The sequence below is a fragment of the Promicromonospora sp. CA-289599 genome (genome assembly GCF_050936155.1).
Classification (GTDB): Bacteria; Actinomycetota; Actinomycetes; order Actinomycetales; family Cellulomonadaceae; genus Promicromonospora.
In genome coordinates, this window is record NZ_JBNJNI010000001.1 from 3,928,822 (window position 1) to 4,385,237 (window position 456,416).

415 protein-coding genes, 5 tRNA genes, 1 other RNA gene and 1 pseudogene (2 of these 422 only partly in view) are annotated in these 456,416 nt (G+C 70.4%); 244 read left to right on the forward strand and 178 right to left on the reverse strand.

The annotated features are described in order from the left end of the window. A protein-coding gene (gene xseA / locus ACQEVI_RS17405) for an exodeoxyribonuclease VII large subunit (RefSeq protein WP_432901053.1) crosses the window boundary here: on the reverse strand, positions 1-326 show its beginning. It extends 937 nt beyond the left edge of the window; 326 of the gene's 1,263 nt are visible here — the first part of the coding sequence; it begins with the start codon at positions 324-326; the stop codon falls past the left edge of the window. A 63-nt stretch (positions 327-389) separates the two neighbouring features. Here xseA and ACQEVI_RS17410 point away from each other — a divergent pair, with 63 nt between their 5' ends. Continuing rightward, positions 390-1,427, forward strand: a complete 1,038-nt coding sequence (locus tag ACQEVI_RS17410) for a 4-hydroxy-3-methylbut-2-enyl diphosphate reductase (protein WP_357505627.1) — start codon at positions 390-392, stop codon at positions 1,425-1,427. 126 nt (positions 1,428-1,553) lie between these two features. Here the strand turns inward: ACQEVI_RS17410 and rmuC are convergent, their stop codons facing one another. Further along, positions 1,554-3,056 (reverse strand): DNA recombination protein RmuC, encoded by a 1,503-nt coding sequence (gene rmuC / locus ACQEVI_RS17415; protein WP_432901056.1) that lies wholly within the window; start codon positions 3,054-3,056, stop codon positions 1,554-1,556. A 196-nt stretch (positions 3,057-3,252) separates the two neighbouring features. On the opposite strand from rmuC, the gene ACQEVI_RS17420 reads away from it, so the two are divergent. The 6 genes from ACQEVI_RS17420 (at position 3,253) to ACQEVI_RS17445 (ending at position 9,315) form a co-directional block, all read left to right on the forward strand. Next, positions 3,253-4,083, forward strand: a complete 831-nt coding sequence (locus ACQEVI_RS17420) for an ABC transporter ATP-binding protein (protein ID WP_432901058.1) — start codon at positions 3,253-3,255, stop codon at positions 4,081-4,083. Beyond that, positions 4,065-5,678 carry a hypothetical protein gene (locus tag ACQEVI_RS17425; RefSeq protein WP_432901061.1) on the forward strand — a complete coding sequence of 538 codons (1,614 nt, stop codon included), beginning with the start codon at positions 4,065-4,067 and terminating at the stop codon, positions 5,676-5,678. The genes ACQEVI_RS17420 and ACQEVI_RS17425 overlap by 19 nt, the downstream gene beginning before the upstream one ends. 61 nt (positions 5,679-5,739) lie before the next feature. Then, positions 5,740-6,525 carry a DinB family protein gene (locus tag ACQEVI_RS17430; RefSeq protein ID WP_432901063.1) on the forward strand — a complete coding sequence of 262 codons (786 nt, stop codon included), beginning with the start codon at positions 5,740-5,742 and terminating at the stop codon, positions 6,523-6,525. A 69-nt stretch (positions 6,526-6,594) separates the two neighbouring features. Next, positions 6,595-7,680, forward strand: coding sequence for a redox-regulated ATPase YchF (gene ychF / locus ACQEVI_RS17435; protein ID WP_116673951.1), 1,086 nt, complete (start codon positions 6,595-6,597; stop codon positions 7,678-7,680). A gap of 116 nt (positions 7,681-7,796) precedes the next feature. Continuing rightward, positions 7,797-8,045, forward strand: a complete 249-nt coding sequence (locus ACQEVI_RS17440; protein ID WP_432901066.1) for a helix-turn-helix transcriptional regulator — start codon at positions 7,797-7,799, stop codon at positions 8,043-8,045. 1 nt (position 8,046) lies between these two features. After that, positions 8,047-9,315, forward strand: coding sequence for a type II toxin-antitoxin system HipA family toxin (locus tag ACQEVI_RS17445; RefSeq protein WP_432901069.1), 1,269 nt, complete (start codon positions 8,047-8,049; stop codon positions 9,313-9,315). 111 nt (positions 9,316-9,426) lie between these two features. Here the strand turns inward: ACQEVI_RS17445 and ACQEVI_RS17450 are convergent, their stop codons facing one another. Further along, positions 9,427-10,596 (reverse strand): helix-turn-helix domain-containing protein, encoded by a 1,170-nt coding sequence (locus tag ACQEVI_RS17450; RefSeq protein WP_432901072.1) that lies wholly within the window; start codon positions 10,594-10,596, stop codon positions 9,427-9,429. Between ACQEVI_RS17450 and ACQEVI_RS17455 the strand changes: the two genes are divergently transcribed. The 4 genes from ACQEVI_RS17455 (at position 10,541) to ACQEVI_RS17470 (ending at position 14,314) form a co-directional block, all read left to right on the forward strand. Further along, complete coding sequence (locus ACQEVI_RS17455; protein ID WP_432901075.1) at positions 10,541-11,299, forward strand: SDR family NAD(P)-dependent oxidoreductase; 759 nt, start codon at positions 10,541-10,543, stop codon at positions 11,297-11,299. The genes ACQEVI_RS17450 and ACQEVI_RS17455 overlap by 56 nt on opposite strands. A gap of 193 nt (positions 11,300-11,492) precedes the next feature. Next, positions 11,493-12,131 (forward strand): NAD(P)-binding oxidoreductase, encoded by a 639-nt coding sequence (locus tag ACQEVI_RS17460; RefSeq protein ID WP_432901077.1) that lies wholly within the window; start codon positions 11,493-11,495, stop codon positions 12,129-12,131. Between the two features lie 142 nt (positions 12,132-12,273). Beyond that, the gene (locus ACQEVI_RS17465; protein ID WP_432901079.1) at positions 12,274-13,194 is read left to right on the forward strand and encodes a helix-turn-helix transcriptional regulator; all 921 of its coding nucleotides are present in this window, start codon (positions 12,274-12,276) and stop codon (positions 13,192-13,194) included. A 76-nt stretch (positions 13,195-13,270) separates the two neighbouring features. Further along, a complete protein-coding gene (locus tag ACQEVI_RS17470; protein ID WP_432901081.1) occupies positions 13,271-14,314 on the forward strand; it encodes an NAD(P)-dependent alcohol dehydrogenase in 1,044 nt (347 codons plus the stop codon). Between the two features lie 73 nt (positions 14,315-14,387). Here ACQEVI_RS17470 and ACQEVI_RS17475 read toward each other — a convergent pair whose 3' ends face one another. The 3 genes from ACQEVI_RS17475 to ACQEVI_RS17485 are packed head-to-tail and all read right to left on the reverse strand — an operon-like array spanning position 14,388 to position 16,902. Beyond that, complete coding sequence (locus tag ACQEVI_RS17475) at positions 14,388-15,062, reverse strand: amidohydrolase family protein (RefSeq protein WP_432905983.1); 675 nt, start codon at positions 15,060-15,062, stop codon at positions 14,388-14,390. Next, a complete protein-coding gene (locus ACQEVI_RS17480) occupies positions 15,052-15,687 on the reverse strand; it encodes an amidohydrolase family protein (RefSeq protein ID WP_432901084.1) in 636 nt (211 codons plus the stop codon). The genes ACQEVI_RS17475 and ACQEVI_RS17480 overlap by 11 nt, the downstream gene beginning before the upstream one ends. Positions 15,688-15,726: 39 nt before the next feature. After that, positions 15,727-16,902: a trans-sulfuration enzyme family protein gene (locus ACQEVI_RS17485; protein WP_432901086.1), complete on the reverse strand. Its 1,176-nt coding sequence runs from the start codon at positions 16,900-16,902 to the stop codon at positions 15,727-15,729. A gap of 34 nt (positions 16,903-16,936) precedes the next feature. Here ACQEVI_RS17485 and ACQEVI_RS17490 point away from each other — a divergent pair, with 34 nt between their 5' ends. The 3 genes from ACQEVI_RS17490 to ACQEVI_RS17500 all read left to right on the forward strand — a co-directional run bounded on the left by ACQEVI_RS17490 (position 16,937) and on the right by ACQEVI_RS17500 (position 19,952). Then, entirely contained in the window at positions 16,937-17,350 is a 414-nt protein-coding gene (locus tag ACQEVI_RS17490) for an Lrp/AsnC family transcriptional regulator (RefSeq protein ID WP_432901089.1), read from the forward strand. Positions 17,351-17,924: 574 nt separating this feature from the next. Further along, positions 17,925-19,517, forward strand: a complete 1,593-nt coding sequence (locus tag ACQEVI_RS17495; protein WP_432901091.1) for a molybdopterin-dependent oxidoreductase — start codon at positions 17,925-17,927, stop codon at positions 19,515-19,517. Positions 19,518-19,670: 153 nt separating this feature from the next. Beyond that, positions 19,671-19,952: a SelT/SelW/SelH family protein gene (locus ACQEVI_RS17500; RefSeq protein ID WP_432901093.1), complete on the forward strand. Its 282-nt coding sequence runs from the start codon at positions 19,671-19,673 to the stop codon at positions 19,950-19,952. Between the two features lie 75 nt (positions 19,953-20,027). Here the strand turns inward: ACQEVI_RS17500 and ACQEVI_RS17505 are convergent, their stop codons facing one another. Further along, positions 20,028-20,405, reverse strand: a complete 378-nt coding sequence (locus ACQEVI_RS17505) for an ArsR/SmtB family transcription factor (protein ID WP_377138380.1) — start codon at positions 20,403-20,405, stop codon at positions 20,028-20,030. Positions 20,406-20,489: 84 nt separating this feature from the next. Here ACQEVI_RS17505 and ACQEVI_RS17510 point away from each other — a divergent pair, with 84 nt between their 5' ends. Then, the gene (locus tag ACQEVI_RS17510; RefSeq protein ID WP_432901096.1) at positions 20,490-22,001 is read left to right on the forward strand and encodes an FAD-dependent oxidoreductase; all 1,512 of its coding nucleotides are present in this window, start codon (positions 20,490-20,492) and stop codon (positions 21,999-22,001) included. A gap of 77 nt (positions 22,002-22,078) precedes the next feature. Here ACQEVI_RS17510 and ACQEVI_RS17515 read toward each other — a convergent pair whose 3' ends face one another. From ACQEVI_RS17515 to ACQEVI_RS17535, 5 genes are all read right to left on the reverse strand, one after another. Beyond that, positions 22,079-23,764, reverse strand: coding sequence for an FAD-dependent oxidoreductase (locus ACQEVI_RS17515; protein ID WP_432901098.1), 1,686 nt, complete (start codon positions 23,762-23,764; stop codon positions 22,079-22,081). Beyond that, positions 23,764-24,543 (reverse strand): aquaporin, encoded by a 780-nt coding sequence (locus ACQEVI_RS17520; RefSeq protein ID WP_432905986.1) that lies wholly within the window; start codon positions 24,541-24,543, stop codon positions 23,764-23,766. The genes ACQEVI_RS17515 and ACQEVI_RS17520 overlap by 1 nt, the downstream gene beginning before the upstream one ends. After that, positions 24,543-24,977, reverse strand: a complete 435-nt coding sequence (locus ACQEVI_RS17525; protein ID WP_432901099.1) for an arsenate reductase ArsC — start codon at positions 24,975-24,977, stop codon at positions 24,543-24,545. Before ACQEVI_RS17525 ends, ACQEVI_RS17520 begins: the two co-directional genes overlap by 1 nt. A gap of 24 nt (positions 24,978-25,001) precedes the next feature. After that, positions 25,002-26,030 (reverse strand): metalloregulator ArsR/SmtB family transcription factor, encoded by a 1,029-nt coding sequence (locus ACQEVI_RS17530; protein WP_432901101.1) that lies wholly within the window; start codon positions 26,028-26,030, stop codon positions 25,002-25,004. A 97-nt stretch (positions 26,031-26,127) separates the two neighbouring features. After that, a complete protein-coding gene (locus ACQEVI_RS17535; protein ID WP_432901103.1) occupies positions 26,128-28,539 on the reverse strand; it encodes an RICIN domain-containing protein in 2,412 nt (803 codons plus the stop codon). Between the two features lie 251 nt (positions 28,540-28,790). Here ACQEVI_RS17535 and ACQEVI_RS17540 point away from each other — a divergent pair, with 251 nt between their 5' ends. Both ACQEVI_RS17540 and ACQEVI_RS17545 read left to right on the forward strand, forming a co-directional pair. After that, positions 28,791-31,127, forward strand: a complete 2,337-nt coding sequence (locus tag ACQEVI_RS17540) for a beta-L-arabinofuranosidase domain-containing protein (RefSeq protein ID WP_432901105.1) — start codon at positions 28,791-28,793, stop codon at positions 31,125-31,127. A gap of 27 nt (positions 31,128-31,154) precedes the next feature. Continuing rightward, positions 31,155-31,523: a DUF4440 domain-containing protein gene (locus ACQEVI_RS17545; protein WP_432901107.1), complete on the forward strand. Its 369-nt coding sequence runs from the start codon at positions 31,155-31,157 to the stop codon at positions 31,521-31,523. Between the two features lie 22 nt (positions 31,524-31,545). On the opposite strand, the gene ACQEVI_RS17550 is transcribed toward ACQEVI_RS17545, so the two are convergent. Continuing rightward, positions 31,546-32,817, reverse strand: a complete 1,272-nt coding sequence (locus tag ACQEVI_RS17550; RefSeq protein WP_432901109.1) for a prolyl oligopeptidase family serine peptidase — start codon at positions 32,815-32,817, stop codon at positions 31,546-31,548. A gap of 26 nt (positions 32,818-32,843) precedes the next feature. Here ACQEVI_RS17550 and ACQEVI_RS17555 point away from each other — a divergent pair, with 26 nt between their 5' ends. From ACQEVI_RS17555 to ACQEVI_RS17565, 3 genes are all read left to right on the forward strand, one after another. Next, positions 32,844-33,188, forward strand: a complete 345-nt coding sequence (locus tag ACQEVI_RS17555) for a VOC family protein (protein WP_432901112.1) — start codon at positions 32,844-32,846, stop codon at positions 33,186-33,188. A 412-nt stretch (positions 33,189-33,600) separates the two neighbouring features. Continuing rightward, positions 33,601-34,158 carry a DUF6232 family protein gene (locus ACQEVI_RS17560; RefSeq protein ID WP_432901115.1) on the forward strand — a complete coding sequence of 186 codons (558 nt, stop codon included), beginning with the start codon at positions 33,601-33,603 and terminating at the stop codon, positions 34,156-34,158. A gap of 7 nt (positions 34,159-34,165) precedes the next feature. Then, entirely contained in the window at positions 34,166-34,501 is a 336-nt protein-coding gene (locus ACQEVI_RS17565) for a hypothetical protein (RefSeq protein ID WP_432901118.1), read from the forward strand. Positions 34,502-34,598: 97 nt separating this feature from the next. On the opposite strand, the gene ACQEVI_RS17570 is transcribed toward ACQEVI_RS17565, so the two are convergent. After that, positions 34,599-36,311 carry a DUF1349 domain-containing protein gene (locus tag ACQEVI_RS17570; protein WP_432901120.1) on the reverse strand — a complete coding sequence of 571 codons (1,713 nt, stop codon included), beginning with the start codon at positions 36,309-36,311 and terminating at the stop codon, positions 34,599-34,601. A gap of 269 nt (positions 36,312-36,580) precedes the next feature. On the opposite strand from ACQEVI_RS17570, the gene ACQEVI_RS17575 reads away from it, so the two are divergent. From ACQEVI_RS17575 to ACQEVI_RS17600, 6 genes are all read left to right on the forward strand, one after another. Next, positions 36,581-37,720 (forward strand): LacI family DNA-binding transcriptional regulator, encoded by a 1,140-nt coding sequence (locus tag ACQEVI_RS17575; RefSeq protein ID WP_432901121.1) that lies wholly within the window; start codon positions 36,581-36,583, stop codon positions 37,718-37,720. Beyond that, positions 37,717-39,339, forward strand: a complete 1,623-nt coding sequence (locus ACQEVI_RS17580) for an FAD-dependent oxidoreductase (protein ID WP_432901123.1) — start codon at positions 37,717-37,719, stop codon at positions 39,337-39,339. The genes ACQEVI_RS17575 and ACQEVI_RS17580 overlap by 4 nt, the downstream gene beginning before the upstream one ends. Positions 39,340-39,409: 70 nt before the next feature. Beyond that, entirely contained in the window at positions 39,410-40,750 is a 1,341-nt protein-coding gene (locus ACQEVI_RS17585; RefSeq protein ID WP_432901125.1) for an ABC transporter substrate-binding protein, read from the forward strand. 2 nt (positions 40,751-40,752) lie between these two features. Continuing rightward, positions 40,753-41,658: a carbohydrate ABC transporter permease gene (locus ACQEVI_RS17590; protein WP_432901127.1), complete on the forward strand. Its 906-nt coding sequence runs from the start codon at positions 40,753-40,755 to the stop codon at positions 41,656-41,658. Then, entirely contained in the window at positions 41,648-42,508 is an 861-nt protein-coding gene (locus ACQEVI_RS17595; RefSeq protein ID WP_432901129.1) for a carbohydrate ABC transporter permease, read from the forward strand. Before ACQEVI_RS17590 ends, ACQEVI_RS17595 begins: the two co-directional genes overlap by 11 nt. Before the next feature lie 98 nt (positions 42,509-42,606). Then, positions 42,607-43,395: a GNAT family N-acetyltransferase gene (locus tag ACQEVI_RS17600; protein ID WP_432901131.1), complete on the forward strand. Its 789-nt coding sequence runs from the start codon at positions 42,607-42,609 to the stop codon at positions 43,393-43,395. 3 nt (positions 43,396-43,398) lie between these two features. Here ACQEVI_RS17600 and ACQEVI_RS17605 read toward each other — a convergent pair whose 3' ends face one another. Continuing rightward, the gene (locus tag ACQEVI_RS17605) at positions 43,399-43,929 is read right to left on the reverse strand and encodes a GNAT family N-acetyltransferase (RefSeq protein ID WP_432901133.1); all 531 of its coding nucleotides are present in this window, start codon (positions 43,927-43,929) and stop codon (positions 43,399-43,401) included. Between the two features lie 139 nt (positions 43,930-44,068). Here ACQEVI_RS17605 and ACQEVI_RS17610 point away from each other — a divergent pair, with 139 nt between their 5' ends. From ACQEVI_RS17610 to ACQEVI_RS17630, 5 genes are all read left to right on the forward strand, one after another. Continuing rightward, the gene (locus ACQEVI_RS17610; protein ID WP_432901135.1) at positions 44,069-44,512 is read left to right on the forward strand and encodes a cold-shock protein; all 444 of its coding nucleotides are present in this window, start codon (positions 44,069-44,071) and stop codon (positions 44,510-44,512) included. A 236-nt stretch (positions 44,513-44,748) separates the two neighbouring features. Continuing rightward, positions 44,749-46,566: an ABC transporter substrate-binding protein gene (locus tag ACQEVI_RS17615; RefSeq protein ID WP_432901137.1), complete on the forward strand. Its 1,818-nt coding sequence runs from the start codon at positions 44,749-44,751 to the stop codon at positions 46,564-46,566. Positions 46,567-46,760: 194 nt separating this feature from the next. Beyond that, positions 46,761-48,281 carry an ABC transporter permease gene (locus ACQEVI_RS17620; protein WP_432901139.1) on the forward strand — a complete coding sequence of 507 codons (1,521 nt, stop codon included), beginning with the start codon at positions 46,761-46,763 and terminating at the stop codon, positions 48,279-48,281. Between the two features lie 28 nt (positions 48,282-48,309). Further along, complete coding sequence (locus tag ACQEVI_RS17625; protein ID WP_432901141.1) at positions 48,310-49,308, forward strand: ABC transporter permease; 999 nt, start codon at positions 48,310-48,312, stop codon at positions 49,306-49,308. A gap of 2 nt (positions 49,309-49,310) precedes the next feature. Continuing rightward, positions 49,311-51,131, forward strand: coding sequence for an ABC transporter ATP-binding protein (locus ACQEVI_RS17630; protein ID WP_432901142.1), 1,821 nt, complete (start codon positions 49,311-49,313; stop codon positions 51,129-51,131). A gap of 89 nt (positions 51,132-51,220) precedes the next feature. Here ACQEVI_RS17630 and ACQEVI_RS17635 read toward each other — a convergent pair whose 3' ends face one another. Both ACQEVI_RS17635 and dapD read right to left on the reverse strand, forming a co-directional pair. Continuing rightward, positions 51,221-52,189, reverse strand: coding sequence for a hypothetical protein (locus ACQEVI_RS17635; protein WP_432901143.1), 969 nt, complete (start codon positions 52,187-52,189; stop codon positions 51,221-51,223). Between the two features lie 25 nt (positions 52,190-52,214). Continuing rightward, on the reverse strand, positions 52,215-53,162 hold the full coding sequence (dapD, locus tag ACQEVI_RS17640) for a 2,3,4,5-tetrahydropyridine-2,6-dicarboxylate N-succinyltransferase (RefSeq protein WP_432901145.1): 948 nt from the start codon (positions 53,160-53,162) through the stop codon (positions 52,215-52,217). Positions 53,163-53,213: 51 nt separating this feature from the next. Between dapD and dapE the strand changes: the two genes are divergently transcribed. From dapE to ACQEVI_RS17660, 4 genes are all read left to right on the forward strand, one after another. After that, entirely contained in the window at positions 53,214-54,344 is a 1,131-nt protein-coding gene (dapE, locus tag ACQEVI_RS17645) for a succinyl-diaminopimelate desuccinylase (protein ID WP_432905989.1), read from the forward strand. Between the two features lie 9 nt (positions 54,345-54,353). Further along, positions 54,354-55,208, forward strand: coding sequence for a TIGR00730 family Rossman fold protein (locus tag ACQEVI_RS17650; protein ID WP_432901147.1), 855 nt, complete (start codon positions 54,354-54,356; stop codon positions 55,206-55,208). After that, on the forward strand, positions 55,209-56,192 hold the full coding sequence (folP, locus tag ACQEVI_RS17655; RefSeq protein ID WP_432901149.1) for a dihydropteroate synthase: 984 nt from the start codon (positions 55,209-55,211) through the stop codon (positions 56,190-56,192). A 155-nt stretch (positions 56,193-56,347) separates the two neighbouring features. Continuing rightward, on the forward strand, positions 56,348-56,515 hold the full coding sequence (locus ACQEVI_RS17660) for a DUF3117 domain-containing protein (RefSeq protein WP_419703859.1): 168 nt from the start codon (positions 56,348-56,350) through the stop codon (positions 56,513-56,515). A 52-nt stretch (positions 56,516-56,567) separates the two neighbouring features. Here ACQEVI_RS17660 and ACQEVI_RS17665 read toward each other — a convergent pair whose 3' ends face one another. After that, on the reverse strand, positions 56,568-57,092 hold the full coding sequence (locus tag ACQEVI_RS17665) for an O-methyltransferase (RefSeq protein WP_432901151.1): 525 nt from the start codon (positions 57,090-57,092) through the stop codon (positions 56,568-56,570). A gap of 293 nt (positions 57,093-57,385) precedes the next feature. Here ACQEVI_RS17665 and sigE point away from each other — a divergent pair, with 293 nt between their 5' ends. Genes sigE through ACQEVI_RS17700 form a run of 7 tightly spaced genes read left to right on the forward strand, consistent with a single transcriptional unit; the run spans position 57,386 to position 63,419 of the window. After that, a complete protein-coding gene (gene sigE / locus ACQEVI_RS17670) occupies positions 57,386-57,919 on the forward strand; it encodes an RNA polymerase sigma factor SigE (protein ID WP_377139156.1) in 534 nt (177 codons plus the stop codon). Further along, positions 57,916-58,866 carry a zf-HC2 domain-containing protein gene (locus ACQEVI_RS17675; protein WP_432901153.1) on the forward strand — a complete coding sequence of 317 codons (951 nt, stop codon included), beginning with the start codon at positions 57,916-57,918 and terminating at the stop codon, positions 58,864-58,866. Before sigE ends, ACQEVI_RS17675 begins: the two co-directional genes overlap by 4 nt. Further along, on the forward strand, positions 58,863-60,302 hold the full coding sequence (locus tag ACQEVI_RS17680; protein WP_432901155.1) for a trypsin-like peptidase domain-containing protein: 1,440 nt from the start codon (positions 58,863-58,865) through the stop codon (positions 60,300-60,302). Before ACQEVI_RS17675 ends, ACQEVI_RS17680 begins: the two co-directional genes overlap by 4 nt. 55 nt (positions 60,303-60,357) lie before the next feature. Further along, positions 60,358-60,744 (forward strand): twin-arginine translocase TatA/TatE family subunit, encoded by a 387-nt coding sequence (locus ACQEVI_RS17685; protein ID WP_432901157.1) that lies wholly within the window; start codon positions 60,358-60,360, stop codon positions 60,742-60,744. 40 nt (positions 60,745-60,784) lie between these two features. Further along, positions 60,785-61,858 (forward strand): tryptophan--tRNA ligase, encoded by a 1,074-nt coding sequence (gene trpS / locus ACQEVI_RS17690; protein ID WP_432901159.1) that lies wholly within the window; start codon positions 60,785-60,787, stop codon positions 61,856-61,858. After that, positions 61,855-62,391 (forward strand): 2'-5' RNA ligase family protein, encoded by a 537-nt coding sequence (locus ACQEVI_RS17695; protein ID WP_432901161.1) that lies wholly within the window; start codon positions 61,855-61,857, stop codon positions 62,389-62,391. Before trpS ends, ACQEVI_RS17695 begins: the two co-directional genes overlap by 4 nt. Positions 62,392-62,420: 29 nt before the next feature. Next, a complete protein-coding gene (locus tag ACQEVI_RS17700; protein WP_432901162.1) occupies positions 62,421-63,419 on the forward strand; it encodes a YihY/virulence factor BrkB family protein in 999 nt (332 codons plus the stop codon). A 137-nt stretch (positions 63,420-63,556) separates the two neighbouring features. On the opposite strand, the gene ACQEVI_RS17705 is transcribed toward ACQEVI_RS17700, so the two are convergent. From ACQEVI_RS17705 to sdhC, 4 genes are all read right to left on the reverse strand, one after another. After that, complete coding sequence (locus ACQEVI_RS17705; RefSeq protein ID WP_357445147.1) at positions 63,557-64,315, reverse strand: succinate dehydrogenase iron-sulfur subunit; 759 nt, start codon at positions 64,313-64,315, stop codon at positions 63,557-63,559. Beyond that, the gene (sdhA, locus tag ACQEVI_RS17710; RefSeq protein WP_432901165.1) at positions 64,315-66,147 is read right to left on the reverse strand and encodes a succinate dehydrogenase flavoprotein subunit; all 1,833 of its coding nucleotides are present in this window, start codon (positions 66,145-66,147) and stop codon (positions 64,315-64,317) included. Before sdhA ends, ACQEVI_RS17705 begins: the two co-directional genes overlap by 1 nt. An 85-nt stretch (positions 66,148-66,232) precedes the next feature. Next, positions 66,233-66,697 carry a succinate dehydrogenase hydrophobic membrane anchor subunit gene (locus ACQEVI_RS17715; RefSeq protein ID WP_432901166.1) on the reverse strand — a complete coding sequence of 155 codons (465 nt, stop codon included), beginning with the start codon at positions 66,695-66,697 and terminating at the stop codon, positions 66,233-66,235. Next, positions 66,697-67,080 (reverse strand): succinate dehydrogenase, cytochrome b556 subunit, encoded by a 384-nt coding sequence (gene sdhC / locus ACQEVI_RS17720; protein WP_357505716.1) that lies wholly within the window; start codon positions 67,078-67,080, stop codon positions 66,697-66,699. Before sdhC ends, ACQEVI_RS17715 begins: the two co-directional genes overlap by 1 nt. A gap of 268 nt (positions 67,081-67,348) precedes the next feature. Here sdhC and ACQEVI_RS17725 point away from each other — a divergent pair, with 268 nt between their 5' ends. The 11 genes from ACQEVI_RS17725 (at position 67,349) to deoC (ending at position 80,140) form a co-directional block, all read left to right on the forward strand. Then, complete coding sequence (locus ACQEVI_RS17725) at positions 67,349-68,482, forward strand: mannose-1-phosphate guanylyltransferase (protein WP_432901169.1); 1,134 nt, start codon at positions 67,349-67,351, stop codon at positions 68,480-68,482. A gap of 157 nt (positions 68,483-68,639) precedes the next feature. Further along, a complete protein-coding gene (locus ACQEVI_RS17730; RefSeq protein WP_432905992.1) occupies positions 68,640-69,869 on the forward strand; it encodes an amidohydrolase in 1,230 nt (409 codons plus the stop codon). A gap of 154 nt (positions 69,870-70,023) precedes the next feature. Further along, entirely contained in the window at positions 70,024-71,100 is a 1,077-nt protein-coding gene (locus ACQEVI_RS17735) for a BMP family lipoprotein (RefSeq protein WP_432901171.1), read from the forward strand. A 146-nt stretch (positions 71,101-71,246) separates the two neighbouring features. Beyond that, on the forward strand, positions 71,247-72,770 hold the full coding sequence (locus ACQEVI_RS17740) for an ABC transporter ATP-binding protein (protein ID WP_432901172.1): 1,524 nt from the start codon (positions 71,247-71,249) through the stop codon (positions 72,768-72,770). Further along, a complete protein-coding gene (locus ACQEVI_RS17745; RefSeq protein ID WP_432901174.1) occupies positions 72,767-74,119 on the forward strand; it encodes an ABC transporter permease in 1,353 nt (450 codons plus the stop codon). Before ACQEVI_RS17740 ends, ACQEVI_RS17745 begins: the two co-directional genes overlap by 4 nt. After that, positions 74,116-75,414, forward strand: a complete 1,299-nt coding sequence (locus ACQEVI_RS17750; RefSeq protein WP_432901176.1) for an ABC transporter permease — start codon at positions 74,116-74,118, stop codon at positions 75,412-75,414. Before ACQEVI_RS17745 ends, ACQEVI_RS17750 begins: the two co-directional genes overlap by 4 nt. After that, positions 75,411-75,854, forward strand: a complete 444-nt coding sequence (locus ACQEVI_RS17755; protein ID WP_432901178.1) for a cytidine deaminase — start codon at positions 75,411-75,413, stop codon at positions 75,852-75,854. The genes ACQEVI_RS17750 and ACQEVI_RS17755 overlap by 4 nt, the downstream gene beginning before the upstream one ends. Next, entirely contained in the window at positions 75,851-77,239 is a 1,389-nt protein-coding gene (locus ACQEVI_RS17760; protein WP_432901179.1) for a thymidine phosphorylase, read from the forward strand. Before ACQEVI_RS17755 ends, ACQEVI_RS17760 begins: the two co-directional genes overlap by 4 nt. Positions 77,240-77,378: 139 nt before the next feature. Then, the gene (locus ACQEVI_RS17765; protein ID WP_432901181.1) at positions 77,379-78,230 is read left to right on the forward strand and encodes a hypothetical protein; all 852 of its coding nucleotides are present in this window, start codon (positions 77,379-77,381) and stop codon (positions 78,228-78,230) included. 9 nt (positions 78,231-78,239) lie between these two features. Continuing rightward, the gene (locus ACQEVI_RS17770) at positions 78,240-79,388 is read left to right on the forward strand and encodes an adenosine deaminase (protein ID WP_432901183.1); all 1,149 of its coding nucleotides are present in this window, start codon (positions 78,240-78,242) and stop codon (positions 79,386-79,388) included. After that, the gene (deoC, locus tag ACQEVI_RS17775; protein ID WP_432901184.1) at positions 79,385-80,140 is read left to right on the forward strand and encodes a deoxyribose-phosphate aldolase; all 756 of its coding nucleotides are present in this window, start codon (positions 79,385-79,387) and stop codon (positions 80,138-80,140) included. Before ACQEVI_RS17770 ends, deoC begins: the two co-directional genes overlap by 4 nt. A gap of 66 nt (positions 80,141-80,206) precedes the next feature. On the opposite strand, the gene ACQEVI_RS17780 is transcribed toward deoC, so the two are convergent. Then, a complete protein-coding gene (locus ACQEVI_RS17780) occupies positions 80,207-82,945 on the reverse strand; it encodes a glycosyltransferase (RefSeq protein ID WP_432901186.1) in 2,739 nt (912 codons plus the stop codon). A gap of 82 nt (positions 82,946-83,027) precedes the next feature. Here ACQEVI_RS17780 and ACQEVI_RS17785 point away from each other — a divergent pair, with 82 nt between their 5' ends. Continuing rightward, positions 83,028-83,645 (forward strand): hypothetical protein, encoded by a 618-nt coding sequence (locus ACQEVI_RS17785; RefSeq protein WP_432901188.1) that lies wholly within the window; start codon positions 83,028-83,030, stop codon positions 83,643-83,645. 45 nt (positions 83,646-83,690) lie between these two features. Here the strand turns inward: ACQEVI_RS17785 and ACQEVI_RS17790 are convergent, their stop codons facing one another. Then, positions 83,691-84,494, reverse strand: coding sequence for a siderophore-interacting protein (locus ACQEVI_RS17790; protein WP_432901190.1), 804 nt, complete (start codon positions 84,492-84,494; stop codon positions 83,691-83,693). A gap of 151 nt (positions 84,495-84,645) precedes the next feature. Here ACQEVI_RS17790 and ACQEVI_RS17795 point away from each other — a divergent pair, with 151 nt between their 5' ends. Continuing rightward, positions 84,646-85,812, forward strand: a complete 1,167-nt coding sequence (locus tag ACQEVI_RS17795; RefSeq protein WP_432901192.1) for a nucleotide sugar dehydrogenase — start codon at positions 84,646-84,648, stop codon at positions 85,810-85,812. 3 nt (positions 85,813-85,815) lie between these two features. Further along, positions 85,816-86,811 (forward strand): dTDP-glucose 4,6-dehydratase, encoded by a 996-nt coding sequence (rfbB, locus tag ACQEVI_RS17800; protein ID WP_432901193.1) that lies wholly within the window; start codon positions 85,816-85,818, stop codon positions 86,809-86,811. A gap of 28 nt (positions 86,812-86,839) precedes the next feature. On the opposite strand, the gene ACQEVI_RS17805 is transcribed toward rfbB, so the two are convergent. Next, entirely contained in the window at positions 86,840-87,235 is a 396-nt protein-coding gene (locus ACQEVI_RS17805; RefSeq protein WP_432901195.1) for a hypothetical protein, read from the reverse strand. Further along, on the reverse strand, positions 87,225-88,016 hold the full coding sequence (locus tag ACQEVI_RS17810; protein ID WP_432901197.1) for a DUF6177 family protein: 792 nt from the start codon (positions 88,014-88,016) through the stop codon (positions 87,225-87,227). The genes ACQEVI_RS17805 and ACQEVI_RS17810 overlap by 11 nt, the downstream gene beginning before the upstream one ends. On the opposite strand from ACQEVI_RS17810, the gene ACQEVI_RS17815 reads away from it, so the two are divergent. From ACQEVI_RS17815 to ACQEVI_RS17840, 6 genes are all read left to right on the forward strand, one after another. Continuing rightward, positions 88,000-89,067 (forward strand): hypothetical protein, encoded by a 1,068-nt coding sequence (locus ACQEVI_RS17815; RefSeq protein WP_432901199.1) that lies wholly within the window; start codon positions 88,000-88,002, stop codon positions 89,065-89,067. The two genes, ACQEVI_RS17810 and ACQEVI_RS17815, sit on opposite strands and share 17 nt — an antisense overlap. Further along, positions 89,052-89,645: a hypothetical protein gene (locus ACQEVI_RS17820; protein ID WP_432901201.1), complete on the forward strand. Its 594-nt coding sequence runs from the start codon at positions 89,052-89,054 to the stop codon at positions 89,643-89,645. The genes ACQEVI_RS17815 and ACQEVI_RS17820 overlap by 16 nt, the downstream gene beginning before the upstream one ends. 82 nt (positions 89,646-89,727) lie before the next feature. Further along, entirely contained in the window at positions 89,728-90,660 is a 933-nt protein-coding gene (locus ACQEVI_RS17825) for a hypothetical protein (protein WP_432901203.1), read from the forward strand. Between the two features lie 114 nt (positions 90,661-90,774). Continuing rightward, positions 90,775-91,389, forward strand: a complete 615-nt coding sequence (locus ACQEVI_RS17830; protein ID WP_432901205.1) for a hypothetical protein — start codon at positions 90,775-90,777, stop codon at positions 91,387-91,389. 137 nt (positions 91,390-91,526) lie between these two features. Continuing rightward, positions 91,527-91,814 carry a hypothetical protein gene (locus tag ACQEVI_RS17835; RefSeq protein WP_432901207.1) on the forward strand — a complete coding sequence of 96 codons (288 nt, stop codon included), beginning with the start codon at positions 91,527-91,529 and terminating at the stop codon, positions 91,812-91,814. Positions 91,815-91,883: 69 nt separating this feature from the next. Next, entirely contained in the window at positions 91,884-92,318 is a 435-nt protein-coding gene (locus tag ACQEVI_RS17840) for a hypothetical protein (RefSeq protein WP_432901208.1), read from the forward strand. 25 nt (positions 92,319-92,343) lie between these two features. On the opposite strand, the gene ACQEVI_RS17845 is transcribed toward ACQEVI_RS17840, so the two are convergent. Then, positions 92,344-92,958 (reverse strand): dTDP-4-dehydrorhamnose 3,5-epimerase family protein, encoded by a 615-nt coding sequence (locus tag ACQEVI_RS17845; protein ID WP_432901210.1) that lies wholly within the window; start codon positions 92,956-92,958, stop codon positions 92,344-92,346. A gap of 54 nt (positions 92,959-93,012) precedes the next feature. Here ACQEVI_RS17845 and rfbD point away from each other — a divergent pair, with 54 nt between their 5' ends. The 3 genes from rfbD (at position 93,013) to ACQEVI_RS17860 (ending at position 96,620) form a co-directional block, all read left to right on the forward strand. Beyond that, positions 93,013-93,879 (forward strand): dTDP-4-dehydrorhamnose reductase, encoded by an 867-nt coding sequence (gene rfbD, locus ACQEVI_RS17850; RefSeq protein WP_432901212.1) that lies wholly within the window; start codon positions 93,013-93,015, stop codon positions 93,877-93,879. A 111-nt stretch (positions 93,880-93,990) separates the two neighbouring features. Continuing rightward, a complete protein-coding gene (locus tag ACQEVI_RS17855) occupies positions 93,991-95,184 on the forward strand; it encodes a hypothetical protein (protein WP_432901214.1) in 1,194 nt (397 codons plus the stop codon). Between the two features lie 713 nt (positions 95,185-95,897). After that, a complete protein-coding gene (locus ACQEVI_RS17860; RefSeq protein WP_432901216.1) occupies positions 95,898-96,620 on the forward strand; it encodes a class I SAM-dependent methyltransferase in 723 nt (240 codons plus the stop codon). 45 nt (positions 96,621-96,665) lie between these two features. Here ACQEVI_RS17860 and rfbA read toward each other — a convergent pair whose 3' ends face one another. Then, positions 96,666-97,535, reverse strand: coding sequence for a glucose-1-phosphate thymidylyltransferase RfbA (gene rfbA, locus ACQEVI_RS17865; RefSeq protein ID WP_432901218.1), 870 nt, complete (start codon positions 97,533-97,535; stop codon positions 96,666-96,668). Positions 97,536-97,666: 131 nt separating this feature from the next. On the opposite strand from rfbA, the gene ACQEVI_RS17870 reads away from it, so the two are divergent. The 8 genes from ACQEVI_RS17870 to ACQEVI_RS17905 all read left to right on the forward strand — a co-directional run bounded on the left by ACQEVI_RS17870 (position 97,667) and on the right by ACQEVI_RS17905 (position 108,732). Further along, the gene (locus tag ACQEVI_RS17870; protein ID WP_432901220.1) at positions 97,667-97,900 is read left to right on the forward strand and encodes a hypothetical protein; all 234 of its coding nucleotides are present in this window, start codon (positions 97,667-97,669) and stop codon (positions 97,898-97,900) included. A 239-nt stretch (positions 97,901-98,139) separates the two neighbouring features. Further along, positions 98,140-100,059: a glycosyltransferase family protein gene (locus ACQEVI_RS17875; RefSeq protein WP_432901222.1), complete on the forward strand. Its 1,920-nt coding sequence runs from the start codon at positions 98,140-98,142 to the stop codon at positions 100,057-100,059. An 11-nt stretch (positions 100,060-100,070) separates the two neighbouring features. Continuing rightward, positions 100,071-101,336, forward strand: a complete 1,266-nt coding sequence (gene wecC / locus ACQEVI_RS17880) for a UDP-N-acetyl-D-mannosamine dehydrogenase (protein WP_432901224.1) — start codon at positions 100,071-100,073, stop codon at positions 101,334-101,336. Positions 101,337-101,586: 250 nt separating this feature from the next. Next, on the forward strand, positions 101,587-102,846 hold the full coding sequence (locus ACQEVI_RS17885; RefSeq protein ID WP_432901225.1) for a hypothetical protein: 1,260 nt from the start codon (positions 101,587-101,589) through the stop codon (positions 102,844-102,846). Between the two features lie 606 nt (positions 102,847-103,452). After that, positions 103,453-104,367 (forward strand): hypothetical protein, encoded by a 915-nt coding sequence (locus ACQEVI_RS17890; RefSeq protein ID WP_432901227.1) that lies wholly within the window; start codon positions 103,453-103,455, stop codon positions 104,365-104,367. Further along, on the forward strand, positions 104,364-105,428 hold the full coding sequence (locus ACQEVI_RS17895) for a glycosyltransferase family 4 protein (RefSeq protein WP_432901228.1): 1,065 nt from the start codon (positions 104,364-104,366) through the stop codon (positions 105,426-105,428). Before ACQEVI_RS17890 ends, ACQEVI_RS17895 begins: the two co-directional genes overlap by 4 nt. Positions 105,429-105,466: 38 nt before the next feature. Next, a complete protein-coding gene (locus tag ACQEVI_RS17900; protein WP_432901230.1) occupies positions 105,467-107,182 on the forward strand; it encodes a glycosyltransferase family 2 protein in 1,716 nt (571 codons plus the stop codon). 404 nt (positions 107,183-107,586) lie between these two features. After that, entirely contained in the window at positions 107,587-108,732 is a 1,146-nt protein-coding gene (locus tag ACQEVI_RS17905) for a hypothetical protein (protein WP_432901232.1), read from the forward strand. A 34-nt stretch (positions 108,733-108,766) separates the two neighbouring features. Here the strand turns inward: ACQEVI_RS17905 and ACQEVI_RS17910 are convergent, their stop codons facing one another. Genes ACQEVI_RS17910 through ACQEVI_RS17950 form a run of 9 tightly spaced genes read right to left on the reverse strand, consistent with a single transcriptional unit; the run spans position 108,767 to position 121,036 of the window. After that, a complete protein-coding gene (locus ACQEVI_RS17910; RefSeq protein ID WP_432901233.1) occupies positions 108,767-111,172 on the reverse strand; it encodes a polysaccharide lyase 8 family protein in 2,406 nt (801 codons plus the stop codon). Between the two features lie 20 nt (positions 111,173-111,192). Further along, complete coding sequence (locus tag ACQEVI_RS17915; protein ID WP_432901235.1) at positions 111,193-111,852, reverse strand: acyltransferase; 660 nt, start codon at positions 111,850-111,852, stop codon at positions 111,193-111,195. Between the two features lie 5 nt (positions 111,853-111,857). Further along, complete coding sequence (locus tag ACQEVI_RS17920) at positions 111,858-112,883, reverse strand: hypothetical protein (protein WP_432901237.1); 1,026 nt, start codon at positions 112,881-112,883, stop codon at positions 111,858-111,860. A gap of 50 nt (positions 112,884-112,933) precedes the next feature. Beyond that, positions 112,934-114,655, reverse strand: a complete 1,722-nt coding sequence (locus ACQEVI_RS17925; protein ID WP_432901239.1) for a DUF6270 domain-containing protein — start codon at positions 114,653-114,655, stop codon at positions 112,934-112,936. Further along, positions 114,652-115,845 (reverse strand): non-hydrolyzing UDP-N-acetylglucosamine 2-epimerase, encoded by a 1,194-nt coding sequence (gene wecB, locus ACQEVI_RS17930; RefSeq protein WP_432905994.1) that lies wholly within the window; start codon positions 115,843-115,845, stop codon positions 114,652-114,654. Before wecB ends, ACQEVI_RS17925 begins: the two co-directional genes overlap by 4 nt. 14 nt (positions 115,846-115,859) lie before the next feature. Further along, complete coding sequence (locus tag ACQEVI_RS17935; RefSeq protein WP_432901241.1) at positions 115,860-116,987, reverse strand: ABC transporter ATP-binding protein; 1,128 nt, start codon at positions 116,985-116,987, stop codon at positions 115,860-115,862. Continuing rightward, a complete protein-coding gene (locus ACQEVI_RS17940; RefSeq protein WP_432901243.1) occupies positions 116,977-117,879 on the reverse strand; it encodes an ABC transporter permease in 903 nt (300 codons plus the stop codon). The genes ACQEVI_RS17935 and ACQEVI_RS17940 overlap by 11 nt, the downstream gene beginning before the upstream one ends. Then, a complete protein-coding gene (locus ACQEVI_RS17945) occupies positions 117,876-119,606 on the reverse strand; it encodes a glycosyltransferase (protein WP_432901245.1) in 1,731 nt (576 codons plus the stop codon). The genes ACQEVI_RS17940 and ACQEVI_RS17945 overlap by 4 nt, the downstream gene beginning before the upstream one ends. Beyond that, positions 119,606-121,036: a glycosyltransferase family 4 protein gene (locus ACQEVI_RS17950; protein ID WP_432901247.1), complete on the reverse strand. Its 1,431-nt coding sequence runs from the start codon at positions 121,034-121,036 to the stop codon at positions 119,606-119,608. Before ACQEVI_RS17950 ends, ACQEVI_RS17945 begins: the two co-directional genes overlap by 1 nt. Positions 121,037-121,038: 2 nt before the next feature. Here ACQEVI_RS17950 and ACQEVI_RS17955 point away from each other — a divergent pair, with 2 nt between their 5' ends. Continuing rightward, positions 121,039-122,112, forward strand: coding sequence for an LCP family protein (locus ACQEVI_RS17955; protein WP_432901249.1), 1,074 nt, complete (start codon positions 121,039-121,041; stop codon positions 122,110-122,112). Positions 122,113-122,198: 86 nt separating this feature from the next. Here the strand turns inward: ACQEVI_RS17955 and ACQEVI_RS17960 are convergent, their stop codons facing one another. Next, complete coding sequence (locus tag ACQEVI_RS17960) at positions 122,199-123,908, reverse strand: phospho-sugar mutase (RefSeq protein WP_432905997.1); 1,710 nt, start codon at positions 123,906-123,908, stop codon at positions 122,199-122,201. Positions 123,909-123,985: 77 nt separating this feature from the next. Continuing rightward, positions 123,986-124,825, reverse strand: coding sequence for a purine-nucleoside phosphorylase (locus ACQEVI_RS17965; protein WP_432901251.1), 840 nt, complete (start codon positions 124,823-124,825; stop codon positions 123,986-123,988). Between the two features lie 88 nt (positions 124,826-124,913). Between ACQEVI_RS17965 and ACQEVI_RS17970 the strand changes: the two genes are divergently transcribed. After that, positions 124,914-126,479 carry an NAD(P)H-quinone dehydrogenase gene (locus ACQEVI_RS17970; protein ID WP_432901253.1) on the forward strand — a complete coding sequence of 522 codons (1,566 nt, stop codon included), beginning with the start codon at positions 124,914-124,916 and terminating at the stop codon, positions 126,477-126,479. Here the strand turns inward: ACQEVI_RS17970 and ACQEVI_RS17975 are convergent, their stop codons facing one another. The 9 genes from ACQEVI_RS17975 to ACQEVI_RS18015 all read right to left on the reverse strand — a co-directional run bounded on the left by ACQEVI_RS17975 (position 126,480) and on the right by ACQEVI_RS18015 (position 135,025). Beyond that, positions 126,480-126,944: a hypothetical protein gene (locus tag ACQEVI_RS17975; RefSeq protein WP_432901255.1), complete on the reverse strand. Its 465-nt coding sequence runs from the start codon at positions 126,942-126,944 to the stop codon at positions 126,480-126,482. 9 nt (positions 126,945-126,953) lie between these two features. After that, a complete protein-coding gene (locus ACQEVI_RS17980) occupies positions 126,954-127,454 on the reverse strand; it encodes an NUDIX domain-containing protein (RefSeq protein ID WP_357444996.1) in 501 nt (166 codons plus the stop codon). Between the two features lie 52 nt (positions 127,455-127,506). Further along, entirely contained in the window at positions 127,507-127,971 is a 465-nt protein-coding gene (locus ACQEVI_RS17985) for a hypothetical protein (RefSeq protein ID WP_432901257.1), read from the reverse strand. Positions 127,972-128,095: 124 nt separating this feature from the next. After that, the gene (locus ACQEVI_RS17990; RefSeq protein WP_432901259.1) at positions 128,096-129,901 is read right to left on the reverse strand and encodes an acetyl/propionyl/methylcrotonyl-CoA carboxylase subunit alpha; all 1,806 of its coding nucleotides are present in this window, start codon (positions 129,899-129,901) and stop codon (positions 128,096-128,098) included. Between the two features lie 175 nt (positions 129,902-130,076). Continuing rightward, positions 130,077-130,727, reverse strand: a complete 651-nt coding sequence (locus ACQEVI_RS17995) for a Maf family protein (protein WP_432901260.1) — start codon at positions 130,725-130,727, stop codon at positions 130,077-130,079. A 148-nt stretch (positions 130,728-130,875) separates the two neighbouring features. Further along, on the reverse strand, positions 130,876-132,558 hold the full coding sequence (locus tag ACQEVI_RS18000) for a DUF885 domain-containing protein (RefSeq protein WP_432901262.1): 1,683 nt from the start codon (positions 132,556-132,558) through the stop codon (positions 130,876-130,878). Positions 132,559-132,623: 65 nt separating this feature from the next. Continuing rightward, positions 132,624-132,863: an acyl-CoA carboxylase epsilon subunit gene (locus ACQEVI_RS18005; RefSeq protein ID WP_432901264.1), complete on the reverse strand. Its 240-nt coding sequence runs from the start codon at positions 132,861-132,863 to the stop codon at positions 132,624-132,626. Further along, the gene (locus ACQEVI_RS18010) at positions 132,860-133,384 is read right to left on the reverse strand and encodes a hypothetical protein (RefSeq protein WP_419703808.1); all 525 of its coding nucleotides are present in this window, start codon (positions 133,382-133,384) and stop codon (positions 132,860-132,862) included. The genes ACQEVI_RS18005 and ACQEVI_RS18010 overlap by 4 nt, the downstream gene beginning before the upstream one ends. A 42-nt stretch (positions 133,385-133,426) precedes the next feature. Then, positions 133,427-135,025, reverse strand: a complete 1,599-nt coding sequence (locus ACQEVI_RS18015) for an acyl-CoA carboxylase subunit beta (RefSeq protein WP_432901266.1) — start codon at positions 135,023-135,025, stop codon at positions 133,427-133,429. A gap of 119 nt (positions 135,026-135,144) precedes the next feature. Here ACQEVI_RS18015 and ACQEVI_RS18020 point away from each other — a divergent pair, with 119 nt between their 5' ends. From ACQEVI_RS18020 to ACQEVI_RS18030, 3 genes are all read left to right on the forward strand, one after another. After that, positions 135,145-135,984 carry a biotin--[acetyl-CoA-carboxylase] ligase gene (locus tag ACQEVI_RS18020; RefSeq protein ID WP_432901268.1) on the forward strand — a complete coding sequence of 280 codons (840 nt, stop codon included), beginning with the start codon at positions 135,145-135,147 and terminating at the stop codon, positions 135,982-135,984. A gap of 130 nt (positions 135,985-136,114) precedes the next feature. After that, entirely contained in the window at positions 136,115-136,411 is a 297-nt protein-coding gene (locus ACQEVI_RS18025) for a hypothetical protein (protein WP_432901269.1), read from the forward strand. A gap of 78 nt (positions 136,412-136,489) precedes the next feature. After that, the gene (locus ACQEVI_RS18030) at positions 136,490-137,557 is read left to right on the forward strand and encodes an adenylate/guanylate cyclase domain-containing protein (protein WP_432901271.1); all 1,068 of its coding nucleotides are present in this window, start codon (positions 136,490-136,492) and stop codon (positions 137,555-137,557) included. A gap of 25 nt (positions 137,558-137,582) precedes the next feature. On the opposite strand, the gene ACQEVI_RS18035 is transcribed toward ACQEVI_RS18030, so the two are convergent. The 3 genes from ACQEVI_RS18035 to ACQEVI_RS18045 all read right to left on the reverse strand — a co-directional run bounded on the left by ACQEVI_RS18035 (position 137,583) and on the right by ACQEVI_RS18045 (position 142,381). Then, positions 137,583-138,359 carry a crotonase/enoyl-CoA hydratase family protein gene (locus ACQEVI_RS18035; RefSeq protein WP_432901273.1) on the reverse strand — a complete coding sequence of 259 codons (777 nt, stop codon included), beginning with the start codon at positions 138,357-138,359 and terminating at the stop codon, positions 137,583-137,585. A 59-nt stretch (positions 138,360-138,418) separates the two neighbouring features. Next, positions 138,419-140,143 carry a lysyl oxidase family protein gene (locus ACQEVI_RS18040; RefSeq protein WP_432901275.1) on the reverse strand — a complete coding sequence of 575 codons (1,725 nt, stop codon included), beginning with the start codon at positions 140,141-140,143 and terminating at the stop codon, positions 138,419-138,421. Between the two features lie 189 nt (positions 140,144-140,332). After that, entirely contained in the window at positions 140,333-142,381 is a 2,049-nt protein-coding gene (locus tag ACQEVI_RS18045) for an acyltransferase family protein (protein WP_432901277.1), read from the reverse strand. Positions 142,382-142,671: 290 nt separating this feature from the next. Here ACQEVI_RS18045 and ACQEVI_RS18050 point away from each other — a divergent pair, with 290 nt between their 5' ends. Further along, positions 142,672-143,343 carry an HAD family hydrolase gene (locus ACQEVI_RS18050; protein ID WP_432901279.1) on the forward strand — a complete coding sequence of 224 codons (672 nt, stop codon included), beginning with the start codon at positions 142,672-142,674 and terminating at the stop codon, positions 143,341-143,343. A gap of 29 nt (positions 143,344-143,372) precedes the next feature. On the opposite strand, the gene ACQEVI_RS18055 is transcribed toward ACQEVI_RS18050, so the two are convergent. Beyond that, the gene (locus ACQEVI_RS18055) at positions 143,373-144,455 is read right to left on the reverse strand and encodes a PDDEXK nuclease domain-containing protein (protein WP_432901281.1); all 1,083 of its coding nucleotides are present in this window, start codon (positions 144,453-144,455) and stop codon (positions 143,373-143,375) included. A gap of 87 nt (positions 144,456-144,542) precedes the next feature. Further along, positions 144,543-145,301 (reverse strand): SOS response-associated peptidase, encoded by a 759-nt coding sequence (locus ACQEVI_RS18060; protein WP_432901283.1) that lies wholly within the window; start codon positions 145,299-145,301, stop codon positions 144,543-144,545. Between the two features lie 117 nt (positions 145,302-145,418). Here ACQEVI_RS18060 and ACQEVI_RS18065 point away from each other — a divergent pair, with 117 nt between their 5' ends. From ACQEVI_RS18065 to ACQEVI_RS18080, 4 genes are all read left to right on the forward strand, one after another. Beyond that, positions 145,419-146,678, forward strand: a complete 1,260-nt coding sequence (locus tag ACQEVI_RS18065) for a multidrug effflux MFS transporter (RefSeq protein ID WP_432901285.1) — start codon at positions 145,419-145,421, stop codon at positions 146,676-146,678. A 64-nt stretch (positions 146,679-146,742) separates the two neighbouring features. After that, complete coding sequence (locus ACQEVI_RS18070; RefSeq protein WP_432901287.1) at positions 146,743-148,989, forward strand: esterase-like activity of phytase family protein; 2,247 nt, start codon at positions 146,743-146,745, stop codon at positions 148,987-148,989. 67 nt (positions 148,990-149,056) lie between these two features. Beyond that, positions 149,057-150,256 carry an LCP family protein gene (locus tag ACQEVI_RS18075; protein WP_432901289.1) on the forward strand — a complete coding sequence of 400 codons (1,200 nt, stop codon included), beginning with the start codon at positions 149,057-149,059 and terminating at the stop codon, positions 150,254-150,256. Positions 150,257-150,477: 221 nt separating this feature from the next. Next, positions 150,478-151,734 (forward strand): LCP family protein, encoded by a 1,257-nt coding sequence (locus tag ACQEVI_RS18080; RefSeq protein WP_432901291.1) that lies wholly within the window; start codon positions 150,478-150,480, stop codon positions 151,732-151,734. Positions 151,735-151,748: 14 nt separating this feature from the next. Here ACQEVI_RS18080 and ACQEVI_RS18085 read toward each other — a convergent pair whose 3' ends face one another. Together ACQEVI_RS18085 and ACQEVI_RS18090 are read right to left on the reverse strand one after the other, a co-directional pair. Further along, positions 151,749-152,357: a LysE/ArgO family amino acid transporter gene (locus tag ACQEVI_RS18085; protein WP_432901293.1), complete on the reverse strand. Its 609-nt coding sequence runs from the start codon at positions 152,355-152,357 to the stop codon at positions 151,749-151,751. A gap of 96 nt (positions 152,358-152,453) precedes the next feature. Then, positions 152,454-153,380, reverse strand: coding sequence for a LysR family transcriptional regulator ArgP (locus ACQEVI_RS18090; RefSeq protein WP_432901295.1), 927 nt, complete (start codon positions 153,378-153,380; stop codon positions 152,454-152,456). Positions 153,381-153,471: 91 nt separating this feature from the next. On the opposite strand from ACQEVI_RS18090, the gene ACQEVI_RS18095 reads away from it, so the two are divergent. Continuing rightward, a complete protein-coding gene (locus tag ACQEVI_RS18095; protein WP_432901297.1) occupies positions 153,472-154,089 on the forward strand; it encodes a LysE/ArgO family amino acid transporter in 618 nt (205 codons plus the stop codon). Positions 154,090-154,115: 26 nt separating this feature from the next. Here the strand turns inward: ACQEVI_RS18095 and ACQEVI_RS18100 are convergent, their stop codons facing one another. Next, entirely contained in the window at positions 154,116-155,363 is a 1,248-nt protein-coding gene (locus tag ACQEVI_RS18100; RefSeq protein WP_432901299.1) for an aminotransferase class I/II-fold pyridoxal phosphate-dependent enzyme, read from the reverse strand. 179 nt (positions 155,364-155,542) lie between these two features. Here ACQEVI_RS18100 and ACQEVI_RS18105 point away from each other — a divergent pair, with 179 nt between their 5' ends. After that, a complete protein-coding gene (locus ACQEVI_RS18105; protein WP_432901301.1) occupies positions 155,543-155,908 on the forward strand; it encodes a hypothetical protein in 366 nt (121 codons plus the stop codon). A 511-nt stretch (positions 155,909-156,419) separates the two neighbouring features. Then, positions 156,420-157,526: an AlbA family DNA-binding domain-containing protein gene (locus ACQEVI_RS18110; protein ID WP_432901303.1), complete on the forward strand. Its 1,107-nt coding sequence runs from the start codon at positions 156,420-156,422 to the stop codon at positions 157,524-157,526. 373 nt (positions 157,527-157,899) lie between these two features. Here ACQEVI_RS18110 and ACQEVI_RS18115 read toward each other — a convergent pair whose 3' ends face one another. The 4 genes from ACQEVI_RS18115 to sigJ form a co-directional block, all read right to left on the reverse strand. Further along, a complete protein-coding gene (locus ACQEVI_RS18115; protein WP_432905999.1) occupies positions 157,900-158,331 on the reverse strand; it encodes an ester cyclase in 432 nt (143 codons plus the stop codon). Between the two features lie 181 nt (positions 158,332-158,512). Next, on the reverse strand, positions 158,513-158,878 hold the full coding sequence (locus tag ACQEVI_RS18120; RefSeq protein WP_432901305.1) for a DoxX family protein: 366 nt from the start codon (positions 158,876-158,878) through the stop codon (positions 158,513-158,515). A 75-nt stretch (positions 158,879-158,953) separates the two neighbouring features. Beyond that, positions 158,954-160,078, reverse strand: coding sequence for a lipocalin-like domain-containing protein (locus ACQEVI_RS18125; protein ID WP_432901307.1), 1,125 nt, complete (start codon positions 160,076-160,078; stop codon positions 158,954-158,956). 129 nt (positions 160,079-160,207) lie between these two features. Continuing rightward, positions 160,208-161,101 carry an RNA polymerase sigma factor SigJ gene (sigJ, locus tag ACQEVI_RS18130; RefSeq protein ID WP_432901309.1) on the reverse strand — a complete coding sequence of 298 codons (894 nt, stop codon included), beginning with the start codon at positions 161,099-161,101 and terminating at the stop codon, positions 160,208-160,210. Positions 161,102-161,212: 111 nt separating this feature from the next. On the opposite strand from sigJ, the gene ACQEVI_RS18135 reads away from it, so the two are divergent. Next, a complete protein-coding gene (locus tag ACQEVI_RS18135) occupies positions 161,213-161,959 on the forward strand; it encodes an SDR family oxidoreductase (protein ID WP_432901311.1) in 747 nt (248 codons plus the stop codon). Positions 161,960-162,033: 74 nt separating this feature from the next. Here ACQEVI_RS18135 and ACQEVI_RS18140 read toward each other — a convergent pair whose 3' ends face one another. Further along, the gene (locus ACQEVI_RS18140) at positions 162,034-162,903 is read right to left on the reverse strand and encodes an RNA polymerase sigma-70 factor (RefSeq protein ID WP_432901313.1); all 870 of its coding nucleotides are present in this window, start codon (positions 162,901-162,903) and stop codon (positions 162,034-162,036) included. Positions 162,904-163,031: 128 nt separating this feature from the next. Further along, positions 163,032-163,562, reverse strand: a complete 531-nt coding sequence (locus ACQEVI_RS18145; RefSeq protein ID WP_432901315.1) for a copper resistance CopC family protein — start codon at positions 163,560-163,562, stop codon at positions 163,032-163,034. A 206-nt stretch (positions 163,563-163,768) separates the two neighbouring features. On the opposite strand from ACQEVI_RS18145, the gene ACQEVI_RS18150 reads away from it, so the two are divergent. From ACQEVI_RS18150 to ACQEVI_RS18170, 5 genes are all read left to right on the forward strand, one after another. Next, positions 163,769-164,206 (forward strand): hypothetical protein, encoded by a 438-nt coding sequence (locus tag ACQEVI_RS18150; RefSeq protein ID WP_432901317.1) that lies wholly within the window; start codon positions 163,769-163,771, stop codon positions 164,204-164,206. Beyond that, entirely contained in the window at positions 164,203-164,799 is a 597-nt protein-coding gene (locus ACQEVI_RS18155) for a hypothetical protein (RefSeq protein ID WP_432901319.1), read from the forward strand. The genes ACQEVI_RS18150 and ACQEVI_RS18155 overlap by 4 nt, the downstream gene beginning before the upstream one ends. A gap of 112 nt (positions 164,800-164,911) precedes the next feature. Beyond that, positions 164,912-166,087 (forward strand): alpha/beta hydrolase, encoded by a 1,176-nt coding sequence (locus ACQEVI_RS18160; protein WP_432901321.1) that lies wholly within the window; start codon positions 164,912-164,914, stop codon positions 166,085-166,087. A gap of 98 nt (positions 166,088-166,185) precedes the next feature. Then, entirely contained in the window at positions 166,186-166,860 is a 675-nt protein-coding gene (locus tag ACQEVI_RS18165) for an HAD-IA family hydrolase (protein WP_432901323.1), read from the forward strand. Beyond that, a complete protein-coding gene (locus tag ACQEVI_RS18170) occupies positions 166,857-168,278 on the forward strand; it encodes a PLP-dependent aminotransferase family protein (RefSeq protein WP_432901325.1) in 1,422 nt (473 codons plus the stop codon). Before ACQEVI_RS18165 ends, ACQEVI_RS18170 begins: the two co-directional genes overlap by 4 nt. 18 nt (positions 168,279-168,296) lie before the next feature. Here the strand turns inward: ACQEVI_RS18170 and ACQEVI_RS18175 are convergent, their stop codons facing one another. From ACQEVI_RS18175 to ACQEVI_RS18205, 7 genes are all read right to left on the reverse strand, one after another. Next, a complete protein-coding gene (locus ACQEVI_RS18175; protein ID WP_432901327.1) occupies positions 168,297-169,148 on the reverse strand; it encodes an NAD-dependent epimerase/dehydratase family protein in 852 nt (283 codons plus the stop codon). A gap of 11 nt (positions 169,149-169,159) precedes the next feature. Continuing rightward, positions 169,160-169,570 (reverse strand): cupin domain-containing protein, encoded by a 411-nt coding sequence (locus ACQEVI_RS18180; RefSeq protein WP_432901329.1) that lies wholly within the window; start codon positions 169,568-169,570, stop codon positions 169,160-169,162. Positions 169,571-169,809: 239 nt separating this feature from the next. Next, positions 169,810-170,529, reverse strand: coding sequence for a hypothetical protein (locus tag ACQEVI_RS18185; RefSeq protein WP_432901331.1), 720 nt, complete (start codon positions 170,527-170,529; stop codon positions 169,810-169,812). A gap of 110 nt (positions 170,530-170,639) precedes the next feature. Further along, positions 170,640-171,512 (reverse strand): YrhB domain-containing protein, encoded by an 873-nt coding sequence (locus ACQEVI_RS18190; RefSeq protein WP_432901333.1) that lies wholly within the window; start codon positions 171,510-171,512, stop codon positions 170,640-170,642. Next, positions 171,509-172,519, reverse strand: a complete 1,011-nt coding sequence (locus tag ACQEVI_RS18195; RefSeq protein WP_432901335.1) for a hypothetical protein — start codon at positions 172,517-172,519, stop codon at positions 171,509-171,511. Before ACQEVI_RS18195 ends, ACQEVI_RS18190 begins: the two co-directional genes overlap by 4 nt. A gap of 147 nt (positions 172,520-172,666) precedes the next feature. After that, positions 172,667-173,062 (reverse strand): DUF5615 family PIN-like protein, encoded by a 396-nt coding sequence (locus tag ACQEVI_RS18200; RefSeq protein WP_432901336.1) that lies wholly within the window; start codon positions 173,060-173,062, stop codon positions 172,667-172,669. Continuing rightward, a complete protein-coding gene (locus ACQEVI_RS18205) occupies positions 173,059-173,289 on the reverse strand; it encodes a DUF433 domain-containing protein (protein ID WP_432901338.1) in 231 nt (76 codons plus the stop codon). The genes ACQEVI_RS18200 and ACQEVI_RS18205 overlap by 4 nt, the downstream gene beginning before the upstream one ends. A 306-nt stretch (positions 173,290-173,595) precedes the next feature. Here ACQEVI_RS18205 and ACQEVI_RS18210 point away from each other — a divergent pair, with 306 nt between their 5' ends. From ACQEVI_RS18210 to ACQEVI_RS18235, 6 genes are read left to right on the forward strand one after another with little or no spacing between them, the layout of a single operon-like run. Next, positions 173,596-174,993 (forward strand): CpaF family protein, encoded by a 1,398-nt coding sequence (locus tag ACQEVI_RS18210; RefSeq protein WP_432901340.1) that lies wholly within the window; start codon positions 173,596-173,598, stop codon positions 174,991-174,993. Further along, a complete protein-coding gene (locus ACQEVI_RS18215) occupies positions 174,993-175,850 on the forward strand; it encodes a type II secretion system F family protein (RefSeq protein ID WP_432901341.1) in 858 nt (285 codons plus the stop codon). The genes ACQEVI_RS18210 and ACQEVI_RS18215 overlap by 1 nt, the downstream gene beginning before the upstream one ends. After that, complete coding sequence (locus tag ACQEVI_RS18220) at positions 175,847-176,764, forward strand: type II secretion system F family protein (RefSeq protein WP_432901343.1); 918 nt, start codon at positions 175,847-175,849, stop codon at positions 176,762-176,764. Before ACQEVI_RS18215 ends, ACQEVI_RS18220 begins: the two co-directional genes overlap by 4 nt. A gap of 37 nt (positions 176,765-176,801) precedes the next feature. After that, on the forward strand, positions 176,802-176,990 hold the full coding sequence (locus ACQEVI_RS18225) for a hypothetical protein (protein ID WP_432901345.1): 189 nt from the start codon (positions 176,802-176,804) through the stop codon (positions 176,988-176,990). Beyond that, complete coding sequence (locus tag ACQEVI_RS18230) at positions 176,987-177,370, forward strand: TadE/TadG family type IV pilus assembly protein (protein WP_432901347.1); 384 nt, start codon at positions 176,987-176,989, stop codon at positions 177,368-177,370. Before ACQEVI_RS18225 ends, ACQEVI_RS18230 begins: the two co-directional genes overlap by 4 nt. Beyond that, the gene (locus ACQEVI_RS18235; RefSeq protein ID WP_432901349.1) at positions 177,367-177,807 is read left to right on the forward strand and encodes a pilus assembly protein; all 441 of its coding nucleotides are present in this window, start codon (positions 177,367-177,369) and stop codon (positions 177,805-177,807) included. Before ACQEVI_RS18230 ends, ACQEVI_RS18235 begins: the two co-directional genes overlap by 4 nt. A 117-nt stretch (positions 177,808-177,924) precedes the next feature. Here ACQEVI_RS18235 and ACQEVI_RS18240 read toward each other — a convergent pair whose 3' ends face one another. Beyond that, positions 177,925-179,241, reverse strand: coding sequence for an endo-1,4-beta-xylanase (locus ACQEVI_RS18240; protein WP_432901351.1), 1,317 nt, complete (start codon positions 179,239-179,241; stop codon positions 177,925-177,927). Between the two features lie 214 nt (positions 179,242-179,455). Between ACQEVI_RS18240 and ACQEVI_RS18245 the strand changes: the two genes are divergently transcribed. The 8 genes from ACQEVI_RS18245 (at position 179,456) to ssrA (ending at position 185,798) form a co-directional block, all read left to right on the forward strand. After that, positions 179,456-179,917, forward strand: coding sequence for a hypothetical protein (locus ACQEVI_RS18245; protein WP_432901353.1), 462 nt, complete (start codon positions 179,456-179,458; stop codon positions 179,915-179,917). Between the two features lie 19 nt (positions 179,918-179,936). Beyond that, positions 179,937-180,308, forward strand: a complete 372-nt coding sequence (locus tag ACQEVI_RS18250; protein WP_432901355.1) for an ankyrin repeat domain-containing protein — start codon at positions 179,937-179,939, stop codon at positions 180,306-180,308. A gap of 45 nt (positions 180,309-180,353) precedes the next feature. Next, complete coding sequence (gene prfB, locus ACQEVI_RS18255) at positions 180,354-181,463, forward strand: peptide chain release factor 2 (RefSeq protein ID WP_432901357.1); 1,110 nt, start codon at positions 180,354-180,356, stop codon at positions 181,461-181,463. Positions 181,464-181,604: 141 nt separating this feature from the next. Next, entirely contained in the window at positions 181,605-182,381 is a 777-nt protein-coding gene (gene ftsE, locus ACQEVI_RS18260; protein ID WP_432901359.1) for a cell division ATP-binding protein FtsE, read from the forward strand. Between the two features lie 2 nt (positions 182,382-182,383). Further along, positions 182,384-183,295, forward strand: a complete 912-nt coding sequence (gene ftsX, locus ACQEVI_RS18265; protein ID WP_432901361.1) for a permease-like cell division protein FtsX — start codon at positions 182,384-182,386, stop codon at positions 183,293-183,295. Continuing rightward, positions 183,295-184,749 (forward strand): peptidoglycan DD-metalloendopeptidase family protein, encoded by a 1,455-nt coding sequence (locus tag ACQEVI_RS18270; RefSeq protein ID WP_432901362.1) that lies wholly within the window; start codon positions 183,295-183,297, stop codon positions 184,747-184,749. The genes ftsX and ACQEVI_RS18270 overlap by 1 nt, the downstream gene beginning before the upstream one ends. A 90-nt stretch (positions 184,750-184,839) precedes the next feature. After that, positions 184,840-185,313 carry an SsrA-binding protein SmpB gene (gene smpB, locus ACQEVI_RS18275; protein WP_116674061.1) on the forward strand — a complete coding sequence of 158 codons (474 nt, stop codon included), beginning with the start codon at positions 184,840-184,842 and terminating at the stop codon, positions 185,311-185,313. 116 nt (positions 185,314-185,429) lie between these two features. Then, positions 185,430-185,798: a transfer-messenger RNA gene (ssrA, locus tag ACQEVI_RS18280) on the forward strand. 71 nt (positions 185,799-185,869) lie between these two features. Here ssrA and ACQEVI_RS18285 read toward each other — a convergent pair. Both ACQEVI_RS18285 and ACQEVI_RS18290 read right to left on the reverse strand, forming a co-directional pair. After that, positions 185,870-186,058, reverse strand: a complete 189-nt coding sequence (locus ACQEVI_RS18285; RefSeq protein ID WP_432901365.1) for a hypothetical protein — start codon at positions 186,056-186,058, stop codon at positions 185,870-185,872. 248 nt (positions 186,059-186,306) lie between these two features. Next, positions 186,307-186,957 carry a hypothetical protein gene (locus ACQEVI_RS18290; protein ID WP_432901367.1) on the reverse strand — a complete coding sequence of 217 codons (651 nt, stop codon included), beginning with the start codon at positions 186,955-186,957 and terminating at the stop codon, positions 186,307-186,309. A gap of 215 nt (positions 186,958-187,172) precedes the next feature. On the opposite strand from ACQEVI_RS18290, the gene ACQEVI_RS18295 reads away from it, so the two are divergent. The 13 genes from ACQEVI_RS18295 (at position 187,173) to ACQEVI_RS18355 (ending at position 205,963) form a co-directional block, all read left to right on the forward strand. Continuing rightward, complete coding sequence (locus ACQEVI_RS18295) at positions 187,173-188,441, forward strand: extracellular solute-binding protein (RefSeq protein WP_432901369.1); 1,269 nt, start codon at positions 187,173-187,175, stop codon at positions 188,439-188,441. A gap of 25 nt (positions 188,442-188,466) precedes the next feature. After that, entirely contained in the window at positions 188,467-189,417 is a 951-nt protein-coding gene (locus ACQEVI_RS18300; RefSeq protein WP_432901371.1) for a carbohydrate ABC transporter permease, read from the forward strand. Further along, positions 189,411-190,298 carry a carbohydrate ABC transporter permease gene (locus ACQEVI_RS18305; RefSeq protein ID WP_432901373.1) on the forward strand — a complete coding sequence of 296 codons (888 nt, stop codon included), beginning with the start codon at positions 189,411-189,413 and terminating at the stop codon, positions 190,296-190,298. The genes ACQEVI_RS18300 and ACQEVI_RS18305 overlap by 7 nt, the downstream gene beginning before the upstream one ends. A gap of 3 nt (positions 190,299-190,301) precedes the next feature. After that, positions 190,302-193,382, forward strand: a complete 3,081-nt coding sequence (locus tag ACQEVI_RS18310; protein WP_432901375.1) for an alpha-mannosidase — start codon at positions 190,302-190,304, stop codon at positions 193,380-193,382. After that, positions 193,379-195,064, forward strand: coding sequence for a hypothetical protein (locus ACQEVI_RS18315; RefSeq protein ID WP_432901377.1), 1,686 nt, complete (start codon positions 193,379-193,381; stop codon positions 195,062-195,064). The genes ACQEVI_RS18310 and ACQEVI_RS18315 overlap by 4 nt, the downstream gene beginning before the upstream one ends. Before the next feature lie 100 nt (positions 195,065-195,164). Further along, the gene (locus ACQEVI_RS18320; protein ID WP_432901379.1) at positions 195,165-197,045 is read left to right on the forward strand and encodes a propionyl-CoA synthetase; all 1,881 of its coding nucleotides are present in this window, start codon (positions 195,165-195,167) and stop codon (positions 197,043-197,045) included. Between the two features lie 89 nt (positions 197,046-197,134). Beyond that, positions 197,135-198,652: an alpha/beta hydrolase gene (locus ACQEVI_RS18325; RefSeq protein WP_432901381.1), complete on the forward strand. Its 1,518-nt coding sequence runs from the start codon at positions 197,135-197,137 to the stop codon at positions 198,650-198,652. 98 nt (positions 198,653-198,750) lie between these two features. Continuing rightward, positions 198,751-200,541: a beta-N-acetylhexosaminidase gene (locus ACQEVI_RS18330; protein WP_432901383.1), complete on the forward strand. Its 1,791-nt coding sequence runs from the start codon at positions 198,751-198,753 to the stop codon at positions 200,539-200,541. Beyond that, entirely contained in the window at positions 200,538-202,169 is a 1,632-nt protein-coding gene (locus ACQEVI_RS18335; RefSeq protein ID WP_432901385.1) for an N-acyl-D-amino-acid deacylase family protein, read from the forward strand. The genes ACQEVI_RS18330 and ACQEVI_RS18335 overlap by 4 nt, the downstream gene beginning before the upstream one ends. 46 nt (positions 202,170-202,215) lie before the next feature. Then, positions 202,216-203,421, forward strand: coding sequence for an alanine racemase (locus tag ACQEVI_RS18340; RefSeq protein ID WP_432901387.1), 1,206 nt, complete (start codon positions 202,216-202,218; stop codon positions 203,419-203,421). A 47-nt stretch (positions 203,422-203,468) separates the two neighbouring features. Continuing rightward, the gene (locus tag ACQEVI_RS18345; RefSeq protein WP_432901389.1) at positions 203,469-203,873 is read left to right on the forward strand and encodes a RidA family protein; all 405 of its coding nucleotides are present in this window, start codon (positions 203,469-203,471) and stop codon (positions 203,871-203,873) included. A 79-nt stretch (positions 203,874-203,952) separates the two neighbouring features. Next, positions 203,953-205,203: an MFS transporter gene (locus tag ACQEVI_RS18350; protein WP_432901391.1), complete on the forward strand. Its 1,251-nt coding sequence runs from the start codon at positions 203,953-203,955 to the stop codon at positions 205,201-205,203. Further along, positions 205,196-205,963, forward strand: a complete 768-nt coding sequence (locus tag ACQEVI_RS18355; RefSeq protein ID WP_432901393.1) for a MerR family transcriptional regulator — start codon at positions 205,196-205,198, stop codon at positions 205,961-205,963. The genes ACQEVI_RS18350 and ACQEVI_RS18355 overlap by 8 nt, the downstream gene beginning before the upstream one ends. 11 nt (positions 205,964-205,974) lie before the next feature. Here ACQEVI_RS18355 and ACQEVI_RS18360 read toward each other — a convergent pair whose 3' ends face one another. Then, positions 205,975-206,943 carry a DUF4349 domain-containing protein gene (locus tag ACQEVI_RS18360; RefSeq protein WP_432901395.1) on the reverse strand — a complete coding sequence of 323 codons (969 nt, stop codon included), beginning with the start codon at positions 206,941-206,943 and terminating at the stop codon, positions 205,975-205,977. Positions 206,944-207,251: 308 nt separating this feature from the next. On the opposite strand from ACQEVI_RS18360, the gene ACQEVI_RS18365 reads away from it, so the two are divergent. From ACQEVI_RS18365 to nagB, 6 genes are all read left to right on the forward strand, one after another. Beyond that, on the forward strand, positions 207,252-208,403 hold the full coding sequence (locus ACQEVI_RS18365) for an ROK family protein (RefSeq protein ID WP_432901397.1): 1,152 nt from the start codon (positions 207,252-207,254) through the stop codon (positions 208,401-208,403). A gap of 102 nt (positions 208,404-208,505) precedes the next feature. After that, positions 208,506-209,798, forward strand: coding sequence for an extracellular solute-binding protein (locus ACQEVI_RS18370; protein WP_432901399.1), 1,293 nt, complete (start codon positions 208,506-208,508; stop codon positions 209,796-209,798). A 138-nt stretch (positions 209,799-209,936) separates the two neighbouring features. Continuing rightward, entirely contained in the window at positions 209,937-210,884 is a 948-nt protein-coding gene (locus tag ACQEVI_RS18375; protein ID WP_432901401.1) for a carbohydrate ABC transporter permease, read from the forward strand. Next, positions 210,881-211,735, forward strand: coding sequence for a carbohydrate ABC transporter permease (locus ACQEVI_RS18380; RefSeq protein WP_432901403.1), 855 nt, complete (start codon positions 210,881-210,883; stop codon positions 211,733-211,735). Before ACQEVI_RS18375 ends, ACQEVI_RS18380 begins: the two co-directional genes overlap by 4 nt. A gap of 62 nt (positions 211,736-211,797) precedes the next feature. Further along, complete coding sequence (locus ACQEVI_RS18385) at positions 211,798-212,799, forward strand: ROK family protein (protein WP_432901405.1); 1,002 nt, start codon at positions 211,798-211,800, stop codon at positions 212,797-212,799. Beyond that, positions 212,799-213,578: a glucosamine-6-phosphate deaminase gene (nagB, locus tag ACQEVI_RS18390; RefSeq protein WP_432901407.1), complete on the forward strand. Its 780-nt coding sequence runs from the start codon at positions 212,799-212,801 to the stop codon at positions 213,576-213,578. The genes ACQEVI_RS18385 and nagB overlap by 1 nt, the downstream gene beginning before the upstream one ends. Positions 213,579-213,612: 34 nt before the next feature. Here nagB and ACQEVI_RS18395 read toward each other — a convergent pair whose 3' ends face one another. Further along, the gene (locus ACQEVI_RS18395) at positions 213,613-215,001 is read right to left on the reverse strand and encodes an AAA family ATPase (RefSeq protein WP_432901409.1); all 1,389 of its coding nucleotides are present in this window, start codon (positions 214,999-215,001) and stop codon (positions 213,613-213,615) included. Positions 215,002-215,137: 136 nt separating this feature from the next. Between ACQEVI_RS18395 and ACQEVI_RS18400 the strand changes: the two genes are divergently transcribed. The 5 genes from ACQEVI_RS18400 to ACQEVI_RS18420 all read left to right on the forward strand — a co-directional run bounded on the left by ACQEVI_RS18400 (position 215,138) and on the right by ACQEVI_RS18420 (position 219,985). Next, positions 215,138-215,440, forward strand: coding sequence for a DUF3039 domain-containing protein (locus ACQEVI_RS18400; RefSeq protein ID WP_432901411.1), 303 nt, complete (start codon positions 215,138-215,140; stop codon positions 215,438-215,440). Further along, the gene (locus tag ACQEVI_RS18405; protein ID WP_432901413.1) at positions 215,437-217,242 is read left to right on the forward strand and encodes a DEAD/DEAH box helicase; all 1,806 of its coding nucleotides are present in this window, start codon (positions 215,437-215,439) and stop codon (positions 217,240-217,242) included. Before ACQEVI_RS18400 ends, ACQEVI_RS18405 begins: the two co-directional genes overlap by 4 nt. Positions 217,243-217,351: 109 nt before the next feature. Next, positions 217,352-218,800: a nicotinate phosphoribosyltransferase gene (locus ACQEVI_RS18410; protein ID WP_432901415.1), complete on the forward strand. Its 1,449-nt coding sequence runs from the start codon at positions 217,352-217,354 to the stop codon at positions 218,798-218,800. 127 nt (positions 218,801-218,927) lie between these two features. Continuing rightward, positions 218,928-219,236 carry an ATP-dependent Clp protease adapter ClpS gene (gene clpS / locus ACQEVI_RS18415; protein WP_116674082.1) on the forward strand — a complete coding sequence of 103 codons (309 nt, stop codon included), beginning with the start codon at positions 218,928-218,930 and terminating at the stop codon, positions 219,234-219,236. Then, entirely contained in the window at positions 219,233-219,985 is a 753-nt protein-coding gene (locus ACQEVI_RS18420; protein ID WP_432901417.1) for a DUF2017 family protein, read from the forward strand. Before clpS ends, ACQEVI_RS18420 begins: the two co-directional genes overlap by 4 nt. A gap of 15 nt (positions 219,986-220,000) precedes the next feature. Here the strand turns inward: ACQEVI_RS18420 and ACQEVI_RS18425 are convergent, their stop codons facing one another. Both ACQEVI_RS18425 and murI read right to left on the reverse strand, forming a co-directional pair. Next, positions 220,001-220,828 (reverse strand): MBL fold metallo-hydrolase, encoded by an 828-nt coding sequence (locus ACQEVI_RS18425; RefSeq protein WP_432901419.1) that lies wholly within the window; start codon positions 220,826-220,828, stop codon positions 220,001-220,003. Continuing rightward, the gene (gene murI / locus ACQEVI_RS18430; RefSeq protein ID WP_432901421.1) at positions 220,828-221,631 is read right to left on the reverse strand and encodes a glutamate racemase; all 804 of its coding nucleotides are present in this window, start codon (positions 221,629-221,631) and stop codon (positions 220,828-220,830) included. Before murI ends, ACQEVI_RS18425 begins: the two co-directional genes overlap by 1 nt. Before the next feature lie 500 nt (positions 221,632-222,131). On the opposite strand from murI, the gene rph reads away from it, so the two are divergent. Next, positions 222,132-222,881, forward strand: coding sequence for a ribonuclease PH (gene rph, locus ACQEVI_RS18435; protein ID WP_432901423.1), 750 nt, complete (start codon positions 222,132-222,134; stop codon positions 222,879-222,881). A gap of 34 nt (positions 222,882-222,915) precedes the next feature. Then, positions 222,916-223,584, forward strand: coding sequence for an RdgB/HAM1 family non-canonical purine NTP pyrophosphatase (rdgB, locus tag ACQEVI_RS18440; RefSeq protein ID WP_432901425.1), 669 nt, complete (start codon positions 222,916-222,918; stop codon positions 223,582-223,584). On the opposite strand, the gene ACQEVI_RS18445 is transcribed toward rdgB, so the two are convergent. Then, entirely contained in the window at positions 223,581-223,955 is a 375-nt protein-coding gene (locus tag ACQEVI_RS18445) for a DUF3054 domain-containing protein (protein ID WP_432901427.1), read from the reverse strand. The two genes, rdgB and ACQEVI_RS18445, sit on opposite strands and share 4 nt — an antisense overlap. Positions 223,956-224,134: 179 nt before the next feature. Between ACQEVI_RS18445 and ACQEVI_RS18450 the strand changes: the two genes are divergently transcribed. Continuing rightward, entirely contained in the window at positions 224,135-225,139 is a 1,005-nt protein-coding gene (locus tag ACQEVI_RS18450) for a trypsin-like serine peptidase (protein WP_432901429.1), read from the forward strand. A gap of 79 nt (positions 225,140-225,218) precedes the next feature. Here the strand turns inward: ACQEVI_RS18450 and ACQEVI_RS18455 are convergent, their stop codons facing one another. From ACQEVI_RS18455 to ACQEVI_RS18480, 6 genes are all read right to left on the reverse strand, one after another. After that, positions 225,219-226,424 (reverse strand): sulfotransferase family protein, encoded by a 1,206-nt coding sequence (locus tag ACQEVI_RS18455; protein ID WP_432901431.1) that lies wholly within the window; start codon positions 226,422-226,424, stop codon positions 225,219-225,221. Between the two features lie 97 nt (positions 226,425-226,521). Then, a complete protein-coding gene (locus ACQEVI_RS18460) occupies positions 226,522-227,331 on the reverse strand; it encodes a LytR/AlgR family response regulator transcription factor (protein ID WP_432901433.1) in 810 nt (269 codons plus the stop codon). 4 nt (positions 227,332-227,335) lie between these two features. Continuing rightward, positions 227,336-228,694 (reverse strand): histidine kinase, encoded by a 1,359-nt coding sequence (locus ACQEVI_RS18465; protein WP_432901435.1) that lies wholly within the window; start codon positions 228,692-228,694, stop codon positions 227,336-227,338. Continuing rightward, the gene (locus tag ACQEVI_RS18470) at positions 228,681-230,411 is read right to left on the reverse strand and encodes a solute symporter family protein (RefSeq protein WP_432901437.1); all 1,731 of its coding nucleotides are present in this window, start codon (positions 230,409-230,411) and stop codon (positions 228,681-228,683) included. The genes ACQEVI_RS18465 and ACQEVI_RS18470 overlap by 14 nt, the downstream gene beginning before the upstream one ends. Further along, positions 230,408-230,776, reverse strand: a complete 369-nt coding sequence (locus ACQEVI_RS18475) for a hypothetical protein (RefSeq protein WP_432901439.1) — start codon at positions 230,774-230,776, stop codon at positions 230,408-230,410. Before ACQEVI_RS18475 ends, ACQEVI_RS18470 begins: the two co-directional genes overlap by 4 nt. A gap of 9 nt (positions 230,777-230,785) precedes the next feature. Further along, the gene (locus ACQEVI_RS18480; RefSeq protein ID WP_432901441.1) at positions 230,786-231,211 is read right to left on the reverse strand and encodes a hypothetical protein; all 426 of its coding nucleotides are present in this window, start codon (positions 231,209-231,211) and stop codon (positions 230,786-230,788) included. A gap of 312 nt (positions 231,212-231,523) precedes the next feature. Here ACQEVI_RS18480 and ACQEVI_RS18485 point away from each other — a divergent pair, with 312 nt between their 5' ends. The 3 genes from ACQEVI_RS18485 to ACQEVI_RS18495 all read left to right on the forward strand — a co-directional run bounded on the left by ACQEVI_RS18485 (position 231,524) and on the right by ACQEVI_RS18495 (position 235,320). Further along, positions 231,524-231,865 (forward strand): DUF4212 domain-containing protein, encoded by a 342-nt coding sequence (locus ACQEVI_RS18485; protein WP_432901443.1) that lies wholly within the window; start codon positions 231,524-231,526, stop codon positions 231,863-231,865. Then, a complete protein-coding gene (locus ACQEVI_RS18490) occupies positions 231,862-233,532 on the forward strand; it encodes a sodium:solute symporter family protein (RefSeq protein WP_432901445.1) in 1,671 nt (556 codons plus the stop codon). Before ACQEVI_RS18485 ends, ACQEVI_RS18490 begins: the two co-directional genes overlap by 4 nt. Before the next feature lie 156 nt (positions 233,533-233,688). Continuing rightward, entirely contained in the window at positions 233,689-235,320 is a 1,632-nt protein-coding gene (locus ACQEVI_RS18495) for an ATP-binding cassette domain-containing protein (RefSeq protein WP_432901447.1), read from the forward strand. Here the strand turns inward: ACQEVI_RS18495 and ACQEVI_RS18500 are convergent. Together ACQEVI_RS18500 and ACQEVI_RS18505 are read right to left on the reverse strand one after the other, a co-directional pair. Next, the gene (locus ACQEVI_RS18500) at positions 235,317-235,967 is read right to left on the reverse strand and encodes a hypothetical protein (protein WP_432901449.1); all 651 of its coding nucleotides are present in this window, start codon (positions 235,965-235,967) and stop codon (positions 235,317-235,319) included. The two genes, ACQEVI_RS18495 and ACQEVI_RS18500, sit on opposite strands and share 4 nt — an antisense overlap. A 173-nt stretch (positions 235,968-236,140) precedes the next feature. Further along, positions 236,141-236,710, reverse strand: coding sequence for an NUDIX hydrolase family protein (locus ACQEVI_RS18505; protein ID WP_432901451.1), 570 nt, complete (start codon positions 236,708-236,710; stop codon positions 236,141-236,143). Between the two features lie 157 nt (positions 236,711-236,867). Between ACQEVI_RS18505 and trxA the strand changes: the two genes are divergently transcribed. Next, positions 236,868-237,230 carry a thioredoxin gene (trxA, locus tag ACQEVI_RS18510; RefSeq protein ID WP_357505960.1) on the forward strand — a complete coding sequence of 121 codons (363 nt, stop codon included), beginning with the start codon at positions 236,868-236,870 and terminating at the stop codon, positions 237,228-237,230. 97 nt (positions 237,231-237,327) lie between these two features. Here trxA and ACQEVI_RS18515 read toward each other — a convergent pair. From ACQEVI_RS18515 to bcp, 3 genes are all read right to left on the reverse strand, one after another. After that, positions 237,328-237,409, reverse strand: a tRNA-Leu gene (locus ACQEVI_RS18515). 34 nt (positions 237,410-237,443) lie between these two features. Next, positions 237,444-238,655 (reverse strand): acyl-CoA dehydrogenase family protein, encoded by a 1,212-nt coding sequence (locus ACQEVI_RS18520; protein WP_432901453.1) that lies wholly within the window; start codon positions 238,653-238,655, stop codon positions 237,444-237,446. A gap of 18 nt (positions 238,656-238,673) precedes the next feature. Then, complete coding sequence (gene bcp, locus ACQEVI_RS18525; RefSeq protein WP_432901455.1) at positions 238,674-239,156, reverse strand: thioredoxin-dependent thiol peroxidase; 483 nt, start codon at positions 239,154-239,156, stop codon at positions 238,674-238,676. A gap of 148 nt (positions 239,157-239,304) precedes the next feature. On the opposite strand from bcp, the gene ACQEVI_RS18530 reads away from it, so the two are divergent. Beyond that, positions 239,305-239,601, forward strand: coding sequence for a GroES family chaperonin (locus tag ACQEVI_RS18530; RefSeq protein ID WP_432906003.1), 297 nt, complete (start codon positions 239,305-239,307; stop codon positions 239,599-239,601). Position 239,602: 1 nt separating this feature from the next. On the opposite strand, the gene ACQEVI_RS18535 is transcribed toward ACQEVI_RS18530, so the two are convergent. Beyond that, complete coding sequence (locus ACQEVI_RS18535; protein WP_432901457.1) at positions 239,603-240,163, reverse strand: hypothetical protein; 561 nt, start codon at positions 240,161-240,163, stop codon at positions 239,603-239,605. 118 nt (positions 240,164-240,281) lie between these two features. Between ACQEVI_RS18535 and ACQEVI_RS18540 the strand changes: the two genes are divergently transcribed. The 4 genes from ACQEVI_RS18540 (at position 240,282) to ACQEVI_RS18555 (ending at position 245,860) form a co-directional block, all read left to right on the forward strand. Then, a tRNA-Lys gene (locus ACQEVI_RS18540) sits at positions 240,282-240,357 on the forward strand. A 106-nt stretch (positions 240,358-240,463) separates the two neighbouring features. Continuing rightward, a tRNA-Lys gene (locus ACQEVI_RS18545) sits at positions 240,464-240,536 on the forward strand. Positions 240,537-240,755: 219 nt separating this feature from the next. Continuing rightward, complete coding sequence (locus ACQEVI_RS18550) at positions 240,756-244,676, forward strand: metallophosphoesterase (RefSeq protein WP_432901459.1); 3,921 nt, start codon at positions 240,756-240,758, stop codon at positions 244,674-244,676. Next, positions 244,673-245,860, forward strand: a complete 1,188-nt coding sequence (locus tag ACQEVI_RS18555; protein WP_432901461.1) for a HupE/UreJ family protein — start codon at positions 244,673-244,675, stop codon at positions 245,858-245,860. Before ACQEVI_RS18550 ends, ACQEVI_RS18555 begins: the two co-directional genes overlap by 4 nt. Positions 245,861-245,959: 99 nt before the next feature. Here the strand turns inward: ACQEVI_RS18555 and ACQEVI_RS18560 are convergent, their stop codons facing one another. The 3 genes from ACQEVI_RS18560 to ACQEVI_RS18570 form a co-directional block, all read right to left on the reverse strand. Continuing rightward, complete coding sequence (locus ACQEVI_RS18560) at positions 245,960-246,898, reverse strand: nucleotidyl transferase AbiEii/AbiGii toxin family protein (protein ID WP_432901463.1); 939 nt, start codon at positions 246,896-246,898, stop codon at positions 245,960-245,962. Beyond that, positions 246,895-247,542 carry a type IV toxin-antitoxin system AbiEi family antitoxin domain-containing protein gene (locus tag ACQEVI_RS18565; protein ID WP_432901465.1) on the reverse strand — a complete coding sequence of 216 codons (648 nt, stop codon included), beginning with the start codon at positions 247,540-247,542 and terminating at the stop codon, positions 246,895-246,897. The genes ACQEVI_RS18560 and ACQEVI_RS18565 overlap by 4 nt, the downstream gene beginning before the upstream one ends. 98 nt (positions 247,543-247,640) lie before the next feature. Beyond that, positions 247,641-248,642, reverse strand: a complete 1,002-nt coding sequence (locus tag ACQEVI_RS18570; protein WP_432901467.1) for an alpha/beta fold hydrolase — start codon at positions 248,640-248,642, stop codon at positions 247,641-247,643. A gap of 87 nt (positions 248,643-248,729) precedes the next feature. Between ACQEVI_RS18570 and ACQEVI_RS18575 the strand changes: the two genes are divergently transcribed. Beyond that, positions 248,730-249,329 carry a TetR/AcrR family transcriptional regulator gene (locus tag ACQEVI_RS18575; RefSeq protein WP_432901469.1) on the forward strand — a complete coding sequence of 200 codons (600 nt, stop codon included), beginning with the start codon at positions 248,730-248,732 and terminating at the stop codon, positions 249,327-249,329. Positions 249,330-249,341: 12 nt separating this feature from the next. Here the strand turns inward: ACQEVI_RS18575 and ACQEVI_RS18580 are convergent, their stop codons facing one another. Then, entirely contained in the window at positions 249,342-249,629 is a 288-nt protein-coding gene (locus ACQEVI_RS18580) for a hypothetical protein (RefSeq protein ID WP_432901471.1), read from the reverse strand. Between the two features lie 182 nt (positions 249,630-249,811). Here ACQEVI_RS18580 and trmB point away from each other — a divergent pair, with 182 nt between their 5' ends. The 3 genes from trmB (at position 249,812) to ACQEVI_RS18595 (ending at position 252,719) form a co-directional block, all read left to right on the forward strand. After that, on the forward strand, positions 249,812-250,609 hold the full coding sequence (gene trmB / locus ACQEVI_RS18585) for a tRNA (guanosine(46)-N7)-methyltransferase TrmB (RefSeq protein WP_432901473.1): 798 nt from the start codon (positions 249,812-249,814) through the stop codon (positions 250,607-250,609). 122 nt (positions 250,610-250,731) lie between these two features. Beyond that, positions 250,732-251,070, forward strand: a complete 339-nt coding sequence (locus ACQEVI_RS18590; protein ID WP_432901475.1) for a DUF485 domain-containing protein — start codon at positions 250,732-250,734, stop codon at positions 251,068-251,070. Positions 251,071-251,081: 11 nt separating this feature from the next. Beyond that, complete coding sequence (locus ACQEVI_RS18595) at positions 251,082-252,719, forward strand: solute symporter family protein (RefSeq protein ID WP_432906006.1); 1,638 nt, start codon at positions 251,082-251,084, stop codon at positions 252,717-252,719. Between the two features lie 71 nt (positions 252,720-252,790). Here ACQEVI_RS18595 and ACQEVI_RS18600 read toward each other — a convergent pair whose 3' ends face one another. Both ACQEVI_RS18600 and ACQEVI_RS18605 read right to left on the reverse strand, forming a co-directional pair. Beyond that, positions 252,791-255,115, reverse strand: coding sequence for an FdhF/YdeP family oxidoreductase (locus tag ACQEVI_RS18600; protein ID WP_432901477.1), 2,325 nt, complete (start codon positions 255,113-255,115; stop codon positions 252,791-252,793). 74 nt (positions 255,116-255,189) lie between these two features. Further along, positions 255,190-256,452 (reverse strand): ATP-binding protein, encoded by a 1,263-nt coding sequence (locus tag ACQEVI_RS18605; protein WP_432901479.1) that lies wholly within the window; start codon positions 256,450-256,452, stop codon positions 255,190-255,192. Positions 256,453-256,573: 121 nt separating this feature from the next. Here ACQEVI_RS18605 and fdhD point away from each other — a divergent pair, with 121 nt between their 5' ends. Then, positions 256,574-257,425, forward strand: coding sequence for a formate dehydrogenase accessory sulfurtransferase FdhD (gene fdhD, locus ACQEVI_RS18610; protein WP_432901481.1), 852 nt, complete (start codon positions 256,574-256,576; stop codon positions 257,423-257,425). Here fdhD and ACQEVI_RS18615 read toward each other — a convergent pair. The 5 genes from ACQEVI_RS18615 to ACQEVI_RS18635 form a co-directional block, all read right to left on the reverse strand. Beyond that, positions 257,415-257,573, reverse strand: coding sequence for an MFS transporter small subunit (locus tag ACQEVI_RS18615; RefSeq protein WP_432901483.1), 159 nt, complete (start codon positions 257,571-257,573; stop codon positions 257,415-257,417). The two genes, fdhD and ACQEVI_RS18615, sit on opposite strands and share 11 nt — an antisense overlap. A 2-nt stretch (positions 257,574-257,575) precedes the next feature. Further along, the gene (locus tag ACQEVI_RS18620) at positions 257,576-258,967 is read right to left on the reverse strand and encodes an OFA family MFS transporter (protein ID WP_432906008.1); all 1,392 of its coding nucleotides are present in this window, start codon (positions 258,965-258,967) and stop codon (positions 257,576-257,578) included. Positions 258,968-259,071: 104 nt separating this feature from the next. Further along, on the reverse strand, positions 259,072-260,373 hold the full coding sequence (locus ACQEVI_RS18625) for a serpin family protein (RefSeq protein ID WP_432901484.1): 1,302 nt from the start codon (positions 260,371-260,373) through the stop codon (positions 259,072-259,074). A 100-nt stretch (positions 260,374-260,473) separates the two neighbouring features. Further along, positions 260,474-260,860, reverse strand: coding sequence for a hypothetical protein (locus ACQEVI_RS18630; RefSeq protein WP_432901486.1), 387 nt, complete (start codon positions 260,858-260,860; stop codon positions 260,474-260,476). Between the two features lie 29 nt (positions 260,861-260,889). Next, the gene (locus ACQEVI_RS18635; RefSeq protein WP_432901488.1) at positions 260,890-261,519 is read right to left on the reverse strand and encodes a nucleotidyltransferase domain-containing protein; all 630 of its coding nucleotides are present in this window, start codon (positions 261,517-261,519) and stop codon (positions 260,890-260,892) included. A 111-nt stretch (positions 261,520-261,630) separates the two neighbouring features. Between ACQEVI_RS18635 and ACQEVI_RS18640 the strand changes: the two genes are divergently transcribed. Continuing rightward, positions 261,631-264,114 (forward strand): Tex family protein, encoded by a 2,484-nt coding sequence (locus ACQEVI_RS18640; protein WP_432901490.1) that lies wholly within the window; start codon positions 261,631-261,633, stop codon positions 264,112-264,114. A 49-nt stretch (positions 264,115-264,163) separates the two neighbouring features. Further along, a complete protein-coding gene (locus tag ACQEVI_RS18645; protein ID WP_432901492.1) occupies positions 264,164-265,735 on the forward strand; it encodes a dihydrolipoyl dehydrogenase family protein in 1,572 nt (523 codons plus the stop codon). Positions 265,736-265,806: 71 nt separating this feature from the next. Here the strand turns inward: ACQEVI_RS18645 and ACQEVI_RS18650 are convergent, their stop codons facing one another. The 3 genes from ACQEVI_RS18650 to ACQEVI_RS18660 all read right to left on the reverse strand — a co-directional run bounded on the left by ACQEVI_RS18650 (position 265,807) and on the right by ACQEVI_RS18660 (position 268,326). Next, a complete protein-coding gene (locus ACQEVI_RS18650; RefSeq protein ID WP_432901494.1) occupies positions 265,807-266,841 on the reverse strand; it encodes a glycine betaine ABC transporter substrate-binding protein in 1,035 nt (344 codons plus the stop codon). A gap of 145 nt (positions 266,842-266,986) precedes the next feature. Next, complete coding sequence (locus tag ACQEVI_RS18655; RefSeq protein WP_432901496.1) at positions 266,987-267,670, reverse strand: ABC transporter permease; 684 nt, start codon at positions 267,668-267,670, stop codon at positions 266,987-266,989. Next, on the reverse strand, positions 267,667-268,326 hold the full coding sequence (locus ACQEVI_RS18660) for an ABC transporter permease (protein ID WP_432901498.1): 660 nt from the start codon (positions 268,324-268,326) through the stop codon (positions 267,667-267,669). Before ACQEVI_RS18660 ends, ACQEVI_RS18655 begins: the two co-directional genes overlap by 4 nt. A 41-nt stretch (positions 268,327-268,367) precedes the next feature. Here ACQEVI_RS18660 and ACQEVI_RS18665 point away from each other — a divergent pair, with 41 nt between their 5' ends. Both ACQEVI_RS18665 and ACQEVI_RS18670 read left to right on the forward strand, forming a co-directional pair. Then, entirely contained in the window at positions 268,368-269,438 is a 1,071-nt protein-coding gene (locus ACQEVI_RS18665) for an ABC transporter ATP-binding protein (RefSeq protein ID WP_432901500.1), read from the forward strand. A gap of 67 nt (positions 269,439-269,505) precedes the next feature. Continuing rightward, positions 269,506-270,402, forward strand: a complete 897-nt coding sequence (locus ACQEVI_RS18670; protein ID WP_432901502.1) for an ATP-grasp domain-containing protein — start codon at positions 269,506-269,508, stop codon at positions 270,400-270,402. Between the two features lie 47 nt (positions 270,403-270,449). On the opposite strand, the gene ACQEVI_RS18675 is transcribed toward ACQEVI_RS18670, so the two are convergent. The 5 genes from ACQEVI_RS18675 to ACQEVI_RS18695 form a co-directional block, all read right to left on the reverse strand. Further along, on the reverse strand, positions 270,450-271,016 hold the full coding sequence (locus ACQEVI_RS18675) for a DUF7010 family protein (RefSeq protein ID WP_432901504.1): 567 nt from the start codon (positions 271,014-271,016) through the stop codon (positions 270,450-270,452). Between the two features lie 117 nt (positions 271,017-271,133). After that, positions 271,134-271,209, reverse strand: a tRNA-His gene (locus tag ACQEVI_RS18680). A 72-nt stretch (positions 271,210-271,281) separates the two neighbouring features. Next, the gene (orn, locus tag ACQEVI_RS18685; protein ID WP_432901506.1) at positions 271,282-271,917 is read right to left on the reverse strand and encodes an oligoribonuclease; all 636 of its coding nucleotides are present in this window, start codon (positions 271,915-271,917) and stop codon (positions 271,282-271,284) included. Between the two features lie 156 nt (positions 271,918-272,073). Further along, positions 272,074-272,223 (reverse strand): hypothetical protein, encoded by a 150-nt coding sequence (locus ACQEVI_RS18690; protein ID WP_432901508.1) that lies wholly within the window; start codon positions 272,221-272,223, stop codon positions 272,074-272,076. Positions 272,224-272,537: 314 nt separating this feature from the next. Next, the gene (locus ACQEVI_RS18695) at positions 272,538-272,717 is read right to left on the reverse strand and encodes a hypothetical protein (protein WP_432901510.1); all 180 of its coding nucleotides are present in this window, start codon (positions 272,715-272,717) and stop codon (positions 272,538-272,540) included. A gap of 238 nt (positions 272,718-272,955) precedes the next feature. On the opposite strand from ACQEVI_RS18695, the gene ACQEVI_RS18700 reads away from it, so the two are divergent. Together ACQEVI_RS18700 and ACQEVI_RS18705 are read left to right on the forward strand one after the other, a co-directional pair. Further along, positions 272,956-273,618, forward strand: a complete 663-nt coding sequence (locus ACQEVI_RS18700) for an ArsR/SmtB family transcription factor (protein WP_432901512.1) — start codon at positions 272,956-272,958, stop codon at positions 273,616-273,618. Further along, positions 273,615-274,907 carry an MFS transporter gene (locus tag ACQEVI_RS18705; protein ID WP_432901514.1) on the forward strand — a complete coding sequence of 431 codons (1,293 nt, stop codon included), beginning with the start codon at positions 273,615-273,617 and terminating at the stop codon, positions 274,905-274,907. The genes ACQEVI_RS18700 and ACQEVI_RS18705 overlap by 4 nt, the downstream gene beginning before the upstream one ends. Here the strand turns inward: ACQEVI_RS18705 and ACQEVI_RS18710 are convergent. From ACQEVI_RS18710 to ACQEVI_RS18755, 10 genes are read right to left on the reverse strand one after another with little or no spacing between them, the layout of a single operon-like run. Continuing rightward, positions 274,904-275,758 (reverse strand): FHA domain-containing protein, encoded by an 855-nt coding sequence (locus tag ACQEVI_RS18710; protein WP_432901516.1) that lies wholly within the window; start codon positions 275,756-275,758, stop codon positions 274,904-274,906. The genes ACQEVI_RS18705 and ACQEVI_RS18710 overlap by 4 nt on opposite strands. Then, on the reverse strand, positions 275,755-277,047 hold the full coding sequence (locus tag ACQEVI_RS18715) for a VWA domain-containing protein (RefSeq protein ID WP_432901518.1): 1,293 nt from the start codon (positions 277,045-277,047) through the stop codon (positions 275,755-275,757). Before ACQEVI_RS18715 ends, ACQEVI_RS18710 begins: the two co-directional genes overlap by 4 nt. 26 nt (positions 277,048-277,073) lie before the next feature. Continuing rightward, a complete protein-coding gene (locus ACQEVI_RS18720) occupies positions 277,074-278,201 on the reverse strand; it encodes a protein phosphatase 2C domain-containing protein (protein ID WP_432901520.1) in 1,128 nt (375 codons plus the stop codon). A gap of 29 nt (positions 278,202-278,230) precedes the next feature. Continuing rightward, positions 278,231-280,549, reverse strand: coding sequence for a tetratricopeptide repeat protein (locus tag ACQEVI_RS18725; protein WP_432901522.1), 2,319 nt, complete (start codon positions 280,547-280,549; stop codon positions 278,231-278,233). Then, positions 280,546-281,649 carry a hypothetical protein gene (locus ACQEVI_RS18730; RefSeq protein ID WP_432901524.1) on the reverse strand — a complete coding sequence of 368 codons (1,104 nt, stop codon included), beginning with the start codon at positions 281,647-281,649 and terminating at the stop codon, positions 280,546-280,548. The genes ACQEVI_RS18725 and ACQEVI_RS18730 overlap by 4 nt, the downstream gene beginning before the upstream one ends. Next, the gene (locus ACQEVI_RS18735; RefSeq protein WP_432901526.1) at positions 281,646-282,662 is read right to left on the reverse strand and encodes a glutamate ABC transporter substrate-binding protein; all 1,017 of its coding nucleotides are present in this window, start codon (positions 282,660-282,662) and stop codon (positions 281,646-281,648) included. The genes ACQEVI_RS18730 and ACQEVI_RS18735 overlap by 4 nt, the downstream gene beginning before the upstream one ends. Beyond that, positions 282,659-283,981, reverse strand: a complete 1,323-nt coding sequence (locus ACQEVI_RS18740; RefSeq protein ID WP_432901528.1) for a hypothetical protein — start codon at positions 283,979-283,981, stop codon at positions 282,659-282,661. Before ACQEVI_RS18740 ends, ACQEVI_RS18735 begins: the two co-directional genes overlap by 4 nt. Further along, positions 283,978-285,441 carry an AAA family ATPase gene (locus ACQEVI_RS18745; RefSeq protein ID WP_432901530.1) on the reverse strand — a complete coding sequence of 488 codons (1,464 nt, stop codon included), beginning with the start codon at positions 285,439-285,441 and terminating at the stop codon, positions 283,978-283,980. The genes ACQEVI_RS18740 and ACQEVI_RS18745 overlap by 4 nt, the downstream gene beginning before the upstream one ends. Continuing rightward, the gene (locus ACQEVI_RS18750; RefSeq protein WP_432901532.1) at positions 285,438-286,001 is read right to left on the reverse strand and encodes a hypothetical protein; all 564 of its coding nucleotides are present in this window, start codon (positions 285,999-286,001) and stop codon (positions 285,438-285,440) included. Before ACQEVI_RS18750 ends, ACQEVI_RS18745 begins: the two co-directional genes overlap by 4 nt. Before the next feature lie 20 nt (positions 286,002-286,021). Beyond that, complete coding sequence (locus ACQEVI_RS18755) at positions 286,022-287,242, reverse strand: toxic anion resistance protein (protein WP_432901534.1); 1,221 nt, start codon at positions 287,240-287,242, stop codon at positions 286,022-286,024. 262 nt (positions 287,243-287,504) lie between these two features. Between ACQEVI_RS18755 and ACQEVI_RS18760 the strand changes: the two genes are divergently transcribed. From ACQEVI_RS18760 to ACQEVI_RS18775, 4 genes are read left to right on the forward strand one after another with little or no spacing between them, the layout of a single operon-like run. Beyond that, positions 287,505-289,172: an ABC transporter substrate-binding protein gene (locus ACQEVI_RS18760; RefSeq protein ID WP_432901536.1), complete on the forward strand. Its 1,668-nt coding sequence runs from the start codon at positions 287,505-287,507 to the stop codon at positions 289,170-289,172. Continuing rightward, positions 289,169-290,152, forward strand: coding sequence for an ABC transporter permease (locus ACQEVI_RS18765; RefSeq protein ID WP_432901538.1), 984 nt, complete (start codon positions 289,169-289,171; stop codon positions 290,150-290,152). The genes ACQEVI_RS18760 and ACQEVI_RS18765 overlap by 4 nt, the downstream gene beginning before the upstream one ends. Next, positions 290,149-290,961: an ABC transporter permease gene (locus ACQEVI_RS18770; protein WP_432901540.1), complete on the forward strand. Its 813-nt coding sequence runs from the start codon at positions 290,149-290,151 to the stop codon at positions 290,959-290,961. Before ACQEVI_RS18765 ends, ACQEVI_RS18770 begins: the two co-directional genes overlap by 4 nt. Beyond that, positions 290,958-292,577 (forward strand): dipeptide ABC transporter ATP-binding protein, encoded by a 1,620-nt coding sequence (locus ACQEVI_RS18775; protein WP_432901542.1) that lies wholly within the window; start codon positions 290,958-290,960, stop codon positions 292,575-292,577. The genes ACQEVI_RS18770 and ACQEVI_RS18775 overlap by 4 nt, the downstream gene beginning before the upstream one ends. A gap of 11 nt (positions 292,578-292,588) precedes the next feature. Here the strand turns inward: ACQEVI_RS18775 and ACQEVI_RS18780 are convergent, their stop codons facing one another. The 6 genes from ACQEVI_RS18780 to ACQEVI_RS18805 form a co-directional block, all read right to left on the reverse strand. Beyond that, entirely contained in the window at positions 292,589-293,818 is a 1,230-nt protein-coding gene (locus ACQEVI_RS18780) for a sulfotransferase family protein (protein ID WP_432901544.1), read from the reverse strand. Continuing rightward, the gene (locus ACQEVI_RS18785; RefSeq protein ID WP_432901546.1) at positions 293,815-295,122 is read right to left on the reverse strand and encodes a hypothetical protein; all 1,308 of its coding nucleotides are present in this window, start codon (positions 295,120-295,122) and stop codon (positions 293,815-293,817) included. The genes ACQEVI_RS18780 and ACQEVI_RS18785 overlap by 4 nt, the downstream gene beginning before the upstream one ends. 109 nt (positions 295,123-295,231) lie before the next feature. Further along, on the reverse strand, positions 295,232-296,851 hold the full coding sequence (locus ACQEVI_RS18790) for an ATP-dependent DNA ligase (RefSeq protein WP_432901548.1): 1,620 nt from the start codon (positions 296,849-296,851) through the stop codon (positions 295,232-295,234). A 182-nt stretch (positions 296,852-297,033) separates the two neighbouring features. After that, complete coding sequence (locus ACQEVI_RS18795) at positions 297,034-298,179, reverse strand: winged helix DNA-binding domain-containing protein (protein WP_432901550.1); 1,146 nt, start codon at positions 298,177-298,179, stop codon at positions 297,034-297,036. A 29-nt stretch (positions 298,180-298,208) separates the two neighbouring features. After that, entirely contained in the window at positions 298,209-299,102 is an 894-nt protein-coding gene (locus ACQEVI_RS18800) for an alpha/beta fold hydrolase (RefSeq protein WP_432901552.1), read from the reverse strand. Continuing rightward, on the reverse strand, positions 299,099-299,782 hold the full coding sequence (locus ACQEVI_RS18805; protein WP_432901554.1) for a TetR/AcrR family transcriptional regulator: 684 nt from the start codon (positions 299,780-299,782) through the stop codon (positions 299,099-299,101). The genes ACQEVI_RS18800 and ACQEVI_RS18805 overlap by 4 nt, the downstream gene beginning before the upstream one ends. A 178-nt stretch (positions 299,783-299,960) precedes the next feature. Between ACQEVI_RS18805 and ACQEVI_RS18810 the strand changes: the two genes are divergently transcribed. Then, positions 299,961-300,034 (forward strand) — tRNA-Arg (locus ACQEVI_RS18810). Positions 300,035-300,095: 61 nt separating this feature from the next. On the opposite strand, the gene ACQEVI_RS18815 is transcribed toward ACQEVI_RS18810, so the two are convergent. After that, complete coding sequence (locus ACQEVI_RS18815) at positions 300,096-302,522, reverse strand: glycoside hydrolase family 95 protein (RefSeq protein WP_432901556.1); 2,427 nt, start codon at positions 302,520-302,522, stop codon at positions 300,096-300,098. Positions 302,523-302,809: 287 nt separating this feature from the next. On the opposite strand from ACQEVI_RS18815, the gene ACQEVI_RS18820 reads away from it, so the two are divergent. The 8 genes from ACQEVI_RS18820 to ACQEVI_RS18855 all read left to right on the forward strand — a co-directional run bounded on the left by ACQEVI_RS18820 (position 302,810) and on the right by ACQEVI_RS18855 (position 314,340). Continuing rightward, complete coding sequence (locus ACQEVI_RS18820; RefSeq protein ID WP_432901558.1) at positions 302,810-304,489, forward strand: GTPase; 1,680 nt, start codon at positions 302,810-302,812, stop codon at positions 304,487-304,489. Further along, entirely contained in the window at positions 304,486-306,066 is a 1,581-nt protein-coding gene (locus tag ACQEVI_RS18825) for a GTP-binding protein (RefSeq protein WP_432901560.1), read from the forward strand. The genes ACQEVI_RS18820 and ACQEVI_RS18825 overlap by 4 nt, the downstream gene beginning before the upstream one ends. Before the next feature lie 53 nt (positions 306,067-306,119). Then, complete coding sequence (locus ACQEVI_RS18830; protein ID WP_432901562.1) at positions 306,120-306,674, forward strand: single-stranded DNA-binding protein; 555 nt, start codon at positions 306,120-306,122, stop codon at positions 306,672-306,674. Positions 306,675-306,818: 144 nt separating this feature from the next. Next, a complete protein-coding gene (ettA, locus tag ACQEVI_RS18835) occupies positions 306,819-308,501 on the forward strand; it encodes an energy-dependent translational throttle protein EttA (protein ID WP_432901564.1) in 1,683 nt (560 codons plus the stop codon). Positions 308,502-308,632: 131 nt separating this feature from the next. After that, positions 308,633-309,586, forward strand: a complete 954-nt coding sequence (locus ACQEVI_RS18840; protein WP_432901566.1) for a hypothetical protein — start codon at positions 308,633-308,635, stop codon at positions 309,584-309,586. A 189-nt stretch (positions 309,587-309,775) separates the two neighbouring features. After that, positions 309,776-310,621 (forward strand): hypothetical protein, encoded by an 846-nt coding sequence (locus ACQEVI_RS18845; RefSeq protein WP_432901568.1) that lies wholly within the window; start codon positions 309,776-309,778, stop codon positions 310,619-310,621. Positions 310,622-310,675: 54 nt separating this feature from the next. Then, positions 310,676-312,613: a dynamin family protein gene (locus ACQEVI_RS18850; protein WP_432901570.1), complete on the forward strand. Its 1,938-nt coding sequence runs from the start codon at positions 310,676-310,678 to the stop codon at positions 312,611-312,613. Beyond that, complete coding sequence (locus ACQEVI_RS18855) at positions 312,610-314,340, forward strand: GTPase (protein WP_432901572.1); 1,731 nt, start codon at positions 312,610-312,612, stop codon at positions 314,338-314,340. Before ACQEVI_RS18850 ends, ACQEVI_RS18855 begins: the two co-directional genes overlap by 4 nt. 15 nt (positions 314,341-314,355) lie before the next feature. On the opposite strand, the gene ACQEVI_RS18860 is transcribed toward ACQEVI_RS18855, so the two are convergent. Then, positions 314,356-314,850, reverse strand: a complete 495-nt coding sequence (locus tag ACQEVI_RS18860) for an acyl-CoA thioesterase (protein WP_432901574.1) — start codon at positions 314,848-314,850, stop codon at positions 314,356-314,358. 137 nt (positions 314,851-314,987) lie between these two features. On the opposite strand from ACQEVI_RS18860, the gene ACQEVI_RS18865 reads away from it, so the two are divergent. From ACQEVI_RS18865 to ACQEVI_RS18880, 4 genes are all read left to right on the forward strand, one after another. Beyond that, on the forward strand, positions 314,988-315,638 hold the full coding sequence (locus ACQEVI_RS18865) for a hypothetical protein (RefSeq protein WP_432901576.1): 651 nt from the start codon (positions 314,988-314,990) through the stop codon (positions 315,636-315,638). A gap of 126 nt (positions 315,639-315,764) precedes the next feature. After that, positions 315,765-316,418 (forward strand): hypothetical protein, encoded by a 654-nt coding sequence (locus ACQEVI_RS18870; RefSeq protein ID WP_432901578.1) that lies wholly within the window; start codon positions 315,765-315,767, stop codon positions 316,416-316,418. Then, positions 316,412-317,335, forward strand: a complete 924-nt coding sequence (locus tag ACQEVI_RS18875; RefSeq protein ID WP_432901580.1) for a hypothetical protein — start codon at positions 316,412-316,414, stop codon at positions 317,333-317,335. Before ACQEVI_RS18870 ends, ACQEVI_RS18875 begins: the two co-directional genes overlap by 7 nt. Before the next feature lie 179 nt (positions 317,336-317,514). Next, on the forward strand, positions 317,515-318,027 hold the full coding sequence (locus ACQEVI_RS18880; RefSeq protein ID WP_432901582.1) for a hypothetical protein: 513 nt from the start codon (positions 317,515-317,517) through the stop codon (positions 318,025-318,027). A gap of 47 nt (positions 318,028-318,074) precedes the next feature. On the opposite strand, the gene ACQEVI_RS18885 is transcribed toward ACQEVI_RS18880, so the two are convergent. The 6 genes from ACQEVI_RS18885 to ACQEVI_RS18910 form a co-directional block, all read right to left on the reverse strand. After that, positions 318,075-318,809, reverse strand: coding sequence for a hypothetical protein (locus ACQEVI_RS18885; RefSeq protein ID WP_432901584.1), 735 nt, complete (start codon positions 318,807-318,809; stop codon positions 318,075-318,077). 13 nt (positions 318,810-318,822) lie between these two features. Continuing rightward, positions 318,823-319,206, reverse strand: a complete 384-nt coding sequence (locus ACQEVI_RS18890; RefSeq protein WP_432901586.1) for a hypothetical protein — start codon at positions 319,204-319,206, stop codon at positions 318,823-318,825. Between the two features lie 44 nt (positions 319,207-319,250). Further along, positions 319,251-320,996 carry a hypothetical protein gene (locus ACQEVI_RS18895; protein WP_432901588.1) on the reverse strand — a complete coding sequence of 582 codons (1,746 nt, stop codon included), beginning with the start codon at positions 320,994-320,996 and terminating at the stop codon, positions 319,251-319,253. Positions 320,997-321,088: 92 nt separating this feature from the next. Next, a complete protein-coding gene (locus ACQEVI_RS18900) occupies positions 321,089-321,595 on the reverse strand; it encodes a DUF6507 family protein (protein WP_432901590.1) in 507 nt (168 codons plus the stop codon). Between the two features lie 152 nt (positions 321,596-321,747). Then, positions 321,748-322,704 (reverse strand): acyl-CoA thioesterase, encoded by a 957-nt coding sequence (locus ACQEVI_RS18905; RefSeq protein ID WP_432901592.1) that lies wholly within the window; start codon positions 322,702-322,704, stop codon positions 321,748-321,750. A gap of 25 nt (positions 322,705-322,729) precedes the next feature. Beyond that, complete coding sequence (locus tag ACQEVI_RS18910; protein ID WP_432901594.1) at positions 322,730-323,122, reverse strand: globin; 393 nt, start codon at positions 323,120-323,122, stop codon at positions 322,730-322,732. Positions 323,123-323,266: 144 nt separating this feature from the next. Between ACQEVI_RS18910 and ACQEVI_RS18915 the strand changes: the two genes are divergently transcribed. The 3 genes from ACQEVI_RS18915 to malQ all read left to right on the forward strand — a co-directional run bounded on the left by ACQEVI_RS18915 (position 323,267) and on the right by malQ (position 327,163). Further along, complete coding sequence (locus ACQEVI_RS18915; RefSeq protein WP_116674151.1) at positions 323,267-323,500, forward strand: glucose PTS transporter subunit EIIB; 234 nt, start codon at positions 323,267-323,269, stop codon at positions 323,498-323,500. A 239-nt stretch (positions 323,501-323,739) separates the two neighbouring features. Further along, positions 323,740-324,777 carry a mechanosensitive ion channel family protein gene (locus tag ACQEVI_RS18920; RefSeq protein WP_432901596.1) on the forward strand — a complete coding sequence of 346 codons (1,038 nt, stop codon included), beginning with the start codon at positions 323,740-323,742 and terminating at the stop codon, positions 324,775-324,777. Between the two features lie 139 nt (positions 324,778-324,916). Next, on the forward strand, positions 324,917-327,163 hold the full coding sequence (malQ, locus tag ACQEVI_RS18925; protein WP_432906011.1) for a 4-alpha-glucanotransferase: 2,247 nt from the start codon (positions 324,917-324,919) through the stop codon (positions 327,161-327,163). 76 nt (positions 327,164-327,239) lie between these two features. On the opposite strand, the gene ACQEVI_RS18930 is transcribed toward malQ, so the two are convergent. Then, a complete protein-coding gene (locus tag ACQEVI_RS18930) occupies positions 327,240-328,238 on the reverse strand; it encodes a hypothetical protein (protein ID WP_432901598.1) in 999 nt (332 codons plus the stop codon). Between the two features lie 208 nt (positions 328,239-328,446). Here ACQEVI_RS18930 and pepN point away from each other — a divergent pair, with 208 nt between their 5' ends. After that, a complete protein-coding gene (pepN, locus tag ACQEVI_RS18935; protein ID WP_432901600.1) occupies positions 328,447-330,996 on the forward strand; it encodes an aminopeptidase N in 2,550 nt (849 codons plus the stop codon). 93 nt (positions 330,997-331,089) lie between these two features. On the opposite strand, the gene ACQEVI_RS18940 is transcribed toward pepN, so the two are convergent. Then, complete coding sequence (locus ACQEVI_RS18940; protein WP_432901602.1) at positions 331,090-333,120, reverse strand: M13 family metallopeptidase; 2,031 nt, start codon at positions 333,118-333,120, stop codon at positions 331,090-331,092. Positions 333,121-333,484: 364 nt separating this feature from the next. Between ACQEVI_RS18940 and ACQEVI_RS18945 the strand changes: the two genes are divergently transcribed. The 3 genes from ACQEVI_RS18945 to ACQEVI_RS18955 all read left to right on the forward strand — a co-directional run bounded on the left by ACQEVI_RS18945 (position 333,485) and on the right by ACQEVI_RS18955 (position 336,317). After that, positions 333,485-334,726 carry an MFS transporter gene (locus tag ACQEVI_RS18945; RefSeq protein ID WP_432901604.1) on the forward strand — a complete coding sequence of 414 codons (1,242 nt, stop codon included), beginning with the start codon at positions 333,485-333,487 and terminating at the stop codon, positions 334,724-334,726. Positions 334,727-334,849: 123 nt separating this feature from the next. Further along, positions 334,850-335,302: a ribose-5-phosphate isomerase gene (locus ACQEVI_RS18950; protein WP_357447587.1), complete on the forward strand. Its 453-nt coding sequence runs from the start codon at positions 334,850-334,852 to the stop codon at positions 335,300-335,302. Beyond that, positions 335,295-336,317, forward strand: coding sequence for an Fpg/Nei family DNA glycosylase (locus ACQEVI_RS18955; RefSeq protein ID WP_432901606.1), 1,023 nt, complete (start codon positions 335,295-335,297; stop codon positions 336,315-336,317). The genes ACQEVI_RS18950 and ACQEVI_RS18955 overlap by 8 nt, the downstream gene beginning before the upstream one ends. A gap of 34 nt (positions 336,318-336,351) precedes the next feature. On the opposite strand, the gene ACQEVI_RS18960 is transcribed toward ACQEVI_RS18955, so the two are convergent. Then, positions 336,352-337,668 carry a GNAT family N-acetyltransferase gene (locus tag ACQEVI_RS18960; RefSeq protein ID WP_432901608.1) on the reverse strand — a complete coding sequence of 439 codons (1,317 nt, stop codon included), beginning with the start codon at positions 337,666-337,668 and terminating at the stop codon, positions 336,352-336,354. A gap of 90 nt (positions 337,669-337,758) precedes the next feature. Between ACQEVI_RS18960 and ACQEVI_RS18965 the strand changes: the two genes are divergently transcribed. Then, positions 337,759-338,196, forward strand: coding sequence for an MGMT family protein (locus ACQEVI_RS18965; protein WP_432901610.1), 438 nt, complete (start codon positions 337,759-337,761; stop codon positions 338,194-338,196). A 58-nt stretch (positions 338,197-338,254) separates the two neighbouring features. Here ACQEVI_RS18965 and ACQEVI_RS18970 read toward each other — a convergent pair whose 3' ends face one another. From ACQEVI_RS18970 to ACQEVI_RS18980, 3 genes are all read right to left on the reverse strand, one after another. After that, entirely contained in the window at positions 338,255-339,367 is a 1,113-nt protein-coding gene (locus ACQEVI_RS18970; RefSeq protein ID WP_432901612.1) for an LLM class F420-dependent oxidoreductase, read from the reverse strand. 165 nt (positions 339,368-339,532) lie between these two features. Continuing rightward, positions 339,533-339,958 carry a type II toxin-antitoxin system VapC family toxin gene (locus ACQEVI_RS18975; protein WP_432901613.1) on the reverse strand — a complete coding sequence of 142 codons (426 nt, stop codon included), beginning with the start codon at positions 339,956-339,958 and terminating at the stop codon, positions 339,533-339,535. Further along, on the reverse strand, positions 339,955-340,242 hold the full coding sequence (locus tag ACQEVI_RS18980) for a hypothetical protein (protein WP_432901615.1): 288 nt from the start codon (positions 340,240-340,242) through the stop codon (positions 339,955-339,957). The genes ACQEVI_RS18975 and ACQEVI_RS18980 overlap by 4 nt, the downstream gene beginning before the upstream one ends. 195 nt (positions 340,243-340,437) lie before the next feature. Here ACQEVI_RS18980 and ACQEVI_RS18985 point away from each other — a divergent pair, with 195 nt between their 5' ends. Next, positions 340,438-340,830 carry an MmcQ/YjbR family DNA-binding protein gene (locus ACQEVI_RS18985; protein WP_432901617.1) on the forward strand — a complete coding sequence of 131 codons (393 nt, stop codon included), beginning with the start codon at positions 340,438-340,440 and terminating at the stop codon, positions 340,828-340,830. A 30-nt stretch (positions 340,831-340,860) separates the two neighbouring features. Here the strand turns inward: ACQEVI_RS18985 and epsC are convergent, their stop codons facing one another. From epsC to ACQEVI_RS19000, 3 genes are all read right to left on the reverse strand, one after another. Continuing rightward, positions 340,861-341,457, reverse strand: coding sequence for a serine O-acetyltransferase EpsC (gene epsC, locus ACQEVI_RS18990; RefSeq protein WP_432901619.1), 597 nt, complete (start codon positions 341,455-341,457; stop codon positions 340,861-340,863). Next, complete coding sequence (gene cysK, locus ACQEVI_RS18995) at positions 341,457-342,392, reverse strand: cysteine synthase A (protein WP_432901621.1); 936 nt, start codon at positions 342,390-342,392, stop codon at positions 341,457-341,459. The genes epsC and cysK overlap by 1 nt, the downstream gene beginning before the upstream one ends. Positions 342,393-342,948: 556 nt before the next feature. Continuing rightward, a complete protein-coding gene (locus ACQEVI_RS19000; RefSeq protein WP_432901623.1) occupies positions 342,949-343,728 on the reverse strand; it encodes a lytic polysaccharide monooxygenase auxiliary activity family 9 protein in 780 nt (259 codons plus the stop codon). 151 nt (positions 343,729-343,879) lie between these two features. Here ACQEVI_RS19000 and ACQEVI_RS19005 point away from each other — a divergent pair, with 151 nt between their 5' ends. After that, positions 343,880-344,416 (forward strand): GNAT family N-acetyltransferase, encoded by a 537-nt coding sequence (locus tag ACQEVI_RS19005; RefSeq protein WP_432901624.1) that lies wholly within the window; start codon positions 343,880-343,882, stop codon positions 344,414-344,416. 62 nt (positions 344,417-344,478) lie between these two features. After that, on the forward strand, positions 344,479-344,832 hold the full coding sequence (locus tag ACQEVI_RS19010; protein WP_432901626.1) for a nuclear transport factor 2 family protein: 354 nt from the start codon (positions 344,479-344,481) through the stop codon (positions 344,830-344,832). Here the strand turns inward: ACQEVI_RS19010 and ACQEVI_RS19015 are convergent. The 3 genes from ACQEVI_RS19015 to erm form a co-directional block, all read right to left on the reverse strand. Then, the gene (locus tag ACQEVI_RS19015; RefSeq protein WP_432901628.1) at positions 344,825-345,229 is read right to left on the reverse strand and encodes a DUF4345 domain-containing protein; all 405 of its coding nucleotides are present in this window, start codon (positions 345,227-345,229) and stop codon (positions 344,825-344,827) included. The genes ACQEVI_RS19010 and ACQEVI_RS19015 overlap by 8 nt on opposite strands. A 69-nt stretch (positions 345,230-345,298) precedes the next feature. Beyond that, complete coding sequence (locus ACQEVI_RS19020) at positions 345,299-345,901, reverse strand: hypothetical protein (protein ID WP_432901630.1); 603 nt, start codon at positions 345,899-345,901, stop codon at positions 345,299-345,301. Between the two features lie 71 nt (positions 345,902-345,972). Further along, positions 345,973-346,737 (reverse strand): 23S ribosomal RNA methyltransferase Erm, encoded by a 765-nt coding sequence (erm, locus tag ACQEVI_RS19025; protein WP_432906014.1) that lies wholly within the window; start codon positions 346,735-346,737, stop codon positions 345,973-345,975. Between the two features lie 330 nt (positions 346,738-347,067). On the opposite strand from erm, the gene ACQEVI_RS19030 reads away from it, so the two are divergent. Beyond that, positions 347,068-350,607 (forward strand): family 43 glycosylhydrolase, encoded by a 3,540-nt coding sequence (locus tag ACQEVI_RS19030; protein ID WP_432901632.1) that lies wholly within the window; start codon positions 347,068-347,070, stop codon positions 350,605-350,607. 59 nt (positions 350,608-350,666) lie between these two features. Here the strand turns inward: ACQEVI_RS19030 and ACQEVI_RS19035 are convergent, their stop codons facing one another. The 6 genes from ACQEVI_RS19035 to ACQEVI_RS19060 all read right to left on the reverse strand — a co-directional run bounded on the left by ACQEVI_RS19035 (position 350,667) and on the right by ACQEVI_RS19060 (position 357,261). Then, a complete protein-coding gene (locus tag ACQEVI_RS19035) occupies positions 350,667-351,332 on the reverse strand; it encodes a response regulator (RefSeq protein ID WP_432901635.1) in 666 nt (221 codons plus the stop codon). After that, positions 351,329-352,525, reverse strand: coding sequence for a sensor histidine kinase (locus ACQEVI_RS19040; RefSeq protein WP_432901637.1), 1,197 nt, complete (start codon positions 352,523-352,525; stop codon positions 351,329-351,331). Before ACQEVI_RS19040 ends, ACQEVI_RS19035 begins: the two co-directional genes overlap by 4 nt. A 5-nt stretch (positions 352,526-352,530) precedes the next feature. Next, positions 352,531-353,601, reverse strand: coding sequence for a DUF418 domain-containing protein (locus ACQEVI_RS19045; RefSeq protein WP_432901639.1), 1,071 nt, complete (start codon positions 353,599-353,601; stop codon positions 352,531-352,533). Between the two features lie 69 nt (positions 353,602-353,670). Next, positions 353,671-355,992 carry an FtsX-like permease family protein gene (locus ACQEVI_RS19050; RefSeq protein ID WP_432901642.1) on the reverse strand — a complete coding sequence of 774 codons (2,322 nt, stop codon included), beginning with the start codon at positions 355,990-355,992 and terminating at the stop codon, positions 353,671-353,673. Next, positions 355,989-356,672 (reverse strand): ABC transporter ATP-binding protein, encoded by a 684-nt coding sequence (locus ACQEVI_RS19055; RefSeq protein ID WP_432901645.1) that lies wholly within the window; start codon positions 356,670-356,672, stop codon positions 355,989-355,991. The genes ACQEVI_RS19050 and ACQEVI_RS19055 overlap by 4 nt, the downstream gene beginning before the upstream one ends. A 67-nt stretch (positions 356,673-356,739) precedes the next feature. Beyond that, positions 356,740-357,261, reverse strand: a complete 522-nt coding sequence (locus ACQEVI_RS19060) for a PadR family transcriptional regulator (RefSeq protein ID WP_357447535.1) — start codon at positions 357,259-357,261, stop codon at positions 356,740-356,742. Between the two features lie 191 nt (positions 357,262-357,452). On the opposite strand from ACQEVI_RS19060, the gene ACQEVI_RS19065 reads away from it, so the two are divergent. The 8 genes from ACQEVI_RS19065 to ACQEVI_RS19100 all read left to right on the forward strand — a co-directional run bounded on the left by ACQEVI_RS19065 (position 357,453) and on the right by ACQEVI_RS19100 (position 365,907). Then, positions 357,453-359,045: a peptide chain release factor 3 gene (locus ACQEVI_RS19065; RefSeq protein ID WP_432901648.1), complete on the forward strand. Its 1,593-nt coding sequence runs from the start codon at positions 357,453-357,455 to the stop codon at positions 359,043-359,045. Positions 359,046-359,073: 28 nt separating this feature from the next. After that, positions 359,074-359,595: a hypothetical protein gene (locus tag ACQEVI_RS19070; RefSeq protein WP_432901650.1), complete on the forward strand. Its 522-nt coding sequence runs from the start codon at positions 359,074-359,076 to the stop codon at positions 359,593-359,595. 148 nt (positions 359,596-359,743) lie between these two features. Continuing rightward, the gene (locus tag ACQEVI_RS19075; protein WP_432901653.1) at positions 359,744-360,193 is read left to right on the forward strand and encodes a Uma2 family endonuclease; all 450 of its coding nucleotides are present in this window, start codon (positions 359,744-359,746) and stop codon (positions 360,191-360,193) included. A gap of 90 nt (positions 360,194-360,283) precedes the next feature. Further along, positions 360,284-361,462, forward strand: coding sequence for an AI-2E family transporter (locus ACQEVI_RS19080; RefSeq protein WP_432901656.1), 1,179 nt, complete (start codon positions 360,284-360,286; stop codon positions 361,460-361,462). A 344-nt stretch (positions 361,463-361,806) separates the two neighbouring features. Further along, positions 361,807-363,492 carry a ribonuclease J gene (locus ACQEVI_RS19085; RefSeq protein WP_432901659.1) on the forward strand — a complete coding sequence of 562 codons (1,686 nt, stop codon included), beginning with the start codon at positions 361,807-361,809 and terminating at the stop codon, positions 363,490-363,492. Positions 363,493-363,684: 192 nt separating this feature from the next. Continuing rightward, positions 363,685-364,251 (forward strand): TlpA family protein disulfide reductase, encoded by a 567-nt coding sequence (locus tag ACQEVI_RS19090; protein WP_432901661.1) that lies wholly within the window; start codon positions 363,685-363,687, stop codon positions 364,249-364,251. A gap of 4 nt (positions 364,252-364,255) precedes the next feature. Then, positions 364,256-365,128 (forward strand): cytochrome c biogenesis CcdA family protein, encoded by an 873-nt coding sequence (locus ACQEVI_RS19095; RefSeq protein WP_432901663.1) that lies wholly within the window; start codon positions 364,256-364,258, stop codon positions 365,126-365,128. A gap of 50 nt (positions 365,129-365,178) precedes the next feature. Then, a complete protein-coding gene (locus tag ACQEVI_RS19100) occupies positions 365,179-365,907 on the forward strand; it encodes an SDR family oxidoreductase (RefSeq protein WP_432901665.1) in 729 nt (242 codons plus the stop codon). Positions 365,908-365,922: 15 nt separating this feature from the next. On the opposite strand, the gene ACQEVI_RS19105 is transcribed toward ACQEVI_RS19100, so the two are convergent. After that, on the reverse strand, positions 365,923-366,876 hold the full coding sequence (locus ACQEVI_RS19105; protein ID WP_432901667.1) for a helix-turn-helix transcriptional regulator: 954 nt from the start codon (positions 366,874-366,876) through the stop codon (positions 365,923-365,925). 49 nt (positions 366,877-366,925) lie between these two features. On the opposite strand from ACQEVI_RS19105, the gene ACQEVI_RS19110 reads away from it, so the two are divergent. Together ACQEVI_RS19110 and ACQEVI_RS19115 are read left to right on the forward strand one after the other, a co-directional pair. Continuing rightward, positions 366,926-367,612 (forward strand): SDR family NAD(P)-dependent oxidoreductase, encoded by a 687-nt coding sequence (locus ACQEVI_RS19110; protein WP_432901669.1) that lies wholly within the window; start codon positions 366,926-366,928, stop codon positions 367,610-367,612. Between the two features lie 108 nt (positions 367,613-367,720). Continuing rightward, positions 367,721-368,284: a hypothetical protein gene (locus ACQEVI_RS19115; RefSeq protein WP_432901671.1), complete on the forward strand. Its 564-nt coding sequence runs from the start codon at positions 367,721-367,723 to the stop codon at positions 368,282-368,284. 96 nt (positions 368,285-368,380) lie between these two features. Here ACQEVI_RS19115 and ACQEVI_RS19120 read toward each other — a convergent pair whose 3' ends face one another. Further along, on the reverse strand, positions 368,381-369,940 hold the full coding sequence (locus ACQEVI_RS19120; RefSeq protein ID WP_432901674.1) for an MFS transporter: 1,560 nt from the start codon (positions 369,938-369,940) through the stop codon (positions 368,381-368,383). Next, positions 369,937-370,920 carry an NAD(P)/FAD-dependent oxidoreductase gene (locus ACQEVI_RS19125; RefSeq protein WP_432901676.1) on the reverse strand — a complete coding sequence of 328 codons (984 nt, stop codon included), beginning with the start codon at positions 370,918-370,920 and terminating at the stop codon, positions 369,937-369,939. Before ACQEVI_RS19125 ends, ACQEVI_RS19120 begins: the two co-directional genes overlap by 4 nt. 93 nt (positions 370,921-371,013) lie before the next feature. On the opposite strand from ACQEVI_RS19125, the gene ACQEVI_RS19130 reads away from it, so the two are divergent. The 6 genes from ACQEVI_RS19130 (at position 371,014) to ACQEVI_RS19155 (ending at position 378,525) form a co-directional block, all read left to right on the forward strand. Then, positions 371,014-371,604 carry a helix-turn-helix domain-containing protein gene (locus ACQEVI_RS19130; protein WP_432901679.1) on the forward strand — a complete coding sequence of 197 codons (591 nt, stop codon included), beginning with the start codon at positions 371,014-371,016 and terminating at the stop codon, positions 371,602-371,604. Beyond that, on the forward strand, positions 371,601-372,149 hold the full coding sequence (locus tag ACQEVI_RS19135; RefSeq protein ID WP_432901682.1) for a hypothetical protein: 549 nt from the start codon (positions 371,601-371,603) through the stop codon (positions 372,147-372,149). The genes ACQEVI_RS19130 and ACQEVI_RS19135 overlap by 4 nt, the downstream gene beginning before the upstream one ends. A 97-nt stretch (positions 372,150-372,246) precedes the next feature. Continuing rightward, positions 372,247-373,539, forward strand: coding sequence for an MFS transporter (locus tag ACQEVI_RS19140; protein WP_432901684.1), 1,293 nt, complete (start codon positions 372,247-372,249; stop codon positions 373,537-373,539). Between the two features lie 95 nt (positions 373,540-373,634). Next, positions 373,635-373,982: a type II toxin-antitoxin system RelE/ParE family toxin gene (locus ACQEVI_RS19145; RefSeq protein ID WP_432901686.1), complete on the forward strand. Its 348-nt coding sequence runs from the start codon at positions 373,635-373,637 to the stop codon at positions 373,980-373,982. After that, on the forward strand, positions 373,979-374,284 hold the full coding sequence (locus tag ACQEVI_RS19150) for a helix-turn-helix domain-containing protein (RefSeq protein ID WP_432901688.1): 306 nt from the start codon (positions 373,979-373,981) through the stop codon (positions 374,282-374,284). Before ACQEVI_RS19145 ends, ACQEVI_RS19150 begins: the two co-directional genes overlap by 4 nt. Positions 374,285-374,520: 236 nt before the next feature. After that, a complete protein-coding gene (locus ACQEVI_RS19155) occupies positions 374,521-378,525 on the forward strand; it encodes a S8 family serine peptidase (RefSeq protein ID WP_432901690.1) in 4,005 nt (1,334 codons plus the stop codon). Between the two features lie 87 nt (positions 378,526-378,612). Here the strand turns inward: ACQEVI_RS19155 and ACQEVI_RS19160 are convergent, their stop codons facing one another. Beyond that, positions 378,613-379,662: an isopenicillin N synthase family dioxygenase gene (locus ACQEVI_RS19160; protein ID WP_432901692.1), complete on the reverse strand. Its 1,050-nt coding sequence runs from the start codon at positions 379,660-379,662 to the stop codon at positions 378,613-378,615. A gap of 69 nt (positions 379,663-379,731) precedes the next feature. Between ACQEVI_RS19160 and ACQEVI_RS19165 the strand changes: the two genes are divergently transcribed. Beyond that, positions 379,732-380,334: a helix-turn-helix domain-containing protein gene (locus ACQEVI_RS19165; protein WP_432901693.1), complete on the forward strand. Its 603-nt coding sequence runs from the start codon at positions 379,732-379,734 to the stop codon at positions 380,332-380,334. 85 nt (positions 380,335-380,419) lie between these two features. On the opposite strand, the gene ACQEVI_RS19170 is transcribed toward ACQEVI_RS19165, so the two are convergent. Together ACQEVI_RS19170 and ACQEVI_RS19175 are read right to left on the reverse strand one after the other, a co-directional pair. Continuing rightward, on the reverse strand, positions 380,420-380,677 hold the full coding sequence (locus ACQEVI_RS19170; protein WP_432901695.1) for a hypothetical protein: 258 nt from the start codon (positions 380,675-380,677) through the stop codon (positions 380,420-380,422). 116 nt (positions 380,678-380,793) lie between these two features. Next, positions 380,794-381,210 (reverse strand): annotated as a pseudogene (locus tag ACQEVI_RS19175) (NAD-dependent epimerase/dehydratase family protein); the annotation flags it as partial. 267 nt (positions 381,211-381,477) lie between these two features. Here ACQEVI_RS19175 and ACQEVI_RS19180 point away from each other — a divergent pair. The 5 genes from ACQEVI_RS19180 to ACQEVI_RS19200 all read left to right on the forward strand — a co-directional run bounded on the left by ACQEVI_RS19180 (position 381,478) and on the right by ACQEVI_RS19200 (position 385,729). Then, entirely contained in the window at positions 381,478-382,473 is a 996-nt protein-coding gene (locus ACQEVI_RS19180) for an NADP-dependent oxidoreductase (RefSeq protein WP_432901697.1), read from the forward strand. A gap of 102 nt (positions 382,474-382,575) precedes the next feature. After that, positions 382,576-383,436, forward strand: a complete 861-nt coding sequence (locus tag ACQEVI_RS19185; RefSeq protein ID WP_432901699.1) for an alpha/beta fold hydrolase — start codon at positions 382,576-382,578, stop codon at positions 383,434-383,436. Positions 383,437-383,473: 37 nt separating this feature from the next. Continuing rightward, the gene (locus ACQEVI_RS19190) at positions 383,474-384,265 is read left to right on the forward strand and encodes a strictosidine synthase (protein ID WP_432901700.1); all 792 of its coding nucleotides are present in this window, start codon (positions 383,474-383,476) and stop codon (positions 384,263-384,265) included. Positions 384,266-384,350: 85 nt separating this feature from the next. Beyond that, a complete protein-coding gene (locus tag ACQEVI_RS19195) occupies positions 384,351-385,085 on the forward strand; it encodes an SDR family oxidoreductase (RefSeq protein WP_432906016.1) in 735 nt (244 codons plus the stop codon). A 44-nt stretch (positions 385,086-385,129) separates the two neighbouring features. Beyond that, positions 385,130-385,729, forward strand: a complete 600-nt coding sequence (locus ACQEVI_RS19200; RefSeq protein WP_432901702.1) for a TetR/AcrR family transcriptional regulator — start codon at positions 385,130-385,132, stop codon at positions 385,727-385,729. A 7-nt stretch (positions 385,730-385,736) separates the two neighbouring features. On the opposite strand, the gene ACQEVI_RS19205 is transcribed toward ACQEVI_RS19200, so the two are convergent. Further along, positions 385,737-386,147, reverse strand: a complete 411-nt coding sequence (locus tag ACQEVI_RS19205) for a nitroreductase/quinone reductase family protein (RefSeq protein ID WP_432901704.1) — start codon at positions 386,145-386,147, stop codon at positions 385,737-385,739. Positions 386,148-386,327: 180 nt separating this feature from the next. On the opposite strand from ACQEVI_RS19205, the gene ACQEVI_RS19210 reads away from it, so the two are divergent. Beyond that, entirely contained in the window at positions 386,328-390,407 is a 4,080-nt protein-coding gene (locus tag ACQEVI_RS19210; RefSeq protein WP_432901706.1) for a S8 family serine peptidase, read from the forward strand. Between the two features lie 117 nt (positions 390,408-390,524). Here the strand turns inward: ACQEVI_RS19210 and ACQEVI_RS19215 are convergent, their stop codons facing one another. Continuing rightward, positions 390,525-391,985, reverse strand: a complete 1,461-nt coding sequence (locus tag ACQEVI_RS19215) for an MFS transporter (RefSeq protein WP_432901708.1) — start codon at positions 391,983-391,985, stop codon at positions 390,525-390,527. A 90-nt stretch (positions 391,986-392,075) separates the two neighbouring features. On the opposite strand from ACQEVI_RS19215, the gene ACQEVI_RS19220 reads away from it, so the two are divergent. Beyond that, positions 392,076-392,549 carry a winged helix-turn-helix transcriptional regulator gene (locus ACQEVI_RS19220; RefSeq protein ID WP_432901710.1) on the forward strand — a complete coding sequence of 158 codons (474 nt, stop codon included), beginning with the start codon at positions 392,076-392,078 and terminating at the stop codon, positions 392,547-392,549. 48 nt (positions 392,550-392,597) lie between these two features. On the opposite strand, the gene ACQEVI_RS19225 is transcribed toward ACQEVI_RS19220, so the two are convergent. Then, on the reverse strand, positions 392,598-393,344 hold the full coding sequence (locus ACQEVI_RS19225) for an aminotransferase class IV (RefSeq protein ID WP_432901712.1): 747 nt from the start codon (positions 393,342-393,344) through the stop codon (positions 392,598-392,600). Positions 393,345-393,431: 87 nt separating this feature from the next. On the opposite strand from ACQEVI_RS19225, the gene ACQEVI_RS19230 reads away from it, so the two are divergent. After that, positions 393,432-394,448, forward strand: a complete 1,017-nt coding sequence (locus ACQEVI_RS19230; RefSeq protein WP_432901713.1) for a LacI family DNA-binding transcriptional regulator — start codon at positions 393,432-393,434, stop codon at positions 394,446-394,448. Between the two features lie 52 nt (positions 394,449-394,500). Here ACQEVI_RS19230 and ACQEVI_RS19235 read toward each other — a convergent pair whose 3' ends face one another. Beyond that, positions 394,501-395,154: a response regulator gene (locus ACQEVI_RS19235; RefSeq protein WP_432901714.1), complete on the reverse strand. Its 654-nt coding sequence runs from the start codon at positions 395,152-395,154 to the stop codon at positions 394,501-394,503. Positions 395,155-395,179: 25 nt separating this feature from the next. Next, positions 395,180-396,280: a sensor histidine kinase gene (locus ACQEVI_RS19240; RefSeq protein WP_432901716.1), complete on the reverse strand. Its 1,101-nt coding sequence runs from the start codon at positions 396,278-396,280 to the stop codon at positions 395,180-395,182. 114 nt (positions 396,281-396,394) lie between these two features. Here ACQEVI_RS19240 and ACQEVI_RS19245 point away from each other — a divergent pair, with 114 nt between their 5' ends. After that, positions 396,395-397,162 (forward strand): ABC transporter ATP-binding protein, encoded by a 768-nt coding sequence (locus ACQEVI_RS19245; RefSeq protein WP_432901718.1) that lies wholly within the window; start codon positions 396,395-396,397, stop codon positions 397,160-397,162. Beyond that, complete coding sequence (locus tag ACQEVI_RS19250) at positions 397,159-397,926, forward strand: ABC transporter permease (RefSeq protein WP_432901720.1); 768 nt, start codon at positions 397,159-397,161, stop codon at positions 397,924-397,926. Before ACQEVI_RS19245 ends, ACQEVI_RS19250 begins: the two co-directional genes overlap by 4 nt. A 197-nt stretch (positions 397,927-398,123) precedes the next feature. On the opposite strand, the gene ACQEVI_RS19255 is transcribed toward ACQEVI_RS19250, so the two are convergent. The 3 genes from ACQEVI_RS19255 to ACQEVI_RS19265 form a co-directional block, all read right to left on the reverse strand. Further along, positions 398,124-399,941 (reverse strand): DUF222 domain-containing protein, encoded by a 1,818-nt coding sequence (locus ACQEVI_RS19255; protein WP_432901722.1) that lies wholly within the window; start codon positions 399,939-399,941, stop codon positions 398,124-398,126. A gap of 179 nt (positions 399,942-400,120) precedes the next feature. After that, positions 400,121-401,038 carry a helix-turn-helix transcriptional regulator gene (locus tag ACQEVI_RS19260; RefSeq protein WP_432901724.1) on the reverse strand — a complete coding sequence of 306 codons (918 nt, stop codon included), beginning with the start codon at positions 401,036-401,038 and terminating at the stop codon, positions 400,121-400,123. Positions 401,039-401,098: 60 nt separating this feature from the next. Continuing rightward, positions 401,099-402,121 (reverse strand): zinc-dependent alcohol dehydrogenase family protein, encoded by a 1,023-nt coding sequence (locus ACQEVI_RS19265; protein ID WP_432901725.1) that lies wholly within the window; start codon positions 402,119-402,121, stop codon positions 401,099-401,101. Between the two features lie 348 nt (positions 402,122-402,469). Between ACQEVI_RS19265 and ACQEVI_RS19270 the strand changes: the two genes are divergently transcribed. Beyond that, positions 402,470-403,570, forward strand: a complete 1,101-nt coding sequence (locus ACQEVI_RS19270) for an AI-2E family transporter (protein WP_432901727.1) — start codon at positions 402,470-402,472, stop codon at positions 403,568-403,570. Positions 403,571-403,601: 31 nt separating this feature from the next. Here the strand turns inward: ACQEVI_RS19270 and ACQEVI_RS19275 are convergent, their stop codons facing one another. Further along, the gene (locus ACQEVI_RS19275; RefSeq protein ID WP_432901728.1) at positions 403,602-404,282 is read right to left on the reverse strand and encodes a DNA alkylation repair protein; all 681 of its coding nucleotides are present in this window, start codon (positions 404,280-404,282) and stop codon (positions 403,602-403,604) included. 107 nt (positions 404,283-404,389) lie between these two features. On the opposite strand from ACQEVI_RS19275, the gene ACQEVI_RS19280 reads away from it, so the two are divergent. The 5 genes from ACQEVI_RS19280 to ACQEVI_RS19300 all read left to right on the forward strand — a co-directional run bounded on the left by ACQEVI_RS19280 (position 404,390) and on the right by ACQEVI_RS19300 (position 407,278). Then, positions 404,390-405,064 (forward strand): GntR family transcriptional regulator, encoded by a 675-nt coding sequence (locus ACQEVI_RS19280; RefSeq protein WP_432901731.1) that lies wholly within the window; start codon positions 404,390-404,392, stop codon positions 405,062-405,064. A gap of 3 nt (positions 405,065-405,067) precedes the next feature. Then, the gene (locus ACQEVI_RS19285) at positions 405,068-406,087 is read left to right on the forward strand and encodes a 1-aminocyclopropane-1-carboxylate deaminase (RefSeq protein ID WP_432901733.1); all 1,020 of its coding nucleotides are present in this window, start codon (positions 405,068-405,070) and stop codon (positions 406,085-406,087) included. A 95-nt stretch (positions 406,088-406,182) separates the two neighbouring features. Next, complete coding sequence (locus tag ACQEVI_RS19290; protein ID WP_432901736.1) at positions 406,183-406,467, forward strand: UBP-type zinc finger domain-containing protein; 285 nt, start codon at positions 406,183-406,185, stop codon at positions 406,465-406,467. Between the two features lie 144 nt (positions 406,468-406,611). Beyond that, on the forward strand, positions 406,612-406,896 hold the full coding sequence (locus ACQEVI_RS19295) for a hypothetical protein (RefSeq protein ID WP_432901737.1): 285 nt from the start codon (positions 406,612-406,614) through the stop codon (positions 406,894-406,896). Positions 406,897-406,972: 76 nt separating this feature from the next. Then, positions 406,973-407,278 carry a hypothetical protein gene (locus ACQEVI_RS19300; protein ID WP_432901739.1) on the forward strand — a complete coding sequence of 102 codons (306 nt, stop codon included), beginning with the start codon at positions 406,973-406,975 and terminating at the stop codon, positions 407,276-407,278. A 32-nt stretch (positions 407,279-407,310) separates the two neighbouring features. On the opposite strand, the gene ACQEVI_RS19305 is transcribed toward ACQEVI_RS19300, so the two are convergent. Beyond that, positions 407,311-408,210: a LysR family transcriptional regulator gene (locus ACQEVI_RS19305; protein WP_432901741.1), complete on the reverse strand. Its 900-nt coding sequence runs from the start codon at positions 408,208-408,210 to the stop codon at positions 407,311-407,313. Positions 408,211-408,281: 71 nt separating this feature from the next. Between ACQEVI_RS19305 and ACQEVI_RS19310 the strand changes: the two genes are divergently transcribed. The 3 genes from ACQEVI_RS19310 (at position 408,282) to ACQEVI_RS19320 (ending at position 409,969) form a co-directional block, all read left to right on the forward strand. Further along, positions 408,282-409,250: an EamA family transporter gene (locus tag ACQEVI_RS19310; protein WP_432901743.1), complete on the forward strand. Its 969-nt coding sequence runs from the start codon at positions 408,282-408,284 to the stop codon at positions 409,248-409,250. Positions 409,251-409,291: 41 nt separating this feature from the next. Next, complete coding sequence (locus tag ACQEVI_RS19315) at positions 409,292-409,702, forward strand: DoxX family protein (protein ID WP_432901745.1); 411 nt, start codon at positions 409,292-409,294, stop codon at positions 409,700-409,702. A 66-nt stretch (positions 409,703-409,768) separates the two neighbouring features. Then, positions 409,769-409,969 (forward strand): hypothetical protein, encoded by a 201-nt coding sequence (locus tag ACQEVI_RS19320; protein ID WP_432901747.1) that lies wholly within the window; start codon positions 409,769-409,771, stop codon positions 409,967-409,969. A 48-nt stretch (positions 409,970-410,017) separates the two neighbouring features. Here the strand turns inward: ACQEVI_RS19320 and ACQEVI_RS19325 are convergent, their stop codons facing one another. Then, positions 410,018-411,265, reverse strand: coding sequence for an MFS transporter (locus ACQEVI_RS19325; protein WP_432901749.1), 1,248 nt, complete (start codon positions 411,263-411,265; stop codon positions 410,018-410,020). A 9-nt stretch (positions 411,266-411,274) separates the two neighbouring features. Beyond that, entirely contained in the window at positions 411,275-411,793 is a 519-nt protein-coding gene (locus ACQEVI_RS19330; protein WP_432901751.1) for a MarR family winged helix-turn-helix transcriptional regulator, read from the reverse strand. 90 nt (positions 411,794-411,883) lie between these two features. Between ACQEVI_RS19330 and ACQEVI_RS19335 the strand changes: the two genes are divergently transcribed. Beyond that, complete coding sequence (locus ACQEVI_RS19335) at positions 411,884-412,507, forward strand: NADPH-dependent F420 reductase (protein ID WP_432901753.1); 624 nt, start codon at positions 411,884-411,886, stop codon at positions 412,505-412,507. After that, positions 412,504-413,415, forward strand: a complete 912-nt coding sequence (locus ACQEVI_RS19340; protein WP_432901755.1) for a VOC family protein — start codon at positions 412,504-412,506, stop codon at positions 413,413-413,415. Before ACQEVI_RS19335 ends, ACQEVI_RS19340 begins: the two co-directional genes overlap by 4 nt. Before the next feature lie 51 nt (positions 413,416-413,466). Here the strand turns inward: ACQEVI_RS19340 and ACQEVI_RS19345 are convergent, their stop codons facing one another. Next, the gene (locus tag ACQEVI_RS19345; RefSeq protein WP_432901757.1) at positions 413,467-414,075 is read right to left on the reverse strand and encodes a TetR/AcrR family transcriptional regulator; all 609 of its coding nucleotides are present in this window, start codon (positions 414,073-414,075) and stop codon (positions 413,467-413,469) included. Between the two features lie 120 nt (positions 414,076-414,195). On the opposite strand from ACQEVI_RS19345, the gene bdeA reads away from it, so the two are divergent. Further along, complete coding sequence (gene bdeA, locus ACQEVI_RS19350; protein WP_432901760.1) at positions 414,196-415,071, forward strand: bis(hydroxyethyl) terephthalate hydrolase; 876 nt, start codon at positions 414,196-414,198, stop codon at positions 415,069-415,071. Positions 415,072-415,126: 55 nt separating this feature from the next. Here bdeA and map read toward each other — a convergent pair whose 3' ends face one another. Beyond that, positions 415,127-415,903 carry a type I methionyl aminopeptidase gene (gene map, locus ACQEVI_RS19355; protein WP_432901762.1) on the reverse strand — a complete coding sequence of 259 codons (777 nt, stop codon included), beginning with the start codon at positions 415,901-415,903 and terminating at the stop codon, positions 415,127-415,129. A 67-nt stretch (positions 415,904-415,970) separates the two neighbouring features. Between map and ACQEVI_RS19360 the strand changes: the two genes are divergently transcribed. The 8 genes from ACQEVI_RS19360 to ACQEVI_RS19395 all read left to right on the forward strand — a co-directional run bounded on the left by ACQEVI_RS19360 (position 415,971) and on the right by ACQEVI_RS19395 (position 427,220). Then, the gene (locus ACQEVI_RS19360) at positions 415,971-416,273 is read left to right on the forward strand and encodes a helix-turn-helix transcriptional regulator (RefSeq protein WP_432901764.1); all 303 of its coding nucleotides are present in this window, start codon (positions 415,971-415,973) and stop codon (positions 416,271-416,273) included. A gap of 84 nt (positions 416,274-416,357) precedes the next feature. Next, positions 416,358-416,567, forward strand: coding sequence for a tautomerase family protein (locus ACQEVI_RS19365; protein WP_432901767.1), 210 nt, complete (start codon positions 416,358-416,360; stop codon positions 416,565-416,567). Between the two features lie 443 nt (positions 416,568-417,010). Next, positions 417,011-417,982 carry an ABC transporter permease gene (locus tag ACQEVI_RS19370; protein ID WP_432901769.1) on the forward strand — a complete coding sequence of 324 codons (972 nt, stop codon included), beginning with the start codon at positions 417,011-417,013 and terminating at the stop codon, positions 417,980-417,982. A gap of 45 nt (positions 417,983-418,027) precedes the next feature. Further along, positions 418,028-418,945: a carbohydrate ABC transporter permease gene (locus ACQEVI_RS19375; RefSeq protein WP_432901772.1), complete on the forward strand. Its 918-nt coding sequence runs from the start codon at positions 418,028-418,030 to the stop codon at positions 418,943-418,945. A 74-nt stretch (positions 418,946-419,019) separates the two neighbouring features. Then, positions 419,020-420,570, forward strand: coding sequence for an extracellular solute-binding protein (locus tag ACQEVI_RS19380; RefSeq protein ID WP_432901773.1), 1,551 nt, complete (start codon positions 419,020-419,022; stop codon positions 420,568-420,570). Between the two features lie 115 nt (positions 420,571-420,685). Further along, a complete protein-coding gene (locus ACQEVI_RS19385) occupies positions 420,686-421,375 on the forward strand; it encodes a YesL family protein (protein ID WP_432901776.1) in 690 nt (229 codons plus the stop codon). Then, positions 421,372-423,981, forward strand: coding sequence for a beta-galactosidase (locus tag ACQEVI_RS19390; RefSeq protein WP_432901779.1), 2,610 nt, complete (start codon positions 421,372-421,374; stop codon positions 423,979-423,981). The genes ACQEVI_RS19385 and ACQEVI_RS19390 overlap by 4 nt, the downstream gene beginning before the upstream one ends. A 68-nt stretch (positions 423,982-424,049) precedes the next feature. Next, positions 424,050-427,220, forward strand: a complete 3,171-nt coding sequence (locus ACQEVI_RS19395) for a BTAD domain-containing putative transcriptional regulator (protein ID WP_432901782.1) — start codon at positions 424,050-424,052, stop codon at positions 427,218-427,220. On the opposite strand, the gene ACQEVI_RS19400 is transcribed toward ACQEVI_RS19395, so the two are convergent. Beyond that, a complete protein-coding gene (locus ACQEVI_RS19400; protein ID WP_432901784.1) occupies positions 427,192-428,001 on the reverse strand; it encodes a CPBP family glutamic-type intramembrane protease in 810 nt (269 codons plus the stop codon). The two genes, ACQEVI_RS19395 and ACQEVI_RS19400, sit on opposite strands and share 29 nt — an antisense overlap. A gap of 115 nt (positions 428,002-428,116) precedes the next feature. Here ACQEVI_RS19400 and ACQEVI_RS19405 point away from each other — a divergent pair, with 115 nt between their 5' ends. From ACQEVI_RS19405 to ACQEVI_RS19425, 5 genes are read left to right on the forward strand one after another with little or no spacing between them, the layout of a single operon-like run. Further along, a complete protein-coding gene (locus ACQEVI_RS19405; RefSeq protein ID WP_432901786.1) occupies positions 428,117-429,241 on the forward strand; it encodes a FecCD family ABC transporter permease in 1,125 nt (374 codons plus the stop codon). 8 nt (positions 429,242-429,249) lie between these two features. Further along, entirely contained in the window at positions 429,250-430,080 is an 831-nt protein-coding gene (locus ACQEVI_RS19410; protein WP_432901788.1) for an ABC transporter ATP-binding protein, read from the forward strand. Continuing rightward, a complete protein-coding gene (locus ACQEVI_RS19415; RefSeq protein WP_432901790.1) occupies positions 430,077-431,090 on the forward strand; it encodes an ABC transporter substrate-binding protein in 1,014 nt (337 codons plus the stop codon). Before ACQEVI_RS19410 ends, ACQEVI_RS19415 begins: the two co-directional genes overlap by 4 nt. 3 nt (positions 431,091-431,093) lie before the next feature. After that, positions 431,094-432,776, forward strand: coding sequence for an ABC transporter ATP-binding protein/permease (locus ACQEVI_RS19420; RefSeq protein ID WP_432901791.1), 1,683 nt, complete (start codon positions 431,094-431,096; stop codon positions 432,774-432,776). Then, complete coding sequence (locus ACQEVI_RS19425) at positions 432,773-434,419, forward strand: ABC transporter ATP-binding protein (RefSeq protein ID WP_432901793.1); 1,647 nt, start codon at positions 432,773-432,775, stop codon at positions 434,417-434,419. The genes ACQEVI_RS19420 and ACQEVI_RS19425 overlap by 4 nt, the downstream gene beginning before the upstream one ends. A 19-nt stretch (positions 434,420-434,438) precedes the next feature. Here the strand turns inward: ACQEVI_RS19425 and ACQEVI_RS19430 are convergent, their stop codons facing one another. From ACQEVI_RS19430 to ACQEVI_RS19440, 3 genes are read right to left on the reverse strand one after another with little or no spacing between them, the layout of a single operon-like run. Next, a complete protein-coding gene (locus ACQEVI_RS19430; RefSeq protein WP_432901795.1) occupies positions 434,439-435,683 on the reverse strand; it encodes an MFS transporter in 1,245 nt (414 codons plus the stop codon). Beyond that, on the reverse strand, positions 435,680-436,420 hold the full coding sequence (pepE, locus tag ACQEVI_RS19435) for a dipeptidase PepE (protein WP_432901797.1): 741 nt from the start codon (positions 436,418-436,420) through the stop codon (positions 435,680-435,682). The genes ACQEVI_RS19430 and pepE overlap by 4 nt, the downstream gene beginning before the upstream one ends. 36 nt (positions 436,421-436,456) lie before the next feature. Next, complete coding sequence (locus ACQEVI_RS19440; protein WP_432901799.1) at positions 436,457-436,870, reverse strand: Fur family transcriptional regulator; 414 nt, start codon at positions 436,868-436,870, stop codon at positions 436,457-436,459. 226 nt (positions 436,871-437,096) lie between these two features. Between ACQEVI_RS19440 and ACQEVI_RS19445 the strand changes: the two genes are divergently transcribed. The 9 genes from ACQEVI_RS19445 to ACQEVI_RS19485 all read left to right on the forward strand — a co-directional run bounded on the left by ACQEVI_RS19445 (position 437,097) and on the right by ACQEVI_RS19485 (position 451,723). Continuing rightward, positions 437,097-437,651 carry a hypothetical protein gene (locus tag ACQEVI_RS19445; RefSeq protein WP_432901801.1) on the forward strand — a complete coding sequence of 185 codons (555 nt, stop codon included), beginning with the start codon at positions 437,097-437,099 and terminating at the stop codon, positions 437,649-437,651. Between the two features lie 99 nt (positions 437,652-437,750). Continuing rightward, a complete protein-coding gene (locus tag ACQEVI_RS19450) occupies positions 437,751-441,584 on the forward strand; it encodes a TIGR03773 family transporter-associated surface protein (protein WP_432901802.1) in 3,834 nt (1,277 codons plus the stop codon). Beyond that, entirely contained in the window at positions 441,581-443,218 is a 1,638-nt protein-coding gene (locus ACQEVI_RS19455; protein ID WP_432901804.1) for an anchored repeat ABC transporter, substrate-binding protein, read from the forward strand. The genes ACQEVI_RS19450 and ACQEVI_RS19455 overlap by 4 nt, the downstream gene beginning before the upstream one ends. A 10-nt stretch (positions 443,219-443,228) precedes the next feature. Next, on the forward strand, positions 443,229-444,242 hold the full coding sequence (locus ACQEVI_RS19460) for a choice-of-anchor M domain-containing protein (protein WP_432901806.1): 1,014 nt from the start codon (positions 443,229-443,231) through the stop codon (positions 444,240-444,242). Then, a complete protein-coding gene (locus tag ACQEVI_RS19465) occupies positions 444,239-445,114 on the forward strand; it encodes an anchored repeat-type ABC transporter ATP-binding subunit (RefSeq protein WP_432901809.1) in 876 nt (291 codons plus the stop codon). Before ACQEVI_RS19460 ends, ACQEVI_RS19465 begins: the two co-directional genes overlap by 4 nt. Next, positions 445,111-445,974 carry an anchored repeat-type ABC transporter permease subunit gene (locus tag ACQEVI_RS19470; RefSeq protein ID WP_432901811.1) on the forward strand — a complete coding sequence of 288 codons (864 nt, stop codon included), beginning with the start codon at positions 445,111-445,113 and terminating at the stop codon, positions 445,972-445,974. Before ACQEVI_RS19465 ends, ACQEVI_RS19470 begins: the two co-directional genes overlap by 4 nt. Before the next feature lie 73 nt (positions 445,975-446,047). Then, positions 446,048-446,617, forward strand: a complete 570-nt coding sequence (locus ACQEVI_RS19475; RefSeq protein ID WP_432901813.1) for an exonuclease domain-containing protein — start codon at positions 446,048-446,050, stop codon at positions 446,615-446,617. 173 nt (positions 446,618-446,790) lie between these two features. After that, positions 446,791-447,243 (forward strand): hypothetical protein, encoded by a 453-nt coding sequence (locus ACQEVI_RS19480; RefSeq protein ID WP_432901816.1) that lies wholly within the window; start codon positions 446,791-446,793, stop codon positions 447,241-447,243. 16 nt (positions 447,244-447,259) lie between these two features. After that, complete coding sequence (locus tag ACQEVI_RS19485) at positions 447,260-451,723, forward strand: caspase, EACC1-associated type (protein WP_432901818.1); 4,464 nt, start codon at positions 447,260-447,262, stop codon at positions 451,721-451,723. A gap of 743 nt (positions 451,724-452,466) precedes the next feature. Here ACQEVI_RS19485 and ACQEVI_RS19490 read toward each other — a convergent pair. From ACQEVI_RS19490 to ACQEVI_RS19505, 4 genes are all read right to left on the reverse strand, one after another. Further along, complete coding sequence (locus ACQEVI_RS19490) at positions 452,467-452,718, reverse strand: hypothetical protein (RefSeq protein ID WP_432901820.1); 252 nt, start codon at positions 452,716-452,718, stop codon at positions 452,467-452,469. A gap of 87 nt (positions 452,719-452,805) precedes the next feature. Further along, entirely contained in the window at positions 452,806-453,339 is a 534-nt protein-coding gene (locus ACQEVI_RS19495; RefSeq protein WP_432901821.1) for a flavoprotein, read from the reverse strand. 8 nt (positions 453,340-453,347) lie between these two features. After that, entirely contained in the window at positions 453,348-454,454 is a 1,107-nt protein-coding gene (locus tag ACQEVI_RS19500; protein ID WP_432906018.1) for a N(5)-(carboxyethyl)ornithine synthase, read from the reverse strand. Positions 454,455-454,827: 373 nt separating this feature from the next. Then, positions 454,828-455,439, reverse strand: a complete 612-nt coding sequence (locus tag ACQEVI_RS19505) for a hypothetical protein (protein ID WP_432901824.1) — start codon at positions 455,437-455,439, stop codon at positions 454,828-454,830. Between the two features lie 149 nt (positions 455,440-455,588). Here ACQEVI_RS19505 and ACQEVI_RS19510 point away from each other — a divergent pair, with 149 nt between their 5' ends. Next, positions 455,589-456,416, forward strand: partial view of a glycoside hydrolase family 76 protein gene (locus tag ACQEVI_RS19510; RefSeq protein ID WP_432901826.1) — the 5' portion only. Its footprint extends 354 nt past the window's final position; 828 of the gene's 1,182 nt are visible here — the first part of the coding sequence; its start codon is at positions 455,589-455,591; its stop codon lies beyond the right edge, outside the window.

The window sequence follows — 456,416 nt, forward strand, 5'->3', positions numbered from 1 at the left end:
TTGGTCCAGAACACGGGCTTGGCATGGATGACCACGTGGTCGCCCTCCGCCGGCGGCTGCGCCAGCGTGAGGAGGACGCGCGAGAAGATCGTCACAGGGAGCGACGCATCGGCCTCGGTGTCACGGAGTGTGAGCCATTGCATCCCGGAACCGGGGCGCTGGTTGAACTGCACGACCTGCCCCTCGACCCAGACCGGCGGCATCTTGTCGATGTAGCCCTTGATCTTCTCCGAGAGCACACGCACCGGCCAGGGGGTGGAGGGCGTGGTGTCGAGCGCCTTCAGAGGGATCTCTGCGGGGAGTGGTCGCTGGGTGGGTTCCGTCACGTGTCCAACCCTGCCACCCACCACCGACACAAGCTCTCCGCACGCCGCCCCTAGACTGCACCTGTGAGTGTCACGAGCCCTGAGCGTCCTGCTGAGACCAAGACCAAGCGCGTCCTGCTGGCTGCGCCCCGCGGCTATTGCGCGGGCGTGGACCGTGCGGTCGTCGCCGTCGAGAAGGCACTGGAGACCTATGGCGCACCCGTTTACGTGCGCAAGGAGATCGTGCACAACAAGCACGTGGTGGAGACGCTGCGGGAACGTGGCGCCATCTTCGTCAACGAGACCGACGAGGTGCCGGAGGGCAGCAGGCTCGTCTTCTCCGCGCACGGGGTGTCGCCCGCGGTGCGCGCCTCGGCCGTGGCGCGGAGCCTGGACACGATCGACGCGACCTGCCCCCTGGTCACCAAGGTGCACAAGGAGGCCGTCCGGTTCGCGAAGGACGACTACGACATCTTGCTGATCGGGCACACCGGTCACGAGGAGGTCGAGGGCACCGCCGGCGAGGCACCCGATCACGTGCAGATCGTGAACTCGCCGGACGAGGTGGACCAGGTGGTGGTCCGCGACCCCGCCAAGGTCGTGTGGATCTCGCAGACGACGCTCTCGGTCGACGAGACGATGGAGACCGTGCGCCGGCTGCGCGAGAAGTTCCCGTCCCTGCAGGACCCGCCCAGCGACGACATCTGCTACGCCACGCAGAACCGCCAGGTGGCCGTGAAGAAGCTGGCGCCCGAGTGCGATCTCGTCATCGTCGTGGGCTCGGCCAACTCGTCCAACTCGGTGCGGCTCGTCGAGGTGGCGCTCCAGGCCGGGGCCAAGGCCTCGTACCGTGTGGACCGCAAGACCGAGATCAAGGACGAGTGGCTCGAGGGCGTCACCACGGTGGGCGTGACCTCGGGTGCCTCGGTTCCCGAGATCCTTGTCGAGGACGTCATCGCGCACCTCGCCGACCACGGCTTCGGCACGGTCGACGAAGTCCGGACCGCGACCGAGGACCTGATGTTCTCGCTGCCGCGCGAGCTGCGTGCGGGGCTCAAGGCCGCGGGCGAGGAGCCCAAGCGTCCGCGTCGTGAGGCCCGGCCGGAGCTTCCGCAGGCCTGAGGCCCTTCTGTCCCACCGCTGGCGTGCGGTTCACCGGCATGATGAGAACGGGGTTGTGTTCCGCAGGAGGCCTGCGGCGAACACAACCCCGTTCTCGACTGTTCGGCTGCTGGTCGTCCGGCCCTGTCAGCCCGCCTGTCCGACGGCGGCCGTGTCCTCGTTGTCCGACGACTTCTTCTCTACCGCCTCGAACGCGCGCTTGTCGGTGGTCGCGAGCTCGGTGACCTCGAGCGCCTGCACCAGGATGCTGTCGGTGTCCTGTGCGCGGTCGATCGCGACGACGTCGCCGTCGTCCGCCGCCAGCAGCTCGGCCTTGGTGATGGGACGCGGGACCTCCTCGATGCCCCTCGGCTCCGCGATGAGGTCCTTCTCGTCGACCACGTCGAGCTCCACCATGCGGCGGGCCGAGGTGAGCACGTTGCGCTCCAGCGACCCGATGAGCCTGTTGTAGTCCTTCGTGGCCGACTCCAGGGAGCGCCCCATCTTCGTGACGTGCTGCGTCATGGTGACCAGCCGCGCGTACAGCTCCTTGCCGACGGTGAGCACCTTCTGAGCGTTCTCCGCCAGTGACTCCTGGCGCCACGCGTACGCGACGGTACGCAGCAGGGCGAGCATCGTGGTGGGCGTCGCGATGATGACGTTCTTCTGCACCGCGTACTCCAGCAGCTCCGGCGCGCGTTCCAGGGCCGCCGACAGGAACGCCTCGGCGGGCACGAACATCACGACGAACTCGGGTGCGGGCTCGAACTGGTTCCAGTACTTCTTGCCGGCCAGGTCGTCCACGTGCTTGCGCATGTGGCGCACGTGCGCGTCGAGGCGCTGCTCGCGGTACGCGGCGTCGTCGGACTGCTGGGCCTCCAGGAAGCCGAGGAACGCGACCTTGGAGTCCACGACCACACGCTTGCCACCGGCGAGGTTGATGACCATGTCGGGGCGCTGCACCTCGCCGTCCTCCGTGGTGACCTGCGCCTGCTCGGTGAAGTCGACCCGGTTGATCATGCCCGCGGACTCGACGACCTTGCGCAGCTGCAGCTCGCCCCACGCGCCGCGCGTCTGCGACGAACGCAGCGCCGTGACGAGGTCCGCCGTGCCGTTGCGCAGCTCGGTCGAGACCTCGGCGACGTTGCGCATCTGCTCGACGAGCGCACCCTGGCCCTCGATACGGGCCTTCTCCGCCTGCAGCACCTCGCTGCGCACCAGCTCCACGGCCTTGGTCAGCGGGTCCACCAGAGACTTCACGGCCTCCTCGCGCTTGGCGAGCGACTGCTCGCCGTCCGACGCGGACCGCTTGAGCCGCTCCTCCGCGAGCTCGAGGAAACGCTTGCTGTTGGCGTCCAGCGCGTCGCCCGCCAGCGCCTGGAACTGGCGGCGGGCGTGCTCCTGCTCGGAGCGGGCGGCGGTGATCTGCTCGGTGGCGCGCTCCCGTGCGGCGTCGATCTGCTCGTCCGCGCGGTGCTGCGCGGCGGCGATCCGCTGCTCGGCCGACTCGGCCTGGGCCCGCAGGCGCGCGACCTCCATGTCCGCGTCGCGCTGCGCGGGCGCAACACGCTGCGCGTGGCCGAGCCACCCCAGCAGCACGCCGACGACGAGTGCGCCGAGGGCCAGCAGAATCGTTGCGACGATGTCCATGGGCGACAGGCTGCCACGTGTCACTGACACTCCGGCACGGTGACACCCCGCACGGTCGAAATCATCCGATATGCGCCCGGTATGCGTCCGGCATCGCCGTACGGGCGCTTTCTCCGCCCGGCGACGGATCTCCTTCACCCGCACTCATCCTCGCGTCGGATCCGTCGTGTCGGACGGCACGACTACGTTGGGTGCCATGACGACCCCAGTCGACCCGAGCCCGCCAGGCAGCCCCGGGACCCCAGGTGCCCAGGAACCGCCCCCGCACGACCCGTCGGCGGCGCTCAGCGTGCGCGGACTCTGGAAGCGGTTCGGGCAGAAGATCGCGGTCTCGGGCGTCGACCTGGACGTGCCCGCGGGCTCGTTCTACGGTCTGGTCGGTCCGAACGGGGCGGGCAAGACGACCATGCTCTCGATGGCCACCGGCCTGTTGCGGCCCGATTTCGGCAGTGCCTGGGTGCACGGCGTGGACCTGTGGGCGCGGCCCGACGAGGCCAAGGCGAGCCTCGGCGTGCTGCCCGACGGCGTGCGCCTGTTCGACCGCCTGACCGGCCGCCAGCTGCTCACGTACGCCGGGATGCTGCGCGGTATGGACAAGGACACCGTGGTGGACCGGGCCAACGACCTCCTGAAGGCGTTCGACCTGGTCGCGGACGCGGACACGTTCGTCGTCGACTACTCCGCCGGCATGACCAAGAAGATCGCGCTGGGCAGCGCCATGATCCACGCGCCTCGCACCCTGGTCCTGGACGAGCCGTTCGAGGCCGTCGACCCGGTGAGCGCCGCGAACATCCGCGACATCCTCAAGAGCTACGTGGCGGGGGGCGGCACCGTCATCGTCTCCAGTCACGTCATGGACCTGGTGCAGCGCATGTGCGACCACGTAGCGGTCATGGCGGCGGGGCACGTCCTCGCGGCGGGCACGGTGGACGAGGTGCGCGGCGAGCAGAGCCTGGAAGACCGGTTCGTGGACCTCGTCGGTGGCCGTCAGCACTCGGAGGGGCTCTCATGGTTGCGCGGTTCCTGACCCTCAAGCTGACGCTGATGGGCAACACGTTCCGCAGGAGCGTGTGGCAGACCATCGGCATGATCGTCGCGGCTCTCTACGCCCTCGGCGTCGTCGGCCTCCTGATCGCCGGCGTGGTCGGCCTCGGGCTCTTCGGCGATCCGGCCTGGGCCGGCCTCGCCATCACGCTCGGTGGGGCGCTGGCCGTTCTGGGCTGGTGGGTCATCCCGATCTTCGCCTTCGGCGTGGACGCCACGCTGGACCCCCACCGGTTCACGACGTTCGCGATCCCCCGGCGCACGCTGCTCGCGGGACTGGCGGTGGCGGGCCTGGTCTCGGTACCCGGTATCGCGACGGTGCTGCTCGCGCTGGGAGTCTCCTTCGCGTGGCTCCTGCAGCCCGGGGTGCTGCTCGTCTCGCTCGTCGGCGCGGTGCTCGGTGTCGCCACGTGCGTCCTCGGCTCTCGGGCGATCACCACGCTGCTCGCGCCCGTCCTGGAGTCGCGCCGCTACCGCGAGGTCGTGACGATCGTGGCGCTGGTGCTCGTCATGACGATCGGCCCGCTCATCGGCTGGCTCGCCAACGGCGCCGAGGTCTCGATCGAGGCGGGCTCCGACAGCAGCACAGGGATGCAGCTCCTCCCGTTGTTCGAGCAGGCGGCTGCCGTCGTCGGCTGGACGCCGTTCGGCGCGGCATGGTCCCTCGGCAGCACCGCGTACGACGGCGACTGGGCGGGCCTGGCGGGACGCCTCGCGGTCGCGCTCGGCACCGTCGGGCTGGCGTGGCTGGTCTGGGACCGGGCCCTGGGCCGCGCCCTGGTGCGCCCGCCCGTCGGCGACGGCAGCGGTGGCAAGGCCAAGGGTCTCGGGATGTTCGGCCGTGTGCCGTTCTCGCCCACCTGGGCGGTCACCGCCCGGACCGCCACCTACTGGCTGCGGGATCCGCGCTACTCGGGGTCCATCGCCGTCATCCCGCTGCTGCCGGTCATCATGTACTTCACGTCCCAGAGCACCGGCAGCTTCTTCATGCTCCTGGCGACCGGGCCGTTCGTGGGCTGGATGCTCGGCTTCAGCATCTCCAACGACATCGGCTACGACAACACGGCCTTCGCCCTGCACGTCTCGTCGGGTGTCGACGGCCGTGCCGACCGGTGGGGTCGTGCGATCCCGATGCTGACGGCGGGGCCGCTGGTCGCCGCGGCCACGGTGGTGGCCTCGGTCTGGGTGGCAGACTCCTGGCACCTGACCCTGCCCCTGCTGGGGCTGGCGTTCGGGTTGCTGCTGGTCAGTACGGCGGTGGCCTGTGCGGTCTCGGCACGGCTCGTCTACCCGGTCGCGAAGCCGGGCGAGAGCCTGCTGAAGTCACCGCAGGGTGCGGCGATGGCCACGATCGCGGCGCAGGGCATCGGGTTCGCCGTCACCACAGCGCTGTCCCTGCCGGTTCTCGCCGTGGGTATCGCGGCCCTCGTGCTGGGTGGCGTGCTGTGGGGCATCGCGACGGTCGTCGTCGGCCTCCTGTACGGCGCGCTGATCCTGGTGCTGGCCGTGCGGTTCGGCGCTCGTGTGTACGACCGGCGCCTGCCGGAGCTGCTCCAGCAGGTGCAGTCGTTCCCCTGACCTCGAATTAGCGTCGCCCCAGGTCAGCGGTCGTGTCAGTGACCCGACCTAGCCTGGGGCGATGACGCGATTCACGGCAGACGACGACCTGCGGCACGCCGAGTTCGTCGCGACGAACCTGACCAATGCCCGATTCCGTTTCGTCGACCTGGACGGTGCGGCGTTCGACCAGTCGTACCTGCCCCGTGTCGTGATGCGCGGAGTCGATCTGACCGGTGCGGACCTCGACGGGCAGATCCGAGACCTGAAGATCAACGGCGTCGAGGTGCTGCCGTTGATCGAGGCCGAGCTGAACCGCCGGCATCCCGGCCGAGAGCTGGCTCGGTCCCAGGTCCTCGCGGAGCAGCGGGAGTCGTTCGAGGCAGCGCTGCGGACCTGGTCGGCCACGCTCGACCGGGTAGCGGCGATGTCCGCCGGGACGGCGGACCAGCAGGTCGACGGCGAGTGGTCGGTCGCCCAGACGCTGCGACACCTGGTGTTCGCCGTCGACGGCTGGGTGCGACACGGGGTCCAGGGCCTCGACGGCGCCTTCAGCCCGATCGGCCTCCCGTTCTCCGAGTACGACGACGAGGCGGGTGCCGTCGGCGTCGACATCACGGCCACACCGTCGTTCGAAGAGGTCCAGGCCGCCTACGCCGATCGCATGGCCCAGGTGCGCGCGCAGTACGACTCCCTCACGCAGGAGGACTTCGAGGCACCGGCTCGGCGGCTGCCGCCGTGGGAACCGGAGACCCGCAGCCTTCCGGTGTGGCGCTGCCTCGGGGTGATCGCCAACGAGGCCTGGGAGCATCACCGGTTCGCGGCGCGCGATCTCGACGAGCTGGAGCGCAGACGCGACGCCCGATAGACAGGCCTGTCGGGGCCCGCGACGACGCGGCTGTCGGCGATTGGCGCTCGGCACGTAGAATTTCGCGACGTGGCTCTTACTATCGGCATCGTCGGCCTGCCCAACGTCGGCAAGTCCACCCTCTTCAACGCTCTGACCCGCAACCAGGTGCTCGCCGCGAACTACCCGTTCGCGACGATCGAGCCCAACGTCGGCGTGGTCTCGCTGCCCGACGAGCGGCTCAACAAGCTCGCTGAGATCTTCGGGAGCCAGAAGATCCTGCCGGCCACGGTGTCGTTCGTGGACATCGCGGGCATCGTCAAGGGCGCGTCCGAGGGTGAGGGCCTGGGCAACAAGTTCCTCGCCAACATCCGCGAGGCCGACGCGATCTGCCAGGTCACCCGTGCGTTCGACGACCCGGACGTGGTGCGCGTGGACGGCTCGATGGACGCCCCCGGCGACATCGAGACCATCTCCACCGAGCTGATCCTCGCCGACCTCCAGACCCTCGAGAAGGCCCTGCCGAGGATGGAGAAGGAGGTCAAGATCAAGCGCGGCGACCCCGTCCTGTACGCCGCCGCGAAGAAGGCGGAGGAGGTCCTGAACCAGGGCGTGACCCTGTACCAGGGCGCCGCCGACGCCGGTCTCGACCTGGCCGAGATCGCGAGCCTCCAGCTGATGACCGCCAAGCCGTTCATCTACGTCTTCAACACCGACGACGCCGGTCTGGCGGACACCGCGTCCCAGGAGGCCCTGCGCAAGGTCGTCGCCCCGGCCCAGGCGATCTTCCTGGACGCGAAGTTCGAGTCCGAGCTCGTGGAGCTCGAGCCCGAGGAGGCCGCCGAGATGCTCGCCGAGTCCGGCCAGCCGGAGTCCGGCCTGGACCAGCTCGCGAAGGTCGGCTTCGAGACGCTCGGCCTGCAGACCTACCTCACGGCGGGTCCCAAGGAAGCGCGCGCCTGGACCATCCACAAGGGCTGGACCGCCCCCCAGGCCGCCGGCGTGATCCACACCGACTTCGAGCGTGGCTTCATCAAGGCCGAGGTCACCTCGTTCGAGGACCTGGTCGAGGCCGGCTCGTCCGCCGCGGTGAAGGCTGCGGGCAAGGCCCGCATCGAGGGCAAGGACTACGTCATGCAGGACGGCGACGTGGTCGAGTTCCGCTTCAACGTCTGAGGAATGCTCCGTGAGCGCGGGTCCTCTGCCTACCCGCGCGGATGTCAGGGTAGGTTTGCATGGACCGGATGTAAGGATATCCATGCATCGCCGCGATGTTGGGGTATCCTTACATCGTGAGTCCGCAAGATCGCTCCCTGCTCAATGCTCGATCGCTGCCTCGTCTGGCACGGTCGGTCAAAAAGCTGCGCCTCGATCGTGGCATCACTCAGGCGGAACTGGCTCGCAGGGCGGACGTCTCGCGCGTGTGGATCATCAATCTGGAGCGTGGCGAGACCGAAGGGCTTGAGGTAGGACGCCTGATGCGTGTTCTCGACGAGCTCGACGCGAACCTGATGATCCAGGACCAGCAGGCGGGGGAGTGAAATGACCACCGTCAATCACCTCGCTGTGCTCCTGGGCGGGTACTACATCGCGGATCTGGAGCGCGCGGGATCCGGCCTGCGGCTGACCTATGACCAGTCGTACCGCCACTCCGGCACGACTCCGCTGTCGTTGTCCCTGCCGATGGAGCTTCCTGTCCACACAGGCATCGGCGTCGAGCGATTCCTGAAGGGACTCCTTCCGGAGAACGACGGCGCACTGCGCGCCATTGCGCGCCGCTACCGGATCGGCACGACAGACACACTCGATCTGCTGTCCGCGATCGGGAAGGACTGCGCCGGGGCCCTGCAGTTCTGCGTTGCCGGCGAGCTCGAAGCGACCCTGAACCGCGAAGGAAGTCTCGAGGAATGTAGCGTCAGCGACATCGAGATCCGTCTCGACGAGATGGACACCGACGAGAACGCTTCCTGGCTCATGCCGGGCGAGCACTGGTCTCTCGGCGGAACGCAGCAGAAGTTCGCTCTGCGACGCCAGGACGACCGCTGGTATGTCGCGCACGGTTCCGAGGCGACCACCCACATCATCAAGCCGGGCATCCGCAAGATGCGTGCTCAGGCTCTCGACGAGCACGCGACCATGCGGGCGGCCGCACTGATGGGCCTGGATGTCGCGCGCACCGAGTACACGGAGTTCAAGTCCCAGGACGCAATCGTGATCACGCGCTTCGACCGGGATTTCGCTGATGACAGGCGGGTGGTGCGCCTGCACCAGGAGGATCTGTGCCAGGCACTCGGAAACCCCGAGAAGTACGAGGAATCGAGAGGTCCGTCAGCGCTGGAGATCATTCGCTTCCTGCGGGCTCAGGCGGATTCGCCTCAGCAGGCCCGAGCGAGCGTGGACCGATTCGTCGACAGTCTGATCTTCAACACGGTGGTTGGCGCTCCGGACGCGCATGCCCGGAACTACGCCGTCATGCTGTCCGGTGAGCAGGTCTCGCTCGCGCCCCTCTACGACATGGCTACAGGCTTCGCCTACGACCCACCCCGCGACGGCGGTCGGGTGCTGTCGATGAGCATCGGCGGCACGTTCGTCCTAGACGAGGTGGACGACGACGCGTGGCGGCGCTTCGCGGAATCGGCGCGCCTGGACGAGGCCCGCATTCTCGAGCGGGTGACCGAGATGGTCCATCGCGCCCCGGAAGCATTCACTGAGGCCTTGTCCGAGGTTGACGACTACGAGGGTCACGCCGTGGCCATGCTCGACCGGATCCAGAACGAACTCAGCGCCCGCAGGAACGCGACCGTGCCATAGCGCGGCTTGTTGCGAGAGTGCCCCAGGTGTGTCGTTCCCCCACAGGGAGCGGGCGGGAAACCTGAGGTTCGACATGCGAACACGTCTTGTCTCGCTTCTGTACCTGTTGCGTCAGCGGCCTTCGGGCTGGTCCTCGTGCTGAAGCGCGGACCGGGCCATCTGGTCACCGGTACTGTCGGCGCCCTCTTCTTCCCTGGTCAAAAGGGCGCTCAGTCTCTCCTCGGACGGTGAGCCGACGTCAGCGGTATAGGTCGAGAGGAACTGCCCTCCGGACTCCGGGACGTCGAGGGTCTCGTAGTTGAGGGTCATCACCCCGACCTGAGGATGAAAGATCCGCTTGGTGCCGTGCCCGTGCTTGAACAGCTGGTAGTCAGCCCAGAACCGGGTGAAGTCCCTGGAGGCAGCCGCCAGCTCCCTGACAAGGGTGTCCAGATCATCGTCGGGCCGGCCGGGACGGTGAGCGGCTCGGAGTGCGGCGACAGTCGGTGCAGCCACCGCATCCCAGTCCGGGTACCGAGTGCGAGTGGACTCGTCCAGGAACAACCACCGGGCGATGTTCCGGTCGCGCACCGGCATGGAGCCGAAGTCGGTCAGCAGGACTGCGGCGGCCCGATTCCACTCCAGTACTTCCATGCGAGGGCCCTGCAGGAGCGCGGGCACCGGGTCCATCGCTTCGATGAGGCGGCGCATCCCAGCCCATGCTCGCGGCTGATACGGCTGCGTGGTGTCAGGTCCTCCTGCCGATGAACTGAGGAGCCTGCGCACGTGCTTCCGTTCGAGCGCGTCGAGCCGAAGTACATCCTCGATGGCTGTCAGCACCTGGTCGGAGATGTTGCCGACGCGGCCTTGCTCCAGGCGGGCGTAGTAGTCGACGCTCACGCCGGCCAGTGCGGCGACCTCCTCACGGCGTAGTCCCCGACGTCGACGTGGGACCGGCGACGTCGGCAGCCCCACCGAGTCGGGATCGATCCGTGCGCGACGCGAGATCAGGAACTCGCGCAAGCTGTTCGTGCCCGCCATAACCCCATGTTGCCCCTGACCTCGCCGTCTTGCGCGTGCACCGCGGCTCACGAGTCTGCCTCGAGACGCTTGATGCGTACTGCGGGTACCAGTTCCGAGGGTGCGTGCTATCTGCTTCCTTGGGTCCGGCTGCGCTGGTGACATGGATGCCGTCAGCAAGAACACGACGCCCTCCCACACGGCGTCGCCGACCCCGAGGAACATCATGTCTGAGAACCTGACCGGAACCGTCGCCCTCATCAGCGGGGCATCCAGCGGCATCGGTCGCGCCACTGCTTTGCGACTGGCGGGCGCCGGCGCTGCGGTCGCCCTCGCGGCACGCCGCGCCGACCGGCTCGAAGAGGTTGCCGCGGACGTGCGCTCCGCAGGCGGCACCGCCCTGGTGATCGCGACCGACCTGACCGACGCCGACGCGGCGGCCGGCGCCGTCGAGTCCACCGTGGCCGAGCTCGGCCGCCTCGACACTCTCGTCAACGCCGCTGGCGTCATGCTGAACGGCCCCTCTGACGAGTCGCCGCTGGACGAGTGGGACCGCATGGTCGACATCAACCTGCGCGGCCTCATGTATGTGACCAAGGCGGCCCTGCCCCACCTGCTCGACGCCGCCGAGGACAGCCCTCGCTCGGTAGCTGATGTCGTCAACATCTCCTCGGTGGCCGGTCGCGTGGCGGCTCCGACCGTGGCCCTCTACAACGCGACGAAGTTCGCTGTGACCGGAGCGACCGAGGCATGGCGGCTGGAGTACACCACCCGTAACCTGCGTTTCTCGGTGATCGAGCCGGGCCGCACCGCGAGCGAGCTGTTCGACCAGAAGGCCAACTCGGACGCAGACTTCACCGCCGCCTTCGGCGAGGTCGAGGCCCTGCACACGGAGGACATCGCCGACGCGATCGGCTACATCGTCACCAGTCCGCGTCGTGTGGCCGTCAACGAGATCGTGATCCGGCCCACCGACCAGCCCTGATCCACGTGCGGGGAACCACCGTGAACCAAGATTCAGCCACCGACACCAGCGAGACATCTGACGTGCTGGCAGCGGTGCACCGGATGACCGGCGGGCTGGGAGCGGAGTGCAGCCCAGAGGCAACGGGGAGCCCGGCGATCATGCGCACCACGGTCGAACTGAGTGGAAGGAACGCAGGACGATGAACGTCTTCTTGATCGGTGCGGCCGGGGGGATCGGGCGGCGCCTCGCGACGCTGCTGACGGAGGGTGGCGACCACGCGACCGGGATGCACCGCAGCCCCCGGCAAGCCGAGGTGATCGCGACGACCGGTGCGCAGCCCGTCGTGGGCGACCTGATCGCCGACAATGTGGAGGAGCTTGCTGCGAAGCTGGCTGGACACGATGCCGTGGTGTTCTCCGCCGGCGCGCACGGCACCGGGCGCGACCAGACCACGCTCATCGACGGCAAGGGCCTGGTCAAGGCCTCAGACGCTGCTGCGCGTGCAGGCGTCTCGCGATTCGTGCTCGTCTCCGTCTTTCCCGAGGCCGCTCGCGGCGGTGAGCTCGGCGAAGGTTTCGAGCACTACATGCGGGTCAAGAAGTCGGCCGACGTGCGCCTGGCACGCACCGATCTCGACTGGGTCATCGTGCGCCCCGGCAGGCTCCACGACGAACCTGGTGAGGGGCGAGTGACCGCTGGCGTGGCGATCGAGATCGGTGATGTGTCGCGCGACAACGTCGCCACGTTCATCAAGGCGGTGCTCCATGAGCCGAGCCTCAATCGTTCCATCATCGAGCTGACCGACGGCGCGATACCGGCGGCCCAAGCCGTGAGCGCACTCACCCGCTGACGGATCGCCTCTTGCCACGCACGGGGGCGTGCCGCCATCGGCGCGGATCTCGCCGCGAGCTCAACCGGTCTCCCCAGAACTGGTATTGACAGTGCCTGCTAAGTGGCTGATCTGATCGAAAGTTCTCCGCAGAATGAGACGTATGACCACGTCGAACGCGCTGCGGGAGTTCCTGGCCTCGCGACGGGCGCAGATCGATCCCCACTCAGTGGGGCTGCCGCCCTCGCCCACTCCGCGTCGTGGCCGGGGGCTGCGCCGTGAAGAGGTCGCTGCCCTTGCCGGGGTCAGCGTCGACTACTACGCGCGGTTGGAACAGGGCCGCGTCGGAAACATCTCCGACCAGGTGCTGAACGCCATCGAGGAAGCCCTGCGGCTCGACACGCTCGAGCGCCAGCATCTGCGCAGCCTCGTCAGGACGCTGCCGGCACACGCGGTCCGGCAGCCTCCGCGACCGGAGAAGCCACGGGTCCGGGCAGGAATGCGCGCTCTGGTCGAGAAGTTGGACCCCGTACCAGCACTCCTGCAAGGCCCACGGATGGAAGTGCTGGCTTGGAACCGTGCCGCCAGCATCCTGCTCACCGACTTCGGTGCCATGCCGGTCCGCGACCGCAACATCGCCAGGTGGCTGTTTCTCGACTCGTCGAACCGCTCCCGGTACCCCGACTGGGAAGAGGTAGCGGCGCCCACGGTCGCCGCGCTGCGGGCGGCACTCAACCCCGGTCGACCGGACGAGGAACTGGCGAACCTGGTGGGGGAGCTGTCGGTGGCATCACCTGAGTTCGCCCGCTTCTGGGCCGACTACCGGCTGTTCAAGCACGGGCACGGCACCAAACGCATCTTCCACCCCACCGTCGGAACGATGACCCTCAACTACGAGACGCTGAACATCCCCGAATCGGGCGGGCAGTTCCTCTCCACCTATACCGCCGACGCCGGCTCGTCGGCCGAGGAGAAGCTGAAGATCCTGATGAGCTGGGGCGGCGAACCGCTTGGGCCTGCCGCCTACACCGAGCGTGTCCGCGACGACCAGGACGCCTGGGAGCGGCAGAAGCGCGGCACCTGAGACCGCCGATCTGCCACAGAACGACGAACTTCACTGCCCTCTCCTTCGATGACCTGAACGGAACAGAGATCGATTCATGCGCAACGTCCCCGCCTACGGCACCTCCTCGGCGAACTCCTCCCTTGGCCCCCTGACCATCGCTCGCCGGGATGTCGGCCTCCGCGACGTCGCCATCGACGTCGCGTACACCGGTGTCTGCCACACCGACGTGCTCAACACGCGTGACGCCTACGGGCCGGGCATCTATCCCATGGTCCCGGGCCACGAGTTCACGGGACTCGTCTCGGCGGTTGGATCCGAGGTGACGAAGTTCGCCGTGGGAGACCGCGTCGGCGTCGGGAACTTCGTCGACTCGTGCCGAGAGTGTGAGCACTGCCTGGCGGGCCTTGAGGTCTACTGCCAGAACCTGGTCGTGACCTACAACGGCCGCGACAAGACAGGGGAGCCCACCTATGGCGGCTACTCCAGCTACACAGTCGTCGACGAGAACTACGTGCTGCGCATCCCCGATGCGCTCGACCTCGACGTCGCTGCGCCGCTGCTGTGCGCCGCCATCGCGGTGTACTCCCCGCTGCGGCACTGGGAAGTCGGCCCGGGCACGAAGCTCGCGATCGTCGGCATGGGTGGCCTAGGACACCTCGCGATCAAGATCGCCCATGCACTTGGCGCGGAGGTGACCGTCCTCAGCCAGGGACTGAGCAAGCGTGACGACGGGCTCGCATTCGGGGCGGACGACTATCGCGCGACCAGCGATCCCACCACCTTCACCGACCTGGCCTCACACTTCGACGTCATGCTGTCCACGGTCTCCGCCCCCCTGAACTTCGACGCTCTGCTCGGCCTCATCAAGCGCGACGGAACCCTGATCAACCTCGGGGCGCCCGACGCCCCGGTCTCGATCAGCATGTTCTCGCTGATCCTCGGACGAAAGTCGTTCGCCTCCTCGGCGACGGGCGGCATCGCTGAGACCCAGGAGATGCTCGACTTCTGCGCCGAGCACGGCATCAAGGCCGAGATCGAGACGATCGATGCCGCGGACCTCAACAGCGGATACGAACGACTCGACCGAGGCGACGTCAGGTACCGCTTCGTCGTTGACGTCGCGACGATCTCGAAGTGAGCTGTCGCCGAAGCAGGTGGTGACAGATCAGGCCCGGCGGCGGGATGGACGTGCGGCCCTTGTCAGGCAGGTCCTATGCCTGTCGTGGTTGTGGCCGCCAGGTGCCGTCGAGTGAGATGCCCGCGGCTTCGCCGATTCGGTTGCGGGATGCGAGCAGCCGGGTTCGCAGCACCGCGAGGTCGACATTCATCAGCACGCCATCGCGCTTGACGACGTGACCGCCGACGATCACGGTGTCGACGAGGTCCGGGTGACCGGCACTGACGATGCTGGCGGTCGGGTCGGTGACCGGGAAGACCGTCAGATCGTCGGTGCGGAGCAGGATCATGTCCGCGGCCTTGCCGGGCGTGATGCTGCCGATCCGATCCTCGAGGCCAAGTGACCGGGCGGCATCGACCGTGGTGAACTCCAGCAGGTCTCGGGAGGACAGTCCGCCGTCCAGGCGACGCTGAACGGCGAACGCGGTACGCATGGTGGAGAACATGACGCCGCCGACCGAGGGGACGTCATCCACGGAAAGGGTGGGGCGCAGACCGGCGGCCAGGACGCGGCCAGTCATGGGGGTCCCGAAGCCCATCTTGAGCTCGACGTCCGGGCTGATCGACACGGAGCTGCCCGCCTCGGCGAGCATCCTCAGCTCTTCGTCGCTGATCCCGTTGGCGTGCACGAACGTGGTCGTGTCGCGCAGCAGGCCGTGCTCGTGCAGCTCGGCGACGGAGCGCCGAGGTCCGCCGCCATCAACGTGCAGGCTGGTTCGAAGCCCGAGCTCTTCGGGCCAGCTTCAGCTCCCGGGCCACGGTGTCGATGGCGGTGGTTTCGGGACCACGCAGCCCCAGCGCCATGCAGACCCGGGCGTCACCGGCCAGCTCACGGTGAACCCGTCGGATGTCGTCGTCGACGGCGTCCGCGGTGCCCCATCCGGCGCCGAGACAGAAGACCGAACGTCCGGGCGCGTCTCGGAGCGCGGTTATCGCGGCGTCTTCGTGCTCGTGAGTCTGCGCTACGTGGTACCAGTCGAGCATCGTGGTCACACCGGAGTGCAGCGCTTCCAGCCGTCCGAGCAGGGTGCCGACATAGACGTCTTCGGGTCGGTAGTGCGGTTTGACGGTGCCGTGCATGGCCGCCGCCCACTCCGGGAACGTCCAGTCCGCGCCGATACCGCGGAATGCGGTCTGCCAGGCGTGGCGGTGGTTGTCGACGAAGCCCGGCATGACGATCCGGTCGGTCGCGTCGATCACCTCTGCGTCCGGCGCGTCGATACGCTCGGCCACCTCGACGATCACGCCGTCCTCGATCAGCACGTCACCACGGCCGAGGTCGCCGACCGCCGGATCCATGGTGACGACGGTGCCGCCGGTGATCAGGGTCTTCATCGAATGAGCTCCTTCACAATTGTTTCGTACGGTTCAAGGTCAGTTGGCGGTGAGCACGGCGTCGGCCGCAGCGAGCACGTCGGCGACCAGGTCGGCCGTGTCCTCGGTGCCCGCGGCCAGTCGGACCAGGCCCGGCGGTACCGATTCGGCGAGCTGGTCCTCGCTCAGCATTCCGCGCCACATGGACGCCGGGTGCACTGCCAGCGACTCCACCCCGCCGAGACTGGCCGACCGGCGGGAGTAGCGCAGCCGGCCCAGGAAGGCGTCTGCCATCTCGAAACCACCGGTGAACTCGATGCCGAGCACCCCGCCGAAACCACTCATCTGATCGGCGGCCAGCTCGTGCTGTGGGTGGGTCGTCGGGCCGGGGTAGTGCACCCTGGACACTGCTGGATGGTCGTTCAGCGCCTCCGCGAGTGCCATGCCGTTGGTGTTGTGCCGCGGCACTCGCAGCGGCAGGGTGCACATGCCGCGCAGCAACAGCCACGCGTCGATCGGGCCGAGCACGGCACCAGTGAGCAGACCGACATCCCAGATCCGGTCCAGTAGCTCCGCCGGCCCGGCCAGCACTCCGGCGGACACATCGGAGTGGCCATTGAGATACTTGGTTGCGCTGTGCCTGACCAGATCGATGCCCCAGTCCGTCGGCCGCTGGTTCAGGGGCGTCGCGAACGTGTTGTCCGTCAGGGTCAGCACGTCGTGCGCACGGGCCAGGTCCGCAACGGCACGCAGGTCAGTGACCTGCAGCAGCGGATTGCTCGGCGTCTCTACCAGGATCAGACGAGTCTTCGGAGTCAACGCCTTCGCGAACGCCTCCGGCTCGGTCTGGTTGACCAAGGTGGTCGACACCCCAAGGCGCGGCAGCAGGTTCAGCAGCACCGACGCCGTACCCCCGTAGGTCGACTTCTGCCCGATGACGTGATCACCGGCCGACACCAGCGCCAGCACGGCGGTGGTGAGCGCGGCCATCCCGGACGCGGTGACCAGCGCCGCCGCTGTGCCCTCCAGTTCTGCGACCACAGCGGCGACCTGTGCATGGTTCGGGTTGCCGTAGCGCGTGTAGAAATCCTTGCCCCGCCGGTCGACCGCAGCCTGCGCGAACGTCTCCGCGTCCTCGACCGAGAACGCCGCCGTCTGGTAGATGGGCGGCGCCACGGAGCGATCGGGATGTACCTTGCGATCGGCGTGAACCGTGATGGTGCTCTTGCCCGGCATGACTGTCCTTCCGCTGGGTGCTGCTCCTAGAAGCGTGACCGATCGGCACGGTCGGATCAGCAACAGCGAGCTCGCGGCCCCGGTCGGCCTGTCGCCGTCACCCTGCCTGCGGCGCGTTCGCCACCTGGAGGACACCGGAGTCATCCGCGGCTACCGGGCAGTGATCGATCCCGCCGCGATCGGCCGCAGCCTTCGGGCACTCGCAGGCGTTCGACTGATCCGGCACGCCCACGCCGATGTAATGGCATTCGAGCGCGCGATCGTCCAACTGCCCCAAGTGGTCGCCTGTCACCACATCACCGGAAACTTCGACTATCTGCTCCAGGTCGAAGTGACCGGCCTACCCGCCTATGAGGACTTCCACGCCAACCAACTGGCCGCCCTGCCCGGAGTGGCGACTGTGACCAGCTACGTCACCATGAAGACGCTCACCCCGGAGACCACCTGAAGGCAGGTGACGGCTCCGCGAATGCGAACGGTCGCGATATCGCTGATCCAGCGTTGAGCCGTAGCCAGCGAACGGGGTGACGCACCAGCCGCGTCGCCGAGCAGCACGACCCGCCAAGGACCGGCCGTCAAGCATTGCGATTCGAGTCGTCTGCTCGTCGAGAATTACGACAGCCCGTCGCCGTTCCCGGCTACTGCCCGCGTGGTAGCGGTATACCCGGCCCGATTCCCCACGCTTCCCCCAGGTCGCCAAGCCAGCCGGCGAACCACGAGGTCAGGGCCACATGACACGCTTCAACGTCTGAATGTAACCTCTGCGGTGGTTTCTCGGCCGAAATGCGCATAGTCGAGTGCAGGCACGGAATAACCTCTGCAGCCCTGACCCATCCTGATCGTCTCCCGCTCCGAACCTCCTAGGTCCTGCTCAGGCGGCAGCTTTGCCGCCAGCACAAAGGGGGATCGGATATGCGTACTCCAAGACTCGCTCTCTTCGCTGCCACAGCGGCGCTGGTGGGCCTGCCAGTGGCAGCCGCGCCGGCCGGCGCGGCAGAGAGCAACGAGTTCACGCCAAGCCCATGACACAGGCAACTGAGAGCCCCGCCGCGCCCTCGGCCGAACGCTCTCCGGGCGGCGTGGGCTGGGCCGCGCTCGGGGGCGCGCTCGCCGGTGCCGCCGGGCTGGCCGTCGCGGAGCTCGTTGCCGCGGTCGTCGCACCCGGTGCCAGCACGCTGTTCGCAGGCGGCGCCGCCGTGGTCGACGCCGTGCCCCCATGGCTCAAGGATGTTGCCGTGGAGTGGTTCGGCACCAACGACAAGGTCGTGCTGCTCGCCACGATGGGCGCGGTGCTGGCCCTGGGGGCGGCTCTCGCGGGCTGGCTGGAGCTGCGCCGCCCGCCGGTGGGCGCGGTCCTGGTGGGAGTCGTCGGCGTCGTCGGGGTCGTGGTGGCGGTGCTGCGCCCGAGCGCGACGCCGCTGTGGGCACTGCCCAGCGCCATCGGGCTGGGCGCCGCGGTGCTCCTGCTGCGTGCCGTCGTGGCGCGGCTGCGGCCTGTGCCGGGGCGGAGCGAGGCCTCGGCGGGGGAGCCTCCGGGCGGCGCCGTGGACCGTCGTGGCTTCCTGACCGTATCTGGCATCACCTTGGGTGTCGCTGTGCTCGCGCTGGCCGGCTCGCGCGTGCTGTCGATGGGCTCGACCGCGATCAGCGCCGTGCGGGAGAAGCTCCGCCTGCCCGCTGCGCGCACACCGGCGCCGCCGGTGCCTGCCGGGGCCGACCTGAAGCTCGACGACCTGGCGCCGTACGTCACCCCGAACTCGGACTTCTACCGCATCGACACCGCGCTGATCGTGCCGCAGCTGAACCCGCAGGACTGGTCGCTGGAGGTCCGTGGTCTGGTGGACGAGCCGTTCACGCTCACCTGGGACGAGCTCATGGAGCTGCCGATGGAGGAGCACTACGTCACTCTCTCGTGCGTGAGCAACGCCGTGGGCGGCGACCTGGTCGGCAACGCCCTCTGGCTCGGCTACCCGATCCGCGCGCTCCTGGAACGGGCCAAGCCTCAGGCCGGCGCCGACATGGTGCTCTCCCGCAGCGACGACGGGTTCAGCGCCGGTACGCCGCTGGAGGTGCTCCAGGACCCGGACCGCGAGAGCCTGCTCGCGATCGGCATGAACGGCGAGCCGCTGCCCGAAGAGCACGGCTTCCCCGCGCGGCTGGTGGTGCCCGGGTTGTACGGGTACGTCTCGGCGACCAAGTGGGTGACCTCGCTGGAGGTGACCACCTTCGATGCCGATGAGGGTTACTGGACCCCGCGCGGCTGGTCCGCACTGGGGCCGATCAAGATCGCCTCGCGCATCGACGTGCCGCGCTTGTCCACGTCCGTGTCCGCCGGCGCCGTGACCGTGGCCGGCGTGGCCTGGGCGCAGCACACCGGCATCAGCAAGGTCGAGGTCCGGGCCGACGGCGGCGACTGGGTCACCGCCGAGCTCGCAGAGACGGTGGGCCCCGACACGTGGCGCCAGTGGCACGTCTCGATCGATCTGGAGGCCGGCTACCACAGCCTGGCGGTGCGGGCCACGGACTCGGACGGGCAGGTCCAGACCGAGACCAAGGCGCCGCCGGCTCCCGACGGGGCGTCGGGCTGGCAGACCGTCTCGATCAACGTGGACTGACCGGAGGTGGTCGGGTCGCAGCCCGCGACCGGTGCGCGTGCCCCACCGGCACCGACCCGGCCACCACCCCCACGTGAGGCAGCCGCTCATCGTCTGGTTCACCACCTGAGCACGTCGACCAGGTCGTACGACGGCGCGTGGCACAGTGGCCGCATGCCCATGCCACGCATCGTGATCACCTATTGCACCCAGTGCCGCTGGCAGCTGCGCGCCCAGTGGTACGCCGGGGAGCTGTTGCAGACGTTCTCGGACGAGATCGGCGAGGTAGCGATCGTGCCATCCACGGGTGGGGTGTTCCGGATCGAGGTCGGAGACGAACGGGTGTGGAACCGCAAGCGCGACGGCGGGTTTCCTGAGATCACGGAGCTGAAGCGCCGCGTACGGGACATCATCGCTCCGGGCAGATCTCTGGGGCACTCCGACAAGACGGACTGATCCGGCCGTCGTCGAGGTACCGCACCGGTCGGCGGGCGGATACACCTACCTGACCCAGCGGGAACCCAGCGGCTGTCAGCTTGTCGCGTCGGTGAGCAGCACCCCGAGCCGGTTCAACGCGCCCGGCACCACCGAGTAGTAGCCCCACTTCCCGCGCTGCTCACGGGTGAGCAGGCCGGCCTCGACGAGCAGCTTGAGGTGGTGGCTCACCGTGGGCTGGGACAGGCCGACCGGTTCGGTGAGGTCGCACACGCACGCCTCGCCGCCGTCGTGCGCGGCGACGATCGAGAGCAGCCGCACGCGAGTGGGGTCGCTCAGCGCCTTGAACACATGAGCGATCTCGATGGCGGTCTGCGGATCGGCCGCCTCACGGACCAGCGGTGCACAGCAGGCGCCAGACGCCGGCACCGGGACGGTGTGCGGCGGGTCGGCCAGGGCGAGGGTCGTGGTCATGGACTCCATCTTGCCACGTATTGAAGAATGTGGATATGTTGCTCTCGTTGATCCATCGAGAACCTTCGATCTGAGGAGTCGGTCATGACCGAGACGTCCCGCGAGAACCTGCCCGTCGTCGTCATCGGCGGCGGGCCGGTCGGCCTTGCCGCCGCGGCGCACCTGCTGGAACGCGGCCTGGAGCCCCTCGTGCTGGAAGCCGGGAACGGCCCGGCCGCCGCCGTCGCCTCCTGGGGGCACGTCCGACTGTTCTCCCCGTGGCAGTACGACATCGACGCCGCCGCCCGCCGTCTGCTCGCCGGGACCGGCTGGGTCGAGCCGAACCCGGACGCGCTGCCGACCGGCAGCGACCTGGTCGAGAACTACCTGGCACCGCTGGCCGGAGTCCTGGGCGACCACGTCCGCTACGGCGCGCGGGTCTCCGACGTCGCCAGGGACGGGGCCGACCGGTCCCGGTCCCTCGGCCGTGAGCGTCGGCCGTACCTGGTGCGGTACACCGCCGGCGACGAGGTGCACGAGACCCGCGCCAGCGCGGTGATCGACGCCTCGGGCACGTACGGCATGCCCAACCCGCTCGGGCTCTCGGGCCTGCCCGCGATCGGCGAGGAGCACGCCGCCGGGCACCTGACCGGCGCCCTGCCGGACGTGCTGGGCTCCGACCGCGAGCGGTTCGCGGGCCGGACCGCCCTCGTGGTCGGCATGGGCCACTCCGCGGCGAACACCCTGCTGAGCCTGGTCGAGCTGGCCAAGGACGAGCCGACCACACGCATCGTCTGGGCCATCCGCGGGGGCTCGGCGCGCCGCCTGTACGGCGGCGGCAGCGACGACGAGCTGCCCGCCCGCGGCCTGCTCGGCACGCGCCTGCGCGACGCCGTCGAGGCTGGGCGCGTCGAGCTGCTCACGCGCGTCGCGATCGAGCGGCTGGAGCCCGAGGCCTCGGGCCCCGTGCGTGTGCTGGGCACGGCACGCAAGGACGGCACCGACGGCGGGCTCGACCTGGCCGTCGACACGATCGTCAACGCGACCGGCTTCCGGCCCGACCTGAACATGCTGCGCGAGGTCCGCCTCGACCTGGACCCCGTCGTCGAGGCGCCGCGCCAGATCGCTTCGCTCATCGACCCCAACCACCACTCCTGCGGCACCGTGCCCGCGCACGGCGAGACCGAGCTGAAGCACCCGGACGACGGGTTCTACCTGGTCGGCATGAAGTCCTACGGCCGGGCGCCCACGTTCCTGCTGGCCACCGGGTACGAGCAGGTGCGGTCCGTGGTCGCGGCGCTGGCCGGGGACCGGGCGGCGGCCGACGCCGTCGAGCTGAACCTGCCGCAGACCGGCGTCTGCTCCTCGGACCTGGCGTTCGCCGCCGACGCGGACGGCGTGGTCTCCGCCGAGGCTCTGGCCGGCGCGACCAACGGCGGATGCTGCGCGACGCCGTCGGGCCCGCAGACGGTCACGCTCGGACTGGGCGCACCCGCTGAGGCAGCGTCCGGCTGCGGTAGCACGGCCGAGCCGGCCTCAGGATGCGGGACGGCTGAGCCCGAGCCGGTCAAGGTCGGGTTCGCGACCGGCGTCGAGCACGGTCGCTCCAGCGACTGACGACCGGACCGCAACACAGGGGGCGTGAGTCCCGGGCACCTGCCCGGACTCACGCCCCCTGGCTATAGCCGCTTCGGCTAGCGACCCGCAGCCCAGGCCTGGTAGTTCTTGTTGCCGCCCGAGAGGTTGACGACCTGCTCGAACCCGAGGTTGCGCAGCACGTTCTGCCCGGCGTTCCCGGTGACGCCCTTGTTGCAGTACGTCACGGTCAGCGCGGCCGGGTCCAGCTCGCCGGACCGTGCGCGCAGCTCGGCCAGCGGGATGTGGACGGACCCGTCCACGAAACCCTTGGCCCGATCCTTCGCCGAGCGGACGTCGACGACCTGAACCTTCTCGCCGTCGGCCCGGCGCCGCTCCAGCTCCACGGGCGTGATCAGCGGCGCACTTCCGCGGATCGCGTTCTCCAGCGCCATGCCCGTGTAGTGCACGGGGTCCTTGGTCGTGGCGTAGGTGGGGGAGTAGGCCAGGTCCAGGTGGAACAGGTCGGCGACGTCGGCCCCGTAGGTGATCGCGGTGGCCAGGATGTCGATCCGCTTGTCCGCGCCTGAAGCCCCGATCGCCTGCGCGCCGAGCAGCCGGCCTGAGGCGCGGTCCGCGACAGCCTTGATGAGCAGCGACTTGCCGCCCAGGTACTCGGGTCGGTCGGGCTTGATGTTGTGCAGCACCTCGACGTCGTACCCGGCCGCACGGGCCTGGTCCTCGGTGAGCCCGGTCTGGGCCACCGCGACGTCGAAGACCCGCACGATCGACGTGCCGAGGATGCCCCGGTGCTCCAGGGTGCCGCCCGTGATCGCGTCACCGGTGATGCGGCCCATCTTGTTCGCCGTCGACCCCAGCGGCACCCAGGCCGGCTCGCCGGTGATCAGGTTGAACGACTCGGCCACGTCCCCGACCGCCCACACGTGCGCCACATCGGTGCGCCCCTGCCGGTCGACGGCGATCGCACCCGTCCGGCCGATCGTCACGCCGGCCTGCTCCGCGAGCTCCAGGTTCGGGCGCACACCCACCGAGACGATCACCAGGTCGGCGGGTACGGTGTCGCCGTCGTCCGCCGAGCCGACGCGCACGCCGGTCACTCCTGCCTCGTCGCCCTCGATCGCGGCGACACGTGCGCCCAGGCGCAGGTCGACGTCGTGCTTGCGGAGCTCTGCGTCCACCCGCGCGGACATGTCCGCGTCCATCCGGGGCATCGCGTGCTCGAGCGCCTCGACCACGGTCACCTCGACGCCGCGCTCGGTGAGCTGCTCGGTCATCTCCAGCCCGATGTACCCGGCGCCGATCACGACCGCACGGCGCACCGGACGCTCCTCCACCCACGCACGGATCGCTCGCGCGTCGGACGGTGTGCGGACCCTGAACACTCCGGGCAGGTCCACGCCAGGCAGCGGCGGGACCACGCTGCGTACGCCGGTGGCCAGGATCAGCTCGTCGTAGGTGTCATCGAACGTGTTCCCGGTGGCGAGGTCGCGCACGGTGACGCTCTGCGCCGCGGCGTCCACGACGACGACCTCGTGGCCCGTGCGGACGTCGACGTCGTAGCGGGCCTTGAACCATGCGGCGTTGCGCGGGGTGAGCTCGTCGATGGTCTCGACCTCGCCGCCGACGAAGTACGGCAGGCCGCACCCGGAGTAGGAGATGTCGTGGTCGCGCTCGTACACGGTGATGCGGGCGGTCTCGGTGTTGCGCCGGGCCTTGGCGGCGGCCGAGGTGCCCGCCGCTACCGAGCCGACGACGACGATCTTGAGTGGCGACGAGGTGCTCATCAGATTCCTTCGGGTGTGTGGATCGGGTCGTGGTCAACGTCCGCAAGCGGGTACAGCGCCGTGGCGAGCAGGACGGCCAGCACCCCGCCCACGACCTGTGCGGCAAGGAACGGCAGCACCGACTGCGGTGCGATCCCGGCGAAGGTGTCGCTGAACACGCGCCCGATCGTCACGGCCGGGTTCGCGAACGACGTCGACGAGGTGAACCAGTAGGCCGCCCCGATGTACGCGCCGACGGACGCCGGGATCCAGGCGTCCCGCCCGGATCGCAGCAGCCCCAGGATCACCAGGACCAGCCCGGCCGTCGCGACGACCTCGGCCAGCAGGTGCGGCCCGGTGGCGCGCACCGTGGTGGACAGGCCTGCCGGGACGCCGAACATGGCGTTGGCCAGCATCGCGCCGCCGATCGCGCCCGCGATCTGCACCACGACATAGACACCGCCGTCGGCTGCACGCACCCCGGTGCCGTCACGCCGCCCGGTGAACCAGTCGACGAGCGTCACCACGGGGTTGAAGTGCGCGCCGCTGACCGGACCGAGCACCGCGATCAGCACGGCCAGCCCCAGGGTCGTGGCGAGGCTGTTCTGCAGCAGCTGTAGCCCGACGTCGTCCGGCGACAGGCTCTGCGCCGCGATCCCGGACCCGACCACTATCGCGACCAGGAGGCCCGTGCCCAGGGCCTCGGCGACCGCGCGGCGCCACAGGGCCGGCAGTGCCGGGGCATGTGCCGGTGTCCCTGGGGCGGCTTGCGTGTCGAGAGCGGCCACCTCGGGGGACATCACGCGGTGGGCTCCACGCCCAGCTCGGCCAGCAGCTTCCGGACGCGCTTCTCGATGTCGTCGCGGATCGGGCGGACCGACTCGATGCCCTGACCGGCCGGGTCCTCCAGCTCCCAGTCCTCGTACCGCTTGCCGGGGTAGAACGGGCAGGCGTCTCCGCAGCCCATGGTGATCACCACGTCAGAGGCCTCCACGGCCTTGTTGGTCAGCACCTTGGGCTTCTCGGCGCGGATGTCGATGCCCTTCTCGAGCATGGCCTCCACCGCTGTCGGGTTGATCATCTCGGCGGGCATCGACCCGGCCGAACGCACCTCGACGGCGCCGCCGGACAGCGTCCGCAGGAAGCCGGCTGCCATCTGGGAGCGGCCCGCGTTGTGCACGCAGACGAACAGGGCAGAGGGCTTGGACTCGGTGGTGGGCTCGGTGGTGCTCATCAGGTTCTCCGGTGGTTGGGGGTGTCAGGTGGTCTCGGGTACCAGGTCGGCGAGCAGGGCGCGGACCCGCTGGTCCAGGTCGTCGCGGATCGCCGCGACGCCGGCGGGCGAGGCCAGGGCCGGGTCGCCGACCATCCAGTCCTCGTACCGCTTGCCGGGCAGGATGGGGCACGCGTCTCCGCAGCCCATGGTGACGACGACGTCGGCGGCGCGGACCGCGTCGTCGGTCAGGGGCTTGGGGTAGAAGCGGGTCACGTCGTCGACCTCGTCAGCCGCGGTGGCGGCGCCCAGCTCCGCCAGCAGCGCGCGCACACCGGCGTGCACGTCCGCGGCGGGTGCCGATCCGGCGGAGCGGACGACGACGCGATCGCCCGCGTAGTGCCGCATCAGGGCCGCGGCGAGCTGCGAGCGTCCGGCGTTGGCCACGCACACGAACAGGACCTGCGGCCGGTGCGCCCCGCCCGCCGCGGTCTCCTGCGCGTGGGCCTTCTCCGCGTCGATGATCCGCTGCCGGGCGAAGTGCTCCGTGAGCGGGACCAGGTAGGTGGCTTCGCCGCCGCGGCGCACCAGCGCGGCGTACGACTCGCGGACCACCCGGACGCACTCGCGGGGCGGTGTGCCGGGGAACCGCTCGGCCAGGGACGCGGCCATCCGGTCGAGAGCCGGCTCCACGCTCTCCAGCCCGGTCAGGTGCGGGGTCTCCATCACGTCGATGGCCGCCGGTGCGAACCTGTCCAGGAGGGTGTTCACCGCACCGCGGTAGGCGGGCTTGATCCGGTACCAGACCGAGGTGCCGCGCCGGTCGGCGGTGAGGAGGCCGACGTCCCGCAAGACCTTGAGGTGGTGGGACACCGTGGGTTGGGAGACGTCGGTGAGGGTCGCGAGCTCGCCGACCGTCACCTCACCCTCGGGGCTGGAGGCGATCGCCGACAGCATCCGCAGGCGGAGGGGCTCGGCCAGGGCCTTGAGCGTCAGAGCCACGGTGGTCGCGGCGTCCATGCCGATCGCATGGGACTCCTGCCCGCCAGCACTCGACGGAGTGAGAGCAGTCATCGTCGACCTCCTCCTGGTGCATCGATGAGTCTCTATGTTGACAGCCATCGATGTAGCGCGCAACTGAACGCCGGAGGTCAGGACCACATAGCACGCTTCACCTGCGGCTCCATTGCTGGTTGGTTCCGCCGTGGCAGGCCCACAGGTGGAGCTTGGTGCCGTTGGCGGTGCCGTATCCGCTGGCGTCGAGGCACAGCCCGGACTGGACGCCGGTGATCGTGCCGTTCGGGTTGAGGTTCCATTGCTGGTTGGCCTGGCCGTTGCAGTCCCAGATCACCGTGGCCGTACCGTTGCTGGTGCCCTGACCGCTCGCGTCCAGACACTTGTTGCCGTGCACCACCAGCTGCTTGTTCGGGGTGTAGGTCCAGCTCTGGTTGGCACCGCCGGTGCAGTCCCACAGCTGCGTCTGTGCGCCGTTGCTGGTGCTCGAACCTGGGACCTCCATGCAGCGGCCGGACGGCGCTCCGACGATCTGTGTGCCGCCCTGTGTAGCGCATCCGGGTGCGTTGAGCGGCGTGCGGTACTCAGCGGGCACACCGGCGTTGCAGATGATCGTCTGCGCCGCCGCGGGCCAGGTCGAACCGGTCACGGGGTGGTCGTTCGTGATGCGGTTGTTCGTCCCCGCGGAGAAGTCGCCCTGCACGGCCCCACCCATGTGCCAGGTGTTGTCGACGGTGTTGTCCTTCGTGTTGCGCGTTCCGCCCGTGTTGGCGAAGACCCAGGGGCTGGAGTCGCGGATCACGTTGTTCGTCGCGGTGATGTACCGCGATCCTTCGTCCAGGTACAGCCCGACCGTGTTCCGCAGGTTGTACATGTAGTTCTCGCGGATCACCGTGCCCGGCGACGCGGAGAGCGAGTAGATGCCGCCACCGTCACTGAAGATCCTCTTCGTGTCGTGCACCATGTTGTTCGCCACGACGTTGTTCCGGAACGTCGTCGAGGTCGAGTACCGCGGGTTGTGCTGGTAGTACCCGCGGTCGACGTAGTCCTGGGAACCGCCCGCGTCGTTCGTGCCCCAGCCGAACCCGATGTCGATCGCGTCGTAGGGGAGGTCGAACACCTCGTTCTGCAGGATGCGCGCGTTGTCGACGTAGGTCGAGAGGAAGCCGGAGTTCTCCCGATAGGTGAAGGAGGTCTTCGTCACGGTGTTGGCCTGGATGAGGATGTCCGAGTTTGTCATGGCCGGATCGCTGGGGTGGTGGGCATCGGCCCGGACCCCGCCCGCGACGACGGCTCCTCCGCCGAGCTGGGTGAACACGTTCCCGACGACGTCGATGTCGGACGCGCCCAGACCCACACCGCTCGCGTGAGCGTTGGCGTCGTTGCCGATTCCGAGCGCGGTCTGGCCGAGGTTCACGAACCTGTTGCCGATGAACGAGACTCCCGTCGCCGCAGAGACCTGGACGGCCGCCGGCGACTGGTTCCATGTCGTACGGGCTCGCTCGAACGCGGCGCAGCCCTGGGAACAGCTCGTGATGGCGTCGGACGGGTAGTACGAATAGGACCCGGCGAGGTACGTCCCGGTCTGCTGCACGGCGTAGCCGTTCGGTCCCGAGGGCGCCAACCAGCTGGTTCCCGAGAGCTGGAGGCCCTCGAAGCTGAGGTTTCGTACCGGGCTGGAGTAGTTGCCGCTGATGTCGATGAGCCTCTCGAGCCGCGGAAGCTGCACATCCAGTGATGACGGGTGCACGCCGTTCGCGGGCTTCAGGTACAGGCGTCCGGCTGAGGGATCGATGTACCAGTGACCCGGCTGGGAGATGAACGAGAGAGAGTTCTCGATGCTCAGCCCGTGTCCGCCGAAGATCGGGGCCTGCATGGTGTCGTACCCCCAGAGGTTGTTGTTCCACGCAGGTTGGGTCATCGTCGCCGTGGTGCCGTTGATGGTCGAGACGGGCGAGTAGCGATCGGTGAAGTGCCCGATGGAGCGCAGCTCGAGCCGGTTCTTCTGCGGCAGGTTCGAGAGGTAGTTGAGCGCCGGGTTCGTGATGTTGAATCCGGTGGCGGTCATCCGGATGTCGCTGCGAGCGATGGTCATCGATGCGCGGGGCGACGCGACGCCGTTGACGAAGAGGTCACGGGTGTCCTGCCCGACGGGCGTCGAGGCGACCCAGATGTTCTTCGCCGAGTCGTGCGAGCTCCACCCGGTGACGGTCGTCGAGCCCGTCAGGACGGGGGTCGCGCCCGGGGCGGCCGTCCAGCGCACGGTCGTCGTGGTGCGCCCGCCGTCGGCGGCCGTGAAGCTCAACGGCGAGGAGAGCTCGTAGCGGCCCCCGGCGAGCACGACCACCACGTCGGTCGGGGACGCGGAGCTCTGGTTCTGCCTGACCGCGGTCTTGACCTGCGAGATCGAGCACGGCGCGCTCGAGGCGCAGCCGGTTCCGCTGCCACTGGGCGAGGCGTAGTAGGTGCTGGTCGCGGCGGATGCGGGAGTCGGGCTCACGAGCGCCGATGCCCACACCAGGGTCATGGCTGCGAGCGTGGTCACGAGACGCCGAGGCGTGCGATTCATCTGAGTTCCTCCGAACATCGTTGTTTGGGGGTGCCCTCGGCTCACTCGCTTCAGCCGTTATGCGTAGTACATCCGATCTCCGACTCGAACTCAAGAGACATGTGACATATGTTCTCTGTCCCTGTCGGTTGACGGAGCTGTGGGCGCACCTCGCCTGGATCCATGAGCGAACCGGTTGAGGTAACTTCAGCGAACCTGCGCCCCAGCACGGCGACGGCGCCGTGCGATCTTCCAAGGAGCCACGTTTGTCCATGAGCACCGCACGGCCCGCGACCACCGGCCGCATCTTCCCGCTGGGTACGGTCCGGCTCGGCCCCGGACCGTTCGCGACCGCCCAGCAGCGGGCGCTGGAGGCGGTGCTCGACATCGACCTGGACCGGCTCCTCGCCCCGTTCCTCGTCGCGGCGGGACTCGACAGCCCGGCCGAGCCGTACGGCGACTGGGAGAGCGGGGGGCTCGACGGCCACATCGGCGGTCACGTCCTGTCCGCGCACGCCAAGCTGTGGGCGGTGACCGGCCAGGACGTGCTGCACGACCGCATGGAGCACCTGCTCGACGTGCTGGAGCGCTGCCAGGACGCGGTAGGTACCGGCTACGTCGGCGGGGTGCCTGATGGCCCGGCGCTGGGCGAGGAGCTCGTCGCCGGGCGCATCGACGCCGACCTGTTCGGCCTCAACGGCCGGTGGGTCCCGGTCTACAACCTGCACAAGACGCTCGCCGGCCTCATCGACGCGGCGACCCATGGGCGGTCCGAGCGCGCGCTGACCATGGCGACGCGCTGGGCCGACTGGTGGCTGTCGGTCACGAAGGCCCTCACCGACGAGCAGGTCGAGCAGATCCTCACCGCGGAGTTCGGCGGACTCAACGAGGCGTTCGTGGAGCTGGGGGCACTTACCGGCCGCGAGGACCTCCTGGCCGAGGGGCGGCGGCTGGCCCATCACAAGCTGCTGGACCCGCTGGCCGACGGCGGAGACCCGCTCGACGGGCTCCACGCCAACACGCAGATCCCCAAGGTGCTGGGCTACCAGCGCCTGGCCGGCCTGGACGGTAACGCGGACGGCGACCCCGCCGCCGAGCGGTTCGCCGCCGCGGCCGACGCCTTCTGGTCCTCGGTCGTCGAGCGCCGCACGCTGGCGATCGGCGGGAACAGCGTGCGCGAGCACTTCCATCCGTCGTCGGACTTCACCGAGGTGCTGACGGACCGCGAGGGACCGGAGACCTGCAACACCCACAACATGCTCGAGCTGGCCCGCCTGCGGCTCGACCGCGGGCACGACGGCGCCACGGTGGAGTTCGCCGAGCGGGCGCTCTTCAACCATGTGGTCTCGTCGGTCCACCCCGGGCGCGGCGGCTTCGTGTACTTCACGTCGATGCGGCCGGCGCACTACCGGGTGTACTCCCGGCCGCACCTGTCCATGTGGTGCTGCGTCGGCTCAGGCCTCGAAGGCCACACGCGGTACAACGAGCTGATCTACACCCACGACGGGCCCGACCTCCACGTCGAGCTCTACACGCCGTCGGTCCTCGACTGGGTGGAGGAGGGCCTGCGGGTCGAGCTGTCGACCGAGCTGCCGTTCCGCGACCAGGCCAGGATCGTGGTCACCTCTGAGGCGACCCGGCCGCGCACGCTGCGCCTTCGCGTGCCGTCCTGGGCGGAGCTCGTGGACCTGAGGGTCGACGACGAGCCGGTCGCCGCCGCCGTCGTCGACGGATATGCAGTGATCGCGCGGACCTGGAGCGGGACGACGGCGGTCACCATCCACCTCGCACCCCGGCTCGTCGCGGAGCCGCTGCCCGACGGATCCGGCTGGGTCGCGTTCCGCTACGGCCCCGTCGTGCTCGCCTCGCGCGATGGCGACGCGGACCTCGAAGGGCTTGTCGCGGGGCCCGACCGCATGGCGCACGTGGCCCACGGCCCCAAGGTTCCGATGCGGCGCAGCAGCGTCGTGGCCGCCCAGCCGCCGGAGTCGGCCGTGTCGGCCGTGTCGGCCGTCGACGAGCGCACCCTGACGTTCGAGCTCCAGGCGCTCCGCGAACGGTCCGGCGAGCTCGTGCCCGCCGTCGTCCAGCTCGAACCCTTCGCAAACATCCACGACGAGCGCTACACCATCTACTTCGCGGCCGACGCCGACCCGTCCCGTGCCCTGGCCGCGCTCCGGACCCTCGACGACGCCGACACCGCAGCGGCCGTCTTCGACAAGGTGACGGCCGGCGAGCAGCAGCCGGAGGTGGACCACGGATTCAGAGGGGAGCGGACCCGCGCGGGCGGCGCCGACGGGGTGCACTGGCGCAGCACGACAGGATGGTTCGAGTACCGCCTCCGCTGCCCGGATGCCGCGGCCCTGGTGCGGACGCGTTTCGTCGACCGCACCGCCAGCCGACGCCGGATCCTCCTCAACGGCATCGAGGTCGGCCCGTCACGGACGGTGCCGGCCGACGGCGAGGGGCTGGCCGAGCACGAGTACGACCTCACGGAGGCCGTACTCGAGGCGGGTACCCCCGGCGAGACGGTGTTCCGCGTCGAGGCGTTGGACGGCGCGGACAGCGGTGACCTGCTGGCCGTCGAGGTGGCCCTGCGGGAGGGCTGAGGCCAGAGGAGATGTGAGGATGACCAGATGCCGGCGCACACCACGCAGTTCTTCGTCGACCTCGAGTCAGGAGTCTGGGACACCCAGGTCAGCGGTGACCAGGAAGCCCAGCTCGAGCTCCTGTCCGCGGACTTCCTCGGCGTGTATCCCTCCGGGTTCGCGAACAGGGAAGAGCACGCCGAACAGCTCTCGGACGGCCCGATCACCATGGCGTACTCCATCGTGGACGCACGGCTGATCGAGGTCTCCGAGAACTCGGTGCTGCTCTGCTATCGCGCCGACCACCAGCCGTCCGGCCGGGACGAGACGGAGTCGATGTACATCAGCTCGCTGTGGGTCGAACGCGACGGCCGCTGGTGGAACACGTTCAGCCAGGACTCGCCCGTCGGCCCCTGAGCGTCGGTCTCTGAGCCGCTGCTCAGCGTCTCGTGGCCGCCGCCATCCACTCCCAGACGCTCGCGCCGTCGTGGTGCGGGTCGTTGCGCGCGACGTAGATCCACGACCAGTGCCCGGGATAGGTGATCCCGTCCCAGGTGACGTTGTCGTACAGGCTCATGATCGAGCCGTCGATGCGTTCGTGGGCGTAGACGGTGTTGGCCTGGGCATCCAGCGTCGTGTCGTCGGCCGAGTGCACGAGCCACGTCGGCGTCGTCATCGCCGCGAGCTCACCGTCCGAGATGAAGTACGGGTCGGAGCCGTCGCGGGCGCCGATGCCGCAGCAGATCGGTACGGACGTCGCGAACCTCTCGGGGTACTCGGCGACCATCTTCAGCGACATGTACCCACCGTTGGAGCAGCCGACGACGTGGATCCGGCTCGCGTCGATCCGGTGCGCCCGGGCGACCTCCTCGATCGCCTCCAGGACGAGCGGTGCGAAACCGTCGCCGTCGAGCATCCAGGCCGACGTCGCCTGGGGCGCGAGCACGTAGGCGCCGCCGAAGAGGTCCTGCGCCTCCGGGGTGGCGAAGCCGAGCGCGCCCCGGTTCGCCCGCAGCTGCGCCTCGTTGTCGTAGTAGTCGTACCCTCCGGTCCGCAGGCCGCCCTCGCCGCCACCGTGCAGCCAGACGACGAGCGCCGCCCCGCGCCGACCGCTCCGGCGCGCGGGGGAGAACAGCCGGTAGTTCAGGCCAGACGCCGTCGCATGGTGGGCGAACGCGTCGACCTCCGGATCGGACAGCCGGCCCTGACGGAACGAGTCGAGCACTATGGCGCCGCCCGGACCACGCCCCCGCAGCGGCTCCACCTGGGTGACCGCGTAGTCGAGGTCCAGGAGGACGTTGCGGCCGTGCGCGCCCATGTACTGCAGGGTGCCGCCGCCGTCGACCCCCCACCCGTGCTCGAGCTCCAGCGTGATCTCACCGCGGCGGGTCCACGCCGCGGCGGTGACCACACGATCCTGCGCGTAGGCGACCTCGCCGGTGAGCGGGTTGGTGGCCGTGACGTGCACGGCGAACGTCGACGAGGTGAGCGAGGACCGCTCCGCACGGTGCAGGGCGGCGGACGAGATGGCGAGCGACGTCACCTGCTCGCCGCCGTCGAGAACCTCGGCGATCGGCGTCACCAGCGCTCCGCGGCGCCCGCTCCCGGCAGTGTTCACGTCGGCGCTCGCGGTCGGTGTGCCCAGCAGCGCCGAGGCGCCGACGGCAGCGCCGGAGACGATCAGGGTGCGGCGGGTGATCTCTGTGCGCATGGCGGAACTCCTTTGTCCGGGGCCAAGTGGCCGGCCCGCGCGAGCGCATCACCAGCCACCCGGAGGCTAGGTGGCGGTGTCGGCGCACGTCAACGGCTGCCGTGCGGGACTGGGTGGAGCTCCGCGGGTTCGACGGCACCCCGCTGGCTTTCCAGCGGGTGGAGGGCTACCGGCCGCCGCAGTGGCCGGGACAGGAGTCGCCGCAGCAGGTGCACCTCGACTTCGACGTCGACGACATCGAGGCCGACGAGCGGCGCGTGCTGGAGCTGGGCGCGACGTTGCTGGAGCGCGCCGACCAGGTGCGCCAGGAGGCCAACTGGCGGGTCTACGCAGACCCGGCGGGCCACCCGTTCTGCCTCTGCGCCCACTGAGCAGGGTGCGATCGGGCGCGGCGTCGGGCGAATAGCGGTGTGCATCAATTGCATTGATGTTTCGTTTCGCAAGGCTCCTCGCATTCTCGCCGCGCCGATCCTGCATTCATGCAGAATCACGCGGTTCTCGAAAGGTTGATCTACGTCAGAGTTGATGCGTGCCAGCGGGCGTTTTCCGGATGTTGTGTGAAGTATTTCGTCCTGACTCCCGATCAGTTCGTGTCCGTGATTTGCGCGCAGCCATGCAGGTGTGGGAATCGGCCTGTTGGTGCGGTAGCGGGCGTCCACAGAGAAAGCAACTAACCGCCGCGGGTGAACATGGCGGTGCATACCGACATGCGTCGCCCTATTGCCCGGAATGGCGCTACTGTCGGGCCTCCCAGAAAGTCGCTTCGTCTATCAGGAGGCGTACGTGGCAATATCCGCTAGGTCCGATGTCCGCATCGGCCAGGGACAGCTTTACATCGGCGGGGACACCTATCCGCTGCGCAACATTGCTCGCACCTCCATCAAGCAGTACAGGCTGCTGCCCCCGCCGCCGCCTCCGTGGGCCATGAAGGCGGCGATCGTCGGCGCCCTCGGGGCGGTAGTGAGCCTGATCGTCCTGATCGGGGCGGGGTCGAGCGAGGACTCCGGCCTCGTGGGTCCCAGCCTTTTCTGGCTGCTGGCCTGGAGCGTCGTCGCGGTCATCGGCATCAGCCGCCTCCGGCGCCCCAAGACGGCCCCGGTCGACCTGACCGCACTCCAGATCACCACGTCGGGTGCGCCGCACACGGCGCTCTGGACGGATGACCGAGCTGCGATCGAGGAGCTCAGCGAGCAGATCACGCTCGGGATCAACGACCTCGGGGTGACCTACAGCACGAATCTCACGACGTACCAGATCAGCGAGAAGGACATCGTCAACGTCAACGGCTCGGGCTCGGTGGGTGTCGTGCAGGACACCGCCACCGGGATCCAGCAGGGATGAGGGCCTGATGTCAGGGGACACCTTCAACATCCACGCGTCCGGGAGCGTCGGCAAGGTCCAGGACAGCGCCACCGGGATCGTGAACAACTACGGGACCACGAGTCTCGAGGTACTGCTGGCGAAGATCGTCGCCCTTGCCGAGGGAGTGCGAGGGGAGGTGGACGCCCCTCGCACCCGGGTCCTCGACGACGCCGTCGACGTCATCGAGGACCGGGCGAACCGCGACCCGAAGGAGCTCGGTTCCTCCCTCCGTGCGCTTCTCGAGATCGCGCGGGCCGCGGGCGCCGCAGGTCATGCGCTGCTCAGGGCGGTCGCGGAGGCCCAGAAGCTCATCGGGATGTGATCAGAAGGACACTCACGACCTGGCGCGGCGGGTGCTGCAACGCAGGACGTCTGTTTGCAGCATCCGCCGTGTCAGGCGGTACCCGATCGCGACCCCGTCAGGCGCAGCCCGCCAGCTCCGCCTCGTCCGGGGTGAACCGGATCCAGTCGAACGCCGCGGTGAGCTCGGGCGTCGCGGCAGGGCCGCGGTAGGCGAACGGTCCGACGTCGGTCGCGGCGAGCTGGTCCGCGGGAGCGGCCCGGCCGAGGTTGACGAAGGTCGTGCCGTCGACGCTGTACGAGGCGGTCAGCCACGCGCCGTGGTCGGTGACGCGCAGCCAGACCGTGTCGCCGGTCCCGGGCGGGGCCAGCGCCGAGTCCTCCGCTGTCCACGCGTTGTTCCGGTCGATGCCGTTGTTGCGCCAGACGAAGTCGAACCGCTTGCCGGCGTCCACGTGCGAGATGTCTATGCGCACCGAGTTGGCGTCGTCGCGCCGGACGATCAGGCCGGCCTGCTGGAAGTTCACCTGCGGATCCAGGGTGACCTGCGTCGTCACCTCCCACGGGGCGTCGGGCACCGGCTGCAGCACGAGCGGCGCCGACGTCGAGTTGCCCTGGTAGGTCGGGATGCGCCATGCGCCGTCCGACACCGTCGAGCGGTCCAGGCCGCCGCGCACCGTCGTCGACCAGAGCGACCGGTCGAGCGAGTCCCCGTCGAGCTCGTCGGAACCCGCGCCCGTGCACTGCGCGTACATCGGATCCTCGGGCCGGGTGTTCAGCGGGTCGCGCACCCCGTCCGGGTCGAGGACCGCGTGGGCGATCGTGGTGTGCGAACGCTCGCCGTGCTCGTAGATCAGGTGCAGCGTGCCGTCCGCGCGCACGATCTGCGGGGACGTCGCCCGCCCCGCCTCGGGCGGCGCGGGCTGGGGGACGAAGAGCGGCTTCGGTTCCCCGACCTCGGTAAGGGTCCGGTCGACGGGCCTGGCGAGGATGGTGCCGACCGTGGCGCCGTAGACGATGTAGTGCTGCCCCTTCCACTGCCACAGGTCCGCCGCCGAGACGTTGGTCCCTTCGACCGGACCGGGCGTCACGATGGGCTCGGGCTCGACCTGCCAGTCCCGGCCGTCCCTCGACCAGGCGAGGTTGATGTGCCGGACGTTGGTGTCGTAGTTCGTCATGAACAGCATTCCCCAGCGCTCCGGTGACGAGCGGTCCGGGTTGCGGAAGACCCGCGCGTACGACGTCTCGGTCGCGCGCCGGCCCGGCTGCGCGGCGTCGACCATCTCCGTCGTCACCGCCTCGCCGCCGTAGGTGAACGTCACCCCGTCGGTCGACGTCGCATACCTGGTCACCGTGTTGTCGCCGTGGAAGTACAGGTACATGCGCCGCTCGGCGGCGTTCCACACGGCGTCGGGCGACGAGACGTGCGGGACGTCGTAGATGTCCTCCCACGTGTTCGCGACCACCGGGCTCGCCTCGTGCTGGGTCCACGGGCCGTCGAGCGAGTCGGCGTACATCAGGTTGATGCCGCCCGGGTCGTCGTGCGGCGCGTAGTAGACGTACCACTCACCGAGCGGGTCCTGGAGGTGCGCTCCCGCATGGAACACCGACGGGAAGATGAACTCCTGGTTCGGGTTGTGCGGGAGCGTGTCGTCGAGCGGATCGACGATCGCCCCCGTCGAGGTGAAGACCGGCAGTTCGTGCCCGGGCGGTCCGCCGTGCGGGGCGGACGACGACGCCGCGGACGTCACGCCCGGCGTCACCCCCGCCGTGACGGCGAGGGCGGCAAGCGCGGCGCCGGCGAGGGCGCGGCGCACGTCGAGGACAGCCATGATGCGTACTCCTTTGTCGCGGTGCCATGACGGCGTCAGCCTTCGGGCGGATCCCGCGCCCGGTCAAGGGAGGTAATCAGATCCACCAGCAGAGCCACTGATAATGCGCGCCATCCGACTCGGCATGACGGCGCGGGCAGGCGACAGGCACGGTGCGGCCCGCACGGGGCAGCTGCTAATAATGCGCATCATCAGATTGACCGGCCGCTGAGCGGACGGTGACACTCCTGACATCAGCCGCCGGTCGGAGCTGGGTTCAAGGAGGAACCGTGCCACGTCGCCGCATCACCCAGACGGACGTCGCCGCCATGGCCGGCGTCAGCCAGGCCACCGTCTCCTTCGTGCTCAACGGCAGCACGCCGACCGGCGTACGCATCAGCGAGGAGACCCGCCAGCGCGTCCTGGACGCCATCCGGATCACCGGCTACACCGCGAACCCCGCCGCCCAGCGTCTCGCGGGCGGGCTCGCCCAGATCCTCGGCGTGTTCACCTACGAGGCGACGTTCCCGCGCGCCAGCCGCGACTTCTACGGTCCGTTCCTGGTCGGGATCGAGCACGCCGCGGAACGGCTCGGCGTCGACCTGCTGCTGTTCACGAGCGCCCCCGTGCAGGACGGGCGCCGCCGGCTCACCCGCGACGGCTGGCAGCGGCTCGGCGTGGCCGACGGCTGCCTGCTGCTCGGGCAGCACGAGCACCGGGGCGAGCTGCAGCACCTGCTCGACACCAACTACCCGTTCGTGTTCATCGGCAAGCGCGGCAGCGACGGCGGCCGGCTGCCCTACGTGGGCGCCGACTACGTGGGAGGCACCGTGCGACAGATCGACCGCCTCGTCGCCCTCGGCCACCGGCGCATCGGCTACGTGGGCATGCGCGGCACCGACCAGCCCACGCTCGACCGCGTCGAGGGATACCGCAGCGCCATGAAGGCCCAGGGCCTCACCACACGGTTCGTCGAGCTCGACGACGTCGCGGCGACGGCGGCCGAGATCGTCGACCAGCGCTTCACCGCCGTCGTCGTCGCACCCGAGAACCATCCGGAGGAGCTCGCCGACGAGCTCGAACGCCGCGGCAAGCAGGTGCCCGACGACGTGTCGGTGCTCCTGCTCGGACAGCCGCACCATCCCCGCCGCGGCGGCAGGAACTGGTCCGGCTTCTCCGTACCCCGCGAGGAGATGGGCGCCCGGGCGCTGTACCTGCTCTCCCGCCTGGTCTCCGACGACAGCCCCAAGCGAGAGCGCGAGACGGGCCGCACCTCGGCCCTGACCGAGGCCGAGCTCCACCAGATCCTCGTGTGCCCCGACGTGGAGGGCGGCACCGCCGCACCGGCCCGCACCGACGAACCACGAACAACCGACGAACCACACACCGACGAACCATCAGCGACCGACGACAGGACGGACCCCGCGTGACCCATCAAGACCTGCAGACCGACGTGCTCGTGGTGGGCGCGGGCCTCGGCGGCATCGCCGCGGCGCTCGCGGCCGCCGACCGTGGCGCTCGCGTAGTCCTCACCGAGGAGCACCGGTGGATCGGCGGGCAGCTGACCTCGCAGGCGGTGCCGCCCGACGAGCACCCCTGGGTCGAGCGGTTCGGCGTGACCGCGCGGTACCGGGCGCTGCGCGACGGGATCCGCGACGTCTACCGCCGTCGTTACCCGCTGACCGCCGCCGCGCGGGCCTGGCCGGAGCTCAACCCGGGCGCCGGGTGGGTCTCGAAGCTGTGCCACGAGCCCCGGGTCGCCGTCGGCGTGCTCGAGGAGATGCTCGCGCCCCACCGCTCCGCCGGCCGGATCACGCTCCTGGAGCGGGTGCGCCCGACCGCCGCCACCACGGACGGTGACCGGGTGACGTCGGTGACGCTGGCCTCCGTCGTCGGCGGTCCGGAGGTGACGGTGAGAGCCGCGTACACGATCGACGCGACCGAGACCGGGGAGCTGCTGCCGCTGACCGGCACGGAGTACGTCACAGGGTTCGAGTCGGCGCGCGAGACGGGCGAGCCGAGCGCCCCGGACGAGGCCCAGCCGGACAACGTCCAGGCGCTGAGCGTGTGCTTCGCCGTCGAGCACGCGGACGGCGAGCACACCATCGACCGGCCCGACCGCTACGACTTCTGGCGTTCGTACGCGCCGGGCGCCTGGGGCGGCGAGCGCCTGCTCTCGTGGACGGCGCCCAATCCGCGCACGCTCGCGCTGGATCGGCGGTCGTTCACGCCGAACCCCGGCGACGACCCGCTGGCGGTCGACGCGGACCAGTCGAAGAACGCCGGTGACGAGAACCTGTGGCTGTTCCGGCGCATCGCCGCACGCGACCTCTACGAGCCGGGCTTCTACGCGGGCGACCTGTGCCTGGTGAACTGGCCGAGCATCGACTACTTCCTCGGGCACGTCCTCGACGTGCCCCGTGACGTCGAGGAGGCCCGGATCGCCGACGCCCGGCAGCTGAGCCTGTCGATGCTGTACTGGATGCAGACCGAGGCCCCGCGGCCCGACGGCGGCACCGGGTTTCCCGGCCTGCGGCTGCGGCCCGACGTCATGGGCAACCCGGACGGGCTCGCCCAGGCCGCGTACCACCGCGAGTCCCGCCGGATCCAGGCGGTCACGACGGTCACGGAGAACGACGTCTCCTACGCTGTCCGCGGCGACCGGGGCGCCACCCGGTACGACGACTCGGTGGGCGTGGGCATGTACCGGATCGACCTGCACCCCTCCACGGGCGGCGACACCTACATCGACGTGCCGTCGACGCCGTTCGAGATCCCGCTCGGCGCTCTGCTCCCGCGGCGCACGACGAACCTGCTCGCGGGCAACAAGAACATCGGCACCACGCACATCACCAACGGGTGCTACCGCCTGCATCCCGTCGAGTGGAACGTCGGTGAGGCCGCCGGCCACCTGGCCGCGCACTGCCTCGCCACCGGACGCACCCCCCACGCGGTCCAGGCCAAGCCCGACCTGCTCGCCGACTACCAGGCCGAGCTGGTCGCCGCCGGGGTCGAGCTGCGCTGGCCGGACGGCGCCCACCCGTACTGACACCCAGCACTGACACCCAGCACTGACCCCCCAGCGACATCTCGTCGCGGATCAGTCCAAAGGAGAACTGATGTCTGCACAGCACACCCCCCGCCGATCGAACCCCGGGGCCCGGCCGCGCCGTCGGGCCGCCGTCGCCGCGACCGCCATGAGCGCGGCGCTCGCCCTCACCGCCTGCGGTGGCGGAACCGACGCGCCGGTAGGGGAGCCGGAGGCCCCTACCGAGCCCGTCGACCTGCGGATGACCGTATGGACCGCCGACGAGGCGCAGCTCGAGCTCTTCCAGAGCATCGCCGACGACTACGTCGCCCAGAACCCGGAGCTGGTCTCCGGCGTGACGTTCGAGACCATCCCGTTCGAGGACTACACGACCGCCCTGACCACGCAGCTCGCCGGGGGCAACGCCCCTGACCTGGCCTGGATCTTCGAGAGCAACGCCCCCGAGTTCGTCTCCAGCGGGGCGCTCGTCGACCTGCGCCCGCTGCTCGAGAGCACAGAGGGCTACGCCCTGGACGACATGGTGCCCAGCGCCCTCGGGCTGTGGGAGGACGGCGAGGGCCTGTACGCCTACCCCTTCTCCAACAGCCCGTTCGCGATGTTCGTCAACACCGACCAGCTCGCCGCCGCGGGGCAGTCCGACCCGGCGGAGCTGGTCGAGTCCGGCGAGTGGACCTTCGACGCCGCCCGCGACATCGCCGCAGCCACGGCCGAGGACTCCGGCAAGCAGGGCCTGGTCGTGCGCGACTTCGAGTACCAGGCGTGGGAGAACCTCGCCACCGTCTGGTCGGGCTGGGGCGCGGCGCCGTGGAGCGCGGACGGCACGCAGTGCACCTTCACCGAGCCGGAGATGGTCGAGGCCATGACGTGGATCCACGACGCGGCCTTCGAGGACGGCGCGATGCCCGGCCCGGGTACCACCGCCGACTTCTTCGCGGGTGACGCCGCGATGACCATCACCCAGATCAGCCGGGCGTCGTCGCTCGACGGTTCGTTCGACTGGGACGTCGTGCCGATGCCCGCCGGGCCGGCCGGCAAGCAGAACGTCATCGGCCAGGCGGGGGTCGGCGTCTTCGCCGCCGGCGAGCACCCGGACGTCGCCGCGGACTTCCTCGCCCACTTCACCAACCCGGAGAACGCCGAGCAGCTCAGCGCCTACTTCCCGCCGCCGCGCGCGTCCCTGCTCGACGCCGAGGGACTCGCCGAGGCCAACCCCAACCTGAGCGCCGAGCAGCTGCAGGCCGTAGTGGTGGACGGCGTCGAGGACGCGGTGACCAAGCCCGCGCACAAGAACTTCGCCAAGCTGTCGGGGACGGTGCGCGCGGAGCTCGACGCGCTGTGGACGGCGGACGCCGACGTCGAGGCGGTCCTCGCCGACACCTGCTCGGCCGTCACGCCGCTGCTGGCGGAGTGACGGTGGCAGCTCTGTCCGCGGGAAAGGTCTCAGCGGCGGTCCGCCGGGACTGGCTCGTCGGGTACGCCATGGTGGCGCCGGTGGTCCTCGGCGCGCTCGCGTTCGTCGTCCTCCCGCTGTGCATGGTGGTCTGGTACTCCCTGCACGAGTGGAACGTCCTGGCGAACACGTTCACGTTCGTCGGCGCCGAGAACTACCAGCGCATGGCCGCCGACGGCGGGCTCACCGACGCGCTCCTGGCGAGCCTGTGGTTCTCGGTGGGGCTCGTCGTCCTGAACATCGTGCTGGCCCTGCTGCTCGCCGTCCTGCTCAACCAACGCCTGCCCGGCACCACCACGTTCCGGACGTTCTTCTTCTCGCCGGTCGTCGTGTCGCTGGTCGCGTGGACGATCGTGTGGAGCTTCCTGCTGCAGGCCGACGGCGGCATCAACGGGTTCCTCGCGGTGCTCGGCGTCGACGGCCCGAACTGGCTGCGCCACCCGACGACGGCGATGGTGTCCGTGATCGTCGTCCAGGTCTTCAAGAACGTCGGGCTCAACATGATCCTGTTCCTCGCGGCGCTGCAGGGCGTGCCCGAGGAGCTGCAGGAGGCGGCCCGGCTGGACGGCGCCGGCGCGTGGCGCCGGTTCCGGTCGATCACCCTGCCGCTGATCAGCCCGACGATCCTGCTGGTCTCGATCATCACGATCGTCGGCTCGCTGGAGGTCTTCGCGCAGATCGACGTGCTCACGGGCGGCGGCCCCGGGAACTCGACCACGGTGCTCGTCTACTACCTGTACCAGCAGGCGTTCCAGTTCAACGAGTTCGGGTACGCCAGCGCCATCGCGGTGCTCCTGTTCGTCATCGTCCTGGTACTGACGCTCCTGCAGTGGCAGTCGCGCAAGAGGTGGGTCTTCCATGAAGTCTGAAGTGCTGTCCGCCCGACTCCGCCGGAGCTGGACCCGGTGGCTGCTCGTGGCGCTGCTGACCGTGCTGAGCGTCCCGTTCGTCTTCCCCACCTGGTGGATGGCGACGTCCAGCCTCAAGCCGATGAGCGAGATCCTGCGCCGCGTGCCGACGATCTGGCCGCAGGACCCGTCGCTGGACGCGTACGGCAAGGTGTTCACGCTGCAGCCGTTCGCGCAGCAGTACTGGAACTCCCTGTACATCGCGGCACTGGTCACCATCGGCACGATGCTCGTGGCCGCGATGGCCGGCTACGCGTTCGCGCGGATCCGGTTCCCCGGTGCGAACGCCCTGTTCGTGCTGGTGCTCGTCGGTCTGCTCGTGCCGTCCGAGGTGACGATCGTCCCGCTGTTCCGGATCGTCAACACCCTCGGCCTGATCAACACGCACTGGCCGCTGATCGTCATCCCGATCCTCGGGGCACCGGCGGTCCTGGCCGTGTTCATCATGCGGCAGTTCTTCCTGGCGCTCCCGACGGAGCTCGAGGAGGCGGGCCGGATCGACGGGCTCGGGCGGTGGGGGATCTTCTGGCGTATCGCCCTGCCGCTGTCGCGGTCGGCCCTCGGTGCCGTCGCGATCTTCACGTTCCTCAAGTCCTGGAACCTCTACCTGGAGCCCATCGTCTACCTGTCCAGCAAGGAGAGCTTCACGCTGCCACAGGCGCTGACGCAGTACGTCGACGCGTACGGCGGCCCCATGTGGAACGTCCAGCTGGCCGCGACGACGCTCACCGTGCTGCCCGTCCTCGCCGTGTTCCTCGTGGCACAGAAGCAGTTCGTCCAGGGGCTGGCCCACAGCGGGCTCAAGGGCTGAGCACCCCGCTTGGTCGTGGGCGTAACGGTCGCGCCCACGACCAAGGCTGGTTCCTTATTCCTTTGCCGAGGCGCTCGTGGGCACTGGAGTCTGTACCCATGACCGACGCCTCCCGCCTGCTCCAGGCGTACGACGAGCAGCTCCGCACCGACGCCGAGACGCCCAGCGCCATCTCGGTGGCCCGGCTGGGACCGCTACGCCTCGTGACCTTCCTGGGCGGACGCGGCTTCGTCACCTACCGTGATCTCGGCGGGGCCGACGAGCCCGAGGTGCGCAGGCTCGTCGCCGTGGCCGGCGCTCACTTCCGCGCCGACGGCGGCATCACGAAGGTCGAGTGGAAGACCCGCGGCCACGACCACGCCCCGGGCCTGCACGACGCGCTGCTCGAGCACGGGTTCGTCCCGGAGGACCCGGAGTCGATCATGATCGGCGACGCGGCGACGCTCGCGGCGGACGTCCCGCTGCCCGACGGCGTCACCCTGCGCCAGGTCACCGAGGAGTCCGACGTCCGCGCGATGTGCGCCATGCAGGACGAGGTGTTCGGCGCCCCCGTGTCCGACAGGACGGCGAACGCGATCCTGCGCAGGCAGGCGCTGGGCGACGGCATGGAGCTGTGGGTCGCGGAGGCCGAGGGGCAGATCGTGACCGCGGGCCGGCTGGAGCCGGTCGCGGACACCGAGGTCGCGGGAATCTGGGGCGGCAGCACCCGGCCCGAGTGGCGCGGGCGTGGCATCTACCGCGCGCTGACGGCGGCCCGTGCTCGCTCGGCCCTCGCGCTGGGCAAGACCCTGATCCACAGCGACTCGACCGAGTACTCGCGCCCGATCCTCGAGCGCTACGGCTTCGTCAAGGTCTCCACGACGACGCCCTACGTCTGGGAGCGCTGATCGTCACCCCGGCCGCCGTCGGCCCATGATGTTGGCCGGCTCGGTGACGCCCGCGTACCGGAACCCGGGTACCAGGTCGACGAACCCGAGCCGGCCGTAGAGCACCTTGGCGCGGTCGGCGGGGTCGGCGGTCGTCGACAGCAGGGTGTGCCGGTGGGGGACCCGGTCGAACAGCCCGCGCAGCAGCGCCGTCCCGAGCCCCCGGCCCTGGTGCTCCGGCAGGATCTCCAGCTCGTTGAGCTCGAACGCGTCCTCGGTCCAGGCCGCACGGCCCGCCTGCGCCAGCGCCGGGCCCACCTGCTGCGGCCACCAGTGCTCGGGCTGGTAGTCGAACCCGTACACGAACCCCACGAGGTCGGCGCCCTCGAACGCCCCGAGGGTCAGCGCTCCGTCGTACAGGGGGAGGTGGGCGAGCCGGGTGTCCCGGAAGTGGTCGCGGCGTTCGTCGGAGTAGCCGAACGCCCGCTGGAAGACGCCGGCGATCTCGTCCGCGCGCCGCAGCACCTCCGAGGTCTCCAGCATGCGGATCGTCATGTCGCCACGCTAACGCCGGACGCGCGATTCGCCCGCCCGTGCCGGAACCAGGCCGACACGGCGTGCGTTTGACAGCCCGAGTTGGACAAGCGTCCTAGACTCAGGTCTGCAGGGATCCTTACGAGGCGGAGTGTGTGTCGTGGTTCAAGGCAAGGTCATCAGGTTCGATGAGGTTCGCGGCTACGGGTTCGTTGCGCCGGACACGGGCGGCGACGACGTGTTCATCCACGTCAACGACCTCGAGTTCGACAAGCGCCACCTCGCGGTCGGCGCTGTGGTGGACTTCGCGGTGGAGGACGGCGACCGGGGCCTGAAGGCCTCGACCGTCACCCTGGTCGCGCCCGCCCCGGCGACGGCGGCGTCCGCCGTCTCCGCGGTGGCCCATGCCGCGCCCGTCCCGGCATTCCTCCCGCCGCTGCCCGACGCCGCCTCCCGGGCCGACGGCGAGGCGCCGTCCGAACGGGAGCTCGCCGTCGAGGTCACCGAAGTGCTTCTCGCGGGGGTGCCGACCCTCACCGCGGAGCAGGTCCTCGCCGCCCGGGGTGCCTTCGTCGCGGTAGCGCGCTCGCACGGCTGGATCTGAATCCGCTTCGGGGTGTTACCGCCCTGTTTCCGTCTCTGATGCGCGGAGACGGTACCGCTACGGGGCGATATCAGGTCGGTAACGATCAAGTCCGGCAAACGGTGAAGTAGGGCAAACCCTCCCATCGCGTGAGTAGCGTGAGCGGAAACCATGACGGTGACGGATGTCTCACCCCCGGCGCGCGCTGCGGCGCGCCGCCAGGAAGTCCGATACCGGCATCCCCTTGAGGAGGAACATTGAAGATCAGGCGACTGAGCGCCGCTGTGGCGGTGACCGCCACGAGCGCGTTGCTGTTCTCCGCGTGCACCAGCCCGGCAGGCAGTGACGACCCGGCCGAGGGGGAGAGCACGGCGACCTCGGCCTCGGCCGACGGCCCGTGCAAGGCCGACCTCGGCGAGGTCACCACCGCTGACGGCGAGATCAAGGTGTCGAACGAGGACGAGTTCCTCGGCTACAACTCGAACACCCCGGAGACCTACTCCACGTACAACAACGCGGTCACCGAGCGGCTGTTCAGCGGCTTCTGGTACTGGGGGACCGACGGCGCGGTCTGCGCCGACGAGTCCTACGGCACCTACGAGGCGCTGTCCGAGGACCCGCTGCAGGTCGAGTACACCCTCAACGACGAGGCTGCATGGTCGGACGGTACGCCGGTCACCTACGCGGACTACCTGCTCGACTGGGCGACCCAGGCGGTCACGGAGGACGGCAAGGTCACGGACGACGCTTCCGAGGCGCCGCTGTTCAACCACATCTCCGGTCTGACGCTGGGCGACTACGTTCCTGAGGGCCCGCAGGCGGAGTCCCCGGACGCCAAGGCGTTCACGTACGACTACGAGCGCGTCAACGCCGACTGGCGGATCCTGGTCAACGCGCCGTTCCCGGCGCACGTCGTCGCCGAGCAGGCCGGTGTCTCCACCGAGGAGCTCGTCACGGCCATCCAGGACCTCGACCTGGACGTCCTGAAGAAGGCCGCGGAGTTCTGGAACAAGGGCTGGCTGTCGCCTCCTGGTGAGATCCCGGACCCGGCGCTCACGCCTGTCACCGGCCCGTACAACTTCAAGGCCGACGGCTGGGAGGCCGGCCAGTACATCACCCTCGAGGCGAACGACAAGTACTGGGGCACGCCTGCCGCCACCAAGGAGCTGACGTTCCGCGTCGTCGGCGCCGACGCTCAGATCCAGGCGCTGGCCAACGGCGACCTCGACGCGATCAACCCGAACGGCCCGACCGTCGACACGGTCACCCAGCTCGAGCAGCTCGGTGACGCCGTCACGGTGCAGACCGGTCAGACCCTGACGTGGGAGCACCTCGACTACAACTTCGGCTCCGGCATCTTCTCCGACAGCCTGGAGGCCCGCGAGGCGTTCGCGCTCTGCGTGCCCCGGCAGAAGATCGTGGACGACCTGATCAAGCCGATCGACCCCGAGGCCGTCGTCATGAATGCCCGCGAGGTCTTCCCCTTCCAGGGGGCGGAGTACGAGGACACCGTGGCCGGGTCCTACGACGGCCGGTACGACGAGGTCGACTTGGACGCCGCCAAGGAGAAGTTCGAGGCCGCCGGCCTCGAGGAGGGTACGAAGGTCCGGATCGGCTACGCCGCGCCGAACCCGCGCCGTGCGGCCGAGGTCGAGGCCATCAAGTCCTCGTGCGACCAGGTCGGCTTCGAGGTGGAGGACAACGCCGCGGAGGACTTCTTCGACAAGGACCTGCCGAACGGTGACTACGAGGTCGCGCTCTTCGCGTGGCAGGGCTCCGGCCAGATCACCTCGGGCGAGAACATCTACTCGTCCACCGGTCAGCAGAACTACGGCAAGTACTCCGACGAGACCGTCGACGAGGCGTGGAAGAAGCTCTCCTCGACGACGGACGAGGCGGTGCACGCCGAGCAGCGGGTGATCATCGAGAAGCAGCTCTGGGACACCCTGTACGGTATCCCGCTGTTCGCCCACCCGGGCCTCATCGCCAGCAGCTCCAGCGTGGAGAACGTGCGTGCCACCTCCGCCCAGGGCGGCGTGGTGTGGAACGCCGAGCAGTGGTCTCGCGCCTCCTGACGAGGGCCTGACGCAATACCTGCGGGGAAGGGAGCGCCTGTTCCCTTCCCCGCAGGGCTGTCTACCGCCATTCAGGATTATTTCCACCCCTGACCTGGGGCGATGACGGCAATTTTCATCCTGTGTCCTATAGTGACACGCTGATCGCTTTCCCCAGCAGACGCCGTGCTGCGTCCGCCTCGAAGGGCCAACCCGTGCTCAAGTTCATCCTCCGGCGCATCGGCGCCTCGGCGCTCGTCCTGCTCGGCGCCTCATTGCTCGTCTACGTCCTGACCATCAACTCGGGCGACCCCCTCAAGGACCTGCGCGAGTCCAACGTGCAGAACAAGCAACAGCTCATGGACCAGCGGACCGCGCTGATGCGGCTCGACGATCCGTGGTATGAGCGGTACTGGGACTGGCTCAGGGGCGTCGGAGGCTGCTTCACCGGGAACTGCGACCTCGGCGTCACCATCAACGGCGTCGACGTGGCGACTCTGACGCAGCAGGCGGCCTCCTCGACGCTGCGGCTCGTCACCGTGGCCACGCTGCTCGCCATCGTCGTCGGCATCGCGCTCGGGATCCTCACCGCGATCCGGCAGTACTCGGGCTTCGACTACTCCATCACGTTCACGGCGTTCCTCTTCTTCTCGCTGCCGGTCTTCTGGGCGGCGACCCTGCTCAAGGAGTACGCGGCCATCCAGTACAACAACTGGATCGCCGTGGGCCAGTACGCGCCGTGGACCATAGTGATAGTCGCGCTGCTGGCGGCGTTCCTGCTCCAGGCCGTGCTCGGCGGGACCACGAAGCGCCGGATGATCACAGCCGCGACCGTGTTCGGGTTCGTCACCATCATGCTCTTTGTCTTCAACGCGCTCGACTGGTGGCGCAACCCGATGTTCGGCATCGGCGGCGTGCTCCTGGTCTCGGCCGCCGCGGGCGTGCTCGTCGCCGCGCTGGTCGCCGGCCTTCGTAACCGCCGCGCGCTCTACGCGGCGCTCACCACCGCCGTCGTCGGCGTGGCCGCCTACTGGTTCACCGCCCCGCTTCTGGTCAACCAGCCCTCGTGGCTGCTGCTCGCCGGGCTGTTCGTGGTAGCCGTGGGCGTCTCGGTGGCGATAGGCGCCGCATGGGGCGGCTACGCGCGCAAGCAGTCCATGCTCGTCACCGGCATCACGGGCGTCATCACCAGCATCGTGGTCGTGGCGGACATCCTCATCGCGCACTGGGCCAGCTTCATGAGCATCAAGTCCCGCCCCATCTCGACCATCGGCTCACAGACGCCGAACTTCACGGGTGAGTTCTGGGAGCGGCTGCTCGACATGGGCACGCAGATCCTGCTGCCGACCATCCTGCTCACCCTGGTCTCCGTGGCGAGCTATTCCCGCTACACGCGGTCCTCGATGCTCGAGACGCTGAACCAGGACTACGTGCGCACGGCCCGGTCGAAGGGGCTGTCCGAGCGCGAGGTCATCGTCAAGCACGCGTTCCGCAACGCGCTGATCCCGATCACGACGATCATCGCGTTCGATTTCGCGGGAATCATCGGCGGCGCGATCATCACGGAGCAGGTGTTCGGCTGGAAGGGTATGGGCGCGTTGTTCCAGGACGGCCTGAACGCCGTAGACCCCGCGCCGGTCATGGCGTTCTTCCTCGTCACGGGCGTTGCCGCCGTGGTGATGAACCTGCTGGCAGACATCACGTACGCGGCCCTCGACCCCCGGATCCGGCGCTGAGCGCGGGCCACGGCAGGAGACACAGAACATGAGTGACATCAGGAACAGCAACCCCGGCGGCGAGGACTACGAGCCCCAGCCGTCGGCCACCGGTATCGACGCGGTCGGCCTCGCTGCCGGCGGCTCGGCCGCCCCCCTGCCCGGTGAGGACAAGTCCTACAGCCAGGGCCAGCTCGTGGCGCGCCGGTTCTTCCGCCACCGCGCCGCGCTGACATCGATGATCGTGCTCGGCATCATCATCGTCGTAGCCTTCACGTCCATCGGCGTCGGCTCCATCCCGGGCTGGTGGCCCAAGGACTACGCGCTCCAGTACGACAAGATCGGCGACGGCGCCCCCACCTGGGCGTACCCGTTCGGCCAGGACACGGGCGGCAAGGACTACTTCGCCCTGGTCATGCGCGGCACGCAGTTCTCGCTGATCATCGCGTTCGCCGTCGGCATCATCTCGACCGTCGTGGGCACGCTGATCGGGGCCCTGGCCGGCTTCTACCGGGGGTGGCTGGAGTCGGTCCTCATGCGTGTGACAGACGTCTTCATCGTCATCCCGCTGCTGGTCATCGCCGCGGTGCTCGGCAAGACGGCGTCGGACTGGGGCATCCTGGGCCTCGCCCTCGTGCTCGGCCTGGTCACCTGGACGGGCCTGGCCCGTCTGGTGCGCGGCGAGGTGCTCTCGCTGCGCGAGCGTGACTTCGTGCTCGCTGCCCAGGCTGTCGGTACGAGCCCGTGGCGCATCATCAGCCGGCACGTGCTGCCCAACGCAGTGGGCGTGATCATCGTGTCCGCGACACTCTCCATCTCCGGCGCGATCCTGCTGGAGACCTCGCTGAGCTTCCTCGGGTTCGGCGTGCAGCCGCCCGACACATCCCTCGGCACCCTCATTTCCGAGTACCAGGCGGCCTTCGCGACCCGGCCGTGGCTGTTCTGGTGGCCGGGCCTGATGATCCTGACCATCGCCCTGTGTGTGAACTTCATCGGCGACGGCCTCCGTGACGCGTTCGACCCCCGCCAGAACCGGACCAAGGACTGAGCATGACCACTCTCGACATCAGCGCTCCCGGTCCCGCTACGGCGGCCGGCGACGCCGTCCTCTCTTTCGAGGGCCTCAGCGTCACGTTCAAGACCGAGTTCGGCGATGTGCACGCGGTCAAGGGCATCGACCTGGAGGTGCGCCCGGGGGAGGTCGTCGCGCTCGTGGGCGAGTCCGGATCGGGCAAGTCCGTCACCTCGATGACGGCGCTCGGCCTGCTGCCCAGCAACGCGCGCGTAGGCGGCACCATCCGCGTGGGCGACAAGGTGGTGGGCGGCCTCGACGGTCGGGGGCTGCGCAACATGCGCGGCAACGACATCGCCATGGTCTTCCAGGAGCCCATGACCGCGCTGAACCCCGTGCTCACCATCGGGGACCAGCTCACCGAGGGCCTGCAGCTGCACGGCCTCGCGTTCGGCAAGCAGGCGACGGCGCGAGCGGTGGAGCTGCTCGGCATGGTCGGGATCCCCGAGCCGGAGCGTCGCCTCAAGCAGTACCCGCACGAGCTCTCCGGCGGTCAGCGCCAGCGCGTGGTCATCGCGATGGCCATCGCGTGCGACCCGAAGGTGATCATCGCCGACGAGCCGACCACCGCCCTCGACGTGACCGTGCAGGCCGACATCCTCGACCTGCTGCGCTCGCTCAAGGACAAGCTGAACACCGGCATCCTCCTGATCACCCACAACATGGGTGTCGTGGCGGACATGGCCGACCGCGTCGCCGTCATGCTCAAGGGTGATCTCGTGGAGACGGGCACCGCCGACCAGGTGCTGAACCATCCCCGCCACGAGTACACGAAGCGGCTGCTGGCCGCCGTGCCCCACCTGGGGTCCGGACCGGGCCAGTTCGGCGACGTCGCCCCGGTGGCCGCGGCTCCCGAGGACCTGCCGGCACTCGACCTGGGCAACCTGGTCATCGAGTACCACCGGCTGGGCAAGCCCACGTTCCGCGCCGTCGACGACGTGTCGCTGTCCGTGGCGCAGGGCGAGATCGTGGGCCTCGTGGGCGAATCGGGCTCCGGCAAGTCGACCATCGCGAAGTGCGCCCTCGGCCTCATCCCGGCGGCGTCAGGCTCGGTGTCGATCCTCGGCAGCGACCTCACGAAGATGCGCGGCAAGGACCTCAAGGCCCTGCGCCGGCGCATCGGCGTCGTGTTCCAGGACCCGGCGTCTTCCCTGAACCCGCGCCTGCCCATCGGCGACGTGATCGCGGAGCCGCTGGTGGTGCACAAGGAGGGCGACGACAAGTCGCGGCGGCGCCGCGTGCTGGAGCTGCTCGACGCCGTGGAGCTGCCTCGGAGCGCCTACAACCGCTACCCGCACGAGCTCTCCGGCGGCCAGCGCCAGCGCGTGAGCATCGCTCGCGCGCTCACGCTCGATCCGGAGCTGCTGGTGGCGGACGAGCCGACGTCGGCTCTCGACGTCTCCGTGCAGGCCAACGTGCTGAAGATGTTCACGGCGCTGCAGGAGCGCTACAAGTTCGCCTGCCTCTTCGTGAGTCACGATCTCGCGGTGATCGATCTGCTCGCCCACCGGGTGGTGGTGCTGCAGAACGGCAAGATCGTGGAGCAGGGCCCGCGCGAAGAGGTGCTGCACCACCCCCGCGAGGAGTACACGCAGCGTCTCATCGCGGCGGCACCCGTGCCGGAGCCCCTGGAGCAGCGCCGGCGCCGCGATGCGCGGCACGCTCTGCTGGCCAAGCTCGGTGAGGACATCGCGGAGCTGCAGATCGACGAGGGCTACGAGCGCCCGATGCCGAAGCAGAACGAGGGCGGGAACCCCTCGGGCATGGCCGGCCTCATGGGTGGCGACGGCAGCATCTGACCTGTCAGAACCCCGCAGACGTGTCAGACCCTCAGGTCACTCCGGTGACCTGAGGGTCTGACACGTCTACGACGTTGCGACAGGGTGCGCTACTCGGCCGCGTCCACCGTGATGCGGACCTCGCCCGGAGCGAGCCGGGTCTCGGCGCCCACCCAGGCGGCCTCCTCGCGGAGCCACACCCGGTCGGCCACGTGCACCTCGACGGCCCGTGTGGTGTGAGCCGTCGCGACGGCCCACTGGCCGGTCGCCCAGCCGCCGCGCTGGGGGTCGTCCGGGGTGAGCGGCGTCGCGTCCACGGTCACGGTGGGCGACGCCGGGTCCTGGCGGTTCGGGTCCGCGGCGCCGGTCGCGGGAGCGAGCCCCAGGTCGCGGCCCAGGCGCCCCACGACCACGTCGCGGGCGGCGTCGGGCGCGAGCTGGTCGCCGTCGGCGACAGGACCCAGCTCGCACGACAGGGACTCGGGCGAGTTGCCGGTGAGGGCGGACGCCCAGGCGCGCGACCGTGTCTCGTGCTGTGCGTAGGCGTCCGGGTACGCGGAGCGCTGCACCTCCTGCGCGGCCTCCGTCACCGCCATGTCCTTGTACCCCTCGACCTCCACCAGCACGTCGTAGAACGCGTTGGTCGAGTACACGGGGTCCATGATCTCCTCGACGGTGCCCCAGTCCTGCGAGGGGCGCTGCTGGAAGAGGCCCACCGAGTCGCGGTCGCCGTAGTCGATGTTGATGAGCTTCGACTCCTGCAGCGCGGTGGCCAGCCCGATCGTCGCCGCCCGTGCGGGCAGGCCGCGGGCGACCGAGGTACCGGCCACGAGAGCAGCGTTGTCCGCCTGGTCGGGCGACAGGTACCAGTCCGAGCCGTCCAGCAGTGCGGCACACCGTTCGGTGACCGGACCGGCGCCGGTCAGGCTGTTCAGCCCCACGACGATGCCGACCGTCGCGACGGCGCACACCGATCCGACGGCCAGCACGTACTTGAGGGCGCGCCGTAGCGGCCGGTGCGACCGCGGACCGTCCACGGGCGGCGGGGCCGGCCGACCGGCCTCGGCCAGGAGTGCCATGCGTGCTCCCTGTTGTCCGTGCTGGTCAGTTGGCGTGCAGGGCCTCGTTGAGCTTGATCCCGACACCGGTCCGGTCGAGGACCTCCACGGCGCCGTTCGTGGAGTTCCGCCGGAACAGGAGGTTGCTGCGGCCGGCGAGGTCGCGCGCCTTGACCGCGGCGGTGCCGTCACCGGTCGGGTCGACGGCGGCCCCCAGCACGGTGACCTTGCTCCCCGCGGTGAGGTACAGGCCCGCCTCGACCACGCAGTCGTCACCGAGCGGGATGCCGAGACCCGCGTTGGCACCAAGGAGGCACCGCTCGCCGAGCGAGACCACTTCCTTGCCCCCGCCGGACAGGGTGCCCATGATCGAGGCACCACCGCCGACGTCGGACCCGTCTCCGACGGTGACGCCGGCCGAGATGCGGCCCTCGACCATCGACGAGCCGAGGGTGCCCGCGTTGTAGTTCACGAAGCCCTCGTGCATCACGGTGGTGCCCGGGGCGAGGTGTGCGCCGAGGCGCACGCGGTCGGCGTCGGCGATGCGGACGCCCGACGGGACCAGGTAGTCGACCATGCGCGGGAACTTGTCGACGCCGAACACCGTGACGTGGCCGCGGGCGCGCAGCCGCACGCGGGTCTCCTCGAAGCCCTCGACGGCGCACGGGCCGGCGCTGGTCCAGACGACGTTCGTCAGCACGCCGAAGATCCCGTCCAGGTTGAGCCCGTGCGGGCGCACTACGCGGGCCGACAGCAGGTGGAGCCGCAGGTAGGCGTCGGAGGTGTCCTTGGGCGGGTCCGCGAGGTCGATCTGCGTGGTCACGACCTCGAGCCGCACGCGGCGTGTCTCGTCCGTGCCGGCGAGCGCCGCGAGGGTCTCGGGCGCGGCGGCGCCGACGGGGGCCTCGCCGAGGGCGGGCTCCGGGTACCAGGTGTCGAGGGTGGTGCCGTCGTCGGCGATCGTGGCAAGGCCGAAACCCCATGCGGTCGTCATGGCTTCAGCGTAACGGCCGTGACCAGCACCTAGTGTTGCCCTGTGGATACTGTGATCGACCCCGCCCTGCTCGACCCGGCGGGCAACTCGACCGGCAATGAGTCCGACCTCGTCGCCCTCACCAGGGCCATCTGCGACATCCCGTCCGTCAGCGGGGACGAGAAGGCCCTCGCGGACGCGATCGAGGCTCTGCTGCGCGGCTGCGCGCACCTGGAGGTGCTGCGCGACGGCGATGCCCTGGTCGCCCGGACGAACCTGGGCCGGGACCGGCGCGTCGTCGTGGCCGGGCACATCGACACCGTGCCGATCGCGGACAACCTGCCCACGCGCCTGGTCGGCGAGGGCGACGACGCCGTGCTGTGGGGCCGGGGGACCGTCGACATGCTGGGCGGGGTGGCCGTGGCGCTCGCGCTGGCGATCGAGATCGGAGCCCCGGGCAGTGAGCCGGCGCACGACCTCACGTGGATCTTCTACGACCACGAGGAGGTCGACTCGGCGCTGAACGGCCTGGGCCGCCTCGCGCGCAACCGCCCGGAGCTCCTGCGGGGCGACTTCGCGATCCTCGGTGAGCCGACCGACGCCGGGATCGAGGGCGGCTGCAACGGCACGATGCGCGTCGAGCTGCGCACGCGCGGCGTCGCGGCGCACTCGGCGCGGGCCTGGACCGGTGAGAACGCGATACACGCGGTGGCCCCGGCGCTGACCCGGCTCGCCGCCTACGCGCCGCGCGAGGTGGAGGTCGACGGCCTCGTCTACCGCGAGGGCCTCAACGCGGTGCGGATCGAGGGCGGCATCGCGGGCAACGTGATCCCTGACGCGTGCGTGGTCGAGGTGAACTACCGCTTCGCGCCGTCGCGTTCCGTCGAGGAGGCCGAGGCGCACCTGCGGGAGGTGTTCGAGGGCTTCGACGTGGTCGTGACCGACGCCGCCGGCGGAGCGCGCCCGGGCCTCGACGACCCGCTGGCCGCCGAGTTCGTGCGGTCCGTGCTCGCCACGACCGGTGGTGTGCCCGCGCCGAAGTACGGGTGGACCGACGTCGCCAGGTTCTCCGAGCTGGGCGTGCCGGCGGTCAACTTCGGCCCCGGCGACCCCCTGCTCGCGCACAAGGACGACGAGCGCCTTCCGGTGGCGCAGCTCGCGCAGTGCAGGGACGCGCTGCGAGCCTGGCTCCTCGGCGGATAGTTTGGGCGCATGAGCGACGACGGCATTCCACAGTCCGGCCGCGGTTACCGCCGCGGCCCGGTACTGCTCCGCGGGAACCAGATCCCGCAGACCACCACGGACCAGCGACTCCTGGCCTCCGACCAGGGCAGTGACTGGCTGCACGGCGACCCGTGGCGCGTGATGCGCATCCAGAGCGAGTTCGTCGAGGGCTTCGGTGCGCTCGCTGAGCTCGGGCCGGCGGTGTCGGTGTTCGGCTCGGCGCGGACCAAGCCGGACCACGAGGACTACCTCGCCGGGGAGACCGTGGGCAGGCTGCTCGTGGAGGCCGGGTACGCCGTCATCACGGGTGGTGGACCCGGTGTGATGGAGGCCGCGAACAAGGGCGCCGCCGAAGCGGGTGGCACATCCGTGGGTCTCGGTATCGAGCTGCCCTTCGAACAGGGCGTCAACGAGTACGTGAATCTAGGCATCAACTTCCGGTACTTCTTCGCGCGAAAGACGATGTTCCTGAAGTACGCACAGGGATTCATCGTGATGCCCGGGGGATTCGGTACCTTCGACGAGCTGTTCGAGGCAGTCACCCTTGTTCAGACGCACAAGGTGACGCAGTTCCCGCTCGTCCTGGTGGGCAAGGAGTACTGGGGCGGCCTCCTGGAATGGATCAGGTCCACGGCGCTGACGCACGGCACCATCAGCGAGGCCGACCTCGACATCGTCTACCTCACCGACGACCCCGCCGAGGCGGTGGACCACGTCGTCGAGCGGGTGCACCAGATCGAGGCGGAGCAGGCCGCGCTCCAGGCGGCAGCGGCCGCGGAGCGTGCCACCGAGGAGGCAGCGCTCGAGGGCCCCGGCCTGCCGAGCACCGTGGGCGGCGCATAGGTGGACGGTCTGGACGGGCCCGTCGCGGCGGTTCCGCCCGGGTCCGCGCCGCTGGTACTGCGCGGCCGCGAGGTGGGGCGCGACGGGCGCGCCGTGCGCCCCGTCGTGATGGCGGTCCTGAACCGCACCACCGACTCGTTCTACGCCCCTGCCCGGGTGCCCGACGACGACGCCGCGCTGGCGGCGGCGCGGCACGCGTACGAGGACGGCGCGGAGATCCTCGACGTCGGTGGTGTCCGGGCGGGCAACGGGTCGCCGGTCGACGAGGCCGAGGAGATCCGCCGCGTCGTCCCGTTCGTGGCGGCGGTCCGGCGCGCGGTGCCCGACCTGCTCGTCTCCGTCGACACCTGGCGTGCGGGCGTGGCCCGTGCGGCCATCGACGTCGGCGCCGACCTCATCAACGACACCTGGGCCGGGCACGATCCGGCCCTGGTGGAGGTGGCGGGGGCCGCCGGCGTCGGCGTCGTCTGCTCCCACACGGGCGGGGCGACCCCACGCACGGACCCGTACCGCGTGGAGTACGGCCCGCCGGCGGTCCCGACGGGCTCGACCGGCTCGACCGGCTCGACCGGCGAGGACGGGCGGGACGGCCTGGTGGCCGACGTCGTGTCCACCCTCCGGGCGGCCGCGGAGCGGGCGGTGGCGTGCGGGGTCCCGCGCGAGTCGGTGCTCGTCGACCCGACTCACGACTTCGGCAAGAACACCTGGCACTCGCTGCACCTCCTGCGCCGCACCGGTTCGCTGGCGGGGCTCGGCTTCCCGCTGCTGATGGCGCTCTCCCGCAAGGACTTCGTGGGGGAGACGCTCGACCTTCCGCCCGAGGAACGGCTGGAGGGCACGCTGGGCGCGACGGCGGTCGCGGCCTGGCTCGGCGCCCGCGTCTTCCGCACCCATGACGTGGTCGCCACACGACGTGTTCTCGACCTCGTGGCGGCGGTCCGGGACGAGGCGCCACCGGCCGTCGCGCTGCGCGGTCTTGCCTGATCCGGCTCTGATCCGACTCTGATCCGACGAGGGCCGACGAATTGGCGCGTGGAAAGTAAGGGGCGCCAATTGAACTAGAATGGTTCTGTGCCCTCGGCGTTCGCCGGGAACATGAATGCTGCTACACACCGGACAACGGAATGGGAGAGCCACACATGGCTGCGATGAAGCCGCGAACGGGTGACGGACCGCTCGAGGTCACCAAGGAAGGGCGCGGCATCGTCATGCGTGTGCCGCTCGAGGGCGGCGGTCGGCTCGTCGTCGAGCTCAACGCGACCGAGGCAAGCGAGCTCGGCGACGCTCTCCAGACCGTCGTCTCGTAAGAACTGATCCTCGCGCTGGCCGTCCGCCGTGGAAACCGGCCCTCCCGGCGGGTCAGCGACGGACGGCCAGCAGCAATCCGTCCCCGCTCGGCAGCATGGCAGGCAGCACCCGCTCGTCGTTCCGCAGGGTCCGGCCCACCTCGCGCACCACTGTGGTGAGCTCGTCGCGACGGGCAGGATCCGCCACCCGGTCCCGGAGCAGCGCACCGTCGATCGCGAGCACGCCCCCCGGGCGGAGCAGCCGCAGGGCCTCGTCGACGTACTCGGGGTAGCCCAGCGGGTCGCTCGCCACGAGCACGAGGTCGTAGGCGCTGTCCGCCAGGCGGGGCAGCACGTCGCCGGGCCGGCCTGGGATGATCCGCGTGCGCTGGGGGGCGACACCGTCCTCGGCGAACGCCGCCCGCGCCGCCCGCTGGTGCTCCACCTCACGGTCGATGGTGGTGAGCTGGCCGTCGTACGGCATACCCCGGAGCAGCCAGAGCGCCGCCACACCGGCACCCGTGCCCACCTCCACCACCGCATGCGCCTTCGTCGCCGCGGCCAGCACCCGGAGCACCGCGCCGACACCGGGCAGCACGGCCGGGCAACCCAGCTCGGAGGCGCGTTCGCGGGCGCGCAGGAGTACCTCGTCCTCGGGGACGAAGGCCTCGCTGTAGACCCATGCCGCGACCTTGCCGTGGCCTGACGGCTCCGCTGTGCTGATGGCTTCCTCCGCTGGAGTCGGACAGTTGTGTACATCACGTGCGGCGTCAGGGTACAGCCCGTGGGAACGCCTGGGCTTTGACGTACGTTGAGAGGACGATGACTTCTGTGAGCACTCACGCAGCGGACCTGAGCGCGTCGGCACCTTCCGGGGCCGGCGCCGTCGACATGCCATGGCAGCCGCCTACCTGGGAAGAGATAGTCCGCGAGCACTCGGCACGCGTCTATCGGCTCGCCTACCGGCTGACCGGCAACAAGCAGGACGCCGAGGATCTCACGCAGGAGACCTTCATCCGGGTGTTCCGCTCGTTGTCCAGCTACACGCCCGGCACGTTCGAGGGCTGGCTGCACCGCATCACCACCAACCTGTTCCTCGACGGCGCGCGCCGCAAGAAGCGCATCCGCATGGAGGCGATGGGGGACGACGACGGCCACGTCGCCGACACCGGTGACTTCGGCCGCCCGGAGCGCGGGTACGAGCACGCCAACCTGGACCAGGACGTGCAGAAGGCGCTCGACGCCCTGCGCCCCGAGTACCGCGCCGCCGTCGTGCTGTGCGACATCGAGGGCCTGAGCTACGAGGAGATCGCCGTGACGCTCGGTGTCAAGCTCGGGACGGTGCGTTCCCGGATCCACCGGGCGCGCGCCCAGCTCCGCGATGCACTGGAGCACCTGGCGCCGACGCGCGGGGGCGTGCGATGAGCCACCTCGGGGACCTGATCAGCGCGCTCGCGGACGGACAGCTCTCACCCGCGGAGACCGAGCGGGCCCTGTCCCACGTGACGATGTGCCGCCTGTGCGCCCGCGAGCTGGACTCGGCCCGTGCGGCCCGGCGTGCGCTCTCCTCGGCCGCCGACGTGGTGCCGGACCCTGCGCTCACCGCACGCCTGATGGCACTCCAGGCGAGCATCCCGCCCACCGACGACGACCCGCTGCGCCGGCCCTTCCTCGGCCCGGACCCGCTGTCCGCGCCGATGTGGCAGACGTCGGCCTTCGACGTCGGAGCCGGGTTCGACGGCCGTGTCGACCGTCCGGCACGACGCCGTCGTACCGCGCGGATCACCGCGCTCGGGGTGGGCGGCGTCGGCGTCCTGGGACTTGCCCTGTTCACGCTCGGCGACGTTCCCGTCGTGTCCCCGCAGCTCTCCGCACAGACCAGCATGACCATGCTGGGCCGTACGGGTCCGGACACGGCGGCGGCGGGCCAGGACGTGCTCGCCACGCTCGACGTCACGTACGACCAGCTCACGCCCGCCGCGCTCGACTGGGCGGCGGACAACGGCTGGGCCGCGCCCAGCGAGCTGCCCGACGGGTACACCGTCTCGGCGATGCGGCTGGTGGGCGATCAGGGGCAGACGCTCGAGATCGATCTCGTCGGGCCGTCCGGTCACGCCGTGGTCCGCGAACGCCCGGGCCAGCTCGCCCAGGACGGCGCCGTCGGCGCCGGGGGAGTCCGGGTCCTCGCGTCCGAACCGGCTCACGTGGCGTGGCAGTCGGACGACATGGTGGTCGACGTCGTGGCGGACGCGCCGGACGAGGTGTTGACCCAGCTCGTGGCGTCCTTCGGTGAGCATGGCTACGATGCCGGGGTCCTGCCCCGCATCGCCCGCGGGTGGCACACCGTGACAGGAGTCATCGAAAGCCCATGACCGACGAGAACCCGTTCGCGCCGCCCACGCCGCGTGCAGCAGTACCTCCCGCGAACGAGTCGACGACTCCTGCCGCGGATCCCACACCCGTGCCCGCGCCGCCCAGCGCGCCCGAGCAGGTCACCGAGCGGCTCCCGGTCCCGGCTCCGCCGGCCGTCAGCCCTGGTGAGCAGCCCACCGCGCAGCTCCCGGCGTCCGGGTTCCTGACCACCGTGGCGGCCCCTTCGCCCGGCGGGACCGGCGCCGACGACCAGCAGGCCCCGCAGGAGACCCCGCACCAGGCCTCGCACGGGACCGATCCGCACGCGACGACGCAGGGCGCCAGGCCCCGGCGCGGCAAGCTCGGCGCACGCGCCGTGTCCGCCGTCGTGGTGCTGGGGCTGCTCGCGGGCGCGGGCGGCGGCGCGGCCGCCTTCGCGCTGCTGGAGTCGCAGGAGTCCGCCCGGCCCGCGGACGCGGCACTCCCGAAGCCCGCGGCGGGTGCCACCCAGGTGGAGCGCCCCGAGGGTTCGGTGGCCGCCATCGCCGCCGCGGCGCTGCCGAGCGTGGTCTCGATCGAGGTGCGTGCCCAGCAGGGCGTCGCGACCGGGTCGGGCATGATCCTCAAGGCCGACGGCTACATCCTCACCAACAACCACGTGGTCGCCGAGGCGGCCTCCGGCGCGGACGTCACGGTGACGTTCTCGGACGGCCACGAGCAGCCCGCCGAGCTCGTGGGCGCGACCCCCGACTACGACCTCGCGGTGATCCGCGTCAAGGAGAAGGGTCTGGAGCCGCTCATCCTCGGCGACTCGGACGAGGTGGTGGTCGGCGACTCGGTGCTCGCCGTCGGCTCCCCGCTGGGCCTGGAGGCCACCGTCACGACCGGGATCGTCAGCGCGCTGCACCGTCCCGTGAAGGCGGGCGAGGCCGCCGAGGCCGCGTTCATCGACGCCATCCAGACGGACGCCGCCATCAACCCCGGCAACTCCGGCGGGCCGCTCGTGAACTCCGCGGGCGAGGTCATCGGCATCAACTCGGCGATCGCGCAAGGGCCGGGCACGACGGGGGCCACCGGCAACATCGGCCTCGGTTTCGCCATCCCGTCCAACCAGGCGCGGCACACCGCCGAACAGCTGATCGAGACGGGTACCGCGACGTTCCCGATCATCGGCGTGCTGCTCGACCCCGCCTATCAGGGGGAGGGCGTGCAGGTCTCCCAGGAGCCGCAGCAGGGAACGCCGGCCGTGACGCCGGACGGTCCCGCCGACCAGGCAGGCCTGAAGCCCGGCGACGTGATCCTCTCGATCGACGGCCGGCCCGTGTCGGTGGCCGACGAGCTCATCGTCGCCATCCGGGCCAAGGCGCCGGGCGATCCGGTCACGCTCCAGGTGCGTTCCGACGGCGACGAGCGCGAGGTCCGCGTGGTCCTCGAAGAGCGGTCGAGCGGTCAGTGAACCGGGTTCATCTGGCGTTCTCCGGCTGGTCTCGCGACGCGAGTAGGCTCTGAGCGTGTTCGGCATCAATGGCTGGGAGCTCGTGATCATTCTGGTGGTCGCGATGCTCGTGATCGGCCCGGAACGGTTGCCCGTCTATGCGGAGCAGCTCGGCTCGCTCGTGCGTCGCGGCCGAGACCTGCTCCAGACCGCGAAGGCGCGGGTGGACGACGAGCTCGGGCCGGAGTTCAACGACGTCGACTGGTCCAAGCTGGACCCGCGCCAGTACGACCCGCGCAAGATCGTGCGGGACGCGCTGCTCGACGACACCCCGTACGAGGGGCCGGCGGGCGCGGGCTCGCCGGCCGCTGCGCGCGCTGCGGACCGGTACGGCACGCCCGCGGCGTCGGCCGGGGCGGTCGCGGAACCCGGGAAGGCGCCGTACGACGACGAAGCGACCTGACGATTCGGTGAGCGCGCATGGACCTGCCAGAATGTTCGCCATGTCGTCCGAAACCACTAGCCCGGCGGGCGCTGGCGTCTCTGCCCACCGCCCCGCCCGGAAGCGCATCTTCTCCGGGATGCAGCCCACTGACGGGTCGCTCCACCTGGGCAACTACATCGGGGCGCTGTCCCAGTGGGTCGCGCTGCAGGACTCCTACGACGCGCTCTACTGCGTGGTGGACCTGCACGCCCTCACGGTGAGCCCCGACCCGGCGTTGCTGCGCGAGCGCACCCGGCGGACCGCGGCGCAGTACCTCGCCGGGGGCGTCGACCCCGAGCGCTCCATCCTGTTCGTGCAGTCCCACGTGGCCGCGCACGCCGAGCTGGCGTGGCTCCTGAGCTGCCAGACCGGGTTCGGCGAGGCCGGGCGGATGACGCAGTTCAAGGACAAGTCGGCGAAGCAGGGCAGCGAGGGCACCACCGTCGGGCTCTTCACCTACCCGGTGCTGATGGCCGCCGACATCCTCCTGTACGACGCCGCGCTGGTCCCCGTGGGCGAGGACCAGCGCCAGCACCTGGAGCTCACCCGCGACCTCGCCGAGCGGCTGAACACGCGGTTCGGCGCGGAGACCGCCGTCGTGCCGGACGCGCACATCGTCAAGGCCGTCGCGAAGATCCAGGACCTGCAGGACCCGAGCGCCAAGATGAGCAAGTCCAGCACGGGTGGCAAGGGCGTCGTCTGGCTGCTGGAGGACCCGAAGAAGGCCGTCAAGGCCATCAAGTCGGCGGTGACCGACGCCGACGAGTCGTACGGCGTGCGGTTCGACCCGGCGGAGAAGCCCGGCATCTCGAACCTGCTGACGATCTTCTCGGCAGTGACGGACCGTGGCATCGACGAGATCGCCAAGGAGTACGACGGCCGCGGCTACGGCTACCTCAAGGTGGACCTGGCCGACGCCGTCGTCGCCTTCCTCGAGCCGTTCCAGGCCCGGGCCGACACCTACCTCGCGGACCCGGCCGAGCTGGACCGCGTGCTGGCCGACGGCGCGGACCGGGCGCGCGCGATCGCCGGCCCGGTGCTGGACCGGATGTACGAGCGGTTCGGGCTGCTCCCCGCACGAGGCATCCGGTGAACCTTCCCGAGCGGGGCCCCGGTCAGGTTCGCATCGGGATCGCCATCGAGGTCCCGGAGCCCTACGCCGCTGAGCTGAGCGCGGCGCGGGTCGCCGCCGAGGACCCGCTCGCCCACTTCATCCCCCCGCACATCACTCTGCTGGGTCCCACCCTGCTCGACGTCGGGCAGCTCGAACAGGCGCGGGAGCACCTGGCGGCCGTGGCCGCCGCGGCGCCGCCGTTCACGGTGCAGCTCCGGGGCACTGCGACGTTCCGGCCGGTCTCGCCGGTCGTGTTCGTGGCGCTGGCACAGGGGATCTCCGAGTGCGAGCAGCTCGAGGCGAGCGTTCGGACCGGCATCCTCGACGGAGAACTGCGGTTCAACTACCACCCGCACGTCACCATCGCGCACGAGGTGCCGGACTCCTCGCTCGACAAGGCGTTCGAGGCGATGGCGGACTACTCCGCCGAGTTCGACGTCGACCGGTTCTACCAGTACGAGCACGGCGACGACGGCATCTGGCGCCCCCAGGCGGCCTTCCCCCTCGGCTGAGAACGGGCGCACCGTCTAGGCTCGTCGCGATGAAGCGGCTGATCGAGCTCGGACAGGCGGCGTGGAAACGCTGGGAGGCGACCCGGGTCGCACGTGCGCTGGCGCAGTACGATCTCGCGAACGGTTCGGTGCTCAGCGGCGGCATGGCCTACGCCGCGCTGTTCTCCCTGTTCGCCGCCCTGACCCTCGGCTACACGCTGTTCGTCCGGGTGCTCGGGGGCAACGCCGACCTGCGGCTGGCGATCCTCACCCAGGTGGACACCTGGGTTCCGGGTCTGGTGGACACCGGCAGCGGGGGCGTCCTGAAGCCGTCCGACCTGGTGCTCTCCTCGGGCATCAGCTGGACGTCGGTCGTCGCGGTGGCGGTGCTGCTCTGGTCCGCCACGAACTTCATGGGCGCGTTGCGCACCTCGGTACGTGCGACGTTCGGCCTGACCGAGAACGCCGGCAACCCGGTGACGGAGCGCCTGCGGCAGCTCCTGGGCTTCGTCCTGCTCGGCGTAGGCGTGCTCGTCACGGCGGCCGCGAGCGTGGCCGTCGCGGCGGCAGTCCCGTGGACCTTGGAGAGCCTCGGCCTGGAGGGCCCGGCGGTCTCGTTCGGCGTCCGAGCCGGCGGAGCCCTGGTCACCCTGGTGCTCGACGCCGCGGTGGTCGCCGCCGTCGTCCGCTACGTAGGCGGCATGCACGTCCCCCTGAGAGACCTGCTGACCGGCTCCCTGGCCGTCGGCGTACTCGCCGGCATCCTCCGCTACCTGGGCACCGAGGTCGTCACCACGGCCGCCGCCCGTAACGCCCTCCTGGCGTCCTTCGCGGTGGTGGTCACGGTCCTGGTCCTGGTCAACCTCCTGGCCAGGGTCCTCCTCCTGGCCACCTCCTGGATGTCCCAGTCGGAGTCCCTCATAGAGGCCGAGACCCGCCCGGAGACCGACGCCCCGCCCACCGTCCCCGCCAACCCCGTCGTCCCCGCCAACCAAACCCCCACCACAAAGGCTGAGCCCGACGCTCCCGCCCAGGTGAAGACCAGCTGAGGTGCGCAGACAACAGAGCCGCGGGCGGAAGGTAGGGGCGGCCGGCCGTAAAGCCGTAGCGGAGCGCCCCCTGGGGCGCGTGAGCGAGGCCGGCCGCCCCTACCTTCCGCCCGCGGCGGAGGAGGAACAAAGAAGCGTCAGAAAGCCCGAGTAATCATGGCCCGCTTCACTTCCTGGATCGCCTTCGTGACCTCGATCCCACGAGGGCAGGCCTCAGTGCAGTTGAAGGTGGTGCGGCACCGCCACACCCCCTCCTTGTCGTTGAGGATCTCCAGGCGCTGCGACCCACCCTCGTCACGGCTGTCGAAGATGAACCGGTGCGCGTTCACGATCGCCGCCGGCCCGAAGTACTGCCCGTCCGTCCAGAACACCGGGCAGGACGACGTGCACGCGGCGCACAGGATGCACTTGGTGGTGTCGTCGAACCGGGCGCGGTCCTCGGGGGACTGGTAGCGCTCCTTGGACGGCTCGTTCCCCTTGGTGATGAGGAACGGCATGATCTCGCGGTAGGAGGCGAAGAACGGCTCCATGTCGACGACGAGGTCCTTCACGACCGGCAGGCCCTTGATGGGCTCGACCAGGATCGGCTTGTCGGGGTTGACGTCCTTCAGCAGCGTCTTGCAGGCCAGCCGGTTGCGGCCGTTGATCCGCATGGCGTCCGAGCCGCAGACGCCGTGCGCACAGGACCGGCGGAACGTGAGCGAGCCGTCCATGTCCCACTTGATCTTGTGGAGGGCGTCGAGCACGCGGTCGGTGCCGTGGGCCTCGACCGTGAAGTCCTCCCACGTCGGCTCGTCGGACACCTCGGGGTTGAACCGCCGGATCCGCATCGTGACCGTGAACGAGGGGATCTCGCCCGCGGGGGACGGTGCGGCGGCTTCGAGAGTGGCAGTCATCAGTACTTTCGCTCCATCGGCTCGTACCGGGTCTGGATGACGGGCTTCGAGCCCAGGACGACCTTGTAGCCGTCGAACTCCTCGACGTGGTCGAAGTAGCCCTCGACGTGGCCCTCGGCCTGGTCCGACGCCTCGGGCGGGCGGCGGTAGGCCATCGTGTGCAGCATGTAGTGCGCGTCGTCGCGGTTCGGGTAGTCCTCGCGGTAGTGACCGCCGCGCGACTCCTTGCGGTTGATGGCCGCGACGACCGTGACCTCGGCGATGTCGAGCAGGAAGCCCAGCTCGATGGCCTCGAGGAGGTCCGTGTTGAAGAGCTTGCCCTTGTCCTGCACCGAGGCGTTGCGGTACCGCTTCTGCAGCTCGCGGATGTCGGCGAGGGCATCGTTCAGCGACTCGCCCGTGCGGAACACCTGGGCGTTGAGGTCCATGCTCTCCTGCAGCGCCTTGCGGATGTCCGCCACGCGTTCGCCGTCGGGCCGGTTGCGCATCTCGTCGAGCTGCGCGACCACGCGGACCGTCGGGTCCTCGGGCAGCTCCCGGAACTCCGCCGTCTTGGCGTACTCGGCGGCTGCCCGCCCGGAACGCTTGCCGAACACGTTGATGTCGAGCAGCGAGTTGGTGCCGAGCCGGTTCGAGCCGTGCACGGACACGCAGGCGACCTCGCCAGCGGCGTAGAGGCCCTTGACGACGTTGACGCCGTCGCGGAGCACCTCGCCCTTGATGTTGGTCGGCACGCCGCCCATGGCGTAGTGCGCCGTGGGGTAGACGGGCACGGGCTCGGTGTAGGGCTCGATGCCGAGATAGGTGCGCGCGAACTCGGTGATGTCCGGGAGCTTGGCGTCGATGTGCGCCGGCTCCAGGTGCGTCAGGTCGAGCAGCACGTAGTCCTTGTTCGGACCGGCGCCGCGGCCCTCGCGGACCTCGTTCGCCATGGACCGGGCCACGATGTCGCGCGGCGCGAGGTCCTTGATGGTCGGGGCGTAGCGCTCCATGAAGCGCTCACCCTCCGAGTTGCGCAGGATGCCGCCCTCGCCGCGGGCAGCCTCCGACAGGAGGATGCCCAGCCCCGCGAGGCCTGTGGGGTGGAACTGGAAGAACTCCATGTCCTCCAGCGGCAGGCCGCGGCGGTACGCCAGGGCCATGCCGTCACCGGTGAGGGTGTGCGCGTTCGAGGTGGTCTTGAAGATCTTGCCGGCACCGCCGGTGGCGAAGATGATCGACTTGGCCTGGAACACGTGGATCTCGCCGGTGGCGAGGTCGTAGGCGACGACGCCGGTCGCGTTGACCTCCTCGCCGTCCGCGATCTCCTCGGTGGTGAGGTCGTGGTCGGTGATCAGGTCCAGCACGTAGAACTCGTTGAAGAACTCCACCTCCTGCTTGACGCAGTTCTGGTAGAGCGTCTGGAGGATCATGTGACCGGTGCGGTCGGCCGCGTAGCACGCGCGGCGCACGGCGGACTGGCCGTGGTCGCGGGTGTGCCCGCCGAAGCGGCGCTGGTCGATCTTGCCCTCGGGGGTGCGGTTGAACGGGAGGCCCATCCGCTCCAGGTCGAGGACGGACTCGATGGCCTCCTTGGCGAGGATCTCGGCCGCGTCCTGGTCGACGAGGTAGTCACCGCCCTTGACGGTGTCGAACGTGTGCCACTCCCAGTTGTCGTCCTCGACGTTCGCGAGGGCTGCCGCCATACCGCCCTGGGCGGCACCGGTGTGGGAGCGAGTGGGGTACAGCTTGGAGATCACCGCTGTGCGGGCCTCCTTCGACGACTCGAGGGCGGCGCGCATGCCTGCGCCGCCGGCGCCGACGATGACTACGTCGTACTGATGGGTCTGCATCGGGCTCGATGCCTCCTGCTGAAGAGTTTCGGAGGGTGGGGCTGGGGGGACTTGCGGTGCTGCCGTGCTGGGCCGTGCAGAAGTGCTAGGCCGTGCAGAAGGAGGCCAGCAGCTCCGCGGGAGCGTCCTGCGGGCACGGGTCGAACGTGAAGATCACCAGGGTGCCGAGCACGACCACGACGGTGAACGCCAGGAGGAGCAGGCCCTTGAGGATCCCGCGCGTCAGGTCCCGCGTGGCGTAGTCGTTGATGATCGTGCGCACGCCGTTGGTGCCGTGGATCATGGCGAGCCACAGCATGAGGAGATCCCAGATCTGCCACATCGGGTTGGCCCACTTGCCGGCCACGAAGCCGAAGTCGATCGCGTGGACGCCGTCGCCGACCATCAGGTTCACGAACAGGTGCCCGAAGATCAGGACGAGCAGCACGACGCCGGACGCCCGCATGAAGACCCACGAGTACAGCTCGTAGTTGCCGCGCGTCGTCTTGCGCCGGGCGTAGGGGGAGCGCGGGGAGTCGAGCTTCGCCACCGCTGCGGTTCCGTGTGCCATCAGTGACCCCCGGTGAAGACGTTGATGAGGTGCCGTGGCAGGAAGCCCGCCATCGTCACGACGAAGAGACCGATGACCACCCAGAGCATCGTCTTCTGGTACTTCGGGCCCTTGGCCCAGAAGTCCACCAGGAGGATGCGGATGCCGTTGAAGGCGTGGAAGACGATCGCGGCCACGAGTCCTGCCTCGCCCAGCCCCATGATCGGGGTCTGGTACGTGCTGATCGCGGCGTTGTACGCCTCGGGGGACACGCGTACCAGCGCAGTGTCGAGCACGTGCACGAGCAAGAAGAAGAAGATCAGCACGCCGGTCACGCGGTGCGCGACCCATGACCACATGCCTTCACGGCCGCGGTACAACGTGCCTGCTGGTGCGGTGGGCACTTCGGGAGCCTCCTATGGCTGTCCGGCTGGGGGTGGCTGGTCCCCACTGTAATGACAACTGGTCGCCTCGATCGCCGCCCGGCAGCCCTCACAGGCATCAAGACGCGGCATTTGTGACTGATCCCACAGGGGAGATGCCATCGCTTCCGGCACCCGTCAGGTCGCCCGTGCGTTGCTACCGGACTTGACCCTGGGATCAGCCAGGGTTCGCCCTGAGATCGGCGAGTTCTGGCTACGGGAACGCTGTCCTGCTGGCATCCTGCGGGGCATGACTTCGGCCGCCGCCCTATCGTCCCCGATCGACGACTTTTTCGCAGTGGTACCGGCCGGTGGGTCGGGTACCCGGCTCTGGCCCCTCTCGCGGGGCGGGGAGCCCAAGTTCCTGCACGACCTGGTGGGCTCGGGCATGTCGCTGCTCCAGGCCACCGAGCACCGGCTGCGTCCGCTGGTCGGGTCGGACGGCTTGATCCTGGTCACCGGCGAGCAGCACGTCGCGGCCTGTCGCGCGCAGCTGCCCGGCCTGTCCGACGACGCCGTGCTCGCCGAACCGTCCCCACGCGAGTCGATGGCGGCGATCGGCCTGGCAGCTGCGGTGCTGGAGAAGCGGCACGGCGACGTGGTCATCGGCTCGTTCGCCGCGGACCACGTGATCCACGGCACGCGTGCGTTCGAGCTCGCGGTCCGCGAGGCGGTGGCCGCGGCGCGCGCTGGCTACGTGACGACCGTCGGGATCGCGGCGTCGCGGCCCTCGACCGCTTTCGGGTACGTGCGCTCGGGCGAGCCGCTCGGGATCGACGGCGCCCCGCACACGCTGCACGTGCGCGGCTTCACGGAGAAGCCCGACGCGGCCACCGCGCGGCGGTACCTCGCCTCGGGCGAGTACCGCTGGAACGCGGGCATGTTCGTCTCGCGCACCTCGGTGCTCCTCGGGCACCTCGCCGAGCAGCGTCCGGAGCTGCACGACTCCCTGCGCCTCGTGGCGGACGCCTGGGACACCCCGCGCCGTGCCGCGGTGCTCGCGGACGTGTGGCCGGGCCTGGAGAAGATCGCGATCGACCACGCGGTGGCCGAGCCCGTCGCGGAGGCGGGCGGCGTCGCCGTCGTGCCCGGGACCTTCGGCTGGGACGACGTGGGGGACTACAACTCGCTCGCCGTCCTCCTCCCGTCCGACGACGACAGCGGCGCCAAGGTGCTCGGGGACCCTGCCGACGTGCTGCGCATCGACAGCGCCGGCTCCGTGGTGGTCCCGGCGTCGGGCCGCCTGGTGACGGTGCTGGGGCTGGACGACGTGGTCGTCGTCGACACGCCCGACGCGCTGCTCGTCACCACGCGGGCGCGCGCCCAGCAGGTGAAAGAGGTGGTCGCGGCGGTGCGCGAACGCGGCCGTGCGGACCTGCTCTGACCCCACCGCTCGATGCCCGATCTCAACGATGCCCGCATCGTGAGACGGATACGCCCCGGCCGTGTCTCGCGGGGCGGACAGCGCTACCGTGGGTCAGGTGAACCCGACCCAGCCCGTCACTCTCGCCGACTTCGATCAGATCGTTTCGGGCGATCAGATGCCGGTGGGAGACGTGCCCGGAGGTAACGCGACGGACGTCGTCGCGGCGCTGGCTGCCCGCGTGGGCGAGCTCGCCGACGGGCTGGACGCGGAGCTGATCGCGTTCCGCCGCGACGTCCACGCGCACCCGGAGCTCTCGCGCAAGGAGACGCGCACCACCCAGGTCGTCGCCGAGCGCCTGCGGGCGGCCGGCCTGGAGCCGCGCCTGCTGCCGATCGGCTCCGGCCTGGTCTGCGACATCGGCCCGGACCGCGGGCCCGGCGGCGAGGGCCGGGTCGGCCTGCGCGCCGACCTCGACGCGCTCCCGCTGCAGGAGACCAGCGGCGTGGAGTTCGCCTCGACCGAGCCGGGTGTCGCGCACGCGTGCGGGCACGACGTGCACACCACCGTCGTGCTCGGCGCGGGCCTCGTGCTCGCCCGGCTGGCGGAGGAGGGGCGCCTGCGCCGCGGCGTCCGGCTCTTCTTCCAGCCCGCCGAGGAGGTCTTCCCCGGCGGCGCCGAGGACATCATCAACAAGACCTCCGAGCTCGACGGTGTGGACCGGATGGCGGCGCTGCACTGCGACCCCAAGTTCGACGTCGGGCACGTGGGCACCCGGATCGGCCCGATCACCTCGGCCAGCGACTCCGTGATGGTGACCATCTCGTCACCCGGCGGCCACACCTCTCGTCCGCACCTCACGGGCGACGTCGTGTTCGCGCTGGGTCAGGTCATCACCCAGACCCCCGGCGTGCTCGGCCGCCGGCTCGACCCGCGCTCCGGCGTCAACCTGACGTGGGGCGCCGTGCAGGCGGGCTCGACGCCCAACGCGATCCCGTCCACCGGCATCGTCAAGGGCACGCTGCGCTGCCTCGACGTGCGCGCCTGGGAGAAGGCGGGCGAGCTGGTGCGCGAGGCCGTGGAGCAGATCGTGGCTCCGTACCAGGTCAGCGTCTCGGTGACCGTGACGCACGGCGTGCCGCCGGTCGAGAACCAGACCGAGGCGACGGGCGACCTCGAGAACGCTGTCCGTGAGGCCGTCGGCCCGGGCGCGGTGCAGCTGACCGAGCAGTCGATGGGCGGCGAGGACTTCGCCTGGTTCCTCCGCAAGGTGCCGGGCACCATGGCCCGCCTCGGCGTGCGGACCCCCGGCGGACGCACCTACGACCTGCACCAGGGCGACCTCGTGGTGGACGAGCGAGCGATCGGCGTCGGCGTGCGGGCCCTTGCCCAGTTTGCGGCGAGCTGACCGCTGGATGTTCCTGTCGATGACGCTTCGGTAACGACTTACTCCGGTTACCGTCTCGAAACGCGAAATGCGGGATGCGCTGGCTACCCTCGGTGCGGTATAGGGCCCCAGACCTGTTTGGATCAGGCCCGTCTGGACCATCGAAGGAGCACCAGTGAAGAAGGCTGTTCGGCTTACGGCCCTTGCGGGAGCAGCGGCGCTTGCGCTCTCGGCGTGCGGCGCCGCCCCTGAGGAGACCACCGGTGGCGAGGCCACCAGCGACTTCAAGCCCTGCATCGTCTCGGACGAGGGTGGCTTCGACGACAAGAGCTTCAACCAGCTCGGCTTCGAGGGCGCCACGGCCGCGGCCGACGAGCTCGGCACCACGCTGGTCGACGTGCAGTCGACGTCGTCGTCCGAGTACGAGGGCAACGTCCAGACGCTGGTGTCCGAGGGCTGCAACGCGATCGTCACGGTGGGATTCAACCTCTCCGCGACCACCATCGCGTCGGCGGCGGAGAACCCCGACATCGACTACATCATCATCGACGACGCGGCCGACGGCGACTTCGACGGCAAGACCGACTCGGAGAACATCAAGCCGCTGCTGTACAACACGGCGGAGGGCGCGTTCCTCGCCGGTTATCTCGCCGCCGGCTACTCGGAGGCCGGCAAGGTCGGCACGTTCGGTGGCATGGACTTCCCGACCGTGACGATCTTCATGGACGGGTTCAAGCAGGGCGTCGACTACTACAACGAGACCAAGGACGCCGACGTCGAGGTGGTGGGCTGGGACGGCAAGAAGGGCTCGTTCACCGGCGGCTTCGCGGCTGACCCGGCGGCCAAGCAGACCGCCCAGAACATCCTGGACCAGGGCGTCGACGTGATCCTGCCCGTCGGTGGCCCGATCTACCAGTCGGCGATCGACGCCATCGCGGACTCGGGCGAGGACGTCGCCCTGATCGGCGTGGACGCCGACTTCTACGAGTCGGACCCGACCACGCAGGACATCGTGCTCACCTCCATCCTGAAGGGGATGGACGTCTCGACCGAGGAGGCTGTCCTGGCTTCGGGTAACGACGAGTTCGACCCGACGCCGTACGTCGGCACCCTCGAGAACGGCGGCGTGGACCTCGCGCCGCTGCACAACTTCGAGGACAAGGTGGACCCGGCCCTCTGGGAAGAGGTGCAGACTCTCAAGGAGTCCATCATCGCGGGCGACGTCGAGGTGAAGTCGTACCTCGCTGAGTGATGGCCTGTGCCGGCTGATCGGTAGCCGTTTCGGTAGTTTTCAGAGACGTGACGCAAGATGGTCCCGGGGGGCACGGTTCGCGCCGTGCGCCCCGGGACCTGTTATGAGCCCTAATACGTGCGGGCCCCCTTTCCGGAAGGACATCCATGCGGCTCGAGCTGCGCGGCATCACCAAGCGCTTCGGCGCGCTCGTCGCGAACGACGCCATCGACCTGGTGGTCCAGCCAGGCGAGATCCACTCGCTCCTGGGCGAGAACGGGGCGGGCAAGTCCACCCTGATGAACGTGCTCTATGGCCTGTACGAGGCGGACGAGGGCGAGATCCTGCTGGACGACGTCGTCCAGCGCTTCTCCGGCCCCGGCGACGCGATGGGCGCGGGCATCGGCATGGTGCACCAGCACTTCATGCTGGTCCCGGTCTTCACCGTCGCCGAGAACGTCATGCTCGGCCACGAGCAGACCCGCGGCGGCGGGCGCCTCGACCTGGAGGCGGCCCGCGCGCAGGTCAAGGAGATCTCCGCCCGGTTCGGCTTCGACGTGGATCCCGACGCGCTGGTCGAGGACCTCCCCGTGGGCGTCCAGCAGCGCGTCGAGATCATCAAGGCGCTCTCCAGGAACGCCGACGTGCTGGTCTTCGACGAGCCGACGGCGGTGCTCACGCCGCAGGAGACCGACGAGCTGATGGCGATCATGCGCCAGCTGCGCGACGAGGGTTCCGCGATCGTGTTCATCACGCACAAGCTGCGCGAGGTGCGCGCCGTCGCGGACCGCATCACCGTGATCCGCCACGGCAAGGTGGTGGGCGAGGCCAGCCCGACGGCGTCGGACGGCGAGCTCGCCTCCCTGATGGTGGGCCGCTCCGTGGAGCTCACGGTGCAGAAGGAGGCGCCCACCCTGCACGACAACGGGCTGAAGGTCACCGACCTGGTGGTCACCAGCGAGGCGGGCACCGTCGTGGTCGACAACGTCAGCTTCGAGGTGCGCGGCGGCGAGGTGCTCGCCATCGCGGGCGTGCAGGGCAACGGGCAGACCGAGCTCACCGAGGCCCTGCTGGGGCTGGAGGACGACGTGTCGGGGAGCATCACGCTCGACGGCAAGGAGCTCGTGGGCCGGTCCGTGCGCCACATCCTGGACGCCGGCGTGGGCTTCGTCCCGGAGGACCGCACGCACGACGGCTTGATCGGCGAGTTCACCATTGCCGAGAACCTCATGCTCGACCGCTCCGACGGCCGGCCGTTCGTCAAGGGCGGCGCGCTCCAGCTCGGGTTCCGCGACAAGTTCGCGGAGGAGAAGGTCGCCGAGTTCGACGTCCGCACGCAGGGCATCACCACGCCCGTGGGGCGCTTGTCCGGCGGTAACCAGCAGAAGGTGGTGCTCGCGCGCGAGCTGTCGCGCGACCTGCGCCTGTTCGTCGCGGCGCAACCGACACGTGGTGTGGACGTGGGCTCCATCGAGTTCATCCACAAGCGGATCATCGCCACGCGCGACTCCGGCGTGCCGGTGGTGGTGGTCTCCACCGAGCTCGACGAGGCACTGGCCCTGGCCGACCGCATCATGGTCATGTACCGCGGCACGGTGGTCGGCGTAGTACCCGCGGACACCCCGCGTGACGTGCTGGGCCTGATGATGGCGGGGATCTCCCCGGAGGACGCGAAGGGAGAGGTCGCGTGAACGCGCCCGAAACGAGCTCGGGGCCGAACCCCGAGCAGGAGCCCGGCCTGGACCCCGGCACGGCCGAGGAGCTGGAGCAGGAACGAGCACGCGAGGCCGGACCGGCCGTCGACGGCGCCGTCGACGACACGGAGAGTCGCCTGGCCAAGGCGCTGCAGCAGACGATGAGCAGCTCCTGGACCGTGTCCGCGGGCGCCGTGCTGCTCGCGATCGTCGCCGGCTCGATCATGATCGCCTTCACCAACGAGGGCGTGAAGGAGGCCTCGACGTACTTCTTCGCCAGGCCGGGCGACACCCTCGTCGCGCTCGGACAGGCGATCGGCGGCGCGTACTCGGCGCTGTTCCGCGGCTCGGTGGTCAACCTGCAGGCGCCGGACTTCGCCACCGCGATCCGGCCCCTCACGGAGACGCTCAGCTACGCGACCCCGCTCATCGCGGCGGGCCTCGGCGTGGCGCTCGCGTTCCGCGCCGGGCTGTTCAACATCGGTGGCCAGGGGCAGATGCTCGTCGCTGCGGCGGCGGCCGGCTGGGTCGGCTTCGGCATCAGCGGCGTGCCGTTCCCGCTGCACCTGCTCATGGCGCTCGTGGCCGGTATCGCGGCGGGTGCGCTCTGGGCCGGGCTGGCGGGTCTGCTCAAGGCACGCACCGGAGCCCACGAGGTGATCGTCACGATCATGCTCAACTACGTGGCGTTCTACCTGATCTCGTACTTCCTTGCGACACCTGGCCTGTTGCAGGCGCCCGGTTCGTCCAACCCGAAGACGCCGCCGACGCCGGAGTCGGCGCAGCTGCCCCGGCTGCTCGGTGACCAGTTCAACCTGACCTGGGGCTTCGTCCTCGCCCTGCTCGCGGTGGTCGGTGTGTGGTGGCTGCTGAACCGGTCGTCGACCGGGTTCGTGTTCCGCGCGGTGGGGGAGAACCCGCGCGCCGCGCGCGTGGCCGGCATCGACACCGGCCGGGCCACCGTGAGCTCGATGCTCGTGGCCGGCGGGCTCGTCGGCCTGGCCGGCGCCTCGCAGGTGCTGGGTGGCGTCACCACCGGCTTCGGCTCGGACATCGACGCGGGCATCGGGTTCGACGCGATCACCGTCGCCCTGCTTGGCGGGTCCAACCCGTGGGGCGTGCTCGCGGCGGGCATCCTGTTCGGCGCGTTCAAGGCGGGCGGCACCACCATGCAGGCCGCCGAGGGCGTCCCGAGCGACATCGTCCTCGTGGTGCAGTCCCTCATCGTGCTGTTCATCGCGGCGCCGCCGCTGGTCAGGGCGATCTTCCGGCTGCCGGACCCGAATCGGCGTCGGGCAGCGAAGAAGACGAAGGCGACCCGGAACCGGAAGGAGGCGGCAGCGTGAGTGCCGACCACAAGACCACCCAGCTGGACGCGCCCCTCTCGGAGACGACGCGCACCGTGACCGTCGTGTCATGGAAGACGGCGGGCGTGCTGCTGGCCGTGACCGTGCTGTACGCGCTGCTGCTCCTGGCCGTACCGCACTCCGGTGACACGCGGTTCCTGCTCTCGCAGCGCAGCGACTTCTTCCAGATCCCGGTGATCGTGGTGCCCGCGGTGGCCTTCGCGTGGGTGTGCGGGGTGATCCTGCTCGCGGCGACCGCCGCCTCCGCCGTGCTCACCGCGCGCGGGACCAGGACGCCGCTCTGGGTAGTGGTCATCTTCGCCCTGGCCGGGCTGACAGGCTTCCTGGCCTGGGCCGGTGCGGGCAGCCCCCGTGACCTGTCGATCGTCGGCCTGCTCGGCGGTGCCGTGCTGTGGTCGGTCCCGTTCGTGTACGGCGCGATGGGCGGCGTGATCGGCGAGCGTGCGGGCGTGGTCAACATCGCCATCGAGGCGCAGCTGCTCGGCGCGGCGTTCACCGCGGCGGTCGTCTCCTCGATCACCGGAAGTGCCGTGGCCGGCCTGGTCGCGGCGGTGGCCGCGGGCGCCCTCGTGGCGCTGGTCCTCGGCCTGTTCGCGATCACGTACCACGTGAACCAGGTGATCGTCGGTGTGGTGCTGAACGTCCTGGTCGTCGGGCTGACGAGCTTCCTGTACTCGCAGGTGCTCGTGCCCAGCGCCGAGAGCCTGAACTCGACCACGCGGTTCACGTCGATCCCGATCCCGATCCTCTCGGACATCCCGGTGCTCGGTCCGGTGCTGTTCAAGCAGCCGCTGCTGATCTACCTGATGTTCCTCGCCGTGCCCGCCGTCTGGTACGCGCTGAACCGCACCCGCTGGGGTCTGCGGCTGCGCGCCGTGGGCGAGCACCCGAAGGCCGCCGACACGGTGGGCATCAACGTGGTGCGCACCCGGTACAACGCGGTGCTCGTCGCGGGTGCCGTGGCGGGCCTGGGCGGCGCGTTCTACACGACGGTACAGCTCAGCCAGTTCGGCGAGAACATGACCGGGGGCGCCGGCTACATCGCGCTGGCCGCCGTCATCTTCGGCAAGTGGGACCCCGTGCGTGCCGCGTTCGCGGGCCTGCTGTTCGGCTTCGCGTCGAACCTGCAGAACGTGCTGTCCGTGGTGGGCTCGCCCGTGCCCAGCCAGTTCATGCTCATGATCCCGTACGTGGTCACGCTGCTCGCCGTCGCGGGCCTGGTGGGACGGTCCCGTCCTCCGGCCGCGTCGGGCGAGCCGTACGTCAAGGGATGAGAGAGGTGGACGTGAGCTCTGTGGATCCGGCAGGTGCGGTGGACTGGGACGGCCTGCGGGCCGCCGCCCGGGGCGCGGTGGACAAGGCGTACGCGCCGTACTCGGGCTTCCCGGTCGGCGCGGCGGCCTTCGCCGACGACGGCCGCCTGCTCGTCGGCGCCAACGTCGAGAACGCCGCGTACGGCGTGACGCTCTGCGCCGAGTGTTCGCTGGTCAGCGCCCTGGTGATGTCGGGAGGCGGCCGGTTCGCCGCGTTCACGTGCGTGAACGCGCTCGGCGAGACGATCATGCCGTGCGGCCGGTGCCGGCAGATCCTCTGGGAGCACGGCGGGCCGGAGCTGCTCGTCGACACCCCGCAGGGCATCGTGCCGATGACCGAAGTACTGCCCCAGGCCTTCGGGCCGGGCGACCTGGACCATGTGCGAGAGGCAAGCCGATGACCGAGCAGTTCGACGCAGTCGACATCATCCGGACGAAGCGCGACAACGCCGAGCCCCTCACCGACCAGCAGATCGACTGGCTCCTCGACGCCTACACCCGCGGTGTGGTGGCCGACGAGCAGATGTCCGCCATGACCATGGCGATCCTGCTGAACGGCATGTCCCGCGCGGAGATCTCCCGGTGGACCCAGGCGATGATCGCGTCCGGCGAGCGTATGTCGTTCGCCGACCTCTCGCGGCCGACGGCGGACAAGCACTCCACCGGCGGCGTGGGCGACAAGATCACGCTGCCGCTGGCGCCGCTGGTGGCGACGTTCGACGTGGCGGTACCGCAGCTCTCCGGCCGCGGGCTGGGCCACACGGGCGGCACGCTCGACAAGCTGGAGTCCATCCCCGGCTGGCGCGCGTCCCTGTCCAACGACGAGATGATGGCGCAGCTGGAGTCCGTCGGCGCCGTCATCTGCGCCGCCGGGGCCGGCCTCGCACCCGCCGACCGCAAGCTCTACGCGCTGCGCGACGTCACCGGCACGGTCGAGGCGATCCCGCTCATCGCGAGCTCGATCATGTCCAAGAAGATCGCCGAGGGCACCGGGGCCCTGGTGCTCGACGTGAAGGTCGGCTCCGGCGCGTTCATGAAGACCCTGGAGAGCGCGCGCGAGCTCGCCCGCACCATGGTCGACCTCGGGACCGACGCCGGCGTGCGCACCGTGGCCCTGGTCACCGACATGTCGGTACCGCTGGGTCGGACGGCGGGCAACGCCCTGGAGGTTCGCGAGTCCCTGGAGGTCCTCGCGGGCGGCGGACCGTCCGACGTCGTCGACCTGACCGTCGCCCTCGCCGTCGAGATGCTCGCCGCGGCCGACCGCCCCGCCTCGGAGGCGGACGTGCGCGAGGCCCTGGCCGACGGCCGGGCCATGGACAAGTGGCGCGCGATGATCGCGGCGCAGGGCGGCGACGTCGACGCTCCGCTGCCGGTCGCCAAGGAGTCGGAGACCGTGGTGGCCCCCGAGTCGGGCGTGCTGGCCTCGCTCGACGCGTACGCCGTCGGGGTGGCCGTGCACCGGCTGGGCGCGGGTCGGGTGCGCAAGGAGGACGCCGTCCAGGCTGCCGCCGGCATCGAGATCCACGTGAAACCGGGGGAGACCGTGGCCGCCGGTCAGCCGCTGTTCACCCTGCACACCGACACCCCCGAGCGGTTCGCCCGGGCGCGCGAGGCGCTCCAGGGCGGCTGGACGGTGGAGCCGGAGAGTGCGGGCGCCGGCGGGCTCGGCGGCGCACTGGCCGGCGCGGCGAGCGCGCTGTCGATGGTGGACGTGGGTGCCGGGGCACTGGTCGGTGCCATGCTGGCATCTGACGAGTCGGTGATCCTGGACCGGATCGTCTGACCTGGCAGGCCCGTTCTGCGGGCTGACCTGCGCTTCTGGGGTGCGCCGGATCGCCGACGCACCCCAGCGTGGCGAACCGGCGAGTCGCTCCGGCCCCGCTTAGCCTGGGGACGTGCCGTCGACATTGCACCTTTCGTCCATGCTCGGTGCTGTGCGTGCCTTCGCGGGGCCGGTGCCGGCCCCGCCGCCGCCGGGCCGCTTCGCCCGTCCTGTCATACCCGACGACGTCGAACAGCGACTCGAGTCGGTGACGTCCCGCGCGCGGCGTTCCGTCCTGGACCCGCTGGCGCGGGAGCGTGGCACCGGGACGGTCGGCTTTCCACGGCGGCTGAACCTGCCGTCGCTCGACGGGACCACCGCCGCGGCCGTACAGGTCGACGAGCGCACGTGCGGGTCGGCGGTGCTGGCGATGCTCGGGCTGGCAGGCGACCCGCGGGCAGCCCTACGGCTCGCGAGCGGCGATCCGGCCGAGCGGTTCGTGCGGCTGCAGCACGCCGTCCAGGCCGCGACCAACCGGCGTGGGCTCGTCGTCGCGGGCTGGCCGCGCACGTACGGCACGCCGCCGTGGGGTGCCGCGCGGTTCGCCACCTACGGTGAGGTCCGCTACACGCACCGGGTGGCCGGGTCGCGGGCCCTGCTGGAGGCCGCCGTGGCGAGCGCGCGTGCGGGCGTCCCGGTGCCGCTGTACACGGGCGGCGACGTCACGGGTGGCTGGGACTCCGCGGTCCCGCGCCACGTGGTGCTGCTCACGCTCGCCGACGGCGAGGGCGCGGACGGCAGCGCGGTCCTGTACGAGCCGTCGGGCGCCGGGCTGCACACGGTCCCCGTCGCCGCGCTGCTCGACCCGCCCCCGGCGCCGTCGGGCAGGGCGGACGTCTCGCAGTCGACCGGCGACCGTACGGCCGCACGCGTACGCAAGGCGCTGACCGCGGCGCTCGGGGGCTGGCCGCACGTCGCCTGGGTGCTGCTGCCCGAGCGCGCCGGACGGTAGGTTGTCAGCATGACCACGCAAGACCTCGGGGCGCGCCCCGGTGAGGCGCTGCTACGCGCCCTGCCCAAGGTTGTCCTGCACGACCACCTCGACGGTGGGCTGCGACCGCAGACCGTCCTCGAGCTGGCCGACGCCGCAGGGCACACCCTGCCCGCGGCCGACGCCGAGTCCCTCGGCGACTGGTTCCGCGAAGCCGCCGACTCCGGTTCGCTCGTGCGGTACCTGGAGACCTTCGAGCACACCATCGCCGTCATGCAGACGGCCGACAACCTGGCGCGCGTCGCCCGCGAGGCGGTGCTCGACCTCGCCGCGGACGGCGTCGTGTACGCGGAGCAGCGCTGGGCGCCGGAGCAGCACCTGGCCGGCGGCCTGTCGCTCGCGGAGACCGTCGAGGCCGTGCAGTCCGGGATCGACGACGGCATCGCCCTGGCGGCCGCGGACGGGCACATCATCCGGGTGGGACAGCTGGTCACGGCCATGCGGCACCTCGACCGCTGGCAGGAGATCGCGGAGCTCGCCGTCGCCTACCGGGACCACGGCGTGGCCGGGTTCGACATCGCGGGGCCCGAGGCGGGGTTCCCGCCGTCGCGCCACCTCGGCATCTGGCGCTACCTCGCGGAGCACGACGTGCCCGTGACCATCCATGCGGGCGAGGCCGACGGCCTCGACTCCATCGGGCAGGCGGTGCACCTCGGGCACGCCGACCGGCTGGGCCACGGAGCCCGGATCATCGAGGACATCGCCTTCGTACCCGGAGACCCCGCCGAGAGCGACCTCACGGGTGACGGGCACGGGGGAGCGGCCGACCTCGGCCGCCTCGCGCACTGGGTGCGCGACCACCAGATCCCGCTCGAGCTGTGCCCGGTCTCGAACCTGCAGACCGGTGCCGCCGAGTCCATCGCGAAGCATCCGATCACCCGGCTCAAGGAGCTGGACTTCGCCGTGACGCTCAACACGGACAACCGCCTGATGTCTCGTACGTCGATGACGCACGAGATGAAGCTGCTCGTCGACGAGGCGGGCTGGACGCTCGACGACCTCGTCGACGTGACGGTCACCGCCGCCTGGGGTGCGTTCATGCACCACGACGAGCGGCGTGACCTCGTGGAGCAGGTAATCCTGCCCGGAATCCAGAAAGTTGAAGGTGCACTCGTATGACCGCTCAGCCCGAAGCGCCCCGGACCCCGGCCGTGCCGCACGACAGGGCGGCGCTCGCCGCGTACGTCGACCACACGCTGCTCAAGCCGGAGGCCACTGCGGGTGACATCGCCACGCTCGTCGAGGAGGGCGCCGCGCTGGGTGTGTTCTCGGTGTGCGTGTCCCCGTCGTTCGTGTCCCTCGCGGTAGAGGTGGCCGCCGGACGGCTCGCCGTCGCGACGGTGTGCGGGTTCCCGTCGGGCAAGCACATGAGCGACGTGAAGGCCTTCGAGGCCGCTCGTGCCGTGTCCGACGAGGCTGACGAGATCGACATGGTGATCGACGTCGGCATCGCGCGGGCCGGCCGGTTCGACGCCGTGGAGGCCGACATCGCTGCCGTGCGCGCCGCGGTCCCGCACGACCGCATCCTCAAGGTGATCATCGAGTCGGCGGCACTGACCGACGAGCAGATCGTGGGCGCGTGCAGGGCGGCGCAGGCCGCCGGCGCGGACTTCGTCAAGACGTCGACGGGCTTCCACCCCGCCGGCGGTGCCTCGGTGCACGCGGTGTCCCTCATGGCCCGGACCGTCGGCGCGGTGGGTGGCGGCCGGCTCGGGGTCAAGGCCTCGGGCGGGATCCGGGACCTCGATGCGGCGCTCTCGATGATCGAGGCGGGCGCGACCCGGCTCGGCCTGTCGGGCACGGCGTCGGTCCTGTCCGGCTTCGACAAGGACGCAGGAACTACCCCCACCCCGTCCACCGACACCTACTGATCGTTGAGTGCTGGATATTCGCCCCTCCGGGCCCCGGAAAAGGGCGAATATCCAGCACTCAACGGGTTAGCGGCGGGTGGCGAGCCAGGCTTCCGTGGCCGTCCAGTGCTCCTTGAGAAGCACGTACTGGGTGTCGTGCCACGGCTTCACCGGCCCCGCCCAGTGGATCAGCGCGGGTTCGGCGACCACCTCCTGCGTCGGCCACGCGTTCCAGCGCGCGTCCAGCTGCCGGTAGCGCGAGCCCGCATAGGCGTTGAGCACGTCCTGGTCGTTCAGCCCGTACCGCTCGGCGTACGGCACGAACTCGTGCGTGAACCGGTCGGCGCGCATGACCGTCAGGTCGAGCAGCAGGATGCCCGCGTTGAACCCGCGGTAGCCGTACCGGTGCCGCTGGGTCATGGCGCGTACGAGGTCACGTGCGGCGACCGGGTCGTGCCCGAGCAGCCTGGTGGACCGGATGACGTTCCCGATGCCGTGCCGGTAGTTGTACGAGATCGACGGGCGGGCCGCCAGGGGTGCCCCGCCGAGGTCGGCGTCGTACAGCTCGGCCAGGTCGACCACGGACAGCGCGTCCAGGTCGTGGTAGATCACGCGGTCCAGGTGCGGCAGCAGCTCGGGCAGCAGCAGCCGGTCCATCGTGGCGACCGTGATGTGCTTGAGCATGCCGAGCACCGCGCCGTAGTCGATGCCGTCGCACGCGTACCACTCGAACGTGACCTCGGGGAAGAGACCCGCGAGCCGGTCGTGGTCCGCCGGCGTGTGGTCACGCGTGAGCGCGACAACCCGCACCGGCCGGTCGGTGTGCCGCACCACCCCGGCGACCACCACCTCCATCTGCGAACGCAGGTTCCCGTCCAGGGCCACCGCGACGGCGAGAGTCCCCGCTTCGCCGGACGCCGGGAGCCTGCGCGGTCGGGCGGCCTCCACGACGACGCGCGTGGCACGAACACCAGCGACCACGTCGTCCACCGAGCAGCTGCCGGACGGCGCGGGCACCGGCGCCTCGTGCACCGCCAGCGCCCGCTCGACCTCGTCCGCGACGGACGCGCGCCACGTGGCGTAGACCTCGTCGCGGGAGGCCCCGGCGAGGATCTTGGCCATCGCCGGCGCGACGACGCCCCGGATCCGTTCCTGCATGGCACGCCGCCCGCCCTCGTCGGCGTCGAGCAGGCCGGCGAACCGGATGTCCGCGTCGTTCCGGGGCCGGAAGTCGACGTCGGCCCCGATGGCCCACGACGGCAGGAAGGCGTGCAGGCGCGAGGTGACGACCCGGGAGAACCGGCTCCGGTACGCGTCGAGCAGCTCGACGGCGGTGTGCAGGTTCTGGGCGAAGTCCTGTCGGCGCACCGAGGGATGCAGGTGGGTGACCAGCTCGCTCCCGGCGTCGTGCTCCGGGACCGGGGTGTCCACGTACACCGCGGGAGCCCCGGCGGGCGCGCGCGTGAAGTCCGCGGGGAAGACCGTGTCGATGGTCGTCGTGAGGCAGCCGCTGAAGAATGCCGGGACACCCGCGTTGAGCAGCAGGTGCACGGTGGTCCAGTCACGGCAGCCGATGGGCCCGTGGGCCTTGAGGTAGTCGACGGCGGTGGGCGTCAGGATGGCGTGCTTGTTGACGTGGAACGAGACGAACAGCGGCTGGAGGTTCTCGTGGAACGGGAAGTCGAAGCGCAGGTCGAACTGGCTGTGCATGTACCAGCCGAACGCGAGCATCCACGTGTTCTCGGGGACGGCGTCCAGGTGGGACATGTCGCGCTGCACGAGCGTCAGCTGCACGTCGGCACCCGGTCCGGCCACGCCTTGATCGGGGCGTACCCGGTCGGCGAGGAACCGCACGGGCTCCGCGACGGCGTCGTCGCCGTGCAGGCGCAGGCCCTCGTGCCGTAGCAGGTGGCCAAGGCTCGCGATGGTCTGCACGGTGTCGCCGATGTTGCTGGACGAGACGTTCTCGTCGGGCGCCTTGTAGTCGATGACGGCGAACGAGACATGGCCGGTCGGTACTCGTGCGGGCTTGGCGGGCCGGAGCGCCTTGTCGACCCAGGGGGCCAGGTAGTCGATCGACGCGCCGACCTGCTCGGTGCGGTCGGTGCCGAGCCGGGCGGCCTCGAGCACCTCGGCCGACGCCTCGGGCTCGTCCCCGATGAACAGGAGCTTCGCCATCTCGAGCAGCACTGCCGCGTCGGTCACGAACCCGTGGCGCACCCAGGTGGCCGCTGTCCGGGCGGCGTCGGGGTTCGCCATGGCGATGCCCGCCCGGAGGTACTCCGCGGGGGCGAGACGCGCGGCGTCGTCGGACCCGAGCTGGCGCAGCAGGTCCCAGGCGAGCTCACGCAGGCCCACGCGCTGCGCGATGAGCGCGGCGCCGGCGACACCGGCGCGGCGTGTCTCCGGGTGCGCCGTCAACGAGTGGCACAGCGACCGCCACTGGGCGGTGTCCAGGCTGCGGGTGCCACGGATGGAGGTGGTGACCGCCTCGTCGATGGGGAGGCCACGCCGGAGGGCCGCGGTGAGCACCGCGTCGCCGGAGAGCGGCTCCGGCCGTTCCTGGAAGGGGCGGTCCGCGGCGCGGTCCGGGGCGGACCACACCTCTCGCGGCTGATGGTTCGCTTCCTTGGCGGACGCCCAGGTCTCCTGGTCGGGCGCCGGCAGCGGTCGGGCCTCCGGTACCGGGCCAGGCCGGTCCGGATGCGGGTTGTGGAGGGGATCCGCGGCGGCGGTGAGGAGCGCCTCGGCGATCATCTCGTCAGCGGTCTGGACCGGGTGCGCAGTCTCACCGGACGCGGCGAGACGGCGGCTTGCAGGGGACATGAGGCTCCTCGTGGGGTAGGCGGTGGCCAGAGCGTAGTGCCACTGGGTTACGCCCCGGCGACGTCTGGGTAGGCTCCCGGACATGTCTGCGCAACAACCTGCTGACCAGGGCTTTCTGCCGTCGGTGCCGACCGAGCCGGGGACCCGGGTCCGGGTGCGCTATCGCAAGTGGGACGAGACGCCGCACTGGGTCTTCGAGGGGCGGTACCTGGGCTCGGACGAGCACGGCCGGTGGGTCGGCTTCCCGGCCGGGACGCGGTTCGCGCGGCCGGGCGCGCGGTACCGGTCGTCGGGTCCAGGCGTCGGGTTCTTCGGGGACGTCGGCTGGACCCCGGCCTTCCACCGCGGCCATCCGAACGGCATGCGGGTCTACAGCGACCTCAGCACGGTGCCGCAATGGCGGCGGTTGCCGGCCGGCCTCCTCACGGCCCGCGGCCGCGCGCGCTTCGAGGTGTCGGCCGTCGACCTGGACCTCGACGTCATCGCCTTCGAGTCCGGCACGGACGAACCGCGGGGCCAGTACTTCATCGACGACGAGGACGAGTTCGCGGAGCACGCCGTCAGGTACGGCTACCCGTCCTCGGTGGTGGGCCAGGTCCGCGCGGACGCCGACGCGCTGCTCACCGCGGTCCGCGCGGGAGACCCGCCCTACGACGGGGCGACGGAGAAGCGCTGGTTCGCGGTGCTCGACGCCCTGTGACCGGATGCGGGGCCTCGCGTCCGCTCACAGGGCCCGTGGCGCACCTCAGTTCGCGCTGAGCACCAGGTCGTCCTGCTCCACGGCCGCCCGCCACTCGGCCTTCTCGGCACGCCAGTGCTCGTCGTCACGGCCCCGCCGCCAGTAGCCCGACGCCGACAGCAGCTCGCGCGGGACGCCCAGCGTCGCGCGCGCCCAGCGGCGCAGGTCGCGCACGCACCCCGCCTCGCCGTGGAGGAACGTGTGGGGCACACCGTCGGGCAGCTCGGCGGCCTGCACGACGTCGGCGACGCTCGCCCCCGTGGACCGGTGCACCCACGTGAGGTGCAGGTCCCCGGCACTCGTGATCGCCTGCTCCTCGGACGCGTCGGAGACCTCGACGAAGACGTGGGCCACGGCGCCGTCGGGCAGGGCCTCGCACGCGGCCGCGATGGCCGGCAGGGCTGACTCGTCCCCGACCATGAGGTGCCACGGGGCGTCGGGGGAGGGCGCGTAGTCGCCGCCCGGCCCCACGAACGAGACCTCCTCGCCGGGCTGGACGCGCTGTGCCCAGGGGCCGCCGTAGCCCACGTCGCCGTGGGTCACGATGTCGATGTCCCAGCTGGACTCGGCGACGTTGCGGATCGTGTAGGTACGCAGCACCGGACGGCCCTCGGGTTCGGGGGCCTCGGCCATGACGAGCTTGATGTAGCGGTCGGTCTGCGACGTCGGGTCGACGGCGGCGAGCGCCTCGCCGCCGATCGTCACCCGGATCATGTGCGGCGTCAGGTGCCGGACCGCAGTCACGGTCGCCGTGGTGCGAGCTGCCTTGCGGGGCTTGCCTGTCGGTGCGTTCGTGGTCTGCGTAGTCATTGTGAGGTAAGCCTAACCTCCGCGCTCGGTGAGCGCCGGTGTGGCGTGCGTCACGGATGAAAGGCCCCGGTCATCACAGGGCTGCTGGGACGGCCGGGGGCCGCGATCTAGCATTGGTGCGTCATCGACCTTTCCTGTCAGGAGTTCAGTCGTGAAGATCGCTGTTGTCGGCACCGGTTATGTCGGCCTGTCCAACTCGGTGCTGCTCGCCCAGAACCACGAGGTCTGGGCCCTGGACGTCGACCCGGTCAAGGTGGCACAGGTCAACGACCGGATCTCGCCGATCGCCGACGCCGAGCTCGAGGAATACCTGCGGGACAAGCCCCTGAACCTGACCGCGACCCTCGACAAGGACCGGGCCTACGCCGGTGCGCGGGTCGTGGTGATCGCGACCCCGACGAACTACGACGAGGTCACGAACTTCTTCGACACCTCCTCGGTCGAGTCCGTGATCACCCAGGTCCTGCAGACCACCCCCGACGCGACGATCGTGGTCAAGTCCACGATCCCCGTCGGATTCACCGAACGCCTCCGCACAGAACACCCCGGCGCGGGCATCGTGTTCTCCCCCGAGTTCCTGCGCGAGGGCCGCGCCCTGTACGACAACCTGCACCCCTCCCGCATCGTGGTCGGCGACCGCGGCCCACGCGGCAAGCAGTTCGCCGACCTGCTCCTGGAAGGCGCGCTCACCAAAGACGTCCCCATCCTGCTGACCGACCCCACCGAGGCCGAGGCGATCAAGCTGTTCGCCAACACCTACCTCGCCCTGCGGGTCGCGTACTTCAACGAGCTGGACACCTACGCCGCGACCCACGGCCTGGACACCGCACAGATCATCGAGGGCGTCGGCCTGGACCCCCGCATCGGATCGCACTACAACAACCCGTCCTTCGGCTACGGCGGCTACTGCCTGCCCAAGGACACCAAACAGCTCCTCGCGAACTACGCCGACGTCCCCCAGAACCTGATCAACGCCGTCGTGGACGCCAACACCACCCGCAAGGACTTCGTCGCCGCGGACATCCTGCGCCGCGAACCCAAGACCGTCGGTGTCTACCGCCTGGTGATGAAGTCCGGATCGGACAACTTCCGCGCCTCCAGCATCCAGGGCATCATGAAGCGCATCAAGGCCAAGGGCATCGAGGTCATCGTCTACGAACCCAGCCTCCAGGACGAGGAGTTCTACAGCTCCGAGGTCGTCCGCGACCTCGACACCTTCAAGTCCCGCGCCGACGTCATCATCGCCAACCGCCGCACCGAAGCCCTCGACGACGTCGCCGACAAGGTCTACACCCGCGACATCTACGGACGGGACTGAGTCGTGAAGGTACTCGTCACCGGCGGCGCCGGCTTCATCGGCGCCAACTTCGTCCACCAGACGGTGCGGGAACGTCCGGAGGCGCGGGTCACCGTGCTCGACGCCCTGACCTACGCGGGCGACCGGTCGTCGCTCGACGGCGTCGCCGGCCGGATCGAGCTGGTCGAGGGCTCGATCACCGACGCGCCGCTCGTCGACCGGCTCGTGGGGGAGTCGGACCTGGTCGTGCACTTCGCGGCGGAGTCGCACAACGACAACTCGCTGGACGACCCCTCGCCGTTCGTGCAGACCAACCTCGTGGGCACGTTCACGCTGCTGGAGGCCGTGCGCAAGCATGCGGTGCGGTTCCACCACATCTCTACCGACGAGGTGTACGGGGACCTGCCGCTGGACACCCCCGACCGGTTCACGCCGGAGACGCCCTACAACCCCTCGTCGCCGTACTCGGCGACCAAGGCGGGGTCCGACCTGCTGGTCCGGGCGTGGGTGCGGTCCTTCGGGGTGCAGGCCACGATCTCGAACTGCTCCAACAACTACGGCCCGTACCAGCACATCGAGAAGTTCATCCCGCGTCAGGCCACCAACCTGATCGACGGCGTGCGCCCCCGGCTGTACGGGGCGGGCCTGAACGTGCGCGACTGGATCCACGTCGAGGACCACAACTCGGCCGTGTGGACCATCATCGAGAAGGGCCAGGTCGGCGAGACGTACCTGATCGGGGCGGACGGCGAGACCAGCAATCTCGACGTCGTGCGCACGCTGCTGGAGATCTTCGGGCGGGACGCCGACGACTTCGACCACGTGACCGACCGGCCGGGGCACGACCTGCGGTACGCGATCGACGCCTCGCGTCTGCGGACCGAGCTGGGCTGGAGCCCGCGCTATACGGACTTCCGGGAAGGGCTGGCGGCAACGGTGGACTGGTACCGCGAGCACGAGACCTGGTGGCGCCCGGCAAAGGCCGCGACGGAGGCGAAGTACGCGTCGACCGGTCAGTAGCCGGGTACGGCAGTCCGTGGTGGCCGGCTCATCGGCCGTCCTGGACCACGCACGTGCCGCCGACCACCTCGGCCACGGCCCGGCAGATCTGCGCGCCGGTCTCGCCGTGCTCGTCCCACGGCGCCAGCGCCGTGATCCATACGGGCTGGGCCGTCGCAGGGTCGGCGGCGGCCTGGCGGGTGGCCTCCCGGACCGCCGGGGAGACGTCGGCGCCGGGCAGGATCCGGTCGATCTCGTCCGGGGCGCGCAGGTTCATGGGTTGCTCGAGCGTGAGAACGACGTCCTTGTCGTCGCGCAGGAACTGGATCGACGCGCCCGGGTTCAGTCGCCGCATTCCGAGCTCGGGGTCGACGCCGAACGCCGACTCGACCAGCTCGCGGTCGGTGACAGGGCGCGGAGCGAGGATCGTGATCTCACGGGGCAAGGTGGCCTCCGGCCTGTGGCGTGGATGCGGATGTCCGGTCATCCTCACTGGTCAGCGCTTCCCGGACCCGACCGGGGCCGATCCACTGGATGACCTCCGTGAGCCGGGTCCAGCCTGCGCGCTCGCCCGTGTCGAGCGGCAGCAGGACACCGGGTAGCCGACGCCGGCCGACCTGCGTCGCGCCGAACTGTTGTGCGGCGGCGTCCAGATCGAGGCCCAGCGAGCGGACGCCGGGTGCCCCGACGAGCATCGTCAGCGGCACGGCCGGTGCCTCCACGATCGGCGGCACGTTGAGGTCGGCTCTGCCGACGCGGGTCAGCGCGAGCCCGAACAGCGCCATGACCTTCTGGGCCACCAGGGTGAACGCCGCTGGAATGCCGTCGAGGACGGAGCGTGCGGCGTCGGACCCGGGGTCGCCGGCCTCGAGTGTGAGCTGGGTGGTCTCCTCCAGGCCGTCCGCGGTACGGCGCACGGTGATGGTCCCGACGGCGCGTGGGGCCACGACGACGAGGTGGGTGTCGTCCGGTGCCCGCCCGCGGGCGTAGCGGGTCAGCTCGGCGCGGTCCCACGGTGCGAGGGCCGGCTCCGCGGTGCCCCAGGACGACGGCCCGGACCCGGTCAGCGCGTCGAGCAGCAGCTCTGCAGGCAGGCCGAGAACAGTGGTGCGGCGGGCGTTGTGGCGGACGGCTATCGAGATGATGACCTGCTGGGTCGACGGCGCGTCCACCAGGCGACGGACGTCGTCGACCGCCCAGGTCGGCAGGGTGTCGTCGTCGGGCACCTGGCGCAGAAAGATCGGCGAACGCATCCCCGACCCGGACGACTATCCCACCCTGCCAGGAAGCAGTCAGGTCCCCGACACCGCCATGGGTGTTGGCGTGTTCGAGCAGCTTCCAGGGCGGTTTACGCGGCAGCTCACCGAGGTGCTGGCAGGTCAGGATCCGCCCCTGACGCGTAGCGCCTTCACCGAGATGGTGAACAAGGACCTGATCGATCTGGACCGGGGTGAGTTGGAGACGCTTCTGAAGGTGCGGGACGAGTTGGCCCCGGTCACGCCGGACACGGTGCTGCAGAAGATCATCAACCCGGACGTCGCGGTGCGGGTCTTCGACGACCTGGCTGAAACCACCGACCTCTCCGATCCCGGACATGCCGCCAAGCTCCGGGCGCTGCGCGAGGAGAACCTCGACCTGCTCCGCGGCACAAAGCTCGGCAAGGAGATCGATCCGAGTACCGTCAGGGGGTTCGTAGCGCGCGCGGTGGACACGTTCGAGATGACGACCAAGGACGTCTACAACTACCTCGGCTTGGGCTATCAGGGCACACCGTTCGATCCCGACGGTGGCACCATGTTCGCGATGGAATTCAAAGCCGGGAACATGGCTCCCGACAGTGAGGCGCTGCACGCGCCCGCCGGTCCGGCTGGGATCACTCAGTCGGACTACATCGCTCGGAGCATGCTGAACCATTACGACGACCTGCAGGCGCTCAAGGGAGACCGGGTGGCCTGGGAAGCCGAGTTGAAGAAGCTTGTGCGTGCGGACCTTACGGACCAGGTTGCTGATCCGAGAACGCTCGACCGGATGGTCAACGCGGTCAGCAACGCGGCACCGCCGAGCACCGAAAATCCGTACCACGGTACGGGGTATGCGGGTCATGGAGGTATGGGGTTCACGGGCTACGGAGACAATTTTCTGCCCGAACTCCAATTGTTCAAACAACCTAGCCTACCTATAGGCACGGAGCTTTGGAAGATCACACCTGACGGGACCCGACAGGTCGTAGCCAGTTTGGTCCGAATCGACAACGAAATGAAATGGGTTCTGTTGTGATACGAGCAGGGGCATATGCCGTCGTTGGTGACGGGACCTATATTGTCGGAGTCGACGAGACGTCTATCGCGTTCGGGCCGAGAGTCGATGGTGAGCCGCCGACCGCCTGGATCTATATGCGTGAAGAAGGTATTACCGGTTCGCAACTTCCGCGGTCCGGCGATGCCATATCACGCCTGTTTGTGGTGTTGACCTGGGCGAGCTTGGACGGCGTTGATGTCAAGGTTCGCAACCTGAGCGTAAGCAAGGAAACGGCAAGGGTGGAGGCGTATTGGCCTCAGGGCGCGCCCGAGGGATCGCATCCCTTGCATCCGAATCTGGTGATCGTCGGCGACCGTGGCAAAGGGTACGACTGCACAGGCGAGGTAGCGGTGGATCGGCTCACGGATGTGTGGGAGTGGGCAGAGATCGACGGGCCGGTCGAGTCTACGGTCCGCCCGGAGACGACGCCATGGATGGGTGAGGTCTACGACGGTGAGCCCTGGCGGCGTCCGAAGCTGCCCCGCGAGAAGTTGATGTGGCGTTCCGAGGCGAAGTGGGGCCCCTGGGGACGGATAGAGACCGATCCACTCGCGTGAGTCGCCGCCGTCGGCCCGCACATGGGCGGGCGAACTTAACTATCTGGACCACGACCCGCGTCGGCGGGAGATCGGAGCATCGGTGACCGGCACCATCATGCAGAAGGCTGTCACCCCGCAGCAGGCGCGCGCCTACCTGACGGACGGGTTCGACAGGGTGGGCGGCTACGTGCTGCGCGCGGCCGACGCCGTCGAGGCGGGCACGCCGGCTGACCTGTACCAGGCGCATGGGCTCGGGTTCCCGGGCACGCCGCACTCGCCCGACCAGCCGGTGCACACGCTGTGGTTCGAGGCGACGCCCCAGCTGCGTGTGGAGAACGCCGTCGGCGGCAACGACAAGCAGGGGGCGGAACGCACGGGTGGGCCGTTCGTCGAGCATCCGCCGTTCATCGGCACCGGTTTCGCACCGTGGCCGGGACACGTGGTGCCGGTGTACTGGTTGCGCCATTCGCGCATCCCCGCCGGCGCTGAGCTGCATCGTCACGATCCGGACGGCAGCCGGACGCACGTCGCGACGTATGTCGATGTGGCGACCGGTTGGCAGGCCGCGCCCGGACTCGAGCCGTTGAACGTGCCGCAGGTGCCGCCGAAGCCGTCGCCCCTGGTCGGGCTGACCGCCATGTTCCACGGCAAGGCCTATGCGGCCGATGTGCTGCTGGACGGCCAGGTCGCTCTGTGCGTGGGCGAACCTGCCGACGGGTTCGAGGTCACGGCTCTGGGACGCTATCGCCGGGTCGTTCAGATGGCCGACCTGGACGAGCTGTTCGAGATGGTGGTGCGAGGAACCGTGCAGGGCTTGCCGGTGCGTGCGGTCGACGTCGTCCCGACGAAGCAGGGGCGGGGGCTGTGGGTTTCGTACACGGGTCACGTCGCACTTCTTGCCGAAGGGCTCGGCCTGACCAAGATCGACGCGGGGCTCTACGAGGCGGCCGTCGCGCCGGATGCGTTGGCTGATCAGGAGACCCTCCAGGAAACCCCCGCTTCGTGGGCCCACGCGGTTCGTAGTGGTCGGTGACGCCGGAGCCGTGGACGAGTTGCTGACATTCGTCGAGGTCACGGGCGCGTACCGGTAGGGTCTCGGCGCGCGGTCGATTGATCGAAGCAGGGTGTGCTGGAGGGGGATCCGTACATGCTCCGCAGGAGTGTCGCTCGGGCGACCGTGGGTGTCTTGGTTGCTGCGGTGGTCGGGATCGGGGTGGCCGGCTGCAGCGGCGAGGACGTGGCGTCGTTGGCGACGTCGTCTCCTAGCGCGTCGGTGTCCTCATCCCCGTCGCCATCGATGGTGTCGCCCGAGGACAAGGCCATCAAGAAGGCCGAAGCGGCCGTGCGTGACTACTACCGCGTCGTCGACGCCGCTCTCAGCGACCCGAAGAACTTCAACCCCGAGGATCTCAAAGAGGTCGCGATCATGTCAGGCCTCTACGACGTCCAGAACGCCCGCAACTCTTATCTCGTCGAGGGTCGACACGATACTGGCGAGACATCTGTTGAAGTCGTCGAGGTGCGCAAGCTAGACCTGACCCACAAGCCCAAGGCAAAGCCGCAACCCGTTGTACCTACCGTCCAGCTGATGGTCTGTCTGGACTCCACCGACGTCGACACCGTCGACAAGAATGGTAAGTCGCTCTCGTCACCTGACCGGCAGTTCAGGAACCTCGTCCGCGTGGGTCTCCGGAACGATGCCTACCCCGAGGGACCCTGGCGCGTCTCGTACTACGAGTTCCAGGGCGGTGAGCCGTGCTGAGGCGTGTACTGCTCGTACTGTGCCTCCTGCTGCCGACTCCACTTCTTGCCGCACAGGCATCCGCAGACCCACCCAGTGGCGGCGTCCTGTGCCCGAACGGGGAAGAGCCGAATCCCCGGACTGGTAGCTGTGACATCGTGGTTGACCCGGGTGGCGGCTCCGACGAAGGCGCCGTCGGTGGCGGCGACCAGAGTGGTGGTGCCAGCAGCGGTACGGACGTGGGCGAGGGTTCCAGCGACCTGCCGAGGTGCGTCGTCGGTGATTTCCGTGGTTACTACGCCGGTCTCGCGGACCCGCAGCCCGAGCTCGATAACCCGGTCTGGGACGGACACGACCCGGACGACGGGGCCATCTACGTCTGCGCCGATGGGAGGCTGATCCGTCCGGGCTTTGGCACCGGGGCACCGGACAGCAGGCTGTACTGAGCCGCAGATCCGCCGGACGCCCCTGCTCCGCCGGACCCGGCTGTGCTGGCGGAGCAGGCGGTCTCGCGGATGAGCTTGTCCGCGATCGAGATCGGGATCGTGCCCGAGAACGAGCCTGGTCGTGTCGGGCTGGTCGGGATGCCGGTGTGGCTCTGGGTCGAGGACCCGGGGGAGTCGACGACCGGCCCGATCACCCGGTCGGCGAGCGCGGGTGGGTACACGATGACGGCGACGGCACGCCTGGACCGGATCGTGTGGGACATGGGCGACGGCACCACGGTGACGTGCGTCAGTCCGGGGACCCCGTACGAGGACCGGTTCGGCGTGGCTGATTCTCCGGACTGCGGTCACCGGTACCAGAAGCAGGGCGACCCGTACACCGTCACAGCAACATCGTTCTGGACGGTGCAGTGGGAGGGCGTCGGGCAGACGGGTACGATCCCGCTGGACTTCACCCGGTCGACCCAGATTGTCGTAGGCGAGGCGCAGGTCATCACCCAGTAGTGCCCGAGTACGTTGCGCCGTCGGCTCAGGCCAGGGTGGCCACGTAGTCCCGAACAGCGTCCAGCGTCGGGAGCAGGCCCTCTTCCGTCGCCTCCGCGAGCGTTGGCGCCGCCTCGTCCTTTTCGGAGAGCTGCGGGGTGATCGGGGTTCCGTCTCGGGCCGTCGTCGGCCACTGGATGTTCAGGTCCTGGTCCAGGGGGTGGATGCCGTGCTCGCGGCCCGGCGCGTAGCCGGTCGAGCACAGGTAGACAACCGTGGAGCCGTCCTCCAGGGACATGAACGCGTGGCCCAGGCCCTCCGACAGGTAGACGGCGCGGCGGTCGACGTCGTCCAGCAGGACCGCGTCCCAGGTGCCGAAGGTGGGGGAGCCGACGCGGATGTCCACCACGACGTCGAGCACCGCGCCCTTTGCGCACATGACGTACTTGGCCTGGCTGGGCGGCACGTCGGCGAAATGGATCCCGCGGAGGACCCCGGCGGCCGACACGGACGTGTTGACCTGCTGCAGGTCGAACGAGTGCCCGACGGCGTCGGCGAACGGGCCCGCCTTGAACGCTTCGAGGAAGACGCCACGTGGATCGCCGAACTGCTTGGGGGTGATCTCGAACGCGCCCGGCACGGTCAGCTCGCGGTACTTCATGGGGCTCCTCGGGGGGTCGGCAGAGGCCCGGCGGACCCTGGTTAGGATCCTAGGGTGACCAGCGGACACAGCACGACGCAGCGGTGGGTGGTCTTCGGGGCGGCAGGCATGCTCGGCCAGGACATGGTGGCGATCGCGGAGGCGGTGGGGCACCACGTGACGGGGCTACGGCGGTCCGACCTGGACGTCACCGACGCCGCGATGGCGCGGGCCGCGGTCGAGGGCTACGACGTAGTCGTCAACTGCGCCGCCTGGACGGCCGTGGACGACGCCGAGACGCACGAGGCGCAGGCCTTCGCAATCAACGGGACGGGCGCCGCCAACCTCGCCCGGGCCGCTGCGGCGGCCGGCGCTCGCCTGGTCCACGTGTCGACGGACTACGTGTTCGACGGCGACGGGACCGAGCCCTACCTGGAGGCCGCGCCCGTGTCACCGCGCTCCGCGTACGGACGTACCAAGGCCGCCGGTGAGTGGGCGGTCCGCGCGGAGTCGGCCGACGCCTTGGTGGTCCGGACCGCCTGGCTGTACGGGGCCGGCGGACGCTGCTTCCCGAAGACCATCGCGCGTGCCGCCGGCGAGCGAGACCGGCTCAGCGTCGTGGACGACCAGACGGGGCAGCCCACGTGGACCGCCGACCTCGCGGACCTGATCGTGCGGCTGGTGGCCGCCCGGGTCCCGGGCGGGATCTACCACGGCACGTCGTCGGGGCAGGTGACCTGGTGCGGCTTCGCGCGCCAGGTGGTGGCGGCGTCCGGGCACCCCACCCCCGTCGACGCCACGACGAGTGCCGCTTACCAGCTGCCCGCGCCGCGGCCCGCGTACTCGGTGCTCGGCCACGACCAGCTCCACGAGGTCGGCGTCGAACCGATCGGCGACTGGGCCGAACGCTGGAACGCGGCTGCGCCCACGGTTCTGGCCTGACCTTCTCCTCGGTTACGCACTCAGCAGCCAACCACTAAGTACAGGCTGATAATGTCCGCTCTCTGCTAAAATAACCTCAAGTGTCCGCTAGACGGAGCGAGGTGTGGTGGCGTGTCGGATTCGGCCCGCGGACACAGTGCAGACCTGAACGAACAGGTCAGTGCGGCCCGGCGGCGATTAGGAGAGTCGATCACTGCGGCCGCCCGGCTCACGCCAGAGCGCGTCATGGTGTGGGGCCAATTCGCGGACGCGCCAGCGCGAGCCCTCCAGACCGGCATCTACGGCACATCTGCAGCAGTGGCTGTGCTCGCGTCCCGTAGTCGAGACATGACTAGCACGGTTCGTCTACTCCCCGGAGTAACGAAGCCCTCTGCTGCAGAGTTTGATGTGTCTGACCTGCTAATTACACATAAAGCGAGCGCGATTGTTGGCGCTCTAGGTGCCGCACATTATGACCTGACGCGCGATACAGAAGCTTATCGATGCTTGCTGGCCGGTGTCATTGACGGGCAGGGTTGGGGGCACCATGCGGTACCTGGAGAGCCAGAGGCGCCGAGCGCGCTTGCCACTGCCCAAGCGCTGATCGCACTTGCCAGCGTTCATGACGTGGATGAGACATCGCTGGCGGGGCCAGCGTCCTGGCTCGTTTCCCGTATCCTTGATGACGGTTCACTTAGCATCCTCGAACTGAGCTTTTCGGTGATCGCACTTGCGAGACTTCAGGGGATGGGTATTGGGGTTGAAAGCGCCGATGCGATGCGGCACGGAGCGACTGTGCTGCGGAACTGGTTTCGACGTGAACAATCGAAGTTGATTGCGTACGAAGAAGTTCACTACTGGGTGCCGAAGCCAGGCGAGCAGCGGAACCACCATGTGACATTCCCGGTTCAGGTGATCACCGGAATTGCCTTGCTGCTATCAGGATCGGCTGTGAAGGCGCGGACGCATCTGGATGGCCTTGCTCGTCGATTGTGTCGCGCCGTTGAGACGGATGGCGGGCTTCGATCGTCGCTCACCGAACGAGTCGGTATCGTCGATATCGGCCTCGTGGACCAATTCTTTGTTGAATATCTTGCTCTTGAGTCGTCGTCGGGACCACGTAGGCGCGCCGTCTTCCGGGTGATGCGAGCAGGGCGAACGCACCGCGTTGTCGTATTTCTTGGGCTAGTGACGGTCGCGTTCTGGTCCTGGCGGGTGGCTACAGGCGAGAGTGGTGCTATGTCGGTATCATTCATCGCAAATGTCGCATTCGCTCTCGCTACAGGAGTGCTTGGATCGATGGCCTACTCAAGGTGGGAACGATAACTGGGATCGGATGCGAAGTGCGTTATGGGCCGGACAGGTGTGAACTGTCAGGCGGGTCGGATTTTATGGCTACGGCATTCTTGACCGCCGCCAGAGTGCGTATGAGGACATCGTCGTCTGCCCGGAGCGCCCAGTCCCACTCATACGGCTCCGCCGCTGGCTCGAGGTAGCGTGCCACGACGCTGCGCGCATACTGGGGAAAACGTGTAGCGGCCTCAAGGGGTGCCACGTGCGCGCCGTCGGTGTCCCAATAGAACAGATAGTCGCTGCAGGCGTAGTCCCGGGCGAGCTCAGGCAGTGTGACCGGCCTCATGGATCTGCCATAGTCTGCGCCGATGATCAGCTTCAGTTCATTGTTGTACGGAAGCAAGTGCCAATGGGCATGATCTATACAGGGGCCCGCCATTGAAGCGGTGTTTCCTGAGCCGTGCTCGATCACTGTGCAAGTGCCGAACGTCTGCCGGTACCAGTGTGTGAAGTGGCGTATAATTGCTGGCGCGCTAGATTCGCTGGCGACAAAAGAAGCAAATCCCGTGTGATGCTCTCGTGTCACTAAGAGTAGGTGACCTACTGCCATCGGCGCGCGGTCTGCAACCACGAGCAGTTTTCCGCACGCGGCGACGATGCGATTCGCGAATTGATGGACGGGGGATTGCGGGTCAGTATTGGTAGAGGCGCAGAAATCGCAGTCAAGTATTCGGAGCTGACGGACCATGAGAAACCGCCTTGTCCATGACATGGTGCCACCCTTTGACCCGGCTGAGCCTACGGCCAATAATGGTGAATTGCAAGCGCACGGTGATGTATCAGACGACATCCTCGTGGCGCAGAGCATAAAGTCCTACTACGAAAAATTCGCCCGAGAATACGCCTTCTCGATTCCGGGCAGCGTGACCGGTGGAATGCAGGAATGGCTCGACGTCCTGATCGCCGGAGTGTCGTGCGATGTACCCATATTTGAGATCGGGTCTGGTACGGGTCGCGACGCTTCTTATCTCGAGTCATTGGGATTTGCCGTCCAACGATCGGAGATCGCTGACGCGTTTATCAGAAGATTTGAAGAGCAGGGTATCAGCGCGCTGAAGTTTGACGTTCTGAACGACCGATTTCCTGGGCCGCAACACGTTGTGTTCGCTAACTCAGTGTTCTGTCACATGACGAACGGGCAGTTGCGAAAAGTGTTGGATAGTGTTCACGACGCCCTCGTGCCGGGAGGGAAGCTGGGATTTAACACCAAATCCGCGGCCGTATGTCAGCACGCAATGGTCCAGAGCGATCATTTGCCCGGATCTCGGTACTTTTCGTATTGGCCGGCAAGCGAACTGCGGGTCGAGACGGAAAATGCCGGATTTGAGGTGCTCTGGTGTTCCGAAGGGCCTGCGGTCCTCCGGTCAACCCCTTGGGTCAATCTGGTGCTTCAGAAGCGTCCGGGCTGACGTGCCCGACTTGTCTCGGCTGTTCGATCTGCGAGCGGCCAGGCCTCAGGACTGCTCGTCCAGCAGGCCCAGCAGGTAGCTGCCGTAGCCGGACTTGGTGAGCTTCTCCGCGCGGGCGCGCAGCTCGTCGTCGGACAGGAAGCCACGCCGCCAGGCGACCTCCTCCGGGGCGCCGATCTTCAGGCCCTGCCGTCGTTCGATGGTGCGGACGTAGTCGGAGGCCTCCAGCAGCGAGTCGAACGTCCCGGTGTCGAGCCAGGCGGTGCCACGGGGGAGCACCTCGACCTGGAGCCGCCCCTGGCGCAAATACTCGGCGTTGACGTCGGTGATCTCGTACTCGCCGCGAGCCGACGGCTTCAGCCCTTCGGCGACGGCGACGACGTCGTTGTCGTAGAAGTACAGGCCGGGCACCGCATAGCTGGACTTCGGCCGTACCGGCTTCTCCTCCAGGGACAGCGCCTTGCCGTCGGCGTCGAACTCGACGACGCCGTACGCGGTCGGGTCTGCGACGCGATAGGCGAAGACGGCTCCGCCGTCGATGTCGGCGAAGCGGGTGAGCTGGTGGCCCAGACCGGGGCCGTAGAAGATGTTGTCGCCGAGCACGAGCGCTACCGAGTCGTCGCCGATGAACTCGGCGCCGAGCACGAAGGCCTGTGCGAGCCCGTCCGGTGAGGGCTGCGTCGTGTAGCTGATCGAGACGCCGAACTGCGAGCCGTCGCCGAGGAGCCGCTCGAACTGGTCGGCGTCGTGCGGTGTCGTGATGACCAGGATGTCGCGGATCCCCGCCAGGATCAGGGTGGACAGCGGGTAGTAGATCATCGGCTTGTCGTAGACCGGGACGAGCTGCTTGCTGATGCCCTGGGTGATCGGGTGCAGGCGAGTGCCTGAGCCGCCGGCGAGAATGATTCCGCGCATGTGCCGGATCCTCCCACGCCCGGGTCTCTCGAGGGCCGGCCAACCGGTCTCATACCGGGGTAGGCGAGGGTGAACCGGGGGTGATCTCCCGCCGATATTGATGCGACAGAGGCCGCGCAGCCTGTAGTTACATGGGTATGCATGAAACCCATGGCGGCACAGGCACCCTCACCCGGCCCGAGCCTCCCGACCCCGCGCCAAACCCCGCGCCAAACCCCGCGCGCCGCGCTCGGCGTGGCAAGGGATTCGTCGCGGCAGTCGTAGCCGGCGCCGTGGTGCTCCTCTGCGCCAACGGCGCCGTCGCCTACTTCGGCTACCGGATCTCGCTCGACGAGAAGGCCGGGGGCATCGAGCGCGTCCGCTGACGCCGGATCCTGGCGTGCCAGGATGCCCAGGGAGCGCTCCAAGAGCTGCCCGACAGTTGCCCGGGTGAACCTGGGTGCCGCACGCCCGCTATCGGTGATCTGGGCGGACTTGGCTTGTAGCATGAGGCCACCAATGGCGCATCCTGGGCTTCCGGCACCTTCATCTAGCGCCTGGCAGGGTGCTCTTTCTGGCTTGTTGCATGCAAGCAGCCTCTCAAGCAGACAGGGACATTCTTGCCGTGAAGGATCGCGCGCCGGGCATGGTGGGCAGGCTTCGTCGCGCGCTGTGGCACTTCCGGCACGGAGGACCCGCCCAGCTGCGGACCTATCTCCGTAGGCAGCGGGTGCCGATGGCCGCCCAGACCGGTGGAGCACGACGGACCAAGGACGGTCTGACGTTCGACCCGTGGCCCGCCCGCCCCACGTCCGGCCTGGGGGCCACGGGAGCTGTCGCGCCCGGCCGGCGGGACCTGCGCGTCGGCGTCGTCCTCGACGACTTCTCGCGGCTGGCGTTCGCGCCCGAGTGGAACCAGGTGGCACTGACGCCGGCAACCTGGCGTGACGAGCTCGCCGCGGGCCTGGACCTGCTCTTCGTGGAGTCGGCCTGGAACGGCAACGACGGCGCCTGGCAGTACCACCTGACCGGCACGTCGGCCCCGCGCCCGGCGTTCGTCTCTCTCGTCGAGGCCTGCCGTGCCGCAGGGGTGCCGACGGTCTTCTGGAACAAGGAGGACCCGGTCCACTTCGAGGACTTCCTCGACACCGCCCGGTTGTTCGACCGCGTCTACACGACCGACGTCGACCGCGTGCCCGCCTATGTAGAGGCCCTCGGGCACGAGCGGGTGGGCGTGCTGGAGTTCGCCGCGCAGCCGGAGATCCACAACCCCGTCCGGCTGCACGGCAGAGGTCCGGAACGCGACGTCGCGTTCGCCGGCATGTACTTCGCGCACAAGTACCCCGAGCGACGCGAGCAGATGGATCTGCTTCTCGGTGCCGCGCTGGAAGCGTCGCCAAGGATGGAGCACGGCCTGGAGATCTTCAGCCGGTTCCGCGGCAAGGACCAGAAGTACCAGTTCCCCGCGCCGCTGGACGGTCGCGTCGTCGGCTCGCTGGACTACGACCGCATGCTGACCGCCTACCGCGAGTACAAGGTATTCCTCAACGTGAACTCGGTGGTCGGCTCGCCGTCGATGTGCGCGCGCCGGATCTTCGAGATCACGGCGAGCGGCACGCCGGTCGTCTCCACGCCGAGCGCCGCGGTGGGAGAGTACTTCCCCGCCGACGAGGTCTTCGTGGCGGCCACGCGCGAGCACGCGGCGCACACCATCCGCGCGCTGGTGCGCTCTCCGGAGCTGCGCGACCGGGTAGTGCACAAGGGGCAGCGCCGCATCTGGCGCGAGCACACCTACGCCGCGCGGTCCCAGCGGGTGCTGCACGACGTGGGCCTTGCCGACTCGCCGGCAGTGCCGCGCCCCCGGGTGACGGCCCTGGTCTCGACGAACCGCCCGCACCAGCTCGACCATGTCCTGGCCGCGCTCGGGGCCCAGCAGGGTGTGGACCTCCAGGTCGCCCTGCTGACGCACGGCTTCGAGGCGGACGACGCCGACCTGCGGGCACGCGCGAAGGAAGCCGGCGTCGAGACGCTCGAGCTGCTTTCGGCGCCGTCCGACGTGCCGCTGGGCGCCTGTCTGAACCTGCTGCTGGACGCCGCGGACGGCGACGTCGTGGCCAAGATCGACGACGACGACCTGTACGGCCCGCAGTACCTGTCGGACCAGCTGTACGCCCTGACCTACTCGGGCGCGGACGTGGTCGGCAAGCAGGCGCACTACATGTACCTCGAAGGGCCGGACGCGACGATCATGCGGTTCTCGGACCGTGAGCACCGGTACACCGACCGCGTGATGGGGCCGACGATCGTCGCCGCGCGCGCGGTCGCCACCGACGTGCGCTTCCGCGAGCTGGCTCGCGGCGAGGACACGGCGTTCCTCGAGGACGTCACGACGGCCGGCGGGGTCATCTACTCCGCCGACCGGTTCAACTTCGTCCAGGTGCGGTCCGCCGTCGGCGGGCACTCCTGGGACGTGACAGATGCCGAGCTGCTTGCGAGCGGCGAGGTCAGGCACTACGGGCGTGCGGCGACGCACGTCATCTTCTGAGGCGAGGAAACATGGGGATCAGCACTGTCGGCGTGATCGGGCTGGGGTACATCGGGCTCCCGACCGCGGCGATCCTGGCCGCGCAGGGCGTGGCGGTCACGGGCGTGGACGTCAGCCCGAGCACGGTCGACGCCGTCAACCGGGGTCAGGTGCCCTTCGTGGAGCCGGACCTGGCCGGGTACGTGTCCGAGGCCGTGTCCTCCGGCAAGCTGCGCGCCGCCTTGGCGCCCGTGCCGGCCGAGGCGTACATCGTCGCCGTGCCCACGCCGTTCATCGGTGACCACAAGCCGGACCTGTCGTACATCAAGGCGGCCGCCGAGGCGCTCGCGCCCGTGCTGCGCGGCGGTGAGCTGGTCATCCTCGAGTCGACCTCGCCGCCGGGAACGACGCGGCGCATGGCGGACTGGATCCTCGCCGCACGGCCCGACCTGAGCGTGGACGGCGCTGACGGGCGGCCGGTGGTCTACTTCGCGCACTGCCCGGAGCGTGTGCTGCCGGGCCGGATCATGGTCGAGCTGGTGACCAACGACCGGATCGTGGGCGGGATCACGCCCGAGGCCGCGCTGCGGGCCAGCGAGCTGTACCAGGTGTTCTGCCAGGGCGAGATCCTGCAGACCGACGCCGTGACCGCCGAGACGGCCAAGCTCGTCGAGAACTCGTTCCGCGACGTGAACATCGCCTTCGCCAACGAGCTCTCCCTGGTCGCCGACCGTCTCGGCATCGACGTCTGGGAGCTCATCCGGCTCGCGAACCACCACCCGCGGGTCAACATCCTGCAGCCCGGCCCCGGCGTCGGCGGACACTGCATCGCCGTGGACCCGTGGTTCATCGTCGACGCGGCGCCGGACGAGGCGCGGCTGATCCGGACCGCACGCGAGGTGAACGACAGCAAGCCGCGCTGGGTGCTGCACAAGGTGCTCGACGCGGTCGCGGGGATCGAGAGCCCGGTCGTCGCCGCCTACGGGCTGGCGTTCAAGCCGAACATCGACGACCTGCGCGAGTCGCCGGCGATCGAGATCGTCCGCGACCTGGCGGCGACGTTCCCGCAGGCGACGGTGCTCGTGGTCGAGCCGCACGTCGACACGCTGCCGGCCGAGCTCGAGACGTTCGACAACGTGCGGCTCGTCGAGGCGGAGGAGGCGCTCGAGGTGGGGGACGTCCAGCTGCTGCTCGTGGACCACACGGCGTTCCGTGGGCTGTCGGAGCAGCTCGCGACGAAGCGCCTGGTGGACACACGAGGGATGACGGCGAACCGGCCTCAGGCGCGGGTGGGCTAGCCGGATGGGCGATCGACTGGGTCTCCGGGGGTTGCCGCGCTTGCTGCGGGCTCATATTCGCGGGTTGTTGGTGATTTCGGCAGCGGTATCGGTGCTTTTGCTGCTGTTTGCGGCGCTTCTGCTGCTCGGACTGATCCCTCAGCTGTCCGGCTCGGTAGGGCTCGTCGCGGGCTTTGCCGTGGTTCTCGTTCTGTTCGGGATCTTGGTGATGACCTGCGTCGGGTGGGCGGCTGTCCACCTGGCGCGACGGATGGACCAGATCGAGAGCACGCTGCAGAAGAGCCGGAACGAGCTGCAGAAGAGCCGGAAGGATGCTTCGCGGCATGAGTACATCCAGGAGCAGGCCCTCGGCCGGATCGAGCGCGTGACACGACAGCTCGGCGCGACCACGTCCGGCGCACTGTGGCTCGAGCGACGCGCCCCCGTGGACTCAGCATCTCCGGCACGGCCTTCGTCCGTGCTGTTCGTGACGAGCAACGGTGGCGGGATGGGCCACATCGCCCGCTGCGCCGCCGTCATGCGTCATGGTTCCGGGCGGATCCTCACCCTCTCGACGGCTGCTGATCTTGTCGCCTCGTCGGGTCTGGACGTGCGTTACTTTCCGAGCCAGTCACACAGCAGTCGCGGAGCCGAGCGATGGCACCGACAGTTCATGCGCCGGTTGCTGGAAGAGGTCTCCGAGCTCGAGCCTTCGACGATCGTGTTCGACGGGACGTGGGTGTACCCGGCGCTCACCGATGTCGCCGAGCTGGCAGACATCCCGCTGGTGTGGCTACGCCGAGGGCTGTGGCGACAGGGTGTGGACCTGACCCAGGTCGAGAGCTGGAGCGAGCACGTGACGAGCGTTGTCACGCCACGTGACGTCGCCGAGGACGAGCTGTCAGCGCCGACGTCGTTCCGTGACGCCGCCTGGTGCGACCCCATCTCTCTCGCCTCCGACGGGCGGTTCGAGCGGGGTGAGGCCCTGGAACGTCTCGGGCTCGATCCCGGCAGGGAGCACGCCCTCGTTCAGGTGTCCGGCGGCAACGGCTCCGGAGAGGCCATGGGACGCGCTCTCGATGCGGTCCGCGACAGCGCGCGAGACGTGACTCCTGTCGTCGTCAGGTCGCCGCTCATGACTGCGGCCGTGCCCGCGGGAGCGAAGGCGATCGACGCGCGGTTCCCGCTCGTGGACTTCTCGGCCGCATGGTCGTTCACCATCACGGGCGCTGGCTACAACTCGGTCCACGAGAACCTCCACACGTCGACCCCTGGGATCTACCTTCCCAGCGCGACGACGTTGACGGACGACCAGGTCGCCCGGGCGCGGGCGATGCACGACGGCGGATGGGGAGTTCTCGCTGACGGAGCTGCCGGGCTCCCCGATGCGGTGCGGGAGCTCGTGGATGCGGAGCGCCGCGCCGAGATCACGCAGGCGATACGCCGGCGAGCGACGCCGAACGGCGCCCGCCAGGCCAGCGATTACATCGAAGCGATCGATCGTGACACGCAGGAAAATTCATGGGTGTGACCCACTAGTCTTTGTGGCTCGTGCCCGGAGCAACTCGTCAGGAAGAATCCAGTGAAGACTTTCGAACGTCTCGGGCTCCGAGACATGTTCGGCGTAGAGGTTGCACATGGGATGCAGCTGCGGTTGAACGGTGACGGGGTTGAAGTAGCTGTGGGTGGTTTCGGCGACCTGCTCGGTCTCTCGGTGGTCGAGCTCGTCCTGGCCGGCGCCGGCCGGTCGAGTGCGACCGGCGCGATGGGGTCGAAGCGGCTTCTCGGTGCGGGTTCACGCCTTGCCCTCGCCTCCTCGGGTAGCACCGTGTGGGGAGCTGGGGTGGCTCGGAGCGACCTCGGCGACGGTGAGCATGCTGCAGAGCTCGACATCAGGGCCGTCCGCGGGCCGTGGAGTGCTGCCGAGCTGGTCTTGCGCGGCCAGAGCGTCCCTGAGACGTACGGCGACCCGATCCTGCTCCTCGGTCGGCTGCTCCCTGAGGTCCCTCGCGTTCCTGGTTCCGTAGGGCTCAAGATCTTCTGCTACGGCGTAGAGGATGCCGACACCAGCGAGCTCCTGGAGCAGGCTGCCTCCAGCGGGTTCGTCGCGCTGGGGCCGACCACCCCGCACTGGCAGATGCTGAGCGCCATCGCTCATGCGCAGTTCGTGGTCAGTACCACCGTGCCGGGGATCGCGGTTGCCGATGCCTATGGTGTGCCGGCGCGGTTCGTCGGACGCGCCAACGATGGCGGCGTCGACTTCGAGCTGCTCGACTACCTGATCGGGACCGGGCGCCCCCGAACCGCCATCGCTGACGATGTGGACTCGGCCGTGGCGCTCGGGGGCCATGAGGCGCCGAACCTTGACCTGGAAGAGCTGCTTGCGGCGTTCCCCTGGGACCTGTGGACGGCAACGACGCAGCCTCTTCCCACGAGCCGGCCGTTCTCGCCCTCCCAGCTCGCCGTCGATCTGTGGCGCAGTCGTGTCTCCGGTGGCGCCGACGTCGTCGAGCTCTCGCGGGACTTCGCAGACCTGGCCGAAGGCGCGTTGGACGCACGTGACCCATCCACCGCCACGGCTCAGACCCTTCGGGACGTGCGGTCCCTGGTACTGCCCGATGTACCCAGACCGGATTTCACGGAACGGGTGCGAGACCTGGTGCTGGCGATCGACGGGAACGCCGACGTCTCAGCCCTTGCCGCCATGGTGGGCGCGGGCGGGCCGACGGAATCAGCCCGGCTGCTGGCTTGGCGGGAGCTTGGCGACACGTCTCTCGTGACCCTTGAGGTCTCCCTGATCCGGGCGGTCGGGTCGGCGACCGAGGCGGTCCTGGAAGTCGGAGGTACGTCCGTCGTGGTCGAACCGATCCTTCTCTTCGCGGTCAATCATGGCCAGACGGTTCTCGAGCTCAACATCTTGCTCACGCATGCCGACCTGGGCATGACCGACGAGGTCCTGCTCCGAATTCTCGACGAAGACGGCGAACGTGTGATCGCTGTCAGCACCGACGCCCTGAGACAGGGCAACGAGGAACGAATGGTGAACGCATGAGCCGCAAGGCCGTGGCCTTTCCCGGCTGGTCGTCGAACCCGTACATCAATCAGCTCTACCTTGCGCCGCGATCCGCCGGGTGGGAGGTTTCGACGCCGAGGAGCGTGCTCGAGCTCCAGTCCGCGGCGCGTGGCCTGGGGCACGGCGACGTCCTCCACGTCCATTGGCTCGCACCGGTCTTCACCGAAGCCGTTGGCGACGACGAGGGCAGGCTGTGTGCGGAGGCCTTCTGTGACCTCCTCGACGTGTTGCTGTCCAGTGGGGTGCGGCTCTTCTGGACGGTGCACAACGTCGTGTCGCACGATTCGTCGATGTACGAGCACGAGGTAGCTGTCTCGGCCTTCCTGGCCGAGCGCGCGGAGATCGTGTTCGTGCTGAACGAGGCGACGGTGTCAGTGACGGCGCCTCACTACGCCATCCCGCCGGAGAAGTGCAGGCTGCTCGAGCACTCGTCCTACCTCGGCGTCTATCCGGATGCGATCACGCGCGATGCCGCGCGGACAGCCCTTGAGATCGCCCCGGATGCCCGGGTGGTGGGCTTCGTCGGTCAGGCACGGCCCTACAAGGGCATCTCCACTCTGCTGGACGCCGCTGACGAGCTCGCCGAGCTCGGCGAGCCCGTGACGGTCCTCATCGCCGGGAAGACGCCGGCCGAGGAGGTCGATGAGCTGCGCAACGCGATCGCACGATGTGCGGCCGACGTCCGGTGGAGCCCGGGGTTCGTCCCCGACGACGAGCTGCAGACGTGGTTCCGTGCGAGCGATGTCGTAGCTCTGCCCTATGCGCGCGTCCTCAACTCGGGAAGTGCCTATCTGGCGGCGACGTTCGGTACTCCATGTGTGCTGCCCGATGAACCGCAGTTCCGCAGGTTGTTCGGCAGCGAACCGTGGGTGGCATTGTTCGACCGGGAGCATGGCCCTGCCGGCCTTGCGAAAGCTCTACTGACGCAGATCCCGCAGGAGGTCGGTGCTGCCGCAGCGGCCATGAGCTTCGCACGGGCGCGGACGCCGTTCGACATGTCCCGTGAGTACCTCGAGATCATGACGGGTCAGCACCGATGAGTACATTGACGGCTGGACCCTGTCCGGAGGAAGCAGCAGTGTCAGACAACGAGACCAGCGCACCGGACGTCAGTGTCGTCCTTCCCGCCCATGATGTCGCTCCCTGGATCGAAGAGTGCTTGCGCAGCATCCTCGGCGAGGAACGGATCCGCCTCGAGGTCATCGTCATCGATGACCATTCCTCCGACGAGACCTACGAGCGGGCGGCAGGGATCGCTGCCACCGACTCGAGGGTTCGTGTGGTCGCGGCGGAAGGTCGTGGCGGCGGCCAAGCGCGGAACCAGGGAGCCCGGCTTGCCCGCGGGGCATACCTCATGTTCTGCGACGCCGACGACCTGGTCGCACCGGATGGAATTCTTCGGATGTTCCAGGCAGCGCGCCTGACCCGTGCCGAGATGGTGGTGGCGAACTTCCTCAAGTTCTCCGCGTCGTACACGTGGAGTCCCACCGCGCGCTGGAAGCTCTTCAACGAGCGTCGTGAGAACGTGACGCTGCTCGAGGTTCCTGACCTGATCCGGAACCGTGCCTGCTGGAACAGGCTGCTGGCGCGGGAGTTCTGGGAGCGAGAAGCGATCCGTTTTCCCACTGTTCCGCGATCCAACGACATCGTGCCGATGACGCTTGCCCTCACGGGCGCCCGCAACATCACGATCCTTCCGGACGTCGTCTACCTCTACCGTGAGCGGCCCGGAACCGGCTCGATGACGTCGCAGGCCGGATCCACCGTTGGCTCGATCAGCTACCTCAGCGAGGAGCGGAAGTGCAAAGCACTCATCGATGCTCAGGGGGACGAGACACTCAACGCGGTGTACTGGGGGATGCTGCTGGACTCGGACACCTGGGTTCAAGCAGAGCGATACATCACGTACCTGGCCGAAGGTGGCGAGCCCTCGTCCGAGGTCGAAAGTCTCATCGCGGAGTTCATCTCCTCCCGGCGGGACCGGAGCTGGGATCGCATCAGGGCTGAGAAACAGGGTGTGCTGTCTCTCGTCGCCGGTGGGCACCGACACGACGCGGTCTCTCTGCTGAGCGGATTCCGTCAGCGGCCCGACCTGGTCTCCCCGGACTACCTCGAGCGCCACCTGGAAGTCCTTGCGAAATTGATCGCCCTGGATGACGTCAGTGGTGATGCGATGTCCGAGCTGTACACCGAGCTGCTACTCGTCCCGCTCGATGCGGCGAGCCCCAGGGGTGAGGAGATAGCAGACCTGGCCGGCAGGGTGCGCGAGGTGTTCGCCAACGTTCGGCCGGCCATTACCCGCAAGCCGCCGTCCGAGAAGCTCGCCGAGCTGCACGCCGTCCTTCTTGACGGCGACAGCAGTGCGCTCGTGCGGGCTGCCGTCGAACGATCCACGGCGTCACCTGTGGTCAAGGGTGTGGCGGTCCAGGGCGGGGTGGCGACGATCGTCATAGAGGCCCCGCCAGCGGGCGCCGAGGTGACGGGTGCCCGCGCTGAGCATGCCCAGGCCGGGCGCAGCGTGACGGTGAGTGTCTCGGAGAAGGCCACGGGGGTGCACACGATTCAGCTCGCGTCGTCCCGTGTGGCCGACGAGGGGCCCTGGCACGTCTGGGTGTCCATCGAGACCGACGGGACCGTCGTCGACCGGCAGCTCTTCCTGGACGGTCCGCATCTGGTTCCTCCCGCCGGCAGGACCGACTCGTTCCGGGTGCGCCGTCCCACGACGCGCCAACCGTTGACCGTGGTCCGTCTTGGATCCGTCGTACGGAGGGCCGTGCGACTGGTCACCGGGTGAGGCTGGCGCCTGCAGGCGCGATACGAGATCAGGTGTCGCTGGTCGTGCCCTGTGACGAACGCGAGCTCGAGATGGTTGGGCTTCTCGCACGAAGCCTTCGCAAGTACCTCGACCGGGAACTCTTCTCGGAGATCGTGTTCGTCGAGCGAACGGTCGATCAGCCGGACTTCCGCAGCCGGTTGCGGGCCCGAGTCACGAAGGAGCTCGGGGAGCTCCAAGGGCGAGCTCGCTTCGTCTCCGACCTTGGGCTCGAGCTGCTGCGTCAGCAGGTGTCCAACCCCCACTACCTGGTGCTGGACATGCACACCCAGGTGATCGCTCCGCTGGGCCGCGATGCGCTCGCGCAGGACGGCCGTCCGTTCTCCGAGCACACCGACCTAGCTGGAGCGATCACCATCCCGGGTGTGACGGTGTTCGCCGAGGACGACGAGGACGAGGAGCACGTGCCGGCGGCGGTAGCGGCGGCGCGAGACTCCGGCATGACCGCCGTAGGGATCTCCGCGAGCCGGCTCGGCAGGCTCAGCCCTGCGGGGGCAGAGGCCTTGGCGACCCTGTGGAGCGAGGTGGGCCTCGTCGAGTCGGTCTCGGAGGGCGTGAGCCTCATCGGTCGGCGGGCGGCCTTGACCTTCCCCCGAGGCGACACGAGGCTGCCGGACGTGCTTGTGGGGCACGGAGATCGTCTCTCGATCGACGCGGGCACCAACAGGGTGCTCGATCAGCATCGTGGGAAGGTCACCCTCGACGGGGGCGGGGTCGACCGCTGGAGGCGGGCCTTCGACATCCGTGATGCCTACTGCCGGGTGCGCGGGATCGACTACGGCGTGCTGATCGCTCCGGACACCTTCTCCGTCCACGCGGAGGACTTCAGTGCGTTCGGTGACGACTCGGACGATCGGCCGGTCAGGAAGATCCTCGCGTCGCCGCCCGATACCGCTCGTCTGGTCTATCCGCTGGCAGCGCTTCGACGTTCCCGCGAACGAGGGATCGTGTGCGACACCGTCGACTCTCACTGGTCCGGATTCGGCGCCTACATTGCGTACGGTGAACTGCAGGAGGCGATGCCGCGCCACCTCGGCAGGATTCCCGAAGCAGAGGTTGACGTCGTGCATCGACTCGGGACCGGCGACCTGGGCGACAAGTTCGCCACCGCACTGATCGGTGAACACACCGAGTGCTTCGTTCGTTCTCCCCGTTCTCGAAGGGTTTGGACCAACGGGGTGAAGAACCGAGGCAACATGGGTCTCTGGGTGAGTAACCGTCAAGACCTGCCGCGGGGAGTCCTGTTCGTCGACTCCTACGGATGGAAGCTGCAGCGTTTTCTTGCCGAGTCGTTCAGCTCGATGTTCGTCATTCACTCTCCGCACTTCGAGTGGGAAGTGGTGGAGAAGTACCGTCCTGACGTTGTCGTCAGCCTCATGGCCGAGAGGTTCCTGATCAGGCCACCGGACGACCACCCTGCCGAGTCGGCGGTGGTCACGGCCGCCAGGAAGGAGCTGGGCTCACGCCTGCCCTCGCTGGTCGAGGTGATCACGGGTTCGGTCGAGGGATGACGGCCTGCCCCAGCTGCTGCTGGTGACTTGATCGTCAGACCTCGAACGTCACCTTGACGGTCGAGCCGGGAGCGGTCCGGTTCAGGTCCACCGCGAGCGTGAGGTCTGGCCCGGTCGACTCGACGGTCGCGTACGGACCTGCCTGGACGGTCACAGCAGTCTGTCCCGTCAACGTCAGCCGTAGGGGCCGATCGAGTGACTGCGTCGGGTCGGCGACCGCGATCGTCCGTGTCCGTCCGGACGAGATGACCACGACGGAGGCTGGGGAATCGCAGGTGATCCCGGCCTCGACAGACGTCCCGGCGGTCCAGAAGTTCGCTGCTGTGGCGTCCTTCCTCCGAACGGCATGCACCTGGTCCGTCGAGGTGAGGACCTGGACCTCGGGCGCGGCCGCGTAACGCTGCACATCCTCCAGGCCCTGGCCAGGGAGGAGGACGAAGAAGTAGCTCGACCCCTGCGGTGCAGCGCCGTGGCTCACGGAGATCGTGGCGTACTCGTTCTCGTGCTCCGTCTCGTCGCGGTGGGCTGGATGGGGGTTCGCATCTGCCCATCGACCGGACCGCCTCTCCCGTTGTGCGGTGAGCAGCGGGCCGTTTGGGAAGACATACCCGATACCTGCCTGGCCCGGGGGCCCGCTGAGATACGCCCACCGCGCATCCGGGACCCGCATGAGTGAACCGCTGCCGATCTCGGTCGCACTGACGGTCAGCTTCTGGGTGGTCGGGTCCGCGATCCTTCGGTTCTCCACGATCGTCTCGACCCGTTGGCCTGACCAGGATCTGATCCCGGTCCCGAGCATGGCGACCTCGTTGCCGAAGAAGAACCAGGACTTCCGGCCGGCAACTGCGCGCTGCGCATCCGTCGCGGGAATCCTGAGGTTCATTCCGACGGCTCCGGTGCTGCCGTGAGAAGCTCCGCCGGCCCAGTAGGCCTCGCTCACGTCCCCCGCCCGGGCCCGGTTCTCGGGTATCCCTTCGGGCACGGTCGACCCCGGTAGGCGGGTCATGTCGACCGTCGGCCAGAAGCTCTCGTCGAACTCCGAGCCGGTGAGGTACAGGTAGTGCGCGCCGCAGCTCGTGTACCAGCCGTGCCTGTTCTCACCGTTGGAGGCGTCGTAAGCCGTTGTCCGGCCGGACGACAGGGCGACAGCGAGGGTGAAGTCGGTAGTCCGATGGACGATTCGGTCCATCTGAGCGAAGATCGTCGTCCCGCCCTCCGGCGGTCGTGCGGCGGCACCGGCATCGAGCAGCTGCTGCATGCGTCCGGACGCTGCGAGGCCCTCACCTCCGTCGAGGTAGGCAGCCGGATTGCTGTCCAGCATGTACCGGGCGACGCTTTCGAACCTGGCTCTGCGTTCGGCGTCCACCAGTGGCGCGAGCAGGAGGAGGGCCTGCGTAGCCTGAATACCTGCAGAGAGGTCGGTCGCTCCCGGACGAGCTATCGTCCTTCCGCGAACCGGCGCCAGGAGTGCACCTCGGTGCAGCCAGGGAACCAACCCCGATTCCGTCCAGTCCAGCACGTCTGCGATCTCGGCCTGGGTGAACTGCCAGGGCGACTGATGGAAGAGGGAGATCAGGCTTGCTGTGGATGCGACGAGGGAGACGCCGTAAGCGCCCGTGTAGGCGTGCTGATGGTGGAGGAATGATCCGTCTTGTCGCATGCCGTCACCGTCGACGACGTAACGCAGGGCTGGAAGCGCCTGCGTGCGTGCACTGGCCAGCTTCTCGGGATCCTCGCCAAGGATCGAGCGCTCTGCGACGACCCTGGCGCTCCAGACCCGGTTCGTTCCCTTGCCGGCAGGCGACGGGCAGAACTTGTCGACGGCGGTCATGAAGCGATCGAGGCGTTGTGCACCGAGGTCGTCGAAGAGCAGGAGGGACGTCGCGGTCAGCTGGATCGGTATCCCGATCTGCCACTCCCACCAGTTGCCCTCGGTGTTGAGCGAGCTGTTGTAGTGGTGTGCATGGAGCTGGTCCAGCGCGGCGACAAGGTCTGTCCTGACGCCGGCATCCGCTTCGAGGCTTGAGCCACGTGTCGCGTACGCGGCGGCGATCGATCGAAGCCGTGCATAGCTCGACCGAACGTTCACGAGCCGTTGTTCCGTCGTGCCGCCCAATGGAAGATCTGACCAGAGGGCCTCGCCCGTATCGGTCAGCCGTAGGCCGCCGAAGGCCCTCTCGGCCTGCTCTGTCGTGCGGGACAGGGCTTCCGCGGCCTCCGGGAACTGGGAGCCCATGAACGTGTCACCCGTGATGTGCTCACGCCAGCGCCTACGCATGAGGGCGAAGGTCCCGGAAGGCTCGATCAGGTCCAGGAGCGCAGGTCCGCCGGCAGCCACCAATACTGCGCCGGCCGCGCCGAGGATGCCGACTCGAATGGCCTGCCGTCGCGTGAGCCCGAACACCTGGCGGCCCGCTGGTTGCCTGGCGATGTCTTGCACGAGGGGAGCGTCTCCGATCGTCAGGTCGTCGAGCCGGGTTCGGTACGCAGCGACTTGATCACGCGCGCTGGGACACCGCCGACCGCGGTATGAGCTGGGACGTCCCGCACCACGACGGCTCCAGCAGCGACGACGGCGCCCTCGCCGATCGTGACGCCTCCCATGACGATGGCGCACGCCCCGATCCAGGCTCCGTCGCCCACGACGATCGGCTCGTACTTGTTCTTACCTGCCCGCCGTGAAGGTGGACCGATCTCGTGAGAGCCGGTGACAAACCTAACGAAAGGGCCGATGTTGACACGGTCGCCTATCGTCGTGTCCCGGCGTATGTAGCAGGACCGGTTCACAAAGGTCCTGTTCCCGATGTGCGCGGGGCCCTGGATCTCGCCGTCTCGATAGATTCGAACGTTGTTGCCGATCGTGACCGTGTCGCCGGCGCCTCCGATGATCCGGACCGTCGGGTCGATCTGGCAGTCGCTGCCAACCACCGCCTGCCGCTCGGGCTTCGGCGAGAAGTCGTCCTCGGCCGCGGGACGCTTCACCTGTTCGCGGAGCATCTCGAGCTCTTCTTCGAGGTGGGAAACCCGATCCGAGAGCATGTCTACCACGCGGCCCGCGCGCCACGGCCAAAAAAAGCTGCGGCCAGGTCGAGAGACCCGTGCCGTGCGCGCCGAGTTCATATTACTCATTTTCCTCGCCTGGAATCGACGACCTGCTGGATCGCGGACACGTCGATGGAATGTTCACGGACGGTCTTTCCCTTGAACTCCCACGAGTCATATCTGGGAACATTCTTCTCGTCCGGAAAATAATCACTGACGAGCTCCATCAGGCGCTCGGTGGTGCCTCGCTGATAGTCCTCGTAGAAGGACTCCATCTGAGAGGCGCCCATGTGGAGCGTCCATTTTCGGGACGCTGCGCGCATGCGGCGGGCTTCTTCCTCTGTCACGTCGTCGATGACTCGTGTGTACCCGTGGGCGACAACGACGATCTGCCCCTTGTCGAGCCGGACTCCCCGGTCGATGCGGCCCTCGCTGCCGCCGTACAGCATGACGGGTGCGCCCCCGGACTCGTGAACTCGTGGCGCGTCGCCGACGGCGTACGCGCCGTCGTCCGGTATTCCGAGCCAGCCGCAGAGCGATCTGTAGAAGGTGCCGAAATCGTGGCCGTCCCGCTCGATGAAGTACAGCTTGACCCGTTCGCGCCCAAAGGTGTCGATTAGTTCCTTGAGCGATGCGGCCATGTCGACGTTGAGGTTGGACTCGTGGTCGAACGCCATCTCGAAATCTCGGGCGTACGGATTATCGACCACGCGCCTCTCGGTCTTCATCTGGAATGCCATGGTGCCGAACCGTGCAAAGTGCATCAGGTTGTGGATGTAGTGCGAGAAGGCACGTTCCGTCGGCTGACGAAGGCAGACGAGGAACTTCGCGTCCGGCACCAGCTCGCTCATGTGCTCGTACGCGGCGCGACGCTGGTCGTCCCGGCTGCCCGTCATGTACTGGGGGCTCGCCTCGAAGAGAACGCGTGTCTGGTCGGAGCGGCCCGTGAACTGGCCGACGTAGTCGGCGCGAGAGGGCCTGTCCCCGAAGAAGTACTTGATCTCCTTGCGTCGCGTGGGAACCTCGAAGGACGGCGAGTCCCCGAGTGCGACGTGCAGGAGCGTTGTCCCTGCTTTGGCGAATCCGGTGCAGATCAGATTCTTTTCCAAGATTGTTCTCCGTGATGTCCGAGCTCGGTGGGTCAGGGCCTGCGTCAGGGTCAGCGTTGACTTGCTGCGAGACGCTTGACGAGGGATCGTCTGTCCTGCCACTCGGGTAGGTGCCGTCCGAGCAGGTCTTCGACGAACCGGATGTCGTCGGAGTAGAGCTCGAAGAGTGCCGCGATCTCCTGGGCGTTGATGCGGCTCTGCTTCTTGAGCGGTGCGATCCACGGGACATGACCGACACGCGCATCGAGCTTCAAGGAGCTCAGGTACTGCGGATCGGCCGCCATCCCGAGAGCGCCGAGAGCTTGCCGCAGGTACTCGTCCGGGGACTGCGCCAGGTCGTCGTGGAGCAGGACGGTGATGCGCTCCGGGCCGAGCACGTCGGCCCAGTGCTCGTAGTGACGTCGGTAGAAACCCCGGTCGACTATCCCGAGACGGGTGGACGTCTGGAAGATGCTCGTACTCGCGTCGTACTCGCCCCGAGAGTAGTGGAACCAGTACGCGGCGACGGCGCGGGCGACCGGGTTTCGGAGCGACACGATCACCCGCGTGGACCGGTCGGCCATGGCGTGGATCGCTTGCGCCGTGTCGTGCTTCTGACTCGGGGAGAACGCCCCGTCGCTCGGCTGCCAGAAGTAGCCGGGAGTGCGGTCGCCACGGATCTGGCCCGGGTTCAGCGTGCTGAACCTGCTGAGGTAGTTCTGGATCTCTTGCGGGTCGGAGATCTTCTTCGGCTGGTTGAAGAACGATCCCGGTTCTTTGAGGATCTGCACCTGTGGATGCTTGTTGAGCTGCATCTGCAGCCACCGTGTGCCCCCGCGCTCAGTTCCGGCGATGATGAAGTTCGGACCGCCCTCCAGCCGCTGGAGCGGCGCGGCGGCACGCTGCGTACTCTGCGCGGCGCCGGCCGCCTGATCCTGGACCGTGGCGCGCTCCGGCACGGGCACGCTCGACGCGGCCGTCGGGGTCGCGCCGCCGGAGTCCCGCTGCACCGGCAGGTCCGCGGTCATCGTCCGGGTCGCGCCCGCTCCCCAGATCACCCGGCCCTCGGTACCCGTGAGCCGCTGCACGATGTTCAGGTACACGTTCTCCGCGTAGTGGAACGGTGCGTCGCCCCAGGGGTGGGTAGGGCTGGACACGACCTCGGACGGGTCCAGCGAGATCACCTGCCTGGCCAGCGACTGCGCCGCGAACTGTGCGTAGGACTGGAACACCGGGTTCGCGTCCTGGGCCGAGACGCCGAAGGAGTCCGGCGGCTTCTCGCCGGTCTCGGACCACTCCGCCCACGGGATGTCCAGCAGCACCACGTCGGCCTGCGGCATGTAGTGCCGCAGCCGTTCCCCGATGTAGCTGATCGCCGTCTGCCAGTACTCGAAGTGCTGCTGCGTGCCGAACGCGAGGTACTGGGCGCCCTGGGGCAGGTACTGCTCGGCACCGGACTGGATGAGCTCGAGCGAGCGGGTGATCACCGACCCGTCGGGCAGCAGGTAGGCGCCCAGGCGCTCGTCGACGAGGTCGACCAGCACGAGGTCGGTGCCGGCCGCGGCCGAGGCGATCTGGGGCCGCAGGCTCGACGCGAAGTCACCGGAGATCATCCGCTGCTGGAACTGCGACTCGAGAGTCGGCGGCGCCATGAGCTCGACCGGGCGGGTGTACGCGCTCAGCGCCGACTGACGCGCCACGTACGCGACGAGCTCGAACTGCTCGGGATCGAGATGTTCGAACGTGTCCCGCGACACGCACGAGCCGTAGATGAAGACCCTGGTCTTGCTCATACCCCACCCTCTGCTGAGACTGCCTCTGCGGAGACCGCGGTGAACTGTTCGTCCACCAGGTCGAAGTCGGGCAGCACGTCGGGCAGCACCGGCGCGAGCACGCGCGCCGTCGCGTCCAGTACCCGCTTCGCGCTCTGTCCGTCCCCGTACGGGTTGACGGCCTGTGCCATGGCGGCATAGGCGGCCTCGTTCGTCAGCAGCCGGTGCACCTCGGCCACGACGCGCTCCTCGGCGGTCCCGATCAGCCGGGCCGTGCCTGCCTCGACGGCCTCGGGGCGCTCGGTGTTGTCCCGCATCACCAGCACCGGCTTGCCGAGGCTCGGCGCCTCCTCCTGGAGCCCGCCGGAATCGGTCAGCACCAGCGTGGAGAGCGACAGCAGATGGGTGAACTCGCCGTAGCCCAGCGGCTCGGTCACCGTGACGTTCGACAGCCCGGCGAGGTGCGGCAGCACGGCGTCGCGCACCACGGGATTGCGGTGCACGGGCAGCACGATCTCGACGTCGGGGAACCGCCTGGCGATCCGGGCCAGGGCGCGGCCGACGCCCTCCATGGCGTCGCCCCAGTTCTCCCGGCGGTGGGTGGTCACCAGGACCATCCGACGGCCCGACGACGCCACCCGGGCTACTGCCGGGTCGGTGAACGCCGTCCGGCGCTGCACGGCGAGGTACAGGGCGTCGATGACCGTGTTGCCGGTCACCACTATGTTTTCCAGCTGGACTCCCTCGGCCACGAGGTTGGCGAGGCTCCGCAGGGTGGGCGCCAGGTGCAGCGCGGCGATCTGCGAGGTGATCTTGCGGTTCGCCTCCTCCGGGAACGGCGACATGATGTCGCCGCTGCGCAGCCCCGCCTCCAGGTGCACCACCGGGATCTGCCGGTAGAACGCGGCGAGCGCGGCGGCCGCCGAGGTCGACGTGTCGCCCTGGACGATGACGGCGTCCGGCCGGTGCTGCGACAGTATCGGGTCGAGCCGGCTCATGACCCGGGCGAAGATCTGCCCGAGCGTCTGGCCGTGGCTCATGATGTCGAGGTCGTGGTCCGGCACGATGCCGAAGACCTCGTTGACCTGGTCGAGCATCTCCCGGTGCTGGCCGGTGACGACGGTCAGCGAGTCGAACCGGTCGTCGGCCTCGAGGGCGGCGATGACCGGGGCGACCTTGATGGCCTCGGGACGTGTCCCGTAGACGGTCATGACGAGGGGCCGGTTCACTGTTCGCCCGCCTCGGCCTGGAGCGCCGCGATACGCGCCGTCCTGGCCTTCGCCTGCTTGGCGTCGCGCCCCCTGGGTCGGGCATGGCGCTCGCGGACCGGTCCCTTGGCCGGCTCGGGCGTGTCGAACCGCACCTCTGTCTCCCGTCGTTCGGCGAAGGCTTCTTCGAGAACCTGCTTGGCGTCGCCCGGCTTGTCCTTCGCGTGGGCCCACGCCCACTTGCGGTACCGGACGGCGACGTCCTGCGCCTCGCCGTCGAGCACGAGGCGGCCGTGGTGCAGCCAGATGGCGCGGGTGCACGACTCCTCGATGGTCTGTGCGGCGTGGCTCACGAGGAACACCGTTCCTGCTTCCTTCCGTAGGCGCTCCATGCGGACCTCGCTGCGTTCCTTGAACGCGGCGTCACCGGTGGCCAGGGCCTCGTCGATGAGCAGGATGTGGGGGCGTGCCGCCGTCGCGATGGCGAAGCGCAGGCGCGCCGCCATACCCGAGGAGTAGGTGCGCATGGGCAGGTAGATGGACTTGCCGAGGCCGGCCAGCTCGATGACGTCGGGGATGGCGGCCTGCGCCTCGGCGGGGGACAGGCCCATCGCCAGGCAGCCGAGCCGTACGTTCTCCTCGCCGGGCAGGTCGGGGACCAGCGCGGCGTTCACGCCGATGAGCACCGGCGTGCTCTCGGCCAGCACCTGGCCCTTGGTGGGCTTCTCCAGGCCCGCGATGATCCGCAGGAGCGTGCTCTTGCCGGAGCCGTTCTGGCCGACGATACCTATCTGCTCGCCGGAGTTGGCGACGAACGAGATGTCCGTCAGCGCGCGCACCGTCACCTTGGGCTCCTGGCCCAGGGCGTTGAGCACCGTCCGCTTGAGCTTGGCGCGGCGGCCGCTGGACGTGTCGGTCGTCGGCGTCCGGTAGAACATGCGGAGGCCCTGGACGGCGACCGTCGGCCACAGCACGGGAGTGCTCCCGGACCGCGGTGCGATGGCGGCGAGCTGGCCGGTGTGCGGCGGGGCCTGCACCGACATCGGGATCGCTCCCGTCAGCGGCCGCTGCACCGGCACGGGCATCGACGCTGGGCGGCCCTTGCTGAGCTGCGGCGGCATGGGGTAGTCGAGGTCAGCGGCCATAGCTCTCCTCCGCCTGCCAGAAGGTGATGAACCCGATCAGCAGCATGCCGACGGCCCAGCCGCCGAGCCACACCCAGCGCATCGGGTCGGGCGTGGTGGCGTACAGGACGCAGTCCCGCACGATGTCCAGCACGATGAACATCGGGTTCGCCTCGAGCACCCTCTGCAGCTCGGGTTCGTCGGCGAGAAGCGTGTCGAACGAGAAGAACACCGCCGATGCGTACAGCCAGATGCGCATCGACATCCTGATCAGGTTGGCGACGTCGGGCAGCGCGGCGGCCCACCGGGCCACGAGGAGCGCGAGCCCCGTCGTGAACATGACCTGCAGGGCCAGGGCGGCGGGCACCAGGGCGAGGCGCCAGGTGTACTCCTCCGCAGGGCCGACGAAGTAGATGAGGGCGGCCAGCGTCACGAGCGTGGGGCCGAGGTTGAGCAGGTTGCGCAGCACCACCGAGATCGGCAGCGCCGCCCGAGGGAACGTGAACGCACGGATCAGGTTCTTGCCGGTCTGCACCGAGCGCGCGGCACCGTTGATCGACGAGGTGGTGAACCCGAACAGGAACACGCCGATCAGCAGGTACCCGATGAAGTTCTCGATGCCCCTCTCCGCCTTCATCAGCAGGCCGAACACCAGGAAGTACACGGCGCCGTTGATCAGCGGGTCCAGGATCAGCCAGGCCTGGCCCAGCAGGCTCTGCCGGGTCCCGCTGGTCACCTTGGCCCGCGCGTCCGCCCACAGGAAGTACCGGCGCGCCCACAGCAGGCGCACGTACTGCCCCAGCGGGGGCCGGGCGCCGACGCGGGACAGGTTGCCCAGCGTCACGAGCTTGGTGGTCGTCGGTGACGCGTCGAACAGGGCCGCGTACGACCCGGTCTCCGTTCCCGCGCTCATGCCTTCACCCCCAGACACTCCCGGTAGATCCCCAGATACGTCTCCGCGTTCCTCACCCATGTCCTCTCGATGGCCACCGCCCGGCCCAGCTCGACCAGCCCGGCACGCCGTCCGGCGTCGTCCAGGAGGGTAGCGACCGCATCGGCCCAGCCGGCCAGGTCGTCCGCGCCGACGTGCAGCCCCGCGCCGCCCACGGCCTCCACCAGCGCGGGCAGGTCGCTGGCGACCACCGGCCGGCCCACCGCCATCGCCTCGACGGGTTTGAGCGGGGTCACCAGGCGCGTGACCTCGTGGTCGCGGCGCGGCACGAGCACGACGTCGAGCGCGGCCAGCCAGGTCTGCGCCACGGCGGGCGGCACCCGTCCGGGGAGCACCACGTGGTCGGCGACGCCCAGCTCGTCCGCGAGGCGCACCAGCCCGGGCCGCGAGACGCCGTCGCCCACCAGCAGGCCCGTGACGTCGTGCCCGCGTGCGCGCAGCGTGGCGACCGTGCGGACCACCGTCTCCAGGCCCTCGTAGTCGACGAGGCTGCTCACCGTCCCTATCGCGGGCCCGGCCGGCAGGCCCAGCGCGGTCCGCGCCGCCTCCGGCGTCGGGTGCTGTGCGGCGAGCAGGCTGTCCGGTACCGCGTTCGGCACCACGGTGATGTGGTCGGCGGGGACGCCGCGCGCCACCAGCGCGTCGCGCATGGTTCCGCTGAGCGTCACCACTGCGTCGGCCGCCAGCGCGAGCTCGGTCTCCTTGGCCTGCATCAGCGCCCGACGGCGGGACGTCGCCGCCCGGGCGCGCGCCGCGGGCGTTCCGTGCGACGCCACCCAGGTCTCCTCGGGCAGTCCGCGCACCTCGTAGACCCATGGGATCCCGAGCCGCCGTGCGGCGGCGCGCGCCAGGCTCCCGTTGGTGGACGGCGTGGTGGTGTGCAGGACGTCCGCGCCCGCGTCCCGCGCGGCCTCGGTGAGCAGGTCCGTCTCCTGCGCGATCCGGCGCGCGACGTCGGCCGCCATGCGGTCCGGGACCAGACGGCGGTAGGTGACGCCGTCGACGACGTCGGTCCCGTGCGCCGTGAGCGACCCGATGGTCAACGGGTAGCCGGGGCGCGTGGTCGCGGCCGCGGGTGTCCCCGCGGCGCGCTGTGCCATCAGGATCGCGTGCGAGCGGAGCGTGTAGCCGCTCTGCGTGTGCGGCAGGGAGTTGGTCAGGTGGTGCAGCACGGTGATGCCGCCCGGGCCCGGTGGTCCCGGCGCGGCGTCGGGTGCCCGGGTGCCTGCGTCGTCCGCGGGCTCGGGCTGCAGCACGGCCACCTGAGCGCGGAGCCCGGCGGGTGCGTCCGGTCCGACGGAGTCGGCGTCGCCCAGCAGCCAGGCCGCCCGGTAGCGCGCGGGTCCGGCCCCGTCGACGTCGTCGAGCAGCTCTGGCCTGCCCACCGCGACGGCGACCTCCGCCGCGACCCGGCGGCCGCGGCCGTCGTGCCGGTCCAGGAGCTGCGCCGCCTCGTCGGCAGCGCGGGCCGTGTCGCCGGCCAGCATCCGCCCGAGCGCGTGCGGGGCGGACGGCGCCGGCGCGAGCCCGAGGGCGCGCACCAGGGGCCGGCGCACCGGCTCCGGGGCCCGCCGGGCCGCCTGGACAGCGAGCCACAGGGGATCCTCGACGAGCGTGCGGGCCACGAACGACGTGGTGAAGCGGAGATTGCGCGCGAGCTCGCTCGCGCGCTGGAACGGCTGCGCCATCAGACCCGGGCCCTCCGGTCACGCGGGGCGTCCGGCACCGGGCCCGGGAGCAGGGTGTCGAGGAGCTCGGCGTACCGGTGGCCCAGCACGCCGTCGCTCGCGTGCTCGGCGACCCAGGCCGCGGCCTCGGCCTCCGCCGCGGGCACCACGCCGTCGGACAGCCAGCCGCACCACAGGTCGGCGAGCCCCTCGACGTCGCCGGGGCGCACGACAGCGCCCGCGCCGTTGATCGTGACCAGGTTCGCTGCTTCACCGGCCAGGCTCGCCGAGGCGAGGACGCCGGACGCCATCACCTCGTACAGCTTGGACGGGACGGTCCACTCGAACGGCTCCCAGTCCCGCAGGGAGACGACGACGGTGTCCGCCCACGCGTACAGCTCGCGCACCTGGGTGGACGGCACCGAGGGCTCGACGCGTACCGGCGCGCCGAGCTCGGCCGCCAGACGCCGGAGCGGTTCCAGCTCGTTGCCGTGCCCGACGATGCGGACGTCCAGCGCGTACCCGCGCTCCTGGACCAGGGCGGCGGCGCGCACTGCGACGTCGAGCCCCTGCGACCGGCCGACGGTGCCCGCGTAGACGACCCGCAGCGGGCGGCCAGAAAGGCGCACGGGAGCGTTCCCACGCACGGGTTCGAAAGCCGTCCCGTTGCGGACCACTGCCACGTTGCGGACGCCGCGCGCTCGGAGGATCTCGGCGAACGCGGCGGTGGTCGTGACCACGAGGTCCGCCCGGGTCTGCAGGCGCGTGACGGTGCGGTGCACCACGCGCGCCATGAGATCACGGAGACGGCGGCGCAGGTCGCCGGGCCGGTCCCGGCGCAGGAGGATGCCGCTGGGCTGGATGAGGTCCGGCCAGGCGTCCCGCATCTCGACGACGAACCGGGCGCGGTGCCAGCGGGCGAGCGCCCAGCCGGCGAGGACGCTCGGGATTCCGGGGACCGTCGCGATCACCACGGCGGGCCGGCCGGCGGAGCGTCGGGTGCCGTACAGGACCGAGCTGATCGCGGCGACCGCCTGGTCCGCGGCCCGCGATCCGAGCCCATGAGAATGCTCGCGGAAATTCACCCGGATGATCTTCTCGCCGTTGGTGCCCGTCTGCACGGAACCAGGCAGGTATGAAGGTGAAGAGTGGGTGATCTTTCCCGACGGGTAGTGTGGCGGAGGCGTCAGCACGGTCACCGGAAAACCTGCCGTGACCAGGTGTTCGATGAGCGCTCCCCAGCGTCGCTGGGGTGCTCCCGTCTCGGGTGCGAAATGGTGCGTGACCAGGAGGATCGAGCGGTCCTGCGGCTGTCTCGCGCCAGCGTTCACTGCGACTCCCCTCACTGTTCGGTGCCACCTGGGCGGGCACCGAGATTCACCCCTGAAACGACACTCCGGTTGCGGGCCAGGCTCAAGAGTAGTAGTCACGTTCGCCACTATGATCAACATCCATGGCCGCACCTGATCGAATGAGCGATCTTCTCGCCCCGCCCAACCCGGTGGACGGCGATCTCCGTCACGCCCGTCGCGCAACTCGGAGCCGTGGTTTTGTCGCCGCCCTCGTGGTCGGTGCCCTGCTGCTCGTCGGCGGGGGAGGTGCCGCGGCCTACTACGGGTACCGGATGTCGCTCGACGGCAACCTGGAGCGGATCGAGGACCCGTTCGCCGACGTCGATCCCTCGACGCGGCCCAGCGCCCCTGCCGTCGAGGGCCCGACCGCACCCGTGAACATCCTGGTGCTCGGCTCCGACAGCCGGATCTCGGCCGGCGACCCGACCCAGTGGGAAGCCGGTGCGCAGCGCACCGACGCGATCATGCTCGTGCACCTGGCAGCGGACCGGAAGTCGGCGGCGGCGATCTCCATCCCCCGTGACTCCTGGGTACCCATCCCCGGCTATGGCGAGGCCAAGATCAACGCGGCGTTCTCCTACGGCGGCCCGGCCCTCATGATCCAGACGGTCGAGGACCTGACGGGCGTCCGGATCGACCACTTCGCGGTGACGGACTTCGAGTCGTTCGAGGCTCTCACCGACTCCCTGGACGGTGTCGAGATCACGGTGCCCGACGGCGACGGCGGCTCCGTGCGGCAGGCGATGACCGGCGAGGAAGCACTTGAGTTCGCGCGTGAGCGGTACGCGCTGGCCAACGGCGACTTCGGCCGCGTGCAGCGGCAGCAGGCCTGGATGCGGGCGATCGTGGCCAAGGCGAAGAACAGCATGGGCGAGCCCGTGAAGATGGCCGGCTTCCTCGAGGCCATCACCAGCTCGGTGGCCGTCGACGAGGGCCTCACGTTCGACAAGATCCAGGAGCTCGTCATGGGCACCCAGGACATGGCCACGAACGACATCACGTTCATGACCGCGCCCTACTCCGGCACCGGGCGCAGCGATGACGGGCAGTCGATAGTCGTGCTCGACAGGGCGGTGTTCGACCCGCTCATGGAGGCGGTGGCCAAGGACGAGGTGCCCGAGTTCGTGGAGTCCAACCCCGACGCCATGGACGTCCTGCCGGCGGTCGTGCAGTAGCTCGTCCGATCGCTCGCCCAGCGGGCCTCTCCGACAGCACACGACCGGTCCCGCCACCCCGCGAGGGGGTGGCGGGACCGCTGTCGTCAGAGGCCGAGCGCCGCCCGGAGGTCCGCCTGGACCCGGGCCAGGCGGTCGCGCGCGGCCACCCGCGCCGCGGACAGGGTGTTGGCCGAGGCGTCCGGATCGACCGGCGACACCACCTCGATGTAGCACTTGACCTTGGGCTCGGTGCCGCTGGGCCGCACGATCACGCGGGTGTCGTCGGCCGTCAGGAGCACGACGCCGTCGGTGGGCGGCAGGCCGTCGAGGCCCTCGGCGAGGTCGCGCACCGAGTCCACGGGCGAACCCGCCAGGACGGACGGCGGCGAGGTGCGGAGCGCCGCCATCGTCGACTCGATCAGTGCCAGGTCCTCGAACCGGGCCGACACCTGGCCGGTGACGTGCAGCCCGCAGGCGCGGGCGACGTCGTCCAGGCGGTCCAGGAGCGTGCGGCCGTCCGCGGCGAGGCGGTTGGCCAGCTGGGCGACGGCGACCGCCGCCGAGAGCCCGTCCTTGTCCCGCACGTGCTCGGGATCGACGCAGTAGCCGAGCGCCTCCTCGTACCCGAACACGAGATCCGGGGTGCGCGAGATCCACTTGAAGCCGGTGAGCGTCGTGGCGTGCGCCAGGCCGTGCCTGGCGGCGATCGCCGCCAGCGCGCGCGACGACACGATCGAGCAGGCCAGCGTGCCGCCCTGCCCGCCCTGCGCCGCGCGCTCGGCCGCGTCCCAGCCGAGTAGCATGCCCACCTCGTCGCCGTGCAGCATCCGCCAGCCCTGCGAGGACGCGGTCTCCGCACCCTGGTACGTCCCGTACTGCGGGTCGAGGACGGCGACGGCGCAGCGGTCGGCGTCCGGGTCGTTCGCGATGACGAGCTGCGCGTGGGCGTCCTGGGCGAGGGCGAGCGCCATGTCGATGGCGCCGGGCTCCTCCGGGTTGGGGAACGCCACGGTCGGGAAGTCCGGGTCGGGCTCGGCCTGCTCCTCCACCGGTACGACGTCGGCGAAGCCGGCCTCGGCCAGCGCCCGCGCGAGAGCCACGCCGCCCACGCCGTGCAGCGACGTGGTGACGACGCGGAGCCTGTTGCGCGGCTCGCCGTCGTGCAGGGTGGCCACCGCCGCGTGGTAGTCCTCGGTGATCTCCCGGCCGAGCACGGTCCAGCCGGACTCGGCGCGCGGCACGTCCTTGGCGGCGCGCACGAGCGCGATCTCACCGGCGATCAGGGCGTCGTAGGGCGGGACGATCTGCGCGCCCTGGCCGGTGTCGGCGACGACGCGACCGCCGAGGTACACCTTGTAGCCGTTGTCGGCGGCGGGGTTGTGGCTGGCCGTGACCATGACGCCGGCGTCCGCGGACAGGTGCCGCACCGCGAACGCGAGGACGGGCGTGGGGCCCGGCGCGGGCATGAGCAGCACCTCGGCGCCGGCGGCGACCAGCACCGCCGCGGTGTCGCGGGCGAACTGGGCGGAGCGGTGCCGGGCATCGAACCCGACCACCACGCGCGGGGTGCCACGGCCGATCTCCTTGGTGAGGAAGGTGGCGAGGCCCGCGGCGGCGGCGATCACGACCGCGCGGTTCATCCGGTTGGGGCCGGCGGCCATGGCGCCGCGCAGACCGGCCGTGCCGAACTGCAGCAGGCCGGAGAACCGGTCGGCGAGCTCGGCGACGGCCGGTTCGCCCACGTGGGCGTCGGTGGTGAGGGCGACCAGGTCACGCAGCTCGGCGACGTCGGAAGCGTCGACGTCGGCGGCCATCCAGGCCTCCGCGCGCGCGACGAGGTCGGGTGTGGAGAGCGCCTCGGTGGTGGTAGGCAGGTTGGCGGTCACTGGCGTCAGATCTGCTTGATCACCCGAGCGAGCAGGTCGCTGATCCGCGGCCCGGCTTCCCGGCCCGCCTCCAGCACCTCCTCGTGCGAGAGCGGGTGGGGGCTGATCCCGGCCGCGAGGTTCGTGGCCAGCGAGATACCGAGCACGTCCATGCGGCAGTGCCGGGCGGCGATGGCCTCCAGCGCCGTCGACATGCCGACCAGGTCGGCACCCATCAGGGAGGCCATCTTGACCTCGGCGGGCGTCTCGTACTGCGGGCCGTGGAACTGCGCGTACACGCCCTCGGGCAGGTCCGGGTCCACGCTGCGGGCGACGTCGCGCAGGCGCGGCGTGTACACGTCGGTCATGTCGGCGAACTTGGCGCCCTCGAGCGGCGTCTGGCCGGTGAGGTTCAGGTGGTCCTTGATGAGGACGGGCTGGCCGGGGCGCCAGCCGATGTGCACGCTGCCGCAGCCGTTCGTGAGGATCACGGTCTCGCAGCCGGCGGCCGCGGCGGTGCGGACGCCGTGCACCACGCGACGGGGCCCGAGGCCCTCGTAGAGGTGCGTGCGGGAGCCGAGGACGAGCGCGTGGCGCACCGCGCCGTCGGGTCGCTCGAAGCGGATGGAACGGGTGGTGGCCAGGTGGCCCTTGACCGCGGGCCCCCGGAAGCCGGGGATCTCGGCGGTGGGGATCTCGGCGACGACGTCACCGATCAGCTCGGCCGCACCGCCCCAGCCGGAGCCGAGGACGAGCGCGACGTCGTGCCCTGGCACCCCCGTCTTGGCCGCGATGTACTCCGCAGCCGCCGCAGCGACGTCGAACGGGTCGGTCGTCGGGTCGTCAAGATCCAGGTCCGTGCTCATGGTCCGAGGTTAACGCCACTTTCACCGTGGCACGCGCGCACGACCCCGGCGCATCCGCCACAGCCGTGGACGATGCGAGAATGAGATCGTGACTCCCCTCGATCCCACAGCTGTCCCGCCCCATGTCGTCGTCGTGGGAGGTGGACCCGGTGGCTACGAGGCGGCGCTCGTCGCCCGCAGCCACGGCGCCCAGGTCACCGTGGTCGAGCAGCAGGGCATGGGCGGTGCGGCGGTCCTGACCGACGTCGTCCCCTCCAAGACCCTCATCGCCACCGCCGAGTGGATGACCATCGCCGACCGCGCCCCTGAGCTGGGCATCCGCATGCCGGACGATGTCGTGGACCCGCTGTCCGACGTCAACGTCTCGCTGGCGACCGGCGGCATCCCCGTGGTGTCCGCGTACGCGGCTCCCGCCGCACAGGCACAGTCGCTGGGTGGCGCGGGCGTGCAGGCGGCCGCGTCCGCTGCCGGGACGGCCGAGGAGAAGCGCAAGCACTTCGTGGACCTGCAGGCCGTGAACAAGCGTGTGCTCGCTCTCGCCCGTGCGCAGAGCGCCGACATCCGCGGCCGGCTGGAGCGCGAGGGCATCCGGATCGTCCACGGCAAGGGTCGCCTGGACGGGCCGGCCCGCGTGATCGCCGAGCTGGCCGACGGCGCCACCGAGGTGCTGGAGGCGGACTCGATCCTCCTCGCGCTCGGTGCGACGCCGCGTACCCTGCCCACCGCGGTGCCGGACGGCGAGCGGATCCTCACCTGGACACAGATGTACAACCTGCGCGAGCTGCCCGAGCGGCTGATCGTCGTGGGCTCCGGTGTGACGGGCGCCGAGTTCGCGGGCGCGTACAACGCGCTCGGGTCGGACGTGGTGCTCGTCTCCAGCCGCGACCGGGTGCTGCCCGGCGAGGACGAGGACGCCGCCGAGCTGCTCGAGGGCGTGTTCCGCTCGCGGGGCATGACCGTGCTGTCCCGCTCGCGAGCCGCCGCCGCCGTGCGGACGGACGACGGTGTCGAGGTGTCGCTGTCCGACGGCCGCGTGGTGCACGGCTCGCACGTGCTCGTGGCGGTCGGCGGTGTGCCCTCGACGTCGGGCCTCGGGCTGGAGGAGGCGGGGGTGCGGCTCTCGGAGTCCGGGCACGTCGTCGTGGACCGCGTCTCGCGCACCTCGGTACGCGGCATCTACGCGTCCGGCGACTGCACGGGTGTGCTGCCGCTCGCCTCGGTGGCCGCGATGCAGGGCCGGATCGCCGTCGCGCACGCCCTGGGGGACGCCGTCCAGCCGCTCGCGCTGCGCACCGTCGCGTCCAACATCTTCACCGCTCCCGAGATCGCCACCGTCGGCTACAGCGAGGAGAAGCTGCGCGCGCAGAACTCCAAGTTCATCACCACGACGCTGCCGCTCGCGCGCAACCCGCGCGCCAAGATGCTCGGCATCAAGGACGGGTTCGTGAAGCTCTTCGCGCACCCGGAGGCGGGCGTGGTGCTCGGCGGCGTCGTGGTGGCGCCGCGCGCGTCCGAGCTGATCTTCCCGATCACGCTGGCCGTGCAGCACCGGCTCACGGTGGAGAACGTGGCCTCCGCGTTCACGATCTACCCGTCGCTGTCGGGCTCGATCGCCGAGGGCGCCCGCGTCCTGGACGCGCGAGTAGGCAAGTAGCTACGCGACGCTCGCGTCGAGGACGATCTGGCCGCCCTCGACCCGCGCGTTCGACACGGTGAGCCCGGGGACCTTGGCCTCGAGCAGGCGCTCCACGTCGACGGCGATCCGGGCGTCCGGCTGCACGTCCACGACGCCCGGCGGCAGGCCCTGCTTCGCGACCTCGTTCTCGATCGGCGCGGCGGCGAGGCTGAGCAGCCGGTGCGCAGGCAGCCCCGCGGCGTTGACCTCGACGGTGAGCGTCGCGACGCCGCGCTCGAAGGCGGCCAGCTTGACGTCGGCCCGCACGATCGGCGCGATCTTCACGGCCAGCTTGAGCGGTCCCGGCAGGTCCTCGAGCCGGCGCAGGTCCGCGACGACGCGGATCACGTCCCCGTCGCCGACGACGGAGGTGATGACGGGCGGGGCCTGCTTGGCGATCCTCGCCAGGCCGAGCACCTCTTCGGGCGCGATCCGGATGTGCACGAATCGACCTTAACCCAGCATCGTGAGCAGCCGCGGCAGGGCCTCGCCGAACGCCGGCAGCAGCGTCAGCGAACCGAGGTCGGCGAGACCGACCCAGCGGACCTCGAGGCTCTCCGGGTCGGCCGCGCGCGGCTCGATGCGGTACCCGGGGGCGACGTCGGCCACGACCGTCGTGTACGTCCAGGCCGGGTGCTCCAGCACGTGCGTGCCGACGACGTGCACGGCGGCCGGGTCGATCGCCGCCTCCTCGGCGGCCTCGCGCAGGGCGCCCGCCGCCGGCTTCTCGTCCGGCGCCAGCGCGCCGCCGGGGATGCCCCAGGTACCGCCCATGTGCGACCACAGGGCACGGTGCTGGAGCACCACGTCCGACGGCGCCCCGTCCGCGTCCCGGCGGACGAGCAGCAGCCCGGCCGCCCCGAACAGACCCCAGTGCCGGTGGTCCCCGCAGGTCACCCAGCCGTCTCCGCCATGCCGGTGCAGATCGGTCGGGGGTACGGTCGCGTTCGGCACTGCGTCAGTCTGTCAGGTCGGGGCGGTGCGTGTCAGCGATCCGCCTCTACGATCAGGCGGCGATACCCTCGACGACGACCTTGCCGCCCTCGAAACGGAAGTCCGTCACCTCGGCGAACGAGCCGCGCATCAGGGCGCGCACGTCGAGGGAGATGGTGCCGTCCTTGCGGAGCTGCACGGCGTTCTCCGGCAGCCCGTTCTTGCGTGCCATCTTCGCGATGGTCCCGGAAGCGAGCGGGAGCAGCTTCGTGGCGGGCAGGCCGGCGGCATCGGCGTCGACCTGCAGCACGGCGACGTTCTCGTGGAACGACGTGATCCGGGCCGAGCCGTGCACGACCGGGACGGCCTTCGCCGCGATCTTGACGGGCAGCGGGGCATAGGTCAGGCGACGCAGGTCACCGGTCAGCGAGATGACCCCTTCGTCGCAGGTCAGGTCACTGACGAACGACGGAAGCGTCTTACGCGGGCGGACAAGGGCGATGGCCTCTTCGGGGCTCAGTACTACGACGTGTGTCACGTCGCAGAACTTAGCGGATCGAGAGCGCCCTTCTGGCCGCGGTCCGGAGGCAAACCGACCCCCTGAGCTTCTTTCACCCCGCCCGCTTCGGGAATTCACCCGGCGGAGACGGCGAATCCGGGTCTCAGTCGACGATCTCGCAGATGGGAGCACCTGCCGACACGCCCGCGCCGGGCTCGGCGGTCAGGGACCGCACGGTCCCCGCGCGGTGCGCCAGGATCGGCTGTTCCATCTTCATGGCCTCCAGCACGACGACGAGGTCGCCCTCGGCCACCGTCGCGCCGTCCTCCACTGCCACCTTGACGATGGTGCCCTGCATGGGCGAGGCCAGCGTGTTCCCGGCGCTCCCCGACGCCTTGGCTCCGGCGACGCGCCGAGCAGGACGACGGGCGGCGTTCGCGGTACGCGCGCGGCCGGCGGCGACACCGAGACCGGCGGGCAGCACGACCTCGAGCCGGCGTCCGCCCACCTCGACGACGACGCGCTCGGCGGTCACCTCTTCTTCCTCGTCCTCCGGCGCGGCGGCGGGCTTGGCCGGCGTCAGGGTCTTGAGGGTGTCGGCGAACTCCGTCTCGATCCAGCGGGTGTGCACGCGGAACGGCGAGCCGTCGGCGGGGACGAACGCGTCGGCCTCGAGGACCGCCTTGTGGAACGGGACCACCGTGGGGATGCCCTCGACGACGAGCTCGCGCAGGGCACGGCGAGCCCGCTCGACAGCCTGGGTGCGCGTGGCGCCCGTGACGATGAGCTTGGCGATCATGGAGTCGAACGCGCCGGAGACCGAGTCGCCGGCGACGACGCCCGTGTCGACGCGTACACCCGGGCCGCTCGGCCAGACGATCGTGTTCAGGCGGCCCGGCGCCGGCAGAAAGCCCTTCGCCGGGTCCTCGCCGTTGATGCGGAACTCGATGGAGTGTCCGCGCACCACGGGGGAGTGGTAGCCGAGGGCCTCGCCCGCCGCGATGCGCAGCTGCTCGCGCACCAGGTCGATGCCCGTGACCTCCTCGGTCACCGGGTGCTCGACCTGGAGGCGGGTGTTGACCTCGAGGAACGAGATGGTGCCGTCCTCGCCCACGAGGAACTCGCACGTGCCCGCGCCGACGTAGCCGGCCTCGCGCAGGATCGCCTCCGACGCCGCGTACAGGGACTTCTCCTGCTCGGGCGTGAGGAACGGCGCGGGCGCCTCCTCGACGAGCTTCTGGTGGCGACGCTGCAGCGAGCAGTCCCGGGTCGACACCACGACGACGTTGCCGTGGGTGTCGGCGAGGCACTGGGTCTCGACGTGGCGCGGATTGTCCAGGTAGCGCTCCACGAAGCATTCGCCCCGGCCGAAGGCCGCCACGGCCTCGCGGACCGCCGAGTCGAACATCTCGTCGATCTCGTCGAACGTGCGCGCGACCTTCAGGCCGCGGCCGCCGCCGCCGAACGCCGCCTTGATGGCGATGGGCAGCCCGAACTGCTCGGCGAAGGCCTTGACCTCGCTGCTGTCCTTGACCGGGTCCGGCGTGCCGGGGACCAGGGGGGCGCCCGCGCGCTGCGCGATGTGGCGCGCGCTCACCTTGTCGCCCAGCGCGTCGATGGCCGCCGGCGGCGGGCCGATCCAGACGAGCCCCGCGTCGAGCACTGCCTGGGCGAACTCGGCGTTCTCCGACAGGAAGCCGTAGCCCGGGTGGACGGCGTCGGCGCCGGAGCGGCGGGCGACGTCGAGCAGCTTGGCCGGGTCGAGGTACGTGTCCGCGGCGCGGGCACCGCCCAGCGCGAACGCCTCGTCGGCGAGGCGCACGTGCAGGGACTCGCGGTCCTGGTCGGCGTAGACGGCGACGGATGTCAGCCCCGCGTCGGCGCATCCACGGGCCACGCGGACGGCGATCTCACCGCGGTTGGCGATGAGCACCTTCGAGATGGTTCGGGGCAGGCTGGAACTGGGCACGGCTCACCGTAACCCGGTGATCAGCGACCGAAGTACCGCCCCCGCCCACGCGGCGAAAAGTCTGGAGAGCAGACCAACCCCGACGCGGGCCGTTTGGAGGGTTCAGACATGGCGTTCGGCCAGATCCGTCGGATGGGACCGATCTGGTTGTGGGTATCCGGCAGATCCCCGCCGGTCAGCTGGTGCGGAGGGAGCGCCAGGGGACGCCCAGCTCCGACAGGAGCTCGCGCAGCAGCGGCAGGCTGAGGCCGACGACGCCGTGGTGGTCGCCCTCGATGCGCTCGATGTATGGCCCGCCGAGGCCGTCGATCGTGAACGCCCCCGCCACGTGCAGCGGCTCGCCCGTCGCGATGTAGGCGTCGATCTCGTCGTCGTCGATGTCGGCGAACCAGACAGTGGTCGAGCTCGTGGAGCCGAGGGTGCCGCCGGTGCCCCCGGCGTCGTCGTCGCGCAGGTCGACCACCCAGTGGCCCGAGTGCAGCACACCCTTGCGACCGCGCATCGACCGCCAGCGCTCGCGCGCCACCTCGGCGTCGGCGGGCTTGCCCACGACCACGCCGTCGAACTCCAGCATGGAGTCGCAGCCGACGACTACGACGTCGGCGTTGTCGCGAGCGTCCTCCAGCTGGGACGCCACCTCCTCGGCCTTGGCCTGGGCCAGCACGAGCACGGCGTCGGCGGGATCGAGCTCACCGAAGCGTTCGGTGGCGTCGGCGAGGACCTTGTCCTCGTCCACACCGGACACGACGACTTCCGGGGTGACTCCGGCGGACTTCAGCGTCGCGAGTCGGGCGGGGGACTGTGAGGCGAGGACCAAGCGAGGCACGCGCGCCACAGTAACGAGAAAGTGGCCGCGCGAAACGGCAAATTCGGAAACCCCCCGACGTGACCCACGTCACCCCCTTGGTGCGGGCGTGACCGTTGCGTCCAGGACGGGCGGGCGGCCGCAACGGTCACGCTCACGACGAAGCAGGTCAGGCCAGGGCCTCGCGCAGGGTGTCCAGGCCCACCGAGCCCAGGTTGAGCGCCCGCGCGTGGAACGCCTTGGCATCGAAGCTCTCGCCCGCGGCCGTCTTGGCGGCGTCGCGCGTCTGCTCCCACAGCCGCTGGCCCACCTTGTACGACGGCGCCTGCCCCGGCCAGCCGAGGTACCGGTTGAACTCGAAGCGGACGAACTGCTCCGGCATGTTCACGTTGGCCAGGAGGAACGGCCAGCCCTTCTCCGCCGTCCAGGTGCCGCCGCCCCACTGCTCCGGTGCCTCGAGCCCGAGGTGCACGCCGATGTCGAACACGACCCGGGCCGCGCGCAGACGCTGGGCGTCGAGCATGCCGAGGCGGTCGCCGGGGTCGTCCATGTAGCCCAGGTCGGCCATGAGCCGCTCCGCGTAGAGCGCCCAGCCCTCGCCGTGGCCGGACACCCAGCAGGCGAGCCGGCGCCAGTTGTTGAGCGTCGCGCGCGCGAACACCGCCTGGCCGCACTGCAGGTGGTGGCCCGGGACGCCCTCGTGATAGACCGTCGTCTTCTCGCGCCAGGTGTTGAACTCCGTGACGTCGGACGGCACGGACCACCACATCCGGCCCGGCCGGGACCAGTCGTCGCTCGGCGGGGTGTAGTAGATGCCGCCCGACTGGGTGGGCGCGATCATGCACTCCAGGTCCAGCACGGGCTCCGGCACGTCGAAGTGGGTGCCGTTCAGCGCGGTGATCGCGTCGTCGGAGGTCTCCTGCATCCAGGCCTTCAGGGCCGCCGTGCCGAGGAGCTTGCGCGACGGGTCGGCGTCGAGCACCGCGACGGCCTCCTCGACGGACGCGCCCCGGCCCGCGATCGTGGCCGCCACCGACTCCTGCTCGGCGACGATCCGGGCGAGCTCCTCCAGGCCCCACTGATAGGTCTCGTCGAGGTCGACCTTCGCACCCAGGAAGTAGCGCGACCAGAGGGTGTACCGGTCCCGGCCCACGGCGTCGGCCTCCGGCGCCTGCGGTGCGAGGTCGTGCTCCAGGAAGTCGGCGAGCCTGCCGTACGCCGCCTGCGCGCCCTGAGCTGCCCGTGCCAGATCACCTGAGAGGGCGTGCCCCTCGCCGAGGGTGGCGCTCGCGGCCTCACCCGTCACGAACGACGTGAAGAACGAGTCGCCGGCGGCCAGCTCCCGCGCCTGCGCGACGCACTCGCGCACCTGGCGGACGGCGGCGACGTCACCCTTGGCCGCGGCGGCCGTGAGCGACTCGATGTACCCGTCGACGGCGCCCGGGAGGCCGCTCATCCGGGAGGCGATGTTCTCCCATGCCTCCACGGAGTCGGTGGCCATGATGTCGAAGACCTCGCGCAGCCCTTGCACCGGCGACTCGATGTTGTTGAGCTTGCGGAGGTGCTCGCCGGCCTCGTGCAGCTCCAGGTCGAGTCCCACGCGCTCGCGCATCGCGGAGAGGGTTACCCGGTCGACGTCGTCCGCGGGCTCGAGTCCTTCGAGCTTCGCGAGGACCTCGCGGTTCGCCTGGACGGCGGCGTCCTGCCCGGCGGGCGAGAGGTCGTCCATCTCGTGGTCGTGGCCGGGCAGGCCCATCCCGGTGGCGGACAGCGGGGAGAGCTCGGTGAGGCGCGTGACGTAGCCGTCTGCGACCGCGTCGATCTCTGTAGGGGTACGTGTGGGGGAGGTCATGAGGGCGAGCCTACGGCGGCCCCTCGGTCCCGAGCAGAGGTTGTTCTCCGGTCGGTCGGCCTCTCCTACGAGCGCAGGCTCCAGCGCCAGGCGTCCGCGTTGTGCCGCCCTGACCGTCCGCCGAAGTTCTTGGCGGTCGACGCGCCGTTCCCGCGCAGCGCCCGGGCGTGGTTGACCCACTCGTCGAGCGGCGCCGCGTCGTCGGGCTCGGGGCCCGCCGCGGCCACGGCGGCCAGGCCGGCGACCAGGGCGGCCACCTCGACGTCGTCCGGGTCGCCACGGACCACGCGTACCTGGGGGCTCATTCGTCGTCCTCCTCGTAGAAGCCGAAACCGGGGGCCTCGCCGCGCGACGCAGCCCACTCGGCGATGTCGTAGCCACCCTCGGTGAGATGTGTCGCGACGGACTCGCCGGCCGCGTCGAGCAGGTCGATCACGCCGTCGAGGCTGGCGTCACCGCCGCGCGCCGCGACGACGAAGCCGAGGTAGAACGACTCGCCGCCCTCGGGCAGCTCGGACTCGATGATCTCGTCGGGGTCGGCGCCGTCCTCCGGCTCCCACACCGACGACGTGAGGTCCGGGTGCATACCCAGCGAGCTGTGCAGCGTGTCGAACAGGGCGGCGTTCAGGTGCCCCACCTTCGACTCGAGGGCCAGCACCCGCGGGTCCTCGTCCGCCTCCGCGGCGCCGAACTCGGCGCGCACGCCCACAGCCGTCCCCACGTAGTCGTGCAGCGCAGCCGCCAGCGCATCGACGGCACGGTGCATCGGCTCCGTATCGACGCGGCCCATCGGCGCCGGGCCGTGGGTGGCGTCCTCGTGACTCATCTCGTTCCTCATCCCGTCCGAACTGCCTCGGTCCTCCCGCCGTCAGAGCGGGATGTTGCCGTGCTTCTTCGGAGGAAGCGTAGATCGCTTGGTACGCAGCGCGCGAAGCGCACGCACCACCTGCACGCGGGTCTCGGACGGGCGGATGACCGCGTCGACGTACCCGCGCTCGGCGGCGTCCCACGGGTTGACGATGGCGTCCTCGTACTCGGCGGTCAGCCGGGCGCGCTCGGCCTCGACGTCACCGCCGGTCTCGGCGACCGCCTTCAGCGCGCCGCGCTGCAGGATGTTCACGGCGCCGCTCGCGCCCATGACGGCGATCTGGGCGGTCGGCCAGGCCAGGTTGACGTCGGCGCCGAGCTGCTTGGAGCCCATGACGATGTAGGCGCCGCCGTACGCCTTGCGCGTGATGATCGTGACCAGCGGCACGGTGGCCTCGGCGTACGCGTAGATCAGCTTGGCGCCGCGCCGGATGATGCCCTGGTGCTCCTGCCCGACGCCGGGGAGGAAGCCCGGCACGTCCACGAACGTCAGCACCGGGATGTTGAACGCGTCGCAGGTCCGCACGAACCGCGCTGCCTTCTCCGCGGCGTCGATGTCGAGCGTGCCCGCCATGGACTGCGGCTGGTTGGCGACGATGCCGACCGACTGACCCTCCACGTGCCCGAACCCGACCAGCACGTTGGTCGCGAACATGGGCTGCACCTCGAGGAACGACTCCGGGTCCAGGACTGCCTCGATGGCCGTGCGCATGTCGTACGGCTGGTTGTCGCTGTCCGGGATCAGCTCGTCGAGCGCCTCGTCGTCGGCGGTGACCTCCAGCGGCGCATCGTCCTGGGGCGGGAACGCCGGCGCGTCGGAGAGGTTGTTCTGCGGCAGGTAGCCGATCAGGTGACGCACGTAGTCGAGGGCGTCGTCCTCGTCGCTGCCCATGTAGTGCGCCACGCCGGACCTCGAGTTGTGCGTCCGGGCGCCGCCCAGGGTCTCGAAGTCGACGTCCTCGCCCGTCACCGTGCGGATCACGTCCGGGCCGGTGATGAACATGTTCGACGTCTGGTCGGCCATCACGATGAAGTCGGTCAGCGCGGGGGAGTACACCGCGCCGCCCGCGCTCGGGCCGAGGATCAGGGAGATCTGCGGGATCACGCCCGACGCCGCGACATTACGCCGGAACATCTCCGCGAACTGCGTCAGGGCCGCGACACCCTCCTGGATGCGCGCGCCACCGCCGTCACTGATGCCGATGAGCGGCACACCGGTGCGCAGCGCGAGGTCCTGGACCTTCGTGATCTTCTGGCCGTGTACCTCACCGAGGCTCCCGCCGAACACCGTGAAGTCCTGGGAGTAGATGCACACCTGGCGGCCGTCGATGGTGCCGTAGCCCGTGACCACACCGTCGCCCGCGATCCGCTTCTTCTCCAGACCGAAGTTACGGCTGCGGTGCTTGGCGAGCGCGTCCAGCTCGGTGAAGCTGCCCTCGTCCAGCAGGGCGTCGATGCGCTCGCGGGCGGTCTTCTTGCCCCGCTTGTGCTGCTTCTCCTGGGCGGCCTGCTCCGGGACGTCGATGGCGGCTGCCCGGCGGGCGTCGAGGTCGTCGAGCTTGGCGCGCGTGCCGGCGAGGGTGCTGATGGCGTCGTTCACAGTTCGAGCGTAGTTGTCGGATGCCTCCCGCTCGATGCGTGAGCATCCAGCGGGTCACGCTGCTGTGTTGTGGGTTTCCTCCAAGGGCAGGTTCGGGGGCGAGGGGCGAGTATGGAGGGATGCGCCAGTCTCTGTATCGCGACAAGCTGACAGTCCCGGGGTTCGCGAGGGTCGAGGTCGTCGAGACCTCGCCCTCCACCAACGCCGAGCTCGTCATGGCGGTCCGGTCCGACCCGGACGGCTGGCCGGCGCCGTCGGCCCTCGTCGCGGAGCACCAGACCGCAGGCAAGGGACGTGCCGGACGGTCCTGGGAGACGCCCGCGCGCGCCGGGCTCACCGTGTCGGTCCTGCTGCGCCCGCAGGTCCCCGCCGAGGCACTGGGCTGGCTCCCCCTGCTGGCGGGGCTCGCGGTCGTGCGCGCGGTGTCCGACGGCGGGGTCACCGCCGCCGTGAAGTGGCCCAACGACGTGCTGCTGCCCGCCGTCGACACGATCGCCGGGCTGGGGCTCTACCGCAAGGTCGCCGGCATCCTCGCCCAGGTGGTCCCCGAGGCGCAGGGCGCGGCGGGACCCGAGGCCCCGGCCGTGGTGCTCGGGATCGGCCTCAACGTCTCGCAGTCCGCGGAGGAGCTGCCCGTGCCGACGGCGACGTCGCTGGCGCTCGCGGGCTATCCACGGCCCGACCGGACCGACGTCCTCGTGCGGCTGCTGGGCGAGGTGCACGCGGTCGTCCGGCGGTGGGAGCAGGCGGGGGGCGACGCGGCGGCGGCCGGTCTGCTGGACGAGTACACGGCGGTGTCCGCGACGCTCGGCAGCCGAGTCCGCGCCGAGCTCGCCGGGGGAACGGGCACGCTGGCGGGCGAGGCGGTGGGCCTGGACCGGTCCGGGGCGCTGGTGGTTCGCACGGAGTCCGGCGAGGAGCGCGCGGTGACGGCAGGCGACATCTGGCACCTGCGGTGACCCTGCGGGTGAACTCGCCGGTCGGACGGGGTGAAGTGGGCGGCAATCCCTGCCGCGTGCCGTAGCGCCTCCGGTAATGTCCGCCGGAGCGACGGCAGGCAGGTGCGGGCGCGCGACGGCAGGAGACGCCATGGAGGCAGGTCGAGCCACGGTCGGGGTGGCCAAGGCGATCGTTTGTGCGGTGGCCGCCGTCGCGGTGTACCTGATCAGCACGGTCCGCCTGGACCGGGGGATCGTCCAGACCGACGGGACGCCGACGGCGGGCCTGGTCGCGGCCGGTATCGCCTGGCTCCTGGTCGTCTGGGTCCTGCTCTCCCGCGACGACGGCGTGCGCGGTGTGCGGCTGGGGCTGTGGAACGTCGTCGCCGTGGTCGGGATGCTGCTCGTGCTCATGGGTATCCCGCTCGTGCTGACGCTCCTTGACTGACCTTCTTGGCTGACGTCCTTGGCTGACGTCCCGCGGATCCATGCGGGTGCATGGGCCCCGCCCGCCTACAGTGGTGACGTGCTCCACAATTCCGAGACCTCTCACACCCACCACGACGCACCGGGTGCTGACACCGCGGCCCGGCTCGACGAGACGCTGCTCGGCGGCGCCCGCCGGTACACGCTGTCGCAGGTGGTGGAGCTGACGGGGCTCGACGAGCAGTTCGTCACCCGGTACTGGCGCTGGATCGGCCTGCCCGTCACGCACCCGACCGAGACGTGGTTCACCGACGCCGACGTCGAGGCGCTCAAGGACGCGGCGGGCCTGTTCGGTGAGGAACAGATGGACGAGCGCGCCCAGATGACCTTCATCCGGTCCGTCGGCCACACGGCTGACCGGTTGGCGCTGTGGCAGGTCGAGGCGCTGGTGGAGCATCTCGCGCGGCGCTACGAGCTGGACGAGACCTCGGCCCGCCTGCTCGCCCTGGACAAGCTCCCGGAGATGACGGAGATGCTGCAGGGGCAGCTCGAGCACGCGTGGCGGCGTCAGCTCGCGGCGCTCACCGGGCGCATGGCCATCGAGTTCGCGGGTGCGCACTCGGACGACCGCAGCGACACCCACCAGCTGCCCCTGCTGCGGGCGGTCGGGTTCGCGGACATCGTCTCGTTCACGAAGCGCACGGCCGGGCTCGGTTCGGAGGAGCTCGCGGAGTTCGTGCAGCGGTTCGAGGCCGGCGCGCGCGACATCATCGTGAACGCGGGCGGCCGCGTGGTGAAGACCATCGGCGACGCGGTCCTCTTCGTGACCGACGACATCTCCACCGGCGCTGAGGTGGCCCTCGGCCTGGCCGAGACCTCCGGTGCGGCGCTGGGCACCGCGGCTCCTGGCGATCCGGAGATCCCGGTGCGGGTCGGGCTGGTGTGGGGGCGGGTGCTGTCCCGGTTCGGCGACATCTTCGGTCCGACGGTCAACCTCGCGTCCCGCCTCACCGAGCAGTCGGAGCCCTCGACGGTCCTGGTCGACAAGGAGACCGCGGCGAAGCTCGCGACGAGCTCCCGCTACGCGCTCACGGCTCAGCCCGTCCGCGAGATCCCCGGCATCGGCCCGATGGCGCCGGTGCGCCTCCAGCGCGCCTACCAGGGCTGACCCGGACCAGCCAGTCGCGGAGCAGTCAGCGCAGCGCTCGCATCGCGCCCGGCAGCAGCCTCAGCTGTGCCCACCGTTCGGCGGCGAACGTGCGCCGGTCGCCCGACGACCAGCGGCGGTCGAACAGCCGCTTCGCGGCCGCGACGGCCTCGGGGCGCCGCTCGGCGATCCGGCCGGCCAGCGCGAACGCCTCGTCCAGCGGCGAGACGGTGACGGTCCCGGCCAGGCCGAGCCGGCCGGCGTCGGCCCCCGTGAACTCCTCGGCGGTGAAGGTGAGGCGCTTCGCCGTCTCGATGCCCACCAGCTGTGTCAGCGCGCGGATCCCCGACATGTCGGGGACGAGGCCACGTTCGACCTCCTTGACGCACCAGCGGGCGTCCGGGGTCGTGAGGCGCAGGTCGGCGGCGAGGGCGATCTGCACGCCGGCCCCGAGCACGTGGCCGTGCACGGCGGCGATCACCGGCACGGGCAGCCGCCGCCACGCCCAGCAGGCCTCCTGGAACAGGTTGGTGCCGCGGGGCGTCGGCACGAAGGCTCGCGCCACCGCCGCCGGATCGCGGGCCGCGGCGCCGAGGTCGAGCCCAGCGCAGAACGAGCGGCCGCTGCCCGAGACGACGACCGCGCGCAGCCCCGGGGTACGCCCGAGCCTGCGCGCGGTCGCCCTGAGCTCGCCGAGCATGTCGAGCGACAGCGCGTTGAGCTTGTCGGGCCGGTCGAGGCGGACGTCGGCGATCCCGTCCGAGACGCTGCAGGTGATGCGGCTCCCGGACGGGACCGTCGACGGCGTGGTGCTGGCGCTCATGGGGCGCAGCCTACGCACCGCCCACGATCAGCGGTGCTGTCGTGCGGGTCGGGCCGGCGTCAGTTCTCCACCAGCTCCGGGATCTCCGTGTCGACGCCCTCGTACGGCGGGACCTTCACGGTGCGCGCGCCGGGCTTGCCGCCGAGGATGACGGTCCGGTAGCTGACGTTGTTCGACTTCGTCCGCTCGTGCAGGTTGCCGTTCGGGTTCACGGTGATCTTGATCTGGTAGGTCCCGTTGCGCACGCCGGTCAGGTCGAACGCCTGGGTCTGCTGCTGGCTGTAGGTGTCGCCCCAGCCGGCGGGAAGGACCTCACGCAGCCACAGGGCCGACCGTTCGCCGCAGGCGCTGTCGAGGCCGGTCGCCTCGGGCCGCCAGACAGCGCCCTTCACCGAGAGGTCCACAGGGTCGGTCGGCATCAGGCACCACGACTGCTTGCCGCTGGTCGTCACCAGCTTGCCCTTGGGGGTGACGAGCTCGTAGCTCGCGAAGTCGAGGAAGTGCCAGTGGTCGTGCTCGGGCGCGTCGTGGTACTCCATGGTCCCCGTCTTGGTGCTGCCGACCTCCTTGCCGTTCCGGTAGAACATCTGGTAAGCGTCCATGATCTCGTTGCCGCCGCGGCGGTAACCCTCGACGACCAGCGGTCCGGGTCCGGCGTTCCACTCGTGGGCGTTGAAGGTGAGCCGGTCGATACCCGCCTCGTCCACCTCGTTGCCGATCTGCCACGCCGGTACGGACACGAGGTCCGGGAGGCTGTCCTTGGCAGGCTTCTTCGTGGATGGCTTGGTCCCGGCCTGGCCGAGCGACGGGTGGTCGCCGCCGTGTGCCTGGTTGCTGTCCAGGCTGAAGAGGTTCACGCGGTGGTCGGCGCCCGACGGTCGGGCGTGGCCCGAGTGGCCGCCGCCCTGGGCGCGCAGGCTCTCGGCCCGGGTGGACAACGCGTCCTGCCCCGCGAGGCTGCTGAATCCCTCGGCCGGCTCGCCCAGGAGCTGCTCCGCGACCTCCTCGCAGCCCCATAGCTCGCACTCGTCGACGATCTCCAGCTTCTGCGTGACCGAACGGCCCTTGGCGGGCAGGCCGAGGAAGTTCGCGACAGGGTCGTTGATGGTGGTGGTCATCACGAGGTCGGTGAGCTTGGTCTTCACCTCGAAGTACGCATCGAGCTTGGCGGCCCAGCCCTCCTCGACCCCGAAGACCGTCGACTTCGTGAACCAGTTGCCGCCGCAGAACGACGGGTAGACCGGCTCGGTGCGGCCGGTCGGCTGGATGCGCTGGCGGTCCGACCCTCCGGGGCAGAGACTGCGGGTCTCCTCGATCAGGACCTTGCCCTTGGGCGTGGCGATCTTGACCGTGAGGCCGTTCTTGAGGCCGTCGAGCCCGTCGACGAGGGCGGCGGGCGCCTTCGTGGTGGTGCGCTTGTTGCCGCGGGTCACTGTCCTGGTGAGCGTGGCAGGGGCGGACGCCTTGGTGCGCTTGGCCAGGAACTTGTGGCTCTCACCGTAGGCACCCAGCCAGGCCGGCGAGTCGACGTACACGTAGCCGTCGTACGCGTAGCCCTGGACGGTGTCGCCCGTCGGGACGATCCGGAGGCCGCGCTGAGCAGAAGACTGGGCCGTCTCGGAGGCGGTGGTGGTCGTCACCGTGGCGCCGGCCGGCTGCGTGGCCGCGGAGGCGGGCACGACGTGGGCCGCGGCTCCCTCTCCGAGCAGCCCGAGCGCGAGTGTCGCGGCGACGCCCATCGTGAGCAGGCGAGGTGATGGGCGGGACAAACTGCGAGCGGTCATTGATCCCCCAGGGGTGAGGACAGAGGAGCCTGTCGCACCTATGGACGCTCGGGCCTGCGGAAACGTTGCCCGGGCCGGTCCAGTTCACCCCCCTGAGCTCACCCGTGGGACCTCGCCTCTGGTGACAGGGGCCGCCCGTCCCGCCCGCTCCCGGGGAGCGGGTGCGGGCGGGACGGGCGGCGGGTCGGCTCAGGGGAACTGCGCGGGAATCGCCTGCGCCAGGTAGGGCTGGAGGCTCAGGGCGAACGAGTCGGTGATGTGGCTGGTGTCGCGGTAGACGAGCACGTTGCCGACGACCTGCTCGCACTTGTCCCGCCCGCAGAAGAAGTCGGTCAGGTCGATCACGTTGGCGTACGGTGCGCGCGCGGCGGCCTTGTCGACGAGATCGCGGTTGACCGTCGCCTTGTCGCGGTCGACCGCGCACCGCTCGGGGTCGTCGTAGTTCCTCGCCACGCAGGCCTGAGACTTCTTCCTGGCCTCTGGCACCGCCTTCACCACGTAGACGCGGGCCCCGAGCTCGTGCAGCTCGTTCCAGATGTTGGCGAAGCCCTTGACGCCGGGCTCCATGCCCGTGTCCGTGTCCCGGAACTCGCTCTCGCCCAGGTACGAGGTGACCACCGCGTCGGGCCGGACCACCGCGAGCTGCTCCATCGTCTCCTCGTTGAGCAGCTCGCACGCGCGCGCCCTCAGGCCACGCTCCTCGTAGGAGAAGGGGCACGAGTTGTGGTAGAAGCCGAGAAGGCGCCAGCCACGTTCCTCGGCGAGGTTCACGAGCGGCGTGGAGAGCATCCTGGCGTGCGAGTCACCGATCAGCGCGACGACGGTGTCCGACGTCGGGTCGCCGTACTCGCAGACCTCGCTGGACTCGGTGCTGAGCTCCGGTTCCTCGCAGGACGACCGGAGGGCTATCTCCGTGTCGTCCTCCGCGTTGATCGGGTTGGGCCGGATGGCGGTGGAGCCGTTGGTGAGCACGTCGATCGTGCCGTCGGCCGCGGCGGCCGCGCCGTAGCTGCCGCCCAGCTCGGTGGACACGTCGATCGTGTCGGCGAGCGCGTCCCACTCACGTTCGACGCCCGCCGCGCGCAGCGTGGGAACCAGCGTGAGGGCGCAGGCGAGTGCCATCGTCGTGGCGGCGAGGCCCAGCGAGCGCGGGTCGTGGTTCTTCAGCCAGGAGGCGGACCGCAGCGGCTGCTCGACGTATATGTAGCTGGCGTGGGCCGCGACGAGCATCAGGCCGAGGAGGCCGAGGCTCTCCAGCTTGGTGGGCTCGCCCCCCGCGTACTCGGTGAACCACACGATGGCGGGGAAGTGCCACAGGTAGAGGGAGTACGACACGTTCCCGAGCCACTGCACCGGAGCGCGGTCCACGATCCAGGACAGCGACCCGGGACCCGAGGTGCGACCGGCGGCGATCACGGCGAGCGTGCCGAGCACGGGAAGGAGCGCCGCGGTGCCGGGGAACGGCGTGCTGGACGTCAGGGCCAGGGCACCCACTGCGATCGCGCCGAACCCGGCGAGAGCGAGCGCCGATCGCGCGAGCCGGAACCGATCCGTGTAGCGGATCGTCACGGCCAGCAGGCCACCGGCGCCAAGCTCCCACAGGCGGGTGGTGGTGGCGAAGTAGGCTGCGGGGTCCTCGTTGGTGACGGTGATGAGGTTCCACACGAAGGAGGCGGCGACGAGCACGCCGAACGCAACCAGCAGAGCGACCGTCAGGGCGCGCGGGCCACGGCGCGACCGGTGCGCCACGACGGCGGCGGCCAGCACGACCAGCGGCCACAGGATGTAGAACTGCTCTTCCACGGCCAGGGACCAGAAGTGCTGGAACGGCGTGGCGGCGGTGTCGGACGCCAGGTAGTCGACAGCGTTGCCCACCAGCGCCCAGTTCTGCACGTAGAGCACCGAGGCGAGGCCCTGGCGGCTGATCTCCGCCCAGTCCGTGATGGGCATGAGGATGGGTGTGGTCAGCAGCACGACCGCCACGACCAGGAGGCTCGCGGGCAGGATCCGGCGCGCCCGGTTGGCCCAGAAGTGGCCCAGACGGAGTCGTCCCGTCGACTGGACCTCGCGGAGCATGTGCCCCGTGATGAGGAACCCGGAGATGACGAAGAAGACGTCCACGCCGATGTATCCGCCCGGGAGGACGTCCGGCCGGAGGTGGTAGATCACGACCAGTGCGACAGCCAGGGCGCGAAGCGCCTGGACCTCCGGCAGGAAGCGCCTGGTCGTGGTCCCCACGGAGTCCCGAGGTCCGGCGTCGCGTCTCTCTTCGGTGGGCTCTGGTGAGGGGCCTGCGGGCGAAGGGGGAGGAGGAAGCGTGGCGGTAGTCATGACTCCAAGTCCGGCGGAGACGGAGTGGCACCCGGTGCCTGCACCGTTGGGCGTATTGTGTTGTTTTGTCGGCACAGCAACGGGTCTGGAAGCGCCGACCGTAACAGAATTGTTACCAGGTAAAAACTGGTGCCGGTGAAGTCTGGCCGCGTGCCTGGGTGACTCTCCACGAGGGCGCCGTGTGACACGATGCGGATGTGCTGAAAGTCGTTCTCTTCGATCTCGACGACACGCTCGTGGACCAGGAGGGCGCCTCGCGCACGGCGCTCCTGGACTGGCTGCCCGAACTGGGGCTGGGGCTCGACGACCTGGAAGAGCTGGTCGCTGCGTGGCACGTTATCGCGGAGGAGGCGTACGCGCGCTACCAGCGGCGCGAGATCACCTTCCAGGACCAGCGGCGCGTCCGGGTACGCGAGTTCCTGGGCGCTGACGCCACCGACGACGAGGCGGACGAGCTCTTCTCCGGGTACCTCTCCCGCTACGAGCGGGCCTGGGTCGCGTTCGACGACGCCGTGCCCGCCCTGCGCCGGGTGCGCGACGCGGGACTCGTCGTCGCGCTGCTCACCAACGGCGACTCGGCCCACCAGCGGCACAAGCTCGACCGGACGGGGCTGGCGGAGCACCTGGACGTCGTCGTCGCGTCGGACGACCTGCCGGCGGGCAAGCCCGACCCCCGCGCCTACGCCGAGGCATGTGCGGTCCTCGGCGTCGCGCCCGGTGACGTACTGATGGTCGGCAACGACGTCGAGAAGGACTTCCAGGGTCCGCTCGACGCCGGAATGGGCGCGGTGCTGCTGGATCGGCACGACCGGCACCCGGAGGTCGCGGACCGGATCCGGACGCTGGCCGAGCTCTTTCGGGTGAGCTGAACGCAGTTCAGCCAACCTGGCACCCACTGTCAGCGCATACCGGCCGCCGCTGGGGGCGCCGCGATGAGCGACTCCTGGACCTGGATCTCCGCTTCGATGACAGTTTCGAGTTCTCCAGGACTGGGGAGCGCGGCGCGCTCCGCCGGCGTCAGGCCCTCGTAGAGAGCAACTGCGACGGGGGATGCGGTGCTTGCGAGCGCGTAGTCGAGAGTGGCGTCGTTGCGTTCGGTGCAGAGCAGGATCCCGACTGTCTTCGCGTGCAGGTCCGGCCTTCGTATCTCGCCGTCGACCATCGCGACGTAGGTGCCGATCTGGCCTATGTGGGCGGGCTGGAACTTGCCGACCTTCAGCTCGACGACGACGTATCGCAATTGAGTCACGTGGAAGAAGAGCAGGTCGATGAAGAACTCGTCGCCGCCCACCTCGATCCGGTACTGGCGCCCGACGAACGCCATGCCACGGCCAAGTTCGAGCAGAGTGTCTTGGATGCGATCCATGAGTGCTTGCTCGCGGTCGCGCTCCGCGATCTGCTCTCCCGGATCCAGGTGCTCGAAGACGTAGGAATCCTTGACAGCCTGTTGGGCGAGGTCGGAGTCGACGGCCTCGAGAGTCGTCGAGAAGTTGGACGGAGCGGAGCCCAGACGGCTCTTCAGGTCCATCTTGATCTCGAACTCGAGGCTGGCGCGGGACCACCCACCTTCTACGGCTCGGGCGGCGTACCACTCCTTGTCCTCGCGGGTAGCCAACTTGTCGAGGAGCACCATCAGATGGCCCCACGGCAATTGTGCAGCAGCTTGCTGCACAAATTCTGTCTCAACCGGCCACGCGTCCGCGAGCTTGCGCATGTACTTGAGGCTTCGCGTCGACCATCCTCTCTGACCCGCAAACTCGCGCCGCATATCAGCCGAGATCTGGTCCACGACCTTGGCGCCCCAACCTTCGTACTTCTGGCGGTCGAGGATGTCGCGACCGACCGACCAGTACAGGCGCAACACCTCCGTGTTGGCTGCGCGCATGGCACGGAACTGGGTAGTGCGGACGCGCCGCTTCAGGTCCGCCATGAATTCTTCGTAGCCAGCGGGCTCAGCGTCGTTGTTGGTCTCGATCGTCATGTATCAAGTGTGTAGAGGAACTTCGACATCACCCTGCCGAGTTGCATATGTTCAACGAAGAAGTGCGAAGCGACTCCTTGAGGCGTATCAGATCAGCACCGGCTCCGGGTCCCTCGGCTCGGGGTCCACCTCGATCAGCGACGGCCCGTTGTTCTGCACCTTCCCGACGGCTTCACCCACCGGCCGCGTGGTCAGTGGCGCGTTGTCGATCTGCAGCAGGTCGGACGCGTCGCGTACGGCAGGGTCCAGCCACGTGTCCCAGGCGTCCTGCGGCAGCACGAGCGGCATGCGGTCGTGGATCGCCGCCAGGGCGTCCGAGGCCGGCCGGGTCACGACGGTGGTCGACACCAGCCAGCGGTCCGGGTCGGTCTCGCTCGCCGCGGGGTTGCGCCAGAACTCGTACAGGCCGGCGAAGGCGGCCACGCCGGCGTCCGCGGGGTGGATCCAGTACGGCTGCTTCGGCACCTTCTTCGAACCAGGCGCCGTGAGTGACGCCAGCTTGCGCCACTCGTAGTAGCCGTCGGCGAGCACGAGGCAGCGCCGAGCCGCGAACGGCTTGGCGAACGCCGGCTTGTCGAGCAGGGACTCGGACCGTGCGTTGATCATGCGGGCGCCCACGCCCGGATCCTTGGCCCAGGACGGCACGAGCCCCCAGCGCGCCAGCCGCATCGACCGCGTCGCCTCCGCCGAGTCCTTGGCGGCGCGCTCGACCACTATCCGCACCGGGTCGGTAGGCGCCACGTTCCAGGACGGCGGCAAGAGCCGCGCGTCCTCGGCGAGCTCGGCGATCGCGAGCTCGTCAGCGAGGTCCTGGGTGTCCGTGAAAGAGGCGAAGCGTCCGCACATGGGACCAGCATGCCCTGAGCCACTGACACTTCGCGGGCTCGTTGATCGAGGCGCGCGCGAGGCGGGAGATCGAGATCACTCTGTTCATGGTCGTATCGATTCGATAGAATGGTGGCCATGCCATCCGAAGCGCCGTCGGGCGTGCCCTCAGTCATGCCCGCGCGCCGCGCTCCGTCGTCTCGATCGGCCCTCAAGTGGGTGATCATGCTCGGTGCGCTGGCGTGCCTCCCCGCCCTCACCGTCGACATGTACCTCCCCGCCCTGCCGCAGGTCGCCTCCGACCTCGGTACCTCCGACGCGCTCGCCCAGCTCACCGTCTCCTGCATGCTCGTCGGTGGTGCGTTCGGCCAGCTGGTCATCGGCCCGCTGACCGACCGCTTCGGCCGTCGTCTGCCGCTGATGATCGGCATCGGCATGCACGTCCTGGTCTCGCTGGCCTGCGCCGTCGTGGACGACATCCACCTGCTCATCGGGCTCCGCCTGGCGCAGGGCTTCTTCAACTCGGCGGCGAGCGTCGCGGCCATGGCGACCGTGCGGGACCGCTTCGTGGGCGCCGAGGCCGCCCGCATCCTGTCGCGCCTCATGCTCGTGATCGGCGTGGCACCGATGCTCGCGCCGTCGCTGGGCTCGATCGTCCTGGAGGCGTTCGAGTGGCGCTGGATCTTCGTGGTGCTCGCGCTGATCGGCGCCACGCTCGCGGTGATCGTGTTCTTCGTGATGCCGGAGACGAACCCGGTGGCCCGCCGCACGACCGGCGGTGCGTCGTCGGTGGTGCGCGGCTATCGCACGCTGCTCCGCGACAAGCACTTCATGGCACTGGCGCTCATCCCCGGGCTCGCGATGGGCGCGCTCCTGAGCTACGTGGTGGGCTCGCCCTTCGTGTTCCAGCAGGGATACGGCCTGACGCACGGGCAGTTCTCGCTCCTGTTCGCGATCAACGGGCTCGGCCTGGTGCTCTCCGCGCAGGTCAACGCGGCGCTGGTGCGGCGGGTCGCCCCTATTCGCCTGCTCCGCACGGCCCTGGTGGCGCAGCTCGTGATGTCCCTGGTCCTGCTCGTGGTCGCGATCACGGAGTTCGGCGGGCTGATCGGCCTGCTGGTGGCCCTGTGGCTGGTGCTGGCGTTCCAGGGCCTCATCCCGGCCAACGCATCTGCCCTGGCCATGTCCCGGCACGGCGAGATCGCCGGGACGTCGGCGGCGATGATCGGCGCCATCCAGTCGCTGCTCGCCGGCGTCGTGTCGCCGATCGTCGGCCTGCTCGGCAGCGACACCATCGCCATGTCCTCGGTGATGCTCGGCGCGGGCCTTGCCGCGTTCGTCGTGCTGGCCTCGGCCACCCCGGCGTACCGCAAGGGCGGCTGGCACGCACCGATCTGATTGTTCATCCCGAGGTCGGACGGGATTCACCAGGACGTCGGCTCCGCAGTCTTGGCTCGCACGCATGAGTACACCCATGCGCACCCGCGCCTCGCGCGCGGTGGCCGCCGCCGCGGCCGCCTCGCTGCTGCTCCCCGCGGCCGTCGCCGTCGCAGCGCCCCAGCAGGGCCCCGGTTCGAGCTCCGGGCACCACGGCGGCACCCACCTCGCCGCCACCCTTGCCGGTCGCGCCACGCTCTCGGCCGACTACCTGGCCGAAGGCCCGCCGTCGGGCGCCGCGGCCTCGCCCGGCAACGGACGACAGGGCCCCTGGGACGGCCAGGTGATCCCCGGCTTCTCCGCGATGGTCGACAACCACGACGGCACGTTCTGGGCCCAGCCGGACAACGGCTTCGGGGCCAAGGGCAACTCCGCCGACTTCCTGCTGCGCAACTACCTGGTGCGCCCCCAGTGGAACACCGGTCGCAAGGGCTCGGGCGAGATCAAGGTGCTCGACTTCGTCGAGTACAACGACCGCAACGACGTCCTCGACTTCGACATCGTCAACGAGAACACCGACGAGCGGCTACTGACGGGCGCCGACTTCGACATCGAGTCCCTCGTCCGGGCCGCGGACGGCACGTTCTGGGTGGGCGAGGAGTTCGGTCCGTTCCTGCTGCACTTCGACGAGGACGGCACGCTGCTGGAGGCCCCGTACGAGTTCCCGGACGGCAGGTCGCCCGGGAACCCGTACCTGGAGCCCGGTGAGCAGCCGAACGTCCCCAGCAGCCGCGGCTTCGAGGCGATGGCCGCCAGCGGCCGCTACCTCTACCCGGTGGTCGAGGGCGCCCTGGCCGACGACGCCGACCCGCGCCGCCGCTGGATCTACCAGTTCGACACCCGCCATGGCGAGTACACGGGCAAGCGCTGGGCGTACCAGACCGACCAGCAGGCCAACGTCATCGGCGACGCGTTCGCGACCGGCCGTGACACCATGCTGCTCATCGAGCGCGACGACTTCGAGGGCGACCAGGCGGTCACCAAGCGCGTGTACGAGATCGATCTGGGCCGGAAGGACCGCGACGGGTTCGTCAAGAAGGAGCTCGTGGTCGACGCCCTGCGGATCGCGAACCCGCGCGGCATCGACAAGGGCGAGGGCTACGGCCTCGGCGAGGCCTTCAGCCTGCCCGTGCAGTCTTTCGAGACCGTCCTGTTCGTGGACCGCGACACGCTGCTGATCGGCAACGACAACAACTACCCGGGCAACGACGCGCGCGTCACCGGCGCGCCGGACGACACCGAGATGGCCCTCGTCGACCTCAAGAAGAAGCGCGTGTCCGACGACGGCGTCACCGTCGTCGGACACCGCGGGGCGTCCGGCTACCGGCCGGAGCACACGCTCGCCGCGTACGAGACCGCCATCAACCAGTGCGCGGACTACATCGAGCCCGACGTCGTCTCCACCAAGGACGGCGTGCTCGTCGCCCGGCACGAGAACGAGATCAGCGGCACGACCGACGTCGCCGACCACCCGGAGTTCGCCGACCGTCGCACCACCAGGACCATCGACGGCGCCTCGATCACCGGCTGGTTCACCGAGGACTTCACGCTCGCCGAGCTGCGCACCCTGCGCGCCAAGGAGCGCCTGCCGCAGGTCCGGCCGCAGAACGTCGCGTTCGACGGGCTCTATCTCGTCCCGACCCTCGACGAGGTTCTCGACCTGGCCCGCAACAGCCGCACCTGCGACGGCGCGCCCGTCGGCGTCTACCCCGAGACCAAGCACCCGACGTACTTCGACTCGATCGGCCTCTCGCTGGAGGAGCCGCTCGTCCGCGAGCTGCGCCGCAACGGCTTCGACCGTGCCGACGCCCCGGTGATCATCCAGTCCTTCGAGGTGGGTAACCTGCAGGACCTCGACGACATGACCGACGTCCGCCTCGGCCAGCTCATCAGCAGCGGCGGCGCACCCTACGACTTCGTGGCCGACGGCGACCCGCGCACCTACGCGGACATGGTCACCCGGAGCGGGCTGCGCGAGATCGCGTCCTACGCCGACGGCATCGGCGCCGAGAAGAACGTGCTGATCCCGCGCAAGGCCGACGGCACGCTCGGCGCCCCGAGCGCCGTGATCCGCGACGCGCACCGCGTCGGGCTCGAGGTGCACACCTGGACCTTCCGGCGGGAGAACCAGTTCATGTCCGCCGAGTTCCGCTCCTCGACCGACCCGAACGGGATCGGCGACCTCGTGGGTGAGATCCGCGTCTTCATGAGGGCGGGTCTGGACGGCTTCTTCACCGACAACCCGGACCTCGGCGTCGCCGCGGTGAGCTGAGCAACCACGCTGAGCAGCACCGCCACTTAACGAGCCCCGTGCCGGGGTACATGCCTATGCTCCGCGTGTGCCCCGGCACCTCAGCAACCAGCGCAGTCACCGCGTCGCGCGAGCCGTGACGCTCTTCGTCGTCGGTGCGGTCACTCTCGTGGCCGCCGCCGGCGCGGCCGTGTACCTGGACCTCAAGGACGAGATCGCCGTCAGCGATGTCTCCGATCTGGTCGAGGCGCCGAAGCCCGTGGACCCCGACGACCCGTTCACCGGGCGCAGCCTCAACATCCTCCTGCTCGGCACCGACCTGCGCGGCGGCGAGAACACGGAGATAGCCGGTGCCGGCGACGGCGGGATGCGGTCGGACACCACGATGCTCGTCCATATCTCCGGGGACCGGTCGCGGATCGAGGTCGTCTCCATCCCGCGCGACTCGCTGGTCGACATCCCCTCCTGCGAGCTGCCCGACGGCAGCGAGTCCGGCGCCTCGTACGGCATGTTCAACAGCGCGTTCACCATCGGCGGCGGCGCCGAGGAGGACCTCACGTACGCCGCGGCCTGCGCGATCTCCACGGTACAGAGCCTCACCGACGTTCCGGTCACCAACCACATGGTCGTGCAGATGGACGGCGTGGTCGACGTCGTCGACGCGCTCGGCGGCGTGCGCATGTGCCTGCCCGAGCCGCTCGTGCAGGACCCGGCGTACGGGCGCTTCGAGCTGCCCGCCGGAGAGCAGACCCTCGACGGGCGCCAGGCCATCAGCTTCCTGCGCGCCCGGCACGGTACCGGGCTCGGCCTGGAGCAGGGCAGCGACCTCACGCGGATCGCACGGCAGCAGGCGTTCGTCGACTCGCTCGTACGCCAGGTCCTGGACCAGAACGTCGTGACAAACTCGCCGCAGCTCTACCGCACCATCCGGGCGGTGCTCCGCGCGATCTCCGCCGACCCGAGCCTGGCCGACCCCGCGGCGCTGGCCGGACTGGCCTTCAGCATCCGGGACATCGACCCGGCCGACATCGTGTTCACGGAGCTGCCTGTCGTTGCCGCCCCGACGGATCCCAACCGGGTGGTCTGGACCGGGGACGCCGCCGCGATCTGGGCGCGTCTGGCTGCCGACGAACCGCCGCCGGGGCACGAGACGCCCGCACCGGACGCGAGCGAGGAAGGCAGCTCAGGAGGTGGCTCGGAGGGCGGCTCAGGGACTTCGACGACGCCGTCGAACCGGCCGGACCCTTCTCCGTCGCTCTCGCTGCTACCCGGCGTCTGCGCCGACTGACACCTTGTCATGGGCTGAAACCTGCCTGGGAAGGGCAGGGGTTATTTACACGATTGTTGCACCGAGGCCATAGTCTCTGGGGCGTGGCGAGTGACTTCTGGACGGCAGTCCGACCTGTCGGCGAGATTATCCAAGGGGTACCCCGGCACGCTCGATCGGGCGAACGCCAGCCCCGGCACGTGCGTAGCTGGCGCAAGATGTTCGTGGTCCGAGGCGTCACGATGAGCCTCGTGGGGGTGATGGCGTTCGGGTCCGCCGCGGCGGCGACGGCGTACCACAACGCGATCTCGCAGATCGAGGTCCAGGACCTGGACGGCCTGGTGGCCGAGCAGGTCAAGCCCAAGGACCCGTCGGACCCGTTCAAGGACGAGCCGGTCAACCTGCTGCTCATGGGTACCGACATCCGCGACGGGAGCAACGCCGACATCGGCGGCACCGTGAGCGGCATGCGGTCCGACACCACCATGCTGGTGCACATCTCGGCGGACCGGGAGTGGATCGAGATCGTGTCCTTGCCACGCGACACGTTCGTGGACATCCCGTCCTGCCAGCTGCCCGACGGTAGCCAGAGCCAGCCGTACCGTGACAAGTTCAACGCCTCGTTCGAGGTCGGTAGCGGCAGCACGTCGCTCAAGCACGCCGCGGCGTGCACGATCAACACCGTCAACGCGATCACCGGCGTGACCGTCACCAACCACGCCGTCGTGAAGATGAACGGCGTGATCGACGTGGTCGACGCGCTCGGTGGTGTCAAGATGTGCCTGCCCGAGGCGCTGCACGGTGACCCGCGGTCGGCGCGGATCGATCTGCCCGCCGGTGAGAACCGGCTCGACGGCAAGACCGCCATCCAGTTCCTCCGGGTGCGCAAGGGCACCGGCATGGGGCTCGAGATGGGCAGCGACCTGACCCGCATCGAGCGGCAGCAGGCGTTCATCAACGCCACTCTGCGGCAGATCCTGTCCGCCGAGACGCTTGCCGACCCGACCAAGACCTTTCGCCTGATCAACGCGGCGCTCGGCTCGCTGAGCGCCGACCCGGACATCGCCGACCCCGGCAAGGTCGCGGGCCTCGCCTGGTCGCTCCGGGAGATCAACAAGCGCAACATCGTCATGACCAAGATCCCGGTCTACGACACCACCGAGGGGACCGCCAGCGGGATCGGCTGGGGTCCGGAGGCCGCCGAGATCTTCCAGCGCATGGCGGCGGACACCCCGCCCGAGAGCGTGGTGCTGCCCGAGGCGGAGCCGTCCGGCTCGCCGAGTGCGGGCGCCGGTGGGACCGAGGGCGGCACGGAGGGCGGCGACGCCGGAACCGGCGAGACCGACGAGGGCACCGAGACCGGTGGTACCGAGACCGGTGGTACCGAGACCGGTGACACATCGTCCGAGGAGACCGGCACGTCCGACGGAGCTACGAAGCCCGAGACACCGAAGCCCAGCCCGAGCCCCGAGGTCCTGCTCGACGGCGTCTGTGCCTGACGGGGACTGAAAGCTCAGGCCCCGCCGAGGACGAGCGACGCCGCCACGACCACCATGGTCAGCGCGATGACGCTGTCGAGGACGCGCCACGCGCCCGGCTTCTCCAGCAGCGGGGCGAGGTAGCGCGCCCCGTAGCCGAGCGCGACGAACCAGGCGGTGCTGGCGACGCAGGCGCCGAGTCCGAACCACCAGCGGTCGTCGCCGTGCGTCGCGGCGAGCCCGCCCACGAGCACCACGGTGTCGAGGTAGACGTGGGGGTTCAGCCAGGTCAGGGCGAGCGTCGTGGCGACGGCGGCACCCACTGTCCGGTCCGTGACGCTGTGCCGGCCCATGACCACCCGCTGCCCCTTGACGGCGCGGTACCCGGCCATGCCCCCGTAGACGAGGACGACGAGGGCGCCTGCCCAGCGCGCGATCTCGACGACGTGCGGCGCGCTCTGGATCATGGAGCCCAGCCCGCCGACCCCTGCCGAGATGAGCAAGAGGTCGCTGACGGCGCAGATGCCTGCCACGAGTCCGACGTGCTCACGGCGCAGCCCCTGGCGGAGAACGAAGATGTTCTGCGCCCCGACGGCGACGATGAGCGATAGACCGAAAGCCATGCCTGCGAGGGCGGAGAGCATGCCTGAACGGTAAGAAGTCGGGCACGGGATGTCCGGTTCATGATTCGGAAGTGCAGAAGACTGAATCACGGTTAATGATGGGGGTACGTCCAGATTTCACACAGGCAGCAGTTCGCGTGTTGCTTCTTTTCGCAGCGCTGCCGTGACCCTGTCCAGCACGGTTGAGCGCAGCTTCCACTGCTGCAGGCGGAGCGGGACGTCGACCGTCGTGCCGGGCTCCAGCAGCGCGATGTCGTCTCCGGCGGCTCGTCTGCCGAGGGAGGGCGTGTCCAGGAGCATGCCCCAGCCGAGGCCGAGGTGGATCGTCTCCTCGTACTCGACGGTGCTCGGCACGTGGTGCCGCGGCGGTCTGGCCCCGGGCGCCCGTTCACGCAGGAACATGTCCTGCAGATCGTCCGTCCGGTCGAAGACGATCACCGGTGCGGCGGCCAGGGCCTCCGGCGTCGGGCCGTGGGGGAACCAGCGCCGCGCGAAGGCGTGCGTGCAGGCCGGCCGGTAGCGCATGATGCCGAGAGGAGTGCTGCGACACCCCTGGACCTGAGCCGTCTGGGAGGTGACCGCTGCCATGACCACGCCCTCGCGGAGCAGGTCCGCGGTACGGCTGTCGTCCGCGCGGTGCAGGTCGAACGTGACCCCCTCGACCTGGGCCAGGGCGGGCGGTACCCAGGTGGCCAGCGAGTCGGCGCTGACGGCGAGGGGCACGGTCACGAAGTGGCCGGGCGTGCCGCCGTCGGCCTCCTGGCTGTCCGGGTGCTCGCGCGGATCGTCCGCGCCGAGCTCGGCCGCGACCTCCGCGCCGAGCAGCTCCGTCTGGCGGGCGAGGCGCAGGAGCGCCTGCCCGGACGTCGTGGCGACCACCGGCCGGGCGCGTCGCACGAGCACGCTGCCCGCCGCGTTCTCCAGCGCACGGATCCGCTGGCTGACGGCGGACGGCGTCACGTGCAGCGCCCGCGCCGCCGCGTCGAACGAACCCTCGGCCACCACGGCGGCCAGCGCTTCGAGCTGGCGGGAGTCCCATCGCATGTCCTCAGTGTGCCGCAAACATCAGTTCTGCTTACGTTGCGTGAGAAACCTGAACTGGTCTTCAGAGGCTGCGCTGCCTAGCGTGGAAGCCATGCTCACCCTGCTCGCCGGACTCGGGTTCGGTCTCTCGCTCATCGTCGCCATCGGTGCCCAGAACGCGTTCGTGCTGCGCCAGGGGCTGCGCCGCGAGCACGTGGCCGTCGTCGCGGCGATCTGTGCGGTCTCCGACGCGCTGCTCTACGCGGCGGGCGGTGCGGGGTTCGGGCCGCTGGTCGAACGGTGGCCCGACGCGGTGGAGGTGATGCGCTGGCTGGGCGCCGCCGTCGTGCTCGGCTACGGGGCGATGGCCGCCTGGCGCGCCCTGCGCGGCGACGCGAGGCTCGCGGCGGCCGAGGACGGCGCACTCGGCGACAGCCCCGGCCGGCGCCTGCGGCCGGTTGTCCTCACGACGCTCGCGCTCACCTGGCTCAACCCGCACGTCTACCTCGACACCGTGCTGCTGCAGGGTTCGGTCGCGGCCACCTACGGCGACGACCGCTGGCTCTTCACCGCGGGGGCGATGGTGTCGAGCCTCATCTGGTTCTGCGGCCTCGGGTATGGCGCGCGCCTGCTCGCGCCCGTGCTGAAGCGCCCGGGTGCCTGGCGCGTGGTCGACGGCGTGATCGCCCTGATCATGCTGGCCGTGGCGGTCTCGCTGCTCGCGGGCTGACGGGCCGACCGACCTGGCGTAGCCGGTCAGCTCAGGGGGACCCCCAGTCCGGCCAGGCGGGTCGCGGCCTCGCGCAGCACGGACTCCTTCTTGACGAAGGTAAATCTGACGTGCGACGCGAGCGCCTTCGCCGTCGGCGAGCCCGCGCGGCAGAACGCCGCCGCCGGGATCGCCACCACGCCGGCGAGCTCGGGCAGCCGGCGGCACAGCTCGACGCCGTCGCGCAGCCCGAGGCGACCGAGCAGGTTCGACGCGTCTGCCATCACGAAGTACGTGCCGGCCGGGCGGTTCACCGTGAAACCAGCCGCCTCCAGTCCCGCGCAGAGCAGGTCCCGGCGTTCGGCGAGGGCCGTGGCCAGGTCGCTGGGGGTGTCGTCGTCGGCAAGGGCCTGGGCGATGGCGGGCTGGAACGGCGCGCCGGACGTATAGGTGAGGAACTGCTTGACCGTCCGGACGGCCGTGACCAGGTCGGCGGGCCCGTGCAGCCAGCCGACCTTCCAGCCGGTGAACGAGAACGTCTTGCCCGACGACGAGATGGTCAGCGTCCGCTCGGCCATGCCCGGCAGCGTGGCGATCGGGATGTGCTCGGCGCCGAACGTGAGGTGCTCGTAGACCTCGTCGGTCACGACTATCGCGTCATGTTCCTGAGCCACCGCGGCGACGGCGGCCAGCTCGTCCCTGGTGAGCACCGCACCGGTCGGGTTGTGCGGGGAGTTGAGCACGATCATCCGCAGGCGAGGGGAGGCGGCCGCACGCAGCGCCTCGACGTCGAGGCGGAAGCCGTCCGGCCCTGGAACCAGGGGAGCGGTCACGTGCGTGGCGCCGGACATGCCGATCGAGGCCGCGTGCGAGTCGTAGAACGGCTCCAGCGTGAGCACCTCGTCACCGGCGCGGGTCAGCGCCAGGATGGTGGCGGCCAGGGCCTCCGTGGCGCCGGTGGTCACGAGCACCTCGGTGTCGGGGTCGACGTCCAGCCCGTAGTGCCGCTTCTGGTGGTCCGCGATCGCGCGGCGCAGCTCCGGCACGCCGTCGCCCGGCGCGTACTGGTTACGGCCCTCCTCGATCGCCCGGATCGCCGCCTGCTTGACGTACTCAGGGCCGTCGACGTCGGGGAAACCCTGGCCGAGGTTGATCGCGCCGGTGCGGACGGCAAGGGCCGACATCTCGGCGAAGATCGTCGCGGCGACGGTGCCGTCGTCGGCGAGGAGGCCCGCCGCGCTCGCGGTGTCCTGCCAGCGGTCCCGGCCGCGGCCAGGTGAATGGAGGGAGCTCATGGGGTCGACGATAGCCATCCCGCGTCCACCCCGAGTTCATCTCGGGCATGGCGGACAACCCTCTTTACCTGCGCGTATGTGGACAACCCTGTGGATGCGGTGGATAACCCCGGGCTTCGGGGAAAGTTATCCACAGGGCGCCCTGCAAAGGTGAACATTTGGCCCTAGGGTTGTCGGCCATGGGCGAAGAGGGGGCGCGCATCCTCGAGCACGAGGTGCGCGAGCTGGTGCGGCGCAGGGGTCTGGATCCGATCGGTGACCGGGCGGGGCTGTCGAGCCTCGTCACCGACGCGGTGGGCGACTACGCGACCCGGGCGAGCGCCGGCGTCGTGCCGCCCCTCGCGGACCCCGCGGCAACGGCCCAGGCGGTGACCGACGCCGTCGGCGGGTTCGGCCCGCTGCAGCCCTACCTCGACGACCCGGCGATCGAGGAGGTCTGGCTCAACTCCCCGTCGCGAGCTGCAAACCTTCTCTCGCAACCGGGTGTCCTGACCCACATCACTCTGCTCAGGGACGATCGGGCGGCGCGGTCAGTGCTCGATTGATCGCCATTACGAGATCTGCCGAGAAGTGGGGGCGGTCGTCAACGAACTTCCTGATGCGCGCTTCCAACTCGTCGGGCTCGCTTCGCCGGCTTGCGTGAGCTGTAGTCGGAACACCGGGCTTGCTGGTTGCGGGTGGGGCCTCGCGCATGATTTCACATCCTGGCTCGTTGACCATGGCTCCGTGCCCGGCCTCGACGTCCTGGCCGGGCTTGGGTCCCGCCATCCCATGACGGCGAGTACTGCAGGACCTCGTGGAGTGCGTGGTTCGCGTGCGGGACCTGCCTGGCGCGGGGCAACTGTGCTGTTCGAGGTCGTTGCCGGTGATCCGGAGGGACACCGAGAGGACACGACTTTGACGCCCCATCACGCTGTTCGCATGTGATGTCTGGCCGGAGTCCCATGCGTGGCCCCGGGGTGTCCTGTTCGTGCTCCAGTCGAGTCACGGGCATGGCGCAAGGCGTGACGGAGTGCCGGACATCAGTGAAAGTAGGGTCGGACGGCACGAGCATCCTTGAGCAGCGACTTCCCGAAAGACGTCGCAGCAATGGCGAACAGCGGCGGTGGCACGATCGTCTTCGGGGTGTCCGAGGTCCAGAAGGCTGCGACCAGTCGGCGGGACGTCGGCGAGCTCACCGAGCGGCATGAGCGCGCGCTGCGCAGTGCTGCGGTCACGGCGATCATGCCGCCGATCTTCGGACTGGAGATCCACCGCGTCGGGGTCGAAGGGGAGCGTGCCGTGGTAGTCGTCGTGCCGCCGTCGGTGGACGGCCCGCACCTCATCTACAAGAACGACCTCTTCGGCGCTCCGATCCGCAACGACTCCGACACCGTGTGGATGAAGGAACGGCAGATCGAGGCGATGTACCGGGCGCGGCTCGACGAGCGTCGCCATGCGGGGGAGGCACTCGGCAAGCTCCACGACGACACAGCGGCTGGTCACGATCTTCAGGAGCGTGCGTGGTTTATCGGGGTGGCTCACCCCAGAATCCCTGACATTGCAGCGGCGCGACCCACTCGCGAGCAGGCGCGAGAGACCTTCGAGCGGGCGGCGGCGCTGGGGTGGTCGGACTCTACCGGCATCCATCCCTTGGCGAGCGTCTCGTTGAACAACCCCCGGCCGGGCCTTCGTCGCTGGATCGCACCGAACAAGGCGACCAGCGACCGACAGCGATTCCGCCAGGCTTGGGCATCGATCCATCACGATGGGTCCGTCGGGCTCGCGTCCGCGGTCGGCGGGCCGCCGATGACTGCCGAGGACGGGTCGTTGCCAGGCGGCCGGGTGCTGTCCCGGTCGATCGAGGCTGCGGTCTCGGATCTCGTTGCCCTGATCGAGGCCGTGGCCGAACGTCGTGGCGGGGCCTGGGAGTACGAAGTGCGGGTCGGGGTCGAGTACCGGGGGACAGACCCGATGGTCATCCAGACCACCGACCAGCATGGCTTCACCTACGACGAGAACTCGACGCCTCTTGCTCGCTTCACGCCAGTGGCCGCCACGATCGTCGTGGGCGAGGGTGTCACGGACCTGCACCAGCAGGTCTACGGCCTCGCGGAAGATTGCGTCAACCAGGGCGGCATCACCTACCTCCGGACGATCAAGGAGCCACCCCCGAGCGAGTGACGCCGCCAGGCCTTGGCGTCTCGGCTCGACACATCGCATGCCCCGGGGGAAGGGACCTGCATCCGGGATGTGGCGTGTATGGGGCCGGTAAAGGTCGTGGGGAGTACAGACGGTGAGGATTCGGGTGCTGTAGCCGAGGCTGAGATCGGCCCAGATAGGCGCACGTATCGCATCCTTCGGCGTTGGTCTGTCGGTTCGCGACCTTTCTAGGTCCCAGTCTCCTGGCGGCTGAGCGACCACTAGCCTCTCTGGCTCGAGTTCCTCACCGAGTAGTCGAAGCCTCGTCTGGACGACTCGATCCCGTTTGCCAGGTGGGAGGGACCAGGGACGTTCGCTCGTCCGCGCACGGCGGTGCGTTCTGCCGTTTGGTGCTTCACCCTGGTTCGAGCAAGGCGCTCACGTCCCGGCCGGAGAGCTGTTCCGCGATGGCCGTCCGGTCGATCATCGACCGGACGGCCGCGATGCGGCCGTCCTGGTAGCGGTAGAAGACGTGCTCGGCGAACCGCAGCCGCGCGCCGTCCGGCCGGAAGCCGAGGAACTCGTCCCGCGGCGCACAGTCGAAGACCAAGCGGCACGCCACCTGGCCGCCGGCCACGTCGTTCGCCGCGACCACGATCTGCGCGTCGTAGACGAGGTCCGGAGCCGCAGCGAGGTCGGCGGCGATCAGCTCCTGGTATTGCCGGCGCGTCATCGGCTCACCGTTGTAGGTCAGCTCGTCGTGCACGTGCTCCACGAGGCCGTCGAGCCGGCGCTCGTTGAGCGCGGCGAGGTAGGCGCGGCACCGGGACTCCAGGTCAGGGGCCAGGCGGGGTTGGTCTGCGTTCTCGCGAACCCGGCCATCAGGATGCCGTTCGGACCTGCCGCCGTTCGCTGGACGTCGACGAAGCCCTTGGGTCGGCTCGGGGGCTTACCGTGGCGTCGACGTCAGCCAGGAAGTCGAGGAGCGTGGCCGACAGGCTGAAGGCGGCTCCAGTGCCCCGGTGCCATCAGGCGATGTGCAGGGACCCGAGGACGGTACTGGCGGCCGCGACCAGGCCCAGGATTGCCGGCTGCTGGAATCGCTCCTTGCGTCGCACGTGAGTCGCCACGGCTCCGCCCATGAGTACGACAAGGGCGGCGGCGGAGGTCGGTGCCAGCCAGATCTGGATGCCGGTCACCAAAGGGAGTACCAGACCGAGCGCTCCGAGAATCTCGGCGATGCCGATCAGCTTGACGGCGATGCTGGGACTGTCCTGGGTCCAGCCCATGCCTGCAGCGACCAGGCGGTCCGAGGTGCGCGTGACCTTGGTCAGACCGCTGGCGAGAAAGACCAGGGCGAGTACGGCATTGATGATCCAGAGTGCGATGAGCACGAAGTTCTACTTTCGGTTAGGGGCGAGGCGTGATGGGTGCGGGATGTCCGGCGGAGGTGTGACCGGCCACGGTGTCTAGCGGGCGTGGCCGAAGTACATGAGCTCCCAGATCGCCTCGTCGGTGTGCGTCTCCAGCACGTGCCCGTCCGGCGACTGCCGCTCGATGCGCAGCTCGCCGACGAACCGCAGGTAGGCGCCGTCGAACCGGATCAGGCGGGCGGCGGCCTTGCGCCAACCGCTCATCTGCTCCAGGAAGGTGTTCGCGAGCAGGTCGCGGTGCTTGGTGAAGGTGACGACGTACCGGTCGGTCCCGTCGTCGTAGGTGTACGTGGTCAGGGTGGCGACGGGCTTGCCCGTCTTCGGGTCCGTGCGGATGTCGGTCGCCTCGAAGTTCACCAGTGAGGCGTCGTCGGCGACGATCTGGCCGTCTTTGGCGAGCATGAAGATCGGGATGGGCTCGTACGCGTACTTCTCGTGCGCCGTGATGTACGACGCGATCACCGAGTACGGTCCCGCCTGGCCGCGTGCCCAGTACCAGTCGTGGATGATCGACATCATCCCGACGTTGCCCCAGTTGTGGTCGTGGTAGCCGATGCCGGTGATCTCGGTGCGGGTGCTTTCGACCTCGTAGCTCCCGCGGACGGATCCCTGGGGCACGGAGGGCAGCCAGGAGAACTCCAGGTCCCGCTCGGCGCCGAAGACCAGGTAGCCGGTCTGCGGGCGCCAGGGGCGTACTTGCGCGTCGAGCGTGACGTCCACCTTGATGCCGTCGACCTCCGCGTGGATTTCGTAGTGCGACAGGTCGCCGGCGAACGTGTTGCCGTCGATCACCACGTCGGCGCCCTTGGTCGAGGCGGAGTACGAGGCGGCTGGGAAGTCCTTGACGATGGCGTAGCTGCGCCCGTCGGGCAGGTCGAGGTTGAGCCGGATCTGCGGGCTGAGCGGCTTTTTCGGCGCGGAGAGGTCCTTGGTCATGAAGATAACGACGAGCTTGGCTCCGTTGTCCAGGTGGGCGTCGAAGTACCACCACTCGTAGGTGCCGCGACGCCCGTCGGTCCGGGCGCCGTCCTCCCACGTGGCGACCTGCTCGCGGGCGAGGCCGAGGCGCTGGTAGTCGGCGTCGTTGTGCGCGATGCTCGCGCGGTGCGGTGTGCCTGGGCCGCGGTTGGCGGTTCGACTGGACGTCTTTTCGACACTCATGGGTTGATCCTTCGTCTCGGTGGGGCACGAGTGCGCCTCACATATAAGGACGACGTGGCTCACCCGGGTGTCAGGACCGAGATGCCGCGCAAGGAGTCGTGCTCGTCACATGGCTGGGAGCGTTGTGAGTTAAGGCGTCTTCCAGGATGAAAGCTTTTCCGGGTTGAGCACCAGACGCACGTCAGTCACCACCCCTTCAGAGACATCGAGGGTCACGACACCGATGATGTGGCCCTCGTCCCAGATGGCGAAGCCGAGACCGTCGTGCGTCTCCTGCTCCAGCACGTCGCAACCGGGGTACTTGTGCACGACCCCGGCGATGAACCGGGCCACCCGTTCAGCGCCGACGACCGGGTGGCGCGCGGCGGTGACGACCCCGCCACCGTCGGAGCGGAGGACGGCGCCGGGGTCGAGGACCGCGATCAGCGCCTGGACGTCGCCACTGCGCGCGGCCGAGGCGAAGGCTCGCACGACGTCGTCGTGCTCACGTCTCGTGGCGCGCCGTTCTCGTGCCTGCTCGACACGGTGCCGGGCAGAGGAGGCCAGCTGGCGGCAGGCGCCTGGGCTGCGGCCCACCGTTGCGGCGATCTCGTCGAACGGGACGGCGAATACGTCATGCAGCACGAAGGCGACTCGTTCGGCGGGTGTCATCGTCTCGAGCACCACCAGCAGCGCCGAACTCACCGAGTCGTCGAGCGAGACCTGGTCGGCCGGGTCCAGCTCAGTGCGGGAGAACACCTGGGACGGCAGGGGCTCGGGCAGCCAGGGACCCACGTATTCCTCGCGGCGGGCGCGCGCCGAGCCGAGCATGTCCAGGCAGATGCGGCTCGTGACGCGCTGCAGCCAGAAGCGCGGCGCCTGCACGGCTGCACGCTCTTCGCTGCCCATGCGCCACCAGCGGACGTAGGTCTCCTGGACGGCGTCCTCGGCCTCGGCGATCGTGCCGAGCATCCGGAACGCGAGTGACATCAGGTGCCGCCGCTCGGCGAGTGCCTGGGCGATGGCCGGTTCGTCGTTGGTCATGGGATCCTCCTGCCCCTAGAAGACGAGACAGCACGACCGGATGTCAGGCGAACACCTGACATCACGCACGACCACGTCGTCTTACTAGGCATGAACTCTCACTCTCGAAGCATGAAGGTCGCCGTGGCCGGCGGCACCGGCACCGTCGGACGACACGTCGTTGACGCATTGCGCGCCGCGGGACACCAGCCGGTCGTGTTCACCCGAGCCTCTGGCGTCGATCTGCTCGACGGCGCCGGCCTCGCCGATGCGCTGCGAGGAGTCGACACCGTGGTGGACGTCTCGTCGACGAACACTGCCTCGGCCAAGAAGTCGCTGGCGTTCTTCGAGACCGTCACACGCAACCTGCTTTCGGCCGAGCGGGAGGCCGGCGTGGGCCACCACGTCGCGCTGTCCGTGGTCAACGCGGCGAAGGTGCCCGCCAGTTACTACGCGGGCAAGGTCGCGCAGGAGAAGATGATCATGGCGGAACCGGGCGGCTGGTCGCTGCTGCGCGCCTCGCAGTTTCATGAGCTCACGGAGGTCCTCATTAGTCAGGGTCGGGTGGGGCCGGTGCAGATCGTCCCGCAGATGCGCGCACAGCCGATCGCGGCGGTCGAGGTCGCGGCCGAGCTGGCAAGCATCGCCCTGGGTGAGCCTCGCGGGCTGGTCCCGGACCTCGCAGGCCCGCGTCCGGAACGTGTGAGCGACATGGTTCGCCGTTTCCTGCAATCGACCGGCAGGTCGCGCCCTGTCCTGGAGGTGTTCGTGCCGGGCGCCTGGGGGCGCGGCATGCGCGAAGGTACGTTCCTGCCAGACCCGGGCACACGCCTGGGCAAGCAGTCCTTTGACGAATGGCTCGGGACCGCCGCACGCTAGCCCGCGCCAGTTGCCCGCGTCACGATGTCGACGTCGCCCCTGCGGCGACCTCGGCATCGTTGCCGTCGACGCGTTCAGGAGGACTGCACCGAGCCGAGCTTGTCGGGATTGCGGACCAGATAGATGCCGTCGATCACGCCCCCACCAGAGCTGACGGTCGCCATGGCCAGCAGCTCACTGCCTTGTTTGATGAGAAGACAGGACCCGCCGTTGGCGTCGGAGATCTCGAAGGTCGCGCCCTGTCCGAACTGCCGGAGGGCTCCGAGCAGGAAGCGGGCGACTCGGTCGCGGCCGGTGACGGGCTGACGGGCGGCGGTGACCTTGCCGCCACCATCGGAGATGCTGACGACGTCCTGGGCGAGAAGCCGTTCGAGCTCGTCGAGGTTGCCGGAGCGGGCTGCGGACAGGAAGGCGTCCAGCAGGCGGGAGATCTCCTGGCGCTGCGCGGGTGCCCGTCGTTGGCCGGCGAGGTGGTCGCGGGCACGTCGGGCGAGCTGCCGAGCGTTGGCCTCACTGGTCTCGAGGACCTCGGCGATCTGCCGGAAGGGGTAGTCGAACGCCTCACGCAAGACGTACACAGCTCGCTCGCTCGGCGAGAGATGTTCCATCAGTGTCAGCATCGCGACACTGAGCGCTTCGGCGCGCTCGGCTCCGAGGGACGGGTCGTCGCCGGTCGGGACGAGCTCCGGGAGCCACGGGCCGATGTAGGACTCCCGGCGCACCCGGGCCGACGTCACGGCGTTGATGGACAGCCGGGTGACGGTCGTGACCAGGAACGCTTCCGTGTTCAGGACGACGGACCGGTCGGTCGCCTGCCAGCGGAGCCACGCGTCCTGGACGATGTCCTCGGCGTCCGCCACGGTGCCGAGCATGCGGTAGGCGATTCCGAACAGCCGTCGCCGGTTGCTCTCGAATACCTCGGCCGCCTGGCTCAGTTGCGACACCGTAGTCCTTTCCGTCGGGTCAGCGAAGGTCACATGCTTGTTCTCGACGAGTCTGCCGACGGTGGGCACGTTCTGCACGGGCACATAGTCACGTGCCGTCGACGAGCCTCGCCGAGACCGGAGCCCGGTCACACGGACGGCCTGCGGCGATAGGTAGCCCAAAGGGCGTAGGCGGTCGCACTGAGCAGCGTGCCCACCAAGACGTACGCCACAGCACGGAACCAGTCCGACCGTCCCTCTGTCAGCGGCACGTCCAAGGGGTTTGGCTCCGGTGGGACGTTACCGACGGTGAAGCGGTAGCTCCCGTCGAGGGGGGCCCCGTCCGCGGACACGACGCTCCAGCGCACCTGATACCGCCCGTCGGGCAGTGCGGGGTCGAGCGCCTGCTCGACGCCGGTCGCGGTGACGAGGACGGTTCCGTCCGCCCAGTCGCGATCGTCCTCGTCCTGGACCACGACGGTCGCGGTGGTGGCATCCGTCTGGATCTCCGAGGTGAAGGTCAGAGCAACCGAGGACGGTCTTCGGTCGAGAGCCTCGTTGTACGTGGGTTGCGCAGAAGCGACGGTCGTATGGGCCGAGGCCTGCCCCGCGCCCAGCGGTGAAGCGGACAGACCCGCGACGATCAGGAAGGCGAGTGCGGCAGGTATTCGCTTGCCCATGGTGCTTCTCCCGGTGACGACTGTTCTGCCGCCGCGAGGGCGGCGTCACCACCTCAGACCGCACAGCGAACCTCGTTCGTGACAGATCCGGTGTCACGAACCGGGGTTGCTGCGCGGTCTTCGATGCAAGCCCGCGCCCAGACGGCGCAGAAACAGCGCCATCTCGCCGATGTGCGTGCGAGAACGCCTACCGAGGAGCCTGAACTGTGACGTTGATCATTCGCATCGCACTGGCCGTCCTGTTCGCCGACGAGCTTGTCGTCGGGGCATGGAACGCCATCTCGCCCGAGACGTTTTACACCCACTTCCCGACAGTCGATCTCACACCACCGTTCAGCGAGCACTACGCGAGGGACTTCGGCGGCGCGACCCTCGGCATCGCCCTGCTGCTCGGCATCGCCCTGGTCCGGCCCAAAGCCCACTTCGTCGTCCCCGCGGCACTCGCGTACTCGATCTTCGCCGTACCGCACTTCTTCTACCACCTGGTCAACCTGGAGAACTTCACTCTCGATGAAGCGATCACCCTGACTCTCGCCAACGGTGTTGTCGCGCTCCTGGGGATCGGCGTCATCCTGCTCACGGCTGCCCGCGACCGACGGGCGGCGCGCGTCCAGGTCAACAGCGGAGTGCCGGCGAACCCGTGACCGCGCTGCGTGGACGAGACGCTGACGCGGCGATCCTCGACTACGTCCTGCGTGCCGCGCTGCGAGCCCTTGGCCCCCAGGAAGCCGCCGCTCTGCTTCTCCTCGGTGCCTTCCCGCACGACACCGCTCTCGTGGCCACGTTCGTGGGTTGCTCCGAAGACGATCTTGCAGGATTGGTCGCCACCGCTCGGGCGAGGCTGCGGCGCGACCGTGCTGTGCTGGTCACCGAACCCATCACGGCCCTCAGACAGCTCAGGTCGGCATGGCGCGGCGGGGACAAAGAGGCGGTCATCGGACTCTTGTCCGCTGACGTCGAGGTCTTCACCGATGGTGGCCCCGGTGCCGGGCGCCTGCGCGTACCAGTACGCGGGTCGAGGGACGTGGCAGCTCTCCTGATCGACATCGTGGGCGGCGAGCCCCCTGCCCTGGAGTTGGCGGTCGTCGGCGGAGTGCCATGGCTCATCGGGCGGTACGACGAGCTGGCTGTCGGCTTTCTTGCCGCTGAGGTGCTCCACGAGTCCGTGACGCAGGTCTGGCTGGTCGCCGGCCAGGACAAGCTCAGCCGAGGCGACACACCACGAGGAGGGGGCTGATCAATGGCCTGAGAAACGTCCCACCCTCACCGTCAGACAAGACCATAGGAAGACCACCATGAGACACACTGCCAGGATCCGTCGCGCCGCAACAGGCGTTGCGATCGTCCTGATGGCCACCGCAGCAACGCCCCTGACGATCCCAACCGTGGTCGAGGCCCGGCCCGGGCCCGAGGTCATCGCGGAGCGGCCGGCGCCGGACTCCGGTCGTCTCGGCGCGGGGACGCTGCTGACCGCCGAGGCCATCGACGAGCTCGACCCGTCCCTAGCAGCGGCCGCCGAACGAGCGGACCGCATCACCTATCGCTCGAAGTCGCTGTCCGGCCGCGACATCGTGGTCAGCGGCGCACTGCTCACACCCAAAGGAGCAGCGCCGGAGCACGGCTGGCCGATCGTGTCGTGGGCACACGGCTCCAGCGGCATCATCGACCAGTGCGCTCCCTCGACCGCGCTGAACGAGGACGGCAAGGTCGACCTGTTCGGCTACGCCGGGTTCGTCACACAGTTGCTCGACGCAGGTTACGCGGTAGCTGCGACCGACTACGAGGGACTGGGTACTAGGGGCGACCACCCCTACATCGTGGCCGACAGCGAAGGGCGCGGGGTCATCGACGCTGTGCGTGCGGCCATCCAGGCCGAGCCGACGCTCTCGAAGTCCTACTTCAGCGTGGGCCACTCACAGGGTGGTCAGGCCGCCATCGCCGCGGGCGAGATGGCGCACACCTACGGCAAGGGCCTGGACTTCCGCGGCACGATCGGGCTCGCACCGGTGACCAATGTCGGGCAGGCCTATTCGTACGGCTCACCTGGTCCTGTCGACCGTGGGTTCTACCTGCTGGCCCTCCACGGTCTGCGGACCGAGCATCCCGACCTGCGGTTCGACCAATATCTCGGGAGGCAGGCCCTCGACCTGCTGCCGCGGGTCAGCCAGGTATGCACCGACCAGATCTGGGAGGAGTTCTCCGCCGACCTCGGCACAGAGCTGAACGACTACCAGTTCACGCCTCAGAACTCGGCTGCGGCACTGCAGGTGCAGGGATGGCTGGACGAGCAGAGCGTGCCCAGAGGCAGGACCCCGGGGCCGATGCTGCTGCTGCAAGGTGACGCCGATCCTTCGATCAAGAAGGCGGTGACCCAGCAGGCCGTCCGTAACGCTCGCGGCAGTGGCACAGCTGCCGAGTTCAGGCTCTACCCCGGTGCAGACCACTACACGGTCCTCGGTCCCCGGAGCGACGGTGGTGCCGCCGACGACGTCGTCGAATGGCTCGACAGACACCGGCACCCTTAGCCGCCACAGCCCGCGTCCGCTCCGCACGACCCACCCGAACTGAGGGTGCGTCGTGCGGAGCGGACATCACCTGCCTCTCCTCGTCCTGGGAGCATCCGATGAACCTTGTCCTGCACGCCTGTGCCGTCCTGTTCGACAGCGACGGTGTACTCGTTGACTCCAAGGCCGCAGGCGAAGCGGCATGGCACTCATGGGCGCTGCGGCACCGGCTCGACCCCAGCCACGTGCTGGCGAGCGTGCACGGGCGCAGGTCGCGTGAGACCGTCGCGCGGTTCCTGCACGCGGCCGAGGTCGGTCCCGCGACAGCCGAGATCGATGCGCTCGAGATCAGGACCTCCGACCGGACCGTGGCGATCAAAGGCGCCGCCAAGCTCATGGCCTCGATACCGGGGACATCGCGAGCGGTCGTCACCTCCGCGTCCCGGGACCTCGCCACCGCTCGCCTGGCCGCTGCGGGCATCCCGCTGCCCACCGTGCTCGTGTCGGCTGAGGACGTCGCCGCGGGAAAACCGGCACCCGACCCGTACCTGAGGGCGGCGGAACGACTGAGGATTCCCCCGGCCGACTGCGTCGTGCTCGAGGACAGCGCACACGGCATCCGCTCGGCACGCGCCGCAGGGGTGGGAGCTGTGCTCGGCGTCGGCGACTCGGCACGCGGGCTCGGCTGTGACGCCGTCGTCCCTGATCTCACCTCGGTGCGCTGGACCGAGAACGGCATCGTGCTCACCGAGGCATATGACACGACACCGGCAGCCGGCGAGCGACGGGCATGACGGGACGACAGAGGCCAGGCATCGACCTGCACATCGACATCGGTACCGGCACCGACTCTCGGGCGCGGTCTATCGAGGCCGCGCTGAGGAAGGCCGTAGCGTCCGGCCGGCTGCCTGCGGGGACCCGGTTGCCGGGAACGCGCAGTCTCGCCGATGACCTCGGGATCGCACGCGGCACAGTCGTGGAGGCGTACACCCAGCTGGCGGCGGAAGGCTGGCTGGTCAGCGTGACAGGTTCCGGCACCCGCGTCGCCGAGACCAGGCCATCGCCAACCCAAGCCGGCCCGCATGCTCCAGTGCATGACCTCGTGACGCGTCAGCTCATCGACCTACGGCCGGGCAGGCCAGATCTCAGCATGTTCCCCCGCGCCCTGTGGGCGACCAGCGTCAGACGCGCTCTGGCGGCGGCCGACTACCACAGCATGGACTACGGCGACCCCGCGGGGCTGCTGGCACTGCGCGAGGCCGTGGCGACGTACGTCTCCCGGGCACGTGGAGTGCAGGCCGACGCACGCTCTGTCGTGATCACCAGTGGATTCGCGCACAGCCTGGCGCTGTTGACGCACGCGCTACGCCGCTGCGGTGCAGGCGTGATCGCCACAGAGGACCCGGGGCTCGTCCACCACCGGCGAATCATCCACGCCGGCGGTCTGGGGACCTCACCCTTGCCGGTCGACGCACAGGGAGCGGATCCCGCCAGCATTGCCCCTGGTGCGGGTGCGATGCTGCTGACGCCGGCACACCAGCACCCGCGTGGTGTGGTGCTCAGCCCTGCGCGGCGCGCAGCATTCGTGGACTGGGCCGACGCACGGGACGGCTTCGTCATCGAGGACGACTACGACGGCGAGTTCCGCTACGACAAGCGGCCCGTAGGAGCCATGCAAGCGCTGGCGCCCGACCGGGTCGTCTTCGCGGGCAGTACCAGCAAGGCACTGGCGCCGGGGCTGCGGATCGGATGGCTGGTCCTGCCGGCTCGACTACGCATCGCGGTGCTGGATGCCATGGCGGCCATGGGAACCACGGTCGGCGCACCCGACCAGCTCGCGCTGGCCGACCTGCTCGACCGCGGTGACTACGACCGGCACGTCCGGCGCGCCAGGCAGAGCTACCGCAAGCGACGTGCCGAGCTGTCTGCCCGGCTCGCCACTCAGACCAACGTCCGGCTCGACGGGGTCCCGGCCGGATTGCACACGCTGCTGCCCTTGTCCTCGCAGCAGGAGGAGAAACACCTCGTCGACGCCGGTCTGGCTGCTGGTGTTCGCCTGATGGGGCTGCACACCGCCGGCTACTGGCACTCGACCGAGCGAGGCGGCGGTGGGCTGGTGCTCGGTTACGCCACGCCTCCACAGCACTCGTGGCGACACGCGCTCGACGTCCTCGCACGGGTTCTCGACGGCGCCGCCGTCACCGGGTGGTAGACCCTCGCTTGAGCATGGTCAGTTCTCGGTCAGCCCCGAACGCCATGACTTTCGACCCGGCACCCAGCCCAGCGTCTTGCGGGCCCGCGTGTTGTCGGCGCCCCGGGCCCAGCCTGCACGTTCGCCTTCCACCAGGGTGGGCTCTGGGAGCCCCGCGAGGGCATAGAACACGGGGACCCACTCGTAGCCGGGTGCGGGTTCGTCGTCGCAGATGTTGACCGGGCCGGACGGCCAGTGCAGGGCCGCCACCGCCGCCCGGGCAGCGTCGTCGACGTGCACGAAGCTCGAGACGTCCGGAGTCGCCGGCAGCCGTCCGTCCCGCGCCGCCGTAGCCATCAGGCCGCCGGGCTCGTACCAGGTTCCCCGGCCGTAGAGCGTGCCATAGCGCAGGACCACCCACTCAGGCATCTCCTGGACGGCGTTCTCCAGATTGGCGACGCCTTCGACCATGCCACGCCGATCCGGTCCGCTCGCCAGGTCCAGGGGAGTGTCCTCCGCAGCAGGTTCCGCCCCCGGTTCGTAAGCCCACGAGATGCTCTGGGCGACCATCCGACGCACACCAGCCGCCTTCGCGGCGTCAACCAGGTTGCGGGTCCCGATGGTGCGCAGCCTGGCGTTCGCAGTGCGGTCACCCGCGGCCAGGTCGGTCAGCTGGTGCATCACGACGTCTGGGCGGGCAGTACGAACGGTCTCGGTGAGCGTGGCCGCGTCGTACACGTCGCCGAGGACCGCCGTAGCGCCCAGCGAGTCGATCGCATCGTACGAGTCGCGCCCCCGGGCAAGGCCCACGACGTTGTGGCCCTCGACGAGCAGTGCAGGAATCACCCGGCGACCGACGACACCGGAGGCACCGGCAAGGAAGATCCGCATTGCTGTTCTCCTCAGCGGACGACTGCGCGTGGTGCGCGAAGGTGGGCTCGTGCCGCCAGTTCCTCGGCGTCCGGGAACGTCATCATGTCCTGTCCCGGTGCACAGATCATCACCACGACGAACCGGCTCCACGCGTCGGGCAGGTTGTTCGCGGCCCGGTAGTGGATCAGGTCGCCGCCCGGCTCCCAGAACGCATCGCCGGCCTTGATCAGTCGCTCGGGCTCGCCCTCGAGCTCGAAGATCATCTCGCCTTCGAGCATGTAGCCGAAGACGGGCCCCGAGTGCCGGTGCGGCGGGGTGCCCTGGTCGCCAGGCGGCAGCTCGACCGTGGCTGTCATCACGTCGGAACCGGCCGGGATGGGCGGGGTCGCCGAGAGCAGCATCGAGAGGACTGAACTGGTCTTGGGAAACTGATCTGTCATGTCTTCGAAGTTAGGCGCCTCCCAGCACACGCACCTAGTCCACTTCGGTGTCGCGAATCTGGACCAGTTCGGAGCAACCCGGCGGAAGCCGTCCTTGGTCAGGCTGAGACCCAAGCCGAGCATGACGACGCCCAGGGCGGAGGGCAGGCTGGCCAGGACGAGCGGGGAGCCCACAAGGGCTCTTATGGAGTCCCTCACCGCGCTGAACCACCCAGGCCGTGCATGATCAGCCGGTGTGTCTATGCCTTTGCGCGGTCGGCTGCTTCCACAAGCTCGGTGATGTGTTGAAGAGCAGCGGTGAGCCGCCCAGTGATAGTCAGGAATGCTTTTTGTGGCGTCATCCCATCAATCCCAAGGTTCTGTCGCGCAGCGGCCGCACCCGAGCCGCCCAGGTGCGCGACTCCGCCTGCGGATCGGAAGCCTTGGAGAGCTGTGAACGCTTCGACGGAGTTTTCCGCGTCTCCCAACTCGGCAAGGAACCGGCGCAGGAGGGACAGCGAGCGTTCATTTGGTTGAGCGCCGCCCAAGTATTTCTTGAGGGGTTTGGGGTCGATTCCATCGACGAGCGCCTTGGTCAAGATGATCGTGGGCGCCGCAATGGTTGACGGATCGTTCGTCGTCGGGCCAAGGAGCGCCTCAAATTCTCTGCTGGTCTGGGTATCGAGGTAGCGCCATACGGGAGCACCGAGTAGTGCGGAAGTTGCCTCTGCCGCCCGGGTCCGGGCGCGGCGGAGCTCGCCGATCGGATCGGGCGACGACGCCCACTGGTTCAAGAAATCTCGTCGGAATCGACCCTCGTCCATCGCTCCTTCGGGCTGAACGTTGTGAGCCAACCAATGAGACTGCTCAGCCTCGCTCAGGCCGCCGAGATCACCGAGATAGACCTCAACGAGGCCAACTGTGTTCGTCCCGATGTCCAACCCCCACAGATCGAGGCACGAGATCCGGTTGGCAGTCACGCTGTAACAACCTTCTCCTCCGGCGAGATGCCCAGGTCGAGCGGCATGGGCCAAGTCTCCGCTGCGGCACGGGTTCCTAATCCTGCCGAACGCTGACTCTGGCGACGTAGTCAGTTGCGCCCAGCGAGGTCGAGTGCTTCCAGGCCTTCACGGTCGACCACTGCGATGGCCTCGTGCTGGAACCCCTCGAGATCGTCGAGCCACTCGAGCCCGGTACCACGGTCGGTGAAGAACCGGACGCGTGAGCCTTGGAGGTGGAAGTCATCGTCCTCGTCGTTGACGAACATCGAGATCATCGCTGACAGCCGTGTCCCGGTGGGGACCGGCGCACTGCGAACGGCCCCCGCTGCGAACCTGAAGCCTCGGCGCAGCGCGTCAAGGGTGTACGCCCGGGGGTAGTTCTGGTCCAGGTCGTCCAGCGGCAGGTAGACGTCGTTGTGCTCGTATTCCTGTTCCCTGATCGACGTTGCGGTGGGAGTCGCGGTAGTCCGTGGTCCCGGCGCAAGGAAGAGCTGGCTCCGGTCCCCGATCATCCAGCCGCGGCGCAACATGCGGTCCGCATCGTCAGGGAGCTCGGCGCTCACGAGCTGGTGCGGCGTGATCCCGTGGAGCAGGTCGCGCAGGGGTGCGTTCGTCCGGTGCAGGTGGTCCAGGGCGTTGTCGCACCAGGTGAGGAACTTCGCGTACTCGTCCGGAGCCGAACCGTACACATGGATCTCGCCGGTCACCTTGTCCACAACGATCGGGGATGCCCCGATCGGTAGGTCCGTGAAGTCCCCGGTCTGCAGGTAACGCCGGGTGGTGTAGTACGCGATCCATGCGCGGGAGTGCTCCTCGACCCGGTCGACGAGGATGTCGTTGTGCCCGCGGTGCCGCCAGCCGTCGAGGTAGGACTCGGCTTTCTCGCGCGCGCCACTTTGGGATGTGCGGGGCTGGGCGATGCCGTCGATCGCGTTCTGCTCCGGATTGCCTGCGGGGCTCATGTCGACTTCTCGCGACTGCGGTTGGGCATGAACCGGGTCAGGTCGTGCTTACCGTCCAGGACAGCGGCGGCAGCCGCACGGACGATGTCGTCCAGCGCGGCGAGACCCGCGCTGCGGTTCGCGACCTCCCAGTAGCCCAGGACTTCGTCGAGCAGTCCGTACTCGTCGTCCAGCCGGACCAGCGCTTCCAGCCCGCTCCGGTGTTCGTAGCCGATACGCCGCCAGGCCCACGCGGTCAGGGCTCTTGGCTCGGCGGTTCCTGCGACCCGCATGGCCAGGAGCTGGAGTTCGGCGTCCAGGGCGCGTTCCTTCGTCGGGGCCGGCAGGCCGAGCTCGGTGGCGGCCTGTCGGACGAGTCGGTCGACGTCGGGCCACACAACATCCGGCGCGAGGCCGGCCAGCTCGCGCAGAGCGGAGCAGTCCATGCCGAGCACCAGAGCGTCCGTCGCCGACGTCGTGATCCGGTCCCGGTCCCGGTCGACGTCATCCAGCCACAACCCCCATGCGACGTTCAGCTCCGTGGTCAGTGCTGTGGCGCTGTCGTGGTCGACGGCGACGAGCGGCCACCAGTGCCGTCCGCTCAGGTGCTCGGCGGCGGCATCGTCGTCGAGCCATGCGCCGTCGAGGACGGGCATGGCGTGATCGAGCACCTGATACACGGCGAAGTGCGCGAGCGGTGCCGGCCAGTCGTACCGGGTTCCGGTTGGGACGGTGTTGCGGACGAAGCCGATCAGCTGGGTTGCCGCGGCCTGTCCGAACACGTCGCTGGTGAGCTGGTCGACGGCAGTCTGCGGGTTGCTGTCGGGCACGGGGGCGGTGGGTAGGTCCCAGCCCGGTCTGTCACCGGTACGGGGCGTGCAGAAGACACGGCCGTCCGGGTCGGTGACCAGCAGCCGCACCAACCCGACCGGGCCGGGCGCCGGGTCATGGGGTTCGTGGACGACGACGTCGGCGCGGCCGCCAGGGGGCAGCCACGGCGCGTCGGACTGACAGGACAGGACGAGCACATGCCCACCGTAGCGGCGGGCCCTGCGAACCGAGATTGGCGGACGCCCGGCTCTGCCGGCCGCGCACGAGCTTGGTCGACGCTCGGCTCGGAAACGTCGTGGTCGAAGGGCTAGCTCGCTACCTCCGGCTGAAACCGTGGCCGCTGCTCAGGCGTCGTTCGCGGACTCCCGTGCGCGGCCGATCGGCAACGACCGGATGCGGATCTCGTCCTCGCCGACGACGGCGATCGCACCCGCCTCCAGATCCTTGGCGATCACCGGGAGGTTCGCAACGAGTAGCTGAGCAAGCTCTTCTGCGCGCCGGCCGTTCGTCCGCCGCAGCAGCACGAAGGATGGTCCCGAACGGTTCCCGGCCGCGAGCAGCGCGCCAAAGTCTGAGTCCGCGGAGACGAGCACCTGACCCGCGGTGGCCGCGGCGTCGAGCACGACCGCGTCGGTGGCTGCGGCCAGCCCGAGGTCGCGGACGTGCTGTACCTCGTGACCGGCGGTCGACAGGAGCTCGACGAGCCGCACCGACAGGTTGTTGTCGAGCAGGAGCCTCATGCGGCCGACGTCAGGGGGACGTGCCGCTCGCTGGCAAGGTCGGCCGCGAACCGCAGGGCAGCGGTGACGTCCTCAGGCGTCAGGTCGGGCAGGTCCGCGACGATCTCGGCCGCGCTCATCCCGTCCGCAAGCATCACGACGACGGTGGCAACGGGAATGCGAAGGCCCCGGATCGTCGGGACGCCACCCATGACTGCTGGGTCCACGGTGATATGCGAGATCGTCATGGAACCACCATAGGACGCGACGCCGCGTCCCGTCCGCTTTCCCTCCTCGGCTGGCGGCACGGATTTTGCAGGCTCGCCCACTTGCTCGTACGGGATGTCTCGGGTGAGCAGGGAGTTATCCACAGGCATCCCGGTTGTGGCGCGCGGCTCCGGACGGATGCTCCTAAAGTCAGGCTCGGCGGCGATCTGCAGGGGGATCGCCAGCAGGGGAGTTGCCAGTACGGGTTCAGGGGGAGGGTCATGCCTGCTGCGGTGGAACGGACCAGGACGCGCCAGGTGGCTGCGGTCGATGCTGGGGACGCAAGCATGGTCGTCCAGGGACGGGACGTGGCACGAGCCGACGGGATCGCCCTGCTGGAGAGTGAGGTACGCGAGCTCGTCCGCCGTCGTGGCGTGGACCCGATGGCTGAACCGGACCGGTTCACCGATCTGGTGCGTGAAGCGGCCGCGGACTATGCGGACCGCGCTGCACGCGGTCTTCTCCTCGGGTTGCCCGACATGGAGCGCGTTGTTCAGGATATTTCGGACGCGGTTGGCGGTTTTGGGCCACTGCAAACATATCTTGATGATCCTGAAATAGAGGAGGTCTGGCTCAACTCCCCGACCCACGTGTACGTGGCGCGACGCGGGGTGCCGGAGCTGACCAGCACCGTGCTGACCACGGAGCAGGTCCGTGACCTGGTGGAGCGGATGCTCAAGACGTCGGGCAGGCGGCTCGACCTGTCGAGCCCCTTCGTCGACGCGCGGCTGCCCGGTGGTGAGCGGCTGCACGTGGTCCTCCCCGAGATGACCGGGGGTGGCATGGCCGTGAACATCCGCAAGCATGTCGTGCGGGCCCGCGCACTCGCAGACATGGTGCGTCTCGGGTCGCTGACCGGACAGGCCGCGGCCTTCCTCGACGCCGCGGTCCGGGCCGGCCTGAACGTACTGGTGTCGGGCCAGACCCAAGCGGGCAAGACGACGATGCTGAACGCCCTCGCGGGGTCGATCCCGGGATCCGAACGGGTCATCTCGGCGGAGGAGGTCTGGGAGCTGCGCCTCCCGGTCCGCGACCACGTGGCCCTGCAGACCCGTCCGGCGAGCCTCGAGGGCACCGGAGAGGTGCCGCTGCGACGCCTGGTGAAGGAGGCGCTGCGGATGCGCCCCGACCGGATAGTGATCGGCGAGGTGCGCGAGGCTGAGGCGTTCGACCTGCTCATCGCGCTGAACAGCGGCATCCCCGGGATGTGCACGCTCCATGCCAACACCGCGCGCGAGGCGGTGGCCAAGATGACGACGCTGCCCCTGCTCGCCGGCGAGAACGTGTCCGACCGGTTCGTGGTGCCCACCGTTGCCTCGGCGGTGGACCTCGTGGTGCACCTCGGCCTGAGCCGTGCCGCGGACGGTGTGGTCCGGCGCCAGGTGCGCGAGATCGTCGCCGTCACCGGGCGCGTCGAGGAACGCCGGATCGAGACGGCCGGCATCTTCGACAGGGATGCCGACGGCGACCTGCGGCGCGGCGACGGCATGCCGCCCGGCGAGGACCGGTTCGAGCGCGCCGGGTTCGACGTGCGGGCGCTGCTCGCGGACCCGCGGGTCGTCCCGCCCGGAACGCGTCCCGGGACGGGCGGCGTCGGTGGCCCGTGGGCAGGCGCGGGTGTCCGGTCGGGTGCGGACGCCCGGGCCGAAGCGCGCGCGGGCGCCGGCCCCTGGGCGGTGCGCTGATGGGCGTCGTGGTCGGCCTTCTCCTGGGCGTCGGCGCGTTCTGCATCTGGTGGTCGTTCTGGACCCCGGTGCCGCGTCCCGCGGGCCGGGCCACGTGGCAGATGCGCACCCGGGACCTGCTGACGCAGGCCGGCGCGCCGTCCGTCACGCCCGGGATGCTCGTGGGCGCCTGCGCGACGCTCGGCCTCGTGACACTGCTGCTCGGGCTCGCCCTGACCCGCTCGCCCGCGATCGCCGCATGCTTCGCCGTCCTGACGGCCCCCGGTCCGGTGGTGCTCGTGCGGGCGCGGGCACGCCGCCGCCGTCAGGCGCTGCGGGAGGTCTGGCCCGAGGTCGTGGACCACCTCGCATCCGGGGTCCGTGCGGGGTTGTCCCTGCCGGAGGCGGTCGCCCAGCTCGGGCAGCGCGGACCGGTCGAGCTGCGCGAGCAGTTCGGCCGCTTCGCCCACGACTACCGGGCCGGCGGCCGGTTCGGGGACGCGCTCGACGCGCTCAAGGAGCGCCTCGCCGACCCGGTGGCCGACCGCATAGTGGAAGCCCTCCGCCTCACGCGCGAGGTAGGCGGGCAGGACCTGGGCCGGCTGCTCCGCACGCTCAGCGGGTTCCTCCGGGAGGACGCCGCCACCCGCGGCGAGCTCGAGGCACGGCAGAGCTGGACGGTGAACGGCGCCCGGGTGGCGGTCGCCGGACCCTGGGTAGTGCTGGCGCTGCTCGCCACCCGGCCGGAGACGGCGCGCGCCTACGACTCGCCCGCCGGCGTCGCGGTGCTGGTCATCGGCGGTCTCTGCGCCGTGATCGCCTACCGGATCATGCTCCGGATCGGCAGGCTGCCCGCCGAACGCCGGGTGCTGCGGTGACGGGCTGGGTGGCAGGAGCACTCGCCGGTCTCGGCGTCGCGCTGGGACTCCTGATCGTGCTCGCCCGCCTGCGGTCGCGCGCCGTCACCCTCGACGAACGGCTCGCGCCGTACCTCCGCCCGCGTGATGCGACCTCGACACTCCTGAGAGAGGTCAGCCGCACCTCCGCCGTCGTCCGCCTGCTCGGCCTGCACGACATCGGTACCCGCCTCGAGCGGTTCGGCTCGCCCCGCGAGGAGATCCGGCGAAGGCTCGACCGGGCAGGATCCGTCGAGTCGGTGGACCACTTCCGGGCGCGGCAGGTCGTGTGGACGGTGGCCGGGCTGGCCGCGGGGCTCGGCCTCGCGCTGCTGCTCGCGGCGACCCGAGGGGCGGCGGTAGTGCCGCTGCTGGCACTCGTCGTCGTCGCGGGCGCATGCGGCTACGTGGCCTGCGACCAGGCGCTCACCACCAGGGTCCGACGGCGCGAGGAGCGGCTGCTGGCCGAGCTGCCGACCATCGCGGAGCTGCTGGCCCTCGCGGTCGCCGCGGGGGAGAGCCCGCCCGCAGCGCTCGAACGGGTGGCCTCGACGGCACGTGGTGAGCTGGCCGGCGAGATCCGGCGCATGGTCGCCGAGGTCCGGGCCGGCGCGCCCGTCACCACCGCCCTGACGGCGCTCGCGGACCGCTCCGGCCTGCCACCCCTGTCGCGGTTCGCCGAGGGTGTCGTCGTGGCCCTCGAGCGAGGAACGCCTCTGGCTGACGTGTTGCGTGCGCAGGCACGCGACGTCCGAGAGGCCGGCCGCCGCTCCCTCCTGGAGGCGGGCGGCCGCAAGGAGATCCTGATGATGGTCCCGGTCGTGTTCCTCGTGCTCCCGGTCACCGTCATCTTCGCGGTCTTCCCCAGCCTGGCCACCCTCCGGATCGGGCTCTGACATGACTCTCCGAATGACCCTCTCGAAAGGAAATGACATGCGCGACGGCCATGATCCCGGCCCAGAGGCCGATTCCGAACCGGACAGTGAACGGGGCGACGTACCCGGCTGGGTGCTGGTGACTCTCATGACGGCCGGGTTGGTCGTCGCGCTCTGGGCCATGGCCGGCCCGCTGCTGGAGAACGCGTTCCGGCAGGCGATCAGCAGCGTCACGGGCCAGGGATGAGCTCCGGCCGTCCGGAGCACGGCTCCGCCGCGGTCGAGTTCCTCCTGGTGTCCGTGCTGGTCCTGGCTCTGCTGCTCGGCGTGGTCCAGGTCGCGCTCGCGGTGCACGTGCGGTCCCTCGCCATCGACGCCGCCGCGGAGGGCGCCCGGGTGGCGGCCCGCGCCGACCGAGGCCCTGCCGACGGCGTCGCGCGTACGCGCGCCCTGCTGGCCGGAGCCCTGACCGGGGCCTATGCCCGCGACGTCACCGCCGGCCGCACCACGGTCGACGGCATCGCGGTGACCGAGGTGACGGTGCGCACGCCGTTGCCCGTCGTCGGCCTGCTCGGTCCCGGCGGGACACTCACCGTGCAGGGCCACGCGCTGGAGGAGGCGCGATGACGGTGGGGGAGCCGGAGCGCGGATCGGCGATGGTCGAGTTCCTCGGCGTCGCCCTGATCCTGCTGATCCCTCTGGTCTACCTGGTGGTGACCCTGGGACGGGTCCAGGCCGCCGCGTTCGCCGCCGAGGGGGCCGCGAAGGACGCCGTCCGTGCGATGGTGACCGCCGAGTCGTCGGCGGCGGGCGCTGCGCGTGCCGACGCCGCCGTCGGGATCGCCCTGGCGGACCAGGGCTTCGCGCGCGAGAGCGGAGCACTCAGCCTGGAGTGCTCCGCCTCCCCGTGCCTCACGCCGGGTGGTGCGGTCAGTGCCGTCGTGCGGGTCGAGGTGCCACTGCCCCTCCTGCCCGACGTCGTGCGTGGCTGGGTGCCGCTGTCCGTCCCGGTCGAGGCGACCCGCACGGGCACGACGGACCGCTATGCCCCACCCCGCCCGTAGTCGATGGTGAGCGTGACCGTTGCGCCGATGAGGGGCACAAAGCCGCAACGGTCACGCTCACCACCGAGCTGATTCCGCTGGTACCCGCACCCCAGTGGCAGGTACCAGCGGGTCAGGTCAGGGGACCGTGCAGGTCGCCGTCGGGTTGTTGTTGTTGCCGTTCTTGTAGAGCGTGATGCCGAAGTTGTTCCCGGCCCCGTTCGGTGTCGCCGTCAGGGTTCCGCTCGTGCCGGAGACCGTCGCGTTCCACGAGTTCTGCAAGCTCTGGCCACCCTGCGTCTGGATGGAGACGCGCCACGCCGAGCTGCCGGACACGGCGAGCGAGACGTTGAACCGGTCGGACCACTCGTTCGTCCTGCTGACGGTCACGGTGCAGCCGGTGCCCGGGTCGGGGTTGCCGGTGCCGCCGCCGTTCAGAGCGTTGAGCGTGGAGGTGTAGGCGGCCTTCTTGTTGCCGCCGCCGTCGAAGAGGAGCGGGGTGCCGCCGGAGCGCCACGAGTCGGTGTCCCGGACGCCCCAGACGCTGATGCCGGTGCAGCGTGAGACGGCGAGGCAGGCCTGGACGACCCGCCGGTAGTTGTCGGCCTGTGCGGAGCCCGAGCCCTCGATGTCGAGCTCGGTGATCTGGACGTCGACGCCCAGCGCCGCGAAGCTCGACAGCGTGGTCTGGTAGTTGCTCGGCACGGGGCTCTGTGCGTTGAAGTGGGACTGCAGGCCGACGCAGTCGATCGGCACGCCACGGTTCTTGAAGTCGCGGACCAGGTTGTACACCGCCTGGGTCTTGGCGTGACCCCAGTCGTCGGTGTTGTAGTCGTTGTAGCAGAGCTTGGCGTTCGGGTCGGCGGCCCGGGCGGCGCGGAACGCCGCCTCGATCCAGTCGTTTCCGGTGCGCTGCAGGTTGGAGTCCCGGCGGGCGCCGGAGGAGCCGTCCTGGAACGCCTCGTTCACCACGTCCCAGGAATGGATCTGGCCCCGGTAGTGGGTGGCGACCTGGGTGACGTGGTTGAGCATGGCGTTACGCAGGGCCGTGCCGCTCATGTTCTGCATCCAGCCCGGCTGCTGCGAGTGCCAGGCCAGCGTGTGGCCGCGCACCTGCTTGCCGTTGCTGCGCGCCCAGTTCACGATCCGGTCGCCGTTGGTGTAGTTGAACTGGTTCTGGTTCGGCTCGGTCGCGTCGAGCTTCATCTCGTTCTCAGCGGTGATCATGTTGAACTCGCGGTTCGCGATGGTCGTGTACGCCGACTCGTTGAGCTTGTTCGCCGCGATGGCGGTGCCGAAGTACCGGCCCGACTCCGCGGCCGCGGCCTGCAGCGTGCTACCTGCGGCCTGTGCGGTGGTGGCCGCGACGCCGCCGGCGAGTACCACGGCGGTCAGGGTCGCGAGCGAGATGGCTCGCAACCTGCGCCGCGAGGGCGGGGTGAGCGTTCGGGTCATCGTTGATCCCTTCGTGCTGGGCGGGCCGTCGTTGGCCCGCCGGACGTGGAAAAGGATTTCGATGCGCAGTGCTGCCTGTCAAGGGATTCTGCTAAACGTTTTCAAAGATCGGAGAAAGTTAAACGTTTAGGTCCACCTGGCACCCGACGAGGCGGCCTGTGGACAACCGGCCTCCCGTCCGGCAGGTGTCGGCTGCCCGCTGGACAATGAGGGAATGAGCCCTGCGGACCACGCCGCCGACGCCGGCCGGGAGAGCGGCCGCATCATGCTGCTGACCTCGGCATTCGTCGCGTTCGCCCTGATGCTCGTCGCGGTGGTCGCCTCGGCGAGCGCGGTCCACCTGGACCGCAAGACGCTCTACGACGTAGCGGACCTCGCCGCGGCCGACGCCGCGAGCGCGATGTCTCCCGACGCCTTCTACGCGGGTGCGGGCGTACCGGCCGACGGCGCCCCGCTCACCCTGTCCGACGCCGATGTGCGCACCGCCGTCGACCAGTACCTCGCCGAGCACCCGCCGGGCATCACGCTGGCGGTGACCGGTGCGTCGTCGCCGGACGGTCGCTCGGCCCAGGTGTCCCTCGCGACGGTGTCCCGGCCGCCGCTGCTGCGGTGGTTCACCGATGCGTTCGGGGGCGGGATCACGGTCACGGCGTCGTCCACGGCGCGCGCGTGGTGAGCCGGGTTAGGTTGTGGCCATGAGCGACCCCACGCGCCTCGAACCCCAGCAGGTCTTCGACCTCGCCCGGCAGGGTGCCGACGTCCTGCTGGACCTGGTGAACGCAGGGCTCCCTGTCGACATGGCCGACGAGTCGGGCAACACGCTGCTGATGCTCGCCGCGTACCACGGGCACGCGGAGCTGACGGCGGGCCTGGCCGACCGGGGCGCGGACGTGAACCGGCTGAACGGCAAGAACCAGGCGCCGCTCGCGGGTGCCGTCTTCAAGAACGAGACGGACGTGATCAGGGTGCTCGTCGAGCACGGTGCGGACCCTGACGCCGGGAACCCGAGTGCCCGGGCGACCGCTCAGATGTTCGGCCGCGAGCTGCCGGAGCCCGGGGTTCGCTGAGCCTCCGGCGTCGGGCACGACGATGCGCGGGTAACCTTGAGCATCGTGGCAACCAACGACTTTCCCGCAGAGATCAAGGCGCTCCGCGCCACCCTCGATTCCATCGAGGCAGTGAGCGACCCCACCGCCCTGCAGGCGAAGATCGCCGAGCTGTCCGAACAGGCGTCGGCGCCCAACCTGTGGGACGACCCCGACGAGGGCCAGCGTGTCTCCTCCGCGCTCTCGGCCGCGCAGTCAGAGCTCGACCGGGTGGAGAAGCTCCGCGCCCGGATCGACGACGTCGAGACGCTCGTCGAGCTCGGCCACGAGATGGACGACGCCGACTCGCTCACCGAGGCCGAGGAGGAGGTCGCGAAGATCCGCAAGGACCTCGCGGCGCTCGAGGTGCGCACGCTGCTGAACGGCGAGTACGACTCCCGTGAGGCGGTCGTGACGATCCGTGCGGGTGCGGGCGGCGTCGACGCCGCCGACTTCGCGGAGATGCTGATGCGCATGTACCTGCGCTGGGCCGAGCGTCACGGCTATCCCACCAAGGTCGGCGACACGTCGTACGCGGAGGAGGCGGGTCTCAAGTCGGCCACCTTCGAGGTCAACGTGCCGTACGCCTTCGGGAACCTGTCGGTCGAGGCGGGCACCCACCGTCTGGTGCGGATCTCGCCGTTCGACAACCAGGGCCGCCGGCAGACGTCGTTCGCGGCGGTCGAGGTGATCCCGCTCATCGAGCAGACGGACCACATCGACATCCCGGACACCGAGCTCAAGATCGACGTGTACCGCTCCTCGGGCCCGGGCGGCCAGTCCGTGAACACCACGGACTCCGCGGTGCGCATGACCCACATCCCGACCGGCGTCGTGGTGGCCATGCAGAACGAGAAGTCGCAGATCCAGAACCGCGCCGCCGCCTACCGCGTGCTGCAGTCGCGTCTGCTCCTGCTGCGCAAGGCGGAGGAGGCGGCCACGCGCAAGGAGATGGCCGGCGACATCAAGGCGAGCTGGGGCGACCAGATGCGCTCCTACGTGCTGCAGCCGTACCAGATGGTCAAGGACCTGCGCACGGAGCACGAGTCGGGTAACCCGCAGGCCGTGTTCGACGGCGCCATCGACGACTTCATCGAGGCCGGCATCCGCTGGCGCCGGGGCGGCGGCGAGAACTGACGGTCAGGGCGCATAGCCCTAGACGAATTGCCGTTTGCCAAACGTTTTGACCGATATGCCGCCCAGGCTTTGCGGACCGGGTGACTTCTGTCGGCGTGTCCGCCCGACACGCCACCGGTCCGGCCACCTAGTCTCGGGCTCGTGATCAGGTTCGAGAACGTGTCGAAGGTCTACGCGCGGGGCGCACGGCCTGCCCTCGACCAGGTCTCCGTGGACGTCGAGCGCGGTGAGTTCGTGTTCCTCGTGGGGGCCTCGGGCTCGGGCAAGTCGACGTTCCTGTCGTTGGTGCTGCGCGAGCAGCGGCCCACGCGGGGCCGCGTCTATGTGGCAGGGCGGGACGTCGCGAACCTCTCGGGGTGGCGCGTGCCCACGCTGCGCCGTCAGCTCGGGGTGGTGTTCCAGGACTTTCGCCTGCTGCAGAACAAGACTGTCCACGAGAACGTGGCCTTCGCCCTGCAGGTGATCGGCAAGCCGCGTCACGTCATCCGGGACACCGTGCCGGAGGTGCTGGACATGGTCGGCCTGGCGGGCAAGGGCAAACGCATGCCGACCGAGCTGTCGGGCGGCGAGCAGCAGCGCGCGGCGATCGCCCGCGCGATCGTGAACCGGCCGCAGATCCTCCTGGCTGACGAACCCACGGGAAACCTCGACCCCACCACCTCGCTGGGCATCATGCGCCTGCTGGACCGCATCAACCGGACGGGCACCACAGTGGTCATGGCCACGCACGACGACGAGATCGTCAACGAGATGCAGCGCCGCGTGGTCGAGCTGTCGGACGGCGTCGTCGTCCGCGACGAGGCGCGGGGCGGCTACGGCGAGCGCGAGGCGATCCTGCCCGACGTCGGCGCGTCGCCGGTGCTCGACTCCCCGGGCAGCGGAACCCGTGCGCCGGTCCAGACCGTGCGGGGGGTCTGACCGTGCGCTTCCAGTTCGTGCTGGGTGAGGTCTTCTCGGGCCTGCGCCGCAACACCACGATGGTCGTGGCAGTGGTGCTCGTGACGTTCGTGTCGCTGACGTTCGTCGGCGCGGCGGCCCTGCTCCAGGCCCAGATCGGCAAGCTGAAGGACGACTGGTACGACCTCGTCGAGGTCTCCGTGTTCCTCTGCCCGCAGGGCTCCGTCGTGCCGACGTGCGCGGGCGGCGAGGCCACCCCTGGCCAGGTCGACGCGGTGCGCCAGATCATCGACACCGAGCTGTCCGACGAGGTCAGCGCTGTCTACTTCGAGTCGAAGGAGCAGGCGTTCGAGGCGTTCAGCGAGCGCTATCCCGACGGCTACCAGGGCACGCAGCTCACCGCCGACGACATGCAGGCCTCGCTCCGCCTGAAGCTGGCCGACGCCGAGCAGTTCGCCGTCGTCAGCGACGTGCTCTCCGGCCGTGACGGCGTGGAGATCGTGGAGGACCAACGGGCTGTCTTCGAACCGCTGTTCCGGACGCTCAACGTCGCCACGCTGCTCGCGGCCGGGCTGGCCGGCGTCATGCTCCTGGCCGCCGTGCTGCTGATCACGACCACCATCCGGCTGAGCGCCGTCTCGCGGCGCAAGGAGACCGAGATCATGCGCCTGGTGGGCGCGTCCAACCTGTTCATCCAGCTGCCGTTCCTGCTGGAGGGGGCGCTGGCGGCAGTGCTGGGCTCGCTGCTGGCCGGAGGTGGGCTCTGGCTCGCCGTCCGGTTCATGGTCAGCGACTGGCTCGAACGGTCCGTCGACTGGGTGGCCTACGTCTCGGAGGTCGACGTGCTCCGCGTCGCGCCGCTGCTCGTGATCACGGCGGTCGCCCTGGCCGCGCTCTCGTCCTTCTTCACCCTGAACCGGTACACGAGGATCTGATGACTACTTCACGAAGCCTTCGGTCCGGGGCCGTCGCACGCACAGCCGTCGCACGCACAGCCGTCGCACGCAGAGCCGTCGCACGCAAGGCTGTGGCACGTGGCCCGGTCGCGGCGGTGCTCGCGGCGGTCCTCCTGCTGGGTGGCGCCACCGTCGGGTACACCGACGACCTCGACGACCGCCGCGCCGCCGCGGAGCGGAAGCAGCAGGCCAAGGAGGACGAGCGCGAGAACCTCGAGGCCGAGCTGGAGCACACGGACAAGCAGCTCGCCGACGCCGTGCTCGAGCTGAACCAGGTGGAGGGCCGGCTGCCCGTCGCGGAGGCCGAGCTCGCCGTGGCAGAGGCCGAGCTGGAGCGCGCGGAGCGGGAGGCGGCGATCCTCGCCCAGCGTCTGGCCGACGCACAGCTGGAGGAGGCAACGGTCACCCAGCTGCTCCAGGACGGCTCCGGCAAGGTCGACGGGGCGCGCGACGACATCGCGCAGATGGCGCGCGAGGAGTTCCGCGGTGCGGGCAACGCCTCGACGATCGGCCTCGTGACCGGCGCGCAGAGCACCGAGGAGTTCATCGACGGGTACTCCGTCTCGTCGACGGCCGCGCGGATCCGGGCGCGCACGCTCGCCGAGCTGCAGAGCGCCGAGGCGACCGCACGCAACCTGCAGGCGCGGCTGACCGCGATCCGTGAGGTGGTCACGGAGCTCAAGCGTCTTGCGGACGAGAACGTACGGTCCAAGGAGCAGGCCAAGCAGTCGGCGGTCGAGCGCAAGGCCGAGATCGTCGAGCTGATCGCCGAGCAGGAGCGGCTCAAGTCCCGTATCGAGCAGCGCAAGCACGTCGCGGTGCAGAACATGCAGGACACCGAGGAGGAGCTCAGCTCCATCGAGTCCGACCTCAAGGGGATCATCCGCGAGCAGCGGGAGCGGGACGAGCGGCTGGCCCGGGAGCGGGCCGAGCGGGAGGCGGAGGGGGGCTCCTCGGGCGGCGGGTCCGGTGGTGGCGGTTCCTCGGGCGGCGGTTCGGGCGGCGGATCGTCCGGCGGCGGCACGGGCACCGTGTCGTTCCTCAGCTACCCGACGGCGAGCCCCGTCGTCACCTCCTCGTACGGCATGCGGTTCCACCCGGTGCTGCAGTACAACCGCCTGCACGCCGGGACCGACCTCCGGGCGTACTGCGGCACGCCGATCCTGGCGCCCGCGGACGGCACGGTGCTGTACGCGCGCTACCTGGACGGCCTGGGCAACCAGGTGCTGATCAACCACGGCTACTCGTCCGGCGGCAGCAGCGTGATGACGAGCTCCAACCACCTCAGCTCGTTCGCCGTGTCGTCGGGCCAGCGGGTCTCACGCGGCCAGGTGATCGGGTACTCGGGCACCACCGGTACGTCAACGGCCTGCCACCTGCACTTCGAGGTCTACATCAACGGTTCGACGGTCGACCCGATGAGCTGGCTGTAAAAGCCTGGTCCACCGAGGCCGGGCGCGTAAACTGGGGCGTCGCGCTGCCCGCACGGGGCATGGCGCACCAGCAGATCCCGGAGGGAGACCATGGCCAAGAAGGACGATCCGCGCAAGATCGTGGCGAACAACAAGAAGGCCCGTCATGACTACGTGATCGAGGACGTCTTCGAGGCCGGGCTCGTGCTCTCGGGTACCGAGGTCAAGGCGCTGCGGATGGGGCGGGCTTCCCTCACGGACGGCTACGCCACCGTCGACCGCGGCGAGGCGTGGCTCGAGAACGTGCACATCCCCGCGTACTTCCAGGGCACGTGGAACAACCACGCGCCGCGGCGCCGGCGCAAGCTGCTGCTGCACCGCGAGGAGATCCTCCGGCTGGAGTCGAAGTCGCGGGAGAAGGGGCACACCCTGATCCCCCTGGCGCTGTACTTCCTGGACGGCCGGGCCAAGGTGGAGATCGCCCTGGCTCGAGGCAAGAAGGAGTACGACAAGCGTCAGACCCTGCGCGAGCAGCAGGACATGCGCGAGGCGCAGCGGGCGATGCGGCAGAAGGAGCTCCGCTGACCGGTCGCGGGTCTGCGGGCTGTAACGGAAATAACGTTCCCGTCTGCGGAGTTGTCGCATAGGATGGAGATGTTCCGCACGGGCGCAGCTCGGGCGGGGCAGTTGAAAACAACATAGGGGCTGATCGGTTTCGACGGTGGTCGTGCTTCGAGGAGAAGCGGGCCGAGGATGCAGGCTTATCTCGTAAACGATGCCTGCAAACACATAGTTGCCGATAACTCGCGCAACGACTTCGCCCTCGCCGCCTGAGCGAGCCCGAAGTCCGTCGGCCTGGGAGATGCTTCCGTCCCAGTAGCCGGCGTCATCTAGGAAGCCACTGCTCGTAGCTCTCGTCATCGGGGCTGCGGGAACACTCAGATGACTGGGCCTGTCCGCGAACGTGTCTGTGCGAGTGCGGGGGCCGAGAAAATCCATAGCAGACTGCGCCCGGAGAAGTACTCGAAAAGCGTCACCGGACCCGGGTTCGATTCCCGGCAGCTCCACCCCTATGACAGCAGGCCCGCCTCCATCGGAGGCGGGCCTGCTGTGTTGTCGGCGCGCGAGGAAACAGCGCGGCCTACTGCCTCGACAGGTCCGTAACGGGTATGGCTACCTCGCGCGACCGCAGGACGCCGTCGACCACGACCACGGCCTCCTTGCCCGCCCAGCCCGGCCGGACGGTCTTCACGATGCCCTCTGTGCCGCGTTCTGTGCTCGACGCCCCGGTGACCCTCACCATGACGCCTGTGGCGATCCCGTCGCCCATAACTCTCTTCTTTCTGTAGTCAGTTCGGGCCGGGACGATCAATTCACACATGCGTCTGGTAATCGCTCAGCTCGGTGGGTGCCTGAGCCTGCCAGCGCTTTGGTGCGGCGTCAAGATGAATGTGCGATGTTGATTTGTGGCATCCGGCTTTCATTTTTGTCTGTGTATTTTCCTTTCAGCAGATGGCCGTTTGCGCAGTTCTTTAACCCGCTCAAAGGTCGTACGAATTATTCGCAATTCGGGCAAACCTATCCGATATCGCGCAGCACCGACCGCACGACCACCATGTCCGCGCCGTACCTGTCGTCCGCGTAGCGCTGGATGCTGCCGTCGTCGTAGGCGACGGTCACCCAGACGTAGCCGTTGTCGATCCAGCCGCTGAGGCCACCGAGGTGGTCGTGCACCTCGTTCTGGAGCTCGAGGGCCTCGGGTTCGGACATCTTCGGTCCGATCGCACCCGCGTTGTCGGGATCGAGCCGGGGGTCCTCGGGGGAGGTGGGTCGCTCCGCCGGGGCGGCGGTGGCCGCGGTGACGCGGAAGGTCGCGCCGTCCCAGGAGCCCTTCACCTGGTACGTACCCCAGGTGGTGTCCAGCGCGGACTCGGCCTCGACGGCGTCCCAGTCCCAGCCGGCGATCTCCAGGCCGCTGCACTGGGGCGGGTGCGACTCGAGGATCATGCCCAGGCAGAGCTCGGGCGGGCCGTCACCCTCCTGGAGGACGGTGTCGACGGTCGTGACCTGGCCCGACGCGGCTGGGGCGGGCGGTGCTGCCGCCGTCGGCGTGTCATCCGGCGGGGTGCCGCCGTCGGCGGGGCCGTCCTGGGCGGCGCATGCGCTCAGCAGCAGCGCACCGGCCAGGCCGGTGCCGAGGAGTCGGCGTGATGCTCGTAGCGGCTTCATACTCGGCATATGTTGGCGTGACCACCGCTCTTGCACCTCCGTGCACGAGATTCCCGGTAAACGCTTGCCCAGCGTGCGGGTACGGGGCTAGCGTGTACACACAAGAATATGTCAAGACATAAGATCAAACGGCCTTCAGCGATCCACCGGCAGCACAGCACCCACCCGGCTACACAGCACAGGCGCTCAGGGTTGAGCGCCGACGAGGAGACACAATGAAGCGTCAGTACCTGACCCGCTCGCTCGCGACCGCGTCGATCACGATCGGCGCGCTCGTGCTCGCATCGTGCTCGAGCGGTGGCGGCGGCTCCGATGACGAGGTCGTGCTCCAGCTCATGCAGTCGGGCGACGTCAACCAGGGTGGCGGCTACGCCCAGCTGGCGGAGAAGTACTTCGAGGAGACCGGCGTGCGCGTCGAGGTCGTCGAGGTGCCCAACGACGACCTGCGCACGCGGCTGCGTACCTCGGCGCAGGCGAACGACCTGCCGGCCCTGGCGGCGTCGCCGTCGACCGACCCGGCGTGGACCGAGCGCCTGCTCGATCTGACCGACGTCTTCGACGAGGTCGGTGTCATCGACACGCTCTCCGTCGCCGACCCCGCCGACGGCAAGGTCAAGGCGCTGCCGACCACCCTCACCGCCGTCGGCATGTTCCTCAACAAGTCGCTGTGGGACGAGGCCGGCGTCGAGTACCCGACGACGCTCGAAGAGCAGTGGACGTGGGACGAGTACGTCGAGAAGTCGAGCGAGGTCGTCGAGGCGACCGACGCGGAGTACGGCGCCGTCATGGACCCCTCCGCGCACCGCCTGCGCTCCTTCCTGTTCGAGTTCGGCAGCGAGGGCGTCACCGAGCAGCCCGACGGCACGTGGGCGCTCGACGAGGAGGGCGCCGAGGCGCTCGGCTACTTCAAGAAGCTGCACGAGGACGGCGTCATGCCGCAGGCCGTGTGGGGCGCCGCCGACGACCCGAGCGCGACGTTCAAGTCGGGTCGCGTCGCGGGCTACATGTCGGGCGTCTGGCAGATCGCCGACTTCCAGGAGACCATCACCGACTTCGAGTGGGTGTCCGTGCCGCTGCCGCAGCAGCCGGTGCGCGCGACCAACTACGGTGCTGCGTCGTGGATCGTGGCGTTCGACGGCACCGGCGTCGAGGAGGAGACCCTCGACTTCGTCAAGTGGCTGTACTCGGAGGAGAACTACCGCGAGTACTGCGAGATCTCGGGCTGCCTGCCCGTGCTGGACGGCCTCGAGGTCAGCTACGAGGAGGACTCGTACGCCTTCGACCTGTACAACGGTGAGATCGCGGAGTCCCCGGCGATCTCGGCGGTCCAGACGACCGACGGCGTGCTGAACGGCTACGAGGGCAAGGCGATCGACTCCGAGCCCCTCCTCGACGAGACCGTCAAGCTCGTCAACGACGAGCAGACGCTCGAGCAGACCGTGGAGAACATCAACGAGGCCTCGACCGAGCAGATGGCCGACTGATCGCGACGCACGAAAAAGGCTCCTCATGACTCTCACCACCCCGGGTCCGTCCTCCTCCTCCGCCCCCGTGGCGGAGGAGGAGGACGGGCGGCGCGTCCGGCGTCGCCGGCACAGCCGCTACCTCCTCGCCCCCTTCGTCTTCACGGTCGGCACGGCCGTGCTGTTCGGACTGTTCTTCCTGTGGCCAGGCGTGCTCGGCCTGTCGTACTCGCTGACGGACTTCCGCGGGTGGGGAGACCTCGAGTTCGTCGGGCTCGCCAACTACCTCGAGCTGTTCCAGGACAGCGAGTTCTACCAGTCGCTCGGGCGCACGTTCGTGTACGCGCTGTTCTCGGTGCCCGTCGGCTACGTCCTGGCACTCGCCATGGCAGTGGCGCTCACCTCGAAGGGCGCACGGGGCAAGACGCCGGCCCGCATCATCTTCTTCATGCCGTGGCTGGTGTCACCGATCATCGCCGGTGTCATCTGGCGGTGGATGTTCGGCGAGAGCTTCGGGTTCGTCAACTACGTCATCCAGCTGCTGGGCGGGGAGGCGGTGCCCTGGGCGAGCAATGCCGACCTGTCGCTGTTCGTCGCGGTCCTGGCCTCGGCATGGGGCGGTGCCGCCTTCAACATGCTGCTGTTCATCGCGGCGATCAGCAACGTGCCGCAGTCCTACTACGAGGCCGCGGAGCTCGACGGCGCGAACGGCTGGGAGCGGTTCTGGTACATCACGCTGCCGTCCATCGCTCCGACGTCGGTGCTCGTCATCCTGCTGTCGTCGCTCGGCTCGATGAAGGAGTTCGCGATGATCCAGGCACTCAACGGTGGTGGGCCCGGCACCCAGAACCGCCTGGTCGTGCAGTACATCTACGAGACCGGTTTCGAACGCTCGCTCGTCGGATATGCGGCCGCCGCATCGATGGTCCTGCTGGTCATCCTCATGGTCATCGCGATCATCCAGCTCCGTATCAGCAAGAGGAACAACGCATGGTGACGACGACGGACACGCCCACGGTGGCGCCGAAGAAGTACGCGAGGCCAGGCGGACGCCGGCTCGGCGAGCTCCGTCGCAGCATCGTCCCGACCACGATGCTGTGGGTCATCGCCGTGCTCATGGCGTTCCCCCTGCTGTGGTTCCTGCTGTCGTCGTTCAAGCCGGGCGGGGAGCTGTTCACCTACCCGCTGTCGTTCTTCCCGCGCGAATGGACGCTCGCGGGCTACGAGGACGCTTTCGAGCGCGTCGACTTCCTGCGCTACTTCAGCAACACGCTCGTCGTCGCGACCGTATCGACGGCCATCACGGTGTTCCTGTGCGCGTCGACGGGCTACGCGCTCGCCAAGTACAAGAACCCGTGGCTCCACGTGCTCGGCCTGTGCGTCCTGTCGATGACCATGCTGCCGGGCGAGGTCATCCTCAACCCGCTGTTCATCGTCGTGCGCGACCTCGGCATGTACAACTCGCTGCTGGGCGTCATCATGCCGTCGGTGCTCACCCCGACCGGCGTGTTCATGTTCCGCCAGTTCTTCCTGACGATCCCCGACGAGCTCCTGGATGCCGCGCGCATCGACGGCGCGAGCGAGTACCGCATCTTCTGGGGCATCATGCTGCCGCTGGCGCGGCCCATCATGCTCACGCTCGCGATCGTGTCGTTCCACTGGCGCTGGAACGACTACATCCTGCCGCTCATCATCCTCGGCGATCCCGACCAGTTCACCCTGCAGATCGCCCTGCGTGCGCTCGTCGGCGCCGAGAACATCAACTGGAGCGTGCTGCTGGCGGCCTCGGTGCTGTCGATGATCCCGCTGGTGCTGCTCTACCTCGTGTTCCAGAAGTACATCACCTCGTCGAACATCAACGCCGGACTCAAGGACTGAGCAGTGCACGTACAGGTGTCCGCGATCCTGGGAAGGGTCGACCGGTGGCTCGGCGAGTACCTGGCCGACGCCGTCACCGCCGGGTCCGTGCCGCTCGACGTCGCGGCATGGACGGTGCCGGGCCAGCCGGGCGGCGCGGGCGAACCGATCGCGTTCGCCGACGTGCCTGATCCGGCGACGTTCGCGCCGGCCGCCCCCGGGTACGGGTGGGGGCGGCCCTGGGGCACCACCTGGTTCCAGGTGTCCGGACGGGTACCGGCTCTCTGGGTGCCCGACGACAGGCACCGCGTCGAGCTCTCCCTCGACCTCGGTTTCGACGGCGCCAAGCCGGGGTTCCAGTGCGAAGGGCTGGTGCGCACCCCGGCCGGGCACGTGGTGAAGGGCCTCGAACCCCGCAACCATCACGTGCCGCTCGAGGCGGGTCCCGGCGAGCCGTTCGCATTCCTCGTCGAGGGTGCGGCCAACCCGGACCTGTCGGGCGGCGACGACTTCAAAGGGGCACGCGCCTACGCGCCGACGCCGCTCGGTGACCCGAGGAGTGCGCCGGACGCGCCGCTGTACCGGCTGGGGCGGCTCGAGATCCGGCGGGTCGACACCGAGGTCGAGCGTCTGGTCCGCGAGGTCACCGTGCTGCGGGGCCTCGCGCTGGAGCTTGCCGAGCACGAGCCGCGCCGGGCCGCGCTGCTGGCGGGCCTGGACCACGCGCTCGACGAGCTCGACCCCGGCGACCCCGCAGCGGCGTCGGCCGCCGCGCGGGCGGTGCTCGCCCCCCTGCTCGCCTCGCCCGCGGCCGCGTCGGCGCACCGCATCGTCGCGACCGGCCACGCGCACATCGACTCGGCCTGGCTGTGGCCCAGCAGAGAGACCGTACGGAAGGTCACCCGGACCTTCGCCAACGTGGTCGACCTCATGGACCGGGACCCCGACGCGGTCTTCACGAGCTCGTCTGCACAGCACTTCGCCTGGCTCAAGCGCCAGGAGCCGGAGCTCTACTCGCGGGTGAAGCAGCGGGTCGCGGAGGGCCGCATCGTCCCGGTCGGCAACATGTGGGTCGAGTCCGATGTCAACATGCCCTCGGGGGAGTCGCTGGCGCGGCAGCTGCTGCAGGGGACGCGCTTCTTCGAGCGCGAGTTCGGCGCGCGCAGCGACGTCGGCTGGCTGCCTGACTCGTTCGGCTACCCGGGCGCGCTGCCGCAGCTGCTGCGCAAGGCGGGGCTCCGCTGGTTCTTCACACAGAAGATGTGCTGGAACGACAGCAACCCGATGCCGCACCACACGTTCCTCTGGGAAGGCATCGACGGCACGCGCATCCTCACGCACTTCCCGCCGAACAACACCTACAGCGGCGACATGCGGCCCACCGAGCTCGCCCGCAGCGTGCGCAACTTCGCCGACCACGCGGGTGCCTCGCACTCGCTCATGCCGTTCGGGTACGGCGACGGCGGCGGGGGACCGACGCGCGAGATGATGTGGGACGCGCGCCTGCAGTCCGATCTCGAGGGCTCGCCGCGGGTGCGGTTCGGCACCGCCGACGCCCTGTTCGGCACCATCGAGCGCGAGTACGCGAGCCCGCCCGTCTGGTCGGGCGAGATGTACCTCGAGTTCCATCGCGGCATATACACCTCGCAGGCCCGGACCAAGCGAGGAAACCGGCGCAACGAGCAGCTGCTCGTGGAGGCCGAGCTGTGGTCGGCGAGCGCCACGCTGCGCACGGGCGCGCCGTATCCGTACGACGAGCTCGACCAGCTGTGGCAGGAGGTGCTGCTGCTGCAGTTCCACGACATCCTGCCCGGTACCGCCATCGCGTGGGTGCACCGTGAGGCCGAGGCCTCGCACGAGCGCGTCACCGAGCGGCTGGAGGGCCTCGTCGACACCGCGCTGCGGGCGCTCGCGGGGGAGGGGACGCGCAGTCTCGTGGTCAACGCGGCGCCGTTCGCGGCCTCGGGTGTTCCCGCGTTCGGCGGGGCCGCGGACGTCGCGGACGTGGCTGTGGCTGCCACCGTGCTGCCGGACGGCGGCGTCGAGCTGGCCTCGCCCGGTCTGCGGGTCGAGATCACCGCGAACGGGCTGGTCGCACACGTGGTCGACCGCGCGTCCGGTCGCGACCTCGTACCGCCGGGCATGGCGGCCAACCTGCCGCAGCTGCACGTGGACGCCCCCGCGAAGTGGGACGCGTGGGATCTCGACCGCTCCTACCGCTCGAACGCCGTCGACCTCGACGACGGCTCGGTGACGTTGCGCGACGACGGCAGCGTGCGCATCGAGCGGACGTTCGGCAGCAGCGGCCTGACGCAGACGGTGACGGTCGTCGACTCCGCTGTGCACATCCGCACGGAGGTCGACTGGCACGAGCGGCGCCGCATGCTCAAGCTCGCGTTCCCGCTCGACGTCCACGCGCAGGACGCCGCGTACGAGACCCAGTTCGGGCACGTCCGCCGTCCGCTGCACGGCAACACGTCGTGGGACGCCGCACGCTACGAGGTGTGCGCGCACCGGTGGGTGCACGTGGGCGAGCCCGGGTTCGGCGTCGCCGTGGCCAACGACGGCGTCTACGGGCACGACGTCACGCGCGACAGCGTCGACGGCCGGGTCGTCACCACCGTGCGGCAGTCGCTCCTGCGCGCGCCCACGTTCCCCGACCCGGAGGCGGACCAGGGGCGGCACTCCTTCACCACCGTGCTCGCGCTCGCCCCGACGACCGACGAGGCACTGCGCGCGGGAGCCGTGCTCGGCGCCCCGCTGCGCCGGATCACGGGTGCCGCGGCGCCGGTCCCCGTCGTCACGGTCACCGGCGTCGACGGTGCGCCGACCTCCGCCGTCGTCTCGGCGGTCAAGCTCGCCGACGACCGCTCCGGCGACCTGGTCGTGCGGATCTACGAGAGCCGAGGTGCGCGCACCCGCGCGACGCTGCATGCCGACTTCGCGGTCGCCGAGGTGCGCGAGTGCGACCTCGTCGAGACACCGCTCGCCGACGGCACGCCGGCCGTGGTGGATGACGAGGGCGACGGCACGTGCATCGTGCTGCGTCCGTTCGAGGTGCTGACACTGAGGCTGCCGCCGAGACCGAGAGGGAACCACACATGACCGAGGTGGACGAGGCGTTTCGCCGCGCGGTGATCGAGGCGGCGGACACGGCGGTGGACGGGGTGCTCGCCACGTCGCCGGCCGACGTCGACACGGGGCACATCGGGCTGTACCGCGCCACGATGCGGGACATCAAGCTGCTCGTCGCCGCGTACCTCGCGGACGGCGGGCGGTACACCGGGGACGCCGCGCTCGTCTCGCGCGCCCGCACGCACGCAGAGGCGCTCGCGGGTATGCAGGCGGCGTCCGGCCTGTTCGTCGGCGGGGACAACGTCGAGTCGCCGCCGGACACCGCCTTCGCGCTCAACGACGTGTGCGACACGCTCGAGCTGATCCGCCGCGCCGCCGCGCCGGCGCTGGCGCCGCTCGACCAGCTGCTCGGCGCGATCGCCGACGCGGCGGCGCCCGCCATGGTCGCGGGTGGGGTGCACACGCCCAACCACCGGTGGGAGCTCGCGGCGGTGCTCGCGCGGCTGCACCGGCGTCGTGCGGACCCCGCCGTGCGCGCCCGGGCCGAGAGCTGGCTCGCCGAGGGCATCGACCTGCAGAGCGACGGGCTGTACTCGGAGCGCAGCGCGGTCTACGCGGTGTTCGTGTCGAACCCGTCGCTCGCCCTGATCGGCGACGTCTTCGACCGCCCGGACCTGCACGACGCGGTGGTGCGCAACCTCGAGGCCACGCTCGGGCTGATCCTCCCTGACGGCAGCGTCGAGACGGTGCACTCGCGGCGCCAGGACCAGCGGGGCGAGCTGTTCCCGCTCGCGCCGTACCTGGTGGCGTACCGGCGGTTCGCGATCGAGCGCGCACGCGGCGATCTCGCCTGGGCGGCGGAGCGGGCCGCCGCGCAGGGCATCGTCGAACCCCAGACGGTACTCACCGAAGTGCTGCTCGACCCGCGCCTCGCGGAACCTCTTCCCGACGCCGAGCCGCCCGCCGCGACGCGCCGCGCGGAGTGGGCGGCGTCGCGGCTCGTGGTCGACGCGAACCCGGCCCGAACGGTGGTGCTCTACGGCGGGTCGGACTACTCCAGCCAGCGGCGTATCCGCTCGGGACTGGCGAACAACCCGACCTTCCTTCGCATGTTCGCGGGCGAGGTGGTGCTCGACTCGATGCGGCTGTCCCGCGACTTCTTCGGGCTCGGCCCGTTCCGCGCGGCGCGGATCGAGCACGACGGCGATGCGGTGGTGCTCGTCGAGCGACTGGAGGGGCGTTACTACCAGCCGCTCGGGGAAGGTGACCGGCGCGCCGACGGCGCGTACGACCTGGCCGACGAGGGCAGGTTCTCCGCGGCGATGTCCTTCGCGGACCGGCAGACCGAGACCGTGGTGCTGCGCACCCGGATCGCGGCGCGGCCGACCGAGGACGGTGTCGAGCTCGAGATCACCACCGAGGGCCCCGGGCTGCCCTGGGCGCTCGAGCTCGCCTTCCGCGCCGGCGGTGCGTTCGAGGGCGCGGCGGAGGTCTCGGACGGCGCGGCGCGGCTCGACTCGGGGACCGCGCGGTACCGCGTGGGCGACAGCACCGTCGAGTTCGGGCCTGGCACCGGCGCGGCGGGGCCCGCCCGCTACCAGCCCGGGGAGGACTACACGTACCTCGGGGCGACCGATGCCGTGGGCGGTAGCCGGGCGTACGTCGTCGGGAGCTCACCTGGGGTCGCGCGCGTCTTCGTTCGGGCCGTCTGAGGGCGTCGACGGCCTGCCGCTCGACGGCGCCCCAGGTCCGGGGCACACTGGCAGCGGCGCGGGACACCGGGGTCCGCCAGCCGGAACGGAAGGGTACCTCATGGCCGACTACGCGGACGTCCACCGACGGAGCCTCGCCGACCCCGAGGGGTTCTGGGGCGAGCAGGCGGCCCTGGTCTCGTGGTTCCGCAGGCCCACCCGTGTGCTCGACGCCGACAGCCCGCCGTTCTACCGCTGGTTCCCCGACGGCAGGCTGAACACCTGCTACAACGCGCTGGACCGGCACGTCATCGCGGGCCGCGGGGACCAGGCCGCGCTGATCTACGACAGCCCGGTCACGGGCACCTCCCGGACGATCACCTACGCCACCCTGCTGCAGGATGTCGCGGCCTTCGCCGGCGCCCTGCGCGACCTCGGCGTCGAGCAGGGCGACCGTGTGGTGATCTACCTGCCGATGGTGCCGGAGGCCGTCGTCGCGATGCTGGCCTGCGCCCGGCTCGGCGCCGTCCACTCGGTGGTGTTCGGCGGGTTCGCGGCGAACGAGCTGGCCCTGCGGATCGACGACGCGCAGCCGAAGGTGGTGGTGTCCGCGTCGTGCGGCATCGAACCCACGAGGATCGTGGAGTACAAGCCCCTGCTGGACCGGGCGCTGGAGCTGGCCGACCACGAGCCGTCGTCGTGCGTGGTGCTGCAGCGACCGCAGGCCATCGCGACGCTCGTCGAGGGGCGGGACCTGGACTGGGCGACCGCCATGCACGCCGGCCGGACCAACCCCGCGCCGTGCGCGGAGGTCGCCGCGACGGATCCGCTCTACATCCTGTACACGTCGGGCACCACGGGGAAGCCCAAGGGCATCCTGCGCGACAACGGCGGCCACGCCGTCGCCCTGGCCTGGTCCATGCGCAACATCTACGACATCGGGGCCGGCCAGGTCTGGTGGACGGCGTCCGACGTCGGCTGGGTCGTCGGCCACTCCTACATCGTCTACGGGCCGCTGATCGCGGGCGCCACGACCGTCCTGTACGAGGGCAAGCCCGTCGGGACGCCGGACGCCGGGGCGTTCTGGCGGGTCGTCGCCGAGCACGCCGTCGAGGCCCTGTTCACCGCACCGACGGCGATCCGGGCGATCAAGAAGGAGGACCCGGAGGGAATCCTCGTGGCGAGCCACGACATCTCCTCACTGCGGCACCTGTTCCTCGCGGGGGAGCGGCTCGACCCCGGCACGTACGAGTGGGCGGGGCGCGCCCTCGGCGTGCCGGTGATCGACCACTGGTGGCAGACCGAGACCGGCTGGGCGGTCGTCGCCAACCTGCGCGGGCTGGACCCGATGCCCACCCGGCCCGGTTCGCCGTCGGTCCCGGTGCCCGGCTTCGACGTGCGGGTGCTGCTGCCCGACGGCACGGTCGCGGAGCCGGGGCAGGAGGGCAGCCTCGCGCTCCGGCTGCCGCTCCCGCCGGGCACCCTGCAGACGCTGTGGCACGACGACGCCCGCTACGTGGCCTCGTACCTCGCCGCCTACGACGGCTACTACCTCTCCGGCGACGGCGGCTACATCGACGACGACGGGTACGTCTACGTCATGGGCCGCACCGACGACGTCATCAACGTGGCGGGGCACCGGCTGTCCACCGGGGCGATCGAGGGGGTACTCGCGGCCCATCCCGCTGTGGCGGAGTGCGCGGTGATCGGCATCGCCGACGACCTCAAGGGCCAGGTGCCGCGCGGGCTCGTGGTGCTCAAGGCGGGCGCCGACCCCGAGGGCGTCGCGGCGGAGCTCGTCGCCGCGGTGCGTGACCAGATCGGCCCGGTCGCGGCGTTCAAGGACGTCGAGATCGTCGCCGGGCTGCCGAAGACCCGCTCGGGCAAGATCCTGCGGCGCACCATGCGCCAGCTGGCCGACGGCGAGCGCCCGGCCGTGCCGTCGACCATCGAGGACCCGGCAGTGCTGACGGCTCTGGAGCCGGTGCTGCGGCGGGGATGACATCTGTCATGCGTCGACGGGTATTCCTCCGGGCATGGTCGTGATCGGCGACACTTACCGGCGCTCGCGTGCCGTCAGAGGGTGGGTACATGAGGCGAACCCACTTCAGCTCCCCCTATCCGCACTTCACCGCCCTGCTGGCCGTGCTGGGACTGGCCGGTGCGCTGGCCGTGCCCGCCGCGGCCGCCGTCCGGCCGGACGGCGCCGAACCTGAGAGCGAGCCGGCGGCCCAGGTCGAGTGGGGCGAGTGTCCCGCCGACGTCGCGGACGAGGCGGCTCCCTACGTCCTGACCTGTGCGAAGGTGCCCGTGCCGCTGGACTACGCCGACCCCGACGGCGAGCAGATCGAGCTCCAGATCTCCCGGATGACCGGTGACGACCCGGCCGAGCGCCGCGGCGTGCTCCTGCTCAACCCGGGCGGCCCCGGCGGATCCGGGCTCGCGCAGTCGTCGCTCCTGATGTCGCGCGGCCTGCCCGACAGCGTCCTGGACGCCTACGACCTGATCGGCATGGACACCCGCGGGGTGGGCCACTCGACCCGGATCGACTGCGGGTTCACCGCCGGCGGCGACTACTTCAGCAACGTCCCGCCGTACGCGGTCGACGACGCTGCGGTCGTCGAGCACGCGAAGGTCGTCAAGGCCGCCGCCGAGCAGTGCGCAGCCAACGACGAGAACGGGTTGCTGCGCCACGTGTCCACGGCGAACATGGCCCGCGACCTGGACAGCATCCGCGCTGCGCTGGGCGAGGAGAAGGCCAGCTACCTCGGCTACTCGTACGGTTCCGCGCTGGGCGCCGCGTACGCGTCGATGTTCCCCGGGACGGCCGACCGGGTGGTGCTCGACAGCAACGTGGGCGACACGCACCTGAACCAGGAGCGTCTGCGCACGTTCGCCCTGGGGATGGAGCAGACGTTCCCCGACTTCGCGAGGTGGGCGGCCAAGCGGCACACCGCCTACGGCCTGGGCCGGACGCCGGCGCAGGTGCGCGCCACGTACCTCGAGACCGCCCAGGAGCTGGACCGCGACCCGGTGCTGGGAGTCGACGGCGCGCTGTTCCGGCAGGTCGTCTTCGGCGGGCTCTACAGCCCGCTGAGCTACGGCCGGACGGCGCAGACCTGGCAGTCGCTGCGCGACGGTGACGCCGGTGCCGCGCGCAGCCTGCTGGACGAGGTGTCGCCCCTCTCCAACGCGCTGTCCGTGTTCATCGCCTCGACCTGCAACGACAGCGAGTGGCCCGAGGACGTCCGGACCTACCGCCGGGCAGTGGCCGAGGACCGCGAGAAGTTCCCGCTGTTCGGCGCCGCGTCGGCCAACATCCTGCCGTGCGCCTACTGGTCCGAGCCGGTCGAGCCGCCGGTGCAGATCTCCGGCGAGGGCCCGCGCAACGTGCTGATCCTGCAGAACCGCCGTGACCCGGTCACCCCGCTGGTCGGCGGCCAGCGGCTGCACGAGAAGTTCGGCGACCGGTCCAGGCTGGTGACCGTCGACGGCAGCGGTCACGGCGTCTACGCGCTGGGCGACAACGCGTGTGCCCTGAACATCGGGACGACCTACCTGGTCGAGGGGAAGATGCCCAGGCGCGACGTCGCCTGCCCGGCGGGCTGACGGGCGAGTGCGGGCGGGAGCGCGCGGTCCTCCAGGATCGCGCGCTTCCGCTGCCGTCACCCCCGCCGTCGGCAGCGGCACCGCGCTAGGGTGTCGGCGTGCTACGCCCCGGAGACCTTGGCCTCGTCCCGGAACCTGTGTCGACGCAGGTGCCGGGCGGATCGGTGCTGCTGGAGGACGGCGTGGGCATCGCCGCCGACCCCGCGCTGCGGCCGGCCGCGCGCTGGTGGCGCCGCGTCACGGAGGAAGCGTTCGGCCTCGACCTGATGCCTTCGGCGACCGGCCGGGGCTCCGTCGTCTTCGCCCTCGCGCCCGACCTGACGGCCGGTGGCTACCGCTTGGACGTGAACCCGGCGGGCCTCGTCAGGGTCGAGGCCGCCGACCTCGCGGGCGCCCACGCCGCCGCCCAGACCCTGCGTCAGCTCGCGGGTCCGGACGCCTACCGCCACAGCGGCACCGGCCCGCTCGAGCTTCCGGTCGTGCGCATCGCGGACCACCCGCGTTTCGAGTGGCGGGGTGTCCTGCTCGACGTCGCGCGCCACTTCCTGCCCAAGCACGACGTGCTGCGGTTCATCGACCTCGCCGCCGCCCACCGGCTCAACGTGCTGCAGCTGCACCTCACCGACGACCAGGGCTGGCGCGTGCAGATCCACCGCTACCCCGAGCTGACGCGGACCGGGGCGTGGCGCCACGAGTCCACGGTCGGCACCTGGCGTACCGGGTCCAAGGACGGCCGGCCGCACGGCGGTTTCTACACGCAGGACGACCTGCGCGAGATCGTCGGCTACGCCCGCGACCGGGGTGTCACCGTGGTCCCGGAGATCGACGTGCCGGGCCACGTCGAGGCCGCCGTCGCCGCCTACCCGGAGCTCGGCACGCGCAAGGACCGCAGCGCGGTCCGCACCACGTGGGGCATCAGCCAGGACGTGCTCGACCCGTCCGAGGGCTCGCTCGCGTTCTTCCGGCACGTGCTGGACGAGGTGCTCGACGTCTTCGACGCGCCGTGGATCGGCCTCGGCGGCGACGAGGTGCCTCCCACCCTCTGGCGCGAGTCGCCGCGGATCGTCGAGCGGGCGGGTGCGCTGGGCCTGGTCGGCAAGGACGGGACCCCCGACGTCGCACAGCTGCACGGCTGGTTCGTCGCCCGGCTCGCGGAGCACGTGTCCGACGCCGGCCGCCGCGCCGTCGTCTGGGACGAGGCGATGTCGCCGATGCTGCCGCGGGACGTGATCGTGACCTCCTGGCGCGGTTACGCCCAGGGTGCGGCAGCGCTCGATGCCGGGTATGACGTCGTCATGGCACCCGAGCAGGCCGTCTACCTCGACCACCGCGCCGGGGAGCATCCGGCCGAGCCGATCCCCGTCGGCTTCCTGCGGACGGTCGAGGACGTGTACGCCTTCGACCCCCTGCCGGCCTCGTTGAGTGCTGGCTATTTGTCGGGTCAGGAGGCCTCGAGCCCACAAATAGCCAGCACTCAACGGAGGAGGGTTGGGCGGTTGCTCGGCGCGCAGGCCGAGGTCTGGACCGAGCACCTCGACAGCGCCCGGCGCATCGACTACGCGACCTTCCCCCGGCTCGCGGCGTTCGCCGAGGTCGCCTGGTCGCCGCGGGCCGACCGGACGCAGGGCTCTGTCGCCTCGAAGGAGTTCCTGGGCCGCCTCGAGCGACGGCACCTGCCCCGCCTCGACGCGTACGGCGTCGAGTACCGGCCGCTCGCCGGGCCGCACCCGTGGCAGACCAGGCCCGGCGTCCAGGGCTACCCGCGGGACCTGGCGGCGGAGACCGCCGTCGGCGGCTGGGCAGGGATGGGCGGCTGGCGGGACGACGGCGGGGCCGAGAACCTGCCCGCGGGCGGACCGGCCGCGGGGACCGCGGAGGGCGACGGATGACCGGAACGATCCTGGTCCGCGGCGCCCGCGTGCCGCAGCGCGACGGGACCCTGTCCGAGCCGGCGGACCTGCACGTGGTGCGCGGCAGGATCACGACGATCACCCCGACCGGCGCCTCGGGCGGTGCGGGACCCGGCGTCGAGCCAGGTATCGAGCCAGGTATCGAGCCAGGTATCGAGCCAGGTCCGGAAGTCCTCGACGCCGGCGGCCGGGTCGTGCTGCCCGGCTTCGTGGACGCGCACACGCACGCGGAGGCCGCCGTCTTCGAGCAGGACGTGCAGCTCGCGATGCTGCGCCAGGGGATCACCACGGTGGTGACGGGGCAGGACGGTGTCTCGTTCGCCCCGAGCGACGGCACGACCTACGACTGGGCGAGCACGTACTTCGCCGCCGTCAACGGGGTGCACCCCACGTTCGCCGGCGGGTCCGTCGGTGATCTGCTGGGCACCTATCACCGCACGGTCCCGGTGAACGTCGCGTACCTCGCCCCGCACGGCACGCTGCGCTACCGCGTGCTCGGGGCCGCGCAGCGGCCGGCGTCCGACGCGGAGGTGGCCGCGATGGCGGGTCTCCTGGAGCAGGCCATGGACGACGGCGCCTGCGGCCTCTCGACCGGTCTCGAGTACGTGCCCGCCGCGTACGCCGACGAACGGGAGCTGGTCGCGCTCGCGAAGGTCGTCGCGGCGCGCGGGCTGCCGCACGTGAGCCACATGCGCGGGTACGAGGACAAGGGCGTCGCGGCGCTCGACGAGCTGATGCGGATCGCCCGCGCGTCCGACGTCGCGACGCACGTGTCCCACCTGCACGGCCCTGCCCGTGAGCTCCTGGAGCACGTCGGCGGAGCGCGGGCCGGGGGCCGCGACGTCACCTACGACTCCTATCCCTACCTGCGCGGATGCTCGATCCTGTCGATGGTCGCGCTGCCGACGTGGCTGCCGCTGGCCGATGCCCGCGCGACGATCGACGCCCTGCGGGACCCGGCGACCGCCGTCCGCCTCGCCGAGCACTTCGCCGGCCTGACCGACCTCTGGCCCCGCATCACCTTCGCGTCCGTCCCCGGCATGGAGTGGGCGGAGGGCCACACATTGCCCGACGTCGCCGCGCGGCTCGGGCGGTCCGCCCCCGACACCGTGGTCGAGGTGCTGACGGCCACGGAGCTGCGCGCGAGCTGCGTGTTCGCGCAGCCGCCGACCAACTCGCCGGAGTCGGTCCGTACCCTGGCGGGGCACGAGGGACACCTCGCCGGGTCGGACGCCATCTACTGGGGCGGCAGCCCGCACCCCCGCGGCTGGGGCGCGTTCGCCCGGCTGCTCGACGAGCACGTGCGGCGCGGCTCCTGGAGCTGGTGGGACGCGGCGGAGCACCTCTCGGCCCGGGCGGCGCGCCGGTTCGGGCTGGCCGACCGGGGCCTGATCGCGCCGGGCGCCGTCGCCGACCTCGCGCTCGTCGACCCCGGCCGCGTCCGCGACGAGGCGACCTACGAAGCGCCGCGGACCCTCGCCGTGGGGATCGAGGACGTGCTCGTCGGCGGCGTGCCCGTCCTCGCGGCCGGGCAGCTCACCGGTGCCACGCCGGGCCACGGGCTGCGTCCGGCAGCTGCCGGGTCCGCCGCCCGGGCCGTCGGCTGATCCCGGACGCGTGCGCGGAGCACCCGGGACACGGCAGGATGTGGGTGTGCTGCGCATCGACGACCCCACGCTCACCTGGCCGCTGCTGACCATCGACGAGGCGGCCCTGGACCACAACATCGGGACGGTCGCGGCGGCCTTCGCGGACGCGGGCGTCGAGCACGCGCCGCACGTCAAGACACACATGTCCCGCGAGATCTGGGCGCGGCAGGTCGCCGCCGGGGCGTGGGGAGCCACGGTGGCGACACCCGCACAGCTCCGCACGGCGCTCGGCTGGGGCCTCCCCGGTGCGGGACGCCGCGCCTTTCTCGCGAACGAGCTCGTCGACCCCCGCGACATCACGTGGCTGCGGACGGCGCTCGCCGACGGCACCGCCGACGAGGTATGGGTGTACGTGGACTCCGACCGCGGCGTCGACCTGCTCGCGGCAGGCCTCGCCGGCGCCGCACCGGAGGTGACCGCCCGGCTGGGTGTACTCGTGGAGCTCGGCGTCCCGGGCGGTCGTACGGGCGTCCGCACGGTGTCCGACGCCGTGGTGCTCGCGGTTCGCGTCCACGACGCGGGGCTCCGGCTGACCGGTGTCGCGGGCTACGAGGGACCGGTAGCGGGGGGCACCAGCGACGAGGAGCTCGCCGCCGTCGGCCGGTGGTGCGACGACCTGCGGGCCGTGGGCGCGCAGATCGGCGGCCTGGTCGACGGGCCGACGGTGCTGAGCGCGGGCGGCAGTGCGTTCGCCGACGTCGTCACGCGACGGCTGGTCGTACCCGTCCAGGACGCCGCCGGCGTGGACGTGCCGACGCGCGTGGTGCTCCGGTCCGGCGCGTACGTGACGCACGACCACGGCCACTACCTGCGCGCCGACCCGTGGACGCGGCTGGACGCGGAGCGGCTGCGGCCCGCGATCACCGTCTGGGCGTCGGTCCTGTCCGCGCCCGAGCCCGGACTGGTCATCTGCGGCATGGGGCGCCGGGACGTGTCCTTCGACATCGACCTGCCGACGCCGCTCGTCGCACGGACCCCCGACGCCGCAGGGCGGCTGGGCGCTACAGACCCGCTGGCGGGCGCGCGTGTGACCGCGCTCAACGACCAGCACGCCTACCTCGCGGTGGACCCGGCGGCCTGGCGCGCGCTGGAGCCGGGCGACGTCGTCGGGTTCGGCATCTCGCACCCGTGCACGACTCTCGACAAGTACCGCACCGGCTTCGTGACCCGCGGCGACGAGGTCGCCGAGCGGATCACTCTCGACTTCTGACCTGCCGCACCACCCGAACGCCGCACCACCCGAACGAGGAGAACCCCATGACCGCCAAGACCGCCATCTCCACCCCCGACGCCCCCGCACCCGCGCACACGTTCCACCAGGGCGTGCGCAAGGGGCCGTTCGTGCAGGTCTCGGGGCAGGGCCCCATGGACCCGGCGACCAAGCAGTACGTGCATCCCGGCGACGTCGCCGGGCAGACCACGCGGACGCTCGAGAACGTCCGGGCGATCGTCGAGGCGAGCGGCGCGACGTTCGACGACGTGATGATGCTGCGGGTCTACCTGACCAAGCGCGAGGACTTCGCGGCCATGAACGAGGCCTACGGCGAGTTCGTGACGAAGTACTGCCCGAGCGGCGTGCTGCCGAGCCGGACCACCGTGTTCGTGGGCCTGCCCCACGCGGAGATGCTGGTGGAGATCGACGCGCTGGCGGTCACCGACTGATCCCACGGAGGGCATCCGCCGGGCGAGCCCGCCGATGTCCTCTTGACCCCGACGCTACGTCATAGTTCTCACTGGGGTCATGAGGCACATCCCCGTCGCGTATCTCTCCTCCTATCTGCTCTCCCTGCTGGGCAACTCGATAGCTGGCGTGGCGCTCCCGCTGATCGTCCTGCAGACCACCGGCAGCGCGCTGGGCACCGGAGCGGTGGCCGCGGCGACCGCGATTCCCGCGGTGCTCGCCGGCCTGGCCATGGGTGTCGTGATCGACCGGATCAACCGCCGGACGTCCTCCGTGGTCACGGACCTCGTCTCGGCGGCGTCGGTCGCGGCGCTGCCCGTCGTGGACATGGTCTCGGGGCTGAACCTCGGCTGGTTCATCCTGTTCGGGATCGTCGGATCGCTCGGCGACGTACCCGGCCTGACCGCGCGCGACGCCCTGCTGCCGGCGATCGTGCGGCACGGTGGGATCTCGTCGGAGCGGCTCATGGGCATCAGGGAGGGCCTCGGTGCGATGGCGCTGCTGCTCGGCCCGGCGGCGGCGGGCATGTTGATGGTGCTCTTCGACGGGCCCACCGTGCTGTGGATCACCGCGGCGACCTCGCTCCTCGCGGCCCTGCTCACCCTGGTCATCCCGCACCGGGTCGGGGCGGTCGCTGCCGCGCCGGGCGCGACCACCGCGGGCAACGGCTGGACGCAGCTCCGTGACGGGTGGCGGGTGCTGTTCAGCAGCCCGTTCCTCGTCGCGACCACGGTGCTCACCGCGGCCTCGGCAATGGCGCTGGCGCCCCTGCAGGGACTTGTCCTGCCGGTCTGGTTCACGCAGGCCGAGCGGCCCGGGATGCTCGGGTTCGTCCTCTCCGCTCTCGCCGCCGGGCTGCTGGTGGGCGCCGCGTCCTACGCAGTCGCCGGGGCGCGCGGTCGGCGTCGGCAGTGGTTCGTCGCGGGGCTCGTGGGGACGACTCTCGGGTTCGGCATGATCGCCACGCTGTCCTCGGTGTGGGTGGTCCTCGCCGGTGCCTTCGTGGTGGGGCTCGCCAGCGGACTGTTCGGCAGCCTGATGGGCGTGCTCATGATCGAGCGCATCCCCGACCGGATGCGCGGCCGGATCATGGGCACCCAGAACGCGATCATGACCGCCGTTCCGCCGGTCGGGCTGGTGGCCGCCGCGGTCCTCACCGAGTACATCAGCGTGGAGGTCGCGGCCGTCGCTATCGCCGGGACTTGGCTGGTCGCGGCCGCCGTGGGCCTCTTCGCCCGTTCGCTGCGTAACCTGGAACCGGAGGAGGGGCCGATGCCGCAGGCGGAGACGGTGGTGACGAGCGGTGCATAGCAGCGAGCTGGCTCGCCTTGCCGGCGTGACCGTGCGAACCCTGCGCCACTACCACCAGATCGGCTTGCTCGACGAGCCGGACCGGCGCTCCAACGGTTACCGCGACTACGGCGTGCACGACCTCGTCCGTGTCCTGCGCATCAAGCGGCTCGCGGCGCTCGGTATACCGCTCGACCGGATGCCGGGCCTGCTCGACGACCCGGACGGTGACCCGAAGACCCTCCTCGACGAGCTCGACCTGGAGCTGGCAGAGCAGATCGACCGGCTGGCCGGACAGCGGGAGCTGATCGCACGCCTCCGCGATCACTCGGCGGCGCCGGACGTGCCGCCGGAGCTCGCCCCGTTCTTCGCCGTGTTCGCGGCCGCCGGGCTCTCGCCGGACCTGGTGCGGGCCGACCGCGACCAGTCAGTGCTCCTCGCACATCTGATGGGGGAGGAGGCGATGCCGTATCTCGAGCACCTGTACGCGCGAATCGCCGAGCCCGAGGTGGTACCGGCGGCCACCGCGGTCGCCGAACGGTTCGGGCGGCTCGGCCCGGGTAGCACCGACCAGGAGATCTCGTCGGTGGCCGAGCACTTCGCGCGGACCTTCCGGCCGGTGGTCGCAGAACTTGCCGGTGTCGCTCCGCTGTTCGATCTCAGCGGGGTCACGGACGTCCTGGGCGAGTACACGTCCGAGCAGTTCAACCAGCAGCAGCTGCAGGCGCTGGGGCAGATGGAGGCCCTGCTGGAGCTACCGCAGGACCAGGACGGGGAGTAGCACCTGGGGGATCAGGGCTCGACGGGCTCCGGCTCGGCGCCGGCCGGAACGGCCGGTCCGCCGGGCCGGCTCTTGGCCAGCTGCCTGCGGACGCCGACGACCACCAGCAGCACCACACCCACCAACGCGAGCCAGGGGATGATCGCGCCGAGCACCAGGACGACGACGTTGAACGTCGTGACCAGCGCGCTCCACCCGGCCGACAGGCCACCGAGGAAACCGCCGGGCTGCGCCTGGGCGGCCGGCGAGCTCTCGGCGACGATCTCGACGTGCAGGGTCGACATCGCCACCTCGTCCGAGAGCCGGTTCCGCTCGGAGACCCGGGAGTCCAGCTCGGCCTGACGGGTGGAGAGCTCGGCCTCGATCTCGATGAGGTCGGACGTGCGGTCGGCGTCGGCCATGAGCTCGCGCAGCCGGTCGGTCGACGTGCGCAGCGCCGCGATCCGGGCGTCGAGGTCCTGCGCGGTGCCTGTGACGTCGATCGTCTCGACGTGGCGGTCGCGCACCTCGCCGAGCTCGTCGAGGGCGTCCAGCGTCGCCGAGACGCGGTCGGCGGGGATCCGGAGCGTCATCGACGCGCTGCCCGGTTCGTCCGCGGTCGCCGCGCGCTCGTCGCGTGCCTCGACACGGCCGCCGGCCTGCTCGACGAGGTCGGCGATCTGCTCCGCCGCGTCGAAGGGATCGTCCACGGCGAGCGTCGCGTTGCCGGTGGTGACGAGCTCCCGGTCGACCGCTTCCTCCCGCGAGTCGGCGAGGCCGACGGCGCCCGCCGCGTCGGCGGCCACGTCGCCTTCGGCCGTGCCGGGGGCGAACCCCTCGGAGCGCGCGACGTCGGAGGCGCCGGACTCACCCGCGCCACCTCCTGAGCAGGCGGCGAGGGAGACCACGAGGGTGCCCCCGACGACTCCTGCCAGGAGGGCTCGGGCGAGTCGGCGCGCGGGCGTGCCCACGTCCCCCCTGGCTGACCGGATGCGCTTCATGTGACGAGAGTAGGAGTCCGGCGGGGCGCGAACGTGTCCCACCTGGGAACTGTGATCCCTTTGTGAACTTGTGGGCCCGGCGCCCCAATTTTTCTAGGGTTTTGCCCTGTTTTTGATCACGTTGCGGTCACGCCGTGCCCGGCGTCGCCAGGTACGGCAGGCTCGGATTCGTCAGGTACTTGAAGTAATCCGCACACGGTGACGGAGTGCGTCCAGCCACCAGGGGCAAGGTGACCCAAGTAACAGTCTTGTTACGGGCCGCTCCGGGTGATGGACAGCGACTCTGTTAAGGAGGTCTACTAACAAACATGGCGACGACGACAGAGCGGAACGGCACCGGGCGAGGGCTCGGCGCACGCCTGCGCGCGACGTCCAAGGTGCTCCCCGAGCACGCCAGGGCGCACAACCGGTCCCTGGTGCTCCAGCACCTCTTCCACGAGGGGCCCACGTCACGGGCCGACCTCGCACGAGCGACCTCGCTCACCCGCGTCACGATCTCGGACCTGGTCTCGGTGCTCATCACCGAGGGGCTGGTGGAGGAGCTCGGCACCCGACCCGGCCAGCGTGTCGGCAAGCCCGCGATCCTGGTCGGCCTCCGTACGGACGCCTACCAGATAGTCGCCGTCGACCTCACCGAGTACGGCCGCATGCGCGGCGCGGTCCTCAGCCTCACCGGCGAGATCATGGTGCGCCGCCAGCTCGACATCGACGGGCGCACCGGCGACGAGCTCGTCGACCTGCTCACCCGCTTCGTCCGCCGGCTGGTCGCCGCGGCGATCCACCCGGTGATCGGCGTCGGCGTCGGCTCGCCGGGCATCATCGACCTGGACGGCCGGGTGGTCGAGGCACCCAACCGCGGTTGGTACGACGTGCCGCTCGCCGAGATCCTCGGCGACCGGATGGGCCTGCCCGTGCACGTGGCGAACGACGCCAACACGGCGGCGCTCGGCGAGTTCACGTACGGCGGCGGCAGCTCCGGCATGCTCGTGGTCACGGTGGGTGCCGGTGTCGGCGCGGGCATAGTGGTCGACGGCGTGCGGCTGCACGGCCAGGGTGATGCCGCCGGCGAGATAGGCCACGTCACGGTGGTCGACCACGGTGAGTGCGCCTGCGGCCGGGTGGGCTGCCTCGAGACGGTCCTGTCCGTACCCGCGCTGCGACGCGCGATCGCCGACAGGACCCCAGAAGATTCCGACGCCGCACTGGCGTCGGCAGGCCGGGTGCTGGGTGTGACCCTCGCCCCGGTCGTCAGCGCGCTCAACCTCACGGAGGTGCTGCTGAGCGGTCCACGCGACCTGCTCGACGGCCCCCTGCGCGAGGCCGCGCTGGACACCATCCGTCAGCGCACGATGCCGGCCATCAACTCGGGCCTGCAGCTGCGGATGGCCGCACTCGACGAGGACGTGGTGCTGGCGGGCGCCGCCGTCCTCGTGCTTTCCGCCCAGCTGGGGGTCTCGTGAACAGCACTGCTCACGTGTCGGCGGCAGGCGTCATATCGAGCTTCCACTCGAGCCATCACCACGCACCGCGACACACAGTCGTATCCCGGGAGGAATACAAACGTGAACAGAAACCGTCTTGTCGGCGCTGCGGCGTCGGCGATCACCCTGACGCTCGCTCTCACCGCATGCGCTAACGCGGGCGGCGCTGCGGCGCCCGAGGAGACCGGCCCCGGCGAGGTCCGGGTCTGGCTCGTCGGCACCGACACGCCCAAGGAGGCGCGCGACTACCTGAAGAAGACCTTCGAGGAGGAGAACGCGGGCAGCACCCTCGTCATCGAGGAGCAGGCCTGGGACGGCCTGGTCGACAAGTACACGACGGCGCTGTCCGGCTCGGACGCCCCCGACGTGGTCGAGATCGGCAACACCCAGGCTGCCGCGTTCACCTCGGCGGGCTACTTCCGCGAGATCACCGCGGACGAGTTCGAGACCCTGGGCGGCTCCGACCTGCTCCCCGGCTTCGTCGAGGCCGGTGACTGGGAGGGCAAGCACTACGCCATGCCGTACTACTCGGGCGCGCGCGTCGTCTTCTACTCCGAGCAGGTCCTGGGCGACACCCCGGTGCCGACGACGCTCGACGAGTACGTCGAGACCGCCGTCGACCTGAAGACCGACGACCTGTCCGGCGTCTACTGGCCCGGCCAGGACTGGTACAACGCGCTCCCCTTCATCTGGGAGAACGGCGGCTACATCGCCGAGCCCGCGGAGGACGGCACCTGGGACGCAGGGTTCTCCTCCGAGGGTGGCCTCGCCGGCCTGGAGCAGATCCAGACCATCATGACCGAGGGCAACAACGCCCCGAGCGACGCCCAGGAGACGGACCTGCAGGTCCCGTTCTGCGAGGGCAAGGTCGCGTTCCTCTCGGCGCCGAGCTGGATCCAGTGGTCCATCAACGCTCCGGAGGAGCCGGAGGACCCCGAGGGTGTCCCGGGCTGCGCCTCCACGTACGGCAAGGACCTCCAGGGTGTCGCCCTGCCGGGCAAGGACGGCGGCGCCGCCCAGGTCTTCGCCGGCGGCTCGAACATCGCGATCGCGCAGAAGTCGGCCCGTCCGGACCTCGCGATGAGCGCCTACGAGATCCTGCTCAGTGACGAGTACCAGAGCATCCTCGCGGGCAACGGGCTGATCCCGGCCAAGACCTCGCTCTTCGGCGAGGTCGACCAGGAGACCTCGATCGGCAAGGCCGCCGTCGAGGCAGCCGCCAACGCCAAGCTCACGCCCGCCTCGCCGAAGTGGGCGGACGTCGAGGCCCAGGCGCTGCTGCAGACCGCGTTCTCGAGGATCGCCGCCGGCGACGACGTCAAGACCGTGGCGGAGAAGCTCGACGCGGACATCGAGGAGATCCTCAACAGCTGATCGCCAGGTCAGCACGACTTCCCGCCCCGCCCGGTGCGACCGCAGAAACCCGGGCGGGGCGGGACACCACTGCCCGCCTGATGCTCGCGGCCGCTCTTCGAGGGAGAGGTTGCCGGCCGCCTCCGAGGAAGACAGGACATGAGCACCACACTTCTCGAACCCACGGCGCCACCCCGCCAAGAGATCCGGCAGCCACGCCGGAACCCGTTCCTGCCCTGGCTGCTGCTGTCGGCGACGATGGTCATCCTCGGGCTGCTGACCGGCTACCCGGTTCTTCGCCTGGTCGTCATGTCGTTCCAGGAGTACGAGCGGGCCCAGCTCATGGGCCAGCCCGCCGAGTGGGTGGGGCTCGACAACTACGCGACGGTGCTGACCGACGTCGAGGGCTTCTGGACCGTGCTGCTGCGCAGCTTCGTGCTCATGGTCGTCCTCGTGGTCATCACGATGGTGCTCGGCATGCTCGTGGCGCTGCTCATGATCCGCATCGGCAAGGGCCTGCGGCTCCTGGTCTCCATCGGCCTGCTGCTGGCCTGGGCCATGCCGTCGCTGTCCGCGACCACCGTGTGGGGCTGGGTCTTCGACACGCAGTACGGCGTGGTGAACAACGTGCTCACCGCGCTCACCGGCGATCGGTGGTTCGGCTACTCCTGGCTGCTCAACCCGCTGTCGTTCTTCGTGATCCTGACCTGCATCGTCGTGTGGGGCGCCGTGCCCTTCGTCGCGTTCACGCTGTACGCGGGCCTCACGCAGGTCCCGGAAGAGGTCATGGAGGCGGCCCAGCTCGACGGCGCCAGCGCGTTCCAGCGCTTCCGGCTCATCCAGCTGCCCTACGTGCGCGGCATCATCACGGTGCTCGTGGTGCTGTCGATGATCTGGGACCTGAAGCTGTTCACCCAGGTGTTCGTGCTGCAGGACATCGGCGGCGACCGCGAGCTGACCAACACCATCGGTGTCTACATCTATCAGCAGGGCATGGCCCAGGGGCACTACGGCCTCGCGAGCGCGATCGGCGTCATCTTCGTGATCGTCATGCTGGCCATCGCCTACCCCTATGTGCGGCGCACGCTGCGGGAGGAAGAGCTGTGATCAAGATCCGCAAGCGAATCGCCGACACCGGGTTCGGCGCTCTGGCCATCGTCGTCTTCGCGCTCTCGGCCTTCCCCGTGTACTGGATGGTCAACACGTCGTTCCTGCCGAACAACCGGATCCGCGGCGAGAACCTGGCGTTCTTCCCGACACCGGACGTCTTCACGCTGGACAACTATCGCTCGGCGATGTTCGGCCAGGTGCGGGCGCCGTTCCCGCCCGCCGTCGCGAACTCCATCGGGGTCACGTTCCTGACCCTCGTGATCACGCTCGTCGTCGGCTTCGTCGCCGCGCTGGCCCTCACCCGGTTCCAGTTCAAGGGCCGCCGCACCTTCATCGTGCTGATCCTGGTGGTCCAGATGATCCCCGGAGAGGCGATGATCATCTCGATGTTCCGGATCATCGACGGCTGGCAGCTGCTGAACACGATCATCGGCCTGACGCTCGTGTACACGGCAGGCGTGCTGCCGTTCACCATCTGGACGCTGCGCGGATTCGTCAACGGTGTACCCAAGGAGCTGGAGGAGGCGGCGATGATCGACGGCTGTTCCAGAGCCGGTGCGTTCTGGCGCATCACGTTCCCGCTGCTCGCGCCCGGCCTGGTGGCCACCGGCGTCTTCGCCTTCCTCCAGGCGTGGAACGAGTTCGTCACGGCCCTGGTGATCATGCAGCGGCCCGAGTCGATGACCCTGCCGCTCTGGCTGCGCACGTTCGTGCAGGCGACGCAGGCCACCAACTGGGGCTCGGTCATGGCGGCGTCCGTGCTCATCGCGATCCCCGCGGTGATCTTCTTCCTGATCGTGCAGGGCCGGATGACCGGTGGTCTGGTCTCCGGCGCGGTGAAGGGCTGATGGGCAGCAGGTCCGGTACGGGCACGTCCAGCCAGGGCGAGCCCAGCGAGCGAAGGGTTGGGATGGGAAAGGTCGGCAAGCGGAAGGGGAGCGCCCGGACCGGGTCCGGGCGGGTGCCCGCGTACACGGTCGGCCTCGACATCGGCGGGACGAAGATCCTCGGCGCGCTCCTCGACCCCGAGGGTGAGGTGGTCGGCACCGTGCGGCGGACGACCGTGCACGGCGCCGAGGGCCTCGTCGCCGGTGCGGCGCAGGCGGTGCGCGACGTCGTGGTCTCCGGTGGGGTGGAGCTCCCGGACGTGGCCGGCGTCGGGCTGGGTATCCCCGGCATCGTCGACCACCGGTCGGGCACCGTGAAGCATGCGGTCAACCTCGGCGTGCACGACGACGAGCTCCCGCTCGCCGAGCTGCTGTCCACCGAGCTGGGCGGTGTGCCGGTGGTGGTCGAGAACGACCTCAACGTGGCCGCCGTCGGTGCGGCGCACGTGCTCGAACGTTCGGCGGACCGGGCGGGCGGCGCGCACGGCCACGCGGACCTCGCGTTCCTCGCGCTGGGCACGGGCCTCGCGTCCGGGCTGGTGCTCGAGGGGCAGCTGCGGCGTGGCGTGAGCGGGGCGGCCGGCGAGATCGGACACGTCCCGGTGGATCCGCTCGGGCCGGAGTGCCCCTGCGGGCAGCGCGGCTGCCTGGAACGGTTCGCCTCGGGCAAGGCGCTCGAGGCGGCGTGGCCGTCCCGGCACGGCAAGCCGTCGCCGGTGGAGCTGTTCGAGGCCGCGCGCAGGGGGGACCGGGAGGCCATAGTGGTCAAGGACCGGTTCGCCTCCGCCACCGCCTCGGCCGTGCGGCTGCTGGTGCTGACCACCGACGTGCGCCACGTGGTGCTCGGCGGGGGCGTGGCCCAGCTCGGCACCGAGCTGCTGGACGCGGTGCAGGACGCCCTGCGGGAGCAGGCCAAGGTGTCGCCGTTCCTCGGGTCGCTCAAGCTGGCGGAGCGGGTCCAGCTCGCGCCGACGCACGTCCCGGTCGCGGCGGTGGGCGCCGCCGTCCTGGGAAGGAGGAGCTGATGGAGGTCGTGATCGCGCCCCCGGGCGAGCTCGCGAGGCTGGCGGCCGACGCCGTCGAAGGGCTGGTCCGGGCCGACCCAGAGGCGGTGCTCGGGCTGGCCACCGGCTCGTCGCCGCTCGCGGTGTACGACGAGCTGGTGCGCCGGCACAAGGAAGGCCTCTCGTTCGCGAGCACCCGGGCTTTCATGCTCGACGAGTACGTGGGCCTGTCGGCCGACCATCCCGAGCGGTACCGCAACGTCATCGAGAAGGAGTTCGCGTCCCGCGTGGACCTCGCGCCCGGGGCCGTGCAGGGGCCGGACGGCCTCGCGGCGGACCTGCCGGCCGCCTGCGCCGCGTACGAGGCGAGCATCGCGGACGCCGGCGGCGTCGACCTGCAGCTCCTCGGCATCGGCACGGACGGGCACATCGCGTTCAACGAGCCGGGCTCGTCGCTCGCGTCCCGCACGCGGATCAAGACCCTGACGAAGCAGACCCGCGAGGACAACGCGCGGTTCTTCGGCGGGTCCGTCGACGACGTGCCCCGGCACTGCCTCACCCAGGGCCTCGCGACCATCATGTCGGCGCGGCACCTCGTGCTCCTGGCGTCCGGGCGCGCCAAGGCAGAGGCGGTGCACCAGCTGGTGGAGGGCCCGATCTCGGCGATGTGGCCCGCGACCATCATGCAGCTGCACCCGCACGCCACGGTGCTGGTCGACGACGCGGCGGCGTCCCGCCTGCAGCTCGCCGACTACTACCGGCAGACGTACGCCGACAAGCCCGACTGGCAGGGCCTCTGACCGTCGGTGTCGCTGCCGGTCGGGGGAGTAGCGGTCAGAGGTAGTTGCCCGCCACGGGCGCCGGCTTCCACCGGCCGGACGTCGCCACGTCGGTGACCCGGTCGGTGGTCAGCCCGTCCGGTCCGTGCTCGAGGATCGAACGGCGGGCGACCTCACGCAGGTCGGCGCCCGTCGCGCCGTCGAGGTACGAGGCGACCAGGGCGATGTCGACCGGGGCCTGAGGCGGCAGGAAGAGGCGCAGGATCTCCGTGCGCCCGGCCTGGTCGGGCGGCGGCACCTCGATGATGGTGTCGAAGCGCCCGGGGCGCTTGACCGCCGGGTCCAGGGCCTCGGGGTCGTTCGTGGTAGCGACGGTGAGCACGTCGTCGGAGCTGCGCGTGCCGTCCAGGGCGTCGAGGAACTCGGCGAACGACGTGTCCCCGCGGGAGCCCTTCGACGCCACCGAGTCGATCTCCTCCAGCACCACGAGGCACGGGCCCAGACCGCGGATCTCCTCGTACAGCTCGGTCATCCAGGTGCGCAGCACCTCCGCCGTGACGAGCACCACCGTGAGCGCTCCGGCGAGCTCCGTGGCGATAACGCGCGTGAGCTTGGTCTTGCCGACGCCCGGCTTGCCGGCCAGCAGCAGACCGCGGGAGGTCGTGTGGCCGAGGGCGCGCAACGCGTCGCGGCGGGTGGTGACGCTCGAGCAGAACAGGTCCACCTCGCGCCAGAGGTCGGCGGGCAGCACGACGTCGCCGCGCACCTGCACGGTGTGCTTGACCGGCGTCAGCTCCACCGAACCGGTCGACGCCCGCGCCGACAGGACGCCGCCACGGTAGGGGTGCTCGTCCTCCAGCGTGCGCGTCAGGTCGGCGAGGACGCGTTCGGCGAGGGCGAGGCCACCGGGCGGGGTGAAGGCGGTGACCGTCGGGGTCCCGTACCGGTAGGCCACCTCGACGGCCACGGGTGTCTCGTACGCCGACCCGGCGGGGAAGAGGACAGTGGCCACAGCGGGCACGCTCACCGAGGTGCCGTTGCCGAGGTCGAGCGCGGCGCGCTGCGGCGCTCCGCCGGGGCCGAACACCGCGACGTCGTCGGGGTGGCGTTCCACCCAGCGCTGGAGGGCGTAGGCGTGCAGACGCTGCAGCGTGCGCGACATGTCGCGCGAGACGTTGACCAGCGCGCTCTCGTCCACGTCCCACCTGCGGGCGAGCCACTCGCTCGACGAGCGCGGGTCCTTGGGGCGTTCGGGGATGGGGCGGCCGAGCATGGCGGCCACGGCGGCCACAGCGCGGCGCGCGGACTCGTCGTTGTCGCCGAAGTCCGGCCAGTCGGGTTCGGGGAGGTCGTCGGTGAGCGTGGAGGTCAGGGTGTCGGTGAGGTGGGAGGTGGCGCCGTCGTCGGGCAGGGTGAGGCTCCTCTCAGGATGCGGATGTGACATGCAGACAGTTATAGCCGTCGTCACCGACACCACCGCAAGCCTTTCCGCCGCCGGATCGCACGGAGGGGGTCCCGGACCTGCTCCTGAGCGTGTCTCGCTGGAGTGGCTGTCGGTGGTCCCGCGTAGACTTCTCGGCATGACCGAACCACTCTCGAACCCGCAGGACGAGCCCAGTACGCAGGGCGGTACGAGCGTCCTCGAGCGCGAGGAGACCCGGGAGGAGACCGAACCCGGGGACCACGAACGCTTTGCGCACTACGTGCGCAAGGAGAAGATCATGAAGTCCGCCCTGAGCGGCAAGCCGGTGATCGCGCTCTGCGGCAAGGTCTGGGTCCCGGGCCGGGATCCGAAGAAGTTCCCGGTCTGTCCCCGGTGCAAGGAGATCTACGAGGGTCTTCGTGACCCGCAGGACGGCGGCGAGGGCGACTCCACCAAGTGACGAGCCAGCCGCAGCAGCTGCCCCACACACCGTCGTCTGCGGCCGCTTCGTCGCTCAGCCCTGCCTTTCCACGCCGCGCCCCCTGGGGCACGGCGTCGAGTCTGCGTGCCTGGCAGGCGGAGGCCCTGGAGCTCTACCGCGAGAAGAACCCGCGGGACTTCCTGGCCGTCGCCACCCCTGGCGCGGGCAAGACGACGTTCGCGCTCCGCATCGCCACCGAGCTCCTCGAGCAGGGCATCGTCCGGCGGGTGACGGTCGTCGCGCCCACCGAGCACCTGAAGACCCAGTGGGCCGACGCCGCCGCACGCGTCGGCATCCGCATCGACCCGCACTTCAAGAACTCGCAGGGTAGGCACGGCTCGCACTACGACGGCGTCGCGCTCACCTACGCGCAGGTCGCCGCCAAGCCCGCGCTGCACCGCGCCCGCACGGAGGCCGCGCCCACCCTCGTGATCCTGGACGAGGTTCATCACGGCGGTGACGCCCTGAGCTGGGGCGACGCCGTCCGCGAGGCCTTCGAGGTGGCGGACCGTCGGCTCGCGCTCACCGGCACCCCGTTCCGCAGCGACACGTCCGCCATCCCGTTCGTGGAGTACGAGGCCGACCGCGAGGGCATCCGCCGCTCCAAGGCCGACTACACGTACGGCTACGGCGAGGCCCTGCGCGACCACGTGGTCCGCCCCGTCCTGTTCATGTCCTACGCGGGCGACATGCGCTGGCGCACCAAGATGGGTGACGAGGTCAGCGCCCGGCTCGGCGAGGCCATGACCAAGGACATGACCGGCCAGGCGTGGCGTACCGCCCTGGACCCGGAGGGGCAGTGGATCCCGTCGGTGCTCGCGGCCGCGGAGAAGCGCCTCACCGAGGTGCGCCGCACCGTGCCCGACGCCGGTGGCCTGGTCATCGCCACCGACCAGGACAACGCGCGCGCCTACGCCAAGCACCTGCAGGAGATCACCGGCAAGCGCCCGGTCGTCGTCCTGTCCGACGACGAGGGCGCGTCCGGGCGCATCGAGGAGTTCGCGCAGGGCGACGACCGCTGGATGGTGGCCGTGCGCATGGTGTCGGAGGGTGTGGACGTGCCGCGTCTCGCCGTCGGCGTGTACGCCACCAGTGCCTCGACGCCGCTGTACTTCGCGCAGGCGATCGGCCGGTTCGTGCGCGCCCGCAAGCGGGGTGAGACCGCATCGATCTTCCTGCCGAGCGTGGCCCCGTTGCTGAACCTGGCGGGCACCATGGAGCAGGAGCGCGACCACGCGCTCGACCGTCCGCGGACCGCCGAGGAACAGGGCATCGAGTACGACCCGGAGGCCGCGCTCGTCGCGGAGGCCAACAAGGAGGAGAAGGCGTCGAGCGAGCTGCTGGGCTCGTTCCAGGCGCTGGAGGCCCAGGCCTCGTTCGACCGGGTCCTGTTCGACGGGGGCGAGTTCGGCACGAGCGCCGACCTCGGCTCCGCGGAGGAGCAGGACTTCCTCGGCCTGCCCGGACTCCTGGAGCCGGACCAGGTGGCGACCCTGCTGCGTCAGCGCCAGGCGGACCACCTCAAGGCCCGCGGGGGCGCGCCGACCGCCCGCCAGGCGGAGAACGAGCGGTCGGAGCAGGAGCACCGCCGCGCGGCCGAGCTGCGCAAGGAGCTCTCCAAGCTCGTCTCGGCATGGGCCAAGCGCAGCGGGCAGCCGCACGGCATGGTGCACGCCGAGCTGCGCCGCACGTGCGGAGGTCCTGAGGTACCGCTCGCGACCGCCGACCAGCTCGCCGCGCGCGTGGCTCAGGTCCGGCGCTGGTTCGTCGGACAGAAGTAGCGCTCAAACGAGCGGACAACATGAGTGCGAAGATCCGCATGCTGAGACAAGACGCCGCCTTGGCCCCGTTCGCGCCGCCCAGGTGGATTCGCTGGCCTACCGTGAGTGCATGACCGACGAGCTTCGGGGCATCGGCGCCTCGCTCACAGACTCGTGGCCTGCTTTCGACAACGGTGTCGAAGAGCCTCGGCCGCTGCCCGCAGCACCTTTGCCGTCGGTGCGTCCGTCGGTCGCGCTCCTGACCGACCGCTACGAGCTGACCATGCTCCAGGCGTCGCTCGCGGACGGTACCGCGCACCGGCACTGCGTGTTCGAGGTGTTCACGCGACGCCTGCCGGCAGGTCGCCGGTACGGCGTCCTGGCGGGGACCGGTCGTGTTCTGGAAGCGCTGCCACACTTCGTCTTCGAGGACGCCGAGCTGGCGTACCTCGAGCAGAACGGCATAGTCGACCGCCGCACGCTGGACTATCTCGCGAGCTACCGGTTCTCCGGCACCATCCAGGGGTACGTCGAGGGCGAGGTGTTCTTCCCCGGCTCGCCGGTGCTGCAGGTGGAGGGCACCTTCGCGGAGGCAGTCCTGCTGGAGACCCTGATCCTGTCGATCCTGAACTACGACTCGGCGGTGGCTTCGGCGGCGTCGCGCATGACGAGCGCGGCGGGCGGGCGTCCCGTGCTGGAGATGGGCTCGCGGCGCGCGAGCGAGCAGGCTGCCGTCGCGGCCGCGCGGGCGGCGGTGATCGGCGGTTTTGCCGGCACGTCCAACCTCGAGGCCGGGATGCGGTACGGGCTGGACACCATCGGCACCGCCGCGCACTCCTTCATGCTGCTGCACGACACCGAGCGGGACGCGTTCGCCTCGCAGGTCGCGTCGCTGGGACCCGGCACCACCCTGCTGGTCGACACGTACGACGTGAAGCAGGGCGTGGCGACCGCCGTCGAGGTGGCGGGCACCGGGCTGGGCGCCGTGCGCCTCGACTCGGGCGACCTCGGTGGCCTGGCGCAGGAGGTGCGCCGGCAGCTCGACGAGCTCGGCGCCCGCGACACGAAGATCGTCGTCACGTCCGACCTCGACGAGTACGCCATCGCGTCCCTGGCCTCCGCGCCCGTGGACGTGTACGGCGTCGGGACGTCGGTGGTCACCGGGTCCGGCGCGCCGACCTGCGGCATGGTCTACAAGCTGGTGGCGCGCGCCGACTCGTCGGGCGTGCTCCAGCCCGTGGCCAAGGCGTCGGCGAACAAGGCGTCGGTCGGCGGGCGCAAGGCCGCCGCCCGGCGCTACGGCCGCGACGGGCACGCCGTCGAGGAGATCATGGTGACCGGCCCGGACGACGCGGTGGCCGAGTGGACGCCGCAGAGCGACGACCTGCGCCCGCTGCTCGCCCCGATGGTCGTCGACGGCGCCGTCGACTCGCGCTGGGTGGGGCCGTACGGGGTCTCCAACGCGGCGATCAACCACGGCATGGTGCGCGCCGAGCTGCCCCGCAGCGCGCGCCGGCTGTCCGACGGCGACCCCGCGATCCCGACGGTGGACCTGCGTCTGGACGACCTCCGCTACTGAGCGGGAGGCGCGAGGTCACAGCCAGGCGACAACTTCGCGAAAATCTTGGACAGGAGTGTCCAGCCGAGGGACGAAACCGCCTAGAGTGAGACCTGTGACTTCTTCCCCACCGCCGCTGCTATCGCCCATGGGGTCAGCCGGGACGGCCGTCGAGGAGGACACCGAGACGGACATCCTCGCGGGGGTCGCTGACCCGTGGGTGACCATCGTCTGGAACGACCCGGTGAACCTGATGTCGTACGTGACGTACGTCTTCGAGAGCTACTTCGGGTACCCGCGCGTCAAGGCAGAACGGCTCATGACTCAGGTGCACAAGAACGGTCGCGCAGTCGTGTCCAGCGGTGGGCGCGAGCGCATGGAGGTGGACGTGCAGGCGATGCACGGATTCGGTCTTTGGGCGACGCTGCAGGAGTCGGGCGCGCGGGGAGCCGCATGACACCGTTCCGCGCCATGCGGCGGGGTTACGAGGCCAGGTTCGAGCCGGTGGAGCGGGTCGTCCTGGCCCGGGTCGCGCGCGATGTCGCGGACATGCTCCGCGAGGAGGCGGGCCTGGACCTGTTCCCCGACGACGACATACTCGGCCTCTCGGCGCACGCCGGCCCGGGCAAGGGACAGGCGTGGGCCAACGGCCTGCTCGCCCCTGACGAGCTGACGGACGCCGACCTGGCCCGGCTCACCGGGGTGACCGGGGTGGGCCGCATCCCGACCGATCCTGCCGCACGGCGGCTGCTGCCGGACGCGAGCAAGGACGACTCGGACATCGCCGACGAGTTCCGCCGGCTGACCCAGAACGACGTCGCGCAGGCGAAGGTGGATCGGCTCGAGGCGTTCGCCGCGCTGCTCGACCTGCCGACAGGTGAGGACGCGCCCTCCCCGCTGGGCCGGCACGGCGCCCCGCCGCCGGTGCGGGTCCCGCGCGAGGACGCCGAGCAGTTCGCGGGGGCGCTCACGGACGTGCGCCTCGTGATCGCCGAGCGGCTCGGGCTGAAGTCCGACGAGCAGGTCATGCAGCTCACCGACGAGATCATGTGGGACCGGCAGGCCGGCCGGGAGATCCCGGTGGCGACGGACGGCCGCGCGGCCCGGCGCTTCTGGTCCGGGGTGTTCGTCGCGGCGGGCTACGCGCAGGAGACCCTGATGGACGTGATGCTCAGCGAGCTGCGGGGGCGGCGTCCGCCGGGCTGAGGACTGCTGGCCGGGCTACAGCTCGTAGACCGTGCCCGGCTCCGCGAGGTCCACCGGGCCCGCGTACGAGCCGCGCGCCTCCGCGAGGGAGTCCGCGGGGTCGTTCCAGACCGGCAGGTGCGTCAGCAGCAGACGGCGAGCCCCCGCCTCGGTCGCCACCTCGCCCGCACGGCGGCCGGTGAGGTGGATGCCGCGCTCGACCCCGTCGTCGCGTCCCTCGAGGAACGCGGCCTCGCTGAGCAGCAGGTCGACGTCGCGCGCGAGCTCGACCACCGACGGGCACGCGTCGGTGTCCCCGGTGTACGCCAGCGTCGTCGTGCCGCCCGACGCCGACGGGCCGGTCACGCGCACGCCGTACGTCTCGACCGGGTGGAAGACCCGGTGCGGCTCGATGGTCAGCGGCCCGATCTCGACCCGCTTGAGGTCGGCCCAGGACCGGAAGTCGAAGTCGTTCTCCATCGACTCGCCCTCGCTCAGTCCGTACGACAGCGCGACGTGCCGTTCCGCGGTCGACGGGCCGAAGACGGGCAGGGGCTGCTCCTTGCGGCCGGTCCGCAACGAGCCGTGCTCGGGGTGGTACCGCAGGTACACGTAGAGGCCCGAGAGGTCGGCGCAGTGGTCGGGGTGCATGTGCGAGATGGAGACCGCGTCGAGCTCCGTGGGGTCCATGAACCGCTGCAGGGCGCCGAACGAACCGTTGCCCAGGTCGAGCAGCACGTTCCAGTCGCGCGCCTCGTGGCCGGCGGCCGCAGCCTCCGCGGCGGTGACCCGCACCAGGTACGACGACGCGGGGGTCGCCGGCCCCGGGAACGAACCGGAGACACCGATAGGGATCAGGCGCATCAGATGGCCTCCACGAGTGAGACCTCAGGGCCGAGGAACCGGCTGGCGAGCTGCCCGAAGGGCGCCGGGTCGCCGGTGGTCAGGAACCGGTGGACGGGTGCGCCGGCGTCGGGCGCGCGCTCCAGGTCGTGTGCGACGAGCGTGCGGTACACGTCCTTGGCGGTCTCGTCGGCGCTGGAGACCAGCGTGACCTCCTCGCCCATGACGTAGGAGATGGCGCCCGCGAGCAGCGGGTAGTGCGTGCAGCCGAGGACGAGCGTGTCGACGCCGGCGGCCTTCACCGGGTCGAGGTACTCGTGCGCGAACTTCTGCACCTCCGGGCCCGACGTGCGGCCCTCCTCGACGAAGCGCACGAACTCCGGGCAGGCCTGGCTCGTGATGGTCAGGCCGGGCGTGACGTGGAACGCGTCGTCGTACGCGCGCGACTGGATGGTGGTGCGCGTGCCGATGACGCCGATCCGGCCCGACCGCGTGGTCGTCACGGCGGCGCGGGCCGCCGGCAGGATGACCTCGACCACAGGGATGCCGTGCCGCTGGGTGTACCGCTCGCGGGCGTCGCGCATCATCGCCGACGACGCCGTGTTGCACGCGATGACCAGCATCTTCACGCCCGCGGCCACGAGCCGGTCCATGGCGTCGAGCGCCATGGCGCGGACGGCGGCGATGGGCTTGGGGCCGTAGGGGCTGTTCGCGGTGTCGCCTAGGTACCGGACCTGCTCGTTGGGCAGCTGGTCCAGGATGGCGCGCGCGACCGTGAGGCCGCCGAGGCCGGAGTCGAAGATCCCGATGGGCGCGTCGTTCACGGGGTGAAGCCTAGCGACGACAACGCGCCGTCACCGGTGCTCGTGAGCCGCGCCACGCGTGACGCGTGACACGTTGCGGCAGGTCAGGACGGTGCACACGGGACCGAGCGATTGGCTGTCCGTCGTCTTCGTAGGCGGTCTGAACCTCTGTGGTCTAGATTTACCGGAATAGTTGGTGTACGGGCAGACTGTTGCAGGTCAGGGTCGTTCGGGGCTGGGGGGGACGCTGTGCGGCACATGCCAAAGTTGATCGCTCTGATCATCCTGATGACCTTCGGCTCTGTGGTCGCAGGGGTCCTGCTCAGTTCCTTCGTTCCTCCGGCCGTGATCGCTGGGCTGTTGATCATTGTGTGTGGTCTGTTGGTGTTCAGGCGCACGCGGTCCGGGACCGACGAAAGCTGACGCGGGCGGTTTGGCGCCGAGATGTGGAATGCCTACCTCCCGGCGTTCATCGCGTACATCTGCCAAGATGCGGGCCATGACGACCTAGGCTGGAGCGCATGACCTCAAGCACCGACATCGTCCGCGCCGACGGGCGCGCCACCGACCAGCTCCGCCCCGTGAAGATCACCAGGGGGTGGCTCGACGAGGCCGAGGGGTCGGTGCTCGTCGAGTTCGGGCGGACCCGCGTGCTGTGCGTCGCCTCGTTCACGGAGGGCGTGCCGCGCTGGCGCAAGGGCTCCGGCGAGGGCTGGGTCACCGCCGAGTACGCGATGCTGCCGCGCGCCACCAACGAGCGCAGCCCGCGCGAGTCCGTGAAGGGCAAGATCGGCGGCCGCACGCACGAGATCTCGCGGCTCATCGGCCGGTCGCTGCGCGCCGTCGTCGACATGAGCGCGCTCGGCGAGAACTCCATCGTGCTGGACTGCGACGTGCTCCAGGCCGACGGCGGCACCCGCACCGCGGCGATCACCGGCGCCTACGTCGCGCTCGTCGACGCCATCGCCTGGGGCCGCCGCCACGGGCACGTCAAGGGCGGCAAGCAGGTGCTCTCCGACACGGTCTCCGCGGTGTCCGTCGGTATCATCGACGGCACGCCGATGCTCGACCTGCCGTACGTCGAGGACGTCCGCGCGGAGACCGACATGAACGTGGTCGTCACGGGCGGTGGCAAGTTCATCGAGGTGCAGGGCACCGCCGAGCACGCGCCGTTCGACCGCGCCGAGCTCGACGCGCTGCTCGACCTCGCGGTGGGCGGCACCGCCGAGCTCGCCAAGATCCAGCAGGACGCGCTCGCGCAGGAGCTCTGACCGCGGGCCGGGCGGTGGCTGGCATGATCGGGGCATGAGCTCCTCGACAGTGCCGCCCGCCGCCCGGATCGTCCTCGCGACCCACAACGCCAAGAAGGTGGGGGAGCTGCGGGCGATCCTCGCCGCGTCCGGCCTCGACCTGTCGGACGGCGCTCTGGTCACCTCGGGCGAGGCCGGTGCGCCGGAGCCCGTCGAGGACGGCGTGACGTTCGCCGAGAACGCGCTCATCAAGGCGCGGGCGGTCTGCGCGGCGACCGGGCTGCCTGCCGTCGCCGACGACTCGGGGCTGGCCGTGGACGTGCTGGGTGGTGCGCCAGGGATCTTCTCGGCCCGCTGGGCGGGCAAGCACGGTGACGACCAGGCCAACCTCGACCTGCTGCTCGGCCAGCTGGGGGACGTGCGCCCGGAGCACCGGCAGGCGGGGTTCGTGTGCGCCGCGGCGCTGGTCACGCCCGACGGGCGCGAGGAGGTTCGGCTCGGCGAGATGCGGGGCCTGCTGGCGACCGAGCCGCGTGGGACCAACGGGTTCGGCTACGACCCGATCCTCGTCCCGGACGAGGCCGTCCCGGGTGACGCGAGCGCGGACGGCGACCGCCGTCGGACCGCGGCAGAGCTGGAGCCGGAGGAGAAGAACGCGATCTCGCACCGCGGCAAGGCGTTCCGCGCGCTGGCCCCGGTGGTCCTCGAGGTGCTGGGCGCCTAGCGAGCGCGACGCAGGGCCGTCACCAGCGTGCGCCAGCCGAGTATGGTGATCGCCAGGAAGACGGCGGTGACCAGTGCGAACGACCAGGCGAGACCCTGGCCCGAGACGCCGCGCAGCAGCAGCCCGCCGAGCACCGTCATGAACCAGATCAGCACGCCCGTCGGCCAGATCCGGGTCGGGTCCTGCCAGGCGCGCGTGATGACCCAGCCGAGCGCGGCGGCCAGGGCGAACGGCCACACCACGCGGCCGAGGGCGGCGACCAGCGACCCGTCGTGCGACGCGATGCCGATGAGGGTGAAGGCGAGGACGGCGACGGCGTCGGCCACTGCGGCGGGCCAGACCGGCATGGTGCGGGGGGCGGTGGTGCTCACGCGTCGAGAGTAGTCCGGGGACGCGCGCGAGCCCGCATCCGGGCAGCTCCGTCGGCAGGGTGATTCACCCGGGTGAAAAGTTTACATGTCGGACATATATAACCCTTGCTCTCGAATCGTCCAAGCCTCAGGATCACTCCGCCCGCCATGTGGCGGACCGTGTGAACTAGGAGGCAGGCATGCGAAGCAACCTCTCCCGCAATCTTCTTGCGGGTCTGGCAGCTCTGGCACTGGGTGGGAGCGTCACCCTCGCGTCGGTCACGCCGGCAGTGGCCCAGCCGAGCGACACCACCGGCAGCGGCGTCGCGGTGCACGACGCGGCGACCACGCGGGCGGCGCACGACAAGGTGGTCGACTACTGGACCCCTCAGCGAATGCGCAACGCCGTGCCGGCGGACGTCCTCGTCGCCGGCAAGGACAAGTCGGCGGCGGGCGACCCGGTCGCCGTCGGCAAGCCGTCGGTCGTCCGCCAGGCCGCGCCTGCCGCGGTCGCGGACTTCACGGGCGGCTACTTCTCGGGCGGTGGCGAGGTCCGGGACACCACGGGCAAGGTGTTCTTCACGCTCGGCGGAACGAACTACGTCTGCTCGGGCAGCGCCGTCACCTCCGGGAACAAGGACGTCGTCCTCACCGCCGGGCACTGCCTCAACGAGGGCCCCGGTGCGTACGCCACGAACTGGGCGTTCGTCCCCGGCTACGACGACGGCGCGCGGCCGTACGGCACCTTCACGGCCCGCCAGCTCATCACGACCACCCAGTGGCGCGACAGCGGTGACTTCGACTACGACTTCGCCTTCGCCATCGTGAACACCGTCGACGGAGCGCACCTGACCGACGTCGTGGGCGGGCAGTCCATCGGCTTCAACCAGTCGCGCGGCCAGTACATGTACTCGTTCGGCTACCCGGCCGGCAGCCCGTACGACGGCTCGGACATCGCCTGGTGCCACGGCACCGTCGTGCAGGACACCTACGGCGGCAGCGCCGACCAGGGCCTGAACTGCAACATGACCGGCGGCTCGTCCGGCGGCCCGTGGTTCGCCAACTACGACGAGTCCACCGGCCTGGGCACGCTCAACTCGGTGAACTCCTTCAAGTACAACGGCGGCAGGCTGCGCAGCTACATGTTCGGCCCCTACCTGGGCACTGTCGCCCAGTCGCTGTACAGCACTGCGGCAAGCAGCTGATGAGCTGACCGGTGCCGCTGGTCGGGCTTGTCGGTCTCGACAGGCTCGACCAGCGGTGCGGCGGGCCCGGCCGGCGGTCTCAGCGCGTCAGGGCCGGGAGCAGGTCCAGGTAGTCGGCGAACGCCGCGTGCACCTGATCCTGGTCCAGCCCGTACCGCTCGAGGTCGTACCGGTGCGGTGCGCGCTGCCTCGGAGCCTCGCGAGCCGCGGCCAGGTTCGCCTCGTCGGCGGCGCCCCACTGCGCGCCGAGCTCCTCGAACAGCTCCGGCAGCGCCGTACGCGGGTCGCCGGTGAGGCGTTCGTACGGCAGGTCGTGCACGACGTCGGACCCCAGGGCGGCGCGCTGCGCGAGGGCGCGGGACACCCCGCGGGACATGATCGCCAGCCACAGCCTGCCGGTCTCGGCCAGGTCGACGGCGTCCGGGCGCCTGTGCAGCCGCTCCGCGGCCTCGGCCATCGAGCACAGCGAGGCGAGGGCAACCTCGGGGGTCCGGTGGGACCAGACGAACCGGGCGTCGGGGAACACGTCGCGGATCGCCGACATGTGAAAGAGGTTCGCCGGGTGCTTCAGCACCCAGCGGCGGGCGGGCCGCTCGTAGGAGAGCACCTGGAGCGCGTCGCGGAGGAACCGGTAGTCCGGCCGGTGGTCGAAGGTCTGCAGGCGTTCGACGTAGTCCGGCGCGGGTACGGCCATGGAGTGCAGCTCCGAGTGGACCCTGATGAAGGTGTCCTCCTCCTCGGCCTCCGCGAAGAGCGGGTGGATGGTGTCCCACGTGGGGCTGAGCCGCGACACCATCGCGTACTTCTTCCGGGTGCGCCGGATCAGCGTGGCCTCCTCCGCGGCGTCGACGGCCAGGCCGAGGTGCGTCATCTCCCAGAGCTTGGGCCCGCGATGGGCGGGCGATCTGGACAGCAGGTTGTACGTGAGGGTGGTGCCCGTCCGGGGCATGCCGACCACGAACACCGGAGCCGCCACGGGCTCCTCGGCGATCCGGGGGTGCCGGGCGCGCAGGTCGCCGACCACCACGCGGTTCTGGACCCGGGACTCCACCAGCGACTGCCCCGCCATCCAGCCGAGCGGGCTCAGGCCGGGAAAGCGCGCGAAGGCGCGCAGGACCAGCCGGAGGTGCTCAAGATCCGCCGCGTACTCGGCGCTCAGCGGTGTGCGGCCACGCGAGGCCCGCGTGATGATCCGGTCGAACACGGCGTCCGGGTCCTTGCGGGTTCGGGTGCCGGGAGTGAGCATCAGGTTGGTCAGGCGAAGGGCAGGCGGGATCTCGGACACGTCTCTCCAAGGGTCGGGCGCTCCCTCGCGGAACGACTGCCCCGTATGGTCCCTGACGCGGCTTTTGTGAGTAAAGGAAAATGCCAGTTCAGGACCGTCAGACGCCCAGCCGGCGGCGCAGCTCCCTGGCCTGTCGCCGGGACACCTCGACCCGGCTGCGCTGCCGGTCGTTCATGACCAGCACCAGCGCACCCTTGAAGTCCGGCACCAGCTCACGCACGTGGTTCAGGTTCACCAGGTAGGAACGGTGCGACCGGAAGAAGTGCCCGCGCAGCCGCCGCTCCAGCTCGTTCAGGGAGAACGTGACCAGCAGCCGCTCGTCGGTCAGCTTGAGGTAGGAGTAGCCACGCGCGGCGCTCGCGTACACGATCGCCGACTGGTCCACGAGCATGGTGCGGCCGTCACGCTGCACGGGCACCCGAGCGAGCGGTTCCGGCTTGGCCGCGTCGCCGCCCCGCTGTCCGGCCTGGCCGCCGTTGGACGTGCTACCCACCCCCGCGGCGTCACCCGCACCCGCCGGGCTCGACTGCGCGTCGTCGGCCCCGGCGTGCTCGAGCGCACGCTCCACCGCGCGGCTCAGGCGTGCGGCGTCGAACGGTTTGACCAGGTAGTCCGCCGCGGCGAGGTCGAAGGCCTCGACCGCATGGTCAGGGTAGGCGGTGGTGAAGATGACCTGGGGTGGGTGCGGCAGGTCGCGCAGCGCGCCCGCGACCTCCAGGCCGCTGCCTCCGGGCATCCGGATGTCCAGCAGCACCAGGTCGTAGGGGATCGACCGCAGGAGAAGGAGAGCCTCCTCACCGTTCGCGGCCTCACCCACCACCTGGACCTGCCCGAGCTCCTCCAGCAGGAAGCGCAGCTCGGCACGAGCCGGTGCCTCGTCGTCGACGATCAGGGCGCGGGGGCGCATGCGGTCAGCGTAGCGGGACGCGTACCTCCACCACCGTGCCCGCACCCGCCGTGGACTGGATGTCCAGGGTGAACCGCTCGCCGAACAGCGTCGTGAGGCGCTCCGAGATGTTCCGCAGGCCGATGCCGCCGCGCGGGCCCGCCTCGCCCTCGGCGCCCCGATCGGCACCGCCGCCCGCACCCAGCGTGTCGAGCACGTCGGCGGTCATGCCGACACCGTCGTCGGTCACGCGGATCGACGTCGTCCGGGTCAGGGGGTCGACACGGGCCTTCAAGGTGACCGTGCCGCCCTCCACCTTGTCCGCCAGGCCGTGCTTCACTGCGTTCTCGACCAGGGGCTGGATGACGAGCACAGGCACGTGAGCGGTGAGAACCTGCGGGTCGACGTCGTATCGCACCCGCAGCCGGTCCCCGAACCGGGCCTGCTCCAGCGACAGGTACGTGCGGACGAAGAAATACTCCTGCGCGAACTCTGCGAGCTGGCCCTCCTGCCGCACGGCGTACCGGAAGAAGTCCGACAGGCGCAGCAGCAGCTGGCGGGCCTCGTCCGGGTCCGTCCGCGACTTCGAGGCGATCGTGTTCAGGATGTTGAACAGGAAGTGCGGGTTGATCTGCGCGCGCAGGGCGTCCAGCCGCGCGTCCGAGGCCAGCTTGCGCTCGCGGTCCGCCTCGGCCAGCTCCAGGTGGAGCGACAGGATGCTCGCCATGTCCTCGACCTGGTCCCGTGGCGCGGGCTCGTCGTGCGTCCGGAAGACGCCGATGGTGCCCACCACGCGCGCGCCCACGACGAGCGGCACGACGACGGCGCTGCGCAGCGGGCAGTCCGGGTCGTCGCACCCCATGCTCGACGCGCGGCGGGACACCACGGTGCGCCCCTTGGCTATCGTGCTCCGCACGATGGCTGCCCGTACCGGACCGCCCGCCGTGTGATGGTCCACACCGGGCCCGACGAAGGCCAGGTTCAGCTCCCGGTCGGTGATCACCACGGCGTCCCCGCCGAGCAGCGGGCGCAGCAGCTCGGCGGTACGGCGGGCGGCGTCAGCGGTCAGCCCGGACCGGAGCGGCATACGGCGTCCACCGGCCACGATCCGACGGCGAGAGCGCTCGACGCCACGTCCCTCGTGTCGGGCGCCGGGGCTCTCGGACCCGTCTCGTGACCGCGACCAGCGCCGCAGCGCCGTGGCCGCACGGGGGCCCCGAAGCGCGGAGGGGTAGCCGAGCACGAGGAGCACGGACACCACGGCGCCTGCCGCCACCGTGGTGCCGACTCCCAGCGGTGGGGACACGAAGACCTGGGTCACCAGGTAGACCACCGCCCACGTGACGCCGATCGTCGCGGCCAGGAGCGCGCTACCCGTCCGCATCGTGCTCTCCCTTGTGCCGGACCGATCGCGAGGACCGGCGTGGTTTCGGTCCGGGGCTCGCGATGGTGAGTCGTGCCAGACGTTCGGCATGCCGGTCGGCAGCCGTGCCGTGCAGCACCAGCCATTGCCGTTCGACGTCGTCCGGAGGCGTCGTCGCCCGCGAGACCAGCCAGGTCACGAGCGCGGCCAGCGGTGCAGCCACGAGGGTCGGGGTCATCAGCATCTCCCCGAGCCCTGGTCCGATCGGCAGGGCGCCCACCACGAACATGGTCACGGACACGAGTCCGCCGACGGTCATGCCGGCGGTGGCGCCCGCCGCCGTCGTGCCGCGCCACCAGATGGCCAGCACGAAGACCGGGGTCAGCGCCGAACCCGCGATGGCGAACGCCCAGGTCACCATCGCCGCCACGATGGAGGGTACGGCGGGGGTGATCTCCGCCGGCTGCATGGCGATGGCCAGGCCGCCCGCCGCGAGTGCGACCACCGCGGTGCTCGCCCGCCCGGCCCACACCGCCTGGCTCTGGGTGGCGCGCGGGTTGATGTGCCGTTCGTAGACGTCGTGGCCCCAGGACGCGGCAGCGGCGAGCAGGAGTCCCGCGATGGTGGACATCACGGCGACCAGTGCGCCGGCCGCGACGACCGCGAGCCCGGAGTCGCCGCCGTAGATGCGGCCCAGCACGGGCAGGGCGTGCTCGGGCACCCGCAGCACGCCGTCGACGGTGAGCTCCTCCAGCCAGGGGTGGTCCTCGACGGCTGCCGCGATCTGCTGGCGTGCTGCCGTACCGAGCATGACGGCGAGCGCGTAGAACAGTCCGGCCAGGCCGAGGACCCACACGGTCGTCATCCGTGCGGCGGTGCCAGTGGGGCTGGTGAAGTAGCGGTTCATCACGTGGGGCAGGCCTGCCGTGCCCATGACGAGCGTGAGGACGAGGGCGAACTGGGCCAGCGGGCCGTAGGCGGCGCCGGGTTGCCCGAAGGTCGCGGGTTGCGTCGGGTCGAGCTGGTTGCTCTCCGGCTGCAGGTGCCATCCGGACTCGTCGTGCACCGGGTTGGCGAGGGGTTCGGCGGACAGGTCCGCGACCGCCCCGGAGTAGTTGAACCCCGACCCGGCGACGACGACGGCGAGCCAGACGAGCGCGCCGAGCAGCACGAGGAACTGGATGGCCTGGGTCCAGGTGGTGCCGCGCATGCCGCCGAACGCGACCAGCCCGGCCACCACCGTGGTCGAGAGGACCACACCCGTGGCGTACGGGGAGAGGCCGGGCAGCCCGTGCCCGACGAGGAGCTGCCACGTGATGCCGCTGCCCACGGCCTGCGGGACGAGGTAGGACAGGATGACGATCTGCACCACGGCGACGGCGACCAGGCGCACGCGCTCCGAGGCGAGGCGCCGGCCGAGGAAGTCGGGGATGGAGAACTCGCCGAACCGGCGCAGCGGTGCGGCGACGAACAGCAGCACGGGGACGAACCCCGCGGCGAACCCGACGGCGTACCAGACGCCGTCGAGGCCCGAGACGTAGACCGCGGCGGCGACCCCGAGGAACGATGCGGCGGAGAAGTAGTCCCCGCAGATGGCCAGGGCGTTCGTCGCGACGCCGACCCGTTGACCGGCCAGGTAGAAGTCGACGGTGGAGGCGCCTCGCGGCCGTACGACGAGCGTGATCACGGCCACCAGCCCGATGAGGGCTGCCAGCGTGCCGACGCTCGCGGCGGTCACGGGGTCTCGCCGTCGCTCGAGTGGGTGCCGTCCGGGTAGGTGTCGCCCGAGTAGCGCTCCTCGTCGTCCTCGCGGCCGCCGAGCATGCGCGCCTCGACCGCCGAGGACAGCGTGGCCGCTGCCAGCCCGATCACCAGGAAGAAGGCGTACAGTCCGAACGCCGCCATGGCGAAGCCAGGGCTCATGCCGCCGGCGAGGCGTCCGCCCGACCACCAGCCGAGCGTGAGCGTCAGGGCGGGGACGCCCGTCACGACGGCCAGGAACAGCACGAAGTGCGTGATGGCGACGCGCCGCAGCGTGCGGAACGTGGCGTCGACCTCGGCCGGTGTGTCGTGCTCGTCGACGTCGTCGTCGTCGTGCTCCATGGGAGGAGACTATGCGTCAGGCGTCCGGTGCAGGCGCCAGGCGGTGCTCAGGAGGATCACCGCGCCGCCGGCGATCATCACCAGGCCCATACCGGGCCACACCCTGCCCCAGGAGTCGGTGTCGGCGCTGACCCGCACCATCTGCACGAGGTTCCAGACGACGGCGAGCGCGCAGGGCGCCGCGACGACGAGGCAGTGGCCGATCGCCACTCGTCGGAACGGCAGGACGGCGCCGGCGAACGCGAGGGGAGCGACGAACATCGTCGCCCAGCCGAGGTAGCTCGCGTGGCCAGGGATGTGTCCCAGCGGCGTGCTGATCCAGGGCAGGACCGACCCGATCATGACGCACAGCCCGCCGATGGCCATTGCCAGGCTGCCGGGATGAAACACACGGCGGCGCACGGCGGTACCGGAAGTGCTCGACGTCGAGGACATGAGGCGATCGTAGGGCTGCCGGGCCGTCCTGGGACCCCCGCTCGGGCCCCGCTCTGCCGAACGGCAGCTCCCGTTCAGCGAACGGTCGAGAACGCGTCTCGAACGGTCGGGTGAAGATTCCCGGAACCGTTCGTGGCCCTGAACGACCGCTCGCGGGGCCGCGCCCGCCGTCCGGCTGGTCGGCTCTTGCGCCGCGGCGGCGTCTGCCCTTGGCTCAGGCTCGGGGGCACTGTGATCCGCACCACAGTGCCTCCGGCCGGCAGCTGGGGCTGCCGGTCGGAGGCACCACGACACGCAAAGGAGCGTCGAGACATGGCCGACACGAACGAGAGTCCGCCGGGCGGAGCGCCGCCGGACGGCGGGGGCGTCGCCCTGCCGGAGAACGGCTGGCGCAAGGAGTACTGGAAGAAGAACCTCCGGCTGATGGTGGTCCTGCTGATCGTCTGGTTCGCGGTCTCGTTCGGCGCGGGGATCCTGTTCGTCGAGCAGCTCAACGAGATAGTGATCGCGGGCTTCCCGCTGGGGTTCTGGTTCGCGCAGCAGGGTTCGATCTACACCTTCATCCTGCTGATCCTCATCTACGCCCTGCGCATGGACAGGCTTGACGACGAGTACGGCGTCAGCGAGCGCAACGACGACGGGAGCCGGTCATGAGTGACATCCAGACCTGGGCGCTCATCTTCGTCTCGGCGTCGTTCGCGCTGTACATCGGTATCGCCTGGCGCAGCCGCGTGAAGGAGACCAAGGGCTTCTTCGTCGCCGAGCAGAACATCCCCGCCGTCGCGAACGGCGCAGCCGTCGCGGCGGACTGGATGTCCGCCGCGTCGTTCATCTCGATGGCGGGCCTCATCGCCTTCCTCGGGTCGGACGGCTCCATCTACCTGATGGGCTGGACGGGCGGCTACGTGCTGCTCGCCCTGCTGCTCGCGCCGTACCTGCGCAAGTGGGGCAAGTTCACGGTTCCTGAGTTCGTCGGTGACCGGTTCTCCGAGACCGTGCGCTCGGTGTCCGCACTCGTCGCGATCATCGTGTCGTTCACCTACGTGGTGGGGCAGATGGCCGGCGGCGGCATCGTGTTCTCCCGGTTCCTCCAGGTCGAGCAGGGCGTCGGCGTCGCCATCGCGGCGGCCGTCATCTTCGCGTACGCGGTGTTCGGTGGGATGAAGGGCATCACCTGGACCCAGGTGGCCCAGTACACGGTGCTCATCGTCGCGTACCTGATCCCGGCCTGGGCAGTGGCGCACACGATGACCGGGTTCCCGGTGCCGCAGATCTCGTTCGGCGAGATCCTGGCCGAGCTGAACCGGGTCGGTGCCGAGTTCGGGCTGCCGGTCTACACCGAGGCGTTCACCGCACGGCCGCAGATCGATGTCTTCCTGGTGACCCTGTCGCTCATGATCGGCACCGCCGGTCTGCCGCACGTGATCATCCGGTTCTACACGACCAAGACGGTCCGCGGGGCGCGCTACTCGGCCCTGTGGGCGCTGGTCTTCATCGGCATGCTCTACACGACCGCCCCGGCCGTGGGTGCGTTCACCAAGCTCAACCTGCTCAACGGTGTGCAGGGAGCCGCGGTCGACGCGCTGCCGTCCTGGGTGCAGAACTGGATGGCGACAGGTCTGATCACCGTGGGTGAGGGCGTCGACACGATCGGCACGGTCAGCAACAACCCGGACTCGGGTGCCGACCTGATCATCAACAACGACATCCTGGTGCTGGCCAGCCCGGAGATCGCGGGCCTGCCCGCGCCGATCGTCGGGCTCGTCGCGGCCGGTGGCCTGGCGGCCGCCATGTCGACGGCGGCCGGCCTGCTGCTGGTCATCTCGTCGTCGGCGTCCCACGACCTGTACTTCCGGTACGTGGACCACAACGCCTCGGAGGCCCGGCGTCTCCTGGTCAGCCGGATCGCGATGGGCATCGCGGTGCTGGTCGCGATCTACTTCGGCATCAACCCGCCGGCGTTCGTGGCCCAGGTGGTCGCCTTCGCCTTCGGGCTCGCCGCGTCGACCTTCTTCCCGATCCTGCTGCTCGGGATCTTCTGGAAGAGAGCCAACGCGGCGGGAGCCGTCTCGGGCATGCTCACCGGCCTCGTCTTCACCGCGACGTACATGATCTACACGCTCCCGGTGTTCGGCACCCAGGCCAACGACCACATCATGGGCGTGAGCCCCGAGGGCATCGGTGCCATCGGCGCGGTCGTGAACCTGGTGGTCACGGTGATCGTGTCGCTGGCGACCAAGCCACCGTCGCACGAGGTGCAGGAGATGGTCGAGAACATCAGGTACCCCGCCGTCGCCCGCCGGACGGAGACCTCTGCCTGATCGTCTCGCTGTGGGTGCGCGGCACATCCGCCCCTGGATACCCCCCGCTGCGCACCCACAGCGTCCGCCGATGCCCGATGCCTCACCGGCGTCGGGCATCGTGCTGTGCTGGTCCGGCCTGTCGGCCTGCTCCGGAACGGCCCGTAGGCTTGGCGGATGCATCTTGTCGCCCAGGACCTGGCCTTCGCGTACCCCGGGCGGGACGTGCTGGCCGGCGTGAGCTGCACGGTGAACGACGGCACGCGGCTCGGCGTCGTGGGCGAGAACGGGTCCGGCAAGTCCACGTTCCTGCACCTGCTCGCCGGTGACCTGCAGCCGAGGTCGGGCGAGGTCCGGCGGCACGGTTCGGTGGCCCTCGTCGAGCAGGAGCTGCATCCCGCACCGGGCCAGACCGTCGGCGACGTCGTCGCGGCCACGCTCGACGGCCTGCGGACGGCGGCCGCCGAGCTCGAGGCCGCTGCCGCCGCGTTCGACCACGGCTCGGGCGACCTCGCGGTGCTCGAACGCACCCTGTCGCTCGCCGAGCACCTCGCGGTCTGGGACGCCGACCGGCGCGTCGAGGTGGCGCTCACGCGGCTCGGCGCGCCGCGCGACCCCCGCCGTCGGCTCGACCGGCTCAGCGTGGGGGAGCGGTTCCGCGTCCGCCTCGCCTGCCGCCTCGCCGAACGCTCCGACCTGCTCCTGCTGGACGAGCCCACCAACCACCTCGACGACTCCGCCATCGAGTACCTCACGGGCGAGCTCGTGGCGTGGCGTGGCGGCGTCGTCCTGGTCACGCACGACCGCGAGCTGCTCGACGACGTCGCCACGGGGATCCTCGACCTCGACCCGTCCTGGGACGGCAAGCCGGTGCTCTACGGGCAGCCGGGCTACCTGACCTATCGGTTCGCGAAGAACCAGTCCCTGCACCGCTGGCGCCAGCGCTACCGGGCCGAGCGCAAGCGGGCGGCGGCACTCGCCGAGCGGCTGGACGAGTCGTACGAGGGCCTGTCCGACGAGTGGCGCCCGGGAAAGGGCTCGCAGAAGCATCGCCGCGCCACCCACGCCCGCATCCACGTCAAGGCCGCTGACCGGCTCGTCCAGAAGCTCGAGGCGGAGGCCATCGAGGTGCCGAGACCGCCGGTGGAGCTGGGCTTCCCGGACCTTCCGGCGATGTCCGCGGGCTGGGACCCCAGCCACCCCGTGGTGGAGGTGCGTTCGCCGCGCGTGGGCGGCGGCGGCGGCGCCCGCCTCGACCTGCCCGGCACCCGGGTGGCCGTGCCGCCGTCCGGCCGGCTGCTGGTCGTGGGGCCGAACGGCACGGGCAAGTCGACGCTGCTCGGGGCGCTGGCCGGCACCCTTGAGCTGGACCGGGGGACGCGGTTCGTCGCGCCGGGGGCGCGCATCGGCGTCGTCGGGCAGGAGAGCGCGCCGATCACCGGCAAGGCGCGCCTGCGGACCGGTTTCGAGACGTACGCCGACGAGGCGCTCCGGCTGCTCGCCTCGGGCGAGCTGGACCCGGACCACGTGGTGCCCGTCGCGGGCCTCGGCCTGCTCAGCGAGGAGGACCTGGACCGGCCGCTCGCCGAGCTGTCCGCGGGCCAGCGCCGCAGGTTCGAGCTCGCGCGGGCGCTGCTGCACGCGCCGCACCTGCTGCTCCTGGACGAGCCGACCAACCACCTGTCGATCGACCTCGTCGACGAGCTGACCCGTGCGCTGCAGGTCACGCCGTGCGCGGTGGTCGTGGCCACCCACGACCGCCGCATGCGCTCGGACCTGGAGGACTGGCCGGTCCTGGACCTGAGCTAGGGCTCCCGGGCCGTCGCGGGCATCGCCGGGTGTCCGAGGTACTGGCGGATCTCCGCGGTGAGCCTGCGCATCTCCTCGTCGGCCGTGTCCACGTGCGACTGGTCGAGCGTCACTCCGAGCAGGTATCTGCCGGAGTGCTCGTGCACCTCGATGACGAACACGGCACCCTTCTCGACGTCGAGGACGAGCCGGACGAGGCGTCCGCTGTCGAGCTCGTCGAAGTCGTCGTCGAGATGGGCCATGAGGGCCTTGAGCCGCGTGCCGTAGTTCTCGTAGATGTGGCGGTGTCGGTCCGGTGCGGCCAGGCCGACGAGCGGCGCCAGGTCGGGGTGGTCCAGCACGTCCACCCGGAAGAGGCCCTTGCCGCGCGCGTGGTACGCGACGTAGTGCAGTGACGAGACGCCGAGCCGGGACGCGCACAGGGTGACCACGCCGTCGGTCTCCGGGCCGTACGGCGCGAGCGCGTGGTGGGTGACGTGCTCGGCGGGGACCTGCGCGACGTCCGGCCGCGCCCGCTTCTCGGCGCGATGCTTGCGGTACTCGGTGAGCCGGTCCACGGCGAGCAGCAGGCCCGACCCGCCCGCCAGGACACCGACGAAGATCGCACCCCGTCGCACGCTGAAGCTCTGGTCCAGCATGGAGGCCATGCTGAGCTCCACCAGGAACGGCAGGAGCAGGCTTCCGCCCAACCCTGTGGCCAGCCGCCCCGCGACCCTGTGGCGCCCCATCATGCTCCCGTCCGGGCACCGACCGTCGGGCGCCTGGGACGTTATACCGCAGGTAAGGAGGAATCGGGCATCACGACACCGACGTCACGGCGCTACGGCAGCCTGCCCACGTGGGCCATCGCCTGCTTGATCAGCATGCCCTGGCCGTTCATCATCTCGGCCTGGACGTCGTCGGCGCACGCCTCCTCCGGCGTCAGCCAGGCGAGGTCCAGAGAGTTCTGCTGGGGACGGCAGTCGCCCGTCACCGGCACCACGTACGCGAGCGACACCGCGTGCTGGCGCGGGTCGTGGAACGCGGTGATGCCCGGCGTCGGGAAGTACTCGGCGACGGTGAACGGCTGCGGCGACGGCGGGACCTGCGGCAGCGCGACAGGACCGAGGTCCTTCTCGATGTGCCGCAGCAGCGCGTCCCGCACCCGCTCGTGGTACATGACGCGGCCGGAGACCAGGGCCCGCGTCATCACGCCCTGCGTGTTCACGCGCAGCAGCAGGCCGACGGCGACCACGTCACCCGAGTCGTCGACCCGGACCGGAATCGCGTCGACGTAGATGAGCGGGAGCTGTGCCCGCACGACCGCGAGGTCCTCGTCCGTCAGCCATCCCGAGGCCTGGGAGGGGTCGCGGTAGAAATCGTCCTGGGGGTAGTCGGCAGTGTCCGTCACGGGGTCCGTTCTACCAGTTCGCGCCTCGCGGCGCCCTACCCCCGCGCCGTCCGGACCGGCGCGGGGTGTCGCGCCGCTCACTGAGGCGCTGTTCCCGGAATAGCTGAGGGCGAAACCGTGCTGCACCAGGGAGACGTACAACGAGAGGAAACGCGACATGGCAACCGTCGACATCACCGATGCCACGTTCGAGAAGACAGTCAGCGACAACGGGATAGTCCTCGTGGACTTCTGGGCCGACTGGTGCCCGCCGTGCAAGATGTTCGGCCCCGTCTTCGAGGCGTCCTCGGAGAAGAACGACGACATCGTGCACGCGAAGATCGACACCGACGCGAACCCCGGCATCTCGTCGGCCGCGCAGGTGACGTCCATCCCCACGCTCATGGCGTTCCGCGACGGCGTGCTGGTGTTCCGCCAGGCGGGCGCGCTGCCGGCCAAGGGCCTCGCCGAGGTCGTCGAGGCCGTCCGCGGCCTCGACATGGAGGTCGTGAAGAAGGACCTCGCGGCCCAGCAGAACTGACCTGGCCCGTCGGTCCGTCCGGCAGAGCAGACGGCGACGGCCGCTTCCCGCACGGGAGGCGGCCGTCGCCGTCTGCAGGCAATCTGCAGGCAAGGAGTGCGCGAGGGGGGACTCGAACCCCCACGTCCGAAGACACCAGGACCTAAACCTGGCGCGGCTGCCAATTACGCCACTCGCGCGCGGCGCACAGTCTACGGGTAGTGAGCGTGCAGGTCAGCGGAACGCGGCGAGTCCGGTGAGGTGTCGTCCGAGCACGAGCGTGTGGACCTCGTCGGTGCCCTCGTACGTGCGCACCGACTCCAGGTTGCTGGCGTGCCGCATCGGCGAGTGGTCCAGCGTGATCCCGTTGCCGCCCAGCACCGTGCGCGCCTCGCGACAGATGTTGATGGCGATGCGCGCGTTGTTGAGCTTGCCCGCCGAGATCATGTGGCCCTCCAGCCGCCCGGCGTCCTTGAGCCTGCCGAGGCGCAGCGCCATGAGCTGCGCCTTGGTGATCTCCAGGGCCATGTCCACGAGCTTGGCCTGCGTGAGCTGAAAGCCCGCGATCGGCGTGCCGAACTGCTCGCGCCCCTTGGCGTAGGCCAGCGCGGACTCGAACGCGTCCCGTGCCGCACCGACGGTGCCCCACACGATGCCGTAGCGCGCCTCGTCCAGGCAGGCGAACGGCCCCGCCAGGCCGGGGTGCTCCGGAAGCAGGGCGTCCGCGGGTACGCGGACACCCTCCAGCGTGATGTCGCACTGCACGGACGCGCGCATCGAGAGCTTCGGCTCGATCGGCACCGCCGCGAACCCCGGGGTCGACGTCGGCACGATGAACCCACGGACCCGGTCCCGTTCGCCGCCGCCGTCGGACGGTTCGGCGACCTTTGCCCAGATGATCGCGATGTCCGCGAACGAGGCCATGCCGATCCACCGCTTGGCGCCGTCCAGCACCCACTCGCCGCCGGCGTCACCGCCCTCGCTGCCCGGCACGAACCGGGCTCGCGTGGTCATGCCCGCCGGGTCCGAACCCGCGCCCGGCTCGGTGAGGCCGAAGCAGCCCACCACCTCACCGGTCGCCATGCGGGGGAGCCACTGCTGCTTCTGTGCCTCGGAGCCGTGCTTGTGGATCGCCGACATCGCCAGCGAGCCCTGCACCGACACGAAGGTGCGGATGCCGGAGTCGCCGGCCTCCAGCTCCTGCGCGGCCAGCCCGTACTCGACGGCGGACCGGCCGGCACAGCCGTACCCGTCGAGGTGCATACCGAGGAGGCCGAGCTCGCCCAGCTCAGGCACCAGCTCCTGCGGGAAGTGCGCGTCGGCGAACCAGCGAGCGATATTCGGCCGGACGCGCCGGTCCACGAACTCGCGGACCCGGTCGCGGGTGGCCAGCTCCGAGTCGCTCAGCTCCGAGTCGATGTCGAGCAGGTCGGCGGGGGAGCCCATCAGCGCTGCGCCTTCGTCTCAGTCATCGAGCCCGAGGACCTTGCGGATCCGGGCCACGTGGCCTGTCGCCTTCACGTTGTAGAAGGACTCGGCGACCGTCAGGTCCGGGTTCACCACGAAGGTGGAGCGGATGACGCCGACATACGTCTTGCCGTAGTTCTGCTTCTCGCCCCAGGCGCCGTACGCCTCCAGCGTCGCGTGGTCCTCGTCGGACGCGAGCGGGAAGGTGAGCGCCTCGGCGTCGGCGAACTTCGCCAGCTTCGCCACCTTGTCGGGGGAGATGCCCACGACGGCGTAGCCCGCGCCCAGCAGCGACGCCTCGGAGTCGCGGAAGTCGCACGCCTCCTTGGTGCAGCCCGGCGTCGCGGCCGCCGGGTAGAAGTACACGATGACGCCCTTGGTCGTGTTCTGCGCCAGGTCGGCCAGGCTGACGGTGCCGCCGTCGGCGGTCGGGAGCGTGAAGTCGGGAGCCTTGTCCCCGGTCTCGAGACGTGTGGTCATGTCCGTAACGGTAGCCGCCCCGCGGCGCGACGGCGGTCCGCCGGGCGGGACCTGTGGACAACCCTGTCCGCGGGTCGCGTAGCGTTGTCCTGTGAGCACCCCCGCTGTGACGAACGCCGCTACGAAGCCAGGCACCCTCCCGATCCGCATGCTGCACGACCGGCTCCTGGTCGAGCCGGAGACGGACTCGGCGGAGCGGCACTCGACCGGCGGCCTGGTGATCCCGGCGACCGCCGTCGGGCCCAAGCGGCTCGCCTGGGCGACCGTGGTGGCCAAGGGCGAGCACGTGCGGCAGGTCGACGTCGGGGACCGCGTCCTCTACGACCCCGAGGAGCGCGCCGAGGTGGACCTGGCGGGCCGCGACTACGTGCTCCTGCGCGAGCGCGACGTGCACGGCGTTGCCGAGCGGGACGAGGCGGACGACTCGACCGGCCTGTACCTGTAAGTCAGACGGGTCGGACGTCGGCCTGCAGTAGCTCCAGACGCTTGATCATGCGGCGCACGAGCAGCAGCGGGATCGCGCCGAAGACGCCGAACGACATGTCGATGAGGCTCCAGCCCCACGGGATGTCCCGGATCGGCCCGGCGATCAGGGCCAGCGGGATGATCCCCGCGCAGGCGATCAGCCCGAAGTCGATGATCCAGATGTTGCGGACCGGGTCGCGCAACGGCCCCCAGAACGCAACGGCGATGACCAGGTGCGCGAACGCGAGCCAGTCCGTGCCGTACGCGATGAACGGGTAGTCGGCGGCGGTGGCCTCCAGCCCCTCGCGGACGCGGGCGAACCACTCCACGAGGCTCGGTAGCCAGGTCTCCACGCCCCACGCGACGAGGAGCTCATGGCCCCAGCGGACCTCCGTCACCAACGGGAACGCCGTGACCCCGCTCAGCACGAGGCCGACGATGAACACGATCAGCCAGGCGCGCACGCGCCGCAGGAGGACGGCCTGCTCGAGCTGCGCCGCAGTCTCGGTCGGGGCGCCCGCGCTGCTGTCGGTGACGGTCATGGTGCCGGAGCGTAGCGGCGGTCGGTGGTGCCCCGCTGTCGCGCAGTTCACAGCGGCGAGCTGCTCGTTCGGTTTCCGGTGACGGCGCAGGTCCTGGTAGTGTTTCTTCCCGTCGCAGGCGCCATTAGCTCAATTGGCAGAGCAGCTGACTCTTAATCAGCGGGTTCATGGTTCGAGTCCATGATGGCGCACCAGACGGCGGTCCAGCAGGCCCCTCTCGGGGGCATCTGCGGGGGTTGTCGTGAGGCGGAAGTAATGGTGCGCCAGAGGGTCCAAGCCCTGGTAATCTTTCCGTCGCAGGCGCCATTAGCTCAATTGGCAGAGCAGCTGACTCTTAATCAGCGGGTTCATGGTTCGAGTCCATGATGGCGCACAGTCCGACGAAGGCCCTCACCACGGTGGGGGCCTTCGTCATTCCCGCTCAAGTTCACCCAGACCCTCCGTGGCCGCTGACCTGGGGCTTCACCCGACCCAATGGACTATTTGTCCGGTTGTTGCCTCCCGCACCCGTTCTGTTCACCCGCCCGGTCCAGGTTGACCTTCGGGCGTGCTCAGGGCCGTCCACCTTTCACGGACCACAGGGAGGACGGCCATGCGGCCAGTCACCAGGAAACAGCGAGGTCGGCAGCAGGCCGGTCTCGTCGCGGCGGTCACAGCGGTCACGCTCGCCATGACGGGGTGGGCCGCGACGTCGTCGTCCGCCGCCCCCGCGGAGACCGGCAGCACCCCGGCCGGTGCGGTCGCGACGACGCCGCACGAGCCGGCTGAACCGGCGGCGGGTGGCCCCGTCCTCACACCTGACGAGGGCGAGTTCCTCGAGGGGACCGTTCCGGTCGCGGCCGAACCGGTCGCGCCTGGTGACGACGTCGAACGCCTGACCGTCGACGGCGTCGACGTGCCGGGTGCCACCGAGACGCTCGGCACGTCGCTCCTCGGCTACGACGTCGGGAGCAACTCCACCGAGGGGCGGTACCGGAACTACCTGACGGTCAATGGTTCGGAGCCGATCTACCTGCCCGAGGCCGTGAGCGAGCGCGTCGAGCTGGAGATCCCCAACGAGTACCTGGTGACCGGTGAGAACACCGTCGCGGTGACCGCGGGCACGTTCGAGACGAGCTGCGGCGCGAACCACGACGACTTCGTGCTCTCCGACTTCACGCTGGAGCCGCTCGGCGAGACGGCCGACGGCGAGGAGAACGAGTACACCTACGCGTTCGGTGACGGCAGCTGCGGCACCAACGGCAACCTGCTCCTGCGGGCCGAGCTCTCGTTCTTCGTGCAGGGTGACCCGCAGGGCACCACAGGTCTCAGCGCCGAGCTCGACACCACGACGCTGACCAATGGCGAGCACACCATCGAGGCCCGTACGGCGGACGGCGACACGACGGCCCACCAGGTCCGCGTGAACAACGCGCCCGTCGGCGCCCCGCGCCTCACCCCGGCCGACGGCACCCTCGCCAACGGCACGGTGGCCGTGGCGGCCGCCCGCCCGGCGGGTGCCGACGGCTCGGTCGCCGAGCTGGTGCTCGACGGCGAGGAGCCCGCGGCCGTGCCCTCCCTGGGCAACGGCGCTGCCACGTTCTCGTTCGACGTCGGTGCCAACTCGATCGACGACGCCTTTCACAACTTCCTGCTGGTCAACGGCTCGCGGGTCGAGCTCGGCGGCGACTGGGCGAACGAGCGCGTGGACGTCACGATCCCCGCGAGCCTGCTCGTTCCGGGCGACAACTCGGTCACTGTGGTGACCGGCGACTACGGCTCGTCCTGCGGCACCAACCGTGACGACTTCGAGATCTCCGGACTGGACCTGACGCTCGACGGCGCCACGGTCACGGGCCACGACGTGGCCGACTCCTACGACCTGGGCGACGGGAGCTGCGGAACCAGCGACAGCCTGCTGCGTGAGGTCGCGCTCACCTACACGATCGACGCCCCGGCCGTCACGCTGCACGACTCGCTCGGCGCGGGCGACGCCGTGCTCGCCTTCGACATCGGCTCCAACTCGATGGAAGCGCGGTACCACTCGTACCTGCTGGTCAACGGCCACAGGTTGACGATGGACGAGCGGGATTACGTCTCCGAGCGGGCTGAGATCACTCTCCCGAACGAGTGGCTTCTTGCGGGCTGGAACCGGATCGACGTCGTCGCGGGCACCCTGTACGGCAGCTCGTGCGGCGACAACCGCGACGACTACGCGCTGTCCTCCCCGGAAATGATCCCCGCCGAGGGCACGGCGACGCACGTCAGCATGCGCACGAGCCACAACATCGGCGACGGCAACTGCGGCAGCAGCGTGAACCCCGAGGTGGAGGTCGACTGGGTCTTCCACGTCGACGCCCCCGCGCGCGGCCTGCTCGCGCAGCTCGACACCGCCGAGCTGCCCGACGGCGAGCACGAGCTCGCCGCGACCTCCACCACCGGCGAGCGGGCCACCCGCGCCCTGTTCACGGACAACACCGGCCCCGAGCTCGTCGAGGCCACCCCCGCCGACAGCGACCGCCTCACCTCGAGCGCGCCGCTCGCCGTCACGGTGGACGATGTCTCCGGGGTGGTACAGGGCCCGGACATCACGCTCGACGGCGACCCGATCGCTGTCGGCGACCCGGTCGGTCCCGGTCTGTCCGCCGGTGACCACGTCCTCGCGGTCACGGCCACGGACGGCCTCGGCAACGAGGTCACCCACGAGATCGGGTTCGTCAGCGCCGGGATCCCCGACGTGCCGGCGGACGTCGCACCGGCGTCGGGCACCTCGGGTGTTGGACGCACCGCGACGCTGAAGGCGACGGTCACCGAGCCCGACGACGGCCGGGTCACCGCTACCTTCTCCAGCGCCGAGATCCTCACGCCGAGCCAGGCCTGGCAGGGCGAGGCGACCGAGGTCCCGAGCACGCTGAGCGTGCGGGGCGAGAAGAAGCTGAGCACCCGGGCGCTGGAGCCGGGCGACGGCCGGTCCGCGGACTCGCCGGCGTCCGGCGACGTCACCTACCAGCGGTTCGACGTGCCGGTGCGCGGCAAGGTCGAGGCGCCGGTGCTGCGCTGGGAGGGCACCGCCGACCCGGCCCGCCTGGTCAGCCTGCGGGCCTGGAACCCCGACACCGACGCCTGGGACGTCGTGGCCTCGGCACGCGGCGCCGTCGACGGGGCGACCGTGCTCGAAGGCACCGTGACCCGCGACTACGTCGAGCGGGGCAAGGTCCACGCGATGGTCACCGGCGAGGACCCCTTCGCCGACGACATCGACCCCGGGGACCCGAACAGCTTCGCCGACCCTGCCGGGTACGACTTCTCGATGGTCCACTACACGGACACGCAGTACCTGACCGAGGGCGCCGTCGAGCAGGAGACCGCCGAGGAGCGCGCCGTCTGGGCCAAGGGCTACACGGGCGTCATGGACTGGATCGTCGACAACGCCGAGGAGCGCAAGATCGCCTACGTGGCGCATACCGGCGACATCGTCGAGAACAACATCCGGGCGTTCCCGCCGGAGCGCGAGGAGCAGGTGGTCGGCGAGTTCGAGTTCGCGTCGGAGGCCCAGGGGCGGATCGACGCGGCGGGCATCCCGAACGGCGTCGTCGCCGGTAACCACGACAACCAGTCGGGTACCGACCCTGAGCTGTTCGACGAGCACTTCGGGCCGGACCGCTACGAGGCGCTCGCCGAGGACTGGGAGGACGCGACCTACGGCGGTTCGATGACGCCGGGCTCGAACGAGAACCACTACGACCTGTTCTCGGCCGGTGGCCTGGACTTCGTGGTGGTCGGTCTGTCCTACGGCGTGACCCGGGACGAGGCCGAGTGGGCGGCGTCGATCTTCGACCGCTACTCCGACCGCAACGGCGTCCTGCTCACGCACGACTACCTGGAGCCGTCGTCGTCGCCCGACGGGCGTGGGGCGAACTTCGGCGGGTCGGACGGGCCGCTGCTGTACAACCTGCTCGTCAAGGACAACCCGAACGTGTTCATGGTGCTGGCCGGGCACCGGCACGGCGTGGGCACCAACGTGCGCCCGCCCGTCGTCGGCGACATCGGCGGCGGCGTGGTGGAGCTCCTCGCGGACTACCAGTTCTACACGGTGTCCGCGGACCAGCTCGGGCTCACTCAGATCGGTGGGTACGACCCCACGGACCAGCTCCAGCTCGGCGCGTCCTTCTTCCGGATGCTGCAGTTCGACGTCGACCGCGGCGAGGTGTCCATCGACACCTACTCGCCGCTGCTGGGCGAGTTCGGTGCCACCGAGTACGACACCGAGCACCGGTACAACGGCCTCGAGGACAACATGGTGCTGCCGGTCGACCTGACCTCTCGCACGACGTCGTTCACGACCGATTCGGTGGTGCTGTACGACCCGGTGCGCCGGATCGGCAGCGACACCGTCCGGTCCGGTGAGGTGGCCGCTGTCCGGTGGTCGGGCCTCAAGCCGGACCGCACCTATGCCTGGTTCGTCACGGCCCGCACCGCGGGTGGCGGCACGACGACGGCTCCGCCGGCGTACTTCACCACGGGTCGCCGTTGAGGCTCCGCCGGACACTGGCCCTGGCGGGGCTGCTCGCAGTGGTGAGCAGCCCCGCCGTCGGGCAGGTCGCGTGGGCGCACGACGCCACGAGCGACGTCTACGCGGAGGTGGCCCCGGCTGCGTCCTCTGCTGGAGGCGGGCCGACGGCGGCGGACGTGACGGCGGTGCTCGACCTCGAGTACGACCTGCTCATGAAGTCCGCCTGGCTGCGGGCCGAGGCGTACGAGGCGACCGGGCGGGCGGACCAGCTCGCGCAGCTCGACGAGCACGAGGCTGAGGTGGACGGGTACGTCACCGACCGCTTCGTCGTCACCTACGACGGCGAACCGTGCGCACCGGCGCTCGACGCCGCCGACGTGGTGGAGCGCGGGGAGCGGGCCTATGCCTCGCTCACGTACACGTTCGTGTGCGACGGCGGCGAGCCGGAGGGTGTGCACGAGGTCTCCAGCGCCCTGTTCCCAGACGGTGAGTCGTTCGTCCACTCGACCGAGACGATCATCCGGTACGAGCTCGACGAGGAGGAGGGCTCCGCGGTGCTGACCGCGGCGTCGCCCACCCTCACCACGGGGGAGCACCGCCTGCTCAGGCAGGTGGGGGAGTTCTTCGTGCTGGGCGGGGAGCACCTGCTGTTCGGGCTGGACCACGTGCTGTTCCTGCTGGCGTTGCTGATCGGCGCCCGTCGCCTGCGCGACGTCGTGTGGACCGCCACGGCGTTCACCGTCGCGCACTCGGTGACGTTCCTGCTCGCGGCCCTCGGCGTGGTCTCCGTGCCGGCGATCGTGGTCGAGCCGGTGATCGCCGCGTCGATCGCGGTGGTGGCGGCAGTGGATCTCTACCTGATCTGGCGGGGGCGAGCCCCGGCCGGGACCCAGGACGCGCTGACCGGCTGGGACCGCTGGCGGCTGCCCGGCGTGTTCGTCTTCGGTCTGGTGCACGGCGTCGGGTTCGCGGGCGCGCTGGGCATCGATGCGGCCTGGTCGTGGACCTTGCTGTGGTCGCTGCTGTCGTTCAACGTGGGCATCGAGGCGGTGCAGCTCGGCATCATCGCCGTCGTGTTCCCGCTGCTGGTGCTCCTGCGCGCCCGGGCCCCGCGGACCGCCGCCTGGGCACTCGGGACAACGACGGCCGGCATCGTGGTGGTGGCCCTCTACTGGGTGGCGGAACGCCTGACGCCGGCCCTGTGAGTGCCTGCCGAACGTAGGCCCAGCCGCTTGTGATCCGTCGAACGTAGGGGTGGTCGCCCTCTGAGCGCCCATGGAGCAACTACCCCTACGTTGAGCGAACTACCTGGCAGCTTCGATCGCCGCAACCCAAGAATTGAGATCGGCAACGGCGACCTCCATCGTCAGGTCGGAGCGTCCGATGGCCGCTGCCGCGGCGGCGAAGTCCTGTTTCCAGTGCGCATGAGCCACCACCGAGCACGGCCAGCGGCGGATCGTGCGTCCAAGTGCCTGGGCATCGCAGGCGCGCGCGGTGAACACGTCGGTACACGCACTGCGCAGATCGAGAAGCGTCACCGCACCTTCAAGTGTTGCGAGGTCTCTCAACGCGAGCAGGTCGACGACGTCACGTGCCCGGTCGTTCCTTGTGACAGGTGGGTCGTGAGGGTCGGAGCACGCGTGCAACTTCTGTGCGATCTGGTAGCGCAGGGCGATGCCGAGCAGGTGATCGGGTGAGGGCAACCCGAAGTAGTCGAGGGGCGGCGCCGGGATCAGATCGTGCTCCAGGGTCGCAGAACCCTCAGCGGGCGCGATCTCGACCTGGATGCGTCGCCAGACCTTGCCACGGAGGCTCAGCCGGACGTCGAACCGGCGCGGCTTCACGACACGGACCGGGGTGTCGATGATCTCGACGGGCCCACGTTCAAGTGCCAGTGGACCCCACGGCTCAGCCAGAATCGCGTCGAGGTGATGGATGAACTCATCGATGTCACCTCTGATGACGCCGTCGACGTCTTTGGTCGGCCTGGCTGAGCTGCCTAGGCGGTGCTGGAGATATGTTCCTCCCTTAAGGAGGAAGGTCGGCCGGTTGGGGGCCCCGACTGCACGCTGCAGTGCTGCGACCACGACGGTTGACGCGACGAGCCAGCCGAGGCGGCCGCTGTCCAGCCTGACCGTGTCTTGAGCGGCCGCGATCCAGGCGTCCAGGACACGCGCGTTCGTCGGTTCCTTGTCTCGGCTTGGCAGGGAGCCGACCAGCGTGATGGGGCTCTCCGCGGTCACTCTCGCTCGTCCAGACGGCGGGCCAAGTCCTGCTGGTCGGCAGCGTTGAGCCGTCCGGTATCGAGCCCTCGCTCCAGCGACTGCCGGAGAAGGTAGGTGGGAGTGCCGCTGCTGATGCACTGTCGAATGGCTGTCGCGAGCGTGACCGCCGGGATCTCGTCCCACCAGCCGATCTCACTCTTTGTGAGGTTCTCGTGGTGAACGACGTACAGGTCGCCCCCCGAGCGTCGGATGCGCCAGTTCCGCGGGACAGTGAGGTGGACGCGGTCAGGATTGATGTCGCTGACCTCGTACAAGGCCAGCGCCGTGTCGTGGCTCAGGCAGGCCTGATCATGGCCCGTCCAGAGCACCGCCTGCATGTAGGGCGCGTTAGGTCCCGCCGGGAACCTCGGAAAGCGGTAGACGGCGGTGGCGACCCGCTGGATCTTGCCCCGGTGAGCGAGCATTACTACTGCGTCAGTGCTGACACCGAGCCGACGCGCGTCGGACAGTGTGACAAAACCGTGCTGGTCGAGCGCCGCGTTCCACAGCAGTTCCTGTGCACTCAAGATCCACCTCCAGGACAAAACCCTAACGGAATCGTTAGGGTTTTGGCGCTCGCTTGTCGACGAGCGGAGGTCTGTCGTGCTGTTTCGTGCTCTCATGACGGTTATCGTTCCGCCACGGTGAGGAGTTCGCGCGCGAAGATGCGCTTTGTTGCATATAGGCAACGACGAGGGGGATAGGCGCCTGCCGCGGATTCCTAGGGATGCGCCGCCCAGAACGTCTCCAGCTCCGCGTCCAGCGCCGGCGCCACCTGCATCGGCAGGGAGTGCGTGGTGTCGGGCCAGACCTTGACCTGGGCGTCCGGGATCAGCCTCGCCTTCTCCGCACCTGCCTCGCCGCCGGCCAGCGGGGAGCCGCTCGCGATTCCCACGTACACCGGCATGGGCAGGCTCCTCAGCTCCGTATCGGTCAGCTGAACGGGGTTGGGCAGCCCTGACGAGCTGTAACCCTCGGCGCCGACGTTGATCATCCGGGCGAGCGGGTCGTCGGGATCGACCTCCTCGTCCTCGACCCCGCCGATCTCGTTCAGCGCCGCCTCGCGCCACGACTCCGGCAGGAACGTCAGCGAGACCGGGATGCTCGCGAACACCACCGAGAGCGGTAGCGCGCTCAGGGTCAGGACCGGCTCGAGCAGCGTCAGGCTGGCCAAGCGGTCCGGGTACCGCAGTGCGACGGCGGCCGCGAGCCCGCCGCCCTGCGAGTGGCCCACCAGGTGTACCCGGTCGAGGTCGAGGCTCGCCATCGCCTCGTCCACCCAGCGGGCCGCGTCCCCGACGTCGCGCATCGGGACGGTCTGCTGGGACATGCCCGTGTCACCGATGACGTCGAAGGCGTAGACGGTGCGGTGCTCGATGTAGTGGGGCAGGTTGTCGCCCCACATGGGCGCTGCGGACGAGCGTCCGGGCAGCAGGACGACGGGGGTGGAGTCCGCCCGCCCCTCCGGGATCCAGGCGTAGGCGCGCACCGTGCCGAAGATCGTCTCGATGTCGTGTGTCTCGGTGGGTTCGGGCAGGTGGCCGAGGGCCTCGGCGTAGGCGTCCTCGTAGGCCTTGCGCGCCTCCGGTGTGCGGAAGTGGCCGACGCCGGGGCTGCTGGTCGCGAGGAGCAGCACCAGGCCGCTCGTCGAGACCGCGGCCAGGGCGGCCAGCAGGACGACCGGCCACCGGCGGCGCTTCGGTCCGGTGTGGTTCTTGCGCATCGGAGGGTCCTCTCGGAGTGCGACCTTTTTGCAATACGGTCGCATCGTAACACGTTACGATGCGACCGTATTGGGTACCCTGGGCGCATGCCCAAAGTGGTCGATCACGAGGAACGTCGCTGGGAGATCGTCTATGCGCTCTGGCTGGTGATCGCCGAGCACGGGATCGAGGGCGTCAGCCTGCGGCACGTCGCGGCAGCCGCCGACGTCTCGATGGGCCGGATCCAGCACTACTTCGGCACCAAGGAGGCGCTCGTCCTGGCCGGCTGCACCGCGCTCGTCCAGAGCGCGCACGGCGGCTATCAGGAGACCGCCGAAGCTGCACCGCGTGAGCGCCTGCTGCACGTGGTGAGCCAGCAGATCCCGCGGGACGACACCGGCCGCATGGGCGTCAGCGTCTGGTACGCCTACGTGGCGAAGTCGATCAACCACTCCGCCGTCCGCCAGGTGCTGGCCGAGGCCCGACGGGGGGCGGAGGAGGAGTGCGTGCGGCTGATCCAGGCCGACCGTGCCGACCGTGCCGACGGCGCCCGCCGCGCCGCGGGTGACGCCGCTGACCAGGCGGCCCTGGAGCAGGCCAGGCGCCTGCTCGCCCTGGCCGACGGCCTCACCCTGCGGGTCCTGGTCAGGGACCTCGAACCGGCCGAGGCGGTGGCGATGCTCGAGTCCGAGGTGGGCCGGATCTGACGGCCCTGCGGATCAGTCGGGATCGGCAGGGCCGCCCAGCAGATCCCGGAACAGATCCTCGGACCGCCGCGCGACCTCGACGTCCCGCGCCACCCGGTCGGGCAGGGCGTGGCGCTCGTCCGGCTCGGCCCAGATGCGGTTGCTCATTCCGCGCCGGATCCACTCGAGGACGAGCTCCGGGCCGTCGATACCGCGTCGGTGCGCTATCGCGGTGAGCCGTGCGAGGTCGCCGTCGGACAGCTCGACCACCATCCGGCGCCCGTCGAGCCCGACGTGGGAGCAGGAGTCGCGTTCGGTCATGGATGCTCGCTCGGCTGCCATACGTCGATGGCGGGTGCGGCGGCGAGCATGATCGGTCCTGACTTCGCTGGGTGGTCCGGGCGTCCGCCCCCAGGCTGTCGCCTGCCACCGCAGGCGTGCACGGCGAGTCCCGAATCCTTGCGGATACGCAACGCTCGGCCGCCACCTCGTACGCTCTACCCGTGAGCCAGCCCGTACCTCCCCAGCCCGACGCCGCCCACCAGCCCGACGCCGCGGACCGGCCCGAGCTGGCGGGATTCCGGACCAAGCCGGTGTCGTTCGTGCGCCGGTCCGGCCGGCTCACGGACAAGCAGAAGCGGATGTGGGCCGCGAGGCACGGGGCCTACCTGGTCGATGTCCCCCGGGCCGTCGCACGCACCTCGGTGGACCCGGAGTTCGTGCTCGACGCCGAGGCGGTCTTCGGACGCCAGGCCCCGCTCGTCGTCGAGATCGGCTCGGGCCTCGGCGACGCCGTGGTCGAGGCGGCCACCACCGACCCCGCGCGCGACTACCTCGCCGTGGAGGTCTACCAGCCAGGGCTCGCCCACACGATCGCGCGCGCCGAGCGGGCCGGTGCGGCCCTCGGCCAGGACGGGCTGCCCAACCTGCGGCTCGTGCAGGCCAACGCGGCGGAGCTGCTCGAGACCACGCTCCCGGCCGGGTCCGTGGACGAGCTGTGGGTCTTCTTTCCCGACCCCTGGCACAAGGCGCGCCACCACAAGCGCCGACTCGTGACCGCGGAGTTCGCGGCGCTCGCGGCCCGCGTGCTGCGTCCGGGCGGGACGTTGCGGCTCGCGACCGACTGGGCGGAGTACGCCGAGCAGATGGTCGAGGTGCTGGAGGCGGACGCCGACCTCACCAACGCGCACGGGCCCGGCGGCGTCGCCCCGCGGTTCGAGCGGCGGGTGCTCACCGGGTTCGAACGCAAGGCTCACCAGGCCGGACGGGAGATCGCCGACCTGGAGTACGTGCGGCGCTGACCTCGTGACCTGCGGGGAGTCGTTTGCCCCGGGCATGTGAAATAGGGCACATTGAGCCCCGGTGCGAAGGGCGCACCGGGTCGCGGGCTAGGCGCGCGCCCCCATGAGCCAATGGAGGCGTCATGAGTGACGTAGGGGCTTCAGGCCCGACAGAAACCGATTATCAGCGCGTGGAGAGATCGGAAGAGTTCCAGAGCCTCCGCAAGGCCTTCCGGAACTTCGTCTTCCCGATGACCGCGCTGTTCCTCGTCTGGTATCTCCTGTACGCGCTCATGAGCACGTACGCACACGACTTCATGAGCATCCGCGTGGGTGGCAACTTCACCGTCGGTCTCGTCTTCGGGCTGCTGCAGTTCGTGTCCACCTTCGTGATCACCACGCTCTACGCGCGGTGGGCGAACAACAAGTTCGATGCCCGGGCCAAGGCCCTGCGCGAAGAGATCGAGGAGGGCGCGCTGTGAACGGGACCGTCATGGCCGCGGCAGCGGCGACGAACGTCGGCAACATCTGGATCAACATCGGCATCTTCGCCGCGTTCGTCCTGGTCACGCTGATCATCGTCTTCCGGGTGTCCCGGCAGAACAAGAGCGCCGCCGACTTCTACGCTGGCGGGCGCAACTTCACGGGCACGCAGAACGGCGTCGCCATCGCCGGCGACTACCTGTCCGCGGCGAGCTTCCTGGGTATCGCGGGCGCCATCGCCGTCAACGGCTACGACGGCTTCCTCTACTCCATCGGCTTCCTCGTGGCCTGGCTCGTGGCGCTGCTGCTGGTCGCCGAGCTGCTGCGGAACACCGGCAAGTTCACGATGGCGGACGTGCTGTCGTTCCGGCTCAAGCAGCGGCCGATCCGGCTGGCCGCCGCGATCTCCACGCTCGCCGTGGTGTTCTTCTACCTGCTGGCCCAGATGGCCGGTGCCGGCGGGCTCGTCGCGCTCCTGCTCGGCATCACCGACAAGGCCGGCCAGGGTGTCGTCATCGCCGTCGTGGGTGCCCTCATGATCCTGTACGTGCTGGTGGGCGGCATGAAGGGCACCACGTGGGTGCAGATCATCAAGGCGACGCTGCTCATCCTGGGCGCCGGGGCCATGACGATCTGGGTGCTCGCGCTCTTCGGCTTCAACCTGTCGGCCGTCATGCAAGGGGCCGTGGACATGGCCGGCGAGAACGGCGAGGCGATTCTCGAGCCGGGCCTGCAGTACGGGGCGACCGCACTGTCCCAGCTCGACTTCCTGTCCCTCGCGCTGGCCCTGGTGCTCGGCACCGCGGGTCTGCCCCACGTGCTGATGCGGTTCTACACCGTGCCGTCCGCCAAGGAGGCCCGGAAGTCCGTGGTCGTGGCGATCTGGCTGATCGGCATCTTCTACCTGTTCACCCTGGTGCTCGGTTACGGCGCCGCGGCGCTCGTCGGCCCCGAGGCGATCCTCGCGGCACCGGGCGGGCAGAACTCCGCTGCTCCGCTGCTCGCGTTCGAGCTGGGTGGCGAGATCCTGCTCGGCATCATCGCGGCGGTCGCGTTCGCGACCATCCTCGCGGTGGTGGCGGGCCTGACGATCACGGCGGCGACGAGCTTCGCGCACGACATCTACGCCTCGATCATCAAGAAGGGTCAGGTGGCACCGGACGGCGAGGTCAAGGTGGCCCGCTGGACGGTCGTGGTGATCGGCATCATCGCGATCGTCGGCGGAATCTTCGCCAACGGGCAGAACATCGCGTTCCTGGTGGCGCTGGCCTTCTGCGTCGCGGCGTCGGCGAACCTGCCGACGATCATCTACTCCCTGTTCTGGAAGCGGTTCAACACGTCCGGCGCGCTGTGGAGCATCTACGGCGGCCTGAGCTCGACGATCATCCTGATCATCTTCTCGCCGGTCGTGTCGGGCAAGCCCGCCGACCCGGTCACCGGGCTCAGCAAGTCGATGATCAGCAACCCGGCCATCGACTTCCACTGGTTCCCGCTCGACAACCCGGGCATCGTGAGCATCCCGCTCGCGTTCGTCCTCGGCATCGTCGGCACGTACCTGAGCAAGGAGCAGTCGCACCCGGAGAAGTACGCCGAGATGGAGGTCCGCTCCCTCACGGGCGCGGGCGCAGAAAAGGCGACCGCCCACTGACGGCCTGACCACCCCGCTGAGTGCTGGGTATTTGTCCTCCTGGATGCGTGTGGAAGGCAAATACCCAGCACTCAGCGGTTCTGGTCGAGGCGGATGACTATCGACTTGGAGGCCGGGGTGTTGCTGCCCTTCGCCGTGTGGTCCAGGGGGACCAGCACGTTGGTCTCCGGGAAGTAGGCCGCCGCGCAGCCCCGCGCCGTCGGGAACGCGACGACCCGGAACCCCTGGGCGCGGCGCTCCTCCGTGCTGCCGTCCCGGGCGGGCCACTCACTGACCAGGTCCACGGTGTCGCCGTCGGCGAAACCGAGGGCCGTGAGGTCCTCGGGACGCACGAACACGACGCGCCGTCCGCCCTTGATGCCGCGGTACCGGTCGTCGAGGCCGTAGACGGTGGTGTTGAACTGGTCGTGCGAGCGCACCGTCTGGAGCAGCAGGCGACCCTCGGGGACCTGGACGACCTCGAGGTCGTTGACCGTGAAGTTCGCCTTGCCGGTCGTCGTCGGGAACAGGCGGGCGTCGCGCGGCGGGTGCGGCAGCACGAAGCCGCCGGGTTCGGCGACCCGCCGTTCGAAGTCGTCGAAGCCGGGCACGACACGCGAGATCGCGTCGCGGACGCGGGAGTAGTCGCTGCCGAACTCCTCCCAGGGCGTCTCGTCCTCGGGGCCGAGGGTGCGGCGGGCGAGGTCGCAGAGGATGTCGGTCTCGCTGCGCAGGTGCTCGGACGCCGGGTCCAGCCGCCCCCGCGACGTGTGCACGACGCTCATCGAGTCCTCGACGGTCACCACCTGCTCGCGGCCGCCTGTGCGGTCCCGCTCGGTGCGCCCCAGGCAGGGCAGGATCAGGGACCGCTTGCCGGGCAGGACGTGCGAGCGGTTCAGCTTGGTCGAGACATGCACCGTGAGCGGTACGTCGCGCAGCGCGGCCTCCGTGACGGCGCTGTCCGGGGTGGCGGCGGCGAAGTTGCCGCCCACCGCCATGAACACCTTGAGCGCACCGTCGCGCAGGGCCCGGACCGTGTCGACGACGTCGTACCCGTGGGCGCGCGGCGGCTCGAAGTCGAACTCCGTGGCCAGTGCGTCGAGGAACGCCTCGGTCGGCCGTTCCCAGATGCCCATGGTGCGGTCGCCCTGCACGTTGCTGTGCCCACGTACCGGGCAGGCACCCGCGCCCGGGCGGCCGACGTTCCCGCGCAGCAGGAGGAAGCTCACGACCTCGCGGATCGTCGCGACCGCCTGCTTGTGCTGGGTGAGGCCCATCGCCCAGCAGACGATGATCTTCTCGGAGGCCAGGACGTCGCCCACGAAGTCCTCGATCTCGGACCGGTCCAGGCCGGTCGCCGCGTCGACGTCGGCCCAGTCGAGGCTGCGCCACGCGGCCGCCGCCTCGGCGAAGCCGGAGGTGTGCTCGTCGATGAACTCGCGGTCGAGCACCCCTGGGTGCCCGGCGGTGCGGGCGTCGTCGTCGGCCTCCAGGAGCAGGCGGTTGACCGCCTGGAACAGGGCCAGGTCGCCGGCGAGGCGGACCTGGAGGAACCGGTCGGCGAGCTTCGTGCCCGCCCCGACCACACCGCGCACCCGCTGCGGGTTCTTGAAGGTCTGCAGTCCGGCCTCGGGCAGCGGGTTGATGGCCACGATCCGCGCGCCGCGGTCCTTGGCCTCCTCGAGCGCGCTGAGCATGCGCGGGTGGTTGGTCCCGGGGTTCTGCCCGACGACGACGATCAGGTCGGCGTGGTCGGTGATGTCCTCCAGGGACACGCTGCCCTTACCGATGCCCAGCGTCTCGACCAGGGCGGTGCCCGAGGACTCGTGGCACATGTTCGAGCAGTCCGGCAGGTTGTTCGTGCCGAGCTTGCGCGCCAGCAGCTGATAGACGAACGCCGCCTCGTTGCTGGTGCGGCCCGACGTGTAGAACGCCGCCTGGTCCGGCGAGTCCAGGCCGCGGAGCTCGGCCGCGACCAGGTCGAGGGCCTCCGCCCAGGGCACGGGCCGGTAGTGGTCGGCGCCCTCGTCGCGCAGCATGGGCTCGGTGAGCCGGCCGGACTTGCCCAGCCGGTGGTCGGTCCAGGTCGCCAGCTCGGAGATCGGGTGCTGGGCGAAGAACGTCGCGTCCGCGCGCTTGCGGGTGGACTCCTCGGCGACCGCCTTGGCGCCGTTCTCGCAGAACTCGGCGAGGTGCGGCTTGCCGGGCTCGGGCCACGCACAGCCGGGGCAGTCGAAGCCGCCGTGCTGGTTCAGGATCGGCAGCGTGCGCAAGCCGCTCGCGACCCCCGCCTCCCCGAAGACGTGGGCCAGGCCATGGACCACCCCGGGCACCCCTGCCGCACTGCTCTTCGGGGGCCCCACGCGCAGGCTCTTCTCGGGGGTGTCGCTGCGGGCCTCGTCGCTCACGTCTGTCACGCTGCCGACCCTACGCCGGACTTCACCCTGTGTGGAGGCCCTGGAGATATCGCTCGGTTGTGCGGCCAAGCGAGTCAGCGCCAGAGCGAGGCGATCGGCATGGCCCAGATCTTCTCGCTCAGCTGGAACGCGGAAGTGCCCGTGTGCAGCACGATGCCGCGGGCAAACTCGGGACCACGCAGTTCCCGGAACCAGGCTAGGTGGCGAGCGTCACTCTGGTCGACGACGGCGGCGGCCTTGACCTCGATCCCGACAGTGCGACCGTCGGAGGACTCGATCACCAGGTCGATCTCGTGGTCGCCGTCGCGCGTCCGAAGATGGTGCATCGTCATGCCCGCCGCGTGGAGTGCCACGAGGGGTCGGATCTGTGCGGTGACGAACGTATCGATGATACGACCGCGGAGTTCGCCGTCGTTGAGTATCCGCTGGCTGTCGGCTCCGGCGAGGAAGGCGGCGAGGCTGCTGTCGACGACGTAGTACTTCGGGGCCTTCGTGAGCCGCTTGAGACTGTTGGACAGCCAGGGCTGTACCCGCTCGATGATCCGCAGTTCCTCCAGTAGATCGAGGTACGCCTTCGCGGTTCGTGCGTCGATCGCCGCCGCGTCGGTGAGCGTCGTCAGCGTGGGAACTCCGGCGGTGCTCAGGCCGACCGCACGGAGGAGCGCTGCCATGCGGGCCGGCGCGCGGACGGGGGCGAGGTCGAGGGCGTCGCGGTGGACCAGCTGTTCCACGTACCCGTTGAGCCATCGAGTCCGGGTGGCTGTCCTGGCGTTGACAGCTTCGGGAAAGCCGCCAGACACCGCGAGAGCCACGTACTCGAAGATGTCGGGTGCACCCTCAAGAGGCCCCGGCTCGAAGCCATGGGGGTCGAAGAGCCGTTCGACGAAGGTCGCTGCCCTGGGGGAGCGCTCCAGCTCTCCGACGGTGAGGCCGAACATGGGCAACGGGACCACACGACCTGTGCCTGGCCAGGTCGCGCCCTGATGGCGTGCCCGCACGCTGCCCGTGACGAGGAACCGGCCCGCGCCGGTGCCGGAGTCGACTGCTCGCTTGACGACTCCGAGAGACTCGGGAGCCTCCTGCCACTCGTCGATCAAGACCGGCTCGGGAAGGCGTCGCACGTAGGCGTCTGGCTGCCCCGTGAACAGGCGAGACTGCTCGGGGTCGTCCAGGCGCAGCACGGAGGCTGCTCTCCGTGCTGCGGTCGTGGTCTTGCCGCAGGCTCGAGGGCCGGTCAACATGACGGCTGGGACGTCGTCGAACAGGTCGTCGAGGACACTGTCGACGTATCGCGGCACGTAAGTGTCTGATGCTGCGCGTTCCGTCGAAGGCTCCATGCGTGCGACGCTAATGCATGTTTCGCGGTGAGGCTAATGCAGATTCTGCGGATAGCCTGATGCGTGTTCTGCGGCAGATGGGGCTGCACGTGGCGGTCCGGGTAGATGCGAGACTGGCGGCATGGGAGTCGTCACCGACCGACGGCGCGTCGTCCGCGTCCGCGAGGGCGCACGCGCGGCGCGTCCGGACACGCTCGCCGTCGAGGAGCCGCTGATGGTTCGGCTGGTCGACCCGGGTCCAGCACCAGGCGGGACGACGCCTGTCGGCGGCGCGGCGTCGGGCAGCAGCGCGCTGACCGTGACGATGCGCACCCCCGGCGACGACTTCGATCTCGTGGCCGGCTGGCTGGTCTCGGAGGGCGCGGTGGCCGCGCCGGGCGACATAGTGGCGATGCGGCTGTGCCCCGACGAGGACAACACGGTCGAGGTAGCACTCGCGCGCGGCGTCGAGCCCCCGCGGCAGCGGGCCTTCGCGACGACGAGCGCGTGCGGCGTCTGCGGGTCGGACACCGTGGTGGAGGTGCGGGCCGGGCTGCGCTGGCCGGTCGCGAGCGACCCGGTCACCGTCGGCTCGGACGTGATCTCCGCACTGCCCGACCGGCTGCGCGAGCGCCAGCGTGCCTTCGACCGGACCGGTGGCCTGCACGCGGCGGGCCTGTTCACCGCCGACGGCGAGCCGTTGTACGTCCGCGAGGACGTCGGCCGGCACAACGCCGTCGACAAGGTGGTCGGGGCGGCGCTGCGCGACGGCGCCCTGCCCGCCGCCGGGACGATCCTCCAGGTCAGCGGGCGGGCGTCGTTCGAGCTGGTGCAGAAGGCAGCCCGGGCCGGCATCCCGGTGCTGTCCGCGATCTCGGCGCCGTCCACGCTGGCCGTGGACCTCGCCGACGAGTGCGGCCTGACCCTGCTCGGCTTCGTGCGCGGCGACTCGATGAACGTCTACACGTGGGCGGACCGGGTGGTCAGCTCGTGAAGAGCGGGATGACGCTGCGGACGGTCTGGAACAGGCCGTACGCCAGCGGGACGGTCACCACCAGCCAGGTGATGACCAGGCGTGGGACCTGGTTCGACGGCGGCTCCGGGGCGGGCCGTCCGGCCTCCGTCGTGGTCTGTTCCGGCATGGTCACGCCTTTCCCTCGGTGAGCGCGTCGGCGCGGCTCGGCGCCTCGTGGAACCGTGCCGCCACGGGGCGGATCAGGATGTTGGCGACGAAGCCGACCGCGAGCACGGCGACCATGGTGAACAGCGCGGGCCGGTAGTCGGCGGCGACCAGCTCGCCGGGGGTGCCCTGGGCGTCGAGGAACCCGTTGATGATCAGCGGGCCCGCGATACCGGCCGCGGACCACGCGGTGAGCAGACGACCGTGGATGGCGCCCACCTGGAACGTGCCGAACAGGTCACGCAGGTATGCGGGGACCGTGGCGAAGCCGCCGCCGTAGAACGAGAGGATCACCGCGGCGACGAGCACGAAGATCACCGTGGAGAGGTGTCCGACGGTCGCCAGGAGCAGGTACAGGACCATCCCGACGCCCAGGTACATGATGTAGGTCGGCTTGCGGCCGATGTAGTCCGACGTCGACGACCACACGAAGCGGCCCGCCATGTTGAACAGGGACAGGAACGCGACGAAGCCCGCCGCCGTCGTCGGCGCGACGGACGACGTGCCGCCGTCCCGGAAGAAGTCCTGGATCATCGGCGAGGCCTGCTCGAGGATGCCGATGCCCGCCGTCACGTTGCAGAACAGGACCGTCCACAGGAACCAGAACTGCGGGGTCCTGATCGCGTTCGCCGCCGAGACGTTCGCGGCCGACACCATCGGCTTCGCGGCCACCGCACCGGCGTCGAACCCCGCGGGCGCCCACCCGGGCGGCGGGACCTTCACCGTGAACACGCCGAGCATCATCACGAGGAAGTACACGATGCCCAGCGTCACGAAGAGCGAGGTGACGGCGCTGCCGGACGCCACGGAGGTGGGGTCGGACGGGTCGTAGCCGCTGTCGTAGAACGCCATGAGCTGACGCGAGAGCGGCGAGGCGACGAGCGCGCCGCCGCCGAAACCCATGATCGCCATACCGGTGGCCAGCCCCGGCCGGTCCGGGAACCACTTGATCAGCGTGGAGACCGGCGAGATGTAGCCGATGCCCAGCCCGATACCACCGATGAAGCCGTACCCGAGATACACGAGCCACAGCTGCGACGTCGCGATGCCCAGCGCGCCGACGAGGAACCCGGAGGCCCAGAAGCAGGCCGACGCGAACATCGCGGCCCTGGGGCCGGCCCGCTCCACCCAGGTCCCCAGCACTGCCGCCGAGAGCCCGAGCATGACGATCGCGATGGAGAAGATGACGCCGACCGCCGTCAGGCTCGACTCGAAGTGCGCGACCAGCGCGCTCTTGTAGACGCTGGTCGCGTACGCCTGGCCGATGCACAGATGGATGGCGAGCGCCGCCGGCGGGATGAGCCATCTGCTGTAGCCGGGCTTGGCCACCGTGTGCTCGCGGTCGAGGAAGGACAACGCCACGGAAGCACCTCCTCGTGCTCGGGGGATCCGGCCGCAGGGAGTGCGGTTTCACCCGTTCGGTGCGCACGCTACTGGCGGTCGGATGCCCCGGTCAATGGTCAGTGCTGCGGGCTGCGCACCGCCGCGAGGAAGAGGGGAAGCTTCGTCTCGGTGTGGGCGATCCGCAGCAGATAGGGGCGGTCGACGTGCATCGTGACCGCTGGATCGGTGGGCGCGGCGCCGCTCACCTCCATGGCGATCTCGGTGACGGCGGCCGCGACGGTGCCTGCCTCGTCGAGGCTCAGGTAAGCCTGCTGCAGCACCTGGCTCACCTCCAGCGGCTCGGTCGTGCTGATGCCGGACAGGTCCGCTCCGTCGTACAGACCGGCCAGGCCCGCCTCCTCCAGCGCCGGACCGAGGTCCAGGATCGGTGGCTCGAGCTCCAGGGTCGGCATGGCGAGCTCGACCAGCCGCGGGCCCTCGGCGCCGAGGGCCTCCTGGAGGGTGTCCAGCGTCTCGGGCATGATCTCCGCCGGGTCGGTACCCGCCGGCGGCAGCAGCACGTCTGCGTGGAACGCGTCGACGTAAGGGAGCCGGACGGCAGCCCACCCGTCGTGGGTCGCATAGGCCCAGCTCTCGGTGCCGTGCAGCATCTCGGTGGGCGCCGTGCCGTCGGGTCCGGTGAAGTCCTCGTCCCTCGTCGTGGACTCCTGGAACGGGGTCTCCCAGCCCGCGGCGAGGAGTATCGCGTTCTGCAGCACCAGGCGCAGCAACGGGTCGGGCTCGATCGCGGACTTCTCGATCAGGCCGCCGGTGTGCTCGTTCACCCAGGCGTCCAGGACCTTCTTGCCCTCGTCGCTCGCCAGGTCGGTGCGCTGGACGCCGGCGTCGAACGAGGCTGCCAGCGCGTCCAGGTAGGGCTGCTCGACGGTGAGGCCGTCGTCCAGCACCGCCTGGTTCGCCAGGTGCAGGACAGGCTCGTCGGGGAGCTCGTCGCCCTGCACGACGGCGGGGTCGCCGTCGTGCTCGGCGAGCACGCCCTGGAGTGCGTTGTAGGCGGAGGTGCGATCCTCGCCGGTCGCGCCGAGCGCGGCGTCCAGGGACGCAGCGGTCTCACCGCGCGCGCCCTCGGCGAGCAGCGCCAGGGCGAAGGTCAGGGACGCCGGGGAGACCAGGGTGTTCGCGTCCGGCTCGGTGGTCGCGCGCAGGGCGAGCAGGCCGAGCTGCTCGGTCGCGGCGACGGCATCGGCGCTCGCGGGAGCGTCGGCGGGCGTGATGACCAGGCGGTCCGCGTCCGAGCGCTCCAGGCCCTCGTCCGGGGCCGGCCCGCCGCATGCGGTCAGGGCGAGGACGGCAGCGACTGCCGCAGCGGCGGCCGTCGTGCGGCGGGTGAGGTGGGCGGTTCGACGGCGACGCTGCACGGGTTTCTCCTGGTAGGTCACGACCCGTTTGTGTTACGACACGCACCAGACTTGCGGCGATCTCACGTCCACGTTCATGCGGGCTGGTTCGCGGTGGTGTTCAGTTCCCTCGGCCGACGTAGCCCTCCATGGAGTCCACGAGGGACCGGGCATGCTTGACCATGTAGGAGCTCTGCTGCGGGCTGAGGAACGAAGCGCCGTAGTGGGCTGCAGACTTCTCATCGAGAACCTTGCGCAGGCGCACGGCCAACTCTCTCCCGTTGGGATCGACCGTTGCCAGGAGGTCCGCGGCACGCGAGTGATCCTGGTCCCTGGCGCACTCCTGAAGAGACGCCCCACAGATCGCGTCTGATGCCGCAATCGCTGCCAGGACAGCGAGGCCTCCCGCGACGTGACGTTCAGCGGGGTCTTCACCCATGACCAGCTCCGCTACCTCCTGGTACTTCCGCGCCGTGGAGGCTCGTACCGCGACGTCGCCGCGAGTCATCGAACGAGTGCGGGGCTGGTGCTTCGGGCTCATCTGGTTCCTTGGAGATAGGTACGTACGTCGGGTCCGTGCAGTTGTTCGCAGTCGTCCCGGAATGACTGGACGATGGGATCGTCCGTCTCGACTGCGTGGCGAAGGCGATCCGGGTCGGTGAGATATACCTGGACCCATTGGCCGATTCGTGGCTCCAGCCCGCGCAGATCATCGGCGACGCCCTGCGCGGGCTCGGAGTAGGAGTCGGGCGCGATGACCAGCAGGTCGACGTCGGAATCGAGGCGTGCATCGCCCCGCGCGACAGAGCCGAACAGGGCGACCGAGACGGTCCCCGGAGCGGTCGGAAAGTGGTTTGTGACGATCTCCTGGACGATCGTCCGGAAGCTCTGTGTGGGATGCAGCGCACGGAACGCACCGTCGACAGCCGGGAACAGCAGATGCTCGCGGTTCAGCGAGTAGAGGATGGCTCGCCCGGCTTGGCGGGACCGGACGATGCCGAACTCGACCAGCCGTTCCAGTGCACGACGGACGCCCTGATCCGAGCCAGTGTTGGCCAGGCGATGCACCTGGGCTCCGGTCATGCTAGATGTCGTTCTCCAGAGCACGCGTAGGACGACAGGCTCGAGTGATGACCCGAAGACGTGTTCGGGATGGTCCCAGTCCATCGCGCTTCCCACAATCCTTCTGATATCAGAACTATTGTTCGCTCATCAGAAGGATAGTTCTGATTCGGCCGGTGTGCATACCGAGCGAGAGGCTGGGTATGACACGCGCGGATGGAGGCGACAAGTGTCAGTGGCTCCGGGCACAATCTGTCCCGACCTTCTACAAGTGAGGTAAGGGATCAAGTGGCAAGCATCAATCGGCGGATCGCCGAGGAGCTGGGTGTTCGGGAGGGGCAGGTGGCCGCGGCGGTCGACCTGCTCGACGGCGGCGCGACGGTGCCGTTCATCGCCCGCTACCGCAAGGAGGTCACCGGCACGCTCGACGATGCGCAGCTGCGCACGCTCGAGGAGCGGCTGCGGTACCTGCGCGAGCTGGAGGAGCGGCGCGCGGCGATCCTGTCGTCGGTGGAGGAGCAGGGCAAGCTCACGGACGAGCTGCGCGCCCAGATCCTCTCGGCGGAGACCAAGTCGCGCCTCGAGGACATCTACCTCCCCTTCAAGCCGAAGCGACGCACCAAGGCGCAGATCGCGCGGGAGGCCGGCCTGGAGCCGCTCGCCCTCGCGCTGCTCGGCGACCCGTCGCTCGACCCGACGACGGCTGCCGGCCCCTACGTCGACGCCGACAAGGGCATCGCGGACACCGCGGCGGCGCTCGACGGCGCCCGCTCGATCCTCGTGGAGCGCATGGGCGAGGACGCCGACCTGATCGGCACGCTGCGGGAGCGGCTCTGGAAGCGCGGCCGCATGCTGTCCACCGTCCGCGACGGTGCGCAGGAGAAGGGCGCGAAGTTCTCGGACTACTTCGACTTCGCCGAGTCGCTGTCCAGCCTGCCGTCGCACCGGGTGCTCGCCCTCTTCCGGGGCGAGAAGGAGGACGTGCTGGACCTGACGATCGAGCCGGAGGAGGGCATCGAGGCAGGCGTACCGACGTCCTACGAGGCGACCATCGCGCACCAGTTCGACATCGCGAACCAGGGCCGCCCGGGCGATCGCTGGCTCGCCGACACCGTGCGCTGGGCCTGGCGCACCAAGATCCTCGTGCACCTCGGCATCGACGTGCGGCTACGGCTGCGTTCCGAGGCGGAGGACGAGGCGGTCCGCGTCTTCGCGGCCAACCTCCGTGACCTGATGCTCGCCGCGCCGGCAGGTACGCGCGCCACGATGGGCCTCGACCCGGGCCTGCGCACGGGCGTCAAGGTCGCCGTCGTCGACGCGACGGGCAAGGTCGTCGAGCACGCGACCATCTACCCGCACGCGCCGGCGAACCGCTGGGACGAGTCGCTCGCGAAGCTCGCCACCCTGGCCAAGAAGCACGACGTCGACCTCGTGGCGATCGGCAACGGGACGGCCTCGCGCGAGACCGAGCGCCTGGCCGCCGACCTCATGAAGAAGGCGCCGGAGCTCGGGCTGACCAAGGCCATCGTCTCGGAGGCGGGGGCGTCCGTGTACTCGGCGTCCGCCTACGCGAGTGCGGAGCTGCCCGACCTCGACGTGTCCATCCGGGGTGCGGTGTCGATCGCGCGCCGCCTCCAGGACCCGCTCGCCGAGCTCGTGAAGATCGACCCCAAGTCGATCGGCGTCGGCCAGTACCAGCACGACATCACCGAGACCAAGCTCTCGCGGTCGCTGGACGCGGTGGTCGAGGACTGTGTGAACGGTGTGGGCGTCGACCTCAACACCGCGTCGGTGCCACTGCTGTCGCGTGTCTCCGGCATCACCTCGACGCTCGCGGAGAACATCGTCGCCCACCGGGACGCCAACGGCCCGTACGCGTCGCGTGCTGCGCTCAAGAAGGTTCCGCGGCTGGGTCCCAAGGCGTTCGAGCAGTGCGCGGGCTTCCTCAAGGTCTCGGGCGGCGACGAACCGCTGGACGCGTCGTCGGTGCACCCCGAGGCGTACCCGCTGGCGCGGCGCATCGTGACGTCGGTGGGCGCTGACGTGAAGGCCCTCATCGGCAACGGGAGCGCGCTGCGCACGCTCAAGCCCACCGACTTCGTCGACGAGACATTCGGTCTGCCGACGGTCACCGACATCTTCGCCGAGCTGGAGAAGCCCGGCCGGGACCCGCGCCCCGCATTCGTCACGGCGTCCTTCGCGGACGGTGTCGAGAAGCTCGGCGACCTGGTGCCCGGCATGGTCCTGGAGGGCCAGGTCACCAACGTCGCGGCGTTCGGCGCGTTCGTGGACGTCGGCGTGCACCAGGACGGCCTCGTGCACGTCTCGGCGATGTCGAAGAACTTCGTGAGCGACCCGCGCGAGGTCGTGAAGTCGGGCGACATCGTCAAGGTCAAGGTCATGGACGTCGACCTGCCGCGCAAGCGGATCGCCCTCTCGTTGCGCCTGGACGACGAGATCGGTGTGACCGGCGGCCGCACCTCCGGTGGCTCTCGCTCCGGCGGAGAGGGTTCGGGCGGGCAGGGCTCCGGTGGCCAGGGCGGCGGTCAGCGCGGCGGGCGTCCCGGTGGCGGCGAGGGTCGCGGCCGGAACGGGCGAGGGCAGGGCGGTCCGGGCCAGGGCGGGCAAGGTGGCCGCGGGCGTCCCGCGCCCGCCGACACCGCGATGGCGGACGCGCTGCGCAAGGCCGGGCTGGCCTGACGCGTCGAGCCCTCTGGCGGTCGGGGCGCCAGCGGGCCACGATGGCCGCATGAGTGTTTCTGAGGAGCTGTTCGACGTCGTAGTGATCGGTGGTGGCCCGGTCGGTGAGAACGCCGCCGACCGGGCCTCGCGCACCGGCCTGTCCGTTGCCCTGGTCGAGTCCGAGCTGGTGGGCGGTGAGTGCTCGTACTGGGCCTGTATGCCGTCCAAGGTGCTGCTGCGGGCGGGCGCGGTGCGTGCCCTGGCCAAGGAGACTCCCGGCCTACGGGATCCGGGCGCGCCAGACGTAGCTGCCGTCTTCGCCCGGCGCGACGAGATCACGAGCAACTGGGACGACTCCGGGCAGGTCTCCTGGGTCGAGAGCGCGGGTCTGTCCCTGGTGCGCGGGCACGGGCGGCTGGCCGGGGAGCGGCTCGTCGAGGTCACGGTGCCCGCGGGCTCGGACAGCGGGGCGCAGGGCGGGGCGGACGGCGGCCTCGGGGAGGCGGAGACGGGAGAGGCTCCGGCGAAGCGGCTCCTGCGCGCCCGGCATGCGGTGATCGTCGCGACCGGCAGCGTCCCCGTCCTGCCCGGCACGCCCGGGCTGGCGGAGGCCGCGCCCTGGTCGAGCCGCGAGGCGACGGCGTCGGACACGATCCCCGAGTCGCTGGTGGTCGTCGGCGGCGGGGTGGTCGGCGTCGAGATGGCCAACGCGTACGCGGACCTCGGCGCGCGGGTGACGCTGCTGTCGCGCGGCGGGCTGCTGTCCTCCGCGGAGCCGTTCGCCGGCGAGATGGTCGCGGAGTCGCTGACCGCACTGGGTGTGGACGTCCGTACCGGCGCGGAGGTGGCCTCGGTCGAGCGCCCCGGCGTCGGCGCCGAGGACGGCGCCCCCGGCCCGGTGACCGTCACCCTTGCCGACGGCGGCACGATCACCGCCGCCGAGATCCTCGTGGCCACCGGCCGGGTGCCGCGGACCGCCGACCTGGGTATCGAGAGCGTGGGCCTGGCCGAGTCCGGGCTCGGCCGTGGCGGCGCCCTCGTCGTCGACGAGTCGTTGCAGGTCACCGGCGTGCCGGGCGGCTGGCTGTACGCCTGCGGCGACGTGACCGGCCGCGCGCCGACCACCCATCAGGGCAAGTACCAGGCGCGGATCGTCGGTGACGTGGTGGCCGCGCGGTACGGCACGGAGGCGGGGGACCGGTCGCCGACGAGCGGTGACCCGGAGCCCGCCGTCGGGCAGGAGGGCAAGGCCTGGTCGCGGTATGCCGCGACCGCCGACCACGGCGCGCGCGTCCAGGTCGTGTTCACGCGGCCGCAGGTCTCGTGGGTGGGCCCGACCGAACGTGAGGCGCGCGCGGCGGGGATCCCGGTGGAGGCCGTGTCGTACGACCTGGCCTGGGTGGCCGGCGCGAGCGTGGAGTCGCCCGGCTACAAGGGGCGTGCCCAGGTGCTCGTCGACACGCAGCGGCGGGTCCTGGTGGGCGCCACCTTCGTGGGGCCCGACGCCGGGGAGATGCTCCACGCCGCGACGATCGCCGTCGTCGGCGAGGTGCCGCTCGACCGCCTCTGGCACGCGGTCCCGGCCTACCCGACGGTCAGCGAGGTCTGGCTCCGCTTCCTGGAGTCCTACGGCCTGTAAAGCAGTTGAGTGCTGGATCTTCGCCCTGAAACGACGATCAGGAGGGCGAAGATCCAGCACTCAACGGGTGGTCATGCGTTCGGGGTCAGGGAGCCGTCCGAGCTGAAGACGAGACCCAGCGTGACCTTGCCCTGCTGGAGCGCCGCCTTGGTCAGCGGGCCGCCGGCGTCGAGCGAGCTGAACTCCGCGAACTCCAGACCGTAGGTCTCCTCGAGGCCCGGCTGGCAGAACGGGCGCTCCGTGCACTCCGGCGGGCCGCCGAGCACGAGGCCGCCACAGGCCTCGGCGAGCTCGCTGAGCGACGTGACGCCGTGCTCGTCCGCGAAGGCCTTGGTCACGGCGAACGCGTTCTGGTCCTGCGCGGGGGAGGGCTGGCCGAACACGAGGCCGATCTCCTCGCCGAGCCCGGTGAGCGCCTCGACGGTCGCGTCCAGGTCGCTGCCGGCCACCGCCTCTGCTTCGGCCCCGTTGACGTCCTTGTTGATGAACTCCGTGAGCGTGCCCACGTACTCGGGGATGATCTGGACCTGCTCGCCGTCCTCGAGCGCGGGAAGGTAGGTCTCACGGTTGCCGATGGTGGTGACCTCGGCCTCGTACCCGGCGGCGTTCAGCACCGTCGCGTAGATGGTGCCGAGCGTGGCGCTCTCCGCGAAGTCGGCGGCGCCGATGACGATCTTGCCGCTGCCGCTCTGCTCCGGGGCGTCGAGGCCGGCGTCGGCCACGAACTCCTCCGCGACCTCCTTGGAGGTGCGGCGGTCGACGTCCACAGCCTTGTTCAGGCCGATGAGCGTGTCGGTGTCGAGCGCTGCCGAGACCGAGTCGAGGAGCGGCACGAGGGTGTCGTCACCCTCCACGGCGGCCCCGTTGATCGCCGGGATGATGTTGTCCACGGTCTGCAGCTGCTTGTCGTCGTCGAGCACCACCAGCTCGTCGCCGGGGACCGCTTCGCAGGCCGCGACGCTGGTGCCGCCCGTCGAGGTGCTGCTGCCGCCGCTCCCTCCGGCGGATCCCGGCTCGCCGCAGGCGGTGAGGAAGGTGAGGCTGACGACGGCGACCGCCGCGCCGAGCGCCCGGGGCAGGGACAGATGCGTACGGGGGAACTTCATCGATGTCTCCGAACGTGGGTGACGTACAACTGTTCTACGGCTTCGATCGATCCCATTCGACCCCGGCCGGCCGACTATGGCAAGGGATAAACGCGCTCGTGAGAATGTCGTTACATCGGCCGGTTTCGTCTCAGCGGGCCCGGGTCTAGCGCGCGCTCGAGCGCAGCGGGGCCGGCGTGGCCAGACGCTGCCCGATCGCCAGCACCAGGTCGATCGCGAGGCAGAGCACCGCCACGATGACGCCGCCCGCGAGCACCTCGCCGTACCGCTGGGTGCCCATACCGAGCGCGATGATCTGGCCCAGACCACCGCCGCCGACGAGCGCCGCGAGCGGGATGGTGGCGACCACCTGCACGATGGTCGTGCGCAGCCCGGCGGCGACGAGGGTGGTGGCGAGCGGTAGCTCGACCTGCAGCAGGATGCGCCCGTCGCTCATGCCCATGCCGCGCGCCGCGTCGCGGGCGTCCGGATCGGCGCCGCGTACGCCCTCGTAGGTGTTGACCAGCAGCACGGGCACCGCGAAGAACGCCGCGGCGATGACGGCCGCGGAGTTGCCGAACAGCCCGCCCGCGGCGAGCAGCAGGATGATGCCGAGCGTCGGCATCGCCCGGGAGGCGTTGGTGAGCCAGACGACGAGACCCGCTCCCCGCCCGCTGTGCCCCAGCCAGGCACCGACCGGGATCGCGACCGCGGACGCCACGGCGACGGCGATGGCGGTCATCGCCAGGTGCTCCCCGGTCAGGTCGAGCACCCCGCCGGGCTCGGTCCAGGTCAGGGGGTCGTTGAGCCACACGAGGGCTTCGTCGACGACGCCGGTGGGGGCACTCATGAGGTCCTCCTGCGCAGCCAGGGGGTCAGGGCTCTGCCGGCCGCCCACAGGGCGAGGTCCAGCACGAGAGCGAGCAGGATCGTAGCCAGCGTGGCGGTCATGATCTCGGCCCGGTAGGAGTTGTTGCGGAAGCCCTGGAACATGATCTGCCCCAGCCCGCCGTACCCGACCACGACACCGACGGTCACCAGCGCGACGCTGGACACCGTGGCCAGCCGCAGACCGGCGATGATGCTCGGCAGCGCGCTCGGCATGGCCACCTGGACGAGCAGCCTGCCGGACCCGTAGCCCAGGCCCCGCGCGGCGTCGAGGACGGCGGGGTCCACGGTGGCGAGGCCGGCGACCGTGTTGCGCAGGATGATGAGCAGCGCGTAGACCACCAGGCCCACCAGGACGGGCGGGCGGCCGATCCCGAGCACGGGCGCCAGGATCGCGAACAGCGCGAGGGACGGCACCGTGTACATGACGGCCGCCGTGCCGACGACCGGCCCGGACAGCCAGCGGAACCGCGAGACCAGCACCCCCAACGGGATGGCGATGGCCGCGGAGATCGCGACGGCCTCGATGGTCAGACCCGCGTGCTCGACCGTGCGTTGCCAGAGGATGGGCGCGTTGTCGATCACGTAGGACCAGGAGAACCAGGGGTTGCCGGGCATGCCTCCGAACCTACCGCCTGCGACCCGGTAGGTTCTCAGGCATGGCTGCCCGAACCGTGATCGAGCTGGATTCCGTCCGCAAGGCGTACGGGGACGGCACCGTCGCCGTCGAAGGACTGAGCCTCGCCGTGCGCGAGCACGAGGTGCTCGCGCTGGTCGGCCCGTCCGGCTGCGGCAAGTCCACCACGCTGCGCATGGTGAACCGCCTGGTGGAGCCGACGTCGGGCAGGATCCTGCTCGACGGCGAGGACGTCACCACCACAGACCCCGTGGCGCTGCGCCGCCGCATCGGCTACGTGATCCAGAACGTCGGGCTGTTCCCGCACCGCACGGTCGAGGCGAACATCGCCACGGTGCCGGGGCTGCTGGGCTGGGACCGCAGGCGCACACGGGCGCGCGTGTCCGAGCTGCTCGACCTGGTGGGCCTGCCCGCCGCGACCTACGCCAAGCGGTACCCGCACGAGCTGTCCGGCGGCGAGCGGCAGCGGATCGGCGTGGCCCGCGCACTGGCCACCGACCCGCCCGTGCTGCTGATGGACGAGCCCTTCGGCGCCGTCGACCCGGAGTTCCGGCGGCACCTGCAGGCTGAGTTCCAGCGCATCCAGCGCGAGACCGGGACCACCGTGATCCTCGTGACCCACGACATCGACGAGGCCGCGCGGCTCGGCGACCGGATCGCCGTGCTGTCCCGCGGCGGCAAGCTCGAACAGGTCGCGAGCCCGCTCGCGGTGCTGGCCCACCCGGCGTCCGACCGGGTGCGGGACTTCACCGGCGAGGGCGCCGCCTCCCGCATGCTCGCGCTCGCGAGCGTGCAGACCGCCGACCTGGAGGGCGCGGAGCGGATCGTCCAGCCCGCGCCGGAGCCCGTACGGCTCGGCGCGCGCCTGACCGACGCGTTCGAGGCGGTGGCGGCCCTGCCGGGTTCGGCGATGGGCAGGGTGCCGGTCGTGGGGGAGTCGGGCGACGTCGTCGGCTCGCTCACCGCCGACGGGATCCTCGGCGCGCTGCGCCGGGCCGCGGACGCAGCCGGAGCCGAGCCGGGCGTCCAGGATGCCTCGGAACCCGCCGCCGACGTCTCCGAGGACGTGCCCGGCCGCGAGCCCGCAGTGTGACCGACGCCGCTCCGCCCGTGGCGGTCGGCGCGGGACCCGGCCTGACCCGTCCCGATAGTCTCGGGGCGTGACCAACGCCCGCGTAGCCCTCGCGACCTGTTCCCAGCTGCCCGACCTCGACACGGACGACGTGCCGCTGATCGCCGCCCTGGCGCAGCGCGGCGTGACCGCCGAACCCGCCGTGTGGGACGACCCCGCCGTGGACTGGACCTCCTACGACCTCGTGCTGGTCCGCTCCACCTGGGACTACTCGCCGCGCCACGACGAGTTCCTCGCGTGGGCGCGCTCGCTGCCCAAGGTGGCCAACTCCGTCGACGTCATCGAGTGGAACACCGACAAGCGCTACCTCCGGGTGCTGGAGGACGCCGGGATCCCCGTGATCCCCACGATCTGGCTCGACCCCGCCCGGCATCTGTCCAAGCGCGCCGTGCACACCCGCATGCCCGCGTTCGGCGACTTCGTGGTCAAGCCCGTCGTCAGCGCCGGCGCCAAGAACACCGGTCGCTACCAGCCCGTGTCCGCGCAGTCCCGCGCCAAGGCCATCGCGCACGCCGTCCGCCTGCTCGACGACGGCCGCTGGGTGATGATCCAGCCCTACGTCACCTCGGTCGACACCGCCGGCGAGACGTGCCTGATCTTCATCGACGGCGAGCTCACCCACGCCGTCCGCAAGAACGCGCTGCTCACCGGCCCCGCCGAGGACACCAGCGAGCTCTACGCGGAGGAGGAGAAGGAAGCGTTCGAGGCCACGCCCGCACAGATCGACGTGGCGCGGCGGGCACTCGCCGTGGCCCGGGAGGCCACCGGCGCGGAGTTCACCTATGCGCGCGTCGACCTGGTCTCCGGCGACGACGGCGTCCCGATGGTGATCGAGCTGGAGCTCACCGAGCCGTCGCTCTGGATGAAGTACGGAGCGGGCGTCGAGGGCAGGCTCGCCGACGCCGTGGTGAAGCTGCTGGGCTGAGTGCCTGCGGGCGCCGCGGCCGCGGCCGCGCTGACCGGTCGGTACGGCTAGCCGACGACCAGGTGAAGGGTCAGGAAGAGCAGCGCTGTCGACAGCAGGATGCCACCGGTCAGGAAGCTGACCCGGGCGGGTGTCGCCTGCCGCTCAGGCTCGGCCGCCGCGAACATCACCGTGGCCGTGCCCAGGGAGATCAGGACGGCCATCACGATGTAGACCGGTGTCTGGTACAGCCAGGAGTACAGCACGAAGTGCATCGACGTGATCGCCGCGAAGGCGAAGGGCACGAGGGCGTACCGGTGCTTGACGACCAGGTAGACCAGGAACGGCAGCCCGAGGAGCTGCGAGGTCCCGACAAGCACCGAGAGCTGCGTGATCTCGTCGGGCACCGGACGCTCCGCACCGATCGCTCCGATCAGCGCGGACAGACCGAGAGCCGCCGGCAGGGCGACCATGCCCTGGAAGAGGGTGGCAAAGGCGGCCGTACGTGCTGACGCCCTGAGCCAGACGACGCCACAGGCCACCCAGGTGACGCCGTAGGCGGCCAGGAAGGCCAGTCCGGACAGGTTCTGCTCGGCAAGGAGCTTGAGCGACTCGACGAGTTCCACGACCACCATGCTCGCACCGGGCCGCAACCTATTTCGGGGTGTCAGGTGTGTCGGCGCCGAACGAGAACGAGGTTCGATCCTTCGACCGAGAAATTTCTCGGTCGAAGGATCGAACCTCGTTCGTCCTGGGGTGAGCGACGGGACTTGAACCCGCGGCCCTCGCGACCACAACGCGATGCTCTACCAGCTGAGCTACGCCCACCATGCCCGCCGATCCTGGACCGGCGACCGTCGAAAAGCATACATGGTCGGCAGCCCTGGACCGAACTGAAAACTATCGCGCGAGCGGCTTCGTGACGGACGTCTCGGCGATGCGCTGTGCCGCGGCGCGCGCGGTCGCCGTGTCAGGGCCCGGGTGGGCGGGGAACAGGACCTCGCGGTAGTAGCGCAGCTCGTCGATCGACTCGAGGATGTCGGCGAGCGCACGGTGCCCGCCGTCCTTCTTCGGTGACGCGAAGTAGACGCGCGGGTACCAGCGGCGGGCCAGCTCCTTGATCGACGACACGTCGACGATCCGGTAGTGCAGGTGCTCCACGAGCTCAGGCATGTGCAGGTCGAGGAAGGTCTTGTCCGTGCCGACCGAGTTGCCGGCCAGCGGCGCCTTGCGTGGCTCCGGTACCCACTCGCGGACGTAGGCCAGGATCTGCGCCTGCGCCTCCTCGAGGGTCAACCCCTCGTCCAGCTCGTCGAGCAGGCCGGACGTGGTGTGCATGGTGCGCACGAAGTCGTTCATCTGCGCCAGTGCCTCGGCCGGAGGCTTGACGAGGACATCGACACCGGTGCCCAGGACGTTGAGGTCGGAGTCGGTGACGATCGCGGCGACCTCGACGAGCGCGTCAGCACGCAGGTCCAGGCCGGTCATCTCGCAGTCGATCCAGACGATGCGCTCGTTGGGGTTGGGAAGGCTCACGCCGCTCAGCCTATTGCGTCCGGAGCGGCGGAGTTACGCGGTGTGCGCTCAAGGGGGACAGTCCGGGCAAACAGAAGGCCCTCCCGCAGGCCGACCGAGTGGTCGTCCGAGGAAGGGCCGGAATGTTCGGCGACGGCGCCCGAGCGCCGGAACCGGTCAGATCAGGCGGAATCGCTTGGTGCGCTTGGCGGTGCGACGCTCGGGACGCTCGCGGAGCGCGCGCTCCTGGGCTCCGGAGACCTCCGCGCGGCGGGCGATCTCGGCGACCTGTGCGCGGCCGATGTAGTACGCGGTCTGGGCATGCATGAGTCCGGTCCTTCCAGGGGTGGGGAGAGGTCGACGGTGCGGTGGGGCGTACCGGCCGGGTCGCGGCTCGGCGCCTCGCAGTGTTTCCGTCGTGTTACATCATCCCTCATCACGGAAATGCCGCGCAAGCCGGACGGGGGTGACGTGCAGCACCCTTCCGCAGGTCAGGGCGCTGCACAGGCGCGTGGAGGGTCGCGACGGGAGCGATCAGCGGTCGTGCAACGCCGAAGCAGAGCGGGTGCCGTGCACGCGCTCTGCTTCGGGGTGTGGAGGGGCGCCGGGTGCGGGGTGGAACCCGGCCGGCGCCACGGGGGTCATGCCGACCGCACGCGCAGGGCGGGAACCCGTGCGCGGCTGTTGGTGCTGCGTGCGGCGCGGGCCTCGGCCTTGCGTCGCTTCTGCTCCAGACGGAGCGTTCGTGAACGCCGATTCTCGTCGGCGTCGCGGAGGCGGTCCCGGTGAAGGATGAGCGCCAGGTCGTACTCGGTATGCACGTGAGTGCCTTTCGTGACGCTGGATGTGCCGGTCTCCCGACATGGGTCTGGCCGGACCCTTTCCACCGCCCGGTATGGGACCGGACGGACGTCACCGCGGTGTGCCTTGAGCCTCCCAGGTGGCACCCGGTCGGCGCACGGCTTTTTGTGGCGAGCTTCGGCGGGGCGGTTCCGGGGTACGGGAGGAGTCGCTAAAGATTCCTTGCGCAAGATGTCTTTAGCGTTCTATGCTCCCCGCATGCCCGACCCGAAGCGGCCCGAGATCCCGGGCTTCACGCGCCCGACGTCGCCCGATGACGTCGTCATCTCGCAGACCGACGCGATCAAGGCGATGACCCACCCGCTGCGGCTCCGGCTGCTCGACCTCTTCGGCCCGGGCATCGAGCTCACCGCGACGCAGTGTGCCGAGCGCACCGGCGAGTCGGTCGCGAGCTGTTCCTTCCACCTGCGCCAGCTCGAGAAGTACGGCCGGGTCGAGCGGGCGGAGACACACGGCAAGGAGCGCCCGTGGCGCGCCGTCGGCCGCGGGTTCAGCGTTCGCCCCGACCTCGCCGACCCGGAGTCGTGGCCCGCCGCGAAGGCGTTCGGCAGCGTGTTCATCGCCGAGAGGTTCGCGCAGCTGCAGCGCTGGCTCACCGACGCCGACCGGGACGACCCGGCCTGGCTGTACGCCACCACCCAGACGCACCAGGAGTTCTGGGTCACCCGTGACGAGCTCGACGACCTCTCCCGCCGGATGGAGGAGCTCACCGAGCCGTTCCGCGGACGGATGGCGAACCCGGACGCCCGCCCGCCGGGCGCGCGGCAGGCCCACCTCTTCGGCGCCGTCTGGTCAGAGATACCGGATCCTGCCGAAGGCCCTGCCGAAGGCCCTGCCGAAGACACTGAGGAGGACTCGTGACCGACACCGCACCTGACGAACCGGCCGCCGTCGAGCAGCTGGTCCCCGACGACCCGGCCAGGCACCTGCGCACACCGGTCTTCCGCACGCTCCTGGTGGGCTGGACGCTCGCGAACGTCGCGGACTCGCTCCTGACGCTGCTCATGGCCGTCTGGGTGGCCGACCTGTCCGGCAGCGCCGCCCTGGGCGGCCTCACGTTCGCGCTGCTGGGCCTGCCCGCGCTGGCGTCCCCGTTCCTCGGGCACCTCGCCGACCGGGTGTCCAGGCGGCGCATGCTGGTGGTCGCCTACGTCGTGGGTGCGCTCGGGCTCGTCCCGCTGTTCTGGGTGCGCGAACCGGACCAGGTCTGGGTGATCTTCGCGTCGACGCTCGTGTACTCGGCGGTGGCGTACGTGACGGGAGCCTGCCAGTCGGGCATCCTCAAGGACCTGCTGCCCGACGAGGCCCTCGGCCACGCGAACGGGCGCCTCACGATGATCGACCAGGTGTTCCGCATCGCGCTGCCGGTGCTCGGCGCCGCCGTGTACGCGCTGGTGGGCGTGGTACCGCTGGTCGCGGTGGCGATCGCCGGCTTCCTGGGGGCCGCGGTGGTCTTCTGCCTGGTCCGGATCGGTGAGTCGCGGACCGAGGACGGCGACGAGGAGTCGTACCTCGTGGCCGTCGCCGCGGGGTTCCGGCACCTGTTCGGCACGCAGCCCCTTGGCGGCATGACCTGGAACGCGGTGATTGTCTTCGCGTCGGTCGGTCTGGTGAACGCCGTGGTCTTCGCGGTGCTCGGCGGCCTGGGGCTGTCCGCCGCCTGGCTCGGACCGCTCACCGTGCTGCAGGGCGTTGCCGGGTTCGTCGCGGGGGCGGTCACCCCGCGGCTCATGATCCGGTTCGGGCGACCACGCGTGTACGCCCTGGGGATCACCGCCGCCGGGGTGTCCCTGGTGCCCCTCATGTTCAGCTGGGTGATCCCCGCGGTCGCGGGCCAGGCCCTGCTCGGGTTCGGCGTCACGGCGGCGGTCATCGCATGGATCACCGAGCGCCAGGTCCGTACGCCCGAGCGGCTCCAGGGTCGGGTCGCGGCCGCGGGCAACCTGGTCAACAACCTGCCGGGCACCGTCGTGACGGCCCTCGGGGCGGGCCTGCTCGCGTTCGTCGACTACCGCCTGCTGGTGCTGGTCAACGTCGTCGTCGTGGTTGGAGCAGGCCTGGCAGCGCTGCGCCTGCGCGACGCGACTACCTTGGACGTGTCAGACGCTGAGGTCACCCCGGTGACCTCAGCGTCTGACAGCTCTGGCTAGGCCTCGCCCGGGAGCGCCTTCCGGATGACCAGCCGCGTCCAGGCGCCGATGTAGACCCGGTCGCTCTCCTCGATCTCCCGGCGGACGCCCTGCGTCAGCGGGACGTCGGGCAGGGGGTCGCCCGTGGCGGCGACGAACGTCCCGTTCGACGACCCCAGGTCCTCCACCCACCAGCGCATCCCGTCCGTGGTCAGCTGGCAGTGCCGCCGGGACACTCCCGGGTCGCTGCCGCAGTCGACGTCGGGCCGGATCCCGCGGGACTGCGACGGCCGCCCCACGAGCAGGCTGCGCTGCCGCAGCGTGACCAGGCCGGGCAGGCCCGCCGACGGCATCGGGTCCTCGGGCCGCTCGTGCGCGTACCAGTCGGGATCGACCCAGATCTCCGCGACCCAGGTGTCGTCGCCCGGCACGGGCGGCGCGCTGAGCCCTCCGTGGGGTGACGGCGCGGGTGCGCCGGCCGACGGTGGCGGTGCGCCCTGCGACGGCGGGTCCAGGGGCGGGCTCGGTGGCTGCGGGCCCGGCGGAGGGGACGCAGGCTCCGGTGGGCTCGGCTGCTGCGGCGCACCCAGGCCGCTCAGGTCCAGGGCGGACGTCGGGGGCGGTGGCGGAGCCGTCGTGCCGGTGGTGAAGTCGTACCCGCAGTTCTCGCAGAACAGCGAGCCGGAGGGAGACAGGTCACCGCAGTTGGGGCAGGTCACGGGGCCGGCGGCCGGGGACTCGGCGGACGAGGTCTCTACCGGCCCGGTCTCGGCGGGCTCGGCCGCCGAGGACCCCGCCGGGATCGGCGTACCGCACACGTCGCAGTAGTCCGCGGACCGGCTGGTGTGGCCCTCCGGGCAGACGACCGTCATGCGCGCCGTACCCGGGTCGTCTTCGTGGAGGCGGTGTCGAGTGCCATCTCGTCCAGCTTGGCGGTGTTCCGCTTGAGCCGCACGGTGCCCGCCTCCTCGTCGTCCACCTCCACGATCTTCCGCAGGCGCGAGGTCGCGTCGTCGTTGCCCGTCTCGGCGGCGAGCTGGACGGCGCGGCCGAGCTTCACGGTCGCGGTCGCCTCGTCGCCGGCGGCCTTCGCGGCCAGGCCCTCCTGGATGGCCGACGCGAGCTCCGCCTGGCCCGTGTAGTGCGCCACCTCGGGGCTGATCCGGGCGGTGAGCGCGGAGTCGTCCGACCACTTGGCCTTGACCAGGCCCGACGCCGTCACCTCGTCACCGACGGCGACCTGGACGCGCGCCGCGAGCTGTTCGGAGCCCACGGGCTTCGCCGGCACACGGACCGCCACGTGGTACTCGCGGGTCTCGTCGGCCCACGCGCCGGTGGGGTATGCGCTGGTCAGGGCGTTCACCTGGGTGCGGCGGCCGGTGAGGTCGTCCACCTCCGGCGCTACCTGCTTGACGAACAGGACCTCCGAACCCTGGGGCGCCCACACCCGCAGGTCCACGGCGGCGACGCCACGGGCCATCGACTTGCGCACAAGGGCGGAGAAGTCCTCGGCGATGTCCTCCGGCCGGGCGATGAGGTCGACGGTCCCGAGCAGCGCCGTCGAGATCTTGCGCAGCTCCTCCACCACCCAACGGTCGCCGACTCCACGGGCGTCGCACTGGAAGTGCCCGGTGACGTCGGCGATCATCCGGTCGAGGTGCATGGTCGGCTCGGACTCGTTCTTGCCGTCGGTCAGCAGGATCAGGTGCTTCTGGGCTGCCGGGACGGTGGCGAAGAGGTCGTCGGCGAGGCGCAGCCACGAGGAGATCGCCGTGCCGCCGCTCGCGGACATGGTCGAGATGGCGCGCTTGGCCTCGTTGCGGGCGCCCGGCTCCATGGCCACCATGGGCACGCGCGCGTTGGGGTAGGGGAAGATCCGGGTCGCCACGTGGGAGCCGCCGATGATGGCGAACAGGGTGCCGTCGGGAATCTGGTCCACGGCCACCGCTGCCGCGTACTTGGCGGCCTCCATGTTGCGGCCCTGCATGGACCCGGAGGTGTCGACGGCGACGATCTCGGCGACGCCGCCCGGACCGCCGGCGCTCACCCCGGCACCGCCGCCGCCCGCGCCCGTGCACGTCACGGACACGACCGCGTGCACGTCGGTGGCGCCGTCGGACAGGAACTCGTTCTGGAAGACCTCGGCGGAGAACTCGGCCACGGTGGCTCCTCTCGGGTAACGGCAGGCTATCGCTGCTCGGTGACAGTGGGGGAGACGCGGGCGAGTGCCGCGGTGATGTTGTCCCGCCCGCCCTGCGCGTTGGCCCAGCGTACGAGCGCCGCGGCCGTGGTGTGCGGGTCGCCGGAGGTGGCGAACCGGCGCACGAGGTCACTCATCTCGTGCGCGTCGGAGCAGTAGTTCCAGAGCCCGTCGGAGCAGACGAGCAGCCAGCCCGGCCCGGACGGGACGGTCGCGGCGCAGCGGGCGTCCGTGTCCGGGGCGTCGGGCCCGAGCCACCGCGTGATCGCGTGTGCCTGGGGCGACGTCTCGGCCTGTGCGCGCGGCACACCGGCCGTGATCATCTCCTGGGCCCACGAGTCGTCGACGCTGAGTTGTTCCGGCTGACCTGAGTCCGGCCGGCCCGGGTCCGGCAGCCAGTACACGCGGGAGTCGCCGAGCCAGCCCGCGACGATCAGGTCGTGGTCCACCACCGCGGCCACGAAGGTGCACGACGGCGGGTCGTCCGCCACGTTCTTCCCCTTCGTCGCGGCGAGCTGTTCCGCGGCACCCCGCACTGCCTGGCCCGCCGCCCGGGAGGCGGCGACCATCGCGTCGGTCCAGCCGGCGATGCGCCGGCTGGTCGCGCCCGCCACGGAGCTCGCCCCCTCGGGGCCGTAGGCCACCAGCACCTCGCGCGCGGCGCGGCTCGCGGCGAGGGAGGCGACGTCGGAGTCGGGCGCGCTGGACACGCCGTCGCACACGACCAGGGCCGCGAAGGTGCCGCTGGCGGCGAGGGCCATCGCGTCCTCGTTGCGGGCGTGCCGCACACCGCGGTCGCAGACGCCGGCCACCCACTCGGCCGGGCGTTCCTCGAAGTGGTCGCGCTCGGACTGGCCGGGGGTGCCGCAGTCGGCGCAGTAGCCGTCCGGCGCGATGGTGCCGCCGCAGGCGCCGCAGGTCCTGCGGCCGGAGGTGTCGCCGGTCGCCGGGTCGGGGTCCACCACGGTGGGTGCCATCTCGAGGGTCACCTCGGAGGGGATGCTCGCGTCGGAGCTGCCCAGCTGCGTGCCGCAGTTCTCGCAGAACCTGGCGCGGGGTGCCGCGCTCTCTCCGCAGCTGGGACAGCGGACGAGGGTACTGTCGTCGGCACTCATGTCTGGGTAGTTCTCCTTGCCTCGACCGCTCAACGGATCGTCCACCGCCGTACGGAGTTTGCCCGGTCGACGAGCTCCACGCGCTCCGAGCGCTCGTCGGTGAGGTGGGCGAGGGCGCGCAGGGCGAGCTCCAGGCGGTCGCGCAGCGCGGGCTCGGTCGCCTCGGCGCCGGCCACGTGCACGCTCGGGTCGGGTCCAGCCTCCGTGACCAGGTCGAGCGCGCCGGAGAGGGCATCGACGGTGACCTCTGCCCTGGGCCGGTCGGGGACGTGGGCGGCGTCGAGCCCGGCGACGGCGTCGGACAGGTCGAGCAGGGTGCGCCGCGCGTCGACGAGGAGCCGGGCCCGCCGCAGGCGGGAGTCGGGGAAGGACCCACGGCTGGGGCTCACCAGGTCGAGCGCGCGCAGGGCGCCGTCGAGGTCCCCGCCGCCCGCCCGCACCCGGGCGAGGCCGAAGGCGGCGGCGCCCGTGTAGTTCGAGTCGGCTCGCGCGATGGTGCCGTAGAGCTGTTCGGCGACGCCGGGCTCGCCGGAGACCTCGCAGGCCGTGGCGAGCGCGAGCTTGGGCGCGGGCTCGCCGGGCACCTGCCCGTAGACGGCGTTGAACGACGCGCGGGCCGCGGCGGCATCGCCCGTCGCGAGGTGACCGAGGCCCTCCATCCAGGCCGCACGCCACTCCCACGGGTCGTGCTCGAGGATCTGCGCCACGGTGGCGTGCAGCCGGCCGAGGTCGCCCGCCTCGATCGCGGCGCGGGCCAGGGCGAGCCGTACCTCGACGGTGGCCTCGGCCGCGCCGCCGAGCGCGACCATGCGGGCCGTCGGGTCGGTGACGTTCACGCCGGACAGCCAGGACGCCATCGGGTCGCTGGAGTCCACCTTCAGGTGCGGCAGGTCGTCCCAGGACAGCGCGCCCTCGGCGCCGTCGAGCGGCGGCACCCCGAACAGGAGCGACTCCGCCGACGTCGTGGCCGTGTACCCGGGGCCCTTGTCCGTGGCGACCACCTCGCGGAGCACACCGAGGAGCTGGACGCGGGCCTCGTCGACCCCGCCGAACCGGTCGGCGGGGTTCGGCGCGCACGCCTTGGCCAGCCAGCGGTAGAACGAGTCGTACTTCTGGAAGACCGGTGTCTCGGAGACCGGCGGGAACGACGCCTGGTACACGGTCGTGTTGCCGCGGAAGTCGAGCACCAGGGACGCCAGCGTGCGGCCCAGCGTGAAGATGTCGGAGGCCACCGACGGCCCGATCTCTGCCACCTCGGGCGCCTGGTAGCCGACGGTGCCGTAGATCGCCGACGTCAGGTCGTTGATGCGGCGCACGCCGCCCATGTCGATCAGCTTGACGCCGTCGCCCTGGGCGATGATGTTGTCGGGCTTGAAGTCGCAGTACAGCAGCTCGTGGTCGTGCAGATAGCTGAAGGCGGGCAGCACCTCGAGGATGTACGCGATGGCCTGGTCGACGGGCAGCGGCCGGGTCTGCCCGCCACCCTGGTCGCGGCGCTCCTTGAGCACGTCCTTGAGCGACTTGCCGCCCACGAACTCCATGACCGTGTAGCCGAGGCCCTCGTGCAGCACGAAGTTGAAGATCTCGACGATGAGCGGGTGCTCGACCTCGGCGAGGAACTGACGCTCCGCGACCGCCGCCTCGTACGCCTCGCGGTCACCCGCGTTGAGCAGGCCCTTGAGCACCACCCAGCGGCCGCTGACGTTGCGGTCGCGGGCCAGGTAGATCCAGCCCAGGCCGCCGTGCGCGAGGCAGCCCACCACCTCGTACTGGCCGGCGAGGAGGTCGCCGGCCTTGAGCGCGGGCGCGAAGTCGTACCGCGCGCCGCAGTGTCCGCAGAACCCGGCGATGCGGCCCGGCACTCCGTCGCGGGCGCGCCCCACCGGCTGGCCGCACGTGGGGCAGAAGCGCTTGTTCTCCGCGAGCTCCGGCGTGGCCATCACTGCCTGCAGCGGATCGGCGACGGGGGTGTGCGGCACGGTGGTCAGGCCGGCGCCCAGGCGGTGCCCGCGGAGCCGGGTCGACCCGGTGCCCACCCGGCGCGTCTGGTACGTGCCGGACGTTCCCACGCGCGCCGAGCCCAGCGCCGTGGACGCGAGCCGGGACGAGCTGGTGCGGCCGGTCGACGGCTGGGACATGGCGCCCAGGTCAGAGCCCGGGTCAGATCCTGGGGCAGATCCAGGGGCACGGACGGTGGACGCGTCCGGGTCCTCGCTGGTCCACGACGCCGCGACCTCGGCGAGCGCGTCGCCCGCGGGGTTGCCCCCGGCGGGCGCGCCGCACACGTCGCAGTAGCCGTCCTCGATGGTGCCGGTGCAGCCGGGCTCGGCGCAGGCCTGTGTCGTCATCGGTGTCCCTCCGGGAGATCACGCACTAGCGTCTCGAGCTGCTCGGTGAAGTGCCGTGCCAGGGCCAGGTCGCAGGGTGTGGCGTCCAGGGCTTCGCGTGCCTCGTCCTCGCCCGCCTTCACGGTGGACGACGCCGCCCGCCCGTTGCCCTGGGCTTTTGTCATCAGCTGCTTGACGCGGTAGCGCAGCTCGGCGCGCTCACGCAGGGGCGCGGTGTAGGCGTCCTCCACCCGCGCCATCGCTCGTTCGACGGCGCCCAGCCGCTGGACGTACGTCTTGAGGCGGTCGGGTTCTTCAGGGACGTCGCCGAGCCGGGCCACGTCCGGGATCGCGAGTCGCGGCGGGTCGGTGATCTCCCGGCGGCAGCGTTCCGCGACCTGGCTGAGCACGGGCGCCCGGTCGGCCAGGGTGGTGCGCAGCGTGACGGCGCGGTCCCGGTCCTTGGCGAGCGACCGGCGCCGGGCCGTGGCGACGATGAGGTCGCGCTCGGTGCGTGCTGTGTCGTCCTCGAGCGCCGCGAGCGGCCCCGTGACGTCGGCGCCGCGGGCGGCGTCGGACCGGAGGCGGGCGAGCCGGTCGCGCAGGCGGGCGACCACCGCGTCGTCCTCGGTGTCGGCCGAGGCGAGCGCGGCGTCCTCGGCCCGGACGAGACCGGCGGCCAGGGAGCGCAGGCGGGCGGTGACGTCGGCGGCGTGCGGGTCGAAGGAGAGCCGGGCCGCGAGCTGCTCGGCCTGCGCGTCGCACAGGCGCGCGGCGTCGACCAGGGAGAGCAGCGAGGTCGCGGGGTCGCCGCCGAGGCGGCCCCAGATCAGCTGGGACATGCGCTCGCGCGCGACGGCGTCCGCGCGGCCGGAGTCCCACACCGTGACCAGCTCGTCGGTGCGCGTGCGCACCGCCTGCCACAGGGTCAGGGCCAGCACGACGTCGGCGGTGACGCCCTCCGTGCCCGACTGGCGCGCCGCGGAGTCGAGGCGGTCCAGGTCGGCGCGCCGTGCGTCGAGCCAGGCCTGCAGGTCTGACAGGTAGGTCAGAAGATCCGTGGGTTCCGCGGCGATCCCCAGGGCACCGGGTGGCGCCGGCGCACGCTGGGTCCGGCTCACGGGGTCCGTCCGTAGACCGGTTCCGGTGCGGCGGGCGCGGGCCCGAGCGCATCGCCCAGCCAGCGGTCGTAGGACTCCTCCCACTGCCCGCCGGCGATCATGTCCTCCAGCACGCCGTTGACGAACCGCACCATGTCCGGCTGGTCGGCGGGGATGCCGACGCCGTAGGGCTCGTCGCTCACGGCGTCGCCGACGACCTTCGCGTACGGGTCCTGCGCGGCGAAGCCGGCCAGGACGGTGTCGTCGCCGGTGATGGCGTCCACCTCACCCTGCTGGAACAGGACGAGGCACGTGGTGTGGGTGGCGGCGGGCACCGCCTCGACGCCCTCCCACTCCCCGAGCCGTTCCAGGGTGGTGGTGCCCTCGGGTGCGCACACCCGCTGCCCCTCGAGGTCGTCGATGCCCTCGACCTCCGAGGTCGAGGGCACCAGGAGCTTCTGGCCCGCGTGGTAGTACTCCGCCGAGAACGCGATGTTCTCCCAGCGGTCGCAGTTGATGGTGAAGGCGCGCGTCACGATGTCGACCTCGTGCTCGGCCAGCACGGTCTCGCGGTCGCCCGACGTGATCACGCGGAACTCGATCTTGTCCGGGTCGCCGAGTATCGCGTCGGCGATCTGCCGGGCCACGTCGATGTCGAAGCCCTCGATGTCGCCGGTGAACGGGTCGCGCGAACCCATGAGCAGGGTGTCGGCCGAGACCCCCACCTTGAGGGCACCGTGCTCCCGGATGGCGGCCATGGTCGAGCCGGACGTCACCTCGGGGTCGCCCTCCGGGTCCAGCGACGCGACGGCGGACCGCCCGTCGGAGCAGTCCTCGGCGGCGGTCGCGACGCCGGACGCCGCTCCACCGGTGGCGGCCTTCGGGGCCGACTCCTGCGCCACCGAACCCGCGCCGGCCGCGCCGGCCGCGCCGGTGAGCAGGTGTGTCGTCGATTCGGGTGCGCACGCCGCCGTCGTGCCGACGACGGCGAGCGCGACGAGGGCGGCGACCAGCGGTCTGCGAACGGTGCTCATCGGTACTCCTTCAGGCGGACGTTCATCCCGGCGGCAGCGGCCACTGCCCCTGCCACACCGAGCACGAGGGCGATCCAGGCGGCTGCCTGCGCGGTGGTCGCCGCGGAGCCGAGCCGGTCGACGGCCTCCTTGCTGGTGGCCTCGACGTCCTCGTGGGCCCGGTCGGAGAACGCGGCGAACGCCGCACCCGCCGAGCCGTCGCCGGCGGCCGTCGCGGCGTCGACCGCGCCGTCCCAGTCGCCGCCGTCGTCCAGCTCGCGGATCTCGGCGTGCTTGGCGTCCCACTCGTCCAGGAGGGGCAGGGGGTCGGAGCCGGTGCCGGTAGCCTCGGCGGCCTCGGCCAGGAGGGCCTTCGCGTCGGTGAGCGACGTCTGGTAGGACTCCTCGAAGTCCGCGCCCGAGCCGCGCTTGATCAGCGTGAAGGACTCCATCGACTTGGCGTCGGTGGCCAGCGACAACGCCTCCGACGTCGCGACGGTCGCCGCGTACGGGCCACTGGCGACCGACCGGGCGACGCCGTTGCCGCCCAGCACCGCCGCCACCGTCACGACGCCGCCGACCAGGAGGGCGACGCTCGCGGCCGCCAGCCCGGTGTTCAGGACGCGGTGCGTGCGCCGGGCGAGCCAGAGCTGGACGGCGCCGAGCGCCACGAGGGCCAGCAGCACGAGCAGGAGCAGCACCTGGGAGAGGGAGATGGAACTCATGTCGGCGTCCACCCGCTGCGACGTCGAGACCGCCACCTCGTCGATGGTGGGCAGGACCTCGTCGCGCAGCGCCGCCGACGCCTGGTCCAGGTACGCCGCGCCGACCGGGAAGCCCTGCCGGTTGTTCGCGCGCGCGGACTCGACGAGGCCCGCGTACCGCTGCACCGAGTCGGACACGGCGGCGAGGTCCGCGGCCTCCCCGGCGCCCCGCGCGGTGGCGGCCAGGGACGGGACGGCCTGTGCGGCCTCGGACAGGCTCGCCTCGTAGCGCTCGCGCGCCTCGGCGGGCTCCAGCCCGCCCACGAGGAACGCGTTGGTCGCGGTCGCGTCGGCCGACACCAGGTCGTTGCGCAGCTCCTGCGTGCCCACGAGCTGGGCCGCGTCACGCTGCGCGTCGCGCAGCGCCGCCGACTGGCCGTTTCCCGCGAGGAACCCGCTGACGCCCAGGATCAGGCAGGCCACGACGGCCACGGTCGTGGCCAGCGCGAGCCGGCCCGGGGTGGTCATCAGCGCTGCCGAGAAGCGGCTGCGCCGACGTGGCCGGACGCCGTTGCCCTCCGTGGGATCCTCACCGGGGTCGGGCGCGGCCGGATTCGTCGTCGTCGGTGCGGTCACGCGGTGGCCTCGTTGTCTGTACCGATGTCCACGACATCCTCCAGGTCTTCCGGGACCAGCGTGCGGAGCTGGTCCAGCGTCGGTCGTTCAACGTCCCGCAGGCGCCAGGCGTGCCGGGCGATCGCGGAATCAAGCACATTGCGGGCCCAGCGCCCGTTGCCGAAGCCCTCGCCGCGCGCCTGGTCGGCCGCGAGGCGGTCAAAGCGTTCGAGCGTCTCCGGTCGCGGCTCGAAGTCGGCCGACCTCGTCATGCCCTCGAAGATCCGGCGCAGCTCGTCGGCGGTGTAGTCCTCGAACGTGATGGTGCGCGCGAACCGGGTCTCCAGGCCCGGGTTGGTGCCCACGAACCGGGCCATCGGGCCCGGGTAGCCCGCCACGATCACGACCAGGTCGTCGCGGTGGTCCTCCATGTCCTTGACCAGGGTGTCGACGGCCTCGCGGCCGTACTGGTCCTCGGCCAGGGCGTAGGCCTCGTCGATGAACAGCACGCCGCCCAGGGCGCGCTGCACCACCGCTGTCGTCTTCTCGGCGGTCTGGCCCAGATAGCCGGCGACCAGCTCGGAGCGGTCGACCTCGACCAGGTGACCCTTGTCGAGCAGGCCCAGGGCGCGGTAGATCCCGGCGACCAGCCTGCCTACCGTCGTCTTGCCGGTGCCTGGGTTGCCGACGAAGACCAGGTGGCGGGTGAGCGTAGGGGCGCTCAGGCCTGCTTCGCCGCGGAGGCGTTCTATGCGGAGGAGCTCGGTCTGGCGGCGGATCTCGTCCTTGACTCGGCTTAGTCCGGTGAGCTGGTCGAGCTCTTGGAGTAGTTCCTCGAGGGTGCGGTCTTCGGTGGGCTCGGGAGTGTCGGCTGGGGCGGCCGCGGGGTCCGAGATACCGCGCCGGGATGCGTTCACGGGCCCCAGGGGGCCCTCCACTTCGGGAAGGAATACATCCCGGCGCGGTATCTCGGACCCCGCGGCCTTTCCTGTTCCGTCGCCTTGGGTGGGGGGCTTCGTGTCCAGGTGGGGGGTGGTTGGCAGGGGGTGTGCCGTCGGGGGCTGCGTTGCGCGGTCGCGGCCTGCGGCTGCGCTGCGGTGGACTGCCTTGGTGCCTTCCGCTGCTGCTATCGCGCTGATGCTGGGGTCGCCGAGGGTGGCTGCGGCGTCGACGACGGCGGCCAGCGCCTCGCTGTAGGCGGCCGCGTGGGCCGATCCGTTCGCGGCGAGCTCGCTGAGCAGGTCGGTGGGGGAGGAGCGCCAGCGGCGGGCGCTCACCGCGGCGTCGAAGAACGCCTGCAGGCTGCCCGACGTCGGACGGCCGGTCGCGGCGAGCCAGTCGGCCGGGGCTGCCGGGGACGACTCCGCGACCGCCGCGGCCAGGCGCTCGCCCTCGGCGCGGGCGCCTTCGCGGCTTACGCCGGCTGCTGCTGCTGTCGCGGCGAGGGCGTCCAGGGCGGTGGCGAGCGCCGTCGTGGTCATGGTGCTTCCAGGGGAGGCGGGCCCGACGTCGTACCGGGGGCGGGCAGCGAGCCCGGGGTGGTGCTCGGGAGGTTCAGGGTTGACGGCGTGCCGAACTTTTCCTCGAGGAAGCGGCCGTGGGCGACCAGGGCTACGGCGTCGGCGCGGGAGACGGCGTCGGAGATCTTGTCGATGGTGGCGCCCAAGAGGTCGAGCTGGTCGCACAGGATCATGAGCGACGTCTTGCCGCGGTCCACGACGCGCCGGTCGGCGAAGTCGCGCGGGAGGCGCAGGTAGGCGTCGACCGCCTCGGGCAGGTAGCTCGTCGCGGTGGCGACGACCGTGTGCGCCTGCTGGGAGCCGGCGCCGAGCCGGTCCAGGCGGGGCGCCATCTCGTGCACGGTCTCGGCGACGCGCTGGACCCGGGCGGTGACGGCGGCCGGAGCCTTGCCGGACGTGCGGGCCAGGACGGCGTCGACGGACGTCACTATCTGCTCGGTCGTGGGCGGGGCCGGGATCGTGACGGGCTGCTCCACGACCTCGGCACGTCCTCCGCCGAAGAGTCGCCGCCACCAGCTCATGCCTGCCTCCGAGCCTGCCGTCACGGGGTGTTGAGGTCGAGAGAACCGCTCGCCACGCCGTCGGTGTTGGTGCGTCGTGCCCGCTCCACGTACTGGGAGGCCTTGGTGGTCTCGGTCTGGAGCACGCCGATGGTCTGCGACATCGAGTCGAGCGCGCGGACCTTGAAGTCGCTGATCGAGTCCATGGTGGCGTAGATGTTCGCGAACGCGGACTGCAGCTGCTCGATGCCGACGGTCGAGCTCGCGGCCTGCTCCTGGATGGTCGCCGACTGGTCGGCGAGCATCTTGGAGGTCGAGGCGATCATGTTCGACGTCGTCGTGTTCAGTGCGCCGATCTGGTCGAGCACGAGCTTCTGGTTGGCGAGCGCCTGCGCGACGATGACGGCGGTGCGCAGCGCGGAGACCGTCGTCGTCGTGGCGCGGTCGACGCCCTTGGTGAGCTCGACGTTGTTCTTGATGATGATGTCGATCGCGAGGTAGCCCTGGATCGAGACGGCGAGCTGGGTGAGCAGGTCCTGGTGCTTCTGGCGCACGTAGAACAGGACGTCCTCGGACAGTGCCTTGGCCCGTTCGGGCTCGGCGATCTGGAGCTCGGCGATCTTCGCGGAGAGCTGGGCGTCGAGCCGCTCGGCCACGTAGATGTACTGGTTGAGCCGGGCCATCGTGTCCCAGAGGTTCTGCTTCTCCAGGTTGAGCGCGGCGTTGTCCTTGCGGAGCTCGTCCTGGCCGTTGTACAGGGCCTGGATGATGGCGTTGAGCTGGCCCTGCGCGGACTCGTAGCGGCGGAAGTAGTCCTGCAGCTTGTCGCCGAACGGGATGATCCCGAGGATCTTGCGGCCCACGCTGGCCTCGGACGGGTCCAGGTCCTCGACGGTGCGGCGCAGCTCCAGCAGGGTCTGGCCCACCTTGGAGCCGTCGGCGAGGCCGCCCTCCTTCAGGGCCCGGACGGGCGTGGCCAGCAGGCGGTTGCTGGAGTCCGCGGCCTGGCGGATGTCCTGGTCGCCCATGGTGCGCACGTCGTCGGCGCGCTTGGCGAACTCGGGGCTCTTGGCGTCGGCGCTGAGCAGGCCGTCCAGGTAGGTGGCGACCTTCTGGTCGAGCGCCGGCGCGACGGCGGGGTCCACCTTCGGGGCCATCTTGGGGGCCTGCGTGGTCGCGACGGCCTGGACCGGGTCGGGCGCGCTCAGCACGAGGGTCTCGGCTGCGGGAGCAGGCGGTTGAAGCGGCATCGGCTCGGTCATCGGTGCTCCTCGTGATAGGGCGTCCGAACCTGGCGAGTATATGCGGGGAGCCGCTCTCGCCGGGAGGAAAGTGCCTGGGTGCGGGGTGAGAACGAGGGGGCGGCGGTGAGAGTTCCCACGCGGTCGGACCTCACCCGGTGGGCTCCGGGTGTGGCGCTCCCCACTCGGCGTCCGAGCGCGGAATACGTCCGGCCGGGCGCACGGTTTGGGAGCATGAACGCAGTCGTTCGGAACACCTTCCAGACAGGATGCACAAGTAGCCATGCCCTTGCGTCGGTTCTCCCGCCCGCGTGCCGTCGTCGTCGTCACGGCCACGGTCGCTCTCCTGCTCGCCGCCTGCTCGCCCGGGGGAGGGGCGCCGCAGGAAGCTTCCGGCGAACCTGTCTCCGGCGGGACCCTCACCTATGCCTCGGGTGACGCGGAGCCCTCGTGCCTCGACCCGCACGTCGGGGGCAACTACCCGCAGGCGCTCATCGCCACCCAGTACCTGGAGTCGCTCGTCTCCCTCGACGAGAGCGGCGAGGTCATCCCGTGGCTCGCCACCGAGTGGCAGGAGAGCGACGACGGTCTGAGCTGGGAGTTCACGCTCCGCGAGGACGTCGAGTTCACCGACGGCACGCCGTTCGACGCCGAGGCGGTGGCCGCCAACATCGCGCACGTGCAGGACCCGGCGACGGCGTCGTCGACCGGCTACCTCGCCCTGGCGAAGATCGAGAACGTGGTGGCCGTCGACGACCACCTCGTCCGGCTGGAGCTGACCACGCCCGACAGCGCGCTGCTCGAGTCGCTCTCGCAGATCTGGGTGGCCATGGAGTCGCCCAGGGCCCTGGAACGCAGCCAGGAGGAGAACTGCGCGGCGCCGGTCGGCACCGGCCCGTTCGTCGTCGACGAGTGGGAGCGCCAGGACTCGGTGACCCTCGTGCGGAACGACGGCTACAGCTCTCCGCCCGCCGACGTGCCCGCCGACGCCGGGGGCGCCGGTCTCCCGTACCTCGAGTCGATCGTGTGGCGGTTCATCCCCGACTCGGCGAGCCGCTACGCAGCGCTCCAGTCCGGTGAGGTGCAGGTCATCGACAACGCGCAGCCGGACACCATCCGGTCCGCCGAGACGAGCGACACCATCAAGGAGCTGGACGCACCCCGCCCCGGCGCCTCGAACCGGATAGAGCTCAACTCCGGCAAGGCGCCGTTCGACGACGAGCGGGTCCGCGAGGCGTTCATCCGTTCTGTGAACGTCGACGACGGCATCGAGGGCCTGTTCTTCGGGACCGCCGAGCGTTCGTACTCGCCGCTGTCCGGCGTCGAGCCGCTCGGCCTGGGCGAGCCCGACCTCTTCGCCGTCGACATCGACGCCGCGGCCACGCTGCTCGACGAGGCGGGCTGGGCCGAGCGCGACGCCGACGGCTACCGCGTCAAGGACGGCGAGCGCCTCACCCTCGACTTCCCGGTGAGCACCAACCAGTCGATCCCGGCCGAGCAGTCCCTGTTCGAGCAGATCCAGGCGGACGCCAAGACCGTGGGCTTCGAGGTGACGCTGCACCCGCTCGACCTGTCCAGCTGGTACGGCGCGCTCGCCGAGAACGACTACGACCTCGTGAGCGCCCCGTACACGAAGGTCGGCCCGGACGTGCTCCGGATCCTGTACCACTCGGCGAGCATCGAGCCCGCGCCCAGCGGCTACTTCGCGAACCTCGCCCAGGTGGACGACCCCGCGCTCGACGACCTGCTCACCCGTGCCTCCGCGACGAGCGACCCCGACGACCGCAAGAGCCTGTACGAGCAGGCCCAGCGGATCATCCTCGAGGGCTACTACATCCTGCCGCTGTACGACCAGCAGAACCACTTCCTGTACTCCACCACGGTGCAGGGGCTGCGGGCGATGCCCACGGTCTCCACGCCGACCTTCACCGAGGCCTGGCTGACGTCTTGACGCTTCCCGTCCCCACCACCGGGGCACGCAGGAGGCCGGTGCCGGGCAACCGGCGCTGGCTCCTCCTGCGTGCCGGTGGGGTCGTGTTCGTGCTCTGGGCCGCCGCGACCATCACGTTCTTCGCGCTCCGGCTGGTCCCCGGTGACCCCGCCGAGGCGATCCTCGGCGGGCCCGGCTCGCAGGCCGGGCCGGAGGCGCTGGAGCAGGTCCGCCGCGAGTACGGCCTCGACCAGCCGCTCGTCGTGCAGTACCTGACCTACCTCGGCAGGCTCGCGACCGGCGACCTCGGCCAGTCGTACTCCCTGCACAAGCCGGTGGCGACGGCGATAGGGGAGCAGTTCGGCGCCACGCTCACCCTCGCGCTCTGCTCGCTCGTGCTCGCGTGGGTGCTCGCGTGCGCGCTGGCCGCCTGGAGCGTGCGGGGCGGCCGGATCGCGTGGGCCATCGGGTCGGGGCTCGAGCTGGTCGCGGCGGCGGTGCCGCACTTCTGGCTCGCGACGGTGCTGATCCTGTTCTTCAGCCTCACCCTCGGGATACTGCCGCCGGTCAGCGTGCCGGGGCCGCTCGGTATCGTGCTGCCCGCGCTGACGATGGCGATCCCGCTGGCCGGGTTTCTCGGGCAGGTCATGCGCGAGTCCCTGCTGACCGCCATGGAGTCGCCCTTCGTGACCACGGCCCGGGCCCGCGGCGAGAGCGAGGTCCGGATCTTCTGGCGGCACACCCTGCGGCACGCCGCGATCCCCGCCGTCGGGCTGTCCGGCTGGGCCTTCGGGTCGCTGATCAGCGGGGCGGTCGTCGTGGAGTCGGTGTTCGCCCGCCAGGGTCTCGGCCGCAGCCTGCTGTCGGCGGTCCAGCTGCGGGACGTCACGCTGGTGACCGGCATAGTGCTCGTCGTGGCGCTCGCGTACACGGTGATGACCCTGGTGACCGATCTCGCCGACCGGGCGATCGACCCGCGGGGACGGGCGGTGGCCGAGTGAGCGCGTTCCGCCCGACGGTCGCCGAGGCGATCGCGGGCGCGGTCCTGCTGCTCCTGCTCGTCGCGGCGCTCTGGCCGAACCTGCTCGCCCCGGGCGACCCGCTCGCCGTCGCGCGCACCGAGGCCTTCCAGCCGCCGTCGCTCGTGCACCTCTTCGGGACCGACGAGTCCGGTCGCGACATCTACACCCGGGTGGTCCACGGGGCCGCGGAGTCGCTGCGGATCGGCGTCCTCGCGACGGCGATCGGCATCGGCCTCGCGACCGTCCTCGGCCTCGCGGCCGGTCTCGGCCCCCGCTGGCTCGACTTCGGCACCACGCGGCTGGTCGAGGTGCTCTTCGCGTTCCCCGGCCTGCTGCTCGCGCTGCTGTTCATCGTGGTGACGGGGCCGGGCGTGCTGAGCTCCACCATCGCCGTCGGCCTGGCCACCGCGCCCGGCTACGCGCGGATCATCCGGTCCCAGGTGCGGCGGACGGCGGCCGCCGAGTTCGTCGAGGCGGCCCGCGTGCTGGGCCGCGGCCGGCTCTGGATCGTCGTCCGGCACATCCTGCCGAACGTGACCGCCGCGCTGTTCGTGCTCGCGACCCTCGGGCTCGGGCAGGCGGTCATCTGGGTGTCCTCGCTGAGCTACCTCGGCCTCGGTGCGGTACCGCCCGCCGCGGAGTGGGGCGCGATGCTCGCCGCGGGCCGCACCTACATCGCGAACTTCTGGTGGATGACCTTCTTCCCCGGCCTCGCGATCGTCGCGAGCGCCGCTGCCGCCACCGTCATCGGGCGCGGCATCCAGGAGCGGAACAGGAGCGCGGCGTGAGCGATCCGGTGCTGTCGATCAAGGACCTCGTCGTGGAGTTCTCCGGACGGCGCGTCGTCGACGGCGTCAGCCTCCAGGTGGCGGCCGGTGAGTGCGTGGCGATCGTGGGCGAGTCGGGTTCGGGCAAGAGCGTCACGGCGCGCAGCGTCGTCGGCCTCGCGGGGGAGGGCGCCCGGGTCACCGCCACGGAGCTCACCGTCGCGGGGCAGGAGGTGCTCGCGCTGTCCGGCCGGCGTCTGCGCGGCCTGCGGGGCGGCACCGTCGGGCTGATCGCGCAGGACGCGCTCGTCTCCCTGGACCCGCTGCGGCCCGTCGGGCGCGAGATCGGCGACACGCTCGCCCTGCACACCGGGCTCGACGCCGCCGCCCGCCGCGCCCGCACCATCGAGCTCCTCGACCGCGTGGGCCTGCCCGACGCCGAGCTGCGGGCCCGCCAACGCCCTGGCCAGCTCTCCGGCGGCCAGCGGCAGCGCGCCCTCATCGCCGCGGGGATCGCGGGCGAGCCGCGGCTGGTCATCGCCGACGAGCCGACCACCGCACTGGACCAGCCCGTCCAGGCCGGCGTGCTGCGGCTCCTGGGGGAGCTGCGCGACGACGGCACCGGCGTGCTGCTCATCAGCCACGACCTGTCGGTGGTGCTGGGCATCGCCGACCGGGTGCTCGTGATGACCGACGGCGCGGTGGTCGAGGAGGGCACCCCGGCGGAGGTCTTCGAGCGCCCCCGGCACCCGTACACCCGCAAGCTGGTGGCCGCCGTCCCGGCGGGCGTGCCCCGCGGCACCCCCCTGTCGGCCGGTGCGGGCGCTCCTGGAGCGACCACGGCTACGTTCGGCGACGTCCTCCTCGAGGCACGGGGGCTCGCGCGGACGTTCCAGGTCGGCGGGCGGGAGATCGTCGCCGCCGACGACGTCTCGTTCACCCTCCATGCGGGACGGACCCTCGGGCTGGTCGGGGAGTCCGGTTCGGGCAAGTCAACCACCGCCCGGCTCCTGCTCGGGCTGGAGCGACCCGACGCCGGCGAGGTCACCCTGCTCGGCGAGCCCTGGATCCCCCTGCCGGAGGCCCGACGGCGTCGGCGCCGGCCGCTCGTCGGCGCCGTGTTCCAGGACCCCCTCAGCTCGTTCGACCCCCGCTGGACCGTCGGTAAGGTCCTCGCCGACGCTCTTACCCGCGGCCGCACGACCCGGCCAGGACCGGTCCGCGCGGAGATCGTGGAGCTGCTCGACACGGTGGGCCTGGATCCGGCGGTGGCCACCCGCCGTCCGCTGCACCTCTCGGGCGGCCAGCGGCAGCGCGTCGCCGTCGCCCGGGCGCTCGCGGCCGACCCCCGGGTGCTGATCCTCGACGAGCCGGTCTCCGCGCTCGACGTCTCCGTCCAGGCGCAGGTGCTCGACCTGCTCGACCGGCTCCAGCGCGAGCGGAACCTGGCCTACCTCCTCATCACGCACGACCTCGGGGTCGCGCTGCACATGAGCGACGACATCGCCGTCATGCGGGAGGGGCGCATCGTCGGGTCCGGCCCGGCGGCGACCGTGTTCGACGACCCGCAGCACCCTTACGTGCGGCTGCTGCGGGAGGCCTCACCGATCGCCGTCGGGCGAGCCGACAGGGGCTGAACCGGCCTGCTCTACATCTCCACCTTGGGCTCGGCGTCCAGCACGTCGAAGGTGTTCAGCAGGCGCAGGTAGGGCGCGAAGGCCGCGTCCACCTGGTCCGGCTCCAGCCCGTAGCGTCGCATGTCGTACTGGTGCGGCTTCGACCCCGCCGGACGGGCGAGCACCTGGTCGAGCTTCGCCTGGTCGCTCGCCGTCCAGGTGGCCCCGATCGCCGCGTACACCCGGGGCACCTCAGTGTGCGGGTCGGCGCTCAGCGCGTGGTACGGCACGTCCACGATGGACGACGGCGGCAGGCTGAGCCGCGCCTCCAGCGCGTTGTTCACCCACGTGACCATGGAGTCCATGATCAGCTGCCCGACCTCCAGCGGGTCGGGGTCCTTCTGGTACGGCGCCCACAGCGTCTCCACGAGGCTGCACGCCGAGCCGACGACGGTGCCCGGGTCGCGGTGCGTCCATACGAACGTGGCGTCCGGGAACACCTTCCGGATCACCGTCATGTCGTTCAGGTGCGCCGGGTACTTCACGACCCACCGCTTGGCCGGACGTCCGTGCTGCAGCACCTGCAGGCCCTGCTTGAGGCACTCGTAGTCGGTGGCCAGCTCGGCCTCGCTGCGCTGCGCGTACCAGGCGCGGTACGAGGGCATGCTGCCGTGGAACAGCGGCCAGAAGGTGCCGTGTGGCATGAGCAGCAGCGACTCCTCCGGGTTCTCGGCGTCGAGCGGATGGATGTGCTTCAGCCCGGGCGCGAAGACCTTCGTCAGCATCTGCGCGCTCTGGTTGAACTTCTTGATCTCCCGCTTGGCGACCGCCGGGTCGGCAAGCGTCGTGTGCTGCATCTCCCAGGCCAGCGGCCCGCGGTGGTCGGGCGACGCCGCGAGCACCTTGTGGGCGAGGGTGGTCGCGGTCCGCGGCAGGCCGAGCACGAACACCGGGTTGACGATCTGCTCGTCGGCGATCTCCGGGCGCTCGGCGATCTGGCTCTTGATGCGCAGCCGGTTGGCGTAGCGCTCCTTGATGGTGCCGAGCGCGAAGAACCAGCCGACGGGCGTCAGCCGGGGCTCCTCGGCGATGCTCCCGAACACCCTGCCCAGACCTTCGGCGAGCTCGCGGTCCTGGATTCCGGCGTCCTTCTCGACGTCGGCGGCGGCCTTCGCCCAGGCGCCCGCTGGGTCCTCCCGCCCGCGGATGGCGGGGGCGAGGACGGTGTTGAGAACCTTGGAGGCTCGGGTGTTGCTGCTCACGATGTCCCTTCGAGTGTGGAGTCCTGCTCTGGGCGGAAGGCGACCGGGAGCGCCTCCAGCAGACGGAAACGGAAGTCGGGCGCCCACCGGAGCTCGTCCGTACGCAGCGCGAGGGCGGGCGTGAGGCGGCGGTGCAGCGTCTCGGCGGCCGTGCGGACGATCAGCCGGGCCAGGCGCGGCGCGGGGCAGGCATGGGCGCCGACCCCGAAGGCGAGGTGCGCACCGCTGCCTGACCCGTCCCACGGAGCCTCGCCGCGGATGCTCGGATCCGAGCCGACGGCGCCCACCGCGAGCAGCAGCGCGTCGCCGCTCTGTACGAGCTTGCCGTCCAGCACGAAGTCCTCGACGGCGATCCGCGGCGCCAGCGCGCTCACGGGCGGCGCGCTCCACAGCACCTCGTCGAGCGCCTCGTCGGTCCCGAGCCGTCCACCCGCGAGCCGTCTGGCGAACTGTTCGTCGGTCAGGGAGAGGTAGAGCGTCTGGGCCAGCCAGGCCTGCAGGCCGAGGGCAGCGGTGGCGGTGAGCGACAGGATGCCGAGCGCCGCCTCGGCGGTGCTCTCGTACGCGGCGTGCCGTGCGAGCCGGCCGGCGGGGGTAGGCGTGCCGTCCGCGCGGCGGGCCGCCGTCTGCCCGTTGAGCAGGAAGCTCACCTCGTGCACCGTCGCCGCCGCGTAGCGGTCCGACGCCGGGCGCGTGGCGGTCTCGAACACCTGCCGCGCGGTCGCGGCGTCGAACCCGAGGAGCGCGCCCAGCGTCAGGTGCGGCATCGGCGCGACGTACTCGCGGACCAGGTCGGCCACGCCGGTCGCGGCGAAGCTGTCGATCAGCTCCTCGCACCGTTCGCGGGTGGTCCTGGCGACCTCAGCGTCGTCGATCACGCCGAGGACCTCGTCGAGCGGGGTACGGAGCCGGCCGTGCACGCTTCCCTCGGCCTGCTCGACCGTCGGCCGGCTGACCGGCGCGAGCGGGCGGAGCAGCAGCGAGTTCGCATCGGGTCCCACCTGCTCGTGGCCGTTCCAGGCCCCGGTAGTCGTCGCGAGGGGGAACTGGCCGCGGGCCATCGCGACGATGGTCCGGTACTCCGTCACGAGCCAAGCGCGAGTACCGGGCTCCAGCCCGACGGGGGCGACGTCCCCCCACTCCTCGCGTAGCCGGGCGTGCACGGCTGCCGCGTCGGGCGACGCGGTCACCTCCGTGATGGACATGACGGTGGCCGGGTCGTCGAGCTTCAAGGGCCGGTGGGCGGGATCACCGCTGATGGTGTCGCCGATGCCGGCGATACCGTCGATCATGGTCGAGCTCATCGAGTCCCCGTCTGGGTCGGGTACAGGTTCCTGGTTCCGGCCAAACCATGCCCGATATGTGCGCGTATGTCGAGAAGCCCGCCAGGACTCGTGAAGGGCCGCACACTGGTCAGAAGCCCGCGAGAGCCCGCACCGCCTCTATCGTGTCGGCCTCGGCGGCGCTCTTGTCGTCGCGGTAGCGCAGCACCCGGGCGAAGCGCAGCGCGAGCCCACCCGGGTAGCGGGTGGAGCGCTGCAGCCCGTCGAACGCGATCTCGACCACCTGCTCCGGCCGGACGGTCACCACCCAGCCGTCGTCGCCGGTCCTGAGCTCGGTGAAGCGCGCGGTCTGCCACTGCAGCACCTCGTCGGTCATGCCCTTGAACGTCTTGCCCAGCATCACGAACCCACCCTCCGGGTCCCGCGCACCGAGGTGGATGTTGGACAGCCAGCCCTGCCGGCGGCCCGAACCCCGCTCGACCGCAAGCACCACGAGGTCGAGGGTCTGGCGCGGCTTGACCTTCACCCAGCCCGCACCCCGCCGTCCGGCCGCGTAGGGCGCGTCGAGCGACTTGACCACCACGCCCTCCTGGCCCTCACGCAGCGCACCCGCGAAGAACTCGGCGGCCACCTCGGGATCCGACGTGACCAGCCGGCGCACCGTATGCGTCCCGGCGATCTCGTCGAGCACGGCCAGGCGCTCGCGGAGCGGGGCGTCGACCAGGTCGCGCCCGTCGGCGTGCAGCACGTCGAAGAAGTACGGGGTGAGCTGGAGCTGTGCGGCCAGCTCCGCCTCCGACGTCGTCTCCTTGGTCGCGGACCGCGCGGCGGTCTCCTGGAACGGCCTTGGCACGCCGTCCTCGCCGACGGCCAGGGCCTCGCCGTCGAGCACCAGGCGGTCGGACGGCAGCGCACGCACCACCTCGACGATCTCTGGCACGCGCTCGGTGATGTCGTCCAGGGACCGCGTGACGACGCGCACGTCGTCGCCGAGGCGGTGCACCTGGATGCGGATGCCGTCGAGCTTGACGTCGACGCAGAGCTCCGGGTCGTCCGCGGTCGGGTTGTCGCCGGACCCCAGCTTCTCGAAGGCGGCCGCGATGTCCGGCGCTGACGCGGCGAGCATCGGCCGTACCGGCCGCCCGACCTCGAGCGTGAACGTCGCCAGCACGGCGAGCGGGTCCTCCGCGAGGAGGGTGGCGCTCGCCACCGGGCCGGTCGCGCCGCGCATCATGACGGCCCGGCGGACGGCATCGGCAGGGGTGCCCGCGGCCTCGGCGACGGCGTCGACCACCACTGAGTCGAGCGCGCCCTGGCGCAGCTCGCCCGCGACCAGGCCGCGGAGGAACGCCTGCTCGCGCTCGGTGGCGGCGGCGAAGAGGTCCGCGGCCGCGGTGGACCGGGCCTGGGCGGACCCCGGGCCTTCGAGGGCCGCCATCTCGGCGAAGGCGGCGTCGACGTCGCGCACCGTGAGCGTTGCGGTTGTCGCCGGGGGCGGCAGATCGCGCAGCGCCGCGTAGCCGAGACCGGTGCGCCGCTGGCGGAGCGCGCCGGCGAGGTAGGAGACGACTATCTCGAGGTCTTCGGCGGCTGTGCCGAGTTCGCTGTTCCCGGCTCCGCCGTTCCCGGGTTCGGCCTGGTCGCCCGCAGCCGTGCGGCGCAGCAGGTCGGCGATGGCCGCGCGCTTGGCGAGGCGCGAGCGCGTGGCGGCGACGGCGTCGGACGTGGCGGCGACCTCGGCGAGCAGCATGCTCCATCTTGACGCGGTTCGGCCACGACCGCGTCCGTGACAGCGAGCCGTGCAGGTTGACCACAGCACTTGCTGCCAGGACGGGGCCGATCCTGGCAGCAAGTGCTGTGGTCAACGGCTCGGTCGTTGGAGGCCGGTGGTGTCCTACCAGGTTAGGTGGCTCGCCGCCTCGGACCTGAGCGTCAGCCCAGGTGCCAGGCGGACACCGCGGCCTCGATCGCGGCGCGGGCAGCTGGCTGGATTCCCGGGACGAGCTCGAACGGCGCCTCGCCCGACTTGGGTGCGCGGCGCCAGGTCCCGACCACGCGCCCGTCCAGGAGGACCGCCGGGCGGAAGATCCCGTTGACGAACGGGACGACGGTGCGCATCGCCTCGGCGTCCGCGACCAGCTCACGGTCCTGGTAGCCCAGGACGATCTCGTCGAATCCCGGCACGAGCACGACGCCGGACGGTTGGGCGAGATCGGTGCCAGGGCCGGGCGCCGGATCGGTGTCAGCGTCGCTCGCCGCCTGCCCGACGAGCATCAGCTTCCCGTCGACGACCACCTCGGCGACGGCCTCCGGCTGTTCCGCACGCAGCGCGGCGACGGCAGTGCGCACCGGCACCTTGGGCAGGCCGAGCCACCACGCGAGATCCTCGGTGGTGGCGGGCCCCCGGCTGGCGAGGTACGAGCGCGCGATGCGGCGCAGCGCCGTCTCCGGCTCCTCGGCCGGGACCTTGCCGAGCCCGGCGCCCGGTGACTCGACCATCAGCTGCTGCGCCCCCGCGAACGGACCCCAGTGCAGCACTCCCCGGACCCCGAGGGTGGCGATCAGGTGATAGCCCCGCTGCCCCTCGATGGGTAGCCCTGCCTGCTGCCACAGGTCGACCATCGCTGCGCGCGAGATGCCGCCGTCGGCGGGCGACGCCCGGAGCGCTTCGAGGGCGACAGCTTCGGCGCGGGCCAGCACGTCGTCGTCCAGCCCCTCGGTCTCGCGGGTCTTCCGGCCGGTCCGGAGCATCCGCTCGCCCGTCAGGGAGAGGAGCGCGGCGAGGTCGCCCGGCGTGGTCGCGAAGAGGGTGCCGCGCTGGGTCCACCCGCGCACGAGCTCGCCTGCGTCGAACGCGGCGCGGACGTCGTCCAGCGTGGTGCCCGGGCGGGACCGGACCGCGATCGCCCGCAGTACGGCCGGCAGGTCCTGGCCCTGGAGCGCGACCATCCGGCGGACGACGTCGGTGGGGGACAGATCCGGGGTACCCGCGCCGCTGTCGGGCAGCGTGAGGCCCTGTGTGCGCAGGCGAAGCCGGCGCGCGGCTGCGGGCGAGAGCTCGGTCGGTCCGGAAGGCATGCGGGAAGGCTACGTGGCGGGTCTGACACTCACCGGGCCGGCGGGTGGGGGTCGAGCGTCGAGGCGAGGAACTCCCGGGCCAGCCGCGTGAACTCCTCGGGCTGGTCGTACGTGACGATGTGCCCGGCACCCTCGACCGTGACCACGCGCGAGCCGGGGGCGGCAGCTGCCGCCGCGGACAGCTCGGCTTCCCCCACGAGCGTGTCCTGGTCGCCCCGGACCCACAGGGTCGGGACGGTCAGCCTCGGCAGGTCGGGCAGGAGGTTCAGCCGCATGGCGAACGGCCCGTAGGCCCGGGTCTGCCAGTCGTCGAGCCCCGGTTCGCCGTGCGCGTCCTTTGCCCTGGCCTCTTCGACGGCCAGCCGGACGATGTCCTCGAAGTCAGGGGTGTCCGCGCCCGCGGCGAGGCTCGTGATCATGGACCGCCGGACCAGCTCCGGACGCCTGGCGAGGTACCGGCTGGTCAGCCGCATGGCTCCGGGAGCGCGCAGGAACAGCCAGGTGAGCAGCTGTGCCGGACGCCGGGCTTCGATTCCCCCTGGGCCGACGGCGATCAGGGCGCTGACCCGCTCGGGGTGGTCCAGCGCGTAGCCGGTCGCGATGCCGCCGCCCATCGAGAGCCCGATGATCGCCGTCCGCGGCAGGTCCAGGGCGTCCAGCAGGTCGTCGAGGAAGCGGCGGTAGAAGGCGTCGTCGAGCACGCCGCGCCAGGGCCGGCTGCCGCCGTGCCGGGGCAGGTCGACGACGTGCACGCGGTAGTCGGCCGCCAGCGCCTGCGCGACGTGACGCCACACGCCCTGGGCGGTGTCGAGCATGGCGCCGTGGAGCAGGAGGAGCGGTGGCCCTGCCTCGCCTGCCCGGTACAGCCGCACCGGGCCGCCGGAGACCGTCAGGTCGGTGCGGGTGGCGAAGAGGTCGGTCATGAGGGCTCCTTCAGCAGGTCGAGCTGGGCGTCGAGGCGCCCGAGCAGGGCGAGCTGCGCCGCGCGCGCGGCCTCGGGGTCGGCAGGGCGGTTCGTGGCCAGGCCGCGGCCGACGACGTCGGCGAACAGGCGCACGGCCGCTGACAGGTCCTCCGCCCGGGTCGTGCCGAGCACACCGGGTGCATGGACGAGTCCCAGCGTGAACACGCTGAGCACCCGCACTATCGTCTCGGCGGGGACCTCGGGGTCGATGACCCCGGCTCGCTGCAGCCCGGAGACGTACTCGGCCAGCCAACCGAGCCGCTGCAGGTAGCGATCGTCCGTCGTGTCGCGGACGTGCTGCCCCAGTACCGCCTCGTCGCCGAGGTACAGGGCGCGCATCAAGGGGTCGCCCAGCAAGGCGTCCACCCCGAACCGGTACACCGCGGCCAGGTCCACCAGGTCGGGCGCGTCGAGCACCCGCTGGTGCACCTCGGCGGTGAGCTGCCGCACGGTGCGGTTCAGGACCGCTGCGAGGATCGTGGCCTTGTCCGGGAACTCCAGGTAGACGGCGCCCTTCCCGATGCCGGCGTGCGCGGCGACGTCGGCCACCGTGACGTCGGCCCAGCCCTTGGCCAGGACCAGCTCCCGCGCGGCCGTGAGGATGCGGCCCCGGCGGTCGGCGACGAGTGGACGTGGCATTCGGGCCTCGTAGTGACTGGATGTCGAATGTGGGTCACTACGACCCTACACGAGTCCGCGCCCCACGAGTCCGCGCCCCACGGGGCTCGAAGCGTGGTCGGCGCGGAGCGCTCGGGTGCCTGGTGTGTGAATTGTTATGGTCAAGACCAGCCCGACCTGGGCTAAACTCTGCAGGCTTGCCTCCGTAGCTCAGTTGGATAGAGCGGGTCACTTCTAATGACTAGGTCGCGGGTTCGAATCCTGCCGGGGGCACCCTAGAACGTGGCGACGCCGGCTGTGGCGGGGTCCCGCTTCCCCGCCGCAGCCGGCGCGATCACCGCAGGGTGTGGGCGCGATAGGTGTGTCCGCCCTGGCCGGTCAGCTCGATCACGTCGGCGGCGGTCTTCCTGGTCCTGGCCCGCCGGCCCCTGGTGACGTCGAGCACCGCGAACCGGCCGGCGAAGAGCTCGCCGCGCAGGGTGATCCTGCCGTCCCGGTCGGGTGTGATCCGGTACTCGTCGGCCCGCCCGGCGCTCCATGTCGCCCCGACGGTGTGCCCGCCACGCGCCCGGAGGCCGTCGACCCTGCCGTCCGGCCACGCTGACGGCAGCGCGGGCAGCAGGTGCACCTCGCCCGTATGGCTCTGCACCAGCATCTCGGCGATCCCTCCGGTGGCGCCGAAGTTGCCGTCGATCTGGAACGGCGGATGCAGGTCGAACATGTTGGGCGCCAGCCGGGCGGGCGTGACCAGGTACTTGATGAGGTCGTGGGCGCGCCCGCCCTCCTCCAGCCGGGCCCAGAAGTTGATCTTCCAGGCCAGCGACCAGCCGGTGCCGTCGTCGCCGCGGAGCTCCAGCGTCCGCTTCGCCGCCTCGAAGAGCTCGGGGGTGCCGCGTCGGGTGATCTGGTTGCTGGGATGCAGGCCGTAGAGGTGCGAGACGTGGCGGTGCGCGCGCTCGGTCTCGACCCAGTCGTGGAGCCACTCCTGGATGTTGCCGCGCGAGCCGATCGTCATGGGGGCCAGGCGCTCCCGGGTGGCGCGCACCCGCGCACGGAAGTCGGCGTCGATCCCGAGGACCTCGCTCGCTCGCGCGCACCCGGTGAACAGGTCGGTGAGGATCTGGTTGTCCATCGTCGGTCCCGCCGCCACGCTGGCGTCGGTGTGGTGGGAGAGCTCGGGGGAGTTGGACGGGTTGGTCACGAGGTAGCCGAGGTTCGGCTCCTCCACCAGCGTGTCGAGGAAGAACTGCGCCGCGCCCCGCATCGCGGGGTAGTGCTCACGGAGGAAGCCCACGTCGCCGGTGAACTGGTAGTGGTCCCAGATCGTCGTGGCGAGCCACGCCCCGCCCGTCTGCCACATCCCCCAGAACGCGCCGTCGACCACCGACGTGCCCCGCCAGCCGTCCGTGTTGTGGTGCGTCACCCAGCCGCTCGCGCCGTACTGCACCTCGGCCGTGCGCGCACCGGTGACCGCAAGGTCGTCGATCATCGAGAACACCGGCTGGAAGCACTCGGACAGGTTCGTCGTGTCCGCGGGCCAGTAGTTCATCGGCAGGTTGGCGTTGATCGTGTACTTGGAGTCCCACGCGGGGAACAGCTCGTGGTTCCAGATGCCCTGGAGGTTCGCCGGCTGCGTGCCCGGCCGCGACGACGAGATCAGCAGGTACCGGCCGTACTGGAACAGCAACGCGGAGAACTGCGGGTCGTCGACGCCGCCGTGCTGGGCGATCCGGACGTCGGTCGGCTGGTCGGCGGCCGACGTGCGCCCGAGGTCCAGGGTCGTCCGGTCGAACAGCTCCTCGTACTCGGCGACGTGCCGGCCGCGCAGCTCGTCGAACGACCTGCCGACGGCGGCCTCGAGGTGGCGCGCCGAGATCCCCCGGTAGTCGCCGCCGACGTCGGTGTGGTCGACATAGCTGCTGCCGATCGAGACGAGGAGCACCGCGCTGTTCGCGCCGGAGACGGTCAGCCGGCCGTCCGCGCTGCTGACGCTCCCGCCGTCGGCGACGACGCGCGCCGTCGCCAGGAACCTGACCTGGCCGGGGATTCCCTCTTGATCGCTGGAGATCCCGTCCAGCGCGATCGTCATGGCGTCGGGGCTGGCCGTCGTGGTCCGTTGGGGGCTGTCGAACGCGGCGGTGAACGAGATCGACCCGGGTGCGTCGGCGGTCAGCCGCATGACGACCACCTGGTCCGGCGAGCTCACGAAGGTCTCCCGGCGGTAGCGCACGCCCCCGACGACGAAACTGGTCAGGGCCGTGGCCGTGGTGAGATCGAGCTGCCGGTAGTACTCGGTGGCCCCGCTCGTGCCCTCCGGGGTGAGGCGCAGGTTTCCGACGGTCTGGTAGGCGAGCTGGCCCACGGGTCTGCTCAGCATGTGCTCGTTGATGAGGTCCTGCGCCTCGACCCAGCGGTCCTCGAAGACGAGCCGGCGTACCTCGGGCAGCGCGGCCAGCGCCTCGGGGTTCGCGGAGTCGTGCGGCCCGCCGGCCCAGATCGTGTCCTCGTTGAGCTGCAGCCGCTCGGTCCCGGGGTTGCCGAAGACCATGGCGCCCAGCCGGCCGTTACCCAGGGGCAGCGCGCGGAGCCAGTCGTCGCCTGCTGGTTCGTCGTACCAGAGGGCCAGGTCACCGGCCTCCTGGACCCCGGGTGGTGGGGTGGACGACGCCCGTGCGACCGCCGTCCACGGCACGGGCAGCAGCAGGCCTCCCGCACCGACGGCACCGACCTTGATGGCTTGTCGTCTTGTCACGTCTGGCATCTGGGTCCTCCGTTGGACGTCATCAGCGCGAGCGTGACAAACCTACAAAGATATGACGTATCGGGTCAAGCATCGCACTTCTCTTGCTGATCCGGCGCCAGGCCGCAGATTCTACGGCTCAAACATCCAACCTTCTTCGCGTCGGGTTCCGAACCGATCGCGGCACCGCCCCACCGGTCGCCGAGGGTGTGCCCATCGGCTCGGTAGCGCTCGCAAAACCTGCGCTCTTGCATACCAACAGTCGTACACGGCTTGGCAGAACGTTCTTTACCAATCAGGATGAAGCCGTGACTCCAGGAACACGCTCCGCAGTGCTCGGCCGTCGGGGTGGTGTGGACCCGAACGTTGCGGAGCAGCTCGGCTTCACGGTGCACGACGTCGTACGCGATCTGCGCCGCGACGTCGCCGCCGCGACCCTGCCCCTTCCCATCGACAGTGCCGAAGAAGCAGAAGCCTCCCGGTTGAGACTCCTGGCGCAGCTCGACGAGCACCTGCTGCCGCGCCTCGCCGAGCTGTCCAGCCCCGCCGTCGTCGTCCTGGCGGGTTCCACGGGAGCCGGCAAGTCCACCCTGTTCAACAGCCTCCTGCGCGAAGAGGTGTCCGAGGCCGGCGTGCTGCGGCCCACCACCCGCGAGCCGGTGGTCGGCGTGCACCCGCGAGACGTCGACACGCTCACCCCGGGGCCCGTCACCGAGCTGGCCCGGCTGGTCAAGCACGAGAGCGTGCCGCGGGGAACCGCGCTGATGGACGCGCCGGACCTCGACTCGTTCCTGTCGGAGAACCGCTCCACCGCCCACCAGCTGCTCGAAGCGGCAGACCTCTGGCTGTTCGTCACCACCGCGGCCCGGTACGGCGACGCCCTGCCGTGGCAGGCCCTGGACCGCGCGAAGGAGCGTGGCGCGAGCGTCGCCATGGTGCTCAACCGGGTGCCGAAGGAGACGCTCGCGACCATCCGCGCGGACCTCAACACGCGGATGAAGGAGCGGGGCATGAAGGACGTCCCGCTGTTCATCGTGCCCGACGTCGGACCGCACGAGGGGCTGCTCGACCCGAAGCTCGTGGAGCCCATCCAGCGCTGGCTCGGCCTGATGGCGGGCCCCGAGCGCTCCCGCACCATCATCCTGCGCACGCTCAAGGGCGCACTCGGCGCCCTGCCCGAATGGGTGATGGGGCTCGTCGCGGCCGTCGAGGACCAGGGCACCGCCGCGCTCGACCTGCGCGCCGCCGTCGACTCGGTGGTCCCGGACGAGCAGCTGGCCGCCCGCACCGCCGTCCTGTCCGGCGCGGCGGGCGAGGGCACCGTCGCCGCACGGTTCACCGAGCTCGTCAGCACCAACCGCATCTCCCGCATCACCGTCCGCGACGGCGTCGCACGGACCACCAAACGGGCGGGCAAGGCCCGCGAGGCGGCGCTCGTCCGGCTGCGCGAGGAGGTCGAGGCAACGACCGCCCGGGCCTTCGTGGCAGCCGGCGTCCGCACCGAGGAGAGCCTGCGCGGCGCCCTCACCGGGCCGGGCGCGCCACCTGCCGGGGAGACGATCCTGCCGAACGGCACCGCCCGCGCCAAGGACCGTCTGGCCTGGGGCCAGACGACCGCCGTCGAGTGGACCGGGCAGGCGGACGACATCGTCGGGCGCCTGGACGTCACCGCCGCCGAGAGCCCCGAACCGGATGCCCCGGCCCGCGCGGCCGGCGCCCGGAAGGCGTTCGGCGACACCGGACTCGCCACCCTGCTGCTCGCCACCGCGCTCGGGAACGAGGACGCAGCACACCTCGTGGACCGGGTCCTCGGCGAGTCCGCAGGCGAAGCCATCGAGGAACTTCAGGGCGAACTTGCCGAGAAGGTAGCGCTAGCGGTTGCGGAAGAGGCCCGTTCTGTCCAGAGTGCCCTTGACGTCCCCGCCTTAGCCGACGACGCGGCCGCTCCGCTCCGCGTGCGGCTGGCCGAGCTCAGGAGGCTGACATGACGAGCCACGACACGACACTGAGCGCACGCACGGAGGACCTCGGACGCGCTCTCCAGATCGCGGGATCGCGCCTCGACGACGCAGTGTTCGGCAAGGTCGCGAGCTCCGTCGCCGGCGTGCGCGAACGGCTCGCGCTCGGCGTCGACCACACGGTGGTGGCGCTCGCGGGCGGCACCGGCTCGGGCAAGTCGAGCACGTTCAACAAGATCTCCCGCCTCACGTTCGCCGACGTCGGCGTGAAGCGTCCGACCACCGCCAAGGTGACGGCGTGCTCGTGGAGCGACGACGCCGCGCCGCTGCTCGACTGGCTCGGTGTGGAGCGCGAGCGCCGCATCACCCGCTCCGGCGAGCTCGACGCGGCGGACGAAGCGAGCCTTGCCGGGCTGGTGCTGCTCGACCTACCCGACCACGACTCCGTGGCGCCCGGTCACCGGGACGTGGTGGACAGGGTGCTGCCGCTGGTCGACCTGCTCGTCTGGGTGGTGGATCCCCAGAAGTACGCGGACGACGCCCTGCACACGGGCTACCTGCGTGACTCGTCGGGTATGCAGGCCTCGACCGTGGTGGTGCTCAACCAGATCGACACGGTGCCGGTAGGGCAGCGGAACAACCTGGTCAACGACGTGAAGCGGTTGCTGCGGGACGACGGTCTGGAGAACGTCCCCGTGGTCGCTGCGTCGACGAAGACGGACATCGGCATCGCCGACCTGCGCGGGCTCCTCGAGCAGACGGTCGCGCGCCGCTCGGTCTCGGCTGGCCGGGCCGCCGGCGAGCTGGACGCCGCCGCGACCCTGCTGCTGAGCCAGACGCCGGCCGAGGTGCCCTGGCACATCGACACGGTGCTGGAGCGCGAGGTGGACGCGCTGGCGCGGGCGACGGGGCTGGAGTCGGTCGCGGCGCAGGTCGGTGCGGCGGTGCGCAACGGGTACGGCTCGCCCGAGTTCCGCGCGCCCGACCCGGACTCGATAGCGCTGTCGCGGGCGCGCTGGCTCAACGGCGCGGGGGAGTCGCTCAAGCCCGGCTGGCGCCGGTCGCTCGGGGCGAGCGTCGCGGGCGCGTCGGAGGTCGCCGCCGCCGTCTCGACTGCGCTGCAGGGCATCACCCTGGACACCCGCGGTCCGACGACGCAGCCGCTCACCCGCCGGCTCGCGCTCGGGTCGGTGCTGGTCGCCGTGGTGCTCGGGATCGCGACGGTGCTGGCCGCGACGGGCCTCCTGCCGGCCGGCGAGACCTGGACGACCGTCCTCGGTGTGCTCGCCGTCGTGGCGGCAGCGACCGCGCTGGTGGTCTTCCTCGTGGCGGTGCAGCTGCGCCGTGCGCTGGCCGCCCGGCGGGCGCAGGGCGTCATCGCGTCGGGCCGGGCGGCGCTCGAACGGGTGCTGCAGCAGACCCTGGGTGGGCCCACCCAGAAGCTGCTCGACGAGCACCGCGCCGTGCGCGAGCTCGCACAGAGTGCGCGGGACGACGGACCCTCCGCACCGCTCCGCCTGGAAGAGAACGCGACCACAGGGCAGCGGATCCGGGTTCCGTCCACAGGTACGGTCCAGCTGTCGGATCTGCGTATCGCTCGGGCCTGATGCTGGGTACGGACCGGCCGCTCGGGCCGGTCCGGACACCCAGGAGGCCTGAAATGAACGACGTCACGGTGACCGTGTCGGGCAATGTCGGCAGTACTCCGGCCCTGCACGTGAACACGGCCAAGAACCTGCAGTGGGCCACGTTCCGCATGGCCAGCACCCGGCGCTACGTGAACGAGAACGGCGACTGGACCGACGGCGCGACGCTGTGGTTCACGGTCAAGGCCTGGCGGGCGGCCGCTGCGAACGTGGTCGAGTCCGTGCACAAGGGCATCCCGGTGGTCGTCACGGGACGGCTCGAGGTCGAGGAGTGGACCGGCTCCGAGGGTGAGCAGCGCACGGGGCTGGTGATCGTCGCGACGGCGATCGGCGTCGACGCGACCCGTGGCAAGGTCGGGTTCACCCGGGTGGTGCACCACGACACGGTGCCCGACGGCGCCCCGGTCACCCCGGTGGACCGCGGTGAGCTGGTCGCGACGCGGCCGGGCGACGCCGACCCGTTCGGCCTCGACGTCCTGGCCTCCGGGAGCGCCGCCGACCTCCTGGGTGACGGGGGTGACCAGGGCGACGACGCAGGCGTCGGGCAGCGCGAGCTGGTGAACGCGTAGGCTGGGTCCGGTCGTGCTCCGCGGTCCGCGGGTGCCGGGGGTGAACCTCCGCGCAGGGACAACCCGGCACCCGCCCCGCGTGAGCGGCCCCCGATCCGAAGTACCTATCCGAAGTATCTACTGCGAAACGGTGGAACACAGGCAGTGGCTGAATACATCTACTCCATGTACAAGGCGCGCAAGGCGCACGGCGACAAGGTCATCCTCGATGACGTGTCGCTGAACTTCCTGCCCGGCGCGAAGATCGGCGTCGTCGGACCGAACGGTGCCGGCAAGTCGACGATCCTCAAGATCATGGCCGGGCTGGACACGCCGTCGAACGGCGAGGCACGGCTCTCGCCCGGTTTCACCGTCGGCATCCTGCTGCAGGAGCCGCCGCTGAACGAGGAGAAGACGGTCCTGGGCAACGTCCAGGAGGCGGTCGGCGAGATCCTGGCCAAGAAGGCGCGGTTCGACGAGATCTCCGCCCTCATGGCCGAGCCCGACGCCGACTTCGACGCGCTGCTCGCCGAGATGGGCACGCTGCAGGAGGACATCGACGCGGCCGACGCGTGGGACCTCGACTCCCAGCTCGAGCAGGCGATGGACGCGCTGCGCTGCCCGCCGCCGGACGCCGACGTCTCGGTGCTCTCCGGTGGTGAACGTCGCCGGGTCGCGCTGTGCAAGCTGCTCCTGGAGAAGCCCGACCTGCTGCTCCTCGACGAGCCCACCAACCACCTCGACGCCGAGTCCGTGCTGTGGCTCGAGCAGCACCTCGCGGGCTACGCCGGCGCCGTGCTCGCCGTCACGCACGACCGGTACTTCCTCGACCACGTCGCGGAGTGGATCTGCGAGATCGACCGCGGCCGCCTCTACCCGTACGAGGGCAACTACTCGACCTACCTCGAGAAGAAGCAGGCACGCCTCGAGGTCCAGGGCAAGAAGGACGCGAAGCTCTCCAGGCGCCTCAAGGAGGAGCTGGAGTGGGTGCGGTCCAACGCCAAGGGCCGTCAGACCAAGTCAAAGGCTCGTCTTGCTCGCTACGAGGAGATGGCCGCGGAGGCGGACCGCACCAGGAAGCTCGACTTCGAGGAGATCCAGATCCCCGCGGGCCCGCGCCTGGGCTCGCTGGTGCTGGACGCCGACAACCTGAAGAAGGGCTTCGACGACCGCGTGCTCATCGACGGCCTGTCGTTCACGCTGCCGCGCAACGGCATCGTCGGCGTCATCGGCCCGAACGGCGTCGGCAAGACCACGCTGTTCAAGACCATCGTGGGCCTGGAGCCGCTCGACGGCGGCAACCTCAAGGTCGGCGAGACCGTCTCGATCTCGTACGTCGACCAGTCGCGTGGCGGCATCGACCCGAAGAAGACCCTGTGGGAGGTCGTGTCCGACGGGCTCGACTTCATCAAGGTCGGCAACGTCGAGATCCCGTCGCGCGCGTACGTCGCGTCGTTCGGGTTCAAGGGCCCGGACCAGCAGAAGCCGGCCGGCGTGCTCTCCGGTGGTGAGCGCAACCGTCTCAACCTGGCGCTGACGCTCAAGCAGGGCGGCAACCTGCTGCTGCTCGACGAGCCCACCAACGACCTCGACGTCGAGACCCTCGGCTCCCTGGAGAACGCTCTGCTCGAGTTCCCCGGCTGCGCCGTCGTGGTCTCTCACGACCGGTGGTTCCTCGACCGCGTGGTGACGCACATCCTCGCGTACGAGGGCACCGAGGAGAACCCGGCGAACTGGTACTGGTTCGAGGGCAACTTCGAGTCGTACGAGGCCAACAAGGTCGAGCGCCTGGGTGCCGACGCGGCGCGTCCGCACCGGGTCACGTACCGCAAGCTGACCCGCGACTGACGACCGACGGGTAGCAACTGAGGGCTGTGGCCGGCGTCCGGACGCCGGCCACAGCCCTCTTTCCCGCCGAAGAGATCCATGCAAAAAAGGTCATCCTTGCCGCATCTGGACATCTTCGACAAGATGCCGCAGTGAGCCCTGCCCTACGACCCGGGTGGCGTGACCTTCCGCCTCCGCTGCGAGACCGCATCACCCATCTGCTCGGCGCGCGCGTGATCGCCGCCAAGCATCCGGGAGACTCCGGGATCCTGCCGGGTGCGCAGTTCCACGTGCAGACGACCAAGGGCGACACCTTCGTCAAGGTGCTGGGTACGGAGAAACCGGGACCGCTGAACTTGCTGCGCCAGGAGATCGCGCTCTCGCCCCTCCTGCCCTCCGCTGCGCCACATCCCGAGCTCATGTGGTCGATCGACGAGGTGCTGCCGACCCTCGGCACCTGGGTGGCGGTCGCCTACTCGATGCGACCCGAGGTGCGGCCCGTCGACCTCTCCTGGCCGGACGAGGACGTCGAGTCCCTGATCAGGGTGATCCGCTCGATCGGTGAGATCGAGGCACCCGACGATCCGATGTTCCTGCCCGAGGAGAAGGTGTTTCCCACCAACTCGTGGGAGATCCTCGCGGACACCCGGCCCGCCGGGCTCGTGAACCACTCGCCGTGGCTGACACACCGCCTGGACGGCCTCGCGGAGATCGCCTCGCACGCTCCCGAGGCGATCGCGGGCAAGAACCTGCAGCACGGCACGCTGCGCGTGCAGAGCGTGATGCTGCCCGCCGCGCCGGACGAGAAGCCGCTGGTCTCGGACTGGATCCGGGGCAGCGTCGCGGCCCCCTACCTCGACCTGATCTCGATGCTCGTGCACATCCGGACCAGCGACGGGCCGCCGCCCGAGGCGACGCTGCGCCGGTACGGTCTGCCGCCCGGCACCGAGGCGGATGCCGTCACCTGCTGGATCGCGGTGCTCGCGGGCCACTACCTCAAGTCGTCGATGGACCCGCCGCCGCCCGAGATGCCGGAGCTGCGTTCCTACCAGCACCGGTTGGCACGTACCGCGGTCGCCTGGCTGCAGACCCGGCTCGGTTTCTGACCCTCGTCGCAGGTCACGGACCGCTGGCCGTGATGCGCGCACCGCTGTCTGTGGTTTGCAGGGTGAACTTCTGTTGGGCACACTCCGGCCATGAGTGCTGCTCGGCGACCGGCATGGTCCGATCTCCCCCCCTCTGTCCGTTCCCGTGTGAGCGAGACCATGGGGGGGCGAGTGATCGGGTCCGCTCCGATGAGCGGGACCGAGCAGTCCGGCGTCCTGGAGGTGCTGCAGACCACGTCGGGTCGGTCGATAGTCCGCGCCGTCGGGCCCGAGGCACCGTTGACCCAGGACCGGATGGCCGCCGAGGCAGTCTCCGTGGCCGGGCTGCCCGACGACATCCCGAACCTCCCGCGCGAGTGGTTCGTCGACGAGGTGCTGCCGGGGGCCGGACGCTGGGTGGTGCTCGGGTACCGCAACGAGCCCATCCGTCCGCCGCACGACCCCTGGGACGACGGAGACCTTGCCGCGGCGGTCGAGCTCGCCATCCAGATCGGCTCCAGCGAGGCCCCGGCAGACCTGCCCGAGACGCTCGACCTGATCGACAGCCAGGCCTGGGCCACCATCTCGGCGATGCGGCCGCCCGGCCTGTCCGCGTTCACACCCTGGCTGTCGGACAAGATCGACCACCTCGCCGAGATCGCCGGCTTCGCCGGGGAGGCGATGGGCGGCAAGAACCTCGTGCACGGCGCACTTCGCCGCGAGTCGATACTGATCACCGATCACGGCTGGGACGCGACCAGCGCCCACGCGGTCGACTGGTTCATGCCCACGCGCGGCGCGTCGTTCATCGACTTCGTGCTGCTGCTGCCCTACCTGCGGGTCGACGGCGCCCCGCCGCCCGAGGTGGTCATGGACCGGCACCCGTTGCCCGACGTCGACCCCGACGCCCTCACCTGCGCCATCACCGTCATCGCGGGCTCGCTCGTGCTCGACTCGATGCGACCGCCGCAGCCAGGCCTGCCCCACGGCCGGGCCGTGCAGCGCGAGGTGGCGCACGCGACCCTCGAATGGCTGCGCACCCGGCTCGGCGGCTGATCTCTTCACGGCACGGACGCGCCTGACCAGGGTGTCTACGGCAGACTGTGCGCCATGACCGATCAGCCCGAGGACCCCGGCTCCGAGTCCGGCCTGGTCGGCGCCCTGGAGGTCCTGCGGGCCCGGCTCGGTGCACTGCGCCTGCCGCTGGAGACGTCGGGCGTAGGTGCCGCACGCACGGACCTGCGCCGCGCCACCGACCAGCTCGACGACTACCTGCTGCCGCGGCTGCGCTCGCAGAAGGCGCCGCTGCTCGTGGTGGTCGGCGGGTCGACGGGCGCGGGCAAGTCGACGCTCGTGAACTCGGTGCTGGGCGAGGTCGTGACGCAGCCGGGCGTGCTGCGGCCCACCACGAAGGCCCCGGTGCTGGTGCACCACCCGCTGGACGCCCGCTGGTTCTCCACGGACCGGGTGCTGCCGGGTATGGCGCGCGTGACGACGTCGGGCAGCGCGGGGCCCGGTGGGACGCCGTCCGACCCCAGCCGCACCCTGCGCCTCGTGCCGAGCGAGGCGCTGCCGAAGGGCCTGGCCCTGCTGGACGCGCCGGACATCGACTCGGTGGACACGGCCAACCGCGAGCTCGCGGCCCAGCTGCTGGGAGCCGCCGACCTGTGGCTGTTCGTCACGACGTCCGCCCGGTACGCGGACGCGGTGCCGTGGGACCTGCTGCTGCAGGCGGCTGCGCGCAAGGCACAGGTGGCGATGGTGCTGGACCGCGTGGACCCGGGCGCGGAGGCCACTGCCGACGACCTGCGCGACATGATGGTGGAGCAGGGCCTGGCGGAGAGCGCGCTGTTCGTCATCCCCGAGGCCGAGCTCACAGGCGGGATGCTGCCGGAGGAGGCGGTCGCGGAGGTGTCGCGCTGGCTCACCGGTCTCGGCGGTGACGCCGAAGCGCGTGGACGTGTCATCGCGGCGACGCGCGACGGCGTCGTGGACTCCCTCGTCGAGCGGGCGACAGTCCTGGCCGACGCCGCGGACGAGCAGCAGGCCGCCGACGTCCGGCTGCGGCACGTCGTCGAGCGCGCCTACGCGGACGCGGTGGCCCACGTGGCCGCGGCGACGTCGGACGGCGCGCTGCTGCGCGGCGAGGTGCTCGCCCGCTGGCAGGACTTCGTGGGTACCGGCGAGTTCTTCCGGGCGGTCGAGGAAGGCATCGGCAGGTTCCGGGACGCGGTCGCCGGGTTCTTCCGGGGCAAGCCGAAGGAGGCGCCCCAGGTCGAGCAGGCCATCGCCCACGGCCTGGAGTCGGTGGTGCTGGACGCCGCGGAGGACGCGGCCGAGCGGTCCTACCAGGCCTGGCGGGGCGACGCCGCTGGCGCGGTGCTCCTGGAGGGCCTGGAGCTGTCGCGGACGCCCGCGTCGCTGCGCGCCGAGGTGACCGGGCAGATCCGCGGCTGGCAGGGCGACGTCCTGGAGCTCGTGCGCGAGCAGGGCGCGGCCAAGCGCGGCACCGCGCGGGTGCTGTCCTTCGGCGTGAACGGGCTCGGCGTCGCCCTGATGATCTTCGTGTTCGCCTCGACGGGCGGCCTCACCGGCATCGAGGTCGGCATCGCGGGCGGGTCCGCGGTGCTGGCCCAGCGGCTGCTGGAGGCCGTGTTCGGGGAGGACGCCGTGCGGCGCCTGGCCGTGCAGGCACGCGACCGGCTGCGCGCCCGGATCCAGGCGGTTATGGACGGGCAGGCCGCCCGGTACACGGCGCAGCTGGACGCCCTCGGCTCGGCCGAGGCGGGCGGGGACGGTCTGCGCTCGGCGGCGGACGCCGTCGCCTCCGCGGCCTCGGCGGAGCGCCGGGACCGGGCGCTGGCCACCGACAGCGCGTCGGATGCCGCTCCAGGGGCACCCGTCGAGGACCTGGCCGCGGGCCGGGGCCTGCGGGGTGCCCGGGTCCGTCCGGCGCGCGAGATGCTGGCGAAGGGGCGTTCCGACATCGTCGAGGAGCCCGTCAGGAAGAGTTTCTGGAAGCGCATGTTCGGCGAGGGCGACCGATGAGCCGGCTCGACCTGGGCGACCGGACCACGGCCCTCGAGACCGCCGTCCGGGACGCCGAGGGGCGGATCGAGCCGGCCCTGCTGGACGAGGCGCGCGCCGTCGCGACACGCGCGCGGGAGCGGGGCGGGCTGTCCGCCGAGCACACCGTCGTGGCGCTGGCGGGTGCGACGGGTTCCGGCAAGTCGTCGGTGCTCAACGCGGTGGCCGGGGTCGCGATCGCGCAGCCGGGCGTGCGGCGGCCGACGACGTCGCACGCGATGGCCGCCGTCTGGGGCGACGGTGCGGACCCGCTCCTGGACTGGCTGGAGGTGGGACGCCGGCACCAGGTGGGTGCGCCGTCGTCGGACGAGACCCCCGCAGCGCCCCGCCGTCGCACCCCGGTGGGGGACAACTCCGGGCTCGTCCTGCTGGACCTGCCCGACCACGACTCGATAGTGACCGAGCACCGCATGCGGGCCGAGCGGCTGGTGCAGCGCGCCGACCTGCTGGTCTGGGTGGTCGATCCGCAGAAGTACGCGGACGCCGCGCTGCACGAGGGCTTCCTGCGTCCGCTCGCCGGGCGGGCAGAGGTGGTGGTCGTCGCGCTCAACCAGGCGGACCGCCTCACGCCGGACGAGACGTCGGCGATGCTCGCGGACCTGGGGCGCCTCGTGGCGCAGGACGGTCTGCAGGGTGCGCGCGTCCTCGCCGTGTCCGCGAAGACGGGCCAGGGCATGGACGAGCTCCGGGGACTGCTGGCGAAGGCGGCGGCCAGGCGAGAAGCGGCGACGGCGCGGCTCGCCGCGGACGAGCGGGCGGTCGCGCAGAAGATCGTCGACGAGTGCGGGACGGCGCCGCCGTCGCGCCAGGGGAACCAGGCCAAGGGCGACCTGGTGGCGGCGCTGGAGGCGGCTGCGGGCGTGGCGACGGTGGTCGACGCCGTACGCGTCTCCGCCCGCCGGGACGCACGCGCGGCGACCGGCTGGCCGCTGACCCGCTGGGTCGGACGGCTGCGCAAGGACCCGCTGCGGCGGCTCGGGCTACGGACGGCGGACCGGGAGCACCGGGCGCCGTCGGGCAGGGACGACCTGGTGCGCACGTCCCTGCCGACGGCTCGGCCGGCGGTGCGGTCGGCGGCCGCGTCGGCCGTGCGGCGCTACGTCGAGGAGGTAACACGCGGCGCGGCGGACCCGTGGGTCCTGGCAGCGCGCTCGCGCGGACAGGCGGGGATCGACAGGCTCCCGGACGCGCTCGACCAGGCAGTCGCGGCGACCCGCGTGGAGGCCTCGCGCCGCCCGGTGTGGTGGTCGCTGGTCAACACGGTCCAGTGGACCCTGATCGCCGTGGTGGCGGCAGGGCTCCTCTGGCTGCTGGGGCTGTTCGGCTTCGCCTACCTGCAGCTCCCGCCTCCGCCGACGCCGGTGCTCACGCTGCCGACCTGGTCGGGCGAGGGCATCGTGTTCCCCGGGGCGCCGGAGTCCGGCGCCGGCGACGGGCCCGGCGTCGACCCCTTCCGGATCCCGTGGCCGACGCTCATGGTGCTCGGTGGGCTGGCCCTCGGCCTGCTGCTCGCGCTCGTCTGCCGCGTGTTCGGCGCGCTCGGCGCGCGCCGCCGGGCGATGGGCGCCCGACGGCGCCTCCGGCAGTCGGTCGGCGCCGTCGCGGACGAGCTGGTGCGCACCCCCGTGGGCGACGAGCTGGCCCGCCTGGCGAGCTGCCGGACGGCGGCCACGGTCGCCGCGAGCTGACAAGGTCTGGGGTGGTCAGCGGCGGAACGTGACCGGTTCCTCCTCGAACGGCTTCCAGGCAAGTCGTTCGTTCTCCGTGAGCCGCCGGGGCTTGTTCGTGGTGGCGTCGACGAACACGAGGGTGGTGGTGGCGCGCGCGTAGGGCTTGCCGCCCGACGTCGGCCCCGTCCTCGCCATGCCGGCGACGCCGTCGTGCACCTCGTAGGAGACCTCGGCGCTCGCTCCGCCGATCCGGCCCAGCCACATCTCGACGCGCACCGGTGTGCGGGTGAACAGCAGCGGCCGCAGGTACTCGATGCGCTGCCCCGCCACGAGGGTGTGCGAGTCGGCCTCTGGACCCGTGGGAACCACCGCCGTCGGCCACTCCTCGCCCGCGGGCGCCTCCGGGTGCTGCCAGAAGGCGGTGATCCGGGCGTCCTCCAGCAGGCGGAACATCGCAACGTTGTTGACGTGCGCGTACGCGTCGAGGTCGGACCAGCGCAGCGTGACGGGGACATGGAGGCGTGTCATGGTGCCCATTTTCCTCCACGCGAAGTACCCGCCGTTCGCACGCGGTGGCACGCCGGGCCGAGTGGTCCACAGCCTGTCCGAATTGGTAGATTCATCCCTTTGGTTTTGGCTGTTTGGTTTTGGCTGCGGAGGAACAGTTGGATCTGCCCAGGCACCGCTTCGACGCGGTGACGCTGCACGAGGTGTTCGACGACGTCCCCGCCGCTCAGGCGTACCGCGCCGAGCTGGCGGGACGTCCGGACGGCGATGTGCCGGCCGTCCTCGCCGTGCGCGTGCCGCTGACCCGCGCGCTGGCTCCCGAGGCGGACGACCCGGACGCCGAGCTGGCCGAGGCCGAGCGCCTCGGCTGGCTCGCGGTCCGGCAGGCCGGTGGGCCGGGCGACGAGCTGAAGGCCGCGCACTCGCACGCCGAGGAGGTGCCTCTCGGTGCCGTGGCACCGCTGTTGCGACTGGCCCACGTGCTGCAGTGGCGGCACCGGTTCTCGGAGGCGGACCTGCTGTTCGGGCTGGCTCTGGAGGCGACGCACCACTACGGGGAGCACTCCGCCAGCATCGAGCACGCGCGCCGGCTGGAGTGCTTCGCCCTGCAGCACTGGGGCAAGTGCCGGTATGACCAGGCGCTGGAGGCGCACGCCGACCAGGCCCGGCCGTTCCTCGGTGAGGCCCTGGCCCTGTTCGTGCAAGCCCTGGAACTCCGTGTGGAGGCGGGCGTGGCAGCGGACCAGGTCGCGTCGACCCGGCAGGCGATCCAGGCGACCCGGGACCGGTTGGCCGAGCTCGGGGCGTGAGGTTCCTTTCGTGTCGTTCTGGGTTTCACCCCACTACGATCCGGTTCAGGTAGTGGCTGATTCGTCCGGTCTGCATCGTGACGACGAGCCGAGGCGCTGACAGACCCACCGGAAGGTCCCTCCCGCATGACGACGTCCCGTATCACCCGTGTCGCTGCTCGTATTGTGAGCGCCGTCGCCGTTGCAGCGCTCGGCGTGAGCCTGGCCGCTTGCTCGGCTGAATCTGGGCCGGCCGCTGGGCCTGCCGCGTCGGAGTCTGCGACCGCGACCGCGGAGCCGTCTCCGACGCCATCGCCGACGAAGACGAAGCTGTCGGCTGAGGAGAAGGCCGAGGATAAGGCGGTCAAGCAGGCCGAGAAGGTGCTGCGCGAGTACAACCAGATGGAGAACATCTCCATGCAGGCCCCGAAGGAATTCGACCCGGAGAAGTACAAGCAGGTCGCCATCGGCACCGCGCTGAGCTACATCCAGAGTGTTTACGCCGGGGTCAGTTATGCGGGCCAGCATCAGGTCGGAGAGGTTCAGCTCGACTCGGTCGAGGTGCTGGAGGTGGATCTGACGCACAAGCCGAAGCAGACGCCGCCGGAGATCCCGCACGTGGACTTCATGGTCTGCACCGACATCAGTGAGATGGACACCATCATGGACGGCAAGCCGATGGAGTCGGCTGACGCCAAGGATCGGCTCGTCTATCGAATTGGGGTCGTCAATTACAAGTACCCAGACAGCAGTCAGTGGCTTGTCGGTTACGTCGAGTACAAGGAGGACGAGACGTGCTGAGGCGTGTTTCGGCCTTCCTGGCACTGTTCCTGTCCGTAATGATGATCGCGCCGTCGGTGAGCGTGGCGCTACCGGGCACGGAAGTTCGAATGGTCAAAGAGGCCAAGTGCCCGCCCCCGACCGAACTGGACGCCAACAACCGCTGTGTACTGCCGATCGTCGCCGAGGACCCTGGCAGCCCAGGTGGTGGAGGTAAGGAGCCAGAGACCGAGGAGAAGGAGGGATCGAAGGATTCTGGCCCGGTCTGGCTCACGGTCAACGGTCAGCGGTGCCGGTTCGAGGGGGTGACCAACCCGCAGCCCGGGATGGATGATCCGGTGTGGGAGGGGCACGCCGAAGGTGTGATTCTGGACTGCATTTTGGAGGTTTGTGTCCCCATTCCGGACGGGGATTACATCCCGGACTGCCCGATGACGCAGGTATGGGTCGCCGTAGCGCCGGGCGCCCCGGACCCGGCGGTCCTGGCCCAGCGCGCGGTCGAGAAGATGGAGCTGAGGCCGATCGACATCGGCATCGTCCCGGAGGACAAGCCAGGCAGTATTGGGCTCGTCGGGATGCCGCAGTGGATGTGGGTGAACGAGCCTGGCCCGCACACGCTGGGGCCGATCACGCGGTCGGCGACCGCCGGACAGTTCACCGTGACGGCCACTGCGAAGGTCAGCAAGACGGTGTGGGACATGGGTGACGGCACCTCGGTGACCTGTGTCGGCCCGGGGACGGTGTATGAGGACCGCTACGACATCATGGATTCCCCGGACTGCGGCCACCACTACACGAAGCAGGGCAAGTACGAGGTGACCGCGACGTCCTACTGGACTGTCGAGTGGGAGGGCATGGGACAGTTCGGGACCATCCCAGTGGAGTTCGCCAGCTCCACGAACATCGTGATGGGTGAAGCCCAGGTCATCACTCAGTAGCAAAAGCCTCTTTCGGTACCCAGGAGATCAGCACCATGGACAGTCTTGTCGGGAGCGGGGAACACCGCCCCTCCGCCTTCGTCCGCACACGCACGCTCGTGGGTGTCGCGGCCGCATTCCTCCTCACAGGGTGCGCGAGTACGGCACCCGGGGGCAGCTCCGAGCCGGAACTTACCCAGGTGAGCCGTCCGCCTGCCGAGTACAGCGTTCCGGCCGGCTGGGAGGAGGACGACCAGGACAACGTCACTCACGTCATCGACGGCGAGACCCCGGAACAGTGGGTCGAGCACCAGTCCGGTGGCGAGGCGATCGTGCAGTGGTCGGTGATGAGCCCTCCGCAGTCGGAGCCAACTGAGGAGCGGGTCCGCGAAGCGATTGACGCCGGGTTGGAAGGCATGAAGTCCGCGACGCCGCAGCAGATCGGGTACCTGCGTGAGGCGGCCGGAATGGGTTGCGTCGGTGACGCGACAGTCGTCGACCCGCCGCGCACGGAGGAGGTCGGTGCGGGCTACGCCCTGCGCTACGGGTACACGTGCCCCTCGCTGTCCGGTCCGTCGCGGTCGATCGTGATCACCGCGTACGGCTGGGATGGCCGGAAGCACTCGTGGACGGTGTCGACGGCCGAGGGCTTCTGGGACGAACACGCCACGGAACTCGAAGCCTCGGCCGACTCGTTCCGTATCACCGACTGACGCTCCGCCAACCACGACGTAGTAGATGGTCAGCGGGGTCCGCTCCGTTACTCGGCGTTGACACGCATCGCGCCGGCGAGAGCCCATTGGAGCTCGGCTGCGACGGATCCGGCGGGGCGCTGGGTTCGAGTGAGCGTGCCGCCGCGGCGCTGGACATCGAACAGGGTGTCGTCGGTGACGGCCCAGAGGCGCGACCAGAACCTGGCCAGGAGGTCGGGAGTCGGCCATGCCTCGACGACGATCTGCAGGACGGCGTCGGCGCCGTCAAGCGTCGCGCCGCGCCAGGGGGCACCATCGTCGAAGGCCGTGTCGGTGCGGTCGGAGTCTTCTGGTCTTGGGTCGTGTCCGACGGCGTTTGCGGGCGCGCGCAGGACATCGAGCGGCGGGATCGCAGCCTGCAGAGCAGACCACAAGGTCTGCGGGGCAGCGAGGCGGAGCTCGGCTCCGGGCTCGATCAGGACGCGGCCGTCGCGCTCGGCGATGGCTTGGACGATCACCAGCGCCTCGTCACCGACGAGCGATGCGCGGGCGACCGAACCGCGGCTGCCTGCCGTCGCGACGAGGGACGCCCGGACGGGAGCGGAGCCGTGGCGGACCAGGATATCGACAGGCGAGGGCGCGACCCTCTGTCCAACTCGAAAGACAGCAGCTCCGGACTCCTTCACGGGCGGCATTGAGCTCGGGCTGCGGTCCGTGCGAGCGGCGACCTGGGCGAGCGCAGCGGCCCACTGCTCACTGCCGAGCCTTACCGACCGGATTGTGGAGGCAGGGTCGATGGTCACGTTGGCTCCCTGGCTACGACGTCGAAGACGTCGGGGAGGGGGTGGTGCCGTACTTCTCGCGCAACTGATCCAGTGATGGCTCCCCGCCGAATCCAAGATCAAAGTCGTTCAAGACCTTGCCGTTGTCGGAGAGAAAGTCCATATATGGGGCTCGTGTCAGTTCGGGGTCTGCCGCAAGGGCTCGGTATACGTCTTCGATGACCGGGATTGCTTCTTCCTGCGTGTCAACCGCGAGGATTACGTCACCCTGTTGGGTTTCGGCTCCGAAGCCCCCGCCGCATTCGAACTCGGCAGAGACAACGGCGTCGACCCGCAGGACCACGCGTTCGAAAGCGGCGGCGCACTGCTCGTCCTCGCTCGGGCCGCAGCCCGTCAGGGCAGTGCTGGCTGCCAGCATCGCAGCGATTGCGACCGCGGTGGATCGTATGCGCACAGGGTGTCTCACTTTCTTCGGACCGGTATGTCGTAGACCTCGTACTGCGCGTTCAAGTCGAGGTAGTTTCCCTCGCCCGTGAGCCGCCGCTCGTAGCTTTCGAGGCCGGCCTGTCTGGGGAGGGCTACGCCGGAAGGTGTGGGCTGCGCCAGCCTGGAACTCGGGAGGGCGTGCTCGACCGACTCGTGATAAGCAAAGTGGTCGTGGTAGCCCTTGGGGTCGTCCGATCCTGGCGGGTTCGGGAGGATGACCTTGGTGTGCCGGTCGGGATCTGGTGCGTGGCCGCTGCTGGAGAGCTCGACGTGGACGGGCATGAGAGGAATCATGCCGAGTCCAGGTTCCACGGTGACTCGGGTGTCTGAGAAGTCGAGACCTGGGACGACGTCCCCCTCGTGGGCGATCTCCAGGACATGGATCTCTTCGGCGATCCGGTTGTTGTCGATCGGCGATCCGGCGGTGATGACGTCGGTGACGTTGTGATCCGCGAGGAAGTCCGGGTCAGACGCCAGGTCCCCGGCGGTGATCCCGCCCAGGGAATGGCCAGCCAGGAGGATCGGCGTGTCCGCGGCAAGGTCCGGGTCGGCGGCGATGACCTCGTCGATCGCCATGGCAACGGTATCGCTGTAGGTCGAGCGCCCACCGGCCGCGCCAACGAGGTCGCCGATGAAGTCCGCGGGGTGGTCGTTGCCGAGGTCGTCCAAGGGAAACCAGGGCTGGGTGCCTGGGATGCTCACCACCATGCGCGGTTCACCACCCCGGGCGGGAGAGATTTTCGTGACCCTTACATACCCTTCTGCCCAGTCGTTGTGGGCGACTTTGCCGAGGTCCGTGTTGGTGTCGTACGAGTCGGTCACGCTCCACAAGACATCTCGGATTCCGTTCAGCTCTCGAGGCCTGCGCTGACCGTCGAGGCTGCCGTCATGCTTGATGGGTGTGCCGACGGCGGGTTCACCGTCACCGGCGAGGTCGACGTCCCATATCCCGGCAGTCGTGGTCGTTACCCCGGCGTCCATCAGGGCACCGAGCGTCTGAAGGTACGCGGCTCCGACCCTGGTCAGCTGGGGGCGGGAGTTGTCCGCGGTACCGGCAAAGGCGACAGGGAACAGGCCGAAGGCCTCACGGAGGTCGACCCAGGAACCGCCGACCGCGTCATCTCGGTCGCCGACCCAGCTGGCTACGTCGTCCACTGTCTCAGTGGTCCACTCCCAGCCGGTCGCGACCGCGTCCTGGACAGCGTCAGCCGTGGTGTCCCAGGCTTCCTTGGTCTCCTGAACCGCGCCACTGATCGAGGCCCCGATGGCGGCGGTCGTGTCCTGGAGCCATGTCCCAGCCCTGTCCAACAGCGTCGCAGGCGAGCCGATCGCCTTGATCTTGCTCGCGCACTCCAGCTCCGCCGTCTCGAACCGTTCACCGAGCAGGCGCGACTGGCCAAGCAACGTCTGGTTCTCGAACGACAGCTCGGGAGCGAGCACGCCCGGCAGGGTGGGGGAGCCGAAGGGGGCAGCCTCTGTCGCGGCCCGGGACCGGAAGTCGCCGATCTGTGCGACCAAACTCGATCTCTTGGCCTGCAGGGAGCGGACCTCGTCCGCGAACCGGTCCAGGACGCCGGCAACGGCGTCAAGGTCGTCGGCCAGCTTGCCCGTCGCTACCCGCACCGGGTCGAGGGCACGCAGCACCTGGTCGGTATCCGGCGTCTCATAACAGGCGCCCAGCCCCTGCCATGCACCCGAGACCGCGATTCCGGCGTCGCGCACGGCGGTCGCGTCACGCCGCAGGGACTTCGCGCCCACCTCGATGCTCTCGGCGTCCAGGTGCTCGCCGGGCACACGCAGGGCGTCGACAAGCATCACGAGCCTGCTCCGGTCGCGGATCCGGACCGCGCGCCGAATCTGTTCGGGTCGAACGCCGGCCCGGGTCCCTCGGACGGCAGAGATGACGACTCTGCGGGACCGAACCGGCTCGGATCGAAGGTCTGCCCACTGTCAGGCGCCCCTGGGACCGGCGTCCCCAGAGTGCCGGACGGGTAGCCCAGTCGAGGCGGCTGGAGGATATCGGTCTGCGACAACCCGAGCGAGTGCGTCCGGGCCATCTCCTCATCGCCCTCCAGGATCGCCGCGACCGCGCGCACCATCCCGCCTGGCGCCGACTCCAGCCGGTCTGCGACCGACTGCATGTCGTCCTGGGCGGTCTCGACGAAGCCGCTCAGCGCGGCCGCCACGATCTCGCTGCCGCCCGCCGCGCGAGGAGCGTCCGTCCAGACGTTCTCCAGAGCACGCCCCAGCCCGTCCGCCTCGGCGCGGACACGCCCCAGCGTGTGCTCCACACCCTGCGGTGAAACGCGATACCCCGTCACAGCGCCCCCTCGTTCCAGCCAGCCGAGCGATCGAGCTGTCACAACTGATCAGCAGCGACACGGTTCCATGCGAATTCCGTCGTGTCCAAGAAAGCCCGCGTCACGGATCAAGGATTGATAGCGGTTTCGGGGCAGGGGCTTCCAGGTGCCCGCTATGCCGGCAGACGGATCATGCCCTCCTGGCCCGCCGAGGCGACCAGGGCGCCGTCCTGCGTGTAGACCTTCGCCGTCCCCAGAGCGCGCCCGCCCTGCGCGGTGGGCGAGCTCTGCACGAACAGCATCCACTCGTCCACCTGCACGTCGCGGTGCCACCACATGCCGTGGTCGAGGCTGGCCATCGGCACGGAGGCGCCGACGTCCTGCCACGACTTGCCGGCGGCGCGCAGGGCTGGCTCGAGCATGAGCTGGTCGCACGCGAAGGCCAGCAGGGCGCGGTGCATCGCCTGCTCCTTGATCTCCAGCGGACGACGCGTACGCATCCAGACCATCTGCGTGGCGGGCGGCGTGCCGCCGTCGGCCACCGCGGCATCCGGGCGCAGGTACAGCGAGCCGCCCACGTGCCGCAGCTCGAACGCGGAGTCCGTCCAGAACTGGGCCCGTACGGCGACGCCCTCCGGCAGGCTGGCCAGCTCGTCGAAGGCGGAGCCGACCTCGTCGGGCGACGGGACATCGTCGGGCATCGGCATGGCGTGCTCGTAGCCCGGCTGGTCGTCCTGGAAGGACGCGATCATCGACAGGATCGGCTTGCCGAACTGGATCGCGTGGGTGCGTCGCGCACTGAACGAACGTCCGTCACGCAGCCGCTCGACAGCGAAGTCGATGGGCTCCTCGACCCGCCCCTCGCGCAGGAAATAGCCGTGCAGCGAGTGGATCAGACGGCCTTCGGGGACGGTGCGGTCCGCGGCCAGGATGGCCTGGGCGAGCACCTGACCGCCGTAGGCGCGGTTGGCAGGGCCGGGCATGCTGTCACCGCGCAGCACGTCCTCCTCACCGCGCGGGCCCCAGCCCTCGAGGTGCCGGAGGTCGAGCACCTGCAGCAGGCGGTCGAGCGCGTCGGGCTGGCGGTCCGGCGCGCTGCCGGCGAGCGGATCAGGGGTGGTGGCGTCCACGAGCGGGCGTCTCCTTCAGGTCCGGTCAGTCTTCGAAAGTGTTGATCATGCTGAAGGCGGCGCGCTCCAGGTAGTCCCACAGCTGCGACTCGTGGATGGGCGCGAGGCCCAGCGAGTCGACGGCGGTCCGCATGTGCGCGAGCCAGCGGTCACGGGCGTCGGGGTTGACCTTGAACGGCATGTGCCGCATGCGCAGCCGCGGGTGCCCGCGCTGCTCGGAGTAGGTGCCTGGACCGCCCCAGTACTGTTCGAGGAACAGCGTCAGCCGCTCCTTGGCCGGCCCCAGGTCCTCCTCGGGATACATGGGGCGCAGAACCGGGTCGTCGGCGACGCCGTCGTAGAACGCGTCGACGAGGCGTACGAACGTGTCGTGGCCGCCGACAGCGTCGAAGAAGGATTCCTGTGTCACGTCCGTCATCCTGCCACTCGACTGTGACAGCCCGATGGCAGCCGCGTGAAACCGAGTCTCGTGTGAGCAGTTCGACAATTGCCTGGGCGGAACGCTCGCCAGGAGCGATAGGCTGGGCGAAGACCTGCAGCGACGCACGGTGGGAGTTGAGACATGACCAAGGCTGACCAGATCCTTGCGGCACTCGGAGGGACCTCGAACGTCGTCGAGCTGGAGCCGTGCATCACTCGGCTCCGGGTAGAGGTGAGCGATCCGTCGCTCGTGGACGAGCCCGGGCTGAAGTCGTCCGGTGCGTTCGGCGTGGTCCGGTCCGGGCGGGTGGTCCAGGTGATCGTCGGGCCCGAGGCGGACAGCCTGGCGGCGGAGCTCGAGACGCTCAGAGTCTGAACGCTCAGGGTCTGAGGTAGGACGCAGACCCCGGGACGGGGCAGGACAGGAGCGAGCTCGACGGTGAGCCCGCAGGCATGACGACACGGGCCCGGGGAAACCCGGGCCCGTGACCTGTCCCACGACCGAGTCGGCGCACACGCCCGTGAGGCGAACGCCCTGTGAAAATCGCGGGGTAGTCCCTCGAACCCGGCCGGAGCGGTCCGATCCGGTTCGCGGAGCCGAGTAGGTTTGCGACCGTGTTCGAGTCTCTTGCTGCCTCCGTGTTCGACAGCGCCGAGGACTTCTGGTCCTGGTTCGGCGACAAGCCCCTGAAGATCATCCTGATCCTCGTGATCGGCATGGTTGCCATCTATGTGATGCGGCGGGTCGTCACGTCCCTCACCGAGCGCATCGCCATCGGGCAGAAGCCGAGGACGGTCGTCCAGAAGGCCCCGGATCCCGTGGACACCACCACGGGTGGCGTGCCGAGCACCGCACCTGCGAAGGGCAAGTGGCGCCGCAAGAACATGCTGATGTCGCCGCAGGCCCTCGCCGATGCCCTGGGCGCGGCCAACCCGCGCGTCGCCGAACGGCGCGCGCAGCGCGCGCGGACCGTCGGCTCGGTGCTGAACTCGACCGCCAACATCGTGATCAGCACGATCATGGCACTCACGATCCTGCAGATCCTCGAGGTGCCCGTCACCGGCCTGCTGACCGGAGCCGGCGTCGTCGGCGTCGCCGTCGGCTTCGGCGCGCAGAGCCTGGTGAAGGACTTCCTGTCCGGCATCCTCCTCCTCGTCGAGGACCAGTTCGGGGTGGGGGACGTCGTGGACCTCGGCGGCGGCGTGGTCGGCACCGTGGAGGCGATGGGCCTGCGGCTCACCCAGGTGCGCGCCTTCGACGGCACCCTCTGGTACGTCCGGAACGGCGAGATCCTGCGTGCCGGGAACAGCACCCAGGAATGGAGCCGCGCGGTGGCCTCGGTGCAGGTCCCGCTGGGCACCGACGTCGACGTCGTCCGTGCCGCGCTGGGCCGCGCCGTCGACCGGGTGAAGAACGACCCGGAGGTCGCCGACAGCCTCCTGGAGACGCCGTCGGTGCGCGGCGTCGACGCGGTGGACGCCCTGGGCCTGACGTTCACGCTGCACGCGCAGGTACGCCCCGCGCAGCAGTGGCTCGTCGCCAGGTCGCTGCGCGCGGCGGCACATGCGGCCCTGCTGGACGCCGGCGTCGTCCTGGCCTCGTCGACGGTGCCGTACGACGAGAGCGTGCAGGATCAGACGGGGTCTGCCTGACATCCGGACGGGCGGCCCCGCCGTCGGCCGCTCAGGCGGTGCGAGCAGGCTCTGCTGCGGTCAATTCGTCGGACACGCCCGCGTTGCGCCCGGTGAGCGTCGGTAGATGGCAAGATCTTTCCTTGTGACCGACAAACCGATGCCTGGGTTCACCGGAGACGGCGCCGCCGTGCCGCCGGAGCTGGCCGAGCTGGCGACCGCCCACGGCGTGCAGTGCGTGTACACCGACCACGACGGCCGCGTGCAGCAGGTCAGCGTGTCGACGGTCGTCGCGGTGCTGGAGGCGCTCGACGTGCCCGCGTCGACCCCGGGCGCGGTCGCCGCGAGCCTGGACCGGATCGAGGACGACGAGTGGCGCGCGATGCTGCCGCCGACCGTCGTGACCCGCGAGGGCACCGAGGTCCAGGTCGCCGTGCACATCGCGGACGGCGCGGACGTGACGGCATGGATAGCGCTCGAGCAGTCCGAGCAGCCGGTCGTGCCCACGAGCGCCACCCCGTGGCGCGTGACGGCGCCGCAGGTGACCACGACCACGGGCTCGTTCGCGGTGGTGCAGGGTCCCCGCGTCCAGCTGCGGCAGGCCGACGTGACTACCGAGCCCCGCACGGTGGACAGCCGCAAGGTCGCGCGCGTGACGTTCACCGTCCCGGCCGACCTCCCGCTCGGCTGGCACACGCTGCACGCCGAGTCGGGCGGCCAGAGCGCGCAGACCCCGCTCGTGGTGACTCCCGAGCGGCTGGAGCTGCGCAAGAAGGTCGCCCGCAAGCAGGCCTGGGGCTTCATGGTCCAGCTCTACTCTGTGCGGTCCAAGGACTCCTGGGGCATGGGCGACCTGGCAGACCTGGCCGACCTGGCCTGGCAGACGGCGCACAACGGCGGTGCGGACTTCGTCGGGATCAACCCCCTGCACGCAACCGAGCCGGTGCTGCCGCTGACGCCGAGCCCCTACCTGCCGACGTCGCGCCGCTTCATGTCACCGCTGTACATCCGCGTCGAGGACATCCGTGAGACGGCGTACCTCTCCGCCGCCGACCGGTCGCTCGTGGAATGGGCGGGCGAACCCGTCCGCGAGCTGTCCGAGGACTCCGGGCCGATCGACCGGGACGCCATCTGGGAGGCCAAGAAGGCCGCGCTCGAGGTCGTGTACACGGCCCAGCGGTCGGCGGCCCGGCAGACCGCGTTCGACGAGTTCGTGCTGGCGCAGGGCAAGGGCCTCGTCGACTTCGCGACCTGGTGCGCCATCACGGAGCACCTCGACGGCCGCGACTGGCCGACCGAGCTCGCCGACCCGTCGTCGGCGGGTGTGACGACGCTGCGCAACGCGCTCTCCGAGCGCGTCCAGTTCTACTGCTGGCTCCAGTGGGTCGCCGACGAGCAGCTCCACGCGGCGCACCGCGCCGGGCTCGACGCCGGCATGCGGCTCGGCCTGCTCAAGGACCTGGCCGTCGGCTCGTCCTCGGACGGCGCGGACGCGTGGGCGGACGCCGGGGTGCTCGCCCAGGGCGTCTCCATCGGTGCTCCGCCGGACATGTACAACCAGCAGGGCCAGAACTGGTCCCCGGCGCCGTGGCACCCGCGTGCGCTCGCGAAGGCCGGCTACGCGCCCTACCGCGAGATGCTGCGCACGGTGCTGCGGCACTGCGGCGCGCTGCGGATCGACCACATCCTCGGGCTCTTCCGCCTCTGGTGGATCCCGGGCGGCGCACGCGCGTCGGCCGGTGCGTACGTCACCTACGACCACGAGGCCCTGATCGGCATCCTGTGCCTGGAGGCGCACCGCGCCGGGGTGACGGTCATCGGCGAGGACCTCGGCACCTTCGAGCCGTGGATCCGCGACTACCTCGCCGAGCGCGGCATTCTCGGCACCTCGGTGCTGCTCTTCGAGCGGGACGCCGCCGGGGCGCCCATCGAGCCGGAGGCGTACCGCCGGACGGCGCTGGCCACGGTCACCACGCACGACCTGCCGCCGACCGCCGGCTATCTCGCGGGCGAGCACGTGGACCTGCGCGAGCGCCTCGGGCTGCTCACGGAGGAGCCGACGGTGCTGCGGGCCCAGGCACGCGCGGAGCGCGAGTCGCTGGTGGAGGCGCTGTCCCGTCGCGGCCTGACGACGTTCGACCCGTCAGAGCGCGAGCTCGTCGAGGGGCTGCACCGCTACCTCAGGGACACGCCGGCGGCGCTGGTCGGGGTGTACCTCACCGACGCCGTGGGGGAGCGCCGCGCCCAGAACCAGCCCGGGACCGACACCGAGTACCCGAACTGGAAGGTGCCGCTGGCGGACTCCGCGGGCACGGTGGTGCTCCTGGAGGACCTGTTCACCAACGCCCGCCTGCGCTCCTTGGTCACGGTCATGAACGAGCAAGACCCCGACCAACCACTGCCGTGACCGTTCGTTGAGTGCGGGCTATTTGTGGTCTCAGAGGTCTCTGAGGCACAAATAGCCCGCACTCAACAGGACTCGGTCAGGCGGAGCCGATGCCCGCGCGGGCGATCGAGAACCCGCTGCCGGTCGCGTCGGCGACGCACTTCATGCCGGACTCGTCGCTGACGCACGTGAACCCGTGGGCCTGCTTCTCGGCGCCGTAGTTCAGGATCGTGACGTCGCCCTTCGCCTTCTTGGGCTGGTCCTTCTTGGTGACGCAGGGCTGGGTCACGTTGCCGCTCGGGTCGACCTTCGCCACGTAGCCGGAGGCGCCGCCGCACGAGGCGTCGGGCGCGGGCTTCCGGTCGAGCTCCGCGATGCCGCAGGTGGCGGCTTCCGCGGAGACCGTGCACGTGATGTTGAGCGACGGTGCGGCGAACGTCTCGACGCCGGCCCCGCCGTCGGTCTCCAGACCCTCCTCGGGTTCCGGCGACGCCGACTGCTCGGCGGCCGGCGTCCCGCCCGGATCGAGCGTGGTGTCGGGCCCGCCCAGCAGGTTCACCGCGAAGATGATCGCGGCGATCACGAGCAGCACGTCCAGGGCGATGAAGGCGATCCAGCCGGGGCTGAGCTTCTTGCGCCCGGGCTCGGGCCCGTAGCCATCGGCCGCCGCTGCGTGCACCGGCTGGCCGTACTGGTCGTAGCCCTGCGGCGGGTACGGCTGCGGCGGGTACTGGCCACCCTGCGGCGCCTGCTGCGCGTATGCCTGCGGCTGTGCGTAGCCCTGCTGGTGGGGCTGCTGGTAGGGCGGCTGCTGGTACTGCTCGGTGTAGTACTGCGGGGCGCCGCCACCGTTGTGGATGTGGACGGACTGGACCACCGGGGCGCCCGGCGCGGCGGGCGCGGGCGTGACGGCCTGCGAGAACTGGCTCGCGGGTGAGATCGCGGGTGGTCTACGGGTTGCCGCGGAAACGCGCTGCACCGGCCCCTGCTGGGCGGGTGTGGGCGCGGTGGGCGGGTGCTGCTCCTGGGGCGGCGTACCCGGGTCCTCGTCGGGCCAACCGCCTGGCGGCGGTGGCGGCGGCACTGTGCCGGACATCAGGCGACTCCCTCAGCTCAAATCGGTCGGTCGGGCGACCGCGGTCGATCGTACACAAAGGCGTTACTCGCTGTTACTCCTGCGTGGCATGATCGACGAGTCGTCGCAGGTAGTTCACAGACCGGACGACAACCCAACCGAAAACGTGCGCCGATCGGCCGCGTGGGACGCCCATCGGCGTCCATGAGAAGACAGACGTGGAGGGCCCGTGCCCGGAGAGAACCTGACCCGCGCCGAGGCGGTCGAACGAGCCGGCGTGGTATCGGTCGAGTCGTACGAGATCGCCCTGGACCTGACCACCGGTCCGGAGACTTTCGCCTCGGCCACGACGGTGCACTTCACCGCTACGGAAGGCGCCTCGACGTTCGTCGACCTGGTCGCCCCGTCGGTGAGGTCCGTGGTGCTGAACGGTCGTGAGCTGGATCCGTCGGCAGTGTTCGCGGACTCCAGGATCACCCTGGAGGGCCTGGCCGCCGACAACGAGCTCGTCGTCGTCGCCGACTGCGGCTACACGAACACCGGCGAGGGCCTGCACCGCTTCGTGGACCCGGTGGACGGCGAGGTCTACCTGTACACGCAGTTCGAGGTGCCCGACGCCCGCCGCGTGTTCGCGTGCTTCGAGCAGCCGGACCTCAAGGCGACGTTCCAGTTCACGGTCACCGCGCCCGCGGCCTGGCAGGTCGTGAGCAACGAGCCGACGCCGGAGCCGGTCCCGGCCGGCGCGGACGGCGACGTCGCCACCTGGACGTTCGAGCCCACCGGCCGCATCTCCACGTACATCACGGCGCTCGTCGCCGGCCCGTACGCGGTGGTCCGCTCGTCACTGACGTCGTCGGACGGCCGCGAGATCCCGCTCGGCGCGTTCTGCCGCAAGTCGCTGTCGGAGCACTTCGACGCCGACTACATCTTCGAGAAGACCCGGCAGGGCTTCGAGTTCTACGAGACCACGTTCGGCGTGCCGTACCCGTTCACCAAGTACGACCAGCTCTTCGTGCCCGAGTACAACATGGGCGCCATGGAGAACGCGGGTTGCGTGACCTTCACGGAGTCGTACGTGTTCCGCTCCAAGGTGACCGACGCCGTGCGCGAGCGCCGCGTCGTGACGATCCTGCACGAGCTGGCGCACATGTGGTTCGGCGACCTGGTCACCATGAAGTGGTGGAACGACCTGTGGCTCAACGAGTCGTTCGCGGAGTACGCGTCCACGCTCGCCACGGCAGAGGCCACCGAGTGGGACGCCGCCTGGACCACGTTCTCCGCCATGGAGAAGTCGTGGGCCTACAAGCAGGACCAGCTGCCGTCCACGCACCCGATCGTCGCCGAGATCAAGGACCTCGAGGATGTCCAGGTCAACTTCGACGGCATCACCTACGCCAAGGGCGCGTCAGTGCTCAAGCAGCTCGTGGCCTGGGTGGGGCGCGAGGCGTTCATCGCGGGCGTCTCCGCGTACTTCGGCAAGCACGCGTGGGGCAACACCGAGCTGCCCGACCTGCTGACCGAGCTCGAGGCGACCAGCGGCCGTGACCTCAAGGCCTGGTCGAAGCTCTGGCTGGAGACCGCCGGCGTGAACACGCTGCGTCCGGTGATCGAGACGGACAGCCACGGCCGCATCATGTCGTTCGTCGTCGAGCAGACGGCGCCCGCCGAGTGGCCCACGATCCGCCCGCACCGCCTCGGCATCGGCTTCTACAGCCTGTCCGACGCCGGCGAGCTCGTCCGCACCCACTTCACCGAGGTGGACGTCGACGGGCCGCGGACCGACGTGAAGGAGCTCGTCGAGCTCGACCGTCCCGCGCTCGTGCTGCTCAACGACGAGGACCTCGCGTACGCGAAGATCCGCCTCGACGCCGCGTCGCTCCGCGTCGCGCTCGAGCACCTCGCCGACATCGCCGACCCGCTGGCCCGCTCCCTCGTCTGGGGCTCGGTCTGGGACTCCGTGCGCGACGGCGAGGTCCCGGCCTCGGAGTACGTCCGCCTGGTGCTCGGGGGCATCTTCCGCGAGACCGAGTCGACGACGCTCCGCACCACACTCAACCAGATGGTGCTGGCGGCGAAGCAGTACGTGGCGCCGTCGGCCCGTGCCGCGACCCTCGCCGAGGTGGGCGACACCATCTGGGCGCTCGTGGGCGACGCCGCCGCAGGCTCGGACACCCAGTTCCAGCTGGTGAAGTTCTTCGCGCACGTCGCGTCGACGCCTGCGCACGTCGAGACGCTGTCCGGGCTGCTGGACGGTTCGGTGACGCTCGACGGGCTCGAGATCGACACCGACCTGCGGTGGGAGCTGCTGGAGGGCCTCGTGCTCAACGGCGCCGCCGGTGACCAGGAGATCGACGCGACCCTCGCCGCCGACGACACCGCCACGGGCCGCCAGTCCGCCGCACGTGCGCGGGCCGCGAAGCCGACCGTCGAGGGCAAGCTGGCCGCGCTGTCGTCGGTGGTGGCCGCCGACGTGCCGAACGCGATCATCCGGAACACGGGTCTCGGGTTCGTGCACGTGAACGACCCGGCCGCGCTCGCCGACGTCGTGCAGCCGTACCTGGACGCGGTGCTCAAGGTGTGGAACGAGCGGAGCTACCACATCGCCGAGGAGATCATCGAGGGCTTCTACCCGGCGCCGCTGGCGTCGGTGGAGCTCCGCGACGCGACGGCCGCCTGGCTGGAGACGAACGCCGAGGCAGCCCCGGCCCTGCGCCGCCTGGTCGTGGAGTCGCTGGCCGGCACGGACCGAGCCCTGAAGGCCCAGTCCGCCGACTCCTGACCAGTTCGCGAAGTCGCCGAAGTAGAGCGCCTGTCCGGTCTCCCTGGTGACACCAGGGAGACCGGACAGGCGCTCTACTTCGGCGACCTCACGTCACCAGATGCGGACTCGGGCCTCTTCCGGGAGGTACAGGGCGTCGCCCGGCTTGACGTCGTACGTCGCGTAGAACTCGTCCACGTTGCGCACCACGCCGTTGCAGCGGAACTCGTTGGGGGAGTGCGGGTCCGTCGCGAGACGGCGGAGCACCTCCTCGTCACGGCCCTTGGACTGCCACACCTGCGCCCAGCCGAGGAAGATCCGCTCCAGGGCGGTCAGCCCGTCCACGACCGGCGCTTCCTCCAGGGGCTTGCCGAGCGCGATCCGGTACGCCTTGATGGCGATCGACAGCCCGCCCAGGTCGCCGATGTTCTCGCCGATCGTGAGGCTGCCGTTGACGTGCGCGTCCTCGGCCTTCTCACCGTTGGCAGCCTCGCCGTCAGCACCCGCGACGACGGCGGACGCCTCGAGCTGCGCCGGGCGGAACTCGTCGTACTGCGCGATCAGCGCGCTCGTGCGCTTCTCGAACTCGGTGCGGTCGGTGTCGGTCCACCAGTCCTCGAGGCGGCCGTCGCCGTCGTACTTGGAGCCCTGGTCGTCGAAGCCGTGGCCGATCTCGTGCCCGATGACGCCTCCGATCCCGCCGAAGTTCACGGCGTCGTCGGCCTCGGGGTCGAAGAACGGGGGCTGCAGGATCGCCGCGGGGAAGACGATCTCGTTCATCCCCGGGTTGTAGTACGCGTTGACCGTCTGCGGCGTCATGAACCACTCGTCGCGGTCGAGCGGCCTGCCGATCTTCGCGAGCTCGTAATCCTGGTCGAACGCGTTCGACCGGCGCACGTTGCCCACCAGGTCGGCCGCGTCCACGTCGAGCCCCGAGTAGTCGCGCCACTTCACGGGGTACCCGACCTTGGGCGTGAACTTCTCCAGCTTGGTCAGGGCCTTGGCCTTGGTCTCGTCGGTCATCCAGTCGAGACCCTCGATGGACTCGCGGTAGGCCGCCACGAGGGCGTCCACGAGCCGGTCCATCTTCGCCTTGTTCGCGGGCGGGAAGTGCCGCGCCACGTACTCGGCGCCCACCGCCTCGCCGAGCGCGCCCTCGACGAGCGCCACGCCGCGCTTCCAGCGCTCGCGCACCTCCTGCGCGCCCGTGAGGGTGCGGCCGTAGAAGTCGAAGTTGGCCTCGACGATCTCGTCGGTCAGGTACGGCGCCCGGGCGCTGACCACGTGGTACGTCATCCAGAGCTGCCAGTCCAGCACCGACAGCTCGCTCCACAGGGCGGCGAAGCCCGTCGCGAAGTCGGGCTCGCGTACCACCAGGTCGTCGAACGCGCCGGCGGGCACGCCGAGGGCCTCGGCCCAGGTCGCCCAGTCGAAACCGGGCGCCGACCCGGCCAGGTCGGCGAGCGTCGTCGGGTTGTACGTGAGGGTGGCGTCGCGGTCGCGCACCACGTCCCAGTGGTGGGCGGCGAGCCGCTTCTCGAGGTCGAAGACGCGGCTGGCGGCGTCGTCGGCGGAGATGCCCCACGTCTCGTGGACACCGCCGAAGCGCAGCATCCTGGCCACGTGCGGCAGGTACTTCTTGCGGATCGGGGCGTACTGCTCCTCGCGGTAGTACGCCTCGTCGGGCAGGCCGAGGCCGGACTGCCGCAGGTAGACGACGTACTTCTCCGGGTCGGTGGCGTCGTTGTCCACCCAGAAGCGGACGGCGGCCGTGCCGCCCGTGCGCTGCAGCGTGCCCAGCGCGTGGGTCAGTGCCGCCATGTCGTGGGCGTCGCGGATGAGCGCGAAGTCCTCGTCCAGGGGAGCCGTGCCGAGGCCGGTGATGCGCTCGGTGTCCATGAAGCTCTTGTACAGGTCGCCGATCTTCGAACCGGTCGGCGCGTCCTGGATGATCTCGCGGACGTGTACCTCTGCCTTGTCGTAGAGGTCTCGGAACGCCCCGTCCATGGCACGGTCGGCGGGGATCTCGTGACTGTCGATCCACCGCCCGTTGACGTGGCGGTACAGATCGTCCTGCGGTCGGGTTGCGGGGTCGAGCGCGTCGAGGTCGATGCCCGACGTGAGACCCGTGGCGTCGGTGGTCATTGCGCCAGCGTACGCAACGTGACGGGCGTGCACGGGTGACCTGCCGTTCAACCCGAGTGAGGTAAGAACACGTCCCGCCTGAATCGCTCCGGGTCGGGACTCCGACCGCAGCGCTCCACGTTGAGAGTTGTCCGTCAGTTCCGGGATACTTCGCTCTGGCCGAGCACCCCGAGCGGGTGGAGTTGACCTGGTACGACCTTGGCGGAGAGCAGCGGAACGACAAGTTCGCCGGACCGGATGAGCCCGCGAGGCATGGTGGAAATCGAGACGTACGAGCGGCTGTGGCGGGGAGTTCCACCGGTGAAGGTGCGAGAGGCATTGGCTGGAGTTGAGGGTGCTGAACAGATCGGAGGGCTCGGGGCGGATGCGAACTAGCCTCCTCGACATCAGCCCGCTCCGTGAGTCAGGCGCGTTCGCACGGCTGTGGTCGTCAGGTGTGGTGGTGAACATCGCCGCGCAGGCGGTGCAGATGGCGCTGGCCTGGCGGGTCTGGGAAGAGACCGGCTCTTCGCTCGCGGTGGGTGTCCTCGGCCTCAGCGTCGGTCTCCCTACGGTGGTCTTCTCGCTGTTGGGTGGTGCCCTCGCCGATCTCAGGCCGCCGAGATTCGTCGGCACCCTGGGCGTGCTCGGGCAACTGATCGTGGTCGCTGGCTTCCTTGTGCTGGAGGCCACCGGGACTCTCGGGCTCCTGCCGATCTATGTCGGCGTGGCGGCGCTGAGCACCTTCGGTGCGATCACAGCCCCCACGAGGAGGCCGTACATACGACATCTCCTGAGGCCCGAGACGATCCCCGCGGCATCCGCCTTGTACATGCTCTCCATGCACGGCGGGCAGATCCTGGGTCCGCTTCTCGGCGGACTGATTCTTGGCCTGCAGGGCAACTACGTCCTGGTGTTCGTGGTCCATCTTGTCGCGGTCTCGCTCTACATCGTCGCGATCAGGCTGCTGCCGGAGATTCCGCCCGCGGCGCGGAGCGGCTCCGGTGTCCTGGGCGGAGTCGCCGAAGGGCTGTCGTATGTCTGGCGGACGCCGTTGGTGCGCGGGGCCGTCTGGCTCGACCTTTGCATGACGTTGTTCGCCGTCCCGGTTGCGCTGCTGCCGGAGCTGAGTGAGCGCATGCTAGGTGGCGGCGGCGAGCTGTACGGGGCTCTGCTCGCTGCGATCAGTATCGGCGGGGTCTCGGCGACCCTGCTCTCAGGAGTGCTGACCCGCCGTCCGGATCTCGGGCGCGTGATGGTCGTCTGCGCACTGGGCTGGGCGGCGGCGGTCCTGGTGCTGAGCGTCTCCCAGAACGCGGTTCTGGCTCTGTGCGTCCTGTTCGTCATGGGTTGGCTCGACGTCTATGCGCTGACGGCGCAGCAGTCGGTGATCCAGCTGGCCGTCTCCGACGAGATGCTCGGTCGGGTGGGCGGCATCCAGATGCTCACCGGTATGGGTGGCCCGCAGCTGGGCAACTTGCGCGCCGGCGCCATGGGAACCTGGCTGGGTCCGGAGTCCGCCATCGCCATCGGTGCGGTCATGGGCGTGGGCGGTGCGCTCATCGACCGCAAGGGGTTGTCCGCGGTCTGGAGATACTCCACCAAGACCGAGGCCGACGTCCCGTAGTGCTCCGCCTGCGGTGCGTACCGGTGCGTACCGGTGCGTACCGGTGCGTACCGGTGCGTACCGGTACGTACCGGTACGTGGCGTACGGCGCTCCACGGATCGTGAATGAGAGATGATGGACTCATGCGCCTGCACATCGCCGCCGACCACGCCGGGTACGACCTCAAGCAGCACCTGGTGCAGCACCTCACGACCGCCGGGCACGAGGTGATCGACCACGGGGCCCACGAGATCGACCCCCTGGACGACTACCCAGCCTTCTGCATCTCCGCCGGCGAGGCCGTCGTCGCCGAGCCGGGCTCGCTCGGCATCGTGATCGGTGGCTCGGGCAACGGGGAGCAGATCGCCGCGAACAAGGTGACCGGCGTCCGCGCCGTCCTCGCGTGGTCGCTCGAGACCGCCAAGCTGGGCCGTCAGCACAACGACGCCAACGTGATCGCCGTGGGCGGCCGGATGCACTCGGTGGAGGAGGCGACGTCGTTCGTCGAGGCCTTCGTGGCCGAGCCGTTCAGCGGCGACGAGCGGCACCAGCGCCGCATCGACCAGCTCGCCGACTACGAAGCGAAGCGTGCCTGAGGGGCACACCGTCCACCGCCTCGCGCGGACGTTCGACTCGCTGTACGCCGGGCAGGTCCTCCGGGTGAGCAGCCCGCAGGGGCGGTTCGCCGACGGCGCGGCTGTGCTCACGGGCCGCCGTCTGGTGGCGAGCGAGGCGTGGGGCAAACAGCTGTTCCTCGGGTTCGAGGGTGACCTGTGGCTGCGGACGCACCTCGGGCTGTACGGCGCGTGGACGTTCGCCGGCGCCCCCGACGCACCCGAGGTGGCGCACGCGATCGGCGCGCCGCGCAAGCGCATCGGCGAACGGGAGACCAACCCCGTGGTCGGGCCCGTCGAGACCCAGGCCTCGGCAGGCTCGACCGACGGCGCGTGGGCCGCGCCCGAGCCGCGCGGCCAGGTCCGCGTGCGCCTGCTCGGCGACCACGCCGTCGCCGACCTCACCGGCCCCACGGCCTGCGAGGTGATCACGACCGAGGAGAAGAAAGCGGTCGAGGCGCGCCTGGGCCCGGACCCCATCCGCGACGACGGCGACGTCGGAGCCTTCGTGGCCCGCGTGGGCCGGTCGCGGGTGACGATCGGGCAGCAGCTCATGGACCAGGCGGTCGTCGCCGGGGTCGGGAACATCTACCGCGCCGAGGCGCTGTTCCGGGCCGGCGTCGACCCGCTGCGGCCGGGACGCGACGTCTCTGCCGAGACGGTCCGCGCGATCTGGGACGACCTGGTGACCCTCATGCGCGACGGCACCGCCCAGGGCGCGATAGTCACCACACGTCCGGCCGACCGCCCAACCGGGAAAGCAGGTCGAGAACGGGGTTATGACCCTGACGAAGGCTCCGACGAAAACAAGCCCGTTGTCGACGGGCGTCGCCGGACCCGGCAGAACACCGACGGGCTGTGGGACGCCGTGCCGTCCGAGGAGGCGTTCTACGTCTACCACCGGGACGGTCTGCCGTGCCGCGTGTGCGGGACGCCGGTACTGACCAAGGAGCTGGCAGGCCGCAACCTCTTCTGGTGCCCCACCTGCCAGACCTGACCTGACACCACGCGCCCGCAACCAAAGGGGTGGGTCAGAAGACCCAGGACGATCCGGGCGCGATCGGCCAGCCGAACGCGGTGCTCGCGCGGGCCAGCGCGTTCGCCGGCTGTCCGGGACGCGGGTGCACCGTGACGAGGCCGGCGGCCGCCAGCGCCGCGAGCGACCTGCCGCCGAGATAGGCGGCGCCCAGCTCGCGCACGTCGAGCGACAGGTCCGGGGCCTCGAACTCGGGGTCCACCCGCTCCACCGACGCCTCGCCGAACGCCTCGGCACGCAGCCGGTAGGCACCCGCGTTGGCGGGCAGCCGGGTGTCGGTCACGGCGAGCGTGACGTCGACGTCGGCCGCGTATCGGCGTCCGGCGAGCGCACCGGCGACGTCGACCAGCCGGACCCAGACGTTGTCCGGCGTGCGTGGGACGGCGGCGCGGAGGTCCACCAGGAGGTTCGTGATGACGTCGTCCACCGGCAGGACGAACGGCGTGACCTCGTTCGTCAGGTCGAGATCGAGCAACGCACCCCACAGCGCCCTGGCCGCGGGGGCGTCGAGCGCGACGACCTCGCCGGCGTGGACCCGCCCGCGCGGCCCCCGGGGCTCCCAGCTCATGGTGCGGCGGAACGTGACGTAGCCGCGCGGTTCGCCGTCGAGCTCGACGACCATGATGCGCCGGGACTCGCGCCCCTCGCGGTGGACCGGGGAGTCGTCCCAGAGGATGGCCTGCAGCTCCTCGGTCTCGCGGGTGACCCAGCCCGGCCGGTTGATCCCCGGTATGCCCGTCGGGGCGGCGCCGACCGCGCGGTGCAGGTGGTCGACCAGCTCGCCGTGCTTCTCGCGCGTGGCGACCTCGATCCGGATTGTGTGCCGTTCCGCGCCGGGCACGTCCCGCAGGGCCGCGCCGCGCGGGATCTCCAGGCGGAGGTCGTCGGCAGCGTGGCCGTAGCCGAACCGGCCGTAGATCGGTGCCTCGGCGGCGAACAGGGCGCTGAGCGCCTCGCCACGCTCGACGGAGCGCGCCAGGTGCAGGTCGATCATCGCCGTCAGCAGGCCGCGCCGGCGGTGCTGGGGATGTACGCCCACCCAGGTCAGGCCGGCGGTCGGCAGCTCGGCGCCGGGCACGGGGAACCGCCGGAACGGGTAGGACGCGTGCAGCGCCACCAGGCCGTCGAAGCCCTCGGCCTCGACCGCGATCGCGCGTTCCCAGGTCAGCGGTGACGGGGCGGCGTCGATGTCGTCGTGGGAGAGACCAGACGGGAACGCCCACGTGTCCAGCTCGGTCACGAGCCGCTGGTCGTCCTTGGTCAGCGTGCGCCAGCGGTAGCCGTCGGGCAGGACAGTCTGAGGAAGAGCCATACGCCGATCGTGCCACCAGCGGGCAACTGGAAACTGCCCGTCGCTGTCGCTGCTGGTCTCGCTGTCGGTGTCCGCGTCTACGATCGCATCGTGACCGACTCGCCGCCCGGAACCCAGCTCACCGACGTCGAGGAGTATGCCGCCGCGGTGCTCGACGTCGTCCGGCGCATCCCCTCGGGCCGCGCGATGACGTACGGGCTGATCGCCGAGATCGTCGGTGAGGACCTCGGCCGCGGCGGGCCACGCCAGGTGGGGAGCGTCATGGCCGGATCGGGGGACCGGTACGCGCACCTCGTCCCGGACGACGACGGCGGGTCGGAGGGCGCGGACGGCGACGCCGCACCGCCGTCCGACGACGAAGGCGTGCCCTGGTGGCGTGTCGTCAACGCGGCTGGTTCCCCGCCGAAGCAGTACCTGACCGAGGCCCTGGACGCACTGCGCGCGGAGGGCTGTCCGCTGTCCCGCGACGGCCGCCGCGTGAACCTGAGGCGCGCGGTGTGGTTCCCGGAGGACGACCCCCCTCGTTGAGTGCTGGGTATTTGTCGGCTCAACGGCCCGAACTCAACAAATACCCAGCACTCAACGGTCAGACCTTTTTCGGGGACACCCGGGAGAGGAGGGCCGCCGTCGTCGAGCGGGTTCGGCCGGCCAGGGTCGAGTCCTGCGACGCCGACAGCAGCGCCAGCATGGACGCCGGGTCGCCCTGGACGAGCATCGTCGTGATCGCCGTGCGCTCCCAGGCCGGCAGCTCACGCCGGATCTTGTCGATCGGGCCGACCAGCGCGATCTCCTCCACGAGCTGCGTCGGCACGGCCGCGGCCGCCTCCTCCTTGCGCCCGGCGAGGTACAGCTCCTGCACCTTGTCGAGCGGCTCCTTGTAGCCGAGCCGGTCGAGCGACTGCTTGTGGAAGTTCGCGTCCTTGGCGCCCATCCCGCCCGCGTACAGCGCGATGTGCGGGCGGATGACGTCGGCGGCTGCCTCGACGTCGTCCCGCACGATGACGGGGACCGTGGCCGCGACCTCGAACCCGTCGGCCCCCGAACGCTCCTCCGAGCGGACGTCGAAGCCCTCGGCCAGCAGCGCGCGGAACTCGTCGTCCATGCGGGGCGCGTAGAAGCCGGCCATCCAGCCGTCGGCGATCTCGGCCGCGAGGGCCACGTTCTTGGGGCCCTGCGCGGCCAGGATGATGGGGATCTCGGGGCGGAACGGGTGCACCGTGGGCTTGAGGGCCTTGCCCAGCCCCATCGCCCCGGGCGCCTCCGCGGAAAGGGGCAGCTGGTAGAAGGAGCCGTCGTGGGTCACCGGCGCCTCGCGGCGCATGACCTGCCGCACGATGTCGACGTACTCGCGCGTGCGGGCCAGCGGACGCTTGTACGGCTGGCCGTACCAGCCCTCGACGACCTGCGGCCCGGAGGCGCCGAGGCCCAGCACGAACCGGCCCTTGGACAGGTGGTCCATCGTGAGCGCCTGCATGGCGGTCGCCGTCGGCGTGCGGGCGGAGAGCTGGGCGATGCCCGTGCCCAGCCGCACGTTCTTGGTGCGGGAGCCCCACCAGGCCAGCGGCGAGAAGGCGTCGGAGCCGTAGGCCTCCGCCGTCCAGACCGAGTCGAGGCCGAGCCTGTCGGCGGCCACGATGAACTGCTGGATGCCCTTCGGGGGCTTGCGGGACCAGTAACCGGTCTGGAATCCGATGCGCATGTGGGGTCACCTCGTCGTGGGAACGTCTTACCCGGGACGGCGCGTCCCAGGTACTGCCCCACACCCTACCGTTCGCCCGGCGCAGGAGCGGTCGCGCTCTGCACGGGCGGCCTCACCCATGCCGGTGGTCGGCACGGGCGAGGCAGTTTCCTTCCGGGCGACCCGTCAGACGGCGATGACGGAGACGTGTTCGCCCGCCAGGGCCGTGATGTCGTCGGGATCGGACGTCAGTACGCGGACCGGCTTGGGTGAGGCGATTGCCGTCGCGCACACCATGGCGTCGATTGCATGACTGTGACCGTGTTTACCGGCGTCGGCAAGGAGCTCGGTCGCATCCAGGGCGACCTGTTCGGTCACCGGCTCGACCGACAACATGGACAGACGCCAGTCCACAGCTCTGCGATTGATCTTCGGGTGAATGGCCTCGACGAGCGTGGCCGAACTGATGACGACAGGAATGTCGTGCCGATGCGCAGCGGCAAGAAGGTCAACCACCGCGTCGTCATGAGCCACCGCCTTCGACAGCCCTTCGCTGTCCAGGACGAACGTGCCGGGCAGTGGCCCTGGCCTCTGCTTCTTCGACGGCGTCATGCCGCACCGCCCTGCTGACGTGCGACTTTGGTGCGTGCGCGCTCAGCCTGTTCTGCGTCGGCGCGACGGATCACTGCTTCGGCCGCAGCGATGCGTTCCTCGCTGATCGGGCCATGCAGCTCTTCGTACTTGGCAAGGAACATGCCGAGCCTGTCGTGCCGGACCTTTGCTTCGACCGCTCCCGCGATGTACGCAGACAGGCCCGCGTCACCGCTGACCTCGCGCGCGGCCTCGGCAAGGCTGCGCGGCATCGTGATCGAGTACTTGCCCATCTTCTCGGCCATGGATCCGATCCTACCGCTGATCCTACCGAAGTCGAGATCTTCGCTCTCCACCACTTCACGTGTTTCCATAAGCATTGCTGGTATATCCACCTCGTAGTGCTCGTTTCGCAGGCCTAGTCTGGATGACTAGACCGAAAAAACTCTAGTCGTGCAGTGGTGTGCGCGCTCGTCGAATCGGGGGTCTACCGTGGAACGGTGGCCACCTACGACGACGTCACCCGGCTCGCCCTCGCGCTGCCCGAGACCGCCGAGGGCCTGAGCTACCGCCACCGTGCCTGGTCGGTCGGGCGCAAGGCGTTCGCGTGGGAACGCCCGTTCACCAAGGCCGACCTCAGACGGTTCGGTGACGAGCCGGTGCCGGAGGGGCCGATCCTCGGCGTGCGGGTCGAGGACCTGGGGGAGAAGGACGCGATCCTGGCCGAGGAGCGGCCGGGGTTCTTCACGATCGCGCACTTCGACGGCTTCCCGGGGATGCTGATCCAGCTCGACGTCATCGACGAGGCGAGGCTGCGGGAAGCCCTGGTCGACGCCTGGCTCGCCACGGCGCCGCCCGCGTTGGCGCAGCAGCACGCCGACCGCCTGCGCTGAGGCCGGCGGGCGTCGGTCAGGACATGGAGGTCAGATCGAGTACTCGATGAGCTCCGACGGGTCCTCGTGCCGGGGGCGTTCCGCCACCGGCGCGTTCGGCACCCGGATCCGCGCGGGGATGCCCACGGCGACGGCTCCAGGGGGTACGTCCTTCACGACGACGGCGTTGGCGCCGATCTGCACGTCGTCGCCGACCCACACGGGGCCGAGCACCTTCGCGCCGGCGCCGACGGTCACGCGGTCGCCGAGCGTCGGGTGCCGCTTGCCGCGGTTGAGCGACCGGCCGCCCAGGGTGACGCCGTGGTAGAGCATGACGTCGTCGCCCACCACGGCGGTCTCGCCGATGACCACACCCATGCCGTGGTCGATGAAGAGGCGCTGCCCCAGCCGGGCGCCGGGGTGGATCTCGATCCCGGTCGCCGCCCGCGCGAGCTGCGAGAGCAGCCGCGCGGGCAGGCGAAGGGACGGCACCCGCCACATGCGGTGCGCCGCACGGTAGGCCCAGAGGGCGTGCACGCCTGGGTAGGCGAGCGCGACCTCCAGGTTCGACCGCGCGGCCGGGTCGTGGGCGCGCGCGGCGGCCAGGTCCTCGGCAAGAACCCGGAACATCCCGCGCGCCCTGGTCATCAGTCGACCAGGCCCTCGAAGAGCGGGGTGGAGAGGTAGCGCTCGCCGAAGTCGGGGACGATCACGACGATCGTCTTGCCGGCGTTCTCCGGGCGCTTCGCGACCTGGAGGGCGGCGGAGAGCGCGGCGCCGGACGAGGTGCCGACCAGCAGGCCCTCCTCCTTCGCCGAGCGGCGCGCGGTGTCGATGGCGGTGGCGAGGTTGACGTCGATGACCTCGTCGTACACCTTGGTGTCGAGGATCTCCGGCACGAAGTTGGCGCCGATGCCCTGGATCTTGTGCGGGCCGGGGGCGCCGCCGTTGAGGATGGGCGACTCCTCGGGCTCCACCGCGACGACCTTGATGTCGGGGTTCCGGTCCTTGAGCACCTGGCCCACGCCGGTGATGGTGCCGCCCGTTCCGATGCCGGCGACCAGGATGTCGACGTTCCCGTCGGTGTCGGCCCAGATCTCCTCGGCGGTGGTCGCGCGGTGGATCGCCGGGTTGGCCTCGTTGGCGAACTGACGGGCCAGGATGGCGCCCGGGCGCTCCTGCGCGATCTTCTCGGCCGCCGCGACGGCACCCTTCATGCCCTCGGCGCCCGGCGTGAGCACCAGCTCGGCGCCGTAGGCGCGCAGCAGCGCGCGGCGCTCCTTGGACATGGTCTCCGGCATCGCGAGGACCACCTTGTAACCGCGGGCCGCGCCGACCCAGGCCAGGGCGATACCGGTGTTGCCGGAGGTGCCCTCGACGATCGTGCCGCCCTCCTTGAGCTCACCGGACGCCTCGGCGGCGTCGATGATGGACACACCGATGCGGTCCTTCACGGAGTTGGCCGGGTTGTAGAACTCGAGCTTCGCGAGAACCGTCGCCTCGAGGCCCTCGGTCAAGCGGTTGAGCTTGACGAGCGGGGTGTTGCCGATGAGCTTGGTCGCGTCGTCATAGATGCGGGCCATGTGTTCTTCCTTCACTGTGTGGCGGGTCTGGCTGGAGTCGTGCATGTCCGACGTCGGCGCCCGGGTCGTGCGGATGCGTGCCTCGGGACTGGCGTGGAGCGTCTGGGGCTTGGGTGGGACCGGAGCATCGCGCCGGCGCCTGGGCCACGCTCGGCTGGAGCCGGTGTGGTCGGGCGCGAAGCGGACGCTCTACAGACAGCCTCGGGGGCAGCAGTCGGACACGCACATGGAGTGCGTGGCGGCGGTGCGGGTCGAGGTGAGGGCCGAGATGGGGAGTGCGGAGCGCACGGTGCTCAAGACGTCCTCCCTGCGTGGGCGGCCGGACGGCCGCGCGGCTGCGTGTTCCGTGGCGGGCCATCGGCCTGCCTGGAGCAGATTACGCGGGCACGGACTGTGAGACAAGATCTGTCTCAGGTATCGATCACGCCTATGCGTTGGGGGGTCGCCCGGGCGCTCCTGGGGCGGCGTCCTGAGGCACGACGTCGGCCCCGGTCCGCTGAAGGACCGAGGCCGACTGTTGACTCACGAGGCGCTGCTGTCTCCTGCTCTCCCGCGGTCAGATGGCGAACTGACCGAGGCGGCAGCCGGCCGCCGCCGTCGTCGCGACCTTTGTCGTGACGACCGACTCGGGCTCGGTCTCGGCTGCGGCCGCACCGCCGCCGATGTTGATGTCCGAGCACAGGTAGTACGGCTGGTCGAGGTGGGAGGCCTGCCAGATCGTGTACAGGACGGCCCGGCCGCTGCGCCCGGACAGGTCGACGTCGGTCTCGTACGTGCCCTGCGACGGGTAGGAGCCGGTCTCCTTGACCAGCTGGACGTCGTCCCAGCCGAGCGCCTCCGTCGTCGGGTCGAAACCGGGCTCCGAGACGTAGATGCGCAGGTAGTCGGCGCCGTGCCGGGCCTGGTCGGTCAGGGTGAGGTGGAACTGCTGCGGGACGTCCTTGGCGACCCACTCGCCAGGGGTGTCCATGTAGTCGTACCGCGGCGACTGGGTGCGGCCACCCGAGCAGAGCTGCCCGTTCGGGATGACGCCCTCGTGGTTGCCGCCCACGTTCTCCCGGTAGAGGCCGTTCCAGTTCCACATGGCGTTGGGGTCGTGCTGCCAGGCCCCCCAGCACATCGGGTCGATGTTGGCCATCTCCGGGTTCAGGTGGTCGCTGCCCCAGCGCTCGAGACACCCGTAGTTGCGCGTGGGCGGGTCGGTCACCGAACCGTGTGCGGCCGCCGGCGCCGCAGTGATGGTGTCCGCGGTGACCGCGGCCACCAGGGCGAACGGAGCGACCAGCGCCGCGGTGATGGCGAGCGTGAGACTGCGCTTGTGCGCACGGATGGACATGGTTCCTCCAGGTGCTCGGGCGAGTGCGCCTGACGGAGCCCGCCACGGCGCGGTGCAGAAACCGCTCTGCGGAAACACTGTGCGGAGGCCGAGCGGGCGAAAACCACCCGCTGAAACGTTTAGAGTTCGGTCACGACCAGGAAGGAACGGCGTGTCGCACCAGCCCCAGATCAAGCCCCAGGTCCAGCCTCGGATCCATGAGGCGTCCGCCGCCGACGACGCCGTAGTGCTCCAGCTCATGACGGAGTACATGGCGTGGGCGCTCGCCACGTTCGAGGAGACCTACGGCTTCGCGATGGGCGGCGACGCACGGCACACGCCCGCGGCGCTCGACCGGTTCCGCAGGCCGTCCGGCGTGATCGCGCTCGCGGACGTCGGCGGCGCGCCGGCGGGCGTCGCGGCCCTGCGCGTGCAGGACGACGGCGCCGTCGAGATCAAGCGGATGTTCGTGCGTCCGGAGCACCGTGGCGCCCACGTCGGCTCGGCGATGCTGGACTGGCTCCTGGACCTCTCCCGCGGCGAGCTGCGGGCACCGACGGTCCGGCTGGACAGCAACCGCTTCATGCACGAGGCCCACCGGCTCTACGAGTCGCGCGGGTTCGTGGAGCGTTCGCCCTACCCGGGTTCCGAGATCCCTGCCGAGCTGCAGCATCTCTGGCGGTTCTACGAGCTGACCATGGATCACTGATCCCTGGCTGACCGGCAGAACTGTGCATAAGGTCGAGGAGACCGAGCACCTTGGAGGTTTGCATGGCTGTCAACGACACGCCCGACGTCGTCCCGCCCACGATCCCGCCCGTCATCCAGGAGTTCGTCGACGCCACGAACGCGGCCGACACCGAACGGTTCGTCGCCACCTTCACGGACGACGCCTACCTGAACGACTGGGGGCGTGAGTTCCACGGCCCTGACGGTGTGCGGAGCTGGAACGAGACCGACAACATCGGGATGCAGAGCCAGTTCGAGCTGATCTCGGTGCTGCCCGGGACCGCGCACGGCGAGTACACGGCGAACATCATGGTGACGAGCAACCGGTTCAACGGGACAGGCCCGTTCAAGTTCGAGCTGCGCGACGGGAAGATCGCGAGCCTGGTGCTCAGCTGACGCGCGGCGGAGCGGCCGGTCTCGGGAACGTCCGCACGTGCCACCAGATCACCAGCGGTACGACGAGCAGCTCAAGGACCAGCGCCCCGACGAACACCGGATGCGGCCAGCCCGTCACCGCCACGGAGACGAGCCGTGCAATGCCGCCGAGCGACGCGATCGCGAGGATCACGCGCGTCACGGCGGCGCGCTCCTGAGGTCGGCGCAGGCTCCACCAGATGAGCAGTCCTGCGGCCAGCCAGAAGACGTTGGTGAACCGGTACTCGCCATCGACGGTGGCGTTCACCGCCTCGCCGTCGGGCAGGGCCGCAGGCCCGCCCACGATCCCGAGCAGCCCGCTCAGCACGGGAACCACGCCGAGCGCGGCGATGACCACTATCAATGTCCGGCGTCCCATAGGGGCAGTCTGGCACGGGCGTCCGGTCTGTCGCCGGGGCTTTTTGGCGGCGGGTTCAGGTCCCGTCGCTCACCACATCGCTACCTCGGCCCCGAGCTCCAGCCCTGCGTCGGTGGTGTGCGCCGACGAGATCGTCACCTGTTCCAGGTCCTCGCCCTCCGGGAACGCCACGCCCTCGACGAGCTGGTCCAGCTGGTCGTTGCCGAGCTGCTCCGCGAGCGTGGCCACGGGCATGCTGAGCCCGCCGAGCCGGACCGTGTCCGCACGGAGCACCGCCTGGCCGCCCTCGGCGGCCACGGAGAGGAGCACGTCGACCGTCTGCTCGCTGCCAGCGATGGAGAGCGGTAGGCGCGCGACGAGCTCCCCGGCCTCAGAAGTGACCTGAAGCTCCGGCAGGTCGGTGGCGGTGCGCGCCGTGTCGGTGAGGGCCTCGGGGGAGACCCGCACCGACACGGTGGCCTGACCGGTCGCGACCTGCCAGAGCGCGGGGGTGTCGTCCCGCGTGACGGTGACGCCCGCGGGGAGGTCCGCCTCGGCGCTCGCGATCCGGTCATCGATGATGCCGCGCAGGACGAGCTCGCCGGCCACCCCGAGCACCGCCAACCCGCCGACCACCGAGATGAGGGCGATGATCCAGCGATGGCGCGGGCGGTACGAGGAGGTCCGTGTCATGGGGACCATTCGACCGCAGCGACATGACGATCTGCTGGGCATGCTGTGATAGATCGGGGCTGGCCAGAGGCTTACCGCCCGCTCACGCGGTACGCCCCCACCCACGCCCGGGCGTCCAGCTCACGGGGGAGCGCGTCCGGGCCGGCGCCGTGCTCGCGCGCCCACCGCCGGACGTCGTCCCGTGCGATGCCCTGCCGCACGAGGATCTCGTGCAGCCCGCGACCACGCCCGTTGAACACCGCCGCGGCGAATCGCTGGTAGCCCCGCTGCTCGCGCACGGGCAGCAGCGGCTCCGCACGACGGTCGATGACGAGCAGCCCGGCGTCGACGCTCGGCCGCGGCCGGAACGCCCCGGCGGGGATGCGGCGGTCCAGGCGGGGCGAGAACCAGGGCCACCACTGGGCGGTCAGGAGGGTGGTGCCGCCGACGGCGGCGCGCTTGCGCGCGACCTCCCACTGCGTGATCAGCACGGCGCGCTGCCAGCCGGTCAGCGTGAAGAGGCGCCGCAGCACCGGTGTGGTCAGGTGGAACGGCACGTTGCACACGAGGTCGTAGGGGTCCGACGGCGGTGCGTGGCGCAGGATGTCGTCCCGCGTCACCGTGACGTTGCCGGGGACCACCCGGCTGAGCCGCCCGGTCGAGCGCGGGTCGATCTCCACCGCCTCGAGCGGGCGGCCCAGGCGCGCCAGCGGCAGGGTGAGCGCCCCGCGACCGGCCGCCCACTCGACCACCGGCCGGTCGGCGTCGCGGACGAGGCCGACGACGCGGCGGATGACCTGCGTGTCGACCAGGAGGTTCTGTCCCAGCTCATGGGCGCCGCCCGGCAGGTCGTGGATGGCGGTGGAGTCTCGGGCAGGGGAACGTGAGGAACGATTGCGCGACATGGTGTGCTCCGGAAGTCGTCGGTACTCGAGATCCGGGCAGCACAGACGCGCCGCCCGGCGGGAGCCGGCGGCGCGGGGCACGCGCTGGGTGTGAGAGTGCGTTCCGCGCCGCTAGCGGGCGGAACGCTCTCTGATCATCGTGTTCATCGTCATGGCGTTCATCGGGAGCGACCCTACGAGCCACCCTCCGAGACGGGCCAAGGTTTTTCCGGAGGCTTGACACGGCGCACCCCCGATGGTCCTATGGCGCACTGTTAACGTTCACATTTCTGTGAGGTCACCGTGCAAAGAAGCACCAGTCGTTCCCTTCTGCCCCCACGCCCCGTTGCAGTCGGCGCCGTCGCGGCACTGCTCGGAGGTCTGCTCCCGTTCCTGCCGGCGAGCGCCGCCCTGCCCGCTACGGCCACCACTACCGCGTCGTTCGTGACCGCCGCCGACGCCGCCGACACCGCCGACACGGCCGCACAGGCCGATGCCGACGCCGCGGCCGCCGCGCTGAGCGTCGTCCACCCCGACGACGTCCGCGGGCACCTCACGCTGCCGTCGTCCGGCCTGGACGGCGCGACGGTCACCTGGGCGTCGTCCGACCCGGCCGTCGTCGCCACCGACGGTCTGGTCGCCCGCCCCGCGCACGGCGCGGGGGACACCACGGTGACCCTGACCGCGACCGCCGACGTCGGCGGCGCCACCGCCACGCGCGAGATCCCCCTCACCGTGCGGGAGCAGCCAGCCGCGGCGCCGTACGAGGGCTACGCCTTCAGCTACTTCACGGGCAACTCGATAGCGGGCGAGAAGATCTACTTCGCCGCGAGCCGCGGCAACAACGCCCTGAAGTGGGACGAGCTCAACGAGGGTCAGCCGACGCTCGAGTCGACCATGGGCGAGATGGGCCTGCGCGACCCGTTCCTGATCCGTTCCCCCGAAGGGGACCGCTTCTTCCTGATCGCCACGGACCTCTCGATCGGCCGCAACGGCGACTGGGACCGCGCGCAGCGACAGGGCAGCAAGTACCTCGAGGTCTGGGAGTCGACCGACCTGATCAACTGGTCGGCGCAGCGGCACGTCAAGGTCTCGCCCGACACCGCGGGCAACACCTGGGCGCCCGAGGCGTACTGGGACGAGACCCTCCAGCAGTACGTGGTGTTCTGGGCGTCGAAGCTGTACGCGGAGGACGACCCGGACCACACCGGCAGCGCCTACAACCGGATGATGTATGCGACCACGCGCGACTTCGTGACGTTCAGCGAGGCCAAGATCTGGCAGGACCGCGGCGAGTCCCGGATCGACTCCACGGTCATCAAGGAGAACGACACCTACTACCGCTTCACCAAGGACGAGGGTGGCGGCGGCACCGGCTGCTCGGACATCATCCAGGAGAAGTCCCCGACGCTGACCGCCGTCGACCTGCCGGGCGACCCGTCCTGGGAGTTCATGGACGCCTGCATCGGTCGCGACGCCGGCACGTCCGCCGTCGAAGGACCTACCGTCTTCGAGGCCAACCCGGGCGATACGTCCGGCTCGCCGTACTACCTGTTCGTCGACGAGTACGGCGGCCGCGGCTACATCCCGCTCGGCACCGACGACCTGGAGAACCCGGACTGGCAGGTCGCCGCGAACTACGACCTGCCGGCCAGCCCGCGTCACGGCACGGTCATCCCGGTCACCGCCGCCGAGCTCGCGGCGCTGCGTGACGGCATAGTGATCCCGGAGGAGCCCACGCCCGTCGTCGCCGACGAGAACGGCCTGGTCGCGCAGTACGACCTCGACGAGGCCTCGGGCACCGTCGCGACGGACAGCACCGGCCACGGGTACGACGGCACGATCAGCGGCGACGCGACCTTCGCCGACGGCGCGCTGAACCTCGGCGGGACCGACGGTCACGTGCGGCTGCCGAACGACATGATGGCGGGCCTCGACGCGATCACGGTCTCCACCAAGGTCTGGCTGGACCCTGCCCAGGCGACGCCGTACTTCATCTGGGGCCTCGGCAACACCGACGGCGGGGGCACCGGCAACGGCTACCTCTTCACCACGGGCAACAACTACCGGGCCTCGATCGCGTCCGGGAACTGGAGCACCGAGCAGACGGTGGCGGGCGGGCCCGCCCTGCCGCGCGGCGCCTGGAAGACGCTCACGTACACGCTCCAGGACGGCACCGCCGTGCTCTACCTCGACGGCGTCAAGGTCGGCGAGCGGAGCGGCGTCACCATCGCGCCCGGCGACATCGGCGACGGACGCACCACCGCCAACTACATCGGCCGCTCCAACTACACCTCCGACAGGTACCTCAAGGGCAAGGTGCGCGACTTCCGCATCTACAACCGGGCGCTGACGGCGGACGAGGTCCAGGAGCTCGGGGCGGACCCGACGGCCATCACCGGAGTCGAGCTCGACAGCCTCAAGGTCCCGGCCGTGATCGACTCCGCCTCCTCGACGGTGACGCTGCCGGTCACGCCGGGCACCGACCGGACGGCGCTGGAGCCGGCCTTCGAGAGCGTGTCGACGTCGACCGTCTCGCCGGACGTCACCGGTCCGGTGGACCTCTCGACGGCGAGGACGTTCACCGTGACCGCGCAGGACGGCGCCACCCGCGACTGGACCGTGCGCGCCGTCGAGATGCGGTCGCCGGTGCTGCCGGGCCTGTACGCCGACCCGAACATCGCGCGGTTCGGCGACCACTACTACATCTACGCGACCACCGACGGCGTCGCGGGCTGGGGCGGCAAGGACTTCTACGTCTGGAAGTCGAAGGACCTGGCCGACTGGGAGCGCTCGGCCGAGCCGTTCCTGACCCTGGACGGCGAGAACGGCGACGTGCCGTGGGCGACCGGTAACGCCTGGGCGCCGACGATCATCGAACGGGACGGGAAGTACTACTTCTACTTCTCGGGCCACAACCCGACCTACGACCGCAAGACGCTCGGCGTCGCCGTGGCCGACAGCCCCGAGGGCCCGTTCACCGCGCAGCGAGAAGCGATGGTCCTGAACAACGAGGCGATCACGTCGGGCCAGGCGATCGACCCGTCGGCGTTCCAGGACCCCGAGACCGGCAAGTACTACCTGTTCTGGGGCAACGGCGGGCCGTCCAACGGCCCGGTCTACGCCGAGCTGAGCGACGACATGCTGTCGATCAAGCAGGACACCCTGGCGCGGATCGGCGGCCTGAACGACTTCCGCGAGGGCACGTTCCTCAACTACCGCGACGGGCTCTACCACCTGACCTACTCGATCGACGACACCGGATCCGCCGACTACCGGGTCGGCTACGCCACGGCCACGAGCGTCGACGGGCCGTGGACCTACCGCGGCGTCATCCTCGAGAAGGACCGGAGCCAGGGCATCCTCGGGACCGGGCACAGCTCGATAGTGCAGGTGCCGGGCACCGACGAGTGGTACATCACCTACCACCGGTTCGGCATGCCGGGCGGTGACGGGACCCACCGGGAGACCACCATCGACCGGCTGACGTTCGACGACGACGGCCTCATGGAGAAGGTCGTGCCGACGCTCACGAGCGTCGACCCGCTGCCCTACGACGGCGTCCAGCCGGAGGCAAAGCGCCCGCCGAAGGTCCAGGGCAAGGCGTTCGTCGGTAAGACTCTCTCCGGGACGCCCGGAGTCTGGGACAAGCGGGGCGTGAAGCTCACGTACCAGTGGCTGCGGGACGGCGAGCCGATCGCCGACGCGACCCGCAAGACGCTGCGGCTGACGCCCGCCGACATCGGGCACCGGATGTCGGTGCGGGTGACGGCGTCGCGGCCGGGGGCGTTCCCGGGCGAGGCGGTCTCCACGAAGACGGCCAAGGTCCAGGCCAGGAGCTAGTTGAGGACTACGGCCCTGACTCGGCGTACCAGGTACGGCGAGTCAGGGCCGTAGTCCTGTCAGCGGCCCGCCACGCCGTTCTCCCAGGCCCAGGCCGCGATCTCCACGCGGTTGCGCAGCCCGAGCTTCGCCTGGACCGCCGCGACGTGACCCTTGACCGTGCTGAGCGAGATGAACATCTCCGCGCCGATCTCCAGGTTGGTCCGCCCGAGCGCTATCGCCCGGACCACCTCGGTCTCACGTTCGGAGAGCGGCCGGACGGCGGAGACGCCGCCCGGCCCGCCCTTCGAACGGACCGCGCCGGTCAGGTGCCGCAGCAGCCGCACCGTGACCGACGGCGAGACCAGCGCGTCGCCCGCGTGCGCCGCCCGTACCGCCTCGACGAGCAGCGCCGGGCCGGCGTCCTTCAGGATGAAGCCGACGGCGCCGCCGCGCAGCGCCCCGTAGACGTACTCGTCGACGTCGAACGTCGTGACGGCGACCACCCGGAGCGGGTCGGCGACGCCCGGCCCGGCGAGCGTGCGGGTCACTTCCAGGCCGTCCATACGGGGCATGCGGATGTCGACGAGGCAGACGTCCGGCCGCAGGCGGCGGGCCAGGGCGACCGCCTCGACGCCGTCGGACGCCTCCGCGACGACCTCGATGTCCGGCTGGTCCTCCAGGATGGTCCGCAGGCCGCCGCGGACCATGGGCTGGTCGTCGGCGAGGAGCACGCTGATGGTCATCGGTGCTCCCCGGCGGTCGGGTTCCCGACGGTCAGGGGCAGCATCGCCAGGACGGTCCACCCGACGTCCGGGCGCGGCCCTGCCCGCAGGGTGCCGCCGAGGGACACCACACGTTCGCGCATGCCGATCAGGCCGTAGCCGCCCCCGGTGTCGAGGGTGTCGATGGCGTCGGCAGCGCGGGCACCGGCGTGCGGAGCGTCGTCGGACACCTCGACGGTCAGACCCTCCGGGACCCGGCGCACGTCCACGGTCACCGTCCGGGCCTGCGGCGCGTGCCGCGTGATGTTCGTCAGCGACTCCTGGACCACCCGGTAGACGGCGGTGGTCACCTCCGCGGGCCACGCGGGCCTGTCGTCGGGCAGCCGCAGGCGTACCTCCGGGCCGCGGTCCCCGAACCGGCTGACGAGGGTGCTGAGCGACTCGGGGCCGGGAGCGACGGGAGACGCGTCGTCGGCGTCGCGCAGCAGGCCCACGACGCGGCGGAGCGACGTGAGGGCCTCCGAGCCGGCCGCCTCGATGCCCGCCAGCGACTCCGCGACCCGCGCCGCCTCGTCCGGACCCCTGGCGGCCACGATCTGTGCGGCCTGCGCCTGGACCACCATGCCGGTGATGTGGTGCGCGACGACGTCGTGCAGCTCGCGCGCCACCGCGAGGCGCTCGTCGCGGCGTACACGCTCGACCGCCGCCTCCCGCCGGGCGACGAGGAGGCGACCGCCGAGGCCCGCGGCGACGGCGGCGAGCCAGGTGGCGGCGCTCACCGTCGGGATGACCGTCGCCTCGGGCACGAACGGGACGGCCGCGAGCCACGACCCGGCGACCACCGCCAGGCCGCCGCCGGCCACGACGGCGGCCCGCCGCGTGGGGAGCGTGCGGATCGCCGACGCGACCAGTACCGCGAGGGCGAGGGAGACGGCCGGCGCGGGTTCCGCGGGAAGGTCGGCGAGCCACGCCACGACGACGGCCACCGCCGCCACGCCCAGCCCGGCGAGCGCCGTGCCGAACCGGTCTCGGCGACGCAGCAGGGCGAACGCGCCGACGATCGTCCCCGCGATCAGGCCGGGTAACCAGGAGAGACCACCCCAGCTCGCCGCCAGTGCCGCGGCCGTGAACAGCAGGGCGGCGGCGAGCGTCAGGCCGATGAGGAGATCCGCGGCGGCCCTCGCCAGGGCCGTCCCCCGTCCGGTGGTGTGCACGCGGTTCAGGCTACGAGGGTCGGCGCCGGGTGGCGCTCGCCGGCGTCGTCGGTGATGCGCAGCGGCGGACGTCGGAGCCACGTGGCCCACCGCCACCCCCACTCCAGAGGGCCGTACCGGAACCGGCGGAGCCAGAGGGTCGAGAACAGCCACTGGGCGACGAGCACGGTGCCCGCGATGACCAGCACCGTCTTCGACGACCAGCGTTCCGGGTGCCCGACGACGTGGGCGACGCCGAGCACCAGCACCGTAGCGGTCAGGTAGTTGGTCAGGGCCATCTTCCCCAGGGGCGCGAACACGGCGCGCAGCGCACGGCGGGCGGGCGTGCGCAGCAGGACCAGCAGCGCGCAGACGTACACGCCGGCGATCAGGACTCCGGCCGTCTGGAGGACGATCCGGTAGCCCAGCGTGTCGATGTCCCCGACCCGCTCGAACGAGGCCTGCGCCCAGAGCGCGGGCACGGCGGCGGCCGTCAGCCCGAGGGCGAGCAGGGCCGGGACGCGGGTCGAGCTCTCGATCCGCCGGGTCACGCCGTAGCGGGTCAGTGCCGAGCCGAGCAGGAAGAGGCCGGGGACCAGGGCGTAGTGCCCGCCGGCCAGCAGGATCGCTGCAACCAGGCAGACAGCGGCGAGACCGGCGATGGCCCAGCGGGGGAGCCACGTGGACGGCACCAGCACGAGCAGCCCGACGACGGCGTAGACCGTGAGGATGTCGCCCGGCCAGAGCAGGAGCAGGTGCGCCAGGCCGAGCGCGAGCAGCACCAGGAGCCGGCGCAGCAGGACCAGGCGTGGTCGTGCGACGCGGTCGGCCGCCGACTCGACGAGCAGCGCGAAACCGACGCCGAAGAGCACGGAGAAGATCGGGAAGAAGCGCTGGTCGACGAGCAGATGCAGCCAGTCCACCTGCCCGTCCCCGGAGGCGGCGAGCGCGGTCGTCACCGGTGCGTCGGTGGCGACCGCGGCGCTGATCGGGATGACGTTGGCGACGAGGATCCCGCACAGCGCGAACCCGCGGAGCACGTCGAGGGCGACGAGACGGGACCGGGCGGGGGGCGAGTCGGCAGCGGTAGGAGGCATGTCCTCATGCTCGGCTCGGGCCCGCGCGCTCCGGTACCGACCGAAAGTACCTTTCTACTCGCTGCGGATCTACTCGCTGCGGAGAGCCTCCGGGCGGGTCAGACGCCACAGCAGCGGCAGGCCGGCGGCGGTCGTCAGGAGCACCACGAGTGCCGCTGCCCCCGAGGTGATGCCCACACCGAGCCAGTCGAACGTGAGCGGGGCGTCGACCGCCGTCTGCAGCGCCAGGGCCAGGCCCGAACCGGTCAGCACGGCCAGGGTGAGCCCGAGCAGCACGGGGATGGCCACCTGGAAGAGCACGGAACCACCGAGCGTCCGACGTCGGGTGCCGAACGCGACCAGCACCGCGAGCAGCTGCCGCCGTTCCCGGAGCTGCTCGACGACGTTGACCAGCATGCTCGCCCCGATCAGCAGGAGCAGCGCCACCGTCCCGACCAGCAGCGACTGCCGCACGCCGCCCAGGACCGACGCGATGCGCTCCTGCTCGATCGACGAGGCGTACGCGGCCGGGTCCACCTGCGCGGCCGCCGTGCGCATGTGGTCCAGGGCGTCCGGTACGGCGGGATCGAGCGCGACGTACGCGGTCACCGACTCCGGATCGAGCCGGATCCCCTCCAGGGCTCCGGGTGTCACCAGGATCCGCGCGGGCAGCCCGCCCATCGCGTTGACCCCGCCGCTCGGCGGGTCCACCACCTGCGCCGACGCCGGCAGCGTCCACCGTACGTCGTCGCTCCCCGCGGGGCCGAGCAGGTAGGTGCTGCCGGGCGCCGGGGCGGTCGCACCCTCCGGTACGACGACGAACACGTCGCCGTCGGCGCACGCGTCGAGCCGGGCCTCCTGGGCCAGCACCTCGCACGTGCCGGACTCGACGAGCATCTCGTCGTCGCCGAAGGGTTCGGTCGGCGCCTCGTTCGACGTCGACCCGTCCGGCGCCGCCGTCCCCGCCCACGTCGAGGTCAACTCCCTGACCGCCGTGACGCCCTCGGCCCCGTCCAGTGCACTGGTCCAGGTCCCGGTGGAACGGCCGTCCGGGTCGATGTCCAGCACCGCTGCCTGGAACGTGCTGGTGTCGGCCTGCGACCCGGCGCTGAGCTCCCCGATCGCCCCGACCAGCCCCTGGATCGCGATCAGGCCGGCGACCGAGACGGCGATCCCCGAGACCGCCCGCACCGCCGTCCCGCTGTCCAGCTGCAGGCGCCGCACCGCCAGCTCCCACGCGACGCTGCCCCCGCTCAGCCGGTGCACCGTCGCCTCGACCAGCCAGGGCAGCAGCAACGCGACACCCGCCAGCACGAGGACTAGCCCGGCCACGACCATCACCTGGCTGCCCAGCGAACCGTCGAGTCCGCCCAGCAGCGGCGTCAGCAGCGCGACGCCCGCGACCGGGAAGACCAGCCGCCACCAGAACCGCCGTCGGCGCTCGCCGCTGCGCCGCACCACACCCAGCGGCTCGACCAGCACCTGCTTCAGCGCGGACAGCGTGACCAGCACCGTCGTCACCGGGACCAGCACGACCGTCAGGGCCGCGAGCACCGGGACCGGCCGCAGGTCCTCCGGGTAGAAGCTCATGCTCGCCGGCACGGCGTGGCCCGCCAGCTGCCTGATCGCGAGGAACAGCAGGGTGCCGACGACCAGCCCGCCCGCGGCGCCCGCGAGGGTCTCCCCGGCGGCGATCCGGCGGGTCATGCCGACGTCGGCCCCGACCAGCCGCAGTGCCGCGAGCCGGCGGTCCCGGCTCTCGCTGCCGAACCGCACCGCCGTGCTGACGAAGATGGCGACCGGGAGCAGCAGCACGACCATGCCCACCAGGACGAGCAGCAGCAGCGTCGGGTCCAGACCCTCGCCGGGCGACTCGGCCCCGCCGAACGACTGGATGCGGGTGGCCGTCGCGACGGTCAGCTCGTCGGTGCCCAGGTAGAACCTGAGCTCCTCGGGACCCGTCAGGCCCTCGTCCCCGATGGTGCCGACGACCCGGTCGCCCCACCTGCCCTGCAGCGCCGCGCCGTCGTCGGAGGCGAGCAGGTCGGCGAGGGCGGGGGAGACCACGAGGTCGCCCGGCGCGAGCTGCCGGTCCACGCCAGGGGGGAGCGGGGCGCCGTCGTCCTCCGGCTGGACCATCAGCCCGACGACGGGGTCCTCGCGGTACGTCGACCGGACCTCCTGGACAAGGGCCGACGGCGAGCCGGGGCTCAGCTCCTGGTCCGCGTTCACCGAGCGGGCCCCGTCGCGCGCGTCGCGCGCGTCGAGCACCGTGGGGATGCCGGCGGCGATCAGCAGCATCGTCACCCCGAGCCCCACGCCGACGGCGATCAGGGCCAGCCTTGCCCAGCCCGACCGCCCGCCACCGACGCTGAGCCGGATACCGAGGACGAGGTCGCCGAGCCGCCTCATCGGACGTACTCCCGTGCCCGCACCCGGCCGTCGCGCACGACGGCCTCGTGGTCGGAGTACGCCGCGACACGCGGCTCGTGCGTGACCAGCACGACGGCGGCCCCGGTCTCGCGGGCGGCCGCGACGAAGAGCTGCATGACCCGTTCGCCGTTCAGGGAGTCGAGGGCGCCCGTCGGCTCGTCCGCGAAGACGACCGTCGGCCTGGTCACGAGGGCGCGGGCGACCGCTACCCGCTGTCCCTGCCCGCCGGAGGCCTGCCCGGGACGCTTGTCCGCGACGTCCGACACCTCGAGCCGCTCCAGCCAGGCCTTCGCGCTGCTCAGGGCCGCGCGCCGTGGCGCACCGCCCAGTCGCAGCGGCAGGGCCACGTTCTCCAGGCAGGTGAGCTCGGGCACGAGCTGGCCGAACTGGAACACGAACCCGAACTCGCTGCGCCGCAGGGCGCTGCGCTCGTCGTCGTGCATGGCGGTGAGGTCGCGTCCGGCGTAGGTCACGCGGCCGGAGTCCGGGTGGAGGATGCCGGCCAGGCAGTGCAGCAGGGTGGACTTGCCGGACCCGGACGGGCCCATCAGTGCCAGCACCTCGCCGGCGTGCACCTCGACCGAGGCGGAGTCCAGTGCGGTGGTGGTGCCGAAGCTGAGGTGCAGGTTCTCGGCGGTGAGCAGTGGTTCGGTGGGCATGGGGGCTCCAGGGGGTGGTCTCGACAGGCTCGACCTGCGGGGGACGGGCTCGACTCGCGGGGACGGGCTACGCGCGGACCTGCGCGGCGAGCTGCTGCAGGCGCGCGGCGGTGAGCTCGAGCCAGCGCAGGTCGGCCTCGAGGTGGAACAGCGCGTGGTCGCAGATGAGCTGGTCGGCCAGGTCTCCGCCGTCCCTGCGCCGCGTGAGCTCCCGCATGAGGCTCAGGTGCGCCGACCGCTGCGTGTCGAGCACGTCCTCGGCGTCGTGGCCCGTGAGCAGGGCGAGCACGACCTTCGTGTAGAGCGTGCTCTGCAGGTAGGGCTCGGGCTTCTCGGGCTTGGCGAGCCAGGCGGCGACGTCGGACACACCGGCGTCCGTGATCGCGTACTTCTTGCGTTCCGGGCCCGCGCCGGGCTCGGACTCGACCTCGACGAGGCCGTTCTTCAGCAGCCTGGCGAGCGTCGAGTAGACCTGGCCGTACGCGAGCTGCCGGTCGTGACCGAAGCGTTCGTCGTAGGAGCGCTTGAGGTCGTACCCGTGGCGCGCCCCGCCCTCGAGCAACCCGAGCAAAGCATGTCCGATACTCATGGCGAGCACTATACACACCATGTATACACCCAAGGAAGTCTGCGTTGAGTGCTGGATATTCGCCCCGATCGGCGGCTGGAAGGGGCGAATATCCAGCACTCAACGGGGTGCCGGGCGGGCGGGTAGAGTTGGCGGCTGTTCAGCATCAGACAGGTGTGGTTGTTGCAGCGCGTACAGATCGGTGAGTCTCGGTGACCGTCCTTACTTCTGAAACCCGTCCGGTACAGGTCGAGGCGGCCCGACGGCGCAGCATCGCCGTGATCTCCCACCCCGACGCGGGTAAGTCGACGCTGACCGAGGCGCTGGCGCTGCACGCGCACGCCATCGAGGAGGCCGGGGCGGTCCACGGCAAGGGCAACCGCGCCGGCGTCGTCTCCGACTGGCTCGAGATGGAGCAGAAGCGCGGCATCTCGATCACCTCGGCGGCGCTCCAGTTCGTCTACGGCGACGTCGTGATCAACCTGCTGGACACGCCCGGCCACGCCGACTTCTCTGAGGACACCTACCGCGTCCTGACCGCCGTCGACGCCGCCGTCATGCTGCTCGACTCGGCGAAGGGCCTGGAGCCGCAGACGCTCAAGCTGTTCGAGGTCTGCCGACGCCGCGGCGTGCCGGTCATCACGTTCGTCAACAAGTGGGACCGCCCCGGCCGTGAGGCTCTCGAGCTCTGCGACGAGCTCGAGGAGCGCATCAACCTGCGCCCGACGCCGCTCACGTGGCCGATCGGTGAGGCCGGCCGGTTCCTCGGGCTGGTCGACCGCGCCACCGGCGAGGTGCGCACCTACCGCCGCGCCCCGGGCGGCGCGTCGATCGCCGAGGAGAGCGTGCTCACCCCGCAGGCCGCCGCCGACGCCCTGGGCGACGACCACACCGAGGCCGTCGAGAGCGTGCAGCTCCTGGAGCCCGTCGACCGCGAGTCCTTCCTCGCGGGCACGACGACGCCGATGCTGTTCGGCGCGGCGCTCGCCAACATCGGCGTCCGCCAGCTGCTCGACGCCGTCGTCGATCTCGCCCCCGCGCCGGGCGCCCGTCCCGACGTCAACGGCGGGGACCGTGCGGTCACCCAGCCGTTCAGCGGGTTCGTGTTCAAGATGCAGGCCGGCATGGACCCGAACCACCGAGACCACGTCGCGTTCATCCGCGTGTGCTCGGGCCGCTTCGAGCGCGGCATGGTCGTCACGCACGAGCGCACGGGCCGGCCGTTCGCCACCAAGTACGCCCTGTCGGTCTTCGGCCGCGAGCGCTCGACGGTCGAGGACGCCTACCCCGGCGACGTCGTGGGCCTGGTCAACGCCAGCACGCTCGCCGTCGGCGACACGGTCTTCGACTCCGCCGGGCCGAAGGTGCGCTTCCCGCCGATGCCGGTGTTCGCGCCGGAGCACTTCGCCGCCGCGCGGTCGGCCGACCCGGGCCGCTCCAAGCAGTTCCGCAAGGGCATCTCCCAGCTGGAGCAGGAGGGTGTCGTCCAGGTCCTCGTCTCGGAGGCGCGCGGCGACGGCAACCCGATTCTGGCGGCCGTCGGCCCGCTGCAGTTCGAGGTGGCGACGTTCCGCATGGAGCATGAGTTCTCCGCGCCGATCCGCATGGAGACGCTGGGGCTCTCGCTCGCCCGCGAGGCCGCGCCGGAGCACATCGGCGTCATCGCGGGGTACCCGGGCGTCGAGGTGGTGCGGCGCGGTGACGGGACGCCCCTGGTCCTGCTGCGCGACGTCTGGCACGCCCGAGCGTTCGAGCGCGCCCACCCCGACGTACCGCTCATCCCGCTGGTCGCCAGCGGGGTCTGACCGCGCGGTGAGGGCCCATCGTTCTCTGGTGCTGGGTCTCCCGCTGGCGCTCGTGCTTTCTGCCTGTTCCGTTGGAGCGTCGGGCGTCGAGGTGAGGCAGGCTGGTAACCCGGACAACAGGGGAGATGAGGCCGCAGCCTTGGCCGACGTGGCCGAGCGCTCGCCCATGGCTGTCGGACTGATGACGATCTGCGTCGATGGTGCGAGCTCGGCCGAGCTCACGGCGGTCGACCCCATCGGCACCGACGACATCGAGGTGACCGCGTTCACGGTGGTAGACGTACAGCGGGAAACTTTCGCGGCATCTCGCAAGTCGCTCAGCGCAGAAGGATTCGATACCACCGCGCATACCGTGGCCGGCAGGTGCGGGGCGGAGGGGGACGACGGAGCCTCGAAGTTGCTGGTCGAGATGGAGCGACTGACGCCCGAGAGTGCGACGACCGACGGGTTCAGGGTGCATTGGCGTGCGGAGGGAGACGAAGGGACGTTCGACATTCTCTTCGAGAACTCGATCTGCGCGCCGGGTGACGTCGCTTGTAGCGACATCTGACGCCGTGCGAGCGGAGCGGGCCGCGAGGCATCGCTTCGCTCGCACGACGTCCGGCCCGTGGTCAGGCCGGTGGCCAGTGGGATGTAGGCACTGCGGTCCGGTCACCGCTCGAGTGCGGGCCGCTTCGGCGACGTGGGCTCTCGTCTTCATGCTGTCCCCGCAGCGTGCCTGGCACAGTCGCGTCGTCACCTCGCTCACCACCGAGCTCGCCCGCCAGGCACCCGACCTGTTCGAGGTCGAACGCGAGATGACCATCCGCCTCGACGACCACAACCGGCCCGAACCGGACGTGCTCGCGACGACGGCGAAGTACGACCCCGACCGCACCTGGTACGCGCCCGAGGACGTCAGGCTCGTCGTAGAGGTCGTCTCGCCGGAGTCCGCCCACCGTGATCGCACGGTCAAGCTGACCAAGTACGCTCAGGCCGGGATCCGGCACTACTGGCGGGTCGAGGACGAGGGCGACACCACGGCGGTTCATGTCTACAAGCTCGACAGAGCCACAGGTGCCTACGCCCCGACCGGTATCTTCCGCGAGGCGCTTCGCGTGGCGATGCCCTTCCAGATCGAGCTCGACGTCCCCGGCCTGATCGGCTGACCCGAGCGACGAACAGCACGGCGTGACGGGGCGTGATAACAGTCCCCGGGTACGGTGGCCTGTCGAAGTGCCGGGTACTACGGTCTTGGCATGACGTCGCCCAGCTCGTCCGAGACCGGCGCTACCGGCTCGGACGTGCCGACCCGACCCGGACTGCCTACGACCGACCAGCCGGTCCCGCCGCCCGGCGCGCCCGACTCCCCGCGCCCGCCGCGTTGGCTGCCCCGTGCGCTGTTCATGGCCGTGGTGACGGTGTTCGTCGCCATCTTCGCGTGGAACGCGATGGGGTCCCTGCAGGGGCTCTTCGTCAACGTGCTCATCGCGGTCTTCATCGCGCTGGCCCTCGAACCCGGCACCGTCTGGCTGGTGCGGCAGGGGTGGCGCCGCGGGCTGGCCGCCGCGGTCACGCTGCTCGGGTCGCTCCTCGTGGTGATCGTGCTGATGGCGCTGTTCGGCAACCTGTTCGTGCAGCAGCTCGTCGAGCTCGCGCAGTCGGTCCCGCGGCTCTACGAGGGCCTGCAGGGCTTCGTCGCCGAGCGCTTCGGCATCGAGATCCCCGAGTCCGAGAACCTGATCCGGCAGGCGTTCGACCGGTTCGGCGAGGACGTCGCGTCCGGGGCGCTGCTGGTGGGCACCACCGTGGTGGGTGGGCTGCTCGCGACCCTGACGATCCTGCTGGTCTCCTACTACCTGCTGGCGGCCGGGCCGCGCTTCCGTGCGGCGGTGTGCGGCTGGCTGACGCCGGCGCGGCAGCAGGAGATGCTGCACCTGTGGGAGGTCACCCAGGGCAAGGTGTCCGACTACATCGGTTCCCGCGTGGTGCTCGCGGCGGTCTCGACGGTGGTCACCTTCGTGTTCCTCGCGATCCTGCAGACGCCGTACGCGGTACCGCTGGCCGTCTTCGTCGGGGTGGTCTCGCAGTTCGTGCCGACCATCGGCGCCTACCTCGGTGGCGCGCTGCCCACCATGGTGGCGCTGACGGCGCAGGGCTGGCCCCAGGCGCTGGGCGTGCTCGCCTTCGTCATCGGCTACCAGCAGTTCGAGAACCTGTACCTGGCGCCGAAGGTGTCCGCCCGTGCGCTTGAGATGAACGCCGCGGTCAGCCTGCTGGTGGTGCTGGCGTTCGGCGCGGTCTTCGGGGTGCTCGGCGCGTTCCTCGCGCTGCCCGTCGCAGCGACGATCCAGGCCGTGGCGACGACCTACTTCCGGCGGCACGAGCTCGTCGAGTCGCACATGCTCCGGGACCCGGACGGACTGGGCAAGGCGTGAGGGACGCCGTCGGCGGATAGGATCGAGCCCGCGCACCTCCGCCTCTGCCAGGAGATCGTCGCCACCTCAGAGCCCGAAGGAACATTTCTGCGTGTCATTCAGCCCTTCCGACGTACCCGGTCCTGTCCAGGCGCCCGGCCCTCGAGGCTGCCGACAGCACCCGTGCGTACGCCGTAGAGGGCGAGCCGCAGTGACCACCAAGGGCCACTGACCACAGACCACAGCAGTACCCACAGCGCCGCACCTGCGGCCTGACCCGGTGAGCTCTGTTCCGTCCTGGCGGTCATCCACGCCACGAGGAGCCCGAGCTCATCGGCAGCCAACCTGTTCCGGAGGGACACCACATGCATACCGCACCACGAGACCTCAGTCGCCCGCCCGTCGCACCGTCGCAGGGCCTGCGCATCACGCCGCTCGGCGGCATCGGCGAGATCGGCCGCAACATGACGGTCTTCGAGCACGCCGGCAAGCTGCTCGTCGTCGACTGCGGGGTCCTCTTCCCCGAGGACACCCAGCCCGGTATCGACGTCATCCTGCCCGACTTCACGAGCCTCGAGAGCCGCCTCGACGACATCGAGGCCATCGTGCTCACCCACGGGCACGAGGACCACATCGGCGGCGTGCCCTACCTGCTCAAGCAGCGGCCGGACATCCCCGTCGTCGGCTCGCAGCTCACGCTCGCGTTCCTGTCCGCCAAGCTCACCGAGCACAACATCAAGCCCGTGCTCGTGCACGTCGAGGCCGGAGGCCGCCACGCGGCGGGCCCGTTCGCCCTCGAGTTCATCGCCGTCAACCACTCCATCCCCGACGGTCTCGCCGTCGTGATCCGGACCGTCGACGGCGTCGTCCTGCACACCGGTGACTTCCGGATGGACCAGTTCCCGCTCGACGGGCGCCTGACGGACCTGCGCGCCTTCGGCCGCCTGGGCGAGGAAGGGCTGGACCTGCTGCTGGTGGACTCCACCAACGCGGAGATCCCTGGCTTCACCATCTCCGAGACCGAGCTGACCCCCGCGATCGACCAGGTCTTCACGACGACGCCGGGCCGCGTCATCGTCTCCAGCTTCGCCAGCCACGTCCACCGCATCCAGCAGGTCCTGGACGCCTCGGACGCCCGCGGCCGCAAGGTCGCGTTCGTCGGCCGGTCCATGGTGCGCAACATGCGCATCGCGCGTGAGCTCGGCTACCTCACCGTGCCCCGCGGCCTGGTGATCGACTACGCCAAGACCCGCAACCTGCCGCCGAACAAGGTGACGCTCATCTGCACCGGCTCGCAGGGCGAACCCATGGCGGCCCTGGCCCGGATGGCCAACGAGACCCACGAGGTCCGCATCAGCGACGGCGACACCGTCCTGCTCGCCAGCTCCCTGATCCCGGGCAACGAGAGCGCCATCTACGGCATCATCAACAAGCTCACCGACCTGGGCGCGAACGTGGTGCACAAGGGCAACGCCCGGGTCCACGTCTCCGGGCACGCGAGCGCGGGCGAGCTCGTCTACTGCTACAACATCCTGCGCCCGCGCAACGTCATGCCGGTCCACGGCGAGCCCAAGCACCTGCGCGCCAACGGCGCCCTGGCGGAGCGCACCGGCGTTCCCGCGGACAACGTCCTGATCGTCCGCGACGGCGTGGTCGTCGACCTGGTCGACGGCGTCGCGCGCATCGTCGGCCAGGTGGAGAACGACCTCGTCTACGTCGACGGCCAGACCGTCGGCCACGTCACCGAGGACACCCTCGCCGACCGGCGCAAGCTCAGCGCGGCAGGCGTCCTGACCGTCCTGGCGTTCCTCCGCTCCGGGACCGCCGAGCTCGCCGAACCCCTCGAGTACCTCCACCGCGGCTCCGTGCACGGCCAGGACAGCCTCGACAACGCCTCGCGCGCCGTCGAGAAGGCGCTCGCGGACGCCACGCGGAACAAGACCACCGCTGGCGACCAGCTCGAGGAGATCATCGCGAAGACCGTCGCACGGTCGCTCGCCCGCAGCTCGCGACGGGAACCGGTGGTCATCGCCGTCGTCCTCGACGCGTGACGGCTCGCTCCGGGCGGGAGTCGCTGACCCGCCCGGAGTGAGCCACCCTTACGTCGTCCTTACAGGGTGCGCCGTACGGCGTTCTTCCCTGTACGCGGCACGACCGGTGGGCCATCGTTGCGGTAACGGGCACCTTCCGCGTGCCGGTACCGAGCCTGGACGGAGTGGGTCGTCGTGATTCGTCATAGCGTGATGCGGGTCCGAACGGTGCTGGTCGCCGTGGTGGCATCAGGCTCGTTGGTGCTGGCCGGTTGCGCGAGCACCGACCGCTCGCCGACGACGGACGACGCGGTCGCCACGGAGGCGTCGAGCCCTGGACCGTCGAGCCCTGGACCCGAAGCCGCCGAGCCGGAGACGGGTTCGGCGCTCACGTTCACCGCGACCACCGTCGACGGTGCGGACTTCGCCGCGGCGGACCTGGCCGGTCGGCCCACCGTGCTCTGGTTCTGGGCGCCGTGGTGCCCCACGTGTGTCTCCCAGTCCCCGCAGGTGCTCGACCTCGCCGAGCAGCACGGCGACGCGGTGAACATCGTCGGCGTCGCCGGCCTCGACGAGTCCGCAGCGATGGCCGACTTCATCGAGATGACCCGCACCGACGGCCTGACCCACCTCGACGACGAGGAGGGCGCGGTGTGGCGGCAGTTCGGGATCACCGAGCAGAGCACGTTCGCCCTGCTCGACGAGAACGGCGTCGTCACCTACACCGGGCACCTGGAGCCGGACGAGCTGGCCGGCCGCGTCGCCGAGCTGGCCGGCTGAGGGCATGGACGGGCTGCCCCTCGGGCTGGCGTTGGTGGCAGGGATGGTCGCCGTGGTGAATCCCTGCGGGTTCGCGATGCTGCCCGCGTACGCGTCGATGCTGGTCATGGGCAAGGAGGCGCCCGGCCGCGCGGTGGCGATCCGGCGCGCGCTCGCCTTCGCCCTGGCCATGACGGCGGGGTTCGCCGCGGTGTTCGGAGCCTTCGGGCTGCTGCTCACGCTCGTCACCGGTGTCGGTGCGGTGCAGCGGTACCTGCCGTGGTTCACGGTGGCTCTCGGGGTGCTGCTGGTCGGGCTGGGTGCGTGGTTGCTGGCCGGACGTGACCTGCCCGGCCTGAGGATCGCCGGGGTCAAGCGGCCGACGCTCAACCGGTCGGCGTCGTCGATGGCCATGTTCGGCGTCGCCTACGCGACCGCCTCGCTGAGCTGCACCATCGCGCCGTTCCTCGCGACGGTGGTCGCGAGCTTCCGGGCGGAGTCGGTCGCCGGAGGGCTTGCGGTGTTCGGCGCCTACGCGTTGGGCATGGGCCTGGTGATCATGGCGGTGTCGCTCGCGGTCGCACTGGCCCAGACGGCGGTGGTGGCGTGGCTGCGAGAGGCCGGCCGGATCGTCCCGCGGCTGGGCGGCGGACTCCTGCTGGTCGCCGGCGCGTACGTGGCCTACTACGGCTGGTACGAGATCCGGGTGCTGCGCGACGGCGCACTGGACGACCCGGTCATCACGGCGGGGAGGCGCGTCCAGCGCTCGCTGGTGGACGGCATGGACGTGCTCGGAGCGGGTGGCATGGTGGCGGTGGTCGCCGGCCTGCTGGCCCTCAGTGGGGCTCTGACCTGGTGGCTGCGGCACCGTCACCGGACGACGGACAGGCGTCGCTGAGACAGCAGCGCTTGACCCTGACGTCAACGTCAGGTTCTAGCGTTCCCGGCATGGACATCAACAACTCGGTAGCCCTCGTCACCGGAGCCAACCGCGGTCTGGGCCGCGCCTTCGCCCAGCGTCTCCTCGAACGGGGTGCGCGCAAGGTCTACGCCACGGCCCGCCGCCCCGAGACCGTGGACCTGCCCGGCGTGGAGGTGCTCGCTCTCGACGTCACCGACCCCGACTCCGTGCGGGCGGCGGCCGCGGCAGCCTCCGACGTCTCGCTGCTCGTCAACAACGCGGGGATCCAGACGGGGACCGACCTCGTGACCGGTTCGATGGACGGGGTCCGGCTGGAGCTGGAGACCAACCTGCTCGGCCCGCTCGGCCTGATCCGGGAGCTCGCACCGACCCTCGCCCGGAACGGCGGGGGCGCGATCGTCAATGTGCTCTCCGCGATGTCGTGGTTCGGGGTCAACGGCGCCAACACCTACCACCTGACCAAGGCCGCCGCGTGGGCCATGACCAACGGTGTGCGGCTGGAGCTCGCCGAGCAGGGCACGCTCGTGACCGCCGTCCACCTGGGCCTCGCGGACACCGACATGTCGTCCGGCTGGCCGGTGGCCAAGCTCGCGCCGTCGGACCTGGCCGATGCTGCGCTCGACGGTGTCCAGGCGGGCTCCGCGGAGGTGCTCGCCGACCAGTGGAGCCGGGACGTCAAGGCCCGGCTGCCGCTGGCGCCGGAGGAGTTCAACGCCGAGATGGGCCGCGCGCTCTCCACGCTGTCGGCGGCCTGAGCGAAAGGCCCGCTCCTAGCTGACGGCGGGGTGCGGTTGCCGGGTGGGTAGCTCCGCCGAAGCCAGGAGGGCCAGCTTGTCCGCGTCGCCGGACCCGCGGTCCGGGTGATAGACGACGAGCATCAAGCCCTCCGCACCGCCGATCTCCAGCCGCTCCCGGTTGAGGACGAGCTCGCCGACCTGCGGGTGGTCGAGCCGGATCGGTGTCCCGCGCTGCCCTCGCACCTCGTGCCGCGCCCAGAGCTGGCGGAACCGTGGGCTCGCCAGCATGAGCTCCCCGGTGAGCTCGACGAAGCGCGGGTCGTCGACGTCGTTGCCCACCGCCTGCCGCAGGTTCGCGACGAAGCACTCGGTGACGTTCTGCCACTCCGGGTACAGGGCCTGCTCGGACGGGTCCAGGAACAGGTCCCGGAGCTGGTTGCCGCCCACGTCGAGGCGCGGGTCGAGCGCTCTGGCCGGACCGTTCGACGCCAGGACGTCGAAGTACCGGCTCTCGATGAAGGCCGGCTGGACGAGGGAGTCGAGGAGCTTGAGCGCGCCGGCCGGGGGGACCTCGGCGCGCGGCCGGCGCCCACGCGGCCGGATGGGCTCGGCGACCAGGGTCCGCAGGTGGGCGACGTGCTCGTCGTCCAGGCGCAGCACGCGGGCGACCGAATCGAGGACCTGCGCCGACGGGTTGCGGTCGCGGCCACGCTCCAGCCGCAGGTAGTAGTCGGCGCTGATGCCGGCGAGCAGCGCGACCTCCTCGCGCCGCAGCCCGGGCACCCGCCGTCTGCCGGCGTCCGGGATGCCCGCCTGCTGGGGAGTGACCAGCTCACGGCGGGCGCGCAGGTACTCGCCAAGGGCGTTCCCGCTCGTGCCGCCGCGCTTCGCGCCCGGCGAGCCGGGCAGGCCGTGCGAGCCGGGCAGAGGGGGTCCTGCCGCACCCCGGGCTGGAGAGGGCTCTGGTTCCACGAGGTGGGCGTCCATAGCGTTCTCAACGGCCCGCTCGGGCCGCATATTTCGGGAGGACGCACACATGACCGTCGCACTGATCACCGGGGCGAACAAGGGCCTCGGGTTCGAGACCGCCAAGCAGCTGCTGGAGCTCGGCCACACCGTCTACATCGGCGCGCGCGACGTCGAGCGAGGCGAGAAGGCCGCCGCGACGCTCGGCGCGCGGTTCGTCCAGCTCGACGTGACCGACGACGCCTCGGTGCGCGCGGCGCTCGCCGTCGTCGGCGCGGACGAGGGCGTGCTCGACGTCCTGGTGCACAACGCCGGCATCCTGGCGGACGGGGCCGTCGACGGTCCCGCGGCCCTGCGCGCCTTCGACACCAACGCGGTAGGCGTGGTCCGGGTCACGGAGGCCGCGCTGCCCCTGCTGCGGAAGTCCTCGAACCCCGTGGTGGTGACCGTCTCCAGCAGCATGGGCTCGTTCTGGGCGGTGACCAACCCGGACCGGCCGGAGTTCGGCCTGCCGCTCGCGCTCTACTCCGCGTCCAAGGCGGCGGCCACCATGCTGACCGTGCACTACGCGAGGTCCGAGCCGGGCATCAAGTTCAACGCCCTGGAGCCGGGTGCCACCGCGACAGACATGACCGCCGCCTTCGGGATCGGCCGGCCGCCAGAGGAGAGCGCCAGGGTGGTGGTGCGGCTCGCGACGATCGGCCCGGACGGTCCGACAGGAACCCTCCAGGACGAGAGCGGCGAGCTGCCCTGGTAGGTCGCGCGCACGGCCGTGTGGGTGAATTTCGAGCTCGTGAAGAGCGCCATCGAGGATTAGTTCACCCGGGCGGCCCCACAGGCTACTTTCAGCAGCGATACTTGATGAGTGACTACGACCAGCGAGAGCCCTGCGGTGGCAGGAGCAGAGATCCCGGTAGAGCTTCTCTTCCGGGTTCCATACGGCAAGGTCCTGCACGGCAGGGACTGCCAGCACCTGTCGGAGGATCGCCTGGCCGCTCTTCAGCCCGCGACCGAGCTCGACAGGCAGAAGTTCAAGGTGTGCAAGACCTGCCTCGTGGCCCTCACCGGTACGAGCCGCGATGAGTTCGACACGTTCGAGGCTGCTCTCGAGGCGCTGCCCATCCCGGCGGTGCACCGGCCGGTCATGCGCGAGATGGCCGAAGGCCTCGACAAGGCCCGCATCTGGATCCCGTCGTCCCGCTCCTACGTCGCGGTCTCGCCCGGCCCCGGTCAGGAGGCGACCGCCTTCTTCAACAAGGGCTTCGTCGACATCCAGCAGGCCGGCGGCGGGTACAAGCGCATCCTGATGGCCGGATTCTCGGGTACGCAGACCAACACCTTCGCGCACGCGCCCGACGCCGCCCCGGCGAGCTGCCCGGGCTGCTACATGCAGCTGCCCGCCACGGGCCGCTGCGACGCCTGCGACTGACATCGCCCTCTCGGACGTCACCCGTCCGACCGTGAACGAGCCGGTGGGCTCCCGCAGATCACTGCGTGAGCCCACCGGCTTTTCTCTGCCTGGGGGCTATCCGGCGGACGCCCGGGCCGGCTCCGGTTCGTCCGTGGGCGTGCCCACAGGAGTGTCCGACGGCGACCGGGGCCCGCGGACCAGCACGTAGACGAACAAGACGGCCATGACGACGACGCCCGCCCACATCGCGCTCTGCCAGCCCTCGACGAACGACTCCTGGGCGGCTCGGACCAGCTCCGGCGCCCGCGGGCCGGCGTCCGCCGCGGCGTCGAGCGCGTTGGCCACGCCCTGCCGAGCGGCGTCGGCGGCGCCGTCGGGAACGCCGTCGAGTCGTGCGTCGATGGCGCCGCGGTAGCCCGCCGACAGGAGCGCGCCGAGCAGGGCGATGCCGAGCGCGGTCCCGAGCTCGCGGGTGACGTCGTTGAGCGCGGACGCGACCCCCTGCCGTTCCCGGGGCAGCGCGCTGGTGATGGCCTCCGTCGAGGGCGTCATCGACAGGCCCATGCCGAGGCCCATGGTGAGCATGCCGGGCAGGATCGACGGGTAGCCGCCGCCGACCGAGAGGACCGAGGCCATGAGCGCCAGCCCGGCACCCGCCAGGAGGATTCCCGCCGCCATGGTGACCCGGGGGCCGACCCGCTGGGCCAGCCGCGGGGCAAGGCCGGAGGCGACCATCATCAGGACGGCCATCGGCATCATCGCGAGGGTGGACACCAGCGCCGACCAGCCGAGGACGGCCTGGAGGAACGGGAACAGCACCACGAAGATGCCCGCCTGCACCCCGAACACCACCAGCAGCGTGATCGAGCCGCCGGCCAGCGAGCGCTCGCCGAACAGCCGCACGTCAAGCAGCGCGGCGTCCCGGCGCCGCAGCTCCCAGGCCACGAAGGACACCGCTGCGGCGACCCCGACGACCAGTCCGAGCAGGGTGAGCGGCGCGGTCCAGCCGCGTTCGGGCCCTTCCTGCAGCACGAAGATCAGGCCCACCATGGCGACGACCGACGTCAGGGCGCCGACCGTGTCGAAGGGGTGCCCGGACGTCTCGCGTGAGTTGGGCACGGACCGCAGCGCCATGACGAGCGCGATGACGACGAGCACGACGGGCAGGGCGAACAGCCACCGCCACGTCACGAGGTCGACGAGGGCGGCCGAGAGGAACATGCCGATGATGCCGCCACCGCCCGCGACGCCGGTCCACACGCCGATCGCCTGGCTCCGCTCCGCCGGGGGAAAGGTGGAGGTGATGACGGCGAGCGTGATGGGCATGATCATCGCCGCGCCCACTCCGCCGGCCAGGCGAGCGGCCAGCATGATCTCGGCCGACGGCGCCAGGGCGGCCACCACGTTCGCCGCACCGAACACGGCCAGGCCGGCGACGAGCATGGGCTTGCGACCGAACCGGTCGCCGATCGCCCCGAGCGGCAGCAGGAGGGCGGCCAGGCCGAGCGTGTAGATGTTGATCATCCACAGGACGGTGCCCTGCGAGACGTCGAAGGTGATCGCGAGGTCGGGCTGTGCGACGTTGAGCCCGGACACGGACGCGATGACGGCCATCAGCGCGATGCAGACGGCGATCAGGATGGTGCGCCGCTGGCGGGCGTCGGGGCCGGTCATGCGAGGGCCGCCGTCGTGTCGGCGGTGACCAGGTCGGCGTTGATGTGGGCGCCGGCCAGGGCTCCTGCCGCGGCGGACGCCCCGACCTGCGCGGACGGGTCCGCGGTGTTGCCGGCCACCCACACGCCGGGCACCTCGGTGGTCCCGGCCGTGCCGGTCACGACGTGGCGGCCCATCCCGTTCGGCAGGTCCTGCAGCGGCAGCCCGAGGTCCTCCAGACCCTCGACGCGCGGCAGCATGGTGGTCGCGACGGTGAGCACGCTCCGGGCCACGAGCTGCCCGTCGTCGAGCCGGACGCCCGCGATGCCGCCGTCGTCCGCCGCTACCACCTCGGCGACGGGGGTGTCGACGACGCGGATGCCGCGGGCCGCGAAGCGGGCGCGCGCGTCGTCGTCGAGGGCGGTGCCGCGCGTGAAGTAGACGAGATCATCGGTGAGCTGGCGGAACAGCAGCGCCTGGTGCACGGACATCGGGCTGGCCGCCAGCACACCGATCGGCTCGTCGCGCACCTCCCAGCCGTGGCAGTACGGGCAGTGCACCAGGCCGCGGCCCCAGTGCTCGGCGAGGCCGGGGACGGCGGGCAGCACGTCGCGCAGGCCGGTGGCGACCAGGAGGCGGCGGGCGCGCAGCGTGGCGCCGTCGGCCAGGGTGACCGTGAAGCGCGGGTCGCCGCCGGCGGACGGATGGGCCGGGGCCGCCTTGATCACCTCGCCGGAGAGCACCGTGCCGCCGTAGGCGCGGACCTCGGACCGGCCGCGTTCCAGCAGCTCGGCCGGGGGAGTGCCATCCAGGCCGAGCAGCCCGTGCACGCCCTCGGCGGGCGCGTTGCGCGGGGTGCCGCTGTCGACCACGACGACCGAGCGGCGGGACCGGGCGAGCATCAGCGCGCCGTTCAGCCCGGCCGCGCCGCCGCCGATCACCACGGCGTCGACGGTCTCGTCCGGCAGTTCTCCGGCGGGCGTGGAGCTGGTTGCAGGCATGTCTCATTTCCCTTTCGTGGTGCGGCCCCGGGTGGTGGGCCGGACACGAACGACGCTAGCCCCCGCTTGCGGAGAAGGCATAGGATCTTGCCTATGACGCAAGAAACTGGTGAGCTGGACAGCCTGGTGCGCAAACGTATCCGCGCCCTGCGGGTCGCGCAGGGCTGGTCCCTGGAGGAGCTGGCCACCCGCGCGCGCGTCAGCCAGTCGACCCTCAGCCGCATCGAGAACGGCCAGCGGCGCCTGGCCCTGGACCAGCTCGTCACGCTGGCGCGAGCGCTCGACACGTCGCTGGACCAGCTCGTCGAGACGGACACGGAGGACGTCATCATCAGTCCGACGATCGACGGCTCGCACGGCGGGATGCGCTGGTCGATCAAGGCCGAGCCCGGGATGAGCGTCGTCCGGCAGCGGATGACCAGCCCGGCGCCCGACAACCCCGCGCGCATGCGCGCCCACCCGGGCCGCGAGTGGCTCGTCGTCATCTCCGGCACCGCGACCCTGCTGCTCGGCAACCGGCGCATCCGCATCGAGACCAACCAGGCCGCGGAGTTCCCGACGATGCTGCCGCACGCCATCGGTGCGGAGGGCGGGCCGTGCGAGATCATCGGCATCTTCGACCGGGACGCGCGCCGCGGCCACCAGCGCGGGGAGGAAGCCGGAAAGGCGAAGATGAACCCATGAGCCAGCCCCGCCGTCCCTCGCACCCAGACCTCTCCGCGCTCAGTGAGCTCAGCGAGGACGAGAAGGAAAGCTTCGCCGAGCGGCTCCGCGAGCGCGTCTACGTCACGTTCGCCGCGCTCGCCGTCATCCTCACGCTGCTGGCCCACGCCCACGGGCTCACCGCCGGGACCGCCGCCGGCTCGCTGACCATCACCGCCGTCGGCACGGTTGCCGCCGCCTGGCTCGCCGAGCTCATCGCGCACCTCGCCGCGCACGGCGGGTTCCCGGACCGGAAGCACCTGGGCGCCATGACCCGGACGAGCGGCGGTGCCCTCGTGACCATCGTGTTCCCGCTGCTCGCCCTGCTCGCGGCGGGGGTCGGGTGGTGGGAGGTGACGACGGCGCTCCGGGTCGGCGTCGGCGTGCTGATCGGGACCCTCGTGGTCATCGCCTGGCTCGGCGTCCGCCGCACCGCGCTGCCCTGGCCCGCGCGGATCCTGGCGCTGGGCGTGCTCGCGGCGCTCGCCGTCGGGGTCGTCGCGCTGAAGCTGCTCGCGCACGCCTGACCGGTAGTTCCAGGGCCCCGACGGTGCGGATGTCGGGAACGCCACAGCGTCCGAAATCCGCTAGTCGCCCTACCGCCGCCCGGGCGAGAATCAGCCGGTGACATCCTCTCCACGCTCCGGCGCCCTCGAGTTCTGGTCGGAGCTGCCCCACGACGGCCGCTGGCTCCTGTCCACGGTGATCGTGCAGTTCTTCGGCCGTGGTCTGACGCTGCCGTTCACGATCATCTACCTGCACGAGGTGCGCGGCTTCTCGCTCGGCCTGTCCGGCACGCTCATGGGCCTGATCGCGGTGGTCGGCCTGCTCGTCACCGGTCCGGCCGGAGCCCTCGTCGACCGGTACGGCGCCCGGAGGGTCATGCTCACGGGCCTGTTCTTCGCCGTCGCCGGATACGCGGTGCTCGCGTTCGCGACGGTTCCGGCGGTCGCCGCGCTCGGGCTGGCCCTCTTCGGGGTGCAGCTCGGTGTCGGGTGGCCCTCGGTCAACGCGCTCGTCGCCACCGTCGTCGACGGCGACCTGCGTCAGCGGTACTACGGCGTGAACTTCGCGCTGCTCAACCTCGGTGTCGGTGTGGGCGGCGTGGTCGGCGGGCTCGTGGTCGACGTCGAGCGGCCCGAGACCTTCGTGATGGCGTTCCTGGTGAACGCGGCGACGTTCGTCGTTCCCGTGGTCGTGCTCCTGGGGCCGCTGCGGCACCTGCACGGCCGGGTCGACCGGCCAGCCGACGACGGCGCCGGCAGCGCGGCCGAGGGCTACCTCAGCATCCTGCGCCGGCCCGAGGTGCTCTGGCTGTCCGGGCTGGGGCTGCTCGCGGCGTTCGTGGGATACGGCCAGATGGAGGGCGGGTTCCCCGCCTTCGCACGCCTGGTGGCGGAGGTGTCGACCCGCACGATCGGCTTCGCGTTCGTGGTCAACACGGTGGTGATCGTGGCGCTCCAGTTCTGGGTGATGAACCGCGTCAGCGGCCGGCGCCGCACCCGGGTGCTCGCGGTCATGGCCGTGGTGTGGGCGACGGCGTGGCTGCTGCTCGGCGTGGCCGGCCTCGTGCCGGGCGGCACCGCCGCCGTCGTCATCGTCCTGGTGTTCCACGGCTTCTTCGGGCTGGGGGAGACCCTCATGCAGTCCGTGCTGCCCTCGCTGACGAACGACATGGCGCCGGCCCACCTGCGGGGCCGGTACAACGCGATCAGCTCCGGGGCCTTCCAGGCGGGTACGATCGCCGGCCCCGTGGTCGCGGGACTCCTGCTGGAACGCGGTTGGGCGGGCGGCTTCATCGGCGTGGTGGTGGCGGGATGTCTCGGGATCATCGCGATGGCGGTCGCCGTCGGGCGGCGGGTGACGCCGGCGGTCGACGGCGTGCGACAGGAGCCGGTGGAGTCTGAACGGGCCTGAGCTCGACGCATCTCAACGAGCGCCTATCAGTACATCAAGATATCCTGATATAGTGTCTTGGGATGTGGAGTTCGACGAGGCGGTGATTCGAGTGGTTGACCGGTCTGGAGGAGGAGTCGTTCGTTCAAGTGCGAGCTGCGATCAACATGCTGCGTGATCGAGGTCCGCAGCTCGGTCGGCCCTTGGTCGATACCGTGACCGGATCCCGGCACAAGAACATGAAGGAGCTACGACCCGGATCTGCGGGCCGTAGCGAACTTCGGGTCCTGTTTGCGTTCGACCCAGCGAGGTCGGCGATCCTGCTGGTCGGCGGAGACAAGGCTGGGCGATGGCAGGATTGGTACAGGTCGGCGATACCGCTGGCAGACGACCGCTACGACAGTCATCTTGAGACATTGAAGAAGAGTGACGACGGCGGAGCTGGAACAGGAGGGGAGCGATGACCAGGAGCCTTGACGACCTGGACCGGGCCCGCCCGGTCGATCCGGAGAAGGTGGCTGCCGCGGAGGAGCGGCTGCTCGCACGGCAGAGGGCTTGGCAGCTGAGGGAATTGCGCACCCAACAGGAACTGACGCAGGCCGAGCTCGCCGTGCGGATGCACGTGGGGCAGAACCGTGTCTCCCAGATCGAGTCCGGCGGCGCGGAATCGACCCGTCTGGACACGCTGCGACGTTACGCGCAGGCGTTGGGCGGCACGCTGAGCGTCGAAGTCACCATCGGGGACACTCGCTACATCGTCGCCTGACATCGGCGGAGGCCGTAGATCCAGGCGGGATTCTCGGGCGACCCATCTGCCGACTTTCGTTGCCCTTTTAGCCCCTCTCCTCCCAAAGTGGACCCCGGCACACGTTCGTGGGCCAGTGGTCGCGTCCCTCACGGGGCGCTTGCACCCCGGAGGCAAGAATGCACAGTCGCATGCCGCACCGCCGAACGCCGATCGCTCTCGCAGCGGTCGGCGTTCTCTTGGCAACAGGGGTGAGCGTGACACCCGCGCTCGCGAGCACACCGACACCGACCGAGATCACGCCCGCCCTCACCACCGACGTCCCGGAGCGCGCGGCGGACAAGATCACGCCGGCCGTGCAGAGCCGGCTCGAGACCCGAGAGACCGCCGACTTCTGGATCCGGTTCGCCGATACCCCTGACCTGGCACCGGCCAAGGACATCGCCGACTGGGGCGAGCGCGGCCAGTTCGTCTACGACGCCCTGACCAGCACGGCGAAGGCGTCGCAGGCCGACGTCGTCGCCGACCTCGAGGCAGCGGGCGCCGACTACGAGTCCTACTGGATCAGCAACGCGATCCTCGTCGAGGACGGCACCGAGAAGCTGGCGAAGCAGGTCGCCGCCAGCCGCGAGGTCAAGCAGGTGCACGAGCGGTTCGCCGCACAGCGCATCGAGCCCGTCGAGCGCGAGGCGCCGACCAAGAACGCGCCGCTCGCCACCGAGTGGGGCCTCGACGCCATCGGCGCCCCCGACGTGTGGGACATGGGGTTCACCGGCGACGGGATCACCGTGGCCAACATCGACTCCGGCGTCGACGTCGAGCACCCCGCCCTGCTGCAGCACTACCGCGGCTACCTCGGCGAGGAGGGGCTCAGCAACGACTACAACTGGTTCGATGCCAGCGGTGACTGCGACGGCGCGCCCTGCGACATCGACGCCCACGGCACCCACGTCATGGGCACCATGGTGGGTGACGACGGCGAGGGCAACCAGATCGGCGTCGCGCCGGACGCCGACTGGATCGCGGCCAACGGCTGTGCCTCCTGCTCGGACGCGGACCTGCTCGCCTCCGGGCAGTGGATCCTCGCCCCGACGCGGGCGGACGGCTCGGACCCCGACCCGTCGCAGCGCCCGCACGTCGTGAACAACTCCTGGGGCCAGGTACAGCCTGGCGCCATCGACGACTTCATGTCCGAGGAGATCGCCGCCTGGGAAGCCGCGGGCATCTTCGGCGCGTGGGCCGCGGGCAACGCGGGCGAGGCCGGCTGTCAGTCGACGTCGTCCCCCGGGGCCAACGTCGCGACCTACGCGGCGGGCGCGTTCGGCGAGAGCGGCGACATCGCCGAGTTCTCCTCGCGCGGCCCGGGCGCGGACGGCGAGACCAAGCCGAACCTGTCGGCACCCGGTGACGAGGTGCGGTCCTCCGTACCTGGTGGCGACTACGCCGTCTTCAGCGGTACGTCCATGGCGTCCCCGCACCTCGCGGGCGCGGTGGCGCTGCTGTGGAGCGCGGCTCCGGTCCTGGTCGGCGACATCGAGGCGACCAAGGAGCTCCTGGACGGGACGTCCACCGACGTCGCCGACGACACCTGTGGCGGCACCCCCGCCGACAACAACGTCTGGGGCGAGGGCAAGCTGGACGTGCAGGCTCTGGTCAGCAACGCGCCGATCGACGGCTACGGCTTCCTCGCCGGCACCGTGACGGGGCCGGACGGCGAGCCCGTCGCCGGGGTGCGCGTCACCGCCGGCGAGCGATCCGACACCACTGACGCCGAGGGCGCCTACCGCCTGGGCCTGGAGGAGGGCTCGTACGACCTGACCGCCTCGGCCTTCGGGTTCCTGGACGCGACGGCGCAGGCCGACATCGTCGAGGACGAGACGACCACGGTGGACCTCAGCCTGGAGGCCGCACCGACCACCACCGTGAGCGGCACCGTCACCGACGGCTCCGGGCACGGCTGGCCGCTCGACGCCAAGGTCACCGTGCAGGGCGCGCCCAGCAGCGTCGTCGCGTGGACCAACCCGTTCACGGGGAAGTACTCGTTCAAGCTGCCGCAGTCGACCACGCACACGCTGGTGGTCGAGCCGGGAGTGACCGGGTACGCCACGTTCACGCAGGCCGTCGAGGTGGGCACGGGGCCGGCGTCGGCCGACGTCGCGCCGCCAGTGCTCGGCGAGTGCACGGCCCCGGGTTACGCCATGACCGGGGCGGGCACCGGGACCGAGGAGTTCGAGTCCGGCGACGTGCCCGACGGGTGGACCGTCGAGGACCTGGCGGGCACCGAGCAGGTCTGGACGTTCGACGACGCCTTCGGGTACGGCAACATGACCGGCGGCGAGGGGCTGTTCGCCGAGGTGAACAGCGATGGCTACGGCGATGGCGGGGTGCAGGACACGACGCTCACGTCCCGGTCCTACGACCTGTCCGACGTCGAGGAGCCGCTCCTGACGTTCGACCAGAGCTTCTTGGCGTTCAGCGGCGAGTCCGCCGACGTCAACGTCAGCATCGACGGTGGTGAGACCTGGGAGACGGCGCTGCACCAGACCTCCGATGCCGAAGGGCGCGCGATCGTCGCCCTCCCGGGCGCGGGCGGCGAGCCCGACGTGCGGGTCCAGTTCCACTACGGCGTCGCCGAGTGGTCCGCCTGGTGGCAGGTCGACAACGTCTCTCTCGGCGCGTGCCTGCCGGTCGCCGGTGGCCTCGTCGCCGGGTTCGTCAAGGACCTTAACACCGGTGACGGCGTCAACGGCGCGACGGTGACGGCCGGGAAGCAGAGCACGAGGACGCTGGATCCGGAGAACCCCAAGGTGGGGCGCGGGTACTACTCGCTGTTCTCGCCGAAGGTCGGCGAGCGGGAGATCCGGTTCGCGGCCAAGGATTACAAGGCGAAGAAGGCGTCGGTGACGGTCGTCGCCGACGCCGTCGTCCGCAAGGGCGTGCGGCTCGCGGCCCCGCTCCTGACGGTCGCGCCGGAGACGATCTCCCGCGAGGTCCGGATGGGTGGCAGCAGGTCGGGCAGCTTCACCGTGACGAACGACGGCACCGCGCCCGCGAACGTCGAGGTAGCGCCCGCGTCGTCCGACTTCGAGATCCTCGGGTCGACGAGCGCCTCCGGCGTCATCAAGGGGGCCGTCGGCGAGACGACCGAGGTGGGCACGGCCGCGCCGTCGGACAAGGCCGGTGTCGCGGGGAAGAGCGGGACGTCGAAGGGTGGCGACCGGCTGGCTCGCAACGGGACGAAGGGGGGCCCGGCGGTGACGCCCGCCGCGCCGCCGTCGCTCCTCGCGGACGGGACGACCATCACGCACTCCTCGTCGCAGGACATCGCGCCCGACAACTCGGCGGCGTGCATCGGTGAGCAGACGCAGTGGTTGCGGACGTTCACCCTGAAGGACTTCGACATCGAGGGCGAGTTCTCCGTGACCAACGTGTCCTTCGGTGTGGAGACCGTCGAGTCGGCCGCCGATGTGACGGTCAACCTGTACGAGCTCGACGGGGACCTCGTCTACGACAACTTGACCCTGCTGGGTTCGTCCGACGTCACCCTGGAGCCCCAGCGGCTCACGATGGTGGACGTGCCGGTCACCGGTGTCGCACCGGCGGGCAGCACGCTAGTGGTCGAGGTCGTGGGGCACGCGGGCGGCGTGTTCTTCATCGGCTCGAACGCCGAGCCGGAGACCGCGCCGTCGTACATCGCCAGCGAGGCCTGCGGCAACGCCGAGCCGGCCCCGACGGCGGAGGTGGGTTTCCCGGATATGCACACGGTGCTGAACGTGACCGGTGAGACCACGGTCGAGGTGCCGTGGCTCGACGTCCAGCCGCCGTCGTTCAGGCTGAACCCGGGCGCGTCCGCGACGGTGCAGGTGGCCATGGACAGCAGCCGTGTCGATCAGCCGGGTACCTACACGTCGGCCGTCGTGGCCAACGGCAGCACGCCGTACGACGAGCCGCGGACGCAGGTCTCGCTCAAGGTGACCCCGCCCGCCAACTGGGGCAAGATCGCCGGCACGGTCACGGGTGTCACCTGTGACGACGAGACGGTCCCGCTCGAGGGAGCGTTCGTGGTCATCGACGGGTCCGAGTACGACGTCACGCTCGTCACCGGTCCGGACGGCGGCTACGCGCGCTGGATGGGGATCTCGAACAACCGGCTGTCGCTGCTCAGCTCGGCGACGGGGTACCCGCCGGAGTCGAAGAACGCGCGCATCATCAAGGGCACGACGGTGGTGCACAACTTCGAGCTGAACGAGCACTGCGGCTAGACCCCCTTCCGTCGGTCGAGCTTGTCGAGACCTCATCAGGTCTCGACAAGCTCGACCAGCGGTTTGCGGGTCCTGACCAGCCCGAGCTCAGTAGCGGCTGGTCAGGACCCGCTCCGCCTCGCGTTCGGTGCCGGTCGTGTTGTTCACGAGGCCGCGCGAGCCGTTGAGCTTGGCCTCGATGTGCTCGCCCACGGTGATCGGCCCGTAGAGCTCGGTCTCGCCCACGGCGACGCACCCGGGAAGCGTCGTGATGACGGCGTCGACGTTGCCGTCGAAGAAGAACGCGGCGGAGCGGCGCCGCTTGATGCGGCCGCCGATCACCGGCGGCTTCACGCGGTGCAGCGTCGACTTCCAGCGCTCGTTGGTCCACCGCGCGGTCAGGTCGCCGAGGTTCACGAGCAGCGCGCCGGGCAGCGGGGAGACGTCGTTCCAGCCGCCGTCGTCGCCGAGCACCTGGAGGCCCTTCACGTCGTCGGCCCACAGCAGCGTGACGATGCCGAAGTCCGTGTGCTCGCCCATGCCGATGAGGTCACCGTCGAGCTCGACGCGCTCGCCCTCGGGAAGGGCGTAGTTGTTCATGCGCAGGACGTCGAGCGAGTGGTCGGTGTACGCGTCGAAGTACCCGGCGGGCAGGCCGAGCGCGTCGACGAAGACCCGCATCATGACCCGGGCGACCGACCTGGCGTGCGACATCCACAGCTCGACGTCGCCCTGGAAGGTGTCGCTCTCGGCGGGCCAGATGTTCTCGGAGTACATGTCGGGGTCGACGTCGGCGTGCGGGTAGTCGGCGGCGGACGCGCCGAGGTTGAAGGCCTCGAAGAAGTCGTTCATGCGCTCGGCCTTCTCCACGCCCAGGCTGAGGCTGAGCCGCTCGGACCGTGGCGGGCTGTACCCGCGGTTCACCCCGGACGGCGCGCGGTACTGCTTCTTCACCTCCAGCGGCAGCTCGAAGAAGCGGTCGCTGGCCCGGCCGAGGCGCGCCCAGGCCTCCAGCGGGATGCCGTGCCCGAGGACCTGCATGAAGCCGACCGTGCGGGCCGCCTCGTCGACCTGGCGGGCGACCTCGCTCCGCTCCACGTCGGTGCCGCCGGTGACGTAGGGGGCGATGTCGATCGCCGGGACGTGGAATGCTGACATGCTGGTCTCCCTGAGTGATAGGTATTGGTTATCAGCATGGATCAGGATCGAGGAGTCGTGGTTAAGGCCGTGTTAAAGAATCCGGACGCCACTGACGACGTCCGCACCGCGGTGGGGCAGGCGATCCGGCGGGCGCGCGAGGCCGCGGGGCTCTCGATGCGCGCCCTCGCGCGTGCGAGCGAGATGAGCCAGCCGTTCCTGAGCCAGGTCGAGAAGGGCGAGACGAGCCCGTCGCTGTCGAGCCTCTACCGGCTCGCTCACGCACTCGGGCTGCCACCGAGCCAGCTCATGCCGCCGGTGAGCACACCGCGCGGCGTGTCCGTGCTGCGCCAGGGCGAGGGGCGTGAGCTGCAGGTCTCCGACGCATCCGGGGCGGCGAGCGGGCGGCTCCTGTCCGGAGGCGCCGGCCACCTGCTCGAGGTGGTCGAGTACCGCGTCGAGCCCGGCGCCGACCTCGGCGGCTGGTTCGAGTCCGACGGCGAGATGACCGTCTACGTGATCGACGGCGAGGTAGAGGTCACGCTGGAGCGCGAGGGTTCCTGGCGGCTGGGTGCCGGCGACGCGATCAGCCACCCGGCAGACATCCGGCACCGCTGGGCGGTGGTCGGCGACGGGACAGCGAGGATCCTGCTCTCGGTCGCGCACACCCACCCGGCGGTCACGCGCACGTAGGCGTGGCGGCACGGGGGAGCCCTCTGGACTCGATGGACCCGAGGGCCAGCGCGGACGTGAGCTGCCGACGGGGATGGTCGGGCGGCTACCGCGTGCCGACCACGTGGTGCCTGGCCCGGAACCCGAGCACCTGCTCGGCGGCCGTGAGGTCGTAGGGCACCGCGCGCCCCTCGATCGGCCGCCGCACGGGAGTGTCCGGGTGGTAGCGGCGCAGCAGGTCGGCGGTGGGCTCCGGCACCAGCGTCTCGGGCGCCGCGACGTGGATGACGACGGCGCCGTCGGCGGCGCAGTCGAGCGCGAGCCAGGCCGCCTCCGCGCGTCGCGCGTCTCCAGGTACGCCCACAGGCTCCCTGCGCCCATCGCCGGATCCTTCGCCACGGCGTCCGCGTACTCGGTGAGCCGCTCGTCCGTGCCGCCGATGAACGGGTACCGCAGCGCGACCACTGGCATGCCGTACCGCCGCGCCATCATGTCGGCGGTGAGCTCGTCCGCCCGCTTCGAGAGGGCGTACGCGTCGGCGGCCTGGTCGGGCGTGTCCTGGTCGACGGGCACGTAGACCGGGTGCAGCTCCCGCCCCGCGAACGGGAGACCTGAGGCGGCCTGGCTGCTCGCGATCACCGCCCGGCGGACGCCGGCGCGCCCGGCCGCGTCGAGCACGGTGAAGGTCGACAGCGTGTTGGTCCCGAAGACGACCTCCGGCGGGTCGTCGAGCGGGGTCGGGATGGCCGCGAGATGGATGACGCCGTCGGCCCCCTCCATCGCCCGCGCCACCACCTCCGGCGACCGGGCGTCGCCCACGACGACGCGGTCGGCGGGCAGGTCGCCCGGATCCTCCAGAACCAGCGCGGTGGCGGGCACCGACTCCCTGACGAGCACGTCGACGACCGCGCGGCCGATGCGGCCTGCTGCTCCGGTGACTAGTACGCGCTGTGACCGGGTGATGGCGTCCTCCTCGGGTGGATGTCCGGAGTCATTCTGCCCGTTTTCGGCGGCGTTCGGCGGCGTTCGGCGGCGTTCGGACGGCGCTTGCGGTGTGGTGACGCGCGTCTCCCCGCGCCATCTCTTGACAATAAGAGTGAGTGTGCTCAAAGTTGAGGCAACTCAGAAACTGAGTTGACAGACCCGGACTCGAAGGAAGCCACCATGCGCGCGTTTGTCGTCAGCAAGTACCAGGAGCCGCTGCACGAGGCGGACGTTCCCGAGCCTGTCGTCGGGGAGCACGACGTGTTGGTCCAGGTCCAGGCCGCCGGGCTCAACGTCGTGGACGAGAGGATCCGGCAGGGCGCGTTCAAGGCGTTCCTCCGGTACGAGCTGCCGCAGGTCCTGGGCAGCGACGTCGCCGGAACAGTGATCGGCGTCGGCGCCAAGGTGCGGGACCTCGGCGTCGGCGACCAGGTGTACGCCCAGCCCCGCACCGACCGCATCGGGACCTTTGCCGAGCGCATCGCGGTGCACGAGGCGGACGTGGCCCTCAAGCCCGAGACGGTGACGCCCGAGGAGGCGGGCTCGTTGCCGCTGGTCGCGCTGACCGCGTGGCAGGCGCTCGTCGAGCGGGGCGACGTGCAGCCCGGGCAGCGGGTCCTGATCCACGCCGGCGCCGGCGGCGTCGGCACCGTGGCGATCCAGCTCGCCAAGCACCTCGGCGCCACGGTCGCGACGACGGTCAGCGCCGGCAACATCGACTTCGTCCGGGAGCTCGGCGCCGACAGCGTCGTCGACTACCGAAACCAGGACTTCGAGCAGGTCCTGGACGGGTACGACCTGGTGCTGGACAGCGTCGGCGGGGAGAGCCTCGAGAAGTCCCTGCGAGTGCTGCGTCCGGGGGGCAAGGTGATCGGGATCGTCGGACCGCCCGACGCCGCGTTCGCCCGCGAGCGAGGCCTGAGCCCGGTGCTGCGCCTGGCGATGGCAGTGCTCAGCAGCAAGATCCGCCGGCAGGCGAAGAGGCTCGGGGTGACCTACGAGTTCCTCTTCATCCACCCCAGCGGCGACCAGCTCCGCCAGATCGGCGCCCTCGTCGACAAGGGCGTGCTGCGTCCCGTCGTCGGGCGGGTCTTCGACTTCGACCAGACCGTGGACGCCATGGCGTCGATCGGCAAGGGCGGAACCCGCGGCAAGGCAGTCATCACCAGGGCCTGACCGGTCTTGCGCACCCTTCTTCCTCACCGCTCCCAGAACCAGACCAGAACCAGACCAGAACCAGACCAGAACCAGACCAGAACCAGGAAATAGGAGAACACCATGAGCACCAACGACACATCGAACGTCATCACGTCCTACGCGCTGGCCCCGGCCCGCACGATCGACGCCGGCGGTGTCACCTTCGCCTACCGGGAACTCGGTCCGAAGGGCGGCATCCCCGTCGTCTTCTTCGTGCACCTCGCCGCGACCCTCGACAACTGGGACCCCCGGATCGTGGACGCCATCGCGCGGGACCGCCACGTCATCACCTTCGACAACCGCGGTGTCGGCAGCTCCACGGGCAGCGTGCCCGACAGCGTCGAGGCGATGGCCGACGACGCCTACACGTTCATCAAGGCCCTCGGTCTCGACACGATCGACATCTTCTCGTTCTCGCTGGGCGGCATGGTCGCGCAGGACCTGGTGGTCAAGCACCCCGAGCTGGTCCGCAAGCTGGTCCTGACCGGCACGGGGCCGCGAGGCGGCAAGGACATGGACAAGGTCGTGGGAGTCACCTACTACGACATCCTCCGCGCGACCCTGACCCGGCAGGACCCCAAGGAGTTCCTGTTCTTCAACCGCAACGCCACGGGCAAGCCCGCTGCCCGCGCGTTCGTGAACCGCCTCAAGGAACGCACGATCGACCGCGACAAGGACATCTCGCTGACGGGCTTCCGGACGCAGCTCAAGGCGATCCAGAAGTACGGCCGCTCGGCGCCGTCCGACCTGTCGAAGATCACGCAACCCACCCTGATCGCCAACGGCGACAACGACCGCATGGTGCCCTCCGTCCTGTCCGAGGACCTGCACCGCCGCATCAAGGACTCGACGCTCGTCATCTACCCGGACTCCGGGCACGGCGGCATCTTCCAGTACCACCAGCAGTTCGCCCCGCTCGCGGCCGAGTTCCTCGCGGCCTGACCACATACCACCGACCGACTCGGACGAAGGCACCATCATGACCGCGACATCTGCGTCGACGAAGAAGGCCTTCGTCTCCTCGATCCCGCTGTGGTTCCGCACCGACCAGCCGCGCCAGACGGGCGTGGACTACTGGAAGGGCCCGCACTCGAAGATCATCTCCGCGACCCCGGGCCTCGAGGAGTACCGCCAGATCCATATGGCCGAGCACAACCCCGGGCTGTGGCCGGCGACCCCCGGCGTCCAGACCGCGATCCCCGCCGACCGCCGGATCGACGGCGTCGCCGAGGTCACGTTCGCGTCCCTCCTGTCACCGCTGCTGGGCCGCAAGCAGACCAAGCTGGCCTACCAGGACGAGATCAACGTCTTCCGGCGTACCTTCCTCTACGCCGGGCCGCCGTACTCGGCACGCTGGTACGACGTCGCCGGGCCCGGCGAGCAGGTCGGCGCCCGGGCCATGGTCTACCTCCGACGACGGGACGGCGTCCGGACCGGCCCGTTCCGCGAGCACCTCGACGAGCTCGCGAGCACGCTCGCCGGCACGGGGCAGCTCCGGGAGCTGCGGACCCAGGTCTTCCTGCCCTGGAACGAGAAGCTCTGGGACACCCCGGATGTCGCGCACGACAACCCCGCAGACCAGCAGTTCCACGCGTCGCTCATCCTTGGCTTCGCAGACGCTTCGGCGCGAACGGCCTTCTTCGAGAGCCCCGAGGTCGCGCGCCTGTCCGACGTGCTGGCTCCGCACGCGTCTGCCGTCCACGCCTACGAGGTCACCGACGCGCTGACCTACGTGAAGGACGGCAAGGAGCTCCCGCACTACCAGCGATGACGACATCGCCCGCCGTGCAGCCGGTGACCCACCGGCTGCACGCGACGATCACCACCAGCGATCCACCGACAGAAAGAACATGAGCATGCCTTCCCTCAACGGAGCAGTCGTCCTGGTCACCGGAGCCAACGGCGGCATCGGAACCCAGTTCGTCCACCAGGCTCTCGCCCGCGGCGCGGCCAAGGTCTACGCCACCGCCCGCACACCCCGCGCCTGGGACGACGAACGCATCGTCCCACTCACCCTCGACGTCACCGACGGCACGTCGATCGACGCCGCGGTGGTCGCGGCACCCGACGTCACCGTCCTGGTCAACAACGCGGGGGCGAACCCGCCGAGCGCGAGCCTCTTGGAGGTCACGGAGGCGGACATCCGGGCGAACATGGAGATCAACTTCTTCGCGCCGGTGTTCCTCGCGCGGGCCTTCGCACCGATCCTGGCCGCCGCGCCCGGGGCCGTCCTCGTGGACGTGCACTCCGTCGCGAGCTGGCTCGGCTTCGGCGGCGTCTACAGCGCCGCCAAGGCCGCGCTCTGGTCGGCCACCACCTCGCTGCGGCTGGAGCTCGCTCCCAAGGGAGTGCACGTGACGGGCGTGCACATGGGCTACGTCGAGACCCGGATGGCCGCGCACGCCGACGGCCCCAAGATGGCGCCTGCCGACCTCGTGACGAAGGTCTACGACGCCGTCGAGGCCGGCCAGTACGAGGTCATCGGCGACGAGCTGACCGCACAGGTCAAGGCGGCACTGAGCGGACCGGTGGAGGCGCTCTACCCGGAGCTACAGGGCGCCGGGGCGCCCCTGGTCGTCGTGGAAGAATGACCGCCGGCGGAACCGAGCCCACTCAGCGACGAAGGAGGGCAGCCATGCCACTCGCCTCCAAGCCGGTCGGACGGCGCGAGCGGAACAAGCAGGCCAAGCTCGAACGCATCGTGGCCGCCGCCGGCGAGCTGTTCGCCGAGCGCGGCGTCGACGACGTCACTACCCAGGAGATCGCTGACAAGGCCGATATCGGGGCGGGCACGCTGTTCCTCTACGCCAAGACCAAGGGCGAGCTGCTGCTGCTCGTGCAGAACTCGACCTACGCCGACGCGCTGGAACAGGGCAAGGCAGCGGCCGAGGCCATCACCGACACTCTCGACGCGGTGATGGCGATCGTCCGGCCGGTGGTGGAGTGCAACCGCAAGCAGGTCGACAACGGGCGCACGTACCTGCGCGAGATCGTCTTCGGCGACCCCGCCGAACCGCATCACCGCGAGGCCCTCGGCCTGACCGTGCAGACCGAGGAGGCGATCGTCGCGGTCCTGCTCCGCGACGACCGCACCGCGCCGGACGCCGCCGCGCTGGCGCACATCGTGTCCGCGATCATGTTCGTCGCCATGGCGCCGACCATGAACAGCGCGAACCTGGTGGACGACGTCGTGCAGGAGATCCGGGCCCAGGTCCGCGTGATTCTTCCGGCGTGACGCGCCGTCAGGCGACGAGCCGGAAGATCGGGAACACCCGTCCCTCCGCCGTCTTCTCGTAGGCGGCGAAGCCGCTCGAGAACTCCTTGAAGCGCTCCCACCAGGCGTCGCGCTCGTCGCCGGTGATCTCCTCGACCTTGGTCTGCAGGGTCTTGACGGGGTCGCCGGGGACCTCGAGGTCCACCTGCTCGGCCCGGCGCAGGCCGTAGACCCAGGCGGGGTTCTTGGGCGAGCCGCCGGCAGACCCGACGATGTGCCAGGCACCGTCGTCGTGGATGGCCGCGAGCGGTGCGATCCGGATGCTGCCGTCCTTGCGGGGTACATGTACGAGCACGAGTCCCTTGCCGAACTGAATGGGCTCGTTGACCTCTCCGCCGTTGGCGCGGAAGGTGTCGATGATCTGCTGGTTGAAGTCCATGTCCGCACCAACGCCGCCGTCGGGCCAGGACATTCCGACCAGGCGCAGGTCAGTTCACCCTGCCCCTTCATTGCCGTATGAACCTCCGGCTCGCACAGTGTGATCTGGACCACATTCGTGGGCCAGTCTTTGCGCCCCGCGCGGGGCGCTCGCACCCCGGAGGCACTCATGCAACGACGCATGCCACGGCAACGCGCGCCCACCGCTCTCGCAGCGGTCGGCGTGCTGCTGGCAACAGGGGTGGGCGTGACGCCTGCGCTCGCGAGCACACCGACGTCGGCGGGGCTACGGCCCGCGGTCGCGAATGATGTCCCCGACACACCGGAGCGGGCGGCGGACAAGATCACGCCGGCCGTGCAGACCCGGTTCGGTAGCAAGGAATCCGCAGACTTCTGGATCCGGTTCGCCGACGCCCCGGACCTGGAGCCGGCCAAGGACATCGCGGACTGGGGCGAGCGTGGCCAGTTCGTCTACGACGCACTGACGAGCACGGCGAAGGCGTCCCAGGCGGGCGTCGTCGCAGATCTCAAGGCCGCCGGTGTGGAGTACGAGTCCTACTGGATCAGCAATGCGATCCTCGTCGAGGACGGCACCGAGAAGCTGGCGGAGCAGGTCGCCACCAGCCGCGAGGTCAAGCAGGTCCACGAGCGGATCGCCGCAGAGCTCATCGAGCCGGTCGAGCGCGAGGCGCCGACCAAGAACGCGCCGCTCGCCATCGAGTGGGGCCTGGAGGCCATCGGCGCCCCCGAGGTATGGGACATGGGGTACACCGGCGACGGCATCACGGTCGCCAGCATCGACACCGGCGTCGACCTCGAGCACCCGGCGCTCGTGCGGCAGTACCGCGGCTACCACGAAGACGGGGGACGGAGCAACGACTACAACTGGTTCGACTCGCACGATTGGTGCAAGGGAGCGCCCTGCGACAACCACGATCACGGCACGCACGTGATGGGCACGATGGTGGGCGACGACGGCGAGGGCAACCAGATCGGTGTCGCACCGGGCGCCGACTGGATCGCGGCGAACGGCTGCGTCGCCGACTGCACCGAGGCCAACCTGCTCGCCTCCGGGCAGTGGATCCTCGCGCCGACCCGGATCGACGGTTCGGACCCCGACCCGGCGCAGCGCCCGCACATCGTGAACAACTCGTGGGGCCTGCAGGAGCTGGGCGTCATCGACAACTTCATGTCCGAGGAGATCGCCGCCTGGGAGGCGGCCGGTATCTTCGGCGCCTGGGCTGCGGGCAACGTGCACGAGCGCTACTGCGGGACGGCCTCGTCCCCCGGGGCCAACGTCGCCACCTATTCGGCCGGTGCGTTCGGGGAGAGCGGCGAGATCGCCGACTTCTCCGCGTGGGGACCGGGCGAGGAGGGCGAGATCAAGCCGAACCTGGCCGCGCCCGGTGAAGAGGTGCGGTCCTCCATGCCCGGAGGCGGCTACGCAGTGTTCAGCGGCACGTCCATGGCGGCCCCGCACCTCGCGGGCGCGGTAGCGCTCCTGTGGAGCGCCGCGCCGGTGCTGATCGGCGACATCGAGTTCACCAAGGAGCTGCTGGACGAGACCTCCATCGACACCGCCTACAGCGCCTGCCGCGGCGACACCCTTGCCGACAACAACGTGTGGGGCGAGGGCAAGCTCGACGTCGAGGCGCTGGTCAGCAATGCGCCGATCGACGGCTACGGCATCCTCGTCGGTACCGTCACGGGGCCCGACGGCGAGCCCGTCGCCGGCGCGCGGGTCACGGCTGCCGGTGAGCGCTCGGACCTCACCAACGCCGAAGGTGCCTATCGTCTGGGTCTGGAGGAGGGCTCGCGCGAGCTGACCGCCTCCGCCTTCGGATTCCTGGACGTGACGGCCCAGGCCGACGTCGTCGAGGGCGAGACGACCACGCTGGACATCTTCCTGGAGGCCGCGCCGACCGCCATCGTGAGCGGCACCGTGACCGACGGCTCCGGGCACGGCTGGCCGCTCGACGCCAAGATCTCCGTACAGGGCGCCCCGAGCAGCGTCGTCGCCTGGACCGACCCGTTCACGGGCAAGTACTCGTTCAAGCTGCCGCAATCGACGACGCACACGCTGGTGGTCGAGTCGGCCGTGACCGGGTACGCCACGTTCACACAGGCCGTCGAGCTGGGCACCGAGCCGGCGTCCGCTGACGTCGCTCTGTCCGTCATCGCCGGGTGCACGGCTCCGGGCTACGCCGTGGCCGAGCCGAGAGCGCTCGAGGAGTTCGAGTCCGGCGCGGTGCCCGACGGCTGGACCGTCGAGGACCTGGCGGGCACCGGGCAGGTCTGGTCGTTCGACGACCCCTTCGGGTACGGCAACGGGGCCAGCGGCTTGGGTCTGTTCGCCGAGGTGAACAGCACCGGTCATGGCGATGGCGGGGTGCAGGACACGACGCTCACGTCGCGGTCCTACGACCTGTCCGACCTTGCGGCGCCGTTCCTGAAGTTCGACCAGCTCTACAACGGCCCATTTACCGTCGGCGGCTTCGCCGACGTGGACTTCAGTCTCGACGGCGGCGAGAGCTGGGAGTCGTCGCTGCACCAGCCGGCCAGCGAGGCAGGGGGCTCGATAGCCGCGCTCTCAAGTGCGGACGGTCAGTCCGACGTGCGGGTCCGGTTCCACTACAGCGGCGGGTGGCGGGGGATGTGGCAGATCGACAACGTCGCCCTGGGCGGGTGCGTGGCGGTCGATGGCGGTCTCGTTGCCGGGTTGGTCCGGGACCGCAACACCGGTGACGGCCTCGACGGAGCCGCGGTGACTGTCGGCAAGCAGCGCATCAGGACGTTCGACCCGGAGAACCCCACGGTGGGCCGCGGGTTCTACTCGTTCTTCTCCGCGCGGCTCGGTGCGCGGCAGATCCGTTACGCGGCCAAGGAATACACGGGCAAGAAGGCAGAGGTGAAGGTCGTCGCCGACACCGTCGTCCGCAAGGACGTGAAGCTCGCTGCGCCGCTCCTGACGATCTCCCCGGCCGCACTGTCCAGGGAGGTGCGGCTGGGCGGCAGCAGGTCCGGCAGCTTCACCGTGACGAACGAGGGCACCGCGCCCGCGGACGTCGAGGTGGCTCCCTCGCTGGCCGTGTTCAAGCCCCTCGGGTCGGCGACGGGCAGCCGGGCCCTCAAGGGGGCCATCGGGGACGTGACCGAGGTGAGCACGGCGTCGTCGTCGGGTGCCGAGAGTGCCCGGGATACCGCCGCGAACGACGGCGGCGGCTTCGTGCGGAACGGCGAGCGTCCGGGCGGGTCGGTGACGCCGTCGGCCCCGCCGTCCCTCCTGGCGGAGGGCACCACCATCACGCACTCGTCGTCGCAGGACATCACCCCTGACAACTCGGTGGCCTGCAAGTGGGGCGAGGCGAACTGGATGCGGACCTTCACCCTGGAGGACTTCGAGATCCAAGGTGCGTTCGCCGTGACGAACGTGTCGTTCGGCGTCGAGAGCGTCAAGGTCACCACCGATGCCACGGTCAACCTGTACGAGCTGAACGGAAAGGAGGTCACCTACGAGAACATGACCCTGCTGGGCTCGTCCGTCGTGACTCTGGAACGGCAGGGCCCCACGATGGTCGACGTACCGGTCACCGGTACCGCCCCGGCGGGCAGCACGCTCGTCGTCGAGGTCGTCGGCTACGACGCCGCGTTCTTCATCGGCTCCAACGCCGAGCCGGAGACGGCGCCGTCGTACCTTGCGGGTAACTGCGCCTCTCACTTCCCGGCCACGGCCGCCGAGCTTGGCTACCCGGACATACACATGGTGCTCAACGTGACGGGCGACGCCGCGGTCGACGCGCCGTGGCTCGACATCCAGCCATCGACGTTCACGCTGCAACCAGGTCAGTCGGTGGAGGTGCAGGTCGGCCTCGACAGCAGCCACGTGGACCAGCCGGGCACCTACACCGCGCGCGTCTACGCGTCGGGCGGTACGCCGTACGACGAGCCGCGGGTGCAGATATCGATGAAGGTCACCCCGTCGCCCAGCTGGGGCAGGATCGCCGGCACGGTGACGGGTGTGACCTGCGACAACGAGACCGTCCCGCTCGAGGGCGCCTTTGTGGTCGTCGACGGGTCCAAGTACGACATCACGCTCGTGACCGGGCCGGAGGGGGGTTACGCCCGCTGGATGGGGGTGTCCAACAACCGGCTGACGGTGCTCGCCTCGGCCAACGGGTACCCGTCGAAGTGGAAGAACGCGCGGATCGTCAAGGGAGAGACGGTGGTGCGCAACTTCAAGCTGACCGAGTTCTGCGGGTAGCGGCACTTCGCTGGTCGAGTGCACCCGTTGGTCGAGCTTGTCGAGACCTGGTGAGGTCTCGACAAGCTCGACCCACGGAGGCTCGGCCAACGGAGGCTCGACGAACGGGGGTGGGGGTCAGACAGGGGTTCGGGTTCGGCGGGCGCGGGCCCAGGTCGAGATACCGAGAGCCAGCGCCAGAGCCGCGCCGATCGCGGGAACCAGCAGTGCGCGCCGGTAGTCCGACCAGTCGGCGTCCGCGGCGTGCCCTTCGACGAGCGCGATGGTGGCGATCGAGACGCCCAGCGCCGCACCGAACTGGAACGCCGTGTAGACGACGCCGCCGGCGACCCCGTGCTCGGCCTCGTCGAGGCCGGCGGTGGCAGCGGCCGTCAGCGGCCCGTACACCAGCGCGAACATCACGCCGATCAGCACGAGCGACGGCAGCAGGTCCAGGTATCCCCACGAGCCGTCGATGCGCAGCGCGAGGGCGAAGGCCACCGCGCCGGCGAGCAGCCCGGCGACCATCACCGGCGCGTTGCCGAACCGCTTGACCAACCGGTGCGTGACCAGGGGAGCGAGGATCATGTCCAGGCCCATGACCGCGAACGCGAGGCCCGTCGCGATCGGGGACCAGCCGCGGAACTCCTGCAGATAGAGCGTCACCAGGAACTGGAACGCGAAGAACGCCCCGATGAACAGCAGTCCCGCGGCGCTCGACCGCAGCAGCAGACCCTCGCGCAGCACCGCGAGGCGCAGCAGCGGGTCCGCCACCCGGCGCTCGATCATCACGAACAGGCCGATGAGCACGGCGGCGGCCACGAACGACATGACCCCGGCAGTGGCCGTCTCGCCCTCACCGATCGCCACGACGCCGTAGATCAGCGCGACCATCGCCGACGTCAGGGTGATCGCGCCGCCCAGGTCGAACCCGCGGCGGGGCAGCTCAGAGGGGACGTCCGGCCGGATGACGGCCCGCCCGGCGATCCAGAGCGCGGCGCCCACGATCACCGGCGCGAAGAACACCCAGCGCCAGCCGACCTCGGTGAGAAAGCCGCCCGCCACCACACCGAGCGTGAACCCGCCGGCCCCGATGGCTCCGTAGATCGCCAGTGCCCGGTCGCGCAAGGGTCCCTCGGGGAAGCTTGTCGTCAGGAGGCTGAAGCCCGCCGGCGTCATGAACCCCGCGGTGGCGCCGGTGACGAACCGGGCGACGATCAGCACCCAGGCCTCGTCGGCGAGGCCGCCGAGCCCGGAGAAGGCGACGAACACGGCGAGGGCGACCAGGAACGTCCGGCGTCGGCCGAGGAGGTCCGCGGTACGCCCACCGAAGATCATGAAGCCGCCGTAGGCGAGCACGTAGGCGCTGATCACCCAGTGCGCGTCCGCCGTGGCCAGGCCGATGTCGGCGGCGATGGCCGGTACCGCGACGTTGAGCATCGCGATGTCGATCCCCTCGAGGAACAGCGCACCGCAGACGACGGCCAGCACTCCCCAGCCGGTTCGTGCGGCGTTCACCGACGAGTTCGCCGACGGGTTCACCGGCGGGTTCACCGGCGGGTTCGCTGCCGGCCGCACGGAATCTCGCACGTCTGTCACAAGGATCTCCTCGCTCGAAGTCCTGCATGGTTACCACTTGTAACCATGGCGATCCTTGGGCACGATCGACGGATGGCACAAGAAGGCACTTTGACGTCACCCGGTTCCCTCGAGGGAACCAAGCACGTCAGCACCACGCACGCCATCACCGGGCACGTCGGTCGGGAGGACGCGGAGGCGTGCAGGTTCGACCGTGACCCCTTCCAGTGGGACGCCCGCGAGGACTGTCAGGTCCGGCAGATCCTGGACCGGATCGCCGACAAGTGGTCCCTGCTGGTGATCGCGCTGCTGGACGAGAAGACGCTCCGGTTCGGAGAGCTCGTCCGGGAGATCGACGGGATCAGCAAGCGGATGCTGACCGTGACGCTGCGCAACCTCGAGCGGGACGGCCTGGTCGGGCGCACCGTGTACCCCGAGGTGCCGCCCCGCGTGGAGTACGAGCTGACCGCGCTGGGCCGCACGCTGCTCGGCACCACGCAGGCCCTGGTGAGCTGGTCCGAGGAGCACCAGGAGGAGATCGCCAGGGCCCGCCAGAAGTTCGAGGCGGCCAACGCCGCCGGCTGACGTGGCGGTCCGCGACGCCACGGTCCGCGACGCCGTCGAAAGCACCGCCTACACGCGCTCCCACGGGACGTCGGCGAGACGCTCCACCACTCCGGCGAGGAGCGGCCCGGGCCCGGGGAGCGGCACGTCGTCGATAGAGGCGACGGCGGCGACGCCGATCGAGTTGACGAGGAACGCGCCCGCGAACGTGGCGATGTCGTCGCGCCGCACCACACGCCGGGTCGACGGCGTGGTGGCTTCGACCAGCTGCATGGCGATGCCGTGCAGCTGCGGCGCATCCGGCCAGACGACGACGCCGTCGTCCCGGAGGAACCCGATGTTCGCGATCGACGACTCGGCGAGGGCGCCGTCGGGCGCGGTGAGGAGGGCGTCGTCGTACCCGTCGAGGCGGACCCGGCGCGCCCACTCGAGCTGCGCGAAGCTGCCCAGATGCTTGAGGTGCGGGAACGGGCGCAGGTACTGCACGGACCGCAGCCGCTGCGGGGCGGCGGGCGGCTGGTTCGGTTCGGCGACCGACACCGAGACCCGCTCGGCGTCGCGCAGCAGGACCCGCACGGAGGCATCGGCGGTGCCGGCAGCATCGGCGGTGCCGGCCAGGGCGTGCCGCACCAGGTCACGGACCCGTTCGCCCAGGAGCTCGCACCCGAACAGCTCGCGGTGCGCCGCGTCGAGCCGGCCGAGATGGTGCGACAGCCCCTGGACCCCGCCGTCGCGCACCTGCATGGCGGTGAAATGGCCGTAGGTGCCGAACAGCTCTGCGGCCGTCGCGGGGCGGCCGTCGGTCTCGATACGCACCCTCGGACCCTAGTGAATCGGCGCGGGCTTTGCCGGTGCGGACCAATTGCGCAGTCTCCGGCCGCGGTCCGTGATGAGATGGGAGACGTGAATCGGCGTAGCGACGAAGGCCCCATAACGATCTATGACGTCGCTCGCCAGGCCGAGGTGTCGGTTGCGTCGGTCTCGAACTTCCTCAACTGGCCCGACCGGGTCTCGGCGGCGATGAAGGAACGCATCGCGGCGGCGATCGACAGCCTCGGTTTCGTGCCGAGCCTGGCCGCGCGGCAGCTCCGCGGCCGGCCCAGCGGGATCGTCGGCGCCTCGTTCGTCAACGCCTCCAACCCGTACTTCGGCGGCATCGCCACGGCCGTCGAGAAGCTGGTGGCGGACAACGGGCTCGCCGTGGTGGTGGGCAGCACGCACGAGTCGGCGGTCCAGCAGAAGCGGTTCCTCGACCTGTTCGAGCAGCTCCGGTTCGACGGCGTCGTCGTCTCGCCCTCGGACGACGACCTGGAGCCGCTGCGCCGACGGCGGGACCAGGGCACCCCTATCGTCCTCGTGGACCACGAGGACCCGGAGCACCGCCTGTCGTCCGTCTCGCTCGACCATCGCGAGGGCGGCCGGCTCGCCGCGCAGCACTTGCTCGACGCCGGGCGCCGACGCCTGCTCTTCGCAGCGGGACCCGAGGGCGTGCGGCAGGTCGAGCGCCGTCTCGACGGCTGCCGGCTCGCGGTAGGGCAGACGCCCGGCGTCTACCTGGAGACGGTCCGTGCGCCCGACCTCGACCTCGCCGACGGGACCGCCGTCGGACTGCGGATCGCGGACCTGCCGCCCGATCGCCGGCCCGACGCCGTGGTGGCAGGCAACGACCTGCACGCGATCGGCATCATCGCGGGCCTGACGTCCGCGGGCGTCCGGGTCCCCGACGACATCGCGGTGGTCGGGTACGACGACATCCCGTTCGCCGCCGTCGCCGCCGTGCCGCTGACCACCGTGCGCCAGCCCATCGCGGAGATCGGGACCGCCGCGGCCCGGCTCCTGCTGGACGAGATCGCCCAGCCCGGCCGCGCGTCGCGCGAGGTGGTGCTCGCGCCGGAGCTGGTGGTGCGCGCGAGCGCCTAGCAGTCTCGACCTGGCGGTCTCGACCTGGCGGTCTCGACCTGGCCGGACCGGTCTAGCCGAGGATCCCCAGGTGGAGGGCCCGCAGCACGGCGTTGGTCCGGTCCCGCGCGGAGAGCTTGAGCAGGATCGTCGAGACGTGGTTCTTGACGGTGCCCTCGACGAGCGACAACGCGCCGGAGATCTCGCGGTTGGTGTAACCCTCGGCCATGAGTCTGAGCACCTGGGTCTCACGTTCGGTGAGCGGCTGGGGCTGCTGGGCGGGCAGCGCGTCGCTGCCGGACGCCGGGGGCACCGCGCGGATGGCGCGCAGCATCCGGCTGGTGATCGACGGCGCGACGAGCGTCCCGCCGTCCGCCAGCGTGCGCACCGCCCGGGTCAGCTGCTCGACCGTGACGTCCTTGAGGAGGTACCCGCGCGCGCCGGCACGCAGGGCGTCGAGGACGAGGGTGTCGTCGTCGAAGGTCGTGAGGACGAGCACGGGGACGTCGACGCCGCGCTCGCCGAGCTGGCGCAGGGTCCACAGGCCGTCGAAGCGTGGCATCCGCAGGTCGAGCAGGATGACGTCCGGTGTGGTGGCGGCCACGACGTCGAGCGCTGCCTGCCCGTCGTCGGCCTCACCGACGACGTCGACCGACGCGATCTCCAGCAGCGCGCGGATGCCGTGCCGCACCAGCGTCTGGTCGTCGACGATGACCACCCGGGTCATGCGGGCACGCTCGCGGGAACCGTCGTCATGCCGGAACCCTCGCCGTGACGCGGAAGCCGTCTGCGCCGTCGAACTCCACGTCGCCGCCCAGCGCCTCGAACCGTTCGGTGAGGCCGCGCAACCCGTTGCCGGGCACGAGCTCGCGGTACCCCCTGCCGTCGTCGACGGCGGTCAGGACGACGCCGGACGGCCGGGCAGCCACCTCTATCCACAGCTCGCGCGCGTCGGCGTGCCGGATGGTGTTCGTGACGATCTCCTGCACCGCCCGGACCAGGGCTGCGACCTGGTCCTCGTCGACGTGGACGTCGGTCCCGACGTCCACGGTCACCTCGAGGTCCGGCAGGTCGCGCACCACCTGGCGGAGCGCCGCGGTCAGGTCCGACGGCGCGGTCCGCAGCTCGCTCACCGTCAGACGGACGTCGGAGAGGAGGTCGCGCGCTACCCGGTTCGCCCGGTCGACGTGCTCGCGTGCCTGCTCGCCCTCCCGGTGCCGCGCCGCCTCCAGCTCCAACGTGAGCACGGTGAGCTGGTGCCCGATGAGGTCGTGCAGGTCGCGCGAGATCCGCAGCCGCTCGGCGGTGCGAGCCGACTCGGTCAGGAGTGCCGACGCGGCACGGAGCTCGATGTGCGCCTCGCTCAGCTCGCGCCGCAGCCGCTGCTCGCGGATGAGGGTGACGGAGCTCAGCACCGTCGCGATCTGGATGAGCAGGTAGAAACCGACGGTGACCAGGGCGTCGACGGCGTCCCGGCCGTGAAGGGCCATGGCGACCGCGAGGACCGTGGTGTTCAGCCCGACGACGAGAAAGCTCACCCGCAGCGGCACCAGGTACACGCTCACCGCGGCGGTGACGACGAGCAGGACGGGCAGCAGCCCCATGTGCGGCGCCGTCAGCACCACCGCCCACGAGGCGACGACCGCCGCCGTGAAGAGCCCGTACCCGGCCGGGTCGGGCCGTTCGCGGAACAGGGCGAGAAGCAGGGCGACGATCACGACGGCGAAGAGGACCGTCCACCAGCCGCGCGGGATCGCGGGATCCACGACGCCGAGCAGCGCCGGACCGGCCACCGCGACGGACACGGCGAGCATGACCAGCCCCGACCACTCGTCCGTGTCCAGCCGCCGCATGAGATCCACCCTACGGGCGGACCGCGACCGTCCGCCCGTGCCGAAAGTCATGGTTCACATCCCTGACCATCGGCACGCGCGCCGGCCCGTGCGGCCCGCCTAGCGTCCGGTGGCATGAGCAGCAGCGACGCGAGCAGCAGAGCCTTCGGCAGAGGTGAACCGGCGATCCACGCCGAGCACCTGCACAAACGCTACGGCCACACGGTCGCGGTCGACGACGTGAGCCTCCGGGTCGAGCCCGGCGAGGTGGTCGGCGTCCTCGGCACCAACGGTGCGGGCAAGACCACCACCGTCGAGATGATCGCGGGCGTCCGCAAGCCCGACCGTGGGCGCGTCAGCCTGCTCGGCATGGACCCGCAGCGCGACCGCGCCAGGGTGCGCCAGGTGCTGGGCGTCCAGCTGCAGGAGGCCACCCTGCACGGAGCCCTCACCGTGTCCGAGCTGATCGGGCTCTACCGCACCTTCTACCCCGACCCCCGCCCGGCCGGGGAGCTCCTGGAGCTGGTCGGCCTGGACGAACAGCGCGCCGTGCGCTTCGAGAAGCTGTCCGGCGGCCAGCAGCAGCGGCTCTCGATCGCCCTCGCCCTCGCCGGGCGTCCCCGCGTGGTGATCCTCGACGAGCTCACCACCGGTCTCGACCCCCGCGCCCGGCGCCGGATGTGGACGACGATCGAGCACCTGCGCACCGAAGGCGTCACGATCCTGCTGGTCAGCCACACGATGGAGGAGGTGGAACGCCTCTGCGACCAGGTGGCGCTCATCGACGACGGCCGCGTCATCGCCGTCGACACCCCCGCGGGCCTGGTCGCGCGAGCCGGGGCCGAGACCCTCGACGACGCGTTCGTCGCACTCACCGGAAAAGAACTGGAGGTCGCGGAATGAGCACCGTCGTACAGACCCGGGGGCCGGGCGTGCAGGCCTGGCTGACCCTCATCGTGTGCGAGGCCAAGATGGTCGTGCGAGACACGGCAGGCCTCGTCGTCCCCCTGCTGCTGCCCCTCCTGATCCTGGTGACGGGCGCACAGTCGGCGGGCGACCAGGTCGTCGCCGACGGGCTCACCGCCCTGGAGGCCTATGTCCTGCCGCTGGTGCTCACCATGGTCCTGGCCACCATCGGCATCATCAACATGCCGAGCTTCCTGGCCTACTACCGGCGCACCGGCATCCTGCGCAGGCTGTCCGCCACACCTGCCTCGCCGGTCATGGTCCTCGTCGCGCAGGTCGTCGTGAGCGTCGCGCAGGCGGTCGTCGGACTGACGCTGGCGCTCGCGGTGGCGTTCCTCGGCTTCGGGGCCCAGCGCCCGGTGGACCTCGGGGCTGCCGTCGGGGTCTACCTCCTGGCGATGGCGGCGATGTACGCGGGCGGCATGATCGTGGCCGCCGTCGCGCCGACACCCAACTCCGCGGTGGCGATCGGGCTCGTCACCTTCTTCGGCCTCGGCGCCCTGGGCGGCATGTTCGGTGGCCGCTCCTCGCTGCCGGAGCCGCTGGCGGCGGTAGGGGAGTGGCTACCTTTCGGGGCCGCCGTGGAGGCCCTGGCCGCGGCGTGGATCGGCAGCCCGGTCGAGCCCGCGCACCTGATCAGCCTCGGTCTGACCACCCTGGTGGGCGTCGTCACCGCCGCACTGTTCTTCCGTTGGGACTGACGCGTCCAGGCAGCTGGGTCCGGGCCGTGATGACTGTGGCCCCACGCGGCCACTCGTCGAACCCGCACGCCGGGACCGCGATGGTCTGCGGTTCGGCGAGCGGATCGATGCTGCTTGGGTGGCCGGGTAGCCCGTGGCCCGGCTGTCCGACGTCCAGCTCGGCATCGAGTGCCTGCCGTGCTGGTCAGGCCGGTGAGCTAGCCGGCCAGGCGGAACTGCCGGGTGAGGTGCTCTGGCGGGCTCGGTGGGCTTGGCAGCGGGATCGGGCTGGTCGGGTCACGCCAGGTTCGGTCGGCCGGTCGGTCGGCTTCGATGGGTGGCGTCGGCTCGGTGGTCGGGTTGGTGTCGCGTGGTGGTGGGGCTTCGATGGGTTCGGGTAGTCGGATGCGGTGTCCGTAGGCGTCGGTGAAGGCCCACCCGGTCTCCAGCAGGGCACCGGTGGTCGCGTCGTTGTCGGTGGTGGTGGTCTTGCCGGTCCAGTGCATGGTGATGTTCTTGGTGTCGACGAGCTGGTGGTGGTACCAGCACAGCAGGGCACTGTTCGTCACCGACGTGCCCCCACCATCAGCCCAGTGGGTGATCGCGTGGTGGACCTCGCAGCGTGAGGGTGGTTGGTCACATCCGGGCCAGACGCAGTGCTGGTCCCTCGCGATGACAGCGCGTCGCATCTGTCCGGTCACGGTGCGTTGGGCGCGTCCGACGTCCAGGACGGCGCCGTCGGCTCCGAACACGATCCGGGTCACCGCACTGTGACACGCCAGGCGACGCACCAGGGCGCGTGGGGCACGCTCGCTGGTCTCGGTGAACACGGGACCACCAGACGTCAGCAATCCGGCCACTGTCGTCGGACTGGCTGTGTCGGTGCCTGCGGTACCCGCTGTGCCTGCGGCACCCGTTGCACTCGTTGCGTCTGGTCGGGTCGTGGAGCCGGGTCGGGTCTGTCCGCAGGACAGGCACAGGCCGTCGCGGGTGCGGGTGACCTGGGTGACGAACTCGTTCCACGACACGGTCACGTTCAGGTGCGGTGCGATCGCGGCCCCTGGGGAGGCCTGGTTCGTGTCCAGCACCACCCGCGCGACGTCCGCGAGGCCTTGTGCGCGGCGCTGCGTCGTGGTCCGGGCGTCGTCCGCGGACGGGGCGCCCAGGACCGCGTTGATCGCGGTGCTGACCAGGAGGCCGTGCTCGTCGGTGAGGAACCCGGCCACGTGGTACCCGCCGAACGTCTTGGCCAGGTCGAAGAACTCACCCTGCGCGGCCTTGTCGTCATCGAGGTCGTCGGTGTCCGGGTCGGTCACGGTCGCGAACCGGCGCGCGACCGTGCGGAACTGGTCCGCGTTCAACACACCCGCTTCACGTAGGACGATGCCCTCACCCGTGACCAGGGTTCCCTCCGTGACCGCGCCTTCCAGGACCTGGGTGACCAGCTCCCGGGTACGGGTCCCGTCCGGGTCCTCGGCCGGGTCGGGGAAGTCGACCGGGACGCTCTGCACGAACTGTTCCGGGGTGGTGGTGTGCCCGGTACGGGTATCGATCAACCACGCCAACGCATCCGTACGCGTCTCACTGGTGGGTGCGACCTCCGTCATCACGCGGGCGTGGTCGACACCCAGGGTGCCGGCGACCAGGCGCTCCCGGGTGGCGGGCAGCGCCGTCGCGAGACGCCGCGCGATCGTCATGTCCTTGCCCGCCGTGCGCGCGGAGATGCCTTCACGGAGCCTCAGCCAGGTCGTGAACGTACGCGTCATGCCACCGGAGCGCCAGGAACCCTCGTCCTCGATCCTCGGTAGCAGCGTGTAGCGGACACCGTCCAGGCGGCCGGTCAGCCGACGGATCCGGGTGTGGGCCTCGACCAGGCGGCCGATGCTCGGCGCGTCCCACCCGGTCAGCGTCTCCGGGGTAGTCAGGGTGGTGAGGTGGTCGATCTCGTTCTCGATCCGGGCCAGGGTTTCCTCGATCGAGGCCGCAGCAGGAGGCGGGTCACTGGCCGGACCACTGTTCGTCGTGTGCTCCACCATGCCCACCCCCGCCCATCTGAATCGCTGGTCTCTAGTTCTCACTCCCTCAGTGCATCTATTATCTCGAACACTCGTGCGGTCCGCACGGCAGATCTCAAATCTGTGGATAACTCATCGGTTCACGATCGGTATGCCCCGGAGGCCGGTCCGGGACGCCCCGCCAGTGCGACCTCGGCTGGTCAGTCGGAGCTCGCGGGCTGGCTCACGCCGTCGTGCGACCTGCTCACCAGGCCGCCGCCGGGAGCGTGCTCCGCCTCCTGGGTGGCCGCCCAGCTGGCCAGCAGCGCGAACTTCTCCGCGGAGTCGGTGTTCGGGGGAGGGCTGTAGGTGACGATCTGCAGTCCCGCCTCTCCGGGCATCGCGAAGACGTCGAACGCGACGGTGACGCGGCCGACCACCGGGTGCTGGAACGACTTGACCCCGGTGCGGTGCTCGTGGACGTCGTGCCCCGACCAGTCCTCGCGGAACTGCGGGCTCCGGGTCGAGAGCTCGCCGATGAGCGCGGTGAGCTCCTTGTTGAGCGGGTCGCGTCCGGCCTCGAGCCGCATGATCGCCGCGGCGGTGCGCCGGGCCAGTGCCCAGTCGACGTAGTAGTCCCGGGCGCGGCGGTCGAGGAAGATGAATCGGGCGATGTTCGGCGTGCCGTCGGTGTCGAAGTGCGGGGCGTACAGGGCGCGACCCATGACGTTCGAGGCCACGAGGTCCTGGTTCGAGTTGTGCACGATCGCGGGCACGGCCATGTTGTCCAGCACGCGCTGCACGGAGGTGCGTACCGACTGTGCGACGGGCTTGCGGTCGCGCGCGGCCGCGGAGGCGGGGGCCGTGCGGGCGAGGTCGAACAGGTACTCGCGTTCGGCGTCGTTCAGCTGGAGGGCGCGGGCGATCGCGCCCAGCACGCTCTCGGAAGCGCCGCGGATGTTCCCGCGCTCCAGCCGCGTGTAGTAGTCGAGGCTGACGCCGGCAAGCATGGCGACCTCCTCCCGGCGCAGTCCCGGTACCCGCCGCTCCCCGCCGAAGTCGGGGATGCCCGCCTGCTGCGGGGTGACGTTCGCGCGGCGGGAGACCAGGAACTCCCGCACCTCGTCCTTGGTGCTCATGGTCTCCACGGTATGGGCGACCTCGCCGGCGTGGGAGGCCCTGGCAGGGCACCCCGGCCGTCAGAGGGTGAGCAGCACCTTGGTGGCCCGACGCTCGTCCATCGCCCTGTAGCCCTCGGCCGCCTCCTCGAGCGGGAGGGTGAGGTCGAAGACCTTGCCCGGGTCGATCGTGCGGTCCCAGATCAGCTGGATCAGCTCGGGCAGGAACCGGCGCACGGGCGCAGGGCCGCCGTGCAGGTGCACGCCGGTGAAGAACAGGTTCAGGCCGTCGAGCTGGACGCCGTGCGTGACGCCGACGTACCCGACGTAGCCGCCCGGCCGGGCGGAGTTGATGGCCTGCCACATCGACTCCTCGGTACCCACTGCCTCGACGACGCCGTGGGCGCCGTACCCGCCGGTGAGCTCCTTGACCTTCGCGGCGCCGGCGTCGCCGCGTTCCTCGACGATGTCCGTGGCGCCGAACTCGCGGGCGAGCGCCTGCCGCTCGGGGTGGCGGCTGAACGCGATGATGCGCTCCGCGCCGAGCTGCTTGGCGGCCAGGACCGCCGAGAGACCGACCGCGCCGTCGCCGACGACCGCGATGGTCCTGCCGGGCCCCGCCTCGGCGGCCACGGCGGCGAACCAACCGGTGCCCAGCACGTCGGAGGCGGCGAGCAGCGACGGGACGAGGTCGGCGTCGGGCGTTCCGGGCGTGGCGACCAGGGTGCCGTCGGCCAGCGGGATGCGGGCGAGCTGGGCCTGGGTGCCCTCCGAACCCATCATCACGTTGTGGATGCAGCGGGACTGGTAGCCCGCCTGGCAGATCTCGCACGTGTTGTCCGAGGCGACGAACGAGCCGACGACGTAGTCGCCGACCTTGATGTCCCGCACCTCGTCGCCGACCTGCTCGACGATCCCGATGTACTCGTGGCCCATCGGGGTCGGGCCGTTCAGGGCCTCCACCCCGCGGTACGGCCACAGGTCCGAGCCGCAGATGCACGCGGCGGTGACCCGGATCACGGCGTCGGTCGGCTCGATGATCCTGGCGTCCTCGCGCTCCTCGACCCGGACATCGCCTGGCGCATACATGACAACTCCACGCATGGGTACCTCTCCTTGCTCGTTTCCCGTGCCGAGCGGTGTGGCACGGGGTCAGTGCTCCTGTCGGAGTCCATCAGACGCCACCACGTCCCCGAGGTGGGAGGCCCGGGGAGAACCCCTCAGCCGGTCGATCCAGCCGGTCGACGTCGGTCCGCGAGCCGACGGCGACAAGCGGCCCGCTTTCCGCAAGGCTGTGACCCGCAGCGTGTTCCTCGCGGAGCACCTGAGAACCAACCTGAGAACCGACCTGAGAACACACGGAGCGCAATGGCCCGCTTGCCGCAACGTCCTGGCGCCCTGTCGCGATCGTCCAGTGCGCGGAGAGCGGGGGCACGGCACGACGCGGCGCGCGTGCGGTCACCGCGGGTCCCACGTGCTCGTAGCGCGGGTGGGCGGACGTCGACGGTCGGTCTGCCCGCGAACCCGTTCGGGTACGCGGTGCTCGCGACCCTGGGCGTCGGTGCCGGCCTCGTGGTGCTGGGCGCCATCGAGGCGGTGGCGACGGTCCTGGTGTACGTCGGGCTGGCGCTGTTCCTGGCGCTGGCGCTGGATCCGGGGATCCGGTACCTCGTCTCGCGGGGCGTGCTGCGGTGGGTGGCCGCGACGGTGATGATCGTCGGATCCGCCGCCGTCCTCGCGCTCTTCGTCGTGGCGGTGCTGCCGCTGGCCGTCCCGCAGGTCGGGATCTTCGTCACCCAGCTGGTCGACGCGCTGCGGGAGCTGCCCGACCAGGCCTGGTACGTCTGGACCAACGACAACCTGGTCGCACTCAACCTGAGCGGTCTGCTGGCGTCGCTGACCGAGCTGCTCACCGATCCCCGCCAGCTCACGGCGATCGCGGGTGGTGTCCTGCAGGTCGGCACCGGGCTGATCAACGGTGTGACGGCGGTCGTCATCGTCGCGGCCCTGACGATCTACTTCGCCGTATCCCTGCCGACCATGGTCGGCGCCGTCCTGCGGCTCGTGCCCCGGTCCCGGCGGGACATCACCGGCTCCCTGCTGAACGAGGTGCTGGAGTCCGTGGGCCGGTATGTCGCGGGCCAGCTGTTCCTGGCGACCATCAACGCCACGTTCACCCTGCTGCTGACGGTGTTCGCGGGCAGCCCCGCGCCGATCCTCCTGGCCGTCATGGCGTTCATCGCGGCGCTGATCCCCGTCGTCGGAACGGTCATCGGCTCGATCCTGGTGGTGCTCGCGACGCTGACCGTGAGCCCGGTCGCTGCGCTCGTCGTCGCGATCCTCCTGCTCGTGTACATGCAGGTGGAGGCGTACGTGCTGGCCCCACGGGTGATGAGCCGCGCCGTGGCGGTGCCCGGTGTGCTGGTGATCGTCGCGGCCCTGGCCGGTGCGGCGCTCGGCGGGATCCTCGGCGCCCTCGTGGCGGTGCCGGTCGCGGCGGCGGGCCTGCTCGTCATCAACCGAGTGGTGATCCCCTACCAGGAGGCGCGGTAACGGGCCTCTACCAGGCGCTACGGCCCGCCGGTCAGGCTCCGGCCAGCTCCTGGCGTCCGACCATCTCGGCGATCCACACCGGAGCGTACGGCGGCGTGCAGCCAGGCGAGGCCGGATAGTCGGCGAGGACCTGGAGGTGCTCGCCGATGCCGATCGCCCGTGCGCGTCGTCCGGGGTCGTTGATCCCGATCATCGCGAGGCAGGTGTTCATCGCCCACTGCGTGTTCTCGGGTGCGTCCTTCATGTCCCGCTCGATCGTGTCGAGCAGCGCGTCGAGGTCGACGTCGGCCGGCGCCTTGACCACCTTGTCGCTCTGCAGGGTCCAGCCGGCCCGGCCGACCAGGTCGGCGCCGTCCGCGGCCCAGCGCTCGCGGAGCTCCTCGCCGAACCTGCCGGGCTTCACGACGTTGACGACGAACCAGTCGAGCAGCTTGGGGGAGCGGATGTCGTGGACCATCGCGTCGACCTCGGCCGGGGTGAAGGTCCGGGGACGGCAGACCAGCGTGGCGAGGAGGCGGGCGGCCGTGTCGCCGGTCGCCCACAGCCCGACGGCCAGCTCGTGCTGCTTCTTCAGGCGCTTCGCGACGGCGCGCAGCTGCGAGAGGTTGACGCCGTGGTCGTCCCCGTTGCGCTCGTTGACCGCTCGGAACCTAGGGTTCTCGAGCGCGGCGAGCTCGCGCAGGATCTCGTCGAGCGGTGTGGGGTCGGGCATGGGGCCACGATAGAGCGTGCCGTTCGTGTGGTGTGACAGGGGCAGGCGCCCCGCGGGGCAAAACTCCACCCTTGCCAAAACCCGGCGATTGGTATGCAATATATTACATGCCTATCCCCGCGAGTGTGCCCCCGATCGGTCGGCGTCTGCTGCGCGACGACGTCTACCGACGCCTCCGCGACGCCATAGTCGACGGCAGCTTCGCGCCGGGGGAGCAGCTGCGCGACGGCGACCTCGCGGCGTGGCTCGGCGTCAGCCGGACGCCGGTGCGTGAGGCGCTGCTCCGCCTGGCCGAGGCCGGGCTGGTCGTCGCGCGTCCCGGCAGCTCGACGGTGGTGAGCTCCCTGGACCTGCGGGACGTGCGCGGGGCTCGCGACGTCGTCGCGGCGATGCACGAGGTGGCCGTGCGCGAGGCGGTGCGGAGCCTCACGGAGGCCGACCTCGACACCATGCGGGCGGCCAACCGCGAGTTCCGCGCGGCGATCGAGGCGGGCGACGTCGAGGCGGCGCTGCGGGCCGACGACGCGCTCCACGACGTGCCGGTGGCCGTGGCGGCGAACCGCGCGCTCGCGTCGGTCCTCGACCAGTTCACGCCGGTGCTGCGCCGCGCCGAACGCCTCCGGTTCTCGACGCTGGGCGGCCGCGCGTCGTTCGCCCGGCACGACGAGCTGATTCGGCTGTGCGCCGCCGGGGACGCGGACCAGGCGGCGGCCGTCGCCTTCGACACCTGGTCCACCCTGCCCACAGACCCGCCCACAGACCCGCGTGTCAACGAGGAGTAACCCATGGCCCTGTCCGACTTCCCCCGCCACCCGCTGACGTTCGGGCCGAGCCCGGTCCACCCGCTGCCGCGCCTGAGCGCCCACCTCGGGGGTACGTCGGTCTGGGCCAAGCGCGAGGACTGCAACGCGGGCCTGGCCTACGGCGGCAACAAGACCCGCAAGCTGGAGTACATCGTCCCGGACGCCCTCGCGCAGGGTGCGGACACGCTGGTCTCGATCGGGGGCTACCAGTCGAACCACACGCGTCAGGTCGCCGCGGTGGCCGCGTCGCTGGGGCTCAAGGCCGTGCTGGTGCAGGAGAACTGGGTCGACTGGCCCGACTCCGTCGCCGACAGGGTCGGCAACATCATGCTGAGCCGGATCATGGGTGCGGAGGTCCGGCTCGACCCGGCGGGCTTCGGTATCGGGTTCAAGGACTCCTGGACCCGCGCGATCGACGAGGTCAAGGAGCGTGGCGGTACGCCGTACGCGATCCCGGCCGGCGCGTCCGACCACCGGCTCGGCGGCCTCGGGTTCGCGCACTGGGCGTACGAGGTGGAGCAGCAGGAGCGTGAGCTGGGCGTCTTCTTCGACACGATCGTCGTCTGCGCGGTCACCGGGTCCACCCACGCGGGCATGATCGCCGGGTTCGCCGCGCTGGAGGAGGCCGGCGGCCGACCCCGCCGGGTGATCGGGATCGACGCGAGCGCGAAGCTCGACGAGACGCGCGACCAGGTGGCCCGGATCGCGCGCGCCACGGCGGAGCTGATCGGCGTCGGGCGGCCGCTGCGCGACGACGAGATCACCGTGCTGCCCGGCTGGGCCGGCGACAAGTACGGGATCCCCGTCGAGTCGACGCTCGACGCGATCCGGCTCACCGGCCGGCTCGAGGGCGTCATCATCGACCCGGTCTACGAGGGCAAGTCCATGGCCGGCCTGATCGATCTCGTCACGAGCGGCGACATCCCCAAGGAGTCCACGGTCCTGTACGCGCACCTGGGCGGCCAGCCGGCCCTGAACGCCTACAGCGGCCTGTTCACGTAACCCGACCGGGCGAGGTGCAACGACGCCGACGTCGGCGGTGGTGCAGCCTAGGGTTGTGGCAGCAGACCCGGCAGGACACAGTGAGGAGCCAAGCGATGAGTGATGTGTGCACGCACCTGGACCAGGTTGCCGTCCTCGAGCCGACCAGCCGTGAGGGCTGCCCCGAGTGCCTGGCGCACGGCGGCACGTGGGTGCACCTGCGCAGCTGTCTCGTGTGCGGGCAGGTGGGCTGCTGCGACTCCTCGCCGGCCAAGCACGCCACCGGGCACTTCCGGGAGACCGGCCACCCGCTGATGCGCTCGATCGAGCCGGGCGAGGCCTGGGGCTACTGCTTCGAGGACGAGGTGACCCTGCGGACGGTGGAGCGGCCCGGCCGGTAGGAGTCCACACGATGAGTCCCGCCGACCATGCCCAGAGCTGGCTTTTGGCCACCGTGTACCTAGGTCGCCACGCACCCGGGGCGCTTGTACCGAGGATCCGGATGTGGGTCTGAACTTCGACAAGATCCGGGAGGCGGGCAACTGATGATCGAGGTTCAGGCAGAGGATCTCAAACGTGTTCTCGGTGTCCTTCTGGACCATGCCGCGGAGGACGGAGCGCTCCGCATTCCGGACGAGGCGTTCTGGTCGGTTCCCGCACCTGCGGTCTACGACGTCTACCACGAACCTACGGACCTGACCATCGGCATGGTCTCCGAGTCGTGGGAGAACCTTGCTGCCATCATCCGCGACCCCGACCGTGCGATCGACTACGGGCTCGTCTGGCTGGCGGAAGTTCTTCGTGCGGCCGGTGACGGGGCTTCGACGTGATGAGGAAAGGGTTCGGGATTCGAGTGGTCTCACTCGCCGGGGCGTGTGCATCGAGACGGATGCAAAGCTGATGGCCGTGGACATCTTGCTCTGCAGGGTCGAGCAGCAGGGAACGAGCCCGCGGCGGAGGAAGCTGACCTCGCTGGGGTTCTACTCCGACCGTGGCGACGAGTTCGCCAAGGCTTGTGCGGCGACGTCGCTTCCGATGATGGTGCGGGTCGAGCCCTACGGATCCTTGGTGCTGCTGCCAGGAGACATGGAGCAGTTCGTCGAGGAGCTGCGAGAGCTCCGGCTCGACCCCGTAGCCAAGGAGGAGATCCTCGCGCTCGCCAAGGCCTGCGCGGCTGACCAGAACACGGAGCTGCACCTCGACGGAGACTGACCTGGTCGGCTGGGCGCCACCACGACAGCCCCTCAGCCGACCACCTCCCGGCCCACCGCCCGCAGGGCGTCCAGCACCGTTCGGACCGCGAGCCGTTCGGCCCGGTCAGGACGCAGGATCGCGACGATCCACCGCGCGGCGTCCATCCCGTGCACCGGCCGCAGGACGATCCCTGCGCCGGGCGTGGTGCTGTACCGGGGGAGGACCGCCACGCGGTCGCCCGACGCGACGAGCGCCTCCACCAGCCGGTTGTCGCGGAGCCGCTGGACCACCCGGACGGGAGTACCGGTCACGGTCTCGACGGCGATGCGCAGGTCGTCGAACGGGTAACCGAGCGGCACCCCGTACCACTCGTGCAGCACCAGGTCCTGCGCCGTGACCCGCGCCTTGGTCGCCAGCACATGGTCGGCCGGCATGGCGATGTCGAGCGGTTCGCGGAGCAGCGCCGCGGTGACCAGGTGATCCGCTCCGGCGGGCACGGGTCCGGTGAAGCTGTGGCCGACGACGATGTCGTGGTCGGCCGCCATCCCCGGATACTCGGTCTCGGCGATGTCGACGTCGGTGCACTCGAGACTGACCGCCGTGTCCGCGAGCCGGCGCAGGACCTCGGGCAGCAGGACCGCCGCGGCGCTCGGCAGCGCCGCCAGGCGCACGGTGCCGGACGCCGAGCCCAGGTACGCATCCCATCGGGCCTGCACCTGGGCGATCGTCCGCGCGAGGTCGCGACCGCCGTCGGCCAGGAGCCTGCCCGCCTCGGTGAGCCGCACGCCGCGGCCGTGCGGCTCGACCAGCGGGATCCCGCCCAGCTCGCGCTGCGCGGTGCGGAGCTGCTGCGACACGGCCGACGGCGTCCGATGTGTCGCCTCCGCGACCGCCGTCACGGAGTGCCGGTCGGCGAGCTCGCGGAGCAGGTCGAGGTGACGGGGGTTCATGAAGGCAACCTACAAGGACCTGTAGAAACTTTCGCTTGTCCTTCAGAACCGCCGCCGCACACACTCGGGCCATGCCCATCTCGCACCGCCTGCTCGCCGTGTCCGTCGCGGTCATGTGGGGCCTCAACTTCATCGCGATCGACGCCTCGCTCGGTCAGTTCCCGCCGTTCCTCCTCGTGGCGCTCCGGTTCGCGATCATCGCCGTCCCGACCCTGCTCCTCGTGCCGCGTCCGCAGGTGCCGGTGCGCTGGCTGCTCGGGTACGGCATCGGCTTCGGCACCCTCCAGTTCCTGTTCCTGTACTGGGGTATGGCCGTCGGGATGCCGACGGGGCTGGCGTCGCTGGTGCTGCAGTCGTCGGCGCCGTTCACCGTGCTGCTCGGCGCGGTCGCCTTCCGGGACCGGGTGACCGCGCGGCAACTGGTCGGGCTGGGCGTGGCGACGCTCGGGCTCGCGGTGGTGGGCTGGTCCCAGGCGCAGGCCGCCGCGTTCGCACCGTTCCTGCTGGTGCTGGCCGGCGGGTTCGGCTGGGCGGTCGGCAACGTGTCCAACGCGCGGGCCAGGGCGGCGAACCCGCTGCACCTCACGCTGTGGATGTCGGTGGTGCCGCCCGTGCCGATGCTCGTGCTGTCCCTGGCGGTGGAAGGTCCGGATGCGATCGCCGCGGCGTTCGTGCCCGGGCCGCACATGGTTCCGGCGCTGGTCGGGCTGGCCTACACGGTGCTGATCGGCACGCTCGTCGGATCCGGGATCTGGACGTGGCTGATGGCCCGGCACCCCGCGGGCGTCGTCGCGCCGTTCTCGATGCTGGTCCCCGTGGTGGGACTCAGCGCATCGGCGGTGCTGCTGGGCGAGCACATCGAGGTGGCTACAGCGCTCGGCGCGGCGCTGGTGATCGGGGGTGTGCTCTGGGGATCGTTGCGGCGCAAGGCCGACGCTCCGACCCCGGCGGCAACGCCCGCCCCTCCGGCCTCGGGCGGAACCGAGGAAGCCGTGGTCCCGCCCCCCTCGACGCGAGAGCCAGTCGGTCATAAAGTGTGAAGGAATGGTGAGTGACTGTAGGTCATCAACCGGAGGCGACCATGGATGTCGTACTGCTGATCGGTCGGGTGCTCTTCGTGGCGCTCTTTCTCGGGAGTACCGTCGGCCACCTGACCCAGACGGACGCCATGGCCGGCTACGCGGCGTCCAGAGGTGTGCCGATGGCGAAGCCGGCAACCCTCGTCAGCGGCGTGGTGATGCTGCTCGGCGCGCTGTCGGTCCTGCTCGGCGTCTGGGGTGACCTGGGCGCGCTGCTCCTCTTCCTCTTTCTCGTCCCGACGGCGTTCCTCATGCACGGGTTCTGGCGGGAGACGGATCCGACGGCCAAGCAGATGGAGATGATCCAGTTCAACAAGGACGTGGCGCTCGCGGGCGCCACGCTCGCGTTCTTCTGGGTGTTCAGCCAAGATCCGGGCCTGACCCTCACGGGACCGCTGTTCTCGATGGGCTGACGGGCGCGGACCGGTGTCCGCACGTCCTCCCGCAACGACTCATCACAACTCAGCTCGGAGGCAGTCGTGAAGTCAGGTCTCATAGTGCTCGGTGCCGTTCTTCTCCTCATGGGCGCCGTCTTCGCCTTCCAGGGGCTCGGCTACCTCGCCGGCAGCCCCATGACGGGTGTGACGCTGTGGGCGGTCATCGGCCCGATCCTCGCCGTGGTCGGAGTCGTGCTCATCATCTGGGGCGCACGAGCGCGTAGGCCCGGTAAGCACAGCTGACCCAAGGCATGGCGCTCGGGTGCGCTGGCCGGGCCCGGCGGGACGGCCTCAGGTGGCCGGCCCGTCGGCGTCCTTCAGCTCCTCCGGGTTCGGCAGCCTGGACAGGAACCGGAACGACACGAGCGCGACCAGGGTCGCGATGCCGCCCGCGATCAGGAACGGCGCGCGCAGATCGATCCGGCCGAGCAGCCCGCCCAGCAGCGAGCCCAGCGGCATCGTGCCCCAGAGCAGCGTGCGCCACGTGCCGTGGACCCGGCCGAGCAGGCGGCTCGGGATCGCGGCCTGGCGCAGCGACATGACGAGGATGTTCCACGCCGTCGTGCCGCCCGCCGACAAGAAGTAGCCGAACGCGACGACGCCGAGCACGGGGACGGCGCCCATCAGGACCAGCGCCGCGAGCGCGAGCGTCTGCGCCACGGCCATCACCGGTCCGGCCCGGAACCGCTCCTTGAGCCGGTCGGCGATCGCTGCGGCGCCGAGCGAGCCCACCGCACCGGTCAGGATGAGCGCCCCGTACCAGGCCTCCGGGAGACCGAGCCGGTTCAGCACGTAGAGCACCATCGTGGCCGTGGCTGCCGAGAAGCACAGGCCGATCGCGACGCTGATCAGCCAGAGCGTCCGCAGCATCGGGTTGCCCATGAGGTACCGGAACCCGTCGGTGAACTGCCGGTACCAGGCGACGTGCGGCTCACCGCTCGGGTCGGTCCGGTGGCTGCCCGCCGCGGCGAGCGGCAGGAACACCGCCATCACGGCGGCTACCGCGTACGTCAGCACGTTGATCCCGAGCGGCACCACCACGGAGACCGCGAACAGCGCCGACGTGAGCGGGCCGGACAGGAACCGCTCGACGACGATCTCCCCGGCCTCGACCCGCGAGTTGGCCCGCGGCAGGTCCTGCTTGGCGGCGATCGACGGCAGGACGGCGCGGAGCGCGCCGTCGTAGACCGTCTCGAACGCCCCGTACGCGAACACGACGCCGTAGAGCCACCAGATCGTGAGCTGGTCCGTGGCGAACAGCGTCAGCAGGAGGACCGCGAGCAGCGTCCGGACGCCGTTGGCGAGCGTCATGGCGCGCCGCCGGTCGATCCGGTCCAGCAGGATCCCGGCGGGGATCGAGAAGATCAGCCACGGCAGCATCGCCACGGCCGCGATCCCGGAGACGAGGAGCGGGTCGTCGGTCAGCCGCGCCGCCAGCAGGGGAGCCGCCACCTTGGCGATGCCGTCCCCGAGGCTGGAGCTGACATTCGCAACGATGACGTTCCTAAACGCCTGACCGAGCGGCTGCCTGTTGCTCACGACGAGAGCCTAGGGGGCGGTGGGCCTGCTCTCGCGAGTCGCCTGGGCCGCAGGCGTGCCGTCCGGCGGCTCCTCCGCCAGGCGGGCGGCGATCGTGCCCGTGATCTCCGCCAGGGCGTCGAGCTGCTCGGGCGTGAGCGCGTCGATGACCAGCCGTCGCGCCGTCGCGATGTGCCCAGGGACCGAGTGGATCAGCTCGCGTCGGCCGGCGCTGGTCAGGCCCACGTTGGTGGCGCGCCGGTCCTCGGGGCAGGGGGCGCGGGTGACGAGCCCGCGCTTCTCCAGACGTCCGCAGACGTGGGACAGCCGGGGCAGGGTGGCGACGGTGGCCTCGGCGAGCGCCGTCATCCGCATCGTCGGCCCGTCGCTGAGCTGGAGGCTGGAGAGCACCACGAACTCGAAGTGAGTGAGCCCGGAGTCGCGCTGGAGCTGCCGGTCCAGCGCGGCCGGCAGCAGCTGGAACACGGTGGTCAGGCCGAGCCAGGCCGCCGACTCCTGCTCGTTCATCCGGGGTACGCGTCGCTTCACGAGTCCCATCCTAACGTTTGGTTGACGCGACAAGTAATCGGTGCGAGACTCGGAGCGTTGGTTGTAGGAACAACTATTTTGGGAGCAGACATGACCACGGTCACCGTCATCGGAGCAGGAAACTTCGGCAGTGTTGTCGCGGGTATCGCCGCCAAGGGTGGGACCGGCATACAGGTGCTTGCCCGCGACGTCGAGAAGGCGCGCGCGGTCGCCGGCCCGCTGGGCGGCACGGCAGGCGCAGTCGGTGACGAGGTGACCGGCGACGTCGTCGTGCTGGCCGTGCCCTACGGCGCCGTCGCGGACCTGGTCGAGGTCTACCCGACCGCGTTCGACGGCAAGGTCCTGGTCGACGTCACCAACCCCGTCGACTTCAGCACCTTCGACGATCTGGTCGTCCCCGCCGACTCCTCGGCGGCGAAGCAGCTGCAGGACGCCGTCCCCGGCGCGAAGGTCGTCAAGGCGTTCAACACGAACTTCGGCGGCACGCTGGCGAGCGGCGAGATCGGCTCAGTGCCGACGACGGTGCTCGTCGCCGGCGACGACGCGGACGCCAAGCGGACGCTCGTCGAGCTGGTCACCGCGGCCGGGCTGCGCGGGCTGGACGCCGGTTCGCTCAAGCGGGCCCGGGAGCTGGAGGCCGTCGGCCTGCTGCAGATGACCCTCGCGGGCGCCGAGAAGATCTCCTGGGGCGGCGGCCTCGCGGTGATCTCGTGAGCATCCCGAGCATCGTCCCCGCGTGGCGGCAGGGCAGTGTCGCCACTGCGGGGACGGCGCCCGACGGCACCCGGATGGACACCGTGGAGCTGCTCGTGCGCGACCTCGACGTCATGACCGCGTACTACCAGGACGCGGTGACCCTCGACGTCCTCGACCAGTCGGGCGCCAACGCGACGCTGGGCCGGGGTGGCGTGCCGATCATGGTGCTCCGCCAGGAACGGGACCTGCCGGGCGCGGACCCGCGCGGCGCCGGGCTCTATCACACGGCGATCGTGTTCGAGGACGAGCGGCGCCTGGCCGCGTCGCTCGCCTCCATGGCGCAGCGCGTGCCGGAGACCTACACGGGCAGCGCCGACCACCTGGTCAGCGAGGCGTTCTACTTCACCGACCCCGAGGGCAACGGCGTCGAGCTGTACCGTGACCGCCCCCGCGAGGAGTGGACGGTCCGCCCGGACGGGACCGTGGCCATGGCCAGCGAGTACCTCGACCCGAACCAGTTCCTGCGGCAGTGGCACGACCCTGAGGCGTCGGACGCCGGCCCGTCCGCCGCCATCGGGCACGTGCACCTGCAGGTGGGCGACCTCGTGTCGGCGCGCCAGTTCTACGTCGACACGCTCGGGTTCGACGTCACCGCGCAGCTGGGGGACTCCGCCCTGTTCGTCTCGGCAGGCGGCTACCACCACCACATCGGTATGAACACGTGGCGCAGCGCGGGGGCGGCGCCACGCGCGTCGACGCTCGGCCTCGGCGACGTCCGGATCCTCGTCCCCACCCGGTCCGACGTCGAAGCCCTTGCCGACCGCCTCCGGTTCCACAGCATCCCGACGGCTGACGACGGCGCGACGCTCCGGTTCGCGGACCCGTGGAACACGCGGCTCGCCGTGTCTCCGGAGACGGTGGGCTGATCAGGGGCTGATCGGCGGGCCGCGTGACCGGTCCTGCCGGGGCGTGTCGGTCTACGCGTGCGATGTCTCGGGTGGGTGCCAGTGGGCGCTGCGCCGGTCCAGCTCTGCGGCCAGGTTCTCGAACGCCGCCCGGACGCGCTCCTCGTCGTCGGTGACCAGGAGGTCGACGAGCAGCCCGCGCAGCGTCGAGAGCAGCGACGTCGCCAGCGCGGAGGCCTCCGGTTCCGGGCAGCCGTGCCGCACCAGGCCCGCGGCCAGCAGGGCCGTCCGCTGCCGCATCGACCGGGCCACGGCGTCGCGCAGCTTCGGGTTGTCGTGCATGGCGTGCCCGGTGATCGCGGTGAACAGCCGGATGTAGCGGCGTCCGTTGTCCGACGTCGCCCGCCGCCAGATGGTCTCCAGCGGTTCCGGGTCGTCGTCGGCCAGGTCGGGCAGCGCGAGCGTCTGGGCGAGGACCAGGTCGACGATCGCGGCGACCAGGTCGTCCTTGGTCGTGAAGTGGTGCACCAGCGTCGCGTGGCTGACGCCGACCGTCTGGGCCACCTTGCGCAGCGACAGGCCGGCCAGGCCGTGGTCGAGCGCATGCTCGGTCGCGGCGCGCAGGACCTCCCCACGGCGATGTTCGAAGCGCAGCTTGCGGCCGTCCACGTGCTCGTTCACGCCCTGACCCTAACCAACGACCGACCTGCATCAATCTCAAGAATGTCTTGACCGAGTGGTAGAGCTACTTTATCGTCGGTCCGGTCAGTTGTTGTCTCACCGATCTCGAAGGGGCGATTCATGAGGCATCTGATCCGCAAGGCTGGTGCGGCGCTCGTCACAGGGCTGCTGCTCACCGGCACCGCCGTCGTGGGCATGCCGGTAGCGCACGCCGACGACAACCCGTACGAACGTGGTCCCGATCCGACCGTGTCGAGCATCGAGGCTCGCCGTGGTTCGTTCGCCGTATCGGACGTGAGCGTGTCGCGTCTGGTCGTCACCGGTTTCGGTGGCGGCACCATCTACTACCCGACCAGCACCGCCGAGGGCACCTTCGGAGCGGTGGCGGTCGCGCCGGGCTATACCGCCAGGCAGTCCAGCATGGCCTGGCTCGGCCCGCGGCTCGCGTCGCAGGGTTTCGTCGTCTTCACCATCGACACGAACACCACCTCGGACCAGCCGTCCTCGCGTGGGGACCAGCTCCTGCGGGCGCTGGACTACCTGACGACGCGCAGCGTGGTCAGCAGCCGCATCGACGCCGACCGGCTGGCCGTCATGGGCCACTCGATGGGCGGCGGGGGATCGCTGGAGGCGGCCAAGGACCGGCCGTCGCTGCAGGCGGCGATCCCGCTCACGCCCTGGAACACGGACAAGACGTGGCCGGAGGTCAGCACGCCGACCTTGATCGTCGGCGCGGAGGACGACTCGATCGCCTCCGTCCGCTCGCATGCGGAGCCGTTCTACCAGTCCCTCCCGAGCGGCGCCGACAAGGCGTACCTGGAGCTGCGCGGCGCCAGCCACTTCGCGCCGAACACGGACAACACGACCATCGCCAAGTACAGCATCTCCTGGCTCAAGCGCTTCGTCGACGACGACCTGCGCTACGACCAGTTCCTGTGCCCGGCACCGTCCACGAGCACGACGATCAGCGAGTACCGCAGCACCTGCCCGTACTGAGGGCTGGGCTCCGTCGGTCGAGCCTCCGCCCTTAGGGGAGGCTCGACCGACGGGGCTATGCCGGCCTCGGGAGCGTGAGGATCTCCGCCCCGTCCTCGGTGATCGCGATGGTGTGCTCGCTGTGCGCCGTCCGGCACCCCGTCGCACTGCGGAGGGTCCAGCCGTCGGCGTCGGTGACCAGCTCGTCGGTGTCCGACATGACCCACGGCTCCAGCGCGAGCAGTAGCCCGGGCCGCAGCTTGTACCCGCGGCCCGGCCGTCCGGTGTTCGGGATGTGCGGGTCCTGGTGCATCGTCGATCCGATGCCGTGCCCGCCGAACTCGACGTTGATCGGGTACCCGGCCGCGCCGAGCACCGTGCCGATGGCGTCGGAGATGTCCCCGATGCGAGCTCCGGGGCGGGCGACGGCTATCCCGGCGCGCAACGCGCGTTCGGTCGTCTCGATCATGGCGACGCTCTCCGCGGGCCTGGTCTCGCCGACGACGAAGCTGATGGCCGAGTCCGCGGCGATGCCGTCCAGCGAGACGGCGAGGTCGAGGGTCAGCAGATCGCCGTCGGCCAGCCGGTAGTCGTGCGGCATCCCGTGGAGGACGGCGTCGTTGACGGCCGTGCAGATGTAGTGGCCGAAGGGTCCGCGCCCGAACGACGGCGCGTAGTCGACGTAGCAGGACTGCGCACCGGCGTCGACGATCATCGCCTTGGTCCACCGGTCGACGTCCAGCAGGTTCGTGCCGACCACGCACCGCTCGCGCAGCGTCTGCAGGATGGTGCCGACCAGGGTGCCCGCGCCCCTCGCCCGGATCAGCTCGGTGGGGTTCAAGATCTCGATCATGTGGTGCCCTTCGCACGTCTTCCAATAACTATCCCGGCCATACTATCCCGGTACTATGATCGGCAGCATGGTCAGGTTGCCGCTCACACCCGCGGAGGTCGAGCGCGGACAGCGTCTCGGCGCTCTTCTGCGTCGTGCCAGGGGCGAGCGTTCGATGCTCGAGGTCGCGCTCGACGCCCGCGTCTCGCCCGAGACCCTCCGGAAGATCGAGTCGGGGCGTGTCGCCACCCCCGCCTTCCCGACGGTGGCGGCGATCGCGGAGGTCCTCGGGCTCTCCCTCGACGCGGTATGGGCGGAGATGAACCCGGCCGACGACGGCGTTGGTTCCGTCAGGGCCGGCCGCGGCGCGCGGGAGTGGCTGGCGTCGTAGGCCGCGCTCGGTCCACCCCAGGGCGAGCCGATGCTGCCGCAGGGCGACCCACGCAGCCCGCCGCGCCGTGGTGAGATAACGGGCATGCCTGTGATCCATGTGCTGAACGCATCGCCCCGCGACGCCGACACCAAGCGCGAGCTCGTGGCCGAGCTGACCGCGACCTACGCCCGCGTGATGCGGATGAAGCCCGACACGGTCCGGGTGGTCATCCAGGAGATCCCGCGCGAGGACTGGGGCGTGGGCGGAGTGACGCTCGCTGATTCGGGTCAGGACGAGAGCCTTCCGCGGTAGCGCGACCGTTCGGCGGCTACGAGCCTCGGTGGAGAGCGGAGCTCCGCGCCGCCCTGACCGGCATGCCAGGGTGCAGCCGGATGCCCGCCCTCGAACGTAGGACTGGTCGCACTGTGGGTGCCCACAGTGCGACCAGTCCTACGTTCGAGGGCGGGCTGCTCGCTGAGAGCGACCAGGCCTACGTTCGGCGGCGGCGGTCGCGTGCGGGGCTGAATCCAGCCCCGCACGCGACCGCCCTGGGCGTCCAGACCCTTTCACGGCATACGTTCCAACGTTATAGAACCGTGATTTCCAGTGCTTGACCCGACGGAGGCGTGCCCCCTACCCTCATGTTCACGTTAACTTGTTATCGTTAACATGCGAGCAACGATGCTCAGGGCCTTCAACGGAGAGTGGCGCATGACAGAGATTCCGGTCGTCGAACCGGCTGAACGGCGATGGCTATGGCAGTCACGCTGACGAGGCCGATCGTCCCGTCCGAGACGCTGACGGTGAAGAAGCCGAAGTCGCTGCTGAAGAGCATTGCCCGCAACAAGGTGCTGCTCCTCATGTGCCTTCCGGCGATCGTGTTCTTCATCGTCTTCAGCTACGGTCCGCTCCCCGGCGTGTGGATCGCATTCACGAACTTCAACTACCGGGACGGGATCTTCGGCAGCGAGTTCGTGGGGATGCGGAACTTCGAGTTCCTCATCCAGTCCGGGCAGCTGTGGCAGCTCACGCGGAACACGCTGCTCTACAACCTGGCCTTCATCGTCCTGGGCAACATCCTGCAGATCGCGCTGGCGATCATGCTGAACGAGATCCGGTCGAAGTACTTCAAGAAGATCAGCCAGGCGATCATGTTCCTGCCGTACTTCATCTCGGTGGTCCTGGTCGGCGTCATCGCGTTCAACCTGCTCAACTTCGACACCGGCGCGGTCAACGCGCTGATCGAGCAGACCGGCGGCGACCCGATCAAGATCTACAGCACGGCGGGCCTGTGGCCGATCATCATCATCCTGTTCCAGCTCTGGCAGAGCACGGGGTACGGATCGATCGTCTACTTCGCGGCGATCATGAGCATCGACAACTCGTTGTTCGAGGCCGCGGCCATCGACGGGGCCTCGGCCTGGCAGCGCATCCGGTACATCATCCTGCCGAGCCTGAAACCCACGTTCATCATCCTTCTGCTGTTCTCGCTCGGCGGGATCATGCACGGCAACTTCGGGCTGTTCTGGAACCTGGTGGGCAACAACGCTGCCCTGTTCGCCACCACCGACATCATCGAGACGTCCGTCTACCGCATGATCCTCTCGCAGAACAACTTCACCTCGTCGACAGCCGTAGGGCTCTACCAGTCCCTGTTCGGGTTCGCCCTCGTGATGCTGGCCAACTGGATCGTCCGAAGGATCAACAAGGACTATGCGCTGTTCTAACCTGCGCCGTTCTGACCTGCACTGTTCTGACAGAGAGGGGGCGTGATGAGTCTCGTCGCAGTGAAGCGGCCGAGGAAGGTCAGGCTCGACAAGAGCGACTACGTCCTGCGGGGCATCTCCTATGTCACGGTCACGCTCTTCACGGTGTTCTGTGCGCTGCCATTCATCATGATCGTCTCCGCCTCCCTCTCCAGCGAGGGCGCGATCATGCGGGAAGGGTTCGGGCTGCTGCCCAAGGAGTTCACGCTCGACGCCTACGAGTACATCTTCCGGGCACCCCGGCAGATCATCGGCTCGTACGTCGTGACCATCGTGATGACCGTGTGCGGTACGGCGCTCGGGCTGTTCATCATCGCGATGACCGGATACGCCCTCCAGCGGCGCGACTTCCCGTTCCGGAACTGGATCTCGTTCTTCGTCTACTTCACGACCCTCTTCTCCGCGGGTCTGGCGCCCACCTACCTGTGGGTGGCGCGCGACCTCGGGCTCAAGGGAAGCTACCTGGCGGTATTCCTCCAGCTCCTGATGACCCCGTGGCTCATCATCCTGATGAAGAACTTCGCGCGTTCCATGCCCTACGAGATCATCGAGTCCGGAAAGGTCGACGGCGCGGGCGACTTCCGGATCTTCCTGCAGCTCGCGCTCCCCATGATGAAGCCGGCGCTGGCCACTCTCGGCCTGTTCCTGGCGCTGGGTTACTGGAACGAGTGGTACCTCTCCTCGCTGTATCTGGGCAGCACCGTGGAGTTCAAACCGCTCCAGTACCACCTGTACAACATCATCAACACCGCGAATGCGCTCCGAACCTCGGTGGCCGGCTCGAACGTGAGCATCACAGAGCTGCCGAGCAACACCCTGAAGATGGCGAGCGCCGTCGTCGCCACTGGGCCGATCGTGCTCCTGTACCCCTTTGTCCAGAAGTATTTCGTCTCCGGAATCACTGTCGGTGCCGTGAAGGGCTGACACCCATTCCGTGACCACTTGGAACATCCGTAAAACATCTGCAACACGAACGACGATTCGAGGGAGTCTCAACGATGAGAAAGTCTTTCGCGAGGGTCGGGGCGGCAACGCTCGCCCTGGCCGTGAGCACAGCAACACTGGCCGCCTGCGGTCCGGCAGGCGACGCCGACTCCGGTGAACCGACCGAGATCACCATGCTCGTCCTGGGTGACAAGCCGGAGAACGGCCGCCTGGAGGCGATGCTGGAGGAGCTGAACCCGCGCCTGACCGAGGAGGCGAACGCCACTCTGGACTTCTACTACGTGGAATGGGCCGACTGGCAGACGCAGTACAACACCCAGCTCCTCTCCGGTGACGACAGCATCGACCTGATCACCACCGCCACGGACTGGCTGTTCGCCTGGGAGAACGCCAAGAAGGGCGCCTTCCTGCCGCTCTCCGAGGAGATGCTCCAGGAGCACGCCCCGCGGACGTGGGAGCAGGTCGACGCGAACGGGAACTGGGACAAGGCGACGCTCGACGGGGAGATCTTCTTCATCCCTGAGGACAACCTCACCCAGTGGACGAACCACGGGTTCTTCTACCGCGGCGACTGGGCGAAGGAGGCGGGCTTCGAGGACGGCACGATCACGAAGTTCGAGGACTTCACCACCTACTTCGAGTGGGTGAAGGAGAACAAGGAGGACGCCTACCCCTGGGACGTCGCGGCGTCCATCGACGCCGCCCTGACCGGGTACCTCCAGGGGCACACCGACGGCCAGACGATCCAGCAGATCACCGCCGGCAACTACTTCCCGTTCCAGACCACCGAGGCGGACCCCTACACGGTGGGTTCCTGGTACATGGAAGGGGACGAGCTGCTGGAGGCCGCAGAGCTGGCCAAGGAGTGGAACGAGATCGGTGTGTGGCGCGAGGACGCGCTGAACTACGACGGCGTCACGCGGGAGCAGTTCTTCGCGGGACTCTCGGGTGCTGACCAGCACCACGCGCAGACCTTCATCGGCTCCATCGTCGACAACATGAACAAGAAGCAGCCCGGGTCCGACCCGAAGTTCTTCTACTGGGGCCAGGAGAACGGGAACTACTTCCGGGACATCCCCACGCACGGGGCCATGGCGGTGAACGCCACCTCGAGCAACCCCGAGAAGGCGCTGGAGGTCTACGACGTCCTGCGCAACGACGAGGAGGCCTACAAGCTCCTCAACTTCGGCATCGAGGGTACCGACTACGTCATGACCGACGACGGCAAGCTGGACCGTCCCGAGGGCTGGGACGAGACCACCGACGCTCTGGGGTCGAACTTCTGGGGCGGCCGCATGGACGAGTTCGAGCCGGACCGGGTCACCGACGCACCGAACAAGCAGGAGATCTACGACGAGCTCGACGCGGCGGCGAAGGACTACCCGTACACGACCCTCATCGTGAACAAGGACCTGATCGACCCCTACCTGGCTGCCATGGGCGGCGTGCTCTCGACCTACATCCCGCAGCTCCAGTACGGCAAGTTCGACGACCCGGCCGCTGCCATCGCGGACATGCGCGAGGAGCTGGAGGCCGCGGGCTACACCGAAGCGAGGGACGCCATCCAGGCTGACATGGACGCCTGGGCGGAGACCCAGGGCTAGTTGCCGGACCGGTGGTCGGGCATCGGTGGTCGGGCTTGTCGAGACCCCAGGTCCCGACGAGCTCGACCACCGGCACCCGCAACGACAGACGTATCGACAGACAGGCAGGGCGATCGTGAGCAAGATCTTCCACCCGGACTCACCGCTCCTGCGGTTCCTGGACAAGGTCGCGGACGTGATGATCCTCAACCTCGTCTTCGTCGCGACGGCGATCCCGGTCGTCACGCTCGGCGCCGCGCTCACCGCCCTGAACTACACCGCCATGAAGATCGTGTCCGGCGAGAGCACGTCGGTGGCGGGCGACTACCTCAGGTCGTTCCGGACGAACTTCAAGCAGGCGACGCTCCTGGGGCTGACGGTCGTGGGGCTCGCCCTGGTCCTGGCGGCCTGGTACGTGGTCGTCGACAACCTCGACGTCCCGATCATCGTGCGGGTCGTCCTGCTGGTGGTGTTCTACCTCGTCGCGTTCCGGTTCGTGCTGGCGACCCTGTACGTCTTCCCGTACAACGCGACGTTCGAGAACACCGTCCTGGAAGTGCTGAACAACTCGCGCCTGATGTCGCTCCGGCACCTCTTCGGGTCCCTGGCCATCGCCGCGGTCACCGTGCTCCCCGTCGTCGTCACGGTCTTCTACCCGCGAGTGGCGGTGTACGGGCTGCTCTGGTTCCTCATCGGGTTCGCGGGGATCGCCGTCGTGAACGCGATCCTGTTCACGAGGATCTTCCGCACGTACATCACCGCACCGACCACCGACTCCATCGCTGAACCCACTGTCGAGCCCGCCGAGAGCGAAGGTACGAGATGACGACGCAGACGGACGCCACCGTAGGACTGCGCCCCTCCGGGCTCGTGCTCGACGGCGCCGAGCAGGTGCACCTGTGCGCCTCGCTGTTCTACTTCCGGGTGCCGCGCGAGGCCTGGGCAGACCGCCTGGCCCAGGTGGCGGCGTCCGGCTACACGCTCGTGGACGTCTATGTCCCGTGGAACTTCCACGAGACCGCGCCCGGCCGGTGGGACTTCGGCGGACGGCGCGACGTCGGCGAGTTCCTCGACCTGGCCCGCGACGCCGGGCTCGGTGTCATCGCGCGGCCCGGACCGTACATCTGCTCCGAGTGGGACGGCGGCGCGCTGCCCGCGTGGCTGACCCTCGAGGACGGCCTGGCGCTGCGGCAGGCCGAGCCGCGCTACCTGCGGCACGTCGAGGCCTGGTTCGACCAGGTGATGCCGCTGCTCGCGGCCCGGCAGCGCGACCGGGGCGGCGCCGTCGTCGGGATCCAGGTGGAGAACGAGCTCGACTTCTTCGACACCGCTGACCGGCCCGCGTACCTGTCCCGGCTGCACGAGCTGGCGCTCGGCCACGGCATCACGGTGCCCGTCGTGGCCTGCGCCGGACAGGGTGACCTCGCGGGGGCCACCGGGGGAGTCGAGGGCATCACGCCCGCGTTCAACTTCTACCCCGACGACCAGTCGCCGTTCGTCGAGGCCGAGGTGCGGCAGTACGCCGAGCTGGTCGCCGGGCGCGGTGAGCCGCTCCTGGTCATGGAGACCAACCGCCGGCACGCGACGCTGCGCAGGCTGCTGGTCAGCGGCGCGAAGGTCATCGCGCCCTACCTGCAGGCCTCCGGATTCGACTTCGGCTACACGCCCTCGGTGGGCAACTGGGGCGACCCGGGCGGGTTCATGTCCCACGACTACGACTTCGGCGGGTACCTCGACCCGGTCGGCGCGCCCCGCCCCGAGATGGCCGAGGCCCGCGTCCTCGCGCGTGTGCTGCGTACCCTCGGGCCCGCGCTCGCGCGGTCCACCACGGCGTCCGCCGACGGCGCCTTCCGGGTCGACGTCGCCACGAGCGCCTCGCCCTCCAGGCTGGTGCTCGACGGCGGGGGTGAGCTGATCGGCGTCCCGAACCTGACCGACGACGCCGGGACCGCCGCGTTCCCGGCGTGGTTCGGCGGACCCGAGGTGGCGGTGCCGCTGCCCGCGGCCTCGTGCCTGCTGGTGCTGCGGGACCTGCCGCTGGACCGGTTCGGGCTGCCCGGGACCCTGCGGCTGGCGAGCGCCGACGTCGTCGGCGTCGGACCGGACGGGATCGAGCTGGCGACGGCCGGCGCGAGCGTCGTCGTGCTGGAGGCCCCGGGCGGACGGCCCGTGCTGGTCGAGCTGGACGCACCCGCGCCCGGCGCCCCGGTTCGCGAACGGGTCGAGGCGGGGGCCGACGGCGTGGCGTGGGTGGTCGTCGTCCGCCATCCCGCGGACGTTGACGCGCCGTCGGTTGATGGACTCACCGCGGACGAGGCTGCCCCCGAGCACCCGCCGCTCACCGCCCTGACCGGGCTCGACCTCGCCGCCCGCACCGGTCGCACCGCGCGGTACGAGGCGCCGCCGTCGTCGGAGGAGGTGGGTGTGTACCGCGGGCGCACGCACTACTCGACAGATCTGGACGGGGCGGACGAGCTGCTGGTCGAGGGCGCTTCGGACATCGTCGACCTCGCGCTCGACGGGGTGGCGCTGCCCACGATCGCGGGTTTCGGGGCCACCTTCCTGCTGCCGGTGGCCGGGGCGGGACGCCTCGACGCGACGGTCGAGACGTGGGGGCACGCGAACTTCGACGACGTCCGCCTTCCGGCGCTGCGCCTGGGGTCGCTGCGCGGGCTCGGCAGGGTGTGGTCCGTGGTCGGCCGGTCCGACGTGTCCGCGCTGTGGCGCGTGAGCGCGGCGGGCGGCTGGCCGGGCGAGCCGGCACCGCTGCGCACGCTCGGCGGCTGGAGCAGCACCCGCGTCGGAGAGCCGACCACCTACTCGCGCGGCCTCGCCATGGATGACGACGCGGACGATGCGCACCACCACGCGTTGCGCCTGGCCGGGGTGACGGGGTCGGTCCAGGTGAGCGTGGACGGCGTGGTGCACACCGTGACCGAGGACGACCCCTGGCTGCACCTGGCCCCCGGCGCGGGGCGCGCGGTCGCGGTCACCGTGCCGCACCGGCCGGGAGCCGGCCTGGCCGCCGAGCTGTTCCGTCTGGAGCCGGTCAGCGGCTGGGACGTGGAGGCTCAGCCCGACGAGGCGATCCTCGACCTGTCACGTGCCGACGCCGCGGGGGAGACCGTCGCCCTGCCGCTGGAGCTGGCGCCCGGCGAGGAGCGCTGGTTCGAGGCCGCGGTGCCGTCCGGCGGGCTCTCGCTCGGGTTCGAGGGCGCACAGGTGCGGGTCAGCGCGTTCGCCGGCGGGGAGCTGCTGGGCCGGGTATGGCTCGACGACCCCGCACGGCCGCGCTTCACAGGCGGCGACGCGGGCCGGCTGTGGCTGCCGGCCGCGTGGAACGACGGAACCGTCCGGCTCCTGGTCCGCGCCACGCGCGGGGCCGAGGCGCCGGTCCTCGGGGGAGTGCGCCTCACCGCGACCCAGGGCTGAGCCCGGCCGCGGGGCCCAGGCCGCGGAAACGAGGTGCCGCCGAGGTGGCCCGTGGCAGAATCTGCCGGGTGCAAATCGGGATGATTGGGCCGCTCGAGGTGCGTTTGGACGACGGCGTCATCGCCGATGTGCCCGGCGTGCGGCTGCGGGCGCTCCTGATTGCCCTTGCTCTCAACTCCGGCCGTGCGGTCCAGAGAGCGACGCTCGTCGACTGGATCTGGGGTGAGCAGCCTCCGTCCGATGCGACGAACGCACTGCAGCGACTGGTCTCTCGCCTGCGGAAGGTGCTGCCGGACGGCTCGATCGAGGGGCAGCCGAGTGGCTACCGGCTGCTGGTGGAACCCGACGCCGTCGATGCGCTGAGGTTCGAGCGTCTCGTCGACCGGGCGCGTACCGCCGACGGCCCGCGGCGGGTGCAACTCTTGCGTGAGGCACTGCTGCTGTGGCGCGGGAAGGCCATGCAGGACGTCGACCTGGAGGGCAGTGCGGCGTTCGACGCCGCGGTCACCCGGCTCGAAGGGCTGCACCTGACGGCCATGGAGGACCGGTTCGACGCGGAGATCGGCTTGGGCCACGGTGCCGACCTGGTCCCGGAGCTGTCCGATCTGGTAGCGGCCCATCCGGTGCGGGAACGGCTCGTCGCCGCCCTGATGCGGGGTCTCGCCGCCGCCGGCCGCGACACCGAAGCGCTGCTCGCCTACGAGCGCACGAGAGAGGCCCTGGCCGATGGGCTCGGCGTCGACCCCTCACCGGAGCTGTCCGACCTGCACGTCGCGCTGCTGCGGGGTGAGGTCGGACGGCGGGACGAGAGCCGGAGGACCAACCTCCGTGCCGAGCTGAGCAGCTATGTCGGCAAGGACACCGACGTCACCGCGGTCCGCGCCATGGTCGGCGAGCATCGGCTGACCACCCTGATCGGACCCGGCGGCGCTGGCAAGACCAGGCTGGCCACGGAGACGGCGCGCCGGCTGCTGGGAGACCTGCCGGACGGGGTCTGGCTGGTCGAGCTCGCGGCCATCGGCGCCGACGGCGACGTCGCGCAGGCGACGCTCGCCGGCCTCGGCCTCCGGGACACGCTGCTCGGCGAGGCGATTGACGTGGAGCCGGCCGAACGGCTCGTCGCCGCGATCCGCGAGCGGGAGATAGTCCTCGTCCTGGACAACTGCGAGCACGTGATCGAGCAGGCGGCGGCGTTCGCCCACCGCCTGCTCGGGGAGTGCCGGCGGCTGCGGATCCTGGCGACGAGCAGGGAGCCGCTCGGCATCACCGGTGAGGTGCTGTGGCCGGTGCTGCCGCTGGGCCTGCCGGCGCCGGACGCCGACCTCGACGAGGTCGCCTCGGCGCCGGCCGTCCGGCTGCTGCGGGAACGAGCGAGCGCCGCGCGCCAGGACCTGGCGGCGGACGTGTCCACGCTGCCGACGATGGCCCGCATCTGCCGGGCCCTGGACGGCATGCCGCTGGCGATCGAGCTGGCGGCGACCCGGTTGCGCACCATGTCCGTCGCGCAGCTGGCGGACCGGCTCGACGACCGGTTCCGTCTGCTGACGGGTGGCAGCCGCACCGCGCTGCCGCGCCACCGGACGCTGCGCGCGATGGTCGACTGGAGCTGGGAGCTGCTGACGGACGCCGAGCGGACGGTCCTGCGCAGGCTCTCGGTGTTCGCCGGCGGGGCGAGCCTGGACGCGGCCGAGGTGGTCTGCGCCGACGCCGCCGGACAGGGGCAGGTGCTCGACCTGCTCACGGCACTGACCGAGAAGTCGCTGCTGGTCGCCGACGCCGACGTCGCCGGCAGCCCGCGCTACCGGATGCTCGGCACGATCAAGGAGTACTCCGCACAACGCCTCGCGGAGGTGGGGGAGTCCGACCTGGCCCGCCGGGCGCACCTTGCCTGTTTCACGGGGCTCGTCGCGGCCACGGAGCCGTGCCTTCGCCGGGCCGAGCAGGTGCAGGGGCTTGCCACGCTCGCCGTCGAGCACGACAACATCAGTGCCGCGGTGCGCGGAGCGCTCGCCGCCGGCGACGCACAGGCGGCGATGCGGCTCGTGGCCGGTGCCGGCTGGTACTGGTGGCTCAGCGGGCACAAGGCCGAAGGCCTGGACCTGATCACCGCGGCCGCCCGTCTCCCCGGCGAGGTCGACGACGAGACCCGGGCCGTCGTGTACATGCTCGTCGTGACGTTCGCCGGCTCCGGACGGGCCGCGGACGAGCGCCAGGTGGCGGAGTGGATCCACAAGGCCTACGAGCTCGGTCAGCGGGACGGGCCCCACAGCCCCCTGCTCGGGCTGGTGGTCCCGCTGGAGCACATGCTGCGGGGAGCCGACCCCGTGAGCGCGTGGGAGCCGGTACTGAACAGCGACGACCCCTGGGTGCGGGCGCTCGCCCGGCTGCAGCTCGGCAAGATGCGGGTCATGCTCGGTCACCCCGGGCGGGAGGCCGACGCCTGTCTCGCGCAGGCGCTCAGCGAGTTCCGGACGCTCGGCGAGCGGTTCGGGATCTCCTTCGCGCTGACCGAGCTGGCCGACCGCATCGCCACCCGCGGCAAGTTCGCCGCCGCGGTCCAGCACTACGAGCAGGCGATCACGGTGGTCACCGAGGTCGGGGCCGTCGAGGACATCGTCCGGATGCGGTCCGGGCAGGCGCGGCTGTACTGGCTGCTGGGCGACCAGGACGCGCGGTCGGCCGCGCTGGCCGAGGCGGAGCGGCTCGCGAAGGGGATCACGTGGCCGGAGTCGCTTGCGGAGGTGGCGCTGGCCAAGGCGGAGCTCGCGCGCTGGGACGGTGACGCCGAGGAGTCCCGTCGGCAGATCGATCGCGCGATGACCATGCTGGGCGATCAGGCGGCGTACCTCCGCTCGGTGGCGCACCACCAGCTGGGCTACCTCACCGACGATCTCGACGAGTCCCGCGAGCACCGGGCCGCGGCCTGCCGGGAGGCAGCCGAGGCGCGGTACGCGCCCATGCTGGCGCAGGCCCTCGTCGGGGTCGCCGACCTGGCGCTGCGGTGCGGCCAGGACGAGCAGGCCGCACGGCTGCTCGCGGCCGCCGCCGGCGTGCGTGGGCTGCAGGATCGTTCCGACCCGGACGTGGACCGGATCGAGGAGGCGGTGCGGAACCGCCTCGGCGAAGCGGGGTTCGCCGAGGCGGCTCGGGAGGGTACGGGCACGGGCTGGGACGAGCTGGTCGCGGTCACGCTGTCCGCGACCGTCGTCATCAGATGGCCCCCATCGAGAGAGCGATGAGGCCGCCGGTGGTCGCGAGGAGCGCCGACCCGGGGTGCATCCAGATCGATGCCCGGAGGTCGTGCTTGCGCCAGACGAACCAGACCCCGGGGAACAGGAAGACGATCTTCGACAGGACCGTCCACGGCGCCCAGAAGTGGTACACCGAGAACAGGACCGTGTTGAACAGGGGCGCCCACCTGCCGAGCTGGGGGAGCCGGGGCAGCAGGAACCCGCGGAAGTAGTACTCCTCGATGAGCGGCAGCGTGAAGCCGGTGAACGGCAGGCAGATCAGCAGGGTGGTGATCAGCTGCTGCTGGGAGTACCCGTCGAGGTAGGTGGTCGCGGAGCCGCCGGCGCCGTCGTACTGGATCCAGGTGAAGGCCGCGTCGTAGACGAGGTTGTCCAGCGGGACGAGCGAGAACGACACCACGGTCATGTAGATCAGGAGACCGATGCCGATCGCGGCGATCTTGCCGCGCGAGAACGGCTTGTCCAGGTAGTGCAGCACCCCGCGCAGCGAGTAGCGGCCGGTGCGCCGGCGGCCCAGCCACAGCAGGCCGAAGAGGGCCGGGAAGAGCACCACGGACAGGGCGATCGCCCAGGCGAGGAAGGGCGGGTAGCCGATCGCCCGGGTGAACGGTGCGGCGATGAAGGCGTAGACGGCGACGATCAGCGCGCCGGGGACGAGGTGGAGCGCGATCGACAGCGGCACGGAGTGCTGGTCCGCGAGCAGCCGCTCGACCAGTCGGTTGCTTGGTGTGCGTTCCGCCTCGGCGGTGACGCTCTGTGTGTTGTCCATGCCGGAGATGTTCGCCTGGCCCGCGGACACGGCCCTGACATGGCGCTGACACGGCCGCTGACGTCCTCGCTGAGGCAAAGTTGAAATCGATAATGGTTATCACTACTGTCACGGCGTGACCACACGCGCACCCGCCTCTGTGGCGCCGACGTCGGGCAGCCCGCCGGGCTCCGCCTACTCGATCCGACGCCGCCTCGTCCGGCGGACCGGCTGGTCCTGCGCGATCCTGGCGGCCGCACTGATGGCCCTCGTGGTCGTCTCCGGCGCCGTCGGCTCGGTCGACGTGAGCCTGACCCAGGCGGCCCAGGTCACCGTCGGACACCTGCTCCCGGGCATGCCCTGGATGTCCGACGGCACCCTGACCCCGCTGCAGGACCAGGCCGTCTGGCAGTTCCGGCTGCCGCGCACGCTGCTCGCGGGACTGGCCGGGGCCGGCCTGGCGCTCGCGGGCGCCCTGATGCAGGTGACCGTGCGCAACCCCTTGGCCGAGCCGTACATCCTCGGGGTGTCCTCGGGTGCGAGCGTGGGCGCCGTGCTGGTGATCGTGTTCGGCTCGGGCGCGCTGGGCGGGCTCTCGCTGAACGTCGCCGCCTTCATCGGCGCGCTGGCGGCTTGTGCCTGCGTGGCGGTCATGGCGCGGAAGGACGGCGAGCTGTCGCCGACCCGGATGATCCTCGCCGGCGTGGCCCTCGGCACGCTGTTCAGCGCGGTCACGAGCTACCTGACGATCTCCACGGACGCGCAGAACGTCGTCAGCATCATGTTCTTCCTGCTGGGCAGCGTGTCGGCGGCGACCATGCAGAGCTTGATCGGGCCGGCTGTCGCCCTCGTGATCGCCTGCCTGGTCGCCGCCGGGACGGCACGCTCGCTCAACGCCCTGATGACCGGCGACGAGTCGGCGACGTCGCTCGGCGTGGACGCCACCCGGCTGCGTGGGCTGCTCCTCGTCGTGGCGTCGCTGCTGACGGGGACCGTCGTCTCGGTCGCGGGCGGGATCGGCTTCGTCGGCCTCGTGATCCCGCACGTCGCCCGCATAGTGGTGGGCGCGGACCACCGGCGGATGCTGCCGGTCACCGTGCTGGCGGGGGCGGTGTTCCTGATGATCGCGGACCTCCTGGCACGCACGGTGGCGATGCCCACCGAGATCCCGCTCGGCATCCTGACAGCCTTCGTCGGAGCGCCGTTCTTCCTTTGGCTGATGCGCCGTGGCGGTGCCGACCGGGCGGGGTTCGGACGGTGAGGGCCGAGATGAGGGTCGAGTTCGACGACGTCACGGTGGTTCTCGGCGGGACCGAGGTGGTGCACGGCGCCTCGCTGACCGTGGAGCCCGGGACGGTGGTGGGCCTGGTCGGCCCCAACGGCAGCGGCAAGTCCTCGCTGCTCCGTACGCTCTACCGCGCCGTCCGGCCGAGCCGGGGCACGGTGCGGGTCGACGGCGCCGACGTGCGCACCCTCTCCGGACGGCAGCACGCGCGACAGGTCGCGGTGATGCTGCAGGACGCGCACACCGACTTCGACCTCAGCGTGCACGAGGTGGTGCTCCTGGGCCGGGCGCCCCACCACACCTCCTTCGGGCGGGACACCGCCGAAGACCTCCGGATCGCCGACGACGCCATGCGGCGCACCGGGATCGACGACCTCGCCGGCCGCATGGTGGGGACGCTGTCCGGCGGTCAGCGGCAGCGGGTCATGCTCGCACGCGCCCTGACCCAGCAGAGCCCGGTCCTCGTCCTCGACGAACCGAGCAACCACCTCGACATCAGGCACCAGCTCGACCTGATGAGCACGGTGCGCGGGCTCGGCCGCACGGTGATCGCCGCGCTCCACGACCTGAATCTCGCGGCGCAGTACTGCGACCGCGTGGTGGTGCTCGACGCCGGGACCGTCGTCGCCGACGGGCCGCCAGCCGCGACCTTCACACCGGAGCTGATCCACGCCGTCTTCGGCGTCCAGGCGCGACTGCTCGACGACGGGCAGGACCGCGTCCTCGCGTTCCGGCAGCCTCACCTCGACTCCGCCGCGGACCGGGCCACCCCGGTCCCCGCACCCGTTCACACCGAAAGCGAGATCTCGTCATGACCCGTCACTCCCGGCGCGCAGCCACCACCGGCGCCGTCGCCTCCCTTGCGGCGGCCACCCTGCTCCTGTCCGCCTGCGGGACCGGCGTCACCCCCGCGGCCGAAGGTGCCGCCGGCGCCGAGCCGGTCACCGTGAGCAACTGCGGCCAGGACGTCGTGGTCGACGGCGTGCCGGAGGCCGTGGTGGGGATGCACCCCTCCCAGACCGAGCTGCTGCTGCGCCTCGGCCTGGCCGACCGCCTCGCCGGACAGGCCCAGGCCACCACGCAGGCGCTGCCCGACGCCGTCGCCTCGCTCGCCGCGGACGTCCCCGTGATCGGCGGCGACACCCCGCCCAGCCGCGAGGACCTCCTGGCGGTGCAGCCCGACTTCGTCTACTCGCCGACCACCTACGAGTTCACCGCCGAGCAGGGCTTCGCGAGCATCGAGCAGCTCCAGGACGCCGGCGCCGCCGTCTACGTGGCGACCGGGGGATGCGCGGACCGCCGGATGGCGGGCGAGGTCACCGACCTCTTCACCGACCTGGAGGACCTCGGCACGATCTTCGGCGTCGAGGACGCCGCCGCCGACCTGGCCGCCGAGAGCCAGGCCGACCTGGACGAGATCGCCGCCGCCGTGGCGGACGTGGACAAGCTGCGCGTCGCGCAGGTGTACGTCGACGGGACCTCCCTCTCCGCGATCGGGGCCGGCGTCGAGTACGACATCCTGCGGCTGGCCGGGTCCGACAACGTCTACACGCCCGAGCAGCCCGCCTTCGCCGACTTCTTCTCCGCCGAGATCACCCCCGAGTCCCTGGCCGCCGAGGCACCCGAGGCCCTGGTCTTCTCCGTGTCCGACGCCGCGCACGAGGCCGCGGCCCGCGAGTACCTCACCAGCACGTTCCCCGACATGCCCGCGGTGCGGGACGACAGGCTGATCGCCATCTCGACCGCCGACGTGTTCCCCGGCACGCTCGGCAACGTCGCGGCGGTCCGCCAGATCGCGGAGGCGCTCTACCCCCAGAAGTTCTGACCGGTGATCCACCGCCGGCTCCTGCAGCTCGCCGGGACCGTGCCGGGAGCGATCCTCGCCCTGGCGGCCGTCGGTCTGCTCCTGTCCGCCCTGCACGTGACCTTCGCGGTCCTCGTCGGCCTGGTCGTCGCGGCGCTCGTCCGTGGTGACGGCGACATCGGCCTGCCGCTGACGGCGCTCGCCGTGGTCGCGCTGGTGCGCGCGGCGGTGATCTGGGGACGCGAGCCGCTGGCCTCCCGCATCGGCGCGTCGGTGCGCATCCGGCTGCGGAGCCGGCTGCTGGAGAAGGTCGCCGCCGTCCCCGAGGCCGAGCGTCGCGCCGGCCGGACCACCGCGACGGTGATCGACGGTGTCGATGGTCTGGATGCCTACTACACGCGCTACCTGCCGCAGCTCGTCGTCGTGCTCCTGGCCCCGGCGGCGATCGTGGTGATCGTGACGGTGCTCGCGCCGGCCGCGGGCGCCGTCCTCGCGGTCGCCGCGGCCGTCGCGGTGCTCGCCCCGCGGCTGTGGGACGCCAGGCTGCTGCGCAACGGGCGCGGCAGGTGGGACGCCTTCGCGCGGCTGTCCGGCGACTACGTCGAGGCGCTGCAGTCGATCCCGCTGCTGCGCAGCTTCGGCGCCGCGGAGCGGGTAGGGGCGGAGCTCGACGACCGCGCGGAGGACCTGCGCGCACGGACCATGTCCCAGCTGCGGATGTCGCTGGTCGAGAGCGCCGTGAGCGGCGTCGCGGTGCACGTCGGCGTGGTCGCCGCGGTGCTCGCCGCCCTGGCCGCCGTCGTCACCGGGAGCGCGACGGCGACCACCGCCGTGCTCGTGCTGATGCTCGCCCGGGAGTGCTTCCGGCCGGTGTCGGAGCTCGGCCAGCACTGGCACGCCGGCTACCTGGGGCTCACCGCCGTCGACGGGCTCGACGCCCTCCTGTCCGCGCAACCGGCGGTGCGCGGAGAGGGTTCGCGCACCGAGCCCGCGCCGGACGGGGCGGCGGTAGAGCTCCACGACGTCACCTACCGGTACCCCGGCGCCGAGACCGGGGTGAGCGGCATCGACCTCCGCATCGCGCCGGGGGAGACCGTGGCCGTCCTCGGACCGTCGGGCGCGGGCAAGAGCACGCTCGCCCGGCTGCTCGAACGCGGCGCCGACCCGGACCAGGGTTCAGTCCGCATAGACGGGACCGACCTGCGCGACTACACCCTGGGCGCGCTGCGCCGGAGCGTCGTCGTCGTGCCGCAGGACCCGGTGCTGTTCGCCTGGAGCGTCCGCGAGAACCTCCGGCTCTACCGACCCGACGCCGGCGACGCCGAGATCCGGGCCGCCGCGGCCGCCGCCGACGCCCACGACCTGATCAGCGCCCTGCCCGACGGCTACGACACGGTGCTCACCGAGGACGGGCAGCAGCTCTCGGGCGGGCAGCGGCAGCGGATCGCGATAGCCCGCGCCCTGCTCGCACGCGCTCCCGTGCTCGTGCTGGACGAGGTCACCTCGGCGCTCGACGCCGACACCGAACGCCGCGTCGTCGAGGGAGTCTTCGACCACGCCCCCGAGCGCACGACCGTCGTCATCGCGCACCGGCTCAGCGCGGCCGGACGGTGCAGCCGCTGGGTCCGTATCGAACGAGGGCGGGTCGCCACGAGCGGCGAGGGACCACCGACGATGCTCACCCGACCGGCAGGAGTGCCACGATGACGCCCGTCCTGCGGCTCCTGCCCGTCATCGCCGTCCGCCGGCGGCTGTTCGTCGAGACCGTCGTGTGGAGCATCGTCACGCAGGTCGCCGTGCTGGCCGTCGCCCTCGGGCTGGCACTGGTGGTCGGCCAGGTGGCGGCGGGCACGCCCGTCTCGCTGCCGGCGGTCACGGTCACCCTCGTCGCCGTCGCGGTCCTGGCGGCCGCGGCCACCTCCCGGGAGTCCTGGGTCTCCCACGGGCTCGCCTACGGGCTCATCGGCATCCTGCGCGGCCGCGTCTTCGGCGCGCTCCGGCGGGCGCTGCCGTCCCGGCGGCAGCACCACCGCACGGGCGAGCTCGTGACCACCGTCATGGGGGACATCGAGACGCTCGAATGGCTCTACGCCCACACCGTCGCCCAGACGCTCAGCGCGGCACTGATCCTGTCGGTCAGCACGTTCGTGTCGATCGCGATCACCCCGCTGCTCCTGCTGGTCTGGCTGCCGCTGCTCGTCGTGGGGGTCGTCGTGCCCCTGGTCACCGCCCGGCTCGCGCGCCGCAACGCCCAGGCGCTGTCGGACGGCGCGGCGCGGGTCCGCTCGGAGCTGCTCGACACGATCCGCGGCATCCGCGAGCTGACCGGCGCCGACGCACTGGACGCACAGCTGGGGCGCATCACCGACGACACCCGCGACCACGCCCGCGTCCAGCGGCGGGAGGCGTCCCGGCTCGGCGTCGAACGCGGTATCGCCGACGCCATGTTCGCCCTCGCCGCGGTCGGGGCCATCGCCGTCGCCCTGCAGGACAGCGCGGCTGTCGAGGCCGCGGCGATCCCGCTCGCGGTCACCGTCGCGGTGGCCGGGCTCGGCCCGGCCGCGCAGATCGCCGAGCTGCTGCGCAACGCCGGAACCCTGCGCGAGTCCGCCGCCCGGATCCTCCGCGCGCTGGACCAGGCCCCCGCGATCGATCCCGCCCGCACGGCTCCGGCGGCCGTGCGGGCGGGCGAGGCGGGACTCGTCCTCGACGGCGTGGGCTTCGCCTACGACGAGGCCCGGCCGGTGCTCGACCGGTTCGACCTGCACGTGCGCCCGGGGGAGATCGTCGCCCTGACCGGGCCGTCGGGCGCGGGCAAGACGACCGCCGCGCGGCTCACCCTCAGGCTCTGGGACCCGGACGACGGCAGCATCCGCATCGACGGCGTCGACCTGCGCGCGATGCCGGAGGACCGGCTGCGCGAGCTGGTCGCCGTCGTCCCGCAGTCGTCCCCGCTCCTGCACGGGACCATCCGCAGCAACCTGGTGCTCGGCCGGCCGGACTCCCCGGACGAGGACGTGCGCCGCGCCGCCAGGGCCGCGGGGCTCGACGACCCCGACGTCGGCCTGCCGCTCGGGCTGGACACGCCCGTCGGCGAGCACGGCACGGGACTGTCCGGCGGTCAGCGCGCCCGCGTCGCGATCGCCAGGGCACTCCTGCGCGAGCCGAGGGTCCTCGTGCTCGACGAGGCGACCGCCTCGCTTGACCACGAGGCCGACACCGCGATCCTGGACCTGCTGAACCGCTCGCGCGACCGTGCTGTCCTGCTCATCGCGCACCGGCCGGCCACCATCGCCCGGGCCGACCGCCAGGTGGTGCTGCGCCCTTGGTCGCCCGTGTCGCGGGCGTGAACCCTCGGCCGAGGTCGGGTCAGGACTCGCCCCGCAGGATCCCGCGGCGGTGCAGCACCAGGGTCGCCGTCGCACCGACGGCGCCGATCAGGACGCACAGGGCGGCCGGCAGCCAGGGCAGCCGCCCGTCGGCGACGCCGGCGGCCCAGCCCAGGACCGCGTTGGCCAGCGCCGCGGCGATCCCTGAGGCCAGGTAGAACACGCCGAAGTAGGTCCCCTCCAGCCCGTTCCGGCCGAACCCGGAGACCAGCTCGTAGACGAACGGCTTGGCGATCATCAGGCCCGCGGCCAGGAGAGCAGTCGTGACCAGGACGGGCGCCAGCCGCCATGCCGCCTCCCAGGGCGAGGCCGGCGCCCCGGGAGAAGGGGTCAGGGCCGCGCCGAGCGCCATGACGCCGAACCCGCCGCCCAGCAGGGCGATCCCCACGGCGATCGACCACCCGCGCGACCACCGGTGCTGCAGCGCCGTCGTAACCCGGATCTGGAACGCCAGCGTCAGCACCGTCGAGACGAGGAAGAGCACGGCGATCGACGACGGCGAGCCGGTCTGCCGCTGCGCCTCCCAGGGCAGCACCAGGTAGAGCTGGCTCTCCAGCGCGAACATGCCCGACGCCGCCGCGGTGAACGCGAGGAACCGCCGGTCGGCGAACACCTCACGCCAGCCCGCCCACACGCTCGTGCCGACGGCCCGCACACGCTGGACCGGCAGCACGACGACCTGCCACACCGTGAGCACCGCGAAGATCGCGGCGGCGGCGACCGCCGACACCTGGAACCCGACCAGCAGCAGCACGCTGCCCAGCAGCGGGCCCGCCAGCGCTCCGGCGTTGGAGAACAGGGTGAACAGCGCGAAGGCCTCCGCCCGGCGCCCCGCCGCCTCGACCGCGATGTACGCGCGTGCCGCGGGGCCGAACAGCGCACCGGCGACGCCCGTCAGGATGGCAGCGACCAGCACGACGGCGAACGTGTCACCGAGCGCGAAGAGCCCGAATCCCACCGTCCGCAGCGCGCATCCCGCGATGATCGCGCCACGGGCGCCCCACCGGTCCGAGACGGACCCGCCCAGCAGGTACAGGCCCTGCTGACTGAGCGTGCGCACACCGAGCACCACCCCGACGAGGGTCGCCGACATGCCCAGTCCACCGCTCAGGTGCGCGGTCAGGAATGGGATCAGCAGGTAGAAGCCGACGCTCACGCCGAGCGTGTTGACCAGGAGGACCTGGACGGCTACGGGGAAGCTGCGGGTCAGCCGCCAGAGGCTCACGAAGCCGGCACGTCGAACTGCGCTGTGGCCGTCAGCAGGCCGCTGACGTCACCTCGCACCTCGTGGGGCGCCGCCCCACGGGTGAACACGAGGGCCGGACCCGGCGCCGTCCGGCCCACGGCCTTCCCGCCGATGTGCGCGGCGCCGTCCTCGACAGCGAGCCAGGTCCCTTCGCGGAGGCCTAGCACGGTCACGTCGTTGACCTCGAGAAACTCGGCCAGGCGCTGCTCGCGGGTCTCGCCGGCGTGGGTGCCGGCGGGGTCCGCGTCGACGAAGTGCGCGTTGAGCTGGAACGGCACCAGGCCCAGCGCGTCGAACGACGACGGCTGCGTGATCGGCATGTCGTTCGTGGTGCGGATGGTCGGGCTCGCGATGGCCGTGCCGGCGCTCGCGCCCATGTAGGGCAGCCCGTCTCGGACGCGCGTCGCGAGCGCATCGAGCAGGCCGAGGCGGTGCAGCGTGTCCAGCAGGCGGAAGGTGTTCCCGCCGCCGACGAACACGGCCTCGGCCCGTTCGACGGCGGCCAGGGGGTCGGCGGCGTCGTGCAGCCCGCTCACCCGGACGCCGTGGGGCGCGAGGACCGCTGCGACCTTCGCGGTGTAGGCGTCGTGGTCGGCGAGCGCGTAGGGGACGAACGTGACGGTCGCGCCGTCAAGGAAGCCGAGCGCGGTGTCCAGGGCGTGTTCCAGGTAGCCACTGGCGTGGTTTGTGGAGTTGGACAGGAGCAGCAGCCGCATCGTGCCTACTTTCTGACGAAGTGACAGGGGACCGTATCAGACATGCGAATCGTTCTCACTAACACCCTGCCGGCACCCTGTGCACCGGCCCCAGAGCTCGACGCGGGGCTCGATGTCGCTGAAGCCCTGCTGCGTCGCGACAGCGCGGAACCAGGGTGCGAGATCGATCGCCGGGACGGTGGCTGCTGTGCCGCATCCCACGCAGACGAGGTACGGTCCGGCCGGCTCTGGGGGCCGCGGGCGGTAGGCCTGCCCGGTCCCGGGCAGCTGGACGACCTCGACCGACCCGGAGCCCGCCAGCATCGTCAGCGTCCGGTACACCGTCGACAGGCTCACCCGCTGCTTCCGGTCCGCCAGGGCGAGATAGATCTCGTTCGCCGTGCGGAACCGCTCGCTCGTCGCCAGCTCTCGCTGGACCTGTGAGCGTGGTGAGGATCGGCGGGTGCGCATCATGCGTAGTGAACCAGGGTTGAGAATCGTTCTCAATACCAGGCGACTGTCGGCCGGCGCCGAGCCGGTCGTGTCGAGCCGACCGTGCCAAGGCGCCTCGTGTGTGGGTGAACTTGTGAGCCGCGCTCTTGATAATGGTTCTCAGTACTGGTTCACTCCTCGCGTGCATGAGAATCGTTCTCATTTGTCCGCGTTCGGGCGTGCACCGAGATGGAGGAGTCAGATCATGATCGAGCGAAAGAGCGGGCGTCGGATCGCCACGGTGCTGGTCACGATGGGCGCGACCGCTGCCATGGCAGGGGCCCTTGCGGCGCCGGCGGCCGCTGCCGACCGCACCAGTGGTCATTTCGACGTCGCCGCTGAGGTCGAGTGCGATGCGTTCGGCGGGGTGACCGGCGTCGAGGTGCACGTGCACGAGCACGTCGGCGGCACCGAGGTGGAGCTGCCCGCGGGTGACTGGCTGACCTTCACCAGCACGACCGGACCCGAGGTCGGCTTCACGGTCGAGCCCGGTGCGTCGTGCGGCGGCCTCGACGTCGAGTTCGAGCCGAACGTGCTCGCCGGATCGAGCACGGGCGGGCGGGTCACGGGGACGGGCGGCGCGGGCAGCTTCACGGCGACCAAGACGGCCGCCTCCGGCGGTCTTGTGCTGGACGGTTCCGGGCACGAGGACCTCGCGTGGTCCTTCAACCGCACCGGGACCTACCTGCTGTCGTTCGACGTGAGCGTCAACGGCGGTGCGCCGGTGCTGTCCGAGACGCTTCCGCTCAAGCGCTCCTGACCTGGGCGGGGAGGGCGGCCGTACCGCCCTCCCCGCACTACCCGGGCCTGGCTGGACAGGTCCGCACCGAGTCACCCCGCACCGAGAGGAACGTCCTTCGTGGTCAGAACGTCCGTACCGGGTCGCCGCGCCGCGGCTGCCGCACTTGCCGTAGGGCTCGTCGCGGTAGGTATGCCTGTCGCCGCATCCGCCACGGCGTGGTCGGCGATGGCCGGCACCGAGAGCGAACCGCCGTCGCGCACCGTCCTCGACGAGGGCAACGCGTTCGTGAACGCCCTGCTCGTGGACGGCGAGCCGGTGATCGACGTCGGCTGGTCCGCCGAGGCCGGTCCCGCCACGATCTCCGAGCGGTACGCCCCGGACGACGTGGTCGTGTCGGTGCCGCGGCCCATCGCCCTCACGACCCCGGACGATGCGGGGCTGGCGCCGCTCGGTCCGCCCGGCACGCCGCTGTGGGCCACGAGCCAGGACTTCCCGACGCTCGACTACGCGGGGACCGACGTCGTGCCGCGCCTGAACAACTACGGCCTGCCGCGCGACCAGGTCGCCCGGAACGGCGTCGCCTGGGAGATCACCGGGGCGCGCGGGGGCGGGCTGGTCGCGATAGGCGGCCCCGTCCCGATGCCCGACGTGCCCATGAGCCGCGTCTGGTACGCCGGGTACGGACTGCGCTCCGACGTCACCTGGACGCCGAGCACGACGAGCATCTCGCCGCCGCAGGCCCAGGGCTGGCTGTTCTCGGAGCTGGGCCTGCACTGCCTGGACCTGCGGGTCTCTGCGACGGGTACCGACGGACAGGTCCGGACCTCGCCGACGGTGACGGTGCGCGTGGCCGTCGGGAACGTGCCGGGCGCTGCGACCGCCGAGTGCGGTGCTCCCGTCGACCCCGACCTCCCCGTGCTCCCGCCCGTCGACCCCGGTGACCCGGGGGACCCGGGCGATCCCGACCCCGGCTCCCCGGACCCGGACGACCTGACCGACCCGCGGAACAACGTGCTGCTGCCCGCCACGCACTCCGACCTGTCCCTGCGCCCCGGCGCCGACGAGCTGCGTCTGCTGGTGCGTGAGTCCCACGGCAACACGCTCAACTGGTACGACCCGGCGACGCTCGTGGTCCACGTACCCGACGCCGCGCGGGTCACCGTGCCGGAGCCGACGGCGTCCGCCGACTCGACGTTCCTCGCGCCCGCGGGCTCGGTGATCCACCGGCTGCCCAAGGTGCCGAAGGCCGGCCTGCCGTGGCTCGGCGTCTCCTCCGAGACGTTCAGCGCACAGGACTACGAGAGCCTGCCGATGCTGCGGCTGGAGAGCGTGACCGGCGCGGACGGCGGCCCGCCGCCCGGCGAGTTCTTCCTCGGCGCCGACGAGGACCACGTCCGCTCCGGGGCGGCCCCCTGGTTCTCGACCCGGCAGGGCCTGCCCCAGGCCCACCCGGCGCTCGCGCCCGCGCTCGCCCACCAGCACCTGAGCTGGGACTTCACCGCCCCGGGCACGTACTGCGTGCGGCTCACCTCCACTGCCACGGCCACCCCGGGCGGCGCGCGCGACGACGACGCGGTGCTCACCTTCGTGGTCGGCGGCTCGGCCTACGACCCGACGTCGGCGCCCACCTGCATGCAGCGCGACGCCGACCGGGCGCGCAGCCATGACGACACCCCGAAGGCTGCGGTCCCCGGCAAGGTGACGCGCGTCCCCGCCCCGGAGGAGCGGGGGAGGGCGTCGTTCGCCGCGCTCGCACCGCGCCTGGCGGACGGCGACCTGCGTGCCGACCTGGTGACCGGGGACCTGCGCGGGCACGGCGTCCGCCACGACCCGGCGGACGTGGTGCTCGCGACGGGCACCACCTCGCGCGGCCTGCACGTCGAGCGCCTGCTCGAGAACTGGCGCGACGCCGAGCAGGAGTACGTGGACGGGTACCAGCTGGGGCCGGGGTCGGGCCTGCTCAACGCGGTGGATCTCGACCTGGCGCACCTGGACCGGGACGCCTGGCGCGGGGACCTGACCTGGACGCTCGACCGTGCGACGGGTCCCGGCGGGTTCCTCGTGGTCGACGACCAGCAGGCCCTCGTGGCCGGGCACAAGGGGGCGCTGCTCAGCACGGTTCCCGGCTACGAGGCATCGGGCTCGACGGTTGGCCCCGGCGGGGTGCACCTGTTGCGCTGGGTCTTCACGGCGCCCGGCCGGTACTGCGTCACCTCCACGCTCGCGGGTACCACCGCGGACGGCACCGCGGCGGCGGCGACCACGACGCTGACCGTCGCGGCGGGCGTCGACCCGGCAGGGGTCCAGCCGTGCCCGCCCGGCGGCGACCCCGGCGACCCGGGCCCGGGTGATCCCGGCGATCCCGGCGACCCTGGCGACCCGGACGGGCGGCCCGTCACGGACCGTACGGTCCTGCGCAGCGGCCACGTCGACCTCCTGGCCCGCATCACCGACGCCGGCCTCACCACGGTGGTGCGCGACGACGCCGCTGTCCCGTCCGAGGAGCACGACCCGTCCGAGGTGGCGTTCGCGGTGCCGGACGGTGCGGGCGTCGTCGTGCCCGACGACGAGCGGTACTCCTTCCTGGGCGAGCCCGGCGACCGGGTCTGGGTGCTGCCCGAGAGCCCGACCCCGGACCTCGTCTGGCCGGGCTGGAACCTCGACGTGGCGGACGGCGCCGCCGCGGACGCCGTCCGCTGGGCGCTGCTCGACGTGGACGGGCCGGGCGAGTTCGTGCTCTTCGACTCCGGCGGTGACGGCTTCGGCGCGCCCCGCGTGCTGCTCGGCCCGGGTAAGGACCGGCTCGACTACGCGCAGCACGCGCACGGTTCCTGGGCGTTCGACGTCGCCGGGGTGTACTGCCTGGACGTCTCGCAGACGGCCCTCGACGGGGGTGCTCCCACTGCTGCGACCGACACGATGACGGACCGGGCGACCCTGCTCTTCGCCGTCGGCGTGGACGCCCGCCGCGTGACGGAGGAGCACTGCGGCCTCACCGCCGAGGAGTTCGGCGCGAGCCCGGGGACGGACCCCGGCACGGACCCAGGCACCGATCCGGACGGCGACCCCGGCGACGACCCGAGAGACGACCCGAGCGACGACGGCGGCCCGGGTGACGGTCCGGGAGCCGGCGGGACCGGTCCGGACGACCCGCAGTGCGTCGCCCAGCCGGTCACCAGCGAGGTGAGCACGCCCGAGGTGGGCGGCATCTCCTCCGGTCACTTCGACTTCGGCTCGATGGTGGAGGGCGGCAAGCTCGTCGCCCAGGTGAAGGACGACCGCGAGCAGCCCTCGTCCTGGGTCGACCCGGCGTCGCTCACCTTCCGGCTGGGCGAGGCGGCAGAGGACAAGGTCCCGGCGGGCAGCGAGTTCGCGTTCCTGGGCACGGCCGGCTCGACCATCTGGTCGGTCGGTCAGGTCCAGGAGACCGGCGTCCCGTGGATCGGCTGGAACACGCAGCACCCCAGCCTGATCGAGGCGGCGGACGGGCCGGTCACCTTCACGCTCGACGGCGTCGACGGGCCCGGCGAGCTCGGGGTGTACGCGACGGGCACGTTCGGGGGAGTGGGGGCCAAGAACTTCGGCACCCTCAAGGGGTTCCCGAGGTCCATGTCCGTGCCGCTCAACCAGCACGTGCACGCCAACTGGGCGTTCACCAAGCCCGGCGTCTACTCGGTGACCATGACGCAGTCGGTCCCGCTCAGGAGCGGCGGCACGGCCTCGGACGCGGCGACGCTGAAGTTCTCCGTCGGCGACACCGCGGGGACGACCACGAGGACGACCTACGTGGGACGGACGCCGTCGGGCGAGGAGTGCGACCTCAGCGCCGCGCAGCGCGCAGCCCTGGCGAGCACCGGTGCGAGCGTGCTCCAGCCGCTCGCGCTGGCGGGTCTCCTCCTGCTCGCGGGCGGCTTGCTCATCGTCGTCGCGCAGCGGCGTCGCCGGGCATGAGCGCGACCTCACGACGGCGGGCCGCCGCGGTCGGCATGATCGCGGCGGGCTCGCTGGTCCTCGCCGGCTGCGCGGGCAGTACCGGCGCGGGCAGTACCGGTGCGGCCGACGACGGCCGGCTCCACGTGGTGACCACCACCGCGATCCTTGCCGACCTGGTGCGGAACGTGGCCGGCGACGCGGTGGACGTCACCTCGATAGTGCCGCCCACGGGCGACCCGCACTCCTACGACCCGACCCTGCGGGACGTGCGCGACGTGGTCTACGCCGACGTGGCCTTCAGCAACTACCTGCTCCTGGAGGACCACGCGGTGGTCACCACGCTCGACGCGAACCTGCCGGACGGCGCCCCGAACATCTCGCTGGCGGAGTCGGCGACGAAGTACGCCGCCGAGGTGATCCCGCTGGTCGAGAACGTCAACCTGGACACCATCTGGCTCGGGCTGCGCGTGAGCGGCGCGGGCGAGGAGCTCGGGGCGACGCGCGCCTCCGAGGTGCGCCTGCGCGCGACCGACGTGGAGGGGCCGGGGCGGCTGGCGGGATACCTGACCGAGACGTTCGGCCAGCCGCGCACCTACTTCGACTCGGGCGACGGCTTCGACGCCGCCGACGGGTACGCCCGGGACACGGCAACTCTGCCCACGGACGCGCACACGCACATGAGCTGGGCGTTCACCGAACCGGGGATCTACCGGGTGGCGCTGGAGTCCGACCTGGTCGCCGAGCCGGGTGGTCAGCCGCAAGGGCTCGGGAGGGCGACCGTGACGTTCGCCGTCGGCGTCGACCCGTACTCCGTGCCCGGAATGGCGGGTGCCCGGGTGCTGGACGGCGGGCACGCGGACGTCACGGTGGACCTCGACGACGGCGCGATCCTGCTGCAGTCCGACGCACCGGTCGGCGAACAGGTCGCCGAAGCCGCGGACGAACACCCGGGCGACCACGACGACGTCGGGCACGCGCATACCGAGACGCTGGACCCGGCCCGGACCGTGGTGTCGGTGCCGAACAAGGCGCTCGCGTCGGTGCCCACCGGGCCGGGGTTCGGGTTCCTCGGCCGCCCTGGGGACCAGGTCTACCTGCTGCCGCAGGCGGTCCTCGGCAAGCACGTGCACGGCGAGATCGACCCGCACCTGTGGCAGGACGTGCGCAACGCGCAGGCGTACGTCGAGGTCATCCGCGACACCCTGGCCGCTGCCGCACCCGGCCAGGCGGCGGGGTTCCGGGCGAACGCCGAGTCCTACCTGGCCGAGCTGCGCGCGACGGACGCCTACGTGGAGCGCACCATCGCGCAGATCCCTAGGTCGCGCAGGCATCTGGTGACCACGCACGACGCGTTCGCCTACCTCGGCAGGGCGTACGACGTCGACATCGCGGGCTTCGTGACGCCCAACCCCGCCTCCGAGCCCAGCGTCGCCGACCGGATCAAGCTCACCCGGACCGTGCAGGCGCTCGACGTGCCCGCGGTCTTCCTGGAACCCAACCTCGCCGCGCGGTCCACCGTGCTCAAGGAGGTGGCCCGCGAGAACGACCTGCGGGTCTGCCCCATCTACTCCGACGCGTTCGACGACCGCGTCACCACCTACGTCGACCTGATGCGCGCCAACGCCGACAGCCTCCGCCGGTGCCTGACATGAAGGAGTACCCATGAGATCCCGGCTGACATCCCGGACCACGCGGACGACCTACCGGACCGCGCGGCGCGGCAGGGGGGTCGCGTACGCGGCGGCGCTGCTCGCCGGGCTGACCCTCGGCGTCGCGCCGGCCGCCCTGGCCGATGCCCCGGACGACTCAGGGCTCCAGCAGACCGTCGAGGCCGACGAGGAGGTGGTGACCGAGGACGCTGTCGTGACCAACGGGCACGTCGACGTCGGGCCGCGGTTCATCGACGGCGAGTGGACGATGCTCGCCCGCGACGACCGGGAGGTCCCGTCCGTCTGGCGCGACCCCGAGCGCACGGTCCTGCACCTCGGCGACGCGGCGGTACTGCCCGCGCCGGACGGCCCGGACTACGAGTTCCTCGGCGTCGACCCCGGCACCCCGCTGCACGTGGTGCCGCAGACGCAGGCGCCCGACGTCGTCTGGCTCGGCTGGAACACCCAGGACCCCCAGGTCGTCGACGTTGTGGAGCAGGGTGCGTCGCTGCGGCTCGACGGCGTGGACGGCCCTGGCGAACTGTTCGTGTTCCTGCAGGAGGGCGTCACCGGACCGCCCAACGTGCTGTGGAACTCGAGCGAACCCCTGCCGCAGGAGCTGTGGATGGAGGTCAACACTCACGTCCACGCCAACTGGGTCTTCACGGAGCCGGGCGTCTACCGCCTCGACGTCACGATGCTCGCCGAGCTGAGCGACGGGACCCGGGCCGAGGACGCGAGCACCCTCGTGTTCGCGGTCGGCGAGGACACCGACCCGGCGGAGGCGCTCGCGGCGGTGGCCGAGGACGACGCCTCGCCGAGCGGGTCGCCGGCAGGGGACACGGACGTAGAGGTGACAGGCGCGCCGGAGGCGAGCGGGTCGTCGTCGGGCACCGGTGGTCCTGACGCGGTGGTCTGGGGAGCCGCGGCGGCCGGGCTGCTGCTGCTCCTGGTCCTGATCGTCCGCGTGGTGCGCGCCCGCCGGGCGCGAGCCGCCGCCGACCAGGACGCGGGGGACGAGGCATGACGGCGACGATCGCGGGCGACGCGAGCACCTCGGTGACTCCGGCGTCCGCCGCTGTGCTGGAGGTGCGGGACCTGGCGGTCGCGCTCGGCGGCCGGCCCGTGCTGGAGGACGTCCGGCTCGAGGTCGCCGAGGGCGAGCTGCTGGGCCTGGTCGGCCCGAACGGGGCGGGCAAGACGACGTTGCTGCGGGCCGTGCTGGGACTGGTGCCGTCGTCCGGCCGGATCAGCGTTGTCGGCCAGGACGTCGGCACGGGCCGGGCGCGCTCCCGGTCGGCACGCGCGACGCGGTCCATCGGCTACGTGCCGCAGCGCCACGAGTTCGCGTGGGACTTTCCCGTCACCGTCGAGGAGGCGGTGCTGACCGGGCGGGTCGCGCGGATCGGCTGGCTGCGCGGCGCCGGTACTGACGACTACCGGGCGGTACGCCGCGCGCTGGACCGCGTGGAGATGACGCACCTGCGGACCCGGCCGGTCGGCGAGCTCTCGGGCGGGCAGCGGCAACGGGTCCTGGTGGCCCGGGCGCTGGCCCTCGATCCGCGGATCCTCCTGCTGGACGAGCCGTTCACCGGCCTGGACGTACCCACGCAGGAACACCTGACCGAGCTGTTCCGCGAGCTCGCGGACGAGGAACGAGCAGTGATCATGACGAACCACGACCTCGTGGGCGCGGTCCACGCGTGCGACCGGCTGTGCCTGCTGAACCGGACGGTGGTCGCGTCGGGTACGCCCGCCGAGCTGGCCGGGCCGGAGCCGTGGATGACGGCGTTCGGCGTCTCGGCCGGGTCACCGCTGCTCACGGCGATCGCGCAGGTCGCACAGGGCCGGTCGGACGGCGCGGCGAACGGTGCGCCGGACGGGGGTGACCGCGCGTGATCTCGCCAGTCGACTTCGTGGGTGACCTGCTCAACCCCGACCTCGCGTTCCTGCCCAAGGCGCTCCTCATGGCGGTGCTCTCCAGCGTGGTGTGCGGCGTCGTCGGCACGCATGTGGTGCTGCGCGGCATGGCCTTCATCGGCGACGCCGTCGCGCACGCCGTGTTCCCCGGCCTCGCGATCGCCTTCGTGCTGCAGGGCTCGCTCGTGCTCGGCGGCGCCGTCGCGGGCATCACGACGGCGCTCCTGGTCGCGCTGTTCTCCCAGAACCGCCGGCTGCGCGAGGACTCGGTGATCGGTGTCTTCTTCGTCGCCGCGTTCGCGCTCGGGATAGTGATCATCTCGGCAGCCCCGGGGTACGCGGGGTCGCTGCAGGACTTCCTGTTCGGGTCCATCGTCGGCATCCCCGACGAGAACGTGCTGATCGCGCTGGTGGTCGGGCTGGTGCTGATGGCGGTGCTGTTCGCCTTCCACAAGGAGCTGGTCGCGGTCAGCCTGGACCGGGAGACGGCCCGAGCACTCGGGCTGCCCGTGCTCCGGCTCGACCTGCTGCTCTACGTGGTCGTCGCGGCCGCCATCGTGATCTCGGTGCAGACCATCGGCAACGTGCTGGTCCTGGCGCTGCTGGTGACGCCCGCCGCCGCGGCCCGGCTCCTGACCGACCGGCTCGGCCCGATGATGCTGCTCGGCCCGACCATCGGGGGCGGGTCGGCGCTGGTGGGCCTGTACCTGTCGTGGAGCCTCGACCTGCCGGTCGGCGGCACGATCGTGCTCGTCGCGACCGCCGTCTTCCTTCTGGCCTGGCTGCTCGCACCACGGCACGGGGTGCTGGCCCGCGCCATGGCGCCGCGGCCCGCGTGACCCCGCATGACGAGCCCCGGGGCCCTGGCGCGCCTGACCGGCGTCGCGCCCGAGCCGTTCTACTCTGCCCGGCATGCCCCACGCCGCGCTCCCTGGCCTGTCGTTCACCGCGATCGACTTCGAGACCGCCAACCCGAAGCGGGCCTCGGTCTGTGCTGTCGGGGTCGTCAAGGTCCGGGACGGCGTCGTCGTGGACACGCTGGAGACGCTGGTCCAGCCGCCGCCCGGGCATGAGTCGTTCGGCAGCTTCAACGTGGCGGTCCACGGGATCACCGCATGGGACGTGATGGGCGCGCCGACCTGGGACGTCGTCTACCCGAAGATCGCGGAGTTCGCCGGCGGGGACGCTTTCGTCGCGCACAACGCGTCCTTCGACCGCTCGGTGCTGACACAGGCGAGCGCTGTGCACGGGATCTCGGTGCCGCGGTCGCAGTGGCTGTGCACGCGCGACACCGCGCGGTCCGTGCTGGACCTCCCGTCCTACAAGCTGCCCGACGTCTCGCGGGCGCTGAACATCGCAGCGCACAACCACCACGACGCCGGAGCGGACGCGCGGCAGTGCGCGCTGGTGCTCGTCGAGCTGTGCCGACGGCTCGGCCCGAACTGGATGACTCAGCTGGGGCAGCACCTCCGGACGTGGTGAGTAGAAAGCAGGCTGGGCGCGCGGCCCGAGCTGTCGGAGGGTTGCCCGCGCCTTGGGCATCTGCTCTGGCCACCACATCTTGAGTGCGGCCTCGACGATGTTCTCTGGCCGCGGGATGTCGCCGTCAACTACTATCCGGGCAGGACACACTGGGCAAAGGGAGGCTTTACGGCGTGGAGAACATGCGATTCACCCTGGCCCTAGAGGGCGACGAGAGCGGTCGCCATACGCGGGGGCTCTACAAGGCCGTCGAAGCGCGACCTAGCCTTCACATAGACGCCCATGCGCTACTTCATGAGCGACCGACACGTCCTGGCGAGATGAGCGGTGGGATTGCTGATGCGATCGTATTCCTCGTGCCAACCATTCTCGCGCTTCCTGGATTCGTCATGGGGATCCTCGAGGTTGTGGATCGCTACCGCGGTGCCAAGCAGCCGACCTGTCGGTTCACCCTGACTGGCCCCCTCGGAAAGGCCGAAATCACAGGGGACTTGACGCCTGAGCAGTTGGAGGTGGCTGTGCGGGCACTGGTCCCGGGTATCGGTGCAGCTAGCGATCTCAACGGGTCGGCCGCACCTGTTGAGGGAACGGAGGGCTCACAGTCGGGTGCCCCCAGTGCGGGCTGAGGTGGACCCAGCGCAGGTGGACCCCCTGCGGTCCAGGGTCGTTCTGATCGGCACCTCAAACTTCGAACTGGCTGGAATGTCAGACCTCCCTGCGGTCGCGAACAACGTGCACGAACTGGCTAGGCATCTCGCTGGTCGTGACGGGGTGTTCGCCCCTGAAAGTGTCACAAAACTTCTAGACGAAAGTCCTGGCAGAGTCGGACAGCGCGTCGAGGACGCCGCAGGCGAAGCAGATGATGTCCTTATCGTCTATTACGCGGGGCATGCCGAGCCGCGTGGCGAGTCGGATTTGTTGCTCGTCAACGGCGCATCGGAGCATCCGACGTACGAGAGCATGCTCCTCAGCGAGCTGCGAGATGCCATTCGACGGTCGCGGGCGCGACGCCGATTCCTCCTGTTGGACTGCTGCTTCGCAGGGACTGCGGCCGAGCTGGGCCCTATCGGCCCTCAACTTGGTAAAGGCGATGGCTGGGCAACCATCATGTCCTCGACACTCGACAAGCCATCGGGCGACAACGATGCCTGGGGATACACGGCGTTTACCGGCCGTCTTATCGAACGAATGCGATCAGGCGTTGCCGGGGTGTTGGGTGAACCGGCACCGGAGCATCTTTCGCTTGCCTCCCTTTACGACTTTGCCAGTGAAAGCCTGAGCGGTCTTCAGGTGCCTCAGTGGAACGGCAGTAAGGACATCGACGTTCCGGTCGTGCGCAACTCGGCGTGGCAGCCAGGACCTGACAGGGAACTGCGCAACGCGTGGATAAAAGCCACGAAGAACGTCCTCGACGCGTCACAGTCGACTACTTCAGGTCATCGCGAAGTGTTGCGTCCGATCATCGAGCTCCTTGCGACCGACCACTCGGCCCGAACTTCGGTTGACAGAACTTCGTTATCACCCGCGGACCAAGATCCATGGCGATCCGAGGATTTCGCTAAGCGGATGAGTGAGCAGACCGCCGAGTTGCTCGCCTCCACTAGCACCCAGCTGGAACTATCGCCCACTGAGACGTTCGCACTCGCCGTCATGCCATTCGTGTACGCGGTCTGGTGGGATCGCTCGCTGGCACAAGTCCCGGACCTTTTTGCGGAGGAGCCGGGCGCTGATGCGGCGGTACGAGCTTTTCGAAAGAAATACGAGCAGACGGTCCAGCGAACGCAGGGGCTCGAAAGTGATCCGAAGCATGCCGATGCTGCCACGACGCTGAGGTGGTGGTTGAAGCGACGATGGGCGGCCGAGCAAGAACTCAAGCGCAATGAACCTGCGTGCGTTCTTCGTGTCATCAGCGATGAAATGGCTGATTCAGCGCCACTGGACGGCTTCGGAATCGCTCCAGAAGATCTGTATGCGCTTCTGCGATATCACTTAATTCCACTGGTGGTCGAACCGGATCCGCGCCGCCTTCAGGCCTCTTCTCTGCCTTGGGACATGCGTTGGGAACACCGGGGTGAATCCATTATCAAGGTGTTGGTAGTGTCGCAGCAGATGGCAATCGATCCGATTAAGGCCTCCCGGATCCTGGCCCATGTCGCGGCGGGAGACTCGTTCGGACCTGCTGAGATAGTGCGTCACAGGGTTCGGTGGCGGCTGGCTCCCGGCGACGGCGGTCCGCGCGTCTACGAGATGGTTGTCAGCTGCGAGTCGCCCGAGGCATTGGCGGTCTTTCGCGCGCACTGCGGCGCCCTGGACGATTACGTGATGAGGGCGTCATCGCGCGACCAAGGCGAACGGTTCCCCATTGGAGATGTTCTACCCGCCAGGTTCACATCGATATCCGCTCAACCTGCAGAGACCGAAGATGGGTCGTTCGATCCGGTCGAAATGCGCTTCACTCTCGACGAAGAGCGCGTCCGTGAGCTGCTCATGGGTGCTGAACTCTATCAACACGCGGGAATAGCGTTTCGTGAACTTTACCAGAACGCTCTTGATGCCTGTCGGCATCGCGCTAAGCGCATCGCGTACCTGAACCGAAAAAATGGCACAAGCCACGAGCCCAGGATTCGAATTGTATTCCGCGACGGTGTTGAGGGTGGTCGCAAGTACGTTGAATGCCAAGACGATGGAGTGGGCCTGGGCGAACGCGAACTTGAGCAGTATTTCGGTAGGGGTGGCGGGCGTTTTGCTACATCTCAAGAGTACCTTGAGGAACAGGCGGCCTGGGAGACTGAGGGGATAACGTCAACTCCCAACAGCATGTTCGGTATCGGCGTTTTCTCTTACTTTATGGTCGCCGAGGAAATCGAGGTCACGACCAGTAGATATGAGCGGGACGGTCAGACTGGGTCAGCGCTTCGAGTGAACATCCGCGGTCCCGGCGCCTTGTTCCGGATTTCCAAGGCGACTCGAGCGGGCGCAGGGACAACGGTACGTCTATACCTGAAGCCACTTGTTGACGTCGAACCATACACTAAAGTGCTGCGTCGCTGGGTTTGGTGCAGCGATTTCGACGTAATGCTTGAAGCGGCCCCGAGCAAGGAGCATCATCTTCTCCGTGCAGGTGCACTTTCCGAAGTTGCGCCGATCGGTGCCGACAAGGCCGATATTCGGGCAAGCGATACGACGGGCAACGTCGAACGCAAAAGAAACCTTCAGATAGTGCAAGAAAAATCTCAGTTTGTCTGGTGGTGTAATGGAATTGGCTGGGCGCTGCGAGACGGTGTGTGGTTCGACCATGTCGTGAGTGGCGCTGTCGTGAACTTAACCGGTGAGTTGGCGCCTGCGCTTAGTGTCGATCGCAACAGGGCGCGTGACCACGATGCCGTCAACGACATTATCGACCAGGTCCTCATCGGTGATATCGACACATTGTTCAATGGGGCTCGAGAAATTCTCAGTAATGGGTGGGTCGGTGAGGTGACGCGATCCCGGCCCAGGGTCGCTGATGCGATCTTCGAGCGTGCGCTCTCCGAGTGTGCATCGTGGATGTTATTCAATCAAGAGGTCGATATTCGAACTGTCGGGTGTTTCGGACTCGAGGCGACTTTCCAATACGGTCAGTCGCGATTTCGCAAAGCGATGCCTTCACTCAGCAAGGCGGTATCACAAGTCGAGGATATGGATGCTCGCGTTGTCGAGTGGCGGGCACGAGCTTGGATCGAGGCCGGTATGGTGCCGGGCCTACGGCTGTCTGACCGACGCCCGATTCTAGTCGCCCGACCAAGTGATGTGTTCCTATTCGGCCTGGGGCGCGAGAGAGGGAATGACCCGGATATTGATTATATCCGGGACGTTCCAGATGTTCTGCGGACCGAGGATGTAATGAAGCGAGCGTGGGAAGCAGAGATCCCGTATGCGACAGCCATGGACCGATTCCGTGCCGTCGGCTGGGACGTTTCTCGCGCAGCGCCGGTGGTTCCATCTTTCGATGCGGCGGACGTGGAGCTATTGCTATGGCGGATTGATCGAGTTCGGTCCAGCTTGCTGAATCTCTACCCGCTCACAATTGACGATCTTGTGGACTCTGCGATTGGATCGGATCTAGGTCTTAATGAAGCCGTGAGCCGATTTGCCCGTTTTGGGTTCTGTATCCCGGAGATCCCGGCGCCGGTATCGGCTGCTAGTCGCGATGACCTCATAGTTTTCGGCACGCTATTAGACTTGTTTGACCCGCGAATGGATGTTCGTCTCGATCAGGTCGCCCGCGCTGCCGCACAAACGGGGCGAACTGCCTCCGAAATCGTCGAGAAGTTGGCACTTCTAGGGTACCCAACAATGGTCTTGCCTGACGGTTTTGAAATCGATCAAGCGGACCGGGCGATACTAGAGGTGCATTGGGTCCGGACCGCTCAGGTGACGCTTGGTAGAGTGGTGAGCATCGCGTCGACCACCGAGATGCGAGTCGCGGATGTTGCCCAGCGCCTTACGAAACTCGGTTTCGATGTGCCGCCGATTCCAAGTGGCCTACGTGTGCACGTCAACGACGACGAGATCCTGCCGTCGGCCATGGAGGAATCGGCATGGCTGGCCAGAAGCAAGGGAGTGCCGCTCGCTCGCATTGTGCAGGCGGCACTTCAATGCGATCTCTTGCCGGAGGATGTGGTCGCGCGTCTGGACGAACTCGGTTATGCGACGCCTACATTGCCACAGGGGATCGACCTGGGCGCCGCCGACAAAGTGCTATTGAGTAATGGTCTAGATCGTGGTTCTTTGCTCGACCCTGATGACGTCGTGCCTCTAAGGCATTTTGTTCGCGGCGTGTCCAGGGGTTTTACAGTGGAGTTTATTGCGGCGCGACTGGCCGAACTTGGCTATAGGGTGCCGTCTATCTGGCAAGGACTTTATAAGATCGATAGCGGCGACCTGCTCATGCTGCATAGCCTGCTCGAACGCGAAGATAAACGCACGGGAAACCAGTTGCGTCTCATGGACGTCGTGCGCGTCATCGCTGAGACGGGAATGTTGGCAGTTGATGTGTGTGAACGGCTGAAGGCATTGGGGTTTGAGCTGCCGGATGGTCTCGAGTTCGTGGAGACGGACCGGTAGGTCGGCTGTCCAGAGTGTGGTTCTCGGTGCAGCGGGACTTGTTGTTGAGCACGATCGCCGTTTGAGGGGCCGTCGGTCATCCAGTCGTGCACCTAATGTGGTTAGGGTGAGACGGTGACCACGTTGATCGACGCAGAATCGGGCGCGATGGTCGTGCTGGGCGAGACATACTTCGGGGCGGTGGTGTGCGGGGCCTGAGTTCGCGGAGGGGAACGAGGCTCGCCAGCACGGTGGCGATGGCCTGGTCCACCGATTTCAGGATGCGAGTGCTTCACATGGCTGGGCGGGTCGACGGCATGGTCGTGGTCAGCGCGCCGGTCCCAGGTGGTCTGCTCGAGCATGTGGCGAGCTTGCTCGCCGCCGCGGCCACCACTATCGACATGCCAACAGCGCATGGGTCCGCTCCGGCGACACCGACGCGGTCCGCGAGGCGATCGATCCCGCTGAGCGCGGTCTGCTCCACGAGCTAGTGCACTGGTGCGACGAGGCGGGTCGGCGGTTCAGGAGAGACGGGGCGTCGAACTGGCCGTTCTTGTGCCACAGCGTTGGTGGGGCTCTGGGCTGCTTCGCCCATGGAACCGGAGCCCGAGCCCCAGCTCGGGTCCGGTTCCAACCCGAGTCCGGGCCCAGCCCCGGATCCGGGTCCCGACCCGAGCCGGAAACCCAGGCCTCTACCCTGAGCGGAGCCTACGACGGAAGCCGAGTTCTCGGCCTGTCCGCAGCAGGTGAAGTCGGGATTAACTTCAGGAGACGCGCAACGTCGGGCCGTCGACGTCCACCGGCCCGTGCGCGACCGGATGCTCGATCTGCAGGTTCACGGTGCTGCGCGACGTCGGGAGGACGGCGAGCTGGGCCTCGTCGCCGTCGGTGTTGATGGCGCGCACGTGCAGGTGCCCGTCCTTGAGCTTGAGCGCGAACTGGTGGGCCCCGGAGACGAAGCGCACCTCGCTGTCGTCGCTGATCACGGTGGGGCCAGAGGGCAAGGTCTTCGGCATGCGTACAGCATGCCTGCCGTGGCAAGGAGCGCTCGCCGACGCCCACCGTCTGACACGTGCGGGAGCTCTTGCGGTCGGGGGTCTGGCCTACGCGCTCGCGGGCGGGAGCGTGTCGAGGATCTCCGCCCACGGGAAGTCGTCCGCTGCGTCGTCGCCCGACTCGTGCGGCTCGCTCGGGCCGATCACGACGTGCACGCCCCACTCCTTGAGGGTGGCCAGGCTTCCCTGGTAGGTCGGGTGGTTGGCGAACCTGGCGTTGACGTAGGGCCCGACGGTGATGGGGACGTCGCGGCCGACCTGTTCGGCCAGGCGCGTCAGGACATAGGTGTCCGCGATACCGAGCGCCCACTTCGTGACCGTGTTGTAGGTGGCCGGGGCCACGATCACGGCGTCCGGGTCCGGGAGCGAGTACCCGACAGCGGTGTGGAAGTCGGTCCGCACCGGGCGGCCCAGGACCGCGGCGAGCTGCGCCACCGCCTCGGGGAAGCTGCGCGCCGCCTGTTCGGTGGCGAGAACGTGCACGTCCCAGCCCCGTTCGAGAGCCAGTGGCAGAAGCCGCGTTGGTACGTGCCGGATCGCGCCGGCACCGGCTACGACGACGTACAGCACACGTGAGCTCATGTCGCCGGCTATGCAGCCCGAGGGTGCGGGTAGGCCGGCTCGCGATCCTGAAAGCTCAGGATGCTCGGGTTCTGGATCACGCCGTCGTGGATCTCGATCGCGCGGGAGATGGTGAGGTCCTTCGCCCACGCGGCCGGGCCTTCCATGACCGTGCGCAGGAACGGCAGGGTCGCCTCGCTGATCTCCCAGGTGGCTGAGTTCCAGAGGTACGAAGGACTGTGGTCGACGGCGTAGTAGTCCACGTCCCGGCCGACCTTGAACATCGGCTCGTCGAACGTGGTGGGCCTCGCCCAGTCGAAGCCCATGCCCTCGTCGCACGAGACGTCGATGATCAGCCCGCCTGCGGTGAAGCGCTCCAGGTCCTCGGTCCGCAGGTAGGTCAGCGGCGCGGCGACGTCCTGCAGCGTGCAGTTGACGACGATGTCGTGCGACGCCAGGAACTCCGGGAGCAGGACGTTGCCGGCCTTCGTGAGCACCTCGCTGAGGTGGGTCGGGCCGTCGTCGGTGTTGAGCTGGGTGATGTGTGCGGTGTGGATCGGGGAGCCGACCGCCGCGACACCACGCTGCGTGAGGACCTGGATGTCATGGATCCCGTGCGCCTTGAGCGCGGTCACGGCGCCGCGTGCCGTGGCGCCGAAACCGATGACGACCGCGCTGAGCCGCGGCCCGTAGTCACCGGTCGAGCCGACCAGGCTCAACGCGTGCAGCACGGAGCAGTAGCCCGCGAGCTCGTTGTTCTTGTGGAAGACGTGCAGGCTGAAGTCGCCCCCACGGGTCCAGTGGTTCATCGCCTCGAAGGCGATCAGCGTGAGCCGGCTGTCGATCGCCGTCTGCGTCATTCCGGCGTCCTGCACGCAGTGCGGCCAACCCCACAGGACGCGGCCCTCGGGGATCGCCTCGACGTCGGCCGCCTGCGGCTTGGGCAGCAGCAGGACGTCCGCGGACCGGAGCACCTCGGAGCGTTCCGCGACCCGGCCCACGCGCGACTCGAGGTAGCCGGGTTCCAGCCGGAAGTCGGCGCCGTAGCCGCGCTCGACGACCATCCGCGCGCGCAGGTCCGGGTCGATCCGGTCGAGGTGGTGGGGGTGTATCGGCAGCCGTCGCTCGTTCTCCATCGAGGAGTTCGCGAGCAGCCCGAGGGTGAGGAGGTCGCCGCTCTGTGATGAGCCGCTCGACGACGTGGTCGGGGCGGCGGGGGAGGGCTGGGCGGCGTCGGAGATCGTGATTCCCATCATTGGGGAACCGAGGTCAGTTCCTTCCTGGACTGTACGCCGGTCTTCCGTGGGTCATGACCAATGGTGCTGCTCGGGTCACGGCCTGGTCCTCTGAGAGGCGGGAGGTGGGATTGTCGACGGCAACGTCGGTCGCACTCGGGGGAGGGGTGGTCCGGGACCCGTTCTCGTCGAGCTGGTCGTCGCTGCCGGGTCCACGTGCGGAGCACGGGCCGACGTCACCTGACCACCCATCCGCAGGTACGCGGCGTGGAAGCTAGGACGTGAGGAGCGTGAACGTGGTGTCCACCCCTTCGCCCGTGGGACTCACCGTGAGTGATCCGCCCTCGGCGTCGACGCCGAGATACCCCGCCTCGTTGCTCACGGACACCTGGTCGGCGCGGTCGAGCGTGGTCACGCTGAACACCTGGCTCGCGTCGTCGGCATCACAGGTGGCAAGCGATGGGTCGCCGTCGGCCGGCACCGTCAGACACATCGGCTCGCCGTCGGTGAGCGCGACGGTCGTGAGCTGGAAGTCTTCCCCGCCGGCCTCCGCAGGACCGATGGTCCACTGCGCAGGCACCTCGTTGGCTGCCGGATCGGGAACCAACGCCACCCCGCCCTCGACGGTGGGTGCGAGATAGGTGCCGGCGTACGACTCGATCTCCACCTCCTGGCTGCCGTCGATCAACGTGGCGTCCGCGGTGGACTCGGACGACGCGGGAGCCGTCTCCTCCTGGGTGGGCTCTGCCGTCGGTGCTGTGGTCTCGGAAGTCGGTGTCGACTCAGATGCGGGGCTGTCGCCGCCGGCCTCTGGTGAACATCCTGCGAGGGCCAGAGTCAGGCCGAACAGGGAGATGGGCAGAAGGGCTCGGGCAGTTGTCCGCATCAGTTCAGTAGACCACGTCGTGCCGTGCCCCTACCATGTCGGCCAGGTGTTCAGGGCGCTGCGGGCCACCCGGAGTCGACGATGACGACGGGGCATTTTGTTGGTAGGAATGACAGCGCTGACAACGCCTCCGAGCGAAGGAGCGAACGATGAGGTTCACCAGAGTTGCCGCCACTTTCGTCGCGCTGACCTGCGTGCTGGGAGCGGCTGCCCCTGCCGGAGCGCGGGACGTCGACGCCGCGGCGGTGTCGCAGCGCACGCAGGTGCTGCGGGCGGTCGCGTCGTACGACGCGATGCAGGAGTACATGGCCGCGGACGACGGTTCAGGCCTCTACCGCGAGCGGTACCCGAGCGGGGCGGAGGACCGCCCCTACTCGTTCGAGTGGCCGCACTCCCAGGCACACGTCGCGACGCTCGACCTCACCGGGCTGCCCGGTGCCCTGGGACGATCGTTCGAGGACGACCTCGCGGACGACGCCCGCGGACAGGAGCACTTCTGGAACGCCGACGGCGGCACCACCGGGCTGCCCGGCTACGACTCCTACCCGCGCGCCCCGTACGGCGACGGCGGCGACATGTTCTACGACGACAACGAGTGGGTCGCGCTCGCCAAGGTGCAGCAGTATCTGGCGACCGACGACGAGGCAGCCCTGAGACGTGCCGAGGAGATCTTCGAGCTCGTGGTCTCCGGGTGGGACACCGACCCGTCGCACCCGGCGCCCGGCGGTGTGTTCTGGACCCAGGCCGACTGGAGCACCGACCGCAACACCGTCTCCACGATGCCCGGCGCGCAGCTCGCCACCCGCCTGTACATGATCACGGGGGAGCGGCACTACCTCGACTGGGCGCAGCGGATGGTGGGGTGGACCGACGAGCACCTGCTCGCGCCGAACGGCCTCTACTGGGACAACATCAAGCTCGACGGGTCGATCGACCGCACGCAGTGGTCGTACAACCAGGGCGTCCCCGTTGGCACC

Coding starts and splice junctions, on each gene's coding strand:
- rmuC (WP_432901056.1), bottom strand. CDS start 3,056: ATGGACATCGTCGCAACGATTCTGCTGGCCCTCGGCGCACTCGTCGTC.
- ACQEVI_RS17420 (WP_432901058.1), top strand. CDS start 3,253: ATGACGACCCCAGTCGACCCGAGCCCGCCAGGCAGCCCCGGGACCCCA.
- ACQEVI_RS17425 (WP_432901061.1), top strand. CDS start 4,065: ATGGTTGCGCGGTTCCTGACCCTCAAGCTGACGCTGATGGGCAACACG.
- ACQEVI_RS17430 (WP_432901063.1), top strand. CDS start 5,740: ATGACGCGATTCACGGCAGACGACGACCTGCGGCACGCCGAGTTCGTC.
- ACQEVI_RS17445 (WP_432901069.1), top strand. CDS start 8,047: ATGACCACCGTCAATCACCTCGCTGTGCTCCTGGGCGGGTACTACATC.
- ACQEVI_RS17455 (WP_432901075.1), top strand. CDS start 10,541: ATGTCTGAGAACCTGACCGGAACCGTCGCCCTCATCAGCGGGGCATCC.
- ACQEVI_RS17450 (WP_432901072.1), bottom strand. CDS start 10,596: ATGCCGCTGGATGCCCCGCTGATGAGGGCGACGGTTCCGGTCAGGTTC.
- ACQEVI_RS17465 (WP_432901079.1), top strand. CDS start 12,274: ATGACCACGTCGAACGCGCTGCGGGAGTTCCTGGCCTCGCGACGGGCG.
- ACQEVI_RS17470 (WP_432901081.1), top strand. CDS start 13,271: ATGCGCAACGTCCCCGCCTACGGCACCTCCTCGGCGAACTCCTCCCTT.
- ACQEVI_RS17480 (WP_432901084.1), bottom strand. CDS start 15,687: ATGAAGACCCTGATCACCGGCGGCACCGTCGTCACCATGGATCCGGCG.
- ACQEVI_RS17485 (WP_432901086.1), bottom strand. CDS start 16,902: ATGCCGGGCAAGAGCACCATCACGGTTCACGCCGATCGCAAGGTACAT.
- ACQEVI_RS17495 (WP_432901091.1), top strand. CDS start 17,925: ATGACACAGGCAACTGAGAGCCCCGCCGCGCCCTCGGCCGAACGCTCT.
- ACQEVI_RS17500 (WP_432901093.1), top strand. CDS start 19,671: ATGCCCATGCCACGCATCGTGATCACCTATTGCACCCAGTGCCGCTGG.
- ACQEVI_RS17505 (WP_377138380.1), bottom strand. CDS start 20,405: ATGACCACGACCCTCGCCCTGGCCGACCCGCCGCACACCGTCCCGGTG.
- ACQEVI_RS17510 (WP_432901096.1), top strand. CDS start 20,490: ATGACCGAGACGTCCCGCGAGAACCTGCCCGTCGTCGTCATCGGCGGC.
- ACQEVI_RS17515 (WP_432901098.1), bottom strand. CDS start 23,764: ATGAGCACCTCGTCGCCACTCAAGATCGTCGTCGTCGGCTCGGTAGCG.
- ACQEVI_RS17520 (WP_432905986.1), bottom strand. CDS start 24,543: ATGTCCCCCGAGGTGGCCGCTCTCGACACGCAAGCCGCCCCAGGGACA.
- ACQEVI_RS17525 (WP_432901099.1), bottom strand. CDS start 24,977: ATGAGCACCACCGAGCCCACCACCGAGTCCAAGCCCTCTGCCCTGTTC.
- ACQEVI_RS17530 (WP_432901101.1), bottom strand. CDS start 26,030: ATGACTGCTCTCACTCCGTCGAGTGCTGGCGGGCAGGAGTCCCATGCG.
- ACQEVI_RS17535 (WP_432901103.1), bottom strand. CDS start 28,539: ATGAATCGCACGCCTCGGCGTCTCGTGACCACGCTCGCAGCCATGACC.
- ACQEVI_RS17540 (WP_432901105.1), top strand. CDS start 28,791: ATGAGCACCGCACGGCCCGCGACCACCGGCCGCATCTTCCCGCTGGGT.
- ACQEVI_RS17545 (WP_432901107.1), top strand. CDS start 31,155: ATGCCGGCGCACACCACGCAGTTCTTCGTCGACCTCGAGTCAGGAGTC.
- ACQEVI_RS17550 (WP_432901109.1), bottom strand. CDS start 32,817: ATGCGCACAGAGATCACCCGCCGCACCCTGATCGTCTCCGGCGCTGCC.
- ACQEVI_RS17565 (WP_432901118.1), top strand. CDS start 34,166: ATGTCAGGGGACACCTTCAACATCCACGCGTCCGGGAGCGTCGGCAAG.
- ACQEVI_RS17570 (WP_432901120.1), bottom strand. CDS start 36,311: ATGGCTGTCCTCGACGTGCGCCGCGCCCTCGCCGGCGCCGCGCTTGCC.
- ACQEVI_RS17585 (WP_432901125.1), top strand. CDS start 39,410: ATGTCTGCACAGCACACCCCCCGCCGATCGAACCCCGGGGCCCGGCCG.
- ACQEVI_RS17595 (WP_432901129.1), top strand. CDS start 41,648: ATGAAGTCTGAAGTGCTGTCCGCCCGACTCCGCCGGAGCTGGACCCGG.
- ACQEVI_RS17600 (WP_432901131.1), top strand. CDS start 42,607: ATGACCGACGCCTCCCGCCTGCTCCAGGCGTACGACGAGCAGCTCCGC.
- ACQEVI_RS17605 (WP_432901133.1), bottom strand. CDS start 43,929: ATGACGATCCGCATGCTGGAGACCTCGGAGGTGCTGCGGCGCGCGGAC.
- ACQEVI_RS17625 (WP_432901141.1), top strand. CDS start 48,310: ATGAGTGACATCAGGAACAGCAACCCCGGCGGCGAGGACTACGAGCCC.
- ACQEVI_RS17630 (WP_432901142.1), top strand. CDS start 49,311: ATGACCACTCTCGACATCAGCGCTCCCGGTCCCGCTACGGCGGCCGGC.
- ACQEVI_RS17635 (WP_432901143.1), bottom strand. CDS start 52,189: ATGGCACTCCTGGCCGAGGCCGGTCGGCCGGCCCCGCCGCCCGTGGAC.
- dapD (WP_432901145.1), bottom strand. CDS start 53,162: ATGACGACCGCATGGGGTTTCGGCCTTGCCACGATCGCCGACGACGGC.
- ACQEVI_RS17650 (WP_432901147.1), top strand. CDS start 54,354: ATGAGCGACGACGGCATTCCACAGTCCGGCCGCGGTTACCGCCGCGGC.
- ACQEVI_RS17660 (WP_419703859.1), top strand. CDS start 56,348: ATGGCTGCGATGAAGCCGCGAACGGGTGACGGACCGCTCGAGGTCACC.
- sigE (WP_377139156.1), top strand. CDS start 57,386: ATGCCATGGCAGCCGCCTACCTGGGAAGAGATAGTCCGCGAGCACTCG.
- ACQEVI_RS17675 (WP_432901153.1), top strand. CDS start 57,916: ATGAGCCACCTCGGGGACCTGATCAGCGCGCTCGCGGACGGACAGCTC.
- ACQEVI_RS17680 (WP_432901155.1), top strand. CDS start 58,863: ATGACCGACGAGAACCCGTTCGCGCCGCCCACGCCGCGTGCAGCAGTA.
- trpS (WP_432901159.1), top strand. CDS start 60,785: ATGTCGTCCGAAACCACTAGCCCGGCGGGCGCTGGCGTCTCTGCCCAC.
- ACQEVI_RS17700 (WP_432901162.1), top strand. CDS start 62,421: ATGAAGCGGCTGATCGAGCTCGGACAGGCGGCGTGGAAACGCTGGGAG.
- ACQEVI_RS17705 (WP_357445147.1), bottom strand. CDS start 64,315: ATGACTGCCACTCTCGAAGCCGCCGCACCGTCCCCCGCGGGCGAGATC.
- sdhA (WP_432901165.1), bottom strand. CDS start 66,147: ATGCAGACCCATCAGTACGACGTAGTCATCGTCGGCGCCGGCGGCGCA.
- ACQEVI_RS17715 (WP_432901166.1), bottom strand. CDS start 66,697: ATGGCACACGGAACCGCAGCGGTGGCGAAGCTCGACTCCCCGCGCTCC.
- ACQEVI_RS17725 (WP_432901169.1), top strand. CDS start 67,349: ATGACTTCGGCCGCCGCCCTATCGTCCCCGATCGACGACTTTTTCGCA.
- ACQEVI_RS17730 (WP_432905992.1), top strand. CDS start 68,640: ATGCCGGTGGGAGACGTGCCCGGAGGTAACGCGACGGACGTCGTCGCG.
- ACQEVI_RS17740 (WP_432901172.1), top strand. CDS start 71,247: ATGCGGCTCGAGCTGCGCGGCATCACCAAGCGCTTCGGCGCGCTCGTC.
- ACQEVI_RS17755 (WP_432901178.1), top strand. CDS start 75,411: ATGAGAGAGGTGGACGTGAGCTCTGTGGATCCGGCAGGTGCGGTGGAC.
- ACQEVI_RS17760 (WP_432901179.1), top strand. CDS start 75,851: ATGACCGAGCAGTTCGACGCAGTCGACATCATCCGGACGAAGCGCGAC.
- ACQEVI_RS17765 (WP_432901181.1), top strand. CDS start 77,379: ATGCTCGGTGCTGTGCGTGCCTTCGCGGGGCCGGTGCCGGCCCCGCCG.
- ACQEVI_RS17770 (WP_432901183.1), top strand. CDS start 78,240: ATGACCACGCAAGACCTCGGGGCGCGCCCCGGTGAGGCGCTGCTACGC.
- deoC (WP_432901184.1), top strand. CDS start 79,385: ATGACCGCTCAGCCCGAAGCGCCCCGGACCCCGGCCGTGCCGCACGAC.
- ACQEVI_RS17780 (WP_432901186.1), bottom strand. CDS start 82,945: ATGTCCCCTGCAAGCCGCCGTCTCGCCGCGTCCGGTGAGACTGCGCAC.
- ACQEVI_RS17785 (WP_432901188.1), top strand. CDS start 83,028: ATGTCTGCGCAACAACCTGCTGACCAGGGCTTTCTGCCGTCGGTGCCG.
- ACQEVI_RS17790 (WP_432901190.1), bottom strand. CDS start 84,494: ATGACTACGCAGACCACGAACGCACCGACAGGCAAGCCCCGCAAGGCA.
- ACQEVI_RS17820 (WP_432901201.1), top strand. CDS start 89,052: ATGGGTTCTGTTGTGATACGAGCAGGGGCATATGCCGTCGTTGGTGAC.
- ACQEVI_RS17830 (WP_432901205.1), top strand. CDS start 90,775: ATGCTCCGCAGGAGTGTCGCTCGGGCGACCGTGGGTGTCTTGGTTGCT.
- ACQEVI_RS17840 (WP_432901208.1), top strand. CDS start 91,884: ATGAGCTTGTCCGCGATCGAGATCGGGATCGTGCCCGAGAACGAGCCT.
- ACQEVI_RS17845 (WP_432901210.1), bottom strand. CDS start 92,958: ATGAAGTACCGCGAGCTGACCGTGCCGGGCGCGTTCGAGATCACCCCC.
- ACQEVI_RS17860 (WP_432901216.1), top strand. CDS start 95,898: ATGAGAAACCGCCTTGTCCATGACATGGTGCCACCCTTTGACCCGGCT.
- rfbA (WP_432901218.1), bottom strand. CDS start 97,535: ATGCGCGGAATCATTCTCGCCGGCGGCTCAGGCACTCGCCTGCACCCG.
- ACQEVI_RS17870 (WP_432901220.1), top strand. CDS start 97,667: ATGGGTATGCATGAAACCCATGGCGGCACAGGCACCCTCACCCGGCCC.
- wecC (WP_432901224.1), top strand. CDS start 100,071: ATGGGGATCAGCACTGTCGGCGTGATCGGGCTGGGGTACATCGGGCTC.
- ACQEVI_RS17885 (WP_432901225.1), top strand. CDS start 101,587: ATGGACCAGATCGAGAGCACGCTGCAGAAGAGCCGGAACGAGCTGCAG.
- ACQEVI_RS17890 (WP_432901227.1), top strand. CDS start 103,453: ATGCTGAGCGCCATCGCTCATGCGCAGTTCGTGGTCAGTACCACCGTG.
- ACQEVI_RS17895 (WP_432901228.1), top strand. CDS start 104,364: ATGAGCCGCAAGGCCGTGGCCTTTCCCGGCTGGTCGTCGAACCCGTAC.
- ACQEVI_RS17915 (WP_432901235.1), bottom strand. CDS start 111,852: ATGAACTCGGCGCGCACGGCACGGGTCTCTCGACCTGGCCGCAGCTTT.
- ACQEVI_RS17925 (WP_432901239.1), bottom strand. CDS start 114,655: ATGAGCAAGACCAGGGTCTTCATCTACGGCTCGTGCGTGTCGCGGGAC.
- wecB (WP_432905994.1), bottom strand. CDS start 115,845: ATGACCGTCTACGGGACACGTCCCGAGGCCATCAAGGTCGCCCCGGTC.
- ACQEVI_RS17935 (WP_432901241.1), bottom strand. CDS start 116,987: ATGGCCGCTGACCTCGACTACCCCATGCCGCCGCAGCTCAGCAAGGGC.
- ACQEVI_RS17940 (WP_432901243.1), bottom strand. CDS start 117,879: ATGAGCGCGGGAACGGAGACCGGGTCGTACGCGGCCCTGTTCGACGCG.
- ACQEVI_RS17945 (WP_432901245.1), bottom strand. CDS start 119,606: ATGGCGCAGCCGTTCCAGCGCGCGAGCGAGCTCGCGCGCAATCTCCGC.
- ACQEVI_RS17950 (WP_432901247.1), bottom strand. CDS start 121,036: ATGTTGATCATAGTGGCGAACGTGACTACTACTCTTGAGCCTGGCCCG.
- ACQEVI_RS17955 (WP_432901249.1), top strand. CDS start 121,039: ATGGCCGCACCTGATCGAATGAGCGATCTTCTCGCCCCGCCCAACCCG.
- ACQEVI_RS17960 (WP_432905997.1), bottom strand. CDS start 123,908: ATGGCCGCCGACGTCGACGCTTCCGACGTCGCCGAGCTGCGTGACCTG.
- ACQEVI_RS17965 (WP_432901251.1), bottom strand. CDS start 124,825: ATGAGCACGGACCTGGATCTTGACGACCCGACGACCGACCCGTTCGAC.
- ACQEVI_RS18000 (WP_432901262.1), bottom strand. CDS start 132,558: ATGACCTCCCCCACACGTACCCCTACAGAGATCGACGCGGTCGCAGAC.
- ACQEVI_RS18005 (WP_432901264.1), bottom strand. CDS start 132,863: ATGAGCCCCCAGGTACGCGTGGTCCGTGGCGACCCGGACGACGTCGAG.
- ACQEVI_RS18010 (WP_419703808.1), bottom strand. CDS start 133,384: ATGAGTCACGAGGACGCCACCCACGGCCCGGCGCCGATGGGCCGCGTC.
- ACQEVI_RS18020 (WP_432901268.1), top strand. CDS start 135,145: ATGCGCCAGTCTCTGTATCGCGACAAGCTGACAGTCCCGGGGTTCGCG.
- ACQEVI_RS18025 (WP_432901269.1), top strand. CDS start 136,115: ATGGAGGCAGGTCGAGCCACGGTCGGGGTGGCCAAGGCGATCGTTTGT.
- ACQEVI_RS18035 (WP_432901273.1), bottom strand. CDS start 138,359: ATGAGCGCCAGCACCACGCCGTCGACGGTCCCGTCCGGGAGCCGCATC.
- ACQEVI_RS18040 (WP_432901275.1), bottom strand. CDS start 140,143: ATGACCGCTCGCAGTTTGTCCCGCCCATCACCTCGCCTGCTCACGATG.
- ACQEVI_RS18055 (WP_432901281.1), bottom strand. CDS start 144,455: ATGACGATCGAGACCAACAACGACGCTGAGCCCGCTGGCTACGAAGAA.
- ACQEVI_RS18060 (WP_432901283.1), bottom strand. CDS start 145,301: ATGTGCGGACGCTTCGCCTCTTTCACGGACACCCAGGACCTCGCTGAC.
- ACQEVI_RS18065 (WP_432901285.1), top strand. CDS start 145,419: ATGCCATCCGAAGCGCCGTCGGGCGTGCCCTCAGTCATGCCCGCGCGC.
- ACQEVI_RS18070 (WP_432901287.1), top strand. CDS start 146,743: ATGAGTACACCCATGCGCACCCGCGCCTCGCGCGCGGTGGCCGCCGCC.
- ACQEVI_RS18080 (WP_432901291.1), top strand. CDS start 150,478: ATGAGCCTCGTGGGGGTGATGGCGTTCGGGTCCGCCGCGGCGGCGACG.
- ACQEVI_RS18085 (WP_432901293.1), bottom strand. CDS start 152,357: ATGCTCTCCGCCCTCGCAGGCATGGCTTTCGGTCTATCGCTCATCGTC.
- ACQEVI_RS18090 (WP_432901295.1), bottom strand. CDS start 153,380: ATGCGATGGGACTCCCGCCAGCTCGAAGCGCTGGCCGCCGTGGTGGCC.
- ACQEVI_RS18095 (WP_432901297.1), top strand. CDS start 153,472: ATGCTCACCCTGCTCGCCGGACTCGGGTTCGGTCTCTCGCTCATCGTC.
- ACQEVI_RS18100 (WP_432901299.1), bottom strand. CDS start 155,363: ATGAGCTCCCTCCATTCACCTGGCCGCGGCCGGGACCGCTGGCAGGAC.
- ACQEVI_RS18105 (WP_432901301.1), top strand. CDS start 155,543: ATGGGCGAAGAGGGGGCGCGCATCCTCGAGCACGAGGTGCGCGAGCTG.
- ACQEVI_RS18125 (WP_432901307.1), bottom strand. CDS start 160,078: ATGAGTGTCGAAAAGACGTCCAGTCGAACCGCCAACCGCGGCCCAGGC.
- sigJ (WP_432901309.1), bottom strand. CDS start 161,101: ATGACCAACGACGAACCGGCCATCGCCCAGGCACTCGCCGAGCGGCGG.
- ACQEVI_RS18135 (WP_432901311.1), top strand. CDS start 161,213: ATGAAGGTCGCCGTGGCCGGCGGCACCGGCACCGTCGGACGACACGTC.
- ACQEVI_RS18145 (WP_432901315.1), bottom strand. CDS start 163,562: ATGGGCAAGCGAATACCTGCCGCACTCGCCTTCCTGATCGTCGCGGGT.
- ACQEVI_RS18160 (WP_432901321.1), top strand. CDS start 164,912: ATGGCCACCGCAGCAACGCCCCTGACGATCCCAACCGTGGTCGAGGCC.
- ACQEVI_RS18165 (WP_432901323.1), top strand. CDS start 166,186: ATGAACCTTGTCCTGCACGCCTGTGCCGTCCTGTTCGACAGCGACGGT.
- ACQEVI_RS18170 (WP_432901325.1), top strand. CDS start 166,857: ATGACGGGACGACAGAGGCCAGGCATCGACCTGCACATCGACATCGGT.
- ACQEVI_RS18175 (WP_432901327.1), bottom strand. CDS start 169,148: ATGCGGATCTTCCTTGCCGGTGCCTCCGGTGTCGTCGGTCGCCGGGTG.
- ACQEVI_RS18180 (WP_432901329.1), bottom strand. CDS start 169,570: ATGACAGATCAGTTTCCCAAGACCAGTTCAGTCCTCTCGATGCTGCTC.
- ACQEVI_RS18190 (WP_432901333.1), bottom strand. CDS start 171,512: ATGAGCCCCGCAGGCAATCCGGAGCAGAACGCGATCGACGGCATCGCC.
- ACQEVI_RS18200 (WP_432901336.1), bottom strand. CDS start 173,062: ATGAGGCTCCTGCTCGACAACAACCTGTCGGTGCGGCTCGTCGAGCTC.
- ACQEVI_RS18205 (WP_432901338.1), bottom strand. CDS start 173,289: ATGACGATCTCGCATATCACCGTGGACCCAGCAGTCATGGGTGGCGTC.
- ACQEVI_RS18210 (WP_432901340.1), top strand. CDS start 173,596: ATGGTCGTCCAGGGACGGGACGTGGCACGAGCCGACGGGATCGCCCTG.
- ACQEVI_RS18215 (WP_432901341.1), top strand. CDS start 174,993: ATGGGCGTCGTGGTCGGCCTTCTCCTGGGCGTCGGCGCGTTCTGCATC.
- ACQEVI_RS18225 (WP_432901345.1), top strand. CDS start 176,802: ATGCGCGACGGCCATGATCCCGGCCCAGAGGCCGATTCCGAACCGGAC.
- ACQEVI_RS18230 (WP_432901347.1), top strand. CDS start 176,987: ATGAGCTCCGGCCGTCCGGAGCACGGCTCCGCCGCGGTCGAGTTCCTC.
- ACQEVI_RS18235 (WP_432901349.1), top strand. CDS start 177,367: ATGACGGTGGGGGAGCCGGAGCGCGGATCGGCGATGGTCGAGTTCCTC.
- ACQEVI_RS18240 (WP_432901351.1), bottom strand. CDS start 179,241: ATGACCCGAACGCTCACCCCGCCCTCGCGGCGCAGGTTGCGAGCCATC.
- ACQEVI_RS18245 (WP_432901353.1), top strand. CDS start 179,456: ATGAGCCCTGCGGACCACGCCGCCGACGCCGGCCGGGAGAGCGGCCGC.
- ACQEVI_RS18250 (WP_432901355.1), top strand. CDS start 179,937: ATGAGCGACCCCACGCGCCTCGAACCCCAGCAGGTCTTCGACCTCGCC.
- ACQEVI_RS18270 (WP_432901362.1), top strand. CDS start 183,295: ATGACTACTTCACGAAGCCTTCGGTCCGGGGCCGTCGCACGCACAGCC.
- smpB (WP_116674061.1), top strand. CDS start 184,840: ATGGCCAAGAAGGACGATCCGCGCAAGATCGTGGCGAACAACAAGAAG.
- ACQEVI_RS18285 (WP_432901365.1), bottom strand. CDS start 186,058: ATGGGCGACGGGATCGCCACAGGCGTCATGGTGAGGGTCACCGGGGCG.
- ACQEVI_RS18290 (WP_432901367.1), bottom strand. CDS start 186,957: ATGAAGCCGCTACGAGCATCACGCCGACTCCTCGGCACCGGCCTGGCC.
- ACQEVI_RS18295 (WP_432901369.1), top strand. CDS start 187,173: ATGAAGCGTCAGTACCTGACCCGCTCGCTCGCGACCGCGTCGATCACG.
- ACQEVI_RS18300 (WP_432901371.1), top strand. CDS start 188,467: ATGACTCTCACCACCCCGGGTCCGTCCTCCTCCTCCGCCCCCGTGGCG.
- ACQEVI_RS18305 (WP_432901373.1), top strand. CDS start 189,411: ATGGTGACGACGACGGACACGCCCACGGTGGCGCCGAAGAAGTACGCG.
- ACQEVI_RS18315 (WP_432901377.1), top strand. CDS start 193,379: ATGACCGAGGTGGACGAGGCGTTTCGCCGCGCGGTGATCGAGGCGGCG.
- ACQEVI_RS18320 (WP_432901379.1), top strand. CDS start 195,165: ATGGCCGACTACGCGGACGTCCACCGACGGAGCCTCGCCGACCCCGAG.
- ACQEVI_RS18325 (WP_432901381.1), top strand. CDS start 197,135: ATGAGGCGAACCCACTTCAGCTCCCCCTATCCGCACTTCACCGCCCTG.
- ACQEVI_RS18335 (WP_432901385.1), top strand. CDS start 200,538: ATGACCGGAACGATCCTGGTCCGCGGCGCCCGCGTGCCGCAGCGCGAC.
- ACQEVI_RS18345 (WP_432901389.1), top strand. CDS start 203,469: ATGACCGCCAAGACCGCCATCTCCACCCCCGACGCCCCCGCACCCGCG.
- ACQEVI_RS18350 (WP_432901391.1), top strand. CDS start 203,953: ATGAGGCACATCCCCGTCGCGTATCTCTCCTCCTATCTGCTCTCCCTG.
- ACQEVI_RS18360 (WP_432901395.1), bottom strand. CDS start 206,943: ATGAAGCGCATCCGGTCAGCCAGGGGGGACGTGGGCACGCCCGCGCGC.
- ACQEVI_RS18365 (WP_432901397.1), top strand. CDS start 207,252: ATGGCGACGACGACAGAGCGGAACGGCACCGGGCGAGGGCTCGGCGCA.
- ACQEVI_RS18375 (WP_432901401.1), top strand. CDS start 209,937: ATGAGCACCACACTTCTCGAACCCACGGCGCCACCCCGCCAAGAGATC.
- ACQEVI_RS18385 (WP_432901405.1), top strand. CDS start 211,798: ATGGGAAAGGTCGGCAAGCGGAAGGGGAGCGCCCGGACCGGGTCCGGG.
- nagB (WP_432901407.1), top strand. CDS start 212,799: ATGGAGGTCGTGATCGCGCCCCCGGGCGAGCTCGCGAGGCTGGCGGCC.
- ACQEVI_RS18395 (WP_432901409.1), bottom strand. CDS start 215,001: ATGTCACATCCGCATCCTGAGAGGAGCCTCACCCTGCCCGACGACGGC.
- ACQEVI_RS18400 (WP_432901411.1), top strand. CDS start 215,138: ATGACCGAACCACTCTCGAACCCGCAGGACGAGCCCAGTACGCAGGGC.
- ACQEVI_RS18410 (WP_432901415.1), top strand. CDS start 217,352: ATGACCGACGAGCTTCGGGGCATCGGCGCCTCGCTCACAGACTCGTGG.
- clpS (WP_116674082.1), top strand. CDS start 218,928: ATGGGGTCAGCCGGGACGGCCGTCGAGGAGGACACCGAGACGGACATC.
- ACQEVI_RS18420 (WP_432901417.1), top strand. CDS start 219,233: ATGACACCGTTCCGCGCCATGCGGCGGGGTTACGAGGCCAGGTTCGAG.
- ACQEVI_RS18425 (WP_432901419.1), bottom strand. CDS start 220,828: ATGCGCCTGATCCCTATCGGTGTCTCCGGTTCGTTCCCGGGGCCGGCG.
- rph (WP_432901423.1), top strand. CDS start 222,132: ATGACCTCAAGCACCGACATCGTCCGCGCCGACGGGCGCGCCACCGAC.
- rdgB (WP_432901425.1), top strand. CDS start 222,916: ATGAGCTCCTCGACAGTGCCGCCCGCCGCCCGGATCGTCCTCGCGACC.
- ACQEVI_RS18450 (WP_432901429.1), top strand. CDS start 224,135: ATGCGAAGCAACCTCTCCCGCAATCTTCTTGCGGGTCTGGCAGCTCTG.
- ACQEVI_RS18460 (WP_432901433.1), bottom strand. CDS start 227,331: ATGCGCCCCCGCGCCCTGATCGTCGACGACGAGGCACCGGCTCGTGCC.
- ACQEVI_RS18465 (WP_432901435.1), bottom strand. CDS start 228,694: ATGCGGACGGGTAGCGCGCTCCTGGCCGCGACGATCGGCGTCACGTGG.
- ACQEVI_RS18475 (WP_432901439.1), bottom strand. CDS start 230,776: ATGGAGCACGACGACGACGACGTCGACGAGCACGACACACCGGCCGAG.
- ACQEVI_RS18480 (WP_432901441.1), bottom strand. CDS start 231,211: ATGTCCTCGACGTCGAGCACTTCCGGTACCGCCGTGCGCCGCCGTGTG.
- ACQEVI_RS18485 (WP_432901443.1), top strand. CDS start 231,524: ATGGCCGACACGAACGAGAGTCCGCCGGGCGGAGCGCCGCCGGACGGC.
- ACQEVI_RS18490 (WP_432901445.1), top strand. CDS start 231,862: ATGAGTGACATCCAGACCTGGGCGCTCATCTTCGTCTCGGCGTCGTTC.
- ACQEVI_RS18495 (WP_432901447.1), top strand. CDS start 233,689: ATGCATCTTGTCGCCCAGGACCTGGCCTTCGCGTACCCCGGGCGGGAC.
- ACQEVI_RS18500 (WP_432901449.1), bottom strand. CDS start 235,967: ATGGCCTCCATGCTGGACCAGAGCTTCAGCGTGCGACGGGGTGCGATC.
- trxA (WP_357505960.1), top strand. CDS start 236,868: ATGGCAACCGTCGACATCACCGATGCCACGTTCGAGAAGACAGTCAGC.
- ACQEVI_RS18520 (WP_432901453.1), bottom strand. CDS start 238,655: ATGGGCTCCCCCGCCGACCTGCTCGACATCGACTCGGAGCTGAGCGAC.
- bcp (WP_432901455.1), bottom strand. CDS start 239,156: ATGACCACACGTCTCGAGACCGGGGACAAGGCTCCCGACTTCACGCTC.
- ACQEVI_RS18530 (WP_432906003.1), top strand. CDS start 239,305: ATGCTGCACGACCGGCTCCTGGTCGAGCCGGAGACGGACTCGGCGGAG.
- ACQEVI_RS18535 (WP_432901457.1), bottom strand. CDS start 240,163: ATGACCGTCACCGACAGCAGCGCGGGCGCCCCGACCGAGACTGCGGCG.
- ACQEVI_RS18550 (WP_432901459.1), top strand. CDS start 240,756: ATGCGGCCAGTCACCAGGAAACAGCGAGGTCGGCAGCAGGCCGGTCTC.
- ACQEVI_RS18565 (WP_432901465.1), bottom strand. CDS start 247,542: ATGAGAGCACGAAACAGCACGACAGACCTCCGCTCGTCGACAAGCGAG.
- ACQEVI_RS18570 (WP_432901467.1), bottom strand. CDS start 248,642: ATGCGCAAGAACCACACCGGACCGAAGCGCCGCCGGTGGCCGGTCGTC.
- ACQEVI_RS18575 (WP_432901469.1), top strand. CDS start 248,730: ATGCCCAAAGTGGTCGATCACGAGGAACGTCGCTGGGAGATCGTCTAT.
- ACQEVI_RS18580 (WP_432901471.1), bottom strand. CDS start 249,629: ATGACCGAACGCGACTCCTGCTCCCACGTCGGGCTCGACGGGCGCCGG.
- ACQEVI_RS18590 (WP_432901475.1), top strand. CDS start 250,732: ATGAGTGACGTAGGGGCTTCAGGCCCGACAGAAACCGATTATCAGCGC.
- ACQEVI_RS18595 (WP_432906006.1), top strand. CDS start 251,082: ATGGCCGCGGCAGCGGCGACGAACGTCGGCAACATCTGGATCAACATC.
- ACQEVI_RS18605 (WP_432901479.1), bottom strand. CDS start 256,452: ATGGAGCCTTCGACGGAACGCGCAGCATCAGACACTTACGTGCCGCGA.
- fdhD (WP_432901481.1), top strand. CDS start 256,574: ATGGGAGTCGTCACCGACCGACGGCGCGTCGTCCGCGTCCGCGAGGGC.
- ACQEVI_RS18615 (WP_432901483.1), bottom strand. CDS start 257,573: ATGCCGGAACAGACCACGACGGAGGCCGGACGGCCCGCCCCGGAGCCG.
- ACQEVI_RS18630 (WP_432901486.1), bottom strand. CDS start 260,860: ATGACTCGCGGCGACGTCGCGGTACGAGCCTCCACGGCGCGGAAGTAC.
- ACQEVI_RS18635 (WP_432901488.1), bottom strand. CDS start 261,519: ATGGACTGGGACCATCCCGAACACGTCTTCGGGTCATCACTCGAGCCT.
- ACQEVI_RS18640 (WP_432901490.1), top strand. CDS start 261,631: ATGGAGGCGACAAGTGTCAGTGGCTCCGGGCACAATCTGTCCCGACCT.
- ACQEVI_RS18645 (WP_432901492.1), top strand. CDS start 264,164: ATGAGTGTTTCTGAGGAGCTGTTCGACGTCGTAGTGATCGGTGGTGGC.
- ACQEVI_RS18650 (WP_432901494.1), bottom strand. CDS start 266,841: ATGAAGTTCCCCCGTACGCATCTGTCCCTGCCCCGGGCGCTCGGCGCG.
- ACQEVI_RS18655 (WP_432901496.1), bottom strand. CDS start 267,670: ATGAGTGCCCCCACCGGCGTCGTCGACGAAGCCCTCGTGTGGCTCAAC.
- ACQEVI_RS18660 (WP_432901498.1), bottom strand. CDS start 268,326: ATGCCCGGCAACCCCTGGTTCTCCTGGTCCTACGTGATCGACAACGCG.
- ACQEVI_RS18665 (WP_432901500.1), top strand. CDS start 268,368: ATGGCTGCCCGAACCGTGATCGAGCTGGATTCCGTCCGCAAGGCGTAC.
- ACQEVI_RS18675 (WP_432901504.1), bottom strand. CDS start 271,016: ATGGTGGTCGTGGAACTCGTCGAGTCGCTCAAGCTCCTTGCCGAGCAG.
- ACQEVI_RS18690 (WP_432901508.1), bottom strand. CDS start 272,223: ATGCATGCCCAGACCGCGTACTACATCGGCCGCGCACAGGTCGCCGAG.
- ACQEVI_RS18700 (WP_432901512.1), top strand. CDS start 272,956: ATGCCCGACCCGAAGCGGCCCGAGATCCCGGGCTTCACGCGCCCGACG.
- ACQEVI_RS18710 (WP_432901516.1), bottom strand. CDS start 275,758: ATGACGGTCGTCTGCCCGGAGGGCCACACCAGCCGGTCCGCGGACTAC.
- ACQEVI_RS18720 (WP_432901520.1), bottom strand. CDS start 278,201: ATGAGTGCCGACGACAGTACCCTCGTCCGCTGTCCCAGCTGCGGAGAG.
- ACQEVI_RS18725 (WP_432901522.1), bottom strand. CDS start 280,549: ATGACGACACAGGCCTGCGCCGAGCCCGGCTGCACCGGCACCATCGAG.
- ACQEVI_RS18735 (WP_432901526.1), bottom strand. CDS start 282,662: ATGAGCACCGTTCGCAGACCGCTGGTCGCCGCCCTCGTCGCGCTCGCC.
- ACQEVI_RS18745 (WP_432901530.1), bottom strand. CDS start 285,441: ATGACCACGACGGCGCTCGCCACCGCCCTGGACGCCCTCGCCGCGACA.
- ACQEVI_RS18750 (WP_432901532.1), bottom strand. CDS start 286,001: ATGAGCTGGTGGCGGCGACTCTTCGGCGGAGGACGTGCCGAGGTCGTG.
- ACQEVI_RS18755 (WP_432901534.1), bottom strand. CDS start 287,242: ATGACCGAGCCGATGCCGCTTCAACCGCCTGCTCCCGCAGCCGAGACC.
- ACQEVI_RS18760 (WP_432901536.1), top strand. CDS start 287,505: ATGCCCTTGCGTCGGTTCTCCCGCCCGCGTGCCGTCGTCGTCGTCACG.
- ACQEVI_RS18785 (WP_432901546.1), bottom strand. CDS start 295,122: ATGAGCTCGACCATGATCGACGGTATCGCCGGCATCGGCGACACCATC.
- ACQEVI_RS18790 (WP_432901548.1), bottom strand. CDS start 296,851: ATGCTGCTCGCCGAGGTCGCCGCCACGTCCGACGCCGTCGCCGCCACG.
- ACQEVI_RS18795 (WP_432901550.1), bottom strand. CDS start 298,179: ATGCCTTCCGGACCGACCGAGCTCTCGCCCGCAGCCGCGCGCCGGCTT.
- ACQEVI_RS18800 (WP_432901552.1), bottom strand. CDS start 299,102: ATGACCGACCTCTTCGCCACCCGCACCGACCTGACGGTCTCCGGCGGC.
- ACQEVI_RS18805 (WP_432901554.1), bottom strand. CDS start 299,782: ATGCCACGTCCACTCGTCGCCGACCGCCGGGGCCGCATCCTCACGGCC.
- ACQEVI_RS18815 (WP_432901556.1), bottom strand. CDS start 302,522: ATGCCAGACGTGACAAGACGACAAGCCATCAAGGTCGGTGCCGTCGGT.
- ACQEVI_RS18825 (WP_432901560.1), top strand. CDS start 304,486: ATGACGAGCCACGACACGACACTGAGCGCACGCACGGAGGACCTCGGA.
- ACQEVI_RS18830 (WP_432901562.1), top strand. CDS start 306,120: ATGAACGACGTCACGGTGACCGTGTCGGGCAATGTCGGCAGTACTCCG.
- ACQEVI_RS18845 (WP_432901568.1), top strand. CDS start 309,776: ATGAGCGGGACCGAGCAGTCCGGCGTCCTGGAGGTGCTGCAGACCACG.
- ACQEVI_RS18850 (WP_432901570.1), top strand. CDS start 310,676: ATGACCGATCAGCCCGAGGACCCCGGCTCCGAGTCCGGCCTGGTCGGC.
- ACQEVI_RS18855 (WP_432901572.1), top strand. CDS start 312,610: ATGAGCCGGCTCGACCTGGGCGACCGGACCACGGCCCTCGAGACCGCC.
- ACQEVI_RS18860 (WP_432901574.1), bottom strand. CDS start 314,850: ATGACACGCCTCCATGTCCCCGTCACGCTGCGCTGGTCCGACCTCGAC.
- ACQEVI_RS18870 (WP_432901578.1), top strand. CDS start 315,765: ATGACGACGTCCCGTATCACCCGTGTCGCTGCTCGTATTGTGAGCGCC.
- ACQEVI_RS18890 (WP_432901586.1), bottom strand. CDS start 319,206: ATGCTGGCAGCCAGCACTGCCCTGACGGGCTGCGGCCCGAGCGAGGAC.
- ACQEVI_RS18910 (WP_432901594.1), bottom strand. CDS start 323,122: ATGACGGACGTGACACAGGAATCCTTCTTCGACGCTGTCGGCGGCCAC.
- ACQEVI_RS18915 (WP_116674151.1), top strand. CDS start 323,267: ATGACCAAGGCTGACCAGATCCTTGCGGCACTCGGAGGGACCTCGAAC.
- malQ (WP_432906011.1), top strand. CDS start 324,917: ATGCCTGGGTTCACCGGAGACGGCGCCGCCGTGCCGCCGGAGCTGGCC.
- ACQEVI_RS18930 (WP_432901598.1), bottom strand. CDS start 328,238: ATGTCCGGCACAGTGCCGCCGCCACCGCCGCCAGGCGGTTGGCCCGAC.
- ACQEVI_RS18940 (WP_432901602.1), bottom strand. CDS start 333,120: ATGACCACCGACGCCACGGGTCTCACGTCGGGCATCGACCTCGACGCG.
- ACQEVI_RS18945 (WP_432901604.1), top strand. CDS start 333,485: ATGCGAACTAGCCTCCTCGACATCAGCCCGCTCCGTGAGTCAGGCGCG.
- ACQEVI_RS18950 (WP_357447587.1), top strand. CDS start 334,850: ATGCGCCTGCACATCGCCGCCGACCACGCCGGGTACGACCTCAAGCAG.
- ACQEVI_RS18960 (WP_432901608.1), bottom strand. CDS start 337,668: ATGGCTCTTCCTCAGACTGTCCTGCCCGACGGCTACCGCTGGCGCACG.
- ACQEVI_RS18970 (WP_432901612.1), bottom strand. CDS start 339,367: ATGCGCATCGGATTCCAGACCGGTTACTGGTCCCGCAAGCCCCCGAAG.
- ACQEVI_RS18975 (WP_432901613.1), bottom strand. CDS start 339,958: ATGACGCCGTCGAAGAAGCAGAGGCCAGGGCCACTGCCCGGCACGTTC.
- ACQEVI_RS18980 (WP_432901615.1), bottom strand. CDS start 340,242: ATGGCCGAGAAGATGGGCAAGTACTCGATCACGATGCCGCGCAGCCTT.
- epsC (WP_432901619.1), bottom strand. CDS start 341,457: ATGACCAGGGCGCGCGGGATGTTCCGGGTTCTTGCCGAGGACCTGGCC.
- cysK (WP_432901621.1), bottom strand. CDS start 342,392: ATGGCCCGCATCTATGACGACGCGACCAAGCTCATCGGCAACACCCCG.
- ACQEVI_RS19000 (WP_432901623.1), bottom strand. CDS start 343,728: ATGTCCATCCGTGCGCACAAGCGCAGTCTCACGCTCGCCATCACCGCG.
- ACQEVI_RS19010 (WP_432901626.1), top strand. CDS start 344,479: ATGGCTGTCAACGACACGCCCGACGTCGTCCCGCCCACGATCCCGCCC.
- ACQEVI_RS19015 (WP_432901628.1), bottom strand. CDS start 345,229: ATGGGACGCCGGACATTGATAGTGGTCATCGCCGCGCTCGGCGTGGTT.
- ACQEVI_RS19020 (WP_432901630.1), bottom strand. CDS start 345,901: ATGACACGGACCTCCTCGTACCGCCCGCGCCATCGCTGGATCATCGCC.
- ACQEVI_RS19035 (WP_432901635.1), bottom strand. CDS start 351,332: ATGACCATCAGCGTGCTCCTCGCCGACGACCAGCCCATGGTCCGCGGC.
- ACQEVI_RS19045 (WP_432901639.1), bottom strand. CDS start 353,601: ATGCCTCCTACCGCTGCCGACTCGCCCCCCGCCCGGTCCCGTCTCGTC.
- ACQEVI_RS19050 (WP_432901642.1), bottom strand. CDS start 355,992: ATGAGGCGGCTCGGCGACCTCGTCCTCGGTATCCGGCTCAGCGTCGGT.
- ACQEVI_RS19055 (WP_432901645.1), bottom strand. CDS start 356,672: ATGCCCACCGAACCACTGCTCACCGCCGAGAACCTGCACCTCAGCTTC.
- ACQEVI_RS19060 (WP_357447535.1), bottom strand. CDS start 357,261: ATGAGTATCGGACATGCTTTGCTCGGGTTGCTCGAGGGCGGGGCGCGC.
- ACQEVI_RS19075 (WP_432901653.1), top strand. CDS start 359,744: ATGCTGTCCCCGCAGCGTGCCTGGCACAGTCGCGTCGTCACCTCGCTC.
- ACQEVI_RS19080 (WP_432901656.1), top strand. CDS start 360,284: ATGACGTCGCCCAGCTCGTCCGAGACCGGCGCTACCGGCTCGGACGTG.
- ACQEVI_RS19085 (WP_432901659.1), top strand. CDS start 361,807: ATGCATACCGCACCACGAGACCTCAGTCGCCCGCCCGTCGCACCGTCG.
- ACQEVI_RS19090 (WP_432901661.1), top strand. CDS start 363,685: ATGCGGGTCCGAACGGTGCTGGTCGCCGTGGTGGCATCAGGCTCGTTG.
- ACQEVI_RS19095 (WP_432901663.1), top strand. CDS start 364,256: ATGGACGGGCTGCCCCTCGGGCTGGCGTTGGTGGCAGGGATGGTCGCC.
- ACQEVI_RS19100 (WP_432901665.1), top strand. CDS start 365,179: ATGGACATCAACAACTCGGTAGCCCTCGTCACCGGAGCCAACCGCGGT.
- ACQEVI_RS19105 (WP_432901667.1), bottom strand. CDS start 366,876: ATGGACGCCCACCTCGTGGAACCAGAGCCCTCTCCAGCCCGGGGTGCG.
- ACQEVI_RS19110 (WP_432901669.1), top strand. CDS start 366,926: ATGACCGTCGCACTGATCACCGGGGCGAACAAGGGCCTCGGGTTCGAG.
- ACQEVI_RS19120 (WP_432901674.1), bottom strand. CDS start 369,940: ATGACCGGCCCCGACGCCCGCCAGCGGCGCACCATCCTGATCGCCGTC.
- ACQEVI_RS19125 (WP_432901676.1), bottom strand. CDS start 370,920: ATGCCTGCAACCAGCTCCACGCCCGCCGGAGAACTGCCGGACGAGACC.
- ACQEVI_RS19130 (WP_432901679.1), top strand. CDS start 371,014: ATGACGCAAGAAACTGGTGAGCTGGACAGCCTGGTGCGCAAACGTATC.
- ACQEVI_RS19135 (WP_432901682.1), top strand. CDS start 371,601: ATGAGCCAGCCCCGCCGTCCCTCGCACCCAGACCTCTCCGCGCTCAGT.
- ACQEVI_RS19150 (WP_432901688.1), top strand. CDS start 373,979: ATGACCAGGAGCCTTGACGACCTGGACCGGGCCCGCCCGGTCGATCCG.
- ACQEVI_RS19160 (WP_432901692.1), bottom strand. CDS start 379,662: ATGTCAGCATTCCACGTCCCGGCGATCGACATCGCCCCCTACGTCACC.
- ACQEVI_RS19180 (WP_432901697.1), top strand. CDS start 381,478: ATGCGCGCGTTTGTCGTCAGCAAGTACCAGGAGCCGCTGCACGAGGCG.
- ACQEVI_RS19185 (WP_432901699.1), top strand. CDS start 382,576: ATGAGCACCAACGACACATCGAACGTCATCACGTCCTACGCGCTGGCC.
- ACQEVI_RS19190 (WP_432901700.1), top strand. CDS start 383,474: ATGACCGCGACATCTGCGTCGACGAAGAAGGCCTTCGTCTCCTCGATC.
- ACQEVI_RS19195 (WP_432906016.1), top strand. CDS start 384,351: ATGCCTTCCCTCAACGGAGCAGTCGTCCTGGTCACCGGAGCCAACGGC.
- ACQEVI_RS19200 (WP_432901702.1), top strand. CDS start 385,130: ATGCCACTCGCCTCCAAGCCGGTCGGACGGCGCGAGCGGAACAAGCAG.
- ACQEVI_RS19205 (WP_432901704.1), bottom strand. CDS start 386,147: ATGGACTTCAACCAGCAGATCATCGACACCTTCCGCGCCAACGGCGGA.
- ACQEVI_RS19210 (WP_432901706.1), top strand. CDS start 386,328: ATGCCACGGCAACGCGCGCCCACCGCTCTCGCAGCGGTCGGCGTGCTG.
- ACQEVI_RS19235 (WP_432901714.1), bottom strand. CDS start 395,154: ATGACCCGGGTGGTCATCGTCGACGACCAGACGCTGGTGCGGCACGGC.
- ACQEVI_RS19240 (WP_432901716.1), bottom strand. CDS start 396,280: ATGCGGCGGCTGGACACGGACGAGTGGTCGGGGCTGGTCATGCTCGCC.
- ACQEVI_RS19245 (WP_432901718.1), top strand. CDS start 396,395: ATGAGCAGCAGCGACGCGAGCAGCAGAGCCTTCGGCAGAGGTGAACCG.
- ACQEVI_RS19250 (WP_432901720.1), top strand. CDS start 397,159: ATGAGCACCGTCGTACAGACCCGGGGGCCGGGCGTGCAGGCCTGGCTG.
- ACQEVI_RS19255 (WP_432901722.1), bottom strand. CDS start 399,941: ATGGTGGAGCACACGACGAACAGTGGTCCGGCCAGTGACCCGCCTCCT.
- ACQEVI_RS19260 (WP_432901724.1), bottom strand. CDS start 401,038: ATGAGCACCAAGGACGAGGTGCGGGAGTTCCTGGTCTCCCGCCGCGCG.
- ACQEVI_RS19265 (WP_432901725.1), bottom strand. CDS start 402,121: ATGCGTGGAGTTGTCATGTATGCGCCAGGCGATGTCCGGGTCGAGGAG.
- ACQEVI_RS19275 (WP_432901728.1), bottom strand. CDS start 404,282: ATGCCCGACCCCACACCGCTCGACGAGATCCTGCGCGAGCTCGCCGCG.
- ACQEVI_RS19280 (WP_432901731.1), top strand. CDS start 404,390: ATGCCTATCCCCGCGAGTGTGCCCCCGATCGGTCGGCGTCTGCTGCGC.
- ACQEVI_RS19285 (WP_432901733.1), top strand. CDS start 405,068: ATGGCCCTGTCCGACTTCCCCCGCCACCCGCTGACGTTCGGGCCGAGC.
- ACQEVI_RS19290 (WP_432901736.1), top strand. CDS start 406,183: ATGAGTGATGTGTGCACGCACCTGGACCAGGTTGCCGTCCTCGAGCCG.
- ACQEVI_RS19295 (WP_432901737.1), top strand. CDS start 406,612: ATGATCGAGGTTCAGGCAGAGGATCTCAAACGTGTTCTCGGTGTCCTT.
- ACQEVI_RS19305 (WP_432901741.1), bottom strand. CDS start 408,210: ATGAACCCCCGTCACCTCGACCTGCTCCGCGAGCTCGCCGACCGGCAC.
- ACQEVI_RS19310 (WP_432901743.1), top strand. CDS start 408,282: ATGCCCATCTCGCACCGCCTGCTCGCCGTGTCCGTCGCGGTCATGTGG.
- ACQEVI_RS19315 (WP_432901745.1), top strand. CDS start 409,292: ATGGATGTCGTACTGCTGATCGGTCGGGTGCTCTTCGTGGCGCTCTTT.
- ACQEVI_RS19335 (WP_432901753.1), top strand. CDS start 411,884: ATGACCACGGTCACCGTCATCGGAGCAGGAAACTTCGGCAGTGTTGTC.
- bdeA (WP_432901760.1), top strand. CDS start 414,196: ATGAGGCATCTGATCCGCAAGGCTGGTGCGGCGCTCGTCACAGGGCTG.
- map (WP_432901762.1), bottom strand. CDS start 415,903: ATGATCGAGATCTTGAACCCCACCGAGCTGATCCGGGCGAGGGGCGCG.
- ACQEVI_RS19360 (WP_432901764.1), top strand. CDS start 415,971: ATGGTCAGGTTGCCGCTCACACCCGCGGAGGTCGAGCGCGGACAGCGT.
- ACQEVI_RS19365 (WP_432901767.1), top strand. CDS start 416,358: ATGCCTGTGATCCATGTGCTGAACGCATCGCCCCGCGACGCCGACACC.
- ACQEVI_RS19370 (WP_432901769.1), top strand. CDS start 417,011: ATGGCAGTCACGCTGACGAGGCCGATCGTCCCGTCCGAGACGCTGACG.
- ACQEVI_RS19375 (WP_432901772.1), top strand. CDS start 418,028: ATGAGTCTCGTCGCAGTGAAGCGGCCGAGGAAGGTCAGGCTCGACAAG.
- ACQEVI_RS19380 (WP_432901773.1), top strand. CDS start 419,020: ATGAGAAAGTCTTTCGCGAGGGTCGGGGCGGCAACGCTCGCCCTGGCC.
- ACQEVI_RS19390 (WP_432901779.1), top strand. CDS start 421,372: ATGACGACGCAGACGGACGCCACCGTAGGACTGCGCCCCTCCGGGCTC.
- ACQEVI_RS19400 (WP_432901784.1), bottom strand. CDS start 428,001: ATGGACAACACACAGAGCGTCACCGCCGAGGCGGAACGCACACCAAGC.
- ACQEVI_RS19410 (WP_432901788.1), top strand. CDS start 429,250: ATGAGGGTCGAGTTCGACGACGTCACGGTGGTTCTCGGCGGGACCGAG.
- ACQEVI_RS19415 (WP_432901790.1), top strand. CDS start 430,077: ATGACCCGTCACTCCCGGCGCGCAGCCACCACCGGCGCCGTCGCCTCC.
- ACQEVI_RS19425 (WP_432901793.1), top strand. CDS start 432,773: ATGACGCCCGTCCTGCGGCTCCTGCCCGTCATCGCCGTCCGCCGGCGG.
- pepE (WP_432901797.1), bottom strand. CDS start 436,420: ATGCGGCTGCTGCTCCTGTCCAACTCCACAAACCACGCCAGTGGCTAC.
- ACQEVI_RS19440 (WP_432901799.1), bottom strand. CDS start 436,870: ATGCGCACCCGCCGATCCTCACCACGCTCACAGGTCCAGCGAGAGCTG.
- ACQEVI_RS19445 (WP_432901801.1), top strand. CDS start 437,097: ATGATCGAGCGAAAGAGCGGGCGTCGGATCGCCACGGTGCTGGTCACG.
- ACQEVI_RS19455 (WP_432901804.1), top strand. CDS start 441,581: ATGAGCGCGACCTCACGACGGCGGGCCGCCGCGGTCGGCATGATCGCG.
- ACQEVI_RS19460 (WP_432901806.1), top strand. CDS start 443,229: ATGAGATCCCGGCTGACATCCCGGACCACGCGGACGACCTACCGGACC.
- ACQEVI_RS19465 (WP_432901809.1), top strand. CDS start 444,239: ATGACGGCGACGATCGCGGGCGACGCGAGCACCTCGGTGACTCCGGCG.
- ACQEVI_RS19475 (WP_432901813.1), top strand. CDS start 446,048: ATGCCCCACGCCGCGCTCCCTGGCCTGTCGTTCACCGCGATCGACTTC.
- ACQEVI_RS19490 (WP_432901820.1), bottom strand. CDS start 452,718: ATGCCGAAGACCTTGCCCTCTGGCCCCACCGTGATCAGCGACGACAGC.
- ACQEVI_RS19495 (WP_432901821.1), bottom strand. CDS start 453,339: ATGAGCTCACGTGTGCTGTACGTCGTCGTAGCCGGTGCCGGCGCGATC.
- ACQEVI_RS19500 (WP_432906018.1), bottom strand. CDS start 454,454: ATGGAGAACGAGCGACGGCTGCCGATACACCCCCACCACCTCGACCGG.
- ACQEVI_RS19505 (WP_432901824.1), bottom strand. CDS start 455,439: ATGCGGACAACTGCCCGAGCCCTTCTGCCCATCTCCCTGTTCGGCCTG.